Annotated in this window: 474 protein-coding genes, 17 tRNA genes, 10 rRNA genes, 6 pseudogenes, 1 riboswitch and 4 other annotated features (2 of these 512 running past the window's edge); of the genes and pseudogenes, 380 read left to right on the forward strand and 127 right to left on the reverse strand. The window is 40.2% G+C overall.

The window, feature by feature from the left end; genetic code table 11:
• The 30 genes from prkT to rrf (FPV17_RS00670) all read left to right on the forward strand — a co-directional run.
• A protein-coding gene (gene prkT, locus FPV17_RS00525) for a serine/threonine protein kinase PrkT (RefSeq protein ID WP_052007982.1) crosses the window boundary here: on the forward strand, positions 1-358 show its final stretch. Its footprint begins 608 nt before the window's first position; only the last 358 of its 966 coding nucleotides appear in the window; its start codon lies beyond the left edge, outside the window; it ends in the stop codon at positions 356-358.
• An 18-nt stretch (positions 359-376) separates the two neighbouring features.
• Positions 377-1,759, forward strand: a complete 1,383-nt coding sequence (tilS, locus tag FPV17_RS00530) for a tRNA lysidine(34) synthetase TilS (protein ID WP_144557413.1) — start codon at positions 377-379, stop codon at positions 1,757-1,759.
• 40 nt (positions 1,760-1,799) lie between these two features.
• Entirely contained in the window at positions 1,800-2,339 is a 540-nt protein-coding gene (hpt, locus tag FPV17_RS00535) for a hypoxanthine phosphoribosyltransferase (protein WP_186370691.1), read from the forward strand.
• Positions 2,340-2,408: 69 nt separating this feature from the next.
• Entirely contained in the window at positions 2,409-4,397 is a 1,989-nt protein-coding gene (ftsH, locus tag FPV17_RS00540; RefSeq protein WP_060705844.1) for an ATP-dependent zinc metalloprotease FtsH, read from the forward strand.
• Positions 4,398-4,447: 50 nt separating this feature from the next.
• Entirely contained in the window at positions 4,448-5,215 is a 768-nt protein-coding gene (locus tag FPV17_RS00545) for a type III pantothenate kinase (protein ID WP_035395131.1), read from the forward strand.
• Between the two features lie 15 nt (positions 5,216-5,230).
• Positions 5,231-6,109: an Hsp33 family molecular chaperone HslO gene (gene hslO / locus FPV17_RS00550; protein ID WP_035395132.1), complete on the forward strand. Its 879-nt coding sequence runs from the start codon at positions 5,231-5,233 to the stop codon at positions 6,107-6,109.
• Between the two features lie 136 nt (positions 6,110-6,245).
• Entirely contained in the window at positions 6,246-7,184 is a 939-nt protein-coding gene (gene cysK, locus FPV17_RS00555; protein ID WP_060705843.1) for a cysteine synthase A, read from the forward strand.
• A 141-nt stretch (positions 7,185-7,325) separates the two neighbouring features.
• Positions 7,326-8,726, forward strand: a complete 1,401-nt coding sequence (locus FPV17_RS00560; RefSeq protein ID WP_246117179.1) for an anthranilate synthase component I family protein — start codon at positions 7,326-7,328, stop codon at positions 8,724-8,726.
• Positions 8,726-9,322: an aminodeoxychorismate/anthranilate synthase component II gene (gene pabA / locus FPV17_RS00565; RefSeq protein ID WP_060705842.1), complete on the forward strand. Its 597-nt coding sequence runs from the start codon at positions 8,726-8,728 to the stop codon at positions 9,320-9,322. Before FPV17_RS00560 ends, pabA begins: the two co-directional genes overlap by 1 nt.
• Positions 9,307-10,155, forward strand: coding sequence for an aminodeoxychorismate lyase (gene pabC, locus FPV17_RS00570; protein WP_144557417.1), 849 nt, complete (start codon positions 9,307-9,309; stop codon positions 10,153-10,155). The genes pabA and pabC overlap by 16 nt, the downstream gene beginning before the upstream one ends.
• Positions 10,148-10,972 carry a dihydropteroate synthase gene (folP, locus tag FPV17_RS00575; RefSeq protein WP_052007984.1) on the forward strand — a complete coding sequence of 275 codons (825 nt, stop codon included), beginning with the start codon at positions 10,148-10,150 and terminating at the stop codon, positions 10,970-10,972. Before pabC ends, folP begins: the two co-directional genes overlap by 8 nt.
• On the forward strand, positions 10,965-11,330 hold the full coding sequence (gene folB, locus FPV17_RS00580) for a dihydroneopterin aldolase (protein ID WP_035395134.1): 366 nt from the start codon (positions 10,965-10,967) through the stop codon (positions 11,328-11,330). The genes folP and folB overlap by 8 nt, the downstream gene beginning before the upstream one ends.
• A complete protein-coding gene (gene folK, locus FPV17_RS00585; protein ID WP_144557419.1) occupies positions 11,323-11,853 on the forward strand; it encodes a 2-amino-4-hydroxy-6-hydroxymethyldihydropteridine diphosphokinase in 531 nt (176 codons plus the stop codon). Before folB ends, folK begins: the two co-directional genes overlap by 8 nt.
• A complete protein-coding gene (locus FPV17_RS00590) occupies positions 11,805-12,008 on the forward strand; it encodes a helix-turn-helix domain-containing protein (protein WP_038486400.1) in 204 nt (67 codons plus the stop codon). Before folK ends, FPV17_RS00590 begins: the two co-directional genes overlap by 49 nt.
• Before the next feature lie 221 nt (positions 12,009-12,229).
• A complete protein-coding gene (gene lysS / locus FPV17_RS00595) occupies positions 12,230-13,729 on the forward strand; it encodes a lysine--tRNA ligase (protein WP_144557421.1) in 1,500 nt (499 codons plus the stop codon).
• A 322-nt stretch (positions 13,730-14,051) separates the two neighbouring features.
• A 16S ribosomal RNA gene (locus tag FPV17_RS00600) occupies positions 14,052-15,599 on the forward strand.
• Positions 15,600-16,006: 407 nt separating this feature from the next.
• A 23S ribosomal RNA gene (locus tag FPV17_RS00605) occupies positions 16,007-18,943 on the forward strand.
• 210 nt (positions 18,944-19,153) lie between these two features.
• Positions 19,154-19,269: ribosomal RNA gene (gene rrf / locus FPV17_RS00610) — 5S ribosomal RNA — on the forward strand.
• A gap of 43 nt (positions 19,270-19,312) precedes the next feature.
• Positions 19,313-19,388 (forward strand) — tRNA-Val (locus FPV17_RS00615).
• Between the two features lie 3 nt (positions 19,389-19,391).
• A tRNA-Thr gene (locus FPV17_RS00620) sits at positions 19,392-19,467 on the forward strand.
• 15 nt (positions 19,468-19,482) lie between these two features.
• Positions 19,483-19,558 (forward strand) — tRNA-Lys (locus tag FPV17_RS00625).
• A gap of 7 nt (positions 19,559-19,565) precedes the next feature.
• A tRNA-Leu gene (locus tag FPV17_RS00630) sits at positions 19,566-19,648 on the forward strand.
• A gap of 18 nt (positions 19,649-19,666) precedes the next feature.
• Positions 19,667-19,738, forward strand: a tRNA-Gly gene (locus FPV17_RS00635).
• A 15-nt stretch (positions 19,739-19,753) separates the two neighbouring features.
• A tRNA-Leu gene (locus FPV17_RS00640) sits at positions 19,754-19,842 on the forward strand.
• A gap of 24 nt (positions 19,843-19,866) precedes the next feature.
• Positions 19,867-19,943, forward strand: a tRNA-Arg gene (locus tag FPV17_RS00645).
• A gap of 4 nt (positions 19,944-19,947) precedes the next feature.
• Positions 19,948-20,024 (forward strand) — tRNA-Pro (locus tag FPV17_RS00650).
• A gap of 6 nt (positions 20,025-20,030) precedes the next feature.
• Positions 20,031-20,106 (forward strand) — tRNA-Ala (locus tag FPV17_RS00655).
• A gap of 191 nt (positions 20,107-20,297) precedes the next feature.
• Positions 20,298-21,845: ribosomal RNA gene (locus FPV17_RS00660) — 16S ribosomal RNA — on the forward strand.
• Positions 21,846-22,252: 407 nt separating this feature from the next.
• Positions 22,253-25,189 (forward strand): 23S ribosomal RNA (locus tag FPV17_RS00665).
• Positions 25,190-25,398: 209 nt separating this feature from the next.
• A 5S ribosomal RNA gene (gene rrf, locus FPV17_RS00670) occupies positions 25,399-25,514 on the forward strand.
• Together the 16S, 23S and 5S rRNA genes with 9 tRNA genes alongside form the textbook arrangement of a ribosomal RNA operon.
• A gap of 425 nt (positions 25,515-25,939) precedes the next feature.
• Here the strand turns inward: rrf (FPV17_RS00670) and FPV17_RS00675 are convergent.
• Positions 25,940-26,398 carry an SRPBCC family protein gene (locus tag FPV17_RS00675; RefSeq protein ID WP_035395607.1) on the reverse strand — a complete coding sequence of 153 codons (459 nt, stop codon included), beginning with the start codon at positions 26,396-26,398 and terminating at the stop codon, positions 25,940-25,942.
• Positions 26,399-26,601: 203 nt separating this feature from the next.
• On the opposite strand from FPV17_RS00675, the gene FPV17_RS00680 reads away from it, so the two are divergent.
• From FPV17_RS00680 to rpsI (FPV17_RS01010), 67 genes are all read left to right on the forward strand, one after another.
• Positions 26,602-27,072 carry a CtsR family transcriptional regulator gene (locus FPV17_RS00680; RefSeq protein ID WP_038475726.1) on the forward strand — a complete coding sequence of 157 codons (471 nt, stop codon included), beginning with the start codon at positions 26,602-26,604 and terminating at the stop codon, positions 27,070-27,072.
• Between the two features lie 20 nt (positions 27,073-27,092).
• On the forward strand, positions 27,093-27,635 hold the full coding sequence (mcsA, locus tag FPV17_RS00685) for a protein-arginine kinase activator protein McsA (protein WP_035395609.1): 543 nt from the start codon (positions 27,093-27,095) through the stop codon (positions 27,633-27,635).
• Positions 27,632-28,705 carry a protein-arginine kinase McsB gene (gene mcsB, locus FPV17_RS00690; RefSeq protein ID WP_144557423.1) on the forward strand — a complete coding sequence of 358 codons (1,074 nt, stop codon included), beginning with the start codon at positions 27,632-27,634 and terminating at the stop codon, positions 28,703-28,705. Before mcsA ends, mcsB begins: the two co-directional genes overlap by 4 nt.
• A gap of 27 nt (positions 28,706-28,732) precedes the next feature.
• Positions 28,733-31,186, forward strand: a complete 2,454-nt coding sequence (gene clpC / locus FPV17_RS00695; protein ID WP_144557425.1) for an ATP-dependent protease ATP-binding subunit ClpC — start codon at positions 28,733-28,735, stop codon at positions 31,184-31,186.
• 107 nt (positions 31,187-31,293) lie between these two features.
• Positions 31,294-32,667, forward strand: coding sequence for a DNA repair protein RadA (radA, locus tag FPV17_RS00700; protein WP_060705938.1), 1,374 nt, complete (start codon positions 31,294-31,296; stop codon positions 32,665-32,667).
• A 5-nt stretch (positions 32,668-32,672) separates the two neighbouring features.
• A complete protein-coding gene (disA, locus tag FPV17_RS00705; protein ID WP_035395611.1) occupies positions 32,673-33,746 on the forward strand; it encodes a DNA integrity scanning diadenylate cyclase DisA in 1,074 nt (357 codons plus the stop codon).
• Between the two features lie 153 nt (positions 33,747-33,899).
• Entirely contained in the window at positions 33,900-35,006 is a 1,107-nt protein-coding gene (locus tag FPV17_RS00710; RefSeq protein WP_035395613.1) for a PIN/TRAM domain-containing protein, read from the forward strand.
• A 98-nt stretch (positions 35,007-35,104) separates the two neighbouring features.
• Positions 35,105-35,818 (forward strand): 2-C-methyl-D-erythritol 4-phosphate cytidylyltransferase, encoded by a 714-nt coding sequence (gene ispD / locus FPV17_RS00715; protein ID WP_035395615.1) that lies wholly within the window; start codon positions 35,105-35,107, stop codon positions 35,816-35,818.
• Positions 35,793-36,269, forward strand: a complete 477-nt coding sequence (gene ispF, locus FPV17_RS00720) for a 2-C-methyl-D-erythritol 2,4-cyclodiphosphate synthase (protein ID WP_035395617.1) — start codon at positions 35,793-35,795, stop codon at positions 36,267-36,269. The genes ispD and ispF overlap by 26 nt, the downstream gene beginning before the upstream one ends.
• Before the next feature lie 68 nt (positions 36,270-36,337).
• Positions 36,338-37,801, forward strand: a complete 1,464-nt coding sequence (gene gltX, locus FPV17_RS00725; protein WP_035395619.1) for a glutamate--tRNA ligase — start codon at positions 36,338-36,340, stop codon at positions 37,799-37,801.
• Between the two features lie 7 nt (positions 37,802-37,808).
• Positions 37,809-38,029, forward strand: a binding site (T-box leader).
• A 61-nt stretch (positions 38,030-38,090) separates the two neighbouring features.
• Positions 38,091-38,747, forward strand: coding sequence for a serine O-acetyltransferase (gene cysE / locus FPV17_RS00730; protein WP_035395713.1), 657 nt, complete (start codon positions 38,091-38,093; stop codon positions 38,745-38,747).
• A 34-nt stretch (positions 38,748-38,781) separates the two neighbouring features.
• Positions 38,782-40,176, forward strand: coding sequence for a cysteine--tRNA ligase (gene cysS / locus FPV17_RS00735; RefSeq protein ID WP_144557427.1), 1,395 nt, complete (start codon positions 38,782-38,784; stop codon positions 40,174-40,176).
• A gap of 13 nt (positions 40,177-40,189) precedes the next feature.
• Positions 40,190-40,591, forward strand: coding sequence for a Mini-ribonuclease 3 (locus tag FPV17_RS00740; RefSeq protein WP_035395714.1), 402 nt, complete (start codon positions 40,190-40,192; stop codon positions 40,589-40,591).
• On the forward strand, positions 40,588-41,424 hold the full coding sequence (rlmB, locus tag FPV17_RS00745; protein WP_144557429.1) for a 23S rRNA (guanosine(2251)-2'-O)-methyltransferase RlmB: 837 nt from the start codon (positions 40,588-40,590) through the stop codon (positions 41,422-41,424). Before FPV17_RS00740 ends, rlmB begins: the two co-directional genes overlap by 4 nt.
• A gap of 1 nt (position 41,425) precedes the next feature.
• A complete protein-coding gene (locus tag FPV17_RS00750) occupies positions 41,426-41,935 on the forward strand; it encodes an NYN domain-containing protein (protein ID WP_035395623.1) in 510 nt (169 codons plus the stop codon).
• 86 nt (positions 41,936-42,021) lie between these two features.
• Positions 42,022-42,687: an RNA polymerase sporulation sigma factor SigH gene (gene sigH, locus FPV17_RS00755; protein ID WP_035395625.1), complete on the forward strand. Its 666-nt coding sequence runs from the start codon at positions 42,022-42,024 to the stop codon at positions 42,685-42,687.
• Between the two features lie 117 nt (positions 42,688-42,804).
• Positions 42,805-42,948: a 50S ribosomal protein L33 gene (gene rpmG, locus FPV17_RS00760; RefSeq protein WP_081762221.1), complete on the forward strand. Its 144-nt coding sequence runs from the start codon at positions 42,805-42,807 to the stop codon at positions 42,946-42,948.
• A 72-nt stretch (positions 42,949-43,020) separates the two neighbouring features.
• The gene (gene secE / locus FPV17_RS00765; protein WP_035395626.1) at positions 43,021-43,212 is read left to right on the forward strand and encodes a preprotein translocase subunit SecE; all 192 of its coding nucleotides are present in this window, start codon (positions 43,021-43,023) and stop codon (positions 43,210-43,212) included.
• Positions 43,213-43,260: 48 nt separating this feature from the next.
• Positions 43,261-43,797, forward strand: a complete 537-nt coding sequence (gene nusG / locus FPV17_RS00770) for a transcription termination/antitermination protein NusG (protein WP_035395629.1) — start codon at positions 43,261-43,263, stop codon at positions 43,795-43,797.
• Between the two features lie 159 nt (positions 43,798-43,956).
• On the forward strand, positions 43,957-44,382 hold the full coding sequence (gene rplK / locus FPV17_RS00775) for a 50S ribosomal protein L11 (protein ID WP_035395631.1): 426 nt from the start codon (positions 43,957-43,959) through the stop codon (positions 44,380-44,382).
• A gap of 99 nt (positions 44,383-44,481) precedes the next feature.
• Positions 44,482-45,177, forward strand: a complete 696-nt coding sequence (gene rplA, locus FPV17_RS00780; RefSeq protein ID WP_038475767.1) for a 50S ribosomal protein L1 — start codon at positions 44,482-44,484, stop codon at positions 45,175-45,177.
• A 43-nt stretch (positions 45,178-45,220) separates the two neighbouring features.
• Positions 45,221-45,356: a sequence feature (ribosomal protein L10 leader region), on the forward strand.
• A gap of 35 nt (positions 45,357-45,391) precedes the next feature.
• Positions 45,392-45,892 carry a 50S ribosomal protein L10 gene (rplJ, locus tag FPV17_RS00785; RefSeq protein WP_060705941.1) on the forward strand — a complete coding sequence of 167 codons (501 nt, stop codon included), beginning with the start codon at positions 45,392-45,394 and terminating at the stop codon, positions 45,890-45,892.
• A gap of 46 nt (positions 45,893-45,938) precedes the next feature.
• On the forward strand, positions 45,939-46,298 hold the full coding sequence (gene rplL / locus FPV17_RS00790) for a 50S ribosomal protein L7/L12 (RefSeq protein WP_035395635.1): 360 nt from the start codon (positions 45,939-45,941) through the stop codon (positions 46,296-46,298).
• A 79-nt stretch (positions 46,299-46,377) separates the two neighbouring features.
• Complete coding sequence (locus FPV17_RS00795) at positions 46,378-46,992, forward strand: class I SAM-dependent methyltransferase (RefSeq protein ID WP_144557431.1); 615 nt, start codon at positions 46,378-46,380, stop codon at positions 46,990-46,992.
• Positions 46,993-47,301: 309 nt separating this feature from the next.
• On the forward strand, positions 47,302-50,844 hold the full coding sequence (gene rpoB, locus FPV17_RS00800) for a DNA-directed RNA polymerase subunit beta (RefSeq protein ID WP_060705943.1): 3,543 nt from the start codon (positions 47,302-47,304) through the stop codon (positions 50,842-50,844).
• A gap of 111 nt (positions 50,845-50,955) precedes the next feature.
• On the forward strand, positions 50,956-54,576 hold the full coding sequence (gene rpoC, locus FPV17_RS00805) for a DNA-directed RNA polymerase subunit beta' (protein WP_144557433.1): 3,621 nt from the start codon (positions 50,956-50,958) through the stop codon (positions 54,574-54,576).
• Positions 54,577-54,674: 98 nt separating this feature from the next.
• The gene (locus FPV17_RS00810; protein WP_035395636.1) at positions 54,675-54,923 is read left to right on the forward strand and encodes a 50S ribosomal protein L7ae-like protein; all 249 of its coding nucleotides are present in this window, start codon (positions 54,675-54,677) and stop codon (positions 54,921-54,923) included.
• 98 nt (positions 54,924-55,021) lie between these two features.
• Positions 55,022-55,441 carry a 30S ribosomal protein S12 gene (gene rpsL / locus FPV17_RS00815; protein WP_035395638.1) on the forward strand — a complete coding sequence of 140 codons (420 nt, stop codon included), beginning with the start codon at positions 55,022-55,024 and terminating at the stop codon, positions 55,439-55,441.
• Positions 55,442-55,479: 38 nt separating this feature from the next.
• Positions 55,480-55,950 carry a 30S ribosomal protein S7 gene (rpsG, locus tag FPV17_RS00820; RefSeq protein ID WP_035395639.1) on the forward strand — a complete coding sequence of 157 codons (471 nt, stop codon included), beginning with the start codon at positions 55,480-55,482 and terminating at the stop codon, positions 55,948-55,950.
• A 38-nt stretch (positions 55,951-55,988) separates the two neighbouring features.
• Positions 55,989-58,067 carry an elongation factor G gene (fusA, locus tag FPV17_RS00825; RefSeq protein ID WP_038475780.1) on the forward strand — a complete coding sequence of 693 codons (2,079 nt, stop codon included), beginning with the start codon at positions 55,989-55,991 and terminating at the stop codon, positions 58,065-58,067.
• Between the two features lie 117 nt (positions 58,068-58,184).
• Entirely contained in the window at positions 58,185-59,375 is a 1,191-nt protein-coding gene (gene tuf / locus FPV17_RS00830; RefSeq protein ID WP_038475783.1) for an elongation factor Tu, read from the forward strand.
• 292 nt (positions 59,376-59,667) lie between these two features.
• A complete protein-coding gene (rpsJ, locus tag FPV17_RS00835) occupies positions 59,668-59,976 on the forward strand; it encodes a 30S ribosomal protein S10 (RefSeq protein ID WP_017729599.1) in 309 nt (102 codons plus the stop codon).
• Positions 59,977-60,016: 40 nt separating this feature from the next.
• Positions 60,017-60,637 (forward strand): 50S ribosomal protein L3, encoded by a 621-nt coding sequence (rplC, locus tag FPV17_RS00840; RefSeq protein WP_035395645.1) that lies wholly within the window; start codon positions 60,017-60,019, stop codon positions 60,635-60,637.
• Positions 60,638-60,661: 24 nt separating this feature from the next.
• A complete protein-coding gene (rplD, locus tag FPV17_RS00845; protein WP_035395646.1) occupies positions 60,662-61,285 on the forward strand; it encodes a 50S ribosomal protein L4 in 624 nt (207 codons plus the stop codon).
• Positions 61,285-61,572, forward strand: a complete 288-nt coding sequence (gene rplW, locus FPV17_RS00850) for a 50S ribosomal protein L23 (RefSeq protein ID WP_035395648.1) — start codon at positions 61,285-61,287, stop codon at positions 61,570-61,572. Before rplD ends, rplW begins: the two co-directional genes overlap by 1 nt.
• 26 nt (positions 61,573-61,598) lie before the next feature.
• Positions 61,599-62,429, forward strand: a complete 831-nt coding sequence (gene rplB, locus FPV17_RS00855) for a 50S ribosomal protein L2 (RefSeq protein WP_144557435.1) — start codon at positions 61,599-61,601, stop codon at positions 62,427-62,429.
• 60 nt (positions 62,430-62,489) lie between these two features.
• Positions 62,490-62,765, forward strand: a complete 276-nt coding sequence (rpsS, locus tag FPV17_RS00860) for a 30S ribosomal protein S19 (RefSeq protein WP_035395650.1) — start codon at positions 62,490-62,492, stop codon at positions 62,763-62,765.
• Positions 62,766-62,787: 22 nt separating this feature from the next.
• On the forward strand, positions 62,788-63,132 hold the full coding sequence (gene rplV, locus FPV17_RS00865; RefSeq protein WP_035395652.1) for a 50S ribosomal protein L22: 345 nt from the start codon (positions 62,788-62,790) through the stop codon (positions 63,130-63,132).
• Positions 63,133-63,135: 3 nt separating this feature from the next.
• On the forward strand, positions 63,136-63,798 hold the full coding sequence (gene rpsC / locus FPV17_RS00870; RefSeq protein WP_035395653.1) for a 30S ribosomal protein S3: 663 nt from the start codon (positions 63,136-63,138) through the stop codon (positions 63,796-63,798).
• 2 nt (positions 63,799-63,800) lie between these two features.
• Entirely contained in the window at positions 63,801-64,238 is a 438-nt protein-coding gene (rplP, locus tag FPV17_RS00875) for a 50S ribosomal protein L16 (protein ID WP_035395655.1), read from the forward strand.
• Complete coding sequence (rpmC, locus tag FPV17_RS00880) at positions 64,225-64,428, forward strand: 50S ribosomal protein L29 (protein WP_035395658.1); 204 nt, start codon at positions 64,225-64,227, stop codon at positions 64,426-64,428. The genes rplP and rpmC overlap by 14 nt, the downstream gene beginning before the upstream one ends.
• A 17-nt stretch (positions 64,429-64,445) precedes the next feature.
• Positions 64,446-64,706, forward strand: coding sequence for a 30S ribosomal protein S17 (rpsQ, locus tag FPV17_RS00885; protein ID WP_035395660.1), 261 nt, complete (start codon positions 64,446-64,448; stop codon positions 64,704-64,706).
• Between the two features lie 29 nt (positions 64,707-64,735).
• Positions 64,736-65,104, forward strand: coding sequence for a 50S ribosomal protein L14 (rplN, locus tag FPV17_RS00890; protein ID WP_035395662.1), 369 nt, complete (start codon positions 64,736-64,738; stop codon positions 65,102-65,104).
• A gap of 55 nt (positions 65,105-65,159) precedes the next feature.
• Positions 65,160-65,468 carry a 50S ribosomal protein L24 gene (gene rplX / locus FPV17_RS00895; protein WP_035395719.1) on the forward strand — a complete coding sequence of 103 codons (309 nt, stop codon included), beginning with the start codon at positions 65,160-65,162 and terminating at the stop codon, positions 65,466-65,468.
• Between the two features lie 29 nt (positions 65,469-65,497).
• Positions 65,498-66,037: a 50S ribosomal protein L5 gene (gene rplE / locus FPV17_RS00900; protein ID WP_038475797.1), complete on the forward strand. Its 540-nt coding sequence runs from the start codon at positions 65,498-65,500 to the stop codon at positions 66,035-66,037.
• A 26-nt stretch (positions 66,038-66,063) separates the two neighbouring features.
• Positions 66,064-66,249: a type Z 30S ribosomal protein S14 gene (locus FPV17_RS00905; protein WP_035395665.1), complete on the forward strand. Its 186-nt coding sequence runs from the start codon at positions 66,064-66,066 to the stop codon at positions 66,247-66,249.
• A 26-nt stretch (positions 66,250-66,275) separates the two neighbouring features.
• The gene (gene rpsH, locus FPV17_RS00910) at positions 66,276-66,674 is read left to right on the forward strand and encodes a 30S ribosomal protein S8 (protein WP_035395667.1); all 399 of its coding nucleotides are present in this window, start codon (positions 66,276-66,278) and stop codon (positions 66,672-66,674) included.
• A 32-nt stretch (positions 66,675-66,706) separates the two neighbouring features.
• Positions 66,707-67,243, forward strand: a complete 537-nt coding sequence (rplF, locus tag FPV17_RS00915; protein ID WP_144557437.1) for a 50S ribosomal protein L6 — start codon at positions 66,707-66,709, stop codon at positions 67,241-67,243.
• Positions 67,244-67,274: 31 nt separating this feature from the next.
• Positions 67,275-67,637: a 50S ribosomal protein L18 gene (rplR, locus tag FPV17_RS00920; protein ID WP_035395670.1), complete on the forward strand. Its 363-nt coding sequence runs from the start codon at positions 67,275-67,277 to the stop codon at positions 67,635-67,637.
• A 23-nt stretch (positions 67,638-67,660) separates the two neighbouring features.
• A complete protein-coding gene (rpsE, locus tag FPV17_RS00925) occupies positions 67,661-68,161 on the forward strand; it encodes a 30S ribosomal protein S5 (protein ID WP_035395672.1) in 501 nt (166 codons plus the stop codon).
• A gap of 13 nt (positions 68,162-68,174) precedes the next feature.
• Complete coding sequence (gene rpmD / locus FPV17_RS00930) at positions 68,175-68,363, forward strand: 50S ribosomal protein L30 (protein ID WP_035395673.1); 189 nt, start codon at positions 68,175-68,177, stop codon at positions 68,361-68,363.
• 36 nt (positions 68,364-68,399) lie between these two features.
• Positions 68,400-68,840 carry a 50S ribosomal protein L15 gene (gene rplO, locus FPV17_RS00935; protein ID WP_038475806.1) on the forward strand — a complete coding sequence of 147 codons (441 nt, stop codon included), beginning with the start codon at positions 68,400-68,402 and terminating at the stop codon, positions 68,838-68,840.
• Positions 68,840-70,150: a preprotein translocase subunit SecY gene (gene secY, locus FPV17_RS00940; protein WP_035395677.1), complete on the forward strand. Its 1,311-nt coding sequence runs from the start codon at positions 68,840-68,842 to the stop codon at positions 70,148-70,150. The genes rplO and secY overlap by 1 nt, the downstream gene beginning before the upstream one ends.
• Positions 70,151-70,218: 68 nt before the next feature.
• A complete protein-coding gene (locus FPV17_RS00945) occupies positions 70,219-70,872 on the forward strand; it encodes an adenylate kinase (RefSeq protein ID WP_035395679.1) in 654 nt (217 codons plus the stop codon).
• Positions 70,869-71,615 carry a type I methionyl aminopeptidase gene (map, locus tag FPV17_RS00950; RefSeq protein WP_038475814.1) on the forward strand — a complete coding sequence of 249 codons (747 nt, stop codon included), beginning with the start codon at positions 70,869-70,871 and terminating at the stop codon, positions 71,613-71,615. Before FPV17_RS00945 ends, map begins: the two co-directional genes overlap by 4 nt.
• A gap of 73 nt (positions 71,616-71,688) precedes the next feature.
• On the forward strand, positions 71,689-71,907 hold the full coding sequence (gene infA / locus FPV17_RS00955) for a translation initiation factor IF-1 (protein ID WP_035395681.1): 219 nt from the start codon (positions 71,689-71,691) through the stop codon (positions 71,905-71,907).
• 32 nt (positions 71,908-71,939) lie between these two features.
• On the forward strand, positions 71,940-72,053 hold the full coding sequence (rpmJ, locus tag FPV17_RS00960) for a 50S ribosomal protein L36 (RefSeq protein ID WP_003333770.1): 114 nt from the start codon (positions 71,940-71,942) through the stop codon (positions 72,051-72,053).
• A 22-nt stretch (positions 72,054-72,075) separates the two neighbouring features.
• The gene (gene rpsM, locus FPV17_RS00965) at positions 72,076-72,441 is read left to right on the forward strand and encodes a 30S ribosomal protein S13 (protein ID WP_035395683.1); all 366 of its coding nucleotides are present in this window, start codon (positions 72,076-72,078) and stop codon (positions 72,439-72,441) included.
• 18 nt (positions 72,442-72,459) lie between these two features.
• Positions 72,460-72,852, forward strand: a complete 393-nt coding sequence (gene rpsK / locus FPV17_RS00970) for a 30S ribosomal protein S11 (RefSeq protein WP_035395685.1) — start codon at positions 72,460-72,462, stop codon at positions 72,850-72,852.
• A gap of 172 nt (positions 72,853-73,024) precedes the next feature.
• The gene (locus FPV17_RS00975; protein WP_038475820.1) at positions 73,025-73,969 is read left to right on the forward strand and encodes a DNA-directed RNA polymerase subunit alpha; all 945 of its coding nucleotides are present in this window, start codon (positions 73,025-73,027) and stop codon (positions 73,967-73,969) included.
• 31 nt (positions 73,970-74,000) lie between these two features.
• Positions 74,001-74,363, forward strand: coding sequence for a 50S ribosomal protein L17 (gene rplQ / locus FPV17_RS00980; protein ID WP_035395688.1), 363 nt, complete (start codon positions 74,001-74,003; stop codon positions 74,361-74,363).
• A 96-nt stretch (positions 74,364-74,459) separates the two neighbouring features.
• A complete protein-coding gene (locus FPV17_RS00985; RefSeq protein ID WP_144557439.1) occupies positions 74,460-75,254 on the forward strand; it encodes an ATP-binding cassette domain-containing protein in 795 nt (264 codons plus the stop codon).
• A complete protein-coding gene (locus FPV17_RS00990) occupies positions 75,230-76,075 on the forward strand; it encodes an ATP-binding cassette domain-containing protein (protein WP_144557441.1) in 846 nt (281 codons plus the stop codon). Before FPV17_RS00985 ends, FPV17_RS00990 begins: the two co-directional genes overlap by 25 nt.
• Complete coding sequence (locus FPV17_RS00995) at positions 76,068-76,862, forward strand: energy-coupling factor transporter transmembrane component T family protein (RefSeq protein WP_186370692.1); 795 nt, start codon at positions 76,068-76,070, stop codon at positions 76,860-76,862. The genes FPV17_RS00990 and FPV17_RS00995 overlap by 8 nt, the downstream gene beginning before the upstream one ends.
• 19 nt (positions 76,863-76,881) lie before the next feature.
• Positions 76,882-77,634, forward strand: a complete 753-nt coding sequence (truA, locus tag FPV17_RS01000; protein ID WP_144557445.1) for a tRNA pseudouridine(38-40) synthase TruA — start codon at positions 76,882-76,884, stop codon at positions 77,632-77,634.
• Between the two features lie 215 nt (positions 77,635-77,849).
• On the forward strand, positions 77,850-78,287 hold the full coding sequence (rplM, locus tag FPV17_RS01005; protein WP_035395693.1) for a 50S ribosomal protein L13: 438 nt from the start codon (positions 77,850-77,852) through the stop codon (positions 78,285-78,287).
• 20 nt (positions 78,288-78,307) lie between these two features.
• A complete protein-coding gene (rpsI, locus tag FPV17_RS01010) occupies positions 78,308-78,700 on the forward strand; it encodes a 30S ribosomal protein S9 (RefSeq protein WP_035395695.1) in 393 nt (130 codons plus the stop codon).
• Positions 78,701-78,799: 99 nt separating this feature from the next.
• Here the strand turns inward: rpsI (FPV17_RS01010) and FPV17_RS01015 are convergent, their stop codons facing one another.
• Together FPV17_RS01015 and FPV17_RS01020 are read right to left on the reverse strand one after the other, a co-directional pair.
• Positions 78,800-79,978, reverse strand: a complete 1,179-nt coding sequence (locus FPV17_RS01015) for a site-specific integrase (protein WP_144557447.1) — start codon at positions 79,976-79,978, stop codon at positions 78,800-78,802.
• Positions 79,979-80,031: 53 nt separating this feature from the next.
• Positions 80,032-80,535, reverse strand: a complete 504-nt coding sequence (locus FPV17_RS01020) for a helix-turn-helix domain-containing protein (RefSeq protein ID WP_144557449.1) — start codon at positions 80,533-80,535, stop codon at positions 80,032-80,034.
• A 157-nt stretch (positions 80,536-80,692) separates the two neighbouring features.
• On the opposite strand from FPV17_RS01020, the gene FPV17_RS01025 reads away from it, so the two are divergent.
• The 6 genes from FPV17_RS01025 (at position 80,693) to FPV17_RS01050 (ending at position 88,380) form a co-directional block, all read left to right on the forward strand.
• Positions 80,693-80,986: a hypothetical protein gene (locus tag FPV17_RS01025; protein WP_144557451.1), complete on the forward strand. Its 294-nt coding sequence runs from the start codon at positions 80,693-80,695 to the stop codon at positions 80,984-80,986.
• Between the two features lie 313 nt (positions 80,987-81,299).
• Complete coding sequence (locus FPV17_RS01030; RefSeq protein WP_144557453.1) at positions 81,300-82,103, forward strand: GIY-YIG nuclease family protein; 804 nt, start codon at positions 81,300-81,302, stop codon at positions 82,101-82,103.
• Between the two features lie 2,031 nt (positions 82,104-84,134).
• Entirely contained in the window at positions 84,135-84,383 is a 249-nt protein-coding gene (locus FPV17_RS01035) for a hypothetical protein (RefSeq protein WP_144557455.1), read from the forward strand.
• A gap of 1,117 nt (positions 84,384-85,500) precedes the next feature.
• Positions 85,501-85,803, forward strand: a complete 303-nt coding sequence (locus tag FPV17_RS01040; protein WP_144557457.1) for a restriction endonuclease subunit S — start codon at positions 85,501-85,503, stop codon at positions 85,801-85,803.
• A 429-nt stretch (positions 85,804-86,232) separates the two neighbouring features.
• The gene (locus FPV17_RS01045; RefSeq protein ID WP_144557459.1) at positions 86,233-87,174 is read left to right on the forward strand and encodes a protein kinase domain-containing protein; all 942 of its coding nucleotides are present in this window, start codon (positions 86,233-86,235) and stop codon (positions 87,172-87,174) included.
• A complete protein-coding gene (locus tag FPV17_RS01050; protein WP_144557461.1) occupies positions 87,175-88,380 on the forward strand; it encodes a hypothetical protein in 1,206 nt (401 codons plus the stop codon).
• Between the two features lie 38 nt (positions 88,381-88,418).
• On the opposite strand, the gene FPV17_RS01055 is transcribed toward FPV17_RS01050, so the two are convergent.
• Positions 88,419-89,099, reverse strand: a complete 681-nt coding sequence (locus FPV17_RS01055) for a hypothetical protein (protein WP_144557463.1) — start codon at positions 89,097-89,099, stop codon at positions 88,419-88,421.
• A gap of 477 nt (positions 89,100-89,576) precedes the next feature.
• Between FPV17_RS01055 and rpsI (FPV17_RS01060) the strand changes: the two are divergent.
• The 4 genes and pseudogenes from rpsI (FPV17_RS01060) to FPV17_RS01070 all read left to right on the forward strand — a co-directional run.
• Positions 89,577-89,648: pseudogene (gene rpsI, locus FPV17_RS01060) on the forward strand (30S ribosomal protein S9); the annotation flags it as partial.
• Between the two features lie 324 nt (positions 89,649-89,972).
• On the forward strand, positions 89,973-90,233 hold the full coding sequence (locus FPV17_RS01065) for a hypothetical protein (protein ID WP_144557465.1): 261 nt from the start codon (positions 89,973-89,975) through the stop codon (positions 90,231-90,233).
• Positions 90,234-90,349: 116 nt separating this feature from the next.
• Entirely contained in the window at positions 90,350-90,634 is a 285-nt protein-coding gene (gene yqgA / locus FPV17_RS22615; protein ID WP_187204944.1) for a cell wall-binding protein YqgA, read from the forward strand.
• Positions 90,635-90,719: 85 nt separating this feature from the next.
• Positions 90,720-90,974 carry a hypothetical protein gene (locus tag FPV17_RS01070; protein WP_144557467.1) on the forward strand — a complete coding sequence of 85 codons (255 nt, stop codon included), beginning with the start codon at positions 90,720-90,722 and terminating at the stop codon, positions 90,972-90,974.
• An 87-nt stretch (positions 90,975-91,061) separates the two neighbouring features.
• Here the strand turns inward: FPV17_RS01070 and FPV17_RS21620 are convergent, their stop codons facing one another.
• Positions 91,062-91,229: a hypothetical protein gene (locus FPV17_RS21620; RefSeq protein WP_158318471.1), complete on the reverse strand. Its 168-nt coding sequence runs from the start codon at positions 91,227-91,229 to the stop codon at positions 91,062-91,064.
• 613 nt (positions 91,230-91,842) lie between these two features.
• Here FPV17_RS21620 and FPV17_RS01075 point away from each other — a divergent pair.
• The 6 genes from FPV17_RS01075 (at position 91,843) to salA (ending at position 99,045) form a co-directional block, all read left to right on the forward strand.
• The gene (locus tag FPV17_RS01075; protein WP_144557469.1) at positions 91,843-93,435 is read left to right on the forward strand and encodes a right-handed parallel beta-helix repeat-containing protein; all 1,593 of its coding nucleotides are present in this window, start codon (positions 91,843-91,845) and stop codon (positions 93,433-93,435) included.
• 146 nt (positions 93,436-93,581) lie between these two features.
• A complete protein-coding gene (locus tag FPV17_RS01080) occupies positions 93,582-94,013 on the forward strand; it encodes a DUF2521 family protein (RefSeq protein WP_144557471.1) in 432 nt (143 codons plus the stop codon).
• A 56-nt stretch (positions 94,014-94,069) separates the two neighbouring features.
• The gene (gene cwlD / locus FPV17_RS01085) at positions 94,070-94,798 is read left to right on the forward strand and encodes an N-acetylmuramoyl-L-alanine amidase CwlD (RefSeq protein WP_035395704.1); all 729 of its coding nucleotides are present in this window, start codon (positions 94,070-94,072) and stop codon (positions 94,796-94,798) included.
• A 66-nt stretch (positions 94,799-94,864) separates the two neighbouring features.
• Positions 94,865-95,704 (forward strand): glucose PTS transporter transcription antiterminator GlcT, encoded by an 840-nt coding sequence (gene glcT / locus FPV17_RS01090; protein WP_144557473.1) that lies wholly within the window; start codon positions 94,865-94,867, stop codon positions 95,702-95,704.
• Between the two features lie 139 nt (positions 95,705-95,843).
• Positions 95,844-97,889 carry a glucose-specific PTS transporter subunit IIBC gene (ptsG, locus tag FPV17_RS01095; RefSeq protein WP_144557475.1) on the forward strand — a complete coding sequence of 682 codons (2,046 nt, stop codon included), beginning with the start codon at positions 95,844-95,846 and terminating at the stop codon, positions 97,887-97,889.
• Positions 97,890-97,992: 103 nt separating this feature from the next.
• A complete protein-coding gene (salA, locus tag FPV17_RS01100) occupies positions 97,993-99,045 on the forward strand; it encodes an iron-sulfur carrier protein/transcriptional regulator SalA (RefSeq protein ID WP_060705961.1) in 1,053 nt (350 codons plus the stop codon).
• Positions 99,046-99,080: 35 nt separating this feature from the next.
• Here the strand turns inward: salA and gerD are convergent, their stop codons facing one another.
• Entirely contained in the window at positions 99,081-99,665 is a 585-nt protein-coding gene (gene gerD, locus FPV17_RS01105) for a spore germination lipoprotein GerD (RefSeq protein ID WP_246117097.1), read from the reverse strand.
• 134 nt (positions 99,666-99,799) lie between these two features.
• Here gerD and FPV17_RS01110 point away from each other — a divergent pair, with 134 nt between their 5' ends.
• Positions 99,800-100,384, forward strand: a complete 585-nt coding sequence (locus tag FPV17_RS01110; RefSeq protein ID WP_035395710.1) for a KinB-signaling pathway activation protein — start codon at positions 99,800-99,802, stop codon at positions 100,382-100,384.
• Between the two features lie 28 nt (positions 100,385-100,412).
• Here FPV17_RS01110 and pdaB read toward each other — a convergent pair whose 3' ends face one another.
• Positions 100,413-101,174 carry a polysaccharide deacetylase family sporulation protein PdaB gene (gene pdaB, locus FPV17_RS01115; protein WP_144557477.1) on the reverse strand — a complete coding sequence of 254 codons (762 nt, stop codon included), beginning with the start codon at positions 101,172-101,174 and terminating at the stop codon, positions 100,413-100,415.
• Between the two features lie 124 nt (positions 101,175-101,298).
• Between pdaB and FPV17_RS01120 the strand changes: the two genes are divergently transcribed.
• The 6 genes from FPV17_RS01120 to FPV17_RS01145 all read left to right on the forward strand — a co-directional run bounded on the left by FPV17_RS01120 (position 101,299) and on the right by FPV17_RS01145 (position 107,092).
• Positions 101,299-101,538 (forward strand): hypothetical protein, encoded by a 240-nt coding sequence (locus FPV17_RS01120; RefSeq protein ID WP_035395712.1) that lies wholly within the window; start codon positions 101,299-101,301, stop codon positions 101,536-101,538.
• Positions 101,539-101,807: 269 nt separating this feature from the next.
• Positions 101,808-103,355 (forward strand): 16S ribosomal RNA (locus tag FPV17_RS01125).
• 303 nt (positions 103,356-103,658) lie between these two features.
• A 23S ribosomal RNA gene (locus FPV17_RS01130) occupies positions 103,659-106,595 on the forward strand.
• 208 nt (positions 106,596-106,803) lie between these two features.
• Positions 106,804-106,919, forward strand: a 5S ribosomal RNA gene (gene rrf, locus FPV17_RS01135).
• A gap of 18 nt (positions 106,920-106,937) precedes the next feature.
• Positions 106,938-107,012 (forward strand) — tRNA-Asn (locus tag FPV17_RS01140).
• A gap of 7 nt (positions 107,013-107,019) precedes the next feature.
• Positions 107,020-107,092: transfer RNA gene (locus FPV17_RS01145), tRNA-Thr, on the forward strand.
• Positions 107,093-107,224: 132 nt separating this feature from the next.
• Here the strand turns inward: FPV17_RS01145 and FPV17_RS01150 are convergent.
• The 5 genes and pseudogenes from FPV17_RS01150 to FPV17_RS22570 form a co-directional block, all read right to left on the reverse strand.
• The gene (locus FPV17_RS01150; protein WP_144557479.1) at positions 107,225-110,635 is read right to left on the reverse strand and encodes a DEAD/DEAH box helicase; all 3,411 of its coding nucleotides are present in this window, start codon (positions 110,633-110,635) and stop codon (positions 107,225-107,227) included.
• Positions 110,622-111,434, reverse strand: coding sequence for a Hachiman antiphage defense system protein HamA (locus tag FPV17_RS01155; RefSeq protein WP_035398642.1), 813 nt, complete (start codon positions 111,432-111,434; stop codon positions 110,622-110,624). The genes FPV17_RS01150 and FPV17_RS01155 overlap by 14 nt, the downstream gene beginning before the upstream one ends.
• Positions 111,435-111,681: 247 nt before the next feature.
• Positions 111,682-112,098, reverse strand: coding sequence for a tyrosine-type recombinase/integrase (locus FPV17_RS01160; protein ID WP_144557481.1), 417 nt, complete (start codon positions 112,096-112,098; stop codon positions 111,682-111,684).
• A gap of 26 nt (positions 112,099-112,124) precedes the next feature.
• Positions 112,125-112,736, reverse strand: coding sequence for a CPBP family intramembrane glutamic endopeptidase (locus FPV17_RS01165; RefSeq protein ID WP_035394507.1), 612 nt, complete (start codon positions 112,734-112,736; stop codon positions 112,125-112,127).
• A 737-nt stretch (positions 112,737-113,473) separates the two neighbouring features.
• A pseudogene (locus FPV17_RS22570) lies at positions 113,474-113,926 on the reverse strand (tubby C-terminal domain-like protein); the annotation flags it as partial.
• 333 nt (positions 113,927-114,259) lie between these two features.
• Between FPV17_RS22570 and FPV17_RS01170 the strand changes: the two are divergent.
• Positions 114,260-114,796 (forward strand): RNA 2'-phosphotransferase, encoded by a 537-nt coding sequence (locus tag FPV17_RS01170; RefSeq protein WP_144557483.1) that lies wholly within the window; start codon positions 114,260-114,262, stop codon positions 114,794-114,796.
• Positions 114,797-115,321: 525 nt separating this feature from the next.
• On the opposite strand, the gene FPV17_RS01175 is transcribed toward FPV17_RS01170, so the two are convergent.
• Positions 115,322-116,158, reverse strand: coding sequence for an MBL fold metallo-hydrolase (locus tag FPV17_RS01175; RefSeq protein WP_144557485.1), 837 nt, complete (start codon positions 116,156-116,158; stop codon positions 115,322-115,324).
• A 489-nt stretch (positions 116,159-116,647) separates the two neighbouring features.
• Between FPV17_RS01175 and FPV17_RS01180 the strand changes: the two genes are divergently transcribed.
• Positions 116,648-117,901, forward strand: a complete 1,254-nt coding sequence (locus FPV17_RS01180; protein ID WP_144557487.1) for an aminopeptidase — start codon at positions 116,648-116,650, stop codon at positions 117,899-117,901.
• Positions 117,902-119,111: 1,210 nt separating this feature from the next.
• Here the strand turns inward: FPV17_RS01180 and FPV17_RS01185 are convergent.
• The 3 genes and pseudogenes from FPV17_RS01185 to FPV17_RS22620 form a co-directional block, all read right to left on the reverse strand.
• Positions 119,112-119,807, reverse strand: a complete 696-nt coding sequence (locus FPV17_RS01185; RefSeq protein WP_144557489.1) for a hypothetical protein — start codon at positions 119,805-119,807, stop codon at positions 119,112-119,114.
• Between the two features lie 699 nt (positions 119,808-120,506).
• Positions 120,507-120,725 (reverse strand): LysR substrate-binding domain-containing protein, encoded by a 219-nt coding sequence (locus FPV17_RS01190; RefSeq protein WP_246117098.1) that lies wholly within the window; start codon positions 120,723-120,725, stop codon positions 120,507-120,509.
• 270 nt (positions 120,726-120,995) lie between these two features.
• Positions 120,996-121,661: pseudogene (locus tag FPV17_RS22620) on the reverse strand (YvcA-related protein).
• Between the two features lie 1,101 nt (positions 121,662-122,762).
• Between FPV17_RS22620 and FPV17_RS01205 the strand changes: the two are divergent.
• Both FPV17_RS01205 and FPV17_RS01210 read left to right on the forward strand, forming a co-directional pair.
• The gene (locus tag FPV17_RS01205; RefSeq protein WP_144557495.1) at positions 122,763-123,122 is read left to right on the forward strand and encodes a hypothetical protein; all 360 of its coding nucleotides are present in this window, start codon (positions 122,763-122,765) and stop codon (positions 123,120-123,122) included.
• Between the two features lie 158 nt (positions 123,123-123,280).
• Positions 123,281-124,651, forward strand: coding sequence for a PQQ-binding-like beta-propeller repeat protein (locus FPV17_RS01210; RefSeq protein ID WP_144557497.1), 1,371 nt, complete (start codon positions 123,281-123,283; stop codon positions 124,649-124,651).
• A gap of 88 nt (positions 124,652-124,739) precedes the next feature.
• Here FPV17_RS01210 and FPV17_RS01215 read toward each other — a convergent pair whose 3' ends face one another.
• The 6 genes from FPV17_RS01215 to FPV17_RS01240 all read right to left on the reverse strand — a co-directional run bounded on the left by FPV17_RS01215 (position 124,740) and on the right by FPV17_RS01240 (position 128,950).
• Positions 124,740-125,402, reverse strand: a complete 663-nt coding sequence (locus tag FPV17_RS01215) for a YvcA-related protein (RefSeq protein ID WP_186370693.1) — start codon at positions 125,400-125,402, stop codon at positions 124,740-124,742.
• A 59-nt stretch (positions 125,403-125,461) separates the two neighbouring features.
• A complete protein-coding gene (locus tag FPV17_RS01220) occupies positions 125,462-126,067 on the reverse strand; it encodes a YvcA-related protein (protein ID WP_144557501.1) in 606 nt (201 codons plus the stop codon).
• A 325-nt stretch (positions 126,068-126,392) separates the two neighbouring features.
• Complete coding sequence (locus FPV17_RS01225; protein WP_437183304.1) at positions 126,393-127,181, reverse strand: aminoglycoside phosphotransferase family protein; 789 nt, start codon at positions 127,179-127,181, stop codon at positions 126,393-126,395.
• A 166-nt stretch (positions 127,182-127,347) separates the two neighbouring features.
• Complete coding sequence (locus FPV17_RS01230) at positions 127,348-127,779, reverse strand: hypothetical protein (protein ID WP_060704337.1); 432 nt, start codon at positions 127,777-127,779, stop codon at positions 127,348-127,350.
• 3 nt (positions 127,780-127,782) lie between these two features.
• Complete coding sequence (locus FPV17_RS01235; RefSeq protein WP_186370694.1) at positions 127,783-128,574, reverse strand: MerR family transcriptional regulator; 792 nt, start codon at positions 128,572-128,574, stop codon at positions 127,783-127,785.
• Between the two features lie 76 nt (positions 128,575-128,650).
• Positions 128,651-128,950 (reverse strand): hypothetical protein, encoded by a 300-nt coding sequence (locus FPV17_RS01240; RefSeq protein WP_060704335.1) that lies wholly within the window; start codon positions 128,948-128,950, stop codon positions 128,651-128,653.
• 157 nt (positions 128,951-129,107) lie between these two features.
• Here FPV17_RS01240 and FPV17_RS01245 point away from each other — a divergent pair, with 157 nt between their 5' ends.
• Entirely contained in the window at positions 129,108-129,899 is a 792-nt protein-coding gene (locus FPV17_RS01245; protein ID WP_246117181.1) for a MerR family transcriptional regulator, read from the forward strand.
• A 144-nt stretch (positions 129,900-130,043) separates the two neighbouring features.
• On the opposite strand, the gene FPV17_RS01250 is transcribed toward FPV17_RS01245, so the two are convergent.
• Positions 130,044-130,475: a DinB family protein gene (locus FPV17_RS01250; protein ID WP_060704333.1), complete on the reverse strand. Its 432-nt coding sequence runs from the start codon at positions 130,473-130,475 to the stop codon at positions 130,044-130,046.
• A gap of 347 nt (positions 130,476-130,822) precedes the next feature.
• Between FPV17_RS01250 and FPV17_RS01255 the strand changes: the two genes are divergently transcribed.
• Positions 130,823-131,272: a GNAT family N-acetyltransferase gene (locus FPV17_RS01255; RefSeq protein WP_144557507.1), complete on the forward strand. Its 450-nt coding sequence runs from the start codon at positions 130,823-130,825 to the stop codon at positions 131,270-131,272.
• Between the two features lie 461 nt (positions 131,273-131,733).
• Entirely contained in the window at positions 131,734-133,212 is a 1,479-nt protein-coding gene (locus FPV17_RS01265) for an Lsa family ABC-F type ribosomal protection protein (protein ID WP_144557509.1), read from the forward strand.
• Between the two features lie 99 nt (positions 133,213-133,311).
• On the opposite strand, the gene FPV17_RS01270 is transcribed toward FPV17_RS01265, so the two are convergent.
• The 5 genes from FPV17_RS01270 to FPV17_RS01290 all read right to left on the reverse strand — a co-directional run bounded on the left by FPV17_RS01270 (position 133,312) and on the right by FPV17_RS01290 (position 137,151).
• Positions 133,312-134,094, reverse strand: a complete 783-nt coding sequence (locus FPV17_RS01270; protein WP_246117182.1) for a CPBP family glutamic-type intramembrane protease — start codon at positions 134,092-134,094, stop codon at positions 133,312-133,314.
• Positions 134,095-134,211: 117 nt separating this feature from the next.
• Positions 134,212-135,018 carry a MerR family transcriptional regulator gene (locus FPV17_RS01275; RefSeq protein WP_035394485.1) on the reverse strand — a complete coding sequence of 269 codons (807 nt, stop codon included), beginning with the start codon at positions 135,016-135,018 and terminating at the stop codon, positions 134,212-134,214.
• Positions 135,019-135,179: 161 nt separating this feature from the next.
• Positions 135,180-135,617, reverse strand: a complete 438-nt coding sequence (locus FPV17_RS01280; RefSeq protein ID WP_144557512.1) for a GNAT family N-acetyltransferase — start codon at positions 135,615-135,617, stop codon at positions 135,180-135,182.
• A gap of 64 nt (positions 135,618-135,681) precedes the next feature.
• The gene (locus FPV17_RS01285) at positions 135,682-136,185 is read right to left on the reverse strand and encodes a GNAT family N-acetyltransferase (protein ID WP_246117099.1); all 504 of its coding nucleotides are present in this window, start codon (positions 136,183-136,185) and stop codon (positions 135,682-135,684) included.
• A 150-nt stretch (positions 136,186-136,335) separates the two neighbouring features.
• Positions 136,336-137,151 (reverse strand): GNAT family N-acetyltransferase, encoded by an 816-nt coding sequence (locus FPV17_RS01290; RefSeq protein WP_060704328.1) that lies wholly within the window; start codon positions 137,149-137,151, stop codon positions 136,336-136,338.
• A gap of 297 nt (positions 137,152-137,448) precedes the next feature.
• Between FPV17_RS01290 and FPV17_RS01295 the strand changes: the two genes are divergently transcribed.
• Positions 137,449-137,616 carry an RNA 2'-phosphotransferase gene (locus tag FPV17_RS01295; RefSeq protein ID WP_144557514.1) on the forward strand — a complete coding sequence of 56 codons (168 nt, stop codon included), beginning with the start codon at positions 137,449-137,451 and terminating at the stop codon, positions 137,614-137,616.
• 11 nt (positions 137,617-137,627) lie between these two features.
• Here the strand turns inward: FPV17_RS01295 and FPV17_RS01300 are convergent, their stop codons facing one another.
• Positions 137,628-138,404: a nucleotidyltransferase domain-containing protein gene (locus FPV17_RS01300; RefSeq protein ID WP_144557516.1), complete on the reverse strand. Its 777-nt coding sequence runs from the start codon at positions 138,402-138,404 to the stop codon at positions 137,628-137,630.
• Between the two features lie 264 nt (positions 138,405-138,668).
• On the opposite strand from FPV17_RS01300, the gene FPV17_RS01305 reads away from it, so the two are divergent.
• On the forward strand, positions 138,669-139,301 hold the full coding sequence (locus FPV17_RS01305) for a DUF4352 domain-containing protein (RefSeq protein ID WP_186370696.1): 633 nt from the start codon (positions 138,669-138,671) through the stop codon (positions 139,299-139,301).
• 55 nt (positions 139,302-139,356) lie between these two features.
• On the opposite strand, the gene FPV17_RS22470 is transcribed toward FPV17_RS01305, so the two are convergent.
• Entirely contained in the window at positions 139,357-139,488 is a 132-nt protein-coding gene (locus tag FPV17_RS22470) for an IS3 family transposase (RefSeq protein WP_144557520.1), read from the reverse strand.
• Positions 139,470-140,720 carry an IS3 family transposase gene (locus tag FPV17_RS01315; protein WP_144557522.1) on the reverse strand — a complete coding sequence of 417 codons (1,251 nt, stop codon included), beginning with the start codon at positions 140,718-140,720 and terminating at the stop codon, positions 139,470-139,472. Before FPV17_RS01315 ends, FPV17_RS22470 begins: the two co-directional genes overlap by 19 nt.
• A 464-nt stretch (positions 140,721-141,184) precedes the next feature.
• Between FPV17_RS01315 and FPV17_RS01320 the strand changes: the two genes are divergently transcribed.
• A complete protein-coding gene (locus FPV17_RS01320) occupies positions 141,185-141,499 on the forward strand; it encodes a YxeA family protein (protein WP_035394463.1) in 315 nt (104 codons plus the stop codon).
• A gap of 159 nt (positions 141,500-141,658) precedes the next feature.
• Positions 141,659-141,928, forward strand: a complete 270-nt coding sequence (locus FPV17_RS01325; protein WP_412766081.1) for a cytoplasmic protein — start codon at positions 141,659-141,661, stop codon at positions 141,926-141,928.
• A 39-nt stretch (positions 141,929-141,967) separates the two neighbouring features.
• Here the strand turns inward: FPV17_RS01325 and FPV17_RS01330 are convergent, their stop codons facing one another.
• Both FPV17_RS01330 and FPV17_RS01335 read right to left on the reverse strand, forming a co-directional pair.
• Positions 141,968-142,234: a hypothetical protein gene (locus FPV17_RS01330; RefSeq protein WP_035394462.1), complete on the reverse strand. Its 267-nt coding sequence runs from the start codon at positions 142,232-142,234 to the stop codon at positions 141,968-141,970.
• An 80-nt stretch (positions 142,235-142,314) separates the two neighbouring features.
• Positions 142,315-142,842, reverse strand: a complete 528-nt coding sequence (locus FPV17_RS01335) for an AAA family ATPase (protein WP_144557524.1) — start codon at positions 142,840-142,842, stop codon at positions 142,315-142,317.
• A 295-nt stretch (positions 142,843-143,137) separates the two neighbouring features.
• Here FPV17_RS01335 and FPV17_RS01340 point away from each other — a divergent pair, with 295 nt between their 5' ends.
• Entirely contained in the window at positions 143,138-143,635 is a 498-nt protein-coding gene (locus FPV17_RS01340; RefSeq protein WP_144557526.1) for a MepB family protein, read from the forward strand.
• Between the two features lie 350 nt (positions 143,636-143,985).
• Positions 143,986-144,378 (forward strand): RidA family protein, encoded by a 393-nt coding sequence (locus FPV17_RS01345; protein ID WP_144557528.1) that lies wholly within the window; start codon positions 143,986-143,988, stop codon positions 144,376-144,378.
• 66 nt (positions 144,379-144,444) lie between these two features.
• On the opposite strand, the gene FPV17_RS01350 is transcribed toward FPV17_RS01345, so the two are convergent.
• From FPV17_RS01350 to FPV17_RS01360, 3 genes are all read right to left on the reverse strand, one after another.
• Positions 144,445-145,167 (reverse strand): DUF2812 domain-containing protein, encoded by a 723-nt coding sequence (locus FPV17_RS01350; protein ID WP_144557530.1) that lies wholly within the window; start codon positions 145,165-145,167, stop codon positions 144,445-144,447.
• Complete coding sequence (locus FPV17_RS01355) at positions 145,164-145,481, reverse strand: PadR family transcriptional regulator (RefSeq protein ID WP_144557532.1); 318 nt, start codon at positions 145,479-145,481, stop codon at positions 145,164-145,166. The genes FPV17_RS01350 and FPV17_RS01355 overlap by 4 nt, the downstream gene beginning before the upstream one ends.
• Before the next feature lie 92 nt (positions 145,482-145,573).
• Positions 145,574-145,918, reverse strand: a complete 345-nt coding sequence (locus FPV17_RS01360; RefSeq protein WP_144557534.1) for a hypothetical protein — start codon at positions 145,916-145,918, stop codon at positions 145,574-145,576.
• Positions 145,919-146,243: 325 nt separating this feature from the next.
• Between FPV17_RS01360 and FPV17_RS01365 the strand changes: the two genes are divergently transcribed.
• Entirely contained in the window at positions 146,244-146,984 is a 741-nt protein-coding gene (locus tag FPV17_RS01365; protein ID WP_060704317.1) for a polysaccharide deacetylase family protein, read from the forward strand.
• 185 nt (positions 146,985-147,169) lie between these two features.
• Here FPV17_RS01365 and FPV17_RS01370 read toward each other — a convergent pair whose 3' ends face one another.
• Positions 147,170-147,325, reverse strand: coding sequence for a YjcZ family sporulation protein (locus tag FPV17_RS01370; protein WP_060704316.1), 156 nt, complete (start codon positions 147,323-147,325; stop codon positions 147,170-147,172).
• A gap of 198 nt (positions 147,326-147,523) precedes the next feature.
• On the opposite strand from FPV17_RS01370, the gene FPV17_RS01375 reads away from it, so the two are divergent.
• From FPV17_RS01375 to FPV17_RS01405, 7 genes are all read left to right on the forward strand, one after another.
• Positions 147,524-147,595: transfer RNA gene (locus FPV17_RS01375), tRNA-Glu, on the forward strand.
• A gap of 50 nt (positions 147,596-147,645) precedes the next feature.
• A 5S ribosomal RNA gene (rrf, locus tag FPV17_RS01380) occupies positions 147,646-147,761 on the forward strand.
• Between the two features lie 61 nt (positions 147,762-147,822).
• Positions 147,823-147,898 (forward strand) — tRNA-Val (locus tag FPV17_RS01385).
• A gap of 14 nt (positions 147,899-147,912) precedes the next feature.
• Positions 147,913-147,997, forward strand: a tRNA-Tyr gene (locus tag FPV17_RS01390).
• Positions 147,998-148,008: 11 nt separating this feature from the next.
• Positions 148,009-148,083 (forward strand) — tRNA-Gln (locus FPV17_RS01395).
• A gap of 2 nt (positions 148,084-148,085) precedes the next feature.
• Positions 148,086-148,158 (forward strand) — tRNA-Lys (locus FPV17_RS01400).
• Between the two features lie 35 nt (positions 148,159-148,193).
• A tRNA-Ala gene (locus tag FPV17_RS01405) sits at positions 148,194-148,266 on the forward strand.
• Positions 148,267-148,328: 62 nt separating this feature from the next.
• Here the strand turns inward: FPV17_RS01405 and FPV17_RS01410 are convergent.
• A complete protein-coding gene (locus FPV17_RS01410) occupies positions 148,329-148,505 on the reverse strand; it encodes an aspartyl-phosphate phosphatase Spo0E family protein (RefSeq protein ID WP_144557536.1) in 177 nt (58 codons plus the stop codon).
• Between the two features lie 152 nt (positions 148,506-148,657).
• Between FPV17_RS01410 and sigW the strand changes: the two genes are divergently transcribed.
• The 19 genes from sigW (at position 148,658) to FPV17_RS01505 (ending at position 166,895) form a co-directional block, all read left to right on the forward strand.
• Positions 148,658-149,221 carry an RNA polymerase sigma factor SigW gene (gene sigW, locus FPV17_RS01415; RefSeq protein ID WP_055736611.1) on the forward strand — a complete coding sequence of 188 codons (564 nt, stop codon included), beginning with the start codon at positions 148,658-148,660 and terminating at the stop codon, positions 149,219-149,221.
• Between the two features lie 10 nt (positions 149,222-149,231).
• Positions 149,232-149,891 (forward strand): zf-HC2 domain-containing protein, encoded by a 660-nt coding sequence (locus FPV17_RS01420; protein ID WP_246117100.1) that lies wholly within the window; start codon positions 149,232-149,234, stop codon positions 149,889-149,891.
• A 165-nt stretch (positions 149,892-150,056) separates the two neighbouring features.
• On the forward strand, positions 150,057-150,884 hold the full coding sequence (gene cdaA / locus FPV17_RS01425; protein ID WP_035394450.1) for a diadenylate cyclase CdaA: 828 nt from the start codon (positions 150,057-150,059) through the stop codon (positions 150,882-150,884).
• On the forward strand, positions 150,877-152,103 hold the full coding sequence (locus FPV17_RS01430; RefSeq protein ID WP_035394448.1) for a CdaR family protein: 1,227 nt from the start codon (positions 150,877-150,879) through the stop codon (positions 152,101-152,103). Before cdaA ends, FPV17_RS01430 begins: the two co-directional genes overlap by 8 nt.
• 33 nt (positions 152,104-152,136) lie before the next feature.
• The gene (glmM, locus tag FPV17_RS01435; protein WP_144557538.1) at positions 152,137-153,477 is read left to right on the forward strand and encodes a phosphoglucosamine mutase; all 1,341 of its coding nucleotides are present in this window, start codon (positions 152,137-152,139) and stop codon (positions 153,475-153,477) included.
• Between the two features lie 567 nt (positions 153,478-154,044).
• The gene (gene glmS / locus FPV17_RS01440) at positions 154,045-155,847 is read left to right on the forward strand and encodes a glutamine--fructose-6-phosphate transaminase (isomerizing) (protein ID WP_038475982.1); all 1,803 of its coding nucleotides are present in this window, start codon (positions 154,045-154,047) and stop codon (positions 155,845-155,847) included.
• A gap of 299 nt (positions 155,848-156,146) precedes the next feature.
• Entirely contained in the window at positions 156,147-156,998 is an 852-nt protein-coding gene (locus FPV17_RS01445; protein WP_186370697.1) for a GAF domain-containing protein, read from the forward strand.
• Between the two features lie 65 nt (positions 156,999-157,063).
• Complete coding sequence (locus FPV17_RS01450; RefSeq protein ID WP_035394440.1) at positions 157,064-157,408, forward strand: hypothetical protein; 345 nt, start codon at positions 157,064-157,066, stop codon at positions 157,406-157,408.
• Between the two features lie 318 nt (positions 157,409-157,726).
• A complete protein-coding gene (locus tag FPV17_RS01455) occupies positions 157,727-158,743 on the forward strand; it encodes an LCP family glycopolymer transferase (RefSeq protein WP_035394438.1) in 1,017 nt (338 codons plus the stop codon).
• Between the two features lie 56 nt (positions 158,744-158,799).
• Positions 158,800-159,312: a GrpB family protein gene (locus FPV17_RS01460; RefSeq protein ID WP_144557542.1), complete on the forward strand. Its 513-nt coding sequence runs from the start codon at positions 158,800-158,802 to the stop codon at positions 159,310-159,312.
• 69 nt (positions 159,313-159,381) lie between these two features.
• Positions 159,382-160,338, forward strand: a complete 957-nt coding sequence (locus FPV17_RS01465) for a TraB/GumN family protein (RefSeq protein WP_186370698.1) — start codon at positions 159,382-159,384, stop codon at positions 160,336-160,338.
• 167 nt (positions 160,339-160,505) lie between these two features.
• Positions 160,506-160,706, forward strand: coding sequence for a DUF6366 family protein (locus FPV17_RS01470; RefSeq protein WP_035394432.1), 201 nt, complete (start codon positions 160,506-160,508; stop codon positions 160,704-160,706).
• A 27-nt stretch (positions 160,707-160,733) separates the two neighbouring features.
• A complete protein-coding gene (locus FPV17_RS01475; RefSeq protein WP_035394431.1) occupies positions 160,734-161,000 on the forward strand; it encodes a DUF4190 domain-containing protein in 267 nt (88 codons plus the stop codon).
• Positions 161,001-161,230 (forward strand) — a binding site (T-box leader).
• Between the two features lie 39 nt (positions 161,231-161,269).
• A complete protein-coding gene (locus tag FPV17_RS01480; protein WP_144557546.1) occupies positions 161,270-161,812 on the forward strand; it encodes a GNAT family N-acetyltransferase in 543 nt (180 codons plus the stop codon).
• 206 nt (positions 161,813-162,018) lie between these two features.
• Positions 162,019-163,068, forward strand: coding sequence for an ArsR/SmtB family transcription factor (locus FPV17_RS01485; protein WP_144557548.1), 1,050 nt, complete (start codon positions 162,019-162,021; stop codon positions 163,066-163,068).
• Between the two features lie 9 nt (positions 163,069-163,077).
• On the forward strand, positions 163,078-164,289 hold the full coding sequence (locus FPV17_RS01490; protein WP_144557550.1) for an MFS transporter: 1,212 nt from the start codon (positions 163,078-163,080) through the stop codon (positions 164,287-164,289).
• 180 nt (positions 164,290-164,469) lie between these two features.
• Positions 164,470-165,486, forward strand: coding sequence for a S66 family peptidase (locus FPV17_RS01495; RefSeq protein ID WP_144557552.1), 1,017 nt, complete (start codon positions 164,470-164,472; stop codon positions 165,484-165,486).
• Between the two features lie 71 nt (positions 165,487-165,557).
• Positions 165,558-166,334, forward strand: a complete 777-nt coding sequence (locus tag FPV17_RS01500; protein ID WP_035394422.1) for a DeoR/GlpR family DNA-binding transcription regulator — start codon at positions 165,558-165,560, stop codon at positions 166,332-166,334.
• A gap of 33 nt (positions 166,335-166,367) precedes the next feature.
• On the forward strand, positions 166,368-166,895 hold the full coding sequence (locus FPV17_RS01505; protein WP_437183321.1) for a sugar O-acetyltransferase: 528 nt from the start codon (positions 166,368-166,370) through the stop codon (positions 166,893-166,895).
• A 63-nt stretch (positions 166,896-166,958) separates the two neighbouring features.
• Here the strand turns inward: FPV17_RS01505 and FPV17_RS01510 are convergent, their stop codons facing one another.
• The gene (locus tag FPV17_RS01510; protein WP_035394419.1) at positions 166,959-167,795 is read right to left on the reverse strand and encodes an HAD family hydrolase; all 837 of its coding nucleotides are present in this window, start codon (positions 167,793-167,795) and stop codon (positions 166,959-166,961) included.
• Between the two features lie 147 nt (positions 167,796-167,942).
• Between FPV17_RS01510 and FPV17_RS01515 the strand changes: the two genes are divergently transcribed.
• From FPV17_RS01515 to FPV17_RS01525, 3 genes are read left to right on the forward strand one after another with little or no spacing between them, the layout of a single operon-like run.
• Positions 167,943-168,500 (forward strand): isochorismatase family protein, encoded by a 558-nt coding sequence (locus FPV17_RS01515; RefSeq protein ID WP_144557556.1) that lies wholly within the window; start codon positions 167,943-167,945, stop codon positions 168,498-168,500.
• 15 nt (positions 168,501-168,515) lie between these two features.
• Complete coding sequence (locus FPV17_RS01520; RefSeq protein WP_144557558.1) at positions 168,516-169,457, forward strand: HD domain-containing protein; 942 nt, start codon at positions 168,516-168,518, stop codon at positions 169,455-169,457.
• Positions 169,458-169,461: 4 nt separating this feature from the next.
• The gene (locus FPV17_RS01525) at positions 169,462-169,971 is read left to right on the forward strand and encodes a DinB family protein (protein WP_246117101.1); all 510 of its coding nucleotides are present in this window, start codon (positions 169,462-169,464) and stop codon (positions 169,969-169,971) included.
• 14 nt (positions 169,972-169,985) lie between these two features.
• Here FPV17_RS01525 and FPV17_RS01530 read toward each other — a convergent pair whose 3' ends face one another.
• On the reverse strand, positions 169,986-171,452 hold the full coding sequence (locus FPV17_RS01530) for a UDP-N-acetylmuramoyl-L-alanyl-D-glutamate--2,6-diaminopimelate ligase (RefSeq protein WP_144557560.1): 1,467 nt from the start codon (positions 171,450-171,452) through the stop codon (positions 169,986-169,988).
• 127 nt (positions 171,453-171,579) lie between these two features.
• Here FPV17_RS01530 and FPV17_RS01535 point away from each other — a divergent pair, with 127 nt between their 5' ends.
• Positions 171,580-172,197: an HAD family hydrolase gene (locus FPV17_RS01535; RefSeq protein ID WP_052007804.1), complete on the forward strand. Its 618-nt coding sequence runs from the start codon at positions 171,580-171,582 to the stop codon at positions 172,195-172,197.
• Positions 172,198-172,226: 29 nt separating this feature from the next.
• Here the strand turns inward: FPV17_RS01535 and aldA are convergent, their stop codons facing one another.
• On the reverse strand, positions 172,227-173,672 hold the full coding sequence (gene aldA, locus FPV17_RS01540) for an aldehyde dehydrogenase (RefSeq protein WP_144557562.1): 1,446 nt from the start codon (positions 173,670-173,672) through the stop codon (positions 172,227-172,229).
• A 202-nt stretch (positions 173,673-173,874) separates the two neighbouring features.
• Between aldA and FPV17_RS01545 the strand changes: the two genes are divergently transcribed.
• Together FPV17_RS01545 and FPV17_RS21625 are read left to right on the forward strand one after the other, a co-directional pair.
• Complete coding sequence (locus tag FPV17_RS01545; protein ID WP_035394412.1) at positions 173,875-174,261, forward strand: MerR family transcriptional regulator; 387 nt, start codon at positions 173,875-173,877, stop codon at positions 174,259-174,261.
• A 216-nt stretch (positions 174,262-174,477) separates the two neighbouring features.
• The gene (locus FPV17_RS21625) at positions 174,478-174,639 is read left to right on the forward strand and encodes a hypothetical protein (protein ID WP_158331962.1); all 162 of its coding nucleotides are present in this window, start codon (positions 174,478-174,480) and stop codon (positions 174,637-174,639) included.
• An 87-nt stretch (positions 174,640-174,726) separates the two neighbouring features.
• Here FPV17_RS21625 and FPV17_RS01550 read toward each other — a convergent pair whose 3' ends face one another.
• A complete protein-coding gene (locus FPV17_RS01550) occupies positions 174,727-175,335 on the reverse strand; it encodes an NAD(P)H-dependent oxidoreductase (RefSeq protein ID WP_060704299.1) in 609 nt (202 codons plus the stop codon).
• A 356-nt stretch (positions 175,336-175,691) separates the two neighbouring features.
• Positions 175,692-176,300: a hypothetical protein gene (locus tag FPV17_RS01555; RefSeq protein ID WP_144557564.1), complete on the reverse strand. Its 609-nt coding sequence runs from the start codon at positions 176,298-176,300 to the stop codon at positions 175,692-175,694.
• 91 nt (positions 176,301-176,391) lie between these two features.
• Positions 176,392-176,636 (forward strand) — a binding site (T-box leader).
• A gap of 44 nt (positions 176,637-176,680) precedes the next feature.
• Here FPV17_RS01555 and FPV17_RS01560 point away from each other — a divergent pair.
• Together FPV17_RS01560 and FPV17_RS01565 are read left to right on the forward strand one after the other, a co-directional pair.
• Complete coding sequence (locus tag FPV17_RS01560; protein ID WP_144560387.1) at positions 176,681-177,667, forward strand: tryptophan--tRNA ligase; 987 nt, start codon at positions 176,681-176,683, stop codon at positions 177,665-177,667.
• Between the two features lie 23 nt (positions 177,668-177,690).
• A complete protein-coding gene (locus tag FPV17_RS01565; RefSeq protein ID WP_052007801.1) occupies positions 177,691-178,044 on the forward strand; it encodes an SLAP domain-containing protein in 354 nt (117 codons plus the stop codon).
• A 231-nt stretch (positions 178,045-178,275) separates the two neighbouring features.
• Here the strand turns inward: FPV17_RS01565 and FPV17_RS01570 are convergent, their stop codons facing one another.
• On the reverse strand, positions 178,276-178,719 hold the full coding sequence (locus FPV17_RS01570) for a DUF2512 family protein (RefSeq protein ID WP_144557566.1): 444 nt from the start codon (positions 178,717-178,719) through the stop codon (positions 178,276-178,278).
• A 127-nt stretch (positions 178,720-178,846) separates the two neighbouring features.
• On the opposite strand from FPV17_RS01570, the gene FPV17_RS01575 reads away from it, so the two are divergent.
• Positions 178,847-179,284: a GNAT family N-acetyltransferase gene (locus FPV17_RS01575; RefSeq protein WP_144557568.1), complete on the forward strand. Its 438-nt coding sequence runs from the start codon at positions 178,847-178,849 to the stop codon at positions 179,282-179,284.
• Positions 179,285-179,364: 80 nt separating this feature from the next.
• On the opposite strand, the gene FPV17_RS01580 is transcribed toward FPV17_RS01575, so the two are convergent.
• Positions 179,365-181,263 (reverse strand): BCCT family transporter, encoded by a 1,899-nt coding sequence (locus tag FPV17_RS01580; protein WP_144557570.1) that lies wholly within the window; start codon positions 181,261-181,263, stop codon positions 179,365-179,367.
• A gap of 328 nt (positions 181,264-181,591) precedes the next feature.
• On the opposite strand from FPV17_RS01580, the gene FPV17_RS01585 reads away from it, so the two are divergent.
• The 4 genes from FPV17_RS01585 to FPV17_RS01600 all read left to right on the forward strand — a co-directional run bounded on the left by FPV17_RS01585 (position 181,592) and on the right by FPV17_RS01600 (position 185,115).
• Positions 181,592-182,455, forward strand: coding sequence for an alpha/beta fold hydrolase (locus FPV17_RS01585; protein WP_035394401.1), 864 nt, complete (start codon positions 181,592-181,594; stop codon positions 182,453-182,455).
• A gap of 369 nt (positions 182,456-182,824) precedes the next feature.
• Positions 182,825-184,048, forward strand: a complete 1,224-nt coding sequence (locus FPV17_RS01590; protein ID WP_144557572.1) for a NupC/NupG family nucleoside CNT transporter — start codon at positions 182,825-182,827, stop codon at positions 184,046-184,048.
• 59 nt (positions 184,049-184,107) lie between these two features.
• The gene (locus FPV17_RS01595) at positions 184,108-184,569 is read left to right on the forward strand and encodes a GNAT family N-acetyltransferase (RefSeq protein WP_144557574.1); all 462 of its coding nucleotides are present in this window, start codon (positions 184,108-184,110) and stop codon (positions 184,567-184,569) included.
• A gap of 60 nt (positions 184,570-184,629) precedes the next feature.
• On the forward strand, positions 184,630-185,115 hold the full coding sequence (locus FPV17_RS01600) for a ribonuclease H-like YkuK family protein (protein ID WP_144557576.1): 486 nt from the start codon (positions 184,630-184,632) through the stop codon (positions 185,113-185,115).
• 10 nt (positions 185,116-185,125) lie between these two features.
• On the opposite strand, the gene FPV17_RS01605 is transcribed toward FPV17_RS01600, so the two are convergent.
• Together FPV17_RS01605 and FPV17_RS01610 are read right to left on the reverse strand one after the other, a co-directional pair.
• Entirely contained in the window at positions 185,126-185,329 is a 204-nt protein-coding gene (locus FPV17_RS01605; RefSeq protein WP_144557578.1) for a CotD family spore coat protein, read from the reverse strand.
• A 128-nt stretch (positions 185,330-185,457) separates the two neighbouring features.
• Positions 185,458-186,549 (reverse strand): AI-2E family transporter, encoded by a 1,092-nt coding sequence (locus FPV17_RS01610; protein WP_328236896.1) that lies wholly within the window; start codon positions 186,547-186,549, stop codon positions 185,458-185,460.
• Between the two features lie 172 nt (positions 186,550-186,721).
• Here FPV17_RS01610 and FPV17_RS01615 point away from each other — a divergent pair, with 172 nt between their 5' ends.
• The 6 genes from FPV17_RS01615 to FPV17_RS01640 all read left to right on the forward strand — a co-directional run bounded on the left by FPV17_RS01615 (position 186,722) and on the right by FPV17_RS01640 (position 192,819).
• Positions 186,722-188,260: an NAD(P)H-hydrate dehydratase gene (locus tag FPV17_RS01615; protein ID WP_144557582.1), complete on the forward strand. Its 1,539-nt coding sequence runs from the start codon at positions 186,722-186,724 to the stop codon at positions 188,258-188,260.
• 55 nt (positions 188,261-188,315) lie between these two features.
• A complete protein-coding gene (locus FPV17_RS01620; RefSeq protein WP_035394386.1) occupies positions 188,316-188,903 on the forward strand; it encodes a PepSY domain-containing protein in 588 nt (195 codons plus the stop codon).
• Between the two features lie 98 nt (positions 188,904-189,001).
• Entirely contained in the window at positions 189,002-189,661 is a 660-nt protein-coding gene (locus tag FPV17_RS01625; protein WP_144557584.1) for a Type 1 glutamine amidotransferase-like domain-containing protein, read from the forward strand.
• Positions 189,658-190,164, forward strand: a complete 507-nt coding sequence (locus FPV17_RS01630; protein WP_144557586.1) for a GNAT family N-acetyltransferase — start codon at positions 189,658-189,660, stop codon at positions 190,162-190,164. Before FPV17_RS01625 ends, FPV17_RS01630 begins: the two co-directional genes overlap by 4 nt.
• Positions 190,165-190,319: 155 nt before the next feature.
• Complete coding sequence (locus tag FPV17_RS01635; protein WP_144557588.1) at positions 190,320-191,072, forward strand: MerR family transcriptional regulator; 753 nt, start codon at positions 190,320-190,322, stop codon at positions 191,070-191,072.
• Between the two features lie 4 nt (positions 191,073-191,076).
• A complete protein-coding gene (locus FPV17_RS01640) occupies positions 191,077-192,819 on the forward strand; it encodes an ABC transporter ATP-binding protein (RefSeq protein ID WP_144557590.1) in 1,743 nt (580 codons plus the stop codon).
• Positions 192,820-192,864: 45 nt separating this feature from the next.
• Here FPV17_RS01640 and FPV17_RS01645 read toward each other — a convergent pair whose 3' ends face one another.
• Positions 192,865-193,365, reverse strand: a complete 501-nt coding sequence (locus FPV17_RS01645; RefSeq protein ID WP_144557592.1) for a DinB family protein — start codon at positions 193,363-193,365, stop codon at positions 192,865-192,867.
• Between the two features lie 244 nt (positions 193,366-193,609).
• Between FPV17_RS01645 and catA the strand changes: the two genes are divergently transcribed.
• From catA to FPV17_RS01730, 17 genes are all read left to right on the forward strand, one after another.
• Positions 193,610-194,260, forward strand: coding sequence for a type A chloramphenicol O-acetyltransferase (catA, locus tag FPV17_RS01650; RefSeq protein WP_035394373.1), 651 nt, complete (start codon positions 193,610-193,612; stop codon positions 194,258-194,260).
• 93 nt (positions 194,261-194,353) lie between these two features.
• Positions 194,354-195,289, forward strand: coding sequence for an NADP-dependent oxidoreductase (locus FPV17_RS01655; protein ID WP_144557594.1), 936 nt, complete (start codon positions 194,354-194,356; stop codon positions 195,287-195,289).
• Positions 195,290-195,515: 226 nt separating this feature from the next.
• Positions 195,516-196,406, forward strand: coding sequence for an N-acetylmuramic acid 6-phosphate etherase (gene murQ / locus FPV17_RS01660; protein ID WP_144560388.1), 891 nt, complete (start codon positions 195,516-195,518; stop codon positions 196,404-196,406).
• Positions 196,407-196,422: 16 nt separating this feature from the next.
• On the forward strand, positions 196,423-197,778 hold the full coding sequence (locus tag FPV17_RS01665; protein WP_144557596.1) for a PTS transporter subunit EIIC: 1,356 nt from the start codon (positions 196,423-196,425) through the stop codon (positions 197,776-197,778).
• A gap of 14 nt (positions 197,779-197,792) precedes the next feature.
• Positions 197,793-198,848, forward strand: a complete 1,056-nt coding sequence (locus tag FPV17_RS01670) for a DUF871 domain-containing protein (protein ID WP_035394371.1) — start codon at positions 197,793-197,795, stop codon at positions 198,846-198,848.
• 116 nt (positions 198,849-198,964) lie between these two features.
• On the forward strand, positions 198,965-201,388 hold the full coding sequence (locus FPV17_RS01675) for a TPM domain-containing protein (RefSeq protein WP_144557597.1): 2,424 nt from the start codon (positions 198,965-198,967) through the stop codon (positions 201,386-201,388).
• A gap of 94 nt (positions 201,389-201,482) precedes the next feature.
• On the forward strand, positions 201,483-201,776 hold the full coding sequence (locus FPV17_RS01680; protein ID WP_144557599.1) for a HesB/YadR/YfhF family protein: 294 nt from the start codon (positions 201,483-201,485) through the stop codon (positions 201,774-201,776).
• A gap of 75 nt (positions 201,777-201,851) precedes the next feature.
• Positions 201,852-202,298: an NUDIX hydrolase gene (locus tag FPV17_RS01685; RefSeq protein ID WP_035394363.1), complete on the forward strand. Its 447-nt coding sequence runs from the start codon at positions 201,852-201,854 to the stop codon at positions 202,296-202,298.
• A 220-nt stretch (positions 202,299-202,518) separates the two neighbouring features.
• Entirely contained in the window at positions 202,519-203,502 is a 984-nt protein-coding gene (locus FPV17_RS01690) for an ABC transporter substrate-binding protein (protein WP_144557601.1), read from the forward strand.
• 12 nt (positions 203,503-203,514) lie between these two features.
• Entirely contained in the window at positions 203,515-205,476 is a 1,962-nt protein-coding gene (locus tag FPV17_RS01695) for an iron ABC transporter permease (RefSeq protein WP_052007792.1), read from the forward strand.
• A gap of 190 nt (positions 205,477-205,666) precedes the next feature.
• The gene (locus FPV17_RS01700; RefSeq protein ID WP_035394358.1) at positions 205,667-205,870 is read left to right on the forward strand and encodes a hypothetical protein; all 204 of its coding nucleotides are present in this window, start codon (positions 205,667-205,669) and stop codon (positions 205,868-205,870) included.
• Positions 205,871-205,934: 64 nt separating this feature from the next.
• Positions 205,935-206,759 (forward strand): sugar phosphate isomerase/epimerase family protein, encoded by an 825-nt coding sequence (locus tag FPV17_RS01705; protein WP_035394356.1) that lies wholly within the window; start codon positions 205,935-205,937, stop codon positions 206,757-206,759.
• 174 nt (positions 206,760-206,933) lie between these two features.
• Complete coding sequence (pxpB, locus tag FPV17_RS01710; protein WP_060704277.1) at positions 206,934-207,647, forward strand: 5-oxoprolinase subunit PxpB; 714 nt, start codon at positions 206,934-206,936, stop codon at positions 207,645-207,647.
• Complete coding sequence (locus tag FPV17_RS01715) at positions 207,644-208,678, forward strand: 5-oxoprolinase subunit C family protein (RefSeq protein WP_144557603.1); 1,035 nt, start codon at positions 207,644-207,646, stop codon at positions 208,676-208,678. The genes pxpB and FPV17_RS01715 overlap by 4 nt, the downstream gene beginning before the upstream one ends.
• The gene (locus tag FPV17_RS01720; RefSeq protein WP_144557605.1) at positions 208,675-209,463 is read left to right on the forward strand and encodes a putative hydro-lyase; all 789 of its coding nucleotides are present in this window, start codon (positions 208,675-208,677) and stop codon (positions 209,461-209,463) included. The genes FPV17_RS01715 and FPV17_RS01720 overlap by 4 nt, the downstream gene beginning before the upstream one ends.
• Positions 209,464-210,675, forward strand: coding sequence for an NRAMP family divalent metal transporter (locus tag FPV17_RS01725; RefSeq protein WP_144557607.1), 1,212 nt, complete (start codon positions 209,464-209,466; stop codon positions 210,673-210,675).
• Between the two features lie 21 nt (positions 210,676-210,696).
• Positions 210,697-211,461: a LamB/YcsF family protein gene (locus tag FPV17_RS01730; protein WP_035392997.1), complete on the forward strand. Its 765-nt coding sequence runs from the start codon at positions 210,697-210,699 to the stop codon at positions 211,459-211,461.
• Between the two features lie 178 nt (positions 211,462-211,639).
• Here the strand turns inward: FPV17_RS01730 and FPV17_RS01735 are convergent, their stop codons facing one another.
• The 4 genes from FPV17_RS01735 to FPV17_RS01750 all read right to left on the reverse strand — a co-directional run bounded on the left by FPV17_RS01735 (position 211,640) and on the right by FPV17_RS01750 (position 216,149).
• Entirely contained in the window at positions 211,640-212,152 is a 513-nt protein-coding gene (locus FPV17_RS01735) for a DUF3231 family protein (RefSeq protein ID WP_144557609.1), read from the reverse strand.
• A gap of 108 nt (positions 212,153-212,260) precedes the next feature.
• On the reverse strand, positions 212,261-213,115 hold the full coding sequence (locus FPV17_RS01740) for a manganese catalase family protein (protein ID WP_144557611.1): 855 nt from the start codon (positions 213,113-213,115) through the stop codon (positions 212,261-212,263).
• Positions 213,116-213,296: 181 nt separating this feature from the next.
• A complete protein-coding gene (locus FPV17_RS01745) occupies positions 213,297-215,303 on the reverse strand; it encodes a methyl-accepting chemotaxis protein (RefSeq protein ID WP_144557613.1) in 2,007 nt (668 codons plus the stop codon).
• A 171-nt stretch (positions 215,304-215,474) separates the two neighbouring features.
• Complete coding sequence (locus FPV17_RS01750; protein ID WP_144557615.1) at positions 215,475-216,149, reverse strand: PspA/IM30 family protein; 675 nt, start codon at positions 216,147-216,149, stop codon at positions 215,475-215,477.
• Positions 216,150-216,345: 196 nt separating this feature from the next.
• Here FPV17_RS01750 and FPV17_RS01755 point away from each other — a divergent pair, with 196 nt between their 5' ends.
• Positions 216,346-216,870 carry a 5' nucleotidase, NT5C type gene (locus FPV17_RS01755; protein ID WP_035392995.1) on the forward strand — a complete coding sequence of 175 codons (525 nt, stop codon included), beginning with the start codon at positions 216,346-216,348 and terminating at the stop codon, positions 216,868-216,870.
• Between the two features lie 300 nt (positions 216,871-217,170).
• Here the strand turns inward: FPV17_RS01755 and FPV17_RS01760 are convergent, their stop codons facing one another.
• Positions 217,171-217,317: a lmo0937 family membrane protein gene (locus FPV17_RS01760; RefSeq protein WP_144557617.1), complete on the reverse strand. Its 147-nt coding sequence runs from the start codon at positions 217,315-217,317 to the stop codon at positions 217,171-217,173.
• Positions 217,318-217,604: 287 nt separating this feature from the next.
• Here FPV17_RS01760 and FPV17_RS01765 point away from each other — a divergent pair, with 287 nt between their 5' ends.
• The 4 genes from FPV17_RS01765 (at position 217,605) to FPV17_RS01780 (ending at position 220,593) form a co-directional block, all read left to right on the forward strand.
• A complete protein-coding gene (locus tag FPV17_RS01765; protein WP_035392994.1) occupies positions 217,605-217,946 on the forward strand; it encodes an ArsR/SmtB family transcription factor in 342 nt (113 codons plus the stop codon).
• A gap of 13 nt (positions 217,947-217,959) precedes the next feature.
• Complete coding sequence (locus FPV17_RS01770) at positions 217,960-219,258, forward strand: arsenic transporter (RefSeq protein ID WP_144557619.1); 1,299 nt, start codon at positions 217,960-217,962, stop codon at positions 219,256-219,258.
• A gap of 13 nt (positions 219,259-219,271) precedes the next feature.
• Positions 219,272-219,688, forward strand: a complete 417-nt coding sequence (arsC, locus tag FPV17_RS01775; protein WP_035392992.1) for an arsenate reductase (thioredoxin) — start codon at positions 219,272-219,274, stop codon at positions 219,686-219,688.
• 107 nt (positions 219,689-219,795) lie between these two features.
• Positions 219,796-220,593: a DUF2785 domain-containing protein gene (locus FPV17_RS01780; RefSeq protein WP_186370700.1), complete on the forward strand. Its 798-nt coding sequence runs from the start codon at positions 219,796-219,798 to the stop codon at positions 220,591-220,593.
• A 134-nt stretch (positions 220,594-220,727) separates the two neighbouring features.
• Here the strand turns inward: FPV17_RS01780 and FPV17_RS01785 are convergent, their stop codons facing one another.
• Positions 220,728-221,891, reverse strand: a complete 1,164-nt coding sequence (locus tag FPV17_RS01785; RefSeq protein WP_186370701.1) for a YbfB/YjiJ family MFS transporter — start codon at positions 221,889-221,891, stop codon at positions 220,728-220,730.
• Between the two features lie 118 nt (positions 221,892-222,009).
• Here FPV17_RS01785 and FPV17_RS01790 point away from each other — a divergent pair, with 118 nt between their 5' ends.
• The gene (locus tag FPV17_RS01790) at positions 222,010-222,873 is read left to right on the forward strand and encodes a LysR family transcriptional regulator (RefSeq protein ID WP_144557625.1); all 864 of its coding nucleotides are present in this window, start codon (positions 222,010-222,012) and stop codon (positions 222,871-222,873) included.
• Between the two features lie 235 nt (positions 222,874-223,108).
• Here the strand turns inward: FPV17_RS01790 and FPV17_RS01795 are convergent, their stop codons facing one another.
• From FPV17_RS01795 to FPV17_RS01805, 3 genes are all read right to left on the reverse strand, one after another.
• Positions 223,109-223,432: a 2Fe-2S iron-sulfur cluster-binding protein gene (locus FPV17_RS01795; RefSeq protein WP_060704268.1), complete on the reverse strand. Its 324-nt coding sequence runs from the start codon at positions 223,430-223,432 to the stop codon at positions 223,109-223,111.
• Positions 223,433-223,796: 364 nt separating this feature from the next.
• On the reverse strand, positions 223,797-223,985 hold the full coding sequence (locus FPV17_RS01800; protein ID WP_144557627.1) for a hypothetical protein: 189 nt from the start codon (positions 223,983-223,985) through the stop codon (positions 223,797-223,799).
• Between the two features lie 37 nt (positions 223,986-224,022).
• Positions 224,023-224,211: a hypothetical protein gene (locus tag FPV17_RS01805; RefSeq protein WP_035392987.1), complete on the reverse strand. Its 189-nt coding sequence runs from the start codon at positions 224,209-224,211 to the stop codon at positions 224,023-224,025.
• A gap of 205 nt (positions 224,212-224,416) precedes the next feature.
• On the opposite strand from FPV17_RS01805, the gene glsA reads away from it, so the two are divergent.
• The gene (glsA, locus tag FPV17_RS01810; protein WP_144557629.1) at positions 224,417-225,346 is read left to right on the forward strand and encodes a glutaminase A; all 930 of its coding nucleotides are present in this window, start codon (positions 224,417-224,419) and stop codon (positions 225,344-225,346) included.
• A 137-nt stretch (positions 225,347-225,483) separates the two neighbouring features.
• On the opposite strand, the pseudogene FPV17_RS01815 reads toward glsA, so the two are convergent.
• Together FPV17_RS01815 and FPV17_RS01820 are read right to left on the reverse strand one after the other, a co-directional pair.
• Positions 225,484-226,370 (reverse strand): annotated as a pseudogene (locus FPV17_RS01815) (DMT family transporter).
• 557 nt (positions 226,371-226,927) lie between these two features.
• Positions 226,928-227,779 carry an SDR family NAD(P)-dependent oxidoreductase gene (locus FPV17_RS01820; protein ID WP_144557631.1) on the reverse strand — a complete coding sequence of 284 codons (852 nt, stop codon included), beginning with the start codon at positions 227,777-227,779 and terminating at the stop codon, positions 226,928-226,930.
• A 415-nt stretch (positions 227,780-228,194) separates the two neighbouring features.
• Between FPV17_RS01820 and FPV17_RS01825 the strand changes: the two genes are divergently transcribed.
• Positions 228,195-228,653, forward strand: a complete 459-nt coding sequence (locus FPV17_RS01825) for a GNAT family N-acetyltransferase (RefSeq protein WP_035393019.1) — start codon at positions 228,195-228,197, stop codon at positions 228,651-228,653.
• A gap of 224 nt (positions 228,654-228,877) precedes the next feature.
• On the forward strand, positions 228,878-229,861 hold the full coding sequence (locus tag FPV17_RS01830) for an aldo/keto reductase (RefSeq protein WP_144557633.1): 984 nt from the start codon (positions 228,878-228,880) through the stop codon (positions 229,859-229,861).
• Between the two features lie 230 nt (positions 229,862-230,091).
• On the opposite strand, the gene FPV17_RS01835 is transcribed toward FPV17_RS01830, so the two are convergent.
• The gene (locus FPV17_RS01835; protein ID WP_035392983.1) at positions 230,092-230,772 is read right to left on the reverse strand and encodes a type 1 glutamine amidotransferase domain-containing protein; all 681 of its coding nucleotides are present in this window, start codon (positions 230,770-230,772) and stop codon (positions 230,092-230,094) included.
• A gap of 82 nt (positions 230,773-230,854) precedes the next feature.
• On the opposite strand from FPV17_RS01835, the gene FPV17_RS01840 reads away from it, so the two are divergent.
• Complete coding sequence (locus tag FPV17_RS01840) at positions 230,855-231,256, forward strand: MerR family transcriptional regulator (protein ID WP_144557635.1); 402 nt, start codon at positions 230,855-230,857, stop codon at positions 231,254-231,256.
• A 247-nt stretch (positions 231,257-231,503) separates the two neighbouring features.
• On the opposite strand, the gene FPV17_RS01845 is transcribed toward FPV17_RS01840, so the two are convergent.
• Positions 231,504-232,202 carry a TetR/AcrR family transcriptional regulator gene (locus tag FPV17_RS01845; RefSeq protein WP_144557637.1) on the reverse strand — a complete coding sequence of 233 codons (699 nt, stop codon included), beginning with the start codon at positions 232,200-232,202 and terminating at the stop codon, positions 231,504-231,506.
• Positions 232,203-232,234: 32 nt separating this feature from the next.
• Positions 232,235-233,398, reverse strand: coding sequence for an FAD-dependent oxidoreductase (locus tag FPV17_RS01850; RefSeq protein ID WP_144557639.1), 1,164 nt, complete (start codon positions 233,396-233,398; stop codon positions 232,235-232,237).
• Positions 233,399-233,641: 243 nt separating this feature from the next.
• On the opposite strand from FPV17_RS01850, the gene FPV17_RS01855 reads away from it, so the two are divergent.
• The 3 genes from FPV17_RS01855 (at position 233,642) to FPV17_RS01865 (ending at position 236,848) form a co-directional block, all read left to right on the forward strand.
• Positions 233,642-234,316, forward strand: a complete 675-nt coding sequence (locus FPV17_RS01855; RefSeq protein ID WP_035392979.1) for a response regulator transcription factor — start codon at positions 233,642-233,644, stop codon at positions 234,314-234,316.
• Complete coding sequence (locus tag FPV17_RS01860; protein ID WP_144557641.1) at positions 234,313-235,692, forward strand: sensor histidine kinase; 1,380 nt, start codon at positions 234,313-234,315, stop codon at positions 235,690-235,692. Before FPV17_RS01855 ends, FPV17_RS01860 begins: the two co-directional genes overlap by 4 nt.
• A 172-nt stretch (positions 235,693-235,864) precedes the next feature.
• Positions 235,865-236,848, forward strand: coding sequence for an alpha/beta hydrolase (locus tag FPV17_RS01865; RefSeq protein ID WP_060704260.1), 984 nt, complete (start codon positions 235,865-235,867; stop codon positions 236,846-236,848).
• 411 nt (positions 236,849-237,259) lie between these two features.
• On the opposite strand, the gene FPV17_RS01875 is transcribed toward FPV17_RS01865, so the two are convergent.
• Complete coding sequence (locus FPV17_RS01875) at positions 237,260-238,009, reverse strand: DeoR/GlpR family DNA-binding transcription regulator (protein WP_144557643.1); 750 nt, start codon at positions 238,007-238,009, stop codon at positions 237,260-237,262.
• A 235-nt stretch (positions 238,010-238,244) separates the two neighbouring features.
• Between FPV17_RS01875 and FPV17_RS01880 the strand changes: the two genes are divergently transcribed.
• The 21 genes and pseudogenes from FPV17_RS01880 to FPV17_RS01980 all read left to right on the forward strand — a co-directional run bounded on the left by FPV17_RS01880 (position 238,245) and on the right by FPV17_RS01980 (position 261,231).
• A complete protein-coding gene (locus FPV17_RS01880) occupies positions 238,245-239,711 on the forward strand; it encodes a CoA-acylating methylmalonate-semialdehyde dehydrogenase (protein ID WP_035393018.1) in 1,467 nt (488 codons plus the stop codon).
• Positions 239,712-239,720: 9 nt separating this feature from the next.
• Positions 239,721-240,545 (forward strand): 5-deoxy-glucuronate isomerase, encoded by an 825-nt coding sequence (iolB, locus tag FPV17_RS01885; protein WP_144557645.1) that lies wholly within the window; start codon positions 239,721-239,723, stop codon positions 240,543-240,545.
• 1 nt (position 240,546) lies between these two features.
• Entirely contained in the window at positions 240,547-241,533 is a 987-nt protein-coding gene (iolC, locus tag FPV17_RS01890; RefSeq protein WP_144557647.1) for a 5-dehydro-2-deoxygluconokinase, read from the forward strand.
• 17 nt (positions 241,534-241,550) lie between these two features.
• Positions 241,551-243,461: a 3D-(3,5/4)-trihydroxycyclohexane-1,2-dione acylhydrolase (decyclizing) gene (iolD, locus tag FPV17_RS01895; protein WP_144557649.1), complete on the forward strand. Its 1,911-nt coding sequence runs from the start codon at positions 241,551-241,553 to the stop codon at positions 243,459-243,461.
• A 12-nt stretch (positions 243,462-243,473) separates the two neighbouring features.
• Positions 243,474-244,391: a myo-inosose-2 dehydratase gene (iolE, locus tag FPV17_RS01900; protein WP_144557651.1), complete on the forward strand. Its 918-nt coding sequence runs from the start codon at positions 243,474-243,476 to the stop codon at positions 244,389-244,391.
• 21 nt (positions 244,392-244,412) lie between these two features.
• Positions 244,413-245,456: a bifunctional inositol 2-dehydrogenase/D-chiro-inositol 1-dehydrogenase gene (gene iolG, locus FPV17_RS01905; protein WP_144557653.1), complete on the forward strand. Its 1,044-nt coding sequence runs from the start codon at positions 244,413-244,415 to the stop codon at positions 245,454-245,456.
• A 15-nt stretch (positions 245,457-245,471) separates the two neighbouring features.
• Entirely contained in the window at positions 245,472-246,329 is an 858-nt protein-coding gene (gene fba / locus FPV17_RS01910) for a class II fructose-1,6-bisphosphate aldolase (RefSeq protein WP_035392973.1), read from the forward strand.
• 32 nt (positions 246,330-246,361) lie between these two features.
• Positions 246,362-247,393 carry a Gfo/Idh/MocA family oxidoreductase gene (locus FPV17_RS01915; RefSeq protein WP_144557655.1) on the forward strand — a complete coding sequence of 344 codons (1,032 nt, stop codon included), beginning with the start codon at positions 246,362-246,364 and terminating at the stop codon, positions 247,391-247,393.
• Positions 247,394-247,452: 59 nt separating this feature from the next.
• On the forward strand, positions 247,453-249,042 hold the full coding sequence (locus tag FPV17_RS01920; RefSeq protein WP_144557657.1) for a solute:sodium symporter family transporter: 1,590 nt from the start codon (positions 247,453-247,455) through the stop codon (positions 249,040-249,042).
• Positions 249,043-249,187: 145 nt separating this feature from the next.
• Positions 249,188-251,311 (forward strand): DEAD/DEAH box helicase, encoded by a 2,124-nt coding sequence (locus FPV17_RS01925; RefSeq protein ID WP_144557659.1) that lies wholly within the window; start codon positions 249,188-249,190, stop codon positions 251,309-251,311.
• Between the two features lie 216 nt (positions 251,312-251,527).
• The gene (gene fdhA / locus FPV17_RS01930; RefSeq protein WP_144557661.1) at positions 251,528-252,742 is read left to right on the forward strand and encodes a formaldehyde dehydrogenase, glutathione-independent; all 1,215 of its coding nucleotides are present in this window, start codon (positions 251,528-251,530) and stop codon (positions 252,740-252,742) included.
• Between the two features lie 132 nt (positions 252,743-252,874).
• A complete protein-coding gene (gene ykzS / locus FPV17_RS01935) occupies positions 252,875-253,069 on the forward strand; it encodes a protein YkzS (RefSeq protein ID WP_035392967.1) in 195 nt (64 codons plus the stop codon).
• A 12-nt stretch (positions 253,070-253,081) separates the two neighbouring features.
• The gene (locus FPV17_RS01940; RefSeq protein ID WP_246117103.1) at positions 253,082-254,644 is read left to right on the forward strand and encodes a sigma-54 interaction domain-containing protein; all 1,563 of its coding nucleotides are present in this window, start codon (positions 253,082-253,084) and stop codon (positions 254,642-254,644) included.
• Between the two features lie 119 nt (positions 254,645-254,763).
• Positions 254,764-255,930, forward strand: coding sequence for an iron-containing alcohol dehydrogenase (locus FPV17_RS01945; protein ID WP_144557663.1), 1,167 nt, complete (start codon positions 254,764-254,766; stop codon positions 255,928-255,930).
• The gene (locus tag FPV17_RS01950; protein WP_144557665.1) at positions 255,927-257,306 is read left to right on the forward strand and encodes a hypothetical protein; all 1,380 of its coding nucleotides are present in this window, start codon (positions 255,927-255,929) and stop codon (positions 257,304-257,306) included. The genes FPV17_RS01945 and FPV17_RS01950 overlap by 4 nt, the downstream gene beginning before the upstream one ends.
• 1 nt (position 257,307) lies before the next feature.
• Positions 257,308-258,726 (forward strand): NAD-dependent succinate-semialdehyde dehydrogenase, encoded by a 1,419-nt coding sequence (locus FPV17_RS01955; protein ID WP_035392966.1) that lies wholly within the window; start codon positions 257,308-257,310, stop codon positions 258,724-258,726.
• 271 nt (positions 258,727-258,997) lie between these two features.
• The gene (locus tag FPV17_RS01960) at positions 258,998-259,516 is read left to right on the forward strand and encodes an NUDIX hydrolase (protein ID WP_035392965.1); all 519 of its coding nucleotides are present in this window, start codon (positions 258,998-259,000) and stop codon (positions 259,514-259,516) included.
• Positions 259,517-259,617: 101 nt separating this feature from the next.
• Positions 259,618-259,821: pseudogene (locus FPV17_RS01965) on the forward strand (aminopeptidase); the annotation flags it as partial.
• An 86-nt stretch (positions 259,822-259,907) separates the two neighbouring features.
• Positions 259,908-260,459, forward strand: coding sequence for a GNAT family N-acetyltransferase (locus FPV17_RS01970; protein ID WP_035392964.1), 552 nt, complete (start codon positions 259,908-259,910; stop codon positions 260,457-260,459).
• 97 nt (positions 260,460-260,556) lie between these two features.
• Positions 260,557-260,775: a hypothetical protein gene (locus FPV17_RS01975; RefSeq protein ID WP_144557667.1), complete on the forward strand. Its 219-nt coding sequence runs from the start codon at positions 260,557-260,559 to the stop codon at positions 260,773-260,775.
• 240 nt (positions 260,776-261,015) lie between these two features.
• A complete protein-coding gene (locus FPV17_RS01980; protein WP_035392963.1) occupies positions 261,016-261,231 on the forward strand; it encodes a hypothetical protein in 216 nt (71 codons plus the stop codon).
• Positions 261,232-261,241: 10 nt separating this feature from the next.
• Here FPV17_RS01980 and FPV17_RS21630 read toward each other — a convergent pair whose 3' ends face one another.
• On the reverse strand, positions 261,242-261,412 hold the full coding sequence (locus FPV17_RS21630; RefSeq protein WP_186370702.1) for a hypothetical protein: 171 nt from the start codon (positions 261,410-261,412) through the stop codon (positions 261,242-261,244).
• 127 nt (positions 261,413-261,539) lie between these two features.
• Here FPV17_RS21630 and FPV17_RS01985 point away from each other — a divergent pair, with 127 nt between their 5' ends.
• From FPV17_RS01985 to FPV17_RS02000, 4 genes are read left to right on the forward strand one after another with little or no spacing between them, the layout of a single operon-like run.
• Complete coding sequence (locus FPV17_RS01985; RefSeq protein ID WP_144557670.1) at positions 261,540-261,983, forward strand: GNAT family N-acetyltransferase; 444 nt, start codon at positions 261,540-261,542, stop codon at positions 261,981-261,983.
• Positions 261,984-261,996: 13 nt separating this feature from the next.
• Positions 261,997-262,560 carry an ATP-binding protein gene (locus FPV17_RS01990; protein WP_144557672.1) on the forward strand — a complete coding sequence of 188 codons (564 nt, stop codon included), beginning with the start codon at positions 261,997-261,999 and terminating at the stop codon, positions 262,558-262,560.
• Between the two features lie 15 nt (positions 262,561-262,575).
• Complete coding sequence (locus tag FPV17_RS01995) at positions 262,576-263,211, forward strand: pyridoxamine 5'-phosphate oxidase family protein (protein ID WP_144557674.1); 636 nt, start codon at positions 262,576-262,578, stop codon at positions 263,209-263,211.
• Between the two features lie 26 nt (positions 263,212-263,237).
• On the forward strand, positions 263,238-263,690 hold the full coding sequence (locus FPV17_RS02000; RefSeq protein ID WP_144557676.1) for an NUDIX hydrolase: 453 nt from the start codon (positions 263,238-263,240) through the stop codon (positions 263,688-263,690).
• On the opposite strand, the gene FPV17_RS21635 is transcribed toward FPV17_RS02000, so the two are convergent.
• Positions 263,677-263,817, reverse strand: coding sequence for a hypothetical protein (locus FPV17_RS21635; protein WP_158331927.1), 141 nt, complete (start codon positions 263,815-263,817; stop codon positions 263,677-263,679). The two genes, FPV17_RS02000 and FPV17_RS21635, sit on opposite strands and share 14 nt — an antisense overlap.
• 60 nt (positions 263,818-263,877) lie before the next feature.
• Between FPV17_RS21635 and FPV17_RS21640 the strand changes: the two genes are divergently transcribed.
• Positions 263,878-264,027 (forward strand): hypothetical protein, encoded by a 150-nt coding sequence (locus FPV17_RS21640; protein WP_158331926.1) that lies wholly within the window; start codon positions 263,878-263,880, stop codon positions 264,025-264,027.
• 19 nt (positions 264,028-264,046) lie between these two features.
• On the opposite strand, the gene FPV17_RS02005 is transcribed toward FPV17_RS21640, so the two are convergent.
• Positions 264,047-264,445 (reverse strand): VOC family protein, encoded by a 399-nt coding sequence (locus tag FPV17_RS02005; protein ID WP_144557678.1) that lies wholly within the window; start codon positions 264,443-264,445, stop codon positions 264,047-264,049.
• A 16-nt stretch (positions 264,446-264,461) separates the two neighbouring features.
• A complete protein-coding gene (locus tag FPV17_RS02010; RefSeq protein ID WP_144557680.1) occupies positions 264,462-265,022 on the reverse strand; it encodes a DUF4256 domain-containing protein in 561 nt (186 codons plus the stop codon).
• A gap of 127 nt (positions 265,023-265,149) precedes the next feature.
• Between FPV17_RS02010 and srtD the strand changes: the two genes are divergently transcribed.
• Entirely contained in the window at positions 265,150-265,791 is a 642-nt protein-coding gene (gene srtD, locus FPV17_RS02015) for a class D sortase, LPxTATN-specific (RefSeq protein WP_144557682.1), read from the forward strand.
• A gap of 52 nt (positions 265,792-265,843) precedes the next feature.
• Here the strand turns inward: srtD and FPV17_RS02020 are convergent, their stop codons facing one another.
• Positions 265,844-266,686 (reverse strand): YitT family protein, encoded by an 843-nt coding sequence (locus FPV17_RS02020; protein WP_035392958.1) that lies wholly within the window; start codon positions 266,684-266,686, stop codon positions 265,844-265,846.
• 244 nt (positions 266,687-266,930) lie between these two features.
• On the opposite strand from FPV17_RS02020, the gene FPV17_RS02025 reads away from it, so the two are divergent.
• From FPV17_RS02025 to pdxA, 4 genes are all read left to right on the forward strand, one after another.
• Positions 266,931-268,592, forward strand: a complete 1,662-nt coding sequence (locus FPV17_RS02025; RefSeq protein WP_186370703.1) for a sigma-54-dependent transcriptional regulator — start codon at positions 266,931-266,933, stop codon at positions 268,590-268,592.
• A gap of 161 nt (positions 268,593-268,753) precedes the next feature.
• Positions 268,754-269,740, forward strand: a complete 987-nt coding sequence (locus tag FPV17_RS02030; protein WP_038476302.1) for a 2-keto-3-deoxygluconate permease — start codon at positions 268,754-268,756, stop codon at positions 269,738-269,740.
• A gap of 23 nt (positions 269,741-269,763) precedes the next feature.
• Positions 269,764-271,053 (forward strand): four-carbon acid sugar kinase family protein, encoded by a 1,290-nt coding sequence (locus FPV17_RS02035; protein WP_035392957.1) that lies wholly within the window; start codon positions 269,764-269,766, stop codon positions 271,051-271,053.
• Complete coding sequence (gene pdxA / locus FPV17_RS02040) at positions 271,050-272,066, forward strand: 4-hydroxythreonine-4-phosphate dehydrogenase PdxA (RefSeq protein WP_144557685.1); 1,017 nt, start codon at positions 271,050-271,052, stop codon at positions 272,064-272,066. The genes FPV17_RS02035 and pdxA overlap by 4 nt, the downstream gene beginning before the upstream one ends.
• Positions 272,067-272,136: 70 nt before the next feature.
• Here the strand turns inward: pdxA and FPV17_RS02045 are convergent, their stop codons facing one another.
• From FPV17_RS02045 to FPV17_RS02060, 4 genes are all read right to left on the reverse strand, one after another.
• Positions 272,137-272,880 carry a sulfite exporter TauE/SafE family protein gene (locus tag FPV17_RS02045; protein WP_035392956.1) on the reverse strand — a complete coding sequence of 248 codons (744 nt, stop codon included), beginning with the start codon at positions 272,878-272,880 and terminating at the stop codon, positions 272,137-272,139.
• A 206-nt stretch (positions 272,881-273,086) separates the two neighbouring features.
• The gene (gene ahpF / locus FPV17_RS02050; RefSeq protein WP_144557687.1) at positions 273,087-274,616 is read right to left on the reverse strand and encodes an alkyl hydroperoxide reductase subunit F; all 1,530 of its coding nucleotides are present in this window, start codon (positions 274,614-274,616) and stop codon (positions 273,087-273,089) included.
• Positions 274,617-274,630: 14 nt separating this feature from the next.
• Positions 274,631-275,194 carry an alkyl hydroperoxide reductase subunit C gene (gene ahpC / locus FPV17_RS02055; protein WP_144557689.1) on the reverse strand — a complete coding sequence of 188 codons (564 nt, stop codon included), beginning with the start codon at positions 275,192-275,194 and terminating at the stop codon, positions 274,631-274,633.
• 517 nt (positions 275,195-275,711) lie between these two features.
• On the reverse strand, positions 275,712-277,163 hold the full coding sequence (locus FPV17_RS02060) for a spore germination protein (protein ID WP_186370704.1): 1,452 nt from the start codon (positions 277,161-277,163) through the stop codon (positions 275,712-275,714).
• A 144-nt stretch (positions 277,164-277,307) separates the two neighbouring features.
• Between FPV17_RS02060 and FPV17_RS02065 the strand changes: the two genes are divergently transcribed.
• The 4 genes from FPV17_RS02065 (at position 277,308) to FPV17_RS02080 (ending at position 280,245) form a co-directional block, all read left to right on the forward strand.
• A complete protein-coding gene (locus FPV17_RS02065; protein WP_060704238.1) occupies positions 277,308-277,742 on the forward strand; it encodes a hypothetical protein in 435 nt (144 codons plus the stop codon).
• Between the two features lie 290 nt (positions 277,743-278,032).
• A complete protein-coding gene (gene ectA, locus FPV17_RS02070; protein ID WP_035392952.1) occupies positions 278,033-278,527 on the forward strand; it encodes a diaminobutyrate acetyltransferase in 495 nt (164 codons plus the stop codon).
• A gap of 19 nt (positions 278,528-278,546) precedes the next feature.
• Positions 278,547-279,830, forward strand: a complete 1,284-nt coding sequence (gene ectB, locus FPV17_RS02075) for a diaminobutyrate--2-oxoglutarate transaminase (RefSeq protein ID WP_035392951.1) — start codon at positions 278,547-278,549, stop codon at positions 279,828-279,830.
• A gap of 19 nt (positions 279,831-279,849) precedes the next feature.
• Positions 279,850-280,245 carry an ectoine synthase gene (locus FPV17_RS02080; protein ID WP_144557692.1) on the forward strand — a complete coding sequence of 132 codons (396 nt, stop codon included), beginning with the start codon at positions 279,850-279,852 and terminating at the stop codon, positions 280,243-280,245.
• Positions 280,246-280,648: 403 nt separating this feature from the next.
• On the opposite strand, the gene FPV17_RS02085 is transcribed toward FPV17_RS02080, so the two are convergent.
• On the reverse strand, positions 280,649-281,869 hold the full coding sequence (locus FPV17_RS02085; RefSeq protein WP_246117084.1) for an IS110 family RNA-guided transposase: 1,221 nt from the start codon (positions 281,867-281,869) through the stop codon (positions 280,649-280,651).
• 258 nt (positions 281,870-282,127) lie between these two features.
• Positions 282,128-283,030, reverse strand: coding sequence for a hypothetical protein (locus FPV17_RS02090; RefSeq protein ID WP_144557694.1), 903 nt, complete (start codon positions 283,028-283,030; stop codon positions 282,128-282,130).
• Between the two features lie 221 nt (positions 283,031-283,251).
• Here FPV17_RS02090 and FPV17_RS02095 point away from each other — a divergent pair, with 221 nt between their 5' ends.
• Positions 283,252-284,010, forward strand: a complete 759-nt coding sequence (locus tag FPV17_RS02095; RefSeq protein ID WP_144557696.1) for a glycerophosphodiester phosphodiesterase family protein — start codon at positions 283,252-283,254, stop codon at positions 284,008-284,010.
• 429 nt (positions 284,011-284,439) lie between these two features.
• Here the strand turns inward: FPV17_RS02095 and FPV17_RS02100 are convergent, their stop codons facing one another.
• Complete coding sequence (locus tag FPV17_RS02100; protein WP_144557698.1) at positions 284,440-285,294, reverse strand: DNA-3-methyladenine glycosylase family protein; 855 nt, start codon at positions 285,292-285,294, stop codon at positions 284,440-284,442.
• A gap of 2 nt (positions 285,295-285,296) precedes the next feature.
• Positions 285,297-285,761, reverse strand: a complete 465-nt coding sequence (locus tag FPV17_RS02105) for a DinB family protein (protein WP_144557700.1) — start codon at positions 285,759-285,761, stop codon at positions 285,297-285,299.
• A gap of 144 nt (positions 285,762-285,905) precedes the next feature.
• On the opposite strand from FPV17_RS02105, the gene FPV17_RS02110 reads away from it, so the two are divergent.
• Entirely contained in the window at positions 285,906-286,697 is a 792-nt protein-coding gene (locus FPV17_RS02110) for an SDR family oxidoreductase (RefSeq protein WP_144557702.1), read from the forward strand.
• 122 nt (positions 286,698-286,819) lie between these two features.
• Here the strand turns inward: FPV17_RS02110 and FPV17_RS02115 are convergent, their stop codons facing one another.
• Positions 286,820-287,830, reverse strand: a complete 1,011-nt coding sequence (locus tag FPV17_RS02115; RefSeq protein ID WP_144557704.1) for an Ldh family oxidoreductase — start codon at positions 287,828-287,830, stop codon at positions 286,820-286,822.
• A gap of 91 nt (positions 287,831-287,921) precedes the next feature.
• Between FPV17_RS02115 and FPV17_RS02120 the strand changes: the two genes are divergently transcribed.
• The 10 genes from FPV17_RS02120 to FPV17_RS02165 all read left to right on the forward strand — a co-directional run bounded on the left by FPV17_RS02120 (position 287,922) and on the right by FPV17_RS02165 (position 297,241).
• Positions 287,922-288,611, forward strand: coding sequence for a GntR family transcriptional regulator (locus tag FPV17_RS02120; RefSeq protein ID WP_144557706.1), 690 nt, complete (start codon positions 287,922-287,924; stop codon positions 288,609-288,611).
• Between the two features lie 16 nt (positions 288,612-288,627).
• The gene (locus FPV17_RS02125; protein ID WP_144557708.1) at positions 288,628-289,644 is read left to right on the forward strand and encodes a TRAP transporter substrate-binding protein; all 1,017 of its coding nucleotides are present in this window, start codon (positions 288,628-288,630) and stop codon (positions 289,642-289,644) included.
• Positions 289,641-290,120, forward strand: coding sequence for a TRAP transporter small permease (locus FPV17_RS02130; RefSeq protein WP_060704232.1), 480 nt, complete (start codon positions 289,641-289,643; stop codon positions 290,118-290,120). The genes FPV17_RS02125 and FPV17_RS02130 overlap by 4 nt, the downstream gene beginning before the upstream one ends.
• Positions 290,121-290,125: 5 nt before the next feature.
• Positions 290,126-291,397, forward strand: a complete 1,272-nt coding sequence (locus FPV17_RS02135; protein WP_144557710.1) for a TRAP transporter large permease — start codon at positions 290,126-290,128, stop codon at positions 291,395-291,397.
• 18 nt (positions 291,398-291,415) lie between these two features.
• Positions 291,416-292,438: a zinc-binding alcohol dehydrogenase family protein gene (locus tag FPV17_RS02140; RefSeq protein WP_144557712.1), complete on the forward strand. Its 1,023-nt coding sequence runs from the start codon at positions 291,416-291,418 to the stop codon at positions 292,436-292,438.
• Positions 292,439-292,453: 15 nt separating this feature from the next.
• The gene (uxuA, locus tag FPV17_RS02145; protein ID WP_144557714.1) at positions 292,454-293,548 is read left to right on the forward strand and encodes a mannonate dehydratase; all 1,095 of its coding nucleotides are present in this window, start codon (positions 292,454-292,456) and stop codon (positions 293,546-293,548) included.
• On the forward strand, positions 293,532-294,377 hold the full coding sequence (locus tag FPV17_RS02150; RefSeq protein ID WP_144557716.1) for an SDR family oxidoreductase: 846 nt from the start codon (positions 293,532-293,534) through the stop codon (positions 294,375-294,377). The genes uxuA and FPV17_RS02150 overlap by 17 nt, the downstream gene beginning before the upstream one ends.
• Before the next feature lie 15 nt (positions 294,378-294,392).
• Positions 294,393-295,364 (forward strand): sugar kinase, encoded by a 972-nt coding sequence (locus tag FPV17_RS02155; RefSeq protein ID WP_060704230.1) that lies wholly within the window; start codon positions 294,393-294,395, stop codon positions 295,362-295,364.
• Positions 295,361-295,996 (forward strand): bifunctional 4-hydroxy-2-oxoglutarate aldolase/2-dehydro-3-deoxy-phosphogluconate aldolase, encoded by a 636-nt coding sequence (locus tag FPV17_RS02160; RefSeq protein WP_060704229.1) that lies wholly within the window; start codon positions 295,361-295,363, stop codon positions 295,994-295,996. The genes FPV17_RS02155 and FPV17_RS02160 overlap by 4 nt, the downstream gene beginning before the upstream one ends.
• Positions 295,997-296,203: 207 nt before the next feature.
• Positions 296,204-297,241, forward strand: a complete 1,038-nt coding sequence (locus FPV17_RS02165) for an NAD(P)-dependent alcohol dehydrogenase (protein ID WP_144557718.1) — start codon at positions 296,204-296,206, stop codon at positions 297,239-297,241.
• 51 nt (positions 297,242-297,292) lie between these two features.
• On the opposite strand, the gene FPV17_RS02170 is transcribed toward FPV17_RS02165, so the two are convergent.
• Positions 297,293-298,216 carry a hypothetical protein gene (locus FPV17_RS02170; protein WP_144557720.1) on the reverse strand — a complete coding sequence of 308 codons (924 nt, stop codon included), beginning with the start codon at positions 298,214-298,216 and terminating at the stop codon, positions 297,293-297,295.
• Positions 298,217-298,497: 281 nt separating this feature from the next.
• On the opposite strand from FPV17_RS02170, the gene FPV17_RS02175 reads away from it, so the two are divergent.
• Together FPV17_RS02175 and FPV17_RS02180 are read left to right on the forward strand one after the other, a co-directional pair.
• Entirely contained in the window at positions 298,498-299,409 is a 912-nt protein-coding gene (locus tag FPV17_RS02175) for a sugar phosphate isomerase/epimerase family protein (protein WP_035392940.1), read from the forward strand.
• Positions 299,410-299,411: 2 nt separating this feature from the next.
• The gene (locus FPV17_RS02180) at positions 299,412-300,461 is read left to right on the forward strand and encodes a Gfo/Idh/MocA family protein (protein ID WP_144560391.1); all 1,050 of its coding nucleotides are present in this window, start codon (positions 299,412-299,414) and stop codon (positions 300,459-300,461) included.
• A gap of 67 nt (positions 300,462-300,528) precedes the next feature.
• On the opposite strand, the gene FPV17_RS02185 is transcribed toward FPV17_RS02180, so the two are convergent.
• The 5 genes from FPV17_RS02185 to FPV17_RS02205 form a co-directional block, all read right to left on the reverse strand.
• The gene (locus FPV17_RS02185) at positions 300,529-302,823 is read right to left on the reverse strand and encodes a glycoside hydrolase family 2 TIM barrel-domain containing protein (RefSeq protein ID WP_144557722.1); all 2,295 of its coding nucleotides are present in this window, start codon (positions 302,821-302,823) and stop codon (positions 300,529-300,531) included.
• 54 nt (positions 302,824-302,877) lie between these two features.
• Positions 302,878-304,491 (reverse strand): extracellular solute-binding protein, encoded by a 1,614-nt coding sequence (locus tag FPV17_RS02190; protein WP_035392939.1) that lies wholly within the window; start codon positions 304,489-304,491, stop codon positions 302,878-302,880.
• A 33-nt stretch (positions 304,492-304,524) separates the two neighbouring features.
• A complete protein-coding gene (locus tag FPV17_RS02195) occupies positions 304,525-305,445 on the reverse strand; it encodes a carbohydrate ABC transporter permease (RefSeq protein WP_144557724.1) in 921 nt (306 codons plus the stop codon).
• A gap of 15 nt (positions 305,446-305,460) precedes the next feature.
• The gene (locus FPV17_RS02200) at positions 305,461-306,372 is read right to left on the reverse strand and encodes an ABC transporter permease (protein WP_035393010.1); all 912 of its coding nucleotides are present in this window, start codon (positions 306,370-306,372) and stop codon (positions 305,461-305,463) included.
• An 85-nt stretch (positions 306,373-306,457) separates the two neighbouring features.
• Positions 306,458-307,426: a LacI family DNA-binding transcriptional regulator gene (locus FPV17_RS02205; RefSeq protein WP_081761984.1), complete on the reverse strand. Its 969-nt coding sequence runs from the start codon at positions 307,424-307,426 to the stop codon at positions 306,458-306,460.
• Positions 307,427-307,633: 207 nt separating this feature from the next.
• Between FPV17_RS02205 and hutI the strand changes: the two genes are divergently transcribed.
• The 4 genes from hutI to FPV17_RS02225 are packed head-to-tail and all read left to right on the forward strand — an operon-like array spanning position 307,634 to position 313,168.
• Positions 307,634-308,899 (forward strand): imidazolonepropionase, encoded by a 1,266-nt coding sequence (gene hutI, locus FPV17_RS02210; protein WP_035393008.1) that lies wholly within the window; start codon positions 307,634-307,636, stop codon positions 308,897-308,899.
• Positions 308,900-308,920: 21 nt separating this feature from the next.
• Positions 308,921-310,594, forward strand: coding sequence for a urocanate hydratase (gene hutU / locus FPV17_RS02215; protein WP_144557726.1), 1,674 nt, complete (start codon positions 308,921-308,923; stop codon positions 310,592-310,594).
• A 1-nt stretch (position 310,595) separates the two neighbouring features.
• The gene (locus tag FPV17_RS02220) at positions 310,596-311,855 is read left to right on the forward strand and encodes a M20 family metallo-hydrolase (protein WP_144557728.1); all 1,260 of its coding nucleotides are present in this window, start codon (positions 310,596-310,598) and stop codon (positions 311,853-311,855) included.
• Positions 311,855-313,168 carry an amidohydrolase family protein gene (locus FPV17_RS02225; protein WP_246117106.1) on the forward strand — a complete coding sequence of 438 codons (1,314 nt, stop codon included), beginning with the start codon at positions 311,855-311,857 and terminating at the stop codon, positions 313,166-313,168. The genes FPV17_RS02220 and FPV17_RS02225 overlap by 1 nt, the downstream gene beginning before the upstream one ends.
• A gap of 12 nt (positions 313,169-313,180) precedes the next feature.
• Here the strand turns inward: FPV17_RS02225 and FPV17_RS02230 are convergent, their stop codons facing one another.
• From FPV17_RS02230 to ileS, 4 genes are all read right to left on the reverse strand, one after another.
• Positions 313,181-313,738: a DUF2179 domain-containing protein gene (locus tag FPV17_RS02230; protein ID WP_144557732.1), complete on the reverse strand. Its 558-nt coding sequence runs from the start codon at positions 313,736-313,738 to the stop codon at positions 313,181-313,183.
• A gap of 246 nt (positions 313,739-313,984) precedes the next feature.
• Positions 313,985-315,064 (reverse strand): AI-2E family transporter, encoded by a 1,080-nt coding sequence (locus FPV17_RS02235; protein WP_144557734.1) that lies wholly within the window; start codon positions 315,062-315,064, stop codon positions 313,985-313,987.
• Positions 315,065-315,344: 280 nt separating this feature from the next.
• Positions 315,345-316,193: an aldo/keto reductase gene (locus FPV17_RS02240; RefSeq protein ID WP_035392936.1), complete on the reverse strand. Its 849-nt coding sequence runs from the start codon at positions 316,191-316,193 to the stop codon at positions 315,345-315,347.
• A 301-nt stretch (positions 316,194-316,494) separates the two neighbouring features.
• On the reverse strand, positions 316,495-319,566 hold the full coding sequence (gene ileS, locus FPV17_RS02245; protein WP_144557736.1) for an isoleucine--tRNA ligase: 3,072 nt from the start codon (positions 319,564-319,566) through the stop codon (positions 316,495-316,497).
• 633 nt (positions 319,567-320,199) lie between these two features.
• On the opposite strand from ileS, the gene FPV17_RS02250 reads away from it, so the two are divergent.
• From FPV17_RS02250 to FPV17_RS02260, 3 genes are read left to right on the forward strand one after another with little or no spacing between them, the layout of a single operon-like run.
• Complete coding sequence (locus FPV17_RS02250) at positions 320,200-320,676, forward strand: DUF2975 domain-containing protein (RefSeq protein ID WP_038476414.1); 477 nt, start codon at positions 320,200-320,202, stop codon at positions 320,674-320,676.
• Between the two features lie 10 nt (positions 320,677-320,686).
• The gene (locus FPV17_RS02255) at positions 320,687-320,902 is read left to right on the forward strand and encodes a helix-turn-helix domain-containing protein (protein ID WP_035392935.1); all 216 of its coding nucleotides are present in this window, start codon (positions 320,687-320,689) and stop codon (positions 320,900-320,902) included.
• Complete coding sequence (locus tag FPV17_RS02260) at positions 320,899-321,417, forward strand: hypothetical protein (protein ID WP_144557740.1); 519 nt, start codon at positions 320,899-320,901, stop codon at positions 321,415-321,417. The genes FPV17_RS02255 and FPV17_RS02260 overlap by 4 nt, the downstream gene beginning before the upstream one ends.
• Positions 321,418-321,430: 13 nt before the next feature.
• Here FPV17_RS02260 and FPV17_RS02265 read toward each other — a convergent pair whose 3' ends face one another.
• Together FPV17_RS02265 and FPV17_RS02270 are read right to left on the reverse strand one after the other, a co-directional pair.
• Positions 321,431-321,979 (reverse strand): nucleotidyltransferase family protein, encoded by a 549-nt coding sequence (locus FPV17_RS02265; protein ID WP_035392932.1) that lies wholly within the window; start codon positions 321,977-321,979, stop codon positions 321,431-321,433.
• Positions 321,980-322,049: 70 nt separating this feature from the next.
• Complete coding sequence (locus FPV17_RS02270) at positions 322,050-323,027, reverse strand: acrylyl-CoA reductase family protein (RefSeq protein ID WP_144557742.1); 978 nt, start codon at positions 323,025-323,027, stop codon at positions 322,050-322,052.
• Between the two features lie 116 nt (positions 323,028-323,143).
• Between FPV17_RS02270 and FPV17_RS02275 the strand changes: the two genes are divergently transcribed.
• Positions 323,144-323,878 carry a class I SAM-dependent methyltransferase gene (locus FPV17_RS02275; RefSeq protein ID WP_035392928.1) on the forward strand — a complete coding sequence of 245 codons (735 nt, stop codon included), beginning with the start codon at positions 323,144-323,146 and terminating at the stop codon, positions 323,876-323,878.
• A 109-nt stretch (positions 323,879-323,987) separates the two neighbouring features.
• On the opposite strand, the gene FPV17_RS02280 is transcribed toward FPV17_RS02275, so the two are convergent.
• The 3 genes from FPV17_RS02280 to FPV17_RS02290 all read right to left on the reverse strand — a co-directional run bounded on the left by FPV17_RS02280 (position 323,988) and on the right by FPV17_RS02290 (position 325,283).
• Entirely contained in the window at positions 323,988-324,302 is a 315-nt protein-coding gene (locus FPV17_RS02280; RefSeq protein WP_144557744.1) for a DMT family transporter, read from the reverse strand.
• Positions 324,302-324,643, reverse strand: coding sequence for a DMT family transporter (locus FPV17_RS02285; protein ID WP_035392923.1), 342 nt, complete (start codon positions 324,641-324,643; stop codon positions 324,302-324,304). The genes FPV17_RS02280 and FPV17_RS02285 overlap by 1 nt, the downstream gene beginning before the upstream one ends.
• 67 nt (positions 324,644-324,710) lie before the next feature.
• Positions 324,711-325,283, reverse strand: coding sequence for a TetR/AcrR family transcriptional regulator (locus FPV17_RS02290; protein WP_035392921.1), 573 nt, complete (start codon positions 325,281-325,283; stop codon positions 324,711-324,713).
• A gap of 270 nt (positions 325,284-325,553) precedes the next feature.
• Between FPV17_RS02290 and FPV17_RS02295 the strand changes: the two genes are divergently transcribed.
• The 4 genes from FPV17_RS02295 (at position 325,554) to FPV17_RS02310 (ending at position 328,184) form a co-directional block, all read left to right on the forward strand.
• Positions 325,554-325,952, forward strand: coding sequence for an STAS/SEC14 domain-containing protein (locus FPV17_RS02295; RefSeq protein WP_035392919.1), 399 nt, complete (start codon positions 325,554-325,556; stop codon positions 325,950-325,952).
• A gap of 214 nt (positions 325,953-326,166) precedes the next feature.
• Positions 326,167-326,757, forward strand: a complete 591-nt coding sequence (locus FPV17_RS02300; protein ID WP_060704220.1) for a DedA family protein — start codon at positions 326,167-326,169, stop codon at positions 326,755-326,757.
• Between the two features lie 53 nt (positions 326,758-326,810).
• Positions 326,811-327,197, forward strand: a complete 387-nt coding sequence (locus FPV17_RS02305) for a hypothetical protein (RefSeq protein WP_035392917.1) — start codon at positions 326,811-326,813, stop codon at positions 327,195-327,197.
• Between the two features lie 117 nt (positions 327,198-327,314).
• Complete coding sequence (locus FPV17_RS02310) at positions 327,315-328,184, forward strand: phosphotransferase family protein (protein ID WP_060704218.1); 870 nt, start codon at positions 327,315-327,317, stop codon at positions 328,182-328,184.
• A gap of 198 nt (positions 328,185-328,382) precedes the next feature.
• Here the strand turns inward: FPV17_RS02310 and FPV17_RS02315 are convergent, their stop codons facing one another.
• Entirely contained in the window at positions 328,383-329,222 is an 840-nt protein-coding gene (locus FPV17_RS02315; RefSeq protein WP_035392915.1) for an STAS domain-containing protein, read from the reverse strand.
• A gap of 178 nt (positions 329,223-329,400) precedes the next feature.
• Positions 329,401-329,506: riboswitch (SAM riboswitch) on the forward strand.
• 141 nt (positions 329,507-329,647) lie between these two features.
• Between FPV17_RS02315 and FPV17_RS02320 the strand changes: the two genes are divergently transcribed.
• From FPV17_RS02320 to FPV17_RS02340, 5 genes are all read left to right on the forward strand, one after another.
• Entirely contained in the window at positions 329,648-330,685 is a 1,038-nt protein-coding gene (locus FPV17_RS02320; RefSeq protein WP_144557746.1) for a methionine ABC transporter ATP-binding protein, read from the forward strand.
• The gene (locus tag FPV17_RS02325) at positions 330,666-331,346 is read left to right on the forward strand and encodes a methionine ABC transporter permease (RefSeq protein WP_052007470.1); all 681 of its coding nucleotides are present in this window, start codon (positions 330,666-330,668) and stop codon (positions 331,344-331,346) included. Before FPV17_RS02320 ends, FPV17_RS02325 begins: the two co-directional genes overlap by 20 nt.
• A gap of 25 nt (positions 331,347-331,371) precedes the next feature.
• Positions 331,372-332,241: a MetQ/NlpA family ABC transporter substrate-binding protein gene (locus tag FPV17_RS02330; RefSeq protein ID WP_144557748.1), complete on the forward strand. Its 870-nt coding sequence runs from the start codon at positions 331,372-331,374 to the stop codon at positions 332,239-332,241.
• Between the two features lie 18 nt (positions 332,242-332,259).
• Entirely contained in the window at positions 332,260-333,462 is a 1,203-nt protein-coding gene (locus FPV17_RS02335; protein WP_437183305.1) for a M20 family metallopeptidase, read from the forward strand.
• A 234-nt stretch (positions 333,463-333,696) separates the two neighbouring features.
• Complete coding sequence (locus tag FPV17_RS02340) at positions 333,697-334,227, forward strand: GNAT family N-acetyltransferase (protein WP_035392909.1); 531 nt, start codon at positions 333,697-333,699, stop codon at positions 334,225-334,227.
• A 43-nt stretch (positions 334,228-334,270) separates the two neighbouring features.
• On the opposite strand, the gene FPV17_RS02345 is transcribed toward FPV17_RS02340, so the two are convergent.
• On the reverse strand, positions 334,271-335,254 hold the full coding sequence (locus tag FPV17_RS02345; RefSeq protein WP_186370705.1) for a LacI family DNA-binding transcriptional regulator: 984 nt from the start codon (positions 335,252-335,254) through the stop codon (positions 334,271-334,273).
• Positions 335,255-335,347: 93 nt separating this feature from the next.
• Here FPV17_RS02345 and FPV17_RS02350 point away from each other — a divergent pair, with 93 nt between their 5' ends.
• From FPV17_RS02350 to FPV17_RS02360, 3 genes are all read left to right on the forward strand, one after another.
• Complete coding sequence (locus FPV17_RS02350; protein WP_144557754.1) at positions 335,348-336,193, forward strand: HAD-IIB family hydrolase; 846 nt, start codon at positions 335,348-335,350, stop codon at positions 336,191-336,193.
• Between the two features lie 333 nt (positions 336,194-336,526).
• Positions 336,527-337,360: a hypothetical protein gene (locus tag FPV17_RS02355; protein WP_035392892.1), complete on the forward strand. Its 834-nt coding sequence runs from the start codon at positions 336,527-336,529 to the stop codon at positions 337,358-337,360.
• Positions 337,361-337,385: 25 nt separating this feature from the next.
• Positions 337,386-337,772, forward strand: coding sequence for a VOC family protein (locus tag FPV17_RS02360; protein WP_035392891.1), 387 nt, complete (start codon positions 337,386-337,388; stop codon positions 337,770-337,772).
• Positions 337,773-337,881: 109 nt separating this feature from the next.
• Here the strand turns inward: FPV17_RS02360 and FPV17_RS02365 are convergent, their stop codons facing one another.
• From FPV17_RS02365 to FPV17_RS02375, 3 genes are read right to left on the reverse strand one after another with little or no spacing between them, the layout of a single operon-like run.
• Positions 337,882-339,021 carry a Ger(x)C family spore germination protein gene (locus tag FPV17_RS02365; protein WP_144557756.1) on the reverse strand — a complete coding sequence of 380 codons (1,140 nt, stop codon included), beginning with the start codon at positions 339,019-339,021 and terminating at the stop codon, positions 337,882-337,884.
• Positions 339,018-340,115: a GerAB/ArcD/ProY family transporter gene (locus tag FPV17_RS02370; protein ID WP_144557758.1), complete on the reverse strand. Its 1,098-nt coding sequence runs from the start codon at positions 340,113-340,115 to the stop codon at positions 339,018-339,020. Before FPV17_RS02370 ends, FPV17_RS02365 begins: the two co-directional genes overlap by 4 nt.
• Positions 340,116-341,537, reverse strand: a complete 1,422-nt coding sequence (locus FPV17_RS02375; RefSeq protein WP_144557760.1) for a spore germination protein — start codon at positions 341,535-341,537, stop codon at positions 340,116-340,118. It lies immediately after the preceding gene.
• 257 nt (positions 341,538-341,794) lie between these two features.
• Between FPV17_RS02375 and FPV17_RS02380 the strand changes: the two genes are divergently transcribed.
• The 3 genes from FPV17_RS02380 (at position 341,795) to FPV17_RS02390 (ending at position 346,316) form a co-directional block, all read left to right on the forward strand.
• Positions 341,795-344,077: an MMPL family transporter gene (locus FPV17_RS02380; RefSeq protein WP_060704188.1), complete on the forward strand. Its 2,283-nt coding sequence runs from the start codon at positions 341,795-341,797 to the stop codon at positions 344,075-344,077.
• A gap of 63 nt (positions 344,078-344,140) precedes the next feature.
• Complete coding sequence (locus FPV17_RS02385; protein WP_144557762.1) at positions 344,141-345,649, forward strand: sensor histidine kinase; 1,509 nt, start codon at positions 344,141-344,143, stop codon at positions 345,647-345,649.
• The gene (locus FPV17_RS02390; protein ID WP_144557764.1) at positions 345,627-346,316 is read left to right on the forward strand and encodes a response regulator transcription factor; all 690 of its coding nucleotides are present in this window, start codon (positions 345,627-345,629) and stop codon (positions 346,314-346,316) included. Before FPV17_RS02385 ends, FPV17_RS02390 begins: the two co-directional genes overlap by 23 nt.
• 159 nt (positions 346,317-346,475) lie before the next feature.
• On the opposite strand, the gene FPV17_RS02395 is transcribed toward FPV17_RS02390, so the two are convergent.
• The gene (locus tag FPV17_RS02395; protein ID WP_144557766.1) at positions 346,476-346,874 is read right to left on the reverse strand and encodes a cytidine deaminase; all 399 of its coding nucleotides are present in this window, start codon (positions 346,872-346,874) and stop codon (positions 346,476-346,478) included.
• 255 nt (positions 346,875-347,129) lie between these two features.
• On the opposite strand from FPV17_RS02395, the gene FPV17_RS02400 reads away from it, so the two are divergent.
• The 4 genes from FPV17_RS02400 (at position 347,130) to FPV17_RS02415 (ending at position 352,340) form a co-directional block, all read left to right on the forward strand.
• Positions 347,130-349,565: a heavy metal translocating P-type ATPase gene (locus FPV17_RS02400; protein WP_281284341.1), complete on the forward strand. Its 2,436-nt coding sequence runs from the start codon at positions 347,130-347,132 to the stop codon at positions 349,563-349,565.
• Entirely contained in the window at positions 349,555-350,367 is an 813-nt protein-coding gene (locus FPV17_RS02405; RefSeq protein WP_246117107.1) for a DUF8832 domain-containing protein, read from the forward strand. Before FPV17_RS02400 ends, FPV17_RS02405 begins: the two co-directional genes overlap by 11 nt.
• A 36-nt stretch (positions 350,368-350,403) precedes the next feature.
• A complete protein-coding gene (locus tag FPV17_RS02410; protein WP_144557768.1) occupies positions 350,404-350,610 on the forward strand; it encodes a copper ion binding protein in 207 nt (68 codons plus the stop codon).
• A gap of 332 nt (positions 350,611-350,942) precedes the next feature.
• Positions 350,943-352,340, forward strand: coding sequence for an L-cystine transporter (locus FPV17_RS02415; protein ID WP_055737164.1), 1,398 nt, complete (start codon positions 350,943-350,945; stop codon positions 352,338-352,340).
• 18 nt (positions 352,341-352,358) lie between these two features.
• Here the strand turns inward: FPV17_RS02415 and FPV17_RS02420 are convergent, their stop codons facing one another.
• Both FPV17_RS02420 and FPV17_RS02425 read right to left on the reverse strand, forming a co-directional pair.
• Entirely contained in the window at positions 352,359-353,135 is a 777-nt protein-coding gene (locus FPV17_RS02420) for a YibE/F family protein (RefSeq protein WP_035392857.1), read from the reverse strand.
• Positions 353,132-354,250 carry a YibE/F family protein gene (locus FPV17_RS02425; RefSeq protein ID WP_035392856.1) on the reverse strand — a complete coding sequence of 373 codons (1,119 nt, stop codon included), beginning with the start codon at positions 354,248-354,250 and terminating at the stop codon, positions 353,132-353,134. The genes FPV17_RS02420 and FPV17_RS02425 overlap by 4 nt, the downstream gene beginning before the upstream one ends.
• A 326-nt stretch (positions 354,251-354,576) precedes the next feature.
• Between FPV17_RS02425 and FPV17_RS02430 the strand changes: the two genes are divergently transcribed.
• Positions 354,577-355,797, forward strand: a complete 1,221-nt coding sequence (locus tag FPV17_RS02430; protein ID WP_246117084.1) for an IS110 family RNA-guided transposase — start codon at positions 354,577-354,579, stop codon at positions 355,795-355,797.
• 403 nt (positions 355,798-356,200) lie between these two features.
• Here FPV17_RS02430 and FPV17_RS02435 read toward each other — a convergent pair whose 3' ends face one another.
• Together FPV17_RS02435 and FPV17_RS02440 are read right to left on the reverse strand one after the other, a co-directional pair.
• The gene (locus FPV17_RS02435; RefSeq protein WP_144557770.1) at positions 356,201-356,734 is read right to left on the reverse strand and encodes a GNAT family N-acetyltransferase; all 534 of its coding nucleotides are present in this window, start codon (positions 356,732-356,734) and stop codon (positions 356,201-356,203) included.
• A 266-nt stretch (positions 356,735-357,000) separates the two neighbouring features.
• The gene (locus tag FPV17_RS02440; RefSeq protein ID WP_035392853.1) at positions 357,001-357,261 is read right to left on the reverse strand and encodes a hypothetical protein; all 261 of its coding nucleotides are present in this window, start codon (positions 357,259-357,261) and stop codon (positions 357,001-357,003) included.
• A gap of 286 nt (positions 357,262-357,547) precedes the next feature.
• Here FPV17_RS02440 and FPV17_RS21645 point away from each other — a divergent pair, with 286 nt between their 5' ends.
• Entirely contained in the window at positions 357,548-357,721 is a 174-nt protein-coding gene (locus tag FPV17_RS21645) for a hypothetical protein (protein ID WP_186370706.1), read from the forward strand.
• An 87-nt stretch (positions 357,722-357,808) separates the two neighbouring features.
• Entirely contained in the window at positions 357,809-358,012 is a 204-nt protein-coding gene (locus tag FPV17_RS02445; protein WP_144557772.1) for a hypothetical protein, read from the forward strand.
• A 55-nt stretch (positions 358,013-358,067) separates the two neighbouring features.
• Here FPV17_RS02445 and FPV17_RS02450 read toward each other — a convergent pair whose 3' ends face one another.
• Positions 358,068-358,667 carry a nitroreductase family protein gene (locus FPV17_RS02450; protein ID WP_144560394.1) on the reverse strand — a complete coding sequence of 200 codons (600 nt, stop codon included), beginning with the start codon at positions 358,665-358,667 and terminating at the stop codon, positions 358,068-358,070.
• Between the two features lie 159 nt (positions 358,668-358,826).
• On the opposite strand from FPV17_RS02450, the gene FPV17_RS02455 reads away from it, so the two are divergent.
• The 12 genes from FPV17_RS02455 (at position 358,827) to rbsB (ending at position 368,321) form a co-directional block, all read left to right on the forward strand.
• The gene (locus tag FPV17_RS02455) at positions 358,827-359,261 is read left to right on the forward strand and encodes a GNAT family N-acetyltransferase (protein ID WP_035392847.1); all 435 of its coding nucleotides are present in this window, start codon (positions 358,827-358,829) and stop codon (positions 359,259-359,261) included.
• A gap of 102 nt (positions 359,262-359,363) precedes the next feature.
• Positions 359,364-360,431, forward strand: a complete 1,068-nt coding sequence (locus tag FPV17_RS02460; RefSeq protein WP_144557774.1) for a tartrate dehydrogenase — start codon at positions 359,364-359,366, stop codon at positions 360,429-360,431.
• 198 nt (positions 360,432-360,629) lie between these two features.
• Positions 360,630-361,220: a CPBP family intramembrane glutamic endopeptidase gene (locus tag FPV17_RS02465; RefSeq protein ID WP_144557776.1), complete on the forward strand. Its 591-nt coding sequence runs from the start codon at positions 360,630-360,632 to the stop codon at positions 361,218-361,220.
• A gap of 245 nt (positions 361,221-361,465) precedes the next feature.
• Complete coding sequence (locus FPV17_RS02470; RefSeq protein WP_144557778.1) at positions 361,466-361,771, forward strand: hypothetical protein; 306 nt, start codon at positions 361,466-361,468, stop codon at positions 361,769-361,771.
• Between the two features lie 36 nt (positions 361,772-361,807).
• Positions 361,808-361,966 carry a hypothetical protein gene (locus tag FPV17_RS21650; RefSeq protein WP_186370707.1) on the forward strand — a complete coding sequence of 53 codons (159 nt, stop codon included), beginning with the start codon at positions 361,808-361,810 and terminating at the stop codon, positions 361,964-361,966.
• A gap of 8 nt (positions 361,967-361,974) precedes the next feature.
• On the forward strand, positions 361,975-362,517 hold the full coding sequence (locus tag FPV17_RS02475) for a hypothetical protein (protein ID WP_144557780.1): 543 nt from the start codon (positions 361,975-361,977) through the stop codon (positions 362,515-362,517).
• 141 nt (positions 362,518-362,658) lie between these two features.
• Entirely contained in the window at positions 362,659-363,630 is a 972-nt protein-coding gene (locus FPV17_RS02480) for a LacI family DNA-binding transcriptional regulator (RefSeq protein WP_144557782.1), read from the forward strand.
• A 10-nt stretch (positions 363,631-363,640) separates the two neighbouring features.
• A complete protein-coding gene (gene rbsK / locus FPV17_RS02485) occupies positions 363,641-364,528 on the forward strand; it encodes a ribokinase (RefSeq protein WP_144557784.1) in 888 nt (295 codons plus the stop codon).
• A gap of 1 nt (position 364,529) precedes the next feature.
• Positions 364,530-364,916: a D-ribose pyranase gene (gene rbsD / locus FPV17_RS02490; RefSeq protein WP_035392841.1), complete on the forward strand. Its 387-nt coding sequence runs from the start codon at positions 364,530-364,532 to the stop codon at positions 364,914-364,916.
• 13 nt (positions 364,917-364,929) lie between these two features.
• Positions 364,930-366,429, forward strand: coding sequence for a sugar ABC transporter ATP-binding protein (locus tag FPV17_RS02495; protein WP_144557786.1), 1,500 nt, complete (start codon positions 364,930-364,932; stop codon positions 366,427-366,429).
• A complete protein-coding gene (locus tag FPV17_RS02500; RefSeq protein WP_035392840.1) occupies positions 366,416-367,360 on the forward strand; it encodes an ABC transporter permease subunit in 945 nt (314 codons plus the stop codon). The genes FPV17_RS02495 and FPV17_RS02500 overlap by 14 nt, the downstream gene beginning before the upstream one ends.
• A 22-nt stretch (positions 367,361-367,382) precedes the next feature.
• Entirely contained in the window at positions 367,383-368,321 is a 939-nt protein-coding gene (gene rbsB / locus FPV17_RS02505; protein ID WP_035392838.1) for a ribose ABC transporter substrate-binding protein RbsB, read from the forward strand.
• A gap of 110 nt (positions 368,322-368,431) precedes the next feature.
• On the opposite strand, the gene FPV17_RS02510 is transcribed toward rbsB, so the two are convergent.
• From FPV17_RS02510 to FPV17_RS02520, 3 genes are all read right to left on the reverse strand, one after another.
• A complete protein-coding gene (locus FPV17_RS02510; protein ID WP_144557788.1) occupies positions 368,432-369,544 on the reverse strand; it encodes a glycerol dehydrogenase in 1,113 nt (370 codons plus the stop codon).
• A 269-nt stretch (positions 369,545-369,813) separates the two neighbouring features.
• Entirely contained in the window at positions 369,814-370,455 is a 642-nt protein-coding gene (locus FPV17_RS02515) for an SOS response-associated peptidase (protein ID WP_186370708.1), read from the reverse strand.
• Positions 370,456-370,555: 100 nt separating this feature from the next.
• Positions 370,556-371,683, reverse strand: a complete 1,128-nt coding sequence (locus tag FPV17_RS02520; RefSeq protein WP_035392836.1) for a S8 family peptidase — start codon at positions 371,681-371,683, stop codon at positions 370,556-370,558.
• 435 nt (positions 371,684-372,118) lie between these two features.
• On the opposite strand from FPV17_RS02520, the gene FPV17_RS02525 reads away from it, so the two are divergent.
• Positions 372,119-372,448 (forward strand): tRNA-binding protein, encoded by a 330-nt coding sequence (locus FPV17_RS02525; protein ID WP_035392835.1) that lies wholly within the window; start codon positions 372,119-372,121, stop codon positions 372,446-372,448.
• A 396-nt stretch (positions 372,449-372,844) separates the two neighbouring features.
• Complete coding sequence (locus tag FPV17_RS02530) at positions 372,845-373,363, forward strand: GNAT family N-acetyltransferase (protein ID WP_144557792.1); 519 nt, start codon at positions 372,845-372,847, stop codon at positions 373,361-373,363.
• Positions 373,364-373,432: 69 nt separating this feature from the next.
• On the opposite strand, the gene FPV17_RS21655 is transcribed toward FPV17_RS02530, so the two are convergent.
• Positions 373,433-373,606, reverse strand: a complete 174-nt coding sequence (locus tag FPV17_RS21655) for a hypothetical protein (RefSeq protein ID WP_158331923.1) — start codon at positions 373,604-373,606, stop codon at positions 373,433-373,435.
• Between the two features lie 13 nt (positions 373,607-373,619).
• Positions 373,620-373,754 (reverse strand): hypothetical protein, encoded by a 135-nt coding sequence (locus tag FPV17_RS22330; protein ID WP_274273525.1) that lies wholly within the window; start codon positions 373,752-373,754, stop codon positions 373,620-373,622.
• Between the two features lie 92 nt (positions 373,755-373,846).
• On the opposite strand from FPV17_RS22330, the gene FPV17_RS02535 reads away from it, so the two are divergent.
• The 5 genes from FPV17_RS02535 to FPV17_RS02550 all read left to right on the forward strand — a co-directional run bounded on the left by FPV17_RS02535 (position 373,847) and on the right by FPV17_RS02550 (position 376,544).
• Positions 373,847-374,275, forward strand: coding sequence for a YhjD family protein (locus FPV17_RS02535; protein ID WP_035392834.1), 429 nt, complete (start codon positions 373,847-373,849; stop codon positions 374,273-374,275).
• Complete coding sequence (locus tag FPV17_RS21660) at positions 374,268-374,408, forward strand: hypothetical protein (protein WP_158331922.1); 141 nt, start codon at positions 374,268-374,270, stop codon at positions 374,406-374,408. Before FPV17_RS02535 ends, FPV17_RS21660 begins: the two co-directional genes overlap by 8 nt.
• Positions 374,409-374,481: 73 nt before the next feature.
• Positions 374,482-375,642, forward strand: a complete 1,161-nt coding sequence (locus FPV17_RS02540; RefSeq protein ID WP_144557794.1) for a dicarboxylate/amino acid:cation symporter — start codon at positions 374,482-374,484, stop codon at positions 375,640-375,642.
• A 114-nt stretch (positions 375,643-375,756) separates the two neighbouring features.
• Positions 375,757-376,143 carry a YybH family protein gene (locus tag FPV17_RS02545; RefSeq protein ID WP_035392833.1) on the forward strand — a complete coding sequence of 129 codons (387 nt, stop codon included), beginning with the start codon at positions 375,757-375,759 and terminating at the stop codon, positions 376,141-376,143.
• A complete protein-coding gene (locus FPV17_RS02550) occupies positions 376,140-376,544 on the forward strand; it encodes a VOC family protein (protein ID WP_035392832.1) in 405 nt (134 codons plus the stop codon). Before FPV17_RS02545 ends, FPV17_RS02550 begins: the two co-directional genes overlap by 4 nt.
• A 112-nt stretch (positions 376,545-376,656) precedes the next feature.
• Here the strand turns inward: FPV17_RS02550 and FPV17_RS02555 are convergent, their stop codons facing one another.
• On the reverse strand, positions 376,657-377,271 hold the full coding sequence (locus FPV17_RS02555) for a protein kinase family protein (RefSeq protein ID WP_144557796.1): 615 nt from the start codon (positions 377,269-377,271) through the stop codon (positions 376,657-376,659).
• A 513-nt stretch (positions 377,272-377,784) separates the two neighbouring features.
• Positions 377,785-378,669, reverse strand: a complete 885-nt coding sequence (locus FPV17_RS02560) for a LysR family transcriptional regulator (RefSeq protein WP_144557798.1) — start codon at positions 378,667-378,669, stop codon at positions 377,785-377,787.
• 254 nt (positions 378,670-378,923) lie between these two features.
• Between FPV17_RS02560 and FPV17_RS02565 the strand changes: the two genes are divergently transcribed.
• From FPV17_RS02565 to FPV17_RS02580, 4 genes are all read left to right on the forward strand, one after another.
• Positions 378,924-379,823: a DMT family transporter gene (locus tag FPV17_RS02565; RefSeq protein WP_035392828.1), complete on the forward strand. Its 900-nt coding sequence runs from the start codon at positions 378,924-378,926 to the stop codon at positions 379,821-379,823.
• A 180-nt stretch (positions 379,824-380,003) separates the two neighbouring features.
• Entirely contained in the window at positions 380,004-381,434 is a 1,431-nt protein-coding gene (locus FPV17_RS02570; protein WP_144557800.1) for a spore germination protein, read from the forward strand.
• 15 nt (positions 381,435-381,449) lie between these two features.
• Complete coding sequence (locus FPV17_RS02575) at positions 381,450-382,535, forward strand: GerAB/ArcD/ProY family transporter (protein ID WP_035392827.1); 1,086 nt, start codon at positions 381,450-381,452, stop codon at positions 382,533-382,535.
• Complete coding sequence (locus FPV17_RS02580) at positions 382,532-383,650, forward strand: Ger(x)C family spore germination protein (RefSeq protein ID WP_035392826.1); 1,119 nt, start codon at positions 382,532-382,534, stop codon at positions 383,648-383,650. The genes FPV17_RS02575 and FPV17_RS02580 overlap by 4 nt, the downstream gene beginning before the upstream one ends.
• Position 383,651: 1 nt before the next feature.
• Here FPV17_RS02580 and FPV17_RS02585 read toward each other — a convergent pair whose 3' ends face one another.
• Positions 383,652-384,209: a class I SAM-dependent methyltransferase gene (locus FPV17_RS02585; protein ID WP_144557802.1), complete on the reverse strand. Its 558-nt coding sequence runs from the start codon at positions 384,207-384,209 to the stop codon at positions 383,652-383,654.
• A 146-nt stretch (positions 384,210-384,355) separates the two neighbouring features.
• On the opposite strand from FPV17_RS02585, the gene FPV17_RS02590 reads away from it, so the two are divergent.
• Together FPV17_RS02590 and FPV17_RS02595 are read left to right on the forward strand one after the other, a co-directional pair.
• Entirely contained in the window at positions 384,356-384,631 is a 276-nt protein-coding gene (locus FPV17_RS02590; RefSeq protein ID WP_035392824.1) for a thiamine-binding protein, read from the forward strand.
• 63 nt (positions 384,632-384,694) lie between these two features.
• Positions 384,695-385,252, forward strand: coding sequence for a cysteine hydrolase family protein (locus FPV17_RS02595; RefSeq protein ID WP_246117108.1), 558 nt, complete (start codon positions 384,695-384,697; stop codon positions 385,250-385,252).
• On the opposite strand, the gene FPV17_RS02600 is transcribed toward FPV17_RS02595, so the two are convergent.
• Positions 385,249-385,992 (reverse strand): alpha/beta family hydrolase, encoded by a 744-nt coding sequence (locus tag FPV17_RS02600; RefSeq protein WP_144557804.1) that lies wholly within the window; start codon positions 385,990-385,992, stop codon positions 385,249-385,251. The two genes, FPV17_RS02595 and FPV17_RS02600, sit on opposite strands and share 4 nt — an antisense overlap.
• 108 nt (positions 385,993-386,100) lie before the next feature.
• Here FPV17_RS02600 and FPV17_RS02605 point away from each other — a divergent pair, with 108 nt between their 5' ends.
• Positions 386,101-386,466: a DUF3291 domain-containing protein gene (locus FPV17_RS02605; protein WP_035392823.1), complete on the forward strand. Its 366-nt coding sequence runs from the start codon at positions 386,101-386,103 to the stop codon at positions 386,464-386,466.
• 83 nt (positions 386,467-386,549) lie between these two features.
• On the opposite strand, the gene FPV17_RS02610 is transcribed toward FPV17_RS02605, so the two are convergent.
• Entirely contained in the window at positions 386,550-386,966 is a 417-nt protein-coding gene (locus FPV17_RS02610) for an organic hydroperoxide resistance protein (protein ID WP_144557806.1), read from the reverse strand.
• 115 nt (positions 386,967-387,081) lie between these two features.
• Between FPV17_RS02610 and FPV17_RS02615 the strand changes: the two genes are divergently transcribed.
• From FPV17_RS02615 to FPV17_RS02625, 3 genes are all read left to right on the forward strand, one after another.
• Positions 387,082-387,510, forward strand: a complete 429-nt coding sequence (locus tag FPV17_RS02615) for a MarR family winged helix-turn-helix transcriptional regulator (protein WP_144557808.1) — start codon at positions 387,082-387,084, stop codon at positions 387,508-387,510.
• An 81-nt stretch (positions 387,511-387,591) separates the two neighbouring features.
• A complete protein-coding gene (locus FPV17_RS02620) occupies positions 387,592-388,218 on the forward strand; it encodes an NAD(P)-dependent oxidoreductase (RefSeq protein ID WP_144557810.1) in 627 nt (208 codons plus the stop codon).
• 151 nt (positions 388,219-388,369) lie between these two features.
• Positions 388,370-388,585, forward strand: coding sequence for a WYL domain-containing protein (locus FPV17_RS02625; RefSeq protein WP_035392821.1), 216 nt, complete (start codon positions 388,370-388,372; stop codon positions 388,583-388,585).
• A gap of 25 nt (positions 388,586-388,610) precedes the next feature.
• Here the strand turns inward: FPV17_RS02625 and FPV17_RS02630 are convergent, their stop codons facing one another.
• Complete coding sequence (locus tag FPV17_RS02630; protein ID WP_035392820.1) at positions 388,611-388,892, reverse strand: hypothetical protein; 282 nt, start codon at positions 388,890-388,892, stop codon at positions 388,611-388,613.
• Positions 388,893-389,145: 253 nt separating this feature from the next.
• On the opposite strand from FPV17_RS02630, the gene FPV17_RS02635 reads away from it, so the two are divergent.
• From FPV17_RS02635 to FPV17_RS02715, 19 genes are all read left to right on the forward strand, one after another.
• Complete coding sequence (locus FPV17_RS02635; protein ID WP_144557812.1) at positions 389,146-389,544, forward strand: GNAT family N-acetyltransferase; 399 nt, start codon at positions 389,146-389,148, stop codon at positions 389,542-389,544.
• Positions 389,545-389,560: 16 nt separating this feature from the next.
• On the forward strand, positions 389,561-389,767 hold the full coding sequence (locus tag FPV17_RS02640) for a hypothetical protein (RefSeq protein ID WP_144557814.1): 207 nt from the start codon (positions 389,561-389,563) through the stop codon (positions 389,765-389,767).
• Positions 389,768-390,046: 279 nt separating this feature from the next.
• Positions 390,047-390,154 carry a DUF2292 domain-containing protein gene (locus tag FPV17_RS02645; RefSeq protein WP_246117186.1) on the forward strand — a complete coding sequence of 36 codons (108 nt, stop codon included), beginning with the start codon at positions 390,047-390,049 and terminating at the stop codon, positions 390,152-390,154.
• A gap of 73 nt (positions 390,155-390,227) precedes the next feature.
• Positions 390,228-390,770 (forward strand): NADPH-dependent FMN reductase, encoded by a 543-nt coding sequence (gene ssuE / locus FPV17_RS02650; protein ID WP_144557816.1) that lies wholly within the window; start codon positions 390,228-390,230, stop codon positions 390,768-390,770.
• Between the two features lie 84 nt (positions 390,771-390,854).
• Positions 390,855-392,198 carry an LLM class flavin-dependent oxidoreductase gene (locus tag FPV17_RS02655; RefSeq protein WP_060704147.1) on the forward strand — a complete coding sequence of 448 codons (1,344 nt, stop codon included), beginning with the start codon at positions 390,855-390,857 and terminating at the stop codon, positions 392,196-392,198.
• A 14-nt stretch (positions 392,199-392,212) separates the two neighbouring features.
• Positions 392,213-393,229: an ABC transporter substrate-binding protein gene (locus FPV17_RS02660; protein WP_144557818.1), complete on the forward strand. Its 1,017-nt coding sequence runs from the start codon at positions 392,213-392,215 to the stop codon at positions 393,227-393,229.
• A gap of 10 nt (positions 393,230-393,239) precedes the next feature.
• Positions 393,240-394,022, forward strand: a complete 783-nt coding sequence (locus FPV17_RS02665; RefSeq protein WP_144560396.1) for an ABC transporter ATP-binding protein — start codon at positions 393,240-393,242, stop codon at positions 394,020-394,022.
• Positions 394,010-394,822, forward strand: a complete 813-nt coding sequence (locus FPV17_RS02670; protein ID WP_144557820.1) for an ABC transporter permease — start codon at positions 394,010-394,012, stop codon at positions 394,820-394,822. Before FPV17_RS02665 ends, FPV17_RS02670 begins: the two co-directional genes overlap by 13 nt.
• Positions 394,823-395,259: 437 nt before the next feature.
• On the forward strand, positions 395,260-396,324 hold the full coding sequence (locus FPV17_RS02675) for an N-acetylmuramoyl-L-alanine amidase family protein (protein ID WP_144557822.1): 1,065 nt from the start codon (positions 395,260-395,262) through the stop codon (positions 396,322-396,324).
• A 99-nt stretch (positions 396,325-396,423) separates the two neighbouring features.
• Positions 396,424-396,579: a hypothetical protein gene (locus FPV17_RS21665; protein ID WP_158331921.1), complete on the forward strand. Its 156-nt coding sequence runs from the start codon at positions 396,424-396,426 to the stop codon at positions 396,577-396,579.
• Between the two features lie 18 nt (positions 396,580-396,597).
• On the forward strand, positions 396,598-397,146 hold the full coding sequence (locus FPV17_RS02680; RefSeq protein WP_144557824.1) for a GNAT family N-acetyltransferase: 549 nt from the start codon (positions 396,598-396,600) through the stop codon (positions 397,144-397,146).
• Positions 397,147-397,571: 425 nt separating this feature from the next.
• A complete protein-coding gene (locus FPV17_RS02685; protein WP_246117109.1) occupies positions 397,572-398,180 on the forward strand; it encodes a GNAT family N-acetyltransferase in 609 nt (202 codons plus the stop codon).
• A gap of 29 nt (positions 398,181-398,209) precedes the next feature.
• The gene (locus FPV17_RS02690) at positions 398,210-398,557 is read left to right on the forward strand and encodes a DUF2200 domain-containing protein (RefSeq protein WP_144557826.1); all 348 of its coding nucleotides are present in this window, start codon (positions 398,210-398,212) and stop codon (positions 398,555-398,557) included.
• 155 nt (positions 398,558-398,712) lie between these two features.
• Positions 398,713-399,489: an SDR family NAD(P)-dependent oxidoreductase gene (locus FPV17_RS02695; protein WP_144557828.1), complete on the forward strand. Its 777-nt coding sequence runs from the start codon at positions 398,713-398,715 to the stop codon at positions 399,487-399,489.
• Positions 399,490-399,637: 148 nt separating this feature from the next.
• The gene (locus FPV17_RS02700; protein WP_035392809.1) at positions 399,638-400,090 is read left to right on the forward strand and encodes a hypothetical protein; all 453 of its coding nucleotides are present in this window, start codon (positions 399,638-399,640) and stop codon (positions 400,088-400,090) included.
• Positions 400,091-400,234: 144 nt separating this feature from the next.
• Positions 400,235-401,563, forward strand: coding sequence for an acetamidase/formamidase family protein (locus FPV17_RS02705; RefSeq protein WP_144557830.1), 1,329 nt, complete (start codon positions 400,235-400,237; stop codon positions 401,561-401,563).
• 104 nt (positions 401,564-401,667) lie between these two features.
• Positions 401,668-401,826, forward strand: coding sequence for a hypothetical protein (locus FPV17_RS21670; RefSeq protein WP_186370710.1), 159 nt, complete (start codon positions 401,668-401,670; stop codon positions 401,824-401,826).
• A 52-nt stretch (positions 401,827-401,878) separates the two neighbouring features.
• Complete coding sequence (locus FPV17_RS02710; protein WP_035392808.1) at positions 401,879-402,544, forward strand: hypothetical protein; 666 nt, start codon at positions 401,879-401,881, stop codon at positions 402,542-402,544.
• Between the two features lie 90 nt (positions 402,545-402,634).
• Positions 402,635-402,931, forward strand: a complete 297-nt coding sequence (locus FPV17_RS02715) for a hypothetical protein (protein ID WP_144557832.1) — start codon at positions 402,635-402,637, stop codon at positions 402,929-402,931.
• Positions 402,932-402,956: 25 nt separating this feature from the next.
• Here the strand turns inward: FPV17_RS02715 and chbG are convergent, their stop codons facing one another.
• Positions 402,957-403,664, reverse strand: a complete 708-nt coding sequence (gene chbG / locus FPV17_RS02720; RefSeq protein WP_035392805.1) for a chitin disaccharide deacetylase — start codon at positions 403,662-403,664, stop codon at positions 402,957-402,959.
• Positions 403,665-403,680: 16 nt separating this feature from the next.
• Positions 403,681-404,391, reverse strand: a complete 711-nt coding sequence (locus tag FPV17_RS02725) for a GntR family transcriptional regulator (protein ID WP_246117110.1) — start codon at positions 404,389-404,391, stop codon at positions 403,681-403,683.
• Positions 404,392-404,607: 216 nt separating this feature from the next.
• Here FPV17_RS02725 and FPV17_RS02730 point away from each other — a divergent pair, with 216 nt between their 5' ends.
• From FPV17_RS02730 to FPV17_RS21675, 6 genes are all read left to right on the forward strand, one after another.
• Positions 404,608-405,924, forward strand: coding sequence for a 6-phospho-beta-glucosidase (locus FPV17_RS02730; RefSeq protein WP_035392802.1), 1,317 nt, complete (start codon positions 404,608-404,610; stop codon positions 405,922-405,924).
• A gap of 15 nt (positions 405,925-405,939) precedes the next feature.
• Positions 405,940-407,220 (forward strand): PTS sugar transporter subunit IIC, encoded by a 1,281-nt coding sequence (locus FPV17_RS02735; protein WP_144557836.1) that lies wholly within the window; start codon positions 405,940-405,942, stop codon positions 407,218-407,220.
• Between the two features lie 14 nt (positions 407,221-407,234).
• Positions 407,235-407,555, forward strand: a complete 321-nt coding sequence (locus FPV17_RS02740; protein ID WP_060704137.1) for a PTS sugar transporter subunit IIA — start codon at positions 407,235-407,237, stop codon at positions 407,553-407,555.
• Positions 407,556-407,558: 3 nt separating this feature from the next.
• Positions 407,559-407,867 (forward strand): PTS sugar transporter subunit IIB, encoded by a 309-nt coding sequence (locus FPV17_RS02745; RefSeq protein ID WP_035392800.1) that lies wholly within the window; start codon positions 407,559-407,561, stop codon positions 407,865-407,867.
• Between the two features lie 136 nt (positions 407,868-408,003).
• Positions 408,004-408,408: a GNAT family N-acetyltransferase gene (locus FPV17_RS02750; RefSeq protein ID WP_246117111.1), complete on the forward strand. Its 405-nt coding sequence runs from the start codon at positions 408,004-408,006 to the stop codon at positions 408,406-408,408.
• A 120-nt stretch (positions 408,409-408,528) separates the two neighbouring features.
• Positions 408,529-408,696 (forward strand): hypothetical protein, encoded by a 168-nt coding sequence (locus FPV17_RS21675; protein ID WP_158331919.1) that lies wholly within the window; start codon positions 408,529-408,531, stop codon positions 408,694-408,696.
• Positions 408,697-408,852: 156 nt separating this feature from the next.
• Here FPV17_RS21675 and FPV17_RS02755 read toward each other — a convergent pair whose 3' ends face one another.
• Positions 408,853-409,032 carry a hypothetical protein gene (locus FPV17_RS02755; protein ID WP_035392797.1) on the reverse strand — a complete coding sequence of 60 codons (180 nt, stop codon included), beginning with the start codon at positions 409,030-409,032 and terminating at the stop codon, positions 408,853-408,855.
• 488 nt (positions 409,033-409,520) lie between these two features.
• On the opposite strand from FPV17_RS02755, the gene FPV17_RS02760 reads away from it, so the two are divergent.
• From FPV17_RS02760 to FPV17_RS02785, 11 genes are all read left to right on the forward strand, one after another.
• Positions 409,521-410,375, forward strand: a complete 855-nt coding sequence (locus FPV17_RS02760) for an ABC transporter ATP-binding protein (protein ID WP_035392795.1) — start codon at positions 409,521-409,523, stop codon at positions 410,373-410,375.
• The gene (locus FPV17_RS02765; protein WP_144557838.1) at positions 410,372-411,028 is read left to right on the forward strand and encodes an ABC-2 transporter permease; all 657 of its coding nucleotides are present in this window, start codon (positions 410,372-410,374) and stop codon (positions 411,026-411,028) included. The genes FPV17_RS02760 and FPV17_RS02765 overlap by 4 nt, the downstream gene beginning before the upstream one ends.
• A 28-nt stretch (positions 411,029-411,056) precedes the next feature.
• Positions 411,057-411,332, forward strand: a complete 276-nt coding sequence (locus tag FPV17_RS02770) for a YfzA family protein (protein WP_035392793.1) — start codon at positions 411,057-411,059, stop codon at positions 411,330-411,332.
• A 28-nt stretch (positions 411,333-411,360) separates the two neighbouring features.
• A complete protein-coding gene (gene lanKC / locus FPV17_RS02775; protein WP_144557840.1) occupies positions 411,361-413,979 on the forward strand; it encodes a class III lanthionine synthetase LanKC in 2,619 nt (872 codons plus the stop codon).
• Positions 413,980-414,030: 51 nt separating this feature from the next.
• Positions 414,031-414,168, forward strand: a complete 138-nt coding sequence (locus FPV17_RS21680) for a class III lanthipeptide (RefSeq protein WP_186370711.1) — start codon at positions 414,031-414,033, stop codon at positions 414,166-414,168.
• 31 nt (positions 414,169-414,199) lie between these two features.
• Entirely contained in the window at positions 414,200-414,337 is a 138-nt protein-coding gene (locus FPV17_RS21685; RefSeq protein ID WP_186370712.1) for a class III lanthipeptide, read from the forward strand.
• Between the two features lie 28 nt (positions 414,338-414,365).
• The gene (locus FPV17_RS21690; RefSeq protein ID WP_164468413.1) at positions 414,366-414,503 is read left to right on the forward strand and encodes a class III lanthipeptide; all 138 of its coding nucleotides are present in this window, start codon (positions 414,366-414,368) and stop codon (positions 414,501-414,503) included.
• A gap of 34 nt (positions 414,504-414,537) precedes the next feature.
• Positions 414,538-414,675 (forward strand): class III lanthipeptide, encoded by a 138-nt coding sequence (locus FPV17_RS21695; protein WP_164468412.1) that lies wholly within the window; start codon positions 414,538-414,540, stop codon positions 414,673-414,675.
• 31 nt (positions 414,676-414,706) lie between these two features.
• Positions 414,707-414,844 (forward strand): class III lanthipeptide, encoded by a 138-nt coding sequence (locus tag FPV17_RS21700; protein ID WP_164468423.1) that lies wholly within the window; start codon positions 414,707-414,709, stop codon positions 414,842-414,844.
• A gap of 88 nt (positions 414,845-414,932) precedes the next feature.
• The gene (locus FPV17_RS02780; RefSeq protein ID WP_035396686.1) at positions 414,933-415,763 is read left to right on the forward strand and encodes a class I SAM-dependent methyltransferase; all 831 of its coding nucleotides are present in this window, start codon (positions 414,933-414,935) and stop codon (positions 415,761-415,763) included.
• A 128-nt stretch (positions 415,764-415,891) separates the two neighbouring features.
• Positions 415,892-417,646, forward strand: a complete 1,755-nt coding sequence (locus tag FPV17_RS02785) for an ABC transporter ATP-binding protein (protein ID WP_144557842.1) — start codon at positions 415,892-415,894, stop codon at positions 417,644-417,646.
• Positions 417,647-417,771: 125 nt separating this feature from the next.
• Here FPV17_RS02785 and FPV17_RS02790 read toward each other — a convergent pair whose 3' ends face one another.
• Complete coding sequence (locus FPV17_RS02790; RefSeq protein WP_060704124.1) at positions 417,772-418,230, reverse strand: FixH family protein; 459 nt, start codon at positions 418,228-418,230, stop codon at positions 417,772-417,774.
• A 12-nt stretch (positions 418,231-418,242) separates the two neighbouring features.
• Positions 418,243-419,601, reverse strand: coding sequence for a PepSY-associated TM helix domain-containing protein (locus tag FPV17_RS02795; protein ID WP_144557844.1), 1,359 nt, complete (start codon positions 419,599-419,601; stop codon positions 418,243-418,245).
• 311 nt (positions 419,602-419,912) lie between these two features.
• On the opposite strand from FPV17_RS02795, the gene FPV17_RS02800 reads away from it, so the two are divergent.
• The 6 genes from FPV17_RS02800 (at position 419,913) to FPV17_RS02825 (ending at position 425,235) form a co-directional block, all read left to right on the forward strand.
• A complete protein-coding gene (locus FPV17_RS02800; protein WP_078440252.1) occupies positions 419,913-420,077 on the forward strand; it encodes a YvrJ family protein in 165 nt (54 codons plus the stop codon).
• A complete protein-coding gene (locus tag FPV17_RS02805) occupies positions 420,077-420,766 on the forward strand; it encodes an N-acetylmuramoyl-L-alanine amidase (RefSeq protein ID WP_144557847.1) in 690 nt (229 codons plus the stop codon). The genes FPV17_RS02800 and FPV17_RS02805 overlap by 1 nt, the downstream gene beginning before the upstream one ends.
• Positions 420,767-421,141: 375 nt before the next feature.
• Positions 421,142-422,473, forward strand: coding sequence for a hemolysin family protein (locus FPV17_RS02810; protein WP_144557849.1), 1,332 nt, complete (start codon positions 421,142-421,144; stop codon positions 422,471-422,473).
• 41 nt (positions 422,474-422,514) lie between these two features.
• On the forward strand, positions 422,515-423,573 hold the full coding sequence (locus FPV17_RS02815) for a hemolysin family protein (protein WP_144557851.1): 1,059 nt from the start codon (positions 422,515-422,517) through the stop codon (positions 423,571-423,573).
• Positions 423,574-423,985: 412 nt separating this feature from the next.
• Entirely contained in the window at positions 423,986-424,249 is a 264-nt protein-coding gene (locus tag FPV17_RS02820; protein WP_052008128.1) for a YesK family protein, read from the forward strand.
• Positions 424,250-424,725: 476 nt separating this feature from the next.
• Positions 424,726-425,235 carry a DinB family protein gene (locus tag FPV17_RS02825; RefSeq protein WP_144557853.1) on the forward strand — a complete coding sequence of 170 codons (510 nt, stop codon included), beginning with the start codon at positions 424,726-424,728 and terminating at the stop codon, positions 425,233-425,235.
• An 80-nt stretch (positions 425,236-425,315) separates the two neighbouring features.
• Here FPV17_RS02825 and FPV17_RS02830 read toward each other — a convergent pair whose 3' ends face one another.
• Positions 425,316-425,684: a hypothetical protein gene (locus FPV17_RS02830; RefSeq protein WP_144557855.1), complete on the reverse strand. Its 369-nt coding sequence runs from the start codon at positions 425,682-425,684 to the stop codon at positions 425,316-425,318.
• Positions 425,685-425,845: 161 nt separating this feature from the next.
• Here FPV17_RS02830 and FPV17_RS02835 point away from each other — a divergent pair, with 161 nt between their 5' ends.
• Positions 425,846-427,048: a glycoside hydrolase family 5 protein gene (locus FPV17_RS02835; protein ID WP_144557857.1), complete on the forward strand. Its 1,203-nt coding sequence runs from the start codon at positions 425,846-425,848 to the stop codon at positions 427,046-427,048.
• A 127-nt stretch (positions 427,049-427,175) separates the two neighbouring features.
• On the opposite strand, the gene FPV17_RS02840 is transcribed toward FPV17_RS02835, so the two are convergent.
• Positions 427,176-427,631, reverse strand: coding sequence for a VOC family protein (locus tag FPV17_RS02840; RefSeq protein ID WP_144557859.1), 456 nt, complete (start codon positions 427,629-427,631; stop codon positions 427,176-427,178).
• 509 nt (positions 427,632-428,140) lie between these two features.
• On the opposite strand from FPV17_RS02840, the gene FPV17_RS02845 reads away from it, so the two are divergent.
• Positions 428,141-429,127 (forward strand): aldo/keto reductase, encoded by a 987-nt coding sequence (locus FPV17_RS02845; RefSeq protein WP_144557861.1) that lies wholly within the window; start codon positions 428,141-428,143, stop codon positions 429,125-429,127.
• Positions 429,128-429,568: 441 nt separating this feature from the next.
• Here the strand turns inward: FPV17_RS02845 and bla are convergent, their stop codons facing one another.
• Positions 429,569-430,471: a class A beta-lactamase gene (bla, locus tag FPV17_RS02850; RefSeq protein ID WP_246117112.1), complete on the reverse strand. Its 903-nt coding sequence runs from the start codon at positions 430,469-430,471 to the stop codon at positions 429,569-429,571.
• A 130-nt stretch (positions 430,472-430,601) separates the two neighbouring features.
• Here bla and FPV17_RS02855 point away from each other — a divergent pair, with 130 nt between their 5' ends.
• Both FPV17_RS02855 and blaI read left to right on the forward strand, forming a co-directional pair.
• Entirely contained in the window at positions 430,602-432,350 is a 1,749-nt protein-coding gene (locus tag FPV17_RS02855; protein WP_144557865.1) for a BlaR1 family beta-lactam sensor/signal transducer, read from the forward strand.
• Complete coding sequence (gene blaI, locus FPV17_RS02860; protein ID WP_055735753.1) at positions 432,351-432,728, forward strand: penicillinase repressor BlaI; 378 nt, start codon at positions 432,351-432,353, stop codon at positions 432,726-432,728.
• A gap of 152 nt (positions 432,729-432,880) precedes the next feature.
• Here the strand turns inward: blaI and FPV17_RS02865 are convergent, their stop codons facing one another.
• A complete protein-coding gene (locus FPV17_RS02865) occupies positions 432,881-433,144 on the reverse strand; it encodes a hypothetical protein (RefSeq protein ID WP_144557867.1) in 264 nt (87 codons plus the stop codon).
• 108 nt (positions 433,145-433,252) lie between these two features.
• Between FPV17_RS02865 and FPV17_RS02870 the strand changes: the two genes are divergently transcribed.
• The 3 genes from FPV17_RS02870 to FPV17_RS02880 all read left to right on the forward strand — a co-directional run bounded on the left by FPV17_RS02870 (position 433,253) and on the right by FPV17_RS02880 (position 436,244).
• A complete protein-coding gene (locus FPV17_RS02870) occupies positions 433,253-433,450 on the forward strand; it encodes a hypothetical protein (protein WP_246117113.1) in 198 nt (65 codons plus the stop codon).
• Between the two features lie 215 nt (positions 433,451-433,665).
• Positions 433,666-434,028, forward strand: a complete 363-nt coding sequence (locus FPV17_RS02875; protein ID WP_144557869.1) for a hypothetical protein — start codon at positions 433,666-433,668, stop codon at positions 434,026-434,028.
• 155 nt (positions 434,029-434,183) lie between these two features.
• Complete coding sequence (locus FPV17_RS02880; RefSeq protein WP_144557871.1) at positions 434,184-436,244, forward strand: glycoside hydrolase domain-containing protein; 2,061 nt, start codon at positions 434,184-434,186, stop codon at positions 436,242-436,244.
• Between the two features lie 882 nt (positions 436,245-437,126).
• Here FPV17_RS02880 and FPV17_RS22575 read toward each other — a convergent pair.
• The 3 genes and pseudogenes from FPV17_RS22575 to FPV17_RS02895 form a co-directional block, all read right to left on the reverse strand.
• Positions 437,127-437,234 (reverse strand): annotated as a pseudogene (locus FPV17_RS22575) (helix-turn-helix domain-containing protein); the annotation flags it as partial.
• 28 nt (positions 437,235-437,262) lie between these two features.
• Complete coding sequence (locus FPV17_RS02890; RefSeq protein WP_144557875.1) at positions 437,263-438,120, reverse strand: hypothetical protein; 858 nt, start codon at positions 438,118-438,120, stop codon at positions 437,263-437,265.
• Between the two features lie 22 nt (positions 438,121-438,142).
• Positions 438,143-438,592, reverse strand: a complete 450-nt coding sequence (locus FPV17_RS02895; protein ID WP_144557877.1) for a hypothetical protein — start codon at positions 438,590-438,592, stop codon at positions 438,143-438,145.
• 447 nt (positions 438,593-439,039) lie between these two features.
• Here FPV17_RS02895 and FPV17_RS02900 point away from each other — a divergent pair, with 447 nt between their 5' ends.
• The 10 genes from FPV17_RS02900 to brxL all read left to right on the forward strand — a co-directional run bounded on the left by FPV17_RS02900 (position 439,040) and on the right by brxL (position 455,105).
• Positions 439,040-439,894 (forward strand): GIY-YIG nuclease family protein, encoded by an 855-nt coding sequence (locus tag FPV17_RS02900; RefSeq protein ID WP_144557879.1) that lies wholly within the window; start codon positions 439,040-439,042, stop codon positions 439,892-439,894.
• Positions 439,895-440,406: 512 nt separating this feature from the next.
• Entirely contained in the window at positions 440,407-440,685 is a 279-nt protein-coding gene (locus FPV17_RS22475) for an aldo/keto reductase (protein ID WP_367614634.1), read from the forward strand.
• 581 nt (positions 440,686-441,266) lie between these two features.
• Positions 441,267-441,524, forward strand: a complete 258-nt coding sequence (locus FPV17_RS02910; RefSeq protein WP_367614635.1) for a TIGR04540 family protein — start codon at positions 441,267-441,269, stop codon at positions 441,522-441,524.
• Between the two features lie 4 nt (positions 441,525-441,528).
• Positions 441,529-442,137 carry a DUF1819 family protein gene (locus FPV17_RS02915; protein ID WP_144557883.1) on the forward strand — a complete coding sequence of 203 codons (609 nt, stop codon included), beginning with the start codon at positions 441,529-441,531 and terminating at the stop codon, positions 442,135-442,137.
• On the forward strand, positions 442,134-442,700 hold the full coding sequence (locus FPV17_RS02920) for a DUF1788 domain-containing protein (protein ID WP_144557885.1): 567 nt from the start codon (positions 442,134-442,136) through the stop codon (positions 442,698-442,700). Before FPV17_RS02915 ends, FPV17_RS02920 begins: the two co-directional genes overlap by 4 nt.
• A gap of 17 nt (positions 442,701-442,717) precedes the next feature.
• Positions 442,718-446,293 (forward strand): BREX system P-loop protein BrxC, encoded by a 3,576-nt coding sequence (gene brxC / locus FPV17_RS02925; RefSeq protein ID WP_144557887.1) that lies wholly within the window; start codon positions 442,718-442,720, stop codon positions 446,291-446,293.
• Positions 446,294-446,307: 14 nt separating this feature from the next.
• Complete coding sequence (pglX, locus tag FPV17_RS02930; protein ID WP_144557889.1) at positions 446,308-449,748, forward strand: BREX-1 system adenine-specific DNA-methyltransferase PglX; 3,441 nt, start codon at positions 446,308-446,310, stop codon at positions 449,746-449,748.
• Between the two features lie 117 nt (positions 449,749-449,865).
• On the forward strand, positions 449,866-450,414 hold the full coding sequence (locus FPV17_RS02935; protein WP_144557891.1) for a hypothetical protein: 549 nt from the start codon (positions 449,866-449,868) through the stop codon (positions 450,412-450,414).
• Between the two features lie 56 nt (positions 450,415-450,470).
• Positions 450,471-453,029: a BREX-1 system phosphatase PglZ type A gene (gene pglZ / locus FPV17_RS02940; RefSeq protein WP_144557893.1), complete on the forward strand. Its 2,559-nt coding sequence runs from the start codon at positions 450,471-450,473 to the stop codon at positions 453,027-453,029.
• Positions 453,030-453,059: 30 nt separating this feature from the next.
• Positions 453,060-455,105 (forward strand): protease Lon-related BREX system protein BrxL, encoded by a 2,046-nt coding sequence (gene brxL, locus FPV17_RS02945; protein ID WP_144560400.1) that lies wholly within the window; start codon positions 453,060-453,062, stop codon positions 455,103-455,105.
• Positions 455,106-455,131: 26 nt separating this feature from the next.
• Here brxL and FPV17_RS02950 read toward each other — a convergent pair whose 3' ends face one another.
• Positions 455,132-455,257: a helix-turn-helix domain-containing protein gene (locus tag FPV17_RS02950; protein WP_246117187.1), complete on the reverse strand. Its 126-nt coding sequence runs from the start codon at positions 455,255-455,257 to the stop codon at positions 455,132-455,134.
• Between the two features lie 102 nt (positions 455,258-455,359).
• Between FPV17_RS02950 and FPV17_RS02955 the strand changes: the two genes are divergently transcribed.
• The 4 genes from FPV17_RS02955 to FPV17_RS02970 all read left to right on the forward strand — a co-directional run.
• On the forward strand, positions 455,360-455,893 hold the full coding sequence (locus FPV17_RS02955; RefSeq protein ID WP_144557897.1) for an inositol monophosphatase family protein: 534 nt from the start codon (positions 455,360-455,362) through the stop codon (positions 455,891-455,893).
• Positions 455,893-456,564, forward strand: a complete 672-nt coding sequence (locus tag FPV17_RS02960) for an inositol monophosphatase family protein (RefSeq protein WP_144557899.1) — start codon at positions 455,893-455,895, stop codon at positions 456,562-456,564. The genes FPV17_RS02955 and FPV17_RS02960 overlap by 1 nt, the downstream gene beginning before the upstream one ends.
• Before the next feature lie 199 nt (positions 456,565-456,763).
• Positions 456,764-459,250 (forward strand): MrcB family domain-containing protein, encoded by a 2,487-nt coding sequence (locus tag FPV17_RS02965; protein WP_144557901.1) that lies wholly within the window; start codon positions 456,764-456,766, stop codon positions 459,248-459,250.
• A protein-coding gene (locus FPV17_RS02970) for a restriction endonuclease-like protein (protein ID WP_144557903.1) crosses the window boundary here: on the forward strand, positions 459,219-461,373 show its 5' portion. It continues 305 nt past the right edge of the window; the window shows 2,155 of its 2,460 coding nt (coding positions 1-2,155); the start codon lies at positions 459,219-459,221; its stop codon lies beyond the right edge, outside the window. The genes FPV17_RS02965 and FPV17_RS02970 overlap by 32 nt, the downstream gene beginning before the upstream one ends.

The raw sequence follows: 461,373 nt of genomic DNA on the forward strand, positions 1-461,373 counted from the left end.
TTTTTCTGTTGCCATTTTAATGATTCACTGTGCTTATCCCCAACAATTAAGAAAACAGCCTGGGAAGCCGCTTGCACAGTTAAAGAAAATGATTGAATCGTCGGAGCAATTAAAGCCGTTTAAGAAAAGTATGATTGGGGCACTTCATGGACACTATATACAAGCAGGTGATATGAAACAGGATTTATTGCGAACTCAATACCAAACGGAACCCTCATCTACACTTGATCGTCACTCTAATACAAGAATGTCACGAGCCAAAAAGCAGAAAAAAAGGCATGGGTATACAGAGTTATTTCTACTCATGACTTTTGTTGGTCTATTAATTACACTATACTTAGTGTTACAGATGTTGTAGGTAGGGCGTGATTGAACAGTGGAGCAAGAAGTGCAGCGTTTTATGACAGACAATCAATTGGTGGAAAAAGGGAATACGGTACTTGTAGCTGTCTCCGGCGGTGCCGATTCAATGGCTCTATTATCGTTGCTTGCTGACATGAGAGCGGAATGGTCGCTGACGATTTATGTTGTCCATGTAAATCATCAGTTGCGTGGAGAAGAGTCGGAGAAAGATTGCATGTTTGTGCAGAATTGGTGTCGAAAAAGGGGCGTTCATTTTCAAGATTACCGCGTCGATGTGAATGCACAAAAACAGACAGAAAAAGTGGGTACACAAGCTGCAGCTCATACGTTACGCTATCAGGCGTTTTCGACAGAAATGAATCGTGTGAGCGCCGATGTTTTAGCAACAGCCCATCATGGAGATGATAGTACGGAATCTGTTCTAATGAAGTTAAACCGAGGCACAACTCCTTATCTAAGATTAGGAATCGCCGCTAAAAGAGACTTTGAACAAGGGAGCCTCATTAGACCACTTCTTTGTGTAACAAAAGAAGCTATTCTTAAGTATTGTAACGAGAAAGAAATTCTCTATCGAGACGATTCAAGCAATGAGTCTGAAGGCTATACAAGAAACCGATTCCGGAAATACGTTGTCCCTGAATTAAAAAAGGAAAATCCGTTAAATCACATACATATTAGACGTTTTGAAGAGTGGCAACATGACGATAATAAAGTACTAATGGAGCTTGCAGAGGATCAATTAGCCAAAATAGTCATGGTAAAAGAGAAGGATACAGTCATAATTGATAAAGATCGCTATCTTAAACTAGCGATTCCTTTACAAAGAAGGGTGATTCATCTAATATTAAATTGTCTGTATAACAAAGGGATAGTCCGTGACTTCTCTTCATACATAGAGCAAATTGAGCTTTTCCTGCAAAGCCATTCGAACTTCGCATCAATTGACTTACGCAATGGATTAAAAGTTTACCGAGAAAACAATTGCTACAGGTTTACGCAAGAGGTTTATGTGGAATCAGATAATTACTGTTTAGAACTAAATGTGCCAGGGATGATCTCGACGCCGTTAGGAATGGTTGGTACGGAACTTCTTCCAACTATTGGTGAAGAGACAGTTGAATGTATGTATATCCCAGTATCGAGTTTTTCGTCTCCTTTATTTATAAGGAATCGACGACCGGGGGACCGTTTCAATCCAAAAGGTTTGAACGGTTCAAAGAAAGTAAATCGTGTTTTCATTGACCGAAAAATTGATTTACCCCGTAGGCATGACTGGCCATTACTGGTTGATTCGGCAGGTAACATACTGTGGATTCTTTTACTACATAAGGCTGAATTGCCTAAACAACAAGCATTTGACCACTATGTACGAATCGCGTTTGTAGGGAACACTTAAAAAAAGCAAATGGTATATAACAGGAGGTACAAGACGGTTGATGAAGAACGACATGAAAGAGATTTTACTAACCGAAGAACAGATCCAGAAGAAAATTAAAGAATTAGGGCATACTATTACGGAAGAGTATAAAGACCGCTTTCCTTTGTTCGTAGGTGTCTTAAAAGGTGCGCTTCCATTTATGGCTGATTTAGTTAAAGCTGTCGATACACACCTTGAAATGGATTTTATGGATGTTTCAAGTTATGGCAAAAGTATGGTTTCCTCAGGTGAAGTGAAAATCGTCAAAGATCTAGATACAAAAGTAGAAGGTCGAGATGTCCTCATTGTAGAAGATATTATTGATAGTGGTTTAACGTTAAGCTATTTAATTGAGCTTTTTAAATACCGCAAAGCAAAGTCTGTAAAAGTGGTTACCCTTCTTGATAAGCCTGAAGGAAGAAAAGTTGATTTAGTGCCGGATTTAACCGGGTTTATTGTACCAGACGAATTTGTTGTTGGGTATGGATTAGACTTCGCAGAACGCTACCGAAATTTACCGTACGTAGGCATCTTAAAGCCAGAAGTTTATGAAGGCTAATTATTGGTGTCCACGAACGTGTTATGGTAAGATAGGTGCAGTTTTGTTGGATGTGGGAGGAGGTAAAGGATGAAAGGACGTACGTTGCGTACTGTCTTAATTTTAGTTCTTGTCATGGTCGTTGTAATTGCTGCAGTGAATGCTGTGACAAGTGATCAATCTGAGACAACTCAAGTACGATACGATGAATTTATTGAAAGACTTGAGCAAGGCGAGGTTGAAAGCATAAACGTTCAACCAGAGCGTGGTGTTCTTATTGTAACAGGACGTTTCACAGATCAAAATGAAGATGAAAACTTCTCTACATCTGTTTTTAACTCTGAGGTTACGACTGGTTTCTTAGCAGAGATTGATAACGTTGAGATCTCTATCGAACCAGAAGAAGAGCAGAGCAACTGGTTTACAACTATATTATTTATTGCCCCATTCTTACTTATCGTCTTAATTATTATCTTTATGATGAGTTCGGCTCAAGGTGGTGGCGGCGGTGGTGGAAACCGCGTCATGAACTTTGGTAAGAGCAAAGCGAAGATGGTTAGTGATGAGAAGAAAAAAGCGAAATTTAAAGACGTTGCTGGTGCAGACGAAGAAAAGCAAGAGCTTGTTGAAGTGGTTGAATTCTTAAAAGACCCAAGACGGTTCTCGGCGATTGGCGCACGTATTCCTAAAGGTGTCCTCTTAGTAGGTCCTCCAGGTACGGGTAAAACATTGTTAGCTCGCGCTGTTGCAGGTGAAGCTGGTGTTCCTTTCTTCTCTATCAGTGGTTCTGACTTCGTTGAAATGTTTGTCGGTGTCGGTGCATCTCGTGTGCGTGACCTTTTTGAAAATGCGAAGAAAAACTCTCCTTGTATTATCTTTATTGATGAGATTGATGCAGTTGGACGCCAACGTGGAGCAGGTCTTGGTGGCGGTCACGATGAACGTGAACAAACGCTGAACCAATTGCTTGTTGAAATGGATGGTTTTAGTGCAAATGAGGGTATTATCATTATTGCTGCGACAAACCGTGCAGATATTCTCGATCCAGCGTTATTACGTCCAGGTCGTTTTGACAGACAAATTCAAGTTAATGCTCCTGACGTAAAAGGGCGTGAAGAAGTTCTTCATGTACATGCACGTAACAAGCCTTTACGCGAAGACGTTAAGCTTGATTTAATTGCTGTACGAACGCCAGGTTTCTCAGGTGCTGATTTAGAAAATCTTTTAAATGAAGCGGCACTCGTCGCTGCAAGAGATAATAAAAAAGAAATTGGTATGGAACATATTGAAGAAGCTATTGACCGTGTCATTGCTGGTCCTGCTAAGAAAAGCCGTGTGATATCCGCGAAGGAGAAAAACATTGTTGCTTGGCATGAAGCAGGTCATACTGTCGTAGGTGTGAAGCTAGAAAGTGCTGACACTGTTCATAAAGTAACAATTGTTCCACGAGGTATGGCAGGCGGGTATGCGATGATGCTTCCAAAAGAAGATCGCTACTTTATGACCAAACCTGAACTACTTGACAAGATTGTCGGACTTCTTGGTGGACGTGTAGCTGAGGAAGTGCAATTTGGAGAAGTATCTACTGGAGCTCATAATGACTTCCAACGTGCAACTGCTATTGCGAGAAAGATGGTAACAGAGTACGGCATGAGCGATAAGCTCGGACCAATGCAATTTGGTTCAACTTCTGGTGGTCAAGTTTTCTTAGGAAGAGATATCCAAAACGAGCAAAACTATTCAGATGCAATTGCCCATGAGATTGATTTAGAAGTACAGCGTATTATTAAGGACTCTTATGAGCGCTGTAAACAAATTCTTATTGAAAATAAAGATAGTCTAGACCTTGTGGCGCAAAAACTAATTGAATTAGAAACGCTAGATGCGGAACAAATTCAGTCTCTTATTAACGAAGGGAAGCTTCCTGAAAATCATCATGCAAATCGAAAAGATGATGACGTGAAAGTGAACATTCAATCAAAAGATGAGTCAGAGGATTTAAAAGGTGCTTATGAAGAGACGACGAATATGGAAGAAAATCGTCCTGCTTCCGAGGATCTGAACGATCGAAAAGAATAACACCTAAAGAGAGTGCATCTGCACTCTCTTTTTGTTCAGGGGGAGACTAAATGATTTTAACGATTGATATTGGAAACTCATCCATTGTAACAGGAATCTTCCGGGAAAATGAGCTTGAAACCCTTTTTCGAATGGCAAAGGCGACAGAAAAAACAAGCGACGAATACGGTATGCTTCTATATAGCTTTTTTCAACATCAGGACTATTCTCTTTCAGATGTGGAAGGCGTTATTCTTTCATCGGTTGTGCCAAGTATGATGCATCGTTTTAAGCGAATGTGCAGAGACTATTTTAACGTTGAGCCAGTTATTATTGGTCCAGGTGTGAAGACAGGCCTTAATATTCTTTACGAAGACCCTAAAGAAGTAGGGTCGGATCGAATTGCGAACGCTGTTGCCGCTCTATCAATGTATCAAGCTCCTTGTATCGTGGTTGATATTGGGACGGCAACAACCTTTTGTTACATTGATGAAAAGCACCGCTATCGTGGTGGAGTGATAGCGCCAGGTCCCGCGCTGTCAGTTGATGCCTTGTCTGAAAATGCTTCTAGGCTTCCACGTGTCGAATTGCAAAAGCCGGAAAGGATTATTAATAAGACAACCCTTAGCTCCATTCATAGTGGTACATATTACGGGTATTTATGCTTAATTGATGGTATGATTGAACGCATGAAAAAAGAGGTGTCACAACCTCACGCCGTTGTGATTGCAACTGGAGGTCTTGTCCATTTGTATGCAGAAGATTCGACGCAGATTCAATACGTGGATCAAAATCTAACACATAAAGGTCTGAAGCAAATATATGATCGAAATAAGTAAGAAGGAGTGTAGGCAATGAATGATTATTTAGTAAGAGCAACAGCATATAACGGAGAAGTAAGAGCAATTGCTTTAACAGCAACCGATATGGTGTCTGAAGCATGTAGAAGGCAAGGAACATGGCCAACGGCATCAGCTGCTCTTGGTCGTGCGATGATGGGCGGTACAATGATGGCTTCTATGCTAAAGGGTGAGGCGAAATTAACGGTTCGAATCGAAGGAAACGGTCCAATTGGGCAAGTTATTGTTGATAGCCATGCAGATGGATCAACAAGAGGAACGGTAACAAACCCTCACGTCAGTCCTGATTTAAACAGCCACGGTAAATTGGATGTAGCCCGTGTTGTTGGAACGGACGGAACGCTGTCTGTTGTGAAAGATTTAGGAATGAAAGAGCCTTTTACAGGTAGTGTCCCGCTTGTATCTGGGGAAATTGGTGATGATTTCACCTATTACTTCGCTAATTCCGAACAAACGCCATCCTCTGTTGGCGTCGGTGTTCTTGTTAACCCTGATGAAACCATTCTTGCAGCTGGTGGATTCGTCATTCAAATGATGCCAGGAGCGCAAGAAAGTACAATTATTGATATTGAACAACGTTTATCCAATGTCCCTGCTGTTTCGAAGCTTGTTGAAAAGGGTTTATCACCAGAAGAGATTCTTTATACGCTCTTAGGTGAAAGCAATGTAAAGTTACTAGAAACCAAACCTGTACAGTTTCAATGTTCATGTTCAAAAGAAAGAATCGCCAATGCCATTATTAGCTTAGGTCAAGCGGAAATCGACGCGATGATTAAAGAAGATCAAGGAGCCGAGACGACGTGTAATTTTTGTAACGAGACGTATACATTTACAGAAGATGAGCTTGTGTCGCTGCTCGATAATGCAAAATAAAAAAGGTTGGAGCGTTAGCGTTCCAGCCTTTTTGGTTCACACTGTTCTTTTTGATTGACTTATCAGAAAATGTCTGCTATTATTTTTGTAAATCGCATAAAAATACTAGGAATTAATCTAGAGGAGGCTTTTCAGTATGACGGTCGTCAACAACATTACTGAATTAATTGGTAATACCCCATTGGTTAAGTTAAATCGTTTAACATCAGAAGAGCATGCAGATGTTTACTTGAAGTTAGAATATCAAAACCCTGGAAGCAGTGTAAAAGACCGAATTGCCCTTGCTATGATTAATGCAGCAGAAGAAGCTGGAGAGTTAAAGCCTGGAACTGTTATTGTCGAGCCAACTAGTGGTAACACAGGAATTGGTCTAGCGATGGTTGCAGCGGCGAAAGGATACAAGACTAAGCTTGTTATGCCGGAAACGATGAGCTTAGAAAGAAGAAACTTATTAAGAGCATACGGTGCAGACCTTGTATTAACACCTGGGCCAGAAGGTATGGGTGGAGCCATTCGTAAGGCAACAGAACTAGCTAGTGAAGATGGCCATTTCATGCCGCAACAATTTGAAAACGGTGCAAACCCTAAAATTCACCGTGAGACAACAGGAAAAGAGTTGTTACAACAAGTAGATGGTCAACTTGACGGTTTTGTGGCTGGTATTGGAACTGGGGGAACGATTACAGGGGCTGGCGGCTTGTTAAAAGAAAACTTCCCACACTTAAAGGTAGTTGCTATTGAACCTCAGGATTCACCGGTTTTATCTGGTGGAAAGCCTGGTCCCCATAAATTGCAGGGAATTGGACCTGGATTTGTTCCTGGTATCTTAAATACAGAAATATATGATGAAGTACTAAAAGTATCAACGGATGAAGCGTTTGAGTATGCAAGAAGAGCAGCAAAAGAAGAGGGGATTTTAGGTGGAATTTCTTCTGGTGCAGCTATTTATGGAGCGCTTCAACTGGCGAAGGAATTAGGTCCAGGAAAAAAAGTGGTTGCGATTATCCCTTCAAATGGAGAGCGTTACCTAAGCACACCGCTGTATCAATTTGAAGAAGAAGAAGCAAAAGCATAATAGGGGATTTTTTACTTCCCGGGAAATAAAAAGAAGCAGGCTCAATAAGAGTCTGCTTTTATTATTGTTGGTAGTTTAGTAAAATGAGTCCATATAGTTATGGACGGGGGAAAGAATGTGTCTGATCGTTTAACAAAGACAATGACATTGCCAATGCCATCAAATGAATGGTTTGGCGCATTTCGACGACTAACAGAAAAAGAACAACATTATGCTGTATTAGAAAGTGGACGTTCTGGACGATATAGCATTATGGGACTAAAACCAGAAGCCATTATTGAAGGGAAAGATAGAACGTTAACTGTTCAAACAAATGGAACAACGAAAACGTATGACGGGGAATTATTAGAGAGTGTCGAACTCGTTTTAAAATCGTATCAAGTGAATGAACCATTGCTAGGGGAAGGCCCCCCTATTCAAGGGGGAGCGCTAGGCTATATTAGCTATGATTATGTACGCCAAATTGAAACATTAGCGACAAATGCAGTAGACGATTTACAATTGCCCGAAGTGTATTTTATGATCTTCGAAAATGTTTTTGTGTATGACCATGAACAAAAAGTGCTTTGGATTTGTGTGAATGGCAATGATGAAAGGGAATTAGAAAAGCGGTTAATGGATTATGAAACCATTTGGTCCCAGGGAGGGCTACAGCCGACAGAGCATGACCATGACACCTTTGCTGGTTCTGAGGAATCGTCTTCATTGGTTGGCACAATGAGTGAAGAAGAATTTGCAAAAGCGGTTGAGCGAATACAGACGTATATTAGCGAGGGAGATGTCTTCCAAGTAAACCTGTCTGTCCGTCATCATAAACGAAACAACATTCCGCCTATTTACATCTATGAAGCATTAAGAGAGCTTAATCCTTCTCCGTATATGAGCTACATTCATGCTCCAGAACGACAAGTTGTTAGTGCTTCTCCTGAACTACTAGTGAAAAAAAGAAACGGTGAATTGAGTACAAGGCCAATTGCCGGTACACGATCAAGAGGCAAGACCGAAGCAGAAGATCAACGTCTTAAAGAAGAACTTCTCGCTAACGAAAAAGAAATCGCTGAGCACGTAATGCTTGTGGATTTAGAGCGAAACGACCTTGGAAGAGTGAGTGAATATGGGAGTGTTGAAGTAGACGAACTACTAGTAGTGGAAAAATACTCTCACGTCATGCACTTAGTTTCAAATGTTAAAAGCAAGCTTGCGGAAGGTCATTCGTTGTATGACTGTATTCGGGCTGTTTTTCCTGGAGGCACGATTACAGGAGCGCCAAAAGTGAGGACGATGGAAATTATTGAAGAGTTAGAACCTGTAAGAAGAGGTCTATACACAGGTGCGATCGGGTGGATTGGTTTCCATGGTGATATGGAGTTAAATATCGTCATTCGCACGATGATTTGCCAAGGTGATTATGCTTATGTTCAAGCCGGTGCCGGTGTTGTCATTGATTCAAATCCACTAGCCGAGTACAAGGAATCCCTAAAAAAAGCAAAAGCACTGTGGCGTGCTTATGATATTGCTAAAGAAAGGGCGAAAACCGAATAATGATCTTAATGATTGATAACTATGATTCCTTTACGTATAACCTAGTGCAATATTTAGGAGAAATGGGCGAAGAACTAGTTGTTCGACGCAATGATAAAATTGAGATTGAAGAAATTGAAACGGTGCTGAAACCAGAAATGATTATGATTTCGCCAGGCCCTTGTACGCCGAATGAGGCAGGTATTAGCTTGGATGTCATTCGTACGTTTAGTGGAAGGATACCGATATTAGGCGTCTGTCTTGGTCATCAAGCTATTGCACAAGCATTCGGTGGAGTTGTAAAGAAGGCTGATCAGCTCATGCATGGTAAAACCTCTTACATTCAACATGACAAACGAACGTTATTTAAAGAGTTGCATCAGCCACTAAGAGTAACCCGGTATCACTCTCTTATCGTTGAACGGGAAACCCTCCCGTCTTGCTTTGACATAAGTGCAGAGACAGCATCAGGAGAAATTATGGCGATTCGTCATAAAGAGTATGCGTTAGAGGGCGTTCAATTCCATCCGGAAGCGATCCTGACGAGTGAAGGAAAGAGGATGTTGCGTCAATTTGTCGAAACGTATAAAGGTGGGGTTTCGTGTACATTAGTGTAAACGGGCAAATTGTACAGGATACAGAAGCATCTATATCACCCTACGACCATGGTTTTCTTTATGGATTAGGGTTATTTGAAACATTTGCTGTAAGAAATGATGCTATTTTTCTTCTAGATCATCATCTGACACGGCTTAATGTAAGTGTTAAAGAATTAGGGTTTAACTACGTTCTTACAGAAGACGTTGTCTATCGTACTGTTCGCAAGCTTCTTAAGAAAAATGGGTTACAAGAAGCTTATATACGCTGGAATGTGTCAGCTGGTATTCGGGAGATTGGGTTGGCTAACGAGCCATTCCTCGACCCGCAGGAAATTGTATATGTAAAAGTATTACCCCCCTTGCCTGTCGCAGCCAAGCGGTTGGTTTCGTTAAAGCTTAACAGAAATTCAATTGAGGGGATAAGGCGTTATAAATCACATCATTATTTAAACAATGTGTTGGCTAAAAAAGAACTAGGTAATCAACCGAATACAGAAGGGCTTTTTTATACAGCAGAAGGATATGCAGCAGAGGGGATTGTTTCAAATCTGTTTTTTGTGAAAAACGATAGCGTGTATACACCGAGCCTTGAAACGGGTATTTTAAATGGAGTGACTCGGCAATACGTGATAGCGTGGTGCGAACAGAATCAAAAGAGAGTCGAAGAAGGTTTTTACACAAAAGAAGAGATTGCTCAAGCTGACGAAGTATTTTTAACAAATGCTATACAAGGCATTGTGGCTGTTCATACATTTGATCATCAATCGCTACCGAGCAATACGATTACGGAGCAACTAGCAACATCGTACCAATTAGCGATAAAGATGGAAGAGAGGATAGAGAATGAGTAAGCGGCTTGATATGGAAGTAAAGCAAGGATCAAGAACGAAAATAATGGGAATTCTTAACGTAACGCCAGATTCATTTTCTGATGGGGGTAAATTTAATCAGGTCGATGCAGCGATTGATCGAGTAGCTGATATGATTGAAGCAGGCGCTGATTTAATTGATATTGGCGGTGAATCAACCCGTCCTGGATACACGCCAGTCTCTGTAGAAGAAGAAATTGAACGGACCAGTCCGGTGATCGAACAATTAGTTGAGCGCTTTGAGGTTCCCATTTCCATTGATACGTTTAAAGCAAAAACAGCAGAAGCGGCATTAAAAGCAGGGGCTTCTATAATTAATGATGTTTGGGGTGCAAAGGCGGATCCGCAAATGGCTCGTATAGCTGTTGAATACGAAGTACCCATTATTTTGATGCATAATCGGGATCAAACTCCGTACGGGGTGTTTATGAATGATGTGTTAGCCGATTTATCACAAAGTATATCTATTTGTACAAATGCTGGTGTAAAAGCCGAACACATTTGGCTAGATCCAGGTGTTGGTTTTGCGAAAACATATGAACAGAACTTAGAAGTGATGCGGGAGCTAAACCAAATTGTTGATTTAGGGTTCCCTGTTTTACTTGGTACGTCCAGGAAATCATTCATTGCTAAAACGCTGCAGTTGCCTGTCGATGAAAGAGTAGAAGGTACTGGCGCAACCGTTTGTTTAGGCATAACGAAAGGCGTGAGTGTTGTGCGCGTTCACGATGTAAAAGAGATGAAGCGAATGGCTCTGATGATGGATGCTATGCTACAAAGGAGCGATGAAGTTGGATAAAATCTATATGAATCAACTTTCTTTTTACGGTTATCACGGGGTGTTCACTGAAGAAAATACATTAGGACAACGATTTTTAGTTGATTTAATCCTCGAATTGGACTTAGAAAAGGCTGCAGCCGATGATGAGTTAGAAGAATCGGTTGATTATGGAGAAATCTATAAAAGCGTTAAGAAAATTGTTGAAGGAAAGCCAGTTAAACTCGTGGAAACAATTGCAAAAGCAATCTGTGATGAACTCCTTGAGTCCTATGAAAAAGTATTTGCGTGTACGGTTAAAGTAATTAAGCCAGATCCGCCTATACCTGGTCACTATCAGTCAGTGGCAGTGGAATTAAGAAGAGGTCGAAATGAGTAATCAAGTATTTATTGCACTCGGATCTAATTTAGGAAATCGGGAACAGAACTTAATGTCTGCGGTTGAACGACTGCAAGCTGATGAAAGCATTCAAGTTGTTCGAGCCTCCTCAATATATGAAACCGATCCCGTCGGGTACGAAGAGCAAGGTCCGTTTTTAAACATGGTAATTGAGGCGGCAACCGTTTATCATCCGCTTGAGCTGTTGGAAATGACGCAAGAAATTGAACTCGTATTGGGTCGAGAGAGAGAGATACTGAATGGACCAAGAACAGTGGATCTTGATCTTTTACTATATGAAGATGTAAGACTGGATGTAGATGGTTTGCAAATTCCACATCCAAGAATGTGGGATCGTGCGTTCGTGTTAGTTCCTCTAGCTGAAATTGCACCTAAGATAAAAAGCGAAAAAAGCGGTTTACCTCTAAGTAAAGTCATAAACAAGCAGTTTAATGATAAAGAGGGTGTGAGATGGTGGAAGCAATGGAATGGGGTAGGAACATACGAGCCTATCGAAAGTTAAAAGGATATACACAGCAGGATTTTGCAAAAGAAATCCATGTATCTGTTTCTTTACTAGGAGAGATTGAACGTGGTATTCGAAACCCTGATGATGAATTAATAAATCGAATTTGTACAAGCTTAGATGTTACAAAAGAGGATATGATGCAGCTCTGAAATGGGCAGATGGTACGTGTGAAGCATAGAGTGTCTCTAAAATGAAAGATTGAGTTGTCTCCATAAGTGACGGTGCTAACTGATTCAATTTTTAACGAGGATGAACTAGCAAAGGCGCTAGCTTTATAGTACACTTCTAAATAACTTGATGAATAAGGGGTTTGATTGACAGATCTGTTAATCTGCCCTTTTTCGATGAAAGAGAACAGGGGTTGAGAGTGTTGACGGAAGAATTAGAGCTACATGATTTATTGGCTGTACGAAAAGACAAGCTAAATCAGTTATATGAACAAGGTGTTGATCCATTTGGTGGAAAGTTTAATCGTACTCATACATCACAGCAAGTGATCGACCAATTTGATGCGTATACAAAAGAAGAGCTAGAAGATAAAGAAGAAAAGGTCGTGTTAGCTGGTCGATTAATGACAAAGCGCGGCAAAGGAAAAGCTGGATTTGCGCACATTCAAGATTTAACTGGACAAATTCAAATGTATGTTCGCCAAGATGCAGTTGGCGAAGCCTCCTATGATTTATTTAAGTCTCTTGATATTGGAGATATGGTTGGGATTGTTGGGGGTCCTTTTAAAACAAAAGTGGGCGAGATGTCCGTAAAAGTGACAGAACTGACGTTATTAGGGAAGTCATTACGTCCTTTACCGGATAAATATCATGGCTTAAAAGATGTGGAGCAACGTTACCGTCAGCGCTATCTTGACCTTATTACAAGTCCAGACTCACGAAAAACATTTATAACTCGTAGTAAGATTATTCAAGTGATGCGTCGCTATCTTGACGATCAAGGTTTCTTAGAGGTCGAGACACCGATGATGCACAGCATTCCAGGTGGAGCGTCTGCACGTCCATTTGTGACACATCATAACACGTTGGATATGGAACTTTATATGAGAATTGCCATTGAGCTTCATTTAAAGCGTCTAATCGTCGGTGGATTGGAAAAAGTATATGAAATTGGCCGTGTATTTAGAAATGAGGGAGTATCAACCCGTCATAATCCTGAATTCACAATGATTGAACTATATGAAGCTTATGCAGATTACAAAGACATCATGGCGTTAACAGAAGGGGTTATTGCACATATTGCAAAAGAAGTGCTTGGTACAACGACGGTTCCTTATGGTGACTATGAAGTAAACCTTGCTCCTGGTTGGACACGTATTCATATGGTAGATGCCATTAAAGAAAAAACAGGTGTCGATTTTTGGCAGGAGATGAGTGATGAAGAAGCACGCGCCTTTGCAAAAGAACATGGTGTCCCTGTTAAAGAAACAATGAGCTTTGGGCATGTCGTAAACGAATTCTTTGAACACTTTGTTGAAGAGTCTCTTATTCAGCCAACATTTGTTTATGGACACCCGCTTGCGATTTCGCCTTTAGCGAAAAAGAATGAGGAAGATCCGCGTTTTACTGATCGTTTTGAGTTATTCATTGTTGGTCGTGAACACGCAAATGCATTTTCTGAGTTAAATGATCCAATTGATCAGCGTAAACGTTTTGAAGCTCAGTTAGTAGAAAGAGAGCAAGGAGACGATGAGGCGCACATGATGGATGAAGACTTCGTGGAAGCGCTGGAGTATGGTATGCCGCCAACAGGTGGTCTAGGAATCGGGATAGACCGATTAGTTATGCTCTTGACGAATGCTCCATCAATACGTGATGTCCTATTGTTTCCGCAAATGAGAAACAGAGAACAAGGAGAATAAACGCAATGTTCCTGCTGCTGTTCTTGCTCTAAAAGAGCAGCAGATCTTTTTTATAAAAAAACTTTTAAAAAAGCCTTGCGCATTTTTTGGTATGGTGGTATATTATTTCTTGTCGCCGCGATAGACACAGGCGGCACGAAAGAAATCAAGAAAAACATGATTGACTTTCGGGATAGCTTCTGATAAGATATAAAAGTTGCTAAAACACATAAAGAGTTCTTTGAAAACTGAACAAAAGCCAAGCGTAAAAAGAGATACAAGGTATCTCGTCAATGAAGTTAGACACAGCTTTAAAATGTGCAAATGAGCAAGTCAAACACTTTTAACGGAGAGTTTGATCCTGGCTCAGGACGAACGCTGGCGGCGTGCCTAATACATGCAAGTCGAGCGGACAGAAGGGAGCTTGCTCCCGGAAGTCAGCGGCGGACGGGTGAGTAACACGTAGGTAACCTGCCCCTTAGACTGGGATAACTCCGGGAAACCGGAGCTAATACGGGATAATAAAGAGAATCACCTGATTCTCTTTTGAAAGACGGTTTCGGCTGTCACTAAGGGATGGGCCTGCGGCGCATTAGCTAGTTGGTAAGGTAACGGCTTACCAAGGCGACGATGCGTAGCCGACCTGAGAGGGTGATCGGCCACACTGGGACTGAGACACGGCCCAGACTCCTACGGGAGGCAGCAGTAGGGAATCTTCCGCAATGGACGAAAGTCTGACGGAGCAACGCCGCGTGAGTGAGGAAGGCCTTCGGGTCGTAAAGCTCTGTTGTGAGGGAAGAACAAGTACCGGCGTAACTACCGGTACCTTGACGGTACCTCACCAGAAAGCCACGGCTAACTACGTGCCAGCAGCCGCGGTAATACGTAGGTGGCAAGCGTTGTCCGGAATTATTGGGCGTAAAGCGCGCGCAGGCGGCTTCTTAAGTCTGATGTGAAATCTCGGGGCTCAACCCCGAGCGGCCATTGGAAACTGGGAAGCTTGAGTGCAGAAGAGGAGAGTGGAATTCCACGTGTAGCGGTGAAATGCGTAGATATGTGGAGGAACACCAGTGGCGAAGGCGACTCTCTGGTCTGTAACTGACGCTGAGGCGCGAAAGCGTGGGGAGCAAACAGGATTAGATACCCTGGTAGTCCACGCCGTAAACGATGAGTGCTAGGTGTTAGGGGTTTCGATGCCCGTAGTGCCGAAGTAAACACATTAAGCACTCCGCCTGGGGAGTACGGCCGCAAGGCTGAAACTCAAAGGAATTGACGGGGACCCGCACAAGCAGTGGAGCATGTGGTTTAATTCGAAGCAACGCGAAGAACCTTACCAGGTCTTGACATCCTTTGACCACTCTGGAGACAGAGCTTCCCCTTCGGGGGCAAAGTGACAGGTGGTGCATGGTTGTCGTCAGCTCGTGTCGTGAGATGTTGGGTTAAGTCCCGCAACGAGCGCAACCCTTGATCTTAGTTGCCAGCATTCAGTTGGGCACTCTAAGGTGACTGCCGGTGACAAACCGGAGGAAGGTGGGGACGACGTCAAATCATCATGCCCCTTATGACCTGGGCTACACACGTGCTACAATGGATGGTACAAAGGGCAGCGAAACCGCGAGGTGGAGCCAATCCCATAAAGCCATTCTCAGTTCGGATTGTAGGCTGCAACTCGCCTACATGAAGCCGGAATTGCTAGTAATCGCGGATCAGCATGCCGCGGTGAATACGTTCCCGGGTCTTGTACACACCGCCCGTCACACCACGAGAGTTTGTAACACCCGAAGTCGGTGAGGTAACCTTTTGGAGCCAGCCGCCTAAGGTGGGACAAATGATTGGGGTGAAGTCGTAACAAGGTAGCCGTATCGGAAGGTGCGGCTGGATCACCTCCTTTCTATGGAGTTTTTACTCTAGTCGATGTATGACCTCGGGTCATATAGCGCTTTGGATCTTTTGTTCAGTTTTGGAAGAATTCCTCTTCCAATTGAAAATGCGAAGGTAATGGATACCACGCTTAGAACGCCACGTCCTGTGGCAACGCCTGGTACCTACATCCTGTAGGCATGGTTCTTTGAAAACTAAATCATAATCAATCAACTCAAATTAGTTTTGTTCATCGGTTTTACAACTGTTTGAACGAGACGTCAAGAATTCATAAACCTTTTAGGTTAACTGTTTTACAAAGAGACCCAAGTAGATCAAGGATGGGAAATGCTTGATGGAAGGAGCGTAGTTCGCTACGTAACTGACAGAAAGACAGGAACCAGACGAAGAGATACGAAGGGAATCTGAAGTAAAAATGGATAAGTTAGAAAGGGCGCACGGTGAATGCCTTGGCACTAGGAGCCGATGAAGGACGCGACGAACAGCGATATGCTTCGGGGAGCTGTAAGTAAGCTTTGATCCGGAGATTTCCGAATGGGGGAACCCACCATCCGTAATGGGATGGTACTCCTGCCTGAACACATAGGGCAGGGTGAGGCAGACCCGGGGAACTGAAACATCTAAGTACCCGGAGGAAGAGAAAGCAAATGCGATTTCCTGAGTAGCGGCGAGCGAAACGGAATCAGCCCAAACCAAGAGGCTTGCCTCTTGGGGTTGTAGGACACTCTATACGGAGTTACAAAGAAACGGAGTAGGTGAATTGTCTGGAAAGACAAGCCGAAGAAGGTAACAGCCCTGTAGCTGAAACTTCGTTTCCTCCAGAGTGGATCCTGAGTACGGCGGGACACGTGAAACCCCGTCGGAATCCGGGAGGACCATCTCCCAAGGCTAAATACTCCCTAGTGACCGATAGTGAACCAGTACCGTGAGGGAAAGGTGAAAAGCACCCCGGAAGGGGAGTGAAAGAGATCCTGAAACCGTGTGCCTACAACTAGTCAGAGCCCGTTAATGGGTGATGGCGTGCCTTTTGTAGAATGAACCGGCGAGTTACGATAACGTGCAAGGTTAAGCTGATGAGGCGGAGCCGTAGCGAAAGCGAGTCTGAATAGGGCGAGTAAGTACGTTGTCGTAGACCCGAAACCGGGTGATCTACCCATGTCCAGGGTGAAGGTCGGGTAACACCGACTGGAGGCCCGAACCCACGCATGTTGAAAAATGCGGGGATGAGGTGTGGGTAGGGGTGAAATGCCAATCGAACTCGGAAATAGCTGGTTCTCCCCGAAATAGCTTTAGGGCTAGCCTCGAGTGATGAGTTTTGGAGGTAGAGCACTGATTGGACGAGGGGTCCCCACAGGATTACCGAATTCAGTCAAACTCCGAATGCCAAAAACTTTAACTCGGGAGTCAGACTGCGAGTGCTAAGATCCGTAGTCAAGAGGGAAACAGCCCAGACCATCAGCTAAGGTCCCCAAGTATACGTTAAGTGGAAAAGGATGTGGAGTTGCTTAGACAACCAGGATGTTGGCTTAGAAGCAGCCATCATTGAAAGAGTGCGTAATAGCTCACTGGTCGAGTGACTCTGCGCCGAAAATGTACCGGGGCTAAACGTATCACCGAAGCTATGGCAATCCCAGTAGGGATTGGGTAGGGGAGCGTTCCAAGGACTGTGAAGCTAGATCGTGAGGACTAGTGGAGTGCTTGGAAGTGAGAATGCCGGTATGAGTAGCGAAAAGAGGGGTGAGAATCCCCTCCGTCGAAAGCCCAAGGTTTCCTGAGGAAGGCTCGTCCGCTCAGGGTTAGTCGGGACCTAAGCCGAGGCCGAAAGGCGTAGGCGATGGACAACAGGTTGATATTCCTGTACCACCTCGTATTTGTTTGAACGATGGGGGGACGCAGAAAGGTAGGGTGAGCGCGCCGCTGGCTGTGCGCGTCGAAGCATGCAAGGCTGGAACATAGGCAAATCCGTGTTCCGCGAAGGCTGAGCTGTGACCGTGAAGGACCCAAGGGTCCGAAATCCCTGATCCTCCGCTGCCGAGAAAAGCCTCTAGTTAGAATACAGGTGCCCGTACCGCAAACCGACACAGGTAGGCGAGAAGAGAATTCTAAGACGCTCGGGAGAACTCTCGTTAAGGAACTCGGCAAAATGACCCCGTAACTTCGGGAGAAGGGGTGCTCTATTAGGGTGTTAAAGCCCGAGAGAGCCGCAGTGAATAGATCCAAGCGACTGTTTAGCAAAAACACAGGTCTCTGCGAAGCCGTAAGGCGAAGTATAGGGGCTGACACCTGCCCGGTGCTGGAAGGTTAAGAGGAGGGGTTATCCCGTAAGGGAGAAGCTCTGAATTGAAGCCCCAGTAAACGGCGGCCGTAACTATAACGGTCCTAAGGTAGCGAAATTCCTTGTCGGGTAAGTTCCGACCCGCACGAATGGTGCAACGACTTGGATACTGTCTCAACGAGAGACCCGGTGAAATTATAGTACCTGTGAAGATGCAGGTTACCCGCGACAGGACGGAAAGACCCCATGGAGCTTTACTGTAGCTTGATAGTGAGTGTTGGTACCATTTGTACAGGATAGGTAGGAGCCTTGGAAGCCGGAGCGCTAGCTTCGGTGGAGGCGTCGGTGGGATACTACCCTGATGGTGCTGACATTCTAACCTCGACCCGTGATCCGGGTCAGGGACATTGTCAGGTGGGCAGTTTGACTGGGGCGGTCGCCTCCTAAACAGTAACGGAGGCGCCCAAAGGTTCCCTCAGAATGGTTGGAAATCATTCGTAGAGTGCAAAGGCATAAGGGAGCTTGACTGCGAGACCTACAAGTCGAGCAGGGACGAAAGTCGGGCTTAGTGATCCGGCGGTGCCGTATGGAAGGGCCGTCGCTCAACGGATAAAAGCTACCCTGGGGATAACAGGCTTATCTCCCCCAAGAGTCCACATCGACGGGGAGGTTTGGCACCTCGATGTCGGCTCGTCGCATCCTGGGGCTGAAGTAGGTCCCAAGGGTTGGGCTGTTCGCCCATTAAAGCGGCACGCGAGCTGGGTTCAGAACGTCGTGAGACAGTTCGGTCCCTATCCGTCGCGGGCGTAGGAAATTTGAGAGGAGCTGTCCTTAGTACGAGAGGACCGGGATGGACATACCGCTGGTGTACCAGTTGTTCCGCCAGGAGCATCGCTGGGTAGCTACGTATGGACGGGATAAGTGCTGAAAGCATCTAAGCATGAAGCCCCCCTCAAGATGAGATTTCCCATGGCGTAAGCCAGTAAGACCCCTTAGAGATGATGAGGTTGATAGGTCAGAAGTGGAAGTGTGGCGACACATGGAGCGGACTGATACTAATCGGTCGAGGGCTTATCCTAATTATTCTTGAGTTTGAGTAGATGATTTGATTTAGTTTTGAAAGAATCACCGATTCTTTTTAACAAGAAGGATTTCATTCCTTTGACAAAGAGCAACAAGAAGATCGAGGACTAGAAGTGCTTGAAGGAAGGAGCGTACTTGCGTACGTGACTGACAGAAAGACACAAATAGGACGAAGAGATTCGCCGTTGATCTGACGTCAAAATAAGTCTGGTGGCAATAGCAAAGAGGTCACACCCGTTCCCATGCCGAACACGGTCGTTAAGCTCTTTTACGCCGATGGTAGTTGGGGGCTTCCCCCTGTGAGAGTAGGACGTTGCCAGGCTTACATATATTTCTTTTGTTAGTTGAAAACACAATAATAAGTTGGAGGATTAGCTCAGCTGGGAGAGCACCTGCCTTACAAGCAGGGGGTCGGCGGTTCGATCCCGTCATCCTCCACCATATGCCGGTCTAGCTCAATTGGTAGAGCAACTGACTTGTAATCAGTAGGTTGGGGGTTCAAGTCCTCTGGCCGGCACCATAGTTCTCGAAGTCAGAGCCATTAGCTCAGTTGGTAGAGCATCTGACTTTTAATCAGAGGGTCGAAGGTTCGAATCCTTCATGGCTCACCATAAACTTGCGGGTGTGGCGGAATTGGCAGACGCGCTAGACTTAGGATCTAGTGTCTTTATGACGTGGGGGTTCAAGTCCCTTCACCCGCATTCACAATGTTAAATTGTGCGGAAGTAGTTCAGTGGTAGAACACCACCTTGCCAAGGTGGGGGTCGCGAGTTCGAATCTCGTCTTCCGCTTTTGCCAATATTTTTGCCGGGGTGGTGGAATTGGCAGACACACAGGACTTAAAATCCTGCGGTTGGTGACAACCGTGCCGGTTCAAGTCCGGCCCTCGGCACCATTTATTCAATTTCATAGTTAAAAAGCGCCCGTAGCTCAATTGGATAGAGCGTCTGACTACGGATCAGAAGGTTAGGGGTTCGACTCCTCTCGGGCGCGCCATTTTCGGGAAGTAGCTCAGCTTGGTAGAGCACTTGGTTTGGGACCAAGGGGTCGCAGGTTCAAATCCTGTCTTCCCGACCATGAAATGGGGCCTTAGCTCAGCTGGGAGAGCGCCTGCTTTGCACGCAGGAGGTCAGCGGTTCGATCCCGCTAGGCTCCACCAAAAAAGTTTAAAAAAAGCTTTGACATTCTAAGTAATGTCGTGTAGAGTACTAAGAGTCGCCAAGAGAGATCGAGGCGCAAACGAGTTCTTTGAAAACTGAACAAAAGCCAAGCGTAAAAAGAGATACAAGGTATCTCGTCAATGAAGTTAGACACAGCTTTAAAATGTGCAAATGAGCAAGTCAAACACTTTTAACGGAGAGTTTGATCCTGGCTCAGGACGAACGCTGGCGGCGTGCCTAATACATGCAAGTCGAGCGGACAGAAGGGAGCTTGCTCCCGGAAGTCAGCGGCGGACGGGTGAGTAACACGTAGGTAACCTGCCCCTTAGACTGGGATAACTCCGGGAAACCGGAGCTAATACGGGATAATAAAGAGAATCACCTGATTCTCTTTTGAAAGACGGTTTCGGCTGTCACTAAGGGATGGGCCTGCGGCGCATTAGCTAGTTGGTAAGGTAACGGCTTACCAAGGCGACGATGCGTAGCCGACCTGAGAGGGTGATCGGCCACACTGGGACTGAGACACGGCCCAGACTCCTACGGGAGGCAGCAGTAGGGAATCTTCCGCAATGGACGAAAGTCTGACGGAGCAACGCCGCGTGAGTGAGGAAGGCCTTCGGGTCGTAAAGCTCTGTTGTGAGGGAAGAACAAGTACCGGCGTAACTACCGGTACCTTGACGGTACCTCACCAGAAAGCCACGGCTAACTACGTGCCAGCAGCCGCGGTAATACGTAGGTGGCAAGCGTTGTCCGGAATTATTGGGCGTAAAGCGCGCGCAGGCGGCTTCTTAAGTCTGATGTGAAATCTCGGGGCTCAACCCCGAGCGGCCATTGGAAACTGGGAAGCTTGAGTGCAGAAGAGGAGAGTGGAATTCCACGTGTAGCGGTGAAATGCGTAGATATGTGGAGGAACACCAGTGGCGAAGGCGACTCTCTGGTCTGTAACTGACGCTGAGGCGCGAAAGCGTGGGGAGCAAACAGGATTAGATACCCTGGTAGTCCACGCCGTAAACGATGAGTGCTAGGTGTTAGGGGTTTCGATGCCCGTAGTGCCGAAGTAAACACATTAAGCACTCCGCCTGGGGAGTACGGCCGCAAGGCTGAAACTCAAAGGAATTGACGGGGACCCGCACAAGCAGTGGAGCATGTGGTTTAATTCGAAGCAACGCGAAGAACCTTACCAGGTCTTGACATCCTTTGACCACTCTGGAGACAGAGCTTCCCCTTCGGGGGCAAAGTGACAGGTGGTGCATGGTTGTCGTCAGCTCGTGTCGTGAGATGTTGGGTTAAGTCCCGCAACGAGCGCAACCCTTGATCTTAGTTGCCAGCATTCAGTTGGGCACTCTAAGGTGACTGCCGGTGACAAACCGGAGGAAGGTGGGGACGACGTCAAATCATCATGCCCCTTATGACCTGGGCTACACACGTGCTACAATGGATGGTACAAAGGGCAGCGAAACCGCGAGGTGGAGCCAATCCCATAAAGCCATTCTCAGTTCGGATTGTAGGCTGCAACTCGCCTACATGAAGCCGGAATTGCTAGTAATCGCGGATCAGCATGCCGCGGTGAATACGTTCCCGGGTCTTGTACACACCGCCCGTCACACCACGAGAGTTTGTAACACCCGAAGTCGGTGAGGTAACCTTTTGGAGCCAGCCGCCTAAGGTGGGACAAATGATTGGGGTGAAGTCGTAACAAGGTAGCCGTATCGGAAGGTGCGGCTGGATCACCTCCTTTCTATGGAGTTTTTACTCTAGTCGATGTATGACCTCGGGTCATATAGCGCTTTGGATCTTTTGTTCAGTTTTGGAAGAATTCCTCTTCCAATTGAAAATGCGAAGGTAATGGATACCACGCTTAGAACGCCACGTCCTGTGGCAACGCCTGGTACCTACATCCTGTAGGCATGGTTCTTTGAAAACTAAATCATAATCAATCAACTCAAATTAGTTTTGTTCATCGGTGTTACAACTGTTTGAACGAGACGTCAAGAATTCATAAACCTTTTAGGTTAACTGTTTTACAAAGAGACCCAAGTAGATCAAGGATGGGAAATGCTTGATGGAAGGAGCGTAGTTCGCTACGTAACTGACAGAAAGACAGGAACCAGACGAAGAGATACGAAGGGAATCTGAAGTAAAAATGGATAAGTTAGAAAGGGCGCACGGTGAATGCCTTGGCACTAGGAGCCGATGAAGGACGCGACGAACAGCGATATGCTTCGGGGAGCTGTAAGTAAGCTTTGATCCGGAGATTTCCGAATGGGGGAACCCACCATCCGTAATGGGATGGTACTCCTGCCTGAACACATAGGGCAGGGTGAGGCAGACCCGGGGAACTGAAACATCTAAGTACCCGGAGGAAGAGAAAGCAAATGCGATTTCCTGAGTAGCGGCGAGCGAAACGGAATCAGCCCAAACCAAGAGGCTTGCCTCTTGGGGTTGTAGGACACTCTATACGGAGTTACAAAGAAACGGAGTAGGTGAATTGTCTGGAAAGACAAGCCGAAGAAGGTAACAGCCCTGTAGCTGAAACTTCGTTTCCTCCAGAGTGGATCCTGAGTACGGCGGGACACGTGAAACCCCGTCGGAATCCGGGAGGACCATCTCCCAAGGCTAAATACTCCCTAGTGACCGATAGTGAACCAGTACCGTGAGGGAAAGGTGAAAAGCACCCCGGAAGGGGAGTGAAAGAGATCCTGAAACCGTGTGCCTACAACTAGTCAGAGCCCGTTAATGGGTGATGGCGTGCCTTTTGTAGAATGAACCGGCGAGTTACGATAACGTGCAAGGTTAAGCTGATGAGGCGGAGCCGTAGCGAAAGCGAGTCTGAATAGGGCGAGTAAGTACGTTGTCGTAGACCCGAAACCGGGTGATCTACCCATGTCCAGGGTGAAGGTCGGGTAACACCGACTGGAGGCCCGAACCCACGCATGTTGAAAAATGCGGGGATGAGGTGTGGGTAGGGGTGAAATGCCAATCGAACTCGGAAATAGCTGGTTCTCCCCGAAATAGCTTTAGGGCTAGCCTCGAGTGATGAGTTTTGGAGGTAGAGCACTGATTGGACGAGGGGTCCCCACAGGATTACCGAATTCAGTCAAACTCCGAATGCCAAAAACTTTAACTCGGGAGTCAGACTGCGAGTGCTAAGATCCGTAGTCAAGAGGGAAACAGCCCAGACCATCAGCTAAGGTCCCCAAGTATACGTTAAGTGGAAAAGGATGTGGAGTTGCTTAGACAACCAGGATGTTGGCTTAGAAGCAGCCATCATTGAAAGAGTGCGTAATAGCTCACTGGTCGAGTGACTCTGCGCCGAAAATGTACCGGGGCTAAACGTATCACCGAAGCTATGGCAATCCCAGTAGGGATTGGGTAGGGGAGCGTTCCAAGGACTGTGAAGCTAGATCGTGAGGACTAGTGGAGTGCTTGGAAGTGAGAATGCCGGTATGAGTAGCGAAAAGAGGGGTGAGAATCCCCTCCGTCGAAAGCCCAAGGTTTCCTGAGGAAGGCTCGTCCGCTCAGGGTTAGTCGGGACCTAAGCCGAGGCCGAAAGGCGTAGGCGATGGACAACAGGTTGATATTCCTGTACCACCTCGTATTTGTTTGAACGATGGGGGGACGCAGAAAGGTAGGGTGAGCGCGCCGCTGGCTGTGCGCGTCGAAGCATGCAAGGCTGGAACATAGGCAAATCCGTGTTCCGCGAAGGCTGAGCTGTGACCGTGAAGGACCCAAGGGTCCGAAATCCCTGATCCTCCGCTGCCGAGAAAAGCCTCTAGTTAGAATACAGGTGCCCGTACCGCAAACCGACACAGGTAGGCGAGAAGAGAATTCTAAGACGCTCGGGAGAACTCTCGTTAAGGAACTCGGCAAAATGACCCCGTAACTTCGGGAGAAGGGGTGCTCTATTAGGGTGTTAAAGCCCGAGAGAGCCGCAGTGAATAGATCCAAGCGACTGTTTAGCAAAAACACAGGTCTCTGCGAAGCCGTAAGGCGAAGTATAGGGGCTGACACCTGCCCGGTGCTGGAAGGTTAAGAGGAGGGGTTATCCCGTAAGGGAGAAGCTCTGAATTGAAGCCCCAGTAAACGGCGGCCGTAACTATAACGGTCCTAAGGTAGCGAAATTCCTTGTCGGGTAAGTTCCGACCCGCACGAATGGTGCAACGACTTGGATACTGTCTCAACGAGAGACCCGGTGAAATTATAGTACCTGTGAAGATGCAGGTTACCCGCGACAGGACGGAAAGACCCCATGGAGCTTTACTGTAGCTTGATAGTGAGTGTTGGTACCATTTGTACAGGATAGGTAGGAGCCTTGGAAGCCGGAGCGCTAGCTTCGGTGGAGGCGTCGGTGGGATACTACCCTGATGGTGCTGACATTCTAACCTCGACCCGTGATCCGGGTCAGGGACATTGTCAGGTGGGCAGTTTGACTGGGGCGGTCGCCTCCTAAACAGTAACGGAGGCGCCCAAAGGTTCCCTCAGAATGGTTGGAAATCATTCGTAGAGTGCAAAGGCATAAGGGAGCTTGACTGCGAGACCTACAAGTCGAGCAGGGACGAAAGTCGGGCTTAGTGATCCGGCGGTGCCGTATGGAAGGGCCGTCGCTCAACGGATAAAAGCTACCCTGGGGATAACAGGCTTATCTCCCCCAAGAGTCCACATCGACGGGGAGGTTTGGCACCTCGATGTCGGCTCGTCGCATCCTGGGGCTGAAGTAGGTCCCAAGGGTTGGGCTGTTCGCCCATTAAAGCGGCACGCGAGCTGGGTTCAGAACGTCGTGAGACAGTTCGGTCCCTATCCGTCGCGGGCGTAGGAAATTTGAGAGGAGCTGTCCTTAGTACGAGAGGACCGGGATGGACATACCGCTGGTGTACCAGTTGTTCCGCCAGGAGCATCGCTGGGTAGCTACGTATGGACGGGATAAGTGCTGAAAGCATCTAAGCATGAAGCCCCCCTCAAGATGAGATTTCCCATGGCGTAAGCCAGTAAGACCCCTTAGAGATGATGAGGTTGATAGGTCAGAAGTGGAAGTGTGGCGACACATGGAGCGGACTGATACTAATCGGTCGAGGGCTTATCCTAAATTTCTTGAGTTTGAGTATGATGATTTGATTTAGTTTTGAAAGAATCACCGATTCTTTTAACAAGAAGGATTTCATTCCTTTGACAAAGAGCAACAAGAAGATCGAGGACTAGAAGTGCTTGAAGGAAGGAGCGTACTTGCGTACGTGACTGACAGAAAGACACAAATAGGACGAAGAGATTCGCCGTTGATCTGACGTCAAAATAAGTCTGGTGGCAATAGCAAAGAGGTCACACCCGTTCCCATGCCGAACACGGTCGTTAAGCTCTTTTGCGCCGATGGTAGTTGGGGGCTTCCCCCTGTGAGAGTAGGACGTTGCCAGGCAATGAGAAAGACACCTGAAAGGGTGTCTTTTTTTTGTGTAGAAAGAAAGACGCAAAAGAGCTGCGCTTCGAAAGAAGCGAGTCAGACAAAGAAAATCGGCGTAAAATACGAGCACGATAAAAAAGAACAACAAGAAAAAACATCGAAGGGAAAGCAGCGTGCATCCCCCCAGTGAGACGAAAGGGTTGTTTTCGTAAAAGCTTCATGGGAAGCATCGTGGATCAATTAACAAGAGGAACGTCCTCGAAGAAAACCACCCTGAAGCCAAGGGACGTTGCCAGGCAATGAGAAAGACACCTGAAAGGGTGTCTTTTTTTTTGCATAGAAAGAAAGGCGTGGAAGAGCTGCGCTTCGACAGAAGCGAGTCAAACAAAGAAGCCGTTCGACCCTAGTAAACATCCGTTTAAAAACTAGCGATCCGTAGTTTATCCGTTGAACGTTTCTTCTAATGTCTTATAGCGATACTCGAAAATCTCTTCTAATCGACTCTTTATGGTTATCGAATGTGCGAGCCGTCCAATAAAACTAAAAGGCAAGCTGTAATGAACGATATCAGTCATCTTTACACCTTTATCTGTTTCTGTGAAATGATGTTGGTGGTGCCATAGTTTAAATGGTCCAAATCGTTGTTCATCAATAAAATAAGAGTGGTCAACTACTTGAGTAATTTCCGTAACCCACGTTAAGGGGATAGAAAGTAAAGGGCTAACCTTGTACGTAATCAGCTGTCCTCCATAAATAAGCTCTCCCGGAGAGTTGGTAATCGTGAAATTCATATAGCTGGGTGTAATAGCTTGGAGATTTTCAGCGCTAGAAAAAAAAGCCCAAGCATGATCAAGAGAAATGTTCAAATGTTGTTCGCGTTTTAACATGTAAACTCGCATAAGTATGCACCTACCTATCAGGAAAAGAATACCCTTTATTAAAAAAATAAAACAAGATAGTGGAAACAGGTCTAGAAGATGTCTGCTTGGTCATAATAGAAATAGTTAGTTGTTGAAGTTTTTGACTAAACAGCTTATAATAAAGCTATTAATAGTCAAATATAGTCAAAGTCAATGTTGTCCTTTCCTAGGAGGGTTGATTGATGAGCAATATAACGGACTTAATTGAACAATATTTAAAAATGACATTGACTCGTAGCGGGAAAGAATTGTTGGAAATAAAGCGGAGTGAATTGGCGAAACAGTTTCAATGTGTGCCGTCCCAAATTAATTATGTGATTAGTACGCGTTTTACTCTAGAAAAAGGGTATATAGTGGAAAGTAAGCGGGGTGGTGGCGGTTATATTCGCATCACTAAAGTAGAATCACATGAGGATGCCGCTTTATTTAATCATATGCAAAGCTTAATTGGCTTGAAAATTGACCAGCAAACCGCGCAAAATATTGTGTTCCGTCTTTATGAAGAAGAGGCGATCACAAAACGCGAGGCGAAAATTATGTCTAGCATATTAGAAAGAGAGCTTTACAAATCTACGATAGAACATCGGGATGAAGTTCGTGCTAATCTTTTAAAAGCAATGATAGAGACGCTTAAATATACAGAAAATCACTAATAAGTAGAGAGGTGATAATAATGGTGTGCCAAGAGTGTAATATGCGGCAAGCTACACTGCATTTTACAAAAATTATTAACGGAAAGAAAACGGAGATGCACGTATGCGAACACTGTGCAAGAGAAAAAGGCGAGGCGATACCAGGAACAGATAGCTTCTCTATCCATCACCTCTTTTCAGGCTTATTTCATACAGATGATAGCAATGCTACACAACGAGACCAAAATACGAAAGCTGAATTAAAATGTCCAAATTGTGGGCTTAGTTACGAGAAATTCCTTCACATTGGCCGTTTTGGCTGTGCAAGTTGTTACGAAACGTATTCAACAAAACTTTCGTCTGTTTTTAGAAGGGTACATGGTGGAAACAGTAAGCATGGTGGTAAGATTCCCAAACGGATTGGGGAAACCATTCAAATAGAACAACGAATTGAAGAAATGCGGGCAATGTTAAATGAGCATATTCAAAAAGAAGAGTTTGAGAAAGCTGCAGAATTACGTGATGAAATAAGGGCTTTAACAAAGCAAAAAGACATTCCTAGGGAAGGAGAGGAAGAGGGGTGAGCTTAAACCAATTTTTAGAACATGCGATTAGCCCTTGGATGAAGAAGGATGGGATTGAATCGGATATTGTTTTAAGTAGCCGAATACGATTAGCAAGAAACATGAACGCCTTTACCTTTCCTATTCTTTCCTCGAAGGAAGAAGCGTACACCGCCTCTCAATATATAAAGGAGGCGCTAGCTTCCACTCAAACGAGTGCCCTTGGAAACGCGGAAATGCTAACCATGGACGAAATGAAAACGAACGATAAACGAATTCTTGTCGAAAAACATTTAATTAGTCCTCACTTGGCAGAGCAATCGAAACACGGTGCGGTATTACTAAGTGAAGATGAGTCAGTAAGTATTATGGTAAATGAAGAAGATCATATTCGAATACAGGTACTGACAGCCGGTTTTGACTTGGACCACACGTATCAAGCTGCAAGTTCTTTAGATGATTGGATGGAGTCTCACCTGACTTATGCATACGATAGACAATATGGGTACTTAACGAGTTGTCCGACAAATGTTGGAACAGGAATGAGGGCATCGGTTATGATGCACCTACCGGCTCTTGCCATTACTCAACAGCTACAGCGAATTTTGCCAGCGATTAATCAACTAGGTCTGGTGGTTAGAGGAATTTATGGAGAAGGTAGCGAAGCATTAGGAAACCTTTTTCAAATTTCCAATCAAATGACTTTAGGGAAGTCAGAGCAAGATATTATTGAGGATCTACAAGGCGTTGTAAAGCAATTAATTCAACAAGAACGTGCTGCAAGAGGATCTTTATTGGATCATTCGCACCTGAAATTAACAGATCGCGTTCACCGTTCGTTAGGAGTCCTGTCTCATAGCCATATTATTGATTCTAAAGAAGCAACGAGAAGACTCTCTGATTTAAGACTGGGTATTGACTTAGGCATGATTGAGGGCATATCAGCTAGCATTTTAAATGAACTCATGATTGTTACGCAACCGGGCTTTTTGCAAAGGTATGCAGAGACGGTATTGTCTCCTGAACAACGAGATGAAAGACGAGCGACATTAATTAGAGAACGGTTAAAGCTAGAATACACGAACAAGTAATACAATCCTTTGGAGGTGTCATCATTTATGATGTTTGGAAGATTTTCTGAGCGTGCACAGAAGGTATTAGCGCTTTCACAAGAAGAGGCAATTCGTTTAAGTCACCATAATATTGGAACAGAGCATATTCTCTTAGGCTTAATACGTGAAGGAGAAGGAATTGCGGCCAAAGCTTTGCAACAACTCGGGCTTGGTTCCGATAAATTACAAAAAGAAGTTGAAGGATTGGTAGGAAAAGGGCAAGAGGCGCAGAAGAGCATACACAGCACACCACACTACACACCTCGAGCGAAAAAAGTAATTGAGCTTTCAATGGATGAAGCAAGAAAGCTTGGCCATTCCTATGTGGGTACTGAACATATCTTGTTAGGGTTAATTCGTGAAGGAGAAGGTGTCGCAGCAAGGGTATTAAATAATCTTGGTGTGAGTTTGAATAAAGCAAGACAGCAAGTGTTGCAACTTCTTGGAAGCAATGAAGGTGGCAGTTCAGCACAGGCTAATGGCTCAGCTGCTAATGCAAATACACCAACCTTAGACAGCTTAGCTCGTGATTTAACGGCCATTGCACGTGAGGAAACCCTTGATCCTGTTATTGGGCGTGGGAAAGAGATTGAGCGAGTAATTCAAGTATTAAGTCGCCGGACGAAAAACAACCCTGTTTTAATAGGTGAACCTGGTGTCGGTAAAACAGCGATTGCAGAAGGGCTTGCTCAGAGTATTATTGCAAATGAAGTGCCTGAAACCTTACGAAATAAACGTGTAATGACCCTCGATATGGGAACGGTAGTAGCTGGAACGAAATACCGTGGAGAATTTGAAGATCGGTTGAAAAAGGTGATGGACGAAATTCGTCAAGCTGGTAATGTTATCTTATTTATTGATGAATTGCACACACTTATTGGAGCAGGTGGAGCAGAGGGTGCCATTGACGCTTCGAATATTTTAAAACCATCATTAGCTCGTGGAGAATTACAGTGTATTGGTGCAACAACTCTTGATGAGTACCGCAAGTACATTGAAAAGGACGCAGCGCTTGAGCGACGCTTCCAACCAATTCAAGTAGATGAGCCAACTTTAGATGAATCCATTCAAATTTTGTACGGCTTGCGTGACCGTTACGAAGCTCATCACCGTGTCACGATTACAGACGGTGCAGTAGAAGAAGCGGTGAAGCTTTCAGATCGTTATATTTCAGATCGCTTTCTACCAGATAAAGCGATTGACTTAATTGATGAAGCGGCGTCTAAAGTACGTTTACGTTCTTATACAGCACCGCCGAATCTAAAAGAATTAGAAGCGAAATTAGAAGAGACGCGAAAAGAGAAAGACGCTTCTGTTCAAAGCCAAGAGTTTGAAAAAGCCGCGTCCCTCCGTGATTCTGAGCAACGTCTTCGTGAAGAGCTTGAGGAAATGAAAAATGAATGGAAGAAAAAGCAAGGTCAGGAAAATACCGAAGTTGTGGTTGAAGACATTGCGCAAGTTGTAGCAAGCTGGACTGGAATTCCGGTTTCAAAGCTGGCAGAAGAAGAGACAGAGCGCTTGTTGAAAATGGAAAGCATCCTACACGATCGAATTGTTGGTCAGGAAGAAGCCGTTAAATCCATTTCAAAAGCGGTGCGTCGTGCTAGAGCCGGTTTAAAAGATCCGAAGCGTCCAATTGGATCGTTTATCTTCCTTGGACCAACGGGTGTTGGTAAAACGGAATTAGCCCGTGCTGTGGCAGAGACGTTATTTGGAGATGAAGATTCTGTTATTCGTATTGATATGTCGGAGTATATGGAGAAGCATGCAACCAGTCGTCTTGTTGGCTCCCCTCCTGGCTATGTTGGACATGAAGAAGGCGGTCAATTAACAGAAAAAATTCGTCGTAAGCCTTATTCGGTTATTTTATTAGACGAAATCGAAAAAGCGCACCCTGATGTGTTTAACATTTTGCTGCAAGTCTTAGAGGATGGTCGTTTAACCGATTCAAAAGGAAGAACGGTTGACTTTAGAAATACGGCAGTTATTATGACATCAAACGTTGGGGCTTCTCAACTAAAACGTAATAAATATCTTGGCTTTTCAACGGAGACGGAAGGTCAAGAATACAAAGACATGAAGGATCGTGTCATGTCTGAGCTGAAAAACAGCTTTAGACCTGAATTCTTAAACCGAATCGACGAAATTGTTGTGTTCCACTCTCTTGAGAAAAAGCATGTTCGTGAAATTATTACGATGATGGCTGATCAGTTGAAACAACGCTTATCTGAACAAGGTATTGATTTTGAACTGACAGAAGAGGCAAAAGATAAGATTACAGAGGCAGGTTATGATCCTGAATATGGAGCTCGCCCGTTACGTCGTGCGCTTCAAAAAGAAGTAGAGGATCGCTTGTCTGAGGAATTGCTAAAAGGAACGATCGTCAAAGGGCAAAAAGCCGTTATATATGTAAAAGATGGCGAGCTTGCTGTGGAAGCAAAAGAAGAAACAAGCGTATAAATTATGTAAACCGGAGGAGTTATTACCTCCGGTTTTTTTAAAAATCAAGCGTTTTTTCCTTGTTTTTGGTACACTTGGCGTAGTGGAATATAACGGAGGAATAAACGATGGCAAAAGTAAAAACAAAGTTTGTCTGTCAAGAATGTGGCTATGAGTCAGCGAAGTGGATGGGGAAGTGTCCAGGTTGTCAAAGTTGGAATACCCTCGTTGAAGAAAAAGCCGTACAAGAGAAACAGCGTTCAAGGAGTTATGTGACGTCTGGAACGACTGTGCATAAAGCACAGCCTATTACCAAAGTGGTGGGGGAAAAAGAGCCTCGCGTTAGCACAACGATGCCAGAATTAAATCGAGTGCTTGGTGGAGGCATTGTGCCGGGTTCACTTGTTTTAGTAGGAGGCGACCCGGGTATTGGAAAGTCAACGCTTCTTTTGCAGCTATCTGCAAAGTTGGCAAATACGAAAGAACGAGTTCTTTATATATCAGGAGAAGAGTCGGTTAAACAAACAAAGCTAAGAGCAGATCGCCTAGAGCTAACTTCTGAAGACCTGTACGTTCTTGCTGAAACAGATGTGTCACTCATTGAGCAAGCCATTGATGAGGTGCAGCCTTCATTGGTAATCATTGATTCCATTCAAACCGTGTATCAAGAGGACATAACATCTGCTCCAGGGAGTGTTGCACAAGTGCGAGAATGCACAGCGACATTCATGCGCATTGCCAAAACAAGAGGAACGGCAGTCTTTATTGTTGGTCACGTGACGAAGCAAGGATCCATTGCAGGGCCAAAGCTGCTTGAGCACATGGTGGACTCGGTCTTGTATTTTGAAGGGGAACGACACCACACGTACCGTATTTTAAGAGCGGTGAAGAACCGATTTGGTTCTACAAATGAAATGGGTATTTTCGAAATGAAAGAGCTTGGTTTAGAAGAAGTTTTAAACCCATCAGAGATCTTTCTTGAGGAACGATCACAAGGAGCAGCAGGTTCTGTTGTTGTGGCATCAATGGAAGGAACCCGGCCTGTTCTTGTTGAATTACAAGCATTAATCTCCCCGATGGGCTTTGGGAATCCAAGAAGGATGGCGACAGGTCTTGACCACAACCGAGTGTCCCTCATAATGGCAGTTCTTGAGAAACGGGTAGGGATGCTTTTGCAAAATCAAGACGCCTATCTAAAAGTTGCTGGTGGTGTGAAGCTAGATGAACCAGCCATTGATCTTGCTATTGCACTAAGTATTGCATCAAGCTTTCGCAATCAACCGACAGAACCGATGGATGTAGCCATTGGGGAAGTAGGCTTAACCGGTGAGATTAGACGAGTATCGAGAATTGAACAACGCGTTAATGAAGCATTAAAGCTAGGTTTTAAACGAGTTATTATACCAGAAAAGAATTTAGGCGGTTGGACTGTACCAGATGGCATTGAGGTCGTAGGTGTTCCAACTCTAGATAAAGCGCTCGATGTTGCATTAGGGAGGTAGAGAGAATGGAAGAAAGAAATCGAACAGCTTTTATCCAGAATATATTAAAATTAGTGGCGCCTGGAACCCCTTTGCGAGCTGGGATTGATAATGTGTTGCGTGCGAATACAGGTGGCTTAATTGTCCTAGGCTATAACAATGAAATGATGAATATTGTCGACGGTGGTTTTTTTATCAATAGTGATTTTTCACCTGCTTATTTATATGAGTTAGCAAAAATGGATGGTGCCATTATTCTAAGTGAAGACGGAAAACGAATTTTGTATGCAAATACCCAACTTGTCCCAAATAACAATATTACATCGAGTGAAACGGGGATTCGCCACCGGTCCGCAGAACGGGTCGCGAAACAAACAGGAAACTTAACGATCTCCATCTCTCAAAGAAGAAATGTGATTACTCTTTATCAAGGTGAGCATCGCTATGCGTTAAAGGATATTGGCGTCATTTTGACAAAAGCCAATCAAGCCATCCAGACGCTGGAAAAATATCGTGCTGTACTGGATCAAAGTATTACGAATTTAGGAGCTATGGAATTTGAGCAGCTTGTCACGTATAGCGATGTGGTACAAGTTATTCATCGAATTCAAATGGTGTTACGAATCAAGCAAGAAATTCAAAACTTTATTTTGGAGCTGGGCGACGAAGGGCGTCTCATAACGATGCAGCTTAAGGAGCTTGTATCCAATACCGAGCAAGAAGCGACCCATCTGTTAAAAGATTATTCAAAAGATCGCCATCAAGACGTTACGAAAACATTAGCAGATTTAACGAGTTTATTGAACGAAGATTTGCTCGATGAACAAGCAATTATTAAAGCGCTTGGGTTTGGCCGAGCAACCAATATTCTTGATCAAGCAGCTTCACCTAGAGGATACAGAATCTTGCACCGTATTCCGAGATTACCGTCTCAAATTATTGAAAATGTCATTAATGAATATGGTCATTTATCGAGCGTTATGGTAGCTACGGTTGAGCAACTGGACGAGGTAGATGGAATTGGAGAAGCACGTGCAAAAATGATTAAAAACGGGTTAAGTCGTATACAGGAACAATTGTTTGTAGACCGACATATTTAAACAAAAGAAGGGGAAAACCCTTCTTTTTGTGTCTAAATTAAAACGTTAATCTTGTATAATTCAAGATTTCATGTTTTTTTGTGGGAAATACAGTTTGCTAGGTTTGAGAGTTGTATACTTGTCTATAATAGCTACAAGGAGGTGTATACATGCATGCTTAAATGGATTATTCAAATCTTTTTTATATTAGCCGGAGCCACTTTAGGTATCTTTTTTATTCCGGAGTTATTCGATGCGACAGGCTATAACGTACCCACTTGGTTAGATACCCCGTATACAGGAGCGACCATCGGTGCACTACTATTTTTTATCGTATCGTTGTTTATCGCACGTTATATTGTTAATTTTTTCAAAATGGTCGAAGAAACGATTGTGAAAGCCCCAATAGCGGACGTATTAACAGGGTCAATAGGTCTTATTATTGGTTTAATTGTTGGGTATCTAGCAGGTACGCCTTTAAATGCACTAAATTTACTTGTCATCAGTAACATCTTGCCAAGTTTTATTACCATTTTGGTTGGCTATCTCGGTTTCCAAATTGGCTTTAAAAAGCGTGATGATATGGTTCAATTCATCCAATCCATGCGTATTCCAAGAGAGCGAGACAATCAAAAGAAAAAAGAGCAAGAAGAGAATGAGGACGAGCAAGGTCAGCACCTGAAAATCCTTGATACGAGCGTCATTATTGATGGACGAATCGCAGACATCTGTCAAACGGGATTTTTGGAAGGAACGCTTGTTATTCCGCAATTCGTACTTGATGAATTACAATATATTGCTGACTCATCAGATGCCTTAAAACGAAATCGAGGTAGAAGAGGTCTTGATATATTAAATCGTATTCAAAAAGAGCTTCCTATTGATGTAGAGATCTATGAAGGCGATTTTGAAGAGATACAAGAGGTTGATAGCAAGCTTGTAAAGTTAGCAAAAGTAACGTCTGGAATGGTTGTTACAAATGACTTTAACTTGAATAAAGTGTGTGAACTGCAAGGTGTACAAGTATTAAACATTAATGACTTAGCCAATGCAGTAAAGCCAGTCGTCTTGCCTGGAGAGGTATTGAGCGTCCATGTGATTAAAGAAGGGAAAGAACATCACCAAGGCGTCGCCTATTTAGATGATGGAACAATGATTGTTGTTGAAGGTGGGCGAGAATGGATTAATAAGCATACGGATGTGACGGTTACAAGTGTGCTGCAAACGAGTGCAGGTCGGATGATTTTTGCAAAACCAAAGTCTTTAGAAAAAGCACAGTAACGATTTCTTAAAACCTGTCCTTGAAAAAGGGCGGGTTTTTTGAGCAATTGTAGCTTCCATGGTAAACTACGAATAAGGAACAATTGAAGGAGATTACGATGGATTATAAAGCAATTGTCTTAGCTGCAGGTCAAGGAAAACGAATGAATGCTGGTTATAATAAGCAACTTATTAAGCTAAACGCTATACCGCTTATCGTTCATTCATTACGTTTATTTGAACAAGATATTCGCTGTAAAGGAATCATTCTCGTGGTCAGTGAAGAAGAGCGAAAAACGATGCAGCATCTTGTTCAATCATTTACCTTACAGAAAATTGAACAGATTGTTATTGGTGGGAAGGAAAGGCAAGACAGTGTTTATGCAGCGCTTGAAGCAATGGAACCTGCTACGATTGTACTCATTCATGATGGGGCTCGACCGTTTGTTTCGCAAAAGGTTATTCATGGGGTGGCGGCAGAGGCTGCAAAGCAAGGAGGAGCCATTGCGGCTGTCCCAGTGAAAGATACAATTAAAAAGGTTACAGAAGGTGCAGTACGTGAAACGGTGCAGAGAACTCATTTATGGGCTGCTCAAACACCGCAAGGATTTCAATATGACTTAATTGTAGATGCGCACCGGCAAGCGAAAGCGGTTAACGAACTTGGAACCGACGATGCTAGTCTATTAGAGCGGCAAGGAAAGCGTGTTGCTATTGTGGAAAGTGACTATTTAAATATTAAATTAACAACAGCGGAAGATTTATTATTTGCTGAGACGATTATAAAAACAAAGGAGAATAGAGAACATGATTCGAATCGGACAAGGGTATGATGTGCATCAATTAGTAGAGGGGCGGCCTCTTCTATTAGGGGGGATTGACATTCCTCATGACAAAGGGTTACTTGGTCATTCTGATGCAGATGTGCTGCTACACACGATAACAGATGCTGCCCTTGGAGCCATTGCAGCAGGTGATTTAGGTAAGCACTTCCCGGATACCGATGACGCGTTTAAAGATGCTGATTCAAAGGTGCTTTTACAAGATGTATGGAAATTGGTAAAAGAAGCAGGCTACACGCTAGGGAACGTCGATTGTACGGTCATGGCGCAAAAGCCTAAGCTTGCACCTTATATTGATCCGATGCGGGAACAAATTGCTCAATTACTTGAAACAGACATTACAAATGTTGGATTAAAGGCAACAACGACAGAGAAGCTGGGCTTTGTAGGTCGCGAAGAGGGTATTGCGGCCCAAGCGGTTATTTTACTAATAAAAGAGTAATCCGCCTTTGTTTTCATAGGAGAACATGCTAGAATGATTCAGAATAAGAGCTAGAGGAGTGCAACGACATGGCAAAAGAAGTACGGGTACGGTTTGCTCCAAGTCCAACAGGGCATTTGCATATTGGTGGAGCGAGATCGGCATTGTTTAACTATTTAATGGCGAAGCATACAGGTGGGACATTTGTGCTTCGAATTGAAGATACAGATCAAGCGAGAAATGTTGAAACGGCGACTGAAAAACTAATGGATAGCTTAAAGTGGCTTGGTATCCAGTGGGATGAAAGTGTTGATACAGAGCACGGCGAATACGGTCCTTATCGGTCGATGGAGCGTGTCCATCTGTACAAAGACTATATTCAGCAGCTGTTAGATGAGGGGAAAGCGTATTATTGTTATATGACGGAAGACGAGCTTGAAGCGGAGCGAGAAGCGCAGAAAGCACGAGGGGAAATGCCTAAATATAGCGGTCGCGATAGGGATTTAACAGCGGAGCAGCGTCAAGCATACGAGGCGAAAGGAATCAAGCCTGTTGTGCGCTTTAAAGTACCACAAGGTCAGATGATCACGTTCAACGATTCTGTACGAGAAGAAGTGTCGTTTGACTCGAATGGCATTGGCGACTTCGTCATTGCTCGTAAAGATGGCGTGCCAATGTATAATTTTGCGGTCGTTGTTGATGATCATCTCATGAAGATTAGTCACGTTATTCGTGGAGAAGAGCATTTATCCAATACACCGAGACAAATTTTGTTGTTTGAAGCGTTTGGTTGGGAAGTACCAACTTTTGCACACGCATCTCTTATCCTTAATCCGAATCGCCAGAAAATGAGTAAGCGTGATGAATCGATTATTCAATTTGTTGAGCAGTATAAGGAGCTTGGCTATATGCCAGAAGCAATTGTCAACTTCTTAGCTTTACTAGGGTGGTCACCGGTAGGAGAAGAGGAGATCTTCACATTAAAGCAATTGGAAGAGCAGTTTACACTGGATCGAGTGTCAAAAGCTCCTGCAGTGTTTGATACGGATAAGCTGGCGTGGATGAACAATCAATATATTAAAGAAGCAGATCTTGATAAGGTAATTGAGCTGGCGCTACCACACTTAATTTCAAGTGGTCGTGTATCTGAAAACATGGGTGAAGAGCGTCTTGAGTGGGCAAAGCGTCTTATCGGTCTTTATCAAGAACAAATGCAGTACGGTGCAGAAATTGTCACGCTAACGGAACAATTTTTCAAGAAAGACGTAGATTATACAGAAGACGCAAAAGCAGTTCTTGCAGAAGAGCAAGTACCAGAAGTCTTAGCGCAATTTGCAAAAGAGCTCGATGAGTTAGAAGAATTTACAGTGCCAGAAATTAAGAAAGCGATCAAAGCGACACAAAAAGCAACTGGTCAAAAGGGAAAGAAATTATTTATGCCAATTCGTGCGGCTGTGAGCGGTCAAACCCACGGACCGGAGCTTGGAGACACGATTGAGCTGTTAGGCAAAGCTGTAGTAACAAGTCGTTTACAAGAAGCTGTCCAACAATAACATATGGCTATACATGATGATTGGGAAAAGTAAGCACAGGAATTTTACAGAGAGAATGACCAAGGGCTGGAAGTCATTTAGAAGGAATGTGTTGAACATGCACCCAGGAGTCTTGCTTTGAATGCATACGCGTAGTAGGAGTGAGCGGCAAACCACGTTAAGGTTAGAGAGATCCAGGTTTTTTCTCCTGGAAAACAGAGTGGAACCGTGCAATCTTGTGCCTCTGTACCTACTATAGGTACGGAGGTTTTTTTATTGTGACAAAAAGGAGGGGAATTGTTTGAGTTTAATGCGTACCATGCTTAGTGACATAGATGTTGTGTTTGACCGAGATCCTGCAGCAAGAAACCGATTAGAAATTATTTTTACGTACTCAGGTGTGCATGCCGTTTGGGGGCACCGTATCGCACATGCACTATGGAAAAGAGGCTGTTTTTTTCTAGCTCGATTGCTTTCACAGTTTACGCGTTTTTTGACGGGTATAGAAATCCATCCTGCTGCCCAAATTGGAGAAAGACTTTTTATTGACCATGGTATGGGTGTTGTCATTGGTGAAACGTGTGAAATAGGTGATGATGTCACCATTTTTCAAGGTGTTACGTTAGGCGGAACAGGTAAAGAAAAAGGGAAGAGGCATCCTACAGTGAAAGACGGGGCGCTCATTGCGACAGGAGCAAAAGTGCTAGGGTCCTTTACGATTGGTGAGCAAGCTCGAATCGGAGCAGGCTCGGTTGTTTTAAATGAAGTGCCGCCCTATTCAACGGTTGTGGGCATTCCAGGGAAAATCGTCATTAAAAATGGAAAGAAAGTTGCTTCAGCGCATACATTAGACCATTCATTACCCGATCCGATTGCAGACAGTATTTCAGAAATGGAAAAAGAAATTCAGCGTTTAAAGCATGAGTGTGTACGGCTTTCGGAGGAAAAAGACGGTTCAATTCATTAAGCAGTTATAACGGATATTGGAAAGGAAGTTTACCATGTTAAGAATCTATAATAGCTTAACGAATAAAAAAGAGGAATTTAAACCGATGGTACCTGGAAAAGTGAAGATGTATTTCTGCGGACCAACGGTTTACAATTTTATACACATTGGAAATGCAAGACCTCCAATTGTGTACGATATGGTCCGACGTTATTTAACGTATCGTGGTTTTGATGTAACGTTCATTTCAAATTTCACTGACGTTGATGATAAAATTATTCGTGCTGCACAAGAGCTTGGTGAAGAAGTCTTTGATGTAGCAGAACGATTTATTGAAGCGTACCATACAGATACTGCTGCATTGAATGTGAAAAAAGCAGATCTCCATCCTCGTGTAACAGAAACAATGGATGACATTATTGATTTTATTAGACAGCTTGAAGAAAAAGGATTTGCTTACGAAGCCGGTGGCGATGTTTACTTTCGAACAAGGAAGTTTGATGATTATGGAAAACTCTCAGGCCAATCGTTAAATGAATTGCGGAGTGGAGCTCGAATTGGTGTAGATGAGCGTAAAGAGGATGCAGTTGATTTTGTTCTGTGGAAAGCAGCTAAGCCTGACGAAATTTCCTGGGAAAGTCCATGGGGCAACGGACGCCCTGGCTGGCATATTGAATGTTCAGCAATGATCCGAAAAAATTTAGGTGACACAATCGACATTCATGCAGGCGGGAAAGACTTAACGTTCCCTCACCATGAAAATGAAATTGCGCAATCTGAAGCATTAACAGGGAAAACATTAGCAAATTATTGGATGCATAATGGATTTGTTAACATTAATAACGAGAAAATGTCGAAATCTCTTGGTAACTTTGTGCTAGCACATGACATCATTCAACAATTCCCGGCAGAAGTAGTGCGATACTTTATGTTGTCCACTCATTATCGTACGCCCATTAACTTTAGTGATGAATTGTTAACAAGTGCAGGAACAAGTCTCGAACGCTTAAAAAATGCTGTCACAAATATCCAGCATCGCTTAAATGAAACGGTTGATTTAGGGGAAAGTGGTGATTGGTTGGAGAAGGTTGCGTCCTTTAAACAGCGATTTATAGAGGAAATGGACGATGATTTTAATAGTGCGAATGCAATAAGTGTCCTATTTGATCTAGCGAAAGAGGCTAACGTTTATACGAGCGAGGCGCAAACATCTAAGCGCGTCTTGGAAGCATTTTTGCAGCTGTTTGAAGAGATTAGCGACGTACTTGGCTTGGAGCTAACTCGAGCAGAGGAACTGTTAGATGATGAGGTTGAAACGCTCATTCAAGAAAGGGATGAAGCTCGGAAATCGAGAAATTTTGCTCGTGCAGATGAGATTCGTGACCTTTTAAAAGAAAAAAAGATCTTGTTAGAGGATACGCCTCAAGGTGTAAGGTGGAAACGAGGATAACGTGAAATCAAAAATGGATTGGAAACAGTTGAATGGTTTAGCCCTCGCCTATATGGGGGATGCCGTCTTTGAGAAGCGTGTTCGATTTGAGCTTCTCAAGGAAGGCGCGGTACGTCCGAATAAACTGCACCGTGCAGCTACGACGTACGTTTCCGCTAAGGCGCAGTCTTATATTCTTCATGAATTAGAGAATCGGGGATTGTTGACAGACGCAGACTTTGCTGTCATAAAAAGAGGTAGAAATGCAAAATCACACACAGTTCCTAAAAACACAGATGTGGCAACGTATAAAAATTCAACAGGGTTTGAAGCACTTTTGGGCTATTTATATGTACTAGAAGAGACAGAGCGACTCGAACAATTGTTAAGTCAATCGATTCAAATTATTAAAGACAAAGGAGGGCAGAATTCATGAAAAAGAAAGAACGAACAAACGTAAAAAAAGAAAAGCCTCAATTAAATCAACGAAAACGACCGCAAAAACCAGTGGAACCAGTGAATGATCCCCAGAGTGAATTTGTGACAGGAAAAAATCCAGTCATTGAATCATTAAAATCAGGACGAGAGATTCATAAAGTTTGGATTGGTGAGGGGTCTCAGCGTGGACAAATGACAGCAATTATTCAGTCAGCAAAAGAAAAGAATATTCTTGTTCAAACTGCCCCTAAAAAGAAGCTTGATCAACTAGTTGGGCATTCAAACCACCAAGGCGTTGTGGCTTCAATTGCAGCCTATCGTTATGCTGAAATAGACGATTTGTTTGAGAAAGCGAAAGAGAAAGATGAAGAACCGTTCTTTCTTATCCTTGATGAAATTGAAGACCCACATAACCTAGGTTCTATCATGCGAACAGCGGACGCCGTCGGGGCACACGGCATTATCATCCCGAAGCGACGTGCAGTTGGCCTTACGCAAACAGTTGCGAAGTCTTCAACGGGTGCCATTGAGTATATTCCAGTTGTACGTGTGACAAATATTCGAAGAACGATGGACGATTTAAAGAAGCGCGGCTTATGGTTTGCGGGTACCGATGCAAAAGGTGAACAAGATTATCATCAAGGTTCTTTTGATATGCCACTAGGTCTTGTTATTGGCAGTGAAGGAAAAGGAATTAGCCGATTGGTTAAAGAGAAGTGTGACTTTCTGTTGCAAATCCCTATGGTCGGTCAGGTGACGTCACTTAATGCTTCAGTTGCTGCAAGTTTATTAATGTATGAAGTGTTCAGGAAACGAAAAGGACTAAACTAAGATGAACATTCTGCTCGTTGATGGCTACAACATGATCGGTGCGTGGCCCGTATTGCAACGTCTTAAAGAAAAGGACTTAGGGCAAGCAAGGGACAAGCTTGTTGATATGCTCGCTGAATATGCAGCTTATACTGGCTTTAACGTGAAAGTCATCTTTGATGCACACATGGTGTCTGGTATTGGGAAGGCTTATCATACCCATAGAGTGGATGTACTATATACAAAGAATAAAGAAACGGCAGACGAACGGATTGAAAAGCTAGCGCGGGAATTAAAAAGAATCGACCGGACGATTTATGTAGCTACTTCTGACATGGCGGAGCAGTCTGTTATTTTCGGTAGTGGGGCGTTGCGCAAATCAGCAAATGAACTTTTGATGGAAACAGAACTTGCATCAAAAAGAATCGACAAGATGGTACAAAAGACAAAATTAGTGCAGGAATCGTCGAAAATTAGCTTATCAGAGGAAGTTGCTGAAATTTTTGAAAAATGGCGTCGAGGAGACAAATAAGCTGTTGACCTGCTAGAAAAATGTGCTATATAATGTGTATAACTTTTCACAACATTATGTCTATGCAATCGCGAGGAGTGATTAGTTTGGGTGCAGGTCTAGTAGAAGAAGTCACAGTAAGGTTTCAAGAAAATCCATTTGTCAACTGGGAAGACGATTCGCTCATTAACGAAGTTCGAACAGGCAATACACTTGCATTAGAGCATTTAATTGGAAAATACCGTAATTTTGTGAGGGCGAAAGCGCGATCTTATTTTCTAATTGGTGCAGATCATGAAGACATTGTTCAAGAAGGAATGATTGGGCTTTATAAAGCAGTGAGAGATTTTAATGGGGACAAGCTATCTTCGTTCAAGGCTTTTGCTGAGCTATGTATCACTAGACAAATTATCACGGCGATTAAAACAGCAACAAGACAGAAACACATTCCACTTAATTCTTACGTTTCATTGGACAAGCCGTTATATGACGAAGAGTCTGATCGAACGCTAATGGACGTTATTTGTGGAAATCGAATTACTGATCCAGAAGCGCTTTTAATAAACAGAGAAGAGTTTTCGTTTATTGAAGGAAAGATGAGTGAGATTTTAAGTGAGTTAGAACGACAAGTACTTATGCTTTATTTAGATGGTCGGACTTATCAAGAGATTTCGGTGGATCTAAAGCGTCATGTAAAATCAATTGATAATGCCTTGCAACGAGTAAAGCGGAAGCTAGAACGCTATGTTGAATTAAAGAGCGTCATGCTATAATGAATAAGGGCGTAGACATCTGTCACGCTCTTTATTTCTTTTGCCATAGATTGACACTATGTACTAGCTGTGCTAGAGTCTAAGGGCATGTGGATTCGTCGGAGGTGTGGAACGAATATGAAAAAACGTATATTGGCTTGTGAACGTTGCCAAGGGAGAAATTACTCGTACCCAGCGGATAATAATACGCACACCCGATTAGAAATGAAGAAATTTTGCAAACGATGCAATGAACATACGCTCCATTTGGAAACAAAATAACTAGTTCAGTAAACGTCTTTACGGACGTTTCTTTTTCGAGATATCGAGATTAATGGAGGTGCTCCTAGCAAGATGGCTGATGAAAGAAAAGGTCCTGTGGCGTTTCTTCGTAATGTAGGCAAAGAAATGAAGCGAGTCTCATGGCCAACAAGAAAAGAACTTACGCGATATACATTAGTTGTACTAGCAACGCTCGCAATTATGGTTGGTTTCTTTTTCCTAGTGGACGAAGCCATTTCGTTTTTATTACGATTTTTACAGTAGGCAAGGTTGAGTTGGATTAAAAGGAGGGAAGGACAGCTGTCCTGAAAAATGGAAAAGAATTGGTTTGTAGTACACACGTATTCAGGTTATGAAAATAAAGTAAAAGCAAATCTAGAAAAACGTGTGGAATCGATGGAAATGACAGATCACATTTTCCGCGTGCTCGTTCCGGTTGAAGAAGAAACGGAAACGAAAAACGGGAAAACAAAGCAAGTAACAAAGAAAGTCTTCCCTGGATACGTATTAGTGGAAATGGTTATGACTGATGATTCATGGTATGTTGTACGTAACACACCAGGGGTAACCGGATTTGTTGGATCAGCAGGTGCAGGTTCTAAACCGACAGCGCTTATGCCGGATGAAGTTGATCGCATCCTTAAACAAATGGGCGTAGAAGAACAGCTTATGGAAGTGGACTTTGAAATTAAAGAGTCTGTTAAAGTGAAAACAGGTCCATTTGCAGACTTTGTCGGTACGATTGAAGAGATTCAGCTAGATAAACAGAAGCTAAAAGTTCATGTAAACATGTTCGGTAGAGAAACGCCAATTGAATTAGAATTTGCGCAAGTTGAAAAGATTTCTTAAAAAAACTTGCGCCATTGTTTTTTAAGTGATAGAATCTTAATGTTTAGTATGACAGAATACTTTACAGTCGGATGTTTTTGCATCCGTCTTTTTGAGTGGGAGGATATGAAATTTGACATATCCGGGTAACCACATCACGGACTTAAGGAGGTATGTCACGTGGCTAAAAAGGTAATTAAAATGGTTAAGCTACAAATCCCTGCAGGTAAAGCCAATCCGGCACCACCAGTTGGACCAGCACTAGGTCAAGCAGGTGTAAATATCATGGGATTCTGTAAAGAATTTAATGCTCGTACAGCAGACCAAGCAGGTCTTATCATTCCAGTAGAAATTACTGTATTTGAAGACCGTTCTTTTACATTTATCACAAAAACGCCACCAGCTGCAGTTCTTTTGAAGAAAGCAGCAGGAATCGAATCAGGTTCTGGTGAGCCTAACCGTAACAAAGTTGCGACGGTAAAACGCGATAAAGTAAAAGAAATCGCTGAAACAAAAATGCCTGATTTAAATGCGGCTTCTGTTGAAGCGGCTATGCGCATGGTTGAGGGTACTGCCCGCAGCATGGGTATTGTGATTGAAGACTAATTGGTTCGTTTGCTGAGAGGTTGCGCTCAACATATGGGTCGCAGCCTTTCAAATAGTGGGAGGACTTTCCGTTAAAACCACATACGAGGAGGAAATAGAATGGCTAAAAAAGGTAAGAAATATACAGACGCTTTGAAGCTTGTTGATCGCGATGCGTCATACCAAGCAGAAGAAGCTATTGAATTAGTGAAAAAAACATCTATCGCTAAGTTTGATGAAACAGTAGAAGTTGCTGTTCGTCTTGGCGTTGACCCTAAAAAAGCAGACCAGCAAATCCGTGGAGCAGTTGTGCTTCCACACGGAACTGGTAAAACGCAACGCGTTCTTGTATTTGCTAAAGGTGAAAAAGCGAAAGAAGCTGAAGCAGCTGGAGCAGACTTCGTTGGAGAAGATGATTTAATTAATAAAATCAATCAAGGTTGGTTTGACTTTGATGTAATCGTTGCAACTCCAGACATGATGGCTCAAGTTGGTCGCCTTGGTCGTGTGCTTGGACCAAAAGGTCTTATGCCGAACCCGAAAACAGGAACTGTTACGTTTGATGTAACAAAAGCTGTTGAAGAAATCAAAGCTGGTAAGGTAGAATACCGCGTTGATAAGTCAGGAAACATCCATGTACCAATTGGTAAAGTTTCTTTTGACTCAGCGAAGCTTACGGATAACTTCAAAACAATCATTGAAACACTTCACAAAGTAAAGCCTGCTGCAGCAAAAGGAACATATGTTAAGAACATTGCAGTAGCTTCAACAATGGGCCCTGGTGTCCGCGTTGTTACTTCAGCTTACTCTAAATAATTCCATTTGACATGGGTTGTAACGTTGTGGTAAGTTTTATCTTGTGATTAAAATAGTCATGCCGTAGACAGTAGGAGCGTGTTCGCTTAAATATCCTACCGAGGTGAGCAAATAGATCTCTTGTAATTTAGAGTGAATTGCCCTCGTGTGTCGAACGCGAGGGCTTTCTATATGAGCCGAGCGGTATGCAATTCGTTTTACAGGAGGTGTAACTATGAGCAGTATTATCGAGCAAAAACAACAAGTTGTAGCTGAAATTGCTGGAAAGCTAAAAGACAGCAAGTCAACGATTGTTGTTGACTATCGTGGTCTTAATGTTGCGCAAGTAACAGAGCTTCGTAAGCAACTACGTGAAGCAGGTGTTGAGTATAAAGTTTACAAAAACACACTTGTACGTCGTGCTACAGCTGAGACAGGCCTTTCTGGACTTGATGAGCACCTTGTTGGACCAACTGCAATCGCATTTGGTGCAGAAGATGTTATCGCTCCAGCTAAAGTTCTTAATGAATTTGCGAAGAAGAACGAAGCGCTTGAAATTAAAACAGGTGTAATCGAAGGTGAAGTTGCAACAGCGGCAGATGTGAAAGCATTAGCTGAGCTTCCATCTCGTGACGGTTTACTTTCAATGCTTGCAAACGTGCTTCAAGCACCGGTACGTCAGTTCGCGCTTGCTACAAAAGCAGTTGCAGAACAAAAAGAAGAACAAGGCGCGTAAGTTAACCGCCTAAACTATAACGGATATCGAATTAGGAGGATTTACAATGAGTAAAGATCAAATCATTGAAGCGATCAAAGAAATGACAGTTCTTGAGCTAAATGACCTTGTAAAAGCAATCGAAGAGGAGTTTGGTGTAACAGCAGCAGCTCCAGTAGCAGTAGCAGCAGGTGGCGGAGAAGCAGCAGCTGAGCAAACTGAATTTGATGTAGTTCTAGAATCTGCTGGTTCATCTAAAATCGGCGTAATTAAAGTGGTTCGTGAAATCACTGGTCTTGGACTTAAAGAAGCGAAAGCACTAGTTGATGGTGCTCCAGCTCCAATCAAAGAAGGCGTTTCTAAAGAAGACGCTGAAGAAATGAAAGGCAAGCTTGAAGAAGCTGGCGCTAGCGTAGAAGTTAAGTAATTTCGCTTAACAATAGAAAGAAGGTCCGTGGAACGTTTCCACGGACCTTCTTTTCCCATAAAGTAAAGGAGGGATTCTGTTGAGTGACCATTATTATTCCCATTCACCAAATGCTAAAAGCGAAGAGCGAACGTGGCGTTATACGTTAAGAGGGCATCAATTTTCGTTTACTACCGATAGGGGTGTCTTTTCAAAAGGTGAAGTAGATTTTGGTAGCAGGCTCTTGATTGAAACCTTTCAGGCACCAGAAATCGATGGAAGTATTCTTGATGTTGGTTGTGGTTATGGCCCTATTGGGTTAGCTCTTGCTAAAGAATATCGAGATCGTTCCGTTGTCATGATGGATGTGAATGAGCGCGCATGCACACTCGCGGAAAAAAACGCAACAGCGAATGGTGTAACGAACTGTGACATTCGTTGTTACGAGAATGGTGTGAATGAGTTACGAGATTCGGACGTATTTGCTTCAGTGGTGACGAACCCGCCTATACGAGCTGGTAAAGAGACTGTTCATGAAATCTATGAAGATGCGTATGAGAGGTTGCTTCCAGGAGGAGAGCTTTGGGTCGTGATCCAAAAGAAGCAAGGAGCGCCATCGACGAAAAAAAAGTTAGAAGATTTGTTTGGAGAAGAGTCAGTTGAAGTGAAGGCAAAGGATAAGGGGTATTTCATCTTTTTTGCAAGAAAAAATTGACTTGTTTTTTTCTCTATGCTATTATTATTTAATGCGTATAACTGCCTAAAATGCCGTTTCCAAATTCATGAGAGAACGCTCAATGATTGAAACGGTTCATTTTTGGTTATGCTAGTGCAATGCGTATATTTTATATGAAAAATGTTTCTGATTTTCATACTATAAAGCTTTTTGTTCGTTTTGTATAGTCTAACATTTTTATGTTGGATCATGTAAGACATTAGGATCAATCTGTTTGACTATCATTTTATGAGGGGCAAACAGTTGTAAGTTTAGATACTAAAACGCGAGATTTAAGGGGTGAATCAGTTGACAGGTCAACTAATTCAGTATGGACGTCACCGCCAGCGAAGAAGCTATGCGCGAATTAATGAAGTGCTGGATCTGCCAAACTTAATTGAAATTCAAACAGCTTCTTATCAATGGTTTCTTGATGAGGGTTTAAGAGAAATGTTTCAGGATATTTCTCCAATCCAAGACTTTACAGGTAATCTAGTCTTGGAATTTATTGACTACAGCTTGGGCGAACCAAAATATCCAGTTGATGAGTCAAAAGAACGTGATGTAACGTATGCTGCTCCACTTAGAGTAAAAGTACGTTTAATCAACAAAGAAACAGGTGAAGTAAAAGAGCAAGAAGTGTTCATGGGAGATTTCCCTCTTATGACAGAGACAGGTACGTTTGTCATTAATGGTGCTGAACGTGTTATTGTATCTCAGCTTGTTCGTTCACCGAGTGTGTACTACAGCCAAAAACTTGATAAAAACGGTAAAAAAGGGTTTACAGCTACCGTTATTCCGAATCGCGGAGCGTGGCTTGAGCTTGAAACAGATGCAAAAGACATCGTTTATGTTCGTATTGACCGTACAAGAAAAATTCCTGTGTCGGTATTACTGCGTGCGCTAGGTTTTGGTTCTGATCAAGAAATCATTGACCTTTTAGGTGAAAATGAGTACTTGCGTGCGACCCTTGAAAAAGATAATACAGATTCAACGGATAAAGCGCTACTAGAAATCTACGAGCGCCTGCGTCCAGGAGAACCGCCAACAGTTGAAAATGCAAAGAGCTTATTGGAATCTCGTTTCTTTGATCCAAAGCGCTATGACTTAGCAAATGTTGGACGTTACAAGATCAATAAAAAGCTTCATATAAAGAATCGCCTCTTCAATCAACGTTTAGCGGAAAAGCTTGTTGATCCTGAAACAGGGGAAGTGCTTGCTGAAGAAGGTACATTGCTGGACCGTCGTACATTGGATAAGCTTATCCCTCATTTAGAGAAAAATGTTGGTTTCCGTACAGCTCGTACGTCTGGTGGCGTATTAGAAGAGTCTGATGTAGACATTCAGTCTATCCGCATTCAAGCAGCTGATGATCTTGATGAAGAAAGAACCATTTCCGTTATCGGTAATGGCATGGTTGATCGTGATGTGAAGCACATTGCTCCATCCGACATCATTGCTTCTATCAGCTACTTCTTTAACTTGTTACACGGTGTAGGCGACACGGATGATATTGATCACCTTGGTAACCGTCGTTTGCGTTCTGTAGGGGAACTTCTACAAAATCAGTTCCGTATTGGTCTTTCTCGTATGGAGCGTGTGGTACGTGAACGGATGTCAATTCAAGACCCGAATGTCATCACGCCACAGGCTCTCATTAACATTCGTCCTGTTATTGCATCGATTAAAGAGTTCTTTGGTAGCTCTCAGCTTTCCCAGTTTATGGACCAAACAAATCCTCTTGCCGAGTTAACGCATAAGCGTCGTCTCTCTGCACTTGGACCAGGTGGTTTAACGCGTGAACGTGCTGGCATGGAAGTGCGAGATGTTCATTACTCTCACTATGGTCGTATGTGTCCGATTGAAACGCCAGAGGGTCCGAACATTGGCTTAATTAACTCCCTTTCTTCTTATGCAAAAGTAAATGAGTTTGGTTTCATGGAAACACCGTATCGTCGTGTGGATCCTGAGACTGGTAAAGTAACAGCTCGTATTGATTACTTAACAGCAGATGAAGAAGATAATTATGTAGTCGCTCAAGCGAATGCGAAGTTAAATGATGATGGTTCATTTATGGATGAAAACATTATCGCTCGTTTCCGTGGTGAAAACACCGTTGTTCCTTTTGAAAGAATTGACTATATGGATGTATCGCCGAAACAAGTTGTATCTGCGGCAACCTCATGTATTCCTTTCTTAGAGAATGATGACTCCAACCGTGCACTTATGGGAGCGAACATGCAGCGTCAAGCTGTTCCGTTGCTTGTACCTGAAGCACCACTTGTTGGTACAGGAATGGAGCATATGTCTGCGAAAGATTCTGGTGCCGCCGTTGTATCGAAATACCCTGGTGAAGTAGAGCGCGTTACGGCAAAAGAAATCTGGGTGCGCCGTATTGAAGAAGTAGATGGTAAACAAGTAAAAGGGGATCTTGATAAATATCGCCTGCAAAAGTTTATCCGCTCGAACCAAGGAACAAGCTACAACCAGCGCCCAATCGTTCGTGAAGGTGACGTTGTTGAAAAGCGTGAAATTCTTGCAGATGGTCCTTCTATGGAACAAGGCGAAATGGCTCTTGGTCGTAACGTACTTGTTGGCTTTATGACATGGGAAGGTTACAACTACGAGGATGCGATTATTTTAAGTGAGCGCCTTGTGAAAGACGATGTATATACATCTATTCATATTGAGGAATATGAAAGTGATGCGCGTGATACGAAGCTTGGACCTGAAGAAATTACAAGGGATATTCCAAACGTCGGTGAAGATGCGCTTCGTAACCTTGATGAGCGTGGCATTATCCGTACTGGTGCAGAAGTGAAGGATGGCGACATTCTTGTTGGGAAGGTGACACCAAAAGGGGTTACAGAACTAACAGCTGAAGAGCGACTTTTACATGCAATCTTTGGTGAAAAAGCTCGTGAAGTTCGTGACACTTCTTTACGTGCACCGCACGGCGGAGACGGTATCGTGTTAGATGTAAAAATCTTTAATCGTGAAGATGGCGACGAGTTACCTCCTGGTGTGAATCAGCTTGTACGCGTCTATATTGTACAGAAGCGTAAGATTAACCAAGGTGACAAGATGGCCGGCCGTCACGGTAACAAAGGGGTAATCTCACGTATTCTTCCAGAAGAAGATATGCCGTATCTTCCAGATGGAACGCCGATCGATATCATGTTAAACCCATTAGGGGTACCATCACGAATGAACATCGGACAAGTGCTTGAGCTTCATTTAGGAATGGCGGCTCGAAAACTTGGTATTCACGTTGCATCACCAGTATTTGATGGCGCTCGTGAAGAAGATGTTTGGGGAACGCTTGACGAAGCGGGCATGGCTCGTGACGGTAAAACAATCCTTTATGATGGACGCACAGGTGAGCCGTTTGACAACCGTGTTTCTGTAGGAATCATGTACATGATTAAACTTGCGCACATGGTTGATGATAAGCTTCACGCACGTTCAACAGGTCCTTACTCTCTTGTTACGCAGCAGCCGCTTGGTGGTAAAGCTCAGTTTGGTGGACAGCGTTTTGGAGAGATGGAAGTATGGGCACTTGAAGCCTACGGTGCTGCGTACACGCTACAAGAGATCTTAACGGTGAAATCAGATGATGTTGTAGGTCGTGTGAAAACGTATGAAGCAATCGTTAAAGGTGAAAATGTCCCTGAACCTGGTGTTCCTGAATCGTTCAAAGTATTAATCAAAGAGCTTCAGTCCCTTGGTATGGACGTTAAGATGCTTTCAAGTAATGAAGAGGAAATTGAGATGAGAGAATTAGACGATGAAGATGAACAAACATCTGAAAAGCTAAATCTCCAATTAGAAACAAACGAATCACAAGCTTAATAGTGAGGAGGGAGGAGTAATCCTCCTTCCCTCATCCATTTATAGAGGGTGGAACGTTCCACCTATAAAAGGGACTCCACAGTAGTGGAAATCATAAGGGAGGTTGGCCCCTTGATCGATGTAAATAACTTTGAATACATGAAAATTGGTTTGGCATCGCCAAATAAGATTCGTTCTTGGTCTCGTGGTGAAGTAAAAAAACCTGAGACAATTAACTACCGTACATTAAAGCCCGAAAAAGACGGTCTTTTTTGTGAGCGTATCTTTGGACCGCAAAAAGACTGGGAATGTCATTGTGGAAAATATAAACGCGTTCGTTATAAAGGTGTCGTTTGTGACCGTTGTGGTGTTGAAGTTACACGGGCCAAAGTACGCCGTGAGCGCATGGGGCATATCGAATTAGCTGCTCCTGTATCCCACATTTGGTATTTCAAAGGGATCCCAAGTCGAATGGGGCTTGTTTTAGACATGTCTCCTCGTTCTCTAGAGGAAGTCATTTATTTCGCATCGTACGTGGTAACAGATCCAGGTGATACACCACTTGAGAAGAAGCAACTCCTTTCGGAAAAGGAATACCGCGCTTATTATGATAAATACGGTCGCACGTTCACAGCGTCAATGGGCGCAGAAGCGATTCGTAAACTTTTAGCTGATATTGATTTACCTAAAGAAGTAAATGCGTTAAAAGAAGAATTAGAAACAGCACAAGGTCAAAGACGTACACGTGCGATTAAACGTTTGGAAGTACTGGAAGCATTCCGTAACTCAGGGAACGAGCCATCTTGGATGGTGCTTGATGTTCTTCCTGTTATCCCACCAGAACTACGTCCGATGGTTCAATTAGACGGTGGGCGTTTTGCGACTTCTGATCTAAACGATCTTTATCGTCGGGTTATTAACCGGAATAACCGTTTGAAACGTCTATTAGATCTAGGTGCACCAAATATTATCGTACAAAATGAGAAGCGTATGCTTCAAGAAGCCGTAGATGCGCTGATTGATAATGGTCGTCGTGGCCGTCCTGTTACAGGTCCTGGTAACCGTCCATTAAAATCACTATCTCATATGCTGAAAGGGAAACAAGGTCGTTTCCGTCAAAACTTATTAGGTAAACGTGTTGACTACTCTGGTCGTTCGGTTATCGTTGTTGGTCCGAACTTAAAGATGTATCAGTGTGGTTTACCGAAAGAAATGGCGCTTGAACTGTTTAAGCCATTTGTTATGAAAGAGCTTGTTTCAAAAGGGTTAGCTCATAACATTAAGAGTGCGAAGAGAAAAGTCGAACGTGTTCAGCCAGAAGTCTGGGATGTACTAGAAGAGGTTATTCGTGAACATCCGGTACTGCTAAACCGTGCACCGACACTTCACCGTTTAGGAATTCAAGCTTTCGAACCAATTTTAGTTGAAGGCCGCGCAATTAAGCTTCACCCTCTTGTATGTACAGCTTATAATGCTGACTTTGATGGTGACCAAATGGCGGTACACGTACCACTTTCTGCTGAAGCACAAGCGGAAGCGCGTATTTTAATGTTAGCTGCGCAAAACATCTTGAATCCTAAGGATGGTAAGCCAGTCGTAACACCTTCACAGGATATGGTCCTTGGTAACTACTATTTAACAATGGAGAATGCAGAGGCTCGTGGAGAAGGTGCAGTATTTAAAGATACGAACGAAGCGATTATTGCGTATCAAAACGGCTACGTCCACCTTCATACAAGGGTTGCTGTTCCTGTTTCATCCCTTAACAAGCCTACTTTTAAAGAAGAGCAGCAAGACTTGCTTTTACTTACAACTGTAGGGAAGTTACTTTTCAATGAAATTATGCCGGATTCATTCCCTTATATAAATGAGCCGACAAACACAAACCTTGAAGTAGAAACGCCAGAGAAATATCTCGTTTCAAGTGATACAAACATTAAGGAAGAATTTAAGAATCGCCCTATCGTTGCGCCGTTCAAAAAAGGATTCCTTGGTAATGTTATCTCTGAAGTCTTCAAGAAGTTCAAGATTACAGAAACGTCTAAAATGCTTGACCGCATGAAAGACCTTGGTTTCACGTATTCGACAAAAGCGGGTATTACCGTTGGTGTATCTGATATCGTCGTACTATCTGAGAAAAAGGAAATTCTCGAAGAAGCTGATACGAAAGTTGAACGTATTACGAAGCAGTTCCGTCGTGGTTTGATTACAGAAGAAGAGCGTTATGATCGTGTTATCTCTATCTGGAGTGAAGCGAAAGACGTTATTCAAAGTAAGTTGATGGGTACCCTTGATGAACGTAACCCAATCTTTATGATGAGTGACTCTGGAGCCCGTGGTAACGCATCAAACTTTACGCAGCTTGCTGGTATGCGTGGATTAATGGCGAATCCATCTGGTCGAATTATTGAATTACCGATCAAATCAAGTTTCCGTGAAGGGTTAACGGTACTAGAGTACTTTATCTCTACACACGGAGCTCGTAAAGGTCTTGCTGATACCGCACTTAAAACGGCTGACTCAGGTTATCTAACACGTCGACTTGTTGACGTTGCCCAAGACGTTATCGTTCGTGAAAATGACTGTGGCACAGATCGCGGTCTTGAAGTAGCGGCGATTAAAGAAGGCACTGAAACAATTGAGAATCTATACGATCGTCTTGTTGGCCGTGTGGCGTTTAAAACGGTTCGTCATCCAGAAACGGAAGAAGTGCTTATTCGTCGCGGTGAATTAATGACTGAAGACATTTCGAAACAGATTGTAGATGCTGGTGTTGAAGCAGTAACGATTCGTTCTGTCTTTACATGTAATACCCGTCATGGTGTATGTAAAGCTTGTTATGGCCGTAACCTTGCAACAGGTAGCGATGTTGAAGTTGGAGAAGCAGTTGGTATTATCGCTGCCCAATCGATCGGTGAGCCAGGAACACAGCTTACGATGCGTACATTCCACACAGGTGGTGTAGCAGGAGACGATATTACACAAGGTCTACCGCGTATTCAAGAGTTGTTTGAAGCCCGTAATCCTAAAGGTCAAGCAACAATTACTGAAATTGATGGCGATGTAATCGACGTTAAAGACGGTGATAAGCGAGAGGTAACCATTCAAAACGCACTTGAAACGAAAAATTATGCAATCCCTTATGGTTCTCGTCTGAAAGTGGTTCCTGGTGATAAAGTTGTTGCTGGTCAAACACTAACAGAAGGTTCAATTGATCCGAAAGAATTGCTTAAAGTTACTGGTATGGGTGGCGTTCAAGAGTATCTCTTACGTGAAGTTCAAAAAGTATACCGCCTTCAAGGGGTAGAAATTGGCGATAAGCACGTTGAGGTTATGGTTCGCCAGATGCTTCGTAAAATCCGTGTAGTTGATGCAGGGGATACAGGCGTCTTACCAGGTTCACTCATTGAGATTCAGAAGTTTAACGATGCAAATAGCAAAGTTCTTGTAAGCAATGATCGACCAGCAACAGGTCGTCCAGTCTTACTAGGAATTACAAAAGCATCACTTGAAACAGATTCCTTCTTATCTGCAGCGTCATTCCAAGAAACAACTCGTGTCTTAACAGATGCAGCTATTAAAGGAAAACGTGATGAACTTCTTGGACTTAAAGAGAATGTAATCATTGGTAAGTTAGTACCAGCAGGAACGGGATTGAATCGTTATAAGAATCTCGGTATCCATTCTGCCCATGATGAAAAAGCAGAAAAAACCGAAGAAGTTGTAGCAGAGGAAGTACTCGTTCAAGAATAAATTATTGAAATCACCGGATAGGCTGTTGACACAGCCTATCTTGCGGTGATACTATATCAAAGTGTGCCTGAACAGTCTGCTGCTTTGGAGGTTTGACTATGTCTTATGAAAAAGTAGAACAGGCAAAAGATCCGGTAATCGGAAGAAAACAGACACTAAAAGCACTGCATGCTCGTATAGTCAAAGAGCTGTACGTGGCAAACGACGCTGATCAGCGGATAACGCAAGAGGTTGTCAATGCTGCTATAGATACAGATGTTGCGGTTGTGTATGTCGATTCAATGAAGTTGCTTGGAAAAGCGTGTGGAATTGAAGTCGGTGCAGCCACTGTAGCGTTAAGGAAATAGAGAGTTTGTTTTGATTGTTCAAAACAACCTATTCTTTTGCCTAAACATGAACCACCTGGATCAGTGGTCTTAGAAATAAAGAAGGGAGGAAACAAAAAATGCCTACTATTAATCAGTTAATTCGCAAAGGTCGCGTAGACAAAGTGAAAAAGTCTGACTCTCCTGCACTTAACAAAGGATACAATAGCTTCAAAAAAGCTCAAACAAATGTATCTTCTCCACAAAAACGTGGTGTTTGCACGCGTGTTGGTACAATGACACCGAAGAAACCGAACTCGGCTCTTCGTAAATATGCTCGTGTACGTTTGACGAACTCAATTGAGGTTACTGCATACATCCCAGGAATTGGACACAACTTGCAAGAGCACAGTGTTGTACTTATCCGTGGAGGTCGTGTAAAAGACTTACCAGGAGTACGTTACCACATCGTTCGTGGTGCACTTGATACTGCAGGTGTTCAAAACCGTATGCAAGGTCGTTCTAAATATGGAACAAAGAAGCCAAAAGAGAAAAAGTAATAAACTAAAAAGGATAATCGGTGAAAGGAGGGGGACTCATGCCTCGTAAAGGTCCAGTACCACGTCGTGATGTATTGCCTGATCCAATGTATAATTCTAAGCTTGTAACCCGCCTCATCAACCGCATCATGGTTGACGGGAAGCGCGGAACTGCTCAAACGATTTTATATAATGCTTTCGATCTTGTAAAAGAGCGTAGCGGAAACGATGCAATGGAAGTTTTCGATCAAGCATTGAAAAATATTATGCCAGTTCTTGAAGTTAGAGCTCGCCGTGTTGGTGGTTCAAACTATCAAGTACCAGTAGAAGTAAGACCTGATCGTCGTACGACTTTAGGTTTACGTTGGTTAGTAAACTATTCACGTCTTCGTGGCGAAAAGACAATGGAAGAGCGTCTTGCTAACGAAATTCTTGATGCAGCAAACAACACTGGTTCTGCAGTTAAGAAACGTGAAGATATGCATAAAATGGCAGAAGCAAATAAAGCATTTGCTCACTACCGCTGGTAGGATTAAAAAAACATTTATTTTGAAAGGAGAACGTTATTATGGCAAGAGAATTCTCCTTAAAAGATACGCGTAATATCGGCATCATGGCTCACATCGATGCCGGTAAAACGACGGCAACTGAACGTATTCTTTACTATACAGGTCGTGTACACAAAATTGGTGAAACACACGAAGGTGCTTCTCAAATGGACTGGATGGCGCAAGAGCAAGAGCGTGGTATTACAATCACGTCTGCTGCGACGACAGCTCAATGGAAAGACCACCGTATCAATATCATTGATACACCTGGACACGTAGATTTTACAGTAGAAGTTGAACGTTCATTACGTGTACTTGATGGGGCAGTTGCGGTATTAGATGCACAATCAGGTGTTGAACCGCAAACAGAAACTGTTTGGCGTCAAGCAACAACGTATGGTGTACCACGTATCGTATTCGTTAACAAAATGGATAAGACTGGTGCAGATTTCATGTATTCTGTTGGAACATTACGTGATCGTTTACAAGCGAACGCTCACCCAATTCAACTTCCAATCGGTGCTGAAGATGAGTTCTCGGGTTTCATTGACTTAATTGAAATGAAAGCTCACATCTCAAAAGATGACCTTGGACAAGAATGGGAAGTAACAGATATTCCTTCTGAATATGAAGAGCAAGCAACAAAAATGCGCGAATCACTAGTTGAAGCAGTTGCTGAACTAGATGAAGAGCTTATGATGAAGTATCTTGAAGGTGAAGAGCCAACAAACGAAGAGCTTGTTGCTGCTATCCGCCAAGGTACTTGTAATGTTGACTTCTACCCTGTTATTTGTGGTTCTGCTTTCAAAAACAAAGGGGTTCAAGCTTTACTTGATGCAGTACTTGCTTACTTGCCATCTCCTCTCGACGTTGCGGCTATTCGTGGTCATGTTCCTGACAGCGAAGAAGAAGTAACGCGCGAGCCTGGTGATGATCAACCGTTTGCTGCACTTGCATTTAAAGTAATGACGGATCCTTTCGTAGGGAAACTTACATTCTTCCGTGTTTACTCTGGTACACTTAATTCTGGTTCTTACGTTCGTAATGCGACGAAAGATAAGCGTGAACGTGTAGGTCGTATTCTTCAAATGCATGCAAACTCACGTGAGGAAATCTCAACGGTTTACTCTGGTGATATTGCTGCTGCAGTTGGTTTAAAGGATACAACTACTGGGGATACTTTATGTGATGAAAAGAACCTTGTAATCTTAGAGTCCATGCAGTTCCCTGAACCAGTTATTCACTTATCTGTAGAGCCTAAGTCAAAAGCAGACCAAGATAAAATGGGTATTGCGCTTGCGAAGCTTGCAGAAGAGGATCCAACATTCAAAACGCATACTGATGAAGAAACGGGTCAAACCATTATCGGTGGTATGGGTGAGCTTCACCTAGATATCATCGTTGATCGTATGAAGCGTGAATTCAAAGTAGAAGCAAACGTTGGTGCACCTCAAGTTTCATACCGTGAAACAATTCGTCAAACTGCACAAGTCGAAGGTAAATTCGTACGTCAGTCTGGTGGACGCGGTCAGTTCGGACACGTTTGGGTTGAGTTCTCTCCTAACGAAGAAGGCGCTGGCTTTGAATTCGAAAATGCGATTGTTGGTGGAGCAGTTCCTCGTGAATACATTGGTTCCGTTCAACAAGGTATTGAAGAAGCACTTGATAACGGTATGGTTGCTGGATTCCCAGTAATTGATATTAAAGCGAAACTGTATGATGGTTCTTACCACGATGTCGATTCATCTGAGATGGCCTTTAAGATTGCCGCTTCAATGGCACTTAAAAATGCTAAATCAAAATGTGCTCCGGTACTGCTTGAGCCTTTAATGAAGGTTGAAGTTGTTATTCCTGAAGAGTACATGGGTGACATTATGGGTGACATTACAGCTCGTCGTGGACGCGTTGAAGGAATGGAAGCTCGTGGTAACTCACAAACGGTTAAAGCGTTTGTTCCACTTGCTGAAATGTTTGGTTATGCAACTAGCCTTCGTTCTCGTACACAAGGTCGTGGAACGTATTCAATGTTCTTTGATCACTATGAAGAAGTACCTAAGAGTGTTTCTGAAGAGATCATCAAAAAACAAACTGGAGCTTAAGTCTTCCGCGTTGTTTTGAGTAACAATTTGTTGTAAGCTAGGAAGGAAACTGGCTGCTTGTCAGCTACCTTTCTTATGAATAAAAAAATTAACTGTATTTAAGGGAGGAAATGAATCATGGCTAAAGAAAAATTTGATCGTTCCAAAACACATGCCAATATCGGTACAATTGGACACGTTGACCATGGTAAAACAACTTTAACTGCTGCAATTACAACTGTACTTGCTAAACGTTCTGGTAAAGGACAAGCAATGGCATATGATGCAATCGATGGTGCTCCAGAAGAGCGTGAGCGTGGTATCACAATCTCAACTGCACACGTTGAGTATGAAACTGATTCTCGCCACTATGCACACGTTGACTGCCCAGGACACGCTGATTATGTTAAAAACATGATCACTGGTGCTGCACAAATGGACGGAGGAATCCTAGTAGTATCTGCTGCTGACGGTCCAATGCCACAAACTCGTGAGCACATCCTTCTTTCTCGTCAAGTAGGCGTACCTTACCTTGTTGTATTCTTAAACAAATGTGACATGGTAGATGACGAAGAGCTACTTGAGTTAGTAGAAATGGAAGTACGTGACCTTCTTTCTGAGTATGACTTCCCTGGTGATGACGTTCCAGTTATCCAAGGTTCTGCTCTTAAAGCACTTCAAGGTGAAGCTGAGTGGGAAGAAAAAATCGTTGAGCTTATGAACGCTGTTGACGAATATATCCCAACTCCAGAGCGCGACAAAGATAAGCCTTTCATGATGCCAGTTGAGGACGTATTCTCAATCACTGGTCGTGGAACAGTTGCTACTGGTCGTGTAGAGCGTGGTCAACTTAACGTTGGTGACACTGTAGAAATTCTTGGTATTGAAGAAGAGAAGAAATCTACAACAGTAACTGGTGTAGAAATGTTCCGTAAGCTTCTTGATTATGCTGAAGCTGGAGACAACATCGGTGCACTTCTTCGTGGGGTAGCTCGTGAAGATATCCAACGTGGGCAAGTACTTGCTAAGCCTGGTACAATTACACCACACACAAACTTCAAAGCTGAAGTTTATGTTCTTTCAAAAGAAGAGGGTGGACGTCACACTCCATTCTTCTCTAACTATCGTCCACAATTCTATTTCCGTACAACTGATGTAACTGGTATCTGCCAATTACCAGAAGGTACTGAAATGGTTATGCCTGGCGATAACATTGAAATGACTGTTGAGCTTATCGCTCCAATCGCGATTGAAGAAGGTACTAAATTCTCAATCCGTGAAGGTGGCCGTACTGTAGGCGCTGGCGTTGTAGCTACAATCCAAAAATAATTCATTTCTATAACTAAAGAGGACGGATTTTATTCGTCCTCTTTTTCTTTTGAAAAAAATTCTCTCAAACCCTTGCAATCATAGGCGTTGATCTATATAATAGTAGAAGTGTGCCCCGAAAGGTGCGTTTCTTTGTTTCTATGAACGGAAAGTAATCGTTTCTATGTGTCACACGTTTGACAGCGATGATGCGGAAGGTTGCTGACACACCCGGCCCCTTTGCCATGGGAGGGTGAGGAAATTTCCGCGGAGTATGTCTATTTTATAAAATGGGCGAAAAAGGAGGGCTATTATGGCAAAGCAAAAGATTCGTATTCGTTTAAAAGCGTATGATCACCGTGTACTAGATCAGTCAGCTGAGAAGATTGTTGAAACGGCAAAACGTTCAGGTGCGAGCGTATCAGGACCGATTCCACTTCCAACTGAGAAATCTGTTTACACGATTTTACGTGCGGTTCACAAGTATAAAGATTCTCGTGAGCAGTTCGAAATGCGTACGCACAAACGTCTAATTGACATTGTGAATCCAACACCACAAACTGTGGATGCTTTAATGCGTTTAGATTTACCATCTGGCGTTGATATCGAAATTAAGCTATAAGCTAAAAAATAAATTTAACATTTAATAGGAGGTGTAACGGATGTCCAAAGGAATCTTAGGAAGAAAAATTGGTATGACTCAAGTATTTGCTGAAAACGGTGAAGTAATTCCTGTAACAGTTATTGAAGCTGAACCAAATGTTATTCTTCAGAAGAAAACAATTGAATCAGATGGTTATGAAGCTATTCAAATCGGTTTCGCTGATGCGAAAAAGCCTAATAAACCAGAAGCAGGTCATGCAGCGAAAGCAGAAGCAACACCTAAGCGCTTCATTAAGGAAATCCGTGACGTTAATCTTGACGAGGTTGAAGTTGGTCAAGCGATTAGCGTAACAACATTTGCAGCAGGAGAAATCGTTGATGTAACAGGTACATCTAAAGGGAAAGGTTTCCAAGGTGCTATCAAGCGCCACAACCAATCTCGTGGACCTATGTCTCACGGTTCTCGTTACCACCGTCGTCCTGGTTCAATGGGACCTGTAGCGCCTAACCGCGTATTTAAAGGTAAATTATTACCTGGTCGTATGGGTGGAGAGCAAATTACAATCCAAAACCTAGAGATCGTTCGTGTAGATGAAGAGCGCAATCTTCTTCTAGTTAAAGGGAACGTTCCTGGTGCGAAGAAAAGCTACGTAACTGTTCAAGCAGCAGTTAAAGCGTAACGTTATAGAAAGGAGGCCATTCGAATGCCAAAAGTAACAGTTTTTAACCAAACAGGTTCTCAAGTTGGAGACATCGAACTTGCTGATGCAGTATTTGGGATTGAACCAAATAACAGTGTATTACATGATGCAGTAATCATGCAGCAAGCGTCTCTACGTCAAGGTACGCATAAAACAAAAGGACGTTCTGAAGTTCGTGGTGGTGGTAGAAAGCCATGGCGCCAAAAAGGAACTGGACGTGCGCGTCAAGGTTCTATCCGTTCTCCACAATGGGTTGGCGGTGGTGTTGTATTTGGACCAACTCCGCGTAGCTACAGCTACAAACTTCCAAAGAAAGTTCGTCGTTTAGCTCTTAAATCTGCTTTGTCTTCTAAAGTACAAGGTTCAGAATTAGTTGTTCTTGATACTCTTTCTTTTGAAGAGATTAAAACGAAATCTATGAAGGAAGTACTTGCTAGTTTATCAGTAGAATCAAAAGCACTTGTTGTAACAGCTGATTACAACGAAAATGTTGCTCTTTCTGCTCGTAACTTACCAGGTGTTACTTTCCTTACAGCTGACAGCGTTAATGTGTTAGACCTACTTAAGCATGGCAAAGTTGTCATCACTAAAGACGCAGTCGAAAAGGTAGAGGAGGTGCTTGCGTAATGTCGAACGCACGTGATATCATTAAGCGCCCTATTATTACTGAGAAGTCTGCTGACTTAATGGAAAATAAACAGTACACGTTTGACGTTGATGTTCGCGCGAACAAATCTCAAATCAAAGATGCGATTGAAGAAATCTTTGAAGTGAAGGTTGCTAGCGTCAACACGGTCAACTATAAAGGTAAGTCTAAGCGATTCGGTCGTTTCACAGGCTTTACTGCAAAACGCAAGAAAGCAGTCGTTCAACTATCAGCGGATAGTAAAGAACTAGACTTCTTTGAAGCGTAAGAATTTGAAGAAGGAGGGAACTTATTATGGCAATTAAAAAGTATAAACCGACCAGTGCCGGACGTCGTCACATGAGTGTGTCTGATTTCGCTGAAATCACAACTGACAAGCCGGAAAAATCGTTACTTGCTCCTTTGCATAATAAAGGTGGTCGTAACAACCAAGGTCGTTTAACTGTACGTCATCAAGGTGGCGGTCATAAGCGTCAGTACCGTGTAATTGATTTCAAACGTAATAAAGATGGAATTCCAGGACGCGTTGCTACAGTCGAGTATGATCCAAACCGCTCTGCAAACATCGCTTTGATTCACTATGTTGATGGTGAAAAGCGTTATATCTTAGCTCCAAAAGGGTTAAAAGTAGGTACTATGATTGAGTCTGGTTCTGAAGCGGACATTAAAGTTGGTAACACATTACCACTAATTAATATCCCTGTAGGTACTGTGATTCACAACATTGAACTTCGTCCTGGTAAAGGCGGTCAATTAGTACGTTCTGCTGGTACTGAAGCTCAACTTCTTGGTAAAGAAGGACAATATGTACTTGTACGTCTAAACTCAGGTGAAACACGTTACATTCTTGCGACTTGCCGCGCAACGATCGGTCAAGTTGGAAATGTTGAACACGAGCTTATTAACATCGGTAAAGCTGGACGTTCTCGTTGGAAAGGTATCCGTCCAACTGTTCGTGGTTCTGTAATGAACCCTAACGATCACCCACACGGTGGTGGTGAAGGTAAAGCGCCAATCGGCCGTCCGTCACCAATGTCTCCATGGGGTAAACCAACACTTGGATTCAAAACTCGTAAGAAAAACAAACACTCCGACAAGTACATCGTACGTCGTCGTAAAAAATAACGTGGTTTGTCTACGGTTCTCGCATAGAACCGTGGCCGAATCTCGAAGGGAGGCACTCACATGGGCCGTAGTTTGAAAAAAGGACCTTTCGTCGATGGTCATTTGATGAAGAAAGTCGAAGCTTTAAACGAAACAAACGACAAGAAAGTTGTAAAGACTTGGTCTCGTCGTTCTACAATCTTCCCTGACTTTATTGGTCACACGTTTGCTGTTTATGATGGACGCAAGCACGTACCGGTATATGTATCAGAAGATATGGTTGGACACAAACTTGGTGAATTTGCTCCTACACGCACGTATAAAGGGCATGCCGCTGACAAGAAAACAAGACGTTAAGTAAGAAAGGAGGACCAATCTCATGGAACAAGCTAAAGCTGTTGCGAAACAGGTTCGCATTGCGCCTCGTAAAGTTCGTCTTGTTATCGATCTTATTCGCGGTAAACAAGTCGGTGAAGCCATTGCAATCTTAAAGCATACACCTAAATCTGCTTCTCCTGTAGTTGAAAAGCTTTTAAATTCCGCTATTGCGAATGCTGAGCACAATTACGAAATGGAGCCGAATAATCTCGTTATTTCAGAAGCTTTCGTTGATGAAGGCGTTACGCTTAAACGTTTCCGCCCTCGTGCACAAGGTCGTGCGAGCCGGATCAACAAACGTACGAGCCACATTACATTGGTTGTATCAGAAAAGAAGGAGGGATAACACATGGGTCAAAAAGTAAATCCTATCGGACTTCGCGTTGGCGTTATTCGTGACTGGGATTCTAAGTGGTACGCTAGTAAAAAAGACTACGCTGATCTACTTCATGAAGACATCGCAATTCGTGAACACGTTGAAGGTCGTTTAAAAGATGCATCAGTATCTAAAGTAGAAATCGAACGCGCTGCGAACCGTGTGAATATCACAATTTCTACTGCCAAGCCAGGAATGGTGATCGGAAAAGGCGGTTCAGAAGTTGAAGCACTACGTAAATCTCTAAACCAACTTACAGGTAAAAGAGTACACATTAACATTTCAGAAATTAAGCAAGCAGATTTAGATGCTAAATTAGTTGCTGAAAATATCGCTCGCCAGTTAGAGAATCGTATCTCTTTCCGTCGTGCAATGAAACAAGCAATCCAACGCACAATGCGTTCTGGTGCAAAAGGAATTAAAACACAAGTGTCTGGTCGTCTTGGTGGCGCAGATATCGCTCGTGCAGAGCACTATAGCGAAGGAACAGTTCCACTTCACACACTTCGTGCTGATATTGACTATGGTACAGCTGAGGCTGATACAACATACGGCAAAATCGGTGTGAAAATTTGGGTTTACCGTGGTGAAGTCCTTCCAGCGAAAGGAACGAACAAAGAGGAAGGAGGCAACTAATCATGTTAATGCCTAAACGCGTTAAATATCGTCGTGAACACCGCGGAAAAATGCGTGGTCGTGCTAAAGGCGGTACAGAAGTACATTTCGGTGAATACGGTCTACAAGCGCTTGAAGCGTCTTGGATTACAAACCGTCAAATCGAATCAGCTCGTATTGCAATGACTCGTTACATGAAACGTGGCGGTAAAGTATGGATTAAGATTTTCCCATCTAAACCTTACACTGCTAAGCCACTTGAAGTTCGAATGGGTTCAGGTAAAGGTGCTCCAGAAGGTTGGGTTGCCGTCGTGAAACCAGGTAAGATTATGTTTGAAATCTCCGGTGTATCTGAAGAAGTTGCACGCGAAGCTTTACGTCTTGCCTCTCACAAGTTGCCTGTTAAATGTAAATTCGTAAAACGTGAAGAAGTGGGTGGTGACTCAAATGAAAGCAACTGATATCCGTAATTTAACCACTGCTGAAATCGAACAAAAGACGCAAACTCTTAAAGAAGAGCTTTTCAACCTACGCTTTCAATTAGCAACTGGGCAACTTGAAAACCCAGTGCGCATTCGCGAAGTCCGCAAAGGTATTGCACGTGCAAAAACTGTTTTGCGTGAACGCGAGCTCGGAATTAACAACGGCTAAAAAAGGAGGTTTGCTGCATGGACCGCAATCAGCGTAAAGTTTACCAAGGTCGTGTCGTTTCTGACAAAATGGACAAAACGATTAGCGTACTTGTTGAGACATACAAGGTCGATCGCCTTTATGGTAAACGTGTAAAGTACTCAAAGAAGTTCAAAACACATGATGAAGAAAATACTGCAAAAGTTGGCGACATCGTTCGTATTATGGAAACTCGCCCACTTTCAAAAGATAAACGTTTTCGTTTAGTAGAAGTTGTAGAAGAAGCTATTATTATCTAATAGGCTACGGTTGAAAGGAGGTAAACAGTATGATTCAACAAGAAAGCCGTTTAAAAGTTGCTGACAACTCTGGAGCGCGTGAAGTTCTTTGTATCAAAGTACTTGGTGGTTCTGGACGTAAGACAGCTAACATTGGTGATGTTATTGTTTGTTCGGTAAAACAAGCAACACCAGGTGGCGTTGTTAAGAAAGGTGATGTTGTCCGCGCGGTAATCGTTCGCTCTAAAAGCGGTGTTCGCCGTAACGACGGGTCATATATCAAGTTTGATGAGAACGCAGCTGTAATCGTACGTGACGATAAGGGTCCTCGTGGAACTCGTATCTTCGGTCCGGTAGCACGTGAACTTCGAGACAAACAGTTTATGAAAATTGTTTCTCTAGCTCCTGAGGTACTATAAGGTTCGTTTTGGATAAAGAGATCAATGGATGTTTACTCAGGGAGGTGCAAAAGTGATGCATGTCAAAAAAGGCGATACAGTAATCGTTATTGCTGGTAAAGACAAAGGGAAGCAAGGGACGATCCTTGAAGCTTACCCGAAAAAGAGCCGTGTGCTTGTTGAAGGAATTAACATGGTAAAGAAACACGCCAAACCTTCACAAGATAATCCACAAGGTGGAATTCTTGATCAAGAAGCACCGATTCATTCTTCTAACGTTATGCTAGTTGATCCAAAAACAGGAGAACGTACTCGTGTTGGATTTAAAGAAGAAGATGGTAAAAAAGTACGTGTAGCGAAAAAATCTGGCGAAATCATCAAGTAGTCAGTCAGGTGAAAGGAGGACCACTCTAAATGAATCGTTTGAAAGAAAAGTATCAGACTGAGATTGTTTCATCTCTAACAGAGAAATTTAACTATTCTTCTGTAATGGCTGTGCCAAAGATTGAAAAGATTGTTGTGAACATGGGTGTCGGTGAAGCTGTTCAAAACGCAAAAGTTTTGGATAAAGCGGTTGAAGAACTTCAACAAATCACTGGTCAAAAGCCTGTTGTAACAAAAGCAAAGAAATCAATTGCTGGCTTTAAATTACGTGAAGGTATGCCAATCGGTGCAAAAGTTACATTACGTGGTGAGCGTATGTATGACTTCTTGGATAAATTGGTTTCTGTTTCTCTTCCACGTGTACGTGACTTCCGTGGGATCTCAAAGAAAGCATTTGACGGTCGTGGAAACTACACGCTTGGCGTGAAAGAACAACTAATTTTCCCGGAGATCGACTATGATAAAGTTGATAAAGTCCGTGGTATGGATATCGTAATCGTTACAACTGCTCAGACAGATGAAGAAGCGCGTGAATTACTTACTCAAGTAGGCATGCCGTTCCAAAAATAATCTCTTAAAGAAGAGGAGGGAACACGTTGGCAAAAAAATCTATGATTGCAAAGCAACAGCGCACTCCTAAGTATAACGTTCAAAAGTATACTCGTTGTGAGCGTTGCGGACGTCCTCATTCAGTGTTGCGTAAATTTAAACTTTGCCGTATTTGCTTCAGAGAACTTGCTTATAAAGGGCAAATTCCTGGTGTGAAAAAAGCAAGCTGGTAAATCGATTGGGAAGGAGGTAATTAATTATGGTCATGACGGATCCAATTGCAGATATGCTAACTCGTATTCGTAACGCGAACCTTGTACGTCACGAGAAATTAGAGCTTCCTGCTTCTATGGTGAAGAAGGAAATCGCTGAAATTCTTAAGCGTGAAGGTTTTGTTCGCGATTATGAGTACATTGAAGATAACAAACAAGGTGTTATTCGTATCTTCTTAAAGTACGGAACATCTAACGAGCGTGTAATTACTGGTCTTAAACGTATTTCTAAGCCAGGACTACGTGTCTACGCAAAATCAACTGAACTACCTCGTGTACTTGGTGGTCTTGGTATTGCGATCGTATCGACTTCTAAAGGTTTATTAACTGATAAAGAAGCGCGTCAACAACAAATCGGTGGCGAAGTACTCGCTTACGTTTGGTAATAAAGCTTAATTGAAATGGAGGTGTACTACAAATGTCTCGAGTAGGATTAAAACCTATTACAATTCCTGAGGGAGTTACAGTTTCTTTAGATGGTAACCTTTGTACTGTTAAAGGTCCTAAAGGTGAATTGAGCCGTGAGCTTCACCCTGCTATTAAAGTAAACTTAGAAAACAACGAAATGAGTTTCGCTCGTCCATCAGATCATAAAGAGCACCGTGCTCTACATGGTACAATGCGTGCGAACGTAAACAACATGGTTGAGGGAGTAACAAAAGGATTTGAGCGCGCACTTGAACTGAACGGTGTCGGTTACCGTGCTTCTAAATCTGGCAATAAGCTTGTGCTTAACGTTGGTTATTCTCACCTAGTTGAAATCACACCTGAAGAAGGTCTTGAAATCGAAGTACCATCTAACACGAAAGTTGTTGTTAAAGGAATTAACAAAGAACGTGTTGGTGCACTTGCTTCTAACATTCGCGCTGTACGTCAGCCTGAGCCTTACAAAGGTAAAGGTATTCGTTATGAAGGCGAGTATGTGCGTCGTAAAGAAGGTAAAACTGGTAAATAATTAGTATCGACAAAGAAAGGAATGACGTCTCATGATTACGAAGCCTAACTCAAATACAGGCCGTAAGAAAAGACACGCTCACGTACGCCGCAATTTAAGCGGTACGCCGCAGCGTCCACGTTTAAACGTATTCCGTTCTTCTAAGCACATTTACGCTCAATTAATTGATGACGTGAATGGTGTAACTCTTGCTCAAGCTTCATCACTTGATAAAGAACTGAAGATCGAAAAGGGTTCAAATAAAGAAGCAGCTCGCCAAGTTGGTGAAGCAGTTGCAAAACGTGCGATCGAAGCGGGACACGAAGTGATCGTGTTTGACCGTGGAGGATATCTATATCACGGACGCGTTGCTGAGCTTGCAGATGCAGCTCGCGAAGCAGGTCTGAAATTCTAAAAACGAAGGAGGGAAACCTTTTTATGCGTTCAATCGATCCAAATACTTTGGAACTTGAAGAAAAAGTCGTTACGATCAACCGTGTCGCAAAGGTTGTTAAAGGTGGTCGTCGCTTCCGCTTTGCTGCACTTGTTGTAGTAGGGGATAAAAATGGTCACGTCGGCTTTGGAATGGGGAAAGCTCAGGAGGTACCTGAAGCAATCCGTAAAGCTGTTGAAGATGCAAAGAAAAACTTAATTGAAGTACCGCTTGTAAATACAACAATCCCACACCAAATTGTTGGACGTTTTGGTGCTGGACGCGTATTTCTAAAGCCGGCTTCAGAAGGTACTGGAGTTATCGCTGGTGGTCCTGTACGTGCTGTACTTGAACTATCTGGCGTTGGCGATGTCCTTTCTAAGTCTCTTGGTTCAAGCAACCCAATTAACATGGTTCGTGCTACTATCACAGGCTTATCGAATCTTAAGCGCGCTGAAGAAGTAGCAAAACTACGTGGTAAATCCGTAGAAGAACTGTTAGGTTAAGGGAGGGATTACGATGGCGAAGAAGTTAGAAATCACCCTTACACGTAGCTTGATCGGCCGTCCTAGCGATCAACGCGTGACAGTAAACACACTTGGTTTACGTAAAATGCATCAAACTGTAGTACAAGAAGATAACGTAGCAATTCGTGGTATGGTTAACAAAGTAAAGCACTTAGTTACTGTAAACGAAATTGACGCGTAAATAGATGATTTTTAGCAACGAGGAGGTGTAGGAAGCATGAAACTTCATGAGTTACAACCAGCAGAAGGTTCACGCAAAGTCCGTAATCGTGTAGGTCGCGGAATTGGTTCTGGTAACGGAAAAACTTCTGGTAGAGGACACAAAGGTCAAAAAGCCCGCTCAGGTGGTGGCGTAAGACTTGGTTTCGAAGGTGGTCAAAACCCACTTTATCGTCGTTTACCGAAACGTGGCTTTACGAACATTCACCGTAAAGAATATACGGTTGTTAGCCTTGATGTATTAAACCGTTTTGAAGCAGGAGCAGAAGTTACTCCTGAACTCTTAATTGAATCAAAAGCAGTTAAGAACGTAAAACACGGTATTAAAGTGTTAGGAAATGGCAGCTTAGATAAAAACTTGACTGTTAAAGCAAACAAGTTCTCTGCATCTGCAGTAAAAGCAATTGAAGCTGCTGGCGGAAAAACAGAGGTGGTTTAATGTTTAAGGCGATCTCCAACATCTTCCGTGTGAGAGATTTACGTCGCAAAATCATCTTTACGCTTTTGATGCTTATCGTATTTCGAGTTGGTACATTTATTCCCGTACCGGGTACGAATAGTGATGCGTTAGACTTGCTATTCGGAGAGGCGAATGCATTCGGCTTTCTTGATACCTTTGGTGGTGGAGCATTAAGTAACTTCTCGATCTTTGCGATGGGGATTATGCCTTACATTACAGCATCGATCGTTGTACAGCTTTTACAGCTAGATGTTGTACCGAAATTTGCTGAATGGGCGAAGCAAGGTGAGGCTGGTCGAAAAAAGCTAACACAGGTTACTCGTTATGGAACGATCGTTTTAGGTTTTGTTCAAGCGATTGCCATGTCCATCGGTTTTAACTCAATGGCTTCTACAGGTTCGGTCGACTTAATTGTCAATCCTGGTCCGCTGACTTACATCTATATCGCTATTGTATTAACAGCAGGTACCGCATTTTTAATGTGGGTAGGTGAACAAATTACCGCACATGGTGTTGGTAATGGCATCTCGATCATTATCTTTGCAGGTATTGCAGCTGGTATTCCAAATATGCTTAATACGCTGTATGTTTCGGAGCTTGAAGGGGCTGGCGATCAGCTATTTCTAGCTATTGTCACCGTAGCACTGTTAGCTTTAATTGTTTTACTTATTATTGTCGGTGTGATCTATGTGCAACAAGCATTGCGTAAAATTCCTGTACAATACGCGAAACGTGTTGTGAACCGTAGTCCTGTTGGTGGACAGTCAACGCACTTACCGATCAAGGTAAATGCGGCAGGGGTTATCCCAGTTATCTTTGCTTCGGCGCTATTCTACTTTCCTTCCACAATCGCAACGTTTGTCGGAACGGAAGATAGTGCATGGGCAAATTGGATTGTTCAAAACTTTGTACCCGGCACATTGATTGGAGGATCAGCTTTTGTTCTTCTTATCATCGCCTTTACGTATTTCTATACGTTTGTTCAAGTTAACCCCGAAAAAATGGCGGATAACTTGAAGCGACAAGGTGGATACATTCCTGGTATTCGTCCAGGGCAAGCGACACAGTCGTTTATTACGCGAATTTTATACCGGTTAACGTTCGTAGGTGCTCTTTTCCTAGCAACGATCGCAACGATTCCGGTTGTCTTTATTGCTCTTTTAGATCTCCCACCTCAAGTTCAGATTGGTGGAACTGGGCTTCTCATCATCGTCGGGGTTGCTCTCGATACGATGAAGCAAATTGAAGGTCAGTTAATAAAACGATCGTATAAAGGATTTATCAACTAAAGAGAGCGGAATTGGGACTTTCCCTCCTCCGTTCATCTTTTATAGAACTTGCTGGAAGGGGATTTGAAATGAACTTAATCTTAATGGGATTGCCTGGTGCCGGTAAAGGTACTCAAGCAGAAAAGATTGTTGAACATTACGGCTTGCCTCATATCTCAACTGGTGATATGTTTCGTGCAGCAATGAAGAATGAAACAGAACTTGGTCTTAAAGCGAAATCCTACATGGATGCTGGTGGCCTTGTTCCGGATGAAGTAACAATCGGTATTGTGAAAGATCGCTTATCACAGAAAGATTGTGAGAATGGTTTTTTACTCGATGGTTTCCCGAGAACAATTGCGCAAGCAGAAGGACTTGAAGAGATTCTTACATCTCTCGGTAAAGAACTTGACTATGTTCTGAATATCCACGTTCCTGAAGATCTCTTAATTGAGCGTTTAACAGGTAGACGTGTTTCACCAACTTCTGGCAAAACGTATCATCTTCTTTACAACCCACCAAAGGTTGAAGGAAAATGTGATGTAGATGGAAGCGAGCTTATTCAACGTGATGATGACAAACCAGAGACAGTTAAGAAACGTCTTGAAGTGAATCAGCAGCAAGCTCAACCATTAATTGACTTTTATGAGTCAAAAGGTTATTTAAAGCATATTGACGGTAATAGAGATATTGAAGATGTCTACAAAGACATTGATGCATTACTCGCGGAGACGCATGCATGATTGTAATAAAAACCGAACGTGAACTTGAAATTATGAGACAGGCTGGGCGTATTGTTGCATTGACACATGCTCACTTGAAACCATATATCAAACCAGGTGTTACAACTGGGGAACTCGATTCAATTGCTGAAGCGTTTATTCGTTCACATGATGCAACACCTTCTTTCCTAGGTTATGGGGGGTTTAAAGGAAGCGTATGTGCTTCTGTAAACGAAGAGTTGGTGCATGGCATTCCTGGTAATCGAGTGCTTGAAGATGGTGACATTATTAGCTTAGATATAGGCGCATATTATAATGGCTATCATGGTGACTCTGCTTGGACATATGGGGTTGGGACAATTAAAGAGGAAGATCAACAATTGCTTGATGCAACGGAAGAGTCTCTTTACAAAGGTTTAGAGCAAGCTCGTCCAGGCAATCGTTTATCAGATATCTCGCATGCGATTCAATCACATGTGGAGCCTCTTGGTTATTCTGTTGTTCGTGAGTATGTTGGCCACGGTGTTGGTCAAAACTTACATGAGGACCCACAAATTCCTCATTACGGACCTCCAGGAAAAGGACCACGGCTCAAGCCCGGTATGGTACTAGCAATTGAGCCAATGATTAATGCAGGTAGTCGATATGTAAAAACTCTTTCTGATAACTGGACAGTAGTAACTGTAGATAAGAAAAACTGTGCCCATTTTGAGCATACGATTGCAATTACAGAAACCGGGTATGAAATCTTGACGAAAGCATAGGTTTTCAGGTAAGATAGAATGTCTGTGTAGTTCTGGATTTGTTAGCATCTAACTCGAAGGGAGGAAACTACCCATGGCGAAAGAAGACGTTATTGAAGTGGAAGGTACGGTTATTGAACCACTTCCAAATGCAATGTTTCGTGTTGAACTTGAGAACGGTCATAAAATTCTTGCGCATGTATCTGGGAAAATTCGCATGCACTTTATCCGCATTTTGCCTGGTGATAAAGTGACAATTGAGCTTTCTCCTTATGATCTAACGCGTGGTAGAATTACGTACCGCTATAAATAAAAAACTTCTCCGTACACAAGGAGGTTTATACAATGAAAGTAAGACCGTCGGTAAAACCGATCTGTGAAAAATGTAAAGTTATTCGCCGTAAAGGCAATGTCATGGTAATTTGCGAAAATCCAAAGCATAAACAAAAACAAGGCTAATCGATAAGGAGGTGCCGAGCCTATGGCACGTGTTGCAGGTGTTGATATTCCTCGCGATAAGCGCGTTGTAATTTCACTTACGTACGTATTCGGTATTGGTAAATCTACAGCAGCGAAGATTCTTGAAACTGCTGGTATTGACCAGAATACACGTGTGCGCGATTTGACTGAAGAAGAACTTGGTCGTATCCGTGAAGCTGTTGAAGCATATCAAGTTGAAGGTGATCTTCGTCGTGAAGTATCCCTTAACATTAAGCGTCTAATTGAAATTGGAAGCTACCGTGGAATCCGTCATCGTCGTGGATTGCCCGTTCGTGGTCAAAACTCTAAGAATAACGCTCGTACGCGCAAAGGTCCTGCTCGTACAGTAGCGAACAAGAAAAAATAGATAGGAGGGAACAAATCTATGGCTAAAAAAACGAATACTCGTCCAAAGCGTCGTCAAAAGAAAAATATTGATACGGGAATGGCTCACATTCGCTCAACGTTCAATAATACAATCGTGACGATCACTGATACGCATGGTAATGCAATCTCTTGGGCAAGTGCTGGTGCTTTAGGATTTAAAGGTTCTCGTAAGTCTACTCCTTTCGCTGCGCAAATGGCGGCTGAGACTGCTGCGAAAACAGCAATGGAGCATGGCATGAAAACCATCGAAGTTTCTGTTAAAGGTCCTGGAGCTGGTCGTGAAGCGGCTATCCGTTCATTGCAAGCAGTTGGTTTAGAGGTAAACATGATTAAAGACGTAACGCCTGTTCCTCATAACGGCTGTCGCCCGCCGAAACGTCGTAGAGTGTAATAAGATCAATCATTGTATAGATTTCTTAGTAGTGTCTATAATGGATAAGACGAGATCTATTAGACAATGAAGGTTAGACTAATAGGCATTGCTCATGGGAAGGCTTAGTGATTGTCCTTTGGGCAATCCTTGTGTTTGCCAGAGTTCGACGTTTTGAAGGAGGGTTTGTTTAATGATTGAAATTGAAAAGCCGAATATTGAGACGGTTGAAGTTAGCGAAGATGCAACATACGGCAAGTTTGTTGTTGAGCCCCTTGAACGTGGTTATGGAACAACACTAGGAAACTCCTTACGTCGCATTCTACTATCATCGCTTCCTGGTGCAGCAGTATCTTCAGTTCAAATTGATGGTGTTCTACACGAATTCTCTACTATTGAGGGTGTTGTGGAAGATGTAACAACAATCATTTTGCACCTAAAGAAACTAGCTTTAAAGATTTACTCGGACGATGAGAAAACACTAGAGATTGATGTTCAAGGCGAAGGCGATGTTACTGCTGGAGACTTAACACACGATAGTGATGTAGAAATTTTAAATCCTGAGCTTCATATCGCTACGCTTACAAAAGGAGCATCGTTCCGCATGCGCCTTCAGGCAAAACGCGGTCGGGGTTATATCCTTGCTGACGGGAATAAAAGCGACGACCAGCCAATTGGCGTTCTTCCGATTGACTCGATCTATACACCGGTAGCGCGTGTAAACTATCAAGTTGAGAATACACGTGTTGGGCAAGTCACAAACTATGATAAACTAACCCTTGATGTGTGGACCGATGGAAGCACTCGCCCTGAAGAAGCAGTATCTCTTGGAGCGAAAATCTTAACAGAGCATTTAAATATTTTCGTAGGCTTAACGGATCAAGCGCAAAACGCGGAAATCATGGTTGAAAAAGAAGAAGACCAAAAAGAAAAAGTCTTGGAAATGACAATTGAAGAGCTTGATCTTTCGGTTCGTTCTTACAACTGTTTAAAGCGCGCTGGTATCAACACGGTACAAGAGCTTACGCATAAAACAGAAGAAGACATGATGAAAGTTCGTAACCTTGGACGTAAGTCTTTAGAAGAAGTACAAGAGAAGCTAGGCGAGTTAGGTCTCGGGCTTCGTAACGAAGAATAATTGTTTTTTGGGTTAAAGGAGGGAATATAGCATGGCATACGCAAAACTTGGTCGTACAAGTTCACAACGTAAAGCGTTACTACGTGATTTAGTAACAGACTTAATTATTAATGAGCGCATTGAAACGACTGAAGCTAAAGCAAAGGAATTGCGTCCACTCGTTGAAAAAATGGTGACATTAGGTAAACGTGGAGATCTTCATTCTCGTCGTCAAGTCGCTTCTTTCGTACGTAAAGAAGTAGCAAACGAAGAAAATGGTCAAGACGCAATCCAAAAGCTTTTTGCTGAGATTGCGCCTCGCTTTGAAGAGCGTCAAGGTGGATATACACGCATTCTTAAAGTTGGTCCTCGTCGTGGAGACGGAGCACCAATGGCAATTATTGAGTTTGTTTAAGTAACTCATGTAAGCGGCGATTAAGGGCAGGAGATTATGGAAGCAAGAGCTTTCTTCACTCTATGCCCTTTTTTGTTTTAGGAAGGAAATGAGTCGATGCTGCAGCTGAACAACGTAAGTTATCAATTTAAAGAGAGTGAACCGGTTTTATTAAATGTGTCTTTCTCCATCACTAAAGGTGAGTATATTGCCATTATTGGGAGAAGTGGATCGGGAAAATCTACTCTTGGAAAGCTGATAAAAGGGTTAGTAAAACCTACGTCAGGTTCAATTACTTATCATCGAGAGCAACAAAACATCGGGTTCTTGTTTCAGAACCCAGATAACCAGATGGTACGAACGATCGTTGAAGATGACCTAGCTTTTGGTTTAGAGAATGCTGCAGTGAACCCGTCTCTTATAGAAGAACGAATTGCATGTTATGCAAAAAAGCTTGGTATTGATCACTTACGAAAGCGATCTATCAATGAGCTTTCTGGTGGTCAGAAGCAGCGTGTGGCGTTAGCGGGTTTACTTGTTCTTGAACCCGAACTCATTATCTTGGATGAAGCAACGTCTATGCTTGACCCTGAAGGACGACATGAGGTGCTGGAGCAATTAGCGTCTATGTATCAAGAGTCTAAAACACTTGTAACCATTACTCACGAATTAGAGGAAATGGCCAAGTGCACGCGTATTATTGGTTTGGCGAACGGTGAGATTGTTTTCGATGGGTCATTCTCGCAATTAATGCGTCAAGAGGGCGTGATGCAAGATTTAGGATGCGTAAAGCCCTTCCGCTATGAAGTCATCGCTATGTTAAAGGAACAGGGTATTGGTGTGGATGAAACAATCATTACTTCGGATGAGGAGTTATGTGAAGCGTTATGGACGTTTGCTTTAAAGGTGTAAGCTATCAATACGAGACAAACCAAGCAAAATCCTATAAGGCGTTGCAAGAGATTAGCTTTTCAATGCCAGACGGAAGTTTTACAGCGGTAATAGGTAAAACAGGTTCAGGAAAATCAACCCTTGTTCAGTTGCTAGCCGGGTTACTTGAACCAACTACAGGATCTGTTCTGGTAAAGGGTCACGCCTTGCATGAAGATCAGAGTCAGTTGCTACGTGCTCAAATTGGCTACGTGTTTCAATACCCTGAACATCAACTATTTGCCGAGACTGTGTATGAAGAGCTTGCCTTTGGTTTGAAGTTGGCAGGGGAGCATAAAGACCACATTGACCAGAGAATAGAAGACATCATGAAAGTAGTAGAGCTAGAGTCTGAGATTCTACAACGCTCCCCCTTTCACTTATCGGGGGGACAAATGAGACGAGTGGCCATTGCCGCTATTCTCATGATGAAGCCAAAGCTCTTGCTAATTGATGAACCGACAGCAGGACTTGATCCGCAATTAAAAGAAGGAATGATGAAGGTCTTTCAACGCTATAAAAAGCAAGAAAATGCGACCATTTGGATGGTCACTCATTCCATGAATGATGTCGCTCTCTATAGTGATCATTGTATTGCTCTTGAAGCAGGACGGCTTGTTCATGCCGGTAAAACACGTGATGTACTCCAGAGTGGCCATGTGCCATTGCCCCAGACGATGGCTTTTGCAAAAGCGCTTATGAAACATCAACATCAGCCACCTTTTCTAAAGAATACAGAAGAGCTTGTAGGATGGATCACATCATCGTGGCTGAAAGAGAAGGAGAATGAACCGAATGGCTAGAAGATCTGTCGTCATTGGCGATTACATTGAAGGTCACTCATTTGTTCATACTCTAGATGCGAAAGTAAAGTTGATTAGTACGTTTTTGTTTGCAATCGTCTTTTTCTCTGTGTCATCAATCGCCTCGTTTAGTATGAGTTCTATTCTTGTTTTACTATTGCTTTTAACTAGCCGTTTACCAATTAGAGCGGTTTTGCAATCATTGGCACCTGTTTTTATCTTTTTGTTCGTCTTTTCCCTTATTCAACTTATCGTTATTCAAGATGGAAAACCATTGTTTTCAATTGGGCCAATAACGATTTATGACGAAGGGATGACCATGGCATTTATTGTCTTCTGGCGCACCATTATGCTTTTTCTTATCGCTATTATAATGACAGCAACAACCAGTTCTTATCATATTACACAAGCAATTGAAACTCTATTAAGTCCACTGAATAAAGTGCGTTTTCCAGTTAGGGACGTGGCTACAATGGTTTCAATTGCATTACGATTTATTCCAATCTTACGGGATGAACTATTACTCATTCAACAAGCACAGCGAGCAAGAGGGTATGGTCGTTTTAAAAAATCATTAAAAAATCGTATAAAGCTTTTTATTCCATTATTCGTACCGTTATTTATTCGTGCGCTTAAACGAGCGGAAGAGTTAGGAGAAGCGATGGAAGCAAGAGGCTATCAAAGTCGGGGCACCTATACAACTTGGAAAAAGAAACAGTGGCAAAGGAACGATACCGTCGCGCTCTCTCTTAGTATTGTACTGGCATGCCTCATTTTATGGCTTTAAGCAAAAAAGGAGAGAAATCATGGCAAGGTATGCATGTAAGCTTGCGTACGACGGGACAGAATACAGTGGCTACCAAGTGCAGCCTCAAAAAAGAACCGTGCAAGCTGTTATTGAGCAAGCGTTAACGAACATTCATAAGGGGGAGCGTATCTCTGTAACGGCATCAGGAAGAACGGATGCCGGTGTACATGCAAAGGCGCAAGTCATCCATTTTGATTCTCACCTCCAAATGGCTCCTTCTAATTGGGTACAAGCATTAAATGTGCATTTGCCAAACGATGTTGTAGTGGAAGAAGTGAGTGAAGTGGCAGAGGATTTTCATGCGCGATTCCACACAACGGGTAAAGAATATCGCTATTATATCCATCATGGCGAGGTGCCGAATGTGTTCCGCCGTCATCATGCCTTGCACATTAAACAACCTTTAGATGTGCCTGCTATGCAGACGGCTGCTCAGTATCTACTTGGTACGCACGACTTTTCTGCATTTTGTGCATCCAATACAGCCGTAGTTGATAAAGTTCGAACGATAGCAAGTGTATCCCTTCACCCAAATGGCGGAGAATTAGAATTTATGATTGCTGGTAATGGGTTTCTTTACAACATGGTGCGTATTATCGTTGGTACCCTCATTGAAGTCGGATCGGGTAAGCGAGATGCAAGGGAAATCGAATCCATTTTGGCAAGCAAAGATCGAACCCTTGCAGGAAAAACAGCACCGGCACAAGGCTTGTATTTATGGCAAGTTGATTATGAAAACAATCCTTTTTAAAAAGAGGAAACACCCGGATAAGTTTTTTTAAATTGAATTGACTTTATCGCTTAATTATTGTATGATGTTAGATGGTAATTCTAAAGACCCACTGCCCCGGGTTGCGGAATGAGATCACATATTACGCTTTGTGTTTCTTGAACAGCCAGCTTAAAAAACACAAGCACAAATAGAGCAAGACAAAACACTTTGTTTTATTATTAGGAGGTTTAATGATGCGTACAACATATATGGCAAAGCCAAACGAAGTTGAGCGTAAGTGGTACGTTGTCGACGCTGAAGGTCAAACGCTTGGTCGTCTTTCTTCAGAAGTTGCTTCAATCCTACGCGGAAAACACAAACCAACATTTACACCACATGTAGACACTGGTGATCATGTAATCATCTTGAATGCAAGCAAAATCCAATTAACGGGTAATAAGCTTCAAGATAAGATCTACTACCGTCATACAAACCACCCAGGTGGATTAAAGCAAACAGCTGCACACGAAATGCGTGCAAACAAGCCTGAGCGTATGCTTGAGCTAGCGATCAAAGGAATGCTTCCAAAGAATACTTTAGGTCGTAAGCAAGGTATGAAGCTTCACGTATATGCAGGTTCTGAACACAATCATCAAGCACAAAAACCAGAAGCGTACGAGCTTCGCGGTTAATCTTTAGGAGGTAATGGATTATGGCTCAAGTACAATACTACGGCACAGGTCGTCGTAAGCATTCTGTAGCACGTGTTCGTCTCGTTCCTGGTGACGGAACAATCGTTGTAAACGGTCGTTCACTTGACGAATATTTCGGTCTTGACACATTAAAGCTTATTGTAAAACAACCACTTGTTGAAACAGGTGTTACTGGTCAATACAATGTCCATGTAAATGTACAAGGAGGCGGCTTTACAGGTCAAGCTGGTGCGATCCGTCATGGCGTAGCACGTGCGCTACTTCAAGTAGATCCTGATAACCGTCCATCGTTAAAAGCTGCTGGCTTCTTAACGCGTGATGCACGTATGAAAGAACGTAAAAAATACGGTCTTAAAGCAGCACGTCGTGCGCCTCAGTTCTCAAAACGTTAATATACTTGGTATATCAATGTTTACCCTCTTTGCTTCTATGGAGCAGAGAGGGTTTTTTATATACAAAATTGTATTTGAATACCCATTGAATACCCCGAGCTAAAAATTCATGTATTTCGTAAAAATTTCTGCTGTTTTCTCCTTTGCTTCATCGGTCACATGAGTGTAAATATCCATCGTAGTTTGAATATCTGTGTGCCCGAGCCGAGCTTGTACATCTTTGATGGAAGCACCAGCTGCAAACAACAGGCTGGCATGTGTATGCCGAAATGCATGAACATTAATCTTTTGCAGCTCCATATTCTTTTGATAAATCCGCTCCAGTTTTTCATTCAAGTAAGCCAGTCGGCAATAATCCATTTTGTGTTTTAACTGATTATAGACCGTAAAGACGGGTTGTTTATCATCAGATTTAAAAGGAGTGGAAAGCTCTAACAGCAGATATCGCTGTATTTGCCTGCTACGCCATTTCTTTAAGATGGCTAGAGTTTCATCGTCCACGCTAATAACACGCCGAGATGCCTTTGTTTTAGATGTCTGAAGTTGCTTTTTTCCGTTTGTGTGGGTCAATGTCTTTTTAAAACTGATTCTCTTATTTTGGAAGTCCACATCCGACCACTGAAGGGCGTATATTTCACCTTTACGTGCTCCTGTAAACGCAAGTAGTCGAAACATGGTGTAGGCCATATCATCGTTCTTAATCGACTCTAGGAAGATTCTGAGCTCTTCTCGTGTGTAGTAATACTTTTTTTCTTCCAGCTCGACATTATAATCGATGTCATGTTTCCGTTTTGGCAAGGTGACATAATCCATCGGATTGCGCTTAATAATGTCCATTTTCATAGCATATCGGAAGACGAGGTTTGCTTGTATCTTATAATCATTAAATGTTTTAAGCTCCTGGGCCCAAGCATTGATTGCTTTTTGACAATGTGAACGAGTAATGTCTTTCATTTTGTGAGGGCCGAAGACTGGAAGAATTCTATGACTGAATTTACTCTCCATCGCATATACCGTAGTTGGCTTTACTTCTTTTCGATGTTGTTTAAACCATTCCTCAAAGACTTCTTGATAGGTTATCTGAGCATTTTGACGAAGCCCGAGTTCATCGACTTCCACTAATAGTTTTGATAATGCGATATTTGCATCTTTTTTTGTCTTGAAACCTCGACGTGTAGTCCGTTTCTTCTTTCCTGAGAGTGGATCCTTACCGAGATACACATTAAACATATAAGCGGTAGTACCGTCTTTCTTTGTGTATTTTTTTATATTTGCCATAATAATTTTCCTTTCCAATACGCTGGCAGGCTATATACAGGAAAGAGAAGACTTTATTCAAAGATTAATTCAAGGAGGGTCCGAATTTTTTTGCGTTCTTCATCTGTTAAAAACGTATCCTTATAGTACAAGTCAACCTTCATATTAAGAAGATCATGAAGGTCAAATAATCTTCTTCTTAACTCGTCAACTGATAATTCTCGATTAGTTTGTTCTCCGTTCTCCATTTTAATTTCTTCGGTACTTGGGAGTGTCACATCGATAACCTTATTATCATTTTGAGACTTTTTAATAATTCCTTCGCACATGTTAGGGGCATTCTCAACATCTATATATGAGTTAGCGTAGCCAGCTAATTTCATAAGAAAAATATGTGAAACGCCTAATCCTGTAGCAAGTCTTCTTATTAAGTCGGGCTTGGGCAAATCTTTATAGCCATTCTCAATTTGAGATAAATATGAATCTGAGTAACCAGTTCGTTTTTTTAGGTCCAGTAAGGTTAAATTTTTTTCTTTACGGATTTCTTTAAGTTTTAATCCAAATTCTTTAGCGTTCATAAGAAACTACCTTTCATTTCAAATGTGTCTATTTAGATTATCGCATTAAATGTTTACTTAGTAAATATTTTTCTTACTAAAGTATTGTTAACAGTATGAGGTTATTATATAATTTAAAAGTAAAATATTACCAAATTATAAAGAGGTGAAAACATTCATGGAAGCTTACATGCCATTACAGGTTTCAGATGAGTTCAAGGAGAAGTACTATGAGTTATTTTATGAGCTTAGTAAAAATGCTTTCGAAGCAGCAAAACGAGATATTGGTGAGGGTAGATTTATGACCAAAAAACAATGCTGTGAATTCCTTGGAATTTCTTTTGGTCACTTGCAAAAATTAGAAAGGGTTGGTTTGCCAATAATAGAGTTGGAAGGTAAAGTGCTTCTCGATCGAGTAGACGTTATTAAATTTATGAATAAATATAAAAAAACGATAAGCTCAAACAACTAACTTATTCGCTGGCAGGCGAAGTTAAATTCATTTGTCAACAAGGTAAATAGTGGATATATAAAGTTTTGGTTCAGAGGTTCACAAGTAAAAACACGTATGATTTCACGACTGAAATCGTATGTGTTTTTTGTCGTACCAATGTTTTATTTTTGGATAGACTCAAAAGTAACTCACACACCTACTCATATATACAAATAAAAATTTACCTCTTGTGAATTCGGCAAATTTTCCTCTCACACTCCAATATATAAAATGGAATCCCGCCGTCTTAATTAAAAGAATTTTGGAAATAAATGATCAAGAGGTGAAATTTATGACTAAAATTACTGTAGAGGATTTTAACCGATTGTCCCCAAAAGATATTCGAGAATGGTTTGGGTTAGGACCAGTAACGCGAATTATCCGATATTTCCATGACGGCCAGTTCAAGCATCGAAAAGATGCTCTAAAAACTATAAATTTTTGGTTGAGGTTTCATCTAACAGAAGAAAATTTAGAAGCTATTTTTTGGGTTATTCCATTCTTAATTGAACAGTTTCCCGCTGAAAAGAAAGTCATTCGATACGAGATAGGAGTGACCTTGTATTTGTTTTTAGAAAACAAAGTAGTATACGATGATGAAACAATAGAGTTGATAACGGACTTAATAAAAAAGGAGAAAGACGAAAAAGTAAAAAGTAAGTTAGAATTTATAATACTAAGAAATGATTGGCAGCGAAAATTGGAACTTCTTAAGAAGAGTTATCGTTTCTTCTTATTAAAAGACAAATTAGACAGAACCATAATAAAAGATAGCAAGTTTTATAAAGAAAAACTACCTTTTAAACCAAGAAGAAAAGAGGAGGTAAAACCTGAAAATATTATGTGTGTATATTTTTTACAAGAAAAAGAAAAAGGATATATTAAGGTTGGCAAAACAAAGAACTTAAAAACAAAAATATTCTTTCCGTATAAAATGCCTTTCAAATGGGAAGTCATCCATGTAATTGAAAGTTTAAATGTAGACTCATTAGAGAAGTTCTTCCACAAGAAATACAAAGATAATTTAATCAATGGCGAATGGTTTAATTTATCCAATAAGGATATAGCAGAAATTAAAATGTTTCAAACAAAGTAGGCTTTAAAATGAAATAGAGTAAAGCGAATATATTAAAACTGTAGATAAGGTAACATGCATTTACTGTTCGATATTTCGCCATCATGAGTACCATTATAAAAGACGACGTCTCGCTGTCAGGAAAGTGAATGAAATAAGTAGGTGTCCCATTACCAATAAATTTGAACTATATAAGCAGATGCTTGATCATCAGAAGAGGTATTGTTTAAATACATCCAATTATATAAAGATTCACTTGGTATCGCTCGTTCCATAATCAACTTGATGTGGTGTGATAGTAATAAATTTATTTTTGTTGTGCAAGAGAAAAAATTTAGATCACTTATAGGTAATCTATTATAAGTCATTCAAATTATCATATAAAAACCAGGGTTGTTGCCTTGGTTTTTTTCTTGGAAACAATAATTTTAAGAATCATTGGAGTGGTATGAATGATTTTAACCTATTTGTGAATCACGGGCAGGTTGAGGATAGCTAACATGTAACCTTATATTAATTATTCGTTGAAAGTGCTTTCTTCTGTTCCTGCTTTGTTCCTTTTTGGTTCAAAGTGTTCCTTGTTCGCCCGAAATGTTCCTTTTTTTGGTGCTGTTTTTGCATGTGCGGAAATAATTTCAGCTTTTTTGCAAAACTTTGATCACGCAAATTTACGACTGATTTGCACATATGCAAGTAAATCTTCTTGCTTTGTTCCTTTTAAGACGCAGATGTTCCTGTAATGTCTCTGCTTTATCACACCGAAAAGGAACAGCTAAATCTTAATGTACCAATGGGTCAAGCGATAGTGTTCCTTTGTTCCTTCTTTTTTTAATGAAAGACTATAATAAAAAAAATATATAGATGTGTATTACACATATAAAAGATTTGTCTGAAAAACCAGGAACATAGGAACATTTCCAAGGATTAAGATTCTAAGGGAGTGATTTGTGGTTGTGGTGTTGAAAATTGCCGTAAGAAAACATAAGGTTTTGTTTGTGAGACTAATGGTGTTGCTTAAAATCGCTTGAAATGCCGATTACTACAATTATCCATCCATTGATATGAAAGTGTGTCTTAATGGGTTCCTACCTGTATCTTGGGATCAAGTCTTTGTCGTGTGAAGGGTTTTGGCTCTACGAAGTTAATTAAGACTATAGTTGTTCACTTTTTTTGAGAGTGTCACAAACATCATTCGCATTAATCCTTGTGACATAACGCTATAAGTAATATATGTTTGAAAATTCAGTATAAATCTTTGGTATATAAAATTTGCTGCATTTCTGGTCGGATTTTCAAGGAGATATGTGAAAAAAATTGTTGATGTGTGCGTACGGACTATCGATGCAAACTTCGGTAGGTTAATCAGCGTAAGTGGAACCTACGCACACGCTTATCAAGCAAATGGTACATACGGAATAGAAGTATGACAACGATTTGTCGTCACGTAATGAAGGGGGTTATTTTGATTAGGGATGAAGCAAAGCGAAAGACCGAATGAGCACCCGAAACGAAGTGGAGGGCAAGGAGAGCGCAGCTCGACGCAGTAAGGGGGACGGTCAGCTATGCTGACTGACGAGCGCAGCTTGTCATACGTCCCCCTTATGCTCTTTCCCCTACAGCATACCGAGACAAGCACCGCACCGTACATAACGGCTATAACCATTGGTGCGACAAGGGTTACGCGACAACAGGTGGCAGGCATACCCAAATACGTCGCGTATTCCGCACCGCAAAAATCCGCACCGTTGAGGGATTCGCCGAATACGTTGACCTACTTTATCAGGGACAGCGTATGACAACATTGTCGGCCTATGTCGCCCTGAGGGTGTCTATATGAGGGGCCTAAATAGGGCGGATTGATGCGGGTTTTTTCTTGGTAGGCCGTCACGTATAACGCCTGGAAAGACCGCTGTGCGGGGGCGAAAAGGGGCGACCATCAGGGAGGGGGAGCTGCCAAGAAAAGAAGATAGAGGCGTGCAGCGATTCATGAGGATAAGGTCGTCAACAAAGACGTTCTGCATTCTACAGCGTGGACGACGTGGAGCCGGTTATATGCCGAAAAAGGTACTGTGTACGTACCGATTTGAAAGAGAGGGACGAGCTAAAAATGGTCAGATAAACCACCGGATCGGAAGGAGGATTTACGCTGTTGTTTGTAGAAAGAGTCGGTTTGAATGGGGAGGGAAGACCGGAGGGTTATGCGAACGTAGCGAGAAAGGGAAAGAAAAACCACCGACGGTCACGGGATCCACCCCATTTAAACGAGTTGCCCTTAAACCGTTGCCAGGAATGGGGCTTTAAGAGGTCTGTTGGCCTAAAGATAAGAGTCTGCTGTCAAAAAAACTTCTGTCCGTGTCTCAGCTAGGAGTGGAAGGCCTAATGAAATGACTTCTCACTTTGTACGCACGTCATACCAATCTCATTCGTAAGCTATGTTCATCTCATGCGTACGGTATAGGTATCAAATACTTATTTAACCGTCGTAGAGTGTGATATTTTTCCGCAACACTAAGCAAACACATCATTTACCAAGTTCATACGCATTGCATACTGATTTCATACGCACGTAAATCACAATCAGATAGGTATACCATGCGCATAAAACATTCACACTGTACGCATCTTTCTTCTACTAAGTGCGTAAGCTATGCATCATCACATGCACATGAATATAAAATAGGAGGTAAAACAGAGAGGACGGATAAAGGGAGAATAGCTGCGGTGAAGAAACAAGCGTTAGTAAGTGAATCTTAATACTGGGCAAATAATATCAAGATTCACTATGACTATTTTGTTATCTATTGAACCCAAGAAGTTTCGCGGCTATGTTCTTCATAGTTAGGACAACATCTGGGCTGAATATTTGGTTTTTCACTGCCTGTTCAAATAGGGGGGAAATTGAATCTCGGTCACATCCAATGGTCGATTATGAATGAAATTAGTCTTATCATTATTGTCGGTATACCAGACAAAACGGATTTCTTTGCGCTTACGCTTTTTTAAAAAGACACGTTCTATCGCTGCGATATCGTATCCCTCTTGAACCGTTCCTTTGGTACACAGAAGACATTTCGAATTATTGTCGTTTACATACGTCCAATTAATTGGTTGCTGATGATCCAAACAGGTGTTACATACTGAATAGACATACTCTAGAAATTTGACTGATAACACGGTGTTCTCTAAAGTTTCACTCAATAATTCACACCACTTGTCCTCTGTGATTGTTAAAGGGCTAGGTACTTGCACCCAATTCCTATTTTCATTGAGTCTCTGATAAGCAAATCGAACCTCAGGTTGATTATCTTTCTGTTTTATTTCGATGAGTTCCATGACTTTTCTGAACTTTTTTCCTCGACACACACTTCATCTAATACAATACAATATTCTGTCTCTCTAACATACTCTATTAATAGCGATGTATGGACAAGGTAAAACAAGAGGGCAAATTTCAGAGCTACTAATAGAGGGGGCAATTAATCAAGCGTGTGCTGCTTTAGAAAATATTATTGATGATGATATTTTGAGTAAGTATATCCTGTATTTTCAATTATTTAACTATGATATTTCACGAGCAGGGTCGGAGGGGGCAGCACAGCCTAATTTGAACTTGGATAAATTTCGTAGTATTCCTGTACCTCTTCCGCCACTGAAAGAGCAAAAAAGGATTATAGAAGAGATAGGGGAACTACTAAATTTCAATGCACAGTTGGTTAAATAGAATGACCTAGTAGACTAATTATATGTTTAGTTTCTATACTTTTAATGTCAGGTCATTACGTGATTATCGCAAAATGTGATTGTGAGATGGCTCTCCTAAGAATGAAAGTCACATATCCTTAGAAACAATGGTGTTAAAGGGTTTATAGGTTATATGGCTTTTTTTATTTCACCGAATGTTTATTAATATAGAACAGATGTAAATCTATCGAAAAGTGAAGAAGATACATTAGAGCCGTTCATGAATTTTAATAATGTAACAGGTTTGAGGGAACTCACGTGAGGAGTGTAGGCAATTTGTCTTTGTCATTGCTATAATCATAGAAAAAACTATAAAAAAACAATCTTTTTTATAGGTATCAATGTTAAAATAAGGATATGTTAACAATGCGGAAAATTTTATATTTATACTACGGTAAAGGAGAGTAAAATGGAAGAATATATTATAACTGATTCTGATGTCCGAGATGTATTAGCTCTTCATGGGCTAACCGCGGTATCCTTTAGTAAATTACCTAAAAGTGGTCAACGACAAGTGTTTGATGTGGTTTTTGATTCAAGAAAAAATGGAATTCTTAAGTTTGTGGATGTGTCTCCTTATCAAGCGCATCAAAGACATGCTTGGAATGAATTATCGGATTCTGAACTAGAGCAGGAAAAGGTCTATGAAATTGATGCTAATTCCCAAAGGATAATTAGGGAGCTTAAAGCTTCAAAAAAATGTGCAATTCTACCCCAATTAGAAATTATGGATGATTACCAGATATACAAAAAGCAGAATCATCACTTTATATACTATTTTGAAACTAAGTTTGAAGGGAAAACTTTAGACAAAAGTGAGCTATATCATAAAGAACAAGGTATTGATGCGGTTTTACAGTTTTTATTCCAAATGGTCAATCAAATAAAGGTTATGCACGATGCAGGTTATGTACATAGAGATCTTACGCCACGAAATATTATCTATCATCAAGGTCAATTTAAAATTATCGATGCAGGTCTTGTAAAGTCAAATGATGAAGAGAAGTTAACAGCTACAAGAGCAGAGATAGGAACGCCATATTATATGGCGCCTGAACAATCTAAAAGAACATCTGATTATACATGGGATTTTAGAACTGATTTATTTGCTGTGGGCTTAATAGCTACTGAAATATTTCTGCTAGGAACACGGTATCTTGAGAGAGAACAAAAAAGGGATATACATTATATTTTTCAGATATGGAAAAGTAAAGACTCGAGCCCTAGGTCATTATATTTATTTGGTAAAGTAATTGCTAGGCTTGCTGTTGAACAGCGTTCTAGAAGATGGGCGGATTTAGACAAATTGTTACATGAAATAGAGGCTTTAATAGGTAAGGGGGATGAATAAATGATTTTTGCTCAGCATGGTCCATCATGGAAGCCAAAGTTAGAACGCTTGTTTTTAAGTCAATTAATAGATGGAGTAATTTGGGATCCGCGAGAAGAACGAGTAGAAAGAATTAAGGAAATACGTAGTAATGATAATAATTATTCTTCGGTTAAGCACATGGTAGATCTGAAAGTTTATTATAAACAGTTTGTATCCTCTATTCCTAAGAGGTTAACTGATTTAGATTACTTTCCAGAGACAGATATAGATAGAGCTTATTTGAGAAGTACAGATAACCTAGAGACCTTAGTCGAAAAGTCTATAGATTTTCAATTGGACTTTGAAGTGGATGTAATAATGGCTCCATCACTCTATCTATATAGTTTTAATGACAGGATTGTGGATAAGCTTTTAGATACATGGGAAATCTTTTATGAACAACTTGAAGAAAAAGAAGTTGATAAAAGTAAGTTTGTTTCAATTATCTTTAATGAAACAGCACTAGAGAATAAATCATATATCACGGATTTTTTAGATGACTTTAGTGATATTGCAAATAAATTTGATGGAATATATATTACTATAGATCGAGAAAAAAATAATAATCACAGACATGATTTTAATCCAAATCGTTTAAATGGTATGCTGCAATTGATTTATGACCTAAAGAACTTGGGGTTAAAAGTAGTAATAGGTTACTCTGGAATTGAAAGTATAGTGTATTTTGCAGTAGGCGCTGATGCAGTTGGTACAGGCTGGTTTTACTCTTTGAGAAATTTTAACAAAGAACAAAAGGGATTAGAGCCAGTTGATGGTATGGGAAGACAAAAAAAGAGATATACCTCAATGAAAATGTTGTTTGAACTTGCAATTGAAGAAGAAATATTAAGTGTCCCTGATCATCTTCAAGAGGAGTTATATGGGCGGATTCTTACTGGGTGTGAATTAGACAAAAAGATTTTAGTGGGAAATATAGAAGACATAAGCTTTAATGAAATATACGAACAATATTTCGAATCATTAAAACAAGTTGTAGATGCTATTACAGGAAAAGGAAGTATTGAGGAGAAAATTAGTTTTGTGGAACAACTTCTTAATAAAGCCGATTCAAATATAAAACACTATAATGAATCGGAAACGTTACAACGAATTAATAATAGACATATTCAAAATTATCTCAGTGCTTTGAGTCAATTTAAGGATGATAATTTTATCTTTATTTAATAGAAAGGGAGCTATTAATATATAATTTAATAGCTCCTTCATCCTGTTTCAAGTGAATAAATAGAAGTCTCAATTTGAAATTTAGCAACACTGTTGATAAAAGAAGGATTTATCTTTATTTTGACTTGATCTTTATTCGGTTTATAGATATATTCCATCCTATCTTGGGAAACCCCAATTAAACCTACATTTTGATTTTGAAAATAATGGATTTGATTTTTTTGTAATCTTTTTGCTAATTCTAATGGTAAAACAACATAGGAGTATGAAGAAAATTTCTTATTTATTGTTGCTTGTATTATCGCTTTTTTCCAATTGGTTAATTTAGCTTCAAATGAAATGAACTGTAAGATTGGAAATTGAAAGTCACTTGAAATAATATACCTTTTTGGTGTGACTTCTTTAATGATATTAACTTTTGCTAATTTAGATAACAAAGATGATAGAACCTTACCATCATAATCAGTACGTTTTGCAAGATAATCAAAAGTTCTAACAGCTTTTTTGTGTAGATATCCAATTACTTTTGCAAATTGATAATTGGAAAGTAAATTTGCTTGTTCGTAATTCATTAGATGAGAATCATCGGCAATTACTTGAACTATATCTACATTACCGAACCTAGCGTTAAATTCAGATAAAACTTTTTCATTTTCTTTTAATTCATCTCTTTTAAGTTCTATAAATTTTTCTTGTAAACATAATTCACTTATAAACATTTTTAGGCACCTCTTTCTTATGATAACCTATATTTCAAAAAAACTTAAGTGGAAAATCCTACGGCTTAATCCTCTATAGTGAGCAGTGGTATTTTCCAATGAATCACGAGGGAGGAAAGAGTAGCCGTAGTGGTTAAAAATTACTGAACAGCTTTAGACTATGAATTTAAAGGGTAACGGTTAAGGAAACACCGTAATGAGGGATATTATCAGGTTTTAATCAAATTATTCGCCTATAAGTATAGGTTAATTTGGAAGGTTTCCTACCGAAATATTGATGAACCAAGAAAAATATAATTAAATCATCTTCCTATTATATATAGCCTGCCAGCGTATATATTATAAATACATTTTGATACCTCGTGAATACCCTTTGAATACCCTTTCCGCAAAATGCGTTAGTATCAGACAAAAGCATAAAGTGGCAAAACCCTGATTTATAGAGGGTTATGAAATTTCATGAAATGAAAAATAATCCCTAATATGAAAGAACGTAAAAAATACGGTCTTAAAGCAGCTCGTCGTGCACCTCAGTTCTCAAAACGTTAATACAACCGTTTTTACAGCCTTCAAGCGTCCATTGCTTGGAGGTTGTTTTTTTATCGCAAAAACTTCCTTTGCTAATATTTTGCTAACATCTAGAGTGCAGACGAGAAAGTTATGACAAAAACGAGGGAAGCGTGTATAGAGCCACGCAAGGTATTATTTCTAGATACATATGATTTGGCCTCAGCACATGAAATAGTTGTCTATGTTCTTGAATCAGGTACGAACTTTTTTGTTTATATCAGAGACAATCAAGGGCTTAATGTAGCACCAATCCACGGGAATCAGAGATTCAATGCATCTTTCTAACAAGTGAGGTAAGGTGACTTGAAAAAATTTTTAAGAAGGCTATTAAAAGTTTTGTTTTGGACTGTAATATTTACTATAGTTCCTATGTATATAGTGTTTTTAGCGGCTGACATTTATGACGTATATGTTCTTACTAAACAAGGTGGAAATGCATTATTTTGGACTTATGTATTCGGCACCATGGGATTAATGGTTACTATTCCTTTGGCGACATTATCTTATTTGTTAGTTGTGTTTTTTGAATGGAAAGATGGAGACAATAAAAAGCAAAGATATTGATTTACAGTATAGTTTCAGGTGTCAGTATTAAAGTCGTTATATAATGTAAGTATGAGAGAACACCCAATACGTAAATATTACTCTTCTGTCGGATCGGGATTTAGCCCCGTTGTTATATGAGTTATTCAACAAGAGCTACTTCGGTTGACTTCTATCTTGAATCTAGAGGGAACTGTGGCACTCTAAGCTATATAGCAAATGCTAATGCTAATTATGGCGACGGAATGCATGCGGTATCCTCTACGGAAAGTGGATCTTTTTCTTTCCGCACGCCTGTAAAGAAAGCAAGACTACAACCGATTAATGTTCGTTCAGCAGCAGGACCACTTTGGGCAAGATTCTCTAAAAACGGTAGAGTTGTAGGTATATATGAATTAAATAATCTTTCTTACCCTAGATAATTTTAAACTTGAAAAAAGCGTGTACGAGCTTAATAGCCTTATGCGCTTTTTATATGATAAGATTTTCGCAAGAGGTGGGGGAGAAATGAAGATTGTAGCGCGAAGGATCTGGCCGTTATTTGCATTATTGGGTCTAGCAGCAGTGGTTATGCGTTTCTTTACAGGATCCATTTGGCTAGACATCCTGTTTAATTTTTCAGTTGGAATAACGTTAGCTTTTGTAGCGATTGATATGTTATATGAAGAGCGAAAGAATAGACGATGGCAGATTGTGATAATTGGATTTTGTGTGTTGTTGTTTCTTATTGAAGGAATAGTGAATGTAATATCAGTTTTTTAAAGGTCTGCTTAAAAGCAGGTCTTTTTTACATTCTTAGTCTTACAGCTTAGATAGAGGGCATAAAAAAATAAGCAGGCAGAAGCCTACTTATAGATCTTCTATTCTCCAAACATCATTATCCAAAAGAATTAAATCTAAATTTAACTTTTTAGCTTCTATTTCCGCGGAAGCTAAATTAGCAAACGTCTTGTCCTTATAGTGTAAATCCTTTGAGGTTTCAGCAATCCCGTCAACGTACCGTACTACTCTGTACATGGGGCACTCTCCTTTGACAGCCAATATGTAAGCTGTAAAGCAATTGTCTCATAGGGAAACGATTAATGATAGAGGTATAACCAAATTACATACCCTTACAACTTTGTGGGTAAACATTTATTTCATTAGACAGCGTAAAATGCATGTTTGCCCAAATGATCTACAAGACAGAGGACAGGACAAAAATGTTTTATACGTAGTGTGAAATGAATCATAGTGGCGTTAATCTAACTGGTTTTGAGGTAATGGATGCATGTCGTAACCCATATGGCGGTGTGTCTTCGTAAAAATTGGAGTTAAGCGTCATTTGATTGAATCCGTATCAACCTTTTGGCTTTTCTAGGTATTCTTTTCCAGCATTAATTCCTGCTTTAATCTATCGTAGGCTTGAGAGAGGATCGGTAAACAACCTATGATGATAATGAAAGTAGTTCCTTTGCATAGCTGTAAAAAAGCATAAACTATACATGGTACCTCGGTTCTCACTCGCTAATAGCGCCAAACGAAACGCTCAAACCTCTGTTTGGGCGTTTCTTTTTGTATGTTTGATTTCCCTGCCTGATGTTCTCTTTGAAAAGTGATCACATTAAATAAAAGAGAAGAGGGAGCCGAAATGAAACAGTCAGTAACAGTGAAAGATTATGGAGCGGTAGGAAATCAAACGAATGATACAAAGGCATTTCAGAAAATATTTGCAGAAGAAAGAGAGATCTATGTACCGAGAGGAATATATCATATTGATGAGACCATTAGGGTGTATGAAAATACGTCAGTCGTCATGGAAAATGGTGCTGTCATTCGTTGGAAAGGTCGTGCCAATCGCTGTGTTTTTTTAAACGGGGAGTATGGGAATACGGAGATTTCTGGATATAGTGGGGATGGGAACATCTATTTTCAAGGAGGAACCATTGACTTAGGCGAAATTCCTTCTGGTGCGACGGGATATGGACCCATTGCTTGTGGGTGGGCTCATGCGGAAAACATTCACATGGAAAATGTAACGTTTACGGGTGGTTACAATAATCACTTTGTCGATATGACAGCCGTTAGGCGATCGAGCTACATCAATTGTGTCTTTAAAGATATGACCATTACAGGTGGCAATGTGTATGAAGCACTACAGATTGACATGTCAACCAATTCCGCCTTTCCACATTTCGGGGCGACAGATAATAAACCGAGTTATGACTGTGTCGTCGATCGATGTACCTTCCGTAACGTTGCCATTGGTGTAGGTAGTCACGCATCTAGAGTGGTAAACGGAAAACAAATTATGTATAACGCGATTCGTATAACGAACTGTGCATTTTATAATATGAACGATCATGGTATTCGGCTAGACAGTTATGAAGGAGCGTACGTTGAAGGGAATTATATTGATGCCACTGGTCAACATGGTATCTATGTTATTGGGGGTAAAGGGAACTACATTGGCGCCAATTATATAAAAGATATAAAAGAACACGGTATTTGTCTTGTTGATAAAGGTATTAGTGGAACGAGCTATCCTGCTGCTACATCCATCGTACATGGATCGCGTATAGTTAATTGTGGGCGATCAGCTGTACGCATTGTAAGGGGAAAAGAAATTGATGTGACAAATGTAAAAGCAATTGATAGTGGAGAAGATGGCTTAAGTGCTACGGATAGTGAGATGATTCGCTTTATAAACTGTGATGTCAAACGTGCTTCTTCGTCAGGCAATGGTCGTTTTAACGGCGTAAGGTTGAGTGGTGTGTCAAGTGGTCAACTATCTGGTTTAGATGTTTCGAATAAAGGTCATTCCATGAATTATGCAAACGGCATACAGGTCACGAACACAAGTCACCATATTAATACGTTTGAAAACAGAGTGGATAAGGGATCAAGCGGCAGGGTAAACATCGCCATCGGTAATGGGAATCGTGTCGATGGTGAAACCTATTTAACAGAGCTACTAAATGTTAGCGGAGTCGGTCAAACGATTCGTTTAAACGACGATATTAATAACTATACGTCCATTATTGTTGGATCAGGGATCGTCAGTCGTAAAGAAACAACCCATTCTATAGCAAGAGGGTTTTACCATAATGGGTTCCGTAGAGGAGATGATGTGATCAATGTCGCAACGGCAAATGGCAGAATCATTATGGATGTGATCTCACCCACTGAATTAAGAATTGTTCGAGCAGATCATCCTGTAAGGGTCATTATAGGAAAACGATAACAGTCTCTTCTAGTGTGTACAAATTGTTTTTATTTATTGCAAGAAAGGGCAGAAATCATTAACAATACATGAAGGAATTGCTGTGCTAACTTATGTATGGGTCAGCTCCCCGAGCTCATACTAGTTGAAAAAAGGGGAAATGGAACATGAGTCAGGTTGTTTCAATAGCCGATAAACGGCGGGAGAAGAAATGGGACTTTGAAAGAAAGATGTTACGTAAAATTGATATCCGTAAAATGGAGAAAAATATACAAGAATGGATCAAGCCAATTATGCCCTTTCATTTGCAGGCGTATCCCTTCTTAATTGATCAATGCATGGATGTGGTCATAGATGCGTTTTTACTTGGAACTGAATACGGTAAATACGGATTTAAAGGAGAGCCTCTGCACCAGTCGAAAGGGAGATGTTTTGACGTGTTAGCACATCTGTCTCACGACTTGGCTGCTACCTTGTCAGGATGGGGCAATAAAGGAATTGACGAATCCACTGTCCTAGCAACAGACATGCTTATTGGCTCTTGGTGGGAAAAAGGGTTTAACGAATCTTATAAGGCACATAAAATGCGTTTAGTGTAATCATTCATATCTTCTTCTTGTCCACGTATATATAAAGTGAGACAGGGGGAGACGGGATGAAACGATATCAGATCATTTTAATTACAACGGGATTGATGATGGCCATTATTCTTTTATGGGCGCGTTTTGACGCAGGTACAGAGGATTCAACTACGTGGCACTTGCCGCTATCTGGAAAAGTAATTGTGCTAGACCCTGGTCATGGAGGGATGGATGGTGGCGCCAGTTCTAAAGAAGGTGTCTTGGAGAAAGAAGTTACCCTTGAAGTGTCAATAAAGCTTCGTGATTATTTACAAGAAGCTGGTGCACTCGTATTAATGACACGTGAAGAGGATGTAGATTTAGCAAGTGAAGGAACAAAAAAGATTAAACACCGGAAAACCGAAGATTTAAAAAAGCGAGTGGAGATTGTGAACGAAAGTGATGCAGACTTTTTTATTTCCGTTCATATGAATGCCATTCCATCTCCTAAATGGCGTGGTGCGCAAACCTTTTATCACTTGAAAAATAAACAAAATGAGGATTTAGCTGTTTTTATACAAGAAGAAATGAAACGGAACCTTGAGAATACGAATCGCTATGCAAAACCAATTCATCATGTTTATTTATTAAAACAAGCGACGATTCCAGGCGCACTTATTGAAGCAGGCTTTTTATCAAATCCTGAAGAAGCGTTATTACTTGAGACAGATGACTACCAGGAGAAAATGGCCGCTTCGATTTATGAGGGAATTCTTCGCTTTGCATCAGGTGAAAAAGCACCAGATGCAAATCCCTATGAATAAATGGATTCTTTGTTTGACGGTAGGCGCTTCCCTCAAGTAGGATAAGAGGTGGAGTGATGATATGTAATGGAAGCTTATCGTGTAAAAAAGGTGTTAAATAATAATGTTCTTATAGCAATTATAGATGATGAAGAAGTTATACTAATTGGAAAAGGCATCGGCTTTAATAGAAAAAAGGATAGCGCCGTTCCAAGTACGGAAGCGGAAAAAGTATTTGTTCTTAAAAATGAAAAAGAACAAAGAAGCTATTTGACCCTTTTGCCGAATGTGGAAAAGCCTTTACTCGATGTAACAATAGAAGCGATTGAACTAATTTCAAAACGTTTAGGGGCTCCTTTAAACGAGCATATTCATGTTGGTCTAATGGATCACCTTTCATTTGCACAATCCAGAACGGCGGCTGGGCTGCACATTAGCAACCCTTTTTTAACAGAAACAAGATTGCTTTATCCAAATGAGTATGCAATTGCAGTGGAAGTACTTCATTTAATCGAGGAACGGTTACATATGAAGATGCAACCGGAAGAAGCTGGATTTATTGCCCTGCATATCCATAGCGCTGTTAAAAATAAAGATCTTGGAACGGTAAACGCTCATTCGCAGCTTGTTTCAAAACTGCTGGGCATTATAGAAGAACAACTCGATATTGTGTTAGATAAAGAAAGCATTGATTATATGCGGCTTGTTCGCCATCTTCGGTTTACGATTGAACGGGTAGAAAATAACGAAGAAGTGGAAGAGGCAAAAGCAATTGATACCCTCTTGAAACAAGAGTATCCGCTATGCTATAATCTCTCTTGGAAGCTCATCAAAATCATGCAGCATTCCTTAGGGAAGCCTGTTTTTGATGCAGAAGCGGTTTATTTAACAATGCACTTACAACGAGTTCAACATAAATATAAATAGTCGTGTGACTGATTCGATCAGGCATGAGGTAAATGTGTACTGTCCATACTAGGGATAGTCTATTTTTCCTCATGCCTTTTTTGTTTGCTCACATAAAACCGTTTTCTTTTGCTTCACTACAATGAAAGTTGGGAGAGACATGTTCAAAAAACTTTTTGGGAACCTGCAAAAAATCGGGAAAGCTTTAATGTTGCCAGTGGCCATGCTACCAGTAGCCGGTCTTTTACTTGGAATAGGCGTTGCCTTGCAGATGGAAGAGACATTATCGTACTTACCATTTTTAGATGCAGGTTGGATTCAACATACTGCAGGAGTAATGGAAGCAGCCGGTGGAATTATTTTCGATAACCTTGCATTAATCTTTGCGGTTGGGGTCGCGATTGGCTTAGCTGGTGATGGTGCAGCAGCACTTGCAGCGCTAGTCGGTTACCTTGTCATGAATACAGTAATGGGAGAGTGGCTAGGCGTTACATCTGAGATGGTGGCAGATGATCCTGGTCTTGCACACGTATTAGGAATCCCTACCCTACAGACAGGTGTGTTTGGAGGGATCTTAGTCGGGATTATTGCTGCCATTTGTTACAACCGTTTTCATGATATTGAGATGCCGGCATTTCTTGGATTCTTCGCCGGTAAGCGTTTTGTGCCGATTGTAACAGCTGCTATGACATTTATTGTAGCCTTGCTGTTATTAATTGTTTGGCCGCCAATCCAGACGGGTTTAAATGAAGTATCGGTTTTCTTACTAGAAACAGGGCAATACTTTGCTGTCTTTTTCTTTGGCTTTATTAAACGTCTACTTATTCCGTTTGGTTTGCACCATATTTTCCATGCACCGTTTTGGTTTGAATTTGGCCAATATACCAATGCGGCAGGAGAGATTGTTCGAGGCGATCAGCTTATTTTCTTTGCGCAGCTTCGTGATGGCGTAGAAATTACAGCGGGTCAATTTATGGTTGGGGAATTCCCAATTATGATGTTCGGTTTACCTGCAGCGGCATTAGCCATGTACCATGCAGCGAAACCGGAGAAAAAGAAAGTTGTTGCCGGATTAATGGTATCCGCAGCACTGACCTCTTTTTTAACAGGAATTACAGAACCACTTGAATTTATGTTCCTTTTTGTAGCGCCTGTATTATTTGTCATTCATGCATTATTGGATGGTATTTCGTTTGTTATTATGACGTACTTTAGCGTAAATGTTGGTTTTACGTTCTCTGGAGGGGCTATTGACTTCTTCTTATTTGGGATATTGCCAAATCAAGACGGTTGGTGGATAACCATTATTGTTGGTCTCATTTTCGCCGTTATTTACTACACTGTATTCCGCTTTGCTATTGTAAAGTTCAATTTAAAAACACCAGGACGTGAAGTGGAAGAAGCAACAAATGAAAAAGCAAAAGATAAAGGTGCTTTAGCTGGTCACATTTTAACAGCAATGGGTGGAAAAGAGAATATTGCTCATTTAGATGCCTGTATTACACGATTACGTGTGTCTGTTAACGACATTAAAGCAGTCGATAAGAAAGAACTAAAAAGCCTTGGCGCCGCAGGTGTACTTGAAGTAGGAGACAACATTCAAGCCATCTTTGGACCACGCTCTGAGACGATTAAAGGACAAATGCAAGACATTATGGCTGGTAAAACACCACGAACGGTTGAAGGAAAGCCTGAAGATGAAGTGAACAAGCAAGTAGAAGAGGCTCAGCCAGAAGCGTTACAGCAAGAGCAAGAATCAACCATGGCTTCACCAATGACAGGAAGACTCCTTTCGATTAATGAGGTACCAGACCAAGTGTTTGCTGAGAAAATGATGGGCGATGGCTTCGCGATTGAACCAACGGACGGAACGGTGGTCTCCCCAGTAGAAGGGAAAATTACAACAGTCTTTCCTACAAAACATGCGATTGGGATTACCTCTGTAACCGGTCGAGAAGTGTTGATCCACATTGGAATTGATACTGTGAAGTTAGGTGGAGAAGGCTTTACGGTTTACGTTGAAGAAGGACAATCCGTTCATATTGGAGATAAGCTAGTTGAATTTGATGTAGCCTATATCTCAAAAAACGCAAAATCTACTGTTACACCAATTGTTTTCACTAACTTAGCAGAAGGTGAAACGGTTCAAGTAAGAACAGGATCAGTAAAAGCTGGCGACGAGAATAAGATACAAATAAATAAGTAAAACAAGTGGAACTAGAGTGCAATGCGCTCTAGTTCTTTCTTTATTTTATCTATGCTATACTAAAAGGAATTACGTGAGTGTTTCAAAGGATGGTGCAAAAGAAATGACGGATCAAGAAATATTGGAAGCGCTAAAACGGGTAAAAGACCGGGATTTGGATAAAAGCATAGTCGACACAGGTGGCGTGCGTGAAATAAAAAATAAAAACGGAAATCTAAGCTTAAAAATAGCTTTGGCACGTACAGGAACGTCTGAACAAATGCAAGTACAACAAGAAATTGTAAATGTTTTAAAAAGCGAAGGTGCTGCTTCGGTTGGCCTGCGTTTTGATACATTAACGGATGAAGAAATCCAATCACTAGGTGGAGCAAAAGAAGAGCCTTTTAAAGGCCCTGCATTACTTGCGCCAGATAGTAAAACAACCTTTATTACAGTAGCAAGTGGAAAAGGTGGAGTCGGGAAATCGACTGTGACAGTAAACACAGCAGTCGCATTAGCGCGCATTGGAAAGAAAGTCGGTATCATTGACGCGGATATTTATGGATTTAGTGTACCGGATATGATGGGCATTGAAGAACGTCCGAAAGTCATTGATAAACGCATTTATCCTGTTGAGCGATTTGGGGTAAAAGTGATTTCAATGGGCTTCTTTGTTGAAGACAATGCACCTGTCATATGGAGAGGGCCAATGCTCGGAAAGATGATTAACCAATTTTTCTCCGAATGCGAATGGGGCGAGCTCGATTATCTTGTTTTAGATTTACCACCGGGTACAGGCGACGTAGCCCTTGATTTACATTCCATGCTACCCGATTCAAAAGAGCTACTAGTCACAACCCCGCACGCAACAGCTGCATTTGTCGCTGCACGTGCAGGAGCGATGGCGATTAAAACAAACCATGAAATGCTTGGTGTTGTTGAGAATATGGCATATTTCGAGAGCCAAACAACAGGGGAAAAAGAATATGTATTTGGCCAAGGTGGCGGTCCTCGTTTAGCGGAAGAGTTGAAGACAGACTTATTAGCGCAAATTCCATTAGGACAACCTGTCGTTGATGAAAACGATTTTGCGCCATCTATCTATGGAGAAGATCACCCAATTGGTGAAATTTATCAAGAGCTTGCACAAGCTATTGCGTTTAAAGTAGAACGATAAAAAATAAAAGACTGAGCCCAATGGGGTTCAGTCTTTTATTCGTTTGAATTGTCTTCTGAATCTTTACTTTGCTTCTCAATCGCCTCATTCATTAAGCCTGCCATTTTCGCTGCAAAATAAGGACTCTCTAACGCTTCACTCATAATCCCCATAATTTGTTCGCGGTATTCTTTGGATTTCATTAGCTCCAACGCCTGCTCACCCATTTGCGGATCTTTTAATATATCCATCATCATCTGTTGATAATCTGGATCTTTCATTAATGATTTAATGATTTTTTCATTCTCCGCTTGCATGCTTTCTGCAAAAGCTTTCGCAAACTCAGGGTCCTTCATGACTTCTTGCCAATATTTCTTACCCTCGTCAGATGTTAATGTATCTTGAATGGTTTGTTTAACGAAGGCGCTATCCATCACAATTTCTTCTCGCATATCTTCTTGCGCAATCAATTCATGTAATGCTTTCTTTCCTTCGTCTGTCTTCAATAAATCAATCACCATTTTTTTTGTGCCTTCATAATCGGTGTTCTGTTGTGCTTCTGTTTGGGCACAGCCACTTAACGTAGCGAGTATGAAAGATAAAGACATAATGACGGCAAACGTATAGTTCCTCATACGCATATTGTGGAATCCTTTCTGTCTTGGATTTGCTTTTAGTGTTTGCCGTGCTTAAGAAAATATGCATAAACAAGCTGGTGTTTCTTTACTAAGGTTGCTACAATTAATAATGGATTCTAAAAATGGGGGATTTGCTTGTGAACAGCAGGAAAGTGGTTTTTATATTTTGGTCGACGTTGCTTCTCGGAAGTCTATCCGGTGGTATTGTCGGCGTTCTGACGAATCTAGATCGGTATCTTGGTGATGGTGCTGAGAATTTTCTGATTGGACTTGTCTGGATGCTTGGCATTAGTGCTGCCTTTACACTTGTTTCGCAAATGGGTTTTTTCGCATATTTATTTATACATCGTTTTGGTCTTGGCTTGTCTCGATCGCACAAATTATGGAACCGTATCCAGTGGGTCCTGATTGCGTTTGTCTTTTTTGACTTAGTTTATTTTCGCTATATTGCATTTGGAGAAAACAGTTCTTTCTGGGGATACTTTATTATCCCGACGGCTCTTTTCCTTTATGCACTTATCATCGCAACAATTAAAGCGAAAGAAACGAATAAAGGAGCGTTCGTACCTGCGCTATTCTTTATGTTTGTGATTACTACGATTGAATGGATACCGGCCATCGTTGCTGATGATCCGAACTGGCTTATTTTATATCTTACCCCTCTATTAGTAGGGAACACGTATCAACTGCTCTTGTTGCATCGATTACATAAAAAAACCTGATCCGCAAAAGGATCAGGTTTTTATGATTTTAGTCTACTTCAGTGTTGTCAGCATTTGTGTTCGACATTAATTCTTCTATGGTTGAAAATTCGTAGCCATCTCGTTTTAGCTGCTTTAATACGGTTGGTAAAGCGGCAGCTGTTTGTTTTACTGTATCTGACGCATGAAACAGCAACACATCTCCTGAACCGGTTTTGTCCGTACTGTTTTTAATGATTGCCTCTGTACCCGGATTTTCATAATCGTAAGAATTAATGCTCCAGTGAATGATATCAAGATTTTGTTCATCTGCAAGTTGCAACGTTCTTGATGAAAATGCACCATTTGGCGGCCGTAATAAAGTAGGGACTTCTCCTGTCAATTCTTCAAGTACTTGTTTACTACGTCTCATGTCTTGAGCCACTTGATCCTCGTTTAGTGACGTATAATTCTTATATTTATAGCCATGACTACCGATGGTGTAACCAGCATCGGCAATTTCTTTCACTAAATTTGGATACGTCTCTGCCCAAGACGCTAATAGAAAGAAGGTTGCATGTTCAACATTCTCTTGCTCAAGTATTTCTACGATTGGTGAAACATTATGTTCGCCCCAACTAATATTGAAGGTAAGAGCAACTTTCTGGCCACTATCCTCCGCTTTATAAAATGCTTGAGGGCCATCTGGTGTTGAGAACACAGGCACATAATCCCGCTGTATAACTAGCCAACTTGCTACAAATAAAGCCGCTACGCATATAAACAAAACCGGCTTCCACTTCGTTAAGTTAATGACCCAAATTCCTTTCACTGCATTCGCTCCTTTAAACTCGTCCTCTTATAGAAAAGATATGTCTGTCCGAAAAAAATATGAATAAAATTGCCATCGTTTGAAGAGACTATTTTATTAGGTATTAGAGTGATAGGAGGAACCTATGAGAGGATTACTGATTTCAGAAAAAGAAACAAAGGAACTTGAGTACATATTAAAAAGAGAACTAGAAGAATTGCTTCTTGATTTAACAGATGAACGAATTGATCAGGTTGTTAAACAGTTAATGGTCGAGAAGTATGAAATTGTCCTGAATTTGTATAAACGTGTTGCTTTACCGTGTGATCAAAAAGAATACGTCATTCAGTTGAATCATGTTATGAAAAAAAATAACCAAATGTAGTTGATTTTGTAGATTATTGATGATATAGTAGTCAATACCGCGTTAGAGAAACCAATATCTTCTAGAAAAAAGAAAAAAACTTTTTTCAAAAAAAGATTTGACTTTTCACTTGCGGTCGTGTAAAGTACTAAGAGTCGCCAAGAGAGATCGAGGCGCAAACGAGTTCTTTGAAAACTGAACAAAAGCCAAGCGTAAAAAGAGATACAAGGTATCTCGTCAATGAAGTTAGACACAGCTTTAAAATGTGCAAATGAGCAAGTCAAACACTTTTAACGGAGAGTTTGATCCTGGCTCAGGACGAACGCTGGCGGCGTGCCTAATACATGCAAGTCGAGCGGACAGAAGGGAGCTTGCTCCCGGAAGTCAGCGGCGGACGGGTGAGTAACACGTAGGTAACCTGCCCCTTAGACTGGGATAACTCCGGGAAACCGGAGCTAATACGGGATAATAAAGAGAATCACCTGATTCTCTTTTGAAAGACGGTTTCGGCTGTCACTAAGGGATGGGCCTGCGGCGCATTAGCTAGTTGGTAAGGTAACGGCTTACCAAGGCGACGATGCGTAGCCGACCTGAGAGGGTGATCGGCCACACTGGGACTGAGACACGGCCCAGACTCCTACGGGAGGCAGCAGTAGGGAATCTTCCGCAATGGACGAAAGTCTGACGGAGCAACGCCGCGTGAGTGAGGAAGGCCTTCGGGTCGTAAAGCTCTGTTGTGAGGGAAGAACAAGTACCGGCGTAACTACCGGTACCTTGACGGTACCTCACCAGAAAGCCACGGCTAACTACGTGCCAGCAGCCGCGGTAATACGTAGGTGGCAAGCGTTGTCCGGAATTATTGGGCGTAAAGCGCGCGCAGGCGGCTTCTTAAGTCTGATGTGAAATCTCGGGGCTCAACCCCGAGCGGCCATTGGAAACTGGGAAGCTTGAGTGCAGAAGAGGAGAGTGGAATTCCACGTGTAGCGGTGAAATGCGTAGATATGTGGAGGAACACCAGTGGCGAAGGCGACTCTCTGGTCTGTAACTGACGCTGAGGCGCGAAAGCGTGGGGAGCAAACAGGATTAGATACCCTGGTAGTCCACGCCGTAAACGATGAGTGCTAGGTGTTAGGGGTTTCGATGCCCGTAGTGCCGAAGTAAACACATTAAGCACTCCGCCTGGGGAGTACGGCCGCAAGGCTGAAACTCAAAGGAATTGACGGGGACCCGCACAAGCAGTGGAGCATGTGGTTTAATTCGAAGCAACGCGAAGAACCTTACCAGGTCTTGACATCCTTTGACCACTCTGGAGACAGAGCTTCCCCTTCGGGGGCAAAGTGACAGGTGGTGCATGGTTGTCGTCAGCTCGTGTCGTGAGATGTTGGGTTAAGTCCCGCAACGAGCGCAACCCTTGATCTTAGTTGCCAGCATTCAGTTGGGCACTCTAAGGTGACTGCCGGTGACAAACCGGAGGAAGGTGGGGACGACGTCAAATCATCATGCCCCTTATGACCTGGGCTACACACGTGCTACAATGGATGGTACAAAGGGCAGCGAAACCGCGAGGTGGAGCCAATCCCATAAAGCCATTCTCAGTTCGGATTGTAGGCTGCAACTCGCCTACATGAAGCCGGAATTGCTAGTAATCGCGGATCAGCATGCCGCGGTGAATACGTTCCCGGGTCTTGTACACACCGCCCGTCACACCACGAGAGTTTGTAACACCCGAAGTCGGTGAGGTAACCTTTTGGAGCCAGCCGCCTAAGGTGGGACAAATGATTGGGGTGAAGTCGTAACAAGGTAGCCGTATCGGAAGGTGCGGCTGGATCACCTCCTTTCTATGGAGTTTTTACTCTAGTCGATGTATGACCTCGGGTCATATAGCGCTTTGGATCTTTTGTTCAGTTTTGGAAGAATTCCTCTTCCAATTGAAAATGCGAAGGTAATGGATACCACGCTTAGAACGCCACGTCCTGTGGCAACGCCTGGTACCTACATCCTGTAGGCATGGTTCTTTGAAAACTAAATCATAATCAATCAACTCAAATTAGTTTTGTTCATCGGTGTTACAACTGTTTGAACGAGACGTCAAGAATTCATAAACCTTTTAGGTTAACCAATTGCTTCGTAGAAGCAACAATGGATAAGTTAGAAAGGGCGCACGGTGAATGCCTTGGCACTAGGAGCCGATGAAGGACGCGACGAACAGCGATATGCTTCGGGGAGCTGTAAGTAAGCTTTGATCCGGAGATTTCCGAATGGGGGAACCCACCATCCGTAATGGGATGGTACTCCTGCCTGAACACATAGGGCAGGGTGAGGCAGACCCGGGGAACTGAAACATCTAAGTACCCGGAGGAAGAGAAAGCAAATGCGATTTCCTGAGTAGCGGCGAGCGAAACGGAATCAGCCCAAACCAAGAGGCTTGCCTCTTGGGGTTGTAGGACACTCTATACGGAGTTACAAAGAAACGGAGTAGGTGAATTGTCTGGAAAGACAAGCCGAAGAAGGTAACAGCCCTGTAGCTGAAACTTCGTTTCCTCCAGAGTGGATCCTGAGTACGGCGGGACACGTGAAACCCCGTCGGAATCCGGGAGGACCATCTCCCAAGGCTAAATACTCCCTAGTGACCGATAGTGAACCAGTACCGTGAGGGAAAGGTGAAAAGCACCCCGGAAGGGGAGTGAAAGAGATCCTGAAACCGTGTGCCTACAACTAGTCAGAGCCCGTTAATGGGTGATGGCGTGCCTTTTGTAGAATGAACCGGCGAGTTACGATAACGTGCAAGGTTAAGCTGATGAGGCGGAGCCGTAGCGAAAGCGAGTCTGAATAGGGCGAGTAAGTACGTTGTCGTAGACCCGAAACCGGGTGATCTACCCATGTCCAGGGTGAAGGTCGGGTAACACCGACTGGAGGCCCGAACCCACGCATGTTGAAAAATGCGGGGATGAGGTGTGGGTAGGGGTGAAATGCCAATCGAACTCGGAAATAGCTGGTTCTCCCCGAAATAGCTTTAGGGCTAGCCTCGAGTGATGAGTTTTGGAGGTAGAGCACTGATTGGACGAGGGGTCCCCACAGGATTACCGAATTCAGTCAAACTCCGAATGCCAAAAACTTTAACTCGGGAGTCAGACTGCGAGTGCTAAGATCCGTAGTCAAGAGGGAAACAGCCCAGACCATCAGCTAAGGTCCCCAAGTATACGTTAAGTGGAAAAGGATGTGGAGTTGCTTAGACAACCAGGATGTTGGCTTAGAAGCAGCCATCATTGAAAGAGTGCGTAATAGCTCACTGGTCGAGTGACTCTGCGCCGAAAATGTACCGGGGCTAAACGTATCACCGAAGCTATGGCAATCCCAGTAGGGATTGGGTAGGGGAGCGTTCCAAGGACTGTGAAGCTAGATCGTGAGGACTAGTGGAGTGCTTGGAAGTGAGAATGCCGGTATGAGTAGCGAAAAGAGGGGTGAGAATCCCCTCCGTCGAAAGCCCAAGGTTTCCTGAGGAAGGCTCGTCCGCTCAGGGTTAGTCGGGACCTAAGCCGAGGCCGAAAGGCGTAGGCGATGGACAACAGGTTGATATTCCTGTACCACCTCGTATTTGTTTGAACGATGGGGGGACGCAGAAAGGTAGGGTGAGCGCGCCGCTGGCTGTGCGCGTCGAAGCATGCAAGGCTGGAACATAGGCAAATCCGTGTTCCGCGAAGGCTGAGCTGTGACCGTGAAGGACCCAAGGGTCCGAAATCCCTGATCCTCCGCTGCCGAGAAAAGCCTCTAGTTAGAATACAGGTGCCCGTACCGCAAACCGACACAGGTAGGCGAGAAGAGAATTCTAAGACGCTCGGGAGAACTCTCGTTAAGGAACTCGGCAAAATGACCCCGTAACTTCGGGAGAAGGGGTGCTCTATTAGGGTGTTAAAGCCCGAGAGAGCCGCAGTGAATAGATCCAAGCGACTGTTTAGCAAAAACACAGGTCTCTGCGAAGCCGTAAGGCGAAGTATAGGGGCTGACACCTGCCCGGTGCTGGAAGGTTAAGAGGAGGGGTTATCCCGTAAGGGAGAAGCTCTGAATTGAAGCCCCAGTAAACGGCGGCCGTAACTATAACGGTCCTAAGGTAGCGAAATTCCTTGTCGGGTAAGTTCCGACCCGCACGAATGGTGCAACGACTTGGATACTGTCTCAACGAGAGACCCGGTGAAATTATAGTACCTGTGAAGATGCAGGTTACCCGCGACAGGACGGAAAGACCCCATGGAGCTTTACTGTAGCTTGATAGTGAGTGTTGGTACCATTTGTACAGGATAGGTAGGAGCCTTGGAAGCCGGAGCGCTAGCTTCGGTGGAGGCGTCGGTGGGATACTACCCTGATGGTGCTGACATTCTAACCTCGACCCGTGATCCGGGTCAGGGACATTGTCAGGTGGGCAGTTTGACTGGGGCGGTCGCCTCCTAAACAGTAACGGAGGCGCCCAAAGGTTCCCTCAGAATGGTTGGAAATCATTCGTAGAGTGCAAAGGCATAAGGGAGCTTGACTGCGAGACCTACAAGTCGAGCAGGGACGAAAGTCGGGCTTAGTGATCCGGCGGTGCCGTATGGAAGGGCCGTCGCTCAACGGATAAAAGCTACCCTGGGGATAACAGGCTTATCTCCCCCAAGAGTCCACATCGACGGGGAGGTTTGGCACCTCGATGTCGGCTCGTCGCATCCTGGGGCTGAAGTAGGTCCCAAGGGTTGGGCTGTTCGCCCATTAAAGCGGCACGCGAGCTGGGTTCAGAACGTCGTGAGACAGTTCGGTCCCTATCCGTCGCGGGCGTAGGAAATTTGAGAGGAGCTGTCCTTAGTACGAGAGGACCGGGATGGACATACCGCTGGTGTACCAGTTGTTCCGCCAGGAGCATCGCTGGGTAGCTACGTATGGACGGGATAAGTGCTGAAAGCATCTAAGCATGAAGCCCCCCTCAAGATGAGATTTCCCATGGCGTAAGCCAGTAAGACCCCTTAGAGATGATGAGGTTGATAGGTCAGAAGTGGAAGTGTGGCGACACATGGAGCGGACTGATACTAATCGGTCGAGGGCTTATCCTAAGTTTCTTGAGTTTGAGTAGATGATTTGATTTAGTTTTGAAAGAATCACCGATTCTTTTAACAAGAAGGATTTCATTCCTTTGACAAAGAGCAACAAGAAGATCGAGGACTAGAAGTGCTTGAAGGAAGGAGCGTACTTGCGTACGTGACTGACAGAAAGACACAAATAGGACGAAGAGATTCGCCGTTGATCTGACGTCAAAATAAGTCTGGTGGCAATAGCAAAGAGGTCACACCCGTTCCCATGCCGAACACGGTCGTTAAGCTCTTTTGCGCCGATGGTAGTTGGGGGCTTCCCCCTGTGAGAGTAGGACGTTGCCAGGCTTACATATTTTTTTGCGTTCCACAGTAGCTCAGTGGTAGAGCTATCGGCTGTTAACCGATCGGTCGCAGGTTCGAATCCTGCCTGTGGAGCCATTTTTTTGCTTCCATAGCTCAGCCGGTAGAGCACCACCATGGTAAGGTGGGGGTCAGCGGTTCAAGTCCGCTTGGAAGCTTTCGTATAAGTACTGGTACATTAAGGTTTCTCCGATGATGGAGAGGCTTATTTTTTTGTTTAAAAAGAGGTTTGCAAACAAATTGCAAACCTTTAGTGTGATGATGTGTTAAATTATAAGCAGAGAGAAACCTTATTTTGTCTGAACATCTATTTGAATATTAATGCCATATTTATCAGTAACAATGCAAGAAAATTCAACTTCTAAAATGTCGATTTGATAAGCATAATACTTTGCGATTTCTCTAGGGATAAATCCTAACTGCTCATTGTCACTAAATACCTTTATAGCAAATGGGTCATATTCATTATCCATTTGTCGTTGAAGAATTAATTGGTCACCTACTTTTAATTTCTTAGCAAGTTCAACTCGATTTGTTTCGTAACGAATACCCTTTACTGGAAAGGATTTCTTTTCTTTTGGTCTATCATTTTTTAAATTTATTTTAGATACTACTGTAAATATGTTACGTAAGCTGTATTTTGAGTGTATACCAAAAGAGTGAAGTTCTTCTTGAGTAATGTTTGCAAACCAAGCAATGAAATCTCGGATGTTGGATCCGCCCTCTGACCTTTCAGATAATTTAGTACAAACTTCTCTAGACAAAACTCCTGCTCCTCGGAGCCATAGAGATTGTGAAGAAGATAATCCATGTTTCAATTTCGATGGGAAACTTATAATCTCTTTACTAAAATTATGCCAATCTTCATTTAGAATAAAAGATGCAATGAATATGATAGATGTGATACCCCAAGGATATTTGTAAGAAAGACAATCTTCTATGTACACATTCATTAATTCGTCAAATTGATCCCCTACCGCATTTGTCCATAATGGTTTTAATTCAATAATACTTGCGCCATGTATCCATGCTTTAATAAATGGTTCAAGTTCAGTGTTTTTTATTATTGGTATATTCTTTAAAGCATTTTTTGGTTGCATTTCACTACAAGTGTAAAGACATTTAAGAGCAATGTTCAAAAAAACCTCTTCATTACCATCAATTAGTAAATCTAAATTAAAATTTGGATCATTTCTTAACGTCTCTTCTATTAAAAGACAAGATCTTAAAGATAAACCTGTTCTCGAAAAAACTACCTTTTTTTCTCTACTGTCAATTTCCCAAAAACGTTCTGCATTATTAAGCAACAAATTATTAATGTGGTTAGTATTTTCATTTAATGATTGTATTTTGAATAAAGTATCACCAATAAGTGATTCAATTAATTTCTGATCAGGAGTATCAATTACTTCTTCTACTAAAAAGTTCATTAAAGAAGGTTCAGCAAAATCTGATATAGTTTCTTCTAATACTTCTTGAGTAATTCTACCCTCTTGAAACAGTTGCATAGCAACTGTAAAAATACTTTGAACTCGTTCTAACTCAGAAATATCTTTATATTTATCATAAAGTAATTTATCTCTATAGTTATTTATGACAAATACAATTTGTCCTTCTGTTTCCCTTCCAGCCCTTCCAGCTCGTCCAACTATATTCCAGAAATCACGTACTTTAACAGTTAGACGGTTTTTTGGATTTGCATTAATATCAAGTGAATATACAAGCAGAGTTTTTATAGGTAAATTAACACCTTGCCCAAGAGTATGAGTAGCAACTAAAATTTTTATTATTTTTTTGGTGTAGTCATTCTCTACCGCTCTCCGAACCTCATCTGCTAAATCTCCAAAATGTGGTGCTATACCTCTTCTAATGCATTTTGTAATAAGATTATCTTCCCCATACCATCTAATAGAGGCTTCTAGTGCTTCACTATCATTTATTATTGGAAGTTGAAACTCTGATGCATATTCATTATCTAATGTGTCAATTAACCTTTGAAACGCTTTTAAAACACTATAGACTCCTGCACCACGATTTCTTCCGACAGTGGCACAATATATAAGAACAGATCCTTCACGTAAATATCTATAAGCCAATAAAGCGGTTGTTTCTGCCTTTTGAGTTAACTTTTGTGGGAATGACTTCGTTTTACCTTTTTTAGTGTTCCATTTTAATGGGGAAATAAAATTTGGTATGTATATGTCTTGTCCTGAATTTTCTACATGATTTTGGAAATTAATTTGTTGATCCCAAGAAAAATATCCTAAAAGTCTTCGAGTTGGTTGCCACATGTTACCATCATACTCTCTTGGTGATTGTATCTTTGCATTTTCATCTGTTAACAACCATTTCGCAAAATCGCTACTATCAGAATCAGGCATTACCGCAGATATAAAAATGAAGCGACAGCCTTTTGGAGTAAACCATCTTTTTAATCTTGTTAACAACAATTCAAATTGAGCAGATCGACTATCTAAATTTCCAAGAACATGACCTTCGTCAATTACAAAAAGAGATATATCGCTAAATAAATCTGGTTGAACCCTAATTAGAAAATCAACTTTTTCAGGTGTAGCTACCAGAACATCTGCTTCTTTCATCCAAAATTGGTCTAGTTCATCGATTTCATAGCTTCCAGTTAAACTTGAAACCGAATAGCCTAGTTTTGATAGATGCTTGTTTAAGGTATTCTCTATTTCATTGACTAAAGAGCGGAAAGGAGCGATATATAAACACTTTTTATTCTTGCCGATCTGTTGTAAGATTGTTAATTCAGCAATGAGTGTTTTACCTGCACTTGTAGGCATCTGTATGATAAAGCCATTGTTGTTCTTCAAAATGCCACTTCTTACTGCAGTTATTTGAGACTTCCATAATTCAACTTGCGATAGTCTCTTATTAGGAGGTACTATTTTATTATCTTGATAAGGGTTTAAAGCCAGTAAATTTAAATATGGCTTCCATGTATCAGGAGATTCATAAATTTCATCTGATAATACAGACCAGATACTACGTTTATTAGAAACTTCTATTTTTAATTTTAGAAGTAGAAGAATTGTAGTTAGTGTGGCATCCTTTAGACTAATAGCGGATTTAACTGCTTCTGATATATCTTGCTCATAATCAACAAAATTACCTGACAGTTGATAATCTTTAAATTTACTTACTGCATTTTTCCAACTTATGTTTAAATTATCTATTTCTGAATGTACTACATTTTTATCCATTAACGGGGTTATTGGAATTGCTTGTAACTGTCTTTTTAAAAGTAACACTAAATTTTTTAACAGTTCATTTATACTAGTGTCATTTGAAGATTTTTCTTCAAGAGTATAATTTATTGACCTAAGAATACAAGCAGCATTTGCTTGATAACCAGACAAATCATAACAAAGAGCAGATAAAATTCTTGCATATTCTCTGTCATATTCATCCGAAACTATTGAAAAAGTTTCAAATAACTCTGCAGCGATTTTTAGTCCTTGATTACAAACTTCACTTTGTTTGTTAATAAGTACTTTTGCTGAAGTTGAGCTTAAAAAAAGAGCATAACCCCATATATTAGATTCTTCATAGGTAGGTTGAAAATCTGCTCTCATTTTTCTAGCAAAAAATTGCCCATACTGATTTTTGAAATTCGATGAATTTATCAATTTCGTTATATCATATTCTTTCTTAATTAAATAATCATGTAATTCCATATACTAATCTCTCCCCAACAGTAGGTATCAGAGAATGTGATTCATGCATTAGAGCATCAAGGTTCTCAATTAATAGTACATTTACATGTATACCTTTTTGTAAATCTTTAAACTTATCTAGCTCATCCAATATTTCTTCATTAAATTTATCTTTTTCATGGACTAAGAAGATATGGTGATTGGTCGGGAAATTGGCTTTCTGAAGTACAATTTTATCAAACTGATCAGAAAGATCATAATTTCCTGATGTGTAATAAAGATTTGACATAAAATCAGATATTGTTATGATGGCAGATTGATCGTCTGAAAAGAGCGAATCATGTGCTTTTATACCAATTGCTTTATCGTAAGTTATCTTCGTCTTTGTCTCGCATATGCAAAGTCCGCATACTTGACCGTTTTTATCAAGCTGTACTCCAAACACGTCTATACCAAAAGAAGATTTTTTTCTATTAAGTTTGTATCTTAACTTAATTAAAGTTGTTTCTAGTGAATTAATATCTCGAAGTATTAAACTTGTTATAATTTCACCAAAATCTCCTCTGCGAACATTTTTTTCTAAAGTTTTTTCCAATGGAGGAGAAATATGTGTAGTTAAATACTGATTTAATTCTTCCTTTTTCCTATTAAAATATCTTCTCTTTAAATGACCCGGATCTTTATATGCTAGTAAGATTTCTTCGGCAAGCCATGTAGGGATTGTTAGATCTGTTCTAATATCAGTCTCTGTAGCATCAATGATATTAAATTTGTATATGTGCTTTCCTCTAACTTTTACCCTCAACCAATCCCTTATCATTAGAAATTTCACCTACTCTTTAGATTGTCGTTTTCTATATTTTATCAAATAAATCATAATTATGTATCTGGTTTTTTGATAGTTTTGGAAGGTTTATGGGTATATTTTGTTATTTTCAAATGAAAAAAAGCATGGAAAACCATGCTTAAGAATTTATCTTAATTTGTATAGATTATTTAACCGGAATCCCTTGTAAGAGCATCAGAGTAGCATGCGTATGTCAGCGAATTGAGGGCACGTTTGCATCTTATTTCAATTGATACCACTTTCGGTTAAGGTTGCGAGGAATTACATGTGTACCTAAGCTAGTACAAACAACTGAATCATTATCCTTATATGTCCTTCCAGCTCGTTCTATCTCATATTCTACTCGTTCTTTCCGCTTTTCTAATTCAGTAATAGTTACTTCGTCTAAATCAATCGTACGAGTAAAACTAGCTTTAGTTTTACCATCTGAAGCCCCGTATGGTGTGTGGGTGACAACAGTGCGTAATAAACTGTTTTTAATGTCCACGTCCTTCCAACGAAGACCAAGCACCTCACTACGGCACATGCCTGTCATAGCTGCTAAATGAAAAGCAATATAAAGAGAATCGTGTTTACTAGAATTGAGAAATTGTAAAAGCTGTTTTTCATCCCAAACATGAATTTCTTTTCGCTCAATTCGTGCAGTTTATGTATTGTATTCATTTAATTAACATTCTTCCATTTTCCTGATACAGCAGAGAGCATTAACCATGGTTCAATTTTTAAGTTTATTAAAACATGTGCAATTATAGGGGCAAAGGTACTTCTATCAGTCATTATATAAAGACTAGCTAATAGACATCCCAAAACAGTTGTCGAGATAACAACAGGAATTACTATTTTCACCTCACCGCGCAGCAGTCCCCAAGCTCCGTGAGCCAAGCCAAAAACTACACCTGAGATTAAAATCTGCAAAATATCTGAAATATTTAATCCTTGTAGAAAGTCCATTAAGAATTGTCTAAACAGAACTTCTTCAACAATACCAGTCACTATTGCTGCCCATATTCCAATTAATTTAAGCCAAGATATTTCAAATAAATGTTCTTTTACAAAAGGTAAAGCAATTATTGTATAACCGACATACCCAATTACAATTAACAAGGCAAACAACCATACATATAGATTATCAAAAATGCCGTCTCTAAAACCTATTCGAGTTTCTATAAACCGTTGTGGATCTCCAACAAACCAAAATACAATACTAGTAGTTAAAACGGACGAAATACTAATTAATATCCAAGCTGTCTTGACTCGATCATTAGTTGATAACATAAAACGACCTCTTTCTTACCTTTTATATTTATCAACGTATATGATTTTCAAATTTAATAGTAGTGGCTGGGGTAATTGTTTAAGTTTAATTGTAGTGACTGAGGTAATATTTTTTTATTCCTGGTTTTTGTTTAAGGTTTTATACATTTCAGTTTGTTTTGGGTGTACTTAAAACGAACATATATAAAATTTGTATTCTTCATAAACAGTAGGGGAGTGATTAAAATGGATGATCTTGTAAAACAAAATGATCTTCAAAACAAGTTAAGGTATGTTCACAAGAGTTCCGAAAGTATTGAACAACACCTTAGAAATTCAGTGCACTTGAAATTACTTCTGCAAAACGAAGCTGACGAATTAGGTCATTTGAGGAAGCCAGTGAAATGAAGTTATAGCGCAGTATGATCAAACTGTGCGTTGTGCTCTTGAGGTAACTTGCCCATTAGTTTAATTGCTTCACTAAAATAGATAGATAAAGTTTCTACGATCATACCGTATTAACTGGTCTGCAAACCAAATTGCTACCAAATTAATAATGAAATGATGGAATTAATGAGATCAAACAGGAGAGAGGAACATTAACAATCCCATACTCATGGGCTTCATGGAAAAGTGAAGCCTTGGTATTTTATTACACCTGTGTAAGTGCTGTCACATTAGACTTTTTCTGCTGTCACAAAGTCATTTAATTATTTCAATAAGAAATTGCAAACCTTTACCACTTTAAAGTGTGGTAGTTATATTGAGTATAAAAATGTAATTTCCCCCATTAGTGAAGGGGGATTAGGTTTGTTAATAAGCAATAATAAAGTATGTAAACAAGCCCAAGCTAGCTTTATGTTAATCTCTTCATTATAGATTTTTATGTAATTATTTAGTGTGGAACCTTTTCTTTTAGTAATTGATTCTAGCACCTTTTGGTTGCTTTTGTATAATATTCTATTGCTATTGTCATTTTTAACAAAACTGTATATCTCACCATCTTGACTTATCTCAAACTTTCGAGGGTTAGCCTGCGCAGATATTGGCTCAATGTTAGCCTGATGTTTAATAATGAATTTCCTTTTGAAATTCCAAGATTCTGTAACAATCACTTGAGTGTTTTTTAGGTCTACTATTATTACATTTACAAAAGATTTAGGTTCTCTATATGTCAGTATCTTATCAATAAAACCCTTATTAAAACGTCTAAGAGTATAAACATGCTATTTAATTTTACTGCCACTGCTTCAGCGTCACTATATGTACTGAAATACTCGGGCTGCTTGTAACGGCTGAGAACAACCATTAAATCGCCCCTAGTTATTCAGTTTGCCACATTAATCCTTAATTAGATAAGGGGATAATTGACAAAAGATTAGAAACTAATTCGCAGTATGAAAAAAGGCAAACTTCGTAATATCCATAAACTGAGCGATACCTAGAGAAATTTATAAGAGGCTTCACCCCATGGCATGTAAGAAGAGTAAAATAATAGTATGACAAAATGATTTTTTCAAATATAGAGAAGAGAGGCAGGACTTATGACAAATGATTTGGGTAAATTTCTCAGTCTGATTTTAAGGCACAAACCTGAAGAAATCGGAATTACGTTAGATAAAAATGGTTATGCAAACGTAAATCTTCTTATTGAAAAAATGACTAAGTATGGGAAAAATATTGATCTCGTCACTTTAGAAGAGCTTGTCATCACTGATGAAAAGAACCGGTACAGCTTTAATGAGACAAAGACTATGGTTAGAGCTAATCAAGGTCACTCTATCTCTCTAAAAATACTTATGAAAGAATGTAGACCACCAAAATGTTTATTGCATGGTACCTCTGTTAGTTCTGCAAAAAAAATATTAGAAGCAGGAATATCGAAAATGGAGAGACAATATGTTCACCTCACGGATGATCGACTCACAGCAATAGCTGTTGGTGAAAGACGTGGCAATGCAATAATTCTAGAGGTCGCTACAGAGCAAATGTATCTAGATGGATTTATATTTTATTTATCTGATAACAATGTTTGGCAAACAGAAAAAGTACCGAGTAAATATTGTAGAGTGATTAACTAGACGATATGACCAAAAATGTATGAGTAAACTTTTAGGCTTAGTAATTTTGCTCCAAGTATGTTTTCTGTTACATGCTGTTCTAACTAAAAAGCAAACCAAATTGCTAAGAAACTAATTACAAACAGGTGGAATTAATTAGATCTAATGGGGGAGGAAGGCACCAACAATCCTATATTCACAGGCTTCATGGAAAAGTGAAGCCCGCTCAAAACCCCTGATACAGAAATGGTGAATATTAGGTTGGTGGGGCTCGGCATTTTCTATTTTTAACAGGCTTGTAAGTGCTGTCACAGTAGGCTTTTTCTTAAAAAGGAAAGTCTTTTTCTTTAATCAAAAAGAAATTGCAAACCTTTACTGTGTTAAAGTGTGGTTTTCAGCAATAAACACATTCTATTTCTGTATAAAAAGGGGTTTACCTTATTTCGGTAAAACCCCTTTAGTGCATTTGTTTAATTATTACTCCCACATGTAGCTTCACACTAACATTATCCAACGTGTAAATTCGAATTATGAACCTACTATATGTTATGTATTAAACCAAGTTCCTTCTAAAGCTGATAAATATCTAGTTATTGATAAATTCACTTGATTCTTAGCGTCACTTTTTATTACTCGGTTGAATGCATCATATAAACGTTCATATTGTAGTTCATTTATTCTTTTATGTATTCTTTTAACAGTTTTAATGGGGAGAGGTATTAAATTTGGATAACTGTACATAAGGCTTACCCAATTTTGATCAGCAACAATCCTTATAATATCACCAGTTAATAACAAACCCTTTCCGTCTGCACCCTTTTTCCACTCTAATATAGTACCACCTTTAAAGTGGCCACCTATCCTTTGAAGAACTAAATTGTTTGTTAACTGTAATGTTTCACCAGACCAATAACGTATCTTCTCACTCGACCTAGTAACCCACTCTCTGTCATCCTCATGAATATAAATAGGACAATCAAAGGTTTCTGCCCATTCGACTTGACTTGAATAATAGTGCGGATGGGATAAAGCTATTGCTGCTATTCCTCCTTCCTTTTTTATAGTTTGAATTGTGTCCTTATCTAAAAATGTAATGCAATCCCATAGTAGATTGAAATGATTATCTTTTACTAAATAAGCAGTCTGACCGATACCAAAATTAGGCACTGTTTTTATACTTAGTACGTTATTTTCTTCATCTTTAAGCACATTTTTATAAATACCACTGCTTATTAACCTAGATAATGTTGTCCAATCTTGTCCTTTTGCATTGACGTATTGTCTTTCTTCCTCACAGATAGAACATTTACTGGGTTCATTTATAGATTCATCATACTGAACGCCACAAGTTTTACAGATATAGTTAGTTGTACTATGACTCATTTTCTCATCTCTTTTCTATTGAATGTAGTTTTTTTGTTTTCTCTAGAGTTGTATATGTAAGAATATTATAATTGAGCTTTTCTTTAACCACCTCAATCAAAAGGTGTATACAATCTGCGACTATAGTTGCAGTTAAAGCAAATGCAATAGCGTCGCCTCCTTAAATAATTTTTGAGCTAAGGGAATTAAACCATGTTACTATTTGCGACATAATAAATAAAAAATAGCTTTAATTCAAAATCAAGTTAGTGAAGAATAAGACGTGCCCAAAATGCAGGGAGGAATAATTGAGTTTGAAAGTAATGATCCTCTAAAATAAATTTTTATTAAAATTTGATAATAATTCTACTATTAAGAGTCCAGAATTTGAGAAAGGCTCTGCTCTTAGATCACCTATTCTATCTGTTTATTCTTGACTTCATTTTAGTTGGTATAATGAGAATATGACTAAATAATCATTATATATACGAGCTAGGAGCTGAGTGTGCAATGATGAAAAGGAAATATGAGCTTGTTTGTGAAGAACAGTTGAAAAAGTATGCAGAGCTTGCTGTAAGAACGGGTGTAAATGTGCAAAAAAATCAATTAGTAATTATTCATAGTGACATAGTAAATGTTACGTTTGCACGTTTAATACAAAAAGCAGCATATGGTGCGGGTGCTTCAAATGTAATTATTGATTGGACAGATGAACAGTCTACCAAAGAATTCTATTTACATGCAGCAGATGATGCCATTGACTACTTTCCCGATTGGCAGTCTGCCCGCTTTAAGGAATGGGACAATGCGGGTGCTGCTTATATCCGTATTATTTCTGAAAATTTAAATGTCTTTAAGGGGGTCTCTCCAAAACGAATGGATCGTTTCCAAAAGACATCTCGCACCAAGTTGAAAAATCATCACGCAAAGATTAGATCCCACGAGGTACGTTGGTGTATTCTAGCTGTCCCATGTTTTAACTGGGCATCTCAAGTATTTCCCTACTTAAGTAAAGAGGAAGCTATGAAATCATTATGGCAATTAATATTAAAAGGTGCTCGAGCAGATGGAGAAAATCCTATAAAAGATTGGGAAATCCATGACAAAGCCTTCGAAGCTCGGAAGAAATTTTTAAATGATAGCCAGTTTGAATCACTGCATTTTACGAATAGCCGAGGAACAGATTTGTTAATTGGTATGCCTGAAAAACATCTCTATATAGGCGGGGGTGTTTTAGATAAAAAGGGAGTAAAGTTCTTCCCGAACATTCCCACGGAAGAAATATTTTCCGCTCCCCATAAAAATAAAGTGAAGGGCACGTTAGCAGCAACTAAACCACTTATCTATGAGGGAAGTGTCATTGATGATTTTTACCTAACATTTAAAGATGGACGGATTACTGACTACTATGCTGCCACTGGACAAAAAGCGTTACAAAGTCTCATCGAAACAGATGAAGGTTCATATTATCTAGGTGAGGTTGCCTTGGTCTCTAACGACTCTCCTCTCTCTAAGACAGAAACTCTTTTTTATAACACTTTGTTTGATGAAAATACGACATGCCATATTGGAATCGGAAACGCTTCCCCTTCTAACCTTGAAAATGGCAACAACCTATCGGAAGAAGAGTTAAAGGAAGCAGGTCTGAATATTTCACTTTTGTTGGTCAATGTGACATTTGGTACCGATGATATGAGAGTAATTGGTATTAAAGAAGGCGGTTCTGAAATTCTACTGATGAAGGGCGGGGATTTTCAATTCTAATCTTTCTACTTCTTAAAAACCAGGCAAACGCATTATAAAAAGGCTTGAACTATTAAACTATCCCGCCCCGTTAGTTAAACAAATGTGAAGGTGAAATGAGGTGGATTAACTGAGGATCTTTTGAAACACTCTTATTTTTGAATCTAGTTTCTACTACCATACTGTGCTAACTAATCTGCAAACCAAATTGCTAACAAATTAATAACAAGCAGATGGAATTAATGAGATCGAACAGGGGAGAGAGCTACTAACACTCCTATACTCATGGGCTTCATGGAAAAGTGAAGCCCGTGTAAAACCCTTGATACAGAAATGGTAAGACACGGTAATGCGTGAATAATAGAGGAGTCTACAGACGAAGACTTATTGAAATTTTATTTAGATAAATTTAAATTTAAATCTAAGGGGATGTGACCGCTAAGTTGTATAGCGGTTGACACTATTACAAAAAAATACTTCAGAATTTACCCAAAGTGAGAGGCAGAAAGTGATTATTGATGCTGATAGACAAATCTATGATTTTTTTTCGCGATTATATGGACATGATATAGTACTTGAACAAATGAGAAAGTTGCGTTGAAGAAGTGAAAGCCTTCTGAAGAAAAAAAGAGCCGTTTTCAACTAACCCTTGTATTAAATTTCTATTTTCTTCTTTTTATATAACCGTTCTTTAAATTGTTCTAAGGATGTAATCTTATCATCCGTACTGCGTCATAGATATCTACACTAAAAAATGTTTCGCGATATAAAGGATGACTATGCAATTGATTCTTTAATCCTAAAATTGAATGTCTACTACAATTATCGACTTCGTAGTATCCATAAACTGTGGGGTAATGTGATAAATTCTTTATAGAATTAAGACTATAATAAAAAGCTTTGATTTAAATTTAAGGATTTGAAGTTGTTACTAAAGTACTTTTTTAGAGCATAAAGAGATTGAGTATAATAGTTAAATAAAAAAAGCCACATAAAATGGCTTTAGTAGAGGTCATACTTAATTATTTTTTTATAAACTTAATTATTGCCCCGCCTCCTAAGAATACTAATGATGTACCGAATGTCCATCTTAATAGATAAACCGTCGCTTCTAGTGGGGAAGAAACGGCTATTGAATAATCATAGGATATTAGTGGTGTTACGAAGAGTCCAATGCAAAAGCCAACATAAAGCCCAGTTATAGTTAATTTAAATAGATTCATTGTTCTATTTAGATATCCCTTGACCACTCGACAAAAGGATCTTGTGAGCTTGGTTGATTGTATTTCCCTTTATATGTTTTTTCTTTACCAATTAAAGGTTTATAATAAGCAGTCCAAGTCCCAGAATCACTGAAAGGTGTGTTATAAAATTGTCTAGATTTCTTTGAACTACTATTCGGGGGACCTGAGAATTTAACCGTTGATGAATATGTTTTAGTTTTACTATTTGTTAAACTTCTTGAGACTTCAGCGGAAACACCATTAGGTAAACTAACGCCACCAGTAGCAGAATATGTTTTATTATTTTCAATTTTTATAGTAGTTCCTAATGATTTAGTCTGCCCTTTTGCTACCGATGTTAGGAATTTTGCTGGTCCATTTACTCGTGCAGAGAATTTTTTAGTCACCCTAGTTGAGAAAGTACTAATAACGTCTTCATCTAACTCATCTTGAACACCAAGATCTACATCATGAATAGTTATATCTTCAGAAGTCTCGTCTAGATCAGCACTTTGATCAACAATCATTTGTAACAAATCATCATCAACATCATTGACTATTTCCGGTTCTATTGAAACATTAATCTCTTGATTGTTTTTGTCAACAATAATTATTTCTTTGTTATCCTCGCTTGCATAGCTAGTTGAAACAATACCTAAGCTTGCAATAATAGTAATTATGGGTATCGAAAGTTCTTTTAACAAAACATATCTCCTTTATTGTTAATACAGTATTTTCCTCTACTAAGTTAAGTATAAGAAATTTTCTATTTTTTTCAATGTGATTTTCATTTCTTTATAAAAACTTTAGAATTGAGGTATAAGCCAATTGAAATTATTGCTACTGCAAACTATTAAGATTATAACTTTAAATAAGTGGTTTGATGTTAACAATTTTGATTTAGACTGAACACTATTATCCTGAGAAATTTACGGTGCATGAATTATATCAGCATTATTCAACAGAAAAAATCGATGCACAGAAAGAAAAGTAGTTGATTGAAACATACGAAAATCTAGTTTTGCAATTTTCGATTCAATGGTTTCGCAGTCATTTGTTATCCAAGAAATAGAAGGATAAAGTGTTTGATTATGGCTCCAATGGTGGAGAAAAATTAAAAGGTCGAACCGTGGCACTAACTGTGTAAGCAAGTATCCGAGCGAACGAGTACAGCGGAGTGTTATATACTAGAGCAAATATTAATTCCGTTAAAAACCACCTTTTACTATTGTCAGGTAGATTGTCGTTCGATCTATGCATTTTATGGATAAGAAAAAATCTGGACGGAACAGAAGAGGAAGGTATATAACCGGGGGAAAATGGATTTGAACGTAATACGATGGAATATATTAAATTTTTGAATGATTTATAGTGAAAAAACCCGACAGCAAAGTGCTCCGTGTTTATACCTGTGATTTTATTTCATTAAATACGGCTAAATTAGCGGATACATATTTATCTTTATGAAAAGCAGTATAAATAGATACATTTTTTTCTGGTATAGTCGTGCTTATTTCCTTTAATTCTTTTCTTTCGATTTCATTTTTTACCGTGGAGTGTGGAAGAAAGGATATACCTAAGCCGCATATTACACATTTTTTTATTGCTTCTATACTCGGCAATTCTATTTTTTCATCGACTCAGCTTGTGTTTTCAAATAATCTATCCATGATAGGACGCCAGCTATTTATCTAAAGATTGTGCTGAGAATGTTTCTAGTGCAGTACAAGCATTCAAATCCTATGCAACTGATTCCGAGGAGAATGTTTCATCATATTGAAGTTCAGTCAGTTTGTTACGAATAGTTGTATCAAACTTCATTTTGTCACGAATAGTTGTATCAAACTTCATTTTGTCACGAATAGTTGTATCAAACTTCATTTTGTCACCTACTAGGAAAAAGATATATTTTTAATAAATGTTTCAAAAAAACTTCTCTCTTCTGAATCATTTATTTCGCAACTTCCTCTAGATTCATCTATACAGTTAATGCGAAATATAACGGACAAGAACTGTGTGCCCTCTTTATTTTGTACAAGGGCAAAGTATCGATTAGCATGACTTTCATCTGGGTTAGAGATAACAGCTTCTTTTCCATCCATTGTAATATTGGAAGGACCGAAAAATATATTTGTACTCTCAGTAGTCAATTCTTCATAGTTTCTTTCAAAAGCAAAATCATCTAATAATCTTTTTAGTGTGATATCAGATGATTCTTGATCACTCATGCCTTAATACCTTATTTGGAAGGATCTTTCCAATCCACTATCAGTATAGCTGGATTCAAAAAAATTCATCAACTCATGGTGGTCCTTACTAATGTAAAGGGGAGGTTCTTTTTCTAGATAAAAGTTTTTTGGAAACCATAATGTATACTGTCCGTTTCCAGACCTAAAAAAATGAAAGCCTTCACCTGTATCGATGTCCTCTTGGATGAAGCTGCTTGTGAAATTGTCTTTTAATGCTATATCGCCTTGTTGCCTCATACCTCTAGCCAAAAATATTCCTCCTAAAATGACGAAGATTGCTAAAGCGCAAATAATAATTGCTTTCTTCATTGCTTTATTCACCCTTGTATTAGTTATCGTTGTTGCAAGATTAAATAAAGTGTTAGAAATCACTATACAAAAGTCACTTTCGTGATACAAATAAACAAAAGTTGTTATCGGTTTCGGCTTTAATTCGTTCAAAGCTTTTATCTCTCTCCAACTTAGAAAGAGAATTAGTGTTAGTCTTCAATTATATAGGAAAATTTGGAATTAGACCATAATTAATGAGTGGAAAATGGAGTAGAATTAGTTTTTATAATTATTGAGTAAATATAAGAGGCATTGATAGCACCGCATGTTTTAATGGCAAAAAGGATCTAAAACCTTCTTGGCTTCTCTACTTTAAATGCATCTACATGTCCGCAATTACCACAGAATGTGGCGATGAGATTGGAACTAGCTAGAAACCGGGTGATTCTGGCGTAACCAGAGAGTTTTCCTGTTTTTTCTTTCGTACTACCGCATTCGGTACATTTGAAATCAGACATTCATACCACCTCACTTTTAACAATATTTACGTTAAAAATGAGCAAAGGTTCCAAATTAAATAAGCAAATGACTACTTACAGCGCCTGCATAGCTACATCATCTTCGGTAAAAGCACGTTCATAAATAACTGATAACCTAAGATACCAATGGATAAGCCTACTGCAAAAATTATAAGTGCTTTTCGTTTTGTTGACATTTTTAAGTCACCTCCTGCACAAAGGTATGATAAAATCTACGACTGAGACCAAAAGAAAAAAGCCTTAAAAAAAAGCTTTATTTTTTCTCGAGTTCAGCTACTCTTTTTTGTAGATTTTCAATGTTTTGATCTCGCTTTGCAATGCTAGACATAGTAAAAGCAGACATTGCAACAGCACCTGTAGCTATGGCGAAAGCTATAATGCTTATAGTATCGATTTTAAATCACCTCAATTCGGAATGTTGAATGGTTTCATAGTAACATATTTTTTCTTAATTGAATGAAAATCTAGTGGAATTCTGTCGCTAGGAGCGAATTGGATAAATTACGAAGCGAACTATGCTTGAAAATGGGCTGTTCATATTCATATTAAGTAGAAGATTAATGTAAAACTCATATTATATGAAAGAAAGGGGGTTATGACAATGAAGAATGAAAAAGCATTACTAGATTATATATCGCTGGCTAGAACGTATAGCGATTCACAGGAAAGAGGTGATTTTACAAAAAGCAATAAAGCAGCTGATCGTTTAAGAAACATGATGAAAAAAATACAAAGTGATCCATTAATGGCTAAACAGATGATTGATAGTTTAATGACTCATACTGATCCCAATGTGCTTACATGGACGAGTATTCTCGCATTTGACATGAACTATCGTAAAAAAGAATTCGCACACATTTTAAAATCTATTGCTAAAGACAAATCGATAGGCATGCAGCAGCTTGAGGCTGAAATGATACTTAAAGAAATCTATCATATCCATTTCCTATCGAAACATTAGTTAATTCCTAAGGTAGTACATTCTTATTTCATTACATTAGTGATATTTTCGCAGTACGACCAAAAAGTGATACATAAAAATTTTTGAAATAGGGTAAAGAACCATTGATCGTTAAAACATAATTTTAAAAATTCTATAACATCAAGGAGGAATTTATCTTGCAAAAAGCACTGAAAGTAGTAATAGTTGCATCAATGACCTCAACGCTTCTAATTGCTTGTAGCAATGATGAAAACGCTTCTTCTGATTCAAATGATTCAGAAGAACTGACAGAGGAACAAGTAGGAAGTAGCGAAGGCTTACCAGAAAGAAGAGATTTTGATTCGGATGATGAAGAAGATGGAGAAGACGAAGATGAAGATGAAGAGTCTTTAAGCCAGCCTACATCTTCAGAAGTTCTTGTGCATTTTGATGATGCTGAGCTAATTGATTTTGACGATATTGATGATAATTATGCAAAGACTATTTCTCAAGAAGGAGGCATTGATAATGTCGTTTACTATGGAGATAATGAATTGCTAACAAGTGAATTCGGTAAAGGCGCTTACCTTTATGACATAAATGAGGGTGATACCGTTTGGCAGGATACCTATTTTCACACTAATGGCTACCTCAAATACCGTAATAATTTGCTTTATACGAATAATTTGGAAGGACAGATTGCAGCAGTAGATATATGGACTGGAGAAACACAACGTACATATGAATACCGAACCGAAGAAGATGGGGCAGCCATCCCTACTGATATTTTTATCTTTGATTCTTTGTTGGCTATTAACTTTGAACAGATGTTAAAGGTTTACGATCTTGAGACTACCGAGCAGTTATGGGAGATTGAATTTAGTACCCATTCCAATCTCTTAGAAGTTGATAACTTGTTGATGTTTGAGACGTTTGATTCAGATGTTGTCGCACTAAATAAAGACACTGGTGAGGAAGAATGGCGAATTAACGAGCCAAATTCTTATTCTTCAGGGGGCGGAGAACAACCGTTTGTAGTGGACGATACACTGTATGTCTTTAGCGAAAACTTTGCCGATACATTTAAGCTAGAGCTCTATGATCTAACGACTCAAAACAAGAAAGATTCAGTTGAGTTAGATGGACGTTTTTTTGCGCGTGAAGAACCGGTTGTAGCAGAAGAAACCATATTCTACAGCAGCAATACGGATTATACGAATGGAGACATTGTTGCATTAGAAAAAAGTTTAGATCAAGAACGTTGGCGCATTGGGAGTGAAGGGTATATAAAACAACAATTGCTTTATGACAATGGTTTTTTATATGTGATAGTTAAACCGGATGGAGAGTACGGTGAGCTCTCTCATCTAGTGGTCATAGAAGAAGAAAGTGGAGACATCGTTCTAAGAACTGAGATAGGAAGATTTGAACGGTCTATGGCACAACATCCAGAAGAAAATGCCTATATAGATAATGGGAAGCTTCATATTTTTTTAAGTGAAGGTGGAAATAAAGGTAGCTTTCGTATTTACGAACCAACAGGAGAAATTAATCGGTCATTTGAATAATGGGTAAGAAGAAAAGTCGCCGTTCGGCTGCTTTTCTTTTTTCTATGGATTCATTATTTTCTGGTGTAAACTCCATCTTTTTCACCTTCTAACGGAATTCAATGTGATTAATAAATGTTTCAAAAAAACTTTCTTCTTTTTTTGTATCAATTTTACAAGTCGCTTGTTCAAGACAGTTTAAGCGATAGTAGACGGATATATGTTTTGTTTTATTCTGATTCACAACTAAAGCGAAATACCTATTAGCGTCATGATCTTGGGAAGGTAAAGTATGAACATTTTTCTCATCTATTATTTGATAAGATGAACCATGGAAAATCTTATTGCCTTGATGATCTAATTCAATATATTCATCGTTGTAGGCGGTATCCTTTAAAAGCAGGTTTAAATTAGTTTCTACTAAATCGGCACTTATTCCACTCTCATATCTAATTTGAATATGTCGTTCAATCCCGTTCGAATCGGTGCCGTCCTCATAGAGATTCAGCAATTCATAATGATCTTTACTGATATATGATGGTGGCTCATCTTGAAGATAAAAACCCTCTGGGTACCACATAGAATAGTGCCCGTTTTGTGATTCAAAGAAATGGAATCCTTCATCTGTTTTAAGATCTTCTTGTAAGAAGCTACTTGTAAACCGGTCACTTAAAGCGATATCATCTGGTTGACCTATACCTCTAACCAAAAATGTCCCTCCTAAAATGACGAGGAGTGCTAAAGTGGAACTAATAAGATATGTTTTCTTCATTGCTTTATCCCTTTGTTTTTGTTATCTTCTTTGCGAAAATAATGTTCTATTAGATTTGCTCATCTCTCTTGGAATTGAATTTGAGTAATAAATGTATCAAAGAACGATTTTTCTATCGCAGTATCAATTTCACACGTCGTTTGACCAATACAATTTAATCGGTAAGAGATGGTCACTGATTTTGTATCATCTTTATTTACGACTAACGCAAAATGTTGGTTTGCTTCATGTTCAGATGGGGAAGATGTAATAACTTTTGTACCATCCATTTTTTTATGAGATGAACCGTAATAAATTTTATTTGAGTCGTAATTTATTTCAGTATATTCGCCGTTGAAAGCAAATTCATCAAGAAGCAAATTTAAATCAGTATCTATTAATTGAGGATTTAGTTCCCCAGAATATCTCATTTGTATGTGGCGTTCAATTCCGTTCGAATCGGTGCCGTCCTCATAGAGATTCAGCAATTCATAATGATCTTTACTGATATATGATGGTGGCTCATCTTGAAGATAAAAACCCTCTGGGTACCACATAGAATAGTGCCTGTTTTGTGATTCAAAGAAGTGGAATCCGTCATCTGTTTTGATATCTTCTTGTAAGAAGCTACTTGTAAAGCGGTCACTCAAAGCGATATCATTTGGTTGACCTATTCCTCTAACCAAAAATACCCCTCCTAGCATGACGAGAAGTGCTAAAGCGGAACTAATAAGATATGTTTTCTTCATTACTTTATCACCCTTGCGGTATTGCTCAATTTTCACTTTTTCCCTAAATGGAGAGTCAGAGTTAGTTTTAATTATATAGAATAATTTGGAATTAAACCATGATTAGTGGAGTGATGAATGGGTGAATTGAGCGAGAAAAATTTGGTGCAACATTCATTGATTTTCAAACTGTAACATCTAATTAGTTTGATTTTAAGTGGTTTCTGCATAAAGAGCTCACCTTATTTCGGTAAAGCTCCAGTTATTTGAGCAAGACATTTTTTTACATCCACTCTTTCCCATGTTCACGAATAAATGTAATGTCCTTTTGATAATGTTCAAGGTGTCCTTCATCGATCATTTGCTGAAATGCTGTATCACCTTCAGCGGCTTTTCTTTTTAAGGTTTTGCATAATCCTTCTAATCGGAGCAACACCATTTCTAAGATTCCTTTTCCTATACCCTCAATACCATAGGATTGAAAAAATAGTGCAACCCGTTTTTTTATACGGTCGGCATCTTTTAAGGGGTCATAGTAAACTACCTCACCTGTTTCAGTAGGGTAAAGTCTACTTAAAGGAACGCAAGTGTACAGAGTATAGGCTATATCCCAAAGTCTTGGACCAGGAGCAGCCATATCAAAATCAATAATACCTATGGGCTTTCCGTGGTTGAAAATAATGTTATAGATAGCAAAATCATTGTGACATATGACTTCAAATGGCTGAGGGGTGTTATCAATTGGTTGCCAACTTTCTTCGATTGGAAAATTAGTCACGGCATGATGATAGCGACTAAGCATTTTCGCTATCGCTTTTAAAGCATCATTAGACCACATGTACTTTTTGGGAGGATAATTCCCGGTTGTTCCTTCAATAAATGATAAAATCTCTCTATCTTTTTCATCAATACCTAGAAATTTCGGTGCATACTCAAACCCTTCTTTTTCCAAATGCTGAAGTAACGTATGGATTTTAACACTATCGGGCTTTAATCCTCTTCGAACCGTATCTCCTAAACGATATACATTTGAGACATTTCCGCCTGTTAGTAACTCTTCGTTTTCGTTCAATTGAATTTCCCTCCAAAACTTAGGAACGATGTATTTTTTACTCATTACTAAAAGCACATATACTAATGAGTGGAACGTGCTTTAAACCCCTGATAAATAATAAGGTGATTCCTGTTCAATGTTCCACGATAAATTTAGAAGAGCCTTCGAAGGAGCGAAGTCTTTTTTACTGATAGGACAATATATTATCAATGAACTTGTTCTCGCAAGCAGCTGTTGCTGATGTTCCTTCGCTATGGTGAGTAGCCACTTCTTTTCCATCGTATAAAACTTTACAGGATATCCAATCGCCATCTTCTCCAGCGGTAGCTTTAACGGTGGTTGAACTTATCGGAAATGCTGTGTCAGTGGAGATGACAAACGTTTTTGAATAGGGAATCTCGATGGCTGTTTCGGTAACGGTTTGAGGGTCATTTCGACTAGTAATGTCTACCTCCAATTCAGAGGCATACGAAGCGTCACTTTCAATGATCACTTCTATGATTAATCCCTCATTTTCAATCGGTTGGCTACTATCCTCTTCCTGCTCAACTACTTTACATGAAGCAAGAGTCATACTTACACTTATTAGTAAAAAGGAAAGAAGCTTAGACTTCATTCATTATGTCTCCTTTCGTTCTTTATTTTCGGACCGTGTCTTTTCATAGTGGTGAAACATTTTATCCATATAAGCGGTTACTTCTGTATTCATACCAAGTACAAGTTCATTATCGCTTGAAGGGGTTATGAGTTCCCAATAAAAATTCATTAGTTCTTCATCGCCTTCAAACAACTCAAGTGTTTTGGTATAAAGCGTATGAGCTATTTGTTGGACATCATTCGATCTCGGGTCTTTGTGCAAAATGGTTCGAACATCGTTGAAACTAGATAGTAGGTCCTCCAGTCTAGGATCGTCACTACCGATAACAGGTAGTCTATCAAGGATCCCCTTTTGTTCTTCTGTAATAGCTAATGCTTCATCAAAGCGAGCTGGTATAACCCCATTAACCAAAGTTCTTCTATTTAAATCTTCTATAACGTCAAGCATTTCTTGTGGTTCCAGATGTCCTTTTAATTTAATAACGTGTATCGTTGCATTTAAATAGTATTGTAATCGACTTAATCTCTCTTTTTCGGCTTCAATCAATGTAACTTGCTCTGATAAAGAATGAATCCATGTTTGATTCTCTGCAATCTGACTGTCAGAGTCGAAAAGTTTCTTTATTTGCTCTAACGTATACCCAATTGATTTTAATAACAAAATTCTTTGTAATTGCGAAATGGCTTGTTCATCATAATACCTATACCCATTATCTTTTATTAAAGAAGGCTCTAAGATGCCAACATCTTCGTAATGATAGAGTGTTTTCTTACTGACACCCATTTTTTTAGCTAATTGTCCTATTTTTATCATGTTGCCATCCTCCATACTGTGATTATAAACAATAACGTTAAGGGAATAGTCAATCATTGTTTTGTTGATTCAAGCTTTAAGGTGCAAAATCAATCGTTCCAGTGAACAAAAAAATGATCCAAAGTACAATGAAAATGGGAAAGGAGAGAGAAAGAATGAGGGAAACGATTGGTATGAGTTTTTTATCAGACTTAATAAGGGAAATGAGTGAAAGCGTAACACCAATGGCAGTAAGGGCAAAGACAATGTAGTCACCGTACGTGCCAATCATGACGATTCTTGTAGGCGTTACAAAAGTGAAACACATACAAGCTATACCAATGATGAATGCGCTATACGTTAGGTTTTCTAGAGCGAAAATAGTTTTTGATTTCATACAATAGAAACCTCCCTCAGGATCGTATGTTTAGAGTAGCATTAATTGAATGAAAATAAACGGTTTTTTCCAGCTAAAATGGTCTTAAATAAATACTTGCTATTGACGTAACGTCAGGTGTTAGAGTCTAAATAGAAAGGGAGTGAAGGTAGTGATAATGGAAAGAAAATACTCGATTGGAGAATTTGCAAAACTGACGGGAATGACTGAGCGAACGCTGCGGCACTATGATCAAACAGGGATATTGAAACCTGCTGAATTGACGGAATATGGGCATCGCGTTTATAACAACCGTTCCATTATCCAGCTGCAGAAAATACTGGTATTAAAGTTTTTAGATTTATCACTAGGAGAAATTTTGGCGTATGTGGAAAGCCCAGAACAAGATTTAGCACAGACAATAGCCGAGCAGAAAGAAATGCTGCTAGAAAAACAAAAGCAGATTGACACGGTTATACAAACGATTACTCAAGTTCAAGAAACTGTTTCCGGGTCAGATTCTGTCGATCAAGAATTATTGCTTGTCCTTATTCATGCCTTGAAAAATCAAGAAATACGACATCGCTGGTTAAGTGAACATGAGTCTGACTCTGTGTATAATAGGCTCCACTCTCATACAGTAGAGCTTGAGTTGAGTAAAGAAATGACAGTTTGGTCTAGTAAAATGAAACAATTTATTCATGCAGGTAAAGCACCTAATGATCCTGACGTTCTAGCACATACCGAAGCCTTAGTATCAACTTTAAAACCAGAAGTCAAACCACTTTTAGACAAAGGGGCAAGAGACGAACTTAAGAAGGGGGAAGGTTCTTTATTTAAGTCTAATCCTTATTTATTCCCGAGTGCGTTTAACAAGGAGGAGGAACGGTTTATAGAAAAGGTTATTCATGAACTGATCCTCAGTAACATGCCTGGTAATCAGAAAGGTGATAAGAACGGATCTCTTTAGTTGAATGAGAAGCATACCTCTTTTTATCGGGTATGTTTTTTCATTTGGGTTAGTTCATCTAGTTCTCATCGATAGCCCGAAAGTGAAGGGGTTTTGAATCAATAGATCATTTGGTATTGGGGAATAATGAGCAAACAGAAAAACTTAAAGATGCCAGTCGGTTACCCATGTTTCTGGCAACTTAATTCCGTTTGCCTTAAGTGCGATTGAAAATTGTCCTTGATGTATTCCCTCATGTTGTACAGCTGTACTATAGACCTCATCCAGAGTTATTTCACTTCCATTAAATGTTATGTGTTTGTAGTAGCACGTTTTGAAATTCTCTAGTAGGGCTGCACAACTGTTTTTTAGTTCTAATTGTACATTAAGTTTTGTGGATGGAAGACTACCCGGAAATGAAATGTTGCCAGACTTTAATCCTTCACAATAGACGTTACGTACTCTAATCATATGGATAAATAATTTTCGCAAGCTACCTAATTCTTCTAGTAAGGATACATCCCAATGTTTTTTATCAACTGAATAGGCTAATTCATTCGTCATTTTCATAGCGTATTCTAGGCCATCTGTCTTCATTTTAACACTCCTTCGTTCTTACTTTTTTTTGCATACAGTGGTCTATCATAAGGCATTGATGCTTACGACTAACTATTGTTTTCTATTCGCATATAAAGATACCTTTTAATTCTAAATTATTTTTTGAAAAAGACTCAGTGCATTTACTGAAAAGGCGCTGTTACAGAAGTAGTATTTAGATAACAAATAGGGAGATAAAGAACGTTAGAATTAAGTGACGACAGTTTATAATAGAGAGAAACGATTTGTCCTTAAGGAGTAATGAGACATCGATTGACTCGGCTTTATCATTAAATTTAGTAAACACTAGAAGTTAAAATCGATGCTGAAGAAAGAGGTTTTTAAAATTGAGAGTAGCTGTTCTAAATAAGCATGATTTTGTGGAAATGAGAATGCTTTTCCTAGATGTATTTACGAATGATCCGTGGTTTGACAAATGGAGTAGCGAAGAACAGTTAGATGCATATATGAGAGATTTAACAGAGAACACGAATTCTCTATCTCTGGCACTTTACGACGAAAATGACGTTCTCATTGGTTGCTCCTTAGGTTATGTATTTAATTGGTGGGAAGGGCGAGAGTACTTTATTAAAGAATTCTTTGTGTCAAGAAAGGAACAAAATCAAGGAGTCGGTAGTACATTCCTGGAGTTAATGGATTCGAAATTAAAGGCTATAGAAATTAAATTTATCACGTTAAACACAGAAAAAAATGTCCCGGCTTATCGTTTTTATCAAAAAAACAGGTTTTCTGTTTCAAACGACTCTGTTTTTATGGTTAAAAGACTTGCTGAATAACAGATGTGTATAGGGTACGTTTTGTTAAGAGTAAAGTGAATTATAAATAAGTATCTTTACATGATCGATAGAACATGTTATGTTTCGTACTACTGAATAGTCGTGAAGTGGAGGTGAAAGCAATGTTAACTGTTTTTAGGATTTTATATGGAATTAATGTAAAAATTGGAAAAGGTGTTGCGGGAAACGGGAGAAGTCTGCCTTTTTTTTCATCATATTTCTTACAAAAACAGTTATCGGCGCTTCATTTCTAAACCAACTACATTTTCCTTTCACGACTCAATTTTTGCTCACGCAAGGTTGGGTCGGTCATAGGTAAATTTAGTTGAGTAAGACACCGATGATTGGATCGGTGTCTTTTTATGTGGGAAATAAATGATAAGGTTTGGCTATCTCCTTTTTAACGCATGCGCACTTCGAGTGTCTGTAGTAAAAAAATGCTATTAAAAGGGATGATAGATATGTCAGTTATACACGTACAAAATGTAACGTTTTCTTATCCAAGTCATTTTGATCCGATCTTTGACGATGTAAGCTTTCAGATTAATACAGACTGGAAGCTTGGATTTATCGGAAGAAACGGTAGGGGAAAAACAACATTTTTCCATTTATTGCTTGGTAAGTTCGAATACAGTGGGAGGATTGACGCTTCCGTTGAGTTTAACTATTTTCCTTATGAAGTGGAAAATAAAAGTAAATGGACACATGAAGTCTTAGAGGAAATTTGTCCACAAGCGGAGGATTGGGAATTTCTCCGCGAAATAGCGTATTTAGGTGTTGGTGCAGAAGTGATGTATCGACCATTTGAAACGCTATCTAATGGGGAACAGACAAAGGTATTACTTGCTGCACTTTTTTTGAATGAGGGTCAATTTTTACTAATTGATGAACCGACAAATCATTTAGATACGGAAGCGCGTAAACTCGTTTCAACTTATTTGAAGAAGAAAAAAGGGTTCATATTGATCTCTCATGATCGGCATTTTTTAGATGGTTGCGTGGACCACATCTTATCTATAAACAGATCAGATATTGAGGTGCAAAGTGGGAACTACTCTTCTTGGAAATTAAATTTCGATCGACAACAGGAACATGAACAAGCTACAAATGATAGACTACAAAAAGATATAGGAAGATTAAAACATTCCTCCAAACGGTCTGCTGGATGGTCTCACCAAGTAGAATCTTCAAAAAATGGAACGACGAACGCTGGTTCTAAATTAGATAAAGGCTTTGTTGGACACAAGGCGGCTAAAATGATGAAACGAGCAAAGAATATAGAAGCGAGACAGCAAAAAGCCATTGACGAAAAATCAAATCTCTTAAAAAACATTGAAACCGTGGATTCTCTAAAGGTAGAGTCGTTAGCTTACAAAAATAAAGACTTGATTCAAGTAACCGATTTGTCGATCCTATATGATCATCATGTTGTAAATGAACCGATCAGTTTTACGATTCAACATGGCGATCGTATTTTACTGGATGGCAAGAATGGAAGCGGAAAAAGTAGTGTGTTAAAGCTGATTTTAGGTGACGCTATACAGTATAAAGGTACTGTAACCAAAGGGTCTAACTTACGGATTTCATACGTTCAGCAAGACACTTCTGGTTTAAAGGGAATGCTTTCTGACTTTATTGAAAAGCATCGTCTTGATGAAACCTTATTCAAATCGATTTTAAGAAAAATGGATTTTGAGCGGAACCAATTTGAGAAGGAGATCAGTAACTATTCAGGTGGACAAAAAAAGAAACTATTAATCGCTAAAAGTTTATGTGAAAAAGCACATCTATACATTTGGGATGAACCATTGAACTTTATTGACATCTATTCACGAATGCAAATCGAAGCGTTAATAGAGGAATTTTCCCCCACGATGCTGTTCGTTGAGCACGATAAGTCTTTTCAGCAGTCCATTGCGACAAAAGTTGTTTCAATGTAAGAACAAGAGTCAAGGAGGGGAGAAAATGAACCCCTCCTTGATTTTTGTCTGTTTTAAATGTAACTAGTTGAAACCAAGTTGCTGACAGATCAACTATACTTAGGTGCTTTGATTTCTTGTATACAGGCACTCTTTATAATTAACTATTATTATGATTAGCGCAATTAGTAAATAGAATAGAGAAGTAACTGTTAAAATAGTTAGTAATTCCCCTACTTGTATGGCGATTGTGAAATTGAAGAATTGATGGATTGAAATAGGGATTAAAAGGTTTTTATGTATAGTGAAAAAGGCTGTTATTATGATTGAAATAGCCATAATACCAATCAAGAAAGAGAAAATATACTGCAATAAGTGTATTCCTGTATAACCTGATAGAAACCATAACGGTGTATGCCAGAACCCCCAAAAAAAGCCAACAATAATTGATGAAATCAAAGGGTTGTAAACTTCTTGCAATTCTTTTAAAACAAATCCTCTCCATCCTAATTCTTCTCCGAGGGGTCCTAATAGTAAATTGTAACCGAAGATTATAAGTAACGAAGTCCATGAAGCAAGTAGTTGGTCATATACAGGAATGTCCCAAATGAAATAGGTTGTAAAAATACTGCAAAGCAAGACGATTAATGACATCATACTAATACTGAACATAGTAGACCATTTAATTCTCTTATTAAATTGTCTTTTAACAAATAGCCATAAATTTTCTTCAGGATAGATTCTTCGAAACATCAACACAAAAACAAACGTTGACGTCCAAGAGGAGAGCACAATAAATAGATCAATTAGAAAATGCGACTCGAGCAAAAACATTAGGAAACCTATAAAAAGAAGAAGAACATAGAACATCATATAAGTGCTCATGATATATTCCTTAACCATTTTCAACGTTTAAGCACCCCCATAATACTAAATAGCCAATGGAACAGTTGACGACTACTCCACTGGCTATAAGATTAAACTAGGGTGTTACGCCCAAGTCAATAAACAAATAGTATTTTAGTTATCAACTGGGATATATACCTCAAGAAATACCTTCTCATCATTTTCTATGTAGGTGATTAGACGGGTTTGGACAAAGGCTAGTCCTTTCGGCTTGAACCCATTTATCTCTGCCCATTCTAAAGTTGACTTAAATAATTTTTGTTTGATATCGTTAGTCCCACCTTGAAATCTACTATCTTCAACAACTGTATAAATGCATTTCTTATAGTTTAAATCGTGTTCAGCTTTATTTCCGGTGTCATGTTTCTGCCTATTTACAATATACATCTTAGAATCCAACAGACCATCTTTATCAAAAGTGAATTGTCTTATTATTTTACTTAGAATATCATCCTTAATCATATCCAAATGCTCTAAGATTGTAGGGTATTCAGGGAAAGAGTAGAAATCAGAAAAATTACCGACCACTTGGTACATTGGAAATTCCCTGATTGAATACTTATTTAAGTGTTTCTCTATATCTTTACAAAACGACTTTGTTTCCCGTAATTTCTGAAGCATAAAGCGATCACGAGAGATTTTTCTTACTAACTCTTCCTCTTTTATTTGTAATAGAGATTCCAGTTCTTCCATTTCAGTTCCTTCTTGCAGCTTTTTAATATCTTTTAAAGACAAGCTCCTTTTCTTATAGAAGTCTGTAACAAGTAATGTATAAATATCTTTATCACGATACTGTCTATAATGATTGCGTTCATCCTGCTTTGGTTTTAGAATGCCTTGATTTTCATAATATCTAAGTGCATCTCTGGAGACGCCAATCATCTCTAACAACTCACTCGTTTTATAAGTTATTCGTTGCATGTGTATTTCTCCATTTTCTATTAGGATCACTACTATACTATCTTGACCGTTTCTGAACTTCTCACCAGTTAATCGTTTGTGGATTTCCTTTTTTTTTCATAACCTGATGATCCATCAGGTTATTTGTGAAGGTCGGAGTGGCCACTTTTGTTTTTATGTATTTATAAAGGTAAACTCATTGAAACGGTTCGTATGTTGAATCCCATTTTCTCATAAAGCTTAATAGCATTATTTCCTAAAAACGCACTTAAACGTACTTCGGTATGCCCTTCGTCTCTTAGCTGTGCTATAGCTGCTGTCATCAGATGTTTACCCAACCCTTTTCCTCTAAACGCCTGTATTATGAAAAGTTCGTAAATAAATCCATGCCTACTATCTGTAAATAGGTCTGTACTGGTGCCAACTAGTATCCAACCAATGACTCTACCATTATCTACTGCCGCTAAATAATAGCTTCCTTTTATTAAAAGTGATCGAATTAGTTGTTCGCTTTTTTCCGCTGTAGGTTTTGCTGTACCTAACGTGCCATCAGACACAGCTTGTGGGGAGAGGGATATGATTGTCTCAATTTCTTGATTAGTGGGTCTTCTAATTTCCATCGTTAAACCACATCTTTCTTTTTTTGACTTCGCTTTGTGCATAGACTTTTTATTTTATGATTCGTTAGAGCTTGCGAACATACCGCAAAGATATGTAGGTGTCATTATTAGAATTGCCATAGCTATCTTGTTCATGTATACATGAAAATCCCTTTGCTTCATAAAATGGAATTCCTTTATGATTTCCTTTTTGAACGGATACATATTGCTTGAGTGCCCCTAAGTTCTTTTGTTGTTCAGATATCGTATCGAGTATTTTCGAGCCGATTCCTTCGCCTCTTCTATCCGGTTTAAGGTACAAAACAAATAATTCTGTGTTCTCATCATCGAGCATCCCACCAGCTCCGGCACCTATTACATTACCCTCTTCAACTGCAATAAAGTAGCCACCCCATTTTTTATTCACGGTAGTCACTTCTTTCAATATGCTTTCATAGTTATAAAATTCCCTAATGATTCGAGCCATATATTCTTTAGAAAAAATGTCGCGATACGTCGCTTTGTAACCTAACGTACATACATCCATAATTCCTTGAATATGGTTTATATCTGCTTGTACAATCCTCACTTTTCATCTCCTTACTTCTCCTTGGCTATAAACAGGATTTTGGATTTACGATTTTTCTCGTCTTCAATATTTTCCTTTTATCTGACATCATTTTTATATTGTTGCAAGCCCTTCAAAAGCCATGAGGCTAATAGAAAGGAAGGCACGTACTTATTCTCCAACCCAAATTGCCTTGGTATAAGCAATATTCAATCCCGCTCTCTCCATATTGTTTTGACTGGGGGAACCAAATGAAGCCTGTCCCACAATGAAATGGCATCTTTGTCGTTGTGCTTGGTAGATCCGGTGTTTTATTAAAGCGCTATGAATGCCTTTATTTCGTAGATGTGGCAATGTAGCCGCGGCAGCTAAAGTAGCGATCCCGTCTTTTGTAAACAAAACGCCTATTCCAGCGGGTTCGTTTTGATAGCTAGCTATGTAAAAATCCCAATTTTTGAGGTGATGAAGTATTTTATTATTTTGTGCGATGCCAGCTGTTAAGAATGCGGGCAGTTGGAACCCTTTTGCGTATATTTCTGCATAGGTATCAAATTCGTCTTTTTCTAATTTACGAACATTCATCATCTTTTCAGTAAATTCATTACATGTTTCAATTGCATTGGTCAAGGGAGTATAAAGAGTTGTATGAAAACCATTATGAAAATAACCGGCTTTATTTAGGGAAGTTAGCAATTCTGATGATGTATGAGCCGGAGTTAATTCAAATCGAATTGGAATCTTTTTTTTCTTATAAAAATCGACGATTTTATCTAGCTGTTCTTCGTCGCCATCTTGCAATCCTTTTACTGTATTAAAGGAAGGTCCTGGTATGTTCTTGGCCGTAAATGCTGTGGCATTCCCAAACTTCTGGATCTCTACGTCCATTGGATTTCCTTTAATTTTTTGAATTTCAGAAAGTCGAGAACGCAGCATGTCAATTTCTGAGGTTTCTACTTGAACAGCTAATGCCTCATTCATTATGCTCATGTAAGTTCACTCTCCATATCTAACTTGTTAGTACATCGGCAGACAATAAATGTGCACGTGCGACTGTTCTTTAGTAATGTCACATAGTACATTCATCATGAGAGTAGTGTTCTTTCAATACTCATTTCCTCATAATAAATATAAAACCCGTTGGTAGTAGATTGCACTTCTACTTAAATTCATACCAACTTGTTTAGTTCTGTTACAGGTTAGAGAATTCCTTCTTGTATTTAAAATCCCTTTTCAAAAAAGACTTTGTCCCATTTGGAAACTGTTTAGAAGAGAGGAGAATCATTCATGTCAGAAAATGAGTTAAACAAATTACTCAGTTTGATTTTAAGGCATACACCAGAAAAGATAGGGCTTAAGTTAGATGAGAGTGGCTATGTGAATGTCAATGATCCTATCCATTTTACTCGTTATCTAACTGAATTAGAAGAGAGCTTCCCTTGTTTAGTAAGGTAAGCTCTTTAATCTTAAGAAGTGTGGCGTTTTTCGTACCATAGCTTATAGGCTTGAAGTAATGAAAGGAGTGTAGAGGAATCGACTGTTTTCATTTTATATACATAGTGAAGTTCTTGAATGACGAAATCATTGGGAAGATAGGCTTCCAAAATACTTAGTTGATCTTGTATGGTGGTTGCCCAACTTTGATCCTCCACATTTATTGTTAAATAGGCACCGCGTATCATTTTCTTAATCATGCTTTGCTTAACTAATGCTGAAGTTGCAGTTCCGCTTTTTAATGTATCCATAAACTGATTGACTTGCGGTATAAGATCTTTATTTAACGAGCTGCTGATTTGCTTAGTAGGTTTCATCATAGGGAATTGAAGGGAGAGGTCTTCTCCATGTATACAACAACAGACGTGTTTTAGCCAAAATCCCCACTCATGGTAGTGATCGGAGTGAAGGGCTTCTTTTACCAATCCCATATCGTAATCTACTTTTGTTAGTTGCTTATGTTTTTTTACTAGTTCGTGTGTTTCTGCATAAAGCCTATTTTTGGTGTTTGAACTAATGGGATAATACAAGATAACGGTTAAGTCTAAATCTGATTTAAAAAGGATGGCTTCTCCTCGTGCAACACTTCCGTATACATAAATGCTATGTACGTTTTCTCCTAAACAATTTTGTAGTAATTGCAGCACGGTGTGTAGTAGAGGCTTGATATGGTGCTGTAATTTATTTAGATGAGTCGGATTCACGATATACCCGTTTTGGTCAGTACCCATCCTAGTTGGTAATTTCATACGCTCACCCCTTTGTAATGTAGCGGTACATTCTCTACTTACTATTACAACGCTTTACTTTATTATAATCCATCTGTAAACCGTATTATCCGAGAAGTGGCGTGGTGCTTCAGCTAACATGACATTTTTTCTGTCGTTAGTTGGTGGAAAAGATTATTTATCTTGTGACAGGTGTACTTTGATGATTGAACGATAATGAAGTTTTAAAAATCGAAAAAAGGCTATGTTCTAATGGATAACTACTTTTTGAAAGGTTTGGTATTTATGAAGAAAACGACAACGTTGATGGTTACATCTATTTTTGCTGCGGGCTCACTATTGTTTGCGGCTTGCAGTGATTCAGATGTAAATCAAGAACCTGCTGAAGAGAACACTTCTAATCAAGGGAACACAGATGAAAATGAACATACTCAAACGAATGATGAAGAGGATGAGACTATTGGTGAAAACGCTGGAGAGGACCAAATGGATTTGAAGGTTGGAGACACAGCGATTATGCACAGTAACATCTCTTCTTTTGAATTTACGCTGAACAGTGTTGAGATGGTTGATGAAGTGGACGGTGAAATGTCCGATTTAGACGCTTTTGTCTCTGCTTCCATTACGATTAAAAATATTGGTGATGAACCCATTGAGGCAAAAGAAAATGCTGGTTTATTTGAATACACGGCTGACCTTGACGGGTCTGGATTCGGTGATGAAGCTGAATATACTGAGGATTATCAGGATGGTGCCATTGAAGGGGAATTAGCTCCTGGAGAAGAGGTTACAGGCACCGCTTTGTATACGAGCTACATAGATGATGAGAATTACATTCGTGTAAAAGCTGGAACGGCTGCGACCGGATTAATTAATAACGCTGTCTTTACTTTTAGTGAGGATGAGTTGATCAAATAAAATATTCCTATTAAGCCCTTGCATGGGTAGTGACCCCCAATAGTTAGAGTTTCATTTATGCAGTTAATTGGCTAAACTGAGTTCGGTATTGTACCGGGCTTAGTCCAGCCAATTTTTGTTTTATTCGCTTTGTATTGTAATATTCGACATACGCTTCGATTCGTTGTTTTAAGATCTCAAAGTCCACAAGAACTTCACATAGTACATTTCCTGTTTCATGATGCCGAAAAAGTTCTCCGTAGCTTCATTGTCTGCACACGTCGCTTTACCAGACATACTTTGATAAATCTTGTTTTCTTTCAACGTGCTTAGCCATCGTTGATGTTGATAATGCCACCCTTGATCCGAGTGGTATCGAGCATCTTTTTTCATAATCGTAATGACCTGGTCAAGTGGTTTTAGAACTAAATCGAGCGTTGGTTTTTTCGTTAGCCCAAACGAAAGGATTTCCCCATTATACAAGTACATAATCGGACTGAAATACATTTTTTGACCTTCGGTACATTTAAACTCAGTGACGTCCGTCACTACTTTTTGGATACGAATACTTGTCTTAAATCGGCGATTTAAGCGGTTTTTGGCTACATTCCCGACCGTCCCTTTATAGGAGCGATACCGTGACTTACGTGTAAACTTTGCACACATCAACCCTAATGCTTTCATAAGCCTCTGAACTTTTTTATGATTGATGACGTATCCTCTCTTTCTTAATTCTGAATGAATGCGACGATAGCCATACCTTCCTTTATGCTCTTGAAAAAGTTCACGAATCAGTGCTTTCCACTTTTGATCTGGGTCGGATTTCTTGAATTGGTTCATATGATAGTGATAGGTTGCTGATGGTATACCGACCTTGGCCAATACGCTTTTTAATGGGAATCCTTCTTCTTTGAGTTCGAATGCCAGCGCTGCTTGTGCTTTTCGAGGAGTGTCCGGGTTCTCCCGAAAAGCGTTCAACTTTTTTAAATAAGCAACCTCCAAACGAAGCTCTTCGATCTCCATTTCTAATTGTTTTTCGCGTGATTCTTCTTTCTTTACTGGTTGTTTTTTCTTTTTCGTCATGGGAGGTCGTCCTTTCGGCTGATTCAGACCTTCCACGCCTTTTTCTCTATACTTCTTTTTCCAATTAGAAATTAAAGGTGGGTTGGTTAACCCAAATTCAATCGCTGTATCTTGGAACGAGGCGCCAGTCCGTTCCATATAGTGTAATACATCGAGTTTAAATGAAACAGAGTAAGTTGCCTTTTTACGTTTTCTTTTAATCCCATCTACGCCAAACGCTTGAAATGCGCGTACCCACCTTCGAATGATTTTTGTATCAGGGATGTTATATTTTTTAGCGAGTAATTGATACCCCAGGTATCCATCTACATATTCTTTAATGATTTTCAGTTTAAATTCGTCACTATATTTTGCCATAGAAAAAACACCCCAAGTGTTAGATTTTTACTCTAACATTTGGGGTGCAGCACCCTATAAGGGCTTTTTTGTGCGTGATCATCCGTTTCCTTGAAAAATGGGGAGAGGAGTTCGGATGGTGTGTGACTCTCCTTTTTTAGAGATGACGAAAATGTCACATGAACCTTTGATTTGTCATCTGAATCGCACGACGTAGAGTAAAGAAAGAATTAGAGTATAGTTATACCAACTTACTTAGAATGTACCAAATGATACATCTGAAACGAAATGAAAGGAAGTCCATTTTATAGCTAGAGGAGAGGTGCTCAACAGTCATAGAAATCAGACCATTGTAAAACAGGGTTCATTCGTTGCCATCTGTACGGCGTCTTGTTTTCTCAAAGTCATCGAGGTTATATTAGCTGGGTTTACCAGTAGTAAAAAAGTACCTTGATAGGTGCTTTAATAGAGAGGAAGAAAAAGTTATGAAAAAAATAATTAGTGTGTGTCTCGTTTTAGTCATTGTCATTGCCAGCCTATACTTCTTTTCCCGTGAGACATTTGACCGCTTTAACCCATTGCTTACAGAAGAATATGTATTTGTTGAGGTTCAAGGCGAACCTACTGATGATGACGGACGGTATAAATATGATTTGGAAGGTGTGAATGAAGGGGGAGAGACGAAACGAGTCGTGTTCAGCGCTAGCACGAGGCTCGATCCAGGCACATTTGTAAGAGTGCTCGCTAAAGGGAGGTATTCAAAACAATATGAATTAATCAATGAAAGTGAAATGCCTTAGCGTGTGACAAGTTTGACGGGACTGAACTTCAACATTTTGTATACTTTGTCATGTTAGAAGAAGCGTGTTTGTACATCACGCTTCTTTTTTATCTGTTAAAATGGGGCTACATAGGTCTAAGAACAAGAGACTTTCGAACAGGTTAGGGTGAGTATCTAAATGAATGGTGAATCAACGAAACATACTAAAATGAATGAAAAAGATGCACATCGTTTTAGCTCTCGTCATAGAGCGGAATTGGAACAAGATAGGGTGTGTGGGTGTTTCTTTTGCATCAAGGTATTTGATCCAAAAGAGATTTATGAGTGGATTGATGACAACCAAACCGCCATTTGTCCTTACTGTGGTGTGGATTCTGTTATAGGTGAAAGTTCTGGATTTCCTATTACAGAATTATTTCTAAAAAGGCTAAATGATGACTGGTTTTAATAGGGTGCATTTTTAGGAGTTAAGAATATGATGGGCTTCTCATGAAACGAATAAAAAATAAATGTAAATGGTCGCAAAGGACAGATACATGATTGGAACAGATACCAGAATACGTTTAGTTAAAAGTCCAATGAGTAGTCCAATTAACCATGTGACAAGAATGATGAAAGCTTGGGGGAAAGCAAATGTGTGGTCTATATGACTTTCGGCAATCGTACCTGATGCTAAGAAAGTAGATAAAGCAAATGCAATAGCGAAACTTGGAATGGCATTAATCAAAATAATTTTATGCTCCCTTGATTCCATACGTAGATTCCTCCTTCAACGCCAATTATTTTGTTCTATCATCTTATGAATTTCTAAATGAATTTGCCCAAACATTTCTTTTAATAGGTAAACCTGGTATCGTCTCTAATAGTTGAAAGGACTTCATTCAAGGCTGAGGGGTGTATAGAGGTTGTATCATACACAAAGCGTTGATCGATCTTCTTCCTTGTGAACATTTCTGCTAATTCTAAACACCTTGCACCCATCTGATGTTCTTTTTCTCTTAAAGCGTCTCTTCTTATGAGTTCAGCGCGATCGACCCATAAGACAACATACTTTATCTCAACATCTTTAACATGGGAACAAAGTTTACGAGAAAATGTTTCTACTTCTTCTGGAAAGGCGACGTAATCTATAATGACATGCTTGCGCGCTTGAACGAAATTAATACTTAAATCAGCAATATTTTCCCAAGTGAGTGTTAATGATTCCTCGCTTTCCCATGGTGGGACATAGCCACCAACGACCATATGATGAATGAGATCACCTTTAATGTAAGCACTGTGATGAAACTGTTTTGCGAGTTTGTTGGAAGTAGTCGATTTGCCAACGCCTGCTGGTCCAGAAATAATATAGATTTGAGTCATTCGTTTATCACCTTTTCTTTAATAGTCGTCATTGTGGTTTAGAAGTCATGACAAAGAATGTAGCTACTGAGAGTATTCTAAATGCGTGTGTTCTTATCATGTAGGATTGCTTTTTTATCACACATTTCTCCCTATTTTGTTTGTTCTTTACACTTTATTCCCAAGCGGCTTATCAATAAATGTGCATTATTGTTTAAGTATTCCGTTTATTTTGATGTATACTCTGATTATAAACGGGATCCGCATAAATTTAAATACAAGAGCTGAGTAAAGGAATCAATTGGAGGCGTGATGGGTGAAAAATTTTTATGAATCTCTTTCTTATATAAATGACACAATCTATAAACCGATTGGATTATCAATTGAACGTGCACAAGGAGAAGAGCAGAACTCAAGATATGGAGCTGGTACATTCCGAACTCTTCATAAAACCATACGATTTAGAGTTGCGAATAACACACCAAACAAGATTGGCCAGTTTGTTGCTGTTTGGAAAAAGGATGACGCAAACAAAAATAGACCGTATACGTACGGTGAAGCACTCGATTTATTCGTTGTTACGGTATTTAAAAATCACTTTGAATTTGGTCAGTTCGTATTTCCGAAAGACGTTCTTGTGAAAAAGAACCTTTTGAAAACAGATACAACAAAAGGAAAAATGGGGTTTCGAGTATATCCTGAATGGGACAGGCCGGTGAGTAAGCAAGGGTTGAAAACACAAGAGTGGCAGATGCCTTATTTTGTTTATATGAATGAGCAGAAAAGAGCCGAGATACTAAAATTGTACGCTTAATGGATGAATCAGAAGTCGATGTAAGCTACATTGTACAAAGCCTTATGAATCGCTAGAAATTCTAGTAAACCGTGACGACAAACCGAGCTATAGAGGGTATTAGTCAAGAAAACCCCTGTAGTTATATAAAGGTTGCTATTCTAAAACGTTCTTGGTACAGTTATGACTATCTATTACCTTCACTATAAAGAAAGGGAGTGTCTATACCGTGAAAAAGAAAATACTGGGCTTTTTATCGATGGGTTATGGGTACTCGACTGCTGTTTTTTATTGAGTAGACAGAAATTGGTGAGGTCTGTCTAATGAATATAAGAATACGCAGAAAAATTTATAGTGAATGAGGTCATGTTATGAAGAAAATTAGTCGAAATAATCCTGATTCTATGCCCAAACCGGTAGGGAATTATAGTCATGTTACGAGGGTACCAAAAGGTGCTGGGTTGATTGTAACATCAGGGCAAGTGGGCACGGATATGAATGGAGAAGTCCCTCAACAGTTAAACGACCAAGTAACGAATACATTTGCCAATATGAAAAAGGTTCTCGAATCTGAGGGGTTATCACACGATAGCGTCATCAAAGTAAATATTTGGGCGACGGAAGAAATTGATTGGGACTATTTTTACATGAAATGGGATGAATGGTTTCAAGGTGAATATCCTTCCATGACCATTGCTTATATCTCAGCATTAGGGTTGCCTGAATTAAAGATCGAAATCGAATTATGGTGTGCAGAGATTTAATGTAAAAAAGGAACAGCCAGAAGCTGTTCCTTTTTGTATGCTCAAGGTTCCGCAAACGAGTATGGCCTACGCTTTTTTTCCTTTTCGTTTTTGTAAGAGTGATTGAATGATCCAAATGGTGGTTGGTAGGATAATGGCACCGGCGACCATAGAGAACAAAATGCCTATTGGATTGTTTAAGTCACTGAAAAAAAAGATAAATAGGAGGCATCCTACTAAAACCAAAGGGACGATGGCTCTTGTCATAGCGACAAGTCGGTGTTTCTCTTCAACCACCCATTTATTCTTAAATATGGTTAAAACCGTCCAAAGTATTGGAATGGTTATTGCACTTAAAGAAATTGCCGCAATGGCAAATAGAATCATGGGTAATCCTGTGGTCATAGAAAAACTGGTCCAAGTAATCGCTGTTAAGATAAGTAGTGATAGAGCTATCCATTTAAGTGGATTTCCTAAATGTTGATGTTTTTCAACAACTGTTTCACGATCGCTATAAATAGGTTTAGTTCCGGGAAGTGCTCTAAACAGGTGTATATCGCTATTAGAAGAAACATGCGTCCATCCTGAAGATGCAAAGAAATCAACATACTCCTCACGCTCTTCTTCTTTAATTGTGCGGTAGTCCACGCTGTATATATAGTCAGCGCTCTGACCCTTCTCGAGCAAGTAGCCCATGAATTTAAACTTAGTAACATGCCATCCCTTTAATGAATAGCGACGTAATTTCTCCATGTCGCGTTCCTCAGCAAATGCTAAGCCACCTGATGTAATGTATTTTGTTTGACTCATTTTTCGACCTCCTCCAATCCAGTTTCGGCTAAATGAACCATTACTTTTCTAAGCTTGATTTCTTCCTTTAAAATTTCTTTTCCTTTTGCAGTAAGCAAGTATGTTTTGCGTCTTGAATCTGTACCATCATGTAAATAAATCCATTCTAGTTTTAATAGCTTCTTAATAATGGTGTACATTGATGCAGGTCCTATCGTAATCATCTCATTCGTTGTTTCTTCAATTAAGCTCATGATGGCGTAACCATGACGTGGGCTCGTTAATGAGGCCATAATATAGAACATGGAATCGGTTAGTTGCTCGTTTGTTTTCATCTACTCACCTTCTTATTTATATCGTTTTGTGATATATCTCTGTATAATATATCGTAATGTGATATATATGTCAATTAGAAAATAGAAGGGTGCTACAGCTGAAACTGCAGCACCTCTTCTACGTCTGCTACCAAGAGAATGAAGGAGTCGATGTCTTCTAAAAGCACGCCAGACTCGTCTAATCGTTTTTTAACGTTGCTTAACGAAATCCCGAATGATTGTGGTGTTGAGGTGATAAGCAAATCGTTCATGGTAATGGTGATGTTCATGGCGTCTGGATCAAACGCTTCTCGTTCTTGTTTGTTAAAGGGGGCATGAATCGAAATGGTGACAGTCTCTTGTTCGTAGTCGAGTAAGTTCAGGCTTTTTACAGGAATGACAAACCAAATCGGTACTTGCTTGCCATCATAATAGTCATAGTAGACGGTATACGTCATCACTCAACATCCTTTGTCACTGTATTTTCTTCTTATTTTACTCTTTTCCTGACTGATAATCCTGTGTTTCATCAGAGTTTTAAACGGGAAAAGGACATTCGAGGTGACGAGATGGGTGAATTGGTAATCATCAAATACTGTGGTTTTTGTGATGCGCCGTTACGAAAAAATGGGCGTTGCAAAAATTGCGGGCGAGATCGTGGTCAGTTTTTACATAGAAAAACGTAGAGCGTCGTTATAACGGCAGCTCTTTTTTTATGCAGAGAACATAAAAAAGAATGAAGTGGCAAAAGCTAGAGCATATCTATAAAAAGGAGTCTTTTTAATGATGAAGAATCGAATGGTAGCTGCTTTGTTCATGTTAACGGTGTTCGGAATTGGTTTATTTGGTAGTGAACAAGCTCATGCACAGATTGTTCCAATACCCGCCTTGCAAGATGAATTCCCCGGATCTGTATTCGCACACGGAGATCGTGAAAGTAAGAGAATTGCGTTAACATTTGACGATGGTCCTGATCCCCGCTTTTCTGGAAAAGTATTAGATAAACTGGAGCAGTATAATGTTCCTGCAACATTCTTTGTCTTGGGAATGCGAGCGAATGAAGACCCTGAGTTACTTAGTCGAATTCAAGCTGGAGGACATGAAATCGCTAATCATACTTACTCGCACCCAAATTTGACCGACAAAAGTGTGGCTGAACTTGAGCAGGAAGTCAATCAAACGAATGATGCGATTGAAAGTATAACAGGGAATACACCGAAGTTATTCCGTCCTCCTTATGGGTTCATTACGAGAGAACAAGCGGAACGTCTCGTCACCTTAGGCTATTCCATTATTGGTTGGGATGTAGATACACTTGATTGGTCCGGTATTCCTGCAAGCGAAGTGACGGACACAGTCTTACAGGATACGCAAGCTGGTAGTATTATTTTAATGCATGATGGTGGAGACGTTGATACGGCGAATCCGGAAATTTACTCAGCAGATGCTCTTGATGCCATCATCCCAGCATTGCAAGGTCAAGGATACACGTTTGTGACCGTTTCTGAATTAATCGGACAGTAAGAAAAACCACGTTGTGTCAGTGCAACGTGGTTTTTAAGTCATTCGGATGTAGATTCCTTCCAGTTTTTAAACACATGTGGATAAAGAGGGGTGATTGATGTGTCTTGAATGCACCAAAAACAACCGGCTCTACAAAGAGCCGGTTGTGTTGGCAAACGTATCAGCGCTTGCGTGGGGTGCACGAGTTATTTTACGTAAGCCGCTCCAATGATAATCAAAAGAATGAATAAGACAACGATTAGCGCGAATCCGCCACCGTAACTGCCGCCACCGCCACAAGTACCGCCTACTGGTCCGTAGCCGTAACCTTCACAGCCGTAACCTCCGCCGTAGTAACCCATGTGTGTACACCACCTTTGTGTTAGGATACTATACCCTATGCAAAAATCGCTTTTTGGCGACAAAACTGGGCGGCGATTTTACGATTGTATAAGGATAAAGAAAGTAGCCTATACTAGCAAAGGAATTGATTAAAAAAAATATAAAAAAACAGTTGCACAGAGAGAATCCATTTGTTATTATATAACTTGTCAGTAAGCGGCCCGTTGGTCAAGCGGTTAAGACACCGCCCTTTCACGGCGGTAACACGGGTTCGAATCCCGTACGGGTCATTGTGAATTTTTTAGTTTACAAACGACTTACTGAGGGTATAATCTATAGGTCTGGTGGCAATAGCAAAGAGGTCACACCCGTTCCCATGCCGAACACGGTCGTTAAGCTCTTTTGCGCCGATGGTAGTTGGGGGCTTCCCCCTGTGAGAGTAGGACGTTGCCAGGCTTACATAGTTTCATTAATTGACGAATAGAAGCAGAAATGTTGCTTACTTGCAGTCATATTTGGAGGATTAGCTCAGCTGGGAGAGCACCTGCCTTACAAGCAGGGGGTCGGCGGTTCGATCCCGTCATCCTCCACCATACTTTCCATATGTGGAGGGGTAGCGAAGTGGCTAAACGCGGCGGACTGTAAATCCGCTCCCTCCGGGTTCGGCGGTTCGAATCCGTCCCCCTCCACCATTTTCTATGATTGGGCTATAGCCAAGCGGTAAGGCAACGGATTTTGATTCCGTCATTCCCTGGTTCGATCCCAGGTAGCCCAGCCATCGAGCCATTAGCTCAGTTGGTAGAGCATCTGACTTTTAATCAGAGGGTCGAAGGTTCGAATCCTTCATGGCTCATCCTAAAACGACTTGTATAAGTCGTTTTTTGTTAAGGGGCCTTAGCTCAGCTGGGAGAGCGCCTGCTTTGCACGCAGGAGGTCAGCGGTTCGATCCCGCTAGGCTCCATTTTCATAAAGAAAAGCGACCAGCATGCTGGTCGCTTTTTTGTTTATTATAGGTTCATTCATTTAGTCACAAGGCGTATTGGAAAGGTTTTCGTATTGATTGAGTAGGCTATCAAGTTTCCGACTCAATTGTAGCATATGTGGTGAATTCAGTGAGTACGTTGATGCTGAAACGTTTAGTTCCATTCGTACGTCTTCTATTGAACGCGATAATGGATCAACAAGGTGCACATTCGACATAGCCATACCTCCCTTTCTTTATTAAGGAACAATTCGGTACTAAAATAGAAAAATCCTTCCAAATTTAAGAAAAAAGTTAATTTTTCTGTTATTATAAAAAACGAAACTTTATTCTAGAGTGTTCCGTAAGTTAAATGTAGGTAGGGGATGTCATGGATTCGTTAACAAAGCGCTTAATTTCGGAAATTAAACAGGGTGATGACCAAGCATTCGCAGAATTAGTTGACCTTTACAAGGACAAAGTCTATCAAGTGGCCTATCGAATGGTCGGTCATCCTCAAGAAGCGCAGGACGTTGCACAAGAAGCATTTTTAAGAGTATATACAAATTTAGAAAAGTATGATGTGAATCGAAAATTTTCTACTTGGCTTTTCAGGATTGCTACGAATGTAGCGATTGATCGATTAAGAAAGCGAAAACCGGACTTTTATTTACAGGACAAGGTCAAGGGAACAGAAGATATTACGTATGAATCACAGTTGGCAGCCACCGATGATTTACCAGAGGATCAAGTTGTCCAATTCGAATTACAAGATTGGATTCAAGCTGAAATTAATCATTTACCACCTAAATACCGTACAGCTATTATATTAAAGTACTTAGAAGATTTATCTTTAAAAGAAATTAGCGATATTATGGATTTACCAGTCGCAACAGTAAAGACAAGAATTCATCGAGGTCGTGAAGCGTTACGTAAACGCATGCGCCATGTTTAAATAAGGAGGAGTGACACATATTATGGATTGTCATTCTTACAATGAACTGATACACATTTATCTTGACGGGGATGCAACACCAGAGCAAAAAGCGGAGTTGTATGCGCATATGGACATGTGTCCCGAATGTAAAACACATGTAAACGAGCTGAAAAAAGCCATTGCCTTTATTCAAAGCTCGTCTCATATAGAAGCGCCGTCTCATTTTACGACAAGTGTCATGGCCAATTTACCTAAAAAGAAAAAGCGTGCCCCTAAGGTGAAACGGTTGTTTAAAAAGCACCCGATTCTTGTTGCTGCTGCCGTGTTTTTCTTAATGATGTCAACAGCTGTTTTCTCCACTTGGACTCAAAATGACAGCATTGTTGTATCTGGAAATGGACCGTTTGTTATTGATAAAGTAAATGGTGTTGTTACTGTTCCGGAAGGTGCAGTGATTGATGGGGATCTCATGGTAAGGAACGGTACGCTGCAATTAGATGGTGAAGTGCGCGGGGATGTATTGTTATTAAACAGTTCTTTTGATAAAGATTCGCTTTATGCATCGCCTAATCAAGTGACAGGGGATATTGAAGAAGTGGACCAATTCCTTCACTGGATTTGGTTCAATACAAAGGATTTCTTTACAGATGTTTTTTCTTTCTTTGACGATAGCGGTTCAAATGAGTAATTGTAGGGAAGAGTAAAAGAACATGGAGTTTCTGTGTAAAACGGGAACTCCTTTAGTTTTTTATGAAACTAATGGTATAATGATAACGTTTGACACAATGCCGTTTAGTTTCTTAAAGATATGTCAAAGGTGTAAAGAAGAGTTTGTTTATGTGGAGGGGCGGATATGTTTTCTGCTAATCTTGAAAATTTTCCCTGGCTCGTATATATCGGACAAATTGTCGATATTTTACTTGTTACATACGTTGTCTATAAATTAATTATGATTATACGTGGCACCCGTGCCGTTCAATTGGTAAAAGGGATTGTTGCCATTTTTATTGTGTGGTTTATTAGTAATTTCTTAGGTTTGAGTACGTTAGAGTTTATTACAAGGCAGACGGCAACGTTTGGTTTGTTAGCGATTATTATTATTTTTCAACCAGAACTTCGTAGAGGTCTTGAGCAACTTGGACGTAGTCGACTCTTTAATAGCCGATCGGCTCAAAAGGATGATGCACTCAAGCCCACCATTGAAGCGCTTGTGAAAGCTACAGTCTATATGGGTAAGCGTAGAATCGGGGCACTCATCTCCATTGAGCGTGAGACTGGTTTAAATGATTATGCGGAAACGGGTATACCGCTAAATGCCCATGTATCATCGGAGCTTTTGATTAATTTGTTTATTCCTAATACACCGTTGCATGACGGAGCGATTGTATTAAAAAATGATAAAATTCTTGCGGCCGGTTGTTATTTACCGTTATCTGAAGATAGCTCGATTTCGAAAGAACTAGGCACGAGGCACAGAGCAGCCCTCGGTGTAAGTGAAGTAACGGATGCTTTAACGATTATCGTATCAGAGGAGACAGGTGCGATTTCCATATCAAAGCGAGGTACGCTTTATCGAGATTTAACAAAGGAACAATTGCAAGATTTGTTAGAGCAAAATTTATTAAAGCCTTCAACAGCCACCGACAACCGTTGGCAGTGGGGAGGTAAAAAAGATGGATAAGATGCTAAATAGTATTTGGTTTGTAAGAATATTAGCGTTTTTTATTGCCTTAATGCTGTTTTTTATGGTGAATCAGAATACGATTGGGTCGCCATCCTTATTGCCGGATGCCCCGAATGCACCTTATGTATTAGAAGATGAGCCGCTAGTGGTCCTTTACGATGAAGAGCGCTTCGAGCTAGTTGAAGAGCCTGGAACAGTAGATGTGGAGCTTCGTGGTTCCCAAGTATCATTATCGTTATTCCAAATTACAAGTAATCGATCGACTGAAGTTTTTGTTGATGCATCTGAAATAGAAGAAGAGGGAAGGCACCAACTTGCCGTTAGTCATCGGAACTTCCCGAGCGACTTATCTGTTACGGTGGAACCGCAAGTCGTATCCATTACATTGAGAGAGCGGCAAACGGCTTCATTTCCCGTTGAAGTTCAGCTAGAGAATGAAGATGATATTGGTGAAGACCGCTCTCTAGGGACGCCAATTGTAAGCCCTCTTAACGTGAATGTTACGGCAAATCGAGAAACTATACAGGCAATAGAAGATGTGCTTGTATATGTCGATTTAACAGATGCAAATGAATCGATAGAAGACGAATACCCTGTTCATTTTTATAATGAAAATGGTCATCAGTTAGATGTTCAATCAGATCCGCAGTTTGTTACTGTAACGGTTCCTTTGACAAGCCCGAATAAGCTCGTCCCCATCAAAATTATTCGAGAAGGGGAGCTGCCTGATGGTTTAAGTTTTGAAGATGTGACGGTTTATCCAAATGAAGTAACGGTGTATGGTTCAACTGATGACATTGAGGCAGTTGATTTTGTTGAGAGTGAGCCGATTGATTTGAGTGAACTGAATGAAAGCGGAGAATTAACAATTGGTTTAGAGGCTCCTAATGATGTAGAGAGAATTGACCCTGAAGAAGTGACGGTAGCGTTTACGTTAGCGGAAGAAGAAGAGATGGCATTTGAGTCCCTTCCAATTGTCATCACAGGAAATGATTCGAGCGTTAATTTTGACACAGATGCAGCGACGACTGTGAATGTGACAGCCTTTGGTTCTCAATCTAGATTAGAGGAATTAATTGAGAGTGATATTCAAGTAAGTGTGGATGCGACTGGTTCTTATGAAGGAGAGCAAACCCTTCCTTTAAGTGTCACAGGTCCATCATACATTCGCTTTGAGCTAGATAACGATGAAACCGTGTTGCGCTTTAATGAATAGTGTGTAACAGTGTGTAGAAGAAGGAGCGATACAATGGGTAAATATTTTGGAACAGACGGCGTACGAGGTGTAGCGAATACAGAATTAACACCTGAGCTAGCATTTAAGCTTGGCCGCGCTGGAGGCTATGTTTTAACAAAAAAAGCAACGCAACCAAAAGTATTAATTGGTAGAGATACACGGATATCTGGAGAAATGCTTGAAGCGGCCTTAGTGTCGGGGTTAGTTTCCATTGGTGTGGAAGTAATGCGAATCGGCGTGATTTCAACGCCTGGAGTGGCATTCCTAACGAAACAACTGAGCGCGACGGCAGGTGTTATGATTTCTGCTTCTCATAATCCAGTTGAAGACAATGGGATTAAATTCTTTGGATCAGATGGATTCAAACTTTTAGATGCACAGGAAGAAGAAATTGAGGCACTTATCGATAGTGAAGATACAATGCCGAGACCAATTGGAGCAGCACTGGGGCAGATTAATGACTACTTTGAAGGTGCGCAGAAATACATGCAATTCCTAAAACAAACCGTCCAGGGGGATTTTGAAGGCATTCATGTCGCAATTGACTGTGCAAATGGATCGGCTTCATCTTTGGCGACGCACGTACTAGCTGATTTAGAAGCTGATATTTCTTCAATGGGTGCATCTCCTGACGGGACAAATATTAACAACTGTTGTGGCTCAACCCATCCAGAAGAATTGGCAAAGCTCGTAGTGGAAAAGCAAGCGGATATCGGGCTCGCCTTTGATGGTGACGCGGATCGATTAATTGCAGTTGATGAAAAAGGAACGATCGTTGATGGTGATCAAATTATGTTCATCGTTGCGAAGCATTTCAGTGAGCAAGGCAAATTGAACAATAATACGGTTGTCGCAACTGTTATGAGTAACCTTGGTTTTCATAAAGGATTGGAAGCGAAAGGCATTCAAACCAAGCAAACAGCTGTAGGAGATCGATACGTCATGGAAGAGATGCGTAAAGGGAACTATAACTTAGGCGGCGAACAGTCCGGTCACATTATCTTTCTTGAGCATAATACAACGGGAGATGGCTTGTTATCAGGTGTCCAGCTCATTCAAATTATGAAGCAAACAGGCAAACCGTTATCCGAGCTTGCTGGAGAGATGGAAACGTTTCCTCAATGTCTCATTAACGTGCGCGTAACAGATCGTGATGCGGTAAAAGAAAATGAGCGCGTAAAAGAAGTCATAGCTGAAGTAGAAGCTGAAATGGACGGAGAAGGGCGTGTACTCGTTCGTCCGTCTGGTACAGAGCCTCTTGTGCGGGTTATGGTGGAAGCGAAAACCGATGAATTGTGCGAGAACTATGTAAATCGCATTGTCGATGTAGTAAAAGAAGAACTTGGTGACTAAAGAAAAGATAAAGAGCATTCTCTGAAATACAGAGGATGCTCTTTTTTAAATAAAAACGGCTTAATCGTATATCAGGCTAGTCACAGTGGTTTCTGTACCTGCCATTAGCTCCGGTAATAGGTGTTCTTATGCGACACAGTCGTTAGGCATCGTCCCATCGTGAAGTAGAAAGCGTGAAAGGGCATCGATTCATGTCATCAGCGTCTTTACCGTTATGATTATAGCAATCCTAAAGCACCTTTTGAAGACACACGCATAAAGTAAAATTGTGAAGAACCATTGAACATAATTGACGACGGTTCTTTCATCCTTTATGATGAATCTTGTATGGTTGGATAAGACTCATACAAAAAGCGCCAGGACTGACATGAGGTCAGTTGACGAGGAGAGGGCTAATCGATAATCGGCGGGTTCCCTCCGGCTGCGTGTGACAGCCGTAAGCTTTTGTAAAAAACAGTAAGGTGACTTAGTGTACAAAAACAAAAGCCGCACACACATACAAAAACAAAGAGTGGGGGTAAGTCTGCCCCTGCGGTGATTTACTCCCACGTCGGGAGGATATTTACTATGTGTGGAATTGTTGGTTACATCGGAAATGAAGATGCAAAAGAGATCTTGTTGAACGGACTTGAAAAGCTGGAGTATCGTGGTTATGACTCGGCTGGTATTGCAGTTCGTACAGAAGACGGCATGCATGTCTTTAAGGAAAAAGGACGAATTGCGACATTGCGTGACGCTGTTGATATGGATGTTGAGACGACTGTCGGGATTGGTCACACACGTTGGGCGACCCATGGTGTACCAAGTCAGTTGAATGCCCATCCTCATCAAAGCTCTACTGAACGCTTTACCCTGGTTCACAATGGTGTCATTGAGAACTATCAACAAATGAAGCGTGAGTATCTTCAAGATGTACAGTTACAAAGTGACACGGACACGGAAGTAATTGTTCAGTTCATTGAACAGCTTTCTAAAGATGGCTTAACAACAGAAGCTGCAGTAAGCAAAGCGCTCTCCATGATGAAGGGTTCTTATGCGATTGCGCTTCTCGATAAAGAAGAGCCAGAGACTATTTTTGTAGGCAAAAATAAAAGCCCACTGCTTATTGGTGTTGGAGACGGTGTAAACGTTATTGCGTCGGATGCCATGGCGATGCTAAATGTGACCGATCAGTTTGTTGAAATTATGGATGAAGAGCTTGTGCTTGTTAAGCGTGATAGCATTGAAATTAAAACTCTTTCTGGAGAGGTTCAAAGCCGTAAGCCTTACACAGCAGAGCTAGATGCAAGCGATATCGAAAAAGGCACGTATGATCATTTTATGCTAAAAGAAATTGACGAGCAGCCTATTGTGATTCGTAACATTATCCAGAAATATCAACATGAAGATGGTTCAACACGTTTGGATGCAGATATCCGTGCTGCGATGCAACAGGCAGATCGTATCTACGTCATTGCGGCAGGAACAAGCTACCACGCTGGTCTTGTCGGAAAGCAATTGCTTGAGCAAGTGGCGAATAAGCCTACAGAAGTGCATATTGCAAGTGAATTTTTGTACAATATGCCGTTATTATCTCAAAATCCACTCTTTGTGTTTATTTCTCAAAGTGGTGAAACAGCAGACTCTCGCGGTGTGCTTGTAGATGTGAAGAAAAAAGGGCATCGTACGTTAACGATTACGAACGTGCCAGGCTCAACGCTATCGCGAGAAGCCGACTTCACGCTTCACACATTTGCAGGACCAGAAATTGCTGTCGCATCAACAAAAGCTTATACAGCGCAAATGGCTGTTCTAACGCTTCTTGCTGTAGACACAGCGTATGCAGCAGGTCGTACACTTGATTTTGATCCTATTCAAGAACTAGGAATAGCGGCGAACGCAATGGAAGCTCTTTGTAACCAAAAAGACGAGTTCGAAAAAATTGCTCGTGATTATTTATCTGTGACACGTAATGCATTCTTTATTGGACGTGCGTCTGATTATTACGTAGCGTTAGAAGGTGCTTTAAAGCTTAAGGAAATCTCCTATATTCAAGCAGAAGGCTTTGCTGGTGGAGAGCTGAAGCATGGTACGATTGCGTTAATTGAAGATGGAACACCGGTTATTGCTCTTGCCACGAATGAGCATGTAAATTTAAGCATCCGTGGAAATGTACAGGAAGTGGTTAGCCGAGGCGCTGCTGCTGTGATCATTTCAATGGAAGGTCTTGACCAAGAAGGTGATGCAGTCGTGTTGCCACGTGTGCACGAAAGCATTGCGCCACTTGTATCCGTTATACCAACACAATTGATTGCATACTATGCAGCGCTGCATAGAGGTTGTGACGTTGATAAGCCAAGAAACTTAGCGAAAAGTGTAACAGTAGAATAGGATTGCATGTATGAACCCCTTTAGATACGATGGTCTAAAGGGGTATTTCTTTATCGTTTGTTAAGTGAAAATTAAAATAAAAGTAAAGTGAGGGGGTTAACAACAATGAATGTAAGCGGTTATTTAAGTGTTGAAGAAGATGATGACCCACTATTAAACCCTTACACAGTAGCTGCTTACTAAGGAATGGTCTCTTTCATTATAAGGATAAACGTGCGTTGAGGTTAAATTTTCGTAATTCGATTAAGACTATAGTAAACTTTATGGTAAGCAAGAATAGTAGGAAGGGGGACGTTGCGTTGCAAAAAGCGAACACGCATTATCAATCTCATGACTCGCTTATTGAGGTTTCAAACAAATTGTTTAAATGTCTAGCCCAGCAGCTAGATGTTAATACAGCGTATATTGCCAAGAAAGAGCCAGGGTACATGGACGTGGTGAACGCCTATAATAGAGATAGGGAAATCGTTACAAATGATATGTCGGTTGAATACAAAGAGTCAAATTGTAAGTATGTGTTAGAGAATGAAGCGGGAATCCAGTACTTCACCAACTTAATGACGAATGCAAACACCGCAGAAAGACCGATAACGGAGAAATTACAGGTGAAAGCTTTTTTAGGTGTCTCGATCTACGGCTCGTCTGGTGAACCATTTGGGACGCTATGCGTAATGGATGAAGAAGAACGTCAGTTTTCGAACGAAGACGTTACGTATATCCGCACCATTGCAGATGTCCTGTCATTTATTATTGAACTTGATGAAACGCACGAAGATATTGATTTATTGAGCGTTCCAATTATTCCTATCTCAGCAGACATTGCCATCCTTGCGTTGCAAGGGAAAGTCAGTCAATCTAGAGCAGTGAAAATTATGGACGATACAATGGGGTATGCTGTCGCTGAGCAAATAAAAACCATTATTATCGATATTTCAGAAATCGTCGTGAAAGGCGATGAGTTTATTGAGCACTTAAATCGTCTTGTAGCAGCTTTAAATCTGATGGGCGTATCCGTCATGTTATCAGGTGTACCCATTCATTTAGCGGCAAACGAGTCGATCTCTCAAGCGTTGTCTACGTTAGATCTTCAATATGTGAAGAGCATTGAAGATGCGCTAGGCTTGCTTGGTTATGAGCTAACAGAACAGTAAAATTGAAGAAAAGCAAGTTTCTTAGGAAGGCTTGTTTTTCTACTTTTACTAAAAAGGAGCGTCTAATGTACATTGTTCACTTTATGCTAGCCATTCTATTAACGGCACTCTCCTATTTTAGTGGAAGTATGTTAGTAACGGATGGTTTAATGGTATGGCAAGCGCTACTGATCGGAGCAGTAGTAGTTTCTTTAGGGGCGTTAGCGGAAAAATGGAGAGCTCCTATGTGGTTGATTATTCTTATTCCGTTTCCTGTAGGGATGGGTTTATTATTTTTTCTTCTGAATGAGTCCCTTGTTACTTGGATAACCACGTATTTTATTACCTTGCTCATGTATACACTTATTCATTCTGTATTTAGTTTTTTCTTTAAATTTCATTCCCTTATTCCTGCTTGGAAACTATCGTAAGTAAACAATAAACAATGGAGAGTGAATGAAGTCTTAATAAGATTGGTAGAATGTAAATGGCTTTTACACTAAATGACAGAATGCCGTACTATTAACTAGAGGGTTTGTTAAGGAAGGTAAAGAAGTTGACGACTACTCCTTTCGATTTTGGAAACAGTTCCCTTTTTGTCAATTATGAGAAAAAAGAAAGTGATCTTTCAATCTTGCATAAAATGTTGTAAGAACTGCAAAACGTATTTAGTGTCCCGAATGTCGTGTGATAAGATTATGAATCTAGATTGAAAAATTACTGTCTAGTGTTAGGGGACTTGAAAATTAATGGATTCTCGTCAGAAGAAAAGAAAAGTAAATCGAAAAAGAAGAGTATTAAAAATAACATTATTAGTTTCTACAGTATTGCTACTAGCATTAGGTGCTGGTTTTTGGTATATCTATAGTCAAGTAAGCAACACAGCTTCTAACTCTTATGAACAATTAGAGCGAGGCGATAAATCGAATTTAAGAGTGGAGCCAGTTGATGTAGGAAAAGACAATTTTTCAATGTTGTTGCTCGGAAGTGATTATCGTGAAGGAGATGATTATGAGCGAACAGATACATTAATTGTGGCAACGTTCAATAAATCAGATCGTTCGATTATTTTAACGAGCATCCCACGTGATACGTACACAGAAATTATTGGTTATCACGGTGGTGGGATTTACGATAAGATTAACCATGCCCACGCTTTTGGTGGAATGAGCATGGCTGTTGATACAGTTGAGAACTTATTAGATATTCCAATCGATCATTATGCGTTAATTCGTTTTGATGGGTTTGTTGAAGTCATTGATGCTCTTGGTGGTGTGGAAGTAGACGTTACTTATGAGTTTGATTTTAAAGAAGCATCAACAAACGCTGATTATTCCTTTACAGAAGGGCCAACACAAATGGATGGTTCAAAGGCATTAGCCTATGCGAGAGAACGTAAATCTGTTGAAGGTGGCGGAGACAAAGGTAGAGGAATTCGCCAACAACAAATTATTGAATCTGTTATTAATGAATCAACTTCTATATCAAATATTACTAATTTTGATGATGTGCTTCAAGCAGTGGGTAATAACCTTAGAATGGATTTAACAATGGGGAACATTGTCTCATTAAGCGGTTATGCTGGGTCAATTAATGATATTGAAAGCATGCAGTTACAAACGGAAGGATTTCGTCAAGCTAACGCGCAAGGACAAAGCATTTGGTATGAACGAATTGATCCAACGAGTTTACAAGAAATTCAAACAACATTAAAGGATCATCTTGAGATTGACGACTCTCTTCAAGCTGATTCAACGACGCAATAAAGAAGCAGGTGTTCATCTGCTTCTTTTTTCATGATTATCGAAAATGGAGGGCTGGAATGAGGAAGTTAGAGTTCAAACCATATTGTGAGGATTGGAAACAACAATTTGAAAGTGAAAAGAAAAAAATCGAGAATGTATTAGGCGATCGTATCTTGGCCATCCATCATATTGGAAGTACGTCTATACCTGGAATGTTGGCTAAACCGACGATTGATTTACTAGTAGAGGTAACGTCTATTCAATCAATCGGTGAAGAGTTGTGTGTGCTTGGTTATGAATCATTGGGGGAAAACGGTATAAAAGGAAGGAGATTCTTCCTTAAAAGCGAAGAAGGAAAAAGGACTCATCATGTACATCTCTTTGAAAACGCTTCAGATGAAGTCGAGCGACACTTGGTATTTAGAGATTATCTCATTGCTCATAAGGAAGAGGCGGTTCGCTATGCAGCCGTAAAAAAAGAATCAATGGCATTGGGACTTAGTGTTGACCAGTATCAGCGAAAGAAATCATCTCTTGTAGAACAATTAACGAAACGAGCATTGAGATGGGTAAAATCTCGTGAAAGTTGAAACGAAAGTAGATGATTGTACGTAAATAGCGTAATGATTGACATTCACAACGTGTTGGAGGCATACATAATGAAGAAAAAGTGGACGATGGTGACAGTAGCTGCTTTAAGTTTTCTGGCGGCTTGTAATGAAGTCGATGATGAGAATGAGGCAACCCAAACAGATGAAAATGACGAGACGGTTGAAACAGCAGGCGTAACAGACGGAAATGGTGGTTTTTTATGGAAAATTGAACATGAAGATACCGACGTTTACTTACAAGGAACGATTCATGTAGGACGTGAAGATTTTTATCCCCTTAATGAGCAAACAGAAGCGGCTTATGACGCGGCAGATGTGATCTTACCAGAAGTGGACTTAGTTGATGTGGATCAGAATGAAGTCGAGACGATGATGACTGGTCTGTCCTTATTAGAAGAAGGCCAAACCCTTGATGAACTGATCTCAGATGAAGCATTTGAGAAGTTAGAGGCCATTTTTGCTGAATATGGTATGCCAGTCGAACTCGTTCAGGGGTTTGAGCCATGGTTTGTGGAAAATATGTTGCTGTCATTTGCAATTGCTGAGAGTGATGTGGATGAAGCGTCTGGTGTAGACGAATATTTTCTAAACCGAGCTGTTGATGATGGAAAAGAAATTAGAGAGCTTGAGAGCATCGAATCGCAATTTAATGTCTTGTCTGGTTTTTCGATGGAGACTCAGATTCAATTATTAGAACACAGGCTCCAGAACATGGATGAAGCAGGGGAAGAGCTTGAAACAATGGCAGATAGTTGGGTTGATGGTGACATTGAAGGATTGGTAGGGACTTGGGATGATTTAGAGGAGTCCGCTATAGATAAGGAATATGCATATGAATTAAATGAAGTCCGCAATTACGATATGGCCAACACGATTGCTGATATTCTCCAAGAAAACAGTGGTCAAACGTATTTTGTCATTGTAGGTTCTTTACATTTAGTGGCCGAGCCAAGCATCGTGTCCATTCTGGAAGATGAAGGGTACACAGTTGAGTTTGTTTATTAGCTAAAACCCTTTCAAAAGGAATGTCATGTGCATGCATCTCATATGAATAAGCAAAACCACCATCATGCTTCCCTTGAGTAGAGATTCTCTAGCCGTTTTGCCGATAAAGAAGGGAATTAAGTAGACGAAAGCGAATGGTTATACAAATCTTGTAGGGGAGTGAAAGTATGTCGGATCGAAATCCAGGCCCTGAAGAGAGACGAGAGCGGTTACGGCAGGAAGAGCGTAAGAGAAGCCCTCTTGGAAATATGAATGATGCTCATAACGGTGGCGGGCTAACAGATTTAATAGGGATGCTAGGGTGGAAAACGACTGGGGTTGTTTTTAGCATTGTGATCGTTATCCTGCTTGGACTTCTATTTATTTAATGGTCTTTACGTAAAGGAGGCTGTCTTGTGCCAACGGCTACAACAAAAACAAACACGAATGCTGTTGTAAGCTTATGCTTTGGCATTGTGTCACTAATCTTACCTTTTGTCGGTTTACTAGTTGGCGTTATTGGTGTTTTTTTAGCAAAATCGGCCCTTACGCAAATTGAACAGTCAAGTGAAGCAGGGAAAGGGATCGCTAGTGCTGGTCTTGTCTGCAGTGTTATAGGGATTGTTTTACAGTTGTTGTTAATTGTTGGTGGACTGTCTCTTGTCTTTTTTTCAATTGCATAGTGAAACGCTTAGAATGAGAGGAGTAGGAAGCAAACATTGTTAAGAGAGCTGCCGGTTGCTGGGAAGGCAGACAATGAATCTTCTGAAGTCGCTTATGAGTGGCTAAGCTGAAAGAAAAGTAAGCTTAGACGGATGGTAAGGCCAATCGTTAAAAAAATGAGTTTTGTATACGGTTTATACAAATAAAAAAGAGTGGTACCACGTTAGGAGAAACCCCTATCGTCTCTAAAGAGACATAGGGGTTTCTTTATTAGAAGGGAGCAATCTAGATGAGCGTAATTGAATTGACTACGAACCGACTCAAACTACGGTTATTTCAAGAGGAGGAGGCTGAACATATTGCGGCACTTTGTAACAACTATGCCATCTATCGATCGACGTTGACGATGCCATATCCGTATACAGTAGATGATGCACGGCTTTGGATGAAGAATCATCGGAAAAATATTGAGCAGGATAAACGGTATGAACTGGCGGTTACGTGTCAAAAAAGTGACATGCTTTATGGTGCGATTATGTTAAATCCGAACTATCAGCACAAGCATGGGGAGATGGCATATTGGATTGGTGAACCGTATTGGGGAAAGGGCTACGGAACAGAAGCATTGAGAGCGATGATCGATTTTGCTTTCATTGAGAAGAACTTACACCGAGTGTATGCTCGTTATTTTAAATCAAATCCCGCATCAGGAAGGGTTATGGAAAAGGCTGGAATGACAAAAGAAGGTGTCTTAAAAGATCATGTGTATAAGGAAGGTGCGTTTGAAGATCTTGTTTATTACGGAATGGTTAATCCAACGTATACCGCGTGAGAAAAATGGTTAAATCAAACTTATGGACGACAAGATCAGGTATGGCAGATAAGGGTGTATTCTCTACTGTCCTAGCTTTCTTTTCGTTTTTTTAGGGGTAGCGAAATGAGGTATTCTATTTATATTGAATCATGTATTCTATAATTGTTGAATTAAGTGAATCTTTCTATTATGATAAAAGAAATAGAGTCATATAGGAGGCGCTTATGGACGTTATACATTCAACCGTTCGCAAAAGAAAGACTTATGAAGTAGTGATACACCGGTCCATTTTGTGGGAATGTGCGTTAGGGATTGCTGCCATTACAAACGATCGGTTGCTCCACACGTTAGACAAGCCAACATCGTATTGGACGAAATTAAGGTCCAGCTTATCACAAGAGCTACAGGACAACCTCAATTTGGTTCAAAAAAACAACTCTTGGAAAGCATTGCTACAACTCCTTCATCGGAAGAACTATAACGATATGAAGGAATTTGTAGACGATCTCCAGACATTATCAGAAGTTGAACTGAAATTTACGTGTCTGCCGTTTATTGGGGAAGAGTATCAAGCGGTTCGGGAGTTGGCATCAATAGGTGACAAAAAGGCATGTAGTGAACTACGAGAGGCTTCGGCTGAAAACCCGTTTTTTCCCGACTATATTACATTTATAACCACCGGTGATGCTTCGCAACTGAGGCAACATCTCATTGCCGTGCTGTCCCAATGGTATGAACAGGTGATAAAAGAGAATGTAGAGGAAGTTGAACAAATACTAGAAACCGATTATGAGGCAAAGGTGAAAATGAAAGAGCAACTGTCACCAGAGACATTTGTTCAATGGGCAACAGGGGGAATTCAATATAAGCCGGAGCCTCAAGTTTTTACAGTATTGTTAATCCCGCAAACCTGTTATCGTCCGTGGAATATTGAAGCTGATCTAGAAGGCATCAAGGTGTTTTATTACCCGGTTGCCAATGCAAGTATGTTGCCGGCAGATCCATTTATGCTCCCTGATTTCCTCGTGCAGAAATATAAAGCGTTAGGTGACGATGTACGCATGAAAATGGTCAAAATACTTCATGACAGAGATCGTAGCTTGCAGGAGATAACGGAATTACTTGAGTTGGGAAAATCAACTGTCCACCATCATTTAAAAATGCTACGTTCTGCAAAATTAGTGACGGTAAAGGAATCAAAGTATACGTTAGAAAAAGAAGCATTTCCATTAATGGCAAAAGATTTAGAAGCATTTTTGCAACGACCTGTATAGGTGAAACAAATGAGCAAACACCAGTCTGTTTTTACACATAAATCATTTGTTGCGTCTTGGAGTGGGAATGCTGTTTCAGAACTTGGAGGTGCATTTGGAACCTTTTGTAACGCCATTATTATTTTTCAACTAACGGGTTCCACACTTGCACTAGGAAGTATGTGGCTACTCTATTTTACTCCTTCATTAATATTGCAACTGTTTATAGGGCCATTTATCGATCGTTGGAGTAAAAAATGGGTCATGGTCAGTTGTCAGTGGGTAAGAGCTAGTGTCTTTTGTGTCCCACTTTTAGCGATGGCATCAGGAGAGGTGGCCATTTGGCATATCTATGTTGTCCAATTGATCGTAGGTTTAGTGACCCCACTTTATGTTCCCGCAAATCAAGCACTTTTACCAACACTCGTAAATCGTGAATTATTAAAACAAGCAAATGCTTATATAGATGGTACGGCGAGAATGATGATGTTTCTCTCTCCATTAGTTGCGGGGCTTGTAATTGAAGTAGTTGGTGTACCGATAACGTTACTGGTTGTTTGTAGTCTTCTGATTTTAAGTGGAGTCGCACTGCTCTTTATTGAAGAAAAACCTTCCTTACAAAGAGAGAGAAAACAGCCGTGGCTAGCTGAACTTAGAGAGGGCTATCATTTTTTCTTCAAACAAAAAACGATGCTATGGCTAGGCGTTTTTCTTACTGTTGTCCAATTCGGAGTAGGTGTCACAATGGTTACGACGCTTCCATACGTCATCGACAATCTTTCAGGTACCTATGCACATTATGGGTATTTTATGGCAGGGTTTCCAATTGGTTATATGCTAGGGTCTATCATTGTTGCAAAAGTAAATCGAATCCGTGGTAGGCGCGTGCTGTTTGGTGCCCTTGTCGTAGGTGGGATGACGTTTACTGTCTTGGCGTTAAACCAGAGTATTGCATTTGCCATCCTAACGGAAGTCATTGGCGGCATGGCGATGGCGGTTTTTAGTATCCACCACTTAACGATCTGTCAGAAAATCACGCCTACACATCTTATGGGGAATGTTTTTTCTATACGGCTGTTGTTAATAAGGGCAAGCATGCCATTTGGTATCTTATTAGGTGGCACATTAGGTGATCTAATGGGGGTTCGCCCATTATATTTATTTATTGGTTTTGTGATAAGTGGAACAGCTAGTCTTGGAATGTTGCTTCCTTATTTTAAATTTATTGATGATTCTGCTTAAATTGACAATGAACAATCCTTTATGGATCGTACGTTTCTTATGTGTAAGAGAGAGGCGCCCGTCCCGAAGTGGCTGGTTTGTTTCTTCTTTAAATGGACAGAAAATACTTGCATTGGTGCGATAGGTTCGTATATGATGGCGTACTATCTTTTTTTAAGAATCGTAAGGGAGACTAGAGACATGATTCGTTACCCTATGTTTGAAAAAGGAGCTACAATTGGGGTTGCAGCACCCTCTTCTGGAGTGCCTGAATCGTTACATCACCTCTTACACGCTGCGATTGCGCGTATGCAGCAAAGAGGGTATAACGTGAAAACGTGCCACTCTGCGTGGACACAAAGCCTTGTTAGGTCAGCTAGTGGTGGCACGCGTGGGCAAGAGTTTAATGACTTAATGAGTGATCCTGACGTGACATGCATTTTTCCACCGTGGGGTGGAGAGCTGTTAATTGAAATGCTGGAATTCGTGGATTTTGAGAAGGTTCAAGAAAAGTGGGTTCATGGCTATTCTGATATAAGCTCACTCCTTCTTGCCATTACACTTAGAACAGGGGTAGCAACCACTCACGGTACCAACTTTATTGATTTGAGAGGCAGTGAAACAGATCCAACTACGGCGATGTGGGAGACCGTATTACAAACGAACGTGCATGAAACAATCGTGCAATATTCATCTACCTTATTCCAGCAACAGTGGGGGCATGATAACCCAACGGAAAGGGTGTTTCATTTAACTGAAAAAACAGAGTGGAAATCAATAAATAAGAACGATCAGGAGGTAAGTGGACGTCTTGTCGGTGGGTGTATGGATACCATTCGTCACTTAATAGGGACGCCTTATGGGGATATCGCTACTTTTCAGAAAGCTACCGTTGGAGGCGATCCACTTCTATGGTATTTTGAAAACGTTTCGCTCTCACCAACAGACATGAAACGGACGCTTATGCAAATGAAGTATGCGGGCTGGTTTAACCACTGTAGTGGAATTGTTTTTGGAAGAAGTTCGGCTGAGGAAAGTGGGAATGGCTACAAGTTTACAGATGTCTATCAAGAAGTAAGCGATGCACTACAAGTACCTCTATTGTATGACCTTGATTGTGGGCATTTACCTCCCCAAGTGACACTTGTGAATGGTGCATATGGCACGATTGTAGTAGAAGGAGGAAAAGGAGAAGTGATCCAACGATTTAAGCCGTAATAACAAGATGTCATTGACTTTATACTTGATAATGCTTAATATTGCTTATATATACTTAGTGAGGTGAGGGCATGTATCAAGAGGAGCGCCTTGTTAAGATTGTATCGGAGCTTAAGAAAAGAGGTAAGCTTTCTAATCAAGACGTATGTCAGCTGTTGGATGTTTCTCGTGATACAGCACGACGGGATATTATTCGTCTTGTGGAAGAAGGAAATGCTGTACGAACCCATGGTGGAATTGCTTCAACATTCTTAATGAGTGAGCTAGAGAAGTACAAAGAGTCTGGCTTTAATGAACGAAAAGAACGTGCATCAAGAGAGAAAAGAATGATAGCAAAGAAAGCTGCATCCGTATTGAAAGATAAGGATTTATGTTTTTTTGATGTGTCGACTACAATTGCAAGTTTAAGTACATTGGTTACAAAAAAAATAGCGGTCTATACGCATTCCCTTGATAATGCTGAAATATTAGCAAAAAAAGAGTTTGTTGATTTTCATTTGTTAGGCGGACGCTTTAATCAGGAGAATCGTTTTTTTTATGACCTATATACGATCAAAAGTCAGCTAGAAGATGTGTATTTTGATTATGCGTTTATTGGAGCCGCTGGCTTAACGGAAGATGGCGTCTATTTTGTTGATAAAGAGGATGCGCGGATTAAGAAAGAGGCGATTAAGAGAGCGAAGCGGGTTTATGTACTGACTGATTACGAAAAGTTTAATAAAACAAGCTACTATAAATCAGCTGGATTAGCAGATATTGATGTCGTGATTACAAATGAATTTCCTCCAGAAAATTTACGAGAGTGCTTTTTAAGCAACCATATTCAAGTGGAATTAACAGATTCTTAGGAGTGTCAGCCATTGATTACAGAAAAACAAAAAATGTTACGCGGAGAATTATATAATCCCGCTGACGAAGAACTGAGTGAAGAGCGCAAAAAGGCACGTGCATTAATGCATGCGTATAATCAGACGAATGATCAACAAGAAAGAGAAGAAACAATCATTGAGCTTATTGGTAAGTCTGATGGTCAACCTGTATTTGAAGGCACGTTTAAATGTGATTATGGCTACAATGTTCATGTAGGCAGGAATTTTTTTGCGAACTTTGACGCTGTGTTTTTAGATGTATGTACCATTACGTTTGGTGATAACTGTATGCTAGGGCCAGGGGTGCATGTCTATACTGCGACGCATCCAATTGATCCGCACGAACGAGCGAGTGGACTTGAATACGGGAAACCAGTCCAATTTGGGAACCATGTTTGGGTAGGAGGACGAGCCGTCATCAATCCAGGTGTGACCGTCGGAAACAATGTCGTTATTGCTTCTGGTGCTGTTGTAACAAAAGATGTTCCAGATAACGTTGTTGTAGGTGGGAATCCGGCGAGAGTGATTAAACCAGTTTAGAATAAGTTGAGATAATAGAAAACAAGCACCACCGTTCACGGCAGTGCTTGTTTTGCTGTGTTTTTACGCTTCTTTCATTTGTTCAATTAAGTTGGAGATGCTTCGAACTTTTACATCGCCGAAAGTCATTGCTCCTTCTTCTAAATCAATATAGATTGATTTCATTCCGAGTGTTTGAGCAGGAATGATTTCATTTAAATAGTTGTCACCAATAGAGAGGGTTTTCTCAGGTGATGTGTTGTAACGGGCGATAATCTCTTCGAATCGTTGCTTCGTATATTGTGGTTTTCGAGCTGAAGTAATGACTTCGTGGAACACACCCTCTAACTGTAACAGGTGGAGTAGCCGTTCAACATCATCCTCGGTACTATTTGTCAGAAGAACAACCGATTTTTTCTCTTTTAAGGAAAGAAGTCCTTCGCGTAAACCTTCTATAACCGTGAGAGAAAAGTGTTCAGTTGCCATGTATTCTTTTGTTGCATCATAGGCAGGCTGTGGATCGGAAATACCATAATGACGAGCAGCGACATTAGGGAGCCACCAGCCGTCACCAATTGCAATAAGCTGATCAAAATCGTAGCTGACAGGTGATGGATAAAGGTTTTCCCATTCGGTAGCTGAAACTTCTTCTCCATCCCATCGATGTACTTTTTTCACATGTCCTTTAAATGGATCTACTTCAATGACATAGTCGTTCTTAACATCGTAAGCCTTCCCAATTGAGACAATGTGATTGCCTTTTTTCATTTCTTTATAGTCAGTAAAGAAACGCTCCTGTGTCTCTTCTGAAAGTTCTTTTGCAAGTGTGTCAGCGTAGTAATCAAAATGATCCGTATCTTCATAAAGTGTACCATCCAAATCAAAAATGACTAAATCTACGTCCTTAAAAAGGTTATTCATCTTTTCTATCCCCCTGAATGAAATCCATTACGTATGCTTACTCTTTATTTTACCTTATTCGTCAAATCTCGTTTTGAAAAAGTATATGAAGGAATTAATCGGTTGCTTAGCGAATCCTTCTTATTCCGAAAAAATGGGGGGATTAACGTGAAACAAGGTTTACTCATTATTGATACGCAAAAAGAGTTAGTAGATGGAAGCGAAGTAGAGGAAGGGGTTGTTGATAAACAACGATTGCTTGGGAATATAAACCACCTTATTAAAAAAGCGCGTGAACTGGGAGTTCCTGTTCTTTTCATTCGAGATAAAGATGTTGCAAATGGAATGGGAGACGGGTTTGATGTTCACCCTTCTTTATGGAGAGAACAGAGCGATATTGTGTTTGATAAAGAAGCAACAAATGCGTTTTATCAGACAGGGTTACTTCAGCATATTAAGGAAAATGACATGCAGCATCTTGTTATTGCCGGTTGTAAAACAGAACATTGCATTGATACGGCAGTACGTACCGCTACAGTGAATGGTCTTGACGTAACATTGGTTGGCGATGCTCATTCTACCTCAAATACGAAATACTTAGCGGCACAACAAATCATTGATCATCATAACCATACACTCCATGGACATTATAATGTTGACCATTTTTCTATTGTACGCGAAACACAGGAAGAGGTTTTTTCACCAACTCACCATATGTATCGATAGAAGGGAGGAGAGAAAATGATCATAAACGAACCGTTGTATCCCGACATATGCATGCTTCCTTGGGAAAAAGCGCTCTTTCAAACGAGATCCGTTAAACGACTGAAATATTTAGCGCACTATGGTGCAGGTTCATTGGTTTCTCCTGTTACTCACTCTAGGTTCGAGCACACAGTAGGGGTTTGGAAGCTGACAGCATGGTTTTTTCATGAGGATCGTGCATTACGCGCCGCAGCAATATTGCACGATATTGGACATCTGCCTTTTTCACATGCTGTTGAGCGAACACTTGGTTACAATCATCACGTATTAACAGAAAGGCTGATTCAATCAGAAGAGATCTGTACCATCTTAAGGGACAATAAGATTAGGGTTGAAGATGTAGTAGCTTGCTTAAATCAAGAGAATGGTTTAACAGGTACAAGGGACATTATCGGCCTTGATCATGTGGACAGCTTTTTTCGTGATATGTATATGATGGGCGATGTGGATCGATTGCCTAAGGAAATTCTTCCATTTATGAACTGCACAAGAGCAGGGGTGGAGGCTGATGAAACGACGTGCTCGTTTATAATGAATTGCATCCTTAGTGATCATCAACTGTTTCTTTCGCCTTTATTACTTGCAGCAGATCAACTATTAGCAAAAGCCGTACATCGTTATTGTAAACACCATAATGATGTAAGCATTAGCCTGTTAACAGATGATGAACTACTAAGCGTATTGAAGCGATCTCAAATTAAGGAAGTGGAAGAGCTACTCAATGTGCTTCTTTATCAAACAGAAAACCTTTCGTTTAGTGAGACTCTTACAGGTGAAGGATTGCTACTGAACGTTCAAAAGATCTACAATAAAGCCCCACTCTATAATGGGAAGTCATACGTTGAAACGAAGGACGGTGCAGAGAAAATAAGACAGTTACAACAACTTGAACGGACTTATAGCGCTGAATGGACGTGATGATTTGGATCAAAGAATGTACCCGACTGAAGGCTATGGTGACGAGATAGGTACGTTAGTAAGAATGCTTGAACTGGCGCGATTTGAAACGATACGTGAGATAGAGGGATTAACGGTAGCTGAACTGGACTTTTTGTTGACAGAAAAGTCCAATTCAATAGGTGCTTTGCTTCAACATATGGCGGCAATTGAACACATTCATCAGATTTTAACGTTTGAAAAGAGGGATCCATCAGAAGAAGAATTGGAAGAGTTCCGTCCAGCCTTATTTTTAGGCGAAGCTGGACGTAGCGAGGTAAAAGGAAACGAACTACATACATATTTAGAGCATCTTCGAGCAGGTCGTGACCGTACCTTAACCTATTTAAAGACTGTCGAGCGTGAATGGCTCTATGAAGAGAGTACATGGCCAGATGGTACACAGATTAATCATTATTTTCTTTGGTATCACGTGCTTGAAGATGAAATTAGTCACCGAGGTCAAATTCGTTTAATAAAGGCTCAGCTTAGCTGAACCTTTGATGTGTTTTATGAGGTTCTTGTTACATGACGGGGCTTAAGTGTACCCCTTTGTAATTGCTCTACCATGTCTTTATCAGAGTGAGCGTCATAGTGAAATGGCTGTTTATATCGTTCGTGGCCTTTTCCTGTAATTAAGATCCAATCTCCTTTTTTGGCATGCTGCCATGCTTTTAGTATAGCAACGGTTCGATCAGGTACGACCTCCCCATGAGCCAAGGGAATAGCGAGCAATGTTCGGCGCATTTCTTCGGATGTCAGCTGATTTAAATCATCAAATGTTAATACGATATAATGACTCCATTTTTCGGTTGTGTGAATCATTGCTTTGCGTTTTCCTGTATCGCGTCCGCCTCTAAAGCCAAATATGTGGGTAATATGTTTAGCACCTAACTGTTTAATCGCTTGCAAACAATAGGAAAAAGCGTCTTCAGTATGGGCATAGTCAATCACAAATACGGCGCCGCTTGGATGCTGGAACGTCTCAAAACGTCCTGGTGCCCCTTTGAAGGTAGGGAATGCACTGCATATGGCTTCTATTTTTAGGTGCATTAGTTTAGCTGTTAAGTAAGCCATAGCGGCATTATAAATATTATGTTCACCACTCAACGGGACGTTTAATGATACTGATTCTCCATTGTCGATGAGAGTCGTTTTCATCGGTAATCCATACGTAATCGATGCTATTTCCAGTTCTTGCCCGATGCCGATCGTGTGTAAAGAAAGAGGTTCAGTTTTTAACTCAGCAACTAAATTTTTTCCCCAGTTGTCGTATGTGTTAATGATCGCTTTTCCACCCGCATGAAGTAGCGAGAAGAGGGTTTTTTTTGCATGAAAATATTTTGTCATCGTTTGATGGTAATCAAGATGATCGTGACTTAAGTTGGTAAAAAGGGCAAAGTCGAAGGATAAACCAGCAACCCGATGTTGTGATAACGCATGGGAAGAGACTTCCATAATAACGATATCGTCTGTGCTTTTAGCTAGTTGTTTATGGAGTTCGATAGGACCTAATGTTGTATTTTTATTGGACGTCCTCTCTGTTCCATTAATAATTGTAACGACTGTCCCAAACAAGGCACATGAATAGCCGGCCGTTTCGAATAGATGTTTAAGCATAAACGAGGTGGTCGTTTTTCCGTTTGTTCCAGTAATACCGATCATAATGGGTCTCTTGCCGTTTTTCTCATAAAAACGGCTCGCTAATTTAGCCAATACAAACCGGCTATTTGAAACGTGAACATAAGGGACAGACAAGTCTGTAAACGGTTCTTCTCCGACAATAACGGTAGCCCCTTTTCGAATGGCGTCATGAATGAAAGCATGACCATCAGAGGCGTAACCTTTAACCGCAATAAATACGTATCCAGGCCTAACGTCTGATGAACGATCTGTAACACCTTGAATAAGTTGAGCTGGGTTTACAGTAGCGGGTAGTGGAGCGATGGATTGAAATAATAAATGAATGGGTTTCATATGTTTACCCCCTTTCCAACAATTACGTATAATTAAGTTTAGAATTTGCTAAAAAGCAAATCCGAACCAAAGCAATTTTTAACAAATTGGATTGACAGAAATGAACCCGTAGAGAGTGGTGACAAAAATGGACAGTATTATTTTTGATTTGGATGGTACGCTTTGGGATTCAAGGGAACAAGTTGTTGAAGCTTGGAACAAAGCCATTAGCAGAAGTGAGTTTCCAATTGAGAAGGTAGAAAAAGCCGATTTAACCCGTACAATGGGTTTGGTAATTCCAGAAATTGCAAGCGTGTTATTCCCTCAGTTGACAGAAAGAGAACAAAAACAGTTGATGGATGCTTGTGGTGTTGAAGAATTAGCGCTTTTAAAAGAAAATGGGGCTTTGCTTTATGATGGGGTAGAAGAGGTTTTGCGTACCTTATCGAAAACATATAAGCTTTTTATTGTAAGTAATTGTCGGGACGGGTATATTGAGGCGTTTTTTCATTCTCACGGTCTTAGTCACTATTTTACTGATTATGAGAACCCAGGCCGTACTGGTTTACCTAAAGGAGAGAATATTAAGCTTGTTGTTGAACGGAATGGTCTACAAGCACCGTTATATGTAGGAGATACAATAGGGGATCAAAAGGCTGCAATGCATGCAGGTGTCCGATTTGCCTATGCTGCATATGGGTTTGGCCAATCGGATCACTATGATTACAAGCTGACCACTTTTAAAGAATTGCTTCAATTTGCATAAAAAAAGAAGGGGGCCTTACGCCGCCCTTCTTAATTTTCGTCTTGATAGGCAAGATACATCACATGTGTTGATAAGAAGTCATTTAAGCCATGTTTTCCATCAGTGCCGCCAATACCGGATTGGCGCATACCTGCGTGATAACCTTGAATCGCTTCACCTGTTTCGCGGTTTACAAAGGTTTCACCGTAATGTAAATCTCGTGCTGCTTGCATCATTTCATTATAGTCATTTGTGTAGAGGGCTGATGCCAAGCCATAAATAGAGTCATTTGCATAGTCAATGGCCTCTGAAAATGTGTTGTACGTGGTAATCGGTAGAACGGGACCGAAGACTTCCGTTGTCATAATTTCATCGTCATGGTTCACATTCGTTAATACAGTTGGAGCGTAGAAAAAGCCTCTTTCTTTGTCCATTCGTTCTCCACCAAGTTCAACATGAGCGCCAGCTTTCTTTGCATGATTCACGAGCTGTTCAACTTTTTCTAAATGATGGGAACTTGCTAACGGTCCCATATCAATCTGATCTTCATTGAGAGAATAGCCAACCTTCGTATCTGCCATAGCCGCCACCATTTTCTTCGTGAAGGTTTCGGCAACCTCTTCTTGCACGTAAACACGTTCTGCTGAAATACAAGCTTGTCCGGCGTTTTCAATTCGAGAAGCTTTAATATGTTTGACAGCTAAATCGAGGTCAGCGTGTTTTGATACGATGATGGGCGCTTTTCCACCGAGCTCAAGGTTTACTTTTGTGATATTCTGTGCGGCTGCTTCCATCACTTTGGTTCCAGCAGGCACACTACCCGTCATACTAATAAGTGCCACTTTCGGATGGCTGGCAAGGCGGTTTCCTACTGTATCTCCTTTACCGGTCACTAGATTAAATACGCCTTTAGGTAAGCCGGCTTTATCGATCACCTTTGCAAAAGCAACTGCTGTATTCGGTGTTTCTTCAGATGGTTTAATGACGACTGAACAACCAGTAATAAGAGCTGTAGCGACCTTGCGAGCAAAAATAAAAACAGGGTAGTTCCATGGAATAATGCCTGCTACAACGCCTATAGGTTTCTTTTGAATCAGAATTTGTTCATTTGGATCGTCACTTGGAACGATGTCGCCACCAATTTTTCGGTTCCATTCTGACATATAGTGGAAGAAGTCAACAGCTGTATCAACTTCACCACGGGCCTCTTCAAGCGGTTTACCTTGTTCTTCGCTTAACATTTTTGCATACGTTTCTTTGTCAGCTGCAATCGCGTCGCCAATTTGACGAACGATGCGACCTCGCTCCACTTGAGGAACCTTCTCCCACACTTTCTGACCAGCCCAAGCCGATTCAACAGCATGGTTGGTTTCTTCTTCAGTAGCATCAGCAACTTGAGATAGTACTTCCTCTGTAGCTGGATTAACCACATCAATGAACTCATGTGATTGTGAAGTTACAAATTCGCCGTTCATATATAAAGGTTGTACGCTCATTTTTTCCACTCCTTGTAAATCTTAATTTCTCACTGTATTCCCAAATGAATGGGGATGAAACATTGGAACAAAGCGCTTAACTGACGTAAGCGTTTTCTAGCTCAAGGTAAAAAAGGTGGTTATTCCATGACTAAATGTCTTTAGATCTTCTTGCCTTAAAGTGAACTCCAAGTGTTACGATTAATAAAAAGGAGGGCATCCGATGTTAATTTCAGAAGTGAGTGAAAAAATGGGTTTATCGCAAGATACGCTCCGCTATTATGAACGAATTGGTCTAATTCCTCCGGTAAACCGTAGTAAAAGCGGAATTCGTGAATACACTGAATTAGACTGCCGTAGAATTGAGTTTGCGAAATGTATGCGTAGAGCTGGATTACCAATTGAGGTACTAATTGAATATGTGGCACTCTATCAACAAGGTGAAGAAACGGCAAATCCAAGAAAAGAACTATTAATTCAGCAGCGAGGGCAACTAAAAGAACGATTAAAAGAGATGACAGAGACGCTTGATCGATTAGATCAAAAAATAGCCCAATACGAGTCCATGAGTAAGGAAAAGCAAGTTGAGGTCACAGGACAATCGGTGTAAGGCTTTTTTGTTGGCAAAGCAGTCTAATGTTTTATATGATACAAAATGAAGATAAGCTTAAGTCCACATCAAGACAGATAGGAAGCATTGGGACGATGGAGAGGAACGATACACATGTGTTGTGTGGAAGATACGGTTGTGCCGCATTGCGAGGATACCATGAACGTGCAATGTGTGGATGTAAGAGATTACCACCTTGCCTATAAGGACGATTTTTTGAACACGATAAACATCCCATTGCCTTATTTAAAGCGTTATTATAAAGAAATAAACAAAAAGACGGTTCACTTAATTGGAAGAGATGAGCAAGAAATTAGTCGTTCTGCTCAATTTCTAAAGCGGAAAGGCTACCATATTGTTGGATCGACCATACAATAACTGTATAACTAGATGAATTGGAATGGAGAGCTGTTGTCCGTTCTTTTTTTTACGAAAAAAAAAGAGCACATCATGTGCTCTCTTTTCTTATTGACCTGCTTTTACCCAGCTCGTAACAGATACTGTACGTCTAGCCTGGTGTTTAACTGCTTCTTCAACGTCTTCAACCATATTGCCTTCTTGGTCAACTGTTACGCTTGTTCCATAAGGGTTTCCGCCAGAAGCGAATGCGACTGGATCTGTGTAACCAGGACCTGCAATGATTGCACCCCAGTGGAACATGGTTGTGTAAAGGGAAAGAACGGTTTGTTCTTGACCGCCATGCGCGTTTGCTGCAGAAGACATGCCGCTGACAACTTTGTTTGCAAGCTTACCGCCTGCCCATAAACCACCAAGAGTATCAAAGAACTGCTTTGCTTGACCAGGAACGTTTCCAAAACGAGACGGTACGGAGAAAATAAAGCCGTCTGCCCATTCCATATCTGCAGGCGTTACTTCAGGAACGTCTTTTGTTTCTTCAACATGGGCACGCCATGCAGGGTTAGAATCAATTGCTGCATCTGGAGCTAACTCTGGGAATTTTAGTACTTTCACATCGGCACCAGCTGCTGTTGCCGCTTCTTCAGCCCATTTTGCAAGCTGATAGTTTGTACCAGTAGAACTGTAATAGACAATCGCAATCTTTTCGTTACTCATAATCGTCTCCTTTTGGATCTCTTGATCCGCTGTATTGGTATAACTCTAGTGTAGGTTGATTCAAACCTTAGCACAAGTATGCACATAATTGTAACTTGGTATCGTTTTAGAAACTGTCACTAGTGATGCTGTAACCAAGCGTTAATTTCAGACAAATAAGTGGGATGACGCCATGCTAGGACGGCTGCTTTAACGCCTTTTCATGTTCGTTCATGTTGAAAAAAAAGGTCACCTAGGAAGTAAGCGAGCCGTGGATAACCAAAGTGCTCTCCGCCATTAATGGAATACCACTCACGAAACAACTGTTTCTCCGAAAGCTCGTTAAAATCCTTTAAAAAAGCTCGTTTTATGTCTATCTAATTTTCTTGAGCGAATACAAACCAATCTTTCCCACCTAACGACCCGTAGGTATAGTAAAGCTCGTCTGCTACATTTGGGACAATTTGTCTCGAAAAATGAGTTGCTACTCCTTCTCGATACATGCCAAGCAGTAAACTCTCCCAACGAACCTGCTCCCAGTCGATTCCTTCGAGATCAGTCCACTGATTGTGAATCGCGTGGCCAATTTCATGAGCAAGTAACACACGTAAACCATCTCTGTTTTTAGGCAGTTGTTCTAAAGAGAGCGTTATATCAGGCAAAATCTGTCGGTGAGTATAGGCATTTGAACTGTACGCGCCAACGATGAGGTAGATCGTTTGCCCATAGGTTAAGTGGAAGTGTTTTTCATAAAGATGCACGGTTTTATGTAGGAGGCTTGACAGCTGAATACGGAGATCGTTTATATGGGTTAAATCAGTGGGGTAGCGTTCGAGGGCACTCTGTAAGCGTAAATCAGTTTGTGTACAATGATAGGAGAAGTATTCAGTAAACACAGAAGGAAATGTAGCGTCATACTGGCGAAGTGTAAATAGGGTATGGGTGCTATTCGTTAGAAACGCTGGTGTCGTATCGACAATCTTCAAAAGAGAATCCTCCTTTTTAAGTGATTATTTTATTTTATCATTTTCACTTATGGAAGTTGATTTTTATGAGGAAATCTTATAAAGTTTAGGTAGATGAGCGTAGATGGAGAGTAAGTACATTGGTGGCGTTACTGAAGAGAGCTAGTGGTTGGTGTGAACTAGTGTAGCGTGCGAATGGAATGGACTTCGGAGCTTCCTTGCTGAACGTTTAGTAGGCGAGGCGGACGTCTTACCGTTAAAAAAGACAGCGTATCAGAGCCAGACTCTCGTACGTATTGGAGTGCGTTTCAATGATGAAGCGAACAAAGGTGGCACCACGGGTTATCCGTCCTTTTTGGATGGATAGCCCTTTTTCTATTGTCAAAAAGGAGGAAGACAAGATGAAGCGGAGTTTAACAGGTATAAAGCCAACGGGAGATATTCACCTAGGAAATTATATCGGTGCTATTAAGCCAGCTTTACAGCTAGCAGCAAATCATGAATCTTATTATTTTGTTGCAAATGGTCATGGGCTAACGAAACCTCACCAAAGAGAGGAGCTGCATGCTTTAACGAAAGGAGTTGTGGCGAGTTGGCTCGCATTAGGGCTTGATCCAAATCAAACAACCTTGTATCGACAATCGGATATTCCGGAGGTGTTTGAATTAAGTTGGATTCTCGCCACTCTTTCTCCGAAAGGATTAATGAACAGAGCCCATGCGTATAAAGCAATGGTTGATGAAAACGAAGCGAACAGCAGGGAATTAGATGCAGGCATCAATATGGGGCTCTTTACTTATCCTATTTTAATGGCTGCTGATATTCTTATAATAGAGCCAGATGTCGTACCAGTAGGAAAAGATCAAATCCAGCATATTGAAATCGCACGAGATCTAGGCTTAGCAATGCGTAGTCAGCACGGGTCAACAGTAAAGCTTCCAGAGCCTTACCTTATGGAGGATGTTGCAGTCCTTCCTGGTTTAGATGGGAGAAAAATGAGCAAAAGTTATGGAAATACAATCCCTTTATTTATGGAGAAAGACGAGCTTAAGAAGCGTATTTATAAAATAAAGACGAATTCGTTACCTCCGTCTGCTCCAAAAGATTCTGCAACATCAACAATTTACATGTTGTATAAACAATTCGCGACAGCAGAGGAAGTGAAAGCGATGGAAGAAGCCTATCAGGCAGGAATAAGCTGGGGCGATGCAAAAGGTGAACTCTTCCGAGTTGCAAACCGCAGGCTTGAGGAACCAAGGGAGCTCTATAAAGAATGGTTTTCAAGCCCTGAAAAGATGGAACGAGTCCTTAAAGATGGGGCGGAGAAAGCTCGACAGGTGAGCGTGCCTTTTTTACAAACGATAAAAAAAGAGATAGGATTAGCTTAAAGAAATAGTAGGAGTTTTTAATTATGCAAACCTTTCAATTACAATCAGCCTGGAGAAAGACGATTGCTGAGGGTGATTTAAACGAGCTTAAAGCGTTGCTAGCTGTCGGTAAGACAGAACGATTTATTCCCTATCGTCAAGCTTTTAATTATCGAGGCGACTTACTTGTTACAGTGATTATTCAAAATCAATCTTCTGAAGAAGATGTCTGGGAGAGTAAGCTTATTGCCTGTGTCGAAGAGGGTGAAACGATTGCAGAGCGGTCGTTTTCCATCCAAACTGTGCCTCCTTACACAAGTATGCCTTGGACCTTTATTTTTCCAAAGGACAGCCTTGCTCAAGCACCTGTGAAAACAGGGACGCTGCAAGAACGCTAGTAAGGGTAAAAGGTGATAAATGAAAATAGGTTTTAGCCGTTGCGCTTGAGTGCAACGGCTTTTTTGTAGATATGAAAGAAGGGAATTTTTAAGAATTTGTGACGAAATAGCAAACTCGATACGTGCAGTTTTTGTCGGTTGTGGTACACTATAGAGGCAGTATGGAAGAGGGTATCGGAGCGACTCTCGTAATAAAAGAAGAAACTTGTCGATTGGCTCGACAAGTTGATTTTAGTCACGGTCTTTTTTTATGGGTGAAGCTGGGTCTTCATCTTTTGCGAATTCTGTGTCAAAAGCAAAGCGCGCTTTGTGCTGACGATGGCTTTCTTTCGTATACACATGCTTCATAAGGTAGCTATGAACAAAGACTTCGCATAAGGTCATAATCCCTGTTGCTAAAATGCTACCCCATGCAATAAGCATGTAGTTTGCAAATAAAACTGATCCAAATACCCATACAATAAAGTAAGTGAGGATAAAGTCACTCACTAGTGCAACCCGGTTTCCAAACTGAGGTAGAATGATTAAATCAACAGCAATATAGGACAAAGTGGTTGTTAGCAAGGCAAAGGTTAGTACATCAACATAGGTTGCTTCTGTGAAAAAAAGAAAACCAATACTAAAAGCAAATAAGGCAATGAGCAATTTGGTTAGAATGATACTAACGTGTTTCAAATAAATACCTCCTTTTTATTCAGTTTTTCTGTTTTAGGTGAGCAATATACCTGTCATTTTGTATGTAGAAGGATTCTAAACAATAAAAAAAAGAGAAGATGTAAATTTCGATTGGGGGAGAGATCGTATGCGCTTTGTGGCTATGACTGAGGATCAGGCAAAGTGGATTGCGTATCAATGGCAGTACAAGGGAGCTTATTCCTTTTTTCATGATGAAAAGAATTCTCGGACAACGTCTTTTTTAGAGTTTGGAAAGAAAAACACTTGGCAATACGCGGTTTACCGTGAAAGTGAGATCATCGGGTTTATTGGCGTGAAGCGAATAAATGGAATGATTGAAATGGCTCCAGGGTTAAACCCTGAGGAGACTGGTAAGGGTAAGGGGAGAGCATTTGTTCAGAAATGTGTAGACTTCTTGAAGACGGAAACAAATCCAGAGACAATATGTGTGTTAATGGGTGGTGACAATACAAAGGCAAAGCACGTCTTTGAAGAAGTTGGATTTGAAGAACAGAGTGAGGAAGACAATAGCATGGTTCGCATGATCTATTCTGTGAACGGTTAAACGATCCTTCACTTATTAAGGTATATAAAAAAACACGTCCTTCTTTATGTACAAAGGAGGACGTGTTTTTCTGTTTATCATTAGATGGTTCTGCGCAAAATTTCTTGTACTGCTTCTTTTTGTTCAATCTCCACGAGAATGTATAGGTAGTCTCCAGCTTGAATCATTGTACTCCCTGTTGGGGAGAGCATAGAATCCCCACGTTCAATCGCACTTACGTTTACATGTGCAGGAAATTTAATCTCTGCAAGTGTTTTTCCGGCAATCCATGAATCGTCAGTTGTTTGAAAATGAACCATTTCTGCTGTTGCTCGACCATTTGCTAATAGCTCTCGTTTTAATTCCTCACGCCACTCAGACGTTAATTCTTTCTTTAAATCTTCGTATGCTTCTTCTTTCATTGCTTTCTTCAGTTCGTCATCATGGGCATTTTGCTTTCGACGTTGATCGGTCTTCCAATCCCGTGTAAGCATTGTCCCCATTGCAATAAGCATAAAGACGAGAATGAAAGCGAATGGAAGCGCAGCTGTGAGTGCGGCGGTTTGTAGGGCATCGAGTCCACCATCTCCACTTACGAGAAGAACAGAAGCGGTACCGGCAATGAGAACCCCCCATAAGATTTTCAACTTAAAGCTTGGATTTAACGATCCGTTGGACGTCATAGAGCCAAGGACGAAAGCGGCGGAGTCAGCCGATGTGACAAAGAAAATGCCTACGACGATTACAGCTAGTATGCTTGAAATCATGGTTAAAGGAAGCTGATCAAGCAAATAGAATAACGTTAATTCAACTTCGTTTGTTGCTACAGACGCCATATCAAAGACTCCGCTTAGCTGGATATCAAGGGCAGTCCCTCCAAAGACGGAGAACCAAATAACGGCCATCACCGTTGGAACGAGAAGAACACCAGCAATAAACTCTCGTATCGTACGGCCTTTTGAAATACGGGCAATAAATAAGCCAACAAATGGAGACCAGGACATATGCCAAGCCCAGAAAAAAATCGTATTTGCCCCTAACCAACCGTCATCGCTATAAGGATCCATTGAAAAAGACATGGAAACAACGTTTGCGGCATAGCTTCCAAGGGTCGTCACCATACTTTCTAAAAGCGTAATGGTTTGACCAGCGAATAAAACAAAAAACATTAATATTCCTGCTAGAACAAGATTTAAATTGGTTAATCGTTTAATGCCTTTATTAATCCCGCGGACAGCTGAGAATAGAAATAAAAATGTAATAACAGCAATAATACTTAATTGTAATGGAATCCCATTTTCAAGGGGAGATAAAAAGGATATCCCACCTGAGATTTGTAGCGCGCTAATGCCAAATGTGGTTGCCACACCTGCGCAAGTTGAAATGACAGCTAATAAATCAATTCCCTTTCCCATCCAACCATCTGTTTTGTTTCCAAGCAATGGGTAGAAAGCAGAACTGATTAGAGCGGGGCGATTTTTTCGAAACTGTACATAAGCGAGGGTTAAACCAACTACTGAGAACGCTCCCCAAGCGTGCAGTCCCCAATGAAATACCCCGTAACGAAGACCGACTTCTGCTGCATCTCCACCTTGTTCAGGTAAACTAAACGAATAACCTGGTGGCTGTTCAGCATAATAAAGAATTGGTTCAGCTACTCCAAAGAATACAAAGCCGACGCCTAATCCAGCTGCAAACAACATTCCGACCCATGAAATAAACGAATGTTCCGGGCGATCATTGTCTTTCCCTAACCGAAGTTTTCCGAATGGGGATAAGGCCACAACGAGTCCGAATAAAATGAACAAGCTAGCAATGGTCATATAGAACCAACCGAAGTTTTCAATGATCCAATCAAGTGCTGACTCTGCCGTTGTCCCTAAGTGACTTGGACTAATGATTCCCCATAATACAAACAGAACGATAATAATCGTCGAGGAAATTAATACAAACGGCGAGGCTTGTTCTTTCAGGCTTTCCTTTTTAGGTGTACTGGCCATAAGCAACAACTCCTTTAATCTGTATTTACTATGTAAAAAAGATTTGTATTTCCGATATCCATACCCTAACAGAAGAAAGTTACAACATCAATTTTAAAAATACATACTATTTCGTTTTGTTTTTACAATAAAGAAAGAGGACGTGTCTGGATTAGGTTGCTTTGTCGTTTTGTCACAAGGTTTACTCTTACAACGTAGTCTATGTAGAAATTGGTATGAATTTGTAGATAAAAATTAGTTAAATGCCCGTTGACTTTCCATGTGAAGGGGAGTAATATTCATCTTAGATTTTTTTTACAAACTACTATAGAAAAAGGAGATAGTCATCATGGAGAGAGGCGTTGCTTCTTTTACGTATGAGGATTTGACTTTAGAGTATTCGATTACGGGAGAAGGAGAACCGATATTATATTTACATGGTGGTCATTCCAATTGTTTAGAACAACTTGGTTTAGAAGAGCTTGTTGAGCAAGGGTATTCGGTTATTATTCCTTCTAGAGCAGGTTACGGTCATACATCAAAGAGAATCGGAAAATCATTGGAAACAGCATGCAGTTTTTATATTGAGCTTTTAAATGAGTTGCACATTGAAAAAGTGCACGTTATTGCCGCTTCAACAGGCGGCCCTTCAGGTATTTATTTAGCAAGCCATTATCCCGAGCGTGTCAAAACGTTTACACTACAAGGGGCTGTAACGAAGCCGTGGAAAGAATCGAGAAAGCGTGACGCACTTATTAGTCGTTTTTTATTCTATCCCTATGTGGAAAAATTTGTTTGGAAAGGTGTGTCCAGTTTAGCGCGATTTTCACCAGATATCGCCTTCAAAACGATTGCGCCGATTTATAGTAAGTTGCCTTACGAAGAAATTAAGGCGCGAACCTTATCCAGAGACTGGTATTTGTTTGATCGAATGACGGAATTTCAGCGCTCTAGACATGGGTTCTTAATTGATATGCACCAAATCAGACGATCGTTAGAAGAAGAACTTGATTCCATTCAAGCACCAACGCTTATTGTGCATAGCGTTAATGACGCAATTGTTCCTTTAGAGCATGCAGAATATGCAAAAGGGCATATTCAAACAGCAAAACTATGTTGTTTAAACACGTGGGGGCACTTACTCTCGTTAGGAAAAGGTTCTGAAGAGCACAATAATGAAGTGATTGGCTTTTTAAATCAACACTCTGCATAAGCTGTACCAGACGATTAATGATGATATACATGAAAAAAAGCGCGCCGATTGCACCGCTTTAGCGAGTTCTTTTAGAATTCTAGCTAGGGAAGCAACGATGTGCTTTTTCTTTTATGTTGAAAAAATTCAACCGTTGTGAAGGCTTATAAGGGATGGTTATGGCTGAATCTATACATTTTTTCCTATATTTATGTATTGTAGAAATGATTCTTAGTATTGTAACTTTTTATGAACGCATTGACTTCCTTACTCGCTTTTCATAAGCTGAATCTTGTCAGGTTATAATATTTTTTGAAGAAAAATGCAAGAATTTCATACTTAAGGGAATAGTAAGGCGCAATGAAGACAAATTGCGTCGGGGAGGCTAATATGAACGTTTTATGGGGTATTATGGGCATTGTCATTTTACTTGCCTTTGCTTTTTTACTTTCTACAAATAAGAAAGCGATTAACTGGCGAACGGTTTTGACTGCTCTAGCTTTACAAATTGTTTTTGCATTTATTGTATTATGGACGGATATAGGAAGCTACGTGCTTGAGCAAGTAACAAGAGGTGTACAAGCTGCTATTGATACTTCAGGTGCAGGAATTGATATGCTATTTGGGGGAATCTTTGCAGTTGAAGGGGTCGGAATGATCTTTGCATTCCAAGTGTTACCTGTTATTATCTTTTTCTCTGCTGTTATTAGTGTATTATACCACTACGGCATCATGCAATTTATTGTTCGTTATCTTGGTGGGGGGATCTCTCGATTACTACAAACGAGCCGCGCTGAATCTGTTTCTGCAACGGGGAATATTTTCGTTGGACAAACAGAAGCACCTTTAATGATTAAGCCTTATTTAAATAAAATGACTGCTTCGGAGCTATTCGCAGTTATGACAGGTGGTATGGCAACAGTAGCCGGATCTGTTATGGCAGGGATCTCATTGATGGGTATTCCGTTAGAATACTTAATCGCTGCAACGTTTATGGCTGCGCCTGGTGGGCTATTAATGGCCAAAATGATTGTACCTGAAACAGAAGTAAGTGAAACAAAAGATACCATTAATTTAAAAGTAAAAAGTGAGTCTCGTAACTTTATTGATGCAGCATCAAATGGTGCGCTTGACGGCTTGAAATTAGCATTAAATGTTGGTGCGATGCTAATTGCCTTTGTATCATTGATTGCATTAATTAACCTCTTATTATCATTTGTAGGAAACGGTATTCTTGGACTGGGTGTTATTACGTTAGAAGAAATCCTTGGCTTTGTTTTTGCGCCAGTTGCGTGGATTATTGGCGTTCCTTGGGGTGAAGCGCTACAAGCTGGTTCCTTTATCGGTCAAAAAACGATTGTAAATGAATTTATCGGTTTTGAAGCATTAACAAGCGCTGCTGGTGATTTATCTGAACGTACCTTCATTATTACATCGTTTGCGCTTTGTGGGTTTGCGAATATCTCTTCTATTGCGATTTTACTTGGTGGACTTGGTGGCATGATTCCAGAACGTCGTCCGCTTATTGCAAAATATGGTGTGAAAGCCCTTATTGCTGCGACACTTGTTAACTTAATGAACGCAACGATTGCGGGAATGTTAATTGGTGGGTAATATAGTAAAGACAGTCTTATGGCTGTCTTTTTTTTATTATTTGAGGAGTGTGAGACGATATGCAGGTTGTAAAAGCGACTTTAGAGGATGCAGAAACCATTTTAGCCTTACAAAAAGTAGCTTATCAAAGTGAGGCAGCTCTTTATAATGACTATACGATCTTACCTTTACACGAAACAATTGAGAATGCACAGGAAGCTTTCTCAAGTCATCTAATTTTAAAAGCATTAGACGATCAAGGCAGCATTCTTGGGTCTGTAAGAGGAAAAATAGAAAATGGCGTAACAAAGATTGGGAAGCTTATGGTTCACCCGTCAGCACAAAATCAGGGTGTAGGTAGAGCCCTTATGGAAGCTATAGAAAAAGAGCTTCCTTCTCCAACATATGCATTATTTACAGGGTCCAAAAGTGAAAAAAACTTATTTCTCTATCAAAAATTAGGGTATACGATTGTGTCTTACGGTTCATTACCTGGTGAAGCCACTTTATTTGCTTTTTTAGAAAAGCGTAGTGAGCACTAGGCTTATTTTCTTACTCACTTGCATACAATGAACAAGGTCATAGTGTAAGTGAGGTTTTACATGCCTGATTATCGTACAGAGACTCGTTTAGAAAGACAGTATTTACTTCGTGATATCTTTACACGCATTGCAGCTTATTTAAACACTCATGGCTCTGAACCCTGCCATATTATTGTCGGGACAGATTCTCAAGTTCACGCACAAACCACTCGTTTCGTTATAGGTGTTGTCATCCTTTCAAGCACTAAGCAAATGTGGACAGGTACACATCGATTAACAAAGCCTTATAAAATACATTCCATTTACGAACGGTTGCTTTATGAAACCCTATTAACAGAAGACGTGCTAACCGCATTACGAGTGAATGTAGGGAAAAAGCCAAACATTACGTTCGAAGCGCATTTAGATATTAGTGGAGAAAATCAATTTTATTCAGCCCGCTATGCAAAAGAGTTAAGTGAGCGCTTACTGCGAATAGGTTTTTCGGCGAGGTTAAAGCCCTATGCTTATGTAGCTAGTCATTATGCCAATCGGTATACAAAATAAACCGCCACGATTAGCGAGGCGGTTGTCTCCAGGGCTGCTGTATGTTGATAGGTGGTGGGGGTAATTCTCTGTTCACAAACGACTCTGTATGAGGGTATTGATGAACGTGTCGGTAGACTTTATTTGTGATATAGTGAGTAACGACAGGTTGAATTTCACGGACAACATATTCTTCTACATGTGGTCGTTGTAGGTGCTTAGGTCGATGAAACATCTACACATACCTCCTTTGCTATATGTAGTCTATGTGGAAATGGTAAAAGCGGTATAGGCGTATACGTACCCATACAGAACAGGTATGAAATAAAGACCGTTTCGCGTTTTGCGAAACGGTCTTTATAATCAAGTTCTCTTTGGGGTGGATCGCATTCGAATTCGTATTAATCGATACGTATGCTGCACAATGACCTTACCAACCGCATAAGTCGGTACAGCAAGTAGAATGCCAATAAAGCCTGCGAGTTGGCTCGCTACAAGTAAGACGAAAATAATGGTCAGTGGGTGAACAGCAAGTTGGCGTCCCATAATTTGTGGAGAGAACACATTGCTTTCAATTTGCTGAATAATTACGACACCGCCAATAACGAGCAGCGCTGTAAAAGGTGAATCAAATAATGCGACCACAACAGCTGGAGCAGTCCCGATCCAAGGTCCAATAAAGGGAATAACGTTTGTAAATAAGGCAACAAGTGCTAAGATTAACGCGTAATCTAAGCCTAAAATTAAGTACCAAATTAAACAAAGTACCCCAACACATGCACTCACAAGGAGCTGTCCTTGAATATAACTACTTAATGCATTATCTAAATCGCTTAATACGCGCTTACCTTCTTCTTGTTCTCTTGCTGGAAATTGGTTAATGACCATCATTGGTGCTTTATTTCCTTCTTTAAGCATGTAGAACAGAACAAAAGGGATAATCACAACGACAATAACAAAGTTTGCTACCGCACCAATAAAGGATCCGATGCTATCAACGGCAGATTCTAAATAACCTTGCAAGTTCTCCGATAAGGTATTCGAAATATTCTCGAGAGAAAAATCCATGGAGTCGAGCACATTTTGAAAGGCTGGCTGTTCTTGTAAGCCTTCAAAGAATTCTTGTACCATGTTTGCGTACCTTGGAATGTTGTTAACAAACGACATAATTTGGTTCTGAATGATTGGTCCTATATACAGCACGGCGCTTGTTAGTAGACCGATTAAAACAAGAAACACAATTAAGATTGAAACGCCACGATGTATTTTTTTACTGAGTATATTAACGAACGGTCTCAGTAAGTAATAGATAATGAGCGCAATGACAATTGGAGCAAACAATGTCTGAAACAAAACCGCTATTGGCCTGAAAATAAAATCTACGAGCGAGCCTAAATAGATAATCAGAAAAATAATGATAATCCAACAAGCGAATCGAAACGCTTTACTCTCCATCAAGGTATGTATGCCCTCCTTCCATTTCCTTCTCATGTGTATTCAAAAGAGATTTGTAAAAACACTATATCACAAAATACCTGAAATCCAATGAAATTTCCATTTCTACAGTTTGAAGTTGCTAGAATAGGGAATATCTCAAATACTATGATCCACTAAAAGGGTGAGCGCAATGCGAATAGTAACCGGAGAAGAAATGGCAAGCGTTGAAGCGATTACCATGAATAAAATTGGTTTACCTGGTGTTGTGTTAATGGAAAATGCAGGCAGAGAGATTGCCCGTAAGCTGATCGAGCAGTACGGTGATAAACGCTATTTACTATTAATAGGTGCAGGGAATAATGGCGGAGACGGTTTTGCTGTTGCACGAATGCTAATGGAGCAAGGGATCACTGTCATGACATGTATTATACCGGATGAAAGTCGCTTCGGTGGGGATGCAAAGCAACACAAGCGAATATATGAGCAGAGTGGTTACAGATGGAAGTACTGGCATGATATCGAGTCAGAATGGTTGGAACTGCTTTGCGAAATAGATGTTATTGTTGATGCGATGATCGGAACTGGGATAAAGGGTTCGCTAAAAGATCCTTATCCAGCTATTATAAAACAACTAAATCGGTCACAGAAGGAGATTGTATCCATTGATTTACCGACTGGCGTACCGGCAGATGAAACAGCGATTGCTCATGAAGCGGTGTATGCAGGCAAGACGTATTCATTACAGCTCATGAAGCTAAGCTATTTTTTAGAAGCGACAAAACCATTTTACGGGAAGATGGAAGTGTTGCCAATTGGTGTGCCACCAGCTACGTTCAAGCACCTTGAAAAGCAACGTTGCGTCTGGGGAGAGGAAGAAGTTTTTCATAGCTGGTTTACCTCTAGTTCGTTTGCACATAAAGGGAAGAATGGTCGGATTGGTATTATCGCCGGAAATGACAACATGCCTGGTGCAGCAAGTCTTGTCACGACGGCGGCGGTTCAAAGTGGTGCAGGCTTAACAACTGTTGGAACAACCCGTCCTGTCATCCAAGCCATTGCCACTCATGTGAAAGAGGCAATGTTTACGACGCTATCCTCGGATAAAGACGGGATATTGGCTCCTACAGAAAGCGAACTGTTAGCATTTTATGAGAATAAGACGGTTTTAACAATTGGACCAGGTATTGGAAGAGGAGGGCATGTGAAGGACGTTGTCTCACATGCGATTACTCATTTTAAAGGACCATTAATTTTAGATGCAGATGCTTTACATGTCGTTCCAAGCTGTCTTGAGTCCATACGTAAGCGTCAAGCACCTTTAATTATAACGCCCCACCCTGGAGAGATGTCGATGCTGACAGGCTATGGAGTCGAGCACATAAAGCAGAGGCGATTTGAAGTTGCTGAGGCGTTCGCACGGACAAATGGGATCTATGTCGTTTTAAAGGGACCTCATACGATTGTAGCGATGCCTGATGGCTTTCTGACTGTCAATATGTCAGGGAATGAAGGGTTAGCTAAAGGGGGATCGGGTGACGTATTAACTGGTATGATAACTGCATTGGTTACGAGGCAAAAAACGCAAGTCGCTTTATCGACTTCTGTTTATTTACACGGTTATGCAGCTGATTTATATAAAGAAGAAGGATGGAGTACAGATAGCATTACGCCAAGTCATTTAATTGCTAAACTGCCGGATGCGTTTAAAGTGGTAACATCAAAGTCATGATAGTGGGTAAAACTGGGCATACTGATACAATCATAGGAAAAGGAGTCTAGACACAATGAAAAAAACACCATTTATGTATATGACGGTATTTACTGCTCTATCACTGCTCGCTGCTTGTAATCAAGATGAGGGTCCAGGTGAAATGAACCCTAATCCAGAGCCTGGAACTGTAGAAGAAGACAATGGCGCACAAGAGAATGAAACGATGATGTCGTATATTCGTTTAGATGATGCGCTACAACATTTTAACAATGCGTTTCCAGATGCATCACTTACATCTGTTAAGTACGATGCTCAAAATCTACATTATGAATTAGATGGTATAGATGACGATTCCGAATATGAACTGGTCATACATGCAGAAACGGAAGAAGAGATCAATCAACAAACAGAACCTCTCGATGCTGAAGATGCTGGAGGTGTTGAACGTGAAAGAGAAGCCATTGAGTTAGAGGGTTTAATTGAACCAACTGATGCTGTAGGGACTGCTCAAAATGAAATTTCTGGTGCGATGAGAAGTTGGGAGCTCGAACGAGACGGAAACCGAATTTACTATGAAGTGAAAATTGAAGTAGACCAGGAAGAACACGAAGTAACCATTGATGCCGAATCCGGAGAGATTATTGAAATTGATCGAGATTAAAAGAGTGTAAGGTGCTTATGTAACAAATAGGCACCTTATTTTTTATGCTTCTTACGATAAATGCTATGATTGGATAAAGACAATAGGGGGGGGAACGAATGAGTACCCATCTTTTTTTATTTGGAAGCGGGCCTCCGTTTACAGAAAAATTAGGTAAGCGTTTCGTCGAGGTCATGAGAGAGAAAACATGCATCATTTTTGTTATCGATCGACCTGGAATTAATGATTATCGTAAAATGTACGAGGGAATGTTGAAGTCGTTAGGGGTGCATTGTTTATTTCGCCCGCTGCCAGCAGTGTCAGAGCAGGGAATTTGCGATGAATTGAAGGCTTGCGGAGGGATTATAATCGGCGGTGGAAATACAGAGAAATACATAGATGAATTGGTGGAAACAACGATTGGTCCAACGATTAGAGATCAATTTCATACAGGTATTCCTGTTGCTGGGTTTTCCGCAGGCGCCATTATGAGCATGGAGAAAAGCATGATATCGGCTAAAGACCATCCAAGTAAACGTTTAAACGTGCGGAAGGGATTAGGTTTGCAACAGCAAACACAAGTGGCCGTTCATTTTAGTGAATGGAAGGAAGAGGAACATTTACGTATGATAACGAAAGACTATGGGATTGAAGGGTTTGGTATTAATGAAAAATCTGGTATTTATTTTAAAAACGGAACAAAAGAAATGATTGAAGGATCAGGTGTTTACAAGATTCATGCAGGTGTTTTACACAAGCTGGAGGTAGAAAACAGATGAACATCGTTTATCGGGAAGCTAGAAAAAAAGACGCAAAAAGCATGATCGACCATGTGAAGTTTGTTTTCACGGAGAACCCTACTTTTTATGGAACGCGGGCAGATGAATTTCAAATGACTATTGAACAAGAAGAACAATGGATAGAAAAACATCAGAAACATGGCTTTCTTTATTTGGCAGAAATAGATGACGTAATAGCGGGAATGATTCATTTCCTCCCTTCAAAAAGCAAACGTTTTTCCCATCAAGGTATGGTAGGCATTAGTATAAAGGAGTTTTATGCAGGGCAAGGAATTGGTACTGAATTAATGACTCGCCTTTTACGCTGGGCAAAAGCTCAAGCGAATATTGAAAAGGTCTCATTGGAAGTTTTTTCCAATAATGAACGCGGTCTTTCTTTATATAAGAAGTTAGGCTTTCAAGAGGAAGGCCGATTAAAAAGAAATGCGCGTCTTGATGATGGTACATATGTAGATGATATTCGCATGGCGCAGTTTGTTTGAGTTACATACATTCGTGTGTTTCGGATTTCCGGAAGCCATAGAAGGCCGAAATCCGCTCAGGTTCCTTTTTAGAGATTGTTACAGTGTATAGAAAGATTCAGATTGACTGTTACGTTACGTTATAGGTTAGGCTAAGTAGAAGAAGGGGGGATTAGATGGAACTCACAATTGGTCCATTTGCAAAACAAGTAGGCACAACGGTTCGAACATTACGGTATTATGATCAAATTGGCTTACTTGTGCCACTTCGTTTGAACGATAAAAGTCAGAAGCTTTATACAAGCTTAGAATGGAAAACGTATCAGCAAATTGCTGTATGTAAATATTTAGGGATGACACTTGATGAAATTAAAGCACAGCTTGAAGATCGTATCATGAGTGGTGAAGAGTTGCTAGCCTTTCAAAAACAAGTGATTGAGAAAAAACAGACTGAATTAAATGAAACAATGAAACTTATCACAAGGGCGCAACGTTTATATGAAGTAGAGAACCCGATTAGCGGAGTGACCGATGAATTAACATTTAGTTTATTAGATGCATTTAGGCGTGAAAAAGATCAAATTCAAGCATTTAAACAGTATTTCTCTGGTGACAAAGCGATTGTTTCACAACTAGATAAATATAACGAACCATCGTTACAGCAAACAATGGATAAAGAAGGATTGCAGTTCTGTTTGAATGTCCATTGGGCCATGCAAAAAGGAGAAACACCGGACAGTCCTTATATAAGAGAATTGATTCAACGTTTAGTAGAACGTAACCCAGAGTTGAGAAAAATGATCGCAATTGTAAAAGATGATGCATTTATTCAAAAACATAGTGATTTGTTTAATCTGTATTTTCCAGAGGAGTTAGGCGACTTTATTTATACCGCGCTTACGAATTATATGCATGTGGAAGAGGAGTAATGAAATGGAAGAGAAACAGCATCAATCCATTAATATCAAAGCGTTTATTGCCATGATTCGGCCATTCTTACCACGAAAGCTATTGCTTGTGCTTGCAGTCGTCCTTGTTGTTTTTGAGACGGCGCTTGCTCTCATTGTACCGCTGTTAACCATGAACTTTATTGATGAGATGACGGTGATCGGGTTTGAGTGGTCAACCATAGCCTTATTAGGAGCTGTATTTTTAGCGCAGTTAGTTATGTCAGGAATCGCCATCTATACAATGGTCTATATCGGTCAAAAGGTCGTTTATTCTTTAAGAGAAACGGCTTGGAAGCGGATCTTGCACTTACCTGTTTCATTTTTTGATCGTCATTCATCAGGAGAAATGATGAGTCGCATGACGAATGATACCCTTGTCATTAAAGACTTTATGACGATGCAATTAATTCCTTTTATTTCGGGATTAATCTCTATTATCGGTTCAATTATTATTCTGTTTGTTTTAGACTGGAAAATTACCCTTATGATGCTAGCGGTAGTACCAGCATCCTTACTTGTCATGATGCCACTAGGTAGAAAAATGTATCGTGTCTCCCGCTCCTTACAGGATGAAACAGCTTCATTCCAAGGTGATTTAGGACGTGTGCTCGCTGATATTCGTCTTGTAAAGGCGTCTTTAGCTGAAGATCAAGAGAAACAAGTAGGCATTAATCGAATGGCAAATCTATTTGGTTTCGGTTTACGTGAAGGAAAGATCATGGCTGTCATCCAGCCAATTATGATGAGTTTAATGCTTATTATGCTCGTTGTGATTTTTGGTTATGGTGGAATGCGTGTTGCGGCTGACACATTAACAGCAGGGGCTCTTGTTGCCATTATCTTTTATTTATTTCAAATATCTGTTCCATTTACGCAGATGGCCAACTTCTTTACGCAATTACAGAAAGCACTGGGTGCAAGCGAACGGATGGAAACCATATTGAGTGCAGAAGTAGAACAAGATTCGTTAGAGACAACGAATACGGTTGAACAACTTGATGCGTTAGCCTTTCAAGATGTGTCGTTCCAGTATGCTGATGACAAAAAAATTCTTCAGCATGTTACCTTTACAGCTCGGGTTGGCGAAATGACAGCTTTTGTAGGCCCGAGTGGGGCTGGGAAAACGACGTTGTTCTCACTCATTGAACGATTCTATTTGCCAACAGATGGAACCATTCAGTACCGTGGTGTGTCAACAGCATCTATACCTCTTAATGAATGGAGAGAGAAGATTGCATATGTTTCACAAGACTCTCCTATTATGTCAGGGACGATACGAAGCAATTTAACGTATGGGTTGGAGCATGTTCCCAACGACTTTGTCGAGGAGGCCGTGCATGCTGCCAATTTAAAACAGTTTTTAGAAGGATTGCCTGATGGATTAGAAACAGAGGTTGGAGAGAGAGGCGTTCGTTTATCAGGTGGCCAAAAACAGCGACTCGCTATTGCAAGGGCAATGATACGAAATCCTAAAATTTTGCTTCTTGATGAAGCAACCGCACACTTGGATAGCGCGTCAGAAAAGCTCGTTCAAGAAGCACTTGAACGATTAATGACTGGACGTACAACGTTAGTCATTGCACACCGACTTGCGACTGTCCGCAACGCTGATCAATTAATTGTACTAGAAGGTGGCAAAGTAACAGGTTCAGGAACTCATCAAGAATTATTAGAGAAACACAGCTTGTATCAAGAGCTTGTTAAGCAGCAGCTTCATGTAGATTAAAGAAAGCGATCGCGACCTACCGTTAAAGAGGCGCGATCGCTTTTTTTAGGCATTTGGAAAAGACGGATCTGATTTTAATTCCCGGATTTGATCAATATGGCGTTGCTCGTGATATGTCCGTAAGTCAACCCATTGTTGTAGAGATAAACGACCAAAGACAGGATGCTTTGCTGATTGTTTATCAAGTCGATCCTGTTCAGTAGTCGCCACTTCTTCGTCAAGTAGCTGCTTTTCTTGCTGTAACCGCTCAAGCAAGGTAGTTTTAAAAAACGGGCCAGGGTTAGGGGCGACGATATCTGGAGCTTCAATTTTAATTGAACGGTCTAATGCTCGTTCAATTGGTTTAATCGGTGCTTCGTCTTCTTTATTTTTGGTTAGCGTGTATTGCAACGTTAATAAGACTTGATGATCCATTTTAATTAAGTGATCACATACTTCTCCAATGGTCCAATTCGAGTTAATACGGAAGTTAAGCTGTTCGTCTGTCAAAGCATCTAGTTCTTGTACTAATTGATTTCGAACATCCATTCTACTTACGTTAGGCATATCGCATGTCTCCTTTTTCAATCGATGTAGCTTGTTTTCGCTATTAACCGTGAAAGTCCTTGTCCCTTTTTGTTGAATCAAAGTGATTTTAGTGTAAAATACGATAAAAGATAACCTATCATCACGCGATGGTACAGTCGTTCAGTTAATCGCAAAAGTCACTGTCATAAAGGAGTGAGTAGATGGTTAAAACAGATAAGCTAGCCTCCTAAACTAGAAACGATTTCATTTAGGAGGCGGAAATATGACATTTACAGTGATAAATCGAAGAAGATGGAAGCGCGAAGAAATGTTTGCGCATTATATAAAGCAAAAGACCACATTTAGCATAACAACGGAGCTCCAAGTAGATGTGCTGTACAAAAGGGTGAAGCAAAAAGGATATAAATTTTATCCGGCCTTTCTCTATATGGTGACATCTGTTGTTAACAATCATGTAGCCTTTCGAATGAGCTTTAACCAAGAAGGAGAGCTTGGCTATTGGTCTCACCTTGAACCGGTCTATACGATTTTTCATGAGAAGACAAAGCTTATCTCAGGTATTTGGACGTCAATGAATAAACACTTTGGTCACTTTCATACATCTTACTTACAGGATGCTATGACGTATCAAGGTAGCCAAGCGCTTTTTCCAAAAAAGCAGGTGCCTGAAAATGCGGTTTCCATTTCAATGATACCGTGGACATCTTTTACAGGGTTTAACTTAATGATTCATCAAGACATCAATCATCTTCTTCCTATCGTTACTGCTGGGAAGCTAATTGAAAAAAATCAATCGCTCTACTTGCCTGTATCATTACAAGTCCACCATGCTGTTTGCGATGGATACCATGCAAGTGTCTTTATGAACGATTGTCAACGAATGGCTAATCAAGCACATGAATGGTTGAAATAAAGCGTAAACACCAATTCTAAAAAGAATTGGTGTTTTTCATTCGATTGAAATTTCATTTTCAGGGAATGAATAATGTAGGAAAGGAGTGTTAGAATGCGTGCAGTAGCAATTGATCAGTATGGTGGGATTGAACAGCTGAAAGAAATAGAAATGGAAAGACCAACGGTAGAATCGGGACAGGTACTCGTTCGTTTAGAAGCGACATCGATTAACCCAATTGATTGGAAGCTCCGTGAAGGATACTTACAGCAGATGCTAGATTGGTCCTTTCCCATTGTGTTAGGTTGGGATGCGGCTGGTGTTATTGAAGAGGTAGGAGAAGAAGTAACAGAGTGGAAAGTAGGAGATCGGGTTTTTGCTCGTCCAGAAACGACGCCACATGGCACGTATGCCGAATTTGTAGCCGTGGACGCCCATTTATTGTCTTTTATACCTGATAATATGACTTCTGTAGAGGCGGCAGCTGTTCCTCTTGCAGGACTAACGGCATGGCAGTCACTCTTTACCTATGGCCATTTAACAAAAGGAGATCGAGTGTTAATTCACGCTGGCGCAGGTGGTGTCGGTCACCTGGCAATTCAACTAGCAAAACATGCAGGGGCATACGTTTATACGACCGCTAGTAAAAAAAACCATGAGCTCGTTAAAAAATTAGGGGCTGATGAAGTGATTGATTATAAAACGGAATCGTTTGAAGAGCGCTTATCCGAGCTAGATCTTGTTTTTGATACAGTTGGAGGAGATGTCCAGTTCAATAGCTACAAGGTGCTAAAAAAGAAAACCGGTCGACTTGTTACAATTGTGGGCGTACCAGACGAAAAGGAAGCCGCTAGGTACGATGTTAAAGCCCATGGTGTATGGCTAAAACCTGACGGTGAACAATTAAAACGGCTAGCAGGCCTTATGGAAGAAAGCCAGCTAAAAGTGGTCATTCATGCGTCTTATCCTTTTGGGGAAAAAGGAATAAAAGACGCCCACTCTCTTAGTGAAACGGGCCATGTATCAGGAAAAATCGTCATTACGTTTTAATGAAAGTGGAGTTCTTCTTTCTCGCAAAGAAGGACTTTTTTTTATTTTTTCTAACTGAAATAAAATTTTATTTATAATGATTTAATAATTGACATATAATTTCAGTAGAATGATAATAAGAGTAGGTAACAAGCTTTTAATGGACTCCTTTCAACTTTTCATGTGAATAACGTTCGTTAAAAGTGTTTTGGCTTATTAGGAACTAGAGTGAAGGATGTGAGCAGTGTTGTTAGACAAATTACAGACGGAACTACGAAACATTCGTTCCATGAATCTCGACGAAATGAATCGCTACGATATTCTCAAGTTAATGAATGAAGAAGATGCGACAGTGCCAACAGCAATTGAACGCGCACTTGAAGAAATTGAAGCAGCGACAACCCTTGTCATTGATTCCCTTTCTTCTGGTGGCAGGCTTATTTATGCTGGTGCGGGAACATCTGGACGTTTAGGCGTGCTAGATGCAGTTGAGTGCACACCAACATTTGATATGCCGGCAGAGCGGGTGTTAGGTCTTATAGCAGGAGGAGAGGGTGCTTTTTTAAAAGCAGTTGAAGGAGCTGAAGACGAGCGTATTCTTGGTGCGAATGAATGTAAGCGCATTAATGTATCCGAGAAAGATACTATTATTGCGTTAGCAGCAAGTGGGCGCACCCCTTATGCAATTGGTGTATTAGAGGAAGCAAACAAAAGGGGCGCTCATACGGTAGCGATTAGTTGTAATCGTCATGCAGAAATGAGTCCCTATGCAGATGTTGCGATAGAACTGGAAACGGGTCCAGAAGTACTGACTGGCTCAACCCGCTTAAAAGCAGGAACGGCGCAAAAGCTTGTATTAAACATGATTTCGACGGTTTCCATGATTGGTATTGGCAAAGTGTATCAAAATTTAATGGTAGATGTTCAGCCGACGAATGCAAAGCTTGTTGAACGCTCAAAACGAATTGTCATGGAAGCAACCGATGCGAATGCAGGAGATGCCGAACGTGCTTTACAAGAAGCGGATGGTCATGTGAAAACGGCGATCGTCATGCTACTGTTAGACTGCACTGGACACGAGGCAAAAGCGAAATTAGAAAAGGCGAATGGGTTTATTCGAAAAGCAGTGAATTCATAAGAGGAAGGTGAAGTGCATGAACAAAGACCAACAAATGGCCTCAGCTATTTTAAAGCATGTTGGTGGAAAAGAGAATGTTGACAACCTCACGAACTGCATGACAAGAGTACGTATTAGGGCAAAAGACGACACGGCGGTGGATAAGGAAGGCTTAAAAAAAATTGATGGGGTTATGGGTGTAGTAGAAGACGATACATGGCAAATTGTCGTCGGCCCAGGAACGGTGAATGTCGTCACAGCAGAAATTCAAAAGCTTATAGGTGAAGATAACGAGTTATCATTTGAAGAAAAAAATGCCAGGGATGCTGCAGCTCGAAAAGAACGAAATAAAACACCGTTTAAGCAGTTTTTAAGACGACTCGGAAATATCTTTATTCCGCTTATTCCTGGTTTAGTTGCGTCAGGTATTATAAATGGCGTCGCACAATTCTTAATTAACTATGGGTTGAGAACGGAAGATCACACTTGGCTCCTGTTGATGACGATTCTTGGCGGCGGCTTGTTCATGTATCTAGCGATTTTAGTAGGTTGGAATACAGCAAAAGAATTTGGTGGAACACCGGTTTTAGGGGCCATCGCAGGTATGTTTATTTTTAATCCGGCTCTTGAGCAGGTAACGATTTTTGGTGAGCAGCTTCAGCCTGGACGTGGTGGACTGTTTGGCGTTATTTTCGCTGCATGGCTAATGGTCTTCTTTGAACGAACCATTCGGAAGGTTATGCCAAGATCAATCGATATCATATTTACATCTCTATTTACAGTATTAATCGTAGGAGCGCTTTCTATTTACGCTGTCATGCCTGTAGCAGGTGTGTTAGCAGAAGGCATTACATCAGGTATCAATTCGGTCTTATCAATTGGAGGCCCACTTGCAGGAGCAGTAATGGCAGGTTTCTTCTTACCGCTTGTAATGGTTGGGCTTCATCACGGCTTAACGCCTATTCATTTAGAGCTCATTAACACGTTTAATTTTACAACATTACTACCTATTCTAGCGATGGCAGGAGCAGGTCAAGTTGGTGCTGCTATTGCGATCTTTATTAAAACGAAAAACCAACGTTTACGCACTATTATTAAAGGTGGTTTGCCTGTAGGGTTTTTAGGAATAGGTGAACCGTTATTATATGGCGTAACCCTTCCTTTAGGACGACCGTTTATAACAGCGAGTATGGGAGCTGCTGTCGGTGGAGCCATACAAGCATCGTTTGGAACAGGGGCGCTAGGGATTGGTGTTTCAGGCCTATCGCTGACGCCACTCATTGCGGAAGGGAATTACGTGCAATATTTAATTGGAATTGCTGTAGCGTATTCATTAGGCTTTCTATTTACGTACTTGTTCGGCTTCAAAGAAGAAATGGCTAAAGGAATCTAGGAGTGTGAGCAATCATGAAACTCGGTGCATCGGTTTATCTTCATGTACCAATTGAAGAACAGCTACCCTATTTAGAAAAAATCAATGAATATGGTTTTCAAACACTCTTTACATCCCTTCATATTCCAGAAGACGATGTCAGTCTATATGCCGAGCGCTTGAAACGGCTAGGTCGTTTTGCAGAAGAGAAGGGGATGGCACTTGTATGCGATGTATCCCCTCAGTCAATGGCTCATCTACAACTAACTTGGGAAAATGCTAGTCTTTTACGAGATTGGGGTGTAACCGGATTGCGAATCGATTATGGTATGGAGGCAGAAATTGTTGCTGATATCTCCAGATCCTTAGCGATTATTGTCAACGCAAGCACCGTAAAGGCGGAAGACATTGCAGCATTAAAGCAAGCAGGGGTGTCGTTTGACCACATTGAGGGATGGCATAATTTTTATCCTCGTCCAGAAACTGGGTTAGGTCGAGAGAATTTCAACAACATGAATGAGCGCTTACAACAGGCGGGCTTTAAGCGAATGGCGTTTATTCCTGGCGATGGAAAGCGAGGACCACTCTATGAGGGACTGCCAACGTTAGAAGCGCATCGCCGTTGGAGTCCATTTGCCGCTTGGCTTGATTTATATAGCCATAAAGCCGTAGATACGGTAATCGTCGGTGACCCTCAATTAAATGAGAGTAGTTTACAACAGTTAGCGGTTTTTCAACAGCAAGGCGTTATTTTATTGCGAGCAAAAGCGTATGTGGACGTTCCTCCTATCATTGATAAACATTGTAATCGACCCGACGAAGCAAGAGATGTTATTCGTTCAGTCCAATCACGAGGAATGGCTCAACAAACGAAACAAAAGGTTAAACCAAACCAAACCATTGAGCGTTTGGTTGGTTCAATAACCATGGATAATGAACGGTACGGACGCTATCAAGGAGAAATTCAACTAACAAAGCGGGATTTACAAGCCGATGCGAAAGTGAATGTTATTGGTAGAGTGATTGAAGAAGATCGTCCTTTACTGAACTACCTAAAGGCCAATCAACCGTTTTGTATTAAATGGATCTAGCATGTGATGAAAGCCGGGCATAGAAAGAAGTATGCCCGGTTTATTTTTTATGACCAATTGCAACTTTTCAATCCATTGCACCGTATAATAGAATAGAAGAAAAGGGGGAGCGAGTAATGAATAGAAGGAAACAACGTATCATGTTAATCTTTGTTGTACTCTGTCTCGTATTCATGTTTCCGATGCAGGCGTTTGCGAGTGTTACCGTTGACGATGAAGCAAATTTCTTTTCTGCTGAGGAGATTGCTGCTATTGAAGCAGCCGCAAACGATACATACTTTAATTATTATGTCACTACAGTAGAAGGTACGAATGGGCAATCTCCTTCAAACGCGGCACTAGAGGTCATTGAACGTGTCGGTAGTGAAGGCTATCACTATTCCATTTTTATTGACGCAGAGGCAAGTGAAGTGTATTTAAACTACATACCTAATGGAGAAGCGGAGTCTGTTATTGGCAATGAGCGAAATGCCGTGCAAATTATTGATAATGAGTTCTTGCCAGCGGCTTCTACAGGAGAATACGGTCAGGGCGTTATAAATATAATGGATCATCTTGAAAGAGAGCGAACGAGTGGGACAGTTGCTGCGTTTTTATTTGTTGGAGCCTTAGGGATTGCCCTTATCGTTTCGTTGTTTTACCTACGAGCACAGAAGAAAAAGCGTCTAGCGCATGTTCACTCTCTTCTTGACCGACAAAAGCGAATTTTAGCAGATGTTTTAAAGCCTTATCACGAAGCAAAAGAGCGTGTGGAGCTTTCTCGTGGTAATACGCAGCAATTGTTTATTGACAAACAAGAAGAGCTTTTTGCGATTTTAACAAACGCTCAAGAACAAGAACAGGAACTAAAAACATGGCTTGACGGAGCTGGTAAGAAAAAGAAAAATGACGTTTTACAAGCAACAGTTGATTTCACGAACAGCATTACTGCTCAAGAAGAACAACTTGAAACGAAAAAAGAACAATTAAAAGAAATGTTCGATCAGGAGCTGAAAATTTCAGGGTTAATCAAAGCGATTGAAGAGAAAGTAACAGGTATAAGAGACACGCTTGAAGAGATGAAGCGCAAAACAAATCTTCCGTATACGTACTTGGAAAGTGATATCCAAGCGGCAGAAGAAAAAATGGCGGAAATGTCGGCAGCTGATGATTCACTTGACTATCTGTATGCTGCGCAATTAGCAGAGGCAGCCGAGGAGGCATGTGCGACAGCAGAAACACATGTTGACCAAATTAAGACGCTTTTAGCGAAAGAAGCTGAATTGATCGAACGAATTGACAAGCAAGGTAGAGAGATTGATCAAATTGTAGAGCGAGAGCAATTACGCTTAAAAGAGGAAGACCCTCACGCATTATTAGAAGCTGCTCGACAATCCCATTCTCAGCTACACCATGCAATAGAGGTCGGAAACGCGAAAGAAGCGATCCACATCTACGATTCAATGGATGCAGCAATTAACGATGCGCTTCAGCGAGTAAAGCAGTTACTTGTGTACCGAGATGAAACAAAAAGAGAACTAAGCGAATTACAGGAGAGTATGCGGGCCATTCGACTTGATCCAGAATCGTTTCGCATTCAAATGGATAAAGTGCGTCATACGTATCACTCCTCCCATTGGCATTCGATAGAATCCGATTATCATGAGGCAACCAATTTGTATGATCGTATGCTCCATACGATGAATGACGTTGACAAGATGCTTCAGCTCGACAGCCAAGAATATAAAAAGGCCAATCAAACCATGCAGGACTTATTGGCACAATATAAAACATTAACCGAATTACATGGGCAAAGCTTCTATCTATTTGACCGGTTAGAACAGCAGAAACAATCTCTATATAGAGAAGCGAGAGCGATGAATGATGATATTCAATCATTGGAGCATCAGCTTCACCACCATCGACTTCGGTTTAACAGTCATCGCATAGAAGAATTGTATCGTTCTGTGACGAATGCTATTCGCTTATTAGACGTTACGCCAATCCAGTTATTTTCCGTAGAAGATGAATTAGAGCACGTAAAGCAAGAGTTTCCTTATGTCCAAAAAGAAGTGCAATCGTTTATTCAAGATAAAGAGCGATTGGAGCGAGAGTGGCGAGATGTCTCTTCTTCCTATCAGCATATGTCCCGAAAGCTAGGTTTGAATTTTAGCCAGTCGACGTTCAAAAGGCGCTATGATGAATCTGCTCGACAAGTGGACTATTTGATTACGGAGGGACAATTTGCAAGTGCTAAACGAGAGATTGATTTAACACGGAGATTAGTAGATGAAATGCGTGATGAAGAACGAAGAATGGCAAGGAAAGCTGCTCAAACAGCAGCAGTACTTCATACAGTAAACCGAAACAATAACCGTGGCTCACGAGGAGGAGGTTCAGGCGGTTCACGCGGGGGTGGTTTTGGAGGTTCCGGAGGCTCGCGAGGAGGCGGCTTTGGAGGTTCCGGTGGCTCAGGCGGTTCGCGAGGAGGCGGTCGAAGTATGGGCGGCCGCGGAGGTGGATCCAGCTTCCGAGGAAAAGGTGGCGGACGAAAGTTTTAGATGAGGCTTACTCCTAAGCCTCTTTTTTTAGTATGTACCAATAAGTCTGGTATGATCTGGATAAGTATAGTTTAAGAAAGAAGGCGAGCGCTCAATGAAGATTGTCATAAGCGATCCAGCGGCAAAATGGTTTAAAGAAGACTTTTCGATGGGGAAAAACGATAAGATTAAATTCTTTTCGAAAGTGTATGGTTCTAGTCCTGTACAAGAAAACTTTGCCCTAGGTTTTACAGCAGAGGATGCACCAAATAAAATGGCTGTAAAAACGGAGAGGAATGGCGTTGAATTTTTTGTTGAAGAAGAAGATGTCTGGTTCTTCGACGGGCACGATCTGTATGTTGATTATGATGAAAAAGAAGATGAGTTACTTTTTGATTATAAGAAATAGAACCTACCTAAAACAAGCTAGCTCCTAACAATACGATTAGAGATCAAACACTTCAGGTTCTTAAAGGAGGAGAAAATGGCAGATTATATTAAAGAGATGCGAGCATTAATTGGGCGACGACCATTTATTCTCGTTGGCGCAACCATTCTGGTCTATAATCGTGCAGGGGAAATCTTGCTACAACATCGGAAAGATACGGATGAATGGGGATTGCCCGGTGGGGTCATGGAACTTGGGGAAAGTTTTGAAGAAACGGCAGCAAGGGAGTTATGGGAAGAGACAGGCTTGCAGGCGAAAGCTTTCACATTCGTCGATTTAGTTTCAGGTAAAGACTATTACTTTCAATATCCCAACGGTGATGAAACCTATAATGTAAGCGCGGTTTACCGAGCTGAGGAAGCGTTCGGAACATTAGGTGGTAGTGATGGCGAGAGCTTAGCGCTTGCATACTTCCCTAAGGAAGATTTACCAGCAAAAATGGATTCGCGTGCAGTTCTTATCTTAAAAAAGCAACTGAAATAAATAAGGATAAGTGAACAAAGCGATCCGTACCTGTTTGTGACAAAATCTATCGTCACGACTAAGGCAACCATAAATAATGACTAGAGCAGGCTAACGCTACTATACGAGTGTAAACTGCTTTTTTTTTCGTCTTTGTTTCGTTTAGGGATTGCTATTCTTTAAGGGAGTAGTATAATCGTAAATGAGTATCATTATCATTTGGTTTATGGGGGAGAATAGATTGAAGACAGCGAGTAAATTTTTATCTGTACTATCGATTGGCTTGTTAGCAGCATGTGGCGGTGGAGAAACAAATTCTGACCAGTCTTCTAACCAAGGCAACAGTGAAGAAAGTATAACAGTTTCAGACATTCACGGTGAACATACATTTGAGTCAATACCTGAGAAAGCAGTTGTTCTTGATTGGATTTTTGCGGAAAATCTTCTATCTCTAGGAATAGAGCCAACAGGAATGGCTGAAATTGAATCCTACCAAGAATGGGTAGATATTGGTTCAGAGGGATTAGAAAATACAGTAGATGTTGGTTCACGATCAGAACCGAATCTAGAAGCTATTGCCCAACTAGAACCAGATGTCATCTATGCGATTAATTTTAGGGCGGATGCGATGATGGAAGAGTTGGAGAAGATCGCGCCAGTACTTGTATATAATCCTTATCCAGAGGAAGAACTTGGTCAAACACAGTACGAAGAGATGGAAGAAACGTATCTAGAAATGGCTAAATTATTTGATAAGGCCGATGAGGCGAACGATGTGCTAGCTGATTTAGAGACGACATATGAAGAAGCACAACAGGCACTGTCTGAAATAGAGTTAGACACAAAAGAATTTGCGTTAACGATGGCATACAGTGATAATCAAGCACCTGCTTTTCGCATTTCTACACCGAATGCCCTAGCTGTTGAGATTTTAGAACGAATGGGGTTAGAAAATGTCTACGATTCAGGAAGCTTTGAGCCTTACGGATTCTCAACAGTAGGTGTGGAAGAGTTTACTAAAGTAGAAGATGCAAATCTCTTACATATTGTACAAGGTGATGACAATGTGTTTGAAAATCAACTAAAAGATAATTCTGTCTGGAATGACCTTACGTTTACGAAGGAAGATCGTGTTTATGCTCTTGGTGGCGACACATGGCCATACGGTGGACCGTTATCAGCAGAAAAACTAGTACACCGCACGTTAGAAGTGTTAGATCAATAGAGAATGGCTGTAATGAAATACCAAAAAAATAAGTCCGCTCTGTCTTTTTTGCTAGGGAGCTTGATTCTAATTGGGTTGTCTATTGTTCATCTCATACAAGGTCAAGCGGATTTAACAATCGTTGATTTGTTTTCAAGCTGGGATCAGCGAACCGAGGCGATTATGGGTGTACGCTTCCCTCGGTTAATTGTTGGGATCCTTGCTGGAGGCTGTTTAGCTATGGCTGGTTTGGTTTTACAGACAATGACGAAAAATCCATTAGCCTCTGCCGGAACATTGGGTATTAATGCAGGGGCTTATCTATTCGTTGTCATTGGTACCCTGTTCTTTCCAGGTGTGAACGCATCTTTTCTTTTTTCGTTTTTAGGAGCTTGTTTTGCGGCTTTTCTTGTCTTTATGCTAGCTGGAAAAACGATGTCACCGGTGCGGGTTGTACTAACAGGTATGATTATTACATTACTGTTCGGCGCGTTAACAAGCAGTCTCCAGCTCATGTATGAGCAAGAATCCAATGGCTTGTTTTTATGGGGTGCGGGTACATTAATGCAAAATGACTGGTCTGGTGTCGCTTTTATTTGGCCGTTTGCGCTCCTATTGGGACTACTAGCCATCCTAAGTGGAAAGAAATTTGATCTTATACATTTGGGTGATGAAGCGGCAAAAGGCTTAGGTTTACCTTTAGGATTTGTTAAGACATGGGGATGGGCACTAGGAATTCTGCTTGCGTCTGCAACAGTCAGTGTAGTTGGACCGATTGGTTTTATTGGATTAATGGCACCACATCTTGTCCGATTAATGGGTATTCGTGGACACCGTCTACAGTTTGTCCATACGTTTATGTGGGGGGCTGTTATTCTTATTGCAGCAGACGTGCTTTCGCGATTCATTTCACCGAATAGTGAACTTCCTGTTGGGGCGATGACCGCTTTTATTGGAAGTCCGTGGTTAATGTATTTAGCCTACAAAGCTGCTCGGAAAATGAGAAGCGATAAACAAAAGCTAAATAGTTCAAAAAAAACGTTGAACCCTGTTGTTGTTACTACTTCTCTTATATGTGTATCACTTCTAGTCGCTTATGTGTCCATTTCTTTTGGAGGTGGACAATTCACGAGTATACAAGAAATGTTCACAGGCAAAATAGTTGATCAAGTCATGGTTCAGTTTCGTTGGCCAAGGGTCTTGGTTTCCTTTTTGGTCGGAGCATTGCTCGCTTTATGTGGAGCACTCTTGCAGAACGTCTTAAAAAATCCATTAGGCGATCCGTCTATTATTGGCATCACCTCTGGAGGTGGGGCTGGTGCACTTCTTATTCTTGTGTTATTTCCATCGTTACCGTACTTCTTTTTACCGTTAGGTGCTGTAATAGGCTCCATTATTGCCGTTTTAATCGTCATTTTGGCGACGAAAAAATCTGGTTTTGAGCCAATCTCTTTGGCACTAATGGGCGTGGCGGTATCAGCGATGGCTTCCGGTGTTATTCAAATCTTAACGGTCAAAGCGAGTTTAAGTGTCTCGCCTGCGCTTGTATGGTTAGCGGGAAGTACATACAGTTCCACCTGGAACAATGTCTTCATGTTATTGTTGATGCTGCTCATACTTGTTCCGTTTACTCTTTTCTTGAGCAAGCATTTAAATGTACTTGCTTTCTCAAATGAAGTATCGATTTCATTAGGTTCAAAAGTAAAGCTGTTGCGAATCACGTCCATTGTCATAGCCGTTTTAATCGGCGCAGTATGTGTGTCGATTGTGGGAGCAATTGGTTTTGTCGGCTTATTAGCGCCACATGCAGCTCGAGCATTAGTAGGATCGTCGTTTCAACGAGTTATTCCTGTTTCGATGATGATTGGCGGCACTTTACTTATTATCGCTGACTTTTTAAGTCGCTATATTCTGTACCCTACAGAAATTCCGTCTGGTTTGCTCGTGGCATTAGTCGGAGCACCGTATATTCTTTATGTGATGAGGAAGCTGTAGATTCATTAAAGGCCACGCTGATGTGTGGTCTTTTTCATCGTTTCATGATGAATAGCAATGTTGCATACAATAAGGTCATTTATTGGCGAATGATCGTGAAAATAGTGTAAAAAATAGCGAATTACCAGTTATTAGTCTTCTTTTGTCAGAATGTTTGTGTAATAATGGTGTGAAACGAGGAGGGATCAAAATGTTTGTTCTATATCGCAATTTAAACGGGAATCAATGGTTTTTAACGAGTGGTAATAAGCGTAAATTCTTTTCTAGCTACGAAGAGGCTTATTTATTAGCGGTTAAACTGAATAGCATGCTTCTAAAAGAAGTAGATCCATCAGACTATTGGACGGTAGCGTATATAGAGAAACATTCCTCTCTCATTATCCCTTGTGAATAAGGGATTTTTTAACCTAGTTACCTAGAGGATATTCCTTAATAAGAGAAGAGGATGTGCTTAGAATATGCGCTATATATCGTTAACAACATGGAGTTTAAACAGATTATTAGGCCCTCTTTATTGGAATGAATGGGATGAAGAGAATCAAAAGATTACGACAAGAATAGAAGAGAGACCAGCAGTCCATTCTTTAGAGGAGCTGCCACAAGTGCTATCGCAAGAAGGATTTCACGCTTTGGAAGTGATACACCCACACTTCTCTTCAACAGATTCGCATTACTTACAACGTGTACGAGCTGCTTTTGAAAAATCGTCTATTCAGCTATTCTCAATATTAGTCGATTATGGTGATTTAAGCCATAAAGATCCTGTTAGACGATCTGCTGATCAAGCATTTCTTAAAAAATGGATTGATAGTGCCGCTGAAGTTGGAGCAACTTGCATTCGCGTAATTGGTGGAGAGGCGCGACCTGACGACAAAGAAAGCTTGAAAAGAGTATCTCATGAGTTGACGGAATTAGCAGCATATGGAGAACAGAAAGGAATTGGTATCCTTACTGAAAACTTCAAGAGCCTCACATCGACGGCTGAGAACTGCTTGTTTTTACAGAATAACTCTGACATTAAAGGGTTAATAACGGACTTCGGTAATTTTTCTGGTCAAGGAAAAAAGAACGACATTCGTAAAACACTACCATATAGCAAGTCAATCCATGTAAAAGCATTACGTAATCAAGACGGTACAATGAATAAAGCTGAACTTGAAGAAAACTTAGAGTTAGTCAAACAAGCAAAATATGCAGGTCCTTTAACGATTGTGTACGATGGACCAGACGATATGTGGGCAGGTATTAATGAAGTGAAACAAGTTGTAGAGGGATATTTATAAAGGGAACAAAGCCGCTGCGATAAATTGTAGCGGCTTTGTCTTAGTAAACTGGTAAAGTTGTGCCATAGTGCTGAATGAATTGGTATGGTAGAATGGTACATTATTAAAGAAAGATTGATCGGAAATATTTTCTGACTATTTTAATTACATAGGAATTTTAAAGGTGGTTTTTGAATGGAAGAGACACCCTCTTTTTACTCACTTAGTGAAACATCGGTTACGGTGAATCTTGGTAGTACCGTAAGTCCTGCTGTACAAGCTCGTGTTCAACAGCTACTCATGAATCTTAACCACGAACCGTTTCCCGGTTATCAAGAATCGGTTCCGAGCTATATTGGCTTAACGGTTTTTTATGATCCAATGAAGGTAACAACAAAAGCGGGCAGTGTCGCTACCGAAGTGAAGGCCATATTGAGAGAACGAGTCTCTCACATTGGCAATGAGTCTAATAGGCAAAAAGGCAACCACGTAACGATTCCAGTTTGTTATGACCTTGAATTTGGACCTGATTTAAGCGATGTTGCGACAAAGAACGGCTTATCGAGAGAAGAAGTGATTCAGATTCATACATCTGGGAAGTATCTTGTTTACATGATTGGCTTTGCACCAGGCTTTCCTTTTCTTGGGGGAATGGATGAGCGCATTGCAACACCGAGGCACGCTCAGCCTAGAACAGAAATCCCAGCAGGTTCTGTTGGCATTGCAGGCAGCCAAACAGGAGTATACCCCATTGCAACGCCTGGGGGATGGCAGCTTATTGGTCAAACACCTTTAACCCTCTTTTCAGCGAATCGAGAGGTTCCAAGCTTACTAAGTGCGGGGGATCACGTCACATTTAAACAGATTACAAAAGAAGAATTTATACAGATGAAAGAAGGGGAACGATGAGTATTTTAGTTGAAGAGGGAGGTTTATTTACGACCATTCAAGATTTGGGTCGAAGAGGTTATCTTCATCAAGGTGTGTTAGAAAGTGGTGCAATGGATCGTCAGTCTGCTCGTAATGCGAATGTAGCCGTTGCTAATGATGAAAATGAGGCAGTTCTTGAGATGACCTTAATTGGCCCGGTGCTTACGTTCCAATCAACAGCGCTAATTTGCATGACAGGAGACGGTATGACTCCTTTTCTTGATGGTGATCCATACCCAGTTGGTTATCCTCTCATTGTTCCAAAGGGGACGACTTTATCGTTTAAAGCAAAAAAAGAAGGCATGCGAACCTACTTAGCGGTTGCAGGTGGATTCAATGTTCCGAACGTGATGGATAGTAAAAGTACATATATACGAGCCGGTATAGGTGGTTATAAAGGGAGAAACCTAAAAAAAGGAGATGACCTTGAGCTAGGTAATCCAAATAAACTGGTTCAACCAGTTATCGAAAAGATAGAGAAGGATAATCAAGTCTGGAGATCGGACTGGCATGTTAATGGTCCGATCGATGAAGCAAATGAACTGAACCGAAACGTGATTCGTGCTATTCCTGGAACACACTTTGAACGTTTAAACGAGGAAAGTAAGCACCAGTTGTTTAAAACGAGATTCACTGTTAAAAATCAATCGGATCGAATGGGGTACCGCTTGCAGTCTCAAGCCCGTATTGAGTTTAACGATTCGTTTAGTCTGTTATCAGAAGCGGTTGCACTTGGTACGGTTCAAGCGCCGCCAGATGGTCAGCTTATTATTTTAATGGCAGACCGTCAAACGACAGGCGGTTACCCGCGTGCGCTTCAAGTAGCTTCTGTTGATATATGCAAAATAGCCCAACTACGTCCAGGACAGTCATTTACATTTACGGAAGTCTCGCTGAAAGAAGCAGAACGTTTGTATGTAGAGTACGAAAGAGCAATAACGATTAGGAAGCATGGGATTCGATTAAAGTGGAAACAGTGTGGAAGTGAGTATGGAGAAAGGAGTCGATGAATATGGCGCAAAGTGAACGAGAGCAACTTATGACCGACATTCGAAATGGACTCTATACAGGCCCAACATCTGGGCTAGCAAGAGGATATGCCCAAGCTAATTTAGTTGTGCTTCGAAAAAAAGATGCGTATGACTTCCTGCTTTTTTGCCAGCGAAATCCACAATCGTGTCCATTATTGGATGTAACGGATGTTGGTTCGGCTATTCCAAAAATGATGGGCACTCATGCAGACTTACGAACGGATCTTCCACGCTATTGTGTTTATCGAGGCGGTGTTTTAACAGAGGAGCGAACGGAAATAGGTGAGCTTTGGGAAGAGGATATGGTTTGTTTTCTTATTGGCTGTAGCTTTACGTTTGAAGAAGCACTACTTGCTAATGGAATACCAATACGACATCAAGAAGAGAATGTCAATGTACCGATGTATCTCACCTCCATCCCTTGTGAACAAGCCGGATCTTTCCATGGCAATATGGTCGTTAGCATGCGACCGATGTCACAAGCGTTCGCCATTCGAGCATCCCTTGTAACCGCGCGTTTTCCTTCTGTCCATGGGGCGCCTGTTCATATTGGTGATCCAGCTGCAATTGGCATTGAAACGATTCAAGAACCTGACTTCGGGGGTCGAGTCACGATTAAAGAAGGAGAGGTTCCCGTGTTTTGGGCTTGTGGCGTAACTCCTCAAGCTGCTGCAATGGCGAGTAAACCAGATCTAATGATTACCCATGCCCCAGGCCATATGTATATTACAACGAAAAAAAATGAACAATTAGGAGTCTTGTAGATGAACCATCCCATTAGCGAAAAAGATCGCAGAAAGTTTTTAACTGGTGCTATTTTCTTAATGGCAACGTCCGCCATTGGACCTGCATTTTTAACACAGACCGCTCGATTTACAGAACAATTTCTAGCGAGCTTTGCCTTTGCTATCCTAATCTCACTTATTATCGATATTGGTGTGCAAATGAACATTTGGCGGGTTATTTCGGTATCAGGAAAACGGGGTCAAGAGATTGCAAATGCACTTCTCCCTGGATTAGGCTATGTCATTGCAGGGCTAATTTTATTTGGGGGTTTTGCGTTTAATATCGCGAACATCGGTGGTGCAGCTCTAGGACTAAATGTATTGTTTGATTTACCTTTGACCATTGGAGGCTTAATCACAGCGGTTTTAACGATTGGCTTATTTATGTTTAAACGATTTGGACCGGTGATGGACCGAGTCATGCAAGTGTGTGGCATCATTATGCTATTAATGGTCGGGTATGTCATGTTTAATAGTAGTCCACCTGTTCAAGAAGCCGCCTATCGAGCCATTGTACCAGAAGGTTACATGATGCTTCTGTTGCCGATTGTCACCATTGTTGGTGGCACAGTCGGCGGGTATATCTCCTTTGCTGGAGGGCACCGCCTTGTTGATGCAGGGATTACAGGAAAAGAAAACGTCAAATTTGTTGGTCGAGCAGCAAATTTAGGTATACTGACTACAGGTGTTATGCGGGTGTTTTTATTTTTAGCTGTACTCGGCGTTGTAACAGCTGGTTACAGTTTGGATGAGAACAACCCAGCAGCAACCGTCTTTCAAGTAGGCTTAGGGGATGTTGGCTATTATTTGTTTGGTCTTGTGTTGTTTGTAGCAGCGATTAGTTCAGTGATTGGTTGTGCGTACACGAGTGTATCGTTTTTGCGTTCCTTTCATCCCATTTTTGCGAAGAAGAACAACTTATTCATCGCAGGATTTATTATTATTTCAGCGCTTATCTTTTTGACGATTGGCCAACCTGTTCAGCTACTGATTTTAGCAGGTGCGTTGAACGGTTTGATTTTGCCGGTTGTGCTAACGACCATTTTAATTGCTTCGAGAAAAAAATCGATTGTCGGTGATTATCATCATCCAACGTGGTTAATTGTATTTGGAGCTTTAACGGCAATTGTCACAATGGGTGCGGGTTATATTGCACTTGAAGGCATAGTCAATTTATGGACTGGCAATTAACGAACGAGAGGAGAGAGGTTCATGGGAAAAGTAGTAGATATGAATAGTGATATGGGTGAAAGTTTTGGCGCGTATACTCTAGGAAATGATCAAGAGTTAATGGCCTATATTTCATCTGCAAACGTTGCGTGTGGCTTTCATGCAGGCGATCCGAAGACAATGCGTGAGACTGTGAAACATGCATTGGAATCGGGAGTTGGCATAGGTGCACACCCTGGATTGCAAGACTTAATTGGGTTTGGACGAAGACCAATGGAGATTACGCCTGAGGAAGGCTACGATCTCGTGCTCTATCAAATTGGCGCGCTTTTAGGAATGACCAAAGCAGAAGGTGGAACATTGCATCATGTAAAGCCTCACGGCGCTCTTTACAACATGGCTGCAAAGAATAAAGAACTTGCTATGGCCATCGCCAAAGCCGTTTACCATCTCGATTCAACGCTTGTATTATATGGCCTTGCAGGGAGTGCTCTTATTGAGGCAGGGAACGAAGTCGGGCTTCAAACAGCAAGTGAAGTGTTTGCCGATCGTACGTATCAAGCAGACGGGAGCTTAACATCGCGACGGTCACCTGATGCCCTTATCCATGATCCTGAACAAGCGAGTAAACAGGTGCTACGTATGGTGAAAGAAGGCAAAGTCATGACCCAGCAAGGCGAGGATATTGATATTGTAGCAGACACAATCTGTATACACGGTGATGGTGCACACGCCCTTGCATTTGCAAAAGACATTCACGCAAAGATGACAGCCAGCGGTATAACAGTGCAACGAATAAAGGCATAATGCCATTGGTTTAGTTGAAGAAGAGGTTGAGACATAACTGATTTTATAACTGAATGAGATATGTATTTTAACTTATTATAAAACAAAAAGCCGAACTATAACTGCATGCCTCTAAGGCATTTCAGACAACAGTTCGGCTTTTTCATCGCTAAGAACCTTTTGTCCTAGCCTCTCTTCTTTAGTTATCTTCCGTTTTACTATGGTGAAGTGGCGGTGGAATGAGCCAACCTTTTTCTTTCGTAAGTTTTAAAAACTTACCACCTAAAGTTGCTTTGGCTACATGGAATTGACCGAACATCATTGCGATATCTTCACGAATGGACTGACCCATGATCTGACTACAAGTTACTAGGCCAGTTGCTAATCCCATTGATGCAGTTGCTGCAACATCGGCATCAGGGTATCTCGCGCCAACAGGAATGTCATTTAATTCTACAGTTGGTGGTTCTGGAGCGGCTGGAGGTAAAGCGACTCCATTCGCTTTTAAGATTTCTGATACTTGTTTCACTTCTGATTGAGCGGCTTCAATCACTTCATTGAGCAACTTTTTCAGATCGTCATCACCAGTGTGATTGACTGCCATTTGTGTATCAGCAATTGTTTTATTCGCTGTCATCACGTAATTCCAAGTGCTGAATACCTCGCCATAGTGCATCGGTTCGTCTTGTGGATTTCCACTTAATATACCCATCGTAATCCTCCTAATTAATTTCATCGTATTCAAAAAAAGTGCCACCTTTCATTCTTGCACGGTTGTAGCATGCCCAACGGGTGAAATAATTATTTATGCGCAACCCTTTTAGTTATTTAAATCATTTGTGCCGGGGCTATGTTCATTTGGCATGTCAGGCATTTGTGGAACCGGAAATCCTTGTGGTGGAGGTGTTACCGTTAACTCGCCACCGTTTCTGCTAGGTGATTGTCCAGTTAAGATCTCTGCTATTTTCGTCTCGTCTAATCTAAAATTAAATTGGGCATTATGGTAGCCCATATCTACGAATTTTCTACACTCAGGATACTTATTAATGTCGTAATTAGGAATTGGGAACAATTTACCCCAATCCACGCCTAGGGTTTCGAGGGCTTTTGCAAATGCGTTTTGGTGAGCATTGTCTCGGACAATAAGAAAACCAAGTGTTTCTCTAAAGGTCTTATTTGAACTCATCTCGTAAATGCGTGTTTTTTGCAATACACCGGTTGATTCTAGCGCTACGTTGTTAAGTAAGTCTGCAGCAAGATTTCCGTGGTCATATACCCAAGAACCATTCCACGGATTACCGGAAGCATCAACAGGTAAGGAGGCTTGAGCACCAATAATATAATGGTGTGGATTAGCATCTAATGTGGCTACATCAAGGGGAGTTCCTGAAGGTGATTGGTTTCCTACACCTGATTCACCGGACTCGTCTAATAAGGCATTAATGGTGCTTTGTACTAGTTCTACATGGGCAATTTCTTCTAAAAAGACTCCTCGTAACAAATCGCGATACTTTTTCTCTTTTCCTCTAAAGTTAGAGCTTTGAAAAAAATACTGCATCATGGTTCGCATTTCGCCATAGTGACCACCGAGAATCTCTTGAAGCACTTTAGCAGCGGCAGGATCTGGCTTATCTGGTTGTATGATATTGATCAATTCTTCTTTGTAGTAATACATAAAACACCTCTTTGTAAGATTTGTGTACTAGCTTGCACCAAACGTGAAAGAATTAATCATCGATACACTCATATAAGACATAAGTTGTTTATAGCCGAGGGAAAATGAAGGTAGTGAATGTTTTAGAAGTCAAAAAAACAACAAGAACCTTTACGGCTCTTGTTGTTTTTTGTATCGCTCATTAAACGGTATCTGTATCAACGTCAAATTGGCGAATTAATTGTTTTAATTCATCTGCTACTTCACTTAATTGTTCGACAGAAGCAGAAATTTCCTCCATGGAAGCAAGTTGCTCTTCTGTAGAAGCTGAAATGTTTTGCATACTTGCTGAAGCCGTCTCACTTATAGAAGAGAGATCTTGGAAAGTAGTGACAAAGGCCTCACTATCTTTCCCAAGAGAAGCTACATTTTTGGCTGATTCATTCACTTCTGTTGCGACAACTTGAACAAATTGCTTCATCTCTTCAAACGATAGCCCAGCAGTCTGTACCACTTCAATCCCTTTGTTCACTTGGTCTGAGCTCGTATTCATTTGTTCAATGGTTCTCTCGGTGTCTTGCTGCACGGATAGAACCAGTTCAGAAATGGTTTCAGTTGAAGATGCCGTCATATCGGAGAGTTTTCTCACTTCATCTGCCACGATTGAGAAACCTCGTCCGTGTTCTCCTGCTCTTGCCGCTTCAATTGCTGCATTTAATGCTAAAAGGTTTGTTTGTGTAGCAATTCCTTTAATGGTTTCAGTTACTTCTTCAATTTCGCTAGAGCGCTTTCCTAATGTATCAATGTGTATCGATAAATGTTTAAACGTGTCTTTAATTTGAGTCATTTGTTCAATAGCATCGGTAATAGCGTCATTTCCTTTTGAAACAGTTATGGCAGCGTTATCGGTAGTGCTATGAATATGGTTGGTCTTTACCACGACATCATTTACGTCGTTTGACATATCACTGGCCACTTTTTCACTTTCCCGTACGCTTGTGCTTTGCTTTTCGACGCCGCTTGCTACTTCTTGAACAGCCTCTGTAATTTGTTCAGTTGCACTCATATTTTCATGTGTAATGGACGCTAATGTATCGGCTGCTTGAGAAAGGTCAGTCGATTTGTCTTGAATGTTTGTAATCATGAGCACTAGGGATGCGCGCATTTTTTCAAACGAACGACCAAGACGCCCAATTTCGTCTGTTTGTTTTGGATTTACTTCATAGGCAACTGACAAGTTACCTCCTGCCATACGTTCGGATACGCTTATTAATGTTTGGATAGGTGAAGTGATGGACCTAACTAGAAAATAGATAACGGTACCTCCGATTAAAATAGCAATCGACAGCACGGTAATAGCGCTAATGAGAATCGGCATAACCGCTTCATTCATCTCTTCCTCATACATCGATGCGGCGATTGTCCAACCAGTGATTTCATTGGATTTAAAGGTTAAAAGTTGATCGTCTCCGTTAGATGTATAAGATAGAAAGCCTTCGTTATTTTCACTATAGGATAGAAAAGATTCATCAGCTTCAGTTCCCGGCTCTTCATAAGGATGAGATACATAAGTATTGTTTTCATCTAATAAAAATACGTAGCCTGTTTGGCCAATGGAGATACTGGATAAAAGATCTGAGATAACGGTTAACTCTAAATTAAGAGCGGCAACACCTAATCCGTCATCTGTCGTACGGGCAATGGTTGTTACAGGTTGTTCGGAAGACTGAGAGATATAAGGCGATGTGATGATAACGTCTCCAGACTGTTCCATCGCACGTTGGTACCAAGGTCTTTCCCTTGGATCATAGTCAGGTGGATTTTGAAAAGACGAGGGTGAGTTAATGAAATCGCCAGTTTCCATACCAACATAAGTTTGTTCAACATGGTTTTTAGTTGCTTGGAAAGAATCAAGCAAGAATCGCTGAGCTCCTGGGTCGTCCTCGGAGAAATCTGCTAAATCACTGGCTGAAGCAATATAGTCAATATTCTCTACTTGAGATTCTATAAAAAGACTAAGGGTTTCATCTACAATGGCAAGGCTCTCCTCGGTAGCAGAAGTCATTTCATCCATTACAGCTTCTTTTGCATTTTGATAAGAAATAACCCCAATGAGAGAACTTGGAATGACTAAAATAGCAGTAAAACCAATAAATAATTTCGTTCGTAACTGCATAAATTGGATACTTTGTAAAAACCGTTTCAACATAATCAATCTTCTCCTAACTGTTTTACATAAACCGCAACACCCTTAATATCGTCATGAATAAATGTATATTGAACCTTTTATATGAAAATAATCAAATCAAATTAAATAACGGAAACGACGGTGAAGCTAGAAAATAAAAAAAGGATGATCAACTGATCATCCTTTTTGGTATTATTTATTACTATTCAGCTTTGCTTTTAGAGCGGCAAGTTCATCGTCAACCCCGCTTGATTGATCAAGGGCAGCTAATTCATCATCAAGTGATTTATTAGCGCTTCTAAGCTCGCCTTTCGCGTCGGCCTCTGCTTCTTGGCGCATGACTTTCTCTTCCATTCGGTTAAAGCCACCGCGCGCACCGCTATTACCAATAGATGAAAGAGACTCGTTCACTTTAGCACGTGCTTTAGCGCTTTCTGAACGTGCTTTCAGTGAATCTTTCTTCATATTCATATCACGGTATTCGTCTTTCATTTCACGGAGCTTATCTTTTAGTTCTTCTGATAATTTCGCTGATTCAGCATGAGACTCTTGTAGTGCATCGCGTTGCCCTACATGTTTATTCTTGTCTTCTAATACACGACGAGCGAGATCTTCATCGCCAGATTCAAGTGCGCGCATGGCTTGCTCTTCTCGTTTAGAGACGAGTTCAGTAGCCTCATCGGCTTGTTTTTTGAGCATTTTTTCGTTAGCGATTTGTTTAGCAACAGCAGCCTCAACCTCAGAAATGTCTTTCTCCATATCAAGCAAATATTGATCAAGCATCTTGCCTGGATCTTCTGCTTTGTTTAACATTGAATTCATTTCGGAAGAGACAATAGTACGAACACGATTAAAGAAACGAAACATCGGATCTTCCCCCTTTAAAATAAGTACCCCTAAGATAGCATATCTTGCTTGCTTATAGATGTAAATACGTAAAGGAAATCGAAATGGTTTCATTTTTTATTTCGAGTAACGATTGTAAAAAGACGGCCGCTGCTTCTTTCAAGCTGTCTCTCTATGGTATGCTTAAGGTAAAGACAGAAGTCAGGGAGTGGGACGTATGAAGCGAATTGCCATTGATATGGATGAAGTGATGGCCGATTTCACAAAAAAACATCTTGCACTTTTTAATGCGGATTATAATGAAGCCATTACGGTGGAAGATTTACAAGGGAAGAAACTGAGGGATTTGCGTCCACATTTAGTAAATGAGATTAGAGAGTATTTAAAAGACCCTACCTATTTTCGCGATTTAGACGTGATGAAAGATGCGCAAGAGGTGATAAAAGAATTAAGCGAGTCGTTTGAAATTTATATTGCGACAGCGGCGATGCATTTTCCATCATCCTTTACTGCGAAGTATGAATGGCTTCAAGAGCATTTTCCATTTTTAGATGACCAGCATTTTGTCTTTTGTGGCGATAAGAGTGTCATAAAAGCAGATTACTTAATTGATGACAATGTGTATCAGCTTGAACGATTTACTGGAGAGGGTATTCTTTTTACAGCACCTCATAATATTCATGAGAATCGTTTTACACGTGTGAATTCTTGGGCAAATGTAAGAAACTTTTTTCTGAAATAGAGCCAATGTAAGGAGAACCGGACATCATTTCGGATTTCCTTGCATTTTTTTATTCATTCTTCCTAAGCGTGCAGCTCTTGTATGTATGCTGTAAAGGTGTGGATAGAAAGAATGACCGTTAGCAAAAATGCGTTGTAGAAAGAGAACGTCGTTTGTTGCGGCAAGGAGCAAATCTCAAGCGTTAAACTTGAGCACACGACCCTAGCTTTATTTCATTAGATTCACAACCACTCTTTACGAGGTAGTACTAAAACATAGGCAAAGTAAAAAGAGCAGAGGGTTCATCCTCTGCTCTGTCCGTTACCCTTTTCGACGACCAGAAATTAATTGGAAAATAAGCACAACTAGTGCAACGACCAATAAAATGTGAACAAGGTTTCCACCTATTTCGCCAATAAATCCAAGTAACCATAAAACTAAAATAACAATAAGTGCAGTCCAGAGCATGATTCAGCCCTCCTTAATATCGATAGGTTATGGTTTCCCTCTAAATCTCAAAGTAAACTGAGACTTTCTTCCATATTAGGAGACTCCAAAGTCTTTAAATGCAACCGACTAGTCTGAGGGATCCTGATGGAAATGAATGGGAGTATTTTTATACGAAGGAAGATGTCGATGTAAAAGACGGCTTTACTTGGTGTAAAGAATGAACCGTATATAAGTAAATATTAATATATAGATTGACTTATATAATTATTTACTTATATAATGGCTATCAGAGAGGTGAGTCATACATGGAAAGTACAACATTAACAATGACGGAGCTAACTACATGCTTAAAGGTTATTGGTGATCCAACTCGTTTTTTAATGCTTAAATTAGTTGAGAAGAAGACCTATTGTGTGTGTGAGTTCGTTGAAATGCTTGGGCTCAGTCAACCAGCTGTGAGTCAGCATTTACGGAAATTAAAAGATTTAGGGGTACTAACAGAAGAAAGAAGAGAGCAATGGCGTTATTTTACTCTCAATACGACCTCTACTTATTTTCCTGTGGTCCGTGATCTTCTTCAATATAGTGACGATCAAGATGAACGCTATCTTCAAGCTTTAGAAAAAGAAGGGCTTGCGAGTTGTTAAAGGGGATTAGAAAATGGTAGATGTGATCATAGCTTCGTTGATCTTTGTTGTAACATTAGTGTTTGTTATTTGGCAACCAAAAAACTTGAACATTGGATGGTCAGCTTGTGGGGGAGCCGTACTTGCTCTTTTACTTGGTGTGGTTCATTTTACTGATGTGATTGATGTAACAGGAATTGTTTGGAACGCAACACTTACGTTCATTGCCGTCATTATTATCTCGCTCATTTTAGACGAGATTGGCTTTTTTGAATGGTCAGCTCTACATATGGCGAGGGTGGCTAAAGGAAATGCCGTTCTTATGTTTATTTATGTCTGTTTACTAGGTTCGGTTGTTGCCGCTTTTTTTGCCAACGATGGGGCTGCACTAATTTTAACGCCTATTGTATTAGCAATGGTTCGTTCGTTAAATTTTAATGAAAAGATGGTATTTCCATTTATTATTGCAAGTGGATTTATTGCTGACACAACGTCACTTCCACTTGTCGTGAGTAATTTAGTCAATATTGTTTCAGCTGATTATTTTGGTATTGGCTTTATTGAATATGCCACCCATATGATCGTGCCAAACCTTTTTGCTCTAATCGCAAGTATTATTGTCTTGCTTCTTTATTTTAGAAAGAGCATCCCGAGGCGGTATGATTACGCTCAACTAAAAGAGCCGATGTTGGCGATTAAAGATCGAAGAATGTTTCGCCTCTCTTGGGTGGTATTAGGATTACTTCTTGTTGGGTATATGGGCAGTGAATTCGTTGAAATTCCAGTATCGATTGTTGCTGGTGTCATTGCTATGTTATTCTTACTTATTTCTAGAACGAGCTCTGCCGTAAATACAACAGCTGTCCTAAAAGGGGCTCCATGGAATATCGTTTTCTTTTCCATTGGAATGTATGTCGTGGTTTATGGACTACGCAATGTCGGGTTAACGGATGTATTAGCAGATGCTATCTTTATCATAGCGGATCAAGGGCTTTTTGTTGCGACAATGGGAATGGGGTTTATAGCCGCTATTCTTTCATCCATTATGAACAACTTGCCGACGGTTTTAATTAATGCCATTGCAATAGGTGAATCAGGAACGACTGGATTGACGAAAGAAGCCTTAATTTATGCCAATGTTATTGGCGCGGACTTAGGGCCGAAAATTACCCCAATTGGTTCACTTGCTACGTTGCTTTGGTTACATGTGCTTTCTAAAAAAGGTGTAAAAATTTCATGGGGAACGTATTTCAAGACAGGTATCATTATTACGATTCCTGTTCTATTCCTTACCTTACTTGGCTTATATATATGGCTATTAATCATTTACTAAAGGAGAATGAAGCATGAAAAAAACAATCTACTTTTTATGTACTGGAAACTCATGCCGCTCGCAAATGGCAGAAGGGTGGGCAAAGTATTATTTGCAAGATGAATGGGATGTATATAGCGCAGGCATTGAAGCGCATGGTTTAAATCCAAATGCTGTTAAAGCAATGGAGGAAGTAGAGGTTGACATTTCCAACCAAACGTCAGACATGATTGATAATACATTGCTTAACAACGCAGACTTCGTTGTAACATTATGTGGAGATGCGGCTGACAAATGTCCAATGACTCCACCTCACGTAAAGCGTGCTCATTGGGGATTTGATGATCCTGCTAAAGCAGAAGGTTCCGAAGAAGAAAGATGGGCAGTCTTTCAACGTGTCCGTGATGAGATTGGTTTAAGGATAAAAGCATTTAAAGAAACAGGGAAATAAAGTGAAAAACACAGCTCCTTTGCAGGATTCTGTGTTTTTTGTACGAGCAGAAGACAACCAAATGACATGATGGCTTAAATAAAATGATAAAGGTGAGTGAAGAAATAATGGAGGAAACGTATTCTAATTTAAAAGATGTATTATCAAATTCGACAATAACAATTTCAAATGAATTAATTACTACCATGTTACATTCAATTGGAAATACTGATTCGGTTTTAAGAGATGATCTGATATACGGTACTTTTCATAAATGGATTAGTAATAAACAATTAGAGCGCAATCAAGTCAACTTTATACTAGAGGTTTGCAACAGTAATTTGTTAAAAGGATTAGGTGAAAAAGAGACTGATTCTGTTTTTAAAAGGTCTTTCTCAGCTATTGTGTGTGCTGCAATTTTAAACGCTCGATACACGGTGAACGACGACATGTTAAAAGATCTAGCGGATAATAGTCTAAAGGTGATGGTGAATGAAAAAGATCTACGGGGCTATGTAGAAAATAAAGGATGGGCACACTCAATTGCGCATACAGCGGATCTACTGGATTCAATTGTTCATTACTCTTTGTTCGGTAGAAAGATACTGTCTAGTTCCATAAATAATATGGTGGAGCCTTTGTTAAAAGGGAACGTATTTATAGATGATGAACAAGAAAGAATAGCGATTCCTTTAACAAGTATTCTTTCTTTAAGTGAAACACAAACAGAGTTAAACGAATTATTCGTTTGGATGAAACAGAAATTAGAACTAGAGAGAAATGTAGCTGGATTGTCTTTTTACAGGGTACGAACAAATTATATGGCACTTTTAAACGCTATCTATTTAAATTTACTAGAAAAAAAGGTTAACACCGATATATCGAATAACATTTTAGCTGAGCTTTTTTATATTCGTAACCTTTAAATGTTCCGGCGTGGGCATACGAAAAATGTAAGGTGCATAGTCAGGTATTTATTTTCTAATTCGGCCTGTTGTTGTTGCGGGGGTTTCACACAGGTATAGAAGCCAGTTCTATGGCCGATGTTCTTCTTTAATCTTTATTTAAATCCAGAATGAGAAGGAACCTCGGATCTAAATGAGACAGTTACTACGATAAACGATAGCACTAAAGCAAAACCAGCTAAAAGAAAAGAAAATTGGAAATGTATGAACTCAATAAATATACCGGCAACAGAAGGTCCTATAATTTGCCCGAAAGCGTAAATCACGGTTAATCCACTCACGAGATTTTTACTACCTTTAAATTGCTTACTTATACTCATAGTAAGAGTTATAATTCCTAAAAATGTTGCTCCAAAAAGGAATGCTGAAACGATTATTAAAAGTAAATGTTGTGATAACACTGGTATGAAGACTGATAGGATTTGAATAAAGTATGCGTATTTTAATGCTCTTGAATCTGATATTTTCTTTCCAAGCCAAGACCAGATGATACAGGATGGAATCGCTCCTAGACCTACAACTGCCCATACATAAGAGGCTTCTAAAGAAAAGCTATTGTGCGTCAGTAGCCCAGTAATGAAAGTGGCATAGATAATGTATCCAAACCCTTCAAACAAATAGGATAAATAAAGGGCAGTCTTTTTTTTCTTCCCTTGATACTTATACTGAGGCTGTACTGAAAAGGTCATCTGTGTCTTATTGTGTGCCATCTTTTTCACTATGAGTGTGATGACAACTGTCAAAAGTAGACTAATGAAGCCAAAGAATAGCCAAGTAAATGACCAGTTAACAGAATTGGTGGTGAAAGGTGTAAAGGTTCCAGTTAACAAAATGCCAAAACCGACACCACTATATAAATAGCCAGCGTATTGAGTTTTGTTTTGTTGAACTAAACGGCCTAAAACAAGATTGGTGGCTAATACGAAAATGAAACCGCTACTAATACCTGATAAAAATCTAAGCAAAATCCACATGAAATGGTCATCAAATAGTCCCATTAGTACGGTTGTTAGGGCATTTATAAATAATAAAAGAATGACTGCTTTACTTGTAGGCTGGACTTTTCTGGATACAAATGCTCCTATAAAATATCCAATATAGTTCCAAGTTGCTAACATTCCTAATGCTGAAAAAGATTGGCTTGTGTCAACCTCCATATAAGGAAGTATCGGGGTATAGAGAAATCGTCCAATACCAATGACGATAGTAAGGCTAAAAAAACCAATAACGATTAAACGAAGGGTTTCTCTGTTATTCAAATGTGTCCCCACCTATCAAAACGTTTTATTGCTTCAGTTTACTCTACTTGTGGTATCATTAATAATGTTTTTATTTCATATTAGAGTTCAAAAAAAATGATAAGAGAGGGGTCATGAGTTGAGAATTGATGATTTAAGAACATTTGTTGAAGTATCAAAGCATAGTAGTATGTCGAAAGCTGCTGAAGTTTTTAATGTCGGTCAATCAAATGTCACAATGAAAATGAAACGGTTGGAAGCGTATTATCAGTCTAATCTTTTCGTGCGTACCCCTCACGGTGTAAGACTTACGAACGAAGGTAAAGTTTTGTATGAACGAACGGTTACGATGTTGCATTACTGGGAACAAACAAATGAAATGATGAGCAAGAAAGAAGTGTTTAAAGAATTATTTATTGGGTCAATGGAAACGACAGCAGCCATAAGGCTTCCATCTCTTTTAGCGGAGGTCTATCGTATGTATCCTAATGTAATGATCAACTTGGAAACAGGAACGACGGAACAGGTTTTAAACAAATTAATGAGTTATGAAATAGACGCTGGATTTATCGCAGGGCCAGTTAAACAGTCAGGCGTTAAAGGTTTTCCATTCTTCAAAGAAGAAATGGTTTTACTTACATCAAAGGATTTAGGGGAGAGGCTTGATTCTACTTTTATACAGTTAGAAGGTCAGAATATGCTCACCTTTAAGACAGGGTGTTCCTATCGACGGTTGTTAGAAACATTCTTATATGACCATGCGCTTACTACTACTCGGAAAATGGAATTCGGATCAATTGAGGCCATCATTGGTTGTGTGAAAAATGGAATGGGTATTTCCATTTTGCCTTATTCTGTAGTGGAAAATCATAACAATGTTACTTTAACGGCCTTACCTTCAAAATATAGTATGGTTGAGACATATTTTGTCTATCGAGAAAATGAATGGCTGTCACTATATGATGTGATTGAGAATTTCGGAAAAAATGATAAGGACGGTTGATCAAAAAGTCCGTGCACAAAACAAAGAACGGTAATTTTCTAGTATAGAGTTTCAGTAGTGTGTGTAAACCGTGATTGATTTTTAAAGAAGAACGACTTATGAATGAATTAGTACCATTATTAATTGATCAAAAACAAGGAGAGTAGCGGTTTCATGTGGCTCCTTGACTTGACTCGATGGTTCAAGACTTAATCAACAAGAGCTGATGCCTAAGCATCAGCTCTTGTTTTGGGTGTCATTCCTCTGGTCGAGTACCAGGGTCCATTTGTTCGCTTGTTGCTGTTCGCAAAGGCTTCACTTTTAAATCTTTCTCAATACGAATTTGGCAGGATAGGCGTAAATGTTCGGCTGTAATCCCTTTTTTCTCTCGGGCAGCAGCTTCTAATTCGCCAATTGGACCAGCATCACCGTCAACAATTTCACAGAGACACGTCGTACAGCGTGCTTTCCCGCCACAGCGGTGAAGGATATCAACGCCGTTATCCTCTAGAGCAAGAACAAGTTTCTTCCCTTGTTCCGCACGGAAGCTGTGATAGCCCTCAGCATGAATCATTGGCATCGTGTTCATTCCCTTCTACATACAGGCTCTTTATAAGTTTAGCATGAAAGTGAAGGAAGTAGAACGATGTTTCTAAGAGGAGAGAAGGCGTAGGTGTGTTGTGCTGCGTAACACAATAGGATTTAGCTGTTTTCATAGTTGTATAAGAAAATGATGCTGGTGAACAGAACAAAGAGTGGCACAAAAAAGATGGGTAAAGAGCCAAGAATGGTATAAAAATCGGAACGGAAAAGGAATAGTAGAGATAATAGAAGAGAAGTGATGCTCACTAATCAAAAGAAATAATGTGTGGAGGTAGTCCATTTTTTGACTAACAGGTAGATGGCCATGATGGCAAATCCACTTAACAAGTAGAGAAGACTGGTCATATAATCGTTTCAGCATTCACAATGGCCCTTTCCCCTATATGTGCCATTACTTTAGTCCAGAAATAAAGAAATGGCAGAAAAACGAGTATATGTACACATGCTGTTTTTTTCTTGCCTAAATAGAGCAGAAGAATGGGACTTAATAAGAAGAGGCCAATAAGGATGGTTGAAAATAGACTTTCCAAGTATAGGCCTCCTTATAGAGAAGTATGTATAGGCCGTTTATTCAAGGCCATAATGGACGAGTAGCTGTGTCTCGAGATGTTCTGCTTGTTCAAAAGGAAGTACGTTACGCTTTTTACGAACATATTCTTCAATAGCGCGCAAGTATGCAGATAATTCGCTTGTAGCGGTTGGCAAAAACTGTTGTGCACGTTCTTCAACTGCTTGTAAATCTTCTGCTGTATACATGATCTTCACTCCTAAGAGATTTCTTATCTCTAGTTTATGGCAGAAGAGGTCCCATAACTAGTTAAGAGCTGTTAAAGATTACGTAAAACTGTCTTAACAGATTGAAAAGTAGCGGAGGAAAGGTCTTGGATGTTTCAAATCAAGCTTTTCGTGGGATAGCGGATAAAATAGGTGAAATGATATAGAGAAAGAGGGAGTGGTTGCGATGCTGTGCCAATCGAATGATGAATTACAGTTATTAGTGAATCAAGCAAGAGAGGTAATTGAGGATGGAAACGTAGCAGACTATATACCAGCACTTGCCAAAGCAGAACAGAACAAATTGTCTGTAGCATTATTCTATCCAGATGGGCGGCTCTATTCTGCAGGGGATACAAGTGAGAATTTTACTTTGCAAAGCATCTCAAAGGTGCTAGCCTTAGCCCTTGCGTTAATTGATCATGGAGAAGAGTATGTGTTCCAACGTGTCGGAAAAGAGCCGACAGGAGATCCGTTTAATTCAATTGCGAAGTTGGAAACAAATAAGCCGTCTAAACCGTTAAATCCGATGATCAATGCAGGCGCCCTTGCCGTTACTCATATGATAAAAGGAGAATCTGTTGGTCATCGTTTTGAACGGTTGCTTGAATTTATTCGTTGCTTATCAAGCAACGAGACCATATCGTACAATGAAGAAATTGCCAAATCTGAGTATGACACAGCGGATTTAAATCGCGCGCTTGCGTTCTTCATGAAACAGCATGATGTCATTACAGAAAACATTGAAGGCTTAATGGATCTTTATACGAAGCAATGCGCAATCGAAATGAATTGCAACGATTTAGCAAGAATCGGCTGTGTGTTGGCGATGGATGGACGTAACCCCGAAACAGATGAACAAATTATCCCTGTAGATGTCGCCCGTATTTGTAAAACGTTTATGGTGACATGTGGAATGTATAATGCATCGGGGGAGTTTGCGATTAATGTCGGTATTCCAGCAAAAAGTGGAGTAGCAGGAGGGATTATGGGTTCAATTCCTAAAAAATGTGGCATTGGCATATTTGGTCCATCCTTAGATGATAAGGGAAATTCAATTGCGGGCATTCGGTTGTTAGAAATGATGTCCAGGCAATATTCGTTATCGATGTTTTAAGCCAAGAGGAGGGAGAATAGCTATAACGATAAGCAATATCGACATTAAGTCTAAGGCTTTTTAATTTTATATCGCTAAACCGGGAACAATAAAAAACAAGAGAGACTCGTTCCTCTCTTGTTTTTTCCTTAATTAATCTAACCTTTTTCATGATCCTTGTCTTTTAGCACTAGCATGACACCAACCAAAATGAATAAGCAACCTATCCAAAATGTAATGGTGATCGTTTCCCCTAATAGGAACCATCCTAATAACGCTCCAACTACTGGTTGAAAGAAAAAGAAAATTCCTCCACTTGAAGCATTTAATAGGTGTAATCCGCGATTCCATAATAAAAACGCTATTGATGTCGAAATAACTCCTAAATATAAAAGACCACCGAGAATAACTGGGTCTTTAAAAACGTGGAAATCTAGTTCATGTAGTGTAGGCAAAACAATTGGCGTTAGGACTACCACTGCTATTAGCGTAGCATATGTTGTTACAACTATTTGTGAGTAATGACTTGGTAACAGTTTAATTAAGACTGACATTAGCGCCCATGTTAATGCTGCTAAGACTAATGTTAAACCACCAATCATACTAGAAAACTCAATACGATCTATCCCTACAATAGTAATAACCCCTATAGTTGCTAACAAAACAGAAATTGCTTTTTTTACTGTTAATCGTTCCTTTAAAATGAGGCTAGCAAAAACAACCATAAAAGCTGGGGTTGTCGCAGTAATAATAGCGCCCATTTGAGGGTCGAGAGCATCGTACCTGTTTCTTGAGCGACAATCGAAATGACATATCCTATCACTGCAATCAATAAAATAATAAGCAAGTGATTTTTTTTGATTCTCCATTTCTGTTTGGATATCAAGCCAATAATGACCAATGCCACAAGTGCGATGAGATATCTCAACCATACAAGCTCTAGTGGTGGAATGACGGCTACTAATAGTTTTACAACAACATACATTCCGCCCCAAATGCTTGATGCAAGTATAAGAAATAAAGAACCTGATAGTGATTTTTTCATTTTTTACCCTCCGAATAGTTTGACTCATTGATTTGAGCCTAACGGAGAGTGGTATTTCTCATTTGTATTCTCCCCATTAAGCCTTGGAGAATACAAATGGTACATCATTTTCAAAAAGCGGTTTATAAAACATGGAATTACCTCCTTTATTGAATACTGCCACCATAACACAGAATGTTAGTAAGATTATTAATAAAATATGCCTTTATCTTTTCGATATTCGCTTGAAGAGAAAAACCTTTGGGGCTTTAATAGGTGGAATGCTAGGGGAGATGTTTGCAACAGAAATACCCATTCTCATCTGTGGGGTTTCCATGATGCTATTTAGCCTTTCTTGGTTAAGTAGTTCTGCATTGCGTAAACTTCCAAGTATAGACCACGTTAAGCTTTTCCAAGAATCGAACGTTCAAGCATAGGCTTTATTCAGAAGTTGACAAATGGAACATGAGGACTTGTAGATGACAAAGTTTAGTTGAAGATTTGCGCTGCCCTTTACGTTTGTTTAAATAAAGCAGAGGACATTTCTAAATTGAAATGTCCTCTTAGTTGTAGTTCTTTTAATTCTCTGGGTGTGGAATGGCTTTTTCAGCAGAACGACTTACCGTTTCCCAATCTTTCCATGTCTTTACTTTACTCAATTCATGTTCAATGGCTGCATCAAAGACGTGACTCCCTAAAATGAGTCTTAAAGGTGGCTTCTCGTTATGAATCAGTTTTAGTAATGCAGTGGCGGCTTCCTTAGGGTGGCTATCTTTACTTTCATCGTTTTGTGTTTCTAAAAATTCTCGAACAGGATTATATCCTTCATGTATAGTAGTGAACTGCATGTTTGTATATAAATTTGTCCAATATCCACCTGGCTCTACAATAGATACATGAACCCCAAAATGAGAGACCTCTTGTGCTAATGCTTCACTAAAACCTTCTAATGCGAACTTACTTGCACTGTAGATTCCAGTCATTGGGCCAGCAAGAATGCCTCCTATACTCGATATTTGTATAATGTGACCAGACTTTTGTCTTCTTAGGTGAGGTAAAACAGCTTGGCTAACCCAAACGGCACCATAAAAATTAGTTTCGATTTGTTGTTTAATGTCACCCTCAGTAAATTCTTCAACCATTCCCAATACCATGTTACCGGCATTGTTTACCACTACATCAAGTTTACCAAAATGATTAATGGCTTCTTCAACAACCTCAAAAACAGATACCCGTTCAGTGATATCCAACTTAACAGATTTAAAGGTAGTTTTATACCTTTTTTCCAATTCTGTTAATGGCGCTATATTTCGAGCAACTCCGACTACTTTATCTCCTAAGCTAAGTGCTGCTTTCGTAAATTCAAGTCCTAATCCGCTACTTGCACCGGTGATAAACCAGACTCTTGGTGTTGATTTGGTTTGTTTCATTATTCATTCACTCCTCATTTATTCCTTCATCTTCATCATAAAAAGAAATAGAACAGTGTCTCTAAGACGTTCATTTTAGAGGGGAGGAAAGTCAATGTATATAAAAAAGAGCATGGGGGATAGACCACCACACTCTTCAATAATCGATTTAGAGATATAAATGGACAGACAATTTCCGCTAAACTCTGAAATGTAATCCAGAGCCACTGAACTATAAAGTTAGCTGTTCAATGCGCGGATAATTACGATCATCTATAATCCCTCCTTCATTTAGTTGTTTCATAATAGCTTATAAAATCGTACTAGTCAAATCGATGATTAACTTGATCCATCTGTGTAAATGAGGGTAACAATAGGATATAATAAGCAAAAAACGATCGTACACATGTATAGCCAAAGAAAGGGATGGATAGAAGTGAACGGTATTAAGCCAATAGATCAATTGAATCGTAATCGAGAAACTAAACTGCTACAAATATGGGAATCTGGTGTTAACGAAACACACAGCTTTTTATCGTCTTCAGATATAGAACAAATTAGACCTGATGTTCTGTTAGGCATAAGAAGCGTAGAACATCTTCTTTGTTTTTATAAGAATAGTCAGGTTGTAGGTTTTATTGGTGTTGACAATAAAAAAATAGAGATGCTATTTATTGATTCCGCAGTAATGGGAGAAGGAATAGGAAAGAAATTGCTGTCTTATGCAGTTGAAACGTTACACGCTACAGTAGTAGACGTTAATGAACAAAATACCCATGCGGTTCAGTTTTATAAACATATGGGATTTAAACAAATTCATCGTTCTGAACACGATGATAGAGGAAGACCTTTTCCCATACTAACGATGAAAATGGCAAGCTCAATCATTAGCTAGAGTCGTTTGTTCTATCCCTTCGAAATAGGTTTTATTTCAAAAAAACTTGTTAAACGAAGGCATTTTCTATTTAGTTATCGTATTTTGCATACACGAAAGTCTAAGTTAGTGTCTAGCTAAGACGTAGGAGGCTATTTTTAAAACACCTAATATTATGCAAATAGTTAGATAACGTTTAAACTAAGTAATAAGTTAAGTAAAACGTTAAGAAGGAGCTGAGGGAATTGCAATATAGACAATTGGGAGACACTGATTTAAAGATTAGTCAGCTAAGCTTTGGAACTTGGGCAATAGGTGGATCGTGGGGAAAGACGAATGACAAAGAATCTTTGAAAGCGCTTGAAACAGCAATGGATCATGGTGTGAATTTTTTTGATACGGCTGATGTATATGGGGACGGTCATAGCGAAGAGCTTCTTGCACAAGCAACGAAGGGGAAAGAAGATGATGTCTATATTGCCACAAAATTTTGTCGAGCAGGGGATATCTTTTCACCTGATACGTATTCTGCTGAGCGAGTGCGTTCATATTGTGAAAATAGCCTGAAACGTTTAAAGAGGGAGCGCTTGGATTTATACCAGATTCATTGTCCACCTCTTGACATTCTTAAGAATGGAGAAGTGTTTGCTGTACTTGATCAGCTTCAAGCTGAAGGAAAGATACGAAATTATGGAGTAAGTGTTGAAACCATAGAGGAAGGTCTATTATGTTTAGAAAATCCGAATGTGAAGGCACTGCAGGTTATCTTTAATCTTCTTAGACAAAAGCCCCTTGAGACACTATTACCGAAGGCAAAGGAGCGAGGAGTGGGAATTATTGCGAGAGTTCCTTTGGCAAGTGGACTTTTAACAGGCAAATTTATAAACACGCACACGTTTGAAAAAGACGACCACCGGAATTTTAATCGTGATGGGAATTCATTTAATGTTGGTGAAACGTTTGGTGGGATTGAATTCGAGAAGGGAGTCCAACTGGCTCAAAACCTATCTTGGATTAAAGATGGTCGTAAGCATCTTTCGAGTGCTGCGCTTCGCTGGATACTAGATCAAGAAGAGGTAACAACTGTAATACCTGGATTTAAAACTGTTGAGCAAGTAGAGAAAAATCTAGAGGCTATACATGAGCCTAAATTCACAGCCGAGGAATTGAAAAATCTGGCCGCGTTTTATAAGTCAGAAGTTGAGCAGCATATTCGAGGACCTTACTAAGTAATAATAAAAGATACATTTTAAACAGGAAAAAGTATTAGAAATGCTAAAAATGGTTGCCTAATTCATTCAAGTATATGACACAAAAACAACTGACTGATCATCGGTTGTTTTTGTGTATATTTTGACCTGAAAAGCTTTTAGTACAAACCTTTTAGCAGTACTGTACACGAAGTGAGCCGTTGAATACAGCTCCAATTAAGCATAAGATCGTTCGTTGCGCTAAAAAATTATTTTAGAAGTTGTTTGATGACAAGATCTGCCACAGGACCTCCTGAAGCTGGGTTTTGTCCTGTCACAAGACGACCGTCTTCTACTGCATAAGGTTCAAATGCGTTGGCTTTTTGGAAGTTTGCACCACGATTGATTAGCTCTGTTTCAGTTAAATATGGCACATATTGATCTAACTCCGCCATTTTCTCTTCTTCATTTGTAAACCCTGTCACGGTTTTACCCTCGACCAAGTACGCTCCATCAACTGTTTTAATATTTAAAAGCCCAACGGCTCCATGACAAACAGAGGATATGATCCCGCCATTAGAATAAATCGCTTGGCTAATTTGTTGAAGTTCTTCGTTTTCAGGAAAATCCCATATGGTTCCATGGCCACCTGCGTAATAAATTACTCCATAATCATTAGCATTTATTTCGCTCGGTTTAAGTGTACTTCCTAAACGTTTCATGAAATCTGGATTTTGATAGTATTTCCAATCTATCTCCTCTGCTTCAGCAAGGCTATGTGGATCAATTGGTGTATAACCACCTAACGGGCTAACATAATCAACTTCATAACCAGCTTGCTCCACTTTATCGACAAAGTGAACTGCTTCACCTAACCATAACCCGGTTGCTCGGTTTAACCCTGGATATTTTGGATGGCTACTAACAACTACTAATATTTTTTTGGACACAAATACCACTCCTTTTTAATGATGAATCGATTATACTAGTTAAAGTTAACTTTAAGTCAAGAACAAAGGGTGGTAGAACATTTTGGCAACTTACACTATGTCTGAAATTGTTGAAATAGTTGGTTTAACAGCCTCAACACTTCGATATTACGAAAGTGAAAAATTAATTCCGAAAATTAAAAGAAACTCATCTGGACGAAGGTATTATAGCGATACAGACGTACAGTGGATTCTTTTTATTAAAGCATTACGGAATACAGAAATGCCAATTGAGCAGATTAAAAAATACGTTTTGCTGTTTAAACAAGGGAATGAAACTATACATGAAAGAAAGATGTTTATTGAAGCACACACTAATAAGGTTGAAAAAGAAATTGAGGAAAAAGTGAATAACTTAGAAACGTTGAAGAAAAAACTGAAGTATTACGAACTCATGGACAAAAGGAAACAGAGATTAAATCGTAGAGCATTTGATCAAACTTAAAGGAGTTTACAATTCCTATTTACCCCGCTCAACTGTTGGAAACTGAGCGGGAATAGCGTTAGGATTTGTTTTTTTCAGGACAATACTCCTGCACAACTCGGAATGCTTATGTCTTACGTATGAAAAAAATTGCCTAATAATACAAGTAGATAACTTCTTTTTTAAGGTTGGAGTGTGCTAATTAACTGTTAATTTGCCCCAATTATTTCACAAAAAAAGCTTCGTTTCATTTTAAAGGCAAGCATCACTAAATAGTTCTTTTTTCTTGCTTCTCTGATGCAAAGAGTCCATTTAAAATAACCTTTAACCCCCATATTAATCGCTCATTCTTTGCTTTATCACCAGAAAATAAGTCATTCTTATACGCAAAAATAGCAGGGAATTGACTAGCATCTACTGATAATAGGGACTCTCTCATTGAATGAAATGATTTAAGGTCATTTTTTTTCCAAGAAGCATGTTCAAAACTTGAAGATACTACATACATCATTAAGGCGTCCATACCCCATGCTACAGTCATCGGCTTTAACCCGCTGAATGACAGTTGCTTAAGTAAATATTCCATTAGAACGATTGAATTTTTACCAAGTGGTACGGTGGTCATGGCCAGTTCAGCTACACCAGGATGTTGATATAACCTATCATGGTAAGATAACAATACTGCTATCAGGTTGTCTCGCCACGTTTTTTTACTTTCCGGATTATTGGGGAAGGTAATGTCAGACAGGCTGTAGTCTAACACATAAGAACACAATTCTTCTGAGTTTTTTACATAGACATATAAAGATGATGCACCAGTGTCAAGAGCTTTTGCCACTTTACGCATCGTCAGTCCGTTAATTCCTTCATTTGTAAGCAATAAGTAAGCTTCTTTAATAATACGTTCTTTGCTTAGTGGGTCTTTAGCCGGTCGAGAACGACGGCTAGAACGGTTGTCATTATTCATGCTACTCTCTACTCCTATATTACTAACATTTTTTATTCCTTAAAAGAATTCATTAACGCTCCTAATTTAGCTGCAGCATCTTCTGAAAAGAAAAGGTCCATATTCTCTTTTGTTTCTTTTGAAGCCTTTGCAGCCTTTGCAGCATAATCGAACATTTTCTTTTCATATTCTCTGATTGCTGTTTCTTGATTGTCAGTATTTATGATCGATAATGCGAGCTCTGCCCCGTCTAACATGGCTAGATTTGCACCTGCACCTGCAAATGGAGACATAAGATGTGCGGCATCTCCTATTAATGTCACGCCCTTTTTATTCTCCCACTTATGAGCTACTGGTAACATGTAGATTCGTCTTGGGGTAATTTCTTCATTAGCACAAATAATATATTGTTTGAGTTCATCAGACCAGTCTGAATATAAGTTTAACAATGTCTGCTTAGCGATCTCAGGTTCGTTATTCGATAGCTCTAACGTTTCTAAAAAGTTAGCTTCGGCTTTAAAACCTAAATAAATACGAATACGTCCATCACCATTCATTTGTGCAATGATTGTCTTATAATCACTTAAAGCATACACTGTACCTGGACCATTATGAGCAACGAGCTCAGGAAAAAGCTCCTCTGCATTTGTAATGTTCAATTCGACCATACTTATTCCAGAATACTTTGCTTTTTCATCACTTACTAAAGGTCGAATACGAGAGAAAGCCCCATCGGCCGCAATGATAAGATCAACAACATCGGTATGGCCATTCTCAAAATGAAGTTCATACTTCGTATCATCAATTGGTACCGCACCAGTACATGTATGACCCCATAAAATCGTATCGGATTGTAATGAATCCAGTAACAAATTCCTTAGTTCTGTTCTATCTACTTCTGGACGAGAGCCCCCTTCTGCTGTTGGTAATACATCACGATCTTCATGATAAATCTTTCCGTTCTTATCCAACGTCTTACTACTCTGACCTTCAAAGCGGCATACTTCATAAAATAAATCGAGCAAACCTGCTATTTTTAACGCCCTTTGCCCTGTGTGTGTTTCAAGGTCAAGTGTCCCACCTTGTGGACGTACATGTCTAGAAGCTTCCCCTTCGTATATTACAGGGGTATATCCTGCATTTTGTAAAATTTTTGCTAGTGTTAGTCCACCAAGTCCAGCGCCAATTATAGCAATCCGATGAGATAGGTTATTCATTTTCCTTCACTCCATATAGTGTAAGATTTGAAAAAGATTTTCTATAAAAAAGGAATCAAATAAGTTATACCACAACGAACACCGTTCGTAAAGAACGGTGTTCGTTGTGGCTGGTGATTTTTTGCCGTTCCAGGTTCTTTGGTCACCTGTTCCTTTTTTTTATAGGGCAGATGGGCAAGAATAGGGAGAGTTTATGTTTTATAGTATAATGGTTATAAATTGGGAAAGAGAAAGAGGAAACAGATGCCTACTATACTGGTTGCTGATGACGATGAGAACATTCGCGAACTCGTTTGTTTATTTCTGCGGAATGATGGATATACAATAGCCGAAGCAGCGGACGGAAAAGAAGCGTTAGACGTCTACGCCTCGACTGATGTGGATTTGGTTGTGCTCGATATTATGATGCCGGTCATGGATGGATGGACTTTATGCAAGGAGTTACGACGAGCAAACCCTAAATTGCCCTTGCTTATGCTGACGGCCAGAGGCGAAACATGGGAGAAAGTAAAAGGGTTTGAGCTTGGCACAGATGATTATTTGACGAAACCATTTGACCCGCTAGAGTTGATGGCTCGCGTTCAGGCGTTGCTGAAACGATATCGAATTGGGGTGACGCAGACGATCCAATTTGAAAACGTTACTCTTGACCGGCAGACATATAAAGTAACAAGAGGAACAGAATCCCTTACTTTGCCGTTGAAAGAGTTCGAATTGCTGTATAAGCTCGCTGAAACGCCGGGACAAGTTTATACTCGAGAGCAGTTAATTGATCAAATTTGGGGGATTGATTACACAGGCGATGAACGGACAATCGATGTCCACATCAAGCGCCTGCGTGAGAAGTTTGCAGACACACCTGATTTTCAACTGGAAACCGTCCGTGGTCTTGGTTACCGGCTTGGGGTGTATAAATGATCAGCTCCTTATATACACGAGTTGTTCTAATCTTTTTGTCCTCTGTTATTGGAGGGACGGTCATTGCGTTTTTTGTGGCAACGTGGATATTTGAAGAGCAATTAAACGAAAACCTGCAAATTACCTTGCTCGATTTTGGACAAGATATTGCTCAACTGTATGAGGCTTTTCCATTAGAAGAAGCGGATTCATTTGTTTCTGGAATGAAACAGCTCAACTCTTATCACATTCGAATCTATGAAGAAACTGGAGAACTCCAATCTTATGGATCATTTGATGAAGATAGTATTTCAAGGGTGACCAAGGAAGAGGTAGAGGAAGTACTATCGGGAGAACTGGTGCAAGTTCCAACAAACGGGATCAATCCGATTCGCTTAGGAATGCCATTGACCACGGAAGCGGGAACAAAAGCCATGTTTGTCGAATCTGTATCACCGTCTTCCTCTTCCTTTCTTGTGAAGTGGATTTTTTATTTCTTAGCTTTTTCCTTAATTTTTGGAAGTTTATTGGTTTTAATTGCTGCAAGGTTTTTGGTTAGGCCGATTAAAAAACTAACCGAAGCAACTAGACGGGTCGCAGGGGGAGATTTTAACGTCAAACTAACGATTAAGCAAAAAGGCGAGTTAGGCATACTGGCTCGCAGCTTTGAAGAAATGATGCGGGACTTACAGCAGCTTGAACAAATGCGAAAGGAATTTGTTTCCAATGTCTCGCACGAAGTCCAATCACCGCTTACCTCGATATCAGGTTATGCAGCAGCTCTGAAACAAGTGGACCTTGAGGCGGACAAGCGAAATCGTTATCTTGAGGTAATTATTGCCGAAGCGGGACGTATGTCGAAGATGAGTGACAGTCTGTTAAAACTAAGCTTACTCGAATCAAATTCGCAGCAGGTGCATCTGACCACGCTCAATCTTGATGAACAAATTAGGCGGGTTATCGTTGCCATTCAGCCGCAATGGTCAGCTCGTGACATTCGTTTTGAGCTGGATTTAAGAACGGTTGCGATAACGGCTGATCATGAACTGTTGAACCAAGTATGGACGAACCTCCTTGGCAATAGCATTAAGTTTTCTGAGGAGAACAGCACGATTGATGTCAGCATTCAACAAGATTCAAAAAACGTAACGGTTCGAGTATCTGATACAGGTATTGGTATTTCTCTTGAAGATCAGAAACGTATATTTGAACGCTTTTTTAAGGCTGATCGATCGCACAGCCTTAAGTATGGTGGAAGTGGTATGGGGCTTTCTATTGTGAAACAAATCGTCACGCTTCACCAAGGTGAGATTCGAGTAGAAAGTGAGCTTAACCGAGGAACAACGTTTATTGTCACGCTGCCTGTATCAATGGCTTCATCTAATCTAGGAACATAACTAGGATTATTTTACGCTTTCGACTACTCCTTTTTGCTGCAGCACCGTGTGAGGCTGTAGCTTTTTTACTTGTTCATATTCTGTTCATATTGGCGTCATTAAGAGTACATATTAATCGTATAAACTTTCATTAACGGATAAGAGTTGTACAACAAGATATCGACAGGAGAAGATGAAAGTGAAACAAAAAGAGACTGAAAGCAGAACAAGTAAAAAAACAAAGAAAGTGTTATCCATTCTTCTAAAAATAGTGGCAGCCATCATTCTAGTCATCGCCCTGTTCTTTGCAGTTGTTTTTATTATCAATCTGATCAGCAGTAAATTTGAGGAAGCCCAGATTGAATCGTATGGACAGCTTGTGCAAGTGGATGGCGAAACTATGAATGTGCTAATTGAGGGAGAGGGTGAAGAAACGATTGTTCTTCTCCCAGGCTATGGAACAGCTGCGCCTGCTCTTGATTTTAAACCGCTTATCGAAGAGCTTGCTCCATTTTATAAAGTCGTTGTTGTCGAACCTTTTGGCTATGGATTAAGTGATCATACAGATAAAGAAAGAACGACAGAAAACATTGTCTTTGAAATCCATGAAGCGCTGCAAAGTCTAGATATTGATGAGTACATTTTAATGGGGCACTCCATTGCCGGCATTTATGGACTCAATTATGTGAACAAATACGAAGATGAAGTACAAGCGTTTGTTGGTATTGATACGAGCGTACCAACACAAGGTGGGATGGACGAGGAACTTCCAATCAGTACCTTTCACTTCCTGAGAAAATCTGGTTTAGGCAGACTGGTCATTAACCTAGGTGATGACCCATACGAAACACTGCCTTTTGATGAAGAAACAAAAGAACAGATGAGATTGATCACACACAAAAATTTGTTTAACGCGAGCAATTTGAATGAAATGAAGCATTTTAGTTCAAATTTTAAGGAGGCACAATCATTGGCTTTCCCTGATGAACTTCCGTTGCTCCTCTTTATACAAGCGGATAATTCAGACGTGGAAGGATGGATTCCACTACATGAAGAGCAAGTAGAGAATTCCTTGCATGGCAAGACGATGCTAATTGATGCAGACCATTATTTGCACCATACGAAATCAAAGGAAATGGTTGATACCATGAGAGTATTTTTAGGAGAAACAGAATAAAGAGAGAGGGGACTTTAGCTCTCGTTCATCTATGCACGGTAAAGAGTGATTACGATAATATGTACTCACTTTGTTGACCGTAGTTAAAAGTGGTAACTGTAGTAGAGGAGGGCCTGTATTTAGGAGGGCTGTAAGGGGACACCGTGTTGTCTTGCCCATTAATGTTTCACGTGGTCATTGCTTTTTTGCCAACATGAAATGGAAAGCTAATACGATAATTCAAACCCTCATGATGATTCTGACGATTACTTTGGTTATACGGAGAAATTCGGTAACCATGGTGGGCAAGGTGAATATGTAACAGCGTGTGTCTACTGCAAAGCTCCGTTCAAGATGAAGCGTTTAAGTGTATTGAAAAAAGCGGTGAACCTTAAAGGTTCATCGCTTTTTAGTTGTTACTTAAACGATTAATTAAACTGTGTGTATCGCGATATTTTCTTCATGACAGAATGCTTCATATGATTCATCTAATGGGGCAGATGTGATAATGTGGTCCAATCGGGACAAAGGAGCATATGTAAGCATAGTTGACTTACCGAACTTTGAAGCATCGGCTAATAGAAAAAGCTCATTTTCTTTCTGTACAATGCTTTTTTTCACTTCGTATTCATGAAGGTCTGCGTTGGTTAACCCTTTAGAAATACTAGCTCCAGTACAAGCCATAAACGCTTTGTCTACATTATACTTATTAAGCGAAAAACCACTCATACTAACGAATGAACGTGTTTTGACCTGATAATGGTTCCCTAATACAAATAGTTCAATGTTCTCTTTTTCAGACACAGCGTTGATGACGTCTAAATTATTGGTCAGAATTGTAATAAACTTATCATCAGGAAAGTTATCAAACATCCATTTCGTTGTGGTACCTGAGTCAATGTAAACAAAGTCTTGATCTTCTATAAAGGATGCTGCGTGTAAAGCGATCCGGACTTTTTCATCGTTATAGACATGGTGGCGGTTTTGAAATGGAATTAACGGTTTATCCGTTGCAGTAACTCCCCCGTATACTTTTTCAATGACCCCTTTTTCTGTCAAACGATTAATATCCCGTCGAACTGTATTTTTAGATACGTCGAAACGGTTGCATAAATCGTCAATGGAGACTGTACCGTTTGCAAGAATGTAATTTTCCATTTCTTGAATTCTAACTAACTTCATTCTATTACTCCCTACATCGCAAATTCTTATTTCATACTATACCACTATACTCAAAATATAATCAACACCTATATTTGTAAGCGGATTCAAAAGAAAATATTCAGGTAAAATATTGACACATATCCAAAATGTTATTAATATATAACCAATAAGTAACCAATATTTTTATGTTCGCTTATAATGTAAGCGATTACCAATATGTTTAATAGGTGGAGGGATTGTTGTGGCAGAAACAATAAGTAAGGTACGCACATTAAAAAACTACATAAATGGAAAATGGGTCGACAGTTTGACCACAGAATATGAGGAAGTGGTTAATCCGGCGACGAAGGAAGTTCTCTGTAGAGTGCCACTTTCAACAAAACAAGAGCTTCATTATGCAGCCGAAATTGCGAGGGATGCTTTTAAGGCGTGGTCAAATGTTGCTGTACCTCGTCGTGCACGTGTGCTTTTTTCCTTTCAACAGCTATTGCAACAACATAAAGAAGAATTAGCTCAACTCATTACAATGGAAAATGGCAAGAATTTAACAGAAGCTCGTGGTGAAGTACAGCGTGGGATTGAGAACGTTGAATTTGCTGCTAGTGCTCCTTCACTTATGATGGGGGATTCGTTGCCTGCCATTGCTACAAACGTAGAGGCGAGTAATTATCGTTATCCAATAGGTGTTGTTGGCGGTATTACACCGTTTAATTTCCCGATGATGGTGCCTTGTTGGATGTTTCCAATGGCGATTGCTCTTGGGAATACATTTATTCTAAAACCATCAGAGCGTACACCTTTGCTTGTCGAAAAATTTGCAGACTTGCTAAAGGAAGCTGGTCTACCTGATGGTGTGTTTAATATCGTTTACGGCGCCCATGATGTGGTAAACGGTATTCTTGATCACCCAGAAATTAAAGCGGTTTCCTTCGTTGGATCGAAACCAGTTGGAGAGTATGTCTATAAACGAGGTAGCGAAAATTTGAAACGTGTGCAAGCGCTAACAGGAGCGAATAATCATACAGTTGTTTTAGGGGATGCGGACCTTGATACAGCAGTGAATGATATTGTTGGTGCGGCTTTCGGTTCTGCCGGTGAACGTTGTATGGCCTGCGCGGTTGTGACGGTTGAAGAGGTTATTGCAGATGAATTTATTGCTCGTTTAAAGGAAAAAACAGATAACTTGGAAATGGGAAATGGGCTTGATGATGGTGTTTTCTTGGGTCCTGTCATTCGTGAAGAGAATAAAAAGAGAACCATTTCCTATATTGAAGCCGGGGTTGAAGAGGGGGCAACACTGCTTACAGATGGAAGGGATCGATTGAGTGATGACGGTTACTTTGTTGGTCCAACAATCTTTGACCACGTTACAACTGATATGAAGATCTGGAGAGATGAAATTTTTGCGCCTGTACTTTCGATTGTCCGTGTGAAGCATCTTAAAGAAGCGATAGCGACTGCAAATCAATCAGAGTTTGCGAACGGTGCTTGTATCTTTACGAAAGATGCGCAAGCAATCCGTTATTTCCGTGAAAATATTGATGCAGGAATGTTAGGAGTAAACCTCGGTGTTCCAGCTCCTATGGCGTTCTTTCCATTTTCAGGGTGGAAATCATCTTTCTTTGGAACGCTTCATGCAAATGGAAAAGATAGCGTTGATTTTTATACACGTAAGAAAGTTGTAACAGCGCGTCTTGTTGACCCTGTTTTTGAAGATTAGGAGGTTCGTATGGCTAAATTATTACGGAAACCAAAACGAAACCCTTTATCGAAAGGAGTATGCATCGTTCATGATGTAAAAGAGGGAAACACCCCTCTAGAATATGTAGGTTTTTCTGTTATTGACTTAGATAAAGGTGCGGTTTTTGAAGAAATGTTAACAGATCAAGAGTGCTGTGCAGTGATTTTAACTGGAAAAGCCACAGTGACAGCAGGTGAGCAGACGTTTGAATCTCTTGGAACAAGAGAAACTGTATTTGAAAAAGTACCAACAGATAGTGTCTATATTACAAAAGAAGAAACGTATCGTATACAAGCAGAGACGGATACGCGGGTTGCGCTATGTTATGCGCCTGGGCTGACAAAACGTCCTAACCGTTTGCTTTCTGCTAAAGATATTCAACCAGAGCATAGAGGAATAAAAATGAATCAACGGTCTGTGCATAATATATTGCCTGATTCACTAGATGTGGCGGACTCGTTATTGGTTGTTGAAGTGTATACAGAGAGTGGGAACTTTTCGAGTTATCCTCCACACAAGCATGACCAAGACAATTTACCGTATGAGTCGCTTTTAGAAGAAACGTACTACCATGAACAAGATCCACCTCAAGGCTTTGTGTTCCAACGTGTCTATACGGATGATCGTAGTCTTGATGAAAGCATGGCCGTTGAAAATGAAGATGTTGTACTCGTACCAGCAGGCTATCACCCAGTTGGGGTTCCAGATGGCTATACTTCGTATTATTTAAATGTAATGGCAGGTCCTAAACGGATATGGAAATTTCATAATGATCCAGCACATGAATGGATCTTAGATCGTGAGGATTCATAATATGACAATGACGTTTTCAACAGATAAACGATTTGACTTAATTGCAGTTGGGCGCGCGTGTATCGATTTAAATGCTACAGAGTACAATCGTCCGATGGAAGAAACAATGACGTTCTCGAAGTATGTTGGTGGGTCACCTGCAAATATTGCCATTGGTTCATCAAAACTAGGGTTAAAGACAGGGTTTATTGGAAAAGTGTCTGACGATCAACACGGTCGTTTTATTCAATCCTATATGGAAAAAGTCGGCGTCGACACTTCACAGATGGTGAAAGATACAGAGGGCCATAAGTCAGGATTAACGTTTACGGAAATTAAAAGCCCTAAAGAGTGTAGTATTCTAATGTATCGTACCGATGTCGCGGATTTAAACCTTCGTCCAGAAGACGTATCAGAAGGGTATATCGCTCAAGCAAAAATACTTCTTATTTCTGGAACGGCACTGGCAAAGAGTCCTTCCCGAGAAGCGGTTTTTCAAGCAGTTGATTATGCAAAACGACAAAATGTTCCGATTGCCTTTGAATTAGATTACCGTCCCTATACGTGGCAATCAGAGGAGGAAACGTCCGTCTATTATAAATGGGCAGCTGAACAGTCTACTATTGTCATTGGTACCCGGGATGAATACAACATTCTTGAGAATTCTGAAGGCAACTCTGATGAGCAAACAGCAGAAGCGCTTCTTTCATCACGAGCTGAGCTGGTTATCATCAAGCATGGTGTAGACGGTTCTATTGCATTCGAAGAAGATGGCACGATTACCCATGCAAAGGCATATCCTTCGAATGTGTTGAAAACATTTGGAGCAGGAGATTCTTATGCATCTGCATTCCTTTACGCATTATTGAATGGAAACTCTGTCAGAGAGGCGTTGCAGTTTGGTGGTGCATCCGCAGCAATCGTTGTAAGCAAGCATAGCTCTTCAGAAGCAATGCCTACGGTTGAGGAAATTAAAGCACTCTTGGCACAGCACGAGCAGAGTGTGTAAAAGGAGGTTGTGAGATCATGGCAGAAACAATTCGTTTGACAACAGGGCAAGCACTTGTGAAATTTTTAAACAACCAATTCATTTCAGTAGATGGGAAAGAGGCGCACTTTGTTGAAGGCATATTTAACATTTTTGGTCACGGCAATGTGCTAGGAATTGGTCAAGCACTTGAACAAGACGCTGGCCATCTCAAAGTCATTCAAGGAAAAAACGAACAAGGAATGGCACATGCAGCCATCGCCTATTCAAAACAAATGCTTAGAAAGAAAATTTATGCTGTTACCACTTCTGTTGGTCCGGGAGCTGCTAACTTAGTAGCTGCGGCTGGAACGGCTTTAGCGAATAATATCCCAGTCCTGCTACTTCCAGCTGATACGTTTGCAACGCGGCAGCCTGATCCCGTCCTGCAACAGTTCGAGCAAGAATATAGTGCAGCAATTACTACAAATGATGCATTGAAACCGGTATCTCGCTACTGGGATCGTGTGGTTCGACCAGAACAACTAATGAGTAGCCTACTTCGAGCATTTGAAGTGATGACAGACCCAGCAAAAGCGGGTCCGGCCACGATTTGTATCGCCCAAGATGTCGAAGGAGAAGCGTACGATTACCCAACATCTTTTTTTGAAAAAAGAGTACATTATGTGGATCGATATGAACCTACTTCTCGTGAGCTTAATCAGGCTGTTCAATTAATACGTAAGAGCAGAAAACCTCTTATTATTATTGGGGGTGGGGCAAAGTATTCAGAAGCCCGAGAAGAGTTAGTCGCTTTTTCCGAAACATACCGAATTCCTATGGTTGAAACACAAGCCGGTAAATCGACCGTTGAAAGCAATCACCCGTTTAATTTAGGTGGTGTTGGTGTTACCGGTACAAAACCAGCGAATCTCGCAGCAAAAGAAGCGGATTTAGTCATTGGAGTAGGAACACGATACACGGATTTTACATCTTCATCCAAAACAGCTTTCTCTTTTAACAACGCATCATTCCTAAACATTAATATTAGTCGGATGCATGCATATAAGATGGACGCTGTACAAGTCGTAGCAGATGCGAGAGTAACGTTATCAATTCTTTTTGGAGAATTAACCGGCTATAGAAGTAAGCATATTTCTATCGATTCTTGGAAACATGAATGGCTTCAGGAAAGAGAGCGATTGTCGTCTATCTCATTTGATCGTGAAGCGTTTAAACCTGAAATTGAGGGACAGTTTTCGCAACAATTATTAAATGAGTATGCAGATACATTAGATACCGAATTTCCACAAACAACTGCTTTAACGGCACTTAATAAAGCACTATCTAAAGATGCAGTAATCGTTTGTGCTGCTGGATCTCTGCCTGGAGACCTTCAACGTTTGTGGGATACGGAAACACCAAATACATATCATCTAGAGTATGGCTACTCTTGTATGGGTTACGAAATTGCAGGAGGTTTTGGTGCGAAGTTAGCTGAACCCGAAAAAGAAGTCTATTCGCTCGTAGGTGACGGCAGTTTTCTTATGATGCATTCGGAGTTTGTAACAGCCATTCAGTATGGTTATAAATTAAATGTTGTCTTATTTGATAACGCTGGATTCGGCTGTATAAGTAATTTACAAATGGATCATGGTAGCGGTAGTCATGGTTGTGAATTTCGCACACATAGAGGCGACATCATGAACATTGATTACGCCAAAATTGCCGAAGCATATGGCGCAAAAGTCTATCGGGTATCGTCAGTGGAACATCTTCAAAAAGCAGTGGAGGATGCAAAGTGTCAAGAGGTTTCCACTCTTATTGAAATCAAAGTTCTCCCAAAAACAATGACAGATGGGTACGAGAGCTGGTGGAATGTAGGTGTCGCAGAAACCTCAAATGTAACGGCTGTGCAGCGTGCACATCAAAAACACCAAACGAAATTATATGCAGCAAAGCTCTATTAAGGGGAGATTATTTTGACCAGTAAGCAGATCAAATGGGGGATTGCGCCCATTGGTTGGCGTAATGACGATATGCCAGAAATAGGGGCAGGTAATACACTTGCCCATCTTCTCAGTGATGTAGTTGTCGCAAAATTCGAAGGAACAGAAGTTGGAGGCTTTTTTCCTGAAGCTTCTATTTTAAATAAAGAAATAGAACTTCGGCAGTTAAGAATTGTTGGTCAATGGTTTTCGAGCTATCTCATTCGTGATGGCGTAAGTGCAACGGCAGCTTTGTTTCACGAGCATTGTGCATATCTGCAGGAAGTGAATGCAGAAGTCGCTGTTGTGTCGGAACAAACTTATAGTGTTCAAAACGAAGAGCGAAACGTTTTTGCATTAAACCTTAAGCCAATTCTAACAGATGAAGAGTGGGAAATAGTATGTCAAGGCGTGGACATATTAGGTGGAATTGCTAAAACCTATGGTTTGAAACTTGCTTACCATTCTCATATGGGGACGGTTGTACAGACGAAAGAAGAGGTGAAGCGGTTAATGGAGGGGACAGATCCGAATCTTGTTGGGTTGCTGTACGATACGGGTCATACGTTTATTGCTGACGGTGAGTACTTATCCGTGTTAGACACACACTGTCAGCGAATAAACCACGTTCATTTTAAAGATGTTCGCAAAGATGTCCTGACAACATGTGAACAAAAAGGTTTAACTTTCAGACAATCATTCTTAAGAGGAATGTTCACGGTTCCAGGAGATGGTTGCATTGATTTTGAACCTGTGTTTTTACGTTTAGTAGAGAAGGGTTATCAAGGTTGGATCGTTGTTGAAGCGGAGCAAGACCCAGAAATTGCTCATCCATTGGAATACGCTTTAAAAGCAAGACAGTACATTGATAGTAAATTATTAAAGAAGAGTATTGGAACAGTCGATAGTTAAAGACCGAAGGTGGGGATACGGATGACGTTAAAAATAGGCGTTATTGGGACGGGCGCAATCGGTAGAGACCATATTCGCCGTGTAACAAAGAGTCTAGCTGGTGCAGAAATTATTGCGGTAACGGATGTTAATCAACAAGCGGCAGAAGCCGTCATTGAAGAATTTAATTTAAATGCAACCTTGTATAAAGATGATGTGGACTTAATTCAGGATTCAAGAATTGAAGCTGTATTTATCACAAGCTGGGGGCAAGCTCACGAGAGCAGTGTGTTAAAAGCAATCGAAGCAAAGAAATTTGTTTTTTGTGAAAAGCCGTTAGCAACAACTGCAGAAGGGTGTATGCGAATTGTAGAAGCGGAAATGGCTTATGGTACTCCTCTTGTTCAAGTAGGTTTTATGCGTCGTTATGATAACGGTTACAAAATGCTGAAAGAAGCGATTGATCAAAATACAATTGGAGAACCTTTAATGATGCATTGTGCTCACCGGAATGCTCATGTGGCTGAGCGTTATTCCACTGATATGGCAATCCACGATACATTAATTCATGAAATTGATGTGTTGCGCTGGTTAATTAATGACGACTATGTTTCAGCTCAAGTATTTTATCCTAGAAAAACGAAGCATGCATTGCCACATCTGAAAGATCCACAAATGGTGATGTTAGAAACCGAGAGTGGTGTCATGATTAACGTTGAAATTTTTGTTAACTGTACGTACGGATATGATATTCAATGTGAAGTTGTTGGTGAAGAAGGTCTTCTCCGCCTACCTGATGAAGCGCACATTCAAGTAAGAAAGGGAGGTCAAATTGGGAAAGAAATAGGAATGGATTGGCAGGAGCGTTTTGCTCACGCTTATGATGTTGAAGTGCAAGATTTTATCGATAACGTTCGTGATAAAGGCACCGTTTCTGGACCTACCGCATGGGATGGATACATTGCGGCAGTAACTGCAGATGCATGTGTGAAAGCACAAACTTCGGGTGTGAAAGAGATTATTGAACTTGCCCAATGCCCTGATTTCTATAAAAAAGTGAAGCCGGCAGCTAGAGTCGTTTACTAGAGAGGAGTGGGTATCATGGCGTTTGCTTTCATGAAAGAGCTACTCGTAGAAGCAAAAAGAAACCACTATGCAATCGGTCAATTTAATATAAATGGATTGCAATGGACCAAAGCAATTCTTCTTGCTGCTGAGGAAGAACGATCACCTGTTATCGCAGCAGCATCAGAGAGAATGATTGATTACTTAGGTGGTTATCGTACAGTCGTTTCTTTTGTCGACTCTTTAGTCAATGAATTGAATATAAACGTTCCCGTTGTTTTGCATCTTGATCATGGTAGAAGTGTTCAATCATGTTTTAAAGCCATTGACGCTGGGTTTAGTTCCGTCATGATTGATGGATCGCACCTATCTATTGAAGAAAACATTGCGATGACAAAAGAAGTTTCGGATTATGCTGTAAAGTTTGGTGTTAGCGTTGAAGCAGAAGTTGGGACGGTTGGTGGAACGGAAGATGGTGTAACTGGTGGCGTTTCATATGCGAATGTCGACGAATGCGAGCGTTTAGTTACAGAGGCGAATATTGATGCGTTAGCAGCAGCGTTAGGTTCGGTTCATGGTCGTTATTATGGAAAACCTAAGCTAGGATTTAAGGAAATGGAACAAATCTCAAAGGTAACAGATATTCCGCTTGTGCTTCATGGTGCTTCAGGCATTCCAAGTCATGATTTAGAGCGAGCCATTCAGTTAGGGCATGCCAAAGTGAATATTAATACAGAATGTATGATTGCTTGGTCTGATCAACTAAGGAAACAGTTGATTGAACAACCAGATGCATTTGAGCCTGCCATTTTATTAACCCCGGCCATTCATGCTGTTCAAGAAGCTGTACAGCAGAAGCTGAAGGAATTTGGCTCAACTCACAAAGCGAATTAGGCTATGCCGAAGTTTTAGAAAGGATGTTTTAAATGAAGAAGCGTATAAATATAGCAGTACTTGGACTCGGTCGTCTCGGTTATTCACATACCAAAAATCTATTAACCGAAGTACATGGGGCAAATTTATATATGGTTGTGGACCCACTATCAGGCAGAGCGAAAGAAGTAGCGGAAGAATTCGGAATTGAGTTTCATTCTACCAAGATTGAGGATGCTCTTACTCATCCAGAGGTAGATGCTGTTGTGATTGTAACGCCAACGAGCACTCATGCTGACATTATAAAAAGTGCTGCATATCATCGAAAGCATATTTTTGTTGAAAAACCATTAACGTTAAATCTAGAAGAATCGGAAGAAGTTTCAGTGGCAGTGGAAAAAGCCGGTATTATCTGTCAGGTTGGCTTTATGCGGCGATTTGATCCTGGGTATGTGGATGCCAAACGTCGAATTGATAAAGGTGAAATTGGACGACCACTCTATTTTAAAGCATTCACAAGGGATCCGGGATCACCCCCACCGGAATTTATAAAGAACAGTGGGGGCATCTTTGTTGATTGTTCCATTCATGATTATGACATTGCTCGTTACTTATTTAATACAGAGATTACCTCGGTTGCCGCTCATGGAAACGTATTAAAATATGATTTCATGAGAGAGTTTAATGATATTGACCATGGGTTGACATACGTGGAGTTTGCAAATGGTGCTATTGGCGACATGGAAGTATCTAGGAATTCTCCTTATGGCTATGATATTCGTGCTGAAGTTATTGGTACAGAAGGTGCTTTATTTGTAGGCGATTTGAGAGAACAGCAGGTAACCGTATTGAACCAAGGTGGAAGTCATTTTAAGGTGTTTCCTAATTTCCAATCAAGGTTCCGTGTGGCATATATTGAAGAATTGAAGCATTTTATTTACTGTATACAGACTGGTGAAAAGCCGATTGTGAACGATCGAGATGCCACTCAAGATTTGCGAGTTGCTTTAGCCGCAACACACGCTTACCAAACAGGAAAAAAAGTTGTTGTAGAAGAGTTTGCGCCAGAAAAAACTCACCTATAAAAAGGAAGCGTATAACATGCGCGCTCACCTTATTAGGTTAAAGAAGGGGGAAATTGGTTTTGAACGCTTTTGCGATAGCCACGTTTCTTTTTATTGTTGTGGCGATATGGATTTTTGCTTATCGAAAAAGTAGGACGATCGATAATTCAAGCTCAGAAGGGTACTTCTTAGGTGGTCGTAGCTTAACTGGTATTGTAATCGCGGGTACTGTAATTGGTACGAATCTATCAACAGAACAGATTGTTGGTCAAAACGGACAAAGCTATGTTGCTGGTATGGAAGTAATGGCTTGGGAAGTAACCTCGGCAATTGCGATTGTCGCCCTTGCGTTAATTTTCCTTCCAAAATATTTAAAGCATGGCGTAGATACGGTTACCGACTTTATAGAAGTACGCTTTGACAAAACTACAAAGAAGATTGCATCTGCTTTATTCATATTTACATATGTTGTATCTTTCTTACCTGTCGTTCTTTATTCGGGCTCCTTAGTGTTTAATCAAATCTTCTCTGTTGATGAAATGCTTGGAGTCGATCCACTAATAGCGATTGCATTAATTGCTGGTGGAATAGGCATTGTGGGTCTTGCATACTTAATGTTAGGTGGATTAAGGCTAGCCGCATTTAGTGATACGATTTATGGAATTGGCTTACTTATAGCTGGTCTATCTGTACCAATTTTTGGTTTGATGCTGTTAGGAAATGGAAATATGTTGTCAGGCTTTGAGACAATACGTCAAAACACTCCTGAAATGCTTAATGCGATTGGAGCAGTTGATTCTGCTTATGTACCATGGCCAACGTTATTTTTAGGGATGTTTTTTAACAACTTATTTTTTTGGTGCACAAACCAAATGATTGTGCAAAAAGTATTAGCGGGAAGAGATCTTCGAGAGGGTCAAAAAGGTGCATTGTATGTAGGTTTTTTCAAGATATTCGGGGCTCTTTTCCTTGTCTTTCCAGGCATTATTGCATTAAATATGTTTGGGGACGGCATCTCTAATTCTGATAATGCTTACCCAATGTTGGTATCTGCTGTTTTACCTGAATGGATGTTTGGTGTGTTCGCTGCTGTCATTTTCGGAGCCATTTTAAGTTCATTTATTGGCGCGTTAAATGCTGCTTCGACACTACTCACACTTGACTTTTATAAGCCAATAGGCAAAGAGAAAACAGATAAGCAAATTGCCCGTGTTGGGAAAATTTTCACGATTGGTGTCGGTTTAACAGCAACAATTATTGCTCCACTCATTTCGTTTGCACCTGCTGGTTTATACCATGTTGTTCAACAATTTAACGGTTTGTATAGCATGCCACTTCTTGTTATTGTGTTATTAGGTTTTTATTCAAAATATGCAACGCCTTTTGCTGCTAAATTTACATTCATCTTTCATGTAATGGTTTATGGAGCATCACAGTTATTTTTAGACATCCATTACTTATATGTATTTAGTGTTATGTTCTTTGTTGACTTGTTTATCTTATGGGGTGTCAGCCGATTGCAAAAGAATACAACTCCGTTTGTATTCGAGTCAGGCAAGCAAAAAGTTGACCTCACCCCTTGGAGACATCGTTATTGGGTCAGTGCCGTTGTGATCATCACTGTTCTTGGTACATACCTTATCTTTTCACCATGGGGGATTGCACAATAGCGTTAAACCAGTAGTCTTATAGACTGCTGGTTAACATAGAAAACCTCATAGTCTCTTTTCAGCGACAACAACCCTCCTGCTTTTTTCCTGTTTTCTACTTACACGGCATCGCGTATAATTGGTGGTTGGAATAAGGAGAGAAAACATGAAGCCAACTATTCAATTGGGTTTGTTTGAACTAAAAGAAGAGATGAAGCAGCGAAAGCATCAGCGAATGACCATTAAAATGCGCTCGTTTATGAAGCGAATCGGTCAAAAAAGACGTACGGAGCATATGGTTGCTACTGTAAACAAGCATTTGAAGCGATTAAAGGTACGAGTGTATTCATCAACAGGAACGCAATGGCATCGTCTGAAAATGGAAGAGTGGGTGACCTTTTCTTTTCAAGAGATGGAACATTCTCCTCATCTTGTAAAGGTGAGGACCAGTGATTTTCCTTTTCGCCTCTATGTGCATCAAGAAGAAGCGCTCCGGCGGTTAGACAAGATCCCCCTGCCGTTTTCTGGTATCTTGTCGATCCCAACAGGCGGTGGGAAAACAGTCGTCGCTGTGCATTGGCTATTGAAAGAGGGAGTGAGCAAAGGGCGCAAAGTGCTGTGGTTGACACATCGACATGATTTACTTGATCAAGCTTTTTCTGCCATTCGTACCCTAGCGACAGACGATTTAGTGGAAAAGGTCAAATCCATTTCGTGCCGGCTCATATCAAGTGAAGAAACACATGAATCGGTAAAGGCTATTCAGGCAGTCGATCAAATTGTTATTGGCACGAATCAAAGTATTGCAGGACAATTATCGTTGCTGCAAGAAAATTGGTTAAAGGCGAATGAGGACTTATTGATTATCGTGGATGAAGCGCACCATGCAGTGTCTGAAACGTACGAGCTCATTCTAACCACATTATCTAAAAAAGCAAATCCGACTATTTTAGGTTTAACTGCTACCCCTTTTCGGACTATAGAAGAAGAAAAAGGATTGTTAAAGAAACGATTTCCTGCTGATATTGTCTATAAGCTAGATGTTGCCACGTTAATTGCTAGAGGCATTTTAGCAGAGCCGTTTTTTAAAGAGCTTAAAACTGGTGTGGAAAAATTGCCGACTTTATCAGGAGTAGACATTCAGCACATTCATACAGCCGATCGTCTACCTCCTAAGGTTGAGCATTATTTGGCTGTCCATCAAGCGCGCAATACGCTTATTGTAAAAGAGTATGGCGATCATAAACAGGTGTATGGCAAGACGCTTGTGTTTGCGATGAACCGCAAGCATGCCATCCTTTTGACAGAACAGTTTGTAGAGGCGGGCATCTCTGCTGACTATTTCATTTCAGGAGAAGAGAAGAAAGAAGATGCATTAAAACGGTTTAAAGAAAATGAACTAGATGTGTTAGTGAATGTGAACATGTTAACCGAAGGAACGGACTTACCAGATGTTCAAACCGTCTTTTTAGCTCGACCAACAACGTCTGCTATTTTAATGACGCAAATGATCGGAAGGGCGATGCGAGGTGTCGAAGCTGGAGGAACGGCGTCAGCGCGAATTGTCCATTTTCATGATGATTGGCCAGAAACGATTTCGTGGATTACGCCTAGTGAGCTCTACCGAGATGAGGCGGCTGTAATCAAGCAGCGGAGTTTTGAGAATCAAGAGATGCCATTATCGACTTCAATTGTTGACAAGTGGTATAAGAGTCTTCCTACACAAGAAGCGGAAGCCCATCGTTTTGTTGAAACGATTCCTGTTGGTGTGTACTCGTTTATCGATCCTTCCTTGCAGCAGACAATCGACATTCTTGTGTACGAGCATTTGGCTACTGCTTATGAAGCGTGGCTTGAAAACTTGAAGCCAGTAGCGAAAAATGAAGTGAGTGCAATGCTTGATAAAACAGCCAAAACCTACTTCAAAGAAAAAAGACATACATTTGGCTTTCATGAACAAGATCTTGCAGCCCTTTACCGCTATTTTAGGGCAACGCAGCAAAAGCCAGTTTTACGCTGGTTGAAAGACCGGGATAAAGTGGATATCACAAGAATGGCAGAAGAGATTAAGCAAAGAGGGCTTTATGGTGATGAGAAAAAACACTTTATTGATACTCTTTGGAACAAAGAGCAATCCTTTATAGCGGTTTATTTTGGGTTTGATAAGCTTGAATTTCGAAAGCGTTTAGAGCTGGAGCTTATTCGATTAGAAGAGCCGGAGTTATTTAATAGAAACGAACCAAATGATTCAATTATAGATGGAGGTCGTCACGACCTGCCCTCTGTATGAAGGGAATAAGAAAAAATGAGAGCAAATGAGGGCTCTCTTTTTTTTATGCCCTGAATTAGGAGAGATGATTCATTTTTCTAAAAATAGGTTTAGAATGACAAGTACTGGTAAATAGAGTAGCAAGAAGGAACGATGGGTTCTTTGGAAAGAGGTGACACGAAACGATTTAACAAAGGTTTGGGATAACGGAAGAACGCTCACTATAGGAGGGATTACGTGGCAAATAATCGCGGTGTTGTATACATGGGTAAAAAAGGTGTACAAGTACAAGATATTGAGTACCCAGAATTGGTGTTAAAAGATGGCCCAGGAGTTCCTAAAGCGAATGTCGGTCGGAAATGTGAGCATGGTGTGATTTTAAAAGTCATCGTTACGAATATTTGTGGTAGCGACCAGCATATGGTACGTGGGCGGACTACTGCTCCAGAAGGTCTCGTATTAGGTCATGAAATTACTGGTGAAGTGGTGGAAGTCGGTAGAGATGTGGAGTTTATTGAGAAAGGTGACATTGTTTCAGTCCCGTTTAATATTGCGTGTGGTCGCTGTGTAATGTGTCAGGAGCGAAAAACGCACATTTGTTTAAATGTTAATCCAGACCGTCCAGGTTCGGCCTATGGCTATGTTGATATGGGCGGATGGGTTGGAGGTCAATCAGAATACGTCATGGTTCCTTATGCTGATTTTCAATTACTTAAGTTTCCAAACAAAGAGAAAGCTATGGAAAAAATCCTTGATTTGACCATGTTAACAGATATTTTCCCAACTGGATTCCACGGTGCTTATACAGCTGGTGTCGGTATTGGTTCAACCGTTTATGTAGCTGGCGCAGGACCGGTTGGTTTAGCGGCGGCACATTCTGCTCAGCTTCTAGGTGCGTCAAGTGTCATTGTTGGTGATCTTAACGAAGAGAGATTGGCGCAAGCCCGTAGCTTTGGCTGTGAAACAGTCGATCTTTCCAAACATGATCGACTCGGGGAACAAATAGAAGCGATCTTAGGTGTGCCCGAGGTGGATGCAGCTGTAGATGCTGTAGGGTTTGAGGCATCAGGTCACGGTGAACATGGAGGTGAACAGCCGGCAGCCGTACTCAATGCGATCATGGATGTGACCCAAGCTGGTGGGAAGTTAGGAATTCCAGGGCTTTATGTTACCGAAGATCCAGGTGCAACAGATGAAGATGCAAAGACAGGCTCGTTAAAAGTTCGGTTTGGACAAGGCTGGGCAAAGGCGCATACATTTGTTACAGGTCAAACGCCGGCCATGCAGTATAATCGACAGCTGATGAAGCTTATCTTATCTGGCAAAGCGTCCATTGCAAAAGCCGTCAACGCAACGGTTATTTCTCTAGATGAAGCACCGGATGGCTATGCTGATTTTGATGGTGGTGCAGCGAAAAAGTTTGTCATTGACCCGCATGGGACCCTTAAATAAAAAACAAAGCTACTATACTCTTTTCTTGGGAGAAGAGTGGGGCTACTGTATATAAATCCGAGCAGGAGATCTTCCTTGCTTGGTTTTTTTTTGGCATAATAAGAAGACTTAAAGAAAAAAGGAGCGTTTGCAATGGATCAGCATGAGGCACAGCAGATTTTAGGACAATTGCGTAGTGGAGAGATAAAAGAAGTGGTTGTGACAAAAGAGCAATTTACTCTTTTTCGCGAGGTGTTAGTGGAGCAAGATGATAAGAAGGATTTTCGTGGTAATGCGCAGCATCGTGGAGCTGTCATTTATACGTATCAACCTGGTTGGACGGCTTAAGGAATGAGCCGTATGAATCATTCAGTAAAAGGGAGTGATTCTCTTTCAGCAGTTATTGTTGCAATGGTTAAAGGGGATCATATTTCAATTGAAGTCGTTCATCATGACGGTACGGTGCTAGGTACATTATTTCTGTCCGATGTACGCAACGCCATTCAATTAGGTCGAGAAGGCGATACAGCTGCCTCTCTTCTCGATCACCGCCCAGAATTAGTCGCATCCCATCAGTTTGAATCGTTACTCAAAAGTGAGATGTTTGCGATATTAATGAATTCTCTCTATGACGGTGTGTACGTAACGGATGGAAAAGGCGTAACGTTAAAAGTAAATAAAGCGTACGAACGAATAACAGGTATTCCGGCGCAAGCCATTATCGGCATGCATATGCGTGATATGGAAAAAGCCGGCTATATTTCCCGTTCAATCTCCCTTGAAGTCATTAAGCAAAAAAAAGTAGTGACTCGGATGCAGCGTTTAGCGAGTGGAAGAAACGCTATGGTGTCTGGTACGCCGTCATTTAACGGTCATGGAGAGATTGAATATGTCGTAAGCGTGGTTCGTGATATGACCGATCTTATGAACATGCAGGCTGAGTTGGAAGGGTTTAAGGAACAACAAGCCGAGCTTGATCGCTTCATTGGAAAAGGGGACGAAACGCCTCTTGTTGCAGAAGACGAAAAAACAGTTGCGTTTCTTGCTACGGCCAAACGTGTCGCACAAACGACAGCAACCGTCTGCCTCCTTGGTGAAAGTGGTGTCGGAAAAACAAAAGCAGCCGCTTATATTCATGAACATTCGCAGCGAAAAGATAAGCCCTTCGTCGTCGTAAACTGTGGAGCTATTAGTGAGACCTTGATTGAAGCTGAATTATTCGGTTATGGACCTGGTGCTTTTACAGGAGCTCTAGCAAAAGGAAAAAAAGGTCTTATTGAAGCCGCACATGGTGGGACGCTTTTTCTTGACGAAGTGGGGGAGCTGCCACAAGGGACGCAAGTGAAGCTGTTGAAGGTGTTGGATGAGCAACGGTTTACACCAGTTGGTTCAACTACGGAAAAACACGTGGATGTTCGTCTCCTATCGGCAACTCACCAGAATCTTTCCAGTCTAGTGAAAAAAGGGGTCATGCGAGAAGATTTTTACTATCGAATTGCGGTCGTGCCGCTTTTCATTGAGCCGCTACGTGAGCGACCGAAAGAAATTGATCGCTTAGCACGCTTCTTTTTACAAGAATTAAATGGGCGCTATGGAAGAAAGGTTGTACTAGAGTCAGATGCCGTCTTAGCGTTACAGAAAAGACAATGGCCAGGAAATATTCGTGAGTTAAAGAATGTGATTGATTTTGTTGTTGCTACGAGCCCTAACCCTGTCATCCATGCAAGTAATTTACCGCAACCATTTATTCAACATGAGAAACAGATGCAGGCACCTACGCTAAAGGAAGCTGTAGTACAACTAGAGCAAGCGATGATTACTCAAGCATTGCATGACCATAAAACGACCCGAAAAGCAGCTGAGGCATTAGGAATAAGCCAAGCAGCACTTGTAACGAAGCGGAAAAACTACTCATTTGATTAGTTTTGTAATCATTCGATTCATATAATGATCAATAAGGGCAATAAAACCGCTCTATACACCTATGTCATAAGTTGGCACACTTTTTGCTTCTACCTATAAAAAGATAGGGGGAAGTAAAGATGAATCAGCAACAATTTAAAAGCGCTTACAAAATTTGGACAGGATCAGGTTCTACAAAGCAAGTGAAACACGAGGTTGAGCGCTTAAAGATGAAGAAGCCGTTAATCGTTAGTGATCGCATTATTGCGAATGCAGGCTTGCTAGATGAAGTCTGTGCTCACTTAGACGAAGTCTCATACGGTACATTTTTGGAAGTGGAACCAGAACCAGCTTTTGCCGTCATTGAATCATGTAAACGTGTTTTTTTAGAAGGGAATTACGATGGATTTATTGCAATTGGTGGGGGAAGTGCTATTGATACGGCAAAGGCGGCTTCTGTGTATGCAACGTATGACGGCGCCTTAAGTGACTTTGTTGGCACCGATCTCGTTCCGGAGAAAGGTGCACCCCTTATCGCCATTCCTACAACAGCTGGTACAGGTTCGGAAGTCACGAATATTGCGATTTTATCGGACAAAGAAGCACAATTGAAGAAGGGAATTGCGAGCGATTACTTATTACCTGATGTGGCAATTGTGTCACCTGAAATGACCCGCACCGCACCACAACATGTCACAGCAGCAAGCGGCATTGATGCCATGGTTCATGGAATTGAAGCTTATTTATCTGTAAATGCCTCACCACTTACAGATGCGCTCGCACTTCAATCGATTACGATGATCGCTCGGAGTTTACCGAAAGCATATTCAAATGCCCATTTTTTAGAGGCCAGAGAAGAAATGGCGACAGCAAGCTTAATGGCTGGAATGGCATTTGGAAATGCCGGTGTAGGAGCGGTGCACGCACTAGCCTATCCGCTAGGAGGTCGTTTTAATATGGCTCATGGGGTGAGTAATGCGTTGCTATTACCGTTTGTAATGGAAGTAAACAAACCTGCTTGCCTAGAGCGTCTTGGGGATATTGCAACAGCGCTAGGAGAGGAAACGACAGGACTAAGTCTAAATGACGCAGCTGACCGTGCTATTCTTGCGATGACGCGGTTATGTGCACAGGTGAATATTCCTGCAAGTTTGAAGGCATTTGATATTGAAAAAAGCGATTTAGAAGCAATGGCTGATGATGCGTCGAAAATTGATCGTCTCTTAAAAAATAACCCACGCCAATTAACGAAAAAGGAAATCTATGAAATCTATCAAGCGGCATATGAAGGAAGGACAGCACGATGAAATGGAGACAACGGCAGTTTGGTCAGGAAACACCTTATCAGCCATTAGGTCCGTTTAAACTAAGAGTCCCCTTCTACCATTACCGTTTTGAGTGGCCAGATTATGTGCAGGGGCTATTGATGTGTGCGGTTGATTTAGCCGCCATTCCGTTATTAATGGAACTGCTCGGTATGCCATTTGAGGCGGCGCTTGCCATCGTTATTTTGAATGGGCTATTTTATTTAACTCACCATTTGCTTGGGGATCCGGTTGTGCCAGGTTGGATTACACCAGCCATTCCGCTAATTATGATTTACGTCTCTTCGTTTCCAGAAGATGAACGAGTTCATGCATTAATTGCGTTTCAATTAACGTTAGGGCTCATTTCCATCTTTTTAGGAGCGACGGGCTTAGCGAGTAAGGTGGTTCGATATGTTCCTAGTGCGATTAAATCGGGTGTTATTTTAGGAGCAGGAATTATTGCGGTGATTACGATTTTCGAAGTAGGAGGTCGTTTTGAGTCGTTTCCGTGGACCATCTCAATTGCAATCGGTATTGGCTTTTATCTAATGTTTTCAAAGCATTTTCAACGTCTGAAAACAAGCGGTGGCATTTACGGTTTAGTAGGGAAACTAGGAATCTTACCTATCATTCTTCTTGCCGTTGTGGTTGCACCCTTATTCGGTGAGGCACCTTGGCCATCAATTGAGTGGGGGTTCTCGAAGCCTGACTTTATTACCCTTTGGAATGAATACACCTTGTTTGGGGTTGGTTTTCCGCCGCTTATGATGTTCTTAACCTGTTTGCCAACTGTATTTGCTGCTTACCTCGTTTTATTTGGCGATATTCTCCAAGCAAAAGCCATTCTTAAAGAGGCGGATGAAGTACGCGAAGATGAAAAAGTCGATTACAACCCGAACCGTGCTCATCTTATATTTGGTGGGCGTAATAGCTTTATGAGCATAATTGGTCCTGATGTAACGATGGCAGGACCAACGTGGGCGGCCATGCAAGTTGTGATTACTGAGCGTTTTAAAGAAGGAAAGAAATCGATGCATTCCATCTTTGGTGGAATGGGTTCATTCCGATTAGGGACAAATACAGGCCTATTATTATTACCAATTGTAAGCTTAGTTGAGCCAATTCTTGGAGTGGCAATGGCGCTAACCTTATTAATCCAAGGCTATGTAAGCGTTCGAATCGGGATTTTAGAAGCGAAAAGCCAGCGCGATTTAGGGATCGCTGGCGTAATAGCGGCTATTTTAGCAGTAAAAGGTGCGGCTTGGGCTTTTGCTGCAGGTGTCATTTTATGTTTACTGATTTATGGAAAGCAGTTCTTTGATGGAGAAAACGATGAAACCTTTGTAAAAGATCAGAATGAAAAAAGGAGTGCGTAATATGAATCGAGCTCTATTTATTAACAATGGAGACGTTTGGACAAATCAAACCATTGAAGTAGAAAATCCCGCCACCAAAGAAATCATTGGAACGATTGCCAAAGCAGGGCAGGAAGAAGCGAAGCAAGCCGTAGATGCTGCCGCTTCTGCACTAAAAGCTTGGCAACGTAAAACCGCTGCTGAGCGAAGCGAATATTTGCTGAAATGGCACGAATTGATAAGACGAGATGAAAAGACCCTTGGTGAAGGGATGACAATGGAGCAAGGTAAACCATTAGAAGAAGCCATTGGTGAAATTCGTTACGCCAATAGTTTTCTTTCATGGTATGCGGAAGAAGGTAAGCGGATTTATGGAGAAACGGTACCCGCAAGTGCTCCGAATAAGCGAATATTCGTTCAAAAGCAGGCCATTGGCGTTATTGCAGCAATCACACCATGGAACTTTCCAGCAGCGATGCTCACGCGTAAATTAGGACCAGCGTTAGCCGCTGGCTGTACCGCTGTCGTCAAGCCTTCAGAATTGACGCCGTTTACTGCCTATTGCCTGGCCGATCTTGCTTTAGAAGCAGGAATTCCAAAAGGTGTTATAAATGTCATTACAGGAGACGCGAAAGAAATTGGAGAAGCGTGGATGAACGATGATCGGGTTCGCAAAGTGTCGTTTACCGGTTCAACGGCAGTCGGAAAATTATTAATGAGACAGGCTGCGGATACAGTTAAAAAGCTCTCCCTTGAGCTTGGGGGACATGCACCGTTTATTGTCACCCAACATGCTGATATCGAAAATGCAGTAGATGGATTAATTGGTTCAAAATATCGAAACGGTGGTCAAACGTGTGTATGCGCCAACCGCGTGTACGTACACGAATCCATTAAAGACAGTTTTTCAGAAGCATTTGTTCAGGCTGTCAAACAGTTGAAGACAGGTAATGGCTTAGCTGACCATTCAACAATCGGTCCCCTTATCAATCAAAGCGCGGTAGACAAGGTTCAGAACCATCTTAGAGATGCGCAAGAAAAAGGCGCAACACTTATCTATGGACAAGAACCTGAAGAGACAAATGGTTATTATCAGACACCAGTTGTCGTTATGGATGCAACTGACGATATGCTTTGTATGAATGAAGAAACGTTTGGTCCACTTGCGCCAATTACGACGTACCAATCAGTCGATGAAGTCATTCAACGGGCAAACGATACCCCTTTTGGTTTAGCCGCTTACGTATATTCAACGAATATAAGCGAAGCCTTTACCATTTCAGAAGCACTTGAATACGGAATTGTTGGGCTGAACGACGGGTTACCTTCTGTTGCGCAAGCGCCTTTTGGTGGTATGAAAGAGAGTGGACTTGGTCGTGAAGGTGGTCATTGGGGAATAGAAGAGTATCTCGAAGTAAAATATATTTCTATGCAGGTGTAATGAAAGAATTCCTTATTAGGGTTCCGCAATATGGAAAAGAAGTGTCGCCAGGAAGGTCTTCCTGGCGCCTTTTTGTAGATTGTCTGCTTTTATAAAATGAGCACTTCTTTCATCGTACATAACGGAGCATCAATAACTGCGGAAGGGATTGGTTCTTTTCTTGTAGAATTTAGTGAAAAGGGAACCTGCGTCCAACGGCTGATTTGAATAGAGTAGTGGAATTGTAAGAAAACGAATGATCGTATCTTTCTTGAAATGAAGGAGTTTAAAAATGGAGAAATGGGATTTGTATGATAGGCATCGAACGAAACTAGAGAAACAAATCATGCGTGGAGATCCAATGGAACTAGATGAATTTCATTTAGTTGTACACGTATGCATCTTCAATTCAAAAGGAGACATGCTTATTCAGCAGCGTCAACCTTTCAAGCATGGATGGCCAAACTTGTGGGATATCACGTGTGGGGGCAGTGCCGTTGCAGGCGATACAAGTCAACAGGCTGCTTCGAGAGAGCTATTCGAGGAGTTAGGTATCTCATATGACTTTAGAACGATTCGTCCGCACTTTACAATTAATTTTGACCGTGGCTACGACGATTATTACCTAATTGAACATGATATTGATCTAACTAAATTGGTGTTACAGACTGAAGAGGTGAAAGCAGCGAAATGGGCTTCTAAGGAAGAAATTTTAAAGCTAATTCAGCAAAATGAATTTGTTCCTTATTATGAAAGTATCCTTTCGTTTCTTTTTGAAGGCCGACATCATTATGGCTCCATTCGGTTATAAAAAAGGGGGTCTTACTATAAATAACAGTATGTACTTCAGCGAATTCAAGTATAGCTAAAACAAGAGGAACTGCTTGGAGTACATTATAAGATGAAAATGCTGCTAGTCAAATTGCTTTTGGCCAAGCGTACAGCGATACGATTTTAAATGGGTCTCTTAAGACGAAAGAAGAGTTGACAGCTTTAGGGATGAATACCTCTGCTGTTCATAAAGATATGATGATAGGTGATGATTCAATGAATGTTTTTGGGTTAGTAGAACAAAAAGAAGTTCTACTAATGGCAAACGGTGAATGGAGCATTTGAGCCTTCATAGGTTCCGCTGTGTTTTTAAACGCCCATGATGAAGGGCTACAGAGTTACTCGACTTCTACTGGAATGAGGGATATAGAGTGGATATACGTACAGATAGAGTAACCATTCGTACGTTTCTAGATGATGATTGGGAAGAGGTTTACCGTTACACCTCTGATGCTGCTACGATGTATTACATGCCAGAAGGTGTACTTTCTAAAGACGAAACAAAACAATTGATTCTAAATAATAGTGGTGACGGTGCAAAGCGTTTTCCAGTACTCTTAAAGAAAGATCAGGCCCTAATTGGTCATGTCGTGTTCCATGATTATTTTGGTTCTCACACCTTCGAAATAGGATGGGTGTTTCATCCGAACTATCAAAACAAAGGTTATGCATCCGAAGCGGCATATGCCGTTCTGAAATATGGGTTTGAAAACTTGAATTTACATCGAGTTATAGCTACTTGTCAACCTGAAAACGTGCCGTCCTGGAGAGTGATGGAAAAAGTAGGTATGAGAAGAGAAGGTTATTTTAAGAAATGCATCCCGCATGAAAGTGGATGGTGGGATGAATATTACTATGCCATTTTAAAAGAAGAATTTGAAGCATTGGATATGGTCGGTGCTCACGTCCCAAAAAAAGAATAAAATAGTAGAATTCAACGAACGAAAGAAACAACTGGAAAATACAGTAGACAGCTACCTTACGTCACACTCTATTCTATGAGATAGGAGGTGTGAAAGAATGAAAAATCCATTTGTATTCGGTCGATTAAAAGAAGAAGATCCTAGACGTGAAGCGTTGGAAACTACTATCGAGACAGTCTATGATGAATTGGAAAAGATGACAGCTGATGTGAATGTCACAATGGAACGATTGTCGAAGAAGTTTACCTGTGTAAGGTGGTTAGACAGTTCTGGCATTTTTGTAGTTTTCGTCGATAAAAAAAGAATTTGTATCTAACTGATACAAATTCTTTTTTTTGTTGTGATTGATTGTTCATTTAAAGCCTTTTAACAGATGCAGTTTCCATAATACTTTAACAAACGAGGTTGAACCATTCGTGACCATACTTACTTTAGTTGTTTATTTCGTGGTAACGCTGATTTACTTGTTTAACAAGTTAACTTCACGCATAGCATGACTAGACGGTGAATGAAACCTGTCTACATCTAACCCGTAAGATGAAATAGGGGTGAGAATGTGAAAACAAGACTACTGTACAAGCTTGATGATAATAAAAACACAAGTTTAAAGATTATTGAATCTGATCATCAACTCTTTGTACCAAATGAAAAGGATGTTTTACTACTTGATGGATGGGGTTACGTCATTGGTTCTCGTGAATTGTCCTATAAGGATGATCTGCTAGAAATAACTATACTTTGTTATCGAGAATCAAAGAAAAGGATGAAGTAGAAAAAGGCGTTCAATCAGAACGCCTTTTTCTATCTAAATAAAAGTTGCCTATAGGTCTTAAAACAAGTAGCCCAATAACAGCTAAATAGAACCAATCCCCTTCTTTATTAAAGACAAATCGTACGATAAGTAGACAAACCAAAAGGACGATTACAGTTGAATGGAATAGTATCTTACTCATAGTATGTTCTCCTAAATGATCATTGTTTTTCCTTTCATTATAATACCTTTTTCATAAGAGAGAGAGTAATTGATAAATGAAACTCCCTTACTAATCCTGTATAATGTGTCAAAAGGGGAGTGTCTTTATGGTAGTGAGGGAAGCAACATTGAAAGATTTAGAGGGAATTGCGCAATTATTTAATGAGTATAGAAAATTTTATCAACAAGAAGATCATATCGATGGTGCGCGAGGGTTCATGCGTAATCGCTTCGAACAGGGGGATTCGGTCCTTTTTATGGTGAAGGAGGATAACGCTTACTTAGGATTCGCCCAGCTTTACCCAACATTCTCATCTATTTCAATGGCGAAAGCGTGGATTTTAAATGATTTATATGTACATAAGGATGCACGGGGAAAAGGTGTAGCAGCAGCCCTTCTTGATAGGGCAAAAGCCTATGCATTAGAAACGAGTGCAGTGAGTATCGCTCTTAGCACCGCACCTGACAACCTACCTGCACAGCGGTTATATGAAAAACATGGCTATAAACGGGACGAGCAGTTTCATCATTATGAGCTTGGACTAGTGTAAGGGGGGAAACAAAATGGCTGATCTTATTATTCTATTTGGCCCGCAAGCTGTTGGAAAAATGACGGTTGGAGAAGCATTAGCAAAGAAAACGGGCATGAAGTTGTTTCACAATCATATGACGATTGATGCCGTTGCTCCTGTTCTTGGTTTTACAGATGAAACGTGGCGACTCGTGAATCAATTTCGGAGGGAAATCTTTCAAGCCGCTGCCAAAAGCGATTTAAAGGGTTTGATTTTCACCTATGTGTGGGCGTTTGATTTGCAGAAAGATTGGGATTATATTGCAGACATCTCTGCTATCTTTGAGGAGCAGGGTGGACGTGTGTACTTTGTTGAGCTGGAAGCATCGTTAGAGGAGCGCTTAGTACGAAATAAAAGTGACCACCGTCTTGAAAAGAAACCAACAAAGCGAGACGTCGTTTTTTCAGAGACTGAGTTAAAAGAAACAGCCGAAAGCCATCGCTTAAACTCAAAAGAGGGCGAAATAAACAAAAAGCAGTATGTACGGATCAATAATACATCGTTATGTCCAGATGAAGTGGCTCAACACATACAAGATGCCTTTCATTTTCACTAAGAAGGAGAGCGTATCATGGCATTTACAGAGATTATAACCAGTCAAAATGAATTTGAGGCTTTTTGTGAAGAAGTTGGAAAGCCAAGCGAGATGGCAGCAAATAAAGTGATTTCCTATTTAGATGAACAATGTGTGTCGTTTATTCAAGCCTCGCCATTTTTAACAATGGCATCCTCTAATAAAGAGGGTGAATGTGATGTCACACCTAGAGGAGACGATAGGGGATTTGTTCATGTAATTGATGCGCATCATTTGTTCATTCCCGAAAGACCTGGAAATAAGCGCATGGATTCTGCCCACAATATAATTGAAAATCCTCATGTTGGTTTGATTTTCTTCATTCCTGGATTAGGAGAAACGTTGCGTGTGAATGGGGAAGCTTTCATTTGCCGTGACCCGAGCTTGCTTAAGGCATGCGTGGCAAAAGGAAAAACGCCACGCTTTGGTGTGCTCGTTCGCGTGAACGAATGCTATGTTCATTGTGCGAAAGCCTTTCTTCGTTCTAGTCTATGGAAGCCTGAGACATGGGTCGAGAAAGAAGAGCTTCCATCACCTGCAAGGATGTTACGTGCTCATGCGACTGTCGGTCAACAAACAGAGCAGGACATTGAACGATCGTTACAAGAAAGCTACACAAAACGTCTTTATTAATGGGTGAATAGAAATGAGGGAAAACAATGATTCGCCAAGCAGTTGGAGCCATCATTCATCAAGGCGATGCTTACATTGTTGTGTGTAAGTCGTGGCAGCATACGTTGAATGGGGAAATGAAGATCAACGATGAGTGGGATATCGTCAAAGGTGGGGTTGAAAAAAGCGATCCATCGTTGGAAGCGGCTATTTTGCGAGAGCTTTATGAAGAGACAGGGTCAACTGCTTTTACGATCTGTAACAAGTTTGATGCCAAGCTACACTTTTCATTCCCTCCTGATATGCAAGAAAAGATTGGCTACAGCGCGCAAGAAACAACAATTTTTCTAGTTGAGTTTACAGGGAATGTAGACTACCTTAAGCCGGTAGATGGGGAAATTAGTGCAATTAAACTCGTTCATAAAAGCGAATTTTTAACGTATCTTAGTCATGAAGAGATGAGGCAATATGTAAAAGAAAACATCGCTAATGTCGTTTAAGGAAAAAGCGTTTTTTAATAAGGACAATTAGTAAAACAAGAACAAAAGCAAGACTTCCATATAAGAAGACGTTAAGAACAGCATCAACCCAGTTAAACTCAAAAAATGTAATAGTTTTCTGATTCATATGGTCTCCCTTCTGGACATTTCTTTTAGTTTAACACGAAAAAGCGAACGGAGGATTGAAATGGATCGAATGACGCGCATTCGTATGAACGAAAGGGCATACCATGAAGGTGTGTACGAGCGACACAAACTGTTTGAAAAAGGCAGTTGGCTCTATAAACCGCTTTCGACCGTTGAGAATCTACTCCCTCACTTGGTTGTACAAAAATAACGGGTAACACCCGTTATTTTTAATGAGGGAATGTGAGCTGCCACGAGACACCAAACTTGTCATTAACCCAGCCAAAACATTTACTAAACCCATAGTTATCAAGCGGCATTAACGCTTGTCCACCTTCTGCCAGAGTGTAGTAGAGCCGGTTAATTTCTAGTTCGCTATCACATGTTAGGTAGATTGAAAAAGATGGCGTGAAATCAAATGCATGTTTTACGTGGCTGTCGATGCACATAAAATCTTGTCCTTTTAACGTAAAAACTGCTTGAATGACGGACCCTGGTTTTCCTGGCCCTTTTTCATCGTACCGTGCAATTTCCTTAATCGAAGCATCCTCAATCAGACTTGTATAAAACGTCATTGCCTCTTCGGCATCGTTGTTTTGAAACATTAAAAAAGGTGTTACTTTTTGCATAGGTATGCTCTCCTTTTTATATCGTTATGGCTACTCGAAACCCTCTCGCACTATAATACGATGATGCACCATTATGATAGACAAAGACATGTCCGAAGCGATAGTCACAAAAAAGTGCCCCGCCTCGCTCTCTTATATCCACTGGTGTTTGTACCCAACTGGATGTCTTAGTATCAAAATCACCAAGTTCTTGTAGAGCGCGGTATTGCGTTTCTGTGAGTAAAGAGGTGCCCATTGCCTTTACGGTGTCTATTACATTGAGAGTAGGTTTATTTGCTTTTCTAGCGTCTAGGGCGGCCTTGTCGTAACAGGCGCTTCTCCTCCCCGCAGGACTTTCTTTTGAACAGTCAACAAAAGTGTAGAGGTCTTGCTTAGCATCATAAAAAACCACGTCAGGTTCTCCGCCGGTAATTTCCATTTGATTTAGAGACCAAAGTGTTTCAGGGTGATTCAGTAATCTCTCTTTAACTGTTGTCCATTCAATCGATAGATGACGTTGTTGATTCGCTTGAAAGCGATTTTCTAGTGTACTTAGTAATGCTAGACCATCTTTATCAGAAAGAAAATGGTTTTCCATTAGTGGCTCACCTCGTTTTATTATTAGTATAGTAAACTTCACCCCCTTTTAAAAGCTATAGGAGTTTATGGAATCATTTGTGTTTTTGCATTTATGTACGGTATGCTTGATGAAGCGAGGTGATCGTATGAAGAAAGTTTATAACAGTGTCATCCTAATCGGTTTGGCTATCGCTATATTTTTCTCGTATCAATGGTGGCAAAGTACCCAATCTGTTCAGCCAATGGCAAGTGGACATTTACTTGAGGAGGCTCATGGTACTTCTCTTAATCAGAGAAGCGTTATTCCAGAAGTTGAAGGCGAGCGTCCATCTTCGTCAACAGAACCACAATCGAACGATCAGATCACACACTATTCAAATGGTGAAAACATTGGTCAGTTATCCATTCCTCAGCTAAACAAAACCTATGAAACGTTCTGGGGCACAGACGATGCGACACTCAATCGAGGAGTCGGCATGTATGTTAGTGAATGGACAACTACGCCAGATGAAAAAGGGCATACCGTATTGAGTGGTCATCGAGATACGGTGTTTTCTGAATTAGGCGAATTGGTCATAGGGGATCAGCTAATAGTGGAATTCGAAGGGTTTCAATATGTTTATGAAATTGATGACACTTGGATCACAGATGCAGAAGATCGAACGGTGATTGTGAAAAAAGACGAAGCAACGTTAACGATTACAACCTGTTATCCATTCCAATACGTAGGCGCGGCACCCGACCGTTATATTATTCAATCTCATTTGGTCGCAACCTATGAGATGTAGCACACGGCAGACGTTTTTCTAAACAAAAAAGCTAAAGCAGGCTGAAGCTGCTTTAACTTTTAGGTAACGAAAACCCTTTTCCAATGATTTCAGAAGCGCTTAAGAAGACAACAAACGAATTTGAATCATGCGTTTGAATTAGTTCTTTTAAATAAACGGCTTCAGACTGATCAACAACACTAAATAATAATGATTTTCTTGCTTTAGAGTAACCGCCTTCGGACCAAACTTTGGTTACGCCGCGGTCGATTTCATTGTAAATGAGATCGGTCACTACTTGATCATGCTCCGTTATAATGAGAACGAGCTTTGAGTTGGTTGAACGTAAAAGCACGAAATCAATAACCTTGCTTCCAATAAACAATGCGACCATTGCATAAAGAGCAAGCTCTAAATTAAAGACAATCATTGCGGCAACGACAATAATGCCGTCAATAATGAGTTGAGCAAAACCACTTGAAACATTAAAATACTTCCGCATAATTTGACTAATGATTGTGGTTCCACCGGTTGATCCATTTCCTTTAAAAACTAGCCCAAGCCCCACGCCGAAAAGAATACCTCCATAGACGGAAGCGAGAAATGGATCGGTAACAGAAAAAGTCTTGAAGGATGTAAGCCATATAAATACAGGTAGTATAAAGGTGCCAACGAGTGTTTTAGCACTAAAGCTTTTGCCGAGAATGGCGTAGCCGACAAAGAAAAGAGGCACATTAATAATCAGCTGCACCACGGCGGGTGTAAAGCCGTATAAGTCATTTAAGATAATGCTAATTCCACTTACTCCTCCAGCTGCTAAACTAGCTGGAAGCATGAAAAGATTAAACGCTAAGGCGACAATAAATGTACCGAGAATAATTAACGAATATGATCGCAGTTCAGAAACTTGTTTCATGAAAACAAACCTCAATTCTATTTACTCATTAACAAATGAGTGCATTCACCAATTTCTAAATATATAGGAATGATAGAGATCATTCAATATCCTTTTTAGATTTCGTACGTTTTGTTACGATTATCCGTAAATTTACTGCAAAATTGATAAGAAATATGGTTTTCAACTGTTGCTACCTATCATTTTTGTAATGAGTGTGTTTCAATGATAGTAAAAATTGATACAGATGAAGGAGCAGATAAACTTGGTACGCATTCATATTGTCGCACCTTATTCTGCGATGGTTTCCGTTTTGAGCGAGTGTATTCCGCTTTTTCCATCTGCTGACATTACGTATTCTGTTGGGGATTTACAAAAAGGGCTAGAGATTGCGTTGGAGAAACAAGAAGATGGAATTGATCTCATTATTAGTCGAGGCGGCACAGCAAAGCTAATAAAAAAAGCGGTGTCTATTCCGGTTATTGATATTCAACTTTCTGGATATGATTTAACAAGATCTTTAACGCTAGCGAGTAAATTAAATGAAAAAACAGCTATTGTAGGCTTTCAGAACATTACAGCTGGAGCGGCGGCAATTATTAAGCTTTTACATTTGCCAATCAATGTCTATACGATTCATTCAGCAAACGAGGTTACATCGCTCTTACTTAAACTGAAGCAGGCAGGTTATAGTCATATACTAGGAGATGTCATTACGATTAATACATCTCATGAGGTTGGATTGAAAGGGATGTTGCTTCAATCAGGGAAAGAGTCTGTAGCTCGGGCGATTGAAGAAGCGATATACTTAATACAAACGTTGTCGAGGCAGACAATTATTAACCACGTAATGAAATCGTTGCTTATTGAGGAACATCGTAACATTATTATGTTTGATGAAGACGAGACCTTGTTGTATAAGCATTTTCAAGATTTTCGTGACCCGCTAGAAGAATCGGAATGGTCGCTATTACACACAAGCCTGGCTATTAATGAATCAATCAAGGAGTTTTATACAAAAGAACAGGGGCGTCTTCAAGTAAGAGGGATGTTACTTGATAAACGCTATAAAGTATACGTATTAAGTCGCTTGCATCCTGTCTTAAACCTTAAAGGTGTGACAGAAAAGACGATTATGAAAAAAGAACCTGTTGCAATGTCATCGGTTCCATCTGCAAATCGGTTTAGACTATTGCAACATTTATTTAAGAAAAATGAAGCTGTTGTTATTTCAGGTGAACGGGGTACAGGAAAAACGTTTCTGACAAGACAACTTCATATACTGGAAAATAGAGAAGAGCCCTATGTGGAAATCGATGCCGATGTGTTTTTATTGCAGGATTTAGAGCACTTGCTTACAAAAAAACCAAGAACCATTGTGTTAAATCAATTTTCTATAGATGAACATCAAGAACTTTTGTCTGCATGTTTACAGAAAAGGAAAGCAAACTCCTTTCGACTCATTATGCACACGTCTGCGAGGTGGGATGAGGACCAGCTTGAAGCATGGGAATTGAAACATGTCCATATGCCGGTTTTAGCAGATCGGAAAGAAGACATGGGTGATTTAGCAACATTTTTCTTAGCCGATTTCCATCAAATTTATGGAACAAGGCCTGTTGGTATCTCCGAGGAGGCTATTGCTTATTTGGAGAACGTGTCTTATAAGCATCACATTAGAACATTAAGAGAAGTGATTAAGAATGCAACGATGGATGAAAAAGAGTACCTATTAAGTAAAGAAGTAATTAAATCGGTCGTTGAAACAACCGAGCAAAAACAAACGTTTCCAATTAATGGAACGTTAAAAGAAATGGAAAAAGCGATTATTGCTCAAGTGCTACAAGAGGAAAATCAAAATCAAACCCAAGCAGCAAAGCGGTTAGGTATCAACCGAGCAACGCTGTGGAGAAAGCTTAAAGATTAAATTCTTTAGGCTTTTTTTATTTGTATAACTGTTGCATTATTAAACACTTTTTATTTTATGGAATTAATTTTACAAAAATGTGTTGCAATATTGTTCGATTTCTTTTATGATGCAAGTAACTTATAAGTGAAAGCGTTTTTAAATAGAGGAGGAGTAACGATATGAAGATTAAAGCTTTTTTGGACCGAGTCCCAGGAGGCATGATGGTTGTCCCGCTATTACTAGCTGCGACAATTAATACATTCTTTCCAAATGCATTAAGAATTGGTGGTTTTACAGAAGCTCTATTCGTTAATAGTTCAGGCGCACTAATTGCTTTGTTTTTATTAATTGCTGGAACACAGATTACATTTAAAACAGCAGGAACATCGGTGAAAAAAGGATTAACGCTTCTCTCGTTTAAATGGGGAATTGGAGCAGGTGTCGGTTTACTCGCACTAATCTTAGCGGATTCAAATGGCTTGTTCTTAGGATTAGCGCCAATTGCGATCATCGCAGCAATGACGAATTCAAATGGTGGTTTATATATTGCTTTAGCTGGACAGTACGGAAAAGAAGATGATAAAGCGGCTTATCCATTTTTAGCTTTAAGTGACGGTCCATTTTTAACAATGGTAGCGTTAGCAATCTTCGGAACAATGGGCTTTGCTCAAGGGATGTTTTCTCCACTTGACTTTGTAGCAGTATTGCTCCCGCTTTTAATTGGTATTGCAATCGGTAATATCGATAAAGACATGGGTGAGTTTCTTTACAAAGGCAGCGACAAACTCGTTCCATTCTTTGCTTTTTCACTAGGAATGGGGATTAACTTCACAGCGATTATTCAAGGTGGTATTAGTGGAATTTTACTAGGTGTACTAACCGTATTGCTTACTGGTGGAATTGGTTATTTTATTTTCAAATGGATTGGGTGGAACCCGATTGTTGGAACAGCGGAAGGCTCAACAGCTGGAAACGCAGTAGGTACACCAATGGCTATCGCCACAGCAAACGCATCATTCATGCCGATGGCTGAAATTGCAACGGTACAAGTAGCGGCAAGTGTTGTAACAACCGCGATTTTATTACCTGTCTTTATAGGAATACTAGCGCGGCGACTAGAGAAGAAAACCGGTAAGCCTATAAATGAGATAAATGCAACGATGTAGTGGATGACTAAAGGAGAGGAATTATGAATTTAGCAATTATCGCAGACGACTTAACAGGTGCTAATGATAGTGGTGTTCAATTAGCGAAATATGGATTGAAAACATCTGTTTTCTTTAAAGAAGATAAGCGCTATCTTGGTGATAATGATGCCGTTGTTTTTGATACAGATAGTCGTGCTATTCGTGCTGATAAAGCCGAAGACATTGTATCAAGTGTGACAAGATTCTTACTAAAACAAGGCGTCACCAATATTTATAAAAAGATAGATTCGACCATGCGCGGAAATATTGGGGCGGAACTGTTAGGTTTTCAAGGAGAGTATCAACAGGACTTTATCTTTATTGCACCGGGTTATCCGACGAATGGTCGAACGGTCATTGAGGGATATCATTATTTAAATGGGCGCAAACTAGGGGAAACGGAAATTGCGAATGACCCGGTAACGCCAGTAGTAGAATCTCACTTACCAACATTAATAGGAGATCAACTGGATACAGAAGTAGGACTTGTGACAGTATCTGAATTAAGAGATACCAGTTTATTTCATGACAAACTTAATCAATTGAAGGAAGATCGAATTGTTTATGTTGTTATTGATTCGGAAATAGATGAAGACTTAAAACTTCTATTAAAAGAGATGAAGCGAACACCCTTTAAAATAGGTCTTGTTGGTTCTGCTGGTTTAGCCAACCATCTTCCTGAACATTATGGTTTGGAAAAGACGGAAAACGCGTTGGAGATTCCAAATCGCAAGAAATCTGTATTGACGGTTGTTGGAAGTGTAAATGTGCAGTCTCGAAAGCAGTTAAAGCAACTACTGAACAACAAATCAGTAGAAGCGATTGAAGTGGCTTCCCATAAAGCTGTTTCAGATGATGAGACGAGAAGAGCTGAAGTAGAAAGAGTCTATTGTACAGCTAAAAAACTTGCTTTTGAGGGACATGATGTTGTTCTATATTCTGCTGGTGAAAAAAATGACATTGAGCACGCACGCCGGGTAGGTAATTTGAATGGCTATACGTATTCAGAAACAAGCAGCGAAATCGTTCACATGATGGGCGAAATTTCTGCAAGGCTGTTAAGAGCCAAGCTTTTCCAAGGTGTCGTTATGACTGGTGGAGACACAGCGAAAAAAATCTGTGAACATTGGCGCGTAACAGGGTTCCAATTGTACGATGAACTTGAAGTAGGGGTACCAATTTCAACTTTCATTGGTGTAAAAGGACTTTTTGCAATAACAAAAGCAGGTGGATTTGGTCAAGAAGATGTCTTGATTCATTCCATCGAAAAGTTAAAGGGTGAGAAAAAATGAGTAAGACGAAACCAATCGTTGGAATTACAATGGGTGATGCAGCAGGGATCGGGCCGGAAATCATTGTAAAGGCATTAAGCCATTCCACTGTTTACGAAGAATGCCGTCCGCTCGTTATCGGTGATGCGAAAATCATCGAAAAAGCAGTACGTATTACAGGTGCTTCAGTGAAGGTCAATGTCGTAAGTGAACCTGCACAAGCACAATTTAGTCACGGAACGGTTGATATCATTGATTTAGACTTATTGCCAGAGGATACGGCATTTGGTGAAGTGGCAGCCGTTGTGGGAGATGCAGCTTATCAATACTTGGCGAAAGCCGTATCATTAGCTCAAGCGCATGAAATCAATTCGATTTGTACAGCACCATTAAATAAAGAGGCTCTTCATAAAGGAGGTCATCTTTATCCAGGTCACACGGAGATTCTTGCAACATTAACAGATACAGAAGACTATTCTATGATGCTGACAACACCAAATCTACGTGTGATTCACTTAACGACGCATGTTGGCTTAATTAAAGCAATTGAAAGTATCACGCCAGAACGAACGTATAAAGTTGTGAAACTTGCACATGAAACGTTAAAAAATGCCGGTATTGAAACTCCAAGAGTAGCGGTATGTGGCATCAATCCTCACGCAGGTGAAAACGGATTGTTTGGTTACGGGGAAGAGGAAGAGAAACTGCTTCCGGGTATCCAACAAGCACAAAAAGAGGGCATTCACGTGGAAGGTCCTTATCCGGCTGACACACTTTTCTTTAGAGCGGGACGCGGAGACTTTGATATTGTTGTAGCATGTTATCATGATCAAGGACATGCGCCGATTAAAGTAATGGGAATTGAAGAAGGTGTAAATATCACAGTTGGCTTAAAAGGTGGTATCATTCGTACTTCTGTTGATCACGGAACGGCCTTTGACATTGCTGGAAAAAACATTGCTGATGAAAAAAGTATGATTGTTGCCATTCAATCTGCAAGTGAACTAGCTCCCATTTGGGAAGAAGAGAATTAATGTTCAATAACCTCCATCTCTATGGAGGTTATTTTTTAATTAGCTGCAGAAAGCAAAAGGGTTACGGCTTTTAAGCAAACAAAATGATGTTGATAGCAGATAACGTAATCAACACAATCGTGATTCGTTTAACGAGTTTAGCGTTTACCCTTTCAAATAAACGTAAGCCTAAGTTGGTTCCGAGTATAACGGCTACTAGGCCAATAAGGAAGTATGTAAAGAACGACGGATAAAAATCACCATTTGCCGCATGGATGGAGATCGAAAAAAGGCTTGCTACGGTTGTGACAGCTTGAACGCTAACGATGTAGGAAAATTTCTTTGTTGGGTAAAAAAGTAAGAAGTACAGTACGATAAATGGCCCACCTAATCCAAAGACCCCACCAATCAACCCAGCTGCAAAGCCAAGTCCTATTTGCGATACTTTTTTTCTCCTTGGTGTAACGTCAACAATTGCATCCATTTTCTTTGCGCTTAATAATTGATAAAGGACAATAAGTAATAACACGACACCGAGCCATATTTTTAAAAAATCCATATCGCCATATGCCGACAGAATGAAGAAAGCGACAAAGCGCCCAAGGAGGACAATTGCGAGAAACCCAAGAATCTCTTTCCATTTCAAATGCTTGTAGTACTTAAACGTAACCGTCAGTCCAGAAATAACAAGAAGCGAAATAACAAGTAACGTTGTTTCTTTTACCGTAAGAAAAAAGGGAAGGATTGCGGTAATAACAAGACCTAACCCTAGGCCAGTTGCGCCTTGTATAAATGCGCCAATAAATACAGCAAAAAAGATAATCAGAAGTAACATTGGTCAATCAACTCATTCCAGCGTAAGGTGTCTTTATAAGGAGCTCTTCTCGCATTATAACAAATCTTATTAATGAAAAGGATAAGGACTTCCCACACTTGATCTTTTACTGCTGTTGCTATTAAACCAAATGAATGCCTCATAATAGGAAATAGCATGTTAAAAAAAGAGCGACACCCCATCGTAATGAAGTGACGCTCCCAGTGTTAATTTCTTATCATATAGTCAAAAGCACCGAGTGACGCGGTAGCACCTGAGCCCATAGAAATAATAATTTGGTTGTACGCACTGTCTGTGCAGTCTCCTGCGGCAAACAATCCAGGTACATTAGTAGAGCCATGCTTATCAACAACAATTTCACCCATGCGATTACGTTCAACCGTGTCATCTAACCATTCTGTGTTTGGTACGAGACCAATTTGAACGAAAACCCCTTGCAGGGCAACATGATGAATTTCTTCCGTTTCACGGTCTTTGTAGGAGATTCCATTTACGTGAGAATCACCTGTAATTTCCGTTGTTTGTGCATTGGTAATAATGGTTACGTTTGGTAGGCTGTTTGCACGATCTTGTAGAACATTATCTGCTTTAAGTTCAGATGCAAACTCAAGAACCGTTACGTGATTCACAATTCCTGCAAGATCAATTGCCGCTTCAATCCCGGAGTTTCCTCCGCCAATAACAGCAACGTCTTTCCCTTCAAATAACGGACCATCGCAGTGAGGGCAATAAGCTACACCTTTGTTTTTGTACTCTTGTTCTCCAGGCACATTCACGTTTCGCCAACGAGCACCTGTTGACAAAATAACAGTCTTGGCTTTAAGAACAGCGTCATTCTCAAGTGTCACTTCAAACAGGTCTTTCTTTTCTAAGCGTTTTGCAGTTTGAAGATTCATGACGTCCACATTATAGGTTTTGACATGTTCTTCTAAACTAGCAGCAAGCTTAGGACCTTCTGTTGACGGTACACTAATAAAGTTTTCAATGCTTAGTGTATCAAGAACCTGTCCACCAAAGCGTTCCGCTACGATACCGGTGCGTATTCCTTTACGAGCTGCATAAATAGCTGCGCTGGAACCAGCCGGACCGCCACCGACAATAAGAACATCAAATGGATCTTTGCTTGTTAGCTCATCTGCGTCAACGCTAACGCCCATTTTAGCGATCATTTCTTCTATAGTCATACGTCCGCTACCAAACGGTTGACCGTTCATGAACACTGTAGGCACAGCCATAATTTCTTTTTCTTCCACTTCTTGTTTAAATGCAGCACCATCAATCATTGTGTGTGTGATGTTCGGGTTTACCACACTCATCAGATTCAGCGCTTGAACCACATCTGGGCAGTTGTGACAAGATAAGCTGATATAGGATTCAAAATGATGCTCGCCATCAATGCCTTTAATTTGATCAATAATAGCTTGGTCGACCTTAGGTGGTCGTCCACTCACCTGAAGCAACGCCAAAACAAGCGATGTAAACTCATGACCTAAAGGAACACCGGCGAATACAACGCCGGTGTCCTCTCCAACACGATTTACACTAAAGCTTGGCGTTCTTGGCAGAGCTGCTTTTTCAAGCGTAATTTTCGTAGACATTGCTGACAGTTCGTCAAGAAGCTCGACCATTTCTTTTGAAACGTCATCGTCGCCAGCATGTACTTTAATAACAATGTCATTTTCCAGTAACGCCATGTACTGGTTTAATTGTGTCTTAATCTCTGCTGCAAGAGCCATCTTTATAACACTCCTTAGATTTTACCTACTAGGTCAAGGCTTGGTGTAAGTGTTTCAGTACCTTCTTCCCATTTAGCAGGGCATACTTCACCTGGGTTGTTACGTACATATTGTGCTGCTTTAATTTTGTTTACAAGCGTGCTCGCGTCACGACCGATACCATCAGCGTTAATTTCAACTGCTTGAATAACACCTTCTGGATCTAAAATAAATGTTCCACGATCAGCTAGGCCTGAAGCTTCGTTTAATACTTGGAAATCACGAGAAATCGCTTGTGACGGATCACCGATCATTGTGTACGTGATTTTACCAATTTTTTCAGAGCTATCGTGCCAGCCTTTGTGCACGAAGTGCGTGTCTGTAGAAACAGAATAGATTTCTGCACCAAGAGATTTTAGTTCTTCATATTGATTTTGAAGATCCTCTAATTCTGTTGGACATACGAAGCTGAAATCAGCAGGGTAGAAGCAAACGACGCTCCACTGACCTTTCATTGATTCGTCTGTAACCTCAACGAATTCACCATTTCTATATGCTTGTGCTGTGAATGGTTGTACTTGTTTACCGATAAGTGACATGAACAATTCCTCCTAATGTTAAATCTAAGCATATGTGCTTAAATTGTATTAATTCTAATTATGTACTAATTATTGAATAAAGATGTTCGTTTGTCAATGCCTTTCTCGAAAGTTTGACAATCGACACAGAATGTTTCTATTTAGCGATATGAAAGGGATAGTTAACTGAATTTTTTATCAATAAAATAAATTCCTTCTATGACAGTGTGGTAAGCGTTTTCTTTTCAAATGAGAAAACGCTTATGTAAATGAGAGGAAGTAATAGCAGAAAATCAATGGTTTTTAAATTTAAAAACGTGTTTGGTTTCCTTCGTGATGAAGTTGCAGCATCTTTTAAAATAGTTGACCGACTTAGGAAAAGAGAAATCGGAAGAATGTTTTTTCAAATGTGTATCGTTTTTCTCAATAGGCTTAGAAAAAGAATAACGAATGGAATGTAAAAAATGTATCAGATGAACGTCTTCGGGATTGTTGATCTGATACGTTTTTTGTGTAGAGGTTGCTTTAAACTTACCCATTAAATATGTTGCTTTCGATTCGCTTTAGCTTGATGACGATTAAAAGGAAGCGGATTTGGATGATTGATGACTCTTTGTAAGCCTCCTCGAAAAAGGGTATCTTTCCATTTATCAGGTTGAAAGGGAAGAAAAGGATACAAATAAGGTGTACCGATGGAATGAAGTTTAGCCATTAGTAAAAGTAAAACCGTCGTTCCTAAAAACAGTCCTGCAAATCCAAAAAAGTGAGCAAGAATGATGAACGATAAACGCATAAAGAAAATGGGTGAAAGCAGTCCTCTGTGGAGAACTGGAAAACTAGATATGTAGCAAATCCCGATAATGACGATGGTGACCGGATGAAATAAATTAACATCAGTTGCCACATCACTAATTAACATCGTTCCGATAAATGTAACGGCAAAGATAACATTCCCCGGCAATCGATAGGAACCATCCATGATCACTTGCATGAGTAGGATGACAAAGAGCAATTCAATCGTAAAAGGAGCAAGAGTATCATGGGTCTTAATTAATTGTTCGTGTAAATCTCTTGGGATGAGATCTAAATGAAACCGTTCAATAGCCACAATAATAGCTGGAGTAAACGTAGCAATAAAAAAGTACGCATAACGCAATGGTCTTGACCCGAATTTTCCGAAGTCCGATAAATAGTCATCTTGATTTTGAAAAAAATGATAGAAAATGCTTGGTGCAAGTAAAGCAAGAGGGGAACCTTCTACTAAAATAACAACTCGACCGGCAGCTAGAGCCATTGCGCACGCATCAGGTCGGTCTATTGACATCGTTCGCGGAAATAATAAACCATCGCCTTCTAGTGCATCTGTAGCGAGTTGATTAATAATGGCCTGACTAACATTGATATTGTTTAATCGTGTTTTAACTTCTTCAACGATAGCTGGGTTTGATACACCATGAACTGATAGGATGGCAATTTCTTTTTTTGCTTCAGAACCAATAGAAAGGGTTTCTATGACAAGATTAGGGCTTCGGTAATAATTTCTTAACAAATTTAGATTAACTGAAATGTCTTCTGTCAAGCCGGAAGCTGGACCTTCGTAAACGCTACTGCTGAGCGGAACTTCTACACTTCTAACACGCCAATTTGAACAGTTAAATAAATAGCCTTCCTCTTTATTGAACATAAGAAGGGCTCTTCCATTAACGAGACCATCCACACATTCATCGACTGTAGAAGCCATTGACGGTTCTCCATCTTTAAAGATACTCCCTAATTGATCATATGTAACCGACTGCTTAACGAGCTGTTGAATCGGAGCTAGTAAAAAAGAGTGAATTTTTTGCTCATCCACTGTATTAGGAAGATAGAGGAGCTCAGCATGAATATCTAATCCGATAGTAACAGACAGTGATCGGATCGCATCCTTAGTGTGGAACCGTTGTTGAATAAGGTGCACATTTTGTTTTAAGTGAGCCGTTAATGTCCTCATGCAAATTCGCCCTTTTTGACTAAGATGCATATAGTTTGCATCAAGCTAGTTGAATTATACAGTTCACTGCTATAAGGCAAAATGGATGCACCATTTATAGGCAAATGCGTAGAATGTATCAATGTCAATAGGGAGGTTTTAAGTATGCAAGATCATCGCTTCATGTCGTCGTTCTTCCCGCCTGGTGGTGGAGGCGGATCGATTGGCCCCTTTCCTGGGCAAGGTGGTCCAGGATATCCCCCGGGACCTCCAGGGAGTGGATCATTCCCTGGGTTTCCTACGCCAGGAGGTGGTTCTTCTCAAGGACCCCAACCAGGTCAAGGGGGAGGAGAACCACCAGGTCCGCCTCCAGGAAATCCACCTCAGCTTCAATCGGTTGGCACATTTGCTGTAGATCCAGGCGCTATTAGAGGGTGTTTATTCCGATACACGTACTTGCGCTTAAATAATGGCGAACAATTTTGGTTTTATCCAACCTTTGTAGGAAGACAATCAGTCGCTGGTTACCGGTGGTTTATTTTCAGGTGGGTTTACTTTGGAATCGATACACGACGAATTAGTGCTTTTCAATGTGTGTAAAAAGGAAAGAAAGAAGAGAAATCATTTTCTCTTCTTTTTATTTTGAAAATAAGAGGGATTGAGACAAAGAAGGAGGATATGGAAGAAAATCTCTCTTAGCTTACTCTTAACGTCGATCACTCCTCTTATTGATACATAATCTCTACTAATACTGTTTGCGAAAATGTGACCAGCATCCTATCATTAAAAAGGGTTGAAAATGTCGTTCATTTACAATTTGTGGTTTTGATTAAAGAGAAGCGGGTAAAAGAAAGGCGAACAACGTTGTAAAAAAAATAGGGGAGGCGCATATGGCACAGACACCAGTATTAACCCTCGAAAAACCGACTGTTGAAGATGGAGCTTCGATGTGGCAACTAGCTGAAACATCAACGCTTGATTCCAACTCAGTTTACAAGTATATCATGATGTGTGAATATTTTGACGAAACGTGTATTGTTGCGCGAGAAAACGATGAAGTTGTTGGCTTTATTACTGGTTTTATTCCGCCTAAACAAGCAGACACCCTCTTTATTTGGCAAGTTGGTGTTGCTGAATCACAACGAGGTAAGGGGCTTGCTTTAGATCTATTAGAACGACTAATTGAACGAGACGCATGTAAGAATGTAAGATACGTTGAGGCAACTGTAACGCCTTCAAACAAAGCATCTCAATCCCTTTTTAAAAAGCTAGCACGTAGTCAAGGAACGGAATGCAACGTGTTTGATTGTTTTGGTGAGGAGCTATTTCCAGATGATCAGCATGAAGAAGAAAAAACATTTCGCATTGGACCAATTAAGGGTTAAGAATACAAGGAGGAAAACCGTGAATAAAACAGACATGAAGATTTTTGAAGAAAAAGAATCTGAAGTAAGAAGCTATTGCAGAAGTTTCCCAGCTGTATTTACAAAAGCCAAAGGATCAACGATGTGGGATGAAGACGGAAATGAGTATATTGATTTTTTTGCAGGCGCTGGTGCATTAAACTACGGTCATAATGACGAAAAAATGAAACAGGCCCTCGTTGACTATATCATGAGTGACGGGATTACCCATTCATTAGATATGGCAACATCACCGAAAGCAACCTTTTTAACAGCCTTTAATCAAATCATATTAGAACCAAGAGGATTAAACTACAAAGTGATGTTTCCCGGTCCAACAGGGACAAATACAGTTGAAGCTGCTTTAAAGTTAGCTCGTAAAGTGACAGGGCGCACAGATATTATTAGCTTCACAAACGGATTTCATGGAATGACAATTGGATCACTTTCAGTAACCGGTAATGCTTTTAAGCGAAAAGGTGCTGGAATTCCATTGACTAATGTTGTAACGATGCCGTACGACAATTTTCTAACAGATGAATTAGATACACTTGATTATCTCGAGCAATTTTTGACTGAAGGTGGATCCGGAGTTGACATACCTGCAGCAGTAATTCTTGAAACGGTACAAGGCGAAGGTGGTATTAATGCCGCACGTACGGAATGGTTACAGCGATTAGAGCGTTTATGTAAGGAACACGACATCTTAATGATTATTGATGATGTGCAAGCTGGTATTGGTCGAACAGGAACGTTTTTTAGCTTTGAAGAAGCCGGACTCACCCCTGATATTGTGTGTCTGTCCAAATCAATTGGTGGGTACGGGCTACCTCTTGCATTAACATTGTTTAAACCAGAATTAGATATTTGGGAGCCGGGTGAGCATAACGGTACATTTAGAGGCAACAATCATGCCTTTGTTACGGCTACAGTGGCTTTAGAAAATTGGAAAACACCAGATTTTCAAGATTCTATTCAGAGAAAAGCTGAACTCGTGCATCATTTCTTAACTGCGATTGTGGAGAAATATCCAGATTTAAAAGGTACTGTTAAAGGTAGAGGACTTATGAAAGGGATTCGCTGCGAAGACTGTTCATTAGCCGGATCGGTCGCTGCAGAAGCGTTTAAAAGAGGCTTGATTATGGAAACAGCAGGGTTTGACGATGAAGTGTTCAAACTGTTTCCGGCAGTGACAATTCCTGAAGAAACGTTAAAAGCAGGGTTAGAAATTATTGAAGAAAGTGTGCGAGCAGCTTTAGGGATTAAAGAACCTATTTTAAATTAACAGCTAGGAGGTCCTACAAATGAAAGTAATCAAACTTGAAGATGTTCTAAATACAGAGCGAGATGTAGACGGTGGTAATTGGCGCAGTCAACGGCTTGTAGTAGAGAAAGATGGCGTGGGTTATTCTGTGCATGATACACAAATCCGTGCAGGTACGGAAACCCACTTATGGTATAAGCATCACCTTGAATCGGTTTATATTATTGAAGGTGAAGGCGAAGTTGAAACCATTAAGGATGGTAAGGTATGGCCAGTAAAGAAATTCGAATGCTATGTGTTAGACGAGCATGATGAACATTACTTACGAGCGAAAACGGATATGAGAATGGTTTGTGTATTTAATCCACCGACTACAGGTGAAGAAATTCACGATGAAGATGGCGCCTATCAATTACCAGAACATCTAAAAAAATAAAGAAGAGGCTGGGACATAACTAAAAGTAGTATTTGAAAAGACGAATAGTCTAAAATATGCTGAGTAGCACCGCTACAGGAGAATCCTTCGCTTTCCGGGGACACGGCCTCAGCCTCCTCTGTGGAAAACCGCCACTCCAGAGTCTTCAGACACGTGCTGATCCCCCAGGAGTCTTCGGATTCTCCTTCCGTTAATTTTCATATAAAATAAACGACGAACGTTCCTATTTTCAGGAATGTTCGTCATTTTGGTCTGTCTATCTACTTTTGTCCCAGCCTCTTTTCCTACGTTTAGTCAATAGGGTTTTTATAATAATTCTGATGATGTTATTTTTAAATCTAGGCATAGGAAATAAACCTTATCCCTGTCTATTTTTAAATAAGGTTCCTATGGTATACTACAGTTATTGGTCCATTGAGACCGCGTGCGAGTAATCGTACTCTGTATGATTCCTAGCCATGGAATACATACACTTTATGAGCTTGTTCATACAAGCGACAACGGCAACCTTGTCCTTCTTGGGGGTAGGTTGCTTTTTTAATTTGTAATAATACTCGACAATATGATTAGGAGCTGCTTTCTGCTGGCGGATCATGTTCCGAATGATGAGATATAAAATCTTTCTCCCTTTGGGATTTCCACGTTTATTAATATGGTCTTGTCCATGATATTTGCCAGATTGATATCTGCGGATATCAATTCCCACGAAGGCGTTCACTTTTTTGTGATTTGAGAAGCGGGACAGATCACCAAGTTCCCCCATCACAAGAGCTGCACTAATTTCTCCAATACCAGGTACGCTAAGAAATAAATCAAACTCAGGAAGGTTTTTGGCCTCCTCGATCAGTTCTTTAGATACGCGTTCTTTTTCTTCTAAAAGATGAAGAAGCTGACGCGCATAGTATCGTACCTTTTGAGTTTGAACACTCTCTGTAGAGACGGCTGGGTAAGAAGAGTGAGCGTAGCTCATGATCTCGACTGCTTTCTGTTTTGCGCGATTCTGTGAAATGTTTTTTAACGTATGATTGATGAGCTGATTTTTAATTTTTGTGATACTCGACCTTAAAACAAGATCGGGATGAGGAAAGAGCGCAATCAGACTTAAAGCGTAAGGTGTAATTCGACTCGAGAAAAATTGTTCAAGCTCTGGGAAACTAAGCTGGAGTGCATTGTGTAGATACATACGCATCCGTTTAATTTCCTCTTCAATCTCTTGATAAAAACGCGAGAGGTCACGCAGATGTTGATAGATGATGGATTGCGTTTGATTTTCCTCTCTTCTGTGAAGGGAATGAGACTGAGCTAATAAGTGGGCATCGTGTTTGTCGGTTTTCCAGCTTCTGAGTGTCCCTTGCTCAAGCTGTTTTTTAGCCTCTAACGGATTAAGAATACAGTAACGTAAAGCATTCCTTTGGCAAAACGTCTCCACTGGTTTAGAATAAATCCCTGTGGCTTCAAAGACAACGGTCACACTACCTGGAAGGGTCTGAATGTGATCGAATAGCTGTTGAAATCCTAGTTGATTATGAGCAATTTCTTCTTCGTACAAACATCTTTGGTCTTGATAAATGACCGAGTAACTTTTCCCCATTGATACATCTAAAGCGACTACAAACTCCATCATTGTTCCTCTTTTCATTTAGCATTGAAAGGTCTTCACTTAATCATTCCGATTCTAATTTCCTCTACACGAGCTCAATGGCCCCAACATACTTAAACCTGATTCAGTAATGAAAGTGAAGAAGCTCGGTTTTTAATACGGATTCTAGATCCTTGAGGCTTAGGTCGAGCTTTCTTTCACCTCTCACTATACGCCTAAACGAAAAATAGTGGGTAAGATTCATCCGTCGATGATCTTACCCACTAATCTTAGTATGTTTATTTAAATTTCAATGACTAACGCATTAATTGTTATGACCCACGTGTCTGTTTCATCGTGGTAAGTACTGAAGTGAATAACTGGAAAAGAAACTGGGTCCGATTCAGGTTGACGGTTCTGTTCATTATAATAGAGGAGTGCTTGCTGGATCGCTTCTTTTTCAGAGTAAGTGGCACCTTCTGGTTTTGATGGCGAAACGATTTCAGAAAAAATAGCGTCAGCAGAAGCTGGATAACTTTCTTTGACGTCCGTATATTCAACAAACACGCGATCGCCAATTTCAGCTGAACGTATGAGGTTAGTAAATGTAATTAAATCATTTTCAGTACTGATAAGCCGGTTTTCGGTTACAAAACCAGTAAAACAGGTAGGGGAATAGTCTGTTAATGAAGAATGCTCGCAATCCTCCAAAGAAACTCCATTGCTATTGATTTCGATTAAATGTTCTTCCTCTCCGTAAATTTGAATGGTTATTTCCCAAACATCTGCTTCTTCTACATAGTGTGTGTATGTAACAAACTGATAATCGATCATTGGATCACTCGGTGTGAATTCTCTCGCTAAAACGAGTGCTTGCTGGATCGCTTCTTTTTCAGAGTAAGTGGCACCTTCTGGTTTTGATGGCGAAACGACCGTGGTCTGTGAGCCATCTGCTTGAGAAGGGAATGAATCTAGAACGTCGCGATAATGGATACGTACACGATCACCAACCTCATGATCGACAGGAATGTTCGAAAACAATGTTAAGCCGCTTTCGTGAGAGACAAGTGAAGCGTGTTCGGTGTTATCGATAACAAATCCAGTAAAAGGTTCATCGTTAAGAGAGGTAAGCGTATCGCCACCGGTATCGGCTGGAATAGTGCAACCAGTTACGCACAAGCATAAAATAAATAGAAATCCTTTCACCCTTTTTCCTCCTTTTTCTCTTATGTAAACAAAGGGTTTCACACAACAGAAATGAATAGTCTAAATACTAGTGTAAAGTATAATTCCAATGCGTGAAAGCGATGTTACAGACGTTAGTCATTTGTAAAGCTTTACTTAAAAGTGAACACATAGGATGAAAGTGAAAATATCAAACGTTATAATAGGAGTGAGAGGTTTTTGTTAGAAAGGAATGATTCCCTTTGACAGCTATTTACGGACATAGAGGGGCGATGGGTGTTTTTCCAGAAAATACATTGCCAAGTTTTGAAGAAGCGTTATCAAAAGGTGTAGATGGTATTGAATTAGATGTCCAGCTAACAAAAGATGGTCAATTCGTCGTCATGCATGACCCGACTGTAGACAGAACTACGAATGGAACTGGTCATGTAAAGGATAAGACCGTTAAGGAGTTACAGGCGCTTAGTGCAGGTATACCCTTTACCCATTTAGAAAATTATTGTGAAGCAGATTGGAAAGAAATAACCGTCCCTACTCTTGCAGAGGCGCTAGAATTAATGGCTCCGTATCAAGTAGAGGTGAACATTGAGTTAAAACCGAATTTATCAGAAACAGAGGGAATTGAGAAATTATTGCTTAATTGTGTGAAGCCATTCCAAAAGGCAGTAACGATTAATTTCTCGTCGTTTCATTTGCCCCTTATTCAACGTCTCCGCCAATTGGATAAGGATGTTGAATTGGCTTGGCTCATAAAGCATGAGATGCCTTATCCAGCTGATTATTTAGCAACCAATAGGATTAACTTGTATCACTTGTCTAAGAAATTGGCGTTAAAAGATCGTTCTACTTATGAAGAAGAGGGCTTATTGCAACAGTCGCGTATCTGGACGGTAAATGAGCCTGAAGAAGTGAAAGGTTTACTCGAAAAAAAGGTGAAAGCCATTATGACAGATTTCCCGGAGATGGCGTTACGCATTAGAAAGCAGCAGGGCAATATCTAGCTGCTTTCTTTCTTATGATGATTAGGAGTTAGACTTTTTGACTATGTCTATAAGCTATTGAAACAGGTTTTATAAAACGCTATGCTGTTCTGTGTGAGAAAAAGGGATTGTCGTAAGGGGAGTATAAGTGAAAGCGATCAGGTGGGTAGTAAGCAAACGGAAGACATACAAAAAACGTCAGCAGTTGAAGAGAAGGACGAGAAATTTAATTAAGAACAATCGAATCAAGAGAACCATCTCAACAGCAAGGTCGTCTACGTAGAGCAAACTCGGTTTGCGATTGAGACTGTAGATGGCGATAAGTTTTATAATAGGATTCATGCCTTCTGACATACAGTTCTATGACGTTTGTTTATCATGTAACGTCGATTCAGACACAATCACTGTAAATAATAGAAAAAGATTCGTGCTGATGCACGAATCTTTTTCTTATTTATAGTGGTCAAACCAATAGGCTAAATACTTATAGTCGCCCCATTTATCATAGACGCTCTCAAGGTCGCTTTTAGAAGGAGCGATCCCGTTAAAATACGTTCCGATTACATGCTTTTTGTATTCGGAATCAACAGGCACACCATCATAACGACCGACGATCATAGCGAGCGTATTCATAGCATAAGGACCAATTCCTTTGATCTCTCGAAAGTGATTGATAGAGGATGGCTGCACGTATCGCGCAGGATTGTCTACTGCTTTATGAGCAGCATCCAAAATATAGTTACTTCGATAGCCTGTACGTACATGTTCCGTTAAAAAAGCTTCTCCTGCCGAAAGTATCTTTTCTGGTGTTGGGAAAGAGTGAAATTCCCGTCCAAATCCATGTGCCTTCTCTCCTAAATGATAAGTTAACTTTTCTGCCATTTGGATCGTTTGGTTCCAGCGGGTGTTCGTCGTTAAAAGAACTTTCACGATGTCTTCAAATAGAGAAGGGGAGCGTAATAGTCGACCTTGTCTTCTCTTAGGTAAATCTGTTAGCTCATTATACGTTTGGCACAATGTATAAAAGGGCTCAAACGGTTCGTTCACTCGGAACATCCAAGAAACTTGATGTAGAATTTCGTCTCTATCCGTTTCGGTTAATTTCACTTCAGTGACGACTTGCAAACAAGATGGTTTCATATAGACGCAAACAACTATTGTGGCATTATTTCTCAAAGTAAAGGTACGGTAAAACCGCTCTTTTTTTGGATCCCATGCATTCGGAGCGAGCATCCACCACCCATGGGAAGTAATGGCATCCTGAAAGTCAAAGGGCTCTGTTAATGGAATGGAGAAAGTAAACACTGTTAGTTAACCCCTAATTCAGTGGACCATGTTCCTTGTTGTTTTCGGATACTAACAATTTGGCCGATGTGATAGGCATTGTGTAGGGTGAGAAGTGTTAAATAATCGGTAACGGTTTCGCTGAAATCTTCTGGTTCCGAGTCTTGCACAGCTTCACGCCATTCTGAAAGCAACTGGTCAATATGTTTCCTTGTTTCACCCCAAGATGTTGTTTCTCCCTCAAATGTATGGGCAATGGAGTCAACAGGCTCGAAATTGGTTTTACTGTTTTTGAAGCGCTCTAAATAACGATGGTTATAAAAAATAAGATGGTTTACAATTCCCCAAATACTGTTTGAATCATCGTTAGGCGTCCATTTGGCCTCACTCTCAGATACATTTTTTAACGCGTGAGTCAGCGGGACAAACCAGCTTTTTTGATTATGAATAACACCTAATTGCATGAGAATGAACTCTTTTGCGCTCATACAAATACCCTCCTCTTGAGTGGATGTTCCGATCTATTCCTAAAGTTTTTGCCATTATAGCATGGATAGAAAGGCGTTGAACAGAATGAAAGGTTCGATTCTAGATCGAAAAAGATCTAAACTATGGAAAAGGAGGAATGCACAATGGATTTAAATTTAAGAGAAAAAGTGGTCATTGTACTTGCTGCAAGTAAAGGGCTAGGAAGAGGGATTGCACAGAAGTTTGCAGAGGAAGGAGCGAAAGTGGTGTTGTCGAGTAGACGACAGAACGAACTAGCTCAAGTGGCAAGCGACATGAAAAAAGAAACGAATAATCCTCACATTGTATCGCATGTATGTGATGTTACAAAAGCAGAAGACATTATGGGGCTAGTAGATTTCACCATTAAAAAGTGGGGGAGAATTGATGTATTAATTAACAATTCAGGTGGACCTCCTCCAGGAGGCATTGATCAATTTACTGATGAAGAGTGGCAACGTGCATACGAGTTAAATCTATTAAGCTATGTTCGATCGATTCGTGCAGTTGTGCCGCAAATGCGCATTCAAGGAGGGGGACATATAGCCAATGTAGCGTCCTCTTCTATTAAACAAACCCTTGATGGATTGTTACTCTCGAATACGTTCCGAGCAGGGGTTGCAGGACTGTCAAAAAGCTTGGCACAAGAGTTAGGGAAAGATGGCATTCTTATTAATACTATCGGTCCTGGGCGTATAGCAACAGACCGTTTGCTTGAACTAGATGAAACGAAAGCTACCAAAGGAAATCTATCTCTTGATGAAGTAAAGAAAAAGGAAGAACAAGCCATTCCTCTTGGCCGCTACGGAACGCCGCAAGAATTTGCCAATCATGTTGTATTTCTTTGTTCAGGTGTAAACACGTACGTAACCGGTCAATCGTTCGTTATTGATGGAGGGCTAGTAAAAGCATTATAGTCAGCACGCCAATAGGTTATAACGTAACAGTAGATGGTGCTGGTCAAATGATGATAGGAACTGAATGCTTTTATCTAGAGAGACCCTTAAGCATGCTTTGCTTAAGGGTCTTTTTAAGATCATCAATGATTTTGTTTGAGAAAGTGATAGACCGATTCAGGTAGAGGGATCCCATTGGCCAACCGTTCTCTTTCATTTATTTTTTCAAGTTCACCAGGAACATAAATACGTTCTTCAGTTGTAACGGCGGGAACTTGGCGTAATTCTTGAATCATAGTATCCAAGCGAGCAGTAAAGGTTTCTACTGCAATAAATTTACTGGGATCAATCGCCATAAAAAAGTGCCCTAGCTCTCTATTTTTGTGGTAGTCATCATACATTTTAGAAACATGAGGTCCAAAAGCAGCACCGGTGAGAAGTGCGGAAAAGATTTCAACAACCATTGCCAGTCCATACCCTTTTGGTCCACCAAATGGTGTTAAAGATACGACCTCTTCTGGTATTGTCGTGGACTGTCCATTATGGTTAACCCCCCATCCATGTGGAATAGGCTGTTGTTTTTCCTTTGCGTCTAATATTTTCCCAAGTGCAACCGTACTTGTAGCAAAGTCAAGAATGACAGGGTCTTCTTCGTTCGTAGGAAACCCAAATGCAAGTGGATTTGTACCAAAATAAGGTTTAGCTCCTCCGTATGGGACGACAATGGCATCGGTATGGGACATGGCAATGCCAATAAGCTTTTCTGCGGCTGCTTGTTGAACGAAAAAGGACAGAGCACCACAATGGCTGCTATTCTTTACAGCAATACTGCCAATACCGTGCTGTTTTGCTTGATGGATGGCTCTGTTCATCCCTTCTTTCGCAATTGAATGACCGAATCCGTGATGGCCATTAACGATTCCTGTCGATGGGGAGGTTTCGTTATAATCAGGAGTAGCATCAGCTCGAATGCCCCCTTCGATAAGGCGGTTTATATAATGTTCTACTCGCATAACGCCGTGTGAATCCACACCTCTTAAATTGGCGTGAACGAGAACGGTTGAAATGTCATGAGCGACAGGCTCTGGGACGTGATAACGGGTGAATACATCTTTCGTTAAAGATAAAAGTTCATCTGCTGGCACGGTAATCATATGGAATCCTCCTAATTGAAAGCGTTTAAATAAATGGTAGCATACTTGTATGGTAGTGTGGTAGTATCTGATTGAGGAGGTGAAGAAAACCATGCTGAATCGTACCGATTTCAAAATGTCGACAAGAGATTTTGTCTATGAAACGATCCGCGAGTCTATTATGACATTGGATTTACCGCCAGGGTCTGCGATTTCTGAAAAAGAAATTGCGGAGGAATTAGAGGTAAGTAGAACCCCTGTTAGAGAAGCCTTTTTACGATTAACGGAAGACGAGCTGCTAATGGTGTTGCCACAAAGAGGGTCGTTTGTAACCTTAATAGATTTAGACCATGTGGAAGAGGCACGTTTTCTTAGAGAGCAAGCAGAAGTAGGAATTATAAGACTGGCATGTGACAGCTTTAATGATTATTGCTTACAGCAGTTAGAAATAAATGTTGAGAAACAGAAACAGGCAAAAAAGACCGAAGATGAGAAAACGTTGTTTGTTCTCGATAAAGAGTTTCACCGCTTATTAGCGGAAGGAACGAAAAAATTAAGAGTATGGAAAGTTATTCAGAAAATGGATACCCATTCAAATCGTTTAAGAAAGCTCAGTATGGAATTGAAATTAAACTGGGATCAACTTGTTGAACATCACGGTGAGATGGTGAGCGCTATTAAAACGAAAGACTGCGAGCGAGCTGAAGTATTAGTTCGAACCCATTTAGGATTGTTGCAGTATGATCAAAAGGCGCTGAGACTGGAGCATCCAGAGTATTTTAGTAAGGAACAGAGGCTTTGAAAAGGAGAGGGTGAACTTGTTGAAAAAACTTTTACCAGCAAGCTTAGTGGCGACCCTCCTTTTAAGCGGTTGCTTAAGTGAAGAGGCGACCACAGAAGGAGAAAAGGAACCTACATATTGGAAAATGACGCATATATCCGATTCTAGTCATCTATGGCACCGTACCGCTATTGAGTTTTCTCGTCTAGTAGAAGAAAAAACAGATGGTCAGGTGATCATTGATATTTTTCCTAATAGTCAATTAGGAAGTGAAATTGATAATATCAATTCAATACGCTACGGGGCTACGGATTTAACGATAACAGGAGAAACGTTAGAAGTTTGGACACCGAACGCAGTAATGCTAGCTGTACCGTACGCTTTTGAGAACGAAACTCATATGCGGAAAGTGATTGAAGGGGATCTTGGAAAAATCATTGAACAGGATATTGAACGTGATATCGGGTTGACGCCGTTGTTCTATATGGAGCGATCACCGCGAAACGTTACAGCCAATTACCCGATTTCTACACCTGAAGATTTAAAGGGTTTTAGCATGCGTGTACCGAATGTACCGCTGTTCTTAGATGCATGGTCTGAAGCAGGGGCTGAGCCCCAAGTCATTAGCTTAAATGAAGTGTTTACTGGATTACAGCAAGGTGTAATTGATGGACAAGAGAACCCGAACGATTTAATAGAAAGCAATGGATTCTATGAAGTGCAGCAATACCTCAATCTGACAGAACATGTTCGATCTTGGATTTATGTCGTAGTAGGAACGGAACAAATGAAAGCGTTACCGGATCAGCAACAAGAAGCAGTGAGGGAAGCTGCTACAGAGGCAGAACAGTATGCACAAGAACTGCAAGAAGCAGAGACAGAAGAGGTGCTGAAACGGTTAATAGAGAGTGGTATTCAAGTTAATGAAGAGGTTGATCGTGATGCCTTCCGTGATGCGATGTTACCAGCATTAGAACAATACTTACAAGAAGAGCAGTATGAATTATACCTTAACATACTTGACGAAGCAGAGGAGGTAGGCGATTCGGAATGAAGATGATGAAGAAAGTAGATACTCTTCTAGCGTATGTGTCGATCGCTTTGTTTTTATCTTTATTGTTGATTGTTGTCATTCAAATAGTCAGTCGATACTTTCCGTTTGATTTTATCTGGACGGAAGAACTATCTCGCTATTTATTTGTCTATTCAATGGTAACTGCCGCACCGCTGGCATTACGAAAACAGGAATTTATTCGAATTGATATGCTTATTCTTGCGTTGCCAGAAAAAGTACAAAAGATCTATGAAGGAATTATTGCACTTGTCATCCTTCTTTTCTCTATTGTTTTGTTTATATACGGAATTCATCTTACGCAGTTAGGCGCAGATTTTTATGCACCTACTTTAGGAATACCTATGACCTATGCCTATTCAGCGGTTCCGTTACTTGGCCTTTTGTTCATGATTTATTCGGTTGTATACGTGGTTGATCGTTACCAAGCAACAGTCGATGAGAAAGGAGATGACTAGCGAGGATGGCCATATTAGTAGTCGTACTGTTTCTTCTATTTATTGCATTTGGAATACCAATCGCTTTTAGTTTAGGGCTAGCTTCTCTTATTTACTTACTGGTTGCTGGTGTTCCATTAACAGTAATTCCCCAGACGATGTTTGCTGGCATGAATTCGTTTGTGATGCTCGCCATTCCCGCCTTTATATTAGCTGGAAACTTGATGAACGCAGGAGGAATTACGAATCGAATTATTGATTTTGCGAATGCCATTGTTGGTCATATACGAGGCGGCTTGGCGCTAACCAATGTTGCATCTTCTTTAGGGTTTGCAGGTATTTCTGGTACCGCTTTATCGGATACAGCAAGCATTGGTTCTGTTATGATACCTGCTATGAAAAAGCAAGGATATGGAGCAGGTTTCTCTGCGGCGGTAACGTCCATTTCATCAACGGTTGGTCCGATGTTACCTCCGTCATTACCAATGATTATTATCGGTACACTAGCGAGTGTGTCGATTGGTGATTTGTTTTTAGCTGGAGCCATTCCAGGGGTACTACTCGCAATCGGGTTTTTAATTGTTACGTACATCATTTCAGTAAAAAGACAGTATCCAAAAGGGGAAAAGCAGCCACTCTCCTTTGTGGGAAAGAGTTTTCTAGGTGCGTTCTGGGCATTGTTAATGGTTGTTATCATTATGTGGGGGATTTTAGGCGGTTACTTTACACCAACAGAAGCAGCAGTTGTTTGTGTCCTTTACGCATTTGTGATTGGAAAGTTTGTCTATAAAGAGCTTCAAATGAAAGAGTTACCCCAACTACTTGGGAATACGCTAAGTTCGACAGCCTCTATACTGCTATTAGTTGGATTTGCCAATACATTTGGATGGATCTTAGTCAGCGAAGGCGTACCATTATTAATTGCAGATGGCATTTTATCCATTACGGAAAATCCAATTCTTGTTATTTTACTTATCATCCTATTGTTACTTATTTTAGGGATGTTCATGGAAACCATTGCTGCACTGGTTATTTTATTCCCGGTACTATTGCCTGTAGCAACGAGTGTAGGTATGGATCCGGTTCACTTTGGTGTTGTCATGGTACTTGCGCTCATGATTGGGTTATCAACACCGCCGGTAGGAGTCTGTTTGTTCGTCGCTTCATCCTTTGCTAAAGTGCCAATTACGAAAACAGTAAAAGAACTACTACCGTATTTTGCAGTAGCGGTCATTGTATTAATTATCGTTGCATACGTACCGTCGCTTTCGTTGTTTTTACCAAGTCTATTTGAATAAAAAGGATGTGAGTCATACATGCAAGCAATACAAGTTCAAGAGCCTGGGAAGTTGTCTATTGTTGAAATGGAAAAACCACAGATTTCTTCGCCTAATGATGTGTTAGTACAGGTTCAATGTGTAGGGATATGTGGTTCTGATGTTCATATTTATCACGGAAGTAACCCATTCACAGTCTATCCTCGTGTCATTGGACATGAGGTGTCAGGTGTAGTCGCTGAAATTGGAGAGGATGTAGCATTTCTTCAAGTAGGTGATCGAGTCTCGTTAGAACCAATCGAATACTGCGGTACATGCTATGCCTGTCGAAAAGGTCAGCAGAATGTATGTGAATCCCTTCAAGTATTCGGTGTCCATAAAGATGGCGGTATGAGTGAATTTGTAAAAGCCCATGAACAAAAATGGCATAAAGTAAACGAATCGATTTCAGCAGAAGCTGCAGCGTTAATAGAACCATTAACCATTGGTGCTCAGGCCGCGTTTAGGGGGGGCATTCAACCAGGTGATACAGTCTTTATTATGGGGGCTGGTCCAACTGGAATTGCGTGTCTGTTAATGGCAAAGGAAGCCGGCGCTTATGTGATGATTTCAGATTTCAATACAGTTAGGCTTGATTATGCATCTTCCATAGGAGCAGATGCCGTTTTTCAGCCAAATAAAGAGGACATTGAAGAAGCCATCTATAAAGAAACAAAAGGTGAGCTTGCCAATATCGTCATTGATGCTGTTGGAACAGCAGGGACGTTTGAGCAAGCGGTTCGACTGGCGTCAGTCGCTGGAACCGTTGTGACGTTAGGATTTAATGAAACACCATCTCACATTCCATCTTTATTATTAACAAAAAAAGAGCTGCGGGTTGTGGGTTCGCGACTGCAAACAAACCAATTCAAAGGCGTTGTAGAGAAAGTAAATGAAGGAATTATTTCTCCAGACGAATTAATTTCTCATCGTTTTCATTTTAGAAAAGTGGATGAGGCGTTTAAAAAGCTAGAAGAGCACCCTGAAGAAGTAAGGAAAATTGTGCTTACATTTAACGAATAAAGGAGTGGCTAACATATGAGAATGACGTTTAGATGGTACGGAAAAGAAGATGATTCTGTTACCCTTGATCAAATTAAGCAAATCCCAGGAGTAGAGGGGCTTGTTTGGGCGCTTCACCATCGCCTAGCTGGAGAGGTGTGGACGGAAGAAGAAGTGCTACAAGTGAAAGAGCAAGCAGATGAATATGGCTTTCACTTAGATGTGGTCGAAAGCATTAATGTGCATGAAGACATTAAGTTAGGATTGCCGTCAAGAGATCGTTATATCGAAAATTACAAAACGAGCTTGCGTAACGTAGCAAAAGTAGGGGCAAAAGTAGTGTGCTTTAACTTTATGCCTGTGTTTGACTGGACGCGTACCGATTTATTTAAACCATTAGAAGATGGCTCAACAGCTCTCTTTTATGAAAAAGCAAAAGTAGACAATATGGATCCGTATGAATTAATTAAAGAAGTAACGAAATCAGCTTATACGATGCCTGGTTGGGAACCAGAGAGGTTAAAGACTATCGAGCAATCGTTTAAAGCCTATGAGGAAGTGGATGAGGAGCAGCTTTGGAAGAATCTTGCTTATTTTCTCGAAGAAGTACTGCCGGTAGCAGAAGAGGAAGGCATAAAGATGGCCATTCATCCAGATGATCCACCTTGGTCTGTGTTTCATTTGCCACGTATCATTAAGAATGAAGAGGCAATTGAGCGTTACTTAGCGATTTCGAACAGTCCATCTCATTGTTTGACGCTGTGTAGCGGCTCTTTAGGTGCAAACCCAGCTAACGACGTTCCACGCATCATTAGACGGTTCCACGATCGCATTGCGTTTGCACACATTCGTAATGTTCGAATCTATGAAAATGGTGATTTCATTGAAACCTCTCATCGAACGCAAGACGGCTCTGTACCAATAGATGATGTCGTGAAAGCTTATCATGAGAGTGGCTTTACTGGCTATGCGCGACCTGACCACGGAAGACATTTATGGGGCGAGGAATGTAGACCTGGTTACGGTTTATATGATCGCGCTTTAGGCATTATGCATTTATGGGGCTTATGGGATGCCTACGAACTTATTAAACGAAAGGAAGAGAGTGAAAATCATGCTACCACTACATGAAGGATTAAAAGGGAAAACCGCTGTTATTACAGGTGGGAGCGGGGTTTTATGTCAAGAGATGGCAAAAGAGTTAGCTCGTCAAGGGATGAACGTTGCCATATTAAATAGAACAATTGAAAACGGTCAAAAAGTCGTTGATGAGATTAAACAGAACGGTGGAACAGCCCTTGCTGTTTCGTGCGATGTATTAAGTGAGGAAAGTGTATCGCAAGCATATGATCAAGTGAAAAAAGCCTTTGGTGAATGTGATCTATTAATAAATGGAGCAGGAGGAAATCATCCTGACGCCATTACCGATAAAGAACACTTTCATGAAGAAGATCTTACCGATTCAACCATAACATCCTTTTTTGACTTAGAAATAGCTGGTTTCGATCACGTTTTTCGTTTAAATTTGCTCGGTACATTAATTCCGACACAAGTATTTGCAAAATCGATGACAACAAGAGGTGGAACGGTTATTAATGTGTCTTCTATGGCAGCAGCGACACCAATGACAAAGGTGCCAGCTTATAGTGCAGCAAAGTCTGGAATTGACAATTTAACGAAATGGCTATCCGTACACTTTGCCGAAGCAGGCATACGTATAAACGCCATTGCACCTGGGTTCTTTTTAACTGAGCAAAACCGTCACTTATTACGCACGGAAGAAGGAGAATGGACGAGTCGAGCGGAAAAAATTATTGCCCATACGCCGCAGAATCGTTTTGGACAGCCAGAAGACTTATTAGGCACTTTACTATGGTTGGCAGATGATGACACATCCCGCTTTGTCACAGGTATTACGGTTCCAGTTGACGGCGGATTTATGGCATATTCAGGCGTATAAAAGGAGGCGGTCGTAATGAGCCAATTCGTGACATTTGGAGAAACAATGGTGTTATTTGAAGCTGCTACACAAGGACGATTACGATATGTACCGTCATTTCTAAAGAAGATTGGTGGCGCCGAATCAAATGTAGCCATTGCATTAACAAAGCTTGGTCATAGTGCTACGTGGTTTGGTAAAGTTAGCGATGATGAAATGGGGCACTATGTGGTCCGAGAAGTAAAGGCAGAAGGTGTGGATACAGAGTATGTGACCTATACAGGAGAAGCGCCAACGGCCCTATACATTAAGGAGCACCGGAGGGAAGAGGAGCTTGCTGTTTATTATTACCGCCATGATTCCGCTGGGAGCACGTTGACAAAGGAAGACCTTGCGTATGAAAAAATTGCCGATGCATCGATTTTACATGTCACAGGTATTACACCATTATTAAGTAATAGTTGTTATGAAGCAGTTCTCGCAGGTATACAGTGTGCAAAAGAACATGGAACGTTCGTTTCATTTGACCCTAATCTTCGTTTTGCTCTTATTCGTAAGCTAGGAGAAGAGGTAGCACGTCAGCGATTAGTAACAATTGCTGCACAAGCAGATCTTGTTTTACCTGGCTTAGATGAAGCGAAGTGGTTGTTTGGTGACATGGAAGAGCAGGATTATCTCACAAAGGTTACTGAATTAGGGGCAAGGAAAGTCGTCATTAAAAATGGTGGTGACTATAGTCTCTTTAAAGATGAACAGAGTTCTGGGAAAGTGGACAGCTTCCGTGTTAAACAAGTAGTCGATCCAGTTGGAGCAGGAGACGGGTTTGCTGCTGGAGTGCTAGCTGGTTTGCTAGAGAACAAGTCACTTGAGGTGTCCGTTCGAATGGGTGCCGCTGTTGGGGCTTTAGTCATTGGTGTAAAAGGTGACATTGAAGGGCTACCGACAAGGAAGGAAGTTGACGCTTTCTTATGTGATGATGACAAAGTGTATGGAGGAGTTTCACGATGAATGATGGGTTATCAACGGTACTTGAATCAGGTGTATGTGCGGTGTTGCGTAAATTACCTCCAGAAAAAATGGAATCGATTGCGGATGCCCTCGTCGCTGGTGGTGTTAAAGGTCTTGAGGTAACCCTCGATTCCGAGCTAGCACTAGAAACCATTAGCGCGTTAAGCAAGCGCTATGACAAAGATGTCGTCGTTGGTGCCGGGACGGTTTTACATGCAGATGATGCGATAGCGGCGATTGATGCTGGAGCGCAATTTATTTTTGCGCCGATTCTCTCACAGGAAACCATTGAAGCGGTGAAAAGTAGAGACATTCCAGTCATTCCAGGAATCTTTACGCCAACAGAAGCGTTTCAAGCCGTTCAATTAGGTGCCGACTTAGTAAAGGTTTTTCCTGCAGAGTGTGTTGGGCCTCAGTTTATTAAGTCTGTAAGTGGACCGCTCCCTCAAGTGAAAATGATGCCGACTGGTGGAGTGAACTTAGACACGATTCCTGACTTTATTAAAGCTGGAGCAGTGGCAGTTGGAGCAGGTAGCTCTTTATTATCAAAAGAAATAATTGAAAATAATGATTGGGAGCAGCTTACGGAGACAGCTCGTGCATATGTGGAGAAAGTAAAAGAAAGTCGATAGGTGGTTAGGGGACTATCAGTAACGGATTTACGTTGCTGGTAGTTTTTTTGATCTGGACCAGTTATTAATCCGCATGTGCTTTGTACTTGACTTAGAGTGGACTCCAGGGAATAGGATACGTTTAATCAAAGAAAAAGGGGGAATCAGGGAACTAGAAAAGGCTTGAAAGTAGAATGGTAAGCGCAAATTGATTGGAGGATAAGTGGAATGAAGGTAAAGGCGAGAGCAGTTAATGGTCCAACAGACGCATTTAAACATACCGAGATTTCACGCAGAGATCTTGATAAGCATGATGTTTTAATTGATATTAAGTACGCTGGAATCTGTCATTCTGATATTCATACGGCGCGAGGAGAATGGGGTGAAGTTCAGTATCCTTTAGTACCTGGACACGAAATTGCTGGCGTTGTAGCTGACATCGGCGACGATGTAACTTCATTTAAAGTAGGAGACCGTGTTGGCGTTGGTTGTATGGTCGATTCATGTGGAAAGTGTACAAGCTGTCAAGAAGGTGAAGAACAGTATTGTGAGGAAGGAAATATTCCGACTTATGCGGGAGTGGATAAGTATGGGGACTACACACAAGGTGGGTATTCCACACACATTGTTGTAACGGAAGGATTCGTTGTCCGCATTCCTGACAATATTCCTTTCGATGCAGCAGCACCGTTGCTATGTGCAGGAATTACAACGTATTCACCATTAAAGAGATGGCAAGCGGGAGAAGGAAAAAAAGTAGCGGTAATTGGTCTAGGTGGTCTTGGGCATTTAGGAGTAAAGATTGCACATGCAATGGGTGCCGAAGTAACCGTTCTTTCACAAACGTTAAAAAAGCAAGAGGATGGACTAGCATTTGGGGCAAAAGAATATTATGCAACAAATGATGAAGAAACGTTAACGAAGCTAGCAGGTTCGTTTGATTTTATTCTAAATACGGTCAGTGCCAAGTTGGATATGAGTGCTTATTTAAACTTATTAGCATTAAATGGCACCTTAGTAAATGTCGGTGCACCGAGTGAACCGTTAGATGTCAACGCGTTTTCGCTTATCAGCAAAAGACGATCATTTGCCGGTTCAATGATTGGTGGTATTCGCGAAACGCAAGAGATGCTAGATTTCTGTTCGGCGCATTCAATTCTTCCAGAAATAGAAGTCATATCAGCAGACAAAATCGATGACGCATACGAACGGGTGCTACATTCAGATGTCCGCTACCGCTTCGTTATCGATACGAGTACAATTTAGCAACATAACAGAAGAGACGAGAGGCGTTCCAACCGCCTTTCGTCTCTTTTTTCACGCATTAAGAATAAACGCCCGTTTTTGTTTACGAATGTCTTCTAAATCAGAGTGTAGCTCTTTTTCTATAGTAGCTAATTGAGATAAAGTGGTTTCGACTTCTGCTAATAGAGTAACTGCTTGTTCATGAGAATCTTTAATCTTTCCATGAACCATCCAATCAACAATGAAGCCATCGAAGAAGTAGTCAGCAAATGTAAGAAATCCTGTTAGTTCAATCTGGAAAGAGGTAAATTGATTGACGTCTTTTAATTCTTCTTCAAATTGTCTTAAGTGACGTTGAACTTGATGAATAAGTGCTTTCGCATCATCGACATGGCTATGTTTCATGGCGGTCGTTAAAAAGCCTCCACCAAAAAGGTCAAATGTAGACCAGTCGCTTGCTTTATTAAGAGAAAAAATGGTGCTTTTCAATGCCTGTTTTGCTTTTTGGCCTACTTCTGTTGCTTCTTTTATTTCATTCATATAGATCGTAGTTGTTGAAGCTGCTTCTACTAGAGAGTGTAAGGCGGTATTTTTCTCTCCTAATAGTACGTCTTTCTTTAAATCTAGCAGTCGTTGAAAATCTGCCTTAGGGTTCCCTAATGAATGCAGATGTGCGTCAATTTCTTCAAGCTCGTGATGTAAATCAGTCATTGTTTCTTCGGCTTCCTCGTATTTCAGTTGAGCTTTTAAGACGAGTGCTGTAGCCTCATCGATTTTTTCGGCTTTTCTGCCTGTCACGGCATGAAGAAGACTCGAAAAGGAAAGGCCGCTTAAGCGATCAACGTCTTGCTGTTTATCTTGCAAGATCGTTTTTAACTGTTTCGATTTTTGTGTCTGCTCTTCTAAATTGGGTCTAATTCGGTCCAGATGTGCGTGCCATTTTTCATACTGACGGATGCGTTCTTTTACATCTGTAAATTCTTTTTCATAATTCAATGATGAACACCCCCTTATCTATATAACGTTCAAAAGAAAGAAAGGTTTCGCATGTAACATAAATGTTGCAGGAATTGAATAACTTGTTATAATGTTATAATAATATGAAAAATTCGAAGGAGCGATTGTAGTTCCCTAACGGAACAGCTCAATCTAGCCATGCACAGTCGAGCATGGCTAGATTGTTGTCAGTATTTTCTCTTTATTAAAGAATGAAATTAAAGGAAATGTAAACGTTTTAGCGAACGTTTATGTAGAAACATAGAGGGTGAGGGTATAGCATGAAGGTTGGTTTAAGTTCATACAGTTTAGTCCAAGCACTAAGAGACGGTAGAATGACGATTCTAGAGGCAATTGATTGGGTGAGAGAGCAAGGTGGCTCACATATGGAGCTCGTTCCTTACGGCTATACGGTAGTGGATAACTACGATTTAGCAAGTCAAATTAAAGAGCGTGCCGCACAGGTTGGAATTGAACTATCTGCTTATTGTATGCCAGCTAATTTTATCCAACCGACAGAAACGGCATTTAATGAAGAAGTAGAGCGAGTTAAAGCCCATGTTGACGTTGTTCATCATATGGGTATGACACTCATGCGACATGATGTGACGGCTTTTTCATTACAGCCAGAAGAAATGTCTATTCATTATTTTGACGATCATTTTGAGGAAATGGTACTAGGTAGTCAAATGATTGCTGATTATGCTAAGACCCTGGGCATCACCACAACGATTGAGAATCACGGTTTTAATGTGCAATCAAGTGATCGTGTTCAGCGAGTGTTACGTGCAGTAAATCGGGACAATTTTAAAACGACGCTAGACATAGGGAATTTCTTATGCGCAGATGAAGATCCGTTAGTTGGAGTACGAAAAAACCTCCCGTACGCGGCTACGGTTCATTTTAAAGATTTTTATATTCGTCCCTATTATGAGAATCCTGGTGAAGGAGCTTGGTTTAGAACATCGAATGGAAACTATTTACGTGGGGCCATCCTTGGTCATGGAGAACTACCTGTGCGCGAAATCATTCGACAATTAAAAGTGGCGAAGTACGACGGTTATCTTGTAGTGGAGTTTGAAGGAATGGAAGATTGTTTTCTTGGTTCACGTATTAGTATGAATAATTTAAGCCGACTTTGGGATGAAGTAACGGTAGATGGTTGGAAGTCGGTAGAAGGGGCGAGAGCTTAATGATGAAAGTAGTTGTTATTGGATTAGGTTCAATATCTGAAATGCATATAAAATCATACATACAAAATGAGCAAGTGAAGTTGTATGGTTTATGTGATCAAAATGAAAGTCGTGCCCAAGAAAAAGCGACTCATTATCGTGTGAAGCATGTATTTACAGACCCTGAAGAGGTGTTTAACCATCCAGAAGTGGACGGTGTAAGCATTTGTACGTGGAATCGAACTCATGCTGATTTAGCGATACGAGCATTGCGAGCAGGCAAACATGTTCTAGTTGAAAAACCGATTTCTATGACTGTACAGGAAGCAGAAAAAGTTCAAGAGGCTGTGGAGGAAACTGGAAAAACGTTACAAGTCGGATATGTGAGGCGGTTTGGAACGAATGCGCAAGTGCTTAAAACTTTTATTGATGATGGAAAGCTCGGCGATATTTATTATGCGAAAGCGTCACTGCTAAGAAGACTTGGCAATCCTGGTGGCTGGTTTGCCGATAAAGAACGTTCTGGAGGTGGACCGATTATTGATCTAGGTGTCCATATCATCGATAGTTGTTGGTACTTAATGGGTCGCCCAAAAGTGAAATCCATAACAGGACATGTTTATGATCAGCTGGGCAACCGAAGTAATGTTAAAAACCTATCATTTTATAAAACAGCTGACTATGATGCGTCACTAAATACAGTTGAAGACTTAGCCAATGCATTAATTACGTTTGAAAATGGTAGCTCTTTAATGGTTGACGTATCGTATTCGTTGCATACAAAAAAGGATCAGCTTGGTATGCAAATTTTTGGAACAAAAGGTGGAGCAGAGCTCGAACCAGAGCTTTTGCTTGTCATGGAAGAAAACGACACGATTTTAAATGTCGAGCCACAAATCGATCATCGAAGCTTTGATTTTGATAATGCATTTCAAAAGCAAATTGATGCTTTCGTAGAAGCATGCATAACTGGAGGACCGTCTCCTGCACCAGTAGAGGACGGTTTAGAAATTATGAAAATACTTGAAGGCATCTATCAAGCCTCCGCACAAAAGAAGCCTGTGGAACTATAATGTAAAAAAAAACCTAGTTACTCCTGCTACAGTGGAGTACTAGGTTTTTCTTAAGTTGTTTAACTGCTTACAGAGTTCCAGTATGGCTTCTGTAAACCCCCTCGATTGTTAGTGATTGTCCTTTGTTATGAGTGATTGAAACGAATTGCACCGCTTTTTGTACGCTATATTCAAAGCGCCATAATGGAATGACGGTGTATTCTTCAAGATTATACGTTGTAAAACTCGATTCACCCTCATCTGAATGCAAATGGATGACAACGGGGTCAGGCTGCGAAAAATGACTTACATGAACGATTAAATAGTTGGCACTTGTAAGATCTTCTTTTTTCGACAACCTAATGATTTGCTGCACTTCGTTCACTTGTTCAATGGTGACGGTTAATGTTTGTGGCGGAATCACTTCTTTATAGGCAAAGCCATTCGTTTGCTGCAATAAGCGTTGATGGTCATGTACAAAATGATGATAAAGAGGCTTCTTGGTTTGGCGATCCATATGGAAGATTCCCATCGTTTGGTAAAATTGATTATGGTTCACATACCAGTCAAATGCAGTCCAATAGTCGATTGTAGACACGTATCCGTTTGGATTATGCTCACCGTCTGGCGTAACCGTCGCCTTTTCTAATAAAGCGAGCTGAACATCTTGATAGATTTCGACTTGCTTTTCAATATAGCTTCTATCCGCATTGCTCCATATTCCATATTCCGTATTCATAATAGGCTTATCAGGCCACGCATTATGTGCGTGCTCAATAAAATGCTTTGTTCCTTCATAAGGCGTACTTCCGTGAAAAATACCAAAATACATCGTCCATCCTGCCACATCTAGCGGTTCCATAGAAGGATCATGAAACCCGGGCTGATCCGCTGCTGAGCTTTGTGTAAGCAGTCGTCCATCAGGGTAGTTCGTTTTCGTTTCATGAACCAGTGTCTCATTATAGTGTTTTCGAAGCGTGACATCTTTTGATTCATTTTGAGTACTCCACATGGCGATGGATGGACGGTTATAGCTGGAAAAGATCATTTCTCTCCACATTTGATAAGAAATGCCCCTTCTTTCTTGAGCTTCATAATGGGCTGTTTCAAATTGCCATAAAGGAATTTCAGCCATACTCGGTAAACCAAATCGGTCCAAGGCGATAAAGGTTTCAATATGGTTCGGGTAGTGAGCTGTACGAACTAGATTAATGTGTAAAGAAGAGAGAACAGTTAAATCATCCACAATTCGTTCCCATGAAGCCGTTCGGCCATATTCTGGCCATTCTTCATGTCGAGCAACACCAGCAAAAAAGACAGATTGGTCATTTAACTTGATGCGAGGCCCATCGGTTGCCAGTGTACGGAATCCAAACTGAGTGTAAAACGAATCAATGAGAGCATCATCGTTATAAAGCTGAAGACCTAACACATATAAATGGGGTTCACGAATGCTCCAGATCTGTGGTTGCTCAATCGTGACCGTCTCTTTTATTTTTTTGCTTTCCCCGGAAGCAAGGGTGACTGTTGTCGCTTGGGCAGTTGGCACAGGTACTTCATCTTTGCATATGCTTTTTGCTTTTGGACTCTTCAACCAGTCAGGGGATTGAAAATCCGTTGTAAAAAATCGCGGTTTTATGAGTGCTGTTACCGGTTCACTTGAGCGATTTTCTAGCACATATTCCATTTGCAATTTTCCTTGCAAAGTAAGAGGAACAACGTCTACTCTTGAAATGTATAAACTTGGAACAACCTCTAAGTAAAGATCTTGAATGATGCCAGTGTAATTGAAAAAGTCGTTGTTTACAGCAGGAACCGTATCTAATCTTGTTGTCCATGGTGGATTATCAATGCGCACAGCAATGAGATTTTCTCCTGGTTTTAATAGGGTGGATACATCAAATGCAAACGGCGTGAATCCACCCTCATGATAGCCAACGTACGATTCATTGATCCAAAAATCACAAATATACGAAACACCTAAACATTTTAAGGTGACGACTTGTTCAGCGTATGCTTCGGGCCAGTGAATGGTTTTACGATACCATACGCCATCTTCGTAGGTTTCTGCTGCATGTACCTCCTCTTTGCCGGTTAGATGATTTTCAGGGGCTGGCAATGTTTTCGCTTCCCACCCCTCATCATTGTACGAATATGATGCAAATCCCTCTTGTTCGGTTTTCGCAATCCAGTCTTCGGTGCGAGCATGCATGGACCAGTTATGATTCGCACGAAACCGCAGCTTCTTCCATTCTCCAGCAAGTGAAAATGTTACCCGATCTTGAGGATCGAAAGACGGATAAACCATATTGTATTGATAAGGAATTCGATCTTTAAATGAAAGGGTACTTGGTACAGTACCTTCTGTGTAATGTTCGTTCATCTTAACACGCTCCTTCGTTGTGAAAAAAGCGGACAGGATAGCCCGCTTTTAACGTTATAAACCGAGTCGCTCTCGATTCTCATTCATTTTTTCATTACGGATGGCTTCGACAGCAGCGAAATTATTTGTTTCGAGAAATGTTTCATACTCGCCAAGGAGGCGGTCAAATTCAGCATCGTCTTTTGCTCGAATCATACTTGCTAAAGTGGTCGCCCAAGTAGAATTAATATTCACTAACGAGCGTGCCTCAGCAGTCCCTTGATCCGGATTGATGTTTTCAATAAGAAACTGTGGCTTAAGCTTTCCCTTAGTCCATTTCTGAATTTGATCAACTGCGATAGACGCTTCGTTTTCGCCGTGTTCAAGTGCAAATCCATCATGTCCAAAAAACCAAAATTCACCTAAACGATAAGACTTTTTGTATTCTTCTGGATTGTCATTTCTCATTTGCAATACTTCTTCGTGCAAGACGGCTTTACCATTTTCATTGAATTCAAACGTTTCGCCTTCAACACCAAATGTTGTTAAGTATTGTCCTTCGTCACTTAGAAGGTAGGTAAATAACTGAATCGCTTTTTGCGGATCAGACACTTTGTTAGTAATATAGGTGACTGTCCAACCTGAAAGGCCAGCTTGATTTAAGGTTGGCTCGTTCCCGTTTGGATTCTTTGGACCATCAACCGCTATATACCTTTGATCAGGATCTCTAGCCACATTGGTTTGCAAGGAGCCGGATAATTGAGCGATGCCGCTTGCGAAAACAGAGCCGTACTGGCCACGCTCCACTTTTTCTTCAAAAACGGTATTATCATCAGAGAAATTATCATCGCTAATCAAACCGAGCTGATAGGCTTCGTTAAATGTGCGAATCCAGTCTAAGTAGCTGTCGTCTAAGTTTCGGTTATACCAGTCGCCGTTTTCGTCTGCAATGGGGACACCGAGGTGATTTTGAAACGTGTCACCAATTGAACCGACATCACCATCTGAACCAAACCCTCTGAAAGCAAAAGGAACAACGTCAGGAAATGCTTCTTTCATTTGCTGTAAGCTGGTTATAAACTGTTCCGGTGTCGACAAATCAGGCTCGCCTAGCGCTTCATAAATATCTTCGCGAATTATGAACGCATCCGACCCAGGAATAATGTCTGCTTGATAATCGTCAATTGTATTGGAATAACTCGGGTAACCATACGTATACCCGTCTTCAAGTTGATACCAATCTAAGGTTTGCTCTTGTGCGACTTGATGGAAATAAGGGTCATAGTGATCAGCCAATTCTCTTAGTGGTAACGCCCAAGTCGGTGCACGTAATGCTGCTTGTGATTGACCATCAAAGATTGTTATCAAATCAGGCAAGTCACCGCCGGAAAAGAGCGTATTTAAGTTTGAATCGTCACCTGTTATAAAGGTAATATCAAGATTTAAATCTTCCTTCAACTTTTTTGTAATGACATCCTCTCCGTAAGCACGGTCAAACCATTCGGCATTCACATACCACGTTAATTCAACATTTTCTTCATCATCAACTTGCCAAGCTGGTGTATTCGGATCAATCTCATAACGAGCCTCTTCTAAGTCATCGATTGACACTTCTGCACCAGAACTACTACAACCAGTGATCATAACGAAACCAACAATTGACATGAATCCCATTACATTTTTTCTCAATAGTAACGCCTCCTTTAGTAAATAAAAAACGAGCTATTCTTTTACTGCTCCAATCATCATTCCAGATATTAAAAACCGTTGTAAAAACGGATAAACCAACACAATTGGGACGGTAGCGACAACAATTGTAGCAAGTTGAATGGTCTGGGAGGATGTCGGGATAATGACTGATCCGACGACATTTTGCATATTAGCCGCTTGTTGCTGAACAATAATTTCGTACAGTTTCATTTGAATCGGATAAAGCGCTTCATTCGTAATATACAAACGAGCGGTCATAAAATCATTCCATTGGTAAACACCATTAAAAAGAGCAATAACGGCTAGTACAGGTGTTGATAACGGTAAGATGATTTGTAAGAAAATGCGCCACACACCAGCGCCATCTATACGTGCCGACTCCTCCAAAGAAGTCGGAATCTCTCTGAAAAAATTCATGAGAATAAGCATGTTGTAAAAGCTGAAAAGAGCAGGAATAATGTAAACTAAAAAGTTATCAAGTAACCCTAATGAGCGCATTAGTAAATAGATTGGTATCATACCGCCACTGAAAAACATCGTCCCGACACCAAGGGCAATAAAGATCTTTCTTCCGATTAGGTCTTGTTTACTCATGGCGTAGGCAACCATCGCTGTAAAAAAGACGGAGGTCGTTACACCGATAACGGTTTTTAATACAGAGATAAGAAATGCGTTCCAAATGCTAGGGTCGTTAAAGACAACCCGGTAAGCATCTAGAGAAATCTGCTCTGGCCATAATCGAATCCCTGGCGTTGCAACGGAGGCAGAGCTGCTAAAAGAGCCAACAATGACATCCCAAATCGGAAAGATAATAATCGTTGTAAAGACGATCATGAAAAGAACGTTCAGTGTATTAAACAGACGGTTTTCTTTAATGCCGGCTGGTTTGTTACGTTTAGTAGGTACAGTTGATTTTGGTTGTAAAACAGCCATAGCACATGCCTCCTTTTAAAAGATAGAACGATTGTTAAGCTTTTTCGTGATTTTATGTGTAATGATAACGAGAATAAGAGAGATAATGGATATCGCTAAACCAACCGCTGTGGCATAAGAGAAATCGCCTTGTACAAGACCAATCTTGTAAACGTATGAATCAATCACCTCTGCTCGAGAAGCATTTAACGGATTAATTAACACAAGTGTTTGATCTAGATTGGAGCCAAGCAAGCCACCCACAGCTAAAACGAACATAAGCGCGATAATAAAGGACATTAGTGGAAGGGTGATGTGCCAGATTTGTTGGAGCTTAGTGGCACCATCGATTTTTGCAGCCTCATAATAGGTTGGATCAATGCTTGCCATCGTAGCGAGATAAATGATCGTTCCCCAGCCAACGCTTTTCCATACATCAGATAAAACCGCAATCATCCAGTAGCTTTGTGCTTCAACAAGAAAGTTCCGCGGTTCATCAAGGATGCCAATGGTCATTAAAAAGCTGTTTAACAAGCCCGTTGTAGAAAGCCAGCTCGTTAACATACCGCCAACGACGATCCATGATAAGAAGTGAGGGAGGTACGAGATTGTCTGAACCGAACGCTTAAATAAGCCAGCCTTTAGTTCAAAGATTAAAATGGCCAAAAGGATGGGTGCTGTAAATCCAATCAGTAGCTTCAGAAAGCTGATTGCTAACGTGTTACGAACAGCGCTCCAAAAAAACGGATCACTAAAGGCAATTTTGAAATTGTTTAAGCCTACCCATGGTGCAGAAGAAATCGTGTCTGTAACGGAAAAGCTTTTAAACGCGACGACAATTCCGTAGATGGGAATATACGTAAAAATAATCATAAAAATGACGCCAGGTATAACCATAAGTTGTAGCGGTAGTTGCTGTTTATATCGTTTCAGAAAATTAGGTTTCACTTTCAATGTAAGTCAGTCCTCCTCCTCTTTATAAAAGCGCTTTCAACATAATGTTAACGTTATCATTTTGAGCAAGAATCTGCTTTCAAGAATGAATGGCTTGAAATACAGAATTATTGACGCGTAAAACAGGGCTAATCATTCGTTGTGTCAGTGCTACATCGGGTGACTCAATCCGCTGAACAAGGATAGTAGCAAGTTCTTTCCCAACTTCGTATACAGGCTGATGGATTGTTGTAATTTTTGGGTCTGTTAAGAGTTCGTAGCCTAATCCATCAAAGCCTGCGATGGACAAATCATGAGGTACGTTTTTCTTTAACAAACGTGCAGCTCGAATGGCTCCTAGCGCTAGCTCATCGCTCATGCAAAATAAAGCAGTCATGTGAGTACGCTCAAACAATTCAATGGTCTTTAGATAACCAATATCCTCTTTGTTCTCAGCGAACTCGATTTTATCTGAAGAAAACGAAATACCATTGTCCAGTAAGGCTTGTTTGTAGCCGTTAATCCGATCAGAAACGAATTGTCTGTTCTCGTTAATAACGATCAAACCAATGTCTTTATGGCCAAGTTTAATTAAATAAGTAACCATTTCGTAGGCACCTTGATAGTTATCGACATCCACCCAATCATAAGTAGGTAATGAGTGTCCGAATAAGACAGTAGGAACATCAAATTTTTCGTCTAGAAGGGCTTCTTGATCTGCGGTAACACTCATTGCAATAATGCCATCACACTTGTATGGATAATCCCATTCTCGACGAACTAAAAAAGAATAGTGTTGCTTGCTTAATTCGTCACTAACACCAGCTAGAAAGTTCATCGCAAAAGGGTTGGTCAATTGTATGTCCTGTGAAATAAAAATATGTATGACTCGCGTTTTCTTGGTAACGAGCGCTTTAGCTGCTTGATTGCCTTGATATTGTAGCTCTCCTATTACTTTTAACACTTTCTCTCTCGTTTTTTCTTTTACGAGTTCCGGTGTATTAATCACTCTTGACACAGTGATAGTGGAGACACCTGCTGCCTTTGCGACTTCTTTCATATTTGCCATTCCTTCACCAATCCTGACTCAAAATGATAACGTTAACATTTTGAATTATATAGAGAGTGTGAGTAAGCGTCAACTCTTTTTTGAAAATAAAGATAAAAAGGACCGATTAAAGGAAAACAGCTCTTCATCACGAAAAGTATTTGTATAGAGTACGGTTAGAAATACAGTGTTGTTGTAAAGGAGGGGAAGACGGTGAATTCAAATCGAATGGTCATACGACATGCACGTCAGCTCGTAACAAATGAAGCGAGTCGTCCGTTAAAGGGACGTGAAATGGAAACGAATCTTAAAGTAATTGAAGATGGTGGCGTATGGATTGAGAATGGATTAATTAAAAAAGTGGGAACGGATAAAGAGGTGTGGAAAGCGGTATGTGATCATGGACAAACGAAGCTTGTGACATTGATTGATGCAAGTCAGCATCTTGTTACGCCTGGTCTTGTTGATCCCCATACACATTTAGTGTTTGCAGGTAGTCGTGAAGATGAATTTGAAATGCGGTTACAAGGTGCGGCTTATATGGACATTATGAATGCAGGTGGAGGCATTCATCGTACAACGTCAGCAACAGCAGCAGCGACTGAAGAGGAACTAATGGCTGTTGGTAAAGAAAGGCTTGATCTCTTTTTACGTCATGGAGTGACAACCATTGAAGCAAAGAGTGGGTATGGACTGTCATTAGAAAATGAACGCAAGCAATTGGTAGTAGCAAAACGCTTGAATGCCATTCACCCTGTCACAATTGTATCAACCTTTATGGGGGCTCACGCTGTTCCGGAAGAATATAAAACAAATCAAGATACGTTCGTAGATAGGATTGTAGATAACATGATTCCTTCCATAGCGAGGGAAGGCTTGGCTCGATTTAATGATGTTTTTTGTGAAAAAGGCGTATTTACACCTGAACAATCAAAGCGCATTTTAGAAGCTGGAAAAGCACACGGACTCATTCCGAAAATACATGCTGATGAAATCGTTTCGTATGGTGGGGCAGAGCTTGCTGCAGACGTTGGCGCCATCTCTGCAGATCATCTTTTGAAGGTTTCTGATGAAGGGATAGAAAAAATGGCGGCTAAAGGTGTCATTGGTGTATTACTACCTGCAACTGCATTTTTCTTAATGGAACAACCAGCAAATGCTCGAAAAATGATTGCTAGCAATGTTGCTGTGGCACTGTCAACAGACCGAAATCCAGGGTCAAGCCCAACTGAATCAATGCCGTTTGTCATGAACTTAGCTTGTTTAACAATGGGAATGACACCCAAAGAAGTTCTTACTGCGGCAACAATAAATGCTGCGAGTGCTATTGGCGAAGAACAAGTAGTTGGAAGTTTGGAACCGGGAAAAAGAGCTGATCTTGTGTTTTGGAATGCACCAAATTATACGTATTTACAATACCATGTTGGCGTCAATATGGTAGACAAAGTGTTTAAAGACGGCAAGCTTGTTGTTACGAATGGAGTAGTCATTTAACTCGTTAAGGGGGCTAATTTAATGAAGAAACAAACTGGACAGCGCACAGTACGTGCACCAAGAGGGAATCAGTTGCAATGCAAGGGATGGGCTCAAGAAGCTGCAATGCGGATGCTGCTTAATAACCTTGATCCAGAAGTTGCTGAAGACCCTGACCACTTGATTGTCTATGGTGGAATCGGTAAGGCGGCTCGGGATTGGAGAAGTTTTGACCAGCTTATTGCTTCATTAAAAGAGCTAGATAATGATGAAACGCTCCTCGTACAGTCTGGCAAACCAGTGGGATTGTTCCGCACCCATGAAGCTGCACCAAGAGTGTTGATTGCTAACTCTAACTTAGTTCCATCGTGGGCAACCTGGGATCACTTTTATGATCTTGAGGAGAAAGGGTTAATGATGTACGGTCAAATGACAGCTGGAAGTTGGATCTATATTGGAGCGCAAGGCATATTACAAGGCACGTATTTAAGCTTTATTGAAGCAGGAAAGAAAGCGTTTGGAACGCCAGATTTAACAGGTCGTTTTATTGTAACTGGCGGGATGGGCGGAATGAGCGGTGCCCAGCCATTAGCAGGAAAAATGGCAAACGCTGTTATTCTTGTGGTCGAGGTCGATCGGTCTCGAATTGAAAGGAAGATGAAAGAAGGTTACTGTGATGTTCTCGTTGAGTCGTTAGACGAAGCACTAAAGCTTGTTGAAAAATTCACTTCTAGTGGTCAGCCAGCTTCAATTGGTCTTGTAGGAAATTGTGCTGATGTGCTGCCGGCGCTTGTAGACAAAGGGGTGACCCCGGACTTTGTTACCGACCAAACAAGCGCCCACGATCCTCTGAACGGGTATGTTCCAAATGGGTTAACCCTTGCTGAAGCGAATGAATTAAGAGAAAACGACCCGAAAGCATACGAAAAGCGCTCGATTGAAGCGATGGGGAAGCATGTGCAAGCTATGCTTGATTTACAAAAAGCAGGAGCAGAAACATTTGATTACGGCAACAATATCCGCGCCTATGCAAAACAAGCAGGTGTCAGCAATGCATTCCATATTTCTGGATTTGTACCAGCGTACATTCGACCTTTGTTTTGTGAAGGAAAAGGTCCCTTTAGATGGGTAGCCCTTTCAGGAAACCCAGAGGATATATACACATTGGATCGACTTGCTTTAGAAATGTTTCGTGAAGATGAAGGTTTAGTGAACTGGATTAGAATGGCTCAAAAAATGGTGAAGTGGCAAGGGCTACCGGCGCGAATTTGTTGGCTTGGCTATGGCGATCGTGATCGTTTTGCTCTAAGGGCTAATGAGATGGTTGCTAGTGGCGAACTGGAAGCACCAATCGTGTTTGGGCGTGACCATCTTGATTGTGGCTCTGTAGCATCGCCAAATCGCGAAACAGAAGGAATGAAAGATGGCAGTGACGCCGTTGCAGATTGGCCCATTTTAAATGCTTTAATTAATACGGCTGGAGGGGCAAGCTGGGTTAGCGTTCACCATGGTGGCGGTGTCGGTATGGGCTATTCCGTTCATGCAGGACAAGTTCTAGTGGCTGATGGCAGTCAGTTAGCGAAGGAGCGGATAAAACGAGTGTTGATTTCAGATCCTGGTATGGGAATCGTTCGACACGTAGATGCAGGCTATGATCGTGCATTGGATGTAGCAAATGAAAAAGGCGTTCATATTCCGCTTAAGAAGGGTGATTAAGATGAATGTAAAAACAGTAACCATTAATGGGAAAAGGTTAAGCGACTCCATTCATGAATTAAGTCAATTTGGACAGAATGATGGAGGTGGATTAGATCGTACAACGTTTACCGATTCAGAGCTGAAGGCACGAGACTGGTTAAAAGAACAATTGAGCAAACTTAATGTGCACGTGCATACTGATGAAGCAGCAAATATATGGGGAAAACGTGTCGGCCAAAAGAAGAGAAGCATTGTGTGTGGCTCTCATATTGATACGGTTCCGAATGGAGGGAAATTCGACGGGGCTCTCGGCGTATTAATTGGGTTAGAAATATTGCGCACATTAGAAGAAAACGAAATTGAAACCGAACACGATGTTGAGTTAGTATCTTTTAGTGCCGAGGAGCCGAACCCGTTTGGTCTCTCGACTTTTGGGAGTCGTGCAATGGCTGGAAAACTAACGGCAGAACAGATAAAAGGGGTTAGAAATGCAGATGGTATGAGGCTTATCGATGCGTTAGAAAGGGCTGGTGGCAACGCTGCACAATTTGATCACTGTGTGCGAAGAGAAAACGATCTGCTAGCTTATCTTGAAGTTCATATTGAACAAGGTAAGCGTTTAATAGACGCTCAAGTACCTCTTGGAATAGTAACGGGGATTACAGGAATTTATCGTGAAGAGCTAACGATAAAAGGGGTTCCGAATCATGCCGGCACAACCGTAATGACAGATCGTACCGATGCCCTTGTAGCTGCAGCAGAATTGATTCTAGCAGTAAAGAATGTCTGCACGGATTTCCCAAAAGCCGAACTTGTTGGAACAGTTGGACAAATACACGTTTTGCCGAACGCTACCAACATTATTCCTGGAGAAGTGGTACTAGCAGTAGAGATTCGAGGAGAGAAAACCGAGGATTTGCAAAAAGTTCAACAGGAGCTTCAAGAGAAAAAAGCTTATGTAGAAACAACTTATGGTGTTCAGATCGAGACAAAAGTAAGGCTGAATCAAGCTCCTGTAGCAATGAGTGAAAACGTCATGACTGTCATGGAACGACAAGCAGAAATTGGAGGGTTTCCTACGATGCGCTTGGGCAGCATGGCGGGTCATGATGCAGCTCATATGGCATCTCTTACGTCTGCTGGAATGATCTTTGTTCCTAGTGTAGATGGAAAAAGTCACTGCCCTGAAGAAGAAAGTAAGATGGAGGATATTGAAAAAGCTGCAAATGTTTGTTTGCGTACGCTTTTGGAGATTGATCGAGAAGGAGGAAGTATGTGATGATACTGTATCATGCAGATTCAGTCTATACGAACGGCGCGTTTCAAAAAAACTACGCAGTGCTCGTAAAGGGTGATGTCATTCACGATATTGGTCCTTTTGACAAATTAATTGAAACCTATCGCGAGGTCTCAAAGATCGAATGGGCAGGAAAAGCGATTGTTCCAGGGACTGTGAATGCCCACAATCATTCGTTTCAAAGCTTGTTAAGGGGGATAGCTGTAGACCGGCCATTTTTAGAATGGCGTGATCAAGCGCTTTACAAGTATACGCCTCTTTTAGACGAAGAAGCGATTTATACAGGTGCGCTATTCGCATTTGGAGAAATGGTAAAGTACGGTGTAACAACAGTAAGTGATTTCTTTTATGTACATAACAATGGAGTGAAAACAGATGAAGCTGTGATTCAAGCGGCTATAGACGTTGGTATTCGCTTAGTATTTGCTAGAACCATGTATGATTGGGATGGGGCACCATCAAGTTATCAAGAGTCTGTAACAGATGCTACGAAGCGTACGAGGGAACTAGCGATTAAGTATCAGAATCATCCTATGGTTGATGTTCATCCAGCTCCTCACAGTCCCCATGCTGCTTCTCCAGAAATGATTCAAGCAGGTCATAAACTAGCCAAAGAATTGCAAACCCCTTTTCATATACATGTTTCGGAGGAAATGTTTGAAGTGGAGGAAACGTTAGAGAAATATAATAAACGACCGGTTCATTATTTAGATTCATTAGGAGTCGTGGATGAAAGCATGCTAGCTATCCATTTGGTTTGGCTCGATCAATCAGAAATTGATTTGCTTGGAAGCAAAAAGACTGGCCTTGCTTATTGTCCATCAAGCAATATGTTTCTTTCAGATGGCATTACTCGCATACCTGAACTTGTACGTTCTGGCGTACGCGCTAGTCTTGGGAGCGATGGAGCATGTAGTAATAATCGAATTAGCGTATTTGAAGAGATGCGTATGTGCTCACTGTTACAAAAGGTAAAAACTCTTGATGGCACATGCATGACAGCAGATCAAGTTTTTCAGATGGGAACGAAAAATGGTGCTGACTTATTGCAAGTAGATACAGGCGAGCTTGTGATTGGCAAAAAAGCGGATTTCCTTGCAGTAGACACAAGCGACCTTTCTCTTTTGCCAAAGCATGAGCTCTTCGCAAATCTTGTTTACGCAATGCAGCCAACAGCCATCACAGATGTCGTTGTAGCAGGTAAATCAGTGGTACAAAACAGAACAGTGCAAACCGTTTCTGAACAGATGATTGTTAAAAAGGTTGATCATCTATTTGAAAAGTGGGGAACCTAACACTCAAAATCATTATTCTTCTGTAAGTGGACGACTTTCCCGACGAAACCATGTTCTTTTTGCTGCTTTCTTTTTAATGTAACCACCTTGAAAATTCCGCGTTTCGAATGAGACGACAAAGGCGTCTGGATCACACTCATTCACGATCGTCATAAACTCCTGTTCTCGATCACGCCGAGCGGTGCAATCCAGTCTTACACGTATCGACTCAATCCCTTCAACCGTTGTAAGCGCAACACTAAAATCGGCATCACGAAGGCGTTCTATTAATGGTTTATGATGGAAAGACGTGTTAACCTGAAGGGATACATAGCCAATTGCCAGTTTCTCCTCAACAATGGAGCCAAGGTACATCCCTAATCCAAAACCAAGTGAATATGCGACCATGTTTAAGTGATTTGATAAATCGCTAAAAACAATGGATAAAGAAATGACGTGTACGCCGCCTTCTAGCGTCGCAAATAAAGCAGAACGTTCTTTTTCTCCTTTGACCATCATAAGCGTTCGCAATACAACAAGAGGCACATAAAGCAATTGTGCGCCTAAAATTAAAATAGGTTGCCAAAGCATTTGTTTCACCTCTTTTAATCAAACAATTTCACTTTTAAAGTAGTGTGCAACGATACGCTGAAAGTATACATAATAAAGGGGGAAATAGGTTATATCGACAAGATACGGGTGATTATTTCCAGGGGAATAACTGAAATAGGGAGAAAGATGTCGATAGAAAGAGGGTAGTAAAATAGAAAAAAGACGAACCTCAATGGTCATGAGATTGTTCGTCTTTTTACTATCTTCTTTATTTGTTAGCGTTCCTTATGTTACGTCTTTGAAAAGTTCTTTTTGAACGTTTTGGCGCATTTCATAAATATTCGTTACAATCACTTTTGCGACGGCATAGGTCGGGATCGCAATAATCATTCCGAGAAAACCAGCTATATTTCCTGCTGCAAGGACGAGGGTAATGACTGTAATGGGATGTACGCTGAGCTTTTTACCCATAATGTTTGGTGTAATAAGGTTGCTCTCCGCTTGCTGAACAACCAACGTAATAACAGAAACCCAGATCGCCAAGATAGGGTCTTGAATGAGCGCAATAATGAATGCTGGGAAAAATGCTAGCCATGGGCCTAAGAAAGGAATCATATTTAATAGAAAAGCTAGTAAAGCAAGAAGTAAGGCGTAATCTAAACCAACGAAGGAGTAGGCTGTAAAAAGCAGAATAGCTAAGATTAATGCAGCCAATACTTGTCCCTGTACGTAGCTTTTTAAAGCGAAATCGATTTCGTGCAGCAGCTTCGCCATCCATTGCTTTGTTTCGCCTTTGAAATACTGAACAATGGCAGGTGCAAAACGGTGATAGTCCTTCATCATAAAGAAGAAAAAGAACGGCACAAGTATTAAAGCAAGAATAGTTGTAATGGCACCACTCAAAAATGAAATAATATAGCCTGAACTCACGACAATAATGTTCTCAAGTGAATCAAGGAGAGACCCAATGGTTTGTTCTAAATCAAACGCAGTTGTCTCGCTATTTGTTATATAAGGCATAACAAATTCTTCGAGTTGTTGGAAGATCATAGGAACATTGCGGATTAATTTATTCGCTTCGTCAATTAATGGGTCTAAAATAAACATTGCGCCAATCATAACCAATGTGGCGACAAGGATCAAAATGCTCAATGCTGAAGCCCATTGAGGAATTTTTTTCATTAAAAATCGGTGAAGCGGTTCTGTAATATAGAATAAAAGCCCTGCAAGTAATACTGGTATTAGAATCGATGTGATCACAATGAAAATTGGTTCAAACAGCCACTGGATCTCTACAACATTCTTGATGATTAGAATAAGTAAAAGAATACCAACACCTAATTGAAACCACATTTTATTTAGCATAAAAACGTACACTCCTGGCATCGTAGTATGGATCTCTATCATTATAGCCTAAGTATACACTGTAACGTTGCGTCACTTGCAATGATTATTTAAAAGAAAGAGAGAGGAGGGTGCTGAGAAGCATGCTATCAGAAGGTTTTGTTCTTAGGAATAGAAGGAAGAAAAGCGCGTTAGATGGAGGCCTCTTGAGGCAATGCTCACGAAAGTCATCCATCAGTAGCGCTTTTATCTGTTCTTGAAATGATTCCTTTTCTAATGATACAAGGAGCATGAGCATCTTTTAAAACTCCTCGTACTCGTTCGGGTTTTGTTTATCAATTCGTCCGTTCTCACGGGTAAGACGATTAATGGCATCCATCGTACGATTGTCCAACTCAAAATCAAAAATCGATAAATTATCCTGCTGTCTAGAAACATTTGAAGAACGTACAAGCGGAAGGTTCTCTAATTGAATTTGCCAGCGCAAAATAATTTGTGCTTTTGATTTCCCATATGATTTGGCAATGTCGTCAAACAGCTGATCATGAAAAACACTGTCTGAACGAAGGCGGCCGAGTGGACTCCAGCTCTGTGTAACGATTCCTAATTTCTTATCATAGGCACGCTGTTCTTCTTGAGAGAAGTATGGGTGCAATTCAATCTGGTTTATGCTAGGTGTAACACCTGTTTCGTTAATAATTTGGTCGAGATGTTCGGGAAGAAAGTTGCTTACGCCAATGGAGCGAACAAGACCCCAGCGTTTAGCATCTATTAATGCCTGCCACGCTTCAACAAATAGGCCCTGCTTTGGATTCGGCCAATGAATAAGATATAAGTCAAAATAGTCGAGTCCTGTTCGAAGCAGTGATTCTTGAATGGTTTCAACAGCTTTGTTATACGCATGATGCCTTCCTGGTAGCTTTGAGGTTATACGTAATTCCTCTCTTGGCGTGGAACTGCGTCGAACAGCTTCACCGACAGCGCCTTCATTCTCGTAATTAAATGCTGAGTCAATTAAGCGATAGCCAATCTCAATAGCACTCTGAATTGAATGAACACAAGCATGACCTTTCAACTGTGCAGTACCGTAGCCAATAGTAGGTACTTGTAAGCCGTCGTTTAGCGTGCGAATTGGAATTGAATCTACCATTCTATCACTCCTATTTTGTATTAGTATTAGTCTAGCATTTGAAAGGTCGAGCGTCTAATAAGAAGATTCAGATTTCGCAGAATGAATTTGTAGTGAGAGATAGGTTATTTCTGATGCCACGGTAGCTTTTGCTATCAAGGATTGAGGTGGAAACCATTCATACAGTTTCGCTGCTTACAATTGAAACCGAGTTTGCTCGAATTATGACAACTGATGAGTTGTTCAAACGGTTAGGGAGTGAAAAGGTGTAATAGAAAAAAGAGAGGTGTGCCACTTATGGCAACCTCTCTTTTGCAGCTTATCAATCTTGAATGCCAAGAGAAACCGTTTCGCCCTCAACATCAAAGGACTTCATATCGTCTTCTTGACCGAATGAAAGCTTCTCAATCAGAACATGTTTTTTCATGAAGGTTTCAAAGCGTTGTAAAATGTCTTCCACATTTTCTGATGCATGAATCGTTAAATGGACACGCTTTTCAACTGGAAGGTCAAGCTCTTTACGATAAACTTGAACCGCACGAATGACTTCGCGAACAAATCCTTCTTCCTTAAGCTCTGTTGTAACATTTGTGTCAAGAACGACTAAGTAGTCATCACCTTCAGCGAATTCAAAGCCTGGTAATGGATTTTTTTCCACAAGAACATCGTCTTTCTCAATTTCTACGACTTGATCATTCTCTAGGGTTAACACCATTTTGCCAGCGTCAAGGAATTGTTGAGTTTGTGTATCACCAAATTGAGCAATCATTTTCTGTACGAGACCAACTGATTTACCTAACTTTGGTCCAGCAACTGGGAAGTTTAATTTTACTTGCTGGGACACGTATTGGTCTTGATTCGCATCAAGTAAAATGGTCTTTACATTTGTTTCTTCTGCAATGATGCCTTTATATGCTTCCAAATTTGCTGACTGCTTCACCGGTACAATAGCTAACTGAGCTAGCGGTTGCTTCGTTTTTAAGCTTGTTTGATTACGAATCGAGCGAGTCAATTCAACTACTTGGCGAACCGCATCCATTTCTTCTTCAAGTGAAGTGTTTACCTGAGTGGAGTCGGCTACTGGATAATCGGTTAAATGGACACTTTCACCAGCTAAGTCACTGTAAACCTCGTCTGACAAAAATGGCGCAAATGGAGCCATCAATTGCGTTGTTTTCGTGATTACTTCATACAGCGTGTGGTAAGCTGCACGTTTGTCTTCATCCATACCACTCGCCCAGAAACGCGCACGAGAACGACGGATGTACCAGTTACTAATTTCGTCTAAAAATGATGCGATGGTTCTTGCGCCTTTCGTGACATCGTATGCGTCTAAGCTTTTTGTCACTTCTGCAATAACAGTATTTAGGCGTGAGAGAATCCATTCATCAAGCTTCGTGTGCTTGCCAGTCTCGACTGTTTTTGGATCGAAGCGATCAATGTCCGCGTACATTTTATAGAAAGAATGTACATTCGCTAGCGTATCTAACACTTTTGACTTCGTCTGACTAACGGTCTTCTTAGAGAAGCGCTTGTTATTCCAAGGTGCGCTATCAGCAAGTAACGCCCAGCGTAAGCTGTCTGCTCCGAATTCTTCAATTAGCTCAACTGGATTTAAGGCATTTCCTTTACTCTTAGACATTTTCTGTCCGTTTTCATCTAAAATATGTCCGAGAGAAAGTACGCGCTTATAAGGAGCTTTCCCCGTAAATAAAGTTGACACCGCAAGTAAGCTGTAGAACCAACCACGTGTTTGGTCGACTCCTTCAATGACAACGTCAGCAGGAAATTGCTTGTTCATCAATGCTTCATTTTCAAATGGATAGTGGTATTGAGCAAACGGCATAGAGCCACTATCAAACCATACATCAATGACTTCACTTGTGCGATGCATCGTTCCGCCACATTCACACGTAAACGTAATGCCATCAACATATGGCTTATGAAGCTCAATATCTTCGCCTAACTCTTGGTCTGCACGCTCACGTAGTTCGGCAATAGAAGCAGGCGCTTCCTGTTTGTCGCATGAGTCACACTCCCACACATTTAATGGTGTACCCCAGAATCGGTTACGCCCAATGTTCCAATCAACCACATTCTCAAGAAATTTACCAAATCGACCTTCGCGCATATGACTTGGGTGCCAATCCACTTCTTGGTTATTAGCAATTAACTGATCTTTCATTTTCGTTGTTTCAATAAACCAACCTTCCATTGCGTAATAGAGAAGGGGGCTATCACATCGCCAGCAATGTGGATAGCTATGCTCATAACGTTCTTTTGAGAATAAACGTCCGTTATGGGCCAACATCTTAACAATATCTACATCGCAATCTTTTACGAAGCGACCAGCAAGTGGACCGATTTCTTCTGTATAACGGCCTTTTGAATCTACGACATTTACGAAATCAAGGCCATTTTCCCGGATAGCTTGATAGTCATCGTCACCGTGGGCAGGTGCCATATGGACAAGACCAGTACCGCTTGAATCGGTAACGAAAGAGGCACCAATTACTTCATGACCTCTATTTAAAGAAAGGTAATTAAACGGAGGATCGTATTTCGTACCAACAAGTTCTGATCCTTTTAATGTACCTACAACGTTCGGCGATTCACCAAGTAGTTTTTCAGCTAATGCTTCTGCAACAACGTAGACTTCGTCGTCTTTTTCCACTTTTACATAGGTCATATCTGGATTGACTGCAATCGCTACGTTGGAAGGCAACGTCCATGGAGTCGTTGTCCAGCCAAGAAGGTATTCATTCTTCGTTCCTTCAATTAAAAACTTCGCTGTAGCTGATAAATCGGTAACATCCTTATATCCTTGAGCAACTTCGTGTGAGCTTAAAGAAGTTTCACAGTTTGGACAGTAGGGCACAACACGGTGACCTTTGTAAAGCATGTCGTTCCGATGAATGGTTGAAAGAATGTTCCATACTGACTCAATGTAAGGGTTCTGTAAGGTGACGTATGGGTCGTCCATATCAACCCAATAGCCAAGTGCTTCTGTAAATTGGCGCCATTCTCGTTCATACGTAAAGACACTTTCTTTACATTTTTCAATGAATGCTTCAACGCCGTACGCTTTAATTTCGTCTTTGCCTTTTAAATCAAGTTGTTTCTGTACTTCTAATTCTACAGGCAAACCATGGGTGTCCCAACCAGCTTTACGAAGAACTTGATACCCAGACATTGTTTTATAACGGGCAACAAAGTCTTTCATCGTACGTCCTAACGCATGACCTGCGTGAGGCATTCCGTTTGCAGTCGGAGGGCCTTCGTAAAAGACATACGTTTCTTTTCCTTCACGCTTTTCAATTGACTGTTTAAATGTGTTGTCCTTTTCCCAACGCTCGCGTACCCGTTGTTCACGAACATGTGCCGTTTCGCTCATTTGCGTCATCACCTTCTTTATAAAATTAAAAAAACCTCCATCCAGGTCGCAGGATCGAGGTGTTATTCACTCAATAGTAGACATAAAAAAAACCATACAGAAGTAGTGGTTTACATGTTTGTCATCATCACTACGTACCAACATACGCGCCCTTCATATCGGTAGGGAGCCGGCAAAGCTTAAAAGGTCGGTTCGGCTTTGCTTCTCGGAGAAGATTTTCAGAAAGGTCTTAACGTTGACTTTCAGCATCCATGTCAACTCTCTGTGGATAAGAATTCAATCTTACTCGGTCTCGTCATCGAATCAATTATTTGAATTATTCCTAGTATAAAGAGCGGAACGAGGAATGTCAAATAGACTTCGTTCCAGTAAAAAAGGGGGATGTGGTCTCTAGTGTATCCATTGTCAGAAAAAATAATCTTAAAAAGCTGAAGAGACGCTTTTTACCTAATGAGGGAATAGAAAACACGATAAAATGAGAGTAGAGGGTGACCACTAGACAATTTTCTTCTCACTTTCCTTCTCAGCATTGGACTGAGTCAGATTCGAAGAAAAATCGATAGACTACCATGATTTTTATTGATAAACGATAAAAAAATGGTATACAATGATAAAAAAGTACCGAGGTGTTCTATGCAACGTGGGAGAGTTTTATTTTTAAAGGGCATTACAATTAGCCTTGGTGTTCTAGTACTAATCAGTTGTATTTGGGTGTTACCGCCCTTATCACACTATATTGCTATTGATAATCCGAGTTTTGCCTATCTTCGAATTCCGGTTTTAGCAGGTGTCTATATGACAGTTGTACCGTTTTTATTTGCGCTCCAGCAGGCGTTTCAATTATTGAGCTTAATAGAAAATGATTATGTGTTTACAGATTGGGCCATTAAAACGCTGGGAAATATTAAGTTTTGTGCAGTCGCGATTATTATCTTGTACGGTGTTGGGTTAATTAGTTTATTTTTACTGAATGCGATACATATAGGATTTGTCATGATTGTCTTGACGATTATGCTCATTACTGTGGTCATTATCTTTTTTGCGTCTGTATTACAAGAGCTACTACGCTCAGCGGTACGCCTAAAATCAGAAAACGACTTGACGATTTGAGGTGTAAAAGATGGCAATAATTATTCGGCTAGATGTCATGTTAGCAAAGCGAAAAATGAGTATGACCGAACTATCTGAGCGTGTTGGTGTCACAATGGCGAATCTATCAATTTTGAAAAACGGAAAAGCAAAGGCAGTACGGTTTTCGACACTTGAGGCGATATGTGAAGTGCTAGATTGTCAGCCTGGAGACATACTGGAATATGAAAGGGAGGAAAGCATGTGACCATAATCATCCTGATTGGAGGGATTTTTCTTCTCATATTCCTTCTAGTCTTAAAACCGTTTCTTCGGATGTTGGAAGGCCATGTTCTTGTAGAACGATTAAAAACAAAAAACGGGTTTCAATCTCCTTTAAAGGCGGGCATATTGACATTTGGACTAAATGTCGTCTTGTTTTCAGTTACACTAGTGTGTTTATATGTACCAGCGTTAATAGGGTTTGATATGAGCCCTTTGTTTGCAATGGTATTCGGTACGATTATAAGTGTCCTTGCTTGGGGAGTGCTGAATCGTGGATACAAAGGGAATCGCCCGATTATGATGGGGTTTATCGGGAGTAGCTTTTATCTACTGGCTTTCCTTACAGCCCTTATCATATGGTTCCTTCCTAGTAGCCGAACAGGGGAAGAATTGTTTCACTGGGAAATTGGCCTTATCTTGATTGGGGTTATCAGTTTCATAGCGTGGGTTATGAATTTTTATGTCATTAGTTATCGAGGTAAAGAAGAGGGCGGTTAAACCGTCCTCTTCTTTACCATTGTATGGTTAAGTTAGGCCAGATTTCTTGCCAGTTCTTTTTCTTAATACGTTGATGGTAGCGATCTAAATCGTGGACATAGGCAGGTGTTGGACGAACAAGAAGTTCAACCGCATCGTTGACACCGAACGGGGCGATGAGTTCTAGTCTGTTTTGATCAAGACGAACACCTAATGCTGTTGCCGTTTCAGGAAACCTTGATAACGCCTCTGTAGTAGAGCCATAAGGTGGAAATTGATTGACGATGTGCATACGTGCTTGGTTTTTTACAGACCAAGGTTGACCAGGGAAAAGACGATGCAACTCGTATTCATATTCTTTTTCCTTTTCTTTTTTTAAACAAGCAGAATCGTAGTAGACGACATCAATATCTGGAAGTTCTGTCCGCTGGAATCCATGCAGAGTATCCCAAATCTTCCCGCGTACAAATCCTGCACAAACACACCAATCCTTTAGTTGAAGTGCTTCAGCTGCCGCTAGTACCGCCATCATCCAATCATCTTCTTGTATGAGTGCGAGAACATCTTCTTCTGTGTGAATCATCGTCCAACTCCTTTTAGAAAATGGAGCGAAGAAACGGCTAAATGGGCTATCTAGTCGTTTCTTCGCCAAGTTAAAGTTTTACAATCGTACGGCCTTTAACATTCCCTTTTACAACATTCGTTAATACATCATTTAATTGGGTTAATGTAATTTCATTTACGGTCTCTTCTAGAAAGGATGGTTTTAAGTCTGTCGCTAATCGATACCAAGCATGTGCTCGTTCTTTCATTGGACAGGTTACAGAATCAATTCCTAGCCAATTGATACCTCGTCCAATAAAGGGTAAAACCGTCGTTACAACTTCAACGCCACCAGTTAACCCACTGGATGCAATCGAGCCGCCTCGTTTCAATGTAGTCAGTAGATAAGAAGTTGTTTTCCCTCCTACTGCATCAATAGCGCCTGCCCATTCACCTTGACGAATGGATACCCTCTCGCTTTCTTCCAGTTCTTCTCGGGTAACCATTTCAGAAGCGCCTAGCTGCTTTAACCAATCGTGAGCTTCCACTTTATTTGTTCCTGCGACAACGTGATAACCAAGCTTTGCTAACATTTCTACCGAGAGACTACCAACACCTCCAGTCGCACCTGGAACAACAACTTTTCCTCCATCAGGGTGTAAGCCATTTTGTTCTAATTTTGTAATAGAAAGAGCTGCTGTTAAACCAGCGGTTCCTAAAATCATAGATTCTTTTAATGTTAATCCTTCTGGGAGTGGAATAACCCACTCGGCTGGAATTCGCGCATACTCCGCATAGCCTCCGTGATGAGCGGTTCCAATTTTATAACTTGTAGCGATGACTTTTTGACCTTCTGAAAATCGATTGTCTTTCGAACGTACAACTGTTCCTGCTAAATCAATGCCAGGGATGAGTGGAGAAGTTTCAGCAAGGTTGCCTTGTTTTACAACCATCGCATCTTTATAATTTACACTTGAATAAGCAACTTTAATAAGCACGTCACCTTCTATTAACTCTTCCAGATCCCATTGTTCTATCTGTCCTTCAAGTAGCGCTTCTTTTCGGAGGACGAATGCGTCAAATGTCATAAAAATCCCCTTTCTTCTTGACTGTATTCTCATGGTAGAAGTTTAGGGAGGAGGAAGTCAATCATCTTGCTCGCACTAGGTTTACACGATACGATAGAAAGAAATGGAGGCGGAACATGAAGCAAAATAAATACGATGAGCCTAATTTCTATGAAGCATACAAACGAATGCCTCGTTCTGTTGAAGGACTTAAAGGGGCAGGGGAATGGCACGTATTAAAAACACTCGTGCCAAACCTCGCTAATACGAACGTATTGGATTTAGGTTGTGGATTTGGCTGGCACTCTCGTTATTTTCATGATCTAGGTGCGAACCAAGTTATAGGAATTGATCTGTCGGAGAAAATGATTCAAACTGCACGTGAGATGACGAATCAAGAGGGCATTGATTTTAGACAGGGAGCTATTGAAGACATTGAATTTAAAGCTGGTTCATTTGACGTTATCTTTAGTTCTCTTGCACTCCATTATGTAAAAAGCTATCAAGAAGTGGTACGCAACGTAAAACAATTACTAGCGCCAAAAGGGGTCTTTCTTTTCTCTGTTGAGCATCCCATTTTTACTGCACGAGCGGAACAAGATTGGATATATGATTCAAAAGGAAACATCGATCACTGGCCGATTGACGATTATCAAGCAGAATCCATTCGCCAAACGTCCTTCTTAACAGATCATGTTGTAAAATACCACCGTACGCTTACGACTTACTTGAATACATTACTTGAAGCTGGGTTTTTAATTGAAAGAATAGAAGAGCCGAAACCAGATCCAGCTATACTGGCACAGAACCCTGAGTATAAACAAGAATTACGAAGGCCGATGTTTCTCATTATAAAGGCGAAAGTGCGCTGAAAAATAATTGTTTGTAATGTTGAAGGGGCAATTATTCGTTTTAAGTTTTACCCATAGAAAAACACTGTAAACATGGGAATAAATCATGCTTACAGTGTTCCTTTTTTATTTAAGATACCGCTTTAAGTCCTGTAACACCGACTACAATAATGACTAAGCTGACAATACGTATTTTACTTTTAGACTCACCAAAGAAAATCATGTTAATGAGAACAGCAGCAGCAGTTCCGATACCGATCCACACTGCGTACGCTACACTTACTTGTAAAGAAAGAAACGATAAATATAAAAAGACAAACGCAAGTCCAAAGCCGCCAAAGAAAAGAACCGCATGTTTCAATGAATTCCGTTGGCTAAACGATTTTAAACCGATAACTCCAGTAATTTCAAAACATGCCGCTAAAAAAACGAAAAACCAACCCATTATGACGCAGCCTCCTCTTGTTTTGCACCATCATCTGATCGTTTTAATAAAATGACGCCAAAAACGAGCATCCCCATAAAGAACCCTTTGGCTAAACTGAATGAGCCTTCAAAAATATAAATATCCATAAGGGCTGTTCCAACTGTACCAGCGGCAGCAAAGATGGCATAAACGGTTCCTGTAGGTAAGCTTTCACATGCTTTTGCTAAAAAGTAAAAATCAATCATAATAATGGTGATGATAATAGCCCAGTGCCACCAAGTGGAAGCAATGTTAAATCCGAGTACCCAAAATAACTCAAATAAACACGTGAGAATAACGAAAATCCATCCCTTGTTCATGTTGATATCTCCTATCTAATAATGAATGACATTCAGTCATTATTGATTTGAAAGAAAAGCAAGTGAACTAATCACTCGCACCTAGAGCGTTTGTTAGAAATATGATGAGCTCTTGTTTGTGTTCATTTACATAATCAATGTCTTCCTGGTTATAAAGATAAAGCTGTTCGGCTGTTGATTCTATTGTTCCTACCATAATCCGTGCCGTAGCGTCTGAGCGTAAAGATTTTCTTATTCCACCTGATTGCTTTGCTTGCTCTAAACGATCTGCAAGCCAATCGTATAGTGGGGTATAAATGGTTTCCCATTGCTGTAAATGCTCCGACTGCGTTAAACCAGAGTAAATGAGAACAGCAAGTTTTTTATGATGCTCTGTTGTATGAAAAACGGTATCTACGAGTTCATTTAACTGTTGTTTAAATGAGCTTGCCGTTACATTTTTGTTCAGTTCAACCATAAGGTGATCAACAAAAACAGCTGCGATATCAGGCATAACCGATAGTTTAGAAGGAAAATATAAATAGTACGTACCTTGGGCAATGTTCGCACGTTTCACAATATCGGATATGGTTGTTTTTTCGACCCCTTTTTCACTAAACGCTTCAATGGCAGCGGTTATAATTCGTTCACGCTTATCCAATGTAAACACATCCTTAAAAATGACTGACTGTCATTCATATGATAACGTAATGTTTAAAAGAAGTCAATTCTGTTGCGTTTGGGATAGTCCTCTTATTTATTCGTCTCACAAGATTTTTCTTGGCACTTTACCTAGTTACCCCTGTAAACAGTGAGCATATTCTACTATAATTTCTTGTTGTTCATCGAAAGAGTATAAAGGCGTAGTTCAAAGGTTTTGCTTTTATTTTGAAAAGGTATAAGCTTATAGGGAAGTAGAGGAGGGAATTGAATGTATAAAGTCTCATTAGAAGATAAAAAACACGCAATCATTGCGGTTAAATGGGAATCTAATCTAACGCCAGAGGGCATTCATCAAGCGAATGATGAAATTAATACGATTTTAAGAGCACATCAGCTTAGCCAGTTCCACTTAATCGTGAATATGAAGGACGTAATTGTATTCAAGCCAGAAACACAAAAGGAAGTAGTTGCTCATCAAGAATGGTTACTACAGAAAGGGATGGATCAAGCAGCAGTCGTTGTACAAAGTAACGTAGCTAAACTTCAATTAAGACGAACGGCCAAAGAATCAAGTCATAGATCGGAAACCCACTTTACAGAAATAGATGAAGCGCTCACTTTTTTAAAACAGAAGAATCATAGTGAAAACCCAAACAGCCTAGCATAAGAGCAAGGCTGTCTTTTTAATTTCAGTCAATTGATTAAATCTCATCATGTCCAATGTAAAAGAGCATATAGTTGTATAAAGCTTGGCTAACAAATCGGAAATCGCGTGAAATACTATCGAAAATGTTTCGCAATAAAGGCTTTTAACCTATTAAGAGAGAAAATCCATCCTCAGTGTTTACGCAGAAACAAATAAGTGATTAGGCAGGGATACTATGGAGCAACTTCTATTCGATTTAATGGAATGGTTTAAAGATCTTTCCTATCTAGGTGTTTTTATCGCATTGTGTATAGAATTTATTCCAGCTGAGCTTGTGTTACCTCTCGCAGGTTTTTGGGTTTCAGAAGGAGAGATGCTGTTTTGGGGTGTTGTCGTTGCAGGATCGTTAGGTGGGGTAGTCGGTCCACTTACACTTTATTCAATTGGTAGATTCGGTGGCAGACCGTTGCTTGAAAAGTATGGAAAATATATCTTCATGAAAGAGGAAAATTTACAAAAAGCCGATCGCTTCTTTCAATCGCACGGCGCCTTTGTGGCGTTTAGCGCTCGTTTTTTACCTGGTGTACGCACACTCATTTCAGTACCATGTGGCATGGCAAAGATGAATCCATGGATTTTTTCGCTATACACGTTTTTAGCAATGGCACCGATTACATTCTTCTATGTTTACTTTGGTGTAGAATTAGGCGAGAACTGGGCAGAAGTAAAAGGGTTACTACAGCAATATTTAGTACCATTTGGTATTGGTTTAGTGATGGTGTTCTTCATTTACCTTTTAGTAAAAAGAAGGAAATCAAGTGTATGAAAATAGCAAACTCCGTAAATACTAGTTGAAAAAGCAGTATCGGAGGTACATCTATGCTTATTGATAGCGGTAGATTTCATCACATTACAGATACGTACTTACAGGATCAACAGCAACACTTTATACAGGACGATCTCTATTACAGTCACCCGGTAAAACAAGAGAATGGCTGGACATTAAACCTTGAAGTTCATTTTGAAAAAGCGAGGGCGGTTTCCGAAAATGAGGGCTCACGTAATTTCTATATATGCGCATTTCCCCTAAATGAAACACAGGCTGCAAGAGAAGCAAGGAAAGAAGACCTACTGGCTGTTATTAGTATGAGAGAGTCTGTCTTAAAAAGCGGTGGTCTACTGGCATTAATGTGTTCAACCTTTCCAAAGTGGAAGCGCATTGGTATGGAATCAAAAGAAAAAAGTCGAAAAGAACGTATTGGTTAATGAGCCGGTACGTTTTTTTTGCTGCTACACAATATGAAATAAGGCATCTTTTTCAGTGCCAATCCGTTATAATAGAGGGCATGTTTCAATCTATCTATGAAGGGAAAGGGGAAACCGATGCTACCTACTAGAATAATGGAAGCGTTTGAATTGGATAGTGCAAGGCTAGAAGAAGTTGAAGACTCAAAAAGCTCAACTGTTGTTCGATGTGAATTGACGAACGGGGAGACTGTATTTGTGAAAATTCCCTATTCATCGATCAAGTTTGAACGAGAGCGAGAGGCGTATGACATCTTGCAGGGCAATGTACGAACACCAAGCTTGCTTGCAACGTGTGAAGGGGATGATGCGTATTCAGGTGCATTACTGTTATCTAAATTAGAAGGCATTTCCTTAGCTCAACAGAAGCCATCACCTAATGTAGCGTATGAAGTCGGCATTTTGCAAGGGAATATGCATAACGTAGCCCCACCAGATAAGACGGTACTCAAAGGAATTGATAATGAGTTTCCTAATTGGACAGGATTTGTTGAACGGCAGTTTTATAGTTTTGCAGAAGATGTAAAAGAAGTTATTGAAGCATCGCTATACAAAAAAGCCATTTTACACTTTGAAAAGCTTAAAGAGCAATTACCTGCACCAGACGGTCCAAGCTTCGTCCATATGGATTTTCGTGCGGCGAACATTCTTGTGGACGATAGAGGCATTGCTGGAGTACTTGATTTTGAAAGCGTCCGCTTTGGATCAACGGAAATTGATTTCACTAAGTTGTATCGAGATTACTTGAGTAAAGATACCGCGCTACTCAATGCATTTCAAGAAGGGTATAAAACGGTACGACCAATGATCAATCTGGAGCTCGTTCTCTCCTTCTATCAATTTGTCGATGCATTTAATAGTATTGGTTGGAGCAAGCGGCGTGGTCTAGAAGAACATTTCGATTTTTACAAAGAAAATGCAGAAAGATTAAAAGGATTTGTCTTGTAGAGTAATGTTCTTTTATCAACTGAAAAGGAATGAATCATGGACAACCATAATGAAATCAAGTTAAAGTGCGTCGAATTCCTTTTGTGCGGCTCTTTTTCATGTTCATTAAACGTTTGATTAAACGATAGGTAAGCACTGCCTAATAAAAGATGACCAGTAGTAGGCTTCTGGTCATCTCTTCATCCTAATGATTTACGTTTAATAGTGCGGAACTGCATGAAGCAATTCATCTAATGCTTGTTCAATAGTAGAATAAATTTTAGTTGTTGAAAAATCAATACCGAGCTGGACCGATGTTTGAGCGATTTCCGGTCGTACACCAGATAAGGACGCTTTGGTACCAACTAATTTTAAACCGTCAATGAGTGAGAAGAGCTGATTGGCAACCATTGTATCAACAACGGGAACACCAGATAAATCAATTAGTAGTGAATGAATATCCGTTGAAACACATTCTTCCAATGTTTGTGTGAAGATGACTTGCGCACGATGTGTATCAATTTCACCTACTAAAGGTAACAAAGCAATGGTGCGTCGAAGTTTAATGACTGGTGAGCTTAATTCTGTAATCATTTCTTGTTGTGCTCGTAACTGCTGGTCAGCATATTCCATATTGTTACGACTAAATGCAATGACGATCTCTTTAAACCCTTTTACGAGAATGTCTATCCACCGCTCATACTGAGCAAAGGATACCGTATCATTTTTCTCCGCAATGTAGTTTTTGATCAGTTGCATGTATTGACCTTGGACATTTAAAAATTCTTCAATGATCTCGGGAATAGGTGTCGCTAAATGAGCTTGATCCTTGGCAATAGATACAATCCATTGTTCGAACGCTTTATTATGCTCGGCGTTATAATCTTCACGAAAGAGTTCACAAAACAATTCGTGAAACGCATAATTTTGTTTCTTTAACCGTTCAATTTTAACTGGGTCATTTGAACCGTAAACCCCATCTTTTGTTTTGTCGAGATCCGCATACCACTGTTCGGTTAAATTCCACGTATTTTCCTTTAAAAATTCATATAATGACATGACGCTCCTCCTTTCTTATTATTATGAGATCAATCTTGTTCACTTGTCCAATTTAACAATATTACTAGTATAAAATAAAGCTTTTTTTGAAACCGCTTTATAAAATTATTTTCAAAAAACACTTGCAAAAGGAAAATAAAATCTGCTACACTACGTTCAACAACAAATTTAATAATTTTTCTTATTAAGAGGAGCGGAGGGACTGGCCCGATGACGCTTCAGCAACCCCACTTAGGTGGAAGGTGCTAATTCCTGCAGGATAGTAAAATCCTGGATGATAAGAGCGAGCTTGAATGATAATACTTATTCGCCCCTCTTTCATTAACGAAAGAGGGGCTTTTTCATTTTAAAACGAGATAGAAGACATAGACACAATACGTATTTGCATAAAACTTAGTAATAACATCGAATTAGGAGGATTAGGCATGATTGAATTTAAAAACGTGTCCAAAACGTTCTCGTCAAACGGCCAAGACGTTCACGCCTTACAAAATATTCAATTAACGATAGAAAAAGGAGATATATACGGGGTTATCGGCTTTAGTGGTGCTGGAAAAAGTACGTTGATCCGCACAGTGAATTTAATTGAACGACCAACGGCTGGAGAGATCATTGTGAACAATGAGAATCTTGTAAGCCTACAGCCTCGAGCGTTACAGCGTGCTAAGCGAAATATTGGGATGATCTTTCAACATTTTAATTTACTACAGTCTAAAACGGTATTTGAAAATGTTGCGACGCCACTTCGGTTAGTGAAAACGAAGAAAGCTGAGGTTAAAGAACGTGTCAATGAATTGTTACAGTATGTTGGATTAGGAGACTTCGCTTCTCGTTATCCGGACCAACTATCTGGAGGACAGAAGCAGCGTGTTGGCATTGCTCGTGCTCTTGCCACCAATCCTGCTGTTCTTTTATGTGATGAAGCAACGTCTGCTCTTGATCCAGAGACAACAAGCTCGATTTTGCAATTGTTAAAACGCATTAATCGAGAGTACAACATTACAATTCTAATGATCACCCATGAATTAGGCGTTGTACGAGAGATATGTAACAAAGTAGCGGTTATGGAGAGTGGACACATCGTTGAACAGGGAAACGTGGAGGATGTGTTGGCGCGACCTGTACATGAAACAACGAAGAAGTTCGTGCGCTCCATTATTCCTGATGATTTACCAGAGAAAGTGAAACAATACCTTGGGCAGAAAGGAAGCGATGAACGCATTTACAAAATAGATGTAACAGATGAAACGGAGCAATTATCTGTATTTAATGATTTAGTTCATCAAGGGTTACATGTATCACTACTGTACGCATCCATGCATGAAGTGAGAGAAACATCCTTTGGCGCTCTTTATTTAAGTTTAAAAGGAAATGCAGCTGCCCAAGAGACAGCGCGATGCTACCTTGAGAAACATGATGCTCAGGTGAAGGAGGTAACGAAAGATGCTGGATTGGTTGCCTGAAGCAATACGCCCAGAAATTACAAGTGATATTTTGACACAAGCTCTATTTGAAACGATTTATATGGTGGCTTGGTCTTTACTCTTTTCCGCTTTGCTAGGTGTTGTATTAGGCGTCATTCTTGTTGTAACAAGACCTGGACATATTATGGAAAACCGATTTATTTACAATTTAATTAACCCTGTCATCAATGTTCTACGGTCTATACCGTTTATTATTTTACTTGTTGCCATTATCCCGATTACTCGTTTTTTCGTTGGTACAGCGTATGGAACGACGGCGGCAATTGTTCCGCTTGTCTTTTATGCAGGGCCATACATTGCTCGTTTAATTGAGAACTCTCTATTAGAAATCGAACCGGGTATTATAGAAGCGGCAGATTCCATGGGTGCTTCTAAATGGCAAATCATCTTTAAGTTTCTCGTACCTGAAGCCATGGGTTCACTTATTCTTAGTATGACCACAGCAACAATTGGTCTTCTAGGTGCAACAGCTATGGCAGGAGCAATTGGTGCAGGAGGCATTGGTGAAGTAGCGATTTCTTACGGATACAATCGATTTGATGATGGAACGATGTTTATTACGGTACTTTTATTAATTATTATGGTGCAAGGCTTACAAACCATTGGGAATATTGCTTCAAAGAAAGTTAGACGACGATAGATAGAAAAAAGGGAGAGAACATACAATGAAAAAATTTCACCAAGCACTACTATTCGCTGGAGCTGTAACGTTTACGTTAACAGCATGTGGGAACGATACAAATTCTTTAGCTGATGCAGGAGAATCATACAGCCCAGAAAATCCTGTTCATGTCAAAGTGGGCATTACAGGCACTGATTCACCTGAGTGGGATGAAATTTCTGAAATAGCAGCAGAGGAAGGCATTGAATTAGAAATTGTTCGTTTTAGTGACTATACGCAACCGAACCAAGCATTGGCAGACGGGTCAATTGATATTAATGCCTTTCAAACCGTTTCATTCTTCGATAATTTCAAAGAAGAACATAACTTAGACCTTACGGCAATTGGATCGACTGTTCTTGCACCAATGGGATTGTATTCCGATAAATACGAAAGTGTCGAGGATATTCCAGATGGAGCAGATATTACCATTGATAAAGAAGTAACCAATCAAGCGCGTAACTTAATGTTGTTAGCAGAGGCGGGTTTGATTGAGCTAGAGGACGATTTTGGTGTGACAAGCGGACTAAACCAAATTAAAGCGAACCCGAAAAACTTAAATTTAACGGAAATTGCCCCGGCTACAGCACCTCGTATTATGCAGGATGTGGACGCAGCGGTTATTAACAATGGCTTTGCAGTTGATGCAGGTTTAAGTCCTACCGATGATGCTATTTATAGAGAAGATGAAACGGCAACACCGTATATTAATATCATAGCAGCGCAAACAGAAGAGCAAGATAACCCTGTATTATTACGCCTCGTTGAATTGTATCAATCTGAAGAAATTGAACAGTTGATTATTGAAGAGCATAAAGGAGCACGAATCCCAACGTTTATTTCATTAGAAGAATTGAACAGCTATCCAAAATAACACTGAGGAGAGATGATGATGACAACGATTGAATCTGTTCAACAATCCATACAAGAGCATTTTGTAGAGAATCGTTTACGCTATATTAAAACGAGCCATGCCATTCATGAAAATCCAGAAATCGGGAATGAAGAAGTATTTGCTTCATTAACATTAACAACGCTATTAAAAGAAGCTGGCTTTACGGTAAAAGAGGATATTGCTGGCCACCCTACAGGATTCGTAGCAGAAAAGCGAATAGGAGAAGGACCAACCATTGCTTTTCTTGCTGAATACGATGCTCTACCAGGCTTAGGCCATGCGTGTGGGCACAATATTATCGGTACAACAAGTGTGGCGGCAGGCATTGCACTAGCTGAACAGTTGGATCACATTGGTGGTCGTGTTGTTGTCCTTGGTACGCCAGCAGAAGAAGGCGGAACGAATGGAAGTGCAAAAGGAAGCTTTGTGCGAGAAGGCTATTTAGAGGGAATTGATGCAGCTTTAATCATTCATCCCGCCAACGAAACAAGACCTTCAGGCTCCTCACTCGCTGTAGATCCTGTAGATTATGTCTTTCGCGGTGTATCTGCTCATGCCTCTGGGTCTCCAGAAAAAGGTGTGAATGCGCTAGACGCAGTGATCCAGCTATTTAACGGCATTAATGCACTGCGTCAGCATTTGACAGACGATGTCCGCATTCATGGCATTATTCCAGACGGGGGAGACGCACCAAACATTGTTCCTGATTATGCGCGGGCAAGATTTTACATTCGAGCAGATTCAAGACCAAAAGCAAATGATGTACGTGCAAAAGTAGATGCGATTGCACAAGGAGCGGCGCTTGCAACAGGAGCGAAAGTAAAAATCGTTGAATTTCAAAACAAAGTGGATAACCTTATTCCAAATGATACGCTAAACGATGTATTCAACGAAACGTTCGCGACTTTAGGCGAAACGATTATACCAGGGGAAAGAGAAGGGCTTGGCTCAACAGATACAGGCAATATCAGTCAAGTTGTGCCAACGATTCATCCTTATATAAAGATCGGACCAAGTGAGCTCGTTGCCCATACAGTACCGTTTCGAGAAGCTGCCGCATCGCAAAAAGGAGACGAGGCTTTGTTAACAGGTGCAAAGGGGCTGGCGCTTATCGGCTATCGTTTACTTAAGGAACCTGCCATTATTGATGAAGCAAAGAAAGAATTAGAAAGTCGGAAAAGCTTAGCTGAGAAGCAATAAGCGTTGTACGGAGGTGGTCCATTTCCAATAGCGGAAAGGATCATCTTTTTGCTTTATTTTTATACTTGGGAAAATGGATAGAATAAGAGATTGATCCTGTTAAAAGAATGAGCTACACTTTAAGAATTAAATGAAAAGAAGCAGTTACGAGGCAAATGAAAGAAAGGGGTGAAGGATGCCAGGTGAATGTAGTAGACTCTCAGATTAAAAAATAAAAAAGGAGCTACTAAAAAAATGAAGACGATTTATTCTGAAAGGCTCTCTTTGCAAGAAGTCTCGCAAAAAGATGCTGAATCATTGTTTCACATTTGGTCAAACCCGGAAATTACGAAATTCATGAATATTCCCGCCATGACACGTGTAAATCAAGCAATGGACATGATCCAACTATTTGAATCGCTAAGTCAAGAGAAGAAAGGAAATCGTTTCACCATTTCTTTGACTGAAACGAAAACCGTTATTGGCTCTTGCGGATTTAACTACCTTGATTATGAAAACGATCGTGGTGAGATAGGATATGAACTTGATAAGGAGTACTGGGGTCAAGGCTATATGACGGAAGCGTTAAAGACTCTTATTCATCTCGGCTTTTCTGAATTCGCTTTAAACCGGATTGAAGCAAAAGTGGAGCCGGAAAACGTTGCTTCTCAATACGTGTTAAAGAAAATTGGGTGCAAAGAGGAAGGACTCCTCCGTCAGTATGAGAAAGCAAAAGGAACATACATCGACCTAATCATGTTTAGTGTCTTAAGAGAGAATCTATAAAAAAGCGAGTCTACCCCTTGGTAGACTCGCTTTTTTACTATGTTTATGCGGAGCCTTTAATCAGAAGCTTGCTTTCATAGTGCTTCCGTTCAAACGGCTTGCTCTGACCAGATAAGCGCAGTTCTAAGGCGTGAACTAAATCTTTTGCCATCTCTTGAACCTGATTCGTCATAGTCGTAATAGCTGGCGATGTGACATCACTAATGGAATGATTATCAAACCCTATGATGGATAGTTCAGTTGGCACAGAAAGGCCGCATTCATGTGCGGCCTTTAAATAACCAGCTGCCACAAAGTCGCTACCAGCAAAGATCGCATCAATGTCATTTGTCTGGTGAAGTTTTTTACCTAGCATATAGCCATCATGAATGGATGCGATCTTGTCAAAAATCAAGTGTTCATCCCAAGTGAGTTTATGTTCTTGATGTGCCAGTTTATATCCTAGAAGTCTCTCCTGTTGGGAAGGGGAAGCGAGATAATCAGAACAGAAAGCAATTTTCCTCCGCCCTTTTTTAATAAGATAAACTACGCTTTTATAAGCGGCATGTTTTTCATTTAAACAAAAAACATCTACTTTGCTACTTTTATAGGCCTCATTACAAATGATGAGTATGCCATTCATACTCATCTCGTCTATTTCTACTTGATTTAAAGAGGAAGACGTTATGATAAGAGCATCTAATTCTTTTCTTTTCCATTTCTCAAACACGTCGATTTCTTGATGTCTATCGCCAAAGGTTTGAAACAATACGGGTTTATAGCCGTAGTTGTGACTTTCTTCTGAGAGGACACCAGCGAGCTCTGCAAAGTAAGGGTGTGATAAGTAAGGAATGATGATGCCAATTGAACCTGTGCGCTTTAGGCGGAAATGATTTGATATCTGATTTGGCGTAAAGTGAAGCTGTTTCATTACTTCTTCCACACGCTTGCGTTTCTCATCTGATACATAGGGATGGTTGTTTAAAACACGAGACACGGTGCTCCGTGACACACCACTTAATTTTGCTACATCTCGAATGGTATACATGGTGACCTCCTGAATAAAAATTAAAAATGGATCTTGACCTGGGACCGGTCTCATCTATTATAGTGTCTTTATCATCTTGAGGAGGAACGTTACATGCAAACCATTCAATTCCCGCCACCATTCCCATTTCCAAAAAAGACACGTTCACTTGTGTTTTGTGATTTTGATGAAACCTATTTTGCTCATGAATGTACAGCGAAGCAAAGAAAAGACATACAGCAATTAGAAGACTTCTTGCAGGAGGCATCCCAACAATATGGCTTTCAAATTGGCTGGATTACTGGAAGCGATACATGTCATCTACTGTCCAAAGTAAAACAAGCGGGTATGCGTTTTTCTCCTCATTTTATCTGCTCAAATCTAGGAACAGATGTATTCCATGTTCTAATAGATGGAAAGATTGAATCGAATAAACTGTGGGAAAAAAGCCTTCCAAACCGTATTGAGTTCCATAGAATGTCTGCTGAAGTCGTGTCTGAACTAAAGAACATGTATCAAATTGAATTGGTCTCTCAAAGTCAATATGGACAGTCTGCTTATAAGAAAAACTATTACTATTTTATTCGTTCAAGTTCTTTAACAGCTTATCATATGAACGTGATTAAACAAGTTGCCTCTTTATATGGAGTAGGATTGAATATAAATCGGTGCAACCCGAAAGCTGGAGATCCAACATACGCATATGACGTTGATTTTGTTCCAAAGGAAGCAAGTGGAAAAGATGCTGTAGCTGCTTTTATGTGTCAATGGTTTAATGTCCATGTTGATGACACACTAGCCTTCGGTGACAGTGGTAATGACATCAAGTTATTAAAATTTGTGAAGCATGGGTACCTGGTTGGCAATGCAACGAGTGAAGCGCAAAAAAAGCATAATCAAATGACGAATGGCTCTTATACTGAAGGGATCTTAGAAATGCTGAAAAAGCATTATACGTAGGTAACGGAAAAGCCAACTTATTTTTGCCTTAAGAAAGTCTGTTCTTGATTGAATGAGCTATAAGACCCATTCATTGGAACTTCAGACAGGATTACGTGGTTCATTGGAGTAGCTATACAGTTCAAGTCTTCAATGAATGCCTCGCATACGGAAACAAGTGTCGTTACTGTATGGCAAAAGGTGAGCCTACTAAAAATGTTAAAGAAGAAGACATGGAAATAGCTACAGCCTTTGCCGAGTTATTCCTTAATGATCGCTGAAAGTGTAGCTGAATAAAACCTTATCATAGAGAAGGGCATCCTTTATAATAAAGATAGGATAAAGGGGGTCTCTATGAATTTACAAGAAGCGTACCGATGTTTAGACCTTTCTGAGGATGCAACGGATGAAGAAATTGAGAAGCAATACATGCGATGGATCCGCAAACAAAAGGCAGATCCATCGATTTCACTGGACGACAAAACGGAAGCGTATACACGAATTCGAAATCATCGCGATTATGGGCCAATTAATGAAAATGATACAATGAAAGACAAAGCAAGTCACTTTTTCTATTATTATAAAATTCATACAGTCGCTGCTGTTATTTTAGTAGGTGTCCTTATTATGGTTGGATCAACCATTTATTCTAATTATCAAGAGCGGCAAGAGCTTGCGGCATTACCGGATGCGAATGTAGAGATCATGTTTTACGGTTCATTTCTACATCCGGGATTGGATGAAGAAGCAGAAGAAGTGGTTGAAGAGACAATTTTAGCGCTGATGCCTGACTGGAGTAGAGTAGATGCGACGTTAACCTATCACTCTACTGATACTGAAAATTTATTGGATGTAGGAGCTCAGCAGAGAAGTACCGTTCTCTTAGCAACGGAACGACCTGATTTGTACATTTTTGATGAAGCATCCTTTCAAACATTTGTTGGAAGTGGTATGTTTGAACCGTTAGATGAAATTAATGACCAAGTAAATGAAGAAGTATTCGCTTCGTCTCATGTTTATGGCGTAGAAGAGGGTGAATCTGAAGAACAGTTAGTTGGTTTAAAACTAGATCACCATTCCTTATTCGATACGATTGATATAAATGACGACGTTACTCAGATTGCTGCTATTAGAAAAGACGCAGTTAATAAAGAGAATGCGCTTCAGTTAATATTAACGTTACAATAATGGTCGATAGCGAGGAGGTTGAAGCATGAATCCAACAGGTATCCACCACATTAGTCTTGTCGTCACAGATATAGAAAAAGCAAAAGCATTCTATGGTGATGTTCTGAGGCTTCAACAACTAAAACGACCACCATTTACGTTTGTAGGACTCTGGTATGCACTTGGTCAGCAGCAGCTCCATTTAATTGAAGACGGACAGTTAAAATTGAAGGAAAAAGAAACGTCTATCAACACGAGAGGGAGACACGTAGCCTTTCATGTCTCAGATTTTGATGAAACTGTCCGTCACTTACACAATCAAGGTGTTTTGTATATTGAAAAGAGATACAGTACAAGTGGGTTTCATCAAGTATTTATAAATGACCCAGATGGAAACACCATTGAATTTATGAGCGAGTTCCAAGCAGAATAACAGAGGTGCTGTGATAAGGGATTCTGCTGTAAAAGAGCGAATAAAGAGAAGTCATATGGAAACGTGGCTTCTCTTTATTTGTCATGAGGAACAATGAAGGTTTGCGAAGCTATTCGTGTATTTCTGATCGATTCCCTCTGGTCCCAAAATCAATGATGGAAAGATCGACTTCATAATGAATGTCTGCTTGTTCGAATACAGCATCCCAATTGCTCTGCTTTTTTTCCCAGAAGTCATAGTGTTGAATCTTGACGTATTGTTGTAAGTTCACTGGATCGGTTTTAAATTCATGTTGTAATTCATGGATCATCGTTTCAACGTCAGATGTCAGTTGTGCTTGTAATTCTTTTTCTAAGTTTTTTAAGTACTGTGCATCATAAGCATCTTCATGTGGATCCCAGTTTTCGGCTAAACGTCCGTCGCTACTCACTTTAATATCAATTCGCAGACGATCATTCGTTAGCGATGTTTCTATGGAGTCCAAATGTACATCCAATATCTCATAGACAGTTCGATTGCCATTGACCACTTTTGTAAGAACACCACCTTTTATATCTCCAGTAAGCCAATTCAACAGACTCACTTGATAAGGAGATACATAAGTCCCCATTTCTTCTCCATTCTTTACAATATAGCCACCATCGAATTTTATATTATCGTCTTTCACGCGGACGTTTGGTAATACGATGGATTGATGACGACTTGCTGAGTCGGCGAGTAAGCCTAGCGTCACAGGTGCTGGAATTTCTGTGGTACGATCTTTATTTTCACTTAAATCGTCAATCGTTTTGGAAGTTGGCGATGCATTATTTCCTTTAGGATAGGAAAAGAGGGTGCCCAAGGATTCATTTGTTAGGACCACTTTAACGCCTCTCTTTGTCCGTTCATCTCTAATTTTTTGATTAATCAACTTCTCCACTCCCCATTTCTTCACGGCATCCGTATCTAAAACAAGAATCATTTGATGATCACTCATAATACCTTGATCAATTAATTCTAGGTGGCGAATGGCATCGAGGACGGAATTTCCTGTTGAATACTTATTGCGATAAGAAATACTAGAAGAGATGTTTTCATCGCTTAGAGGGAGATACAATTGAGTTAACAAACCAATAGTATCCTCTTGATCTTCCTGTACTTCAATGCCCACGCCCATGACGAACGACAAGCTTTCAATATTTGAGCTGTCCCAGCATGCAGTTAACTGGAGTAACGATACAATAAAGATGCACTGAAACCACTTCTTCATAGGTGAGCCTTCTTTCGTAACGAAACTAGGGCATAACAAGTAACTGGAAGAATAAAAAAGAATGAAACAAACGCAAATTGCTGATACTCGGATACTTTTGTAATGTCATCAATTGTTTGTGGCCATAAAGCGAGACCGATCATACTGATAGTTGCTGGTGGAATGAGCCAATTCCTTGAAACCGGGAAGACTTTTTTCAAAAGAAAAACAGCACTATAAAGGGTAAATAAACTGGTTAGGAAAAACTGTAGAATCCATGTGGTGATAAGAAAAGAGTCTGCTCTTTCGGTAAACAATAGGCTGCTTTCTGATGCATGGGTCAACGTAATGGTTGGCCAAGTCAACAGTTGAACTTCTACAGTTCCTACAGTCGCGACAACAATAAGGTAAGTGAATGCATAGAGCAATGTAGCAAACATTAACGCCCCCAAACCGGCTTTAATAGGACGGACCGTTTTTTGAATGGAAGCCAGTAAGATAAAAATCACTTCGATGCCTTGAAACGATTGAAGTCCATTTTTGCTATTAAGCAAAATAGGGAGCATCCCTTCTGGTGCGACGGGCCGTATATTTAAAATAGATGCATCTCTAAACCCTATCAATAAAACTAAGAATAGAACGACGACGGTCAGTGGTAAAAAGAAACATGCTACTCGCACGATTGTAGGTAAGGAGTAGTACACAGCAAACGCACATAACAATAGAACCGTTACGATGGATACGTAATGAGGGGTACTTTCTAAAAGAAAATAGCGAATCATTTCGCTCATCGCAACAGCCTGCCAGCCGCCAAGAAGGAGAAAATAAATTGTTAGTAGTAGACAGATCGCTTTACTAATGAAAGCACCGAATGCTTTTGTTGTGTACTCATCAATGGAATGCACGTTGTGTCGCTTAAAGGCAAAACAAACAAAGGCATACTGAAGGGTAATCAAAATCCCTCCAAATAAGATAGAAAGCCAACCGTCTGCAGTTCCAATGTCAACCGTTAATGTACGCGGTAGGTTCATAACACCAACCCCCAAAAGCACACATAATAAGGACACGGTTAATTGATAAGTAGTCAACGTGTGGCTAGTTTGAATTTGACCCATTTAAACACCTCTTTTATCCTTCAAGACTGTTGGAAGACGTACGATAAGGTCATATATGCCGTGTCTCTTCAAAGAAAATTTAAAAGAAAAATAGTGAACACCGTAGTTATGTAAGCTAGAGAGGTGTATCGTTACCGCAATAAAGTAAATCACAACGCCGTATAATCCTAATGTAGAAGCAAGCGTGATGGAGCAGACACTTAGAATCCTAAACGACGTGCTTAAACTGTACAGAGGAACAGCAAAAGATGCGATGGCCGTAATAGCGATTACAATGACCATGATGGAGCTGACCAAGTTCGCTTCAACGACAGCTTGTCCAATGACGACGCCTCCAACTAATCCAATCGTTTGTCCAAGAGGATTAGGCAATCGTATACTGGCTTCTCGGAGTAGCTCTATAAAGAGTGTCATGAGAATCACTTCCCCTACAGCTGGGAATGGAATATTCATTCGTGAGTTCATAATAGTCATTGACAATTCGTTTGGAATTAACCCTTGATGAAATGAAACAAGGGCAATGTAAATCGGTGCAACAAACATCGTAATAAAAAGGGCGATATACCGTAATATTCGAATAGCAGAGCTAATCATCCACCGTTCATAATAATCGTCTGGTGCTTGCATTTGTTGTTCAAACGTTGTAGGCACCATAAAGACAAACGGTGATCCGTTTACAAAAATAGCGACTCTGCCCTCTTCAAAGCCTGCCAAAATCCGATCAATTCGGTCGGTGCTTTGAATTTGTGGAAAAGGAGAGTAGATGGGGGAGTTGTCTAAAAAACTTTCCATCTTTCCAGAGTCTTCAATATTTGGATGATTGATGGACTTCAGTCGATTTTCTACTTCAGTAACCGTTGAAGAAGGTGTGTTCTCTTTGTTGTACATATAATAAACGGTTTTCGTTTTTTTATTATGCGTAATGCTGTGCTTGGCGGTTAGTAAGTTTTCATCTTCGCCAAACTGTCTGATTAAAGAGATATTTGTAGAAGCATCTTCAAGAAAAGAGGCCCGCGGTCCTCTAATGACTCTTTCAGTTGCTGATTCTTCCAAGCTTCTTTGTAGGTGCTTATTGATTTGAAGGCTATATGCAAAAGGCACCCCCTCCATAAAAAACACACAGCGACCTTTATATAGAGTGGACACAGCAGCAAGCGAATCTGAAAGCGTGGATTCAGCTAGACATAATATGGGCGTTGTAGCTTCTATCTCCAAATCTCTTTCGTTTAGGACACGCACGTTTAAACGATTCATGTAATCGAGTGAACGATTAAGCTTTTCATCATCAAATTCTCCAAGTAAATAAAAAACCCCAACTCGTTCCAACCCAGCAAGGTAAACATGCTTCTGGTTAAGGTCAGATTGATCGCCTAGTGTTTGAAGAAACAGAGTCGTGTTCTGATCAAAATCTGTTGAAAACATCGTATTCCCCCTTTGGGAAGTCAGTTTAGTATGTTTCCAAGTTTTGATCTTATACAAAAGGGATTCTTGGAGTACGTACGGGCTTCTTGAAGCTCATTAAAATGAGAACTCTTGATATAAAAATGAATGCTAAATACATCCCCTTTTTCTGTGATGAAAGAGTTAAGAAAAAGATAAGATTTATTTCACAGAATGATTAGAAGTTGCGACTACAATGAAAAAATAGAAAAGGGAAGCTAAAGGAGGAAGTGTACAGAATGGAACGTGGTTTAAAGAGAATTGGTAAATGGATGGCCACATATAGGTGGGGTGTTGTTGGTGTCTGGATCGTCTTGATTGTATTTGGCGGTTATTACGCTACTCAAGTAGGCGGGTATTTGACTGGAGGGGGCTGGGGTGTTCCTGGATCGGGGTCAAATCAAGCATACGAACTTGTTTCAGAAGAGTTTGAATCTAGGAATGCCACATCGTTAACGTTCGTAATGAGTCACGATACGTATGAAGTTGGTTCTACAGAATTTACAGAAGCATTAGAGCAGGCGTCAGCATCGTTATCAGATGAAGACGAGATAGAAAGTGTTTATACGTGGGTTAATGCGGAAGAGCGTATAAAAGATCAATTTGTTTCTGATCAGCGTCATACAAGTATTGGGTTTGTTGAAATGAATGTAGATGAAGGGTTTGCTCAAAAGGTATTACCTGACATTCAAGAGCGTCTGACAGAAGCGATAGATCAAGATGGCTTTCAAGCGACGGTTTTAGGAGCTCCCGCTTTTTGGGGTGAAATGAACCAATTGAGTCAAGAAGGACTTGAGAAAGCACACTTATACGCTTTGCCTATTATTATTATCGTTTTATTATTCGTGTTTCGTTCTGTTGTATCTTCCTTAACACCTTTGCTTTTATCTGGGTTTTCAATCATCGCTTCATTAGGTGTCCTTTACTTTTTCGCTCAGGGAATTGAATTATCCATTTTTGTGTTAGATGCAGCATTAATGTTAGGGATAGGTGTAGGGATTGATTTTGCTCTCATCTTTGTCAAACGTTATCGAGAGCAGTTAGAGAAAACGAGTGGCAACCATCTTGATGCAGTCGCAGAGACGATGGGTACAGCGGGTCACGCTATTTTATTCTCTGCTTTAACGATTATTGGTTCCATGTCTGCCATCTTATTCGTTGATATAGCTGCTGTCCGTTCCATCGCTCTAGGTGTCATCGTTGTTGTGTTCTTTTTAATGCTTACTAGTTTATCATTACTACCTGCATTTTTAGCAATAGTAGGACCAAAGATTAATGCACTAAGAGTTCCTTTTATGTCGCTCCGTACAGTTCCAAATCAGCAAGGTACATGGTATAAACTTGCTCATAAAGTAATGAAGCGACCAATTCTTTATTTTGCAGGTTCTGTTTTCTTTCTTCTTTTACTTGCTTGGCCTGCACTTGAACTCGAAGTTTCAACGCCGGATTCACGCATGCTGCCAGAAGATACGCAAGTTCGTAGTGGTATAAGTGATTTGGAAGATGGATTTGGTGTTGGTTATTCCGCCCCTATTCAAGTCGTTGTATCGACAGAAGAGGGAGAATTAACCGATGAAGCATCACTTACGAATCTTCAATCATTACAGGAAGAGTTAGAAGGTATAGCGAATGTTGAAGAAGTCAATTCACTCTTCTCATTCTTCCCAGATATGACCATGGATTCTATTAGCGACATTCTAACAGATAACCAAGATCTTCTTTCCGCAGGTGAATGGATGATGCTAAATCGAAATCTTGGAGAAGAGAAGAATGTAGTCATCTTTGATGTCATCTCAAATGATTACTCTTCTAGTGAAGCGAACCGAGGGATTGTAAAAGAAATTCGTTCGAATCATTCTTCTAAGGACGGATGGACCGTTCTCGTAGGTGGAGAGACGGCAGAAGGACTAGACACTAGTCAATCGTTAAATGATAGCTTGCTAGGGGTTTTAGCCTTTACTTTAGCGCTTCTATTTATTGTACTGGTCATCACGTTTAAAAGCGTACTATTACCGCTTAAAGCGATTATCATGAATATTCTCTCCCTAGGTGCTACGTATGGTGTACTTGTCGCAGTGTTCCAATGGGGATGGGGATCGGAAATATTCGGTTTCGGTGAGTTTGGTTTTATCCAAAGTTTTATTCCGATTTTGTTACTAGGCCTCTTATTCAGTTTAAGTACGGATTACGAAGTGTTCTTGTTGAGTCGTGTACAAGAAGAATATATGAAAGGTGTATCGAATGAGGAAAGCGTGGCGCTAGGGTTAGAAAAGACAGCGCCTATGATATCTGGAGCTGCGTTAATTATGGTAGCTGTTTTTGGATCATTTGCGTTTGCTGGCGTACTCCCTATGCAGCAACTAGGGTTTGGAATGGCTCTTGCCATTGCTCTCGATGCAACGGTCGTGCGACTGTTTTTAGTCCCAGCGACAATGAAGCTTTTAGGTGATTGGAACTGGTGGTTGCCGTTTAAGCGCTCCTCACGGAAAACAAACCTAGAGAAACAACGCTCGATTAGTTAGCATTTCGTTTTTTTAGAGAAAGAGATCGATTATAATGAAAAAGCAGACAGAGGAAGGAGAGAAATGATGTCAATACGAGTAAAGCTGATTCTTTCATATGTATTAATGACCATTATTCCCATTGGCCTTTTCATTCTCTTTCTTCATCTTCTTTTTCATCTATTTTTAAATAATATTGAAGAAATGAAAGATTTTTATCAGGTTGATGATCGAACGGTTGAAGCGTTTTTCTATGAAGAATTGGCTGCCATTACGGAGTTGAAACAAGTCGCTCTTTCGAATCCAGATGAGCTATTAGAGGAGTCGATTATCTCTCAATATGAGAATCTTTTAGGACATCGGCAAATCGCTATTTTCGTTCGAAAAGGGGATACGCTCACAAATGGACAGCAAACAGATACATCTACTTTTTACTCTTATTTACCGGCGCACCAGTTAAGCGAGTCTGATCCATATGTGAATCATCAAGGTCAAATAGGTGAAGACGGTCAGTATTGGCTCTATACAGGAACCGATTTTCGTTTCACTGATGGCGACGATGGATCACTCTTCTTTACATTGGATGTTGAACCTGTAAGTGACTTTCTAACCAACATCATTCCGCTCGTTATTACTGGATTTATTGTTGCCTTTATTTTGACAAATGGTGTGATTACGTATGTCATATCAAAGCATATTATACAGCCATTAAAAAAGTTGCACCGTGTTGCAGGAGAGATTGCTAGTGGGAATTTAAATGAACAAACTGGTATTGTGCGAAATGATGAAATTGGCGATTTGGCTGGTGCTTTTGAGGAAATGAGGCTGCAATTAAAGCAATCAATGGCGCTTCAAGAAAAATATGACGAAAACCGCAAAGAATTAATTAATAATATCTCGCATGATTTGAAGACACCGATTACCTCAATTAAGGGGCATATTCAGGGAATCATTGATGGTGTTGCAAGGGATCAGAATAAATTGGATAAATATATTCAAATTATCCACACAAAAGCCTCAGAAATGGATCAATTAATTGATGAACTTTTGCTCTTTTCAAAACTGGATTTAAATAGTATTCCATTTCATTTTGAGTGTGTAAACCTTCGCCCTTATCTAAGAGATATTATCGAAGCATTTCAATTGGAATACGATGAGGTTGAAATTGAATCAAATGTAAGTATTCATCCAGACACCCTTGTTTTAGCTGACCGAGCTCAACTTTATAAAGTGTTTGCTAATCTTTTAGCTAATAGCGTTAAATTTATGAATCAAGATGAAAAAAGAATACACGTACATGCAAGTGAAAGAGGGCAAGTTGTATGTATCTCTATTACAGATAATGGTCAAGGCATTGAAGAAAAGGCTTTACCTTACGTGTTTGATCGATTTTTTAGGGCCGAGGCTTCTCGAGGAACAAATCAAGGAGGAAGTGGCATTGGGTTAGCCATTGTCAAGCAAATCGTTGAAGCTCATGAAGGAATGGTGGATATTACAAGTAAGGTTAACGAAGGTACTACCATTCAGTTCACTTTGCCAATAGTCGATGAAAACAAGAGAGGTGAAAAAGATGAAAAGGATTTTAATTGTTGAAGACGAGAAAACGATATCAGAGTTGCAGAAAGACTATCTCGAAATTAATGGTTTTGAAGCAGAAATTAAGCATAATGGTCATGAAGGTCTTGAACGAGCACTTACAAGTGACTTTGATTTAATAGTACTAGATGTCATGCTCCCAGGTTTAGATGGGTTTGCTGTCTGTAAAAAAATTCGAGAAGTAAAAGAAGTGCCTATTCTGATGGTGACGGCTCGCGTCGAAGAGATCGATTTAATCCGAGGATTGGGCTTGGGTGCTGATGATTACATTTTTAAACCTTTTAATCCAAATCAACTAGTGGCAAGAGTAAAAGCCCATCTAGCACGCTATGAGCGTCTTGTGTCTTTACATGAACAACCAACAGAATTGACAACGATTGGGCGTTTATGTGTTGATCACACGGCTAGGAGCATTCAAGTAGATGGAGTAGAGATTCAACTCAGAGCAAGGGAATTTGAGTTGCTCGCGTTCCTTGCTCTTCATCCAGGACAGGTCTTTACGAAAGAACATTTATACGAACGAATTTGGGGGATGGATCCTGCTAGTGATCATACAACAGTAACCGTACATATTAAAAAAATTCGTGACAAATTGTCAGTAAACGGAATCGAATTTGATAGCATCGAAACGGTATGGGGTGTGGGTTATCGCTATAAGAAGTGATGATGTCAATAAGTGTGTAGGGTTCATTGGAGACTGAATAGATATCAGTCTTTTTTTATCTTTAAATCACGTTTTACATAAATGAGCAGGTTAGCATCAATTCAATGAAGGGATGTAAGTGCTCTCTGTTCTGAATACACCCCTCCTATTATGTTAATTTCACTCAAATGCCGCATGCCAATGGTGAGGTTGAAGTTCTTTCAATGTTTTAAAAATCAAGGCTTGTTCTCGATTTGATACGGCGGCTTTTACCCCATATCCCCAATAAAATAGTCGTTCTTGACATACTCCACAAGGAGATAAAATTGTAAGGGGAGAGTGCTCATCTTCTCGCATAAGACAAAGAGAATGGGTCACAGGACGGTTTAATTTATGAGCTTCTAATATAGCGCCAGTTTCCATACATAGTTCTGTTGAAGCAACGACTACTTCTGGTGCGATGCTTGTTAAAATCCTTCCGTTATCTAATGCAAGAGCGGCGGCTCCTCCCCAGCCAGTAGGATAACGGTCATAAATAAGGGTTGCTGCTGCATCAAAAAGTTGTTCTTCAAGTGTCATGTTTGCCTGCTTCCTTAACCCTTTTAAATAAGGTTAAATGTCATTTTCTCAATCATACCATTTTTTGATCAATTGCCTGAAAGGTTGAAAGGTGTAGATTACCGATAAGAAAAAGGGAATAGTCTACTCTCTCTTGTATACCGTAGGGGGGTATGTTATGATTGGTGTGTGAAGAAACATGACTATTTTACGGATAAGCTGTTTAACATGATCAGAACGGATCATTGACATTCTAGTGAAGAAGGAGGCGGAACGATTGTGGAAAAAGAAGTCTATATACCAATAGAGGGTATGACGTGTGCGGCGTGTGCTAACCGGATTGAAAAAGGATTAACTCGACTTGATGGCGTTGATAAGGCAAATGTTAACTTTGCGACAGAAAAAGCAAAGATACGCTACGACTCAGAGAAAATAACCCCAAAGGCATTTGAAGAAAAAATTCAACACCTAGGGTACAACGTTAGTAAGGAAAAAGTTGTTTTTGCTATTACTGGTATGACGTGTGCAGCGTGTGCAAACCGAATTGAAAAAAAGCTAACACGAATAGACGGTGTTTCAAGTGCGAGCGTTAATTTTGCCGTTGAGAACGTCACTGTTGAATACAATTCAAGTGAAGTGACTCCAGTTGATTTAAAAGAAGCAGTAAAAAAGATTGGCTATACGTTAAACGAACAAGACTCAAATGAAGAAACAGCTGACTATCGGGATAAAGAAATTCGAAATCAAACAGGGAAATTTATCTTTGCGGCGATTTTATCGTTGCCACTGTTATGGACAATGGTGACGCATTTTGAATTTACATCCTTTCTCTATATGCCTGACATGTTTATGAATCCATGGGTGCAGCTTGCTCTTGCTACGCCTGTCCAATTTATTGCTGGAGCGCAATTTTATAAAGGAGCCTATAAAGCGCTCAGAAGTAAGAGCGCCAATATGGATGTCTTAATTGCGCTTGGAACGACCGTCGCTTTCTTCTATAGTCTTTTCTTAGGCTATGAATGGCATATTAATGGGCAAGTAGGGATGCCTGAACTTTACTTTGAAGCAGCCGCAGTCATCATTACTCTTGTTATTTTAGGGAAGCTGTTTGAAGTGCGTGCAAAAGGTCGAACAGGGAAAGCAATTGAAAAGTTACTCGATATGCAAGCGAAAACCGCACGTATAGTGCGAGATGGTTTAGAAGTGGAAGTCCCTGTAGAAGCGGTTGTTGTTGGTGACACGTTTATTGTTCGTCCCGGCGAAAAAATACCAGTAGATGGAGAAATTGTAAAAGGAAGTTCTGCCCTTGATGAATCGATGATTACTGGAGAAAGTATTCCTGTTGATAAAAAGCCAAAGGATGTTGTGATCGGCGGAACAATCAATAAAAATGGAACGCTAACGGTGAACGCAACCAAAGTGGGAAAAGATACAGCTCTCGCGCAAATTGTAAAAGTGGTTGAGGAGGCGCAAGGTAGTAAAGCTGATATTCAGCGCGTTGCCGACCGAGTGTCAGGCGTATTTGTGCCGATTGTCGTGCTTATTGCAGTAGGTTCTTTTCTTGCATGGTATTTCCTAATTGAGCCGGGAGATGTCCGTTCTGCTCTCGTGCCACTCATTACGGTACTTGTAATCGCTTGTCCGTGTGCCCTCGGACTGGCAACTCCAACGTCTATTATGGCGGGATCAGGAAGAGCTGCGGAAATGGGTGTTCTTTTTAAAGGTGGCGAGCATTTAGAGCATACGCGGAATATCCAGACGGTCGTGCTTGATAAAACAGGAACAGTAACAAAAGGTGAGCCAGAGTTAACGAATGTAGACATTGTAAATGGAACGGAACAGGATGTATTAGCACTTGTAGGTGCTGCTGAGAAACATTCTGAGCATCCACTTGCTAAAGCGATTGTTGACGGCATAAAGAAGCGAGGCATCTCTATTCTAGAGCCGGAAGAGTTTACGGCGTTGCCTGGATTTGGGGTAGAGGCCCAAGTGGATGGTAAGACCCTTTATATTGGAACAAGAAAGTTAATGAAGCAGCATCAACTTGATAGTCAATTGATTGAAGAAAAGATGGCAACTCTTGAAACAGCAGGGAAAACAGCGATGGTAATCGCGATTGACAACGAGATAGCAGGCCTTATCGCTGTCTCAGATACGGTTAAAGACACGTCAAAAGCAGCGGTAGCACGGATGAAGTCCCTTGGGCTAGAGGTTATCATGCTAACAGGCGATAACGAAAAAACAGCGACGGCCATTGGTAATCAAGTAGGTATTGACCGCGTCATCGCTGAAGTCGTTCCAGAGCAAAAAGCGGATGAAATAAAAAAGCTTCAGCTAGAAGGTAAGAAAGTGGCTATGGTTGGAGATGGAATGAATGATGCACCTGCATTGGCTGTAGCGGATGTTGGAATGGCGATTGGTACAGGAACTGATGTAGCAATCGAAGCGGCAGATGTGACGTTAATGCGAGGCGATTTGCAAAGCGTGGCTGACAGCATTCAACTTAGTGAAAAAACGATGCGAAATATTAAACAAAACTTATTCTTCGCATTTGTTTACAATTCAGCAGGTATTCCAATTGCTGCCGCGGGGTTATTAGCACCTTGGGTAGCTGGGGCAGCGATGGCATTTAGCTCGGTTTCAGTCGTCTTAAATGCGCTACGTTTACAACGAATGCGCTTTAAGAAAGAAGGTGATTCTCGTGAACAGTAAGGCATGGGTGCTAATTGGAATTGCTTATCTTATTTTGGTTGTGACAGCATATGGTTTAATTACGGGTGAGAATATTTTTCAAAGTGGCACGATGCACGAGGCACACAGTGAAGAGCTTGGGCAGGAGCCTGATGTGAATCACAATGAACATGAAGGTCAGGGAACGGATGAATCACAAGTCCTAACACATGTAAGATACCAAGATGACCAATTAATGATCCACCTTGAAGATGAGGAAGGGAACCCACCTGAGTTAGAAGTCTCTCATGAACAAGAAATGCATGTGATTGTGGTGTCCAATGACTTGAAGCAGTATTTGCACCTGCACCCAGAAAAGCAAGGTGAAGGGGTGTTTGTTATCAACCAATCTCTTGCTGACGGAGAGTATCAGATTTTTGTTGATGTTTCACCGAAAGGAAAAATGTATACTCCTTCTGCAAATGCCTTGCAAATAGGCGAAGAGACGACGGAGAAAACACAGTTGGAGGAAAACGTGCTTTGGACAAAAGAAGTCGAAGGCAAAACGGTCACGCTGGAAGCGGTTGAAGCCAAAGTTGATGAACCCGTCCAACTTGTGTTTGACTTACACGGTGAAACGCCTGAGCCGTATTTAGGTGCACTTGGTCATGTCGTCATTTTAGATGAAGCAGTAGAAGCGTTTATTCACGTTCATCCAGTTAGTCATGACGATACCCGCTTCGATGCTCATTTTACTCAGTCGGGCACTTATAAGCTATGGGCAGAGTTTCAGTATCGCGATGAAGGAGTTATCGCTTTTCCTTTTGTGATTGAAGTCAACTAAGGAATAGACCAAAGAAATAGAATGGAGGAACAATAAATGAAAACAATTGAATTAAAGGTAAGTGGCATGTCTTGTGGACATTGCGTCTCAAGCATAGAAACTGGCGTTGGAAACATGAATGGTGTTGACAACGTGACTGTTAAGCTAGACGAAGGACGTGTTACGATTACGTTTGATAGCGATCAAGTCAACAAGGGGATGCTCAAACTAAAGATAGAAGACCTTGGTTACGACATTCAGTAAACGATGGTGAAAAGAAGCGAAAGATCCGAATCACCTTTTGGTTCGGATTTTTTTGCTGTTTGCATATATATCATAAGAGGATTTCATCTGGGAGGTAATGTTTGCTAAGAAGATTGCGCTAATTATACTGAATTGTCCACTCATATGACACTCTCTAACGCTGTTAAATGTGAATAGACACTGTAATTGTGTAACTGGTAAAATGGTACTCGCTACACTTAATAAAAAAATTGATATAAATGAAGAATGTCTAGTTGACTAATCGGATTTAAAGGAATAAAGTAAGTGGTAGAAAAAAAGAAACGTTTTTAATAGTATAGGGAGGGTTATGGATGGATGTTGGTTTAACGATTGCGGTTGTAGCATCAGTTGTAATCGTCGCTGCAATCCTTTTTTGGATGCAACGAAAGCATTTATCGTTTTCAGTACGCGTATTAACCGCTTTAGGAGCAGGTATCGCGCTTGGCTTTATTTTTCAATTTTTCTTTGATCCAGAATCAAACGTTATCGTCAATGCGATGGATTGGATAGGCATTGTTGGAACAGGTTATGTTCGCTTTTTACAAATGATTATGATGCCGCTTATTTTTGTGGCGATTTTATCTGCCTTTACACGGATAAAAGCTGCAAAAGAGGTAGGCAAGATTAGCGGACTTGTGATAGGGATGCTTGTTGTAACGACTATTATTGCAGGTGCAATTGGATTTACGTCTGCTTCCGTGTTTAATCTAAGTGCAGATGATATTCAGGTGGGTTCCGCTGAGCAAGAGCGGGGTCTGTCAATGGAAGAGCGTTATGACACGATGGAAAGCACAACCATTCCTCAGCAAATTGTTCAGCTTATCCCGACAAACCCATTCGCTGATTTAACAGGAGCGCGACCAACGTCAACATTAGGTGTGGTAATCTTTGCAGCATTTTTAGGAGTTGCTTACTTAGGTGTTCGTCGTAAAGAACCGCAAGCGGCTGAGATGTTTGAAAAAATTATTGGTGCAATATTCTCCGTTGTGATGCGTGTTGTGACACTTATTTTACGCTTAACACCATATGGGGTACTCGCCATTATGACCTCTACTGTAGCGCAAAGTGATTTAGGTGCTGTCATGACATTAGGAACGTTTGTTATTGCTTCCTATGTGGCATTAGCCGCTGTTTTCCTTGTGCATTTACTCATTTTATTATTTATGGGATTAAGCCCGGTGCAGTATTTGAAGAAGGCATTTCCAGTGTTGGCGTTTGCGTTTACGTCACGAACAAGCGCAGCTGCTTTACCGATGAATATTCAAACACAAAAGAAATTAGGCGTACCAGAAGGAACGGCGAATTTTGCAGGATCATTTGGTTTATCAATTGGTCAAAACGGTTGTGCTGGCGTTTATCCAGCTATGCTTGCATTTATGATTGCACCGACAGTAGGACAAAACCCGTTTGAACCTGGTTTTATAGCGATGCTACTTGTTGTGATTGCTATTAGTTCATTTGGTGTCGCTGGTGTAGGTGGCGGAGCGACGTTTGCCGCAATTCTTGTACTTGCCGCGATGGATTTACCGATTGCGTTAGCTGGGTTGTTAATTTCAATTGAACCGCTAATTGATATGGGACGTACAGCTGTAAACGTGTCTGGAAGTATGATATCCGGTATTTTCACATCAAAAGTGAAAAAAGATTTGAATGTGGATGATTATAAAGATGATTCTCTTCGCATTGATGTATCTGAAGAAGCAAGTTAATGACGAAGACCGCAACCCTTAAGGATTGCGGTCTTTTTTTCGACTTTCATGAACGAGGTGCAGGGCGCTCAGGATTGCTGTAATTGGAATAATGAGTGCAACCCCAATTCCGGCACAGAAGATCGTGATCAGTTCGTTTGCAAACACTTTTGCGTTTACCATTTCGCCTAGTGTATAGGATAAGTCTTTAAACCAAATTAAGAGTGCGAGCTGTCCGCCAAAAAACGCAAAGAATAAGGTGTTGGCATTCGTTCCTAGAATATCCCGTCCAATTTTCATTCCGAAGAGAAATAGACGTTTTACATTCGCATCTCGATGCTGCTTGTATAATTCTTGCATTGGAGACGTAATGGAGATTGCCGTATCAGCAATAGCGCCAATTGTACTCATCACAATGACGGAAGCGGCAATTTGTGTGAAGTCGAGTCCGATTAAAATGGAAAAGGACCCAAGCTCTTCAATTTCTTCCTCACCAAACCCTTGAATCATTGTATGGTTCGTTACAAAAGAGATAAAGACTAACAGAACCCCAATTGTCAGCATTGTTGAGACAAAGGCTGTAATGGACTTACTGCTCCATTCATTAATAATAAAGAGGGTTGCAGCGGCAATTAAGGTACAAGCAATAAACGTTATCACCAACGGATGCGCCTCGGGGTTTGTCATAAAGACAATTCCACCGAAGAGAATGATAAAATTTAAGAACAAGACGGCAAAAGATCGCGCCCCTTTTTTACCACCAACGGCAATCATGAGGATGAATAGAAGTACTGTTAAAACGGTAAGAACATTCAATGTTTAGCCCTCCTTTTACGGACGAAATAGAGGGACAAATAGAGGCCAACAGGAATGGCTAGAACAATGCCAATCCCCGCCACTAATGCGCGTGCCAATTCTAACGATAAATTAATCGATACGATAAATTCTAGCGGTGAATGGTTTTTAAAATAGAGAAGGATACTTGGAATCGATCCACTTATGTAAGCAAAGAACATAATGTTGATCATTGCTCCCATTACATCTCGTCCCACTTCCAATCCTGAAGCTTTCAATGTGGCTTCATCAATGGCTTCGTTTTCCTCGTACATGCCAAAAATAGAGGCGGACATCGTAATGGATACATCCATCACTGCCCCTAATATACCGATTAACACCCCAGCCATAAAAACAGTGTGATAGGGTCGGGTTAAAAACTGCATCTCTTCAAATCGTAGACCATTGTTATTCAATAGAGTTAGGACAACGTAAGCGAACGTCATTGTAATCGTAGTGACGATGAGCGTTGAAAGAATTGCTGTATACGTTTTTTCATTTGCTCCATTTACAAGTAGTAAGGTTATCACTGTGAAAAGAATAGAGCTGACCGCGCAAATGACCAGCAACCAATCGTTAGATGCTTGTAAATAAACGTCTAGGGCGATTGATAAGATGAGGCCATTCACACCTAATGATAGAGCAGAATAGAGTCCTTGTCGTTTTCCAACTGCCATGAGCACGAATAAAAACAGCCATGCAACAATAACGAGGTAATGGTCGCGCTTCACGTCGGTAATGGAACCCGACAGCTCTTCTTCTTCAAACGAATCAATCCAAATAAAGACATCATCCCCAGGCGCAAATGCTTGGTCATATGCTCCGGAATCAGAATAGTGATTTGCTAGTGTAATAGCTTGACCTTGATGCTCTCCATTTTGAATTTTTGCGGTAATGGCCTGCGAATAAAGCGTATCTTCATTGCCGAATTGATCGATGACATGCTCTTCTTCATAGCTGGTCACATCGGTTATCGTCGCAATAGGTCTTTCATAAAAAGAATAATTATTCAATACAAACAGAATAGAGGAGACTGCTAGAAGAACAAGCACTATCATCCATATAAGTGGTTGTTTCTTGACATTTTTTCGGTTCATGTTAAAGCCCGGCTTTCTTTTTTCAATTCTGTTTACTTTATCAAGTGTACTAGAAAAGGTCAATTTTAAAAAACATACTAAGATTAGTGGGTAAGATCATCGACGGATGAATCTTACCCACTATTTTTCGTTTAGGCGTATAGTGAGAGGTGAAAGAAAGCTCGACCTAAGCCTCAAGGATCTAGAATCCGTATTAAAAACCGAGCTTCTTCACTTTCATTACTGAATCAGGTTTAAGTATGTTGGGGCCATTGAGCTCGTGTAGAGGAAATTAGAATCGGAATGATTAAGTGAAGACCTTTCAATGCTAAATGAAAAGAGGAACAATGATGGAGTTTGTAGTCGCTTTAGATGTATCAATGGGGAAAAGTTACTCGGTCATTTATCAAGACCAAAGATGTTTGTACGAAGAAGAAATTGCTCATAATCAACTAGGATTTCAACAGCTATTCGATCACATTCAGACCCTTCCAGGTAGTGTGACCGTTGTCTTTGAAGCCACAGGGATTTATTCTAAACCAGTGGAGACGTTTTGCCAAAGGAATGCTTTACGTTACTGTATTCTTAATCCGTTAGAGGCTAAAAAACAGCTTGAGCAAGGGACACTCAGAAGCTGGAAAACCGACAAACACGATGCCCACTTATTAGCTCAGTCTCATTCCCTTCACAGAAGAGAGGAAAATCAAACGCAATCCATCATCTATCAACATCTGCGTGACCTCTCGCGTTTTTATCAAGAGATTGAAGAGGAAATTAAACGGATGCGTATGTATCTACACAATGCACTCCAGCTTAGTTTCCCAGAGCTTGAACAATTTTTCTCGAGTCGAATTACACCTTACGCTTTAAGTCTGATTGCGCTCTTTCCTCATCCCGATCTTGTTTTAAGGTCGAGTATCACAAAAATTAAAAATCAGCTCATCAATCATACGTTAAAAAACATTTCACAGAATCGCGCAAAACAGAAAGCAGTCGAGATCATGAGCTACGCTCACTCTTCTTACCCAGCCGTCTCTACAGAGAGTGTTCAAACTCAAAAGGTACGATACTATGCGCGTCAGCTTCTTCATCTTTTAGAAGAAAAAGAACGCGTATCTAAAGAACTGATCGAGGAGGCCAAAAACCTTCCTGAGTTTGATTTATTTCTTAGCGTACCTGGTATTGGAGAAATTAGTGCAGCTCTTGTGATGGGGGAACTTGGTGATCTGTCCCGCTTCTCAAATCACAAAAAAGTGAACGCCTTCGTGGGAATTGATATCCGCAGATATCAATCTGGCAAATATCATGGACAAGACCATATTAATAAACGTGGAAATCCCAAAGGGAGAAAGATTTTATATCTCATCATTCGGAACATGATCCGCCAGCAGAAAGCAGCTCCTAATCATATTGTCGAGTATTATTACAAATTAAAAAAGCAACCTACCCCCAAGAAGGACAAGGTTGCCGTTGTCGCTTGTATGAACAAGCTCATAAAGTGTATGTATTCCATGGCTAGGAATCATACAGAGTACGATTACTCGCACGCGGTCTCAATGGACCAATAACTGTAGTATACCATAGGAACCTTATTTAAAAATAGACAGGGATAAGGTTTATTTCCTATGCCTAGATTTAAAAATAACATCATCAGAATTATTATAAAAACCCTATTGACTAAACGTAGGAAAGAGGCTGGGACATAACTGAAAGTAGTATTTGAAAAGACGAATAGTCTAAAATATGCTGAGTAGCACCGCTACAGGAGAATCCTTCGCTTTCCGGGGACACGGCCTCAGCCTCCTCCGTGGCAAACCACCACTCCAGAGTCTTCAGACACGTGCTGATCCCCCAGGAGTCTTCGGATTCTCCTTCCGCTAATTTTCATATAAAACAAACGACGAACGTTCCTATTTTCAGGAATGTTCGTCATTTTGGTCTGTCTATCTACTTTTGTCCCAGCCTCGTGCTCTAATTGTTGTTCCATTCTTCTCTTAAGATGCCCATGCGAATGGAATCATAGTAGTGGCCATTGAAGTAACGGACGTTACGAATTCGACCTTCCATTTGCATGCCGAGTTTTTCTGCTACACGAATCATCCGTTTATTTCCAGACCAAGTTGTTAAGCCCAGTCGAACATGATCCGTTGTTCGAAAGAGGTGGTTCATCCACAGCTTTAAAGCACGGGTACCTAAACCATGACCCCAATGCGCCCCCTGGTAAAAAATGATTCCCATTTCAAGCCAAATCTTTTGTGCATCTTCATAGTAAAAGCTGACTGTTCCGCAGATCATGTTATTCACTGTGACCACCCAACAATCATCCTGGTTTACCCAGTTTTCACTTTTGTGCATAAAAGCTTCATAAGCAATCGGGCTATGAGGAAAGTATGGAGCATCCCATTGTTTCCATTCTGGATTTGCCTCTTTATAAATCAGTTCCCACAGTGTCGTTAAATCATTTTGCTGAATTGGACGTATGGTTAGCTCTTCATCTGTATACATTCGTTTCCTCTTTTCTTGAGTCAAGTGAAGATAATTGAAAAGAAGGTGCTCTCTTGCTTTTCATTCCCCTTTGTATATGTAGGCTGTTTCATCATACTCATCCCTAACTTCGTAAATCTTGTCATGTCAATGGATGAAAGAAACAACAAAAGAGGGGAGAAGAGAGCTGTCAAGTTTGGAGAGCGGCACGCGTTAAGTGCGATCTGCGATCAATAAGTAAGTAGGATATAAGCTGTCATGCAGCTCTCAAAAAGTGACATAGTACATTATGATATTTTTAATGATTTTGCTAATCGACGGACAGCTTGTAGTTCTTTGTAAGATATTAATACAGAGCGAAAAACACGATTCCGTATTGAAATACTTTGATGGAGTGGCTTTTCTAATTCAGGATAAGACGATGTCACATAATAAATTAAATCGGCGTAAGATAAATCCAGTTCTTTGCATGTTTCGTGTTTTTTTAGCAAATGGTTTTGAATTTTGTTAATCAACATAAACGCAGTTTGATTTTGTCTATGGTTCATCAATAATCCCCCTTTAGTTAAAAAGCATAACAAAAAACAATGACTTCAATCAATACCCGGTCTGGTTACTAGATAAACTGCTTTTTAAAAAAGTACATGTGTAGAAGCATTCAGACGTTGGATCTGACGATGGGTGAGGTGGATACCTAAGCCATTCAGAGCTACTTATATGAAAATGTGTGAATCGAGTTAAGGCAGCCTTCTGCTGTTTCAATTTAAATGGTTCTATGAGATACTTAGTACGTTGACTTAAAAGTGGGCTAATTTTGAGAGGTGTGATCCCTTAATGTACAAAGTAGAACGTACTGTCAATGGGGTAACGGTGACCTTCAAGGACTCAAACAGCCATTTGGATAAAACCTTTAATGATCCTGTTGCCGCGAAATTGTTGGCAAAGAAATTGAACTTAGACTTAATTATCGCAGATAACGACGAATGGCGAGTTGTAAATTATTTATAAATAGATACAGGTGGCTGGCTGTATGAACCTTCAAGTGATTTCACTTGGAGGTTTTATTTTTGTGGTAAGGGCTATAGGTGGTTAGGGTTGGAGGTGTTTGCGGTGTCTGGACATTGGGTAAACTATTTTATTTTGCTTTTACCGTATTTGTTGATAGGTGTACTGATCGGTTATTTTCTAGAAGAACCAACCGTTATTTTACTAATCGTTATGGCTCTGTTTTGGCTCATGCTGTTGGGTTGGATTTGTATTGAAAAGCACAAATCGACTCGGACAAATCAAACAAAATAAAAAAGGATGCAACACGGTTTGTTTGCATCCAATCACTTTGTCACTCATGAAGTGCCTATTTCACTACTTTTACCCTTGCATCGATTGAACCAAAGTCTTTTTCACCTGGTGTATGTGCAGGTTTTCCGAATGGCATCTGTGCGCGTAATTTCCATTCTTTTGGAATAGACCATGTCGAAGCAACCATTTCATCAACGAGTGGATTGTAGTGCTGTAAAGACGCACCTAGTCCTTCGATTTCAAGTCCAGTCCAAATCGCATATTGCAACATACCTGAAGACTGTTCTGACCAAACTGGGAAATTGTCTGCATAGAGTGCAAATGACTCTTGTAGCTGTTCAACGACACTCTGATCTTCAAAGAACAATATTGTTCCATAACCGCCTTTGAACCCATCCATTCTTGCTTGAGTGGATGAGAAGTCCCCATCACCAACAACTTCTTTAAGAATTTCTGTCGTCTTCTCCCAAAAAGCATCATGCTCTTTATCAAAAAGGACAAGTACACGCGCGGATTGGGAATTAAAAGCAGAAGGAACGTATTTTACTGCATGTTTAACGATGTCCTCCACACGTTCTTTTGAAACGATTTCTTCTTTGCCAACGATATGGTACGAGCGGCGATTTTCAAGTGCCTTATAAAAATCCGTCATAATCAATCTCTCCTTTACTCTTTCCATTTAAGGTTAAGCGATTTTGCTGTTTTCTATTCACTACTCTTGTTAGTATATAAAGAAGACCAGAAGGATGTAAGTACGCACATTTTTGTAAGAAAGTATCCAATATGAAACCATGCAAAGAAAGAGGGGCTAGTCATGGAGTTTTTGTCGTTAAAGGGTATACCAAGTAAGCGAATCGTAAAGGATATCTGTGATTTACATCGAGAAGTGTTCAATGAGGATCGTCAGTTGAATGAGCGTATGGCGCATAAGCCAAATTTAGATGTGCAACTCGCTTATGAGGATGAAACGTTAATCGGCTACAAATTGGGTTATGAGCAAAATGCCACCACATTTTACAGCTGGTTAGGTGGCGTAAGGTCAACCTCTCAAGGAAAAGGAGTAGCGCTACAATTAATGAAAAATCAACATACGAAAGCAAAGGAAGCAGGTTACGAAAAGGTCGAAACAAAATCGATGAACCGTTGGCGAAAAATGTTGCTACTTAATATTCGCTTTGGGTTTGATGTGACGGCAGTAGAAGAAAACGAAACAGGTGATTCTAAGATTATCTTGCAGAAAGTTTTATGAGCATTCGTTAATGACATTTTACACAGGAGGCGGCATTCGTTTCGTAACAAAAGGGATAAATTCGTGTAGAAGTAGAGACTAGACAATGTGGGAGGAAACGTGATGAAACAGTTTGATATTGCAAGTATTCCTGGAGATGGTATTGGGATAGAGGTTGTTCCGCAAGCTGAACGTGTTTTGAAAGCGGTTGCTGATGTGCATGGGGGATTAGCATTCCAATTTCAATCGTTTCCGTGGAGCTGTCAGTATTACATAGAACACGGTGTGATGATGCCAGATAATGGATTGGAGCAATTGAAACCATTTGATGCCATTTTTTTAGGAGCGGTTGGTGATCCAAACCTTGTCCCCGATCACATTTCACTATGGGGCCTTCTTATTAAAATTCGCCGTGAATTTGAACAAGTGATTAATATGAGGCCAGCAAAACGACTTGATGGTATTCAATCGCCATTACAGAACCCTAAAGACTTTGATCTTGTTGTTATTCGTGAAAACAGTGAAGGTGAATATAGCACGGTTGGCGGTCGTATTCATAGCAAAGAAGATGAAGTAGCCATTCAAAATGCTGTATTTACACGAAAAGGCACGGAACGAGTGATGCGTTATGCGTTTGAGGTTGCAGCAAAACGAAAACGATTTGTGACGAGTGCAACAAAATCAAATGGGATTGTTCACTCTATGCCTTTTTGGGACCAAGTATTTAAAGAAGTAAGTGCAGACTACCCTGCTATAAGAACCGAATCGCAGCATATTGACGCATTAGCTGCGTTCTTCGTTACAAGACCGGCTGACTTTGATGTCATTGTGGCTTCTAATCTTTTCGGAGACATTCTAACAGATATCGGTGCTGCCATTATGGGGAGCATTGGTATTGCACCAGCTGCAAATATCAATGTGAATGGAAACTATCCATCAATGTTTGAACCGGTTCATGGTTCCGCCCCAGATATAGTTGGGAAAGGATTGGCTAATCCAATCGGCCAAATTTGGACAGCGAAAATGATGCTGGACCATTTTGGAGAAGAGGAACTTGGAACGTTTTTATTAGATGCGATTGAACGCGTCACAAGGAAAGGCACCATCACCAAGGATCTTGGCGGTATCCATTCAACAGAAGAGGTAACAGATGCAATCATAAGTGAATTGCATACCGCTCGTTCTGTATAGAGAGGTGTAGGTACTAACTTTATTTTAAGGGGAAATGGGTATACCTTCTTTAGAATTTCTGTTAAAAGGGGAAAGGCGAATAGCTGAGTAAACAGGACAAGCGGCCCTGAAAAAAAGGTTGGTTTTTACAGGGCAGTTTTTTCTGTTGAAATCAAGTACAATGGTGAAAATAGTACGTGTCAAAAAAGGAGAGAGTTTTTGTTGACCTATGAAGAAAAACAACTCCAATGGGCAATTTGGCAAGGATTTTTTTTGTTAATTCTAATTGGACTTGGTTTCGTTCTTGTTTTTCGTTTTGGAGAGATGATACCTTTTCTCCAGTCTCTTTTTATTAGTGAAAAGTATTCTCTAGCACTTCAATTACCCGCTGGTGTAGCCATTGGTCTTTTAGTTGGGTTTGTAACCCTTTCTCTATTAAAATGGACGAACACAACATTGCCAGAAAATGAGTTAGCAGATTTATTGCGCACAATCCTTTCAAAGCCAGTCGGGTTTGTACCGGTTGTAATCGGCGCGCCTCTTGTGGAAGAATTTTTGTTTCGTGGTGTATTTATTGGGCTCTTTCTGGACGTAGTTCCGACGTGGATTCTGTTACTTGTTAATGCTCTTTTATTCATGCTCGTACATGTCCCTCAATACAAAGGCATGCCAATTCTTCATGGCATCATTTTCTTCGTCGGCTTGTTACTTGCGTATTTGTTTATCGTAACAGGGGCGCTCATCGTTCCCATTCTCGTACACGCTGTTTACAATTTAGTTGTTGGAATAGCTATGCGAAGAATGGCATAACGTTCAGAGGGGAGTGTTTCTTATCTAGCCCTCTTTGATTCCTGTTAAACTGAAATGATAAAGGACTCAATCCATAAGCTCCTCTCTCAGTGGCTTCCTTAAAGAGCCAATAACCCAATTCGTGTTCTTACTTCAGTCTTCTTTTAATCCACCCAATACAGAATAAGATAGGTAAGGGGATCAATTAAAATAGAGGATTGAGTGTAAGGAAACATGGGTAGCAAAAAAGGGAGAGGGTGTTCAAAATGGATGTGTTTATGAATGTTGGTATGCTGCTTCCGTTTGGAATAGCTATTCTAGGTTGGATTTTAGTCGTGCTTTTTCGACGTCAACCAACGAAAATCGTTTGGATTGGCATAAGTAAGCTTGTTGTTGCTTTTCTACTATTTGTGTTGTTTATTCTAGGTGAAGAATCACAAACAACTGAAACGGGACTTGGTATGACCGGCGCTCGTTTTTTAATCGTTCTTTTACCGAGTGCAATTATGACACTTATGTTTGCTTTTACTCAGCAATATAAAGTCAAGCGATCAGAGGATAATGGAAGGTAATTTAACGGAAATAAGTAAGGGAGAGGAGTAAGGAGAATGTTGGATGAAGATGAGATAGAAATTGTTGAACGAGAATTGACTTTTCTTGAACGTCTGAAAAAAGAAAGATGCCAACCTTCTTGTATGTTCATTCCTACAATTAATGAAGAGATAAAGGAAGTAAGGCGTGCAGTGATTTCGTCGAAAAGGAGGTAATATACTAGATGAATCAGCATCAAAGAGACGTGCTTGTCAAACTAGTGAACGCATTCCATTCAAAAGGCGTCTCATTTGGAATTGGTGGCTCTACACTTCTATTTCATCACTCTATCGTTAAAGAAACAAATGATATTGATCTTTTTATTGATTTGGCAGATGAAAAAAGCGTTCAAGAGGTGATGACTCAATTAGGTGATGAAAAAAAAGCCAGTTATAAAAAACCATTCCAAACGGAAGTCTTCAAACGCTTCACAATAGCAGGTGTTTCAATTGATATCATGGGTGGTTTTGCAATTGAACATGAACAAGGAGTGTATCGTTTCTCGTTTGATTCGTCGGCAGTCACATTAGAAAAAGGACATACTCCCTATATGCAGCTTGAAGACTGGTACGTTTTTTATTTGTTGATGCCAAATCGTGAACAGAAGGTGTTGATGGTAGAAGCTCATTTTCGCACTGAAGGAGTGGAGAAAGTGGACAGGCTTCAACGTGCCCTGATGCAGCCGCTTCCAATTGAAGTGAAGCAAAGGATAATGGGGTGGCTATGAATAGCGGCGTTTTTCTTCGAGAAAGAAGAGAACGCTTTTTTTAGTGGAAAATCACATAACCATTACATAATTTAGAAATTGACAAATCATTTAGTCTAGGAATATACTATCTGTAACCGGTTACACATTAAGGGGTAAAACATGACAACGATTAAAGATGTAGCAAAATATGCGAACGTTTCTGTAGCTACAGTATCGCGTGTATTAAACAATAAAGGTTATGTGAGTAAGGAAGCTGAAACAGCAGTACAGAAGGCGATAACAGATCTTAATTATCGGCCAAGTGCAGTTGCTCGCTCTCTTTACGATAAGAAATCAAGAATGATTGGTTTATTGATTCCTGATATCGCCAATCCATTCTTTCCTGAGATCGCCCGTGGAATTGAAGATGTTGCATTAAAGGCTGGTTACACTGTCGTACTATGCAATACAGATAATCAAGTAAAAAAAGAAGCACATTACTTAAATACATTAGAACAGAAGTATGTAGATGGTATCATCGTTGCAACGGGTGTTGGGGGCTACGAGCACTACAAAGCATTAAATGTACCCATCGTTGCGTTAGACCGTTTCATTAGTGAACATGTACCAACTGTAACCGTGGAAAACAAACAAGGTGCAAAGCTTGCAACAGAATATTTAATTCAAAAAGGTTGTATGCATATTGCGCATCTTCGGGGCCAGACTGGTTTAGTGACTGCTGATGAACGATACCAAGGGTTTAAAGAGACGGTTGAGCAGTTTGGAAAGCGACATACCGTTCTTGAAACAGGCTTTAATAGTTATAGAGCAGAAGAGATGGTTCGAGTATTACTAGAGCAGCATCCAGAGGTTGATGGAATTTTTGCAGCGAGTGATGTGGCTGCTGCAGGGGCGATGAAGGCGGCTCATACAATGAAGCGAATGGTGCCAGATGACTTGCAAATCATTGGGTTCGATGGCATTTCCTTTGGTGAAATGTTGAGCCCGTCGTTAACTACAGTAAAACAGCCAATTTATCAAATAGGTGAAAAGGCCATCTCGTTATTAATCGATCAAATTGAAAACAGGCCAATAAAAACATTTCAGTATGTGTTTCCGCCAATTATGCACATACGTGGAACAACAAAGTGAGGAATTCAATATGCGTAAGCCAAAGGTAACCGTCATTGGAAGTATCAATATGGATATGGTCACGACTACTTCTAAAGTGCCAAACCAAGGAGAAACCATCTTAGGAGATGCATTTCAAACAGCATTTGGTGGGAAAGGAGCCAATCAAGCCGTTGCAGCGGCACGTTTAGGTGCAGATGTAGCGATGATCGGTCGAGTAGGTGACGATCCCTTTGGTCAGCTTCTGTTAAATGGTCTTGAACAAGAAGGAATCTGTATAGACAGTGTGGAACCGGTTACAGGTGAAAGCTCAGGTGTAGCGACCATCTTACTTTCTGAAGGTGACAATCGAATTATTGTCACACCCGGAGCCAATCGGTGCGTTGATTCCGCTTATATCGAATCATTTCGGGAACTCATTGTACAAAGTGATGTGGTAGTCATTCAGCTAGAAATTCCACTTCAAGCTGTCGACTATGCCGTGACAATCTGTAGTGAGGAAGGGGTGCCAGTTATTCTTAATCCAGCACCTGCTCAAACACTCTCAGTAGAAACATATAGGCGAGCGACTTATCTAACACCAAATGAGAGTGAATACAATGAACTTTTCACTACTTTTTATGAGGAGTTGGAAGAAAAACTTATAGTCACACAAGGCGCAAATGGTGTGCAATGGTCTGAGGATGGTGAACGAAAGCGAATAGCAGGTCACACAGCATCTGTAGTGGATACGACAGGTGCTGGAGATACATTTAACGGGGCATTGGCCGTTGCCCTTGCTCGTAAGGAATCTCTAGAAGAGGCGATCACGTTTGCGAATGCTGCGGCTGCCTTGTCAGTTCAAGCTTTTGGTGCCCAAACAGGCATGCCAAAAGAAGAACAAGTAAAGGCATTCTTAAACAACACTGGAGGGATTTAGAATGAAAAAGACAGGTATTTTAAACCGAGATATAGCGCGTATTCTTGCGACCCTCGGTCACACCGATCACATTGTTATTGCTGATTGTGGGTTGCCAATTCCTTCTGGAGTAGAGTGCATTGATTTATCGTTACGAAAAGGATTTCCTTCTTTTACTGACGTGTTAGAGGAAGTACTTGAAGATATGGAAGTAGAGGCTATGATAGCAGCTGAGGAAGTGAAAGACCAAAATCATATCTATACAGCCATTGAAAGCAAGGGTATTCCTACTTATTACTTACCCCATCAAGACTTAAAAATTGAAACAGCAAAAGCGAAAGCTGTCATTCGAACGGGTGAAGTAACGCCTTTTGCTAACGTTATCTTGCGCGCGGGCGTCTTATTCTAAGGGGGACAAGCCTTTGATTGTTGAAATGAACAGGATCAGCAAAGCATTTAGTGGAAATCAAGTGTTAAACGATGTTTCTTTCACGCTCGAAAAAGGTGAGATTCATGCACTAATGGGTGAAAACGGTGCTGGGAAATCTACGTTGATGAAAATTTTAACGGGCATTTACCCAAGGGACAGCGGGGACATCACGGTAAAAGGAAAAGACGTTTTCTATACTCATCCTAAGGACGCTGAAGATGATGGCATTACAGTTATTCACCAAGAATTAAATATTTTGCCTGAATTAACGGTGGCGGAAAATTTATTTTTAGGTAATGAACAAACGGTCTGGAAAACAGGCTGGCTAAAAACGAAAGAGATGAATCGTCTAGCGGAGCAACAATTGGCTGATTTAGGGTTACATGTAAAGGCGACGGAGCGTGCAGGCAATCTGTCAGTCGGCAAGCAACAAATTATCGAGATTGCAAAAGCGCTCATGACGGAAGCAGATGTCATTATTATGGATGAACCAACAGCAGCGTTAACAGATCGAGAAATTGATACGTTATTTGAGGTCGTTCGAGGCTTACAGAAAAAAGGTGTAACGTTTGTTTATATTTCGCACCGAATGGAAGAAATCTTTTCCCTCTGTCAGCGTATTACGGTTTTAAGAGATGGAAACTATGTTGCAACAAAAGTGATCAAAGAAACCGATTTTGATGAGATTGTTCGTTTAATGGTGGGACGAGAGCTCGGTGGACGTTTTCCTGACTATGATTTACAGCCTGGAGAAGTGAAGCTAGCAGTAAAGGAGATCTCTCGTGAAGGCGAATTTGAGAACATTACATTTGAAGTGCGAGCTGGAGAAATTTTTGGCATAGCAGGTTTAATGGGTGCTGGTCGTTCAGAGGTTGTTGAGAGTCTTTTTGGCTATCGAGGGATAGACAGCGGATCAATGGAATTAGATGGTAGCCCCGTTTCATTTAGAAAGCCTATTGATGCGATTGAGAAAGGAATTGGTTTCGTGTCTGAAGACCGCAAATCAAAAGGGCTAATCGTTGATTTTTCTATACGTGATAACATTAGTTTGACAAATTTGAATGCGGTTTCAACGTCGGGTATTATGCAACGAACGAAGGAACAACAACTTTACGAGTCATTGGTTACGAAGCTTGGTGTACGTACATCAGGACCTCATCAGCAGGCGAAATCACTAAGCGGAGGCAATCAGCAGAAAGTGGTAATCGCTAAGTGGCTAGGGATTAAACCGAAAGTGCTTATTTTAGACGAACCAACTCGAGGTGTTGATGTTGGGGCAAAAAAAGAAATTTACACCATTATGAATGAGTTAGCAAAACAAGGTGTCGCAATCATTATGGTGTCTTCTGAATTGCCAGAAGTGATTGGCTTAAGTAGTCGTGTTGGCGTGATGTTTGAAGGAAAGATGCTAACCATTTTAAACCGAGACCAATTATCAGAAGAAGCCATTATGCATGAAGCCACTGGAGGAGAGAAACATGTTCGACAATAAAAAAGCAAAAGCCCTCGCGGCAACATTAGGACCGTTTATTGGTTTGTTTTTAATCATTCTCGTTATTAGTATTTTGAATCCGAGTTTTCTATCTACAGCGAATCTCTTAAACGTTTTACGCCAAGTTTCCATAAATGCTTTGATTGCGTTTGGTATGACTTTTGTTATTTTAACAGGTGGAATTGATTTATCTGTAGGTGCAATTCTTGCTTTTTCAGGAGCGGTAACGGCAACTATGCTCGCTTCAGGTGTCGACCCGGTTCTAGCCATTCTGGTAGGGTTACTAGTAGGTGCAGTTCTTGGTGCCATTAACGGGATTATTATTGCTAAGGGAAAAGTGGCTCCTTTTATTGCGACACTTGCCACAATGACCATTTATCGTGGCGCTACACTCATGTTTACAGATGGACGTCCCGTGTCTGGTCTTGGAGATTCAACTCTGTTTCAAATGATCGGTGGTGGCTACTTTTTTGGCATTCCGATGCCTGCCATTACCATGCTCATTAGTTTCGTTATCCTGTATCTTATTCTTAAGAAAACAACGTTCGGTCGCAGAGTCTATGCGGTAGGTGGAAATGAAGAGGCTTCCATTTTATCAGGAATAAAAGTTGATCGAATAAAAATATATGTGTACTCGTTAACCGGTTTTTTGGCAGCGGTTGCAGGGGTGATACTAACATCCCGGTTAAATTCTGCACAGCCTACAGCAGGTACGATGTATGAACTTGATGCTATTGCCGCTGTTGTCTTAGGTGGTACGAGCTTGACCGGAGGAAGAGGTTGGATTGTTGGTACACTGATTGGTGCGCTCATTATTGGCGTATTAAATAATGGGCTGAATTTACTTGGTGTCAGTTCGTTTTTCCAGCAAGTTGTAAAAGGAAGTGTCATTTTACTTGCAGTCTTACTAGACCGCAGAAAAACAGCTTAATTAAACTAAGGGAGAGATTGGGATGAAAAAAGTAAGTCTAACAGTGGCAACAATGGGTTTAGCAGCATTTCTTGGAGCATGTTCAATGGATTCACCGGGGTCAGATGATGCAAATAACAGCAATGGTTCTGGAAACGGAGAAGAGAGTGGCGAATTCACTGTCGGCCTATCTATTTCAACTTTAAACAATCCGTTCTTTGTTACACTAGAGGACGGAGCAATTGAGAAAGCAGATGAATTAGGAATTCAAATTGAAACAGTTGATGCACAAGACGATAGTTCAAAACAAGTGAATGATGTAGAAGATCTCATTCAGCGTGGTGTCGATTTAATTCTCATTAACCCAACTGATTCCTCCGCAGTAGCAGCGGCTATTCAATCAGCAAATAATGCTGGGATTCCAGTGATCACCGTTGACCGAGCTGCTGAAGGTGGAGAAGTTGTGACCCACATTGCTTCTGATAACATAGCTGGTGGGGAAATGGCTGGTGACTATTTACTCGAGCTTGTAGGAGAAGGAGCACAAGTTGCTGAATTAGAAGGAATTCCAGGTGCCTCTGCTGCTCGAGAACGAGGAGAAGGTTTCCATAACATTGCAGAAGAATCACTTGATGTCGTAACAAGCCAACCAGCCAACTTTGATCGGGCAGAGGGGTTGACGGTAATGGAAAATATTCTTCAAAGCAACCCGGATATTGTCGGTGTATTTGCTCATAATGATGAAATGGCTTTAGGCGCATTAGAAGCGATTTCAGCAGCTGGTCGAGATGATATTGTTGTTGTTGGATTTGATGCAACAGATGATGCAGTTGCCTCTGTTGAAACCGGTGGACTTGCAGGTACTATTGCTCAGCAACCTATTCTAATTGGTGAAGAAGCTGTACAAGCGGCGTACTCTGTATTAAATGAGGAAGAGATTGACGATTTTATTCCCGTAGAGCTTGAGTTAATACGTCAATAAAAAGGATGTACACCCCCTCTTAACGAAGGGGTGTTTTTTTATGAAAGTAGAGCATAGAAAAACGCTACAATCAGTAGCCTAGCATGAGGCAACTGACGTAGCGCGTTGAGTTATTTATGGCTTTCACGATATGCAATGGAATACTGATCGGCAGCGATCATGGCATCAACAACATCATCCACGCTAGGAACACTTGGCATGTTGTGGCTGCTTTCCCCTTCTTGAAGAGCGGTTTCAGCAACTTTCTTTAAATCCTCGCGATCAATGTCTTCAATGTGAAGGTCTTTAAATGTCGTAGGCAATTCTAGTTGTTGAAGAAGGGAGATATAACGATTCACTTCTTCTTTGTCACGTGCTTCATAAGCGAGCTGGGTTAAAATACCAAAAGCAACCTTTTCCCCATGGCTCTTTTTATGAATGTCCCCATCTAAGACAGTAAAGCCATTGTGAACGGCGTGGGCAAGGGCTAGGCCGGCACTTTCAAAGCCAAGTCCACTTAGCAACGTATTAGCTTCCACAATTTGCTCAAGGGCATACGAAACAACTTGACGTTTATTTGATTCATAAGCGAGTAAACCATATTCAAATAAGGTTTGCTCGCACTTTTCAGCAATCGCTTTACCAGCAATCGTTGCTTGTCCGCCTGCCATCGTTGTACCTCGTGCTTCTAAGCTAGCTCGTGCTTCTACCCAAGTAGCTAGGGCATCTGCAATACCTGCAGCAAGAAAATGGGGTGGTGCAGCTGCAATGATCGCCGTGTCGAGCAATACAAGATCTGGATTTTTGTTATAGAAACGATAACGCTCGAAAACACCTTCATCTGAATAAATAACAGATAAAGCACTTGTTGGCGCGTCAGTAGAAGCCGTTGTTGGAATCACTGCACAGGCAGCGCCTTCTAACGAATCTCGAACACCTTTTGCTGTATCAAGGGTTTTTCCACCACCGACTCCAACAATAATATCAATGTTATTGCTACTTGCTTCTTTGCTAATTCGTTCAATTTCTTTGGCAGAGGCTTCACCCTCGAACGTAATTTCCATTACGTCTAGATCATGCTCTTTGAGGCTTCCTGCAACTCGATTCCCTGCAATGTCCCATACGTTTTTATCAGCAATGACCATTGCTTTTTTTCCAAGTTGAGAAATATATTCTCCTGCTTTATCTAATGTATGACGACCTTGAACATACTTACTAGGACTGATAAATATTTTTTCACTCATTGTTCTCTCACTCCTCTAATACAACCTTTAATGCTAAGATTCCCCGAAAATCAGAGAAGTAAACAAGGAAAATAGTCAGGTACTTATATGTTTAATTCGATAAAGAACGGATATGGTGACTATTTGAGTCAACTAGTGTTGCGCAGTTGGTTATGAAGTAGGTAAAAAAACGCATGTGGTGCCGAGACCATTTTAATCGGAGGAAATGGAAGAAAGATACAAGTTAGGTTGAAGCAAAAAAAAAGCTTCTTCTCAAAAAAACTGTTTAGTTAGATCGTCGAAAATAAATCGGTCTCGTTGCTGTTATGATGATTGATTTTCTGTAAAATGAATGAGTTTTTCTCTATTGGTTTTAGGAGGCTCATTAGCTGTTGCTGGTTGGTAATGCTAGAATCAAGCCATGCTTGTCGGTTCCCTTCTGTTAATAATACTGGCGCGCGATTGAGTGTCAAACCACTTGTACTTGAAGTAATAATGGTGCAAGAGTAAATTGTTTGATTGGTTTCTAGGTTTTTCCACGTATCCCATAGTCCAGCAAAAGCCATGATTTCTTGATGAAGAAGTTCAATCTTGTAAGGGTGCTTTGTGCCATTCTTGGTTTGTCGCCATTTATAAAAGCAACTAGCGGGAATAATGCAACGATTTTTTTGGAGTAGAAATTTAAAACTCCTTTTTGTTTCAATGGTTTCAGCCCGTGCATAAGCCATCTTGTTGCCCACACCTTCGTGTCTTGCCCAATAGGGGATAAGGCCCCAACGCATAAGGGATGCCTTGAGTTCTTTATTGTCCGAAATGGTCAAGACCGTTTGGGAAGGGGAATAAATTGAGTGTTTGCTAATGGAAGGAAAGGATACTTCAAATTCGGTTTCTAACTCCTTAATGGAATGAAAAAGAGCAAAATGGTTATACATGAATTCACCTCTACAACATAGTGCTCTTAGTTTTTCCACGTAAGCTTCTTTTAAACAAAAAAACGCGTAGGAATAGGTATTCCTACGCGCATACAAGCTTCTATTGAACGGCATTTTCGGCATTCAATAAGCCACTACCGAAGCGGAACGAATCGCCAAGATCATTGGCTGTATCGTTTAAATGGCTTCGTATTTGTTCGTTTGTCCAGCCTGGATTTTTTTGTTTAACGAGTGCTGCTGCACCTGCAACATGTGGAGCAGCCATAGATGTGCCGCTTAAGCTGTCATAACCTCCACCTGGGTACGTGCTTTCTACACCAACACCAGGAGCGACTAAGTCAAGACCCTCGCCATACTGTGAGAAGCTAGCCAGGCTATCGGATTGGTCGGTAGCGCCAACAGCCATTGCATTATCATAACGAGCTGGATAACCTAATGAGCTTGTTCCAGAATTCCCTGCTGCTGCTACTACAAGCACACCACTATCTGTGGCGTCATTAACCGCTTGTTCTAGCGTCTGACTAGGAGAGGGACTGCCTAAACTTAAATTAGCCACATCAATGTTGTTTTCAGCTGTCCACTCTAAACCTTGCGCAATCGAACTAATTGATCCTGATCCAGATGCACTTAAAACTTTTACTGCAAAGAGATCAACCTCTGGAGCAACGCCTAAAACGCCTTCATCATTATCTAACGCTGCAATCGTTCCTGCTACATGAGTACCGTGTCCATTTCCATCATCTGCTCCACTTTCGCCTGGTACAAAACTAACCCCCCCTTGTACATTTAAGTCAGAATGTGGATCAATCCCTGTATCAAGGACCGCGACACTTACACCGCTACCTGTGAATCCTGATGCGTGTGCTGCTGGCGTGCCAATTCTTTCAATTCCCCATGGAATGCTTTGCGCCATCGTTGTCACTTCCTGATCTTCTTCAATATAGGAAATACTCTCTTCATTTTTGAGTTCAGTCATTTCTTCTTCCGTCATATCTACGGCAAGAACAGGAATATCTTTAAACTCGTACGTTACATCAATAGCATCATCTGCTTGTGTACGAATCTCTTCTTCCAAATTTGTTGTAAATTGCTCAACTTCTTGAGGTTCATCAAAGCCAATTAAATAAGATTTTTTTTCCTCTGCAGCTTCTGAAATGGATGGTGTTCCTATTAAAGCAATGGTTGCGATCGCTGTTCCTGCGATTAAAACGTTTGATCTTTTCTTCATTCGGTAACGCCTCCTGTTCAAAATGGGTTGTCCATTACGATAGCATGCAATTGAACTCCTTTTTATTGGGAAACATGAATAAAAAATAAGTTGTATATTGAATAAAATGACGTGATAATTAAGAAGAATGAACTAAAAAAGCTGTCATATAAGCCTTTTTATATTGGGAAAATGAAAAGAAAATCTTCTCATAATGAGTAAAGATAGGAAGATAAACATACCTCCTTCTTAATCTTTTTAATAACTTTTCTAAATGATGTAATTTATGGAAATGATGTGAGTGAATATCACCATATTTGTTACAAAGATGAAAGGTTTTTTGGCGTACATACGAAATTTTTGTCATCATTGTCATCGTTGTTTAACGGTTGATACACCATTGTCATCTCTGTTGTTGTGATAAAATGACATTTAGTTAGTTGAAGGAGGATCATAATGGCGACAATTGATACATTTAAAGAGCTAGATATTCGTGTGGGTACCATTGTTCAAGCTGAGTTTTTTGCAGAAGCAAGAAAGCCCGCTATTAAATTGAAAGTAGACTTAGGGGATTTAGGAATAAAAGCATCCTCTGCACAACTAACGAAGCGATACAAGGCAGCGGATCTAATTGGGAAGCAAGTATTAGCAGTCGTTAATTTTCCAGCAATGAACATTGCAGGTTTTACATCAGAAATCCTTGTTCTAGGAGCGGTTCCGAATGATGAGGATGTGATCCTCGTTCAACCTGAAGTCACTGTTGAGAACGGAACAAGAGTAGGATAGTGGTTTGTAAATGAAAACTACACACATTCACTTAGGGTTTTGTGGATAACATTGTCCACAAAAAATAATCCTATCCACATTTAACCGCATACATCCACATTTTTATGTGGAAAACCTCAATTTTATCCACAAAATAGAGACTGTTGGTGTGAATAATAATTTAAGTGATATTAAGTGTTTTTTTATTTTGCTTAAATATCATTACAAAAGATGCTTAATCACTTATAATAGAAGAAGAGGGACGCTGTTCCTTTGTCTCAAGCCTGAGAAGAGTGGCTTTCATCAGCACTCTTCGGGTGATTGGGCGTGGTTAATTTGCGACAGTCTGCTTTTTTTAATACTATAAGAGAGAATCGTTCGCTCACGCGTGCGAAATACTTGTGTTGGTCGAGGTACATGGAAATCATGTTAAGATTACTTGAAAATGAGCAATTTGATGAACTGTATCAGCTGTTTCTAGAAAGCTTCCCTGTGGATGAGTTTAGACCGTATGAAGCTCAGCTAGCGCTATTAAATCAGGAAAACTATCGCGTATATATCTTTGAGCAGAAGCAAACCATTGCTGCTTTTTTTGCGATTTGGGAAACAGACGAATTTGTTTTTTTGGAGCATTTTGCAGTGAGAGAGAGTTATCGGAATGGTGGCTTAGGCGGAACGTTGCTACAGGAATTGCTTGGAATGGTTCAGAAGCGAGTCTTCATTGAAGTAGAGCCCCCAGACGATGAATTGAAGCAGAGGCGGGTGGCTTTTTATGAGCGGAATGGGTTTCACTTCAGTTCCTATGGATACATTCAACCAGCTTTAGCGGAGGGACGTCAGCCAATACCGTTAAATGTTATGACTTATCCAGGGAAGATGGGTGAGGATCAATTTTATTTATTTAAAAATTGGATTTTTACAGAGGTATACGAATAGCAAATAGAAGGTGCTTGAAACGATGACCACGATTCTTCTAGAGATGAGTGGTTTTTTTTTATGTATATATTAGTGTGATCCACTTATACGCAACGTCTTGTCATCGCAAGAAATCACTCGCTTTGTCTCTATTAGTTTTGACTGGATGTACAGCTGTTGTTTCGATAATGTTCGTATATCTTTACGTTTTGAATCGACTTCGTATTTTGATATCTCAGTAAAGTGAATGTTCTTTTTATCCATAAGAATCTCTCCTTTAACTATAGATAGGGTTGTCATACTTCTGTCTAATCTTCTTATAAAGTGCTGTCATTGTATCAATCTTATAGGTAATATACAAGAATCCTTCTGACTTTACATGATTTCCAATAAAGATCCGTTGTTTATGCAACGTTCTTTCACCACTCTACGAAAATGGAAACATTATCCTCTAGTATGTAGAATATACGTTCGTATATACTACAAGCAAATGGAGGAATCGTTATGAAAAAACAATCATGTGAAAAAGACCTATTCGATCTAGAGATTGCCAAGGAAACAGAAGATCCAATTGTGCTCACTGTAAGAACTCTTTTATTCACAAAAATGGTGAAAAAAATCCTTCATAAAGAATTATGCCGTCTAGAAGAAAATGAGAACCTCTTTCAACGATCTCCATACTACAGTTGGCTACGACGCATAATGAACCTAATAAGTAAAGATTTGTATGCAATAAAGCGGTATTTAAAAAAAGAAGGCGTTCAAGTCAGTGAGCGACCTGTTGAGGTGACAAGAAGCTACATTAATTGGCTCTTTTGGTATAAAGGAAGAATGTCCTATACTGGTGGAACACCATCTCGATTAAAACAGCGTTTAGAGGAACGTATTTTTCACTATATTCAGCTAGAAAGAGAGAGCAGTAAAGGTGAATAAGGAGTCACGCTGTCCTTTTGATGAAGCTTTAAGTATCCCACTTGAAGCCCTTGATGAAGACCAACTATGGCAAGAGATTTTAATCGTTCAGCGAAAAAAAGACGAACAACCGATTAACAAAAAAAGACAATAGCTTTACACTTGTGTCCATGCTATAATGACAAACATCCTTTGTATAAATACAGAATGATTGAGGGAGAGAGAGAATGAAGTTAATTTTACGTTTGTTAATGGGGATTGCTGGAGGAATTATCATTGGACTTGTTGCAAATGAACGGGTTGCTCGATTCATGGTGACGATCAGTGATATTATTGGCAGCTTTATTTTCTTTATGGTCCCGCTTATTATTATCTTTTTTATTGCTGCTGGAATTGCGAATCTTGGAAAAGGAGGAGGAAAGTTACTTGGTTCAACAATTGGCATTGCCTATTTGTCAACCATTTTAGCTGGAGCCTTTGCTGTATCTGTAGCTATGTATGTATTTCCGCTCATTGGGCTTTCAGGGTCAGAAGCGGCAGCACCGGAAGGATTGCGTGGGTTTATTGAATTTGAAATTGAGCCGATAGCTGGAGTGTTAACGGCTTTAGTTCTTGCATTTGTTTTAGGCGTTGGTATCGCAGCTACTGAAGCTACTTCGTTTAAACGCGTCATTGATGAAGGTCAAAGCATGATTGAAATGATTATTCGAAAAGCCATTATTCCGTTACTTCCATTTTATATTGCGGGTGTTTTAGCCGAGATGGCTTACGAAGGAGCAGTATTTGAAACGCTTGGAGTATTTGGAGTAGTGCTCGCTCTTGCTGTAAGTATGCATCTGATTTGGCTGGTTATTCAATACACAGTTGCTGGAATTGTGAATAAAGAAAATCCATTTCGATTAATGAAAAACATGGTTCCTGCTTATGTGACAGCGCTTGGAACAATGAGTAGTGCAGCGACCATTCCTGTGACCGTTAACGCAGTGAAGAAAAATCGAATCAAAGACTCAATTGCTGACTTTGTAGTGCCGTTATGCGCCAATATTCATCTGTCAGGAAGTACAATCACCATTCTTACAGCTGCCACAGCTGTGATGTATATGATGCCAGGTCTTGAGTTTCCTGGATTTGTTGGAATGATTCCGGTTATTCTGATGCTAGGTATTATTATGATTGCCGCCCCAGGTGTACCAGGTGGAGCGGTAATGGCAGCCGTTGGTATCCTTTCTTCAATGTTAGGGTTTAACGAAGCAGCTATTGCCTTAATGATTGCGCTGTATCTTGCGCAGGATAGTTTTGGTACAGCAACAAATGTGACAGGTGACGGAGCCATTGCGCTCATTATGAACGGAAAAGACCAGAACGATTCTGATAGGGATGTAGCATAGGATTTTGATTTATTCTTTTATTAGACCAAGATGGGAAAAATCCCACTTGGTTTTTTCATCTATACAGAATGTATGTTCTGTGATAATGTTTAAGTAAAAAAGGATGATCATGACATGCATTATGAGCAAGCATTAGAACGTTACATAGAGGCAACAAACACACATCGTTTTAGTGAGGTAGAGAAAGTGTTACATTCAGAAGCTGTTTTTTGGTTTACGAATCAAAATTGTGTCACTCGAAAAGACATCAAAACCTTCTTTGAAACAGCTTGGACACATATTAAAGAAGAAGTGTATGAGGCAACAGAGGTGAAGTGGATGATCACAACAGAACAAGCTGCGATGTGCACATATACGTACACTTATAAAGGGTATCAAGACGGAGTATTTGTATCAGGAAAAGGACGAGCAACAAATGCATTTGTTTTGGAAAATGGGGAGTGGAAGCTGATCCATGAGCACTTGAGTGCAATGCCGCAAATAGAAGGGAGTAAAAAGTGAAGACAGGGTTACTCCATCACGTAGAATTATATGTTACAGATTTGCCTAAAAGTTTGGCTTTTTGGGGCTGGTTTTTAGAAGAATTAGGGTATGAAGCTTTTCAAGAGTGGGAACAAGGAAAGAGCTGGAAGCTAGAAGAAACATACATCGTTTTTGTTCAGGTTGAAGAGAAGTACCGTAATAAGCCTTATCATCGAAAACAGGTGGGGTTAAATCATCTTGCATTTCATGCAGCATCAAAAGCGCATGTCGATGAGATGACCAACCGTTTAAGAGCTATGCAAGTGCCTATACTCTATGAAAACAGCTACCCATTTTCAGGGGGGCGTGACCATTATGCTGTGTACTTTGAAGATCCAGATCGGATAAAAGTAGAACTAGTGGCCCCGAAAACAGTGTAATCCCTTATATGAAAAAAGGAGCTTTCTCTGTTAAGAAAGCTTCTTCTTTTTACGCTTTTTTTATTTTAAGGCTCAGATTTCCGTTGATCGTTGTGTAGAAATGAGGGTCTTCCTAATGAACCCTTCGATAAATAGATGCTACTAGATTCATCATCCATGTAGGCACTTTACTGGGAAAGTACGCCTTATGATAGTGTTTGTAATAGCCTGCCTTTAAATCATTCCACTGGTAACAAGTTTTTGTTTGGGAGAAGCGAGCAATATCAATAATATGAACACGGTCGTCTTTTGTCACAAGTAAATTGTGGAGATGGATATCAGACGGGTTTAGCCCTTTCTTTTTAGCATAGGAAAGAGCGTGGTCGACTTGTTGGACATAATCAGGCAGAATGGGAATGCCTTCTTCTAGACATTGAAAAAAAGTGTGTCCATCAATATGATCGATGACAAGATAATTTGAACCGCTCTCATAGAGCGTTGGATAATAAGAGCTATCTTTTACCTTCCTATAATTATGTTGTTCTTGTTCTGCAATGTTTTCATATGGCGGGTAAAATACTTTTAGTACAAGAGGTTCTCCTTTTAGTTTGAATGCTGTAGCGCTTCTTCCTACGCCGCAAATCGTTAAATCTGGATGATGAGCCTTTACATGATAGGTCGACTTATCTTCTTGGAAGACAACCGTTTTGGCATACGAATGGTATAAGGTAATGGGATTCGGCATCATCCTTACTTTAATCCTTTTCTTTTTTTGATTTCTTTTTTTACAAGTGGAACAATGTGCTTTTGCGCTTGTTTTATCCCTTGACGTACCGCTTGTGATTTTAGAAGCTTCATCAGTTTCCCCATATGATCTTCTCCTTTAATGGTGGCGGCAAAGGGTAACAAAAAAGACCTTTGCCCACCAGAATGGACAAAGGTCTCGCAAGCAACCTTAACGTTGCCAGTAGTGCCGAGGATTTCTCCTGTAATGACGACAGCTACTATTATGCTACTCCCCTTTGGGATTTCGTTTTCGATGTTTTCATCAAGTATAGCTCTCTAGTCTAAGGTTTTCAATGATATCCACAACTTCTCATTATTTCGCGTCAGTAAATAGGAACATAGCCGTAATCACCCATAGATTCTTTAAGAAATATTTACATAACAGGCTTTGACTGCTACTAGCGAAGCATTAGCTGTATAGATATAAAGCCTTTCTCGAGTCACTCAGTAAAAGGCGCAGACACATGTTAGACTCTTATCCGTTTCGCCCATGGTACTCAAGCATAAATTGTTTGAACGCTAGCGCTGCTTTCGATAAATAGCCCTGTTTTTTATGAATTAAATAAATGGGACGTTCAATGGTAAGACCGTCAACGTCTACTTTTTCAATACCGTTAATGGAAGACACAACGGAATCTGCAATGAATGCAACCCCCTCGTTTTCTTTTACAAGACCAACAATACTATTGATTTCCAAGCCTTCGTAAACGGTATGAAGCGTTCGATTTTGTGAAGAAAAAGTAGAATCAAGTAATTTTTTTAGTTCAGTTCCAGGAGTGTAGGAAATGAATGGTTCGGCTTCCAGCTCATCAATGGAAATGGGCTGTCGCTTAACGAAGGGATGATCTGCAGCAGCAATAAGCACGATGCGATCTGTAAACAAAGTAGTGTATTCAAGCTCTGGAAATGTCTTATATTGTGTTCCGAAACCAAAATCAACTGTATTGGTTAAGAGATCTTTAATGATGGTGGATGCTTTTCCCTCTTGTAGTGAGAGGGAATAACTAGGGCTAATCTGTTTAAAGATTTTAACCATAGCAGGTATATAAGAGAGACCGAGACTATGGACGTAAGCGATGGAAATACTACCCATTGTCGGATCAATGAGCTCTTTTAACTGTAACTTAGAATGATCCCAATGTTGAACCATTTGCTTGGCGTTTAAAAGAAACGCTCGACCATAGCGATTTAAGATGATTTTACGGTTTTTTCGGTCAAACAATGGCACCCCTAATTCTTTTTCGAGGTTGTGGATGGAGCGGCTTAAAGCCGATTGAGATAGTAGTAATAAATCGGCTGCCTTCGTGATGTTCTCCTCTTCGGCAACGACAATGAAATTTTGTAATTGCGACATTTCCATTTATTTCAGTCTCCTATCTACTGGTGTTTCTCATTCACTAATTAGGTTCAGGGAATGACAGAAGCGTTAACCTCAATCGCTTTCATTTTATCACTGATTCTAATAAGAATATACGTTATCAACAGTTGAAAAGGTATGAGACACCTATCCGAACGTAAAGAAAGGAAGCCGCTTTAAAATGGTATCTTGAAAAAAGCAACGGGCTTTACGAGGCGTGCTAGAATAAACCTACATAGGAAGAGAGGAGAAGTTGAATGAGTTCACGTTACATATATGGTGCAACAATCATAGGTGCTGCGTGTTGGGGCTTGATCGGTCTTTTCATTGCGCCTTTATACGAAGTGGGATTTACACCTTGGGATGTTGTAACAATACGAGTTGTGTGTACATTTGTTCTTTTAATCGGAATCATGTTTGTCTTCTACCGAGAGCAGCTTAAGGCACAGTGGAAAGATCACTTTTTCTTTGCATCTGCAGGTATCATTAGCATTGTGTTTTTTAATTATTTCTATTTTGAAGTGTTTTCTGAATCGAGTTTATCGGTTGCCGTTACGTTGCTTTACACAGGGCCGGTATTTGTTACGCTTCTATCGCGTCTCTTTTTTAAAGAACGATTGACGTTTCGCAAAATAATGGCTCTTGGGCTGGCTGTACTAGGTTGTGCATTTGTTGTTGGCTTTTTTCCAGTTGGTCAACAAGAGGTATCCCTATATATAGTGGGATTTGGCTTATTATCCGGCTTTTTTTATGCATTGTATAGTATACTCACAAAGCCTGTTACAAAAAAATATTCAGTGATGACGATCACGACATACGTGTTTTTTTACGCAAGCGTATTTATGGTGTTGAGTAGCAACACGACTCAAAAATGGCATTTGTTTTTAAGCGCTGAAGTGCTCATTAGTGCCTTTCTACTTGCCTCGATTTCAACAGTAGCAGGTTATATTTTCTATACCATCGGCTTAAAGCATTTAGAAGCAAGTAGAGCATCCATTCTAGCTACGGTAGAACCTCTTGTAGCCGTGGTGACAGGCATGATCCTTCTAGGAGAAGTGTTAACGCTTTGGCAAATTGTCGGCATACTCTTTGTGCTATATGCGGCCGTTTTAGTCGTAGAACGAAAGAGTAAGACCGTATATGTGAACAATGAATAGGAAAAGTAGCCTAATGGGTGTGCGTGATACGAAGACAAAATAAATTTAATAAAAGAACGAAACAGGTTCACATTACCATGAGGTAATGTGTTTTTTTATAGGATCGTTCAAAAAAAGCGTCTTCTGTATAAGTACAGTCTTTTTTGTAGAAATTAACTGTACTAAGGAAAGGAACTGTTTATGAAAACGTTAACTGAAATAGAATCTTTTTTTCGGCAACAGCTTCATCATTCAAGCGATGTCGTCCTGCGACCATTGACGATACAAGGCCAGCAAGCTTTCCTTGTATATTTAGATACACTAGTAGATGAAATGTGGCTAGAGCAGGCGTTATATCAGTCATTTTTTCGGAAAGAAGAGTCTTCTCTTCCGACTGTAGAAAGTCAAGCAATCGTATCAACAGAAAGGCTGCATTCAGCTGAAGAGTGCTTGCCTCTTTGCTGGACTGGTCATGCCATTCTTGTGTTCGGCTCTTCATCCATACAATACCTTGCACTAAAGACACCGAGCACACAAAACAGGTCCATTGAAGAGCCAATTAATGACCGAGCTTTACGAGGAGCCCATGATGGATTTATTGAAGACTTAACGACCAATTTAAGTTTAATTCGTAAGACTGCTCGAATTGAAAATTTGGTGATTCAAACGCAAGTGGTTGGTCAATCGTTAAAAAAAGAAGTCGCAATGGTTTACATCGAAGGGAGAGCGGATTCGACTATTGTAAAAGACATTAAGAAGAAGCTAAGAGATATAAAACAAGATATTATTAGCTCACCTGGAACGCTGAATGAACTCTTACAAGGATCAAAGAAAACGTTTTTCCCGCAGATACTTTATACGGAGCGTCCAGATTCAACGGTTGGAAATTTAGCAGAGGGAAGAATCGCCTTATTAATAGAAGGAAACCCAACAGCATTAATTTTGCCAGTATCATTTTTTAGCTTTATGCAATCTGTTGATGATTACAATGTTCATTTCGTGCTGGGTAGTTTCTTTAGACTAATACGAACTATTGCGTTGCTTATCTCTATTCTATTGCCATCTCTTTATATTTCGCTTGTGGCGTTTCATTTTGAGATCATCCCACAGCCGTTAATCATATCGGTGAAAAGTTCTTTACAGAACATTCCTTATCCTCCTCTCGTTGAAGCGTTAATTATGGAATTTACAATTGAATTAATTCGTGAAGCAGGGCTAAGGCTTCCTGCACCAATTGGTCAGACAATTGGGATTGTCGGAGGATTAGTCATTGGCGAAGCCGTCGTAAATGCAGGATTAGTATCCAATATTATGATTATCGTTGTAGCCGTTACGGCAATCTCTTCCTTTGTTATTCCTAGTCCTGAAATGGGTTCAGTCGTGAGATTATCTCGCTTTCCGCTCATGCTTTCGGCAGCGACATTTGGATTAATTGGTGTTGTCTTAACGTTTTTTGTTATTTTGATGCACTTAATTAAACTTGATTCTTTTGGCATTCCCTATCTAACGCCGATTGCGCCATTTAATCGCAAAGGGCTTAAGGATGCAATGGTGCGCTTTCCGACCTGGCTTATCCAACGTCACACGGAAATGTCTTCAAGTCATCCATTAAAAGGGAATCAAAAAAAATAAGAAAGGATTCTCATTATGGAGCAATCCCCGACACTAGGAAAGACACAACTCTATTGGTTTTTTGTTCACGCTCAAATCGGTGTTGGTCTTTTTTCATTACCAAATCATATCTATCAATTTGCAAAAACGGACGGGTGGATCTCGTTACTACTTGCAAGCATCGTTGTTCAAGTGGTCCTCTATTGTTTGTATTTGCTACACAAACGTTATCCTCATGACTCGATATTCAAAATCTGTGAAAGGGTTTGTGGAAAATGGATAGGGAAATTTTTTATTCTTTTATTAATGATCTATTTTACCTTATTAGCGGGGCTTGTCTTAAAAGGGTTTACGCAGCTTATTGCCATATGGATTTTAAGTAAAACACCAGAGCCAATTTTTATGATTTTGTTTTTGTCAGCATGTGTACCTATGTTATTTTCTCCGCTTAAAGCAATTGGTCGTATGCTAGTGGTGACGGCTCCTATTGTCTTAACGATTCCTATTATTGTAGGGTATGCCTTTATTTATGGAGATTATTTAAATCTATTGCCACTTGGAGTAGCTGATTTCTCAGCTATTACAAAAGGGATATTTGCATCCATGTTTTCCATAAACGGCTTTATTGTGGTGGCGGTTGTCTTACCCCATGTGGAAGGAACACCAAAGCAAAAATTTAAAGTATTGTCCGCTGCGCATTGGACTGTAGCACTTATTTACACGATTGTGTTACTGACCTCTTTTCTCACTTTTAGTCATGGAGAAATGAAGCTTCTTCCTGAGCCTTATTTATATATGATTAAATCCTTCTCGTTAACGATTATAGAAAGACTTGATTTAATTTTTCTATCCTTTTGGTCCATTAGCATTATTACAACGTATGTCATCTTTATCTACTGTGGTGCTATAGGGACGATGAAGCTTTTACAAACAACTCGATATCGTCTTATCGTCATTATTCTTCTGTTAGTGACTTTTTCCATTGAGTTTTTGCCTACTTCTATTAACGAATTTAGCCAAATGGTCACGTATATTAATAAGCCAAGTGCGTACTTAACGTTCTTACTTCCTGTCTTATTGGTTCTTTTATCAAGTGTTAAGAAAAAGGAGACGCGATTATGAAGAAAATAATACTAATGATCATACCGTTGCTTCTAATGACAGGCTGTTGGGATGAGCGACTTGTGAAAGATATTAACCTCATTTATTCGCAGGCACTTGATAAGACGGATGAAGGTTTAATTGAAACGACCATTGTGACGATTGGTGGAGCGCCCAATGAAAGTGGAGCGCAAGTGAGTACGCAAAAACCAGCGATAATCTCTGCAATGGGTAACACGCCTCGTGATAGCCGGATGAATTTGGATCGGAAGGTATCTGGTGAATTATATGCTTCAAAAAACCGTGTAACGCTCTTAAGCCAACAACTTGCAGAAGAAAACATTTATTCTATGCTGGATGTCCATTTTCGGTCGCCACTTTCCACAACCAATGCTCGTTTGGCGGTTGTTAAAGGTGATGCGAAAAAAGCGTTGCACGTTAAAGTAGCCGAAACCCCACTCATTAGTAATTATCTAGGAGATTTGCTTTTAGGGCTAGAGGAAGTAGAATCAATCCCAAAAGCGTCGATGGAGGATGTATTAAGCGCCTTGTTTGACAATGGTACTGATTTTGTATTGCCGCTATTACATGTGATTGATCATGAGAATGTTGTGGTGGATGGAGTAGCGTTATTCGCTAAGGATCACATGAGCGGGGAAATAAACGCCGATCAAACGTTGCGATTATTGCTAATGGATGTGGACAGGAGAAAACCGAGTCGCTTTAATTTACGGGTAACCGAAAACGAAGAAGATCGTGTAAATAATTATGTTACCGTTGATGTTGAAGAAAAAAATAGAACGTTAAAAATAAAAAAAATGGCTCCTAAACAATTTTCCGCTCACATTGATCTTGATTTAATCTTAAATGTGGTGGAGTACCCAAAAGACACACTATATATTGAGGAGAACGTCATAAAATTAAACGAAGAAATAAAAAAACAGTTGCAATTCGAATGTGAAGAAGTGCTGCGAATCATTCAAGAAGCAAACTGTGATTATTATGGGCTTGGCAAGCATATTCGTGCTTATCATTATAAGGATTGGGAAGCGATAAACTGGGAGGAAGACTATGCCAACACTCCATTTACCGTTTCTGTTCAGACAAAGGTTGTTTATCACGGTATTATTAATTAAGTCAGGGTTTACTCGCGTCGATTAGTAAAGAAGCAAATTGGAGCGTGCCATTTTGATTTCGATGGTCAAATCGTTTTGAGCGATAAATCATACCATCTTCTTTGTTCCAGTCATTCTGATGAAACCGACCATTCTCATCATGGTATTCTAACAGTGAAATGTGAAAGCCGGCAGTCTCAAAAAGCGAGCAAAGTGTACGATAGGTATGAACGACTTTATGGCTACTAGCAGGATGATCTGAGGGGCCTGGTCCACCAATTTGTACAGCAGTCTGGTACGCCTCGTTAGGGAAATAGCGATCAGGTACGGCACAACGAACATACCCTCCTGGTTTTAAAAACTCATAACAAAGAGCGGCAGCTTGAGTCCCTTCTTTAATCGTAAGGTGTTCCCAGACATGTTCTGCTAAAATAACAGAAAGGCTTGATGGCTCAAAGTACGTCAGCCAATCTTCTCGCTTTATAAGATTTAGCTCATCTTCTTGTAGATGAAGCCATCCAGAGTTATTATGATACTCACCAGCACCAACAACAATCTTTGTTTTTTGGTTTCTTGTCATATACGATCTCTTCCTTCCAACGTGTTTGTCCTGTTTCTTCTATTAAAGGATGAATGAATCCTGCTTAAATCGTGACAAGAATGTTTTGATACTCTCCGGAACGGTTATGGGAATAGTATAGACGAGAAAAGGGAGATGATGAAAACATGTCAACAGTACTTGCAGGGATTCAGCTTCTGCCGAACCTTAAAGAAGACCATACAGGAGGAATGATTGATCATTCTCTACAGTTGGTTGAAAAATCTGGTCTTAGATATGAGGTAGGACCACTGGAAACGGTTGTTGAAGGCGATTTAGAATCGGTTATGGGTCTTATTAAAACAATCCAAGAGGACGCTATTCAATCAGGGGCCGATGAACTACTGTCTCACGTAAAGATCCATTACCGTAAACACGGCGTTTCGTTTGAAGATAAAAAATAAAAGGTCAGTTATGCGCGTATGCCAATAGGGATGCGCGCATTTTTTAAAAGGAAGTGTGTAGAGTTGGATAAGCATACGGTTTTGTTAATTGTAGATTTAATTAATCCATTTGATTTTAAAGACGCTGAGAAGCTCTATGATGCGTCTTATACATGTGCACAACAAATTGCCAAATTAAAAGATACCATGCAAGAAAAGGGTTATCCAGTTATCTATGTAAACGACAATTATGGTCACTGGAAATCTGAATTTACCCAGCTGTATCATTACATTGTCGAAAATGAACTTCCTGGCTCGCCGATTGCAACATTATTAAAGCCAAGTGAGCATGAATATTCTGTTCTGAAGCCTCAATTTTCCGGTTTCTTTGCTACACCTTTAGATATGCTTTTAAAAAGAATGGAAGCAAAAACGCTTATTATAACAGGTGTTGTCGGAAACATGTGTATTGAATTTACTGCGAATGATGCGTACATGCTCGGTTATCATTTAATTATTCCTAGGGACGGTTTTGCGTCTTTTACAGAACAGGAATATCAACAATCGTTAACTCATTTTGAGGAGATTCTTAAAGCAGATACACGATCTATTGAGGAACTAATACAAAAAAGGGATCGCTAAGGGCGATTCCTTTTTTCGTTTGTCTGCTCTGTTATCCAAGAAATAACGATCTCGATGATCGCTTCTTGCTGCTCGGCTACAGAAAGATGTGCATCCCCATCGCCAGTTTGTTCACCGTATAGACCAAAATATGCATGGTTGCCGCCTTCAATTTCAATAAAGTCGGTCGTATCTGGAAGGTTTTTGCTATTATCTTCAATTTTCTCTGGTGTGCTTAAGCCGTCTTCGGATGCACTAAGAGAAAGGACTGGGAGAGAAGAGGAGTGTAAAGATTCATTGCTCGCTGCATACGAACCGAATAAAAGTAAGCCCGCAATCGTCTCCAAGTGGTTATCTGCATACATCGCTGCAGCTGCACCACCCATAGAATGCCCACCTATATACCAATGAAGATCAGGCTCCCTTTGGATTAACTCTTCTGCTTTAGCACTATCAAAAATTGAGAGGTTTAACGTAACAGACGGAATAGCTACCGTTATACCTTGCTGAGACAATTCTTGCGCGAGGTAAGCATACGCTTCTGGTTCTACTTTCGCCCCAGGATACAAAACGAACCCGGTGTCCGCATTAGAAGCAGAATAAATAATCCAATCATCGTTTATAGGAAGAGGTTCATTTAATTCAACACCTTCAGCATTGATCAGCTCATAGGTGAACTGAGTCCAGACGAAGAAACCTGCCCCTAGAAGAAGGATAATTCCTATAAAACCAAGAAATATCCATTTTAGTCCTTTTTTCATGTAATGGTTTCCTTTCAGTAAGTCATCTTTCCTATTATGATCATAGAGGATGTTTTCATGCAATTCAACGCAGGAAGTCAGTAAAGCTTAGTTAAAAAGAGGTGGATTATGATTGTATCGATTACAAGACTACATTTGAGAGGGATTCGGACACTGCCAACGTTTGCTTGGATGACTGTTCGCTCACATTTTCAAATACGTAAAACAAAGGGGCTCGAACACGTTTCGTACCGAAAAGAAGGCATGTTAACGTATTGGACTATGTCGATTTGGCATTCCCCTGAAGACATGAAGGCCTTTAGAAATCATGGAGCACACCTAAGAGCAATGAAACATTCTAGGCAGCTGGCAGATGAGTTACAATACATTCAATTTTCGACAACGTCAAAAACATTGAGCTGGGATGAGTGCAAAGAAAAGCTTCATCAAAAGTATCGAGCTAATGAGTTAGTAACAGAAAAGAACGGCTTATGAGGCGTTTCATTTATTATTCAAATGACATCTAAAAACAAACAAATGTAAAACCCGGAGGAGCGCTCTATTCCTCCGGGTTTATTTTATTTAGTGATCACTCTTTTTCTTACCTCAATATTTCCTTGGACAGCACGAGAATAAGGGCATACTTGGTGTGCCTTTTCAACAAGTTCTTCTGCTTCTTGCTGAGACACACCATTCATTTCGACAATTAATTGTGCACTTAACCCGAATCCCTCCGGTTGTTTATCAATACTAATTTCTGCTGTAACTTCAGAAGTGATTCTTTTCTTTTTTTGCCCTGCGACCAAGTGCAATGCGCTATCAAAGCAAGCGGCATAGCCAGCAGAAAAGAGTTGTTCAGGGTTCGTGGTGCCTGCTTTTTCATTTCCGCCTAATCCTTTAGGTAATGAAAGCGATAAGTTTAACGTACCGTCCGATGATTCTACCTTTCCCTGACGTCCGCCTGAAGCTTTAGAAGATGCAGTATATAAAGCCATCGTACCCACTCCTTTTAATTTTGTGCAATTTAATTGTACACAACTTAATTGCGTTGTGTCAATTTGTTTGATGACAGTTCAGAAATTGCTATAATATCCTTAGGAGTGAGCCACTATGATAAATGAGATATTGAGATTAGATAACCAAATTTGTTTTCCATTGTATGCTGTAAACAAGGAGATGACTAAACGGTACCGACCATTGCTGGAAGAACTTAATGTCACCTATCCGCAGTACTTGGTCTTGCTAGTGTTATGGGAAAGTGGTGAAATGTCCGTTAAAGAACTAGGTGAACGTCTCTTTTTGGATTCAGGAACCTTGACCCCGATGTTGAAAAGAATGGAAGAGAATGAATTCATCGCTCGCAACCGTTCAAAAGGTGACGAGCGTGTTGTAAATGTCACTTTGACTGAACAAGGTGAGCAGGCTAGAGAGAAAGCAACTAAGATTCCGTTAAGATTTCTAGAGCAAACGAATTTAAATGAAGAAGAACTGATGCAGCTAAAACGAATTTTGGCTAAAATGCTTAAAAATAGTGAATAAGCATCTGCGCTTTAATGCAATAACCGTGCTTCAGAGTAGGCTTAAAATAAAAAAGTAAATGTGAAAATAATGAGGGTTTGTATGAATCTATTCATTTTAGGAGCAACAGGGCGAGTAGGAAGGTTTATTCTACTAAACGCGCTTAAGGATAAAAACAACGTTACAGCTCTTGTGCGAGACCCTGAAAAACTAGATAGCTTTCTTAATGATGCACATTTGACTATAGTTCGTGGAAACGTATTAAACCGAGAAGATATACGTGGCGCCATAAAAAATGCTGATGTCGTCATAAGCGCTCTCAATACCGATGGAACTACTACGTTATCCGAAAGCATGCCTCAAATAATTGAAGAAATGCAACGAGAAGGAATCAAAAGGATTATAACAATCGGTACTGCAGGTATATTAAACAGCAGAGAATATGTTGATCTATTAAGATACGCTTCCCCAGAATCAAGGAGGAGGTCAACTCGCGCCGCTAAAGAACATCATAAAGTGTATGATTTACTGAAACAGACCAATTTAAACTGGACCATTGTCTGTCCTACTGCCCTTTCAGAAGCAGAAGCAGAAGGGGAATACCGTACAACAGTTGATTTCCTACCTGAAAATGGGAGAAAAATATCCATTAAAGACACTGCGGATTTTGCGTATATGCAGATTTTAAATCATACCCACATAAAGGCTCGTGTCGGAATTGCTTATTAAAAAGAAAAGAGAACGACTTTCTTGAACAACCGAACATCATACAAATAAATCCCTATAAATTTCCAGTGATACGCGAGCGTATTTTCTGTTTTTTCTCTTGAATAAGAATGTACGTTCGTATATAATGAGTGAAAATAAGGGAGGGCTTGCTATGACCAAAGGGGTTTTAAATCGGGCGTTAGAACGTAAAGAATGTGTCACGTTAATTTATTTGAATAAAGAGGGAGTCATTTCCCAAAGAGTGATTACGGTGCTTCAGTTGAAAGAGCGCTGGTTTGTCGCCTATTGTCACAGCAAGCGCCAACGAAGAGTGTTTAAGTATGAGAATGTCCTCTCGTTGAATCAAATTAAAAGAACGGTTTCATAGTAGTGGATAATTCTTATAACAACAGTTACTCATTGTATCTCTTTCTAAACTGTACCCACGAATTTTTGATACCGGAATAAGCACCAACTGCGGCATTTCCATAAAATAATCCCATGAAGATTCCAGTCAATAAGTTGTGTGGATGACTAATAAAGATGGAAATACATAATCCAAGCAATGTTGCAACAGTTGGTACAAAAGCAGACTTTATCGGAAACATCATTTTTATAGCTTGTGTCAGTAGAAGCACGCTGGGAACGGCAATAACACCATCCCATATGTTTGTGTGAATGGTTGGATAGTCCATGTTATCCATCCTTATTAATTTTTTACTAGCTTGTGCAGTAAATGGAGAATTATTCAAGAGAGTTCACAGTTGTTTTGTGAAACAGTAGAGAGCTAATTAAACGTTTGATTAATAAAGTTGTGTTCGCTTAAAAGCATACTTCCTATGAACTGGCCTTCGTCTATTGTTTGCTCTCGCTGGAGGGGCTGTTTTCGTCTAAACTGACAACAATGAGAATGAAGTTTTTTTATTCTAACGACAAGGGAGAGCGCATATGAACGATAACGTGATGATAAATCTTTCCATTGAAGATAAAGAAGTACCCCTATTAAGAGAAAGCGTAGGCTGGGCAAGAAGAGATCAAGATTACCCGCTTCTTTTTGAGCGCTGTACCTTTTGGGCAGGGATGAGAGGAAAGCACGGAGAACTCATTGCATTTGGTTATCTATGTGGAATGGGTTTAGAGCATGGATACATAGAAGACGTGATCGTCCACCCAGCGTATCAAGGTCTTGGTATCGGTGCTAAATTGGTGAAACGTCTGCTAGTCGAAGCAGAGACAGTTGGTATAGAAGTTGTCACAGTGACTTTCGATACAAAACATGCATCTTTTTATCAACGATGTGGGTTTACGTGTGGAGGGGGAGGGGTTTGGCGAAAAAGAAATAGGTAAAGCAAGGAGGAACGATATGAATAAAAAAAGACTCATTTTCGTTCTATGGCTCGTTTTGTTTCCACTGGTCACAACGGTATGCTTGACGCTGTATCGTTTCTTTAGAGGCTTTGAAATAGGGATAGAGCAAATGACCCCTCATTTTCTGGCGTTTGTGGTGACCGGAGCAGTGGCTCGTTTCATATGGTATCAAAGTGAGACCATACATCAAAAAGGAAAATAAAACTGTTTACGTATGGAGATGGAGGCTGAGTCGATGCTTCTTTTTTTAGGTTGCCGTGATCGTTCCTTAACAAACTTTTATAGAGACGCTCAATGTCAGCAACTCTCTTTTTTTAGAATAGTAAGCAAGTTAGAAGTAGGTAATTAAATTTGATATTTCATATAATTCATACTTGACAAATAAGATTAATCAGATTAGAGTCTATGTAACGACGAACACATTCATTTTAAGAGAGGGTGACCGGCGATTAAAGTGGAGCAACAAGTAGTAGATGAGATTGTGACACAGTTAGAAAAGCTTGAATATGGTTCATTACTCATTACAGTACATAATGGCAAAGTCACACAAGTAGATTGTACAGAGAAACGTAGATTGAATAAAAATTAGGCTGATCGGTCAACCGAAAGCTCACCAGAATGATGTGGTGGGCTTATTTTATTTCAAAAGGAGTGATGATAGGATGCATGTTCTTTTTTTATCAGGAAGTCCTAACCGATTATCAAAAACGAATGCTGTACTTAAAACGGTACAACAATCGATTGAAGTACCTTATAGTACGTCTACAATTGACATACTTGACGTACCTGCCGATGATTTAATGCAGGCAAGGTTTCAGTCTCCAGCAATTGAGAAAGTGAAAGGAGAGATAGAGAACGCAGACATTGTTGTAATTGGCAGCCCCGTTTATAAAGCGTCAGTTCCTGGCGTGCTAAAAGCATTGCTCGATCTTTTGCCTGAAGGAGCCTTAATAGGGAAAGTTGTATTACCCGTAGCAACTGGCGGAAGTATCGCTCACTATTTGTCTTTACAATATTCATTGCTTCCAGTTCTTCATATACTTGGAGCTACCTCTATTATCAAACCGATTTTCGTCTTAAGTGAGCATGTTCAGCTAGAAAATGGGGTTGCGCGCATTCAAGATACACAGTCATTAAAAAGGATAGATGAGGCTATTTCCAAGGTGAAACAATCCCTTAAACAAGCATCCTATACAAACGTATAAACAGAGTCGACCAGAACACTGGAGATGTGCTTAAAGCAGGTTTCATAGTGTTTTTTTTAATTTAAATGAAGGAGTGGGTACGTAATGGCAAATCGACATATGCATTTAGGGGCTTTTCTTATGACACCTGGTCACCATGTTGCAGCATGGAGGCACGAGGATAGTGCAAACGATGCAAAGGAGTGGCTCTCAGCAGACTATTATGTCCGTTTAGCCCAACTAGCAGAAAAAGGACTATTTGATATGGTATTCTTTGCGGATCATTATGCGGACCGGACGAAACGAGAAGAAGATGTCTCACATAGTGTGACGGCCCGATTAGATCCTATTCTTCTCTTATCTGCAATGACCCATGGAACGTCGCGTATTGGATTGTGCGCTACTGCATCGACGAGTTTCTATGAGCCTTATTATCTAGCTCGTGCATTTGGAACCATTGATCATTTAAGTCATGGTCGAGCGGCCTGGAATGTGGTAACGAGCGGTAATGCTTACGAAGCGCTAAATTTTAGTCGCGACGCTCATTATGACCATGCACTTCGATACGAACGTGCAACGGAAAGCTTGAAGGTGGCGAAAAAGCTTTGGGCAAGTTGGGAGGAAGACGCCATTGTTTTAGATAAGAAAGCAGGACGTTTTACAGATTCGTCAAAAGTGCGAACGATCGATCATGAAGGTCATTTCTTCTCCGTTCCTGGTCCATTGAATATACCCCGTCCCGTTCAAGGTCACCCAGTTATTGTGCAAGCTGGATCGTCTGAACCTGGGAAAGAATTAGCCGCTTCATCGGCTGAAGTTATTTTCACCGCTTGGAAAACAAGAAAAGATGCAGAAGTATTTTATCGTGATGTGAAGCAACGATTGGTCAAGTACGGCCGGGATGCGAATGACTTAAAAGTAATGCCGGGTGTAATGCCGATCATTGGAAAGACAGAGGAGGAAGCGAAAGAGAAAGCGGCACATTTCCGCTCATTAATACCAGAAGAAGCGGGGCTTCGCTTATTATCAGGGTTGTTAAACTTTGATTTAACAGGCTATCCACTTGATGGACCACTCCCCGATCTTCCTCCGGTTGAAACGAATAATGGGGCGAAAACACGATTCGAACTTGTGACGAAACTGGCCAAAGTAGAGAATTTGACCATTCGTCAACTGTATCAACATATTGCAGGTGCAAGAGGCCATCGTGAAATCTATGGCACGCCTGAGCAAATTGCAGATCAGCTGCAGGATTGGTTTGAAAATGGTGCTGCAGATGGCTTTAATATCATGGCACCACTATTACCAGATGGACTAGAAGAATTTATTACGGAAGTCATCCCCATTTTGCAAGAAAGAGGCTTGTTCCGTACGAACTATGAAGGAAGAACGTTGCGTGATCATTTGGGATTAAAAAAACCTAATGCTGCAGAGGTGTTACAGCGTTAAGGGGGTTGGTTAAGTTGAATTGGAAACAATCGATGATGATGTTGGGGGCCTGCGTCTTAGCTTCTTGTTCAAACCATACGAGTGCCCAAGTGGAAGAAGGAATTCCTGTTCTTCGTTACCAAGGAACAGCAAATACTGTCATGCCGTGGGAACTCGCTGATGACCTAGGTTATATGAATGGGATCAAGTTGGAATGGATTGGTGATGGAACGAGTGGACCGGAGAGTATTCAAGCAACGATGACAGGGGATGTAGAGTTTGGTGGAGCGTTTAACGGTGCCATCCTTCAGCTACAATATGCAGGGGCTGGTGTGACATCGGTCATTCATTATTACGGGTCCGATGAAGAAACGTATGCAGGATACTATGTCTTGGAAGATAGCCCGATTAAAGAAGCGGACGATTTAATCGGTGGAAATGTTGGTGTTAATACGTTAGGTGCCCATCATGAATTTTCAACAGTAGAGTATGCGCGACAGAATGGATTAACGAAAAGTCAGGTCGATGACATCGGTCGAATCATTATCCCTCCTGCGTCAGGTGAACAGGCGCTGCGTTCTGGGCAGTTGGAAGTAACGACGTTGAGCGGTATTATTCGAGATAAAGCATTGGAAACAGGAGGTTTGCGCCCGCTCTTCAAAGATATCGATTTATTTGGTCCATTTAATGCTGGAAGTATCGTCTTTAGAGATGATTACATAGAAGAACAGCCCGAGGCGGTCGAGGTATTTGTCAGTGGAATGGCAAGAGCCATTGAATGGATGAAAGAGAATGAAGCAGAAGTTGTGCGGGAACGAATGCGAACTATCGTTGAAACAAGAGGTCGAAATGAACAAACGGATTTAATTGACTACTGGAAAAGCAGTGGAATCGAATCTCCTGGAGGTGCGATTCGTCAGATTGATTTTGAGCGATGGGAAGATTGGTTAGTCGAAGAGGGGCGAATGTCAAAAGGTGAAACACAAATGGATGAGGTGTATACCAATCGGTTTAATCCATACCTGAACGAATTAGAGGAAGGAAGTGAATGAGGTGGGACACATCGCAATTAAAGTAGATAACTTGACTCATCAATTTAAAGGAAACCGAAACGAGACCGTGACCGCCATTTCAAACTTAAGCCTGTCTGTTGAGAAAGGAGAATTCTTTGTTATAGTCGGCCCGAGCGGGTGTGGCAAATCGACCTTGCTTGATTTGCTTGCTGGGTTACAGCTACCTACTCAAGGGCGCATCGCTGTAAATGGAAAGCAGGTGTCTAAACCGAGTTTAACTCGGGGGTTTGTGTTTCAACAATATGCCCTGTTGCCATGGAGAACAACAATTGAAAATGTAGCCATTGGCTTAGAAGAATTAGGGTTAAAGCGAAAAGAACGTCTTGCCAAGGCGGTTTCGTATATTGAACTTGTCGGGTTAAAAGGGTTTGAAGAGACGTATCCCCATCAGTTATCGGGAGGAATGAAGCAACGGGTTGCCATTGCACGAAGCTTAGCCTATGACCCCGAGGTTCTTCTCATGGATGAACCATTTGGAGCACTTGATGCCCAAACACGAGAAAGTCTCCAATTAGAGTTACTGGAGATTTGGAGGAAAACGAATAAAACGATTGTATTTATTACACACAGCATTGACGAAGCAATTGTCCTCGGTCAACGTGTCGCGGTAATGAGTCAAAGACCTGGAAGAATCTCACATATTGTGGATACACCATTATTTGAAACGAAAAAAAAGGAAGACCCCCGTTCATTACCAGCATTTGCTATGCATAGACAAAACGTATGGAACTTGCTACATGGAGAGGAGGAGGTGTATGCATGGAACGAATAACCCATGTGCCTGAAGCAAATCGGCAATGGTCAGCCCGGTTTAACCGTTATGCTTTCCAGAGTCTATCATTTCTTAAGTCCATAACAGCCATTGCACTTTTCTTTTTGTTATGGGAAATCGCCCCTCGAATGGGTATGGTTGATGCTGTTTTTATGCCGCCTTTCTCTACTGTTCTGGCAAGTGGCTTCGAGTTAGCTTTAAATGGGCAGTTGTTTTCACACATTAGTGCTAGCTTTACGCGGTCGATCATTGGATTTTTAGTAGGAATGATCATTGCGATTCCTCTTGGACTAGTAATTGGGTGGTTTACGACGTTTAGTAAATGGTTAACGCCCCTTTTAGAATTGTTTCGTAATACAGCAGCGCTAGCGGTGTTACCTGTTTTCATCTTGTTGCTTGGAATAGGGGAACTCTCTAAAGTCGCTGTTGTCATCTACGCATGTTTCTTTCCTATTCTCATTAGTACCATTAGTGCCGTTCGACATGTGGACCCCTTATATATAAAAGCAGGGAAATCGTTAGCATTAACGCCTTACCGCTTGTTCATGAAGATAATCTTGCCAGCATCTGTACCAACGATTTTTGTCGGTCTTCGCCTGGCAGCAGCGTCATCTATTTTAGTTTTAGTTGCTGCGGAAATGATTGGAGCCAAAGCAGGGTTGGGTTATTTGATTATTAGCAGTCAACATACATTTCAGATTCCACATATGTATGTGGGCATCCTGACCATCTCTATTATCGGTTTAGGGGTAAACGCGCTTCTTGTTTTTATTGAGAAAAAACTGTTGCATTGGAAATGACATCTAAGTAGTGAAAAAAGCGCTTCAGACAGTGGTTCCTTGGGTTTTCACTCGTCTGGTGCGCTATTTTGTGCTGTTTGTACTTTCACTCTCTATTACCTTTTCCTACGAGATTCGTTTATACAGCTGTCTAACTACTCGGTGGGATGTGCAGAATCAGTCTGGTTTTTTGTCTATAAATAACGTTTCCTAGAATAGGAACAGTTGTCGCTATGTTCTTTTGCTTTAAAAGAATTGGAAGTGCAACAAGTAAAAAGGGAAACATGGCAATACATTGGAACAAAACTAGCAAAAATCTCCTTCAACCAAAAAGCCTATATCATATAAGTTGCTCATTTGGTATGATTTACAGAATCATTGATAGTTTCATAGAAACCTATGTTTAGCTAACCTAATATTCGGGAATGAACGATAGGTAGTTTAAAAGGAGGGGGAAAATGCGTTTTTTAAAAACAGTGACAGCCCTATCGATTATTGTCTTACTCCTGTTTATGACGTATGAACAAGTGAGCGCGTCCACAAACGTTGGTGTCGTTCAAAGTGATGCGCCATTAAACGTAAGAGATCTTCCTTCTGAAGAAGGTTCCATCATTGGGAAGCTCGAACCTGGAAATAAAATTGAATATTTTCACACGTCAACAGACTGGGTTAAAATCACGTATGCTGGACAAGTAGGCTATGTGAGTAAAGCATTTATTAGTGGCACAGCGAGTACAGGGACAACGTCAACAACAGGGCATGTGGAGACGAAGACAGGTGTGATCGCCTCAACGGGTGGACTAAATGTTCGGTCTGGACCACAACAATCGGAAAGCGTTCTTGGGCAGTTGGCAAATGGTACACAAATTGATTACATTGACTTAGGGAATGACTGGGCGCAAATAACCTATAACGGGGCAATTGGATTTATACATACTCATTACATACAATCTATGGTTATGTCACCTACAGTTACTCCTATTGTTAACGAGCCAACAGCGAAGCAAGGTTTTAAAGTCGTACTTGATGCGGGACATGGGGGCTATGATTCTGGTGCTGTTGCAAATGGTCTCTTAGAAAAGCATGTGGTGAGAGCGTATAAGGATGAACTAAAGAGAACGCTAGCAGCAGATGGCATTGATGTTATTGAAACGCGAACAGGTGATGAGTTTGTTTCCCTTTCAAGTCGAGTGAACCAAGCGAATCAAGCGCAAGCAGATTTGTTTCTAAGCATTCACGCTAATAGTTTTGCCGATTCGAGTGTTCGTGGTTTTGAAACTCATTACTACCAATCTAGTAAAGAGGCAGTCGCCATTAATAAGGAAATTAGCCGACTGAACTCTGGTTATACAAGAGGCATCTATCAATCCAATTTCCAAGTTCTGCGTGATTCGAATGTTCCAGCTGTTTTAATTGAAGTTGGTTACTTAACAAATGCTGATGATGCCTACCGTATGCAAACCAATCAGCATCAACAAGAAGTGAGTGAAGCCGTTCGACGTGCAGTACAGCAATTAAAGTAAGCTAGCAATAAGAAGCCTTTCGTTAAGGAAGGTTTCTTTTTTTTTGCAGGATTTGCTCTCGTTTTGTCGAAGGAAAAGAGGCATAATGAGGTGATAAGAGTGGAAGTGTTTCAATCTATAGGGTTGGCAGTACTGCCAGTACTCATCATAGGTGCGTTTGCGGTTTCCGCCATTGCGATAACTGCTGTGAAGGAACAGAAGAAACAACTAGAACAGTTAGAAAGGCGACTTGAACAACTAGAACGACAATCATAGAGAAGAGGATGTGCCATCATGTTTGCACGTAAACTAACAGGACAACTGACACTGAAACTAATTGATTTTCAAGATGCTGATGCGATTTTCACATTAACGAATGAAAATCGGACGTACTTAAAAGAATGGCTCCCCTGGCTCGATCATATTAAAGAAGTAGGTGATACCGCTACGTTTATTCGGCGTTGTTTGCAGAGTCATGCAGATAACAATGGGCTTCATACGGTTATTGTGTATGACAGTCGTGTAGTTGGAATGGCGAGTTTTAATACGTTGAACTGGGCAAATAAAACAGCCTCCATTGGTTACTGGGTGAGTGAAAAGGTTCAGGGTAGAGGCATTGTCACAGCCGTGGCCCATGACTTAACAAACTATGCTTTCCGACAACTAAACATGAACAAAGTCGAAATTCGTGCCGCTTCCGGAAATCGAAAGAGTCAAAGAGTTCCGATGAAGCTTGGCTTTACAAATGAAGGGACGATCAGACAAGCAGAATGGTTGTACGATCATTATGTAGATCATGTTGTATTTGGAATGTTGGCGTCTGAATGGGGAAAGACCGAGTGAATGAGCTCGGTCTTTATTAAGGTTACTAGTGGGCATGTTGTACATGTCTTTTGTAAGAATGAGCCTGGAAAGTAAGGAACGAAACGATGTCGTTTCAAAGCCCTGGAAGAATTAGAGACAATTGTGTTAATGGAGAAGGAAGGGACGACTCTTCACGAGTAAGATGTCATTTCCATTCGTGAGGTTTGTTACATCTCGTTTCTTGTAAGACAGAAGACATTGGTTCCTAATGAGGGCGATACTCTTTTTGTGTTAGGTGCAAACAAGGTTAAAGCAGGGAGTAAAGCTTCTATTAGCATTGTATTGTTACCGAAGCCACAGACGCTGTAACATCCTGCTATTTTTGCTAAATGACAGTATGTCTTTGAAAACGAATGGGTATATTGAAACGATAACGTTCATTTTTCTAGTGAAGGGTGATCATCATGTCCAAATCGGTTCGAATGGAGAAAGCATCGCCTTGTTCGAGGGTGGGCGCTAAGCTAAACATAATGGCTATTGAAAGCATGGCTCAAACAATTGTTGGTTCAGACGATCCTGCTATTATAGAAGAAACGATGAAAGGATTGTGGGAAGGGAAAAACAATCGCTTCAGCCACGAATTTGCTTATGAAGCAAAAGTAGGTAACAAAACACTTGGAATGATTACGTGCTACCCAACAAGCGTCATGAATCAATTAGTTCTTCCGACAGCCAAACAAATTTTGCACATAAGACGATTTGCTATGGTCAACTATGCAGTCAAGAATGTGCGTACCCTCTATGCCATGATGACGATGGAGGAAGGGAAGAAGGATGAGTTTCATATAGGTGCGATGGCCATACTACCTGAAAGCAGAGGGGTAGGTATTGGTGGAATGCTGCTTCATTATGCTGAAGCGCGTGCGAAAGATTGCTCTTTTAAGAAACTATCGCTAACGGTTCGAGAAAACAATCCCCGTGCGAAGCAGTTATACGAGCGGGTTGGCTATCAAGTTGTAGGAAAGATTGATCAAGGATCTTTTAAACTTTTTCGGATGGTTAAAGCGGTGTAGCAGTAGAAAAGCAAGAAAGGAGCGAACGTATGGCTAAGCATATTTACACGATGCCGTTTGCAAGCGTTTATCCACATTATGTGAATAAGGTTGAAAGAAAAGGCCGGACAAAAGCCGAGCTTGATGAGGTCATTCAATGGTTAACTGGCTATCGTCCAGAAGCGCTAGAAGCGCATTTGGAAAAGCAAACAGATATGGAATCGTTTTTTTCAGGTGCCCCAATCATGAACCCATCACGGTCTCTTATTAAAGGTGTTATATGTGGTGTTCGGGTGGAAGATATTGAAGAACCACTTATGAAAGAAATTCGTTACTTGGATAAATTAGTAGATGAGCTGGCAAGAGGTAAGGCAATGGAGAAGGTATTACGAGGCTAGTGAACGGTCGCAACCCACTTTTCTAGTTATCCAAGTCGCTTCGTTTAGTTTCGCTTGGGATACTTAATCACTTTGAGGTGCGTACTTGTTTAGAAGAATGCTTAGGTTTATAGTCAATTTGAAACAAAAAATCTTAACGATGAAGGTGAGAATCCATGAGATTTCAGGATAAAGTTGTATTAATAACAGGTGCTTCTGGAGGGATTGGGATAAAGGCAGCAGAGCTTTTTCAAGCGGAAGGAGCTAAACTCGCTTTAGTCGATTTAAATAAAGAAGCTTTAGAGAAAGCATCTGTTGAAGCAAACCTAGACAAAGACAAAACATTGCTAGTAGCTGGAGATGTTTCTAAAGAGAATGATGTCCAAGCATTTATAGAGAATACTGTTGATCACTATGGACAAATCGATATTTTTATTAATAATGCAGGAATTAATGGTGAATTTGGTTTGTTAACCGAACAAACCCTTGATAATTTTCAAAATGTCTTAAATGTAAATACAACAGGTGTGTTTCTTGGGCTGAAGTACGTGATGCAAGTGATGAAAAAACAACAAAATGGTGTTATCGTGAATACAGCTTCCAACGGTGGGCTGCTTGGCGCACCTGGAATGGGTCCTTATGTGGCGTCAAAACATGCTGTGATTGCATTAACGAAAACGGCCGCTTTGGAAGGTGCTGCGGAAAATATTCGCGTTGTAGCTGTTGCACCTTCTGGAGTAGATACAGCCATGATTCGTTCAATTGAACAAAATACAAACCCAGATAACGTCGATGAAGCACGTAAACAATTCGAAGCGAGTGTTCCGCTTAATCGCTATGCAACAGCAGAAGAGATTGCTAAACTAATGTTGTTTTTATCCTCTGAAGAGGCATCCTTTATCACGGGTAGCTATTATCGGATTGATGGTGGACAAGGGGCAACGTCTGTTTAAATAGCGTTGATGAATCGAAAGAGACGTAAATGTGAAAGAACCTTGTATTCTTTTCGTTAGGTTTTGAATTTCGTCTATTTCCTGCTATGCTAGATCTACAAAAAACTAATGGATAGGGTCTATGGATAAAAAAGGAGGCGATGTAAAAGTGGCTAGGAAGGTTCTCTATGTCTTCATTGCACTTTTACTTGTCAGTGTAGCAGGTATTGTTTTAGTGAATTACATTCCTGAGGAGACGACGATAGAAGAAGAGATTACTCGTTATGAAAGTGAAAACGGTGAAATCACATCTATTCAAATCATACAAGAGTCAAGTGAACGTTCACATTCAACCAGAAGAGAAGTGACGATAGATGACCGTGATAAAATCATGGAACTCTTTGATGGAGCGACCGAACTCGTTCCGAATGACCGTGCACCAACGGTAACGTATCATCTAGAAGTTGAAACAACAGAGCAATCCATTTATACAGCACCGACCATTCTTGTGAGCGATGCCACCTTTGCCTGGGGAGAGAATCGCTTTCATGTTAATGGAGAAAATACGTTATTTGAAGCGATTGAAACAGGTGATTTTGATTGGACGACTGACGAAGAATAGCTCGATAGAGAGGCCTTTTGCGAAGGTCTCTTTTTTTTATTTAACGATTCATTTTAGTGGTAGATTATCTGCCCACTTCTCTTAAGAAAGTGGAAAACTTTGTTAAGCTAAAGTAAACAAAGGTAGATGGAGGGAGTGTGGCAAATGAAGAAACAGGTAGGACTAGCAGTTGGGTTAGGTGTAGGTAGTACCCTTGCAACTCAAGGAGTCTATGCAGAAGAATTTCCTTTACATACAATGGATGCTCAGGAGGCAGAAGGTCAACATTATGTACCCTCAACAGTGGACAATGTTCGCTGGGGAGAACTACCAAACCGGACAAGTGCACCGGTATTAAAGATGGAATCAGGCGAAACCATTACATTTGATACAGTTTCAGCTGAAGGGCTACTTGATGATCAAGGCAGAGATCCTGTTTCTTACTTTGGTCAGTATGGTGTGAAGCCAAAAGATATTCTTTCCGAAGCGATTGCCATTGCGGAATCCGATATTGTCAATCTATTCGGCGAACATGGCCCTCATATTGTGACAGGGCCAGTTGAAATTAAAGGGGCAGAACCAGGCGATGTATTAAAAGTAGAAACGTTGTCACTCACGCCGCGGGTTCCATACGGCGTTATTTCAAACCGACACGGTCGTGGTGCATTACCTGGAGAATTTCCTGAAAATGAAGGACCAGCTGAAGAAGCAAGTGTTGAAAATCCAGAATGGTTTCATAACGTATCCGTTTTCACCCCTATTACAATGCGAAACGGGCAATGGTATGGTGAAATTCCAGGAGAAGATGTGTTTTTTCCACTTCAACCTTTCATGGGAATGATGGGCGTTGCAACCGACACGACCGAAAGAGTAGACAGTGTCCCTCCTACCCGAACAGGTGGGAATATTGATATCAATGACTTAGGTGTAGGGTCAACCCTTTACTTACCGATTGAAGTGGAAGGCGGCCTGTTTTACACTGGTGATCCTCATTTTTCACAAGGAGATGGGGAAGTCGCGTTGAGTGCTCTTGAAGGGTCGCTTCGGGTAACCTTTCGTTTGTCGTTATTAAAAAAAGGTGATCCAGGTATACCCGGAAACGCTCATACGTTTACCCAACCAATTGGTGAAACAGAAGACTATTGGTTGCCAATTGGTCTTGATGAAGATTTAAATGAAGCGATGAAAGATGCCACACGTCAATCGATCGACTTCTTGGAGCATCATTACGGTATGGACCGTGCTAAAGCACTTGCTTACTTAAGCGCAGCAACAGATTTTGAAGTTTCACAAGTAGTGGATCGAACGAAAGGAATTAATGGAAAAATTCGAAAAGCGGATTTTGAAAAAAGGCTGCCCAATGAAGTAGCAGCAACAACAGAAGGTGGACAGTTACCACAGACATCGACTAACTATGTTGCGTGGATAATTGGGGGCTTAAGTGTTGTAGGAGCAGCTTTTGCACTAGGTAGAAGAAAGAAACGATCTGTATAAGAAAAAGAGGCTCAGCATGGCTGTGTCTCTTTTTCTTTTCATGTAAATGAAACATTTTGTTCCAGTAACCGTAGAACATACAAAGGAAACAAGGAGGCGACGGCATGAAACAGGAATGGTTTACTTATGCGATTACGATAGCAGCGCTGACATTTGTTGGCTTCACATCTTTTAATAACACGGCAGCTGCCCTCATATTCGGCATTGGAAGTGGAAGTATTTTTGGCTGGGTCATTGCCTCTATTCCGAAAATAAAACAATGATACTTTACTGTTATCACATTCGTTTATCAAGTTAAAAAAAGGAGCGCCTTTTATGTTTCGTTCATATCGTCAATGGAAACGCCGAAAGAAAGTAAATAAAGTAAAGGAAGGTGACGGGCACGCGCTAAAACCATTCCGTTTTTGGCAGCCATTCACGCGCTCTTTATTTTACTTGGAACTTACTGGTGATGAAGGTGAAACCCATGTGTATGCAGTGAACGTTCATTTTTTTAGCGAAGATAACACGGCAGAGTTATACCTTGATGGTAAGCATATGGCCACCTCAAGTCTTCCGGCGGCTTTCCCTGTACCTGGTGGTGTCATTGAAGTTGGAGCAACAGATTATGGCTTAAGTCGAATGCATTATGTGAGGGAAAGTGATCAACGAGAATACGTGTTACAGCCGGATAAGCGCTCGGGTGAAGGGTTGCGTCTAAGATTGGATCAACGGTTTCCTATAACAAGCAAAAGTTTAGGTCTGTCTGCGGTTATGGTATTGCTCGTCTCACTTATTCTCGGGTTACCACAATTACTAGAGCTCGTTACAAGCATACCGTGGATTCACGAACATATCGGCACTTTCCAGTCTCCAATTACGCTACCTGATTGGGTGAATACAACCCTAATTGTTGCTTCTGTCCTAGCTGGGATTGAGCGCGCGCTGCTGTTAAGAAATCATTGGCTCATTGATATGGAAACAGGCTATTGGGATAGCTAATAGAATCGTAAGAATGCGCGGTTTAGGTTATGATGTAGTTGGTATTATTTCGAATGGAGCGTATGCTTCTTAATGAATGTGGGGAGTAAGATGGAAGATATTTTTATTATTCAGTTAGTCGTAGTACTATTCGTAAGCTCCATTGTACAATTTGTCTTGAAGAAGAAAGTAAAGCGATTTACGACTTCTTTTATTCATGCATCGATTATGTTAACGGTTTTACCAATCATATGGGCAAGAGGTTTTGAATTGCAGGCTGTCCAAGTCACTTTTTTAAATCATCAATTTCTCTACTTTATATCAGCATTTATGCTCGGCATTTGGGGCTTATTCTTGTATTTAATGGTAAGAGAAAATAAGAAAGAAACGGAAAACGCACTCTCTTAAGATGATGAGAGTGCGTTTTTGTGAATTATTTGAGCGTCCATCCATCTGGTAATGTATACGTCATTAAAACATCTGTTTCCTTTAACCGCTCACGAACATAAGAAGAAGTGGATGTTAACGTCGTGTCTGCATAAGCTGGGTGACACATAATCTCTACAGATTGTACGCCTTTATGATCGTCAAGGATGGTGTCTAACTCCTTATGATTGACTCCTTGTTTGTAAAACCTTTCATCAAATGCCTCTGTATACAGCTGCGTCTGTCGAGGCATCTCCTCAAAATTATGCCGCCAGGGAAGTTGATACACTGCCGCTAGTTCTTCTATTACTGGACGTAGATGAGCCCAATTATGGATGTGATGATGGCTATCTAAATGACTAGGTGTTAACCCGAAGTCTAAGAATGTTTCAATTTGCTTCGTCCATTCTCGTAGCACGTCAGCTGGATTGATCAGACGTTCGTTTCGTTGTTCCAGAAGAGGTCTAAATTGACCAAACTGATTTGTAAGGCTTGGAACGTTATCAGCCAAAGGTGTACCGATTGTTAAGGCAAGGTGAACACCTACACGTAAGCTAGGGTGCTGGTGCGCAAGGGCAACGGCATGACGCGTGCCAGGCATATTTACAAGCATGGTCGTAGAAGATACGACTCCATGTAAGTGGCAATCTAAAATACCGTAGTTGACTCCCCGTGATAACCCGAAATCATCTGCATTAAAAACAACAGTAGGCATGTTCGCTAAACCTCCATTAACTGTAGTGTCGTTCAATTTGAAAACTTGCTCGTTCCCCATGGAAATAGGTTTGCGAGTGCTCCGCAATCGTCCCATCTTCTAAGTAAGCGAGCGTTTCCAAGTAAAAGCACGGTGTCTGTTCTTCAGACGCAAGATGTGTGGCAATAGAAGGATCCATCGTCGTTAGTTGAAGGTGTTCCTCTGTTCGTGCAATACGGACGCTGTAGTGATCTCTCAGTGTAGAATACAAAGAAACGGAGCATTGTTCCTCTGAAATACCTGGAGCAATGGTCCAAGGTACATAAGCGATCTCATACTGTAAAGGTTTTTCATCGACGTAACGAACGCGAATGACTTTTTGAATGGCAGCATTGGCATCCGTGTGTAATAAATGGGACAACTCTTCATCAGCCGGGATAACTTGTAATGACAATACCTTAATGAAAGGTTTTTTTCCTTGTGAAGTGACTTGTTCCGTAAAAGAGGTAACCGTTTGGGATAAATTTGTGCGTATTTTCGGCTCCGCGACAAAAGTACCTTGTCCTTGTCTTCGAACCACATAGCCTTCCTGGCTGAGCTGTTGAAGAGCAGTACGGACAGTGGTGCGACTCACACCATATGTGTCACAAAACTCAGCTTCAGTCGGAAGTTGTGATTGAGGTGCGTATTCGTTTGCTTCTATCTTTTCGATAATGTTTTCTTTGATTTGCTGGTGCATCGCAGACATTGGCATGACCCCTCCAGATTCTATACCTTTATTGTATCATAAATGATGGGAAGTTTTCATACAAAGGTAATGACAAAATAGAGAATTACTTTTAAAGTTGTTATTACAAATAGTGCTGTACATTTCTTATTTGTTATGATAAATTGTAGTTGTATTAAGAAAGCGATTTCAATAAACAGTTATACCTACAAATAGAGTAGTAACAGGAGGGGCTATATGATGTTGAAGCTTGTCATCATAGGTGGAGGATCTAGCTATACGCCAGAAATTATAGAGGGCATGATTGACCGTCACGATCAATTCCCTGTGACGGAAATAGCGCTAGTGGATATTGAAAAAGGAAAACAAAAGCTAGACGTCATTTCACGTTTAGCAAAGCGAATGGTCAAAAAATCAGGAAAAGACATTACGATTACAGCTAGCCTTGATCGTCGAAAGGCATTAAAACATGCTGACTTCGTGACAAGTCAAATTCGAGTGGGGGGATTGAAAGCAAGAGAAAAAGACGAACGAATTCCACTTTCTTACGGTGCTTTAGGGCAGGAAACAAATGGTGCAGGAGGAATCTTTAAAGCTTTGCGAACGATACCGATTTTGTTAGAGGTTTCAAAGGATATGGCTGAGCTTTGTCCAAATGCATGGCTGATCAACTTCACGAATCCTGCTGGAATGGTAACAGAAGCTTTGTTGAAATATGGTTCTCATAAACGCGTCATCGGTGTGTGTAACATTCCATTTAATATGCGAACAGGTGTGGCAGAAATTCTAGGCTGCCAGACGGAAGACGTTGAAATTGAATTTATTGGCTTAAATCATTTTGTATTTGGTCGTCGCGTGCTTGTAAAAGGAGTGGACTATACATCGATTGTGATTGAGCGATTAAAAGATCCGTCAAATCAATATTCACCAGCAAATATCGTATCAGAAGGATGGTCGTCTACATTTTTATCTTCTTTTATGATGCTGCCGAATCCTTACCATAGCTATTACTTTAAAGGGGCAGAGATGCTAGAGAAAAGTTTGAAAGAGTATTGGGAGAATGGAACACGGGCTGAAGTCGTCCAGCAAGTAGAAGAAGAGCTCTTTAAAAAATATGACGATAAAGAGTTAACAGAAAAGCCTACCGAACTTGAGAAAAGAGGAGGGGCTTTCTATAGCGATGCTGCTTGTAACGTTATGACAAGTATCTATACAAATAAAGGCGATATTCAAACCGTTAACGTTCAAAATAATGGAACCATATCAGACTTACCGAACGATGCTGTCATTGAAACCAATGCTGTCATGGGGGCAGAGGGACCACGACCAATTTCGATAGGAGCGCTTCCACTCTCGATTCGAGGCATCATTCAATTGATGAAGAATATGGAGGAATTGGTCATTGAAGCAGCTGTAAAAGGCGATCGTGAGCGCCTGTATCAAGCGTTAGTCATCAATCCTCTTGTTCGAGAAGAAACGCTTGCAAACGATTTAATGGAAGAGTTATTGGAAGCACATAAAGAAGATTTGCCACAATTTTATCAGCAAGTATAAAAAGGGGGAATTTTTATGATGCAATGGTTAGAAAGAAATGTTGTGCCGGTAGCGGGGAAAATTGGCGCACAAAGGCATTTAGTTGCCATTCGAGATGGGTTCGTGAGCGTCATTCCTCTAATTATTATTGGCTCGTTTGCCATCCTACTTAACAATTTTCCACTACCGACAATCGAACGATACCAAGCGTTTATGATGGGGATTTTCGGTGAGAACTTCACTATGTTTGGTGGGAATATATGGGATGCCTCTTATGCAATTCTGGCTCTCCTTGTTACGATGGCCATTTCCTATCACCTAGCTCGTTCCTATCATGTTGATGGGTTAGCAGCAGCAATCTTATCGGTTTCCACATTCGTTATGCTGTCGCCGTTCACTGAGGATTGGGGACTCTCACTAGCATGGACAGGATCACAAGGTTTATTCGTTGCGTTATTTAATGCAATCATTGTAACTGAATTATTCCGAGTACTCGTAAATTCTAGATTTACAATTAAAATGCCACAGGGAGTACCTGAGGGTGTAACGAAATCTTTTCGCTCACTAATTCCATTTCTTATAATTCTCATAGGACTTAGCTTGCTACAAATATTTATGACGTTAGTTGTTCAGTTAAGCGTGCACGAATTAATCTTTGAATGGATTCAAACACCCTTATTAAAATTATCAAATTCATTACCAGCAGCACTCATCGTTGTGTTCCTTAATCATTTCTTATGGTTCTTCGGTTTACACGGAACGAATATTATGTCACCGATTATGGAAGGTGTATACTTATCAGCAAGTATTACAAATACGGAGCTGGTTCAAGCAGGAGCGAGTATTTTTGGGGATGAACTAGCCATTGTAACGAAAGCATTCTTTGATGCCTACGTGTTTATGGGTGGATCTGGAACCACATTGGCGCTCATTGCCGCAATCTTTATTGTAGCAAAAACGTCTCATTACCGTACGGTCGGGAAGTTAGGTGCACCAGGAGCTGCGTTTAATATCAATGAACCTATTATGTTCGGGATGCCAATTGTGTTGAATCCGTCACTGTTGATTCCATTTGTTTTATCGCCAATTCTGTTGACAATCATTTCTTATTTTGCAATTTCCCTTGGGTTTGTCGCGAAAACGGCAGTTGCGATTCCTTGGACAACACCGCCAATTATAAGCGGATTCCTTGTTTCAGGGCACTGGTCAGGTGTGGTTTTACAGCTCTTTAACTTAACACTTGCCACACTTATCTATATACCATTTATTCGCTTATCTGAACGTGCGCAAGAACGAATTGAAAAAGAAAACGGCTAAGAAGGAGTATCATCATGACAAAAACACTTGAAGAAATTTCGTTCACACTCATTCTGCATGCGGGAAATGCTCGCTCTTTTGCGATGGAAGCCATCCAAGCAGCAAAAGCTGGAGAATTTGAGCAAGCGGCAGGTAAATTAAAAGAAGCAGAGGATGCATTTGTGACGGCTCACCATGGACAAACGGAACTGTTGCAACAAGAAGCGCAAGGGAACGGGGTTACCCCTTCCATTTTATTAATTCATGCACAAGATCACTTAATGACGTCGATGACAGTAAAAGAAATGGCCGTTGAAATGGTTGAACTCTATCAACGCTTACCAAAGGGAGTGTAAAAAATGAATATTCTACTCGTATGTTCAGCTGGAATGTCTACTAGCATGCTCGTAACTAAAATGAGAGAAGCTGCTGAAATGAAAGGCGTAACGTGTGACATCGATGCCGTATCCGCTTCACAATTAAACGACCATTTAGAAAAAGTGGATGTCCTGTTAATCGGTCCACAAGTACGTTACATGCAAGCGCAAATTACGAAACAAGCGGAACCATACAACGTCAAAGTCGATCTGATTAATCAAATGGACTATGGGATGATGAAAGGTGAAAACGTATTGAATCAGGCGATACAGCTCGCTGAAGGAAAATAAGGTAGTACAAAAAGTATAGGCACTTGTCTATACTTTTTTTGTGTATAATGGGGAAATAGAGAAGCAAGCAGGAATGTTTACAAGTATGTTAAGCAGCTTTGAGGGCTAGCAATCGAACAAAGTGGAGGGAAAGAAATTGGACTATACAGTTATTCATGAATCCCCGCATCCAAAAGCCTATAATGAGTTACGATTGGAAGCGGGAATGAGTGGGAAATCGCTAGAGGCAGCTGAAATCGGTCTCCGTAATTCCTTATATGCAGTGACGTTGTACGATGACGAAGTGCTAATCGGTATGGGCAGAATCATTGGAGATGGAGGCGCTTTTTTTCAAATTGTTGATATTGCGGTGAAGCCTACCTATCAAGGAAATGGATTAGGGAGAGTTATTATGGAGCACCTTACCAATTACCTTGACCAGAACACACTACCAGGTTCTTACGTTAGCTTAATTGCAGATGGAGAAGCAGAGCATTTATACAAGAAATTTGCGTTTAAACATACAGCCCCCCGATCCCAAGGAATGTACCGTTCGTATTAAAGAGGTTCGCCTATTTGTTCACTGGATGGTAGAAAGATAGCCAAAAGTGTGGTTTTACGTATGGGAAGAGGGGTAATCAATACACATAGGTATCAATCATGGTTAAGGAGGATATCTATTATGAATCGCTTTGAGCGAGAACTGTTTCGCCGGGAGTTATTCTTTCTGAAAGCAATGAGAAGGAAAGTGACCGGTAATGAAGCTCGCTTTGTTGAGATGTTGGATGACCAAATTAAGCATCTTGAAGCGATCCTTCATGAAGAAACAGAAAATATAATGACAGATTAGTGTAAAAGGATAGGGTTGACCTATCCTACATATCAACACGGGGAATCTTCCTTAACGTGATTGATCGCTAATCGGCTGCTTGCTCTGATTCAGAGAAGGGGCGCATGTGTATGCACATGCGCCTTCTTTTTGTCATTATAGTAGTCACTTGTTCTACTAAAATAGAGTAAAGCTTCCCTCAATAAATTCATAGACGAAAAGAAAGATTATAAAAGCCATAAGGACAATGGACCCAATGATCATTTGCCGCATAAGGTATTTCCATGTCTTCATTAATGGGGCGCCAAGACATGCTAACGCGAGTAACATCGCAAACAATACCGCAACTTCTATCATACTAAATCACCTCTAGATGACAATTCTTTCCTGAAGACGAACGACCTATACTAGTCTATGCGCCACGTGTTGCTTGTTTCATAAAAAAAGACAAACGAGTTGAAAGAGAAGCGTCACATGGGACGTGCTATCTTTCCGTATAGTTAAAGAATAGGTACAATTTCGTGTTTGGAAACCTGTCGCTGTGGTATATGAAAATAGAGTGAGAGGCGTCACGTGGCTTTTGAGCATGATTTTCCGATTTTGACCTTACTAAAAAACCAGAAAAATCATTTTTTTAGTAAAATAAATAAAAAAATTGAAATTTAATGGTTTTGAAACCATTCACTGTGGTATATAAATACATAAATCACGATGTTTTCCGTTTTGAAGTGTGTTCAATGCTCGTTATAATGTTTTTTACTTAATGAACGTTAACGGATTATATGAAATGTATTTTCAATATATAAAAAATTATTTATTTTTTATATATTTTAGGAGGATAAAAAATGACTGTACTTCTTGAGATGGAAAATATCAGTAAATCGTTTAAGCGAAAAAACGTCCTTAAAAATGTTACGTTGAATGTTCCGGCTGGTTCCATTGTTGGATTTGTAGGCGATAACGGAGCAGGAAAATCGACTACATTTAAAACCATTTTAGGATTAATAAAGAAAGATGAAGGAACAGTTCGATTATTTGGAGAGGAAATATATGGCCAGCAATCAACTTTAAGAGAACAAGTGGGCGTTGTCTTCGATGCCATTAATCTACCTGCTGAACTTACGATTAAGCAGTTAAATAAAGTGTTTGTGAAAATGTACAGCAGTTGGGATCAAGAGGCATTTGACAGGCTATTACAAACGTTCCATTTGCCGGTAGATAAAAAGGTAAAAGAATTTTCACGAGGGATGTCGATGAAGCTATCCGTTGCTGTAGCCCTTTCCCATAACGCTAAATTGCTTTTACTTGATGAGGCGACGGGAGGACTTGACCCATCCTCAAGAAAAGAATTATTAGATGAACTCAGTCGTTTTGTTGAGGTAAATAAAGGGGGAATCCTTTTATCCTCTCATATCATGAGTGACATTGAGAAGATTGCTGATCACCTTGTCTTTATCAAAGATGGAGAAATCATCTTAACGGAAAAGAGAGAAGTCATTCAAAATCAATACGCAATTGTTGAAATCAATGAAGAAGAACTATCGAAATTAGAGCCAGAGCATGTTGTGACATCCTATAAAGATAACAATGCACTTGTCGTTTTGGTTTCTGATAAAAGAGAGTTACCAGAAAACATAGCTGTTAATGAGCTGACACTAGAAGATTTAAGCGTTTTCTTAGCGAGAGGTGAAAAGAAATGAATGCTTTACTACTAACGAGTTATTACTTAGTTTATCGAAGTTTATTTATGTATATCGGCATATCCATTTTTGTGGCCGCATTGGTTTTAGGATTTGGTCAAGAATCCATGCACCCTTTTATTGTGTTGCTTACGCTATTATTAGTCTCCATCCCTGCAATGGAAGTAATTAAGCATGAGTCAAAGTCTGGCTACGATAAATTTGTGTTAACCATGCCAATCAATCGAGCTCATATCGTGTTTGGGCATTATCTTTTTTACTTAGCCGTACTGGCAATTGGAATTGTCATAACAACAGTAACCTTTTTAGTGTATTTTTTCGCAGTTGAAGAGTCTTACGTTCAACTACTCGTGCAAATAGCACCTTCTATTATGCTTGTGTTGTTAATCGGTGCACTTATTTTTCCTCTGCTTTATTTATTAGGACCGGAGAAATCAGATGGTGTCTTAATTGTGGCGGCAGGGGCAGCTATCTTGGTTAGCTTTTTGATGGAACGAGTGGTTTCCAATCTTGTATTTGAACGATTCGCTTTGAATGAGGCAGAGACGTCATCAATGATTGTTTATTCACTGACTTTTGTGCTAATCGGTTTCATCATTTATATCCTTTCTTTCCTTATTGCTTTAAGTGTTTACAAGCGAAAAGAATTTTAATCGATCACGTTTAAACGGGAGGACTATTTTGAAGAAAGATACGTTTATAAGAGATGTGTTTGAATATGGTTTGACGTTAGTAGGCGTTAATATTCTATTTATTCTTACCGAAACACTGAACCTCAATCGGTCATTTAATACGGATGGCCAAGGAAATTGGAGCATCTTTGGTTTTTCGCTACAAGATTTCTTTACGAACAATTTTGCTCTCTATGAAACCTGGGTATTTAACATGATTTTGGTTTTTATGGTTGTGGCATGTCTATTCATGATTATTTTTAGAGCCATTAGGCGTGGAATGTAGCGTTTTGCTATTGTAGAGAAAAGGGAGGATGAAAAAGTTGGAGGGTAATTTTCTCTATCACCAGTATTTAAAAGTAGATTCGGAACATTATGGAAAAATACGTAAAGGGGAAGGAGGAGATTTAAAAGTTGAGGGAGACATTAAGAGCATGTACTCTGTTCATAGCGATGAGGAATCCGTTTGGACACATTATCAGGTAGAAGGCGTTCATTTACCAACACAAGGATGGAAAATCCACATTACTTCTTCTAAAAATGATGCGCAGAAAGTACTTAATAAAATAGCAAGGGTTTGTATGGAACGCAACCTTGTCTTTAAGCACTTAAAAGATCGACAGAGCTTTATGAAAATGAATTCAAAAAATGCGAACCGTGCCTCATCAGGGAAATTTATAACAGTTTATCCACTCAATGAGGAGCAATTTGTAGAGTTGTTAGATGTATTTGCTGACGCGACAAAGGATTATGAGAAAGGTCCATATATATTGAATGATAAGCGTTGGAAGGATAGTAATGTTTTTTATCGATATGGAGGATTTAAAACGATATTAAATGAAGATGGGGAACATTGTATTTATGATGATACCGGGCAATTAATCCCGGATCAACGCAACCCATTCTATCAAGTACCACCATTTATGGAACCGTATGATGCTTACTTAGATTCATTAAACGTAAAAGATGATCTACTTTTAAACGAAGAGACGACTAAACTTAACGATTATAACATTGAAACATCTTTAAGCTACAGTAACGCTGGGGGAGTGTATTTAGCTACAAAAAAGGCAACTGACGAAAAAGTGATTATCAAAGAAGCGAGACCGGTAGCTGGTTTAGATGGAATAGGCAGAGATGCGTTAGAAAGGCAGAAGATCGAACTAGATGCACTAACGACATTAAATCAGGTGCCTGGAGTCGTGAACGTCCTAGATCACTTCCAAGCATGGGAACACTATTTTATTGTGGAAGAATACATTGAGGGCTCTGATTTAAGGTCGTGGCTCGTACGAAACTATCCTTTTGCAGGTAGTGTAGATTTGAACGTGTATGGTGAAGAGATTGTATCAATCATGACGAACCTTTATCACATTATTGATGATATGCACCAAAAAGGCATAGCAATGGGCGATATTCAACCAGCAAATGTGATTCTGACTTCAAGTGGAGAGGTGAAATTGATCGATTTTGAAACGGCGGTTTCCGTCTACTCCACGGAAAAGCCAGGGATGGCGACGACTGGTTTTGTTTCACAAGAAATAAAAGTTGCAGGAGCAAGAGATTGGTTTGGTTATCTAAAATTATTACGGTATATTTCTCTGCCGATCCTAACATCGGATACATTAGAAAAGTATCTTGCCCCTATTCAGTTGAATTGGATTAAGAATCAGTATCCAAGTCACGTTTATAAGCAATTTATTGATCTATTTGAAAAAGCAAACAATCAAATTCGCTACTATCAGAACGATATCCAGTTTAAGTGGCATTTAGAAGTGGACGAGCAGACAGAGGATCTGCAACTAATTGTGAAAAAACTAGTAAAAGGATTAGGTCAACATGTAACGGATGATGAAAGGTTCATCAATGGAGATATTCGTCAGTACGAGTTAAAGGATGCGAAATTTAACATACTAAATGGTGGGAGTGGAGCAGCGCTAACCCTTAATCGTGAAGGCCATTGTGTAGAAAAGATAGATAAGTGGATGAACACTTATTTATTGGATCAACTTCCAGATGTTCAAAACGTCGGTTTATTTTCAGGACTAGCTGGTATAAGTACGTTGCTTTATGAAAGAGGACATACGGAAACGGTTCAGCAAGTAATACGTAAAATAAATCAAACAGACGAAAGAAATGACCTGACATTACGCTCTGGCCTTTCTGGTGTCGGCTTGTTTTATATAAGTATATATCTAGAAACAAATAAAACCGAATATTTGGATTATGCTGAAAATGTGGCGGAGAAGATCGCCTTTGCAAGAAAAACGCAAAAATCATTGAAAACAAACGACTGGTCTGCGGTGCCAATAGGGTTAATCGACGGCGTATCTGGCATTTCCTTGTTCTACGCTGCGCTCTATTCCGTTACGTCCAATGAAGATTATTTGTGTGAAGCAATTGAGTTAATAAAAGAAGATCTAGCGAAAACTCAAAAAGACGAAGAATCGGGAATCCTGCAAACACTAGATGAGAACAATCGATTATTGCCTTACTTGTCGGGAGGTTCAATCGGGATTGGCATTGCTATTTGGTTTTTAAATCACGTTAGCGATCAACAGCTGTTTAAAGAAGAGTTTGACTCCATTTTGAATCTCTCAAAGATCAGATGTACCATTAGTGGCGGGCTCTTCGATGGTGCAGGTGGATTTCTATTGTTACCATCCTTAGTAGAAGACAGACAAGCTCAATTGGACTATACGAAAGATGTCATTGAGTTGGCTCATTTGTTTTTAATTGAAAAAGAAGATACCTATATTTATCCAGGTAACTTTTCCTATCGATTATCGGATGATGTCTTCTCAGGTAGTTCAGGGATCATTCTAGCCTTTCAATCGATTATGAAAGAAAACCCATTGTATTGGCTGCCTCTCATAAACGTTGAAAACTTTGTAGCAAGCACGAGAGGGTCAAGACTTAAAGAAGTTCATTAAGGTTAATGGCTGTATGGACAAGCCGATTATTCTGTAAAGGAGGTGAGAAACATGAACCAAGTATTAGAATTACAAAAACTAGCACATGATGCAGATGGTCAAGGACAGTGGAGTGTTGAAAAATCACCAGCAACCGTGACCATCACAACAACGGCAGTAGGCTGGTCAACGGCAAGCAACGATTGTTAATGATAGGTTATGGATAAGAGGAGGTACCAATATGAATCAAGTATTAGAATTACAAAAATTAGGACATGATTCAGATGGTCAAGCACAATGGAGTGTTGAAAAATCACCAGCAACCATTACAACAACAAGAACGGTCATAGGTTGGTCAACAGCAAGTAATAGTTGCTAAAGGTACATTTACGAAGGAGGTGAGAAACATGAATCAAGTATTAGAATTACAGAAATTAGCACATGAAGTAGACGGTCAAGGACAATGGAGTGTTGAAAAATCACCAGCAACCATTACAACTACGACAACGGCAGTAGGTTGGTCAACAGCAAGCAACGGCTGTTAAAAGTAAGTGGGAATCTCTAAAGGAGGTGACGAATATGAATCAAGTCTTGGAATTACAAAAATTAGCGCATGATTCAGACGGTCAAGGGCAATGGAGTGTTGAAAAATCGCCAGCAACCGTGACCATTACGACAACGGCAGTAGGTTGGTCAACAGCAAGTAACGATTGCTAATAATAGGATATTTATAATAGGAGGTACCAACATGAATCAAGTATTAGAATTACAAAAGCTGGCAACTCATTCAAACGACCACGGGCAATGGAGCGTTGAAAAATCGCCAGCTACAGTGACCATAACAACAACCGCAGTAGGCTGGTCAACAGCAAGCAACGATTGTTAATTATGATGCAAGTTGTTAGTCCGTTTGGCTAACAACTTGCATATAGTATAGTCGGTTTGCAATAAAAACTCAAATGAGGGTGGTAGAAATGGACAAGTTATTAGAAGTGGTAAAGAGTCCTGAAGTGTTTGAAGAAGGGTCGCAAGATATTTGGCTTGATCCGGATCGTGCTGATTTTGTCTTACAGTCACATCTGGATGAAACAATGGACGGTGCAAGTAAAGATGCTCATTTTATTCAGCAGTCCATTGACCTTATATGTGAGTTAGCTCCGTTAACGAACCACCAATCCATTCTCGATCTTGGCTGTGGACCGGGACTGTACGCAGAAAAGTTAGCTGAGAGAGGATATAAGGTGACGGGCATAGATTTTGCTGAGAATTCAATTGAGTATGCGAAAAAAGAAGCGGAGAAAAAGAATCTCCCCATTGACTATCACTGTGGAGATTTCTTAACGATTAACTATGAAGAAGAATTTGATTCAACCCTATTGATTTATCAAATCTTCGGTATTTTGAAGCCTGATGAAAGAAAAAAGGTACTATCGAACATGTATAGAGCTCTTAAACCTGGAGGATTCGTGCTGCTAGACGTATTGTCAGATAAAAGTTTTGCAGATTTCGAAGAATCGAGAGAATGGAGTCTCTCAAGTAAAAATAGTATGCTATCAAGAAAAAAGCATTTAGGGTTAATATCTACTGAGAAATATCCTAATAATGTCTCACTTCAAAAAACCGTATTAGTGTTTGAAGACGGGGAAATCGTTAACTATCATTATTGGAATCAATACTTTAGTGTTGAAGACTTAAGACAAGAGATTGAAGAAGCTGGATTCACACTTGAACAAGTGTATGCAGACGTGAACGGTGAAACGTACAAAGCAGATGGTGAATTTATAGCGGCTGTTTTACGGAAATAAATAGAGACATACGTGGAGTTAATGAAGGTTTCCTTTATAAGGAATTACAGAGGTTTTGTTTTTCTTTCTTTTTTCAACTTGAAGTGGTCCCACGACTGAAACTCTAACTATGAAAAGAGACATTCACTATGGAAACGTTATCGTATAAACAGTTTGTTGGAATTTTTACTACCTATAGGCCGTCTCGAATGCTCCTAACAATTGCTTTTACACTTTCCTTGGTACAAACAGGGCTGTCGTTAGTCATTCCCTTAATTGCCATGGATCTTGTGAACTTACTTATCGAAGAATCGTTTAATGGGCTCCTACTTGCGGGGTTAGTACTTTTATTCGTTACTCAAGTTGTTTTATCTGGTCTATCCTTGTACTTAATGATTTATATCGGAGAAAAAGTGATTTTACGTCTTCGAGACGATTTGTGGAATCGAGTTGTACGATTGCCGCTTACGTTTTACGACAAAAACAATTCCGGCGAAATTATGAGCCGCATTACGAACGATACGAATGTGATGAAGAACTTTTTTATTGATCATTTAGTTCCTTTCTTTACAGGACTGGTTTCGATAGTCGGCTCTTTTATCATCCTCTTTGTTCTAAACTGGTCTATGGCACTGCTTTTTTTAGTCATTTTTCCATTAGCGTTCTTTGTGATAAAGCCTCTTGGAAAACGAATGTACAACGTTTCAAGAAACCTACAACAGGAGACGGCTTCTTTTCAAGGCGACTTAAGTAGAGTACTAGGAGACGTTCGATTAGTGAAATTTTCTGTTGCTGAAAAGCAAGAGGCAGCTGAAGGTGCTAAGCGCGCTACCAACCTTTATCGTCACGGATTATCTACTGGAAAAATACTAGCTGTTGTTGCTCCATTAATGACAACAACGATTCTACTTGTACTTGTTATGATTATTGGATATGGAGGCTATCAAGTAGCCACAGGGAGTCTGTCAGCAGGTGCGTTGGTCGCGGTCGTCTTTTACATCTTCCAAATTATCAACCCTCTTTCAATGATGGCACAATTTTTTACGCAAGCACAGAAAGCGATGGGTGCGACTGAGCGGGTTTATTTATTATTGAAAGAAAAACATGAAGGCACCGTTGCTTCAGTGAAAGAGTCTGTTAGAAAGAACCAACATGCTTTTAAAGGCATTCGCTTTTCAAATGTAGGGTTTTCGTACGACCAAGAGAGAAAGATTTTAAGAAAAATTAGCTTTACAGCAGAAGAAGATCATGTTACGGCTATAGTAGGACCTAGTGGGACTGGTAAGACCACAGTGTTTTCTCTGCTAGAACGCTTCTATTTAATTGATGAGGGTGACATTTTCTATAATAGTGATTCCATCTATTCCTATACATTAGAAGAGTGGAGAAGGAAAATAGCTTACGTTAGTCAAGAGTCACCGATTATGAGCGGGAGTATAAGAAAGAATATAACCTATGGGTTAAAGCAACCAAAAAGCGACCATGCCATTTACGAAGCCATAAACAAAGCGAACTTAATGAGTGAGATCATGGCGCTACCAAAAGGATTGGACACGGAAGTAGGCGAACGAGGCATTCGCTTATCCGGTGGACAGAGACAAAGGATCGCCATTGCAAGAGCCATCTTAAGAGACGCGGATATCCTATTGCTCGATGAAGCAACAGCGCACTTAGATGGACAATCGGAAGCGCTAGTTCAAGACGCGTTAAACGAGTTAATGAGAAATCGAACAACGTTAATCATTGCGCACCGGATCTCAACTGTTCAAAACGCAAACAACATTGTAGTGATGGAAAATGGAGAAGTAACAGATCAAGGAATCCATGAGGATTTATACAAGAAAAATACGTTATATCATCATTTAGTAAATAGGCAAATGGTATCGAACAACCACGGCGCCTAATGAAGGGCAGTACAACTAGCGATGAAAAGGAAACCGTACCATGAACGAAAGACGAATGTCCGCCAACGGGATCATTCGTCTTTTTGTTGCACCGTCTATGCTTCTTACAAAAGAGTGTGCATGTTCTAATGGTGCGCATGATCGTTTGAAAATGGTTGTGAAGAGCCGTTTAGTAAATACTCCGCTTCTTCAGGTGTGATCTTGCCGACAGCAAAACGCTTTGTCGGCATCGCATATAAGTCACCAACCTGCGTGAAGGCTTTGGCGAAATAGAGTCCTTCCTGGGTAAAATCGACTTCCACTGCATAAATTCCGTTTCCTTCAGCGGTAGCCGTTACATACTCATGTTGTTCATGATTATTGGACCAAACTTCAAATCGAACAAGTTCGGCATCTGTGATCTCTTCCTCTCCTTGAGAAACGGAGGCATAAATCGTTTGTTTCCCTCCTTCTGAGATAGAATCTGGCAATTCGACCCGTACTTGAAGCGGTTGAAACGCTGTGTACGCTTCAGGGTTATTACTGGTAAAGGAACAAGCAGACAGGAAAACAGTCATGCTTATGATGGTGAAAAGTAGTCGCATGTTATCAACCTCCTATGCGTGGAAAAACGCTTTGAGACGCTTGTTTTTTTGAATAAGGAAAACGTCCAATAAGAACACAACGAGAAGAGAAAGGGCAACAAGTGGAAACACAACAGCAAATAAGAGTAGAATGACGAGCAAAGCCCGGTTATGACGAATGGAATGTGCTTTTGGAGCACCCATATGTTGTTGAGGCTTCCGGCGTCTCCATAAGAAAAACCCTGATACAATGATGCCAACTAAGCCGATACAAATGAGTAAGCCGAACAATTGATTAAGAAGTCCGAATTCAAGCCCTTTATGAATCGTAATCCCCGTTGCCATCCATTTTCCAACTAGACCATAGTCATCATACCGATAATCGGCGAGAACAGCACCTGTATATTGATCCACATACATGGTCGCCTCGTCTCTTGCTTGGTCAGGAAAGGCAGAAAGCGTGAAGGAGCCTGTTTCACTTCTTGGAAAGTAAACGGTGTAGCTCGGGTGTAATTCCCGGTGCAGTCCTGTTGTGACCACGTCATCAATCGAAACCTGTTCATACCCTTGCTCATTTCCAGAAAGCGGTACAGGTAATTTCTGTGCAGCCCAGGCTGATTCTGCCACATCCTCTGTTAAGGATTGCGGAGCATCACCTACCCAAATAGACGGGGGATAGCCATGTCCTGTACTTGTGGCTATATGCTGCACCCCGTTTCCCCAAAAACCAGTCCACAACATTCCTGTTAAAACGAAAAACAAGAGGCCAATGGATAGCCACGCAGCAGGCACTGCGTGTAAATCGCGAACAAGAACACGCTTGCCTTTTCGCACCCGCGGTAGCCAGACCCCATAGAGGTTGGGTTTGGAGCGCCTTGGCCACCACAAATAAAGGCCACTAGCGATCAAAATAATGGTCCACGAAGCTGTGAGCTCAACAACTCGATCCCCAAACGTTCCGAGCATCAGCTCGCTATGTAATTCTATTAACCGTTCCATCACTCGATTTTGATCCAGGAGCACCCCTAACGATTCCCCAGTGTATGGATTCATGAAGACGGTGCCGGATGCCCCGTCGTCAAATGAAGCGCCAATAGCAACAGATCGAGTGGCTTCTTCACTAGGGGAATAAGAGGTAACCGTTGCAATATCCTCGTGAGCAGTGAGCGCATTTGCGATCAACTCACTAGGCGGATACGTCACACCATCTTGGTTAGGACGCACATCGTAATACTCGCTGTAGATGGAAGCTTCAATCGTCCCTTTAAACAAGTAAATGCCTCCTGTAATCGCTAGGAGAAGTAAGATCGGTGCAATGATAAGACCAGCGTAAAAATGCCATCGCCAAACCGTACCATAACGCTTTAACGATCGAGGTGGATCTGTTTTCAATGGTCATTCCTCATTTCGATTATAATAATATAATGTTTGTTGAACTAACTATACAACAAGGATAACGAAATAATGTGAACTAATTGTGTGTTTAGGTTGGGAAAATAAAAAAAGCACCTAAACGGTTTAGGAACGAGCCTTTTCCATATCGTTGGTCGCTTTTAATTCTTTATAAAGTCCTGCTTGCGCCGCTCGTATCAAACGAACCACCTCGACTTACCCTTCTAAATCACCATTTTATACTTTTCTCCATCTCATGATTGATTTTTTCGCGAAGCTTTCTCTTTTTCTAGTAGAGGGGGGAACATCATATGGAAAATCTACCTGATTGGGCAATTTTGTTAGGGAACTTTGGTTTTCCCACGCTCGTGGCTGTTTATTTACTCATTCGTTTTGAAAAACGGATTGAACATTTAACAGATGCGATTCGTGAACTAGAGAGAAGCACACATCAACAGAATGGAGGAAAACGATAATGGAACTAAAACAAGATTTTATCCCACAATCAAATTCAAATCGTCCGCAGACTGCTTTACGCCCAACGCATATTACGGTTCATGAGACCGCTAATACGTCTAATGGGGCAAATGCCGAAATGCATGCACGTTACGTAAAGGGGGCAGATGCTCAGGCAAGACAAGTCTCATGGCATGTGACGGTGGATGATACTCAAGCGATTCAACACTTGCCTTTTAACGAAGTCGGTTGGCACGCTGGTGCAAACGGGAATCGCCAATCAATAGGGATTGAAATTTGTGTAAACCGAGATGGCAACTTTCCGCAGGCACGAGCAAACGCCATTTCCTTAGTGCGACGATTAATGAATGAACTATCAATTGGCATCAATTCAGTTGTTACGCACCAACATTGGACAGGCAAAAACTGTCCAGCAAATTTATTACCTTCTTGGAATCAATTTATTGCGGATGTTCGAGCAGGTACAAGCCCTGAACCGGCACCACCGATGGAGGGTCGTCTACTTCGCGTTATTGTCGACAGCTTATGGATTTACAATCGACCGGATTGGAATGCACGCTATACGACGGTTTCAAGAAATGAAGTGTTCACCATTGCCGAGCAATTAACAGTAAATGGCTCACGCATGTATCGATTAAAAAGCGGGCTCTATATTACGGCGAATCCGTCCTACGTTCAATTGATCTAAAAAAACAGCCTGTCTCACTAGTGTGGGACAGGCTTTTGTAAAGTTTGTGTAAATGTATTTTGTAAGATGTGACGCAAACCGCTTCCGGTTAAGAGAATTTGCTATAATCCTCTTACACCAAATGCGTGAGGAAGCCCGAACGTAAAGGTGTTTAGCCAACAATACGTTAACGATAGGGAGGGACACCCATTGGGAAGGCGACGCTTTTTAACAGAAATCAAACGGAACTAGCGCAAGAAACGGTTGCTTTTCTAAGCTGCCCTCTTTGTCATTCATAAAAGATTGAGGAGCTAAAGAGAAAAGTGAATCTGTTTCTGAGAGTGACCGAAACCAACAACAATTCTTGGAGGTGAATCCCTTCTTTAAGGGAAATCATTGGAAGTAAGCACATTTATTAATCTCTTGCTCATTGTACTATTTTTAGCATTAACCGCTTTCTTTGTAGCTTCTGAATTTGCGGTCGTCAAGATCCGAAGCTCACGAATTGATCAACTGATTGCGGAAGGAAATAAACAGGCGACTGTCGCCAAAACAATTACGCAGAACCTCGATTACTATTTATCGGCCTGTCAGCTTGGGATTACCGTAACAGCTTTAGGTCTAGGTGCACTTGGTAAGCCTGCTGTAAGTAGTTTAATGTATCCTTTGTTTGACTTCTTTAATGTGTCAGACTCCTTATCATCTGCCATTTCTTATGCGGTTGCGTTTCTACTTGTGACCTATTTACACGTTGTCATCGGGGAAATGGCGCCTAAAACATTGGCAATTCAATTCTCGGAAAAAATGACTTTGCTTTTATCAGGACCATTGTATTGGTTCGGTAAACTGATGTACCCATTTATTCTGACGTTAAATGGTGCCTCTCGTTTATTGTTAAGCGTGTTTGGCGTCAAGCCGCTTGGTCATGATCAAGCGTACACAGAAGAAGAACTTAAAATTATTATGGCGCAAAGCTATGCAGGCGGGGCGATTGATAAAGAAGAACTTCAATATATGGAGAACGTCTTTTCATTTGACGAACATGTGGCAAAAGACATTATGGTGCCACGTACAGAAATGATTACCATCCATGAAGGCATGACGATAGAGGAACTCGTGGCGTTAATGGATCGCTACAACTATACGCGATACCCAGTTATAGAAGATGGCGACAAAGACAATATTATTGGCGTCGTCAATGCGAAGAAAATGCTTCAAGCGATTGTTGCTGGAAAAGACGTATCCATTAAGTCCTATATGCGCGAACTTCCATTTATTTTTGAAGCAACGAGCATTCAAGATGTGATGCACAAAATGCAAAAAGAAAAAGTGCATATGGCTGTCATTATTGATGAATTCGGTGGTACGGCAGGTCTTGTCACAATGGAAGAAGTCATTGAAGAATTGGTCGGGGAAATACGTGACGAATTCGATCGGGATGAAGAAAGCGATATCGAACAAGTCGGACCGAACGATTACTTGATTAACGGTCGTGTGCTGTTAAATGATTTAGAGGAGAAATTTGGATTGGTGTTTCATGATCGCGAACACGTGGATACCATCGGTGGCTGGCTCTTACAAAACAGTCACGTCATGGATGGAGCGATCGAAGGCATCCAAATGGAAGTAGAAGGCCATGTTTGGTCGGTTGTCGAAGCAGACGAACACCATGTTAAGAAAGTAAAGTGGACGCAACCCCAACCAGTTAAGCTTACTCAAGCAACTTAAATGATACGGAGGTGAACCCTTCTCTACATGAGAAGGATGAATTGGACCCAATTATTAGTGTAAATCTAACCCTTGTCGCACTCTTTATTCTTTTGACCGGACTGTTTGTCGGTGGAGAATTTGCGATTTTAAAGGTTCGGATGTCAAGGCTTGATCAGCTCGTTTCAGAAGGGAACAAAAAAGCGGTTCTTGCTAAGAAAGTGGCACATGAGCTTGATTACTACCTATCTGCCTGCCAGCTAGGGATTACCATTACAGCGCTTGTGCTAGGTGCATTAGGTGAACCAACTGTTCAAAATATCCTGCGACCTGTGTTTGACTACTACAGCGTCCCAGACGCATTGGCAACCGCTATGTCTTACGCCATTGCCCTTGCTATCGTCACTTTTCTCCACGTGGTAATTGGAGAATTAGCGCCAAAAACACTTGCGATTCAGTTTCCTGAGAAGATGACGCTTCTATTAGCACCTCCCCTTTACTGGTTTGGGGTCATCATGGGACCCTTCATTCGCATTTTAAACGGATCAGCCCGCAAGTTACTAGGGTGGTTTGGCGTTAAACCAGCAGGACATGAGACCGTCTACTCAGAAGAAGAGTTGAAGCTTATCGTCTCAGACAGTTACAATAACGGACAAATCAACCAAACTGAGCTAGCTTATTTGGAAAACATCTTCTCATTTGATGGACGAACATTAAGCGAGATCATGATTCCGCAAGAGCAAGTCGTGACGTTACAGGAAAACATGGAGATCGATGACATTTTAACAACCATTGAGCAACAAGGATACACCCGTTATCCCGTTATAAACCGAGAAGGAACAAGGATCGTTGGTTTTGTAAACACGAAAGAAATGCTCACAAGTATCGCAGCAGGTCGTGCGAACGGGATCGATTCGTACTTGCACCACATCCCACGTGTAAAAGAATCTTTGATCATACAAGACGTCTTCTTAAAGATGAAAGCCACACGCACCCATATGGTGATGGTGACAAATGATCAAGGTGATACATGTGGTCTTGTGACGATGGAAGACATTCTAAGTGAAATTGTCGGTGACTTGGAAGAAGAAGATTACGATAACGTCGGTTTGGCAACGTAAACGAAAGCCTTTAGGGATTTTTCGTGTAAGTCCGGAGAGCGTTATACACACGTGGACACGTATCTTTCAGAAAATAGATCGGGAAACGTTTTAATAGAGGTATCTGTAACGACCAGACTTTTGTCTGGTCGTTTTTGTGCTTTTAAGGTAGTAAGATATAACGAGGCTCTATTGAGATGACTTAGACATGACTCCTTGAATCCATTTCAAAAGGAACAAGGTCACTATCGTTTGTTAGAATTTATCTGAAGGTATATGTAAGGAAGATCACGAAAAGTGTTTAAGATCGACTCTAGAGAATCTAGCTATCTTTACTGAATGACAAACTGCAAAAGCCAATTTTGATGTCCAGAGGAATAAACAACTTCCTCTACACAATGGAGGTAAGTATCCTTAGGAAGGAGGATGTTTGATGTTAATAACGGTTCCTTTAGGAATTGGTTTAGCTATCGGTCTAATTGTTTTCTTAATAACCGTTTTGTTAGGTAGAGGTAAACAAAGTAAGAAAATAGTCTATGTACCGGCAATAATAGCTATTAGTAGTTCATTAGGGTTATTTGCTTATGGTTTTGTAGTTGTTCGAGGTTTTGAAGGAGCAGCTTATTTGTTTTTATCAATAACGATCATTATTAGTGCTACATTTATTTTGTTTTACAGTAAGAGAAAATTGCAATAATAAATAAGAGCTAAGATTATGATTTATAAAAAGGGCTAAAATTTGGGAATGAGTTAATAATAAAAAACTACGAGGAAGAGCACTCCTCATAGTGATGCTAACGTTTTAAGTATTTTCGTAGAGCTTTGGCGCTAAGAAAAAGTAAGTAGAAGACAAAACCAAGACCTATAAAAGCGATCACTTGCAACAATACCGTACCGAAATCGAAAATGATAAGCACCTCCTTGAATCGTTCTAGTTAGTCAATCTACGACGAAGGGAAAGAGGGGGTTTCATTATAATGGGCTCGTAAGCATTCGTGCGATTGATATCTTAATGGGTATTTACTAGCAAAACGAATATATTCCCAACCTAAAGAGACGAATGGGATTGCGAATTTTTTGGAAGTTTGAAATAATTGATAGGGAACTAAAAGTGAACGACGACAGTCTTACACTTGGTAAAGCAAAATGATGATTCCAATAAGGAGGATGTTTATGCGTCCACGGCCTTTGTCTATTGAAAATCCAGAGCATGATCGGTATGTGAGCCTTGTTCCTGATGGCGATATTAAAGACATACTTACTAATCAACGAAATGAGAACATTCCCTTCCTAAGCAGCGTGTCAGAGGAATTAGCAAAAAAGGCATATGCTCCAGGGAAATGGACTTTAAAAGAAGTAATTGGGCATATGACCGATTCGGAACGTGTGATGGCGTATCGAATGCTTGCCATTGCGCGAAATGAAAGGGAACCACTCCCAGCAATGGACCAAAATCAATATGTTTATGCAGCAAACTTTAACAAACAATCGTGGGAACAGTTACTAATTGGTTTAGACGCGGTACGCGCCAACACGTTAAGCCTCATCTTAACGATTGATGATGAGGCGTGGGTTCGTTGCGGGACTGTAATGAACAGTTCGGTATCGGTAGGCGCCATTGCATATGGCATTGCCGGGCACGAATTACACCATATGAAAGTAATTAGAGCTACATACGTATAAGACTGTTTCTAACGATGTACAGAAAAAATCATGGTGTAAGATTTTGGCTGAATCTCAATGTATGGAGTCATTGAAATTGTTTAAGAGCTGTGGCATGTAAGCGTATCATCACTGCGTTTTTTCTGTTTAAACTTTATAATGTCCCAATTTCCATATAATTCCTCATCGCTGAATGTCATTCTCACTTCATAGGTATCATGATTGTCATAAGCAACTAAATCAACTTTGAATTGATGTCCTTCTAAAGTTTTCTTAAAAGAATGACCATGTACGCAACTGAAACTCATTGGATTATCAAATTTCATTTTGAGTTCGTTGGAAATAGTTACGAACAGTATCGATTCAATAATCTGATCTTGTTGACTTTGGGAATTCAATTCGACTTGAGCCTGTATTGGTGTCGTGAAAAGGAAGGTTGCAACCAATAGTATGAGTATAGGTACTTTCATTCATTCAGCTCCTTAAACAGCATTGTCGTTATTATGTACTAAAAGAAGAATGTAACTCACTTTTCACTGCAAGTATTTCCATTCGAAAATGTTAAAAACCGTTGTTTTTTTTCATATATCTTCTCTATAGACCGTATTACTTTAAAAAGGAGAGGATTTGAATGACTGACATGCAAGCTGAAAATGAGCATACGGGGATAGAGCTAAAAAAGGTTATACGCACTACTATCCAAACAGGGGATACACCGTTTTTAAAAACCGATGGGAAGAAAATGCGGAATGAGTTTGGTACTGGTGATGAAGTCATTTTACGTGGAACAAATGCTGGCGGTTGGCTGGTTATGGAGAACTGGATGTCACCAACAAACGCACCTGATCAAAAAACCGCAATGGATACCCTCACTTCACGCTTTGGTGAAGAAACAGCTTGGGAGCTTTTTAACCTTTTTCAAGATACGTACTGGCAAGAAAGTGATTTTGATCGCATTAAAGCGGAGGGAATGAATGTCATCCGGCTTCCCTTCACTTATTTTGAAATGTTGAACGATGACGGTAGCCTAAAAGCAACTGCTTTTGAGCGAATGGATTGGTTTATAAATGAAGCGGAAAAACGAGCACTGTATATTATTTTGGATATGCATGGCGCGCCTGGCTCCCAAAATGGAAAGGACCATTCTGGCGACACACGGTTCCCTGACGTAGGGAATTTATATGGGAACGCTGAGAATATGGATCGGACTGTCTTTTTATGGGAACGTATTGCAGAACGATATAAAGACCATCCATGGATTGCTGGGTACGATTTACTGAACGAGCCTGGCGGTGCAAGTGGAAAGGAACAGTTTGACTTTTATGATCGCCTTTATCGAGCAGTTCGCAGAAAAGATCCAGATCACATCATTATTATAGAAGCGATTTGGGACCCGATGGACCTTCCGCACCCTGACTTGTACGGTTGGCAAAATGTTGTCTATTCGTATCACTTTTATGGATGGGACGACATTAACAACCTTGACTATCAGAAACAGTTTGTGGATTCAAAAGTGACGATGGTTAATGAATGGACCAATTACCCTGTCCCTCTTTTGGTTGGAGAATTTACATTGTTTAGCAACCTACAGAGTTGGGATTACGCGTTACGGGTGTATGATGACCAACGATGGAGTTATACAACTTGGACATATAAGGTAACCGGTCAAGGAAGTAGCTGGGGCATGTACACGGGCAATCCGTTGGAAGTTGATATTTACGCCGACAGTGAAGCAGACATTAGAAGAAAATGGGCAACAGCAGCAACGGAAACCAGTTTCACACGCAATGATCCTATTGTAGATGTCATTCAAAACTATACAAAACGCCCATAGCGTGAAAAAAGAGCAGTCGCCTAGGCGACTGCTCTTTTTAGTAGTCCTTATGAAGCTTATTCAATTCGCATGTTGTAGTCAGACACAACCTGTTGGTCCACATTCTTACGTTTGAAACGTATCTACGCTAGCGGTTTAGTTGAAGCCACTCACTTAAATACATTCGTTCAGTCAGTTCTCTTTTGTTATCAAGTTTACAAATCAATTCTAAACTGTTACCGTCAGGGTCATTAAAATGAATTTTTGCATGTGCATATCCTTTTTGAGGCATGACAAATGGCTCGATTGGTTCAAATCCAAAGGCTTCTCTTGGTTTGTAACCGCGAGTATGTAGCCAATCAACTGAATGCATTAGGTCTTCTAACGATACTTGGAATGCTATGTGTCGGATAGAAGGATGATACTCATAATAGACTTCTTTTGTTTGCCATAAACCTAGCCAACTTTCATTCTTTACAATCCATAAAAAAGCTAGTTTATCTTCAACAGTATGATCCAGTTCAAGTCCTAGACCTACATAAAATTCAATTGATTTCTTGATGTTACTCACAGGTAGATGTGCTTCATATAAACCTTTAATCATTCTAGCAACCTCCGTTTCGTTGTGTTGTAGATGTCTAATAAAACTATAATGGAAATGCCGGTTGAACACTTCAAACATAAGGCATACACAGTCTACAACTTTAGTCGTAGAGTACAACACGATCAACCAAACAAAAAGTAAGTAAAAGAAAAAATAGATCATAGAGTAAAGATGTTTGAGAGAATTTAGAAGAATGATTTAGTTTTAAGAAGAGATTGACGCGAAATAGTGTCAATCTTTTTTATATTTAAGGTGGGAACTGGACAATCATCATAAGAATAGAAGATAAATCCCAACCAATTTTCTAACGTAAGCATTACTAATTGGCGAAATCAATAAGATCAAATAGGGGGAGAGGAACACCAACGATCTATACTCATGGGATCAAGCAATCTGAAGGAATATGGCATCCTACGCTTTTTAAGGAAGAAAAATCCTGCTTATGAGAGGTTTAAACCTCCAGATGAACGGTAAAAGATGCATATGAATGAAACGGAGGAGAATGACATATGGATCACATAAACGAATTACTGACTCAAAAAATAGGACTTGGTACAGCACCCCTAGGCAATATGTTCCGGGAAGTGCCAGAAGTAGAAGCCCAAGCGACAATTGAAGCAGCCTGGAATGCAGGCATTCGTTATTATGACACCGCACCATTTTACGGGGCAGGTCTGGCCGAGCTTCGTTTAGGGAAGTTTCTCTCCAAGCAAAACCGAGATGACTATGTTTTAAGCACAAAGATCGGTCGCGTCATAGAAGATGAAACAGAGGAAAAAGAAGGTCTCTTTACGAATGGTCGAACGAACAAAATTACAACCGACTATTCGGCAGAGGCTACGCACACTTCCATTGATCAAAGCATGGAAAGACTGCAAACAAATCGTCTGGACTTTGTGTTCGTGCACGATTTGTCTCCTGATTTTCTCGGGGACGAATGGATTGCCAAATTTGAAGAAGCACGAACAGGTGCATTCCTTGTTCTTGATGACTTAAAGAAACAAGGTGTCATAAAAGGATGGGGTCTTGGTGTAAACACAACCATCCCAATTGAGCTTGCTCTTCAACTTGAACAAGTGCATCCAACTATTAGTCTACAAGCAACTCAATACACCCTTCTCGATCATGAAGACACATTGCGCCGAATGATGCCTGAAGTCGAGCAATCGAATTCAGCCATTGTGGTAGGTGCACCGTATAGCTCGGGTGCCCTTCTTGGCGGAGATCACTATAACTACGGGGAGATCCCAGGAGACGTTCAAATAAAAATAAACAAACTAACAGAAGTAGCAAAGTCTCACGGCGTCAGCCTAAAAGCAGCAGCGCTCCAGTTCTCAACAGCGCATCCAGCTGTCGCTGCGGTTATTCCGGGATCAACGCGACCTGACCGCATTAAGGAAGACCTCAACGCGTTACAAGAGACGATCCCAGAAGCATTCTGGCAGGAATTAATTGAAAAACAACTCATTTCAGCGGTTGCACCATTGCCGTTGTAAAGGAAAAAGACATTCAGCACACGCTGGATGTCTTTTTATCTGTGAAAAGAACGAGTCAAAACAAAATGAGGTAGTCGGATTGTATCGAACAAATAGAAGTTATTTAGAATGGGTCGATATTGATTGGTGCAGTTATTATGTGGACTGTTTTATTTTCGTTTGTGAATAATGAGTGAAAGGGGAGAAGCATTGGGGAAATTGAGGTCCTAGTAGGGAAATTTTTCATTTAAAACAAAAGTTGCCGATTTTTAGTCAAGCATAACAAACTAGATTTTTAATGGATCGAATGACACACATTTTTATGAAGTACCTTTTGGGAAAATACAGTGTTGAAAAAACACGCCATTAACAGGCGTGTTTTTTTAATAATTTAACGTCTTCTCGTCCATTTAAAAGCGGTGTAGGACTGGTCCGCTGAACAACAAACAAGTTAAGCTACTCTTAAGGCATTTGGCTTGCTCCATACTCGAAATCGTCAATCAGCATGCGCAATGCAGCTTCAGTCGCTTCGGCAATGAGCGCATCATCGGACTCAGCATCTGCTTGTTCCTTGCTTGATAACACAGCGATTACAATTGGATCTTCATCTGGTGGCCAAATAATGCCGATGTCGTTTCGTGTTCCGTAGGAAGCAGAGCCGGTTTTATCGCCGACAAGCCAACCTTCAGGAACACCGGAACGGATGAGTGCGTCGCCTGTGGTGTTATGGATCAGCCAGTCGTTTAACAGCGTTTGTTTTTCTTCGTCAAGTGCATCTCCAAGTGAAAAGGCATAGAGGCTTTCCGCAAGAGCCTTAGCTGTGCTTGTATCGCGTGTTTCTCCAGGTTTAACATCATTTAGTTCCGTCTCCATTCGTTCTGGTTCCGTCGCTTCATCTCCGATTTCTCGGAGTGCCTCTTTAAACCCTGATGGACCGCCAATTTCATTGAAAATAAGATTAGCCGCTGTATTGTCGCTGTAGCGAATCGAGGCATCGCTTATTTCGTGTAGACTCATACCTGTCTCCACATGCTGCTCAGTAATCGGACTATATGTAACAAGGTCAGCTTCGGAAAACAGAATCTGCGTGTCTAACTCGTCAAGGGAAAGCTGTTGTAACAGCACGCCAACCGCCAACGCTTTGTGGGTCGAAGCATAGGCAAAGCGTTCATCCTCGTTGTATGCGATGGTCTGTCCATTACCCGTATCAAATGCATACACGCCTAAGCGTGCATCATAGTGATCTTCAAGCACGGAAAATGTTGCTGCACTGTTCTCGTCATCTGGTTGCTGCTGCTCGGTTGTCTCAGGTGTTCCGCAGGCAGCTAATACGGTTAATGTAAAAATGGCTCCATATCTCTTCAATGTCAATCAACCTTCCGTTATTAAGATTACAACTGTAGTCAATATTACAAATGTAATCTAATTCTGTCAAACGATATTTATTCGTGGTATGATAAACGAAAAACGAAACAAGTGGAGGAGCGTATAACGAATGCTAGTGACACTTCTAGTGCTAACGTTGCTCATTAGCGCACTTTTTCTCGTTCGTCAGGGTATGAAACTAGTGCGACTACCGGCCATTTGGTTGGATCGTTTCTGGTCTCTTCTCTTTGTAGTACTTTTGCTCCCATTTCTCCCCCTTCAAGCCGTTCCTTTTTTTGCTGGAGAGACGAGGGGAGTAGAGCAACTTCCTCAACTTCCTGGAGAAGCGCAACTGACAGAAGCAACAAACATGACGATTTCTGACTTTAGCGTGTCTGTTACTAGGTTTGATTTAGGCTGGCTTGAGTCTGGTTTATTCGTGGTTTGGCTTGGAGGAATCGGATTTGGGTTGTGTCTTATTTTCCAATCCCTCTTTAAGCTAAAAACAATAATTGCTAAGGCGAGAGCTGTAAAGGACTCTCGGTTAACGATCGCTTATGACGCCTGTGTCAAGGAGCTAGGGCTTAAAAAGAAACCACGGCTATTGGAGTCAGACTCAATCGAGTCACCCGTAACATGCGGAATTCTCCGTCCTTATCTCCTTGTTCCGGAAGGTTTGTATAATCTTTTTTCTACCGATGAGATTCGTTACATGTTCCTGCATGAACTAAAGCATCATCAGCTGCACCATCCTCGGATAAATGCGACCGCGCTCTTATTTCAAATCGTTTATTGGTTTCACCCGCTCGTCTGGCTCGCACGAAAAAAGATGGTAATGGACCGAGAGCTTGCCTGTGACGCAGCTGTTATTGAAACAATCGGCATGTGCGAGCGCAAAGCTTACGGGAGGACGCTGCTTCAGTTCATTGAGAAAAAACAATCCCATTCGTCGCTTGAACTCGGTGTTGGCGGGACGAAGAAACAGATTGAGACACGCATTTATTCTCTTATTCACTACCGCAGTTCTTCTAAAAAAGATACGGTCAAAGGTAGTCTTATTTACACGCTCGTAGTGTTGTTCATTGTCCTGCAGACGCCATGGCTTGCTTTAGGAGAGGTAGAGGAGCAAAGGTATTCATTTGATCAGTCAAATGCCAGCTATGAGGAGCTGTCTTCCTTTTTTGCTGATCATGATGGAAGCTTTGTGCTCTACAGCGCTAGACAGGATCACTATTTCATTCATAATCGAGCCAGAAGTGAGCAACGCTATTCACCGAACTCCACATTTAAAATTTATAGTGCCTTGATCGGGCTTGAAGAAGGCATCGTTCAGCCAGATACCGTCCTCGCTTGGGACGGGACAGCACATGATTACCCTGAATGGAACCAGCAACAAACCCTCAATAGCGCGATACAGTATTCGGTTAACTGGTATTTTGAAAAAATAGAAGCAGACATGTCACTTAACCAGATGATGACTTATATCAACGAGTTGAATTACGGCAACAAATCGATTGAGGGGCCGACGCCAGTTTGGCTCGAATCTTCGCTAACCATTTCTCCGGTTGAGCAAGTTGATTTGCTACATCGGTTGTATAGCAACGAACTTCCGTTTCAAGGGGAATCCGTCACGGCGGTTAAAGACGCGCTCTTGCTTGAGCAAACGGGTGAAACCGCATTTTATGGCAAAACAGGGACTGGTGTGGTGAATGAACGGGCTGTGAACGGTTGGTTTGTGGGTTTTGTGGAAACGGCAGACGATACGCTGTTTTTTGCTACGCATCTAGCTGGTGATGAAGAGGCTACGGGACAAAGTGCGGCTGACATAACCCGAGCCATTTTAGTAGATAAAGGAATTCTAACAGGGGGATTGGAGTAAATGAGTAAAACCATGCCGAGCATTTCAGATGCAGAGTGGGAAGTGATGAAGGTACTCTGGAAAAATCCGCCGAAAAGTGCACGTCAAGTCGTGACAGAGCTCAAGGCGCTCGTTGACTGGAAGCCCAAAACAATCCGCACGCATCTTGACCGTTTAACCAAAAAAGAGATTATCAAAGTGAATCGAGATGAGCGGATTTACACGTTTACGCCACTCTTTTCAGAAGATGAGTGTAAGCGGGCAGAAACCAATTCGTTTATTAAACGTGTTCATGACGGCACAACAAAGTCCATGATGCTACAATTCATTGAAGACGAAACCCTCACAAAAGAAGATCTACAGGAGCTTCGGTCCTTGCTTGATGAAAAGCTAGATTAAAGAAAGAGCTGCAAAGGCAGAAGCATCTGCCTTTGCTTTTACCAATGGAGAATAGCACCAATCCATCCGCGTCAATTTTATAGCGTAAAGACGGTAAAGTGTATTGAATACGGAAAAAAACCAACGAATCGGTTGGTATCAATCGTACTCATTTATTTCTCTAAAAATTTCTTACCTCTGTTTTTGTCAACGGCTAAACGTAATAAAACGAAAAGGACACCAACGCCAATCCCAATAGCGGTATAAGCCATAACGTTTCCAACTGTATACTCATCAGAAACTAGAAAACCAACACCGGTAAATACAATAGCAAATGCAACAAGCAATACGGTGATTTTCACACCAGCGTTCATCTGGAACACCCTTCCATTTGTGACCTTATACGGTGGATTCCCAATAGTTACAAAATGAAACATGAGGGGAATATTCCCCTTATGTTTATGAGCAGCGTCCGTCGTCTGTAACCTATGCATGTAATGTGCTACAAGCTGATCCTGCAATAAGTGCTGCAACACCTTAAAGGTTTGGCAAATTCAAAAGTTGGAATTCTATTAGTAACACCTGCAATGTTACGCCGCCTTCTCATACCGATAGTACACGATACCACGTATGAAGCTCTCCGAGATGTCAGTCTGTTACTCGGGTCCAGAAGCGGTCTAGACACCGCTGAAGAACCATTAGCGGATCTTGCTGTTAAACTTGCAGAGCTTGATGAATTGTAAGATTTTTTTTGGCATTTAGTGCAGCTAGTTAGTGAAAACCTGTCCAATAAGGGCAGGTTTTTTATTAGTGTTTTTGAAAACATATGGCTCCGAGCAACCATTTCAATTAAAAATATCTTGTACTTTTATTAGACGAATAACTGTTCAGTATTAACTAAAATTAACTTTAATAAATCACAACGATTTATTAATTCTACTAAAAGGAGCAATCATTTATGGCAACTATTTATCGATCTTATAACCGTCAGATGCACGGAGGTGTTGAATTAAAACCTATTGAAACAGCTATTACCTATGCAATTTCCTCACACAACAATATACCAGTTTCAGTGTACAATTGCGGACCATGTTACGCTTCTTGTGGAACCGTAGATATTCGATTACAACGTATGGTGACGTCTGCGGTTTATGAAACAGTCGGAACAAGGTTAAACAGAAGGTATGGAGACACACGTATTTGCCCTGCTAGAAGTGTTGAAGAAACCTTCACAAATGTACGAAAATCAAGCGTACCTATGCGCGTTCTCTGGACGTTAGAAGGTATCAACGAAACATCTCCAACTTTTTATCACGCTTAATTTTCATCTAATTAAGATCACTATCTTTGAACAAGAAAAATAACTATTAATGAACCAGGAGGAAAAATCCAGTTAACTCTTTTGGGCCAGCTACCTTAGCGGCATGTCCGACTTTACGAAAGGGTGATAATAATCATGTCGATTCCATAATCGTCATGATTCTTCAAGGAGCTATGTGGTGCAAAGGATACAGCCCTGGAGGTTTAACAGGAACATTCGGTCCTGGAACTGAAGATGGTGTCAAACAAATGCAAAGTGACGCTGGACTTACTCCAAATGGAATTGTTACACCGCGTATTTTTCAGGCAATGTTAAATATGGACGCCTATAGATTAGTTAATAATGGCGATGAGAATATCCGATTAATTCAAAGAAATTTGAATGGAAACTACTATAATACAACAGCAATTCAACCTGCTGATGGTCATTATTCAAGAGACACAAATACAGCTCTAATCTATGGCTTGCAACTAGAAGCTAATGTTAGTGGAGCAAATGGTCACTTCGGTCTTGGTACAAGGGCCGCAACTCCAACAATTAGAATAGGTGACTCTCGAACAAACTTTGTTCAATTAATTCAATACTGTTTATATGTGAATAATTATAACCCTGGAAATTTTGGTGGGCGTTTTGATTCAACTATGGAAAATCAGGTTAAAGAATTTCAATCTTTCCACAAGTTACCTTCGGATGGTGTCGTCAATTTAAATACATGGATGTCGTTGCTTGTAAGTACAGGAAACCCTGATGTAAAAGGTTTAGGTATTGATACTTCTTACACTATTACTCCTGCTAGAGCACAAACCTTAGTCAACGATGGAAGACAGATAGTTGGGCGTTATTTAACAGGTTCTTTTGCACTATCATCGGCGGAGTTGAACACCATTTACGGATCAGGTCTTAGAGTTTTTCCGATCTATCAACGATTTGCAGATCATGCGGAATGGTTTTCTTATAATCAGGGCATTATTGATGCGAGAGATGCGATACAAGCAGCAACAACTCTACAGTTTTCTTATAATACAATTATTTATTTTGCAATTGATTTCGATGTGTCATTGCAACAAATAAACAATCTCATAATTCCTTATTTTACGGGTGTACATGAAGAGATAGATCGGTACCATGCAATGGGAGTTTCCTATAGAATTGGTGTCTACGGGCCTAGATATGCATGTACAGTTTTATCAGAAAGAGGATTAACCACTTCTAGTTTTGTAAGCGGTATGTCGACAAGTTTTTTCGGTAATAAAGGACACGTGTTGCCTGAAGACTGGGCTTTTAACCAAGTCAAAGAACACTCAATTGGATCTGGTGCAGGGCTATTAGATATCGATAATTTAATTGTCTCAGGTCGGGACCAAGGAGTATCTTCAAAAGATAATAGTGTCACTACTCCCAATATAGGAGACTATGTTTCCGAAAATGCTCCATTTATGAATAAGTTAAATGAATTATTTAACTTCGCATACGAACGATCAGATGGTGACAATCGAATTGCTAGCATATTGACTCTGAATTATTTACGAAGCGAAAATTATAATTCAACTGTTTGGATTCCTATTGCCGGAGCTATTGATTCAAACTTTGTAGAAGAAGCAGAACAAAGATTTGGCAAACCTTCAGACTTCCCAATTTTATACGATCCAATTACGGGGACTGATATGGATTTTATGCACATGTCAGCAACCTTAAATGCAATACTTTTCCAAAAAACTTTTACAATTGGAGATTTAGCCTCAAAACTCTCTGATTTCGCGGGATGGTTAGGCGATTTAATTACAGTAATAGATGATGCAAAACGTGCATTTGAACAAGGTCGGTTTAATTCCTTATATGATGCTGCTTACTATTATATCGGGCATACATCAGATTCAGCGGGGACATTTCCATTAGAAGATTTATTAGGAGATATGGATGCAATTAATATTGGTAGAGCATTAGATCTTAATGATACCAACGCTAACGTTTATGAGGAAATGAACACTTACTATCGTTTAGGGTTTCGTCGAAGATTCAAACAAGCTGCACATAATCGTTTTGAATATAACCGAGAAGAGATTTATAATGAAGCTTATCAACTATTGACTACTTTAAACCCATTGATTTCTACACCACGTACTTTATTCAGACAAGCTTTCAATGTGGATTCATTTACAAATGAGGAAGCAGAAAATGTAGCAAAGCATTTAGAGACGTTTGTTCAGAGTGGTTAGATAAAGAAGATTAATAATAACGACCACGATATATATCGTGGTCGTTATTTCATAGCATCCAATCAGACAGCCATAAGATCCTAACAATACTAAATAACTAAACTAGAACGAGGGCTGTTTGAAATACCCTAACAGGATTAAGTTTTTGCTTCCTCTCGGAAATACAATATGAACAAATAAAATCTAAAAAAGGCACATTAAAGATCTTTTTTATTCCTACTGGAAGCTGATTTACAATCTCTCACGATAACTCTTTATTCATAAGTATACGATTTTGAAAAAAGAACTAAATTCCCCTGTCGAGGTCAAGAACAAAAGTTTTCAGACTCTTAAAAATCATGGTTCTAAGAACGCACCCAAAGCAAATAATACCATTAGTAGAATCCAAAATAACCACGTTAATGATAAGGGAATTATTAGCAACAACATAAACAATCTGTGATAACGATTGGAATTAAAGAATATACTAATGGAAATTAGTGGGGTTAAGAACAAATAGATAGCTGCTACTACACCAAAAAATTGTTGCGAAAAAAAATAAAAGTTATAGGGAATAACAATTAACACTAATAGTACAATTAATAATAAGAGATTTACTTTTTCGCTCTTTTCGGTTTTTAATAATTGCTTCAATAAATCCAATTTATTGCTCAATTCCTTTCTCTCTTTAACACTTAGTTTTTAACTTGAAAAACGTTTTCTCTAAATAAATTGTTTTTCTTATATATTATAATGCTAGTATCAGTAATAATTCTAACATTTGATTACACCGACTTACATGCTGTTTCTGTAATCGGTTTTGTGAAATTAAAAATAGTTGCTTGTAACTAACATAACTAAACTAATTGTAAAATCTCGTATTTCCTTCTTCTTTGATTCAAATCTATCTAGAAAACGATATATAATCGTTCGTGAAACGCCCCACATTTTAGCAATATCTTTTATCGGCGTGCCATTTGAAACGAGAGTCTTCAACATTTCAATATCTTTATTAGGCTACCTCTGAATTGTCTCGATTTTATTTATCTGGGAGAGTTTCTATTAGACGCTCAATGTTAAGCGTTGCTTTAAATACATACTTATAGGCTTCTTCATAATCATGGTAACTTATGGAATCAGCAACTTGTAGATACTGTCTTGTTTCAGATGACCATAAATGCAATTCTTGATATTCTTTTAGATAGGGTTCTATATAATCCAGCTGTGTTTCAATACGATCAATTGTAGCTTGTAAAGCTCCCCAGCCTTTTGGTAACCTACTCTCTTCTTGATTGACCGTATATAATGAGTCATCATTTAAATATGTATGTTCTTCCTCCGTTAACTCCTCTTCAAGTGAGTCTACTCGCTCACCATTAGGAGATACGAAACCGTCGGTATATAATTCTTTAACAATACTCATGAACAAACCGACAGCTTGGGTTTCAAAAGGTTGTATAGGGTCAAGCGTGTTTGAATCATATCCAAAAATATTGGTACTCGTTGTCATATTAGTATCCCTATCAAAAATGAGAAAGTTCTTGTAATAGATCTCACTTTCTGAAAAATCATAGTTAAAATCTACTTCTCCATCTTGCTCATAGTACTCCCTTGCCTCATCAAGGTTTAAGCGCCCTTCTTCCGGCAGCTTAAATGTATGGAAAAATGTTTCAATATTAGTGTAATCCTCTTGATTTAATTGGGATTCTAAACTATATAAATCTCGTTCGACATTATCCCAATCGTACTCATACCCAATGGTAACTGAACCCTCGCTTGAATGATCGGTTGTTGATGCTGTATGATCTGATGTCTCACTATCTTCGGTATTTATGCTTTCATTAGAACAACCTGAGATGAAGAACAGCAATGGAACAAATATATATCTATATTTCATATGTAAGTCACCTTTCTGTCATTTAAATATTACCCACTTTAATTGATTCATCTACGTCTACTTCACAGTCATATCTTCTCTCTCCAACAGACCCTACTTCTTCAACACTCACCCTTTCTAAAATGTTGCCACCCTTCGTGTTTATCGTAACTTCAATCCCTAACTGATCTTCATCAGCAAAATAAAAGCGTGGTGTGTCTGTTTTTTCACCATATAATTCGGCTACCATTTGATTATTGCAATTTGGCCCCTTGTATTCATATTCCTTTGGTACAAAGCGTTCATTGATTTCGTTTAAAGCTTCTTCAAGTGATTCGAGAGATGTAATTTCACCACGTATAGTTCTCGCTCTGTATTCCTCATCATAATCTGCAAATGCAACATTTAAATTATTGCTTAAAAAATACGCTGTTGGGAAACTTTGTGATTCATCCAATTCATAATCACCATATAAATCTTCAAAATCATCCAAGGAATCTCCTATTTTTGCTGAATCGTTAAAGATACACCCACTAAGAGTTATCATTAAGACGGACAGATAACCAACAAGATGAATTCTGATAATAAAACCTCCCCATTTTTTATTCTTTGAATAACTCAATTGAACTAGCGCTCACCCCAATGTAAGGGTAAGGGCGCACCGTTTTTCTTTAGCCTGTATTCACTAACATAGCCTTCTTTCGTCTGACTTGAGGCAAATCCTACCGTTCGCTGCACTTGTTGAATTGGTACATGTAATTCCATAACGGAATAATTGACAGAAAAATGTCGAAACCAGTGAGGGCTGACACTGCCTTATTTTCTTCCAATATCATTTACTAATATACTGAACGCCAACGATCGTTCTTTTGTGTGTAAATGTACAGTGGTGAGAACCGATAAACAGGGTAGAGGATACGAAGAAAGGACTGCACCCGACATGCCAAATGAACGAACAGCGATGATGTATTTTCCAGATTCGACCCACGCTTCTTCTTTAAAAGTGGTACAGGAGCCAACAAGCCAAATTCGCGGCTTTTACTTCAAAAAGAGCCTTTTAGCAGAGGTAGAGAAACTTGAGCACGCCAATAACTATGCCGTTTACTTTCTTATCTCGGATGTCGATGAACCAAGTATCTACATTGGTCAGTCGATACACGGCATTAAACGATTAAAAGAACACTTAAAGCAAAAAGACTTTTGGCAGTTTGGCATTTTATTTGTTACCGACAATAATAGCTTCGATAAGCAACTCATTGATTTTCTTGAATATGAATTTATCCAGCGCTTTAACGCTTCGACTTATATTGTAGAGAACCGGGATATGCGCATCAATAAGCCGAATGTTAATTGGTATATGGCAGCAGCAATGAACACATTTGCTGGGCAAATTACCTTCTTGCTAGAAGCATTAGGCGTGACAATAAAGCAAGCAAAGCAAGTAGAGTCGTATGAAGAAGAGCGAATCTATTACCCAGCCGAAAAAAACCACCCTGCTACCATCTATCTTCACGATGGACAATTTGTGATTACAAAGGGCTCTACCGTCCTCTTTCCACAAGAGAAATTAAAACACTATAAAGACGAGGGAAAACTCTATCAGAAATTAAAAGCAAAAATAAACCAACTCATTCAAGCAAACCAAGCTGAGCCCATCGATGAAAAATCCGCTCGCCTAACAGAAGACATCGTGTGTCCAAGTCCAAGCTATGCGGCAGACTTATGTAGCGGTGCGTCAAAAAATGGATGGGAATATTGGCAAGGATTAAGGGAAGAGCGGGAGAGGTTAGGGTGAAGATAAAATTTCACTTTAATTAATTGAAGCAAACTATTTTCAGTTCTAATCGCTAACTTGCATGCGTCCCAGGGCTTGAAATTTCTTTCATGTCACTAATAAGAAACCAGTCTCTTACATAAATTCCTTGTTTTTTAAGATTGAGCTGAGCTTTATTTAAGGAAGTTTTTCTTCAAGCAAAATCGAGATGACTATGTTTTAAGCACAAAGATCGGTCGCATCATAGAAGACGAAACAGAAGAAAAAGAAGGTCTCTTTACGAGTGTATGAACGAACAAAATTATTACAACAGACTATTCGGCAGAGGCTAAACACACTTAGTTTATGAGCAACCCCATACACTCTTCTTATCATGAAGACACCCTTTGCATAATTGTGCCTGAAGTCGGACGATCACAATCATCATTGTTTTAGGTGCATCGTATAGTTCCGAAGCATTACTTGGCGGGAATTACTATAATTACGGCGACGCTCCATCTAACGTTAAAACGAAAATTGATGAACTAATAGAAATAGCAGAGTCTCATGGCGTCAGCCTAAAAGCATCGGCTCTACAGTTTACATCGGCTCATCCAGCTGTAGCGGTGGTCATTCCTGGATCAACCCGAACTGATCGCATTAACGAAGGCCTAGAAGCCTTACAAGAGACGATCTCAGAAGCATTCTGGCAGGAATTAATTGAAGAACTGAAGAACAACTCATCTCAGCGGTTGCGCCATTGCCATTGTATAGGGAAGACATCCAGTGGGTGGTGGATGTCTTTTTATCTGAATAGAACGAGTCAAAACTAAATAATGAGGTAGTTGGACTGTATTTAATGTAACTATCTTAATCTAGCTCTGCATTAAAAAGCAACGAATAAAATTGTTCGATTGATATATCGCCTTAGTTTCTTCCAACAAGGCTGATGGAGCGCACGTAGTTTATATTTTTAGAGAAGTCTTTCGTTTTATTAGGAGCAGGTGGTTTTTTAAAAGATATAAAGCTGATAAAAAAGATTGTAGTGAAAAGAATAATCGATTTTAGAATGATAGAGCCTCCAGTCATGTATCTTTTTTACATTCAAATAGAAGCTGCTTTTCAAAGCGGAAATAAATATAATTTTTTAGGCGGTGGATTTTGTGAAAACGACTCATACCCATATAACTGTTTCTTGTGGATTTTCTAAAACCTGTTTAGCAAATTATGTACGAAATAACCATTCTCCGTCTGGTAAGTAGATATAAAACATCATATCGTGAGTGTGTACAAGGATTGGTAATTGGCGGAATAGTCCTCCTAAATAATCAATTTGTTAAATCTTGTTTTTTAAATTTAATAAGCTTAAAATAAATTTTAAATAAGAATAGGATAAGAGGTGAATTGTTTGGAAGTGAAGTTATTTTATCGAACCCAAAGAGATCTAGCTGTAGATCTAAATAAATTAATTGATTCATATTGGAACGAAGATGTTAAAGAAAATGAGCTTGTAGCTACTGTTAAATACATATATGAAAATAATACTGAAAAACTAATAAAGAATAACGAATTCACTAAAGTGGTTCAGCAACAGTGCGGAAAAAGACGTTTAATCGTTGTGGAGAAAATATTGGAGAATCTAAATTATAGAAGTGATGTATGGAAGGTATGATAGGATGAAGAAAGAATTACATTATTCTTCAAGTTTAAATGGAGCATCTTTTTTATTATATGAGTTAAAGCAAGTTCTAAAGTTAAAGCATATTGGTTTATCTACTGAAGAAATTAGGAGAAAGGTAAAAGAAGAAAATTTGTTTCAATTCAACAATTTAGGAAGAATTAATAGGGCATTACCTTCTGTTATAAAAAGGGCAAACGTTATAGACAGTACTCTTACCAACTTAATACTAAATGGTCCTGTTGAAGTAGGGAAAGTGCTTAATTTGTATGCAATTATGAAAACCGATGTGCTTTTCTGTGAGTTCATGGAAGAAGTTATTAGTGTCAAGCTAAGAAATAGTGATTATCTAATAGAAAAAAAGGATGTAAACATCTTTTTTATTTCTCAATCGGAACAAAGTGAGCAAGTCTCAAATTGGAGTGAAACAAATATACAAAAATTAAAAAGGGCATATATGCAAGTATTATTTGAATGCGGAATTCTGAAGTCTAGACAAGGTAAAGAAATGAATAGGTTGTTTATTGACGAACAGATCAAAATTCATCTCTCTCACAATGGGGACGATCGCTATATAGTAGCAATGGGTGAGGAAGCTATTATATGAGCAATTTAAAGGCTAGGGCTGACAAAATTGTTACGAAAATTAAAGAAGAAAAGTTTATAAACGGTCGTGGATTAGGTAATGAGATTAGTTTTTATGTCTTTGATTATCAACCTAGTCAAGAATTATATATGAGGGATTATGTTCAGCGCATAAAAAAACAATTAAATTACGACGGTTCTAACCGAAGAATTATTGAATTTGATTTGTATAAAATGCTTATCGAAATCACAAAAGAGAAAAGAATATTTGAACGTATATCTGAAATGGAAGAGCGTCAAGGGAAAGAGGCATTGTTCAAAGCGATGACAACATTTGCTAGACCAGAAATCTTTTTAAGTAAAATTAAAGAGCAAGTGGATGGCTATAATGTAGTGTTCCTCACTGGAATAGGCAAGGTTTATCCATTTGTACGGTCTCATAATATTTTAAATAACTTACAAGAAGTATTGGATGATGTACCTGTTATCTTGTTTTTTCCAGGTGAATATGATGGTCAGTCACTACATTTGTTTGGAAAGTTTAAGGATGATAACTATTATCGGGCATTCCGATTAGTCGATTAATGAGGTAGGGGATAAAGATGATCATTAAAGATATGTTTCAGAAAGATATTGAACGTGATATTCGTGGGGTCATAAAAGTAGCTCAACAGGACGAAGAAAACATCTATCAGGAATTAGATGAGTATGTTGTTACTCGTGAATTACAAAAACACCTTTCTAAGTTTTACGAGAATTATCAGAAAGGGATTAATGGTGCAACTGATAAAATGGGGGTTTGGATTTCAGGTTTCTTCGGTTCTGGTAAGTCACACTTTTTGAAGATACTCGCTTATTTGCTTGAAAATAACAATGTTAAAGGGAAGCAAGCCATTGAGTTCTTTCAAGATAAAGTACAAGATCCACTTGTCTATGCGAATATGCAAAGAACGGCTGATGTGGAAACAGAAGTCATCCTGTTTAATATAGATTCAAAAGGGTCACTTGATAATAAATCCAAAGAAGATGCCATACTTCGTGTCTTTATGAAGGTATTTTATGAACACCGTGGCTATTATGGAGATATACCTGGTGTAGCTGAAATGGAAAAGTATTTAGATAAACAAGGGATCTATGGTGCTTTTAAAGAAGAATTTGAAGTCGCGGCTGGTGAATCATGGGAAGAACGCCGTAATAGCTTTTATTTTGATGCAGATTTTGTAATTGCTGCCTTAACAAAAGTCACCGACATGTCGGAAGAATCGGCTCGTAATTGGTTTGAAAACGGTGTTAATAATTTTGAAATTAGTATTGAAAAGTTTGCGAAGGACGTAAATGAGTACATAACAAGTAAGGGGAAAGATTTTCACCTCATTTTTCTTGTGGACGAGATAGGCCAATACATTGGAGATAACCGTAATTTGATGTTGAACTTGCAGACAGTAGCAGAAGACCTAGGAACCCATTGTAAGGGGAAGGTTTGGATTATGGTGACTTCCCAAGAGAGTATTGATAGCATTATCAAAGTCAAAGGCGATGACTTCTCACGTATTCAAGGGAGGTTCGATACAAGGCTTTCTCTATCCTCTATCTCAGTTGACGAAGTAATTAAAAAACGTATTCTATTGAAGAAAGATTATGCTCATGACAAATTGAAGGTTCTACATCCTGAAAAAAGTGCTATTTTAAAGAACTTGATTAGTTTCAGGGGAAGTACAGCAGATTTACGTGGTTATGATAATGAACAGGAATTTGCTGATGTTTACCCGTTCATTCCTTATCAATTCAAATTGTTACAAAGCGTATTTGAGCAAGTAAGAAAACATGGTTCTTCTGGTAAGCATTTATCTGAAGGGGAGCGTTCTATGTTATCGGCTTTTAAAGAAGCTGGTCTTCAATATAAAAATGCTGAAGAAGGGACACTCATTCCATTTTATGCTTTCTACGACACAATTAAGGAATTCCTGAGTCCTTCAATATCGAGAGTGATTGAAGGGGCCTATGAGAATCCTATGTTAAAAGATACTGATATTAATGTGGATCTATTGAAGGTTCTATTCATGATTAAGTATGTAAAAGAACTTCCAGCAAATCTCGACAACATTGCCACTTTAATGGTTACACATATAGACGAAGACAAGTTGCAACTTAAAGAAAAATTAAAAGTCTCTTTAAGAAAATTAATCTCTCAAACGTTGGTACAGAAAAATGGCGATCATTATATCTTTTTAACAGATGATGAACAAGACATTAATAGGGAAATTAAATCTTTAAATATTGATGAGGACATCGTTAAGCGAGAGTTAGCTAACTACATTTTCCAAGATTTATACGATGAAAAACGTTTTCGTTACAACAGTGAATACTCATTTACTTATAACCAGAAAATGGATGAGAAAAACTATGGAAATCAAACATCTAACATTGGAATGCAAATTCTTTCTCCATTATCTGACCATTATCATAAGTCTGAGCAGGAACTCATGATGATGACTTCTGGAAACGGAGAGATGACCATTAAACTTGGTGGAAATGAAGCTTATATTGAGGAAATCGGAGAAGCGTTACGAATTGAGGAATTCCGAAAGAAAACAAATATCACGCAACTAGCAGAAAACATCCAAAATATCTTAAATAATAAACAAGCCGAGGTACGTGAAAGGCGTAGAAGAGCACGTGAGCTCTTAGAAGAAGCGATTAAGAATAGTGCATTCTTTATCAATGGTGACCAAGTAGAGATTAAAGGTTCGACTGTTCGTGAGAAAATGAATACTGCCTTTACATTATTAGTTGATAATGTTTATACAAAGCTTAGTTATGTGAAGGAACACGTAGAAAATGAAAGGGAATTAATATCAGTCCTTGCTTCAAACGATGAACAATTGACATTAGCTAATACCTTTAAAGATCCAAATGACTTGGCAATGAGAGAAATGTCTGAATTTATTAGCTTACAAGATGAATCGAAAAAGCAAATACGTGTCAAAATCTTATTTGATCGTTTTGGAGATAAACCATATGGATGGAAAATCCTTGATATAGCAGGAGTGGTAGCACAACTACTTAAAGAACAGCGAATTCGGATTCGTTTTAATTCGGCATACTTAGAGCCAGAAGAGGATGTTAATACGCTCATTACGGTTTTCACTAAGATGCAAGAAGCAGATAGTGCAATTGTAGTAAGGAGAGTAAAGGTAGATGAAAAGTTAATTAAAGTAGCCAAAAATATATGTTCGGATGTTTTCAAGAAAACCGATTTAGCCGATGATGAAGATGGGTTGCTGAAGGATATACGACAACTTGTTGAAAAGCAAATTGACGAAATCAAGGGATATAAAGCCCGTTATGAAGGTAGAACATATCCTGGGATGAGCTTACTTGATAAAGGGTTAGAATACTTTGAGAAATTCCATAATGGCTTAGATAATGTATCTTATTTCAATAAGTTAAAAGAATTAGAAGACGACTTACTGGATTGGGAAGAGGATATTGTCTATGTTAAAAGTTTCTTTGGCACCGATCAGAAAAAGATTTTTGATGATGGATTAGCAGCCATCAAAAAGCATAATGAAAATAAAACGTATTTAATAGGTGCAGATGTAGAACCAATTATTGAAAAGCTCCAGGCAATCATTCGAGATCCGATTCCTTATAAAAAGATAAAAGAGATTCCTGAGCTTATATATGCATTAGATAAACAAATTAATACTGTTTTGAATGAGAAAAGAGAAAATGCTCAAAACAAAATAAAAGATGATAGTGATTACTTGTCATTATTGACAACACAATACGGTGTTTCAAATAACACGAAAGAACGAATCAATCGTTACTATCAAGAACTTACTGTTAACGTAAATAATTTTACAGATATTTATAAAGTAGATGCAACCGTTCCGCAAAGCACGAGCTTTAAAGAAAAAATGGAAAGAGACATCGATAGAGAAATAGAAGAATGGCAACAGAAAAATGTAAAAGAAGAGACAGATCAAGTTGGTGAAACAGAGGTTGGGCCCATTGTATCAACACGAACTATTCAAAAGCAGCCTGTTAAAGTATCTAAGCTAGTTAATGTTAGAAGCCTATCGACAGAAGAAGAAGTCGATAAATACATCAATGCACTATCAGGTAAGTTAAAACAAATTATTAAAGAAAATAAACAAATCGAATTTATTGAGTAATCGGGGTGAAATAGATGAATAAATCTGCACTAAAGACTTTTGCTACGAATGCACGCAGAGAGTTGTTGAAAAAAGTCGAAGCAAGAGCTATGAAGCTAGGTATTACAGAAGAAAATATAAAAAAAACGGATATTGAGAGCTCGGATGCCATCTTTATTGATGGCAAACAGCTTTTAAGAGAAGAAAGAATTCAAAGAGAAAGATTAATTGACCGAATTAATCAAATCGGATTTAAACGTGTAATTGATGAAGTTGCTTATACTTGGTTTAACCGCTTTACGGCTTTACGTTTTATGGAGGTGAACAACTATTTACCAACGAAAGTGAGAGTGCTCTCGTCTTCCAATTCTGTTAGCACCGAACCAGACATGATGAAGGAAGCATTATCGTTAGATTTAGATTTGGATAAGGAATATATATATGATCTAAAAATGAACAATAACTCTGAGGAACTGTTCAAATATCTTATTATTAAACATTGTAATGATCTGAATCGGTATATGCCTTTCATGTTTGAAACAATTGATGACTATAGAGAGATACTATTTCCAGAAGGACTTCTTGCAACGGATTCCTTTGTACGTCAAATGACAAATACTGATATTATTCCAGAAGATAACTGGGAAGAGGTTGAGATTGTTGGTTGGATGTATCAATACTATATAGCAGAAGAGAACGAGCGTGTTATTCAAGCTAAGAAGAGGTATAAAACAGAGGAAATACCATTTGCAACTCAGTTATTTACACCTGAATGGATTGTAAGCTATATGGTTCAAAATGCATTGGGACGTTATTGGATTGAATCGCATCCAGAACATCGAGATCTTATAAAGGAATGGAAATTCTATCTTGAAAATCCAGACTCAGAGCCAACTCATAGTGAAGAACTGAATCCTTATATCAACAAGGAATTAAAGATAGAGGATATTAAGTGTATTGATCCAGCGATGGGAAGCGGGCATATCCTTATCTACATGTTCGATGTGTTATTTGAAATTTATAGTAAATGTGGATATATAGAACGTGATATACCAAGGTTAATTATAGAAAATAATATATATGGTCTAGATATTGACGATCGTGCTTATCAATTGGCAAGTTTTTCACTAATTATGAAGGCACTAAAATATGATAGACGTTTTTTGAGAAGTATAGAACGTTCTGGATTGAAGATAAATTTAGTATCTTTACAAGAGACTAATGCTATAACAGAAGAAGAAATAGAATTTTTCGCTGGAGGAACTCTAGGTGATAAGTTCGAAAGAATAGAAAAGTTTATTAAACAGTTTCAAAATGCAAAGACAATTGGTTCCCTTATTCAACTTGAATTCAATGACTTTGAATTTATAAAAGAATGTATTGAAGAAATTGAACAACAAGATGGAAATTTGTTTGAAGTGGATATGAAACAAAGACTCCTTCCACAATTAAAGAACCTGATAAAACAGACAGCTATAATGAGACAACAATATGATGTTTTCATTACAAACCCACCTTATGCTGGGAGTCGATATTTACCATCCGAAGTGACATCATATTTAACAAAGAATTACCCTAAGGTAAAATCAGACCTTTACTCTGCATTTATGGAATGCAGTTTTCATTATACGAAACAAGGTGGTCAAATCGGTTTTATCACTCCATATGTGTGGATGTTTATTTCATCTTATGAATATATAAGAAAGAGAATAGTGGAAGAAAAAAGCATTACTTCCCTAGTTCAACTTGAATATAATGGGTTTGAAGCTGCAATGGTACCCGTATGTTTATTCACATTAAGGAACTATCATATAAGAGCAAAAGGTGACTATATTAGATTGTCAGAATTTAAAGGGATTGGGAATCAGTCTATAAAAACATTAGAAGCTGTGAAAAATCCTTCTGTTAAGTACCGTTACTCCTTTGATCAGGAAAACCTTAATGAAATTCCTGGAAGTCCTATAGCATATTGGGCAAGCGAGAGTGTTATTAAGATTTATGATTCAAGTCAGATGATTAGTGATGTGGGTTTTTCGAAAAAAGGTCTAGATACAAGCAATAATAATCTATATCTACGTATGTGGTTCGAAATAGATTACAACAAGAAAAATAGAAAATGGATACCTCTTAATAAAGGAGGTTCATTTCGAAAATGGTATGGCAACCAAGATTACTTAATTAATTGGGAAAATAACGGAGAATCTTTAAAATCACTTCCAAAAGCAAACATCAGGAATGAAAAGTTTTACTTTAAAGAAGGCCTAAGTTGGTCTGATCTAACGTCAGGGAGTTTTGGGGCCCGTTTTTTCCCTGAAGGATTTATATTTGAAGCTACTGGTCCATGTTACTTTGGTGAAAATACTTTTGAAATGTTAGCGTATATGAATAGTAAAGTTTTTAATTATTTGGCACAGTTTACAATGTCTACAATGCATTATACAAATGGTGCTGTTGCTAATATGCCATACAAAGATATTAAAGTTAATGTAGATCAAATCAAAGATATAGTTTTTATCTCAAAGAATGATTGGGATTCATTTGAAACTTCGTGGGGGTTTGAAAAACATCCCTTCTTGAAATCGGCATCTCAAACAATAGAATCTTCATTTATAGAATGGAAACATTTTGCAAATGAGCGATTTATCCAATTAAAAGAATATGAAGAAGAAATTAATCGTTTCTTTATTGAAATCTATAGTCTTCAAGAAGATCTCTCCAGCGAAGTTGAAGATAAGGACATTACAATCCGCAAAGCTAATTTAAAACGTGACATAAAGAGTTTTATATCCTATGCTATTGGATGTTCGTTTGGACGTTATTCATTAGACGAAGATGGCCTGATATATGCAGGTGGGGTGTTTGATGCTTCCCGATTTAAGACTTTCACTGCAGATCAGGATAATATCCTACCAATACTTTCAGGTAAATACTTTGAAGATGATGTTGTTTCTAAATTTGTTGAATTTGTTAGAGTAATATATGGTGAGGAAACACTTTCTAAAAACCTTGACTTTATAGCTGATGCTCTTGGCAGAAAGAAATCCGAAACGGCGAAAGAAACTTTACGTCGCTATTTCTTGAATGATTTCTACAAAGAGCATGTAAGGACGTATAGTAAGCGGCCAATATACTGGTTGTTTACCTCAGGTAAAGAGAAGGCGTTTAACTGCCTTATCTACATGCATCGTTATAATAAAACAACTTTATCTCGTATTCGTACTGATTACTTACATGACTATCAGGTTCGTCTAGATGCTGAAAAGAAAGATTTGTTAAATATTATTGATGGTGACTCCACAGTGAAAGAAATAAGTAATGCGAAGAAAGAGCTTAAATCTCTTGATAAGAAGATTGATGAACTTAAAGAATATGATGAGTTACTTCACCATATGGCAGATATGCAAATTGAAATAGATTTAGATGATGGAGTTAAAGTTAATTATGAAAAGTTTAATGGACTTGTTGCAAAGATATAAGTAGATTAAATTTGAGTGAATACATTGGCGATGGATAATGCATCTTACTTCTGATAATTAAAGGTTTTACTGTTAAGGTATTTATAGAAATTGTTTATATAGGTGGGTTGGGGTTTAATGAAGGTTGGTTTACTTTATTTAGATGGGGCAATTCCAGGTGAAGATATTGAAGACTTTAAAAGACTAATGAAGGAACATGATCTTGATTTTAAAGCACATGATTATGCAGGAAGCCCACAAGCAAGTTTTGATGAAATTAGTGGGGTAATATCAATTCTCCTCGGAACATCGCTTGTATCAACATTTGTCCAATCAATTGGAACTAATGCGACCTGGGATGCAATAAAGATTATGGTTAAAAAGGTTTGGCTTACAACTCATGGACAAAAATATTCAAAAGTAACCTCAAGAGGTGTTGAAGAAAAAGAGGTTACTATCAGTGTAAGGGCGAACCTCAAAACCGACGAATACTTTTTTAAAATTGATGGATTGAAGGATTCTGACGAATTAGATAGAGCAATGGACAAAATATTGACACACTTAGAAGCACAGAAATCAAAGAATGATAATAATAAAGTCTTTGAAGTGAATTTTGATGGGGAAAATAAGGAATGGATTTCAAAAGACTTTTTGAAAGAAATAATGGAGAAAAAGAAAAAAGAGTAACTAAGATTTTATGGAGATTAATCAATTTTATTTGAGGTAGAAAGTAGGTGAAGGGCATGAATATAAATCAAATTGAGTCCACATTATCAAATATATTTAATGAGCAATTAAAAGATGGGGAAGAGCGGAAAATTGTGTTCTGGATGGACAAGGATAATGAGTTCTCAGCGGACATTGGAAATCTATCCATTAATAAGGTAAAGGTTCATATGCTTACTGAGAGTAATCAGTTTCAAACGAAATATTTGCTTGAAGAAGAAGATCCTATGTCTCCCTATTTAATTTATACAAACATGGAATTAGGTGTGGAAGACAACTGGTTAGCGGATACGGTTTTTTATTCGAAAACGTTTTATGCAGATCGAATTTCTCTCATTTTAAGTGAATTGCAAATAGACCCGTCGCTTCGTGCTGTTATTAAAAAGTATGAACGTTTTTTCAATAACAAGGAACGATTTAAAAAGTTTTCAGCATTGAATATTGAAGATTATTCAGAGGGAATCATTGAACTCGCTATTATGAGTGTTTTATGTAACATTAAAACGCCAGATTTTGAAGAAGTGTTAAAGGCTGTTCTTATGGATACGTTGGATGACAATGAGAATAGATACTTGTCCCTTCTTGAGAAGTTCTTTGATATTAAAGTGTTCTGGAATTATGTTTCTAATCACTACGGTTATGAACATGAGAAGAAAAGTCTAAAAACATTATTTATCCATCTAGTAGTAACGGCATTTAGCCAATCCATTACTAAAGCGGATATATGGGACTTAGAAGTCTTTATATCCAATCGAAATAAAACGAATGCCGTAGTGTTTATTGACCATTGGATGCACCATAAGACAGACTATGTGATTTTTGATGAATATGCAGAAATGGCTGAACAGGAAATTCAACTTTCGAACATAATGAATGATTTGCCAATTGGAAGTTTTAAACAGGCAGATATTTTCCCTTATATCGACCGGGCAATCATCATTTACATAGCTAACGGTTTAGTCACGCAGCTAGAGGATTATGAGGATTACACGAAGCTTATTAAAATGAGAAGAGCAAAGCATTATTATGATAAATTTGCTTCTGTATATGAAGCACTATACTACACAGTGAAGATGCAAGAGTTTTATAAAGGACATCGTCAAGGTATTCCACAGGGACGTGCTATTGATTTGTATCAAGCATATGTAAATGAATATCACTTAATGGATACATATTATCGTAAGTTCTATGTTGCTTATGATGAAGAGAGTAATCATGAACTATTAAAAAAGTTAAAAGTTCTAGTTGAAAATTTATATACGAATTGGTATATGGGAGAGTTAAGTGCTCATTGGTCACAAGCAGTAGAGTCTGAAATGACGCAGAATTGGTCATTGCCAGGCGTGAAAAATCAGCCAGACTTTTATCCCTCCTTTATTGATTCTAAAGTTCGAAATGGAGAACGTGTTTTTGTTATTATTTCAGATGCAATGCGTTATGAAATCGGTGTAGAGTTAGCAGAGCGTCTTAATACTGAGACGATGGGTATTTGTGATGTGGAAACAATGCTTGGGGTAGTGCCTTCTATTACAAAGCTAGGAATGCCATCCCTCTTACCACACAAAGAAATTGATCTAGATTCAAATGGTCGGGTATTTGTTGATGGCAAAGATTCTTCAGGTTTAGAAAACAGGAAAAAGATCATTGAATCGAGGGTGTCTGACAGCATTGCCGTTCATTTTCAGGACGTACTATCAATGAATAAAGCTGGTCGAAGAGACACCTTTAAGGGTAAGAAGCTCGTATACATTTATCATGATACGATTGATGCAATGGGAGATAAGGCTTCAACAGAAGTTTATACGTTCAATGCAGTAGAAACAGCATTAAATCAACTTTACAATTTAGTGAAAATGATTCGGGATGATCTAAGCGGCTCGAATGTATTGATTACGGCTGATCATGGCTTTCTATATCAAAGGGATAAAGTAGAGGAGAGCGATAAAATTGGACAAGAACTAGACGACACTGTAGAAGTGAAACGCAGATATATTCTTTCAAAAGAGAATCGAGAAGTTCCGGGGCAATTAGCCATTAACCTCTCGTCTTATTTAAAAAATGAGCAACAACTAACGGCTTATTTACCTAAAGCAACACTTAGAAACAAAATTCAAGGCTCGGGTATAAATTTTGTGCATGGTGGTGCAAGTCTTCAAGAGGTTGTTGTTCCTCTGCTTTCGTTTAAAAATAAACGCTCCGGGCAAAAAGGTGCAAAGGCTATTCAAAAGGTTGATATTAAATTAACTAATGCTACTCGCAAGATAACGAATAGTATTTTTCACCTTGAATTTTTCCAAACTGAAAAAGTAAAAGATAAGGTCATTCCTCGAACTGTTATCATTTATATGGCGGGTGAGGAAGGGAACGTCATCTCTAATGAAGAAACACTTATTGGAGATCGAACGTTTGATAATCCAGCTGAGCGTACTTTCAAATTAAGATTTGCCCTCAAGGGTATTCCTTATGAACGAAATAAAACGTATTATCTAATGATTAAAGACACAGAGACAAGTGTTGTAGTGGAGAAAATCCCATTTACGATTAACCTAGGTATAATCAGTGATTTCGACTTCTAGGTGAGAGGAGGAACCAAGGTGGAAGAAAAAATGAACGAGGGGTTGACCGTTGACTTGGATAGCAAGCTGAATGACGTTTTTGCTGGAAGAGTTGTTCGTAAGGATTTAACAAATCTTATTAAAGAAGGGGCTAATGTTCCTGTCTATGTGCTTGAGTATTTACTTGGAATGTATGCTGCAACGGATGATGAAGATAGTATTCGTGAGGGGTTAGAACGGGTAAAGAAAATTCTTTCAGAAAACTTTGTTCGTCCTGATGAAGCTGAAAAGATTAAGTCGCGTATTCGTGAATATGGTCAGTACTCGGTCATCGATAAAGTGACAGTAACGTTAAATCCAAAAATTGATACTTACGAGGCGGAATTCTCAAACCTTGGTTTAAAGGGTGTCCCCATTGCTTCTATGTACGTGAAGGAGTACGACAAGCTCCTTGTAGGCGGTATATGGTGTATGGTCAAAGTTGATTATTTTTATAATGAAGAGGTTCGAAATTCGAACCCTTTTCATGTAGGCAGCTTACAACCGATTCAGATGCCGAATATGAATATACATGAGGTTTTCGAAGGTAGAAAGAGTTTTACAAAAGATGAATGGATTGATATTTTAGTTCGTTCGACTGGTATGGAACCTACCCAGTTAGAGGAAAGAACAAAGTGGCATTTATTGCTACGGTTAGTTCCTCTAGTCGAAAACAATTATAACATGTGTGAACTTGGGCCTCGTGGTACAGGAAAATCTCATGTTTATAAGGAATTATCACCAAACTCTATTCTCGTTTCAGGAGGTCAAACCACTGTAGCAAACCTTTTTTATAACATGTCTACTCGAAAAATTGGACTTGTTGGGATGTGGGATTGTGTTACATTTGATGAAGTGGCTGGCATTCGTTTTAAAGATAAAGATGGTATTCAAATCATGAAAGATTATATGGCATCTGGTTCGTTTGCTAGAGGCAAAGAAGAAAAGAATGCTTCTGCTTCTATGGTGTTTGTCGGTAATGTGAACCAAAGTGTTGACACATTAATTAAAACATCGCATCTATTCGCTCCCTTCCCTGAAGAAATGGCAAATGACACGGCATTTTTTGACCGGATGCACTATTATCTACCTGGTTGGGAAATCCCCAAATTGCGTTCAGACCTTATTACTGAGAAATATGGATTTATCGTGGATTACATTGCAGAATTTTTTAGAGAAATGCGGAAGCGTACTTTCAGTGATGCCATTGATCGCTATTTTAAATTAGGCAATAATCTAAACCAACGTGATACGAATGGGGTAAGAAAAACCATATCTGGTATGTTAAAACTACTTTATCCACATGGCGAATTTACTAAAGGAGAAGTTAGTGAAGTATTGGAATATGCTCTAGAAGGTCGTCGTCGAGTTAAGGAGCAGTTGAAGAAAATAGGTGGCATGGAGTTTTATGATGTGATGTTTTCTTATATTGATAAAGAAACACTTGAAGAGCATTACGTATCCGTTCCTGAACAAGGTGGAGGTAAACTAATCCCAGAAGGAATGGGGAAGCCGGGTCATGTGTATGTAGCAGGGCATGGTCATTCTGGGATGATTGGTATTTATAAGATCGAAAATCAAGTTGTTAGTGGCACTGGTAAGTTTGATAAATCAGGTGTTGGTTCAAATCGTGAGGCAAAAGAAAGTCTAGACACCGCCTTTCGTTTCTTTACAGCTAATAGTAAAAGTATAAGTAATGCAATTAGCACAAAGACAAAAGACTATCTGATGCACATCAGCGATCTACAAGGAATAGGTTTAACAGATGAACTAGCTATTGCTGAGTTAATTGGTCTTTGCTCCAGTGCATTAGGAAAGCCAACGCAAGAAAGTTTAGTTGTCATTGGCAATATGACAGTAGGTGGCACGATTTCCAAAGTAGAAGAGTTTGCGAACATGCTACAAGTATGCGTAGATGCAGGTGCTAAAAAAGTATTAATACCTGCAGCATCAGTGATGGACTTACAGACAGTTCCACCAGACTTATTGGTAAAGGTACAGCCAGTGTTTTATTCTGACCCTATAGATGCAGTGTTTAAGGCGTTAGGAGTTAGTTAATTTAGTGTGGATAAATGACCAGCACACTATTTAAACCTCAATATCTCATTCATATCTTCAATCCCTAAAGCATCAGCAATCTTTTCTATATGTTCTAACTGAATCCGTTCGCGCTTCCCATTAGCCATTTCACTCAGGGTAGCGCGGCGGATTTATTTTTGTGGGTAATTTTTAAAAGATGTACCCTTATGCGTACAACTTTCATGACTGATTGCCTTTATAATAATGTAAATGTCTTTTTTTGAGGTGATTCAATGTTCCCCCGACAACAGTTTGTTTCTAATTTAATGAATGAAGTGAATAGCACCATTTCAAACACAATCAAAGCAAACACCATCACATTACAATCCGAAGTCTATACATTGATTCAACGCATCGTGACAGACGCTTATCCATCTGACATCCTCTGTTTTCCACACCAAGAAGTTGCTTTAAATGCTATCCATCCAACCTGGTTGCTATCACTGAACCCTTATTACTATGGCTCAAAAGCATCCTATGTTTTATCCATCTTAATCGTGAAAGATAGAATGCCAATACATGGCTGGGTCTATGATAATCTTTCAAGTAAGCTTTTCCATGCAGAAAAAGGATGCGGTGCTTACCTGAATGGCAAAAGAATCTTTCGTCAAGAGTTAATGAGTCTAAGAGAGGCAGAAATTCGGATTCACTCATCTTTTTTAAGAAAAGAACAGCCTCAACATCCTGCTTATCAACGAGTAAGGATGGCAGAGCAACCAACAGCGCTTGAAATCTGTAAAGTTGCTGAAGGGAATACCGATATATAATGTTCCCCCGACAACAGTTTGTTTCTAATTTAATGAATGAAGTGAATAGCACCATTTCAAACACAATCAAAGCAAACACCATCACATTACAATCCGAAGTCTATACATTGATTCAACGCATCGTGACAGACGCTTATCCATCTGACATCCTCTGTTTTCCACACCAAGAAGTTGCTTTAAATGCTATCCATCCAACCTGGTTGCTATCACTGAACCCTTATCACTATGACTCAAAAGCGGCTTATGTTTTATCTATTTTAATAGTGAAAGATAGATTGCCAATACATGGATGGGTCTATGATAATCTATCAAGCAACCTGCTCCATGCTGAAATGGGGAGAGGCACTTACTTGAATGGTAAAAGAGTCTTTCGGGATGAATTAATGAGTTTAAGAGAAGCCGAAATTCGCATTCACTCTTCTTTTCTACGGCATTCGCAACCTCAAAATCCTGCCTATCAACGAGTAAGACAAGCAAAACTGCCAACAGCGCTTGAGATTTGTGGAGTTGCTGAAGGAAATACTGATATATTCTTATCAATAAATCAAACGCCTTATGAATTTGCTGCAGCAAGTTTAATTGCAAAAGAAGCTGGGGTAGAGGTAATGACGTTAGAAGGAGAAGAACTGAGTTGGGGTGAAAACTCGAGCGTATGGTGTGGAATGGTTTGATTCTTATATATAAATATGATAGATCTGGAACCGTTTAAGTGAACGGTTCTTTTTTGTGTTTTAAATTTCAATAAATAAGCTTCTATTTTAACTCATGGCTAAGGTCCTATATAATAGATAGAAAGGTTAAGAGATTAGTAGAGGTGTTGATCATTTGTTTGAACAGTTTTTGAATGAGTATCTCAAAAGTGAGCCCAGTATGTTTTTGTTAAAGGGCAATATACGAATAACTGTTAAATTAGTCAATGTTAATTCAGTAGAATTCAGTTTAGAAAATGGAAAGTCTGAATCAACTCAATATAATGAACTTCTTAAAGCTTATAAACAATTATTAAATGAGGGGTCATATTCAATAAATGAAGATGTGTTAGTGGCGAGTTTGTTGGCTAGCCTTCCATTTGCAGAGGCTTACGTTGAAGAAGGTGTAATTCGATTAACGTCATTTGATACAGAAGAATTGCCTGTCAGTACAGTTAAAGATGTAACAATACTTCTAGAAGAGTTGGCTGCTGGAACGTACAAAGCTGATCGACTTAGCGAACAATTAGCAGGGAATCAAAATCTTTTTCGACGAAAATCAAATGCACGTCAAAACCTAAGAATGCTCGGCATTTTGGATAAAGAACATTATGAACAGAACAGTTTCTTTGAGAGATATCGTGGCTCATCCAATAAAGATGAGCGAGACGAATTGCTTAAAACTCAAATCCTATCCAACGTTTTTTTTCAAATGGTTTTACATGTCTTATCTTATACGGGAGTAAATAAGGCAGCAAGAAAGCAATTATTGTTTGAACTTGTACGGAAGATCGTATGGAATTCTCGGGGTGCAAATCAAATTACGAAATCCGTTGCAGAGGATAGACTATCGCATACACTAAATTGGCTTTCCTATTTTCATTTAATTGATGAAAATTATTTACCGATTCATGATATTGAAAACAGTCAGGAGCGCTTACCGTTGAATACAAGGTTAAGAGAGACATTTATAAGTATATTAAACAATTATTCGTCTGCAAGGAAGGAAAAGTTTTCAAAAGACAATGAGATGTATCAACTTGTGAATGAAACCGCGGCTAATGAGCTAAAAAAATTACCGTTTATTCATGATCAATTCAAAATAAAGACATCTGTTGGTCAGGGGAATTGGACATTTACACCATGGATTGCTTTTTTACATAAGGATATTACACGTTCAACTCAAAATGGCTTTTACATTGTGTATTTGTTTCATGAAGATATGAGTAAATTGTTTCTAGCGTTTGGACAAGGGGTGACGAATACGGATTCGCAAACGATGGCAAACGTGAAGCAAGAAATACGCGAGAACATCGAAATGGATGCTAGGATTAATAAGAACGATTTACTTAATATGGGTGCAGGGAAGACGGCTAAGGGTTATGCGGAATCTACAGCTGCATACATTGAGTACGATCGTGAACAAATGCCTTTGGAAGAGACGTTGATAGAAGATTTAAAGCTCATGATTGGTTATTACCAGTCCTATATTCAATTTTTGAATAAGAAAGACACATATGAGCTTCCTCAGTCTGGAGCGGAAATGGTGCAGGAATCGATGGTAGAGTGGGAGCCAATACGTGTGGTAGATCACATCCATACCTATATTAGCGGTAAGGGGTTTTACTATGAAAAAGAAGAAGTAACCAACCTTTACCTGTCTCTCAAAACAAAGCCGTTTGTTATCTTATCAGGAATCTCAGGAACGGGGAAAACCATGGTTGTTCGTTGGTTCGCGGAGAGTCTTGGGGCGATTGAAGAAAATGGTCAATTTACCGTTATACCAGTTCGTCCAGATTGGAACGATGGGACCGATTTAATAGGATTTGAAGATTTAAAAGGAGAATTTCAAAAGGGGCCGTTAACCGATGTGCTGCTTTGTGCTATTGAAGATCCAACCCGACCCTATTTCGTTTTATTGGATGAAATGAATTTAGCTCGTGTTGAATATTACTTTAGTGATTTATTGAGTGTCATGGAAAGCAAGAAGTGGCAAGATGGGAAACAGGTGAGTTCAAGGGTACTACCATTTCAAGTTGAGAGTCAAGATGTGTATTTACCGGCAAATGTCTACTTAATTGGTACAGTCAATATGGACGAGACGACTTTTCCTTTCAGTAAGAAAGTATTAGATCGAGCAAATACAATTGAATTTAATCGTGTCCGTCTTGATCACTTATCTTTTTTAACTGAATTAGAGGAACAAGCACCAATCGCTCTCCACAATAAGCGTTTAGAAGCAGAGTTCTTAACCCTTAAAGATGTTTATGCATTAAACCCGAGCTTAATAAATGAAGTGACAGAGCTTCTTGTACGTGTAAATGAAGCACTTAAATTAAATGGCTCTCATATTGGCTATCGAATAAGAGACGAAATTTGTTTTTATTTGGTCTATAATGAGCGCGATCGTTTGTTATCCCAGAACGATGCGTTTGATTTGTGTTTGTTGCAGAAGATATTGCCTAGGTTAACAGGTAGCGATGCGCGAATGAGAGATGTTCTACTAGCATTATTTGACGTGTTAACAGGAAAGCGAATTCAACAGTATGCGGATATTGTTGCAGAGGATATAGAGCTAGCAAACTATCGAAAAAGCACGGAGAAAGTGGCTGAGATGTTGAGGGGGCTGGAACAAGATGGCTTTACATCCTTCTGGATCAGCTCGTGAGGAAGTTGAATTACTTCAGATTGAAACAGCTTACTTTTCTTTTATTGTTAAAGGGAGGCCGTATCACCCTCTTTATGAAGGGTTAAAGACATATCGGAGTTTGGATTTTCATGATGAGATGGAATGTAAAGCGGACGGGAAAGAAGTAGAATCGATTAAGGTATATGACGTCGATCATCAACAGTTAGTGTTACTTGAAGAAGGGCCTTTCCGGCCGATTTTCTTTGAACAAACGACCTACCAATTCTTAATCATTCCAAAAAATGAACGAAAGGTTTCGTTTCATCATGAATTCCACTTATTTAGAAATGCCGTAAGTGAGTTAAATGTTGGTTCACAGTCTTTACTAATGGGGCAACTCAATTTCGGGAGTGAGGTTGGGTTGTCAACGTTTGAAGTGAGGTCAGAAACGGAAACGCTTTTGACGACAACCATAGAGATATTTCCAGCTAAATTAGACTATAAAGAAGATTATCGACAATTATTAAATGAAGTAAATGATGAAATTTATAATTTAGCTTATCATTTTTTACGGAAAACACACTTAGGTGCGACGATTAAAATAGATGGGCAGCCAACGATGTCGGAGTTCTATCGGTTATTTACCTATCATTTTGACTCATTTGTTAAAGCGATTACTAGAATTGAGGTACAGCCTCATCACAACTTGCAAAAAACGTACGAGTGGGAACGCGCCGATAAAGTGAAGCGGCTAGATTCATATGGTCGAAGACAATTAAGAAAGAATGGTCGACTTTTTGTAGAGCATCCAATGGGATTGGATGTCAATGGCAAGACCCTTATTCCGTCAAAAGCGTTAAACCGGCAAATGTATGTTGTGTACAATACGCCAGAAAATCAATATATAAAGTGGATGATGGAAAGGTTGGTTGAGAAATTAATTGACCTTACGAAACAGTTGTCCAGTCGGAGTCGATACCAAGCAGTTGATGAATTTGCGGTTGTTCGCAGTGAAGTAATGGAAAAATTAAATGCTTTAAAACATAAACTCAGGACACAGTTCTGGCAAGGAATTAAAGCAACTCCGATGACGCAATTTAGCACGGTTTTACAAATGGCACCTGGGTATCGTGATGTGTTACACATTTATTTGACGGTTTCAAAAGGATTAGCTCTATTTGGCCAACAGTACCAAATGTCGGTTAAAAATGTTGCTGAGTTGTATGAATACTGGACATTTTTAAAGGTTGGACAGATTTTAAGCAAACGCTACCTATCAATTAGTCAAGATGTTGTGTCTGCCACATCAAACGGATTGTTTGTAAATTTAGATGCGAGCAAAAGTGCATCTAGACTCTTTGAACATCCCCTTACCGGGGAAAAAATGAAGCTAACTTATCAAAAACGTGAATGGAATCCGACCACAACCCAATTGCCAGACATTGTCCTTAGTGTTACGAAAAAAGGAATGAAGCAATCTTTTAATTATGTGTTTGACGCGAAGTATCGAATTGATTTTGCTGCAGAGGAAAGTTACTACGGGCTTAAATATCAGATTCCAGGGCCTATGGAGGAAGACATTAACACAATGCACCGTTACCGAGATGCAATTGTTCACAAACGTCAAGGTCCATATGAACAAACAGCTTTGGGTGCATATGTATTGTTTCCCTTTGGGTTTGAAGAGGGATATCGGGAACACCAATTTTTTAAAAGTATTGAAGAAGTCAACATCGGGGGACTACCTTTTCTTCCTTCAACTACAAAGTTAGTTGAAGAACTAATTGAAAATATCGTAGAAAAAAGTCCGTCAGAACTCCATGATGAAGGCATTTTACCTCAAGGTACAAAGCACAAGTGGCAGTCGGAGTTAGATGAATTTGTACTCATTACAAATGTCTCAACAATTGATAATTATAAAGAAAGCTTACATAAGAAGGAGTATAAGATCCCCATTCATACGTTACCTCGAGACTGGCGTAAAGCAACGCATCTGGCTCTTTATGTAGGTAAAAAGGTTAATGAGACAAATGGTGTGGTTTGTTATGGAAGAATTGAAGATATTTCAATTAGAGATCAGCAAATGACTTTTTGCATGGAGTCTTGGCAATCAATTGATCCCATTAAACCCGTGCGCTATGGAATCGCGAATACAATGATGA

The organism is Shouchella miscanthi, assembly GCF_007725405.1.
In the GTDB taxonomy this organism is placed as follows: domain Bacteria; phylum Bacillota; class Bacilli; order Bacillales; family Bacillaceae_D; genus Shouchella; species Shouchella hunanensis.

What these genes read in the sequence shown, in the direction of transcription:
- cdaA (WP_035394450.1), top strand. Translation starts at nt 150,057, where the DNA reads ATGTTTTCTGCTAATCTTGAAAATTTTCCCTGGCTCGTATATATCGGA.
- rplC (WP_035395645.1), top strand. Translation starts at nt 60,017, where the DNA reads ATGTCCAAAGGAATCTTAGGAAGAAAAATTGGTATGACTCAAGTATTT.
- FPV17_RS01985 (WP_144557670.1), top strand. Translation starts at nt 261,540, where the DNA reads ATGGTAGTGAGGGAAGCAACATTGAAAGATTTAGAGGGAATTGCGCAA.
- FPV17_RS02120 (WP_144557706.1), top strand. Translation starts at nt 287,922, where the DNA reads ATGCTGAATCGTACCGATTTCAAAATGTCGACAAGAGATTTTGTCTAT.
- FPV17_RS02295 (WP_035392919.1), top strand. Translation starts at nt 325,554, where the DNA reads ATGTATAAAGTCTCATTAGAAGATAAAAAACACGCAATCATTGCGGTT.
- FPV17_RS02460 (WP_144557774.1), top strand. Translation starts at nt 359,364, where the DNA reads ATGAAACAGTTTGATATTGCAAGTATTCCTGGAGATGGTATTGGGATA.
- rpsM (WP_035395683.1), top strand. Translation starts at nt 72,076, where the DNA reads ATGGCACGTGTTGCAGGTGTTGATATTCCTCGCGATAAGCGCGTTGTA.
- FPV17_RS01485 (WP_144557548.1), top strand. Translation starts at nt 162,019, where the DNA reads ATGGACGTTATACATTCAACCGTTCGCAAAAGAAAGACTTATGAAGTA.
- FPV17_RS02365 (WP_144557756.1), bottom strand. Translation starts at nt 339,021, where the DNA reads ATGAAGAAGTGGTTTCAGTGCATCTTTATTGTATCGTTACTCCAGTTA.
- FPV17_RS02395 (WP_144557766.1), bottom strand. Translation starts at nt 346,874, where the DNA reads ATGACACTTGAAGAACAACTTTTTGATGCAGCAGCAACCCTTATTTAT.
- FPV17_RS01480 (WP_144557546.1), top strand. Translation starts at nt 161,270, where the DNA reads ATGAGCGTAATTGAATTGACTACGAACCGACTCAAACTACGGTTATTT.
- FPV17_RS02610 (WP_144557806.1), bottom strand. Translation starts at nt 386,966, where the DNA reads ATGGCTTTATATACTGCATCTTCTAAAGCTTCAGGCGGACGTCAGGGA.
- FPV17_RS01975 (WP_144557667.1), top strand. Translation starts at nt 260,557, where the DNA reads ATGAAAAATCCATTTGTATTCGGTCGATTAAAAGAAGAAGATCCTAGA.
- FPV17_RS02270 (WP_144557742.1), bottom strand. Translation starts at nt 323,027, where the DNA reads ATGACATTTGACGCATTCGTCCTCCGAAAAGAAGCGCTACTTGAAGGA.
- FPV17_RS01320 (WP_035394463.1), top strand. Translation starts at nt 141,185, where the DNA reads ATGAAAAAAATAATTAGTGTGTGTCTCGTTTTAGTCATTGTCATTGCC.
- rplF (WP_144557437.1), top strand. Translation starts at nt 66,707, where the DNA reads ATGTCTCGAGTAGGATTAAAACCTATTACAATTCCTGAGGGAGTTACA.
- FPV17_RS21650 (WP_186370707.1), top strand. Translation starts at nt 361,808, where the DNA reads ATGTTGGATGAAGATGAGATAGAAATTGTTGAACGAGAATTGACTTTT.
- FPV17_RS00560 (WP_246117179.1), top strand. Translation starts at nt 7,326, where the DNA reads ATGACATTGCCAATGCCATCAAATGAATGGTTTGGCGCATTTCGACGA.
- FPV17_RS02745 (WP_035392800.1), top strand. Translation starts at nt 407,559, where the DNA reads ATGAATATTCTACTCGTATGTTCAGCTGGAATGTCTACTAGCATGCTC.
- FPV17_RS01680 (WP_144557599.1), top strand. Translation starts at nt 201,483, where the DNA reads ATGAAGATTGTCATAAGCGATCCAGCGGCAAAATGGTTTAAAGAAGAC.
- FPV17_RS02560 (WP_144557798.1), bottom strand. Translation starts at nt 378,669, where the DNA reads ATGGAAATGTCGCAATTACAAAATTTCATTGTCGTTGCCGAAGAGGAG.
- rpsE (WP_035395672.1), top strand. Translation starts at nt 67,661, where the DNA reads ATGCGTTCAATCGATCCAAATACTTTGGAACTTGAAGAAAAAGTCGTT.
- FPV17_RS01240 (WP_060704335.1), bottom strand. Translation starts at nt 128,950, where the DNA reads ATGAAATCAAAAACTATTTTCGCTCTAGAAAACCTAACGTATAGCGCA.
- FPV17_RS02150 (WP_144557716.1), top strand. Translation starts at nt 293,532, where the DNA reads ATGCTACCACTACATGAAGGATTAAAAGGGAAAACCGCTGTTATTACA.
- FPV17_RS01560 (WP_144560387.1), top strand. Translation starts at nt 176,681, where the DNA reads ATGAAGCGGAGTTTAACAGGTATAAAGCCAACGGGAGATATTCACCTA.
- FPV17_RS02785 (WP_144557842.1), top strand. Translation starts at nt 415,892, where the DNA reads ATGGAAACGTTATCGTATAAACAGTTTGTTGGAATTTTTACTACCTAT.
- FPV17_RS00945 (WP_035395679.1), top strand. Translation starts at nt 70,219, where the DNA reads ATGAACTTAATCTTAATGGGATTGCCTGGTGCCGGTAAAGGTACTCAA.
- FPV17_RS02360 (WP_035392891.1), top strand. Translation starts at nt 337,386, where the DNA reads ATGAATCCAACAGGTATCCACCACATTAGTCTTGTCGTCACAGATATA.
- FPV17_RS02340 (WP_035392909.1), top strand. Translation starts at nt 333,697, where the DNA reads ATGAAGACGATTTATTCTGAAAGGCTCTCTTTGCAAGAAGTCTCGCAA.
- rpsG (WP_035395639.1), top strand. Translation starts at nt 55,480, where the DNA reads ATGCCTCGTAAAGGTCCAGTACCACGTCGTGATGTATTGCCTGATCCA.
- pxpB (WP_060704277.1), top strand. Translation starts at nt 206,934, where the DNA reads ATGGAAGAGACACCCTCTTTTTACTCACTTAGTGAAACATCGGTTACG.
- FPV17_RS01915 (WP_144557655.1), top strand. Translation starts at nt 246,362, where the DNA reads ATGAAGAAGCGTATAAATATAGCAGTACTTGGACTCGGTCGTCTCGGT.
- FPV17_RS01295 (WP_144557514.1), top strand. Translation starts at nt 137,449, where the DNA reads ATGTCAGAAAATGAGTTAAACAAATTACTCAGTTTGATTTTAAGGCAT.
- rpmD (WP_035395673.1), top strand. Translation starts at nt 68,175, where the DNA reads ATGGCGAAGAAGTTAGAAATCACCCTTACACGTAGCTTGATCGGCCGT.
- FPV17_RS02875 (WP_144557869.1), top strand. Translation starts at nt 433,666, where the DNA reads ATGGCAACTATTTATCGATCTTATAACCGTCAGATGCACGGAGGTGTT.
- FPV17_RS02965 (WP_144557901.1), top strand. Translation starts at nt 456,764, where the DNA reads ATGTTTTTGTTAAAGGGCAATATACGAATAACTGTTAAATTAGTCAAT.
- FPV17_RS02285 (WP_035392923.1), bottom strand. Translation starts at nt 324,643, where the DNA reads ATGAACAAGGGATGGATTTTCGTTATTCTCACGTGTTTATTTGAGTTA.
- FPV17_RS01070 (WP_144557467.1), top strand. Translation starts at nt 90,720, where the DNA reads ATGAAGATTGTAGCGCGAAGGATCTGGCCGTTATTTGCATTATTGGGT.
- uxuA (WP_144557714.1), top strand. Translation starts at nt 292,454, where the DNA reads ATGAGAATGACGTTTAGATGGTACGGAAAAGAAGATGATTCTGTTACC.
- FPV17_RS01755 (WP_035392995.1), top strand. Translation starts at nt 216,346, where the DNA reads ATGAAGCGAATTGCCATTGATATGGATGAAGTGATGGCCGATTTCACA.
- map (WP_038475814.1), top strand. Translation starts at nt 70,869, where the DNA reads ATGATTGTAATAAAAACCGAACGTGAACTTGAAATTATGAGACAGGCT.
- FPV17_RS02555 (WP_144557796.1), bottom strand. Translation starts at nt 377,271, where the DNA reads ATGATGCCGAATCCCATTACCTTATACCATTCGTATGCCAAAACGGTT.
- FPV17_RS00545 (WP_035395131.1), top strand. Translation starts at nt 4,448, where the DNA reads ATGATTTTAACGATTGATATTGGAAACTCATCCATTGTAACAGGAATC.
- FPV17_RS02060 (WP_186370704.1), bottom strand. Translation starts at nt 277,163, where the DNA reads ATGAGGACATTAACGGCTCACTTAAAACAAAATGTGCACCTTATTCAA.
- ahpF (WP_144557687.1), bottom strand. Translation starts at nt 274,616, where the DNA reads ATGGCTCTTGCAGCAGAGATTAAGACACAATTAAACCAGTACATGGCG.
- FPV17_RS01955 (WP_035392966.1), top strand. Translation starts at nt 257,308, where the DNA reads ATGAATCGAGCTCTATTTATTAACAATGGAGACGTTTGGACAAATCAA.
- FPV17_RS01080 (WP_144557471.1), top strand. Translation starts at nt 93,582, where the DNA reads ATGAGTCAGGTTGTTTCAATAGCCGATAAACGGCGGGAGAAGAAATGG.
- FPV17_RS01595 (WP_144557574.1), top strand. Translation starts at nt 184,108, where the DNA reads ATGCAGGTTGTAAAAGCGACTTTAGAGGATGCAGAAACCATTTTAGCC.
- FPV17_RS02390 (WP_144557764.1), top strand. Translation starts at nt 345,627, where the DNA reads ATGAAAAGGATTTTAATTGTTGAAGACGAGAAAACGATATCAGAGTTG.
- rplB (WP_144557435.1), top strand. Translation starts at nt 61,599, where the DNA reads ATGGCAATTAAAAAGTATAAACCGACCAGTGCCGGACGTCGTCACATG.
- rplV (WP_035395652.1), top strand. Translation starts at nt 62,788, where the DNA reads ATGGAACAAGCTAAAGCTGTTGCGAAACAGGTTCGCATTGCGCCTCGT.
- FPV17_RS02110 (WP_144557702.1), top strand. Translation starts at nt 285,906, where the DNA reads ATGGATTTAAATTTAAGAGAAAAAGTGGTCATTGTACTTGCTGCAAGT.
- FPV17_RS00680 (WP_038475726.1), top strand. Translation starts at nt 26,602, where the DNA reads ATGAGCAATATAACGGACTTAATTGAACAATATTTAAAAATGACATTG.
- FPV17_RS01495 (WP_144557552.1), top strand. Translation starts at nt 164,470, where the DNA reads ATGATTCGTTACCCTATGTTTGAAAAAGGAGCTACAATTGGGGTTGCA.
- rbsD (WP_035392841.1), top strand. Translation starts at nt 364,530, where the DNA reads ATGAAAAAGACAGGTATTTTAAACCGAGATATAGCGCGTATTCTTGCG.
- FPV17_RS01625 (WP_144557584.1), top strand. Translation starts at nt 189,002, where the DNA reads ATGAGTACCCATCTTTTTTTATTTGGAAGCGGGCCTCCGTTTACAGAA.
- FPV17_RS01545 (WP_035394412.1), top strand. Translation starts at nt 173,875, where the DNA reads ATGTTAATTTCAGAAGTGAGTGAAAAAATGGGTTTATCGCAAGATACG.
- FPV17_RS02855 (WP_144557865.1), top strand. Translation starts at nt 430,602, where the DNA reads ATGCTAGTGACACTTCTAGTGCTAACGTTGCTCATTAGCGCACTTTTT.
- FPV17_RS02280 (WP_144557744.1), bottom strand. Translation starts at nt 324,302, where the DNA reads ATGGGTTGGTTTTTCGTTTTTTTAGCGGCATGTTTTGAAATTACTGGA.
- iolC (WP_144557647.1), top strand. Translation starts at nt 240,547, where the DNA reads ATGACAATGACGTTTTCAACAGATAAACGATTTGACTTAATTGCAGTT.
- FPV17_RS02800 (WP_078440252.1), top strand. Translation starts at nt 419,913, where the DNA reads ATGGAAAATCTACCTGATTGGGCAATTTTGTTAGGGAACTTTGGTTTT.
- FPV17_RS01245 (WP_246117181.1), top strand. Translation starts at nt 129,108, where the DNA reads ATGGAAAGAAAATACTCGATTGGAGAATTTGCAAAACTGACGGGAATG.
- sigW (WP_055736611.1), top strand. Translation starts at nt 148,658, where the DNA reads ATGGATTCGTTAACAAAGCGCTTAATTTCGGAAATTAAACAGGGTGAT.
- rpsS (WP_035395650.1), top strand. Translation starts at nt 62,490, where the DNA reads ATGGGCCGTAGTTTGAAAAAAGGACCTTTCGTCGATGGTCATTTGATG.
- FPV17_RS02195 (WP_144557724.1), bottom strand. Translation starts at nt 305,445, where the DNA reads ATGGCTGTTTTACAACCAAAATCAACTGTACCTACTAAACGTAACAAA.
- FPV17_RS21695 (WP_164468412.1), top strand. Translation starts at nt 414,538, where the DNA reads ATGAATCAAGTCTTGGAATTACAAAAATTAGCGCATGATTCAGACGGT.
- FPV17_RS02525 (WP_035392835.1), top strand. Translation starts at nt 372,119, where the DNA reads ATGGCGACAATTGATACATTTAAAGAGCTAGATATTCGTGTGGGTACC.
- FPV17_RS00675 (WP_035395607.1), bottom strand. Translation starts at nt 26,398, where the DNA reads ATGCGAGTTTACATGTTAAAACGCGAACAACATTTGAACATTTCTCTT.
- FPV17_RS01590 (WP_144557572.1), top strand. Translation starts at nt 182,825, where the DNA reads ATGAACGTTTTATGGGGTATTATGGGCATTGTCATTTTACTTGCCTTT.
- FPV17_RS01170 (WP_144557483.1), top strand. Translation starts at nt 114,260, where the DNA reads ATGACAAATGATTTGGGTAAATTTCTCAGTCTGATTTTAAGGCACAAA.
- rpsL (WP_035395638.1), top strand. Translation starts at nt 55,022, where the DNA reads ATGCCTACTATTAATCAGTTAATTCGCAAAGGTCGCGTAGACAAAGTG.
- FPV17_RS01670 (WP_035394371.1), top strand. Translation starts at nt 197,793, where the DNA reads ATGAAACTCGGTGCATCGGTTTATCTTCATGTACCAATTGAAGAACAG.
- FPV17_RS01360 (WP_144557534.1), bottom strand. Translation starts at nt 145,918, where the DNA reads ATGACGTATACCGTCTACTATGACTATTATGATGGCAAGCAAGTACCG.
- FPV17_RS02840 (WP_144557859.1), bottom strand. Translation starts at nt 427,631, where the DNA reads ATGATTAAAGGTTTATATGAAGCACATCTACCTGTGAGTAACATCAAG.
- FPV17_RS01750 (WP_144557615.1), bottom strand. Translation starts at nt 216,149, where the DNA reads ATGTTTCGTTTCTTTAATCGTGTTCGTACTATTGTCTCTTCCGAAATG.
- arsC (WP_035392992.1), top strand. Translation starts at nt 219,272, where the DNA reads ATGAAAAAAACAATCTACTTTTTATGTACTGGAAACTCATGCCGCTCG.
- FPV17_RS02590 (WP_035392824.1), top strand. Translation starts at nt 384,356, where the DNA reads ATGTCAACAGTACTTGCAGGGATTCAGCTTCTGCCGAACCTTAAAGAA.
- FPV17_RS02255 (WP_035392935.1), top strand. Translation starts at nt 320,687, where the DNA reads ATGGCAATAATTATTCGGCTAGATGTCATGTTAGCAAAGCGAAAAATG.
- FPV17_RS01235 (WP_186370694.1), bottom strand. Translation starts at nt 128,574, where the DNA reads ATGATAAAAATAGGACAATTAGCTAAAAAAATGGGTGTCAGTAAGAAA.
- FPV17_RS02670 (WP_144557820.1), top strand. Translation starts at nt 394,010, where the DNA reads ATGGAACGAATAACCCATGTGCCTGAAGCAAATCGGCAATGGTCAGCC.
- FPV17_RS01045 (WP_144557459.1), top strand. Translation starts at nt 86,233, where the DNA reads ATGGAAGAATATATTATAACTGATTCTGATGTCCGAGATGTATTAGCT.
- FPV17_RS02020 (WP_035392958.1), bottom strand. Translation starts at nt 266,686, where the DNA reads ATGAAACAAGTTTCTGAACTGCGATCATATTCGTTAATTATTCTCGGT.
- iolG (WP_144557653.1), top strand. Translation starts at nt 244,413, where the DNA reads ATGACGTTAAAAATAGGCGTTATTGGGACGGGCGCAATCGGTAGAGAC.
- FPV17_RS02140 (WP_144557712.1), top strand. Translation starts at nt 291,416, where the DNA reads ATGCAAGCAATACAAGTTCAAGAGCCTGGGAAGTTGTCTATTGTTGAA.
- FPV17_RS01025 (WP_144557451.1), top strand. Translation starts at nt 80,693, where the DNA reads ATGGAAGCTTACATGCCATTACAGGTTTCAGATGAGTTCAAGGAGAAG.
- FPV17_RS01855 (WP_035392979.1), top strand. Translation starts at nt 233,642, where the DNA reads ATGCCTACTATACTGGTTGCTGATGACGATGAGAACATTCGCGAACTC.
- FPV17_RS02535 (WP_035392834.1), top strand. Translation starts at nt 373,847, where the DNA reads ATGAAAAAACAATCATGTGAAAAAGACCTATTCGATCTAGAGATTGCC.
- FPV17_RS02335 (WP_437183305.1), top strand. Translation starts at nt 332,260, where the DNA reads ATGACAACGATTGAATCTGTTCAACAATCCATACAAGAGCATTTTGTA.
- glcT (WP_144557473.1), top strand. Translation starts at nt 94,865, where the DNA reads ATGGAAGCTTATCGTGTAAAAAAGGTGTTAAATAATAATGTTCTTATA.
- rplQ (WP_035395688.1), top strand. Translation starts at nt 74,001, where the DNA reads ATGGCATACGCAAAACTTGGTCGTACAAGTTCACAACGTAAAGCGTTA.
- FPV17_RS01410 (WP_144557536.1), bottom strand. Translation starts at nt 148,505, where the DNA reads ATGTCGAATGTGCACCTTGTTGATCCATTATCGCGTTCAATAGAAGAC.
- FPV17_RS01655 (WP_144557594.1), top strand. Translation starts at nt 194,354, where the DNA reads ATGCGTGCAGTAGCAATTGATCAGTATGGTGGGATTGAACAGCTGAAA.
- FPV17_RS01265 (WP_144557509.1), top strand. Translation starts at nt 131,734, where the DNA reads ATGTCAGTTATACACGTACAAAATGTAACGTTTTCTTATCCAAGTCAT.
- blaI (WP_055735753.1), top strand. Translation starts at nt 432,351, where the DNA reads ATGAGTAAAACCATGCCGAGCATTTCAGATGCAGAGTGGGAAGTGATG.
- ectA (WP_035392952.1), top strand. Translation starts at nt 278,033, where the DNA reads ATGGCACAGACACCAGTATTAACCCTCGAAAAACCGACTGTTGAAGAT.
- FPV17_RS02385 (WP_144557762.1), top strand. Translation starts at nt 344,141, where the DNA reads ATGATGTCAATACGAGTAAAGCTGATTCTTTCATATGTATTAATGACC.
- FPV17_RS01605 (WP_144557578.1), bottom strand. Translation starts at nt 185,329, where the DNA reads ATGTTTCATCGACCTAAGCACCTACAACGACCACATGTAGAAGAATAT.
- FPV17_RS02430 (WP_246117084.1), top strand. Translation starts at nt 354,577, where the DNA reads ATGATGGAGTTTGTAGTCGCTTTAGATGTATCAATGGGGAAAAGTTAC.
- FPV17_RS01250 (WP_060704333.1), bottom strand. Translation starts at nt 130,475, where the DNA reads ATGAAGACAGATGGCCTAGAATACGCTATGAAAATGACGAATGAATTA.
- rpmG (WP_081762221.1), top strand. Translation starts at nt 42,805, where the DNA reads ATGAAAAAACGTATATTGGCTTGTGAACGTTGCCAAGGGAGAAATTAC.
- FPV17_RS02305 (WP_035392917.1), top strand. Translation starts at nt 326,811, where the DNA reads ATGCTTATTGATAGCGGTAGATTTCATCACATTACAGATACGTACTTA.
- FPV17_RS02470 (WP_144557778.1), top strand. Translation starts at nt 361,466, where the DNA reads ATGGATGTGTTTATGAATGTTGGTATGCTGCTTCCGTTTGGAATAGCT.
- ispF (WP_035395617.1), top strand. Translation starts at nt 35,793, where the DNA reads ATGATTCGAATCGGACAAGGGTATGATGTGCATCAATTAGTAGAGGGG.
- FPV17_RS02690 (WP_144557826.1), top strand. Translation starts at nt 398,210, where the DNA reads ATGGCTAAGCATATTTACACGATGCCGTTTGCAAGCGTTTATCCACAT.
- FPV17_RS01705 (WP_035394356.1), top strand. Translation starts at nt 205,935, where the DNA reads ATGCGCTATATATCGTTAACAACATGGAGTTTAAACAGATTATTAGGC.
- folK (WP_144557419.1), top strand. Translation starts at nt 11,323, where the DNA reads ATGAGTAATCAAGTATTTATTGCACTCGGATCTAATTTAGGAAATCGG.
- FPV17_RS01505 (WP_437183321.1), top strand. Translation starts at nt 166,368, where the DNA reads ATGTTACGCGGAGAATTATATAATCCCGCTGACGAAGAACTGAGTGAA.
- FPV17_RS02455 (WP_035392847.1), top strand. Translation starts at nt 358,827, where the DNA reads ATGGAGTTTTTGTCGTTAAAGGGTATACCAAGTAAGCGAATCGTAAAG.
- FPV17_RS01640 (WP_144557590.1), top strand. Translation starts at nt 191,077, where the DNA reads ATGGAAGAGAAACAGCATCAATCCATTAATATCAAAGCGTTTATTGCC.
- FPV17_RS01795 (WP_060704268.1), bottom strand. Translation starts at nt 223,432, where the DNA reads ATGCCAATGATTCATGCTGAGGGCTATCACAGCTTCCGTGCGGAACAA.
- rplW (WP_035395648.1), top strand. Translation starts at nt 61,285, where the DNA reads ATGTCGAACGCACGTGATATCATTAAGCGCCCTATTATTACTGAGAAG.
- FPV17_RS21630 (WP_186370702.1), bottom strand. Translation starts at nt 261,412, where the DNA reads ATGAGTAAGATACTATTCCATTCAACTGTAATCGTCCTTTTGGTTTGT.
- FPV17_RS01020 (WP_144557449.1), bottom strand. Translation starts at nt 80,535, where the DNA reads ATGAACGCTAAAGAATTTGGATTAAAACTTAAAGAAATCCGTAAAGAA.
- FPV17_RS00990 (WP_144557441.1), top strand. Translation starts at nt 75,230, where the DNA reads ATGGACGTTTGCTTTAAAGGTGTAAGCTATCAATACGAGACAAACCAA.
- FPV17_RS01925 (WP_144557659.1), top strand. Translation starts at nt 249,188, where the DNA reads ATGAAGCCAACTATTCAATTGGGTTTGTTTGAACTAAAAGAAGAGATG.
- FPV17_RS01510 (WP_035394419.1), bottom strand. Translation starts at nt 167,795, where the DNA reads ATGAATAACCTTTTTAAGGACGTAGATTTAGTCATTTTTGATTTGGAT.
- FPV17_RS02830 (WP_144557855.1), bottom strand. Translation starts at nt 425,684, where the DNA reads ATGAAAGTACCTATACTCATACTATTGGTTGCAACCTTCCTTTTCACG.
- FPV17_RS01015 (WP_144557447.1), bottom strand. Translation starts at nt 79,978, where the DNA reads ATGGCAAATATAAAAAAATACACAAAGAAAGACGGTACTACCGCTTAT.
- FPV17_RS01575 (WP_144557568.1), top strand. Translation starts at nt 178,847, where the DNA reads ATGCGCTTTGTGGCTATGACTGAGGATCAGGCAAAGTGGATTGCGTAT.
- FPV17_RS01175 (WP_144557485.1), bottom strand. Translation starts at nt 116,158, where the DNA reads ATGAGTCATAGTACAACTAACTATATCTGTAAAACTTGTGGCGTTCAG.
- FPV17_RS01720 (WP_144557605.1), top strand. Translation starts at nt 208,675, where the DNA reads ATGAATATGGCGCAAAGTGAACGAGAGCAACTTATGACCGACATTCGA.
- pdxA (WP_144557685.1), top strand. Translation starts at nt 271,050, where the DNA reads ATGAGTAAGACGAAACCAATCGTTGGAATTACAATGGGTGATGCAGCA.
- FPV17_RS02130 (WP_060704232.1), top strand. Translation starts at nt 289,641, where the DNA reads ATGAAGATGATGAAGAAAGTAGATACTCTTCTAGCGTATGTGTCGATC.
- rplN (WP_035395662.1), top strand. Translation starts at nt 64,736, where the DNA reads ATGATTCAACAAGAAAGCCGTTTAAAAGTTGCTGACAACTCTGGAGCG.
- FPV17_RS01280 (WP_144557512.1), bottom strand. Translation starts at nt 135,617, where the DNA reads ATGGAAATTAGAAGACCCACTAATCAAGAAATTGAGACAATCATATCC.
- FPV17_RS21640 (WP_158331926.1), top strand. Translation starts at nt 263,878, where the DNA reads ATGGATCGAATGACGCGCATTCGTATGAACGAAAGGGCATACCATGAA.
- cysE (WP_035395713.1), top strand. Translation starts at nt 38,091, where the DNA reads ATGCGTACCATGCTTAGTGACATAGATGTTGTGTTTGACCGAGATCCT.
- FPV17_RS02300 (WP_060704220.1), top strand. Translation starts at nt 326,167, where the DNA reads ATGGAGCAACTTCTATTCGATTTAATGGAATGGTTTAAAGATCTTTCC.
- FPV17_RS00975 (WP_038475820.1), top strand. Translation starts at nt 73,025, where the DNA reads ATGATTGAAATTGAAAAGCCGAATATTGAGACGGTTGAAGTTAGCGAA.
- rplO (WP_038475806.1), top strand. Translation starts at nt 68,400, where the DNA reads ATGAAACTTCATGAGTTACAACCAGCAGAAGGTTCACGCAAAGTCCGT.
- FPV17_RS02935 (WP_144557891.1), top strand. Translation starts at nt 449,866, where the DNA reads ATGAAGGTTGGTTTACTTTATTTAGATGGGGCAATTCCAGGTGAAGAT.
- FPV17_RS01735 (WP_144557609.1), bottom strand. Translation starts at nt 212,152, where the DNA reads ATGGGTATATTAAGTGGAAATCCACAAGACGAACCGATGCACTATGGC.
- pabA (WP_060705842.1), top strand. Translation starts at nt 8,726, where the DNA reads ATGATCTTAATGATTGATAACTATGATTCCTTTACGTATAACCTAGTG.
- FPV17_RS21670 (WP_186370710.1), top strand. Translation starts at nt 401,668, where the DNA reads ATGAAACAGGAATGGTTTACTTATGCGATTACGATAGCAGCGCTGACA.
- gerD (WP_246117097.1), bottom strand. Translation starts at nt 99,665, where the DNA reads ATGCGTATGAGGAACTATACGTTTGCCGTCATTATGTCTTTATCTTTC.
- FPV17_RS02005 (WP_144557678.1), bottom strand. Translation starts at nt 264,445, where the DNA reads ATGCAAAAAGTAACACCTTTTTTAATGTTTCAAAACAACGATGCCGAA.
- FPV17_RS02740 (WP_060704137.1), top strand. Translation starts at nt 407,235, where the DNA reads ATGACAAAAACACTTGAAGAAATTTCGTTCACACTCATTCTGCATGCG.
- FPV17_RS02085 (WP_246117084.1), bottom strand. Translation starts at nt 281,869, where the DNA reads ATGATGGAGTTTGTAGTCGCTTTAGATGTATCAATGGGGAAAAGTTAC.
- ispD (WP_035395615.1), top strand. Translation starts at nt 35,105, where the DNA reads ATGGATTATAAAGCAATTGTCTTAGCTGCAGGTCAAGGAAAACGAATG.
- FPV17_RS21675 (WP_158331919.1), top strand. Translation starts at nt 408,529, where the DNA reads ATGAATCGCTTTGAGCGAGAACTGTTTCGCCGGGAGTTATTCTTTCTG.
- FPV17_RS01230 (WP_060704337.1), bottom strand. Translation starts at nt 127,779, where the DNA reads ATGAAGTCTAAGCTTCTTTCCTTTTTACTAATAAGTGTAAGTATGACT.
- pglX (WP_144557889.1), top strand. Translation starts at nt 446,308, where the DNA reads ATGAATAAATCTGCACTAAAGACTTTTGCTACGAATGCACGCAGAGAG.
- FPV17_RS02330 (WP_144557748.1), top strand. Translation starts at nt 331,372, where the DNA reads ATGAAAAAATTTCACCAAGCACTACTATTCGCTGGAGCTGTAACGTTT.
- FPV17_RS02760 (WP_035392795.1), top strand. Translation starts at nt 409,521, where the DNA reads ATGACTGTACTTCTTGAGATGGAAAATATCAGTAAATCGTTTAAGCGA.
- FPV17_RS01325 (WP_412766081.1), top strand. Translation starts at nt 141,659, where the DNA reads ATGAATGGTGAATCAACGAAACATACTAAAATGAATGAAAAAGATGCA.
- FPV17_RS01180 (WP_144557487.1), top strand. Translation starts at nt 116,648, where the DNA reads ATGATGAAAAGGAAATATGAGCTTGTTTGTGAAGAACAGTTGAAAAAG.
- FPV17_RS02585 (WP_144557802.1), bottom strand. Translation starts at nt 384,209, where the DNA reads ATGACAAGAAACCAAAAAACAAAGATTGTTGTTGGTGCTGGTGAGTAT.
- FPV17_RS01610 (WP_328236896.1), bottom strand. Translation starts at nt 186,549, where the DNA reads ATGGAGAGTAAAGCGTTTCGATTCGCTTGTTGGATTATCATTATTTTT.
- FPV17_RS02880 (WP_144557871.1), top strand. Translation starts at nt 434,184, where the DNA reads ATGATTCTTCAAGGAGCTATGTGGTGCAAAGGATACAGCCCTGGAGGT.
- rpsJ (WP_017729599.1), top strand. Translation starts at nt 59,668, where the DNA reads ATGGCAAAGCAAAAGATTCGTATTCGTTTAAAAGCGTATGATCACCGT.
- FPV17_RS01520 (WP_144557558.1), top strand. Translation starts at nt 168,516, where the DNA reads ATGATCATAAACGAACCGTTGTATCCCGACATATGCATGCTTCCTTGG.
- FPV17_RS01685 (WP_035394363.1), top strand. Translation starts at nt 201,852, where the DNA reads ATGGCAGATTATATTAAAGAGATGCGAGCATTAATTGGGCGACGACCA.
- FPV17_RS00985 (WP_144557439.1), top strand. Translation starts at nt 74,460, where the DNA reads ATGCTGCAGCTGAACAACGTAAGTTATCAATTTAAAGAGAGTGAACCG.
- FPV17_RS01745 (WP_144557613.1), bottom strand. Translation starts at nt 215,303, where the DNA reads ATGTTGAAACGGTTTTTACAAAGTATCCAATTTATGCAGTTACGAACG.
- FPV17_RS02725 (WP_246117110.1), bottom strand. Translation starts at nt 404,391, where the DNA reads ATGTCTGCGATGCACCAGCAAATCAAAGAAAACATTATCGAAAAGATA.
- FPV17_RS21690 (WP_164468413.1), top strand. Translation starts at nt 414,366, where the DNA reads ATGAATCAAGTATTAGAATTACAGAAATTAGCACATGAAGTAGACGGT.
- FPV17_RS02375 (WP_144557760.1), bottom strand. Translation starts at nt 341,537, where the DNA reads ATGTTTTCAACAGATTTTGATCAGAACACGACTCTGTTTCTTCAAACA.
- FPV17_RS01350 (WP_144557530.1), bottom strand. Translation starts at nt 145,167, where the DNA reads ATGAGTCAAACAAAATACATTACATCAGGTGGCTTAGCATTTGCTGAG.
- tuf (WP_038475783.1), top strand. Translation starts at nt 58,185, where the DNA reads ATGGCTAAAGAAAAATTTGATCGTTCCAAAACACATGCCAATATCGGT.
- FPV17_RS01165 (WP_035394507.1), bottom strand. Translation starts at nt 112,736, where the DNA reads ATGTTATCAACTAATGATCGAGTCAAGACAGCTTGGATATTAATTAGT.
- rplL (WP_035395635.1), top strand. Translation starts at nt 45,939, where the DNA reads ATGAGTAAAGATCAAATCATTGAAGCGATCAAAGAAATGACAGTTCTT.
- glmM (WP_144557538.1), top strand. Translation starts at nt 152,137, where the DNA reads ATGGGTAAATATTTTGGAACAGACGGCGTACGAGGTGTAGCGAATACA.
- FPV17_RS01645 (WP_144557592.1), bottom strand. Translation starts at nt 193,365, where the DNA reads ATGCCTAACGTAAGTAGAATGGATGTTCGAAATCAATTAGTACAAGAA.
- truA (WP_144557445.1), top strand. Translation starts at nt 76,882, where the DNA reads ATGGCAAGGTATGCATGTAAGCTTGCGTACGACGGGACAGAATACAGT.
- FPV17_RS01150 (WP_144557479.1), bottom strand. Translation starts at nt 110,635, where the DNA reads ATGGAATTACATGATTATTTAATTAAGAAAGAATATGATATAACGAAA.
- FPV17_RS01315 (WP_144557522.1), bottom strand. Translation starts at nt 140,720, where the DNA reads ATGGCAAAATATAGTGACGAATTTAAACTGAAAATCATTAAAGAATAT.
- FPV17_RS02035 (WP_035392957.1), top strand. Translation starts at nt 269,764, where the DNA reads ATGAATTTAGCAATTATCGCAGACGACTTAACAGGTGCTAATGATAGT.
- FPV17_RS01730 (WP_035392997.1), top strand. Translation starts at nt 210,697, where the DNA reads ATGGGAAAAGTAGTAGATATGAATAGTGATATGGGTGAAAGTTTTGGC.
- FPV17_RS02575 (WP_035392827.1), top strand. Translation starts at nt 381,450, where the DNA reads ATGGAGCAATCCCCGACACTAGGAAAGACACAACTCTATTGGTTTTTT.
- FPV17_RS01535 (WP_052007804.1), top strand. Translation starts at nt 171,580, where the DNA reads ATGGACAGTATTATTTTTGATTTGGATGGTACGCTTTGGGATTCAAGG.
- rplR (WP_035395670.1), top strand. Translation starts at nt 67,275, where the DNA reads ATGATTACGAAGCCTAACTCAAATACAGGCCGTAAGAAAAGACACGCT.
- fba (WP_035392973.1), top strand. Translation starts at nt 245,472, where the DNA reads ATGGCGTTTGCTTTCATGAAAGAGCTACTCGTAGAAGCAAAAAGAAAC.
- FPV17_RS01725 (WP_144557607.1), top strand. Translation starts at nt 209,464, where the DNA reads ATGAACCATCCCATTAGCGAAAAAGATCGCAGAAAGTTTTTAACTGGT.
- FPV17_RS02715 (WP_144557832.1), top strand. Translation starts at nt 402,635, where the DNA reads ATGGAAGATATTTTTATTATTCAGTTAGTCGTAGTACTATTCGTAAGC.
- FPV17_RS02625 (WP_035392821.1), top strand. Translation starts at nt 388,370, where the DNA reads ATGACCAAAGGGGTTTTAAATCGGGCGTTAGAACGTAAAGAATGTGTC.
- ssuE (WP_144557816.1), top strand. Translation starts at nt 390,228, where the DNA reads ATGCATGTTCTTTTTTTATCAGGAAGTCCTAACCGATTATCAAAAACG.
- FPV17_RS01950 (WP_144557665.1), top strand. Translation starts at nt 255,927, where the DNA reads ATGAAATGGAGACAACGGCAGTTTGGTCAGGAAACACCTTATCAGCCA.
- rpsK (WP_035395685.1), top strand. Translation starts at nt 72,460, where the DNA reads ATGGCTAAAAAAACGAATACTCGTCCAAAGCGTCGTCAAAAGAAAAAT.
- FPV17_RS21700 (WP_164468423.1), top strand. Translation starts at nt 414,707, where the DNA reads ATGAATCAAGTATTAGAATTACAAAAGCTGGCAACTCATTCAAACGAC.
- rpsH (WP_035395667.1), top strand. Translation starts at nt 66,276, where the DNA reads ATGGTCATGACGGATCCAATTGCAGATATGCTAACTCGTATTCGTAAC.
- folP (WP_052007984.1), top strand. Translation starts at nt 10,148, where the DNA reads ATGAGTAAGCGGCTTGATATGGAAGTAAAGCAAGGATCAAGAACGAAA.
- rpsQ (WP_035395660.1), top strand. Translation starts at nt 64,446, where the DNA reads ATGGACCGCAATCAGCGTAAAGTTTACCAAGGTCGTGTCGTTTCTGAC.
- FPV17_RS02310 (WP_060704218.1), top strand. Translation starts at nt 327,315, where the DNA reads ATGCTACCTACTAGAATAATGGAAGCGTTTGAATTGGATAGTGCAAGG.
- salA (WP_060705961.1), top strand. Translation starts at nt 97,993, where the DNA reads ATGACGGATCAAGAAATATTGGAAGCGCTAAAACGGGTAAAAGACCGG.
- ykzS (WP_035392967.1), top strand. Translation starts at nt 252,875, where the DNA reads ATGGATCAGCATGAGGCACAGCAGATTTTAGGACAATTGCGTAGTGGA.
- ftsH (WP_060705844.1), top strand. Translation starts at nt 2,409, where the DNA reads ATGAAAGGACGTACGTTGCGTACTGTCTTAATTTTAGTTCTTGTCATG.
- FPV17_RS01455 (WP_035394438.1), top strand. Translation starts at nt 157,727, where the DNA reads ATGGATTCTCGTCAGAAGAAAAGAAAAGTAAATCGAAAAAGAAGAGTA.
- FPV17_RS01205 (WP_144557495.1), top strand. Translation starts at nt 122,763, where the DNA reads ATGAAGAATGAAAAAGCATTACTAGATTATATATCGCTGGCTAGAACG.
- FPV17_RS02065 (WP_060704238.1), top strand. Translation starts at nt 277,308, where the DNA reads ATGCAAGATCATCGCTTCATGTCGTCGTTCTTCCCGCCTGGTGGTGGA.
- FPV17_RS01460 (WP_144557542.1), top strand. Translation starts at nt 158,800, where the DNA reads ATGAGGAAGTTAGAGTTCAAACCATATTGTGAGGATTGGAAACAACAA.
- fusA (WP_038475780.1), top strand. Translation starts at nt 55,989, where the DNA reads ATGGCAAGAGAATTCTCCTTAAAAGATACGCGTAATATCGGCATCATG.
- chbG (WP_035392805.1), bottom strand. Translation starts at nt 403,664, where the DNA reads ATGCCTACTGTTGTTTTTAATGCAGATGATTTCGGGTTATCACGGGGA.
- brxL (WP_144560400.1), top strand. Translation starts at nt 453,060, where the DNA reads ATGAACGAGGGGTTGACCGTTGACTTGGATAGCAAGCTGAATGACGTT.
- FPV17_RS01940 (WP_246117103.1), top strand. Translation starts at nt 253,082, where the DNA reads ATGAATCATTCAGTAAAAGGGAGTGATTCTCTTTCAGCAGTTATTGTT.
- clpC (WP_144557425.1), top strand. Translation starts at nt 28,733, where the DNA reads ATGATGTTTGGAAGATTTTCTGAGCGTGCACAGAAGGTATTAGCGCTT.
- FPV17_RS02410 (WP_144557768.1), top strand. Translation starts at nt 350,404, where the DNA reads ATGAAAACAATTGAATTAAAGGTAAGTGGCATGTCTTGTGGACATTGC.
- FPV17_RS02515 (WP_186370708.1), bottom strand. Translation starts at nt 370,455, where the DNA reads ATGTATAACCATTTTGCTCTTTTTCATTCCATTAAGGAGTTAGAAACC.
- FPV17_RS02540 (WP_144557794.1), top strand. Translation starts at nt 374,482, where the DNA reads ATGAAGTTAATTTTACGTTTGTTAATGGGGATTGCTGGAGGAATTATC.
- nusG (WP_035395629.1), top strand. Translation starts at nt 43,261, where the DNA reads ATGGAAAAGAATTGGTTTGTAGTACACACGTATTCAGGTTATGAAAAT.
- FPV17_RS02220 (WP_144557728.1), top strand. Translation starts at nt 310,596, where the DNA reads ATGAATGTAAAAACAGTAACCATTAATGGGAAAAGGTTAAGCGACTCC.
- FPV17_RS01805 (WP_035392987.1), bottom strand. Translation starts at nt 224,211, where the DNA reads ATGTATACAGCAGAAGATTTACAAGCAGTTGAAGAACGTGCACAACAG.
- FPV17_RS02710 (WP_035392808.1), top strand. Translation starts at nt 401,879, where the DNA reads ATGTTTCGTTCATATCGTCAATGGAAACGCCGAAAGAAAGTAAATAAA.
- FPV17_RS00710 (WP_035395613.1), top strand. Translation starts at nt 33,900, where the DNA reads ATGCTTAAATGGATTATTCAAATCTTTTTTATATTAGCCGGAGCCACT.
- FPV17_RS01355 (WP_144557532.1), bottom strand. Translation starts at nt 145,481, where the DNA reads ATGAAAACAAACGAGCAACTAACCGATTCCATGTTCTATATTATGGCC.
- FPV17_RS02180 (WP_144560391.1), top strand. Translation starts at nt 299,412, where the DNA reads ATGAAAGTAGTTGTTATTGGATTAGGTTCAATATCTGAAATGCATATA.
- FPV17_RS21620 (WP_158318471.1), bottom strand. Translation starts at nt 91,229, where the DNA reads ATGTACAGAGTAGTACGGTACGTTGACGGGATTGCTGAAACCTCAAAG.
- FPV17_RS02350 (WP_144557754.1), top strand. Translation starts at nt 335,348, where the DNA reads ATGCAAACCATTCAATTCCCGCCACCATTCCCATTTCCAAAAAAGACA.
- FPV17_RS01030 (WP_144557453.1), top strand. Translation starts at nt 81,300, where the DNA reads ATGACTAAAATTACTGTAGAGGATTTTAACCGATTGTCCCCAAAAGAT.
- cwlD (WP_035395704.1), top strand. Translation starts at nt 94,070, where the DNA reads ATGAAACGATATCAGATCATTTTAATTACAACGGGATTGATGATGGCC.
- FPV17_RS00750 (WP_035395623.1), top strand. Translation starts at nt 41,426, where the DNA reads ATGAACATTCTGCTCGTTGATGGCTACAACATGATCGGTGCGTGGCCC.
- FPV17_RS02915 (WP_144557883.1), top strand. Translation starts at nt 441,529, where the DNA reads ATGAAGAAAGAATTACATTATTCTTCAAGTTTAAATGGAGCATCTTTT.
- glsA (WP_144557629.1), top strand. Translation starts at nt 224,417, where the DNA reads ATGCTGTGCCAATCGAATGATGAATTACAGTTATTAGTGAATCAAGCA.
- brxC (WP_144557887.1), top strand. Translation starts at nt 442,718, where the DNA reads ATGATCATTAAAGATATGTTTCAGAAAGATATTGAACGTGATATTCGT.
- FPV17_RS01760 (WP_144557617.1), bottom strand. Translation starts at nt 217,317, where the DNA reads ATGCTCTGGACTGCACTTATTGTTATTTTAGTTTTATGGTTACTTGGA.
- FPV17_RS02510 (WP_144557788.1), bottom strand. Translation starts at nt 369,544, where the DNA reads ATGAGTGAAAAAATATTTATCAGTCCTAGTAAGTATGTTCAAGGTCGT.
- rbsB (WP_035392838.1), top strand. Translation starts at nt 367,383, where the DNA reads ATGAAAAAAGTAAGTCTAACAGTGGCAACAATGGGTTTAGCAGCATTT.
- FPV17_RS01580 (WP_144557570.1), bottom strand. Translation starts at nt 181,263, where the DNA reads ATGGCCAGTACACCTAAAAAGGAAAGCCTGAAAGAACAAGCCTCGCCG.
- rlmB (WP_144557429.1), top strand. Translation starts at nt 40,588, where the DNA reads ATGAAAAAGAAAGAACGAACAAACGTAAAAAAAGAAAAGCCTCAATTA.
- FPV17_RS02820 (WP_052008128.1), top strand. Translation starts at nt 423,986, where the DNA reads ATGTTAATAACGGTTCCTTTAGGAATTGGTTTAGCTATCGGTCTAATT.
- FPV17_RS02545 (WP_035392833.1), top strand. Translation starts at nt 375,757, where the DNA reads ATGCATTATGAGCAAGCATTAGAACGTTACATAGAGGCAACAAACACA.
- yqgA (WP_187204944.1), top strand. Translation starts at nt 90,350, where the DNA reads ATGAGTTATTCAACAAGAGCTACTTCGGTTGACTTCTATCTTGAATCT.
- FPV17_RS01700 (WP_035394358.1), top strand. Translation starts at nt 205,667, where the DNA reads ATGTTTGTTCTATATCGCAATTTAAACGGGAATCAATGGTTTTTAACG.
- FPV17_RS02705 (WP_144557830.1), top strand. Translation starts at nt 400,235, where the DNA reads ATGAAGAAACAGGTAGGACTAGCAGTTGGGTTAGGTGTAGGTAGTACC.
- FPV17_RS02835 (WP_144557857.1), top strand. Translation starts at nt 425,846, where the DNA reads ATGACTGACATGCAAGCTGAAAATGAGCATACGGGGATAGAGCTAAAA.
- FPV17_RS02165 (WP_144557718.1), top strand. Translation starts at nt 296,204, where the DNA reads ATGAAGGTAAAGGCGAGAGCAGTTAATGGTCCAACAGACGCATTTAAA.
- FPV17_RS02640 (WP_144557814.1), top strand. Translation starts at nt 389,561, where the DNA reads ATGAATAAAAAAAGACTCATTTTCGTTCTATGGCTCGTTTTGTTTCCA.
- FPV17_RS01035 (WP_144557455.1), top strand. Translation starts at nt 84,135, where the DNA reads ATGCCGAAAAAGGTACTGTGTACGTACCGATTTGAAAGAGAGGGACGA.
- FPV17_RS02105 (WP_144557700.1), bottom strand. Translation starts at nt 285,761, where the DNA reads ATGAGCGCAAAAGAGTTCATTCTCATGCAATTAGGTGTTATTCATAAT.
- FPV17_RS02780 (WP_035396686.1), top strand. Translation starts at nt 414,933, where the DNA reads ATGGACAAGTTATTAGAAGTGGTAAAGAGTCCTGAAGTGTTTGAAGAA.
- rpsC (WP_035395653.1), top strand. Translation starts at nt 63,136, where the DNA reads ATGGGTCAAAAAGTAAATCCTATCGGACTTCGCGTTGGCGTTATTCGT.
- FPV17_RS21685 (WP_186370712.1), top strand. Translation starts at nt 414,200, where the DNA reads ATGAATCAAGTATTAGAATTACAAAAATTAGGACATGATTCAGATGGT.
- rplM (WP_035395693.1), top strand. Translation starts at nt 77,850, where the DNA reads ATGCGTACAACATATATGGCAAAGCCAAACGAAGTTGAGCGTAAGTGG.
- FPV17_RS01765 (WP_035392994.1), top strand. Translation starts at nt 217,605, where the DNA reads ATGGAAAGTACAACATTAACAATGACGGAGCTAACTACATGCTTAAAG.
- FPV17_RS02580 (WP_035392826.1), top strand. Translation starts at nt 382,532, where the DNA reads ATGAAGAAAATAATACTAATGATCATACCGTTGCTTCTAATGACAGGC.
- FPV17_RS01075 (WP_144557469.1), top strand. Translation starts at nt 91,843, where the DNA reads ATGAAACAGTCAGTAACAGTGAAAGATTATGGAGCGGTAGGAAATCAA.
- FPV17_RS01335 (WP_144557524.1), bottom strand. Translation starts at nt 142,842, where the DNA reads ATGACTCAAATCTATATTATTTCTGGACCAGCAGGCGTTGGCAAATCG.
- FPV17_RS21680 (WP_186370711.1), top strand. Translation starts at nt 414,031, where the DNA reads ATGAACCAAGTATTAGAATTACAAAAACTAGCACATGATGCAGATGGT.
- FPV17_RS02620 (WP_144557810.1), top strand. Translation starts at nt 387,592, where the DNA reads ATGAATCTATTCATTTTAGGAGCAACAGGGCGAGTAGGAAGGTTTATT.
- FPV17_RS02235 (WP_144557734.1), bottom strand. Translation starts at nt 315,064, where the DNA reads ATGCTAAATAAAATGTGGTTTCAATTAGGTGTTGGTATTCTTTTACTT.
- infA (WP_035395681.1), top strand. Translation starts at nt 71,689, where the DNA reads ATGGCGAAAGAAGACGTTATTGAAGTGGAAGGTACGGTTATTGAACCA.
- FPV17_RS02680 (WP_144557824.1), top strand. Translation starts at nt 396,598, where the DNA reads ATGTTTGCACGTAAACTAACAGGACAACTGACACTGAAACTAATTGAT.
- hslO (WP_035395132.1), top strand. Translation starts at nt 5,231, where the DNA reads ATGAATGATTATTTAGTAAGAGCAACAGCATATAACGGAGAAGTAAGA.
- secY (WP_035395677.1), top strand. Translation starts at nt 68,840, where the DNA reads ATGTTTAAGGCGATCTCCAACATCTTCCGTGTGAGAGATTTACGTCGC.
- rplD (WP_035395646.1), top strand. Translation starts at nt 60,662, where the DNA reads ATGCCAAAAGTAACAGTTTTTAACCAAACAGGTTCTCAAGTTGGAGAC.
- iolD (WP_144557649.1), top strand. Translation starts at nt 241,551, where the DNA reads ATGGCAGAAACAATTCGTTTGACAACAGGGCAAGCACTTGTGAAATTT.
- secE (WP_035395626.1), top strand. Translation starts at nt 43,021, where the DNA reads ATGGCTGATGAAAGAAAAGGTCCTGTGGCGTTTCTTCGTAATGTAGGC.
- FPV17_RS01270 (WP_246117182.1), bottom strand. Translation starts at nt 134,094, where the DNA reads ATGGTTAAGGAATATATCATGAGCACTTATATGATGTTCTATGTTCTT.
- FPV17_RS01055 (WP_144557463.1), bottom strand. Translation starts at nt 89,099, where the DNA reads ATGTTTATAAGTGAATTATGTTTACAAGAAAAATTTATAGAACTTAAA.
- FPV17_RS02565 (WP_035392828.1), top strand. Translation starts at nt 378,924, where the DNA reads ATGAGTTCACGTTACATATATGGTGCAACAATCATAGGTGCTGCGTGT.
- FPV17_RS02960 (WP_144557899.1), top strand. Translation starts at nt 455,893, where the DNA reads ATGTTCCCCCGACAACAGTTTGTTTCTAATTTAATGAATGAAGTGAAT.
- FPV17_RS01675 (WP_144557597.1), top strand. Translation starts at nt 198,965, where the DNA reads ATGAATAGAAGGAAACAACGTATCATGTTAATCTTTGTTGTACTCTGT.
- FPV17_RS02630 (WP_035392820.1), bottom strand. Translation starts at nt 388,892, where the DNA reads ATGGACTATCCAACCATTCACACAAACATATGGGATGGTGTTATTGCC.
- FPV17_RS02325 (WP_052007470.1), top strand. Translation starts at nt 330,666, where the DNA reads ATGCTGGATTGGTTGCCTGAAGCAATACGCCCAGAAATTACAAGTGAT.
- FPV17_RS02605 (WP_035392823.1), top strand. Translation starts at nt 386,101, where the DNA reads ATGATTGTATCGATTACAAGACTACATTTGAGAGGGATTCGGACACTG.
- rpmJ (WP_003333770.1), top strand. Translation starts at nt 71,940, where the DNA reads ATGAAAGTAAGACCGTCGGTAAAACCGATCTGTGAAAAATGTAAAGTT.
- FPV17_RS02900 (WP_144557879.1), top strand. Translation starts at nt 439,040, where the DNA reads ATGCCAAATGAACGAACAGCGATGATGTATTTTCCAGATTCGACCCAC.
- FPV17_RS02790 (WP_060704124.1), bottom strand. Translation starts at nt 418,230, where the DNA reads ATGCGACTACTTTTCACCATCATAAGCATGACTGTTTTCCTGTCTGCT.
- FPV17_RS02825 (WP_144557853.1), top strand. Translation starts at nt 424,726, where the DNA reads ATGCGTCCACGGCCTTTGTCTATTGAAAATCCAGAGCATGATCGGTAT.
- FPV17_RS02865 (WP_144557867.1), bottom strand. Translation starts at nt 433,144, where the DNA reads ATGTTTCATTTTGTAACTATTGGGAATCCACCGTATAAGGTCACAAAT.
- FPV17_RS00740 (WP_035395714.1), top strand. Translation starts at nt 40,190, where the DNA reads ATGGATTGGAAACAGTTGAATGGTTTAGCCCTCGCCTATATGGGGGAT.
- rpmC (WP_035395658.1), top strand. Translation starts at nt 64,225, where the DNA reads ATGAAAGCAACTGATATCCGTAATTTAACCACTGCTGAAATCGAACAA.
- gltX (WP_035395619.1), top strand. Translation starts at nt 36,338, where the DNA reads ATGGCAAAAGAAGTACGGGTACGGTTTGCTCCAAGTCCAACAGGGCAT.
- FPV17_RS01740 (WP_144557611.1), bottom strand. Translation starts at nt 213,115, where the DNA reads ATGTATTACTACAAAGAAGAATTGATCAATATCATACAACCAGATAAG.
- glmS (WP_038475982.1), top strand. Translation starts at nt 154,045, where the DNA reads ATGTGTGGAATTGTTGGTTACATCGGAAATGAAGATGCAAAAGAGATC.
- FPV17_RS01945 (WP_144557663.1), top strand. Translation starts at nt 254,764, where the DNA reads ATGAATCAGCAACAATTTAAAAGCGCTTACAAAATTTGGACAGGATCA.
- FPV17_RS02685 (WP_246117109.1), top strand. Translation starts at nt 397,572, where the DNA reads ATGTCCAAATCGGTTCGAATGGAGAAAGCATCGCCTTGTTCGAGGGTG.
- FPV17_RS01960 (WP_035392965.1), top strand. Translation starts at nt 258,998, where the DNA reads ATGGAGAAATGGGATTTGTATGATAGGCATCGAACGAAACTAGAGAAA.
- FPV17_RS02080 (WP_144557692.1), top strand. Translation starts at nt 279,850, where the DNA reads ATGAAAGTAATCAAACTTGAAGATGTTCTAAATACAGAGCGAGATGTA.
- FPV17_RS01665 (WP_144557596.1), top strand. Translation starts at nt 196,423, where the DNA reads ATGAACAAAGACCAACAAATGGCCTCAGCTATTTTAAAGCATGTTGGT.
- FPV17_RS01465 (WP_186370698.1), top strand. Translation starts at nt 159,382, where the DNA reads ATGAAGAAAAAGTGGACGATGGTGACAGTAGCTGCTTTAAGTTTTCTG.
- FPV17_RS02735 (WP_144557836.1), top strand. Translation starts at nt 405,940, where the DNA reads ATGATGCAATGGTTAGAAAGAAATGTTGTGCCGGTAGCGGGGAAAATT.
- FPV17_RS01490 (WP_144557550.1), top strand. Translation starts at nt 163,078, where the DNA reads ATGAGCAAACACCAGTCTGTTTTTACACATAAATCATTTGTTGCGTCT.
- FPV17_RS02135 (WP_144557710.1), top strand. Translation starts at nt 290,126, where the DNA reads ATGGCCATATTAGTAGTCGTACTGTTTCTTCTATTTATTGCATTTGGA.
- FPV17_RS01530 (WP_144557560.1), bottom strand. Translation starts at nt 171,452, where the DNA reads ATGAAACCCATTCATTTATTATTTCAATCCATCGCTCCACTACCCGCT.
- FPV17_RS02890 (WP_144557875.1), bottom strand. Translation starts at nt 438,120, where the DNA reads ATGAAATATAGATATATATTTGTTCCATTGCTGTTCTTCATCTCAGGT.
- FPV17_RS02250 (WP_038476414.1), top strand. Translation starts at nt 320,200, where the DNA reads ATGCAACGTGGGAGAGTTTTATTTTTAAAGGGCATTACAATTAGCCTT.
- FPV17_RS02955 (WP_144557897.1), top strand. Translation starts at nt 455,360, where the DNA reads ATGTTCCCCCGACAACAGTTTGTTTCTAATTTAATGAATGAAGTGAAT.
- FPV17_RS01630 (WP_144557586.1), top strand. Translation starts at nt 189,658, where the DNA reads ATGAACATCGTTTATCGGGAAGCTAGAAAAAAAGACGCAAAAAGCATG.
- FPV17_RS02635 (WP_144557812.1), top strand. Translation starts at nt 389,146, where the DNA reads ATGAACGATAACGTGATGATAAATCTTTCCATTGAAGATAAAGAAGTA.
- FPV17_RS01155 (WP_035398642.1), bottom strand. Translation starts at nt 111,434, where the DNA reads ATGATAAGGGATTGGTTGAGGGTAAAAGTTAGAGGAAAGCACATATAC.
- iolB (WP_144557645.1), top strand. Translation starts at nt 239,721, where the DNA reads ATGGCTAAATTATTACGGAAACCAAAACGAAACCCTTTATCGAAAGGA.
- FPV17_RS01990 (WP_144557672.1), top strand. Translation starts at nt 261,997, where the DNA reads ATGGCTGATCTTATTATTCTATTTGGCCCGCAAGCTGTTGGAAAAATG.
- FPV17_RS01850 (WP_144557639.1), bottom strand. Translation starts at nt 233,398, where the DNA reads ATGAATAACCTATCTCATCGGATTGCTATAATTGGCGCTGGACTTGGT.
- FPV17_RS02845 (WP_144557861.1), top strand. Translation starts at nt 428,141, where the DNA reads ATGGATCACATAAACGAATTACTGACTCAAAAAATAGGACTTGGTACA.
- FPV17_RS01715 (WP_144557603.1), top strand. Translation starts at nt 207,644, where the DNA reads ATGAGTATTTTAGTTGAAGAGGGAGGTTTATTTACGACCATTCAAGAT.
- FPV17_RS01860 (WP_144557641.1), top strand. Translation starts at nt 234,313, where the DNA reads ATGATCAGCTCCTTATATACACGAGTTGTTCTAATCTTTTTGTCCTCT.
- rbsK (WP_144557784.1), top strand. Translation starts at nt 363,641, where the DNA reads ATGCGTAAGCCAAAGGTAACCGTCATTGGAAGTATCAATATGGATATG.
- FPV17_RS21655 (WP_158331923.1), bottom strand. Translation starts at nt 373,606, where the DNA reads ATGGATAAAAAGAACATTCACTTTACTGAGATATCAAAATACGAAGTC.
- FPV17_RS02675 (WP_144557822.1), top strand. Translation starts at nt 395,260, where the DNA reads ATGCGTTTTTTAAAAACAGTGACAGCCCTATCGATTATTGTCTTACTC.
- FPV17_RS02160 (WP_060704229.1), top strand. Translation starts at nt 295,361, where the DNA reads ATGAATGATGGGTTATCAACGGTACTTGAATCAGGTGTATGTGCGGTG.
- pglZ (WP_144557893.1), top strand. Translation starts at nt 450,471, where the DNA reads ATGAATATAAATCAAATTGAGTCCACATTATCAAATATATTTAATGAG.
- FPV17_RS01290 (WP_060704328.1), bottom strand. Translation starts at nt 137,151, where the DNA reads ATGAGCATAATGAATGAGGCATTAGCTGTTCAAGTAGAAACCTCAGAA.
- aldA (WP_144557562.1), bottom strand. Translation starts at nt 173,672, where the DNA reads ATGAGCGTACAACCTTTATATATGAACGGCGAATTTGTAACTTCACAA.
- FPV17_RS01600 (WP_144557576.1), top strand. Translation starts at nt 184,630, where the DNA reads ATGCCTGATTATCGTACAGAGACTCGTTTAGAAAGACAGTATTTACTT.
- FPV17_RS01565 (WP_052007801.1), top strand. Translation starts at nt 177,691, where the DNA reads ATGCAAACCTTTCAATTACAATCAGCCTGGAGAAAGACGATTGCTGAG.
- FPV17_RS02240 (WP_035392936.1), bottom strand. Translation starts at nt 316,193, where the DNA reads ATGGTAGATTCAATTCCAATTCGCACGCTAAACGACGGCTTACAAGTA.
- FPV17_RS01450 (WP_035394440.1), top strand. Translation starts at nt 157,064, where the DNA reads ATGTACATTGTTCACTTTATGCTAGCCATTCTATTAACGGCACTCTCC.
- rplE (WP_038475797.1), top strand. Translation starts at nt 65,498, where the DNA reads ATGAATCGTTTGAAAGAAAAGTATCAGACTGAGATTGTTTCATCTCTA.
- FPV17_RS02275 (WP_035392928.1), top strand. Translation starts at nt 323,144, where the DNA reads ATGAAGCAAAATAAATACGATGAGCCTAATTTCTATGAAGCATACAAA.
- FPV17_RS01585 (WP_035394401.1), top strand. Translation starts at nt 181,592, where the DNA reads ATGGAGAGAGGCGTTGCTTCTTTTACGTATGAGGATTTGACTTTAGAG.
- FPV17_RS02600 (WP_144557804.1), bottom strand. Translation starts at nt 385,992, where the DNA reads ATGAAAAAAGGACTAAAATGGATATTTCTTGGTTTTATAGGAATTATC.
- FPV17_RS02175 (WP_035392940.1), top strand. Translation starts at nt 298,498, where the DNA reads ATGAAGGTTGGTTTAAGTTCATACAGTTTAGTCCAAGCACTAAGAGAC.
- rpsI (WP_035395695.1), top strand. Translation starts at nt 78,308, where the DNA reads ATGGCTCAAGTACAATACTACGGCACAGGTCGTCGTAAGCATTCTGTA.
- mcsA (WP_035395609.1), top strand. Translation starts at nt 27,093, where the DNA reads ATGGTGTGCCAAGAGTGTAATATGCGGCAAGCTACACTGCATTTTACA.
- FPV17_RS02320 (WP_144557746.1), top strand. Translation starts at nt 329,648, where the DNA reads ATGATTGAATTTAAAAACGTGTCCAAAACGTTCTCGTCAAACGGCCAA.
- FPV17_RS02655 (WP_060704147.1), top strand. Translation starts at nt 390,855, where the DNA reads ATGGCAAATCGACATATGCATTTAGGGGCTTTTCTTATGACACCTGGT.
- cysK (WP_060705843.1), top strand. Translation starts at nt 6,246, where the DNA reads ATGACGGTCGTCAACAACATTACTGAATTAATTGGTAATACCCCATTG.
- FPV17_RS02755 (WP_035392797.1), bottom strand. Translation starts at nt 409,032, where the DNA reads ATGATAGAAGTTGCGGTATTGTTTGCGATGTTACTCGCGTTAGCATGT.
- FPV17_RS01620 (WP_035394386.1), top strand. Translation starts at nt 188,316, where the DNA reads ATGAAAAAAACACCATTTATGTATATGACGGTATTTACTGCTCTATCA.
- FPV17_RS02920 (WP_144557885.1), top strand. Translation starts at nt 442,134, where the DNA reads ATGAGCAATTTAAAGGCTAGGGCTGACAAAATTGTTACGAAAATTAAA.
- ileS (WP_144557736.1), bottom strand. Translation starts at nt 319,566, where the DNA reads ATGAGCGAAACGGCACATGTTCGTGAACAACGGGTACGCGAGCGTTGG.
- FPV17_RS02000 (WP_144557676.1), top strand. Translation starts at nt 263,238, where the DNA reads ATGATTCGCCAAGCAGTTGGAGCCATCATTCATCAAGGCGATGCTTAC.
- FPV17_RS02265 (WP_035392932.1), bottom strand. Translation starts at nt 321,979, where the DNA reads ATGATTCACACAGAAGAAGATGTTCTCGCACTCATACAAGAAGATGAT.
- FPV17_RS01875 (WP_144557643.1), bottom strand. Translation starts at nt 238,009, where the DNA reads ATGAAGTTAGTTAGAATTCAAGAAATGGAAAATTACATTCTTGCAAAC.
- FPV17_RS02520 (WP_035392836.1), bottom strand. Translation starts at nt 371,683, where the DNA reads ATGAAGAAAAGATCAAACGTTTTAATCGCAGGAACAGCGATCGCAACC.
- disA (WP_035395611.1), top strand. Translation starts at nt 32,673, where the DNA reads ATGGAAGAAAGAAATCGAACAGCTTTTATCCAGAATATATTAAAATTA.
- FPV17_RS01635 (WP_144557588.1), top strand. Translation starts at nt 190,320, where the DNA reads ATGGAACTCACAATTGGTCCATTTGCAAAACAAGTAGGCACAACGGTT.
- FPV17_RS02370 (WP_144557758.1), bottom strand. Translation starts at nt 340,115, where the DNA reads ATGGGTCAAATTCAAACTAGCCACACGTTGACTACTTATCAATTAACC.
- FPV17_RS01780 (WP_186370700.1), top strand. Translation starts at nt 219,796, where the DNA reads ATGGAGGAAACGTATTCTAATTTAAAAGATGTATTATCAAATTCGACA.
- FPV17_RS00995 (WP_186370692.1), top strand. Translation starts at nt 76,068, where the DNA reads ATGGCTAGAAGATCTGTCGTCATTGGCGATTACATTGAAGGTCACTCA.
- cysS (WP_144557427.1), top strand. Translation starts at nt 38,782, where the DNA reads ATGTTAAGAATCTATAATAGCTTAACGAATAAAAAAGAGGAATTTAAA.
- FPV17_RS02380 (WP_060704188.1), top strand. Translation starts at nt 341,795, where the DNA reads ATGGAACGTGGTTTAAAGAGAATTGGTAAATGGATGGCCACATATAGG.
- FPV17_RS01345 (WP_144557528.1), top strand. Translation starts at nt 143,986, where the DNA reads ATGAAGAAAATTAGTCGAAATAATCCTGATTCTATGCCCAAACCGGTA.
- FPV17_RS01845 (WP_144557637.1), bottom strand. Translation starts at nt 232,202, where the DNA reads ATGAATAATGACAACCGTTCTAGCCGTCGTTCTCGACCGGCTAAAGAC.
- rplA (WP_038475767.1), top strand. Translation starts at nt 44,482, where the DNA reads ATGGCTAAAAAAGGTAAGAAATATACAGACGCTTTGAAGCTTGTTGAT.
- FPV17_RS02315 (WP_035392915.1), bottom strand. Translation starts at nt 329,222, where the DNA reads ATGTCATTATATGAATTTTTAAAGGAAAATACGTGGAATTTAACCGAA.
- hpt (WP_186370691.1), top strand. Translation starts at nt 1,800, where the DNA reads ATGAAGAACGACATGAAAGAGATTTTACTAACCGAAGAACAGATCCAG.
- FPV17_RS02730 (WP_035392802.1), top strand. Translation starts at nt 404,608, where the DNA reads ATGATGTTGAAGCTTGTCATCATAGGTGGAGGATCTAGCTATACGCCA.
- FPV17_RS02115 (WP_144557704.1), bottom strand. Translation starts at nt 287,830, where the DNA reads ATGATTACCGTGCCAGCAGATGAACTTTTATCTTTAACGAAAGATGTA.
- radA (WP_060705938.1), top strand. Translation starts at nt 31,294, where the DNA reads ATGGCAAAAGTAAAAACAAAGTTTGTCTGTCAAGAATGTGGCTATGAG.
- srtD (WP_144557682.1), top strand. Translation starts at nt 265,150, where the DNA reads ATGAAGAAAGTTTATAACAGTGTCATCCTAATCGGTTTGGCTATCGCT.
- FPV17_RS02425 (WP_035392856.1), bottom strand. Translation starts at nt 354,250, where the DNA reads ATGAACCGAAAAAATGTCAAGAAACAACCACTTATATGGATGATAGTG.
- FPV17_RS02355 (WP_035392892.1), top strand. Translation starts at nt 336,527, where the DNA reads ATGAATTTACAAGAAGCGTACCGATGTTTAGACCTTTCTGAGGATGCA.
- FPV17_RS01370 (WP_060704316.1), bottom strand. Translation starts at nt 147,325, where the DNA reads ATGGGTTACTACGGCGGAGGTTACGGCTGTGAAGGTTACGGCTACGGA.
- FPV17_RS02205 (WP_081761984.1), bottom strand. Translation starts at nt 307,426, where the DNA reads ATGGCAAATATGAAAGAAGTCGCAAAGGCAGCAGGTGTCTCCACTATC.
- FPV17_RS01215 (WP_186370693.1), bottom strand. Translation starts at nt 125,402, where the DNA reads ATGAAGAAAACATATCTTATTAGTTCCACTTTAGCACTCCTCGTCATT.
- FPV17_RS02345 (WP_186370705.1), bottom strand. Translation starts at nt 335,254, where the DNA reads ATGTATACCATTCGAGATGTAGCAAAATTAAGTGGTGTGTCACGGAGC.
- catA (WP_035394373.1), top strand. Translation starts at nt 193,610, where the DNA reads ATGACATTTACAGTGATAAATCGAAGAAGATGGAAGCGCGAAGAAATG.
- FPV17_RS02805 (WP_144557847.1), top strand. Translation starts at nt 420,077, where the DNA reads ATGGAACTAAAACAAGATTTTATCCCACAATCAAATTCAAATCGTCCG.
- FPV17_RS01300 (WP_144557516.1), bottom strand. Translation starts at nt 138,404, where the DNA reads ATGAAATTACCAACTAGGATGGGTACTGACCAAAACGGGTATATCGTG.
- rplJ (WP_060705941.1), top strand. Translation starts at nt 45,392, where the DNA reads ATGAGCAGTATTATCGAGCAAAAACAACAAGTTGTAGCTGAAATTGCT.
- hutI (WP_035393008.1), top strand. Translation starts at nt 307,634, where the DNA reads ATGGTCATACGACATGCACGTCAGCTCGTAACAAATGAAGCGAGTCGT.
- FPV17_RS01120 (WP_035395712.1), top strand. Translation starts at nt 101,299, where the DNA reads ATGAGAGGATTACTGATTTCAGAAAAAGAAACAAAGGAACTTGAGTAC.
- FPV17_RS02440 (WP_035392853.1), bottom strand. Translation starts at nt 357,261, where the DNA reads ATGAACCATAGACAAAATCAAACTGCGTTTATGTTGATTAACAAAATT.
- FPV17_RS02530 (WP_144557792.1), top strand. Translation starts at nt 372,845, where the DNA reads ATGGAAATCATGTTAAGATTACTTGAAAATGAGCAATTTGATGAACTG.
- FPV17_RS01995 (WP_144557674.1), top strand. Translation starts at nt 262,576, where the DNA reads ATGGCATTTACAGAGATTATAACCAGTCAAAATGAATTTGAGGCTTTT.
- FPV17_RS02435 (WP_144557770.1), bottom strand. Translation starts at nt 356,734, where the DNA reads ATGTATACAGATGAAGAGCTAACCATACGTCCAATTCAGCAAAATGAT.
- FPV17_RS01770 (WP_144557619.1), top strand. Translation starts at nt 217,960, where the DNA reads ATGGTAGATGTGATCATAGCTTCGTTGATCTTTGTTGTAACATTAGTG.
- FPV17_RS01615 (WP_144557582.1), top strand. Translation starts at nt 186,722, where the DNA reads ATGCGAATAGTAACCGGAGAAGAAATGGCAAGCGTTGAAGCGATTACC.
- FPV17_RS01365 (WP_060704317.1), top strand. Translation starts at nt 146,244, where the DNA reads ATGATGAAGAATCGAATGGTAGCTGCTTTGTTCATGTTAACGGTGTTC.
- hutU (WP_144557726.1), top strand. Translation starts at nt 308,921, where the DNA reads ATGAAGAAACAAACTGGACAGCGCACAGTACGTGCACCAAGAGGGAAT.
- ahpC (WP_144557689.1), bottom strand. Translation starts at nt 275,194, where the DNA reads ATGTCACTTATCGGTAAACAAGTACAACCATTCACAGCACAAGCATAT.
- FPV17_RS01695 (WP_052007792.1), top strand. Translation starts at nt 203,515, where the DNA reads ATGAAATACCAAAAAAATAAGTCCGCTCTGTCTTTTTTGCTAGGGAGC.
- FPV17_RS21645 (WP_186370706.1), top strand. Translation starts at nt 357,548, where the DNA reads ATGTACAAAGTAGAACGTACTGTCAATGGGGTAACGGTGACCTTCAAG.
- FPV17_RS02230 (WP_144557732.1), bottom strand. Translation starts at nt 313,738, where the DNA reads ATGCTTTGGCAACCTATTTTAATTTTAGGCGCACAATTGCTTTATGTG.
- FPV17_RS02155 (WP_060704230.1), top strand. Translation starts at nt 294,393, where the DNA reads ATGAGCCAATTCGTGACATTTGGAGAAACAATGGTGTTATTTGAAGCT.
- FPV17_RS01040 (WP_144557457.1), top strand. Translation starts at nt 85,501, where the DNA reads ATGTATGGACAAGGTAAAACAAGAGGGCAAATTTCAGAGCTACTAATA.
- FPV17_RS02475 (WP_144557780.1), top strand. Translation starts at nt 361,975, where the DNA reads ATGAATCAGCATCAAAGAGACGTGCTTGTCAAACTAGTGAACGCATTC.
- FPV17_RS21635 (WP_158331927.1), bottom strand. Translation starts at nt 263,817, where the DNA reads ATGAATCAGAAAACTATTACATTTTTTGAGTTTAACTGGGTTGATGCT.
- FPV17_RS01865 (WP_060704260.1), top strand. Translation starts at nt 235,865, where the DNA reads ATGAAAGTGAAACAAAAAGAGACTGAAAGCAGAACAAGTAAAAAAACA.
- FPV17_RS01470 (WP_035394432.1), top strand. Translation starts at nt 160,506, where the DNA reads ATGTCGGATCGAAATCCAGGCCCTGAAGAGAGACGAGAGCGGTTACGG.
- ptsG (WP_144557475.1), top strand. Translation starts at nt 95,844, where the DNA reads ATGTTCAAAAAACTTTTTGGGAACCTGCAAAAAATCGGGAAAGCTTTA.
- FPV17_RS02045 (WP_035392956.1), bottom strand. Translation starts at nt 272,880, where the DNA reads ATGTTACTTCTGATTATCTTTTTTGCTGTATTTATTGGCGCATTTATA.
- rplX (WP_035395719.1), top strand. Translation starts at nt 65,160, where the DNA reads ATGCATGTCAAAAAAGGCGATACAGTAATCGTTATTGCTGGTAAAGAC.
- FPV17_RS01550 (WP_060704299.1), bottom strand. Translation starts at nt 175,335, where the DNA reads ATGAGTAACGAAAAGATTGCGATTGTCTATTACAGTTCTACTGGTACA.
- FPV17_RS02185 (WP_144557722.1), bottom strand. Translation starts at nt 302,823, where the DNA reads ATGAACGAACATTACACAGAAGGTACTGTACCAAGTACCCTTTCATTT.
- FPV17_RS00810 (WP_035395636.1), top strand. Translation starts at nt 54,675, where the DNA reads ATGTCTTATGAAAAAGTAGAACAGGCAAAAGATCCGGTAATCGGAAGA.
- FPV17_RS01430 (WP_035394448.1), top strand. Translation starts at nt 150,877, where the DNA reads ATGGATAAGATGCTAAATAGTATTTGGTTTGTAAGAATATTAGCGTTT.
- FPV17_RS02415 (WP_055737164.1), top strand. Translation starts at nt 350,943, where the DNA reads ATGGATGTTGGTTTAACGATTGCGGTTGTAGCATCAGTTGTAATCGTC.
- FPV17_RS01820 (WP_144557631.1), bottom strand. Translation starts at nt 227,779, where the DNA reads ATGAAACAAACCAAATCAACACCAAGAGTCTGGTTTATCACCGGTGCA.
- FPV17_RS02500 (WP_035392840.1), top strand. Translation starts at nt 366,416, where the DNA reads ATGTTCGACAATAAAAAAGCAAAAGCCCTCGCGGCAACATTAGGACCG.
- FPV17_RS02225 (WP_246117106.1), top strand. Translation starts at nt 311,855, where the DNA reads ATGATACTGTATCATGCAGATTCAGTCTATACGAACGGCGCGTTTCAA.
- FPV17_RS01050 (WP_144557461.1), top strand. Translation starts at nt 87,175, where the DNA reads ATGATTTTTGCTCAGCATGGTCCATCATGGAAGCCAAAGTTAGAACGC.
- FPV17_RS02030 (WP_038476302.1), top strand. Translation starts at nt 268,754, where the DNA reads ATGAAGATTAAAGCTTTTTTGGACCGAGTCCCAGGAGGCATGATGGTT.
- FPV17_RS01305 (WP_186370696.1), top strand. Translation starts at nt 138,669, where the DNA reads ATGAAGAAAACGACAACGTTGATGGTTACATCTATTTTTGCTGCGGGC.
- FPV17_RS01330 (WP_035394462.1), bottom strand. Translation starts at nt 142,234, where the DNA reads ATGGAATCAAGGGAGCATAAAATTATTTTGATTAATGCCATTCCAAGT.
- FPV17_RS01500 (WP_035394422.1), top strand. Translation starts at nt 165,558, where the DNA reads ATGTATCAAGAGGAGCGCCTTGTTAAGATTGTATCGGAGCTTAAGAAA.
- FPV17_RS02480 (WP_144557782.1), top strand. Translation starts at nt 362,659, where the DNA reads ATGACAACGATTAAAGATGTAGCAAAATATGCGAACGTTTCTGTAGCT.
- FPV17_RS02570 (WP_144557800.1), top strand. Translation starts at nt 380,004, where the DNA reads ATGAAAACGTTAACTGAAATAGAATCTTTTTTTCGGCAACAGCTTCAT.
- FPV17_RS02765 (WP_144557838.1), top strand. Translation starts at nt 410,372, where the DNA reads ATGAATGCTTTACTACTAACGAGTTATTACTTAGTTTATCGAAGTTTA.
- FPV17_RS02695 (WP_144557828.1), top strand. Translation starts at nt 398,713, where the DNA reads ATGAGATTTCAGGATAAAGTTGTATTAATAACAGGTGCTTCTGGAGGG.
- lanKC (WP_144557840.1), top strand. Translation starts at nt 411,361, where the DNA reads ATGAAAAAGTTGGAGGGTAATTTTCTCTATCACCAGTATTTAAAAGTA.
- FPV17_RS02010 (WP_144557680.1), bottom strand. Translation starts at nt 265,022, where the DNA reads ATGGAAAACCATTTTCTTTCTGATAAAGATGGTCTAGCATTACTAAGT.
- rplP (WP_035395655.1), top strand. Translation starts at nt 63,801, where the DNA reads ATGTTAATGCCTAAACGCGTTAAATATCGTCGTGAACACCGCGGAAAA.
- FPV17_RS01275 (WP_035394485.1), bottom strand. Translation starts at nt 135,018, where the DNA reads ATGCAACGAATAACTTATAAAACGAGTGAGTTGTTAGAGATGATTGGC.
- FPV17_RS02615 (WP_144557808.1), top strand. Translation starts at nt 387,082, where the DNA reads ATGATAAATGAGATATTGAGATTAGATAACCAAATTTGTTTTCCATTG.